At 39.1% G+C, this 461,373-nt stretch carries 387 protein-coding genes, 3 tRNA genes, 29 pseudogenes and 1 riboswitch (1 of these 420 cut by a window edge); of the genes and pseudogenes, 121 read left to right on the top strand and 298 right to left on the bottom strand.

Features of this window, described 5'->3' with window-relative positions:
* The 3 genes from BQ5903_RS02325 to BQ5903_RS02315 all read left to right on the top strand — a co-directional run.
* Positions 1–1,388, top strand: partial view of an AarF/UbiB family protein gene (locus BQ5903_RS02325; protein WP_079578686.1) — the 3' portion only. It extends 367 nt beyond the left edge of the window; 1,388 of the gene's 1,755 nt are visible here — the last part of the coding sequence; the start codon falls outside the window, past its left edge; its stop codon occupies positions 1,386–1,388.
* A gap of 240 nt (positions 1,389–1,628) precedes the next feature.
* Positions 1,629–2,060 carry an Hsp20/alpha crystallin family protein gene (locus BQ5903_RS02320; RefSeq protein WP_010498861.1) on the top strand — a complete coding sequence of 144 codons (432 nt, stop codon included), beginning with the start codon at positions 1,629–1,631 and terminating at the stop codon, positions 2,058–2,060.
* Positions 2,061–2,992: 932 nt separating this feature from the next.
* A complete protein-coding gene (locus tag BQ5903_RS02315; protein WP_010498860.1) occupies positions 2,993–4,321 on the top strand; it encodes a replication-associated recombination protein A in 1,329 nt (442 codons plus the stop codon).
* 173 nt (positions 4,322–4,494) lie between these two features.
* On the opposite strand, the gene BQ5903_RS02310 is transcribed toward BQ5903_RS02315, so the two are convergent.
* On the bottom strand, positions 4,495–4,875 hold the full coding sequence (locus BQ5903_RS02310; RefSeq protein WP_010498858.1) for a PaaI family thioesterase: 381 nt from the start codon (positions 4,873–4,875) through the stop codon (positions 4,495–4,497).
* 33 nt (positions 4,876–4,908) lie between these two features.
* On the opposite strand from BQ5903_RS02310, the gene menB reads away from it, so the two are divergent.
* The 3 genes from menB to BQ5903_RS02295 all read left to right on the top strand — a co-directional run bounded on the left by menB (position 4,909) and on the right by BQ5903_RS02295 (position 8,712).
* On the top strand, positions 4,909–5,730 hold the full coding sequence (menB, locus tag BQ5903_RS02305; protein WP_010498857.1) for a 1,4-dihydroxy-2-naphthoyl-CoA synthase: 822 nt from the start codon (positions 4,909–4,911) through the stop codon (positions 5,728–5,730).
* A gap of 18 nt (positions 5,731–5,748) precedes the next feature.
* Positions 5,749–7,197 carry an o-succinylbenzoate--CoA ligase gene (locus tag BQ5903_RS02300; protein WP_079578684.1) on the top strand — a complete coding sequence of 483 codons (1,449 nt, stop codon included), beginning with the start codon at positions 5,749–5,751 and terminating at the stop codon, positions 7,195–7,197.
* Between the two features lie 486 nt (positions 7,198–7,683).
* The gene (locus BQ5903_RS02295; protein WP_010498852.1) at positions 7,684–8,712 is read left to right on the top strand and encodes a zinc-binding alcohol dehydrogenase family protein; all 1,029 of its coding nucleotides are present in this window, start codon (positions 7,684–7,686) and stop codon (positions 8,710–8,712) included.
* 72 nt (positions 8,713–8,784) lie between these two features.
* Here the strand turns inward: BQ5903_RS02295 and BQ5903_RS02290 are convergent, their stop codons facing one another.
* From BQ5903_RS02290 to BQ5903_RS02275, 4 genes are all read right to left on the bottom strand, one after another.
* Positions 8,785–9,624, bottom strand: coding sequence for a bifunctional 5,10-methylenetetrahydrofolate dehydrogenase/5,10-methenyltetrahydrofolate cyclohydrolase (locus BQ5903_RS02290; RefSeq protein ID WP_079578682.1), 840 nt, complete (start codon positions 9,622–9,624; stop codon positions 8,785–8,787).
* Positions 9,621–10,241: a cyclodeaminase/cyclohydrolase family protein gene (locus BQ5903_RS02285; protein WP_010498848.1), complete on the bottom strand. Its 621-nt coding sequence runs from the start codon at positions 10,239–10,241 to the stop codon at positions 9,621–9,623. The genes BQ5903_RS02290 and BQ5903_RS02285 overlap by 4 nt, the downstream gene beginning before the upstream one ends.
* Positions 10,242–10,520: 279 nt before the next feature.
* Positions 10,521–12,566, bottom strand: a complete 2,046-nt coding sequence (locus tag BQ5903_RS02280; RefSeq protein WP_407936223.1) for a heavy metal translocating P-type ATPase — start codon at positions 12,564–12,566, stop codon at positions 10,521–10,523.
* Positions 12,567–12,714: 148 nt separating this feature from the next.
* Positions 12,715–13,917, bottom strand: a complete 1,203-nt coding sequence (locus tag BQ5903_RS02275) for an MFS transporter (protein ID WP_079578680.1) — start codon at positions 13,915–13,917, stop codon at positions 12,715–12,717.
* Positions 13,918–14,244: 327 nt separating this feature from the next.
* On the opposite strand from BQ5903_RS02275, the gene BQ5903_RS02270 reads away from it, so the two are divergent.
* The gene (locus BQ5903_RS02270) at positions 14,245–15,126 is read left to right on the top strand and encodes an NAD(P)-dependent oxidoreductase (protein ID WP_079578678.1); all 882 of its coding nucleotides are present in this window, start codon (positions 14,245–14,247) and stop codon (positions 15,124–15,126) included.
* On the top strand, positions 15,126–15,368 hold the full coding sequence (locus tag BQ5903_RS02265; RefSeq protein WP_010498842.1) for a DUF308 domain-containing protein: 243 nt from the start codon (positions 15,126–15,128) through the stop codon (positions 15,366–15,368). Before BQ5903_RS02270 ends, BQ5903_RS02265 begins: the two co-directional genes overlap by 1 nt.
* A gap of 105 nt (positions 15,369–15,473) precedes the next feature.
* Here BQ5903_RS02265 and BQ5903_RS02260 read toward each other — a convergent pair whose 3' ends face one another.
* Together BQ5903_RS02260 and BQ5903_RS12550 are read right to left on the bottom strand one after the other, a co-directional pair.
* Positions 15,474–16,952, bottom strand: coding sequence for a PTS transporter subunit EIIC (locus tag BQ5903_RS02260; protein WP_079578676.1), 1,479 nt, complete (start codon positions 16,950–16,952; stop codon positions 15,474–15,476).
* 13 nt (positions 16,953–16,965) lie between these two features.
* A complete protein-coding gene (locus BQ5903_RS12550) occupies positions 16,966–17,448 on the bottom strand; it encodes a PTS sugar transporter subunit IIA (protein ID WP_079578674.1) in 483 nt (160 codons plus the stop codon).
* Between the two features lie 276 nt (positions 17,449–17,724).
* Between BQ5903_RS12550 and treR the strand changes: the two genes are divergently transcribed.
* Complete coding sequence (gene treR / locus BQ5903_RS02250; RefSeq protein WP_056971369.1) at positions 17,725–18,453, top strand: trehalose operon repressor; 729 nt, start codon at positions 17,725–17,727, stop codon at positions 18,451–18,453.
* 43 nt (positions 18,454–18,496) lie between these two features.
* On the top strand, positions 18,497–20,167 hold the full coding sequence (treC, locus tag BQ5903_RS02245) for an alpha,alpha-phosphotrehalase (protein WP_079578672.1): 1,671 nt from the start codon (positions 18,497–18,499) through the stop codon (positions 20,165–20,167).
* Between the two features lie 206 nt (positions 20,168–20,373).
* Here the strand turns inward: treC and BQ5903_RS02240 are convergent, their stop codons facing one another.
* The 11 genes and pseudogenes from BQ5903_RS02240 to BQ5903_RS02190 all read right to left on the bottom strand — a co-directional run bounded on the left by BQ5903_RS02240 (position 20,374) and on the right by BQ5903_RS02190 (position 31,712).
* Entirely contained in the window at positions 20,374–21,240 is an 867-nt protein-coding gene (locus BQ5903_RS02240) for an alpha/beta hydrolase (protein ID WP_010498840.1), read from the bottom strand.
* 115 nt (positions 21,241–21,355) lie between these two features.
* The gene (locus BQ5903_RS02235; RefSeq protein WP_079578670.1) at positions 21,356–22,381 is read right to left on the bottom strand and encodes an acyltransferase family protein; all 1,026 of its coding nucleotides are present in this window, start codon (positions 22,379–22,381) and stop codon (positions 21,356–21,358) included.
* A gap of 270 nt (positions 22,382–22,651) precedes the next feature.
* A pseudogene (locus tag BQ5903_RS02230) lies at positions 22,652–22,900 on the bottom strand (SDR family oxidoreductase); the annotation flags it as partial.
* A 193-nt stretch (positions 22,901–23,093) separates the two neighbouring features.
* The gene (locus tag BQ5903_RS02225; protein ID WP_010498835.1) at positions 23,094–23,984 is read right to left on the bottom strand and encodes a cation diffusion facilitator family transporter; all 891 of its coding nucleotides are present in this window, start codon (positions 23,982–23,984) and stop codon (positions 23,094–23,096) included.
* Positions 23,985–24,071: 87 nt separating this feature from the next.
* Positions 24,072–24,380: an ArsR/SmtB family transcription factor gene (locus tag BQ5903_RS02220; protein WP_035631397.1), complete on the bottom strand. Its 309-nt coding sequence runs from the start codon at positions 24,378–24,380 to the stop codon at positions 24,072–24,074.
* A gap of 178 nt (positions 24,381–24,558) precedes the next feature.
* The gene (locus BQ5903_RS02215; protein ID WP_010498831.1) at positions 24,559–25,203 is read right to left on the bottom strand and encodes an NAD(P)H-hydrate epimerase; all 645 of its coding nucleotides are present in this window, start codon (positions 25,201–25,203) and stop codon (positions 24,559–24,561) included.
* Between the two features lie 424 nt (positions 25,204–25,627).
* Entirely contained in the window at positions 25,628–27,031 is a 1,404-nt protein-coding gene (locus tag BQ5903_RS02210; protein WP_079578666.1) for a C69 family dipeptidase, read from the bottom strand.
* A 153-nt stretch (positions 27,032–27,184) separates the two neighbouring features.
* On the bottom strand, positions 27,185–28,087 hold the full coding sequence (locus tag BQ5903_RS02205) for a DegV family protein (protein WP_010498827.1): 903 nt from the start codon (positions 28,085–28,087) through the stop codon (positions 27,185–27,187).
* 263 nt (positions 28,088–28,350) lie between these two features.
* Positions 28,351–29,736: pseudogene (gene ltrA, locus BQ5903_RS02200) on the bottom strand (group II intron reverse transcriptase/maturase).
* A 476-nt stretch (positions 29,737–30,212) separates the two neighbouring features.
* A complete protein-coding gene (locus tag BQ5903_RS02195) occupies positions 30,213–31,085 on the bottom strand; it encodes a hypothetical protein (protein ID WP_079578664.1) in 873 nt (290 codons plus the stop codon).
* 48 nt (positions 31,086–31,133) lie between these two features.
* On the bottom strand, positions 31,134–31,712 hold the full coding sequence (locus BQ5903_RS02190; protein ID WP_079578662.1) for a DJ-1 family glyoxalase III: 579 nt from the start codon (positions 31,710–31,712) through the stop codon (positions 31,134–31,136).
* A 304-nt stretch (positions 31,713–32,016) separates the two neighbouring features.
* On the opposite strand from BQ5903_RS02190, the gene BQ5903_RS02185 reads away from it, so the two are divergent.
* On the top strand, positions 32,017–33,327 hold the full coding sequence (locus BQ5903_RS02185) for an IS1380 family transposase (protein WP_010499943.1): 1,311 nt from the start codon (positions 32,017–32,019) through the stop codon (positions 33,325–33,327).
* Between the two features lie 270 nt (positions 33,328–33,597).
* Here the strand turns inward: BQ5903_RS02185 and BQ5903_RS02180 are convergent, their stop codons facing one another.
* From BQ5903_RS02180 to BQ5903_RS02120, 13 genes are all read right to left on the bottom strand, one after another.
* The gene (locus tag BQ5903_RS02180; protein WP_079578660.1) at positions 33,598–34,704 is read right to left on the bottom strand and encodes an ABC transporter ATP-binding protein; all 1,107 of its coding nucleotides are present in this window, start codon (positions 34,702–34,704) and stop codon (positions 33,598–33,600) included.
* Between the two features lie 59 nt (positions 34,705–34,763).
* A complete protein-coding gene (locus tag BQ5903_RS02175; RefSeq protein WP_079578658.1) occupies positions 34,764–35,420 on the bottom strand; it encodes a hypothetical protein in 657 nt (218 codons plus the stop codon).
* Positions 35,421–35,439: 19 nt separating this feature from the next.
* On the bottom strand, positions 35,440–36,252 hold the full coding sequence (locus BQ5903_RS02170) for a carbohydrate ABC transporter permease (protein ID WP_079578656.1): 813 nt from the start codon (positions 36,250–36,252) through the stop codon (positions 35,440–35,442).
* Entirely contained in the window at positions 36,252–37,112 is an 861-nt protein-coding gene (locus BQ5903_RS02165; RefSeq protein ID WP_079578654.1) for a carbohydrate ABC transporter permease, read from the bottom strand. The genes BQ5903_RS02170 and BQ5903_RS02165 overlap by 1 nt, the downstream gene beginning before the upstream one ends.
* 92 nt (positions 37,113–37,204) lie before the next feature.
* Complete coding sequence (locus tag BQ5903_RS02160) at positions 37,205–38,497, bottom strand: ABC transporter substrate-binding protein (RefSeq protein ID WP_079578652.1); 1,293 nt, start codon at positions 38,495–38,497, stop codon at positions 37,205–37,207.
* 104 nt (positions 38,498–38,601) lie between these two features.
* Positions 38,602–40,377: a glycoside hydrolase family 13 protein gene (locus tag BQ5903_RS02155; RefSeq protein WP_079578650.1), complete on the bottom strand. Its 1,776-nt coding sequence runs from the start codon at positions 40,375–40,377 to the stop codon at positions 38,602–38,604.
* Positions 40,378–41,058: 681 nt separating this feature from the next.
* The gene (locus BQ5903_RS02150; protein WP_079578648.1) at positions 41,059–42,738 is read right to left on the bottom strand and encodes a glycoside hydrolase family 13 protein; all 1,680 of its coding nucleotides are present in this window, start codon (positions 42,736–42,738) and stop codon (positions 41,059–41,061) included.
* A gap of 289 nt (positions 42,739–43,027) precedes the next feature.
* A complete protein-coding gene (locus BQ5903_RS02145; protein ID WP_079578646.1) occupies positions 43,028–44,269 on the bottom strand; it encodes an ISL3 family transposase in 1,242 nt (413 codons plus the stop codon).
* Positions 44,270–44,447: 178 nt separating this feature from the next.
* On the bottom strand, positions 44,448–45,395 hold the full coding sequence (locus tag BQ5903_RS02140) for a LacI family DNA-binding transcriptional regulator (protein ID WP_010498807.1): 948 nt from the start codon (positions 45,393–45,395) through the stop codon (positions 44,448–44,450).
* 195 nt (positions 45,396–45,590) lie between these two features.
* Positions 45,591–46,262 (bottom strand): beta-phosphoglucomutase, encoded by a 672-nt coding sequence (gene pgmB, locus BQ5903_RS02135; RefSeq protein ID WP_079578644.1) that lies wholly within the window; start codon positions 46,260–46,262, stop codon positions 45,591–45,593.
* Between the two features lie 2 nt (positions 46,263–46,264).
* Complete coding sequence (locus BQ5903_RS02130; RefSeq protein ID WP_079578642.1) at positions 46,265–48,529, bottom strand: glycoside hydrolase family 65 protein; 2,265 nt, start codon at positions 48,527–48,529, stop codon at positions 46,265–46,267.
* Between the two features lie 281 nt (positions 48,530–48,810).
* A complete protein-coding gene (nhaC, locus tag BQ5903_RS02125; protein WP_010498798.1) occupies positions 48,811–50,211 on the bottom strand; it encodes a Na+/H+ antiporter NhaC in 1,401 nt (466 codons plus the stop codon).
* A gap of 415 nt (positions 50,212–50,626) precedes the next feature.
* On the bottom strand, positions 50,627–50,908 hold the full coding sequence (locus BQ5903_RS02120; protein WP_010498797.1) for a hypothetical protein: 282 nt from the start codon (positions 50,906–50,908) through the stop codon (positions 50,627–50,629).
* A gap of 400 nt (positions 50,909–51,308) precedes the next feature.
* Here BQ5903_RS02120 and BQ5903_RS02115 point away from each other — a divergent pair, with 400 nt between their 5' ends.
* The 4 genes from BQ5903_RS02115 to BQ5903_RS02100 all read left to right on the top strand — a co-directional run bounded on the left by BQ5903_RS02115 (position 51,309) and on the right by BQ5903_RS02100 (position 57,810).
* Positions 51,309–51,863, top strand: a complete 555-nt coding sequence (locus BQ5903_RS02115) for a GNAT family N-acetyltransferase (protein ID WP_010498795.1) — start codon at positions 51,309–51,311, stop codon at positions 51,861–51,863.
* Positions 51,864–52,396: 533 nt separating this feature from the next.
* A complete protein-coding gene (locus tag BQ5903_RS02110; RefSeq protein ID WP_010498793.1) occupies positions 52,397–53,764 on the top strand; it encodes an FAD-dependent oxidoreductase in 1,368 nt (455 codons plus the stop codon).
* Positions 53,765–54,771: 1,007 nt separating this feature from the next.
* A complete protein-coding gene (locus tag BQ5903_RS02105; RefSeq protein WP_010498790.1) occupies positions 54,772–57,402 on the top strand; it encodes a cation-translocating P-type ATPase in 2,631 nt (876 codons plus the stop codon).
* Between the two features lie 12 nt (positions 57,403–57,414).
* Positions 57,415–57,810 (top strand): hypothetical protein, encoded by a 396-nt coding sequence (locus tag BQ5903_RS02100; protein WP_010498788.1) that lies wholly within the window; start codon positions 57,415–57,417, stop codon positions 57,808–57,810.
* 56 nt (positions 57,811–57,866) lie between these two features.
* Here the strand turns inward: BQ5903_RS02100 and BQ5903_RS02095 are convergent, their stop codons facing one another.
* The 16 genes and pseudogenes from BQ5903_RS02095 to BQ5903_RS02020 all read right to left on the bottom strand — a co-directional run bounded on the left by BQ5903_RS02095 (position 57,867) and on the right by BQ5903_RS02020 (position 73,831).
* A complete protein-coding gene (locus BQ5903_RS02095; RefSeq protein WP_056988048.1) occupies positions 57,867–58,439 on the bottom strand; it encodes a heme biosynthesis HemY N-terminal domain-containing protein in 573 nt (190 codons plus the stop codon).
* 45 nt (positions 58,440–58,484) lie between these two features.
* Positions 58,485–59,354 carry an SPFH domain-containing protein gene (locus BQ5903_RS02090; RefSeq protein WP_050955751.1) on the bottom strand — a complete coding sequence of 290 codons (870 nt, stop codon included), beginning with the start codon at positions 59,352–59,354 and terminating at the stop codon, positions 58,485–58,487.
* Between the two features lie 9 nt (positions 59,355–59,363).
* Positions 59,364–59,711 (bottom strand): Arc family DNA-binding protein, encoded by a 348-nt coding sequence (locus BQ5903_RS02085; RefSeq protein WP_231920928.1) that lies wholly within the window; start codon positions 59,709–59,711, stop codon positions 59,364–59,366.
* Positions 59,712–59,966: 255 nt separating this feature from the next.
* The gene (locus BQ5903_RS02080) at positions 59,967–60,347 is read right to left on the bottom strand and encodes a hypothetical protein (RefSeq protein ID WP_010498774.1); all 381 of its coding nucleotides are present in this window, start codon (positions 60,345–60,347) and stop codon (positions 59,967–59,969) included.
* Between the two features lie 128 nt (positions 60,348–60,475).
* Positions 60,476–61,627, bottom strand: coding sequence for a uroporphyrinogen decarboxylase/cobalamine-independent methonine synthase family protein (locus tag BQ5903_RS02075; RefSeq protein ID WP_010498765.1), 1,152 nt, complete (start codon positions 61,625–61,627; stop codon positions 60,476–60,478).
* Positions 61,628–62,152: 525 nt separating this feature from the next.
* Complete coding sequence (locus tag BQ5903_RS02070; RefSeq protein WP_079578640.1) at positions 62,153–62,344, bottom strand: hypothetical protein; 192 nt, start codon at positions 62,342–62,344, stop codon at positions 62,153–62,155.
* A gap of 216 nt (positions 62,345–62,560) precedes the next feature.
* A complete protein-coding gene (locus BQ5903_RS02065; RefSeq protein WP_079578404.1) occupies positions 62,561–63,871 on the bottom strand; it encodes an IS1380 family transposase in 1,311 nt (436 codons plus the stop codon).
* A gap of 100 nt (positions 63,872–63,971) precedes the next feature.
* Positions 63,972–64,658, bottom strand: coding sequence for a hypothetical protein (locus BQ5903_RS02060; protein ID WP_231920904.1), 687 nt, complete (start codon positions 64,656–64,658; stop codon positions 63,972–63,974).
* A 259-nt stretch (positions 64,659–64,917) separates the two neighbouring features.
* A complete protein-coding gene (gene ltrA / locus BQ5903_RS02055) occupies positions 64,918–66,303 on the bottom strand; it encodes a group II intron reverse transcriptase/maturase (RefSeq protein ID WP_079579635.1) in 1,386 nt (461 codons plus the stop codon).
* Between the two features lie 476 nt (positions 66,304–66,779).
* On the bottom strand, positions 66,780–68,465 hold the full coding sequence (locus BQ5903_RS02050; protein WP_079578638.1) for a glycoside hydrolase family 13 protein: 1,686 nt from the start codon (positions 68,463–68,465) through the stop codon (positions 66,780–66,782).
* A gap of 30 nt (positions 68,466–68,495) precedes the next feature.
* A pseudogene (locus tag BQ5903_RS02045) lies at positions 68,496–69,319 on the bottom strand (PTS system mannose/fructose/sorbose family transporter subunit IID).
* A gap of 63 nt (positions 69,320–69,382) precedes the next feature.
* Complete coding sequence (locus BQ5903_RS02040; RefSeq protein ID WP_010498745.1) at positions 69,383–70,225, bottom strand: PTS mannose/fructose/sorbose/N-acetylgalactosamine transporter subunit IIC; 843 nt, start codon at positions 70,223–70,225, stop codon at positions 69,383–69,385.
* 134 nt (positions 70,226–70,359) lie between these two features.
* Positions 70,360–70,845 (bottom strand): PTS sugar transporter subunit IIB, encoded by a 486-nt coding sequence (locus tag BQ5903_RS02035; protein WP_010498744.1) that lies wholly within the window; start codon positions 70,843–70,845, stop codon positions 70,360–70,362.
* A gap of 33 nt (positions 70,846–70,878) precedes the next feature.
* Positions 70,879–71,310: a PTS sugar transporter subunit IIA gene (locus BQ5903_RS02030; protein ID WP_010498742.1), complete on the bottom strand. Its 432-nt coding sequence runs from the start codon at positions 71,308–71,310 to the stop codon at positions 70,879–70,881.
* A gap of 141 nt (positions 71,311–71,451) precedes the next feature.
* Positions 71,452–71,676, bottom strand: a complete 225-nt coding sequence (locus tag BQ5903_RS02025; RefSeq protein ID WP_079578636.1) for a PRD domain-containing protein — start codon at positions 71,674–71,676, stop codon at positions 71,452–71,454.
* A gap of 2 nt (positions 71,677–71,678) precedes the next feature.
* Positions 71,679–73,831 (bottom strand): annotated as a pseudogene (locus tag BQ5903_RS02020) (sigma 54-interacting transcriptional regulator).
* Between the two features lie 509 nt (positions 73,832–74,340).
* Here BQ5903_RS02020 and BQ5903_RS02010 point away from each other — a divergent pair.
* Entirely contained in the window at positions 74,341–75,423 is a 1,083-nt protein-coding gene (locus tag BQ5903_RS02010) for an NAD(P)-dependent alcohol dehydrogenase (RefSeq protein WP_010498740.1), read from the top strand.
* A gap of 167 nt (positions 75,424–75,590) precedes the next feature.
* Complete coding sequence (locus BQ5903_RS02005; RefSeq protein ID WP_010498738.1) at positions 75,591–76,337, top strand: tyrosine-protein phosphatase; 747 nt, start codon at positions 75,591–75,593, stop codon at positions 76,335–76,337.
* 412 nt (positions 76,338–76,749) lie between these two features.
* On the opposite strand, the gene BQ5903_RS02000 is transcribed toward BQ5903_RS02005, so the two are convergent.
* Positions 76,750–79,473 (bottom strand): FtsX-like permease family protein, encoded by a 2,724-nt coding sequence (locus BQ5903_RS02000; RefSeq protein WP_172823818.1) that lies wholly within the window; start codon positions 79,471–79,473, stop codon positions 76,750–76,752.
* Positions 79,474–79,619: 146 nt separating this feature from the next.
* Positions 79,620–80,510 (bottom strand): formate/nitrite transporter family protein, encoded by an 891-nt coding sequence (locus tag BQ5903_RS01995; RefSeq protein ID WP_231920902.1) that lies wholly within the window; start codon positions 80,508–80,510, stop codon positions 79,620–79,622.
* A 522-nt stretch (positions 80,511–81,032) separates the two neighbouring features.
* On the opposite strand from BQ5903_RS01995, the gene lctO reads away from it, so the two are divergent.
* The 3 genes from lctO to tnpB all read left to right on the top strand — a co-directional run bounded on the left by lctO (position 81,033) and on the right by tnpB (position 83,130).
* A complete protein-coding gene (lctO, locus tag BQ5903_RS01990; RefSeq protein WP_010498722.1) occupies positions 81,033–82,166 on the top strand; it encodes an L-lactate oxidase in 1,134 nt (377 codons plus the stop codon).
* Between the two features lie 441 nt (positions 82,167–82,607).
* Complete coding sequence (locus BQ5903_RS01985; RefSeq protein WP_079578630.1) at positions 82,608–82,790, top strand: hypothetical protein; 183 nt, start codon at positions 82,608–82,610, stop codon at positions 82,788–82,790.
* Positions 82,777–83,130, top strand: a complete 354-nt coding sequence (gene tnpB / locus BQ5903_RS01980) for an IS66 family insertion sequence element accessory protein TnpB (protein ID WP_079578628.1) — start codon at positions 82,777–82,779, stop codon at positions 83,128–83,130. The genes BQ5903_RS01985 and tnpB overlap by 14 nt, the downstream gene beginning before the upstream one ends.
* A gap of 168 nt (positions 83,131–83,298) precedes the next feature.
* Here the strand turns inward: tnpB and BQ5903_RS01975 are convergent, their stop codons facing one another.
* The gene (locus BQ5903_RS01975) at positions 83,299–84,609 is read right to left on the bottom strand and encodes an IS1380 family transposase (protein ID WP_079578588.1); all 1,311 of its coding nucleotides are present in this window, start codon (positions 84,607–84,609) and stop codon (positions 83,299–83,301) included.
* A gap of 323 nt (positions 84,610–84,932) precedes the next feature.
* Between BQ5903_RS01975 and tnpC the strand changes: the two genes are divergently transcribed.
* Together tnpC and BQ5903_RS01965 are read left to right on the top strand one after the other, a co-directional pair.
* Positions 84,933–86,450, top strand: coding sequence for an IS66 family transposase (gene tnpC / locus BQ5903_RS01970; RefSeq protein WP_079578626.1), 1,518 nt, complete (start codon positions 84,933–84,935; stop codon positions 86,448–86,450).
* A 188-nt stretch (positions 86,451–86,638) separates the two neighbouring features.
* Positions 86,639–87,949 (top strand): IS1380 family transposase, encoded by a 1,311-nt coding sequence (locus tag BQ5903_RS01965; protein WP_010499933.1) that lies wholly within the window; start codon positions 86,639–86,641, stop codon positions 87,947–87,949.
* 188 nt (positions 87,950–88,137) lie between these two features.
* On the opposite strand, the gene BQ5903_RS01960 is transcribed toward BQ5903_RS01965, so the two are convergent.
* From BQ5903_RS01960 to BQ5903_RS01950, 3 genes are all read right to left on the bottom strand, one after another.
* Entirely contained in the window at positions 88,138–89,493 is a 1,356-nt protein-coding gene (locus BQ5903_RS01960; protein ID WP_079578624.1) for an APC family permease, read from the bottom strand.
* 88 nt (positions 89,494–89,581) lie between these two features.
* The gene (locus BQ5903_RS01955) at positions 89,582–91,921 is read right to left on the bottom strand and encodes an ABC transporter ATP-binding protein/permease (protein WP_079578622.1); all 2,340 of its coding nucleotides are present in this window, start codon (positions 91,919–91,921) and stop codon (positions 89,582–89,584) included.
* Positions 91,922–92,020: 99 nt separating this feature from the next.
* A complete protein-coding gene (locus BQ5903_RS01950; RefSeq protein WP_010500073.1) occupies positions 92,021–92,980 on the bottom strand; it encodes an IS30 family transposase in 960 nt (319 codons plus the stop codon).
* 368 nt (positions 92,981–93,348) lie between these two features.
* Between BQ5903_RS01950 and BQ5903_RS01945 the strand changes: the two genes are divergently transcribed.
* A complete protein-coding gene (locus BQ5903_RS01945; protein ID WP_010498718.1) occupies positions 93,349–94,059 on the top strand; it encodes a glycerophosphodiester phosphodiesterase family protein in 711 nt (236 codons plus the stop codon).
* A gap of 524 nt (positions 94,060–94,583) precedes the next feature.
* Here BQ5903_RS01945 and BQ5903_RS01940 read toward each other — a convergent pair.
* The 4 genes from BQ5903_RS01940 to BQ5903_RS01925 form a co-directional block, all read right to left on the bottom strand.
* Positions 94,584–95,684, bottom strand: a complete 1,101-nt coding sequence (locus tag BQ5903_RS01940; protein WP_010498717.1) for a P1 family peptidase — start codon at positions 95,682–95,684, stop codon at positions 94,584–94,586.
* 75 nt (positions 95,685–95,759) lie between these two features.
* Positions 95,760–97,394 (bottom strand): peptide ABC transporter substrate-binding protein, encoded by a 1,635-nt coding sequence (locus tag BQ5903_RS01935; protein ID WP_079578620.1) that lies wholly within the window; start codon positions 97,392–97,394, stop codon positions 95,760–95,762.
* A gap of 396 nt (positions 97,395–97,790) precedes the next feature.
* Positions 97,791–98,762, bottom strand: coding sequence for a S66 family peptidase (locus BQ5903_RS01930; RefSeq protein ID WP_010498715.1), 972 nt, complete (start codon positions 98,760–98,762; stop codon positions 97,791–97,793).
* Positions 98,763–98,830: 68 nt separating this feature from the next.
* On the bottom strand, positions 98,831–102,577 hold the full coding sequence (locus BQ5903_RS01925) for a PHP domain-containing protein (protein ID WP_010498714.1): 3,747 nt from the start codon (positions 102,575–102,577) through the stop codon (positions 98,831–98,833).
* Positions 102,578–102,904: 327 nt separating this feature from the next.
* Between BQ5903_RS01925 and BQ5903_RS01920 the strand changes: the two genes are divergently transcribed.
* Positions 102,905–104,146 carry an ISL3 family transposase gene (locus tag BQ5903_RS01920; RefSeq protein ID WP_079578423.1) on the top strand — a complete coding sequence of 414 codons (1,242 nt, stop codon included), beginning with the start codon at positions 102,905–102,907 and terminating at the stop codon, positions 104,144–104,146.
* A 220-nt stretch (positions 104,147–104,366) separates the two neighbouring features.
* Here BQ5903_RS01920 and BQ5903_RS01915 read toward each other — a convergent pair whose 3' ends face one another.
* The 16 genes from BQ5903_RS01915 to BQ5903_RS01840 form a co-directional block, all read right to left on the bottom strand.
* Positions 104,367–104,876: a DUF4811 domain-containing protein gene (locus BQ5903_RS01915; RefSeq protein WP_010494791.1), complete on the bottom strand. Its 510-nt coding sequence runs from the start codon at positions 104,874–104,876 to the stop codon at positions 104,367–104,369.
* A complete protein-coding gene (locus BQ5903_RS01910) occupies positions 104,877–106,337 on the bottom strand; it encodes an MDR family MFS transporter (RefSeq protein ID WP_079578618.1) in 1,461 nt (486 codons plus the stop codon).
* Between the two features lie 100 nt (positions 106,338–106,437).
* The gene (locus BQ5903_RS01905; protein WP_010494793.1) at positions 106,438–107,112 is read right to left on the bottom strand and encodes a CPBP family intramembrane glutamic endopeptidase; all 675 of its coding nucleotides are present in this window, start codon (positions 107,110–107,112) and stop codon (positions 106,438–106,440) included.
* A 105-nt stretch (positions 107,113–107,217) separates the two neighbouring features.
* Positions 107,218–107,712: a hypothetical protein gene (locus BQ5903_RS01900; RefSeq protein WP_010494794.1), complete on the bottom strand. Its 495-nt coding sequence runs from the start codon at positions 107,710–107,712 to the stop codon at positions 107,218–107,220.
* A 154-nt stretch (positions 107,713–107,866) separates the two neighbouring features.
* Entirely contained in the window at positions 107,867–108,148 is a 282-nt protein-coding gene (locus tag BQ5903_RS01895; protein ID WP_010494795.1) for a putative quinol monooxygenase, read from the bottom strand.
* Positions 108,149–108,290: 142 nt separating this feature from the next.
* Positions 108,291–109,004, bottom strand: a complete 714-nt coding sequence (locus BQ5903_RS01890) for a demethylmenaquinone methyltransferase (RefSeq protein WP_010494796.1) — start codon at positions 109,002–109,004, stop codon at positions 108,291–108,293.
* A 66-nt stretch (positions 109,005–109,070) separates the two neighbouring features.
* Positions 109,071–109,859 carry a TPM domain-containing protein gene (locus BQ5903_RS01885; protein WP_231920901.1) on the bottom strand — a complete coding sequence of 263 codons (789 nt, stop codon included), beginning with the start codon at positions 109,857–109,859 and terminating at the stop codon, positions 109,071–109,073.
* Positions 109,860–109,915: 56 nt separating this feature from the next.
* Entirely contained in the window at positions 109,916–110,536 is a 621-nt protein-coding gene (locus tag BQ5903_RS01880) for a LemA family protein (RefSeq protein WP_056988172.1), read from the bottom strand.
* Positions 110,537–110,734: 198 nt separating this feature from the next.
* Positions 110,735–112,120, bottom strand: coding sequence for an ISLre2 family transposase (locus BQ5903_RS01875; protein WP_079578614.1), 1,386 nt, complete (start codon positions 112,118–112,120; stop codon positions 110,735–110,737).
* Between the two features lie 204 nt (positions 112,121–112,324).
* On the bottom strand, positions 112,325–113,284 hold the full coding sequence (locus BQ5903_RS01870; protein WP_010494806.1) for an ABC transporter permease: 960 nt from the start codon (positions 113,282–113,284) through the stop codon (positions 112,325–112,327).
* Positions 113,284–114,372, bottom strand: coding sequence for an ABC transporter permease (locus tag BQ5903_RS01865; RefSeq protein ID WP_056988180.1), 1,089 nt, complete (start codon positions 114,370–114,372; stop codon positions 113,284–113,286). The genes BQ5903_RS01870 and BQ5903_RS01865 overlap by 1 nt, the downstream gene beginning before the upstream one ends.
* Positions 114,369–115,907 carry an ABC transporter ATP-binding protein gene (locus tag BQ5903_RS01860; RefSeq protein WP_079578612.1) on the bottom strand — a complete coding sequence of 513 codons (1,539 nt, stop codon included), beginning with the start codon at positions 115,905–115,907 and terminating at the stop codon, positions 114,369–114,371. The genes BQ5903_RS01865 and BQ5903_RS01860 overlap by 4 nt, the downstream gene beginning before the upstream one ends.
* Before the next feature lie 411 nt (positions 115,908–116,318).
* Complete coding sequence (locus BQ5903_RS01855) at positions 116,319–117,344, bottom strand: BMP family lipoprotein (RefSeq protein ID WP_079578610.1); 1,026 nt, start codon at positions 117,342–117,344, stop codon at positions 116,319–116,321.
* A gap of 345 nt (positions 117,345–117,689) precedes the next feature.
* On the bottom strand, positions 117,690–118,469 hold the full coding sequence (locus BQ5903_RS01850) for a hypothetical protein (protein ID WP_231920900.1): 780 nt from the start codon (positions 118,467–118,469) through the stop codon (positions 117,690–117,692).
* A complete protein-coding gene (locus tag BQ5903_RS01845) occupies positions 118,444–119,178 on the bottom strand; it encodes an ATP-binding cassette domain-containing protein (protein WP_079578606.1) in 735 nt (244 codons plus the stop codon). The genes BQ5903_RS01850 and BQ5903_RS01845 overlap by 26 nt, the downstream gene beginning before the upstream one ends.
* Positions 119,141–119,545 carry a GntR family transcriptional regulator gene (locus BQ5903_RS01840; protein WP_056971324.1) on the bottom strand — a complete coding sequence of 135 codons (405 nt, stop codon included), beginning with the start codon at positions 119,543–119,545 and terminating at the stop codon, positions 119,141–119,143. Before BQ5903_RS01840 ends, BQ5903_RS01845 begins: the two co-directional genes overlap by 38 nt.
* 469 nt (positions 119,546–120,014) lie before the next feature.
* Between BQ5903_RS01840 and msrB the strand changes: the two genes are divergently transcribed.
* Positions 120,015–120,455, top strand: a complete 441-nt coding sequence (gene msrB / locus BQ5903_RS01835; RefSeq protein ID WP_010494826.1) for a peptide-methionine (R)-S-oxide reductase MsrB — start codon at positions 120,015–120,017, stop codon at positions 120,453–120,455.
* A 205-nt stretch (positions 120,456–120,660) separates the two neighbouring features.
* A protein-coding gene (locus BQ5903_RS01830; protein ID WP_154022001.1) for an IS5-like element ISLpl3 family transposase occupies positions 120,661–121,435 on the top strand; the annotation gives its coding sequence in 2 pieces (ribosomal slippage) (positions 120,661–120,995 and positions 120,994–121,435; 777 coding nt in all).
* A 14-nt stretch (positions 121,436–121,449) separates the two neighbouring features.
* Here the strand turns inward: BQ5903_RS01830 and BQ5903_RS12155 are convergent.
* From BQ5903_RS12155 to BQ5903_RS01815, 4 genes are all read right to left on the bottom strand, one after another.
* Positions 121,450–121,839, bottom strand: coding sequence for an MFS transporter (locus tag BQ5903_RS12155; RefSeq protein WP_231920899.1), 390 nt, complete (start codon positions 121,837–121,839; stop codon positions 121,450–121,452).
* The gene (locus tag BQ5903_RS01825) at positions 121,800–122,606 is read right to left on the bottom strand and encodes an MFS transporter (protein ID WP_231920898.1); all 807 of its coding nucleotides are present in this window, start codon (positions 122,604–122,606) and stop codon (positions 121,800–121,802) included. Before BQ5903_RS01825 ends, BQ5903_RS12155 begins: the two co-directional genes overlap by 40 nt.
* A gap of 101 nt (positions 122,607–122,707) precedes the next feature.
* Positions 122,708–123,277, bottom strand: a complete 570-nt coding sequence (locus BQ5903_RS01820; RefSeq protein WP_079578604.1) for an SOS response-associated peptidase family protein — start codon at positions 123,275–123,277, stop codon at positions 122,708–122,710.
* A 29-nt stretch (positions 123,278–123,306) separates the two neighbouring features.
* Positions 123,307–124,068, bottom strand: coding sequence for a DeoR/GlpR family DNA-binding transcription regulator (locus tag BQ5903_RS01815; RefSeq protein WP_079578598.1), 762 nt, complete (start codon positions 124,066–124,068; stop codon positions 123,307–123,309).
* A 254-nt stretch (positions 124,069–124,322) separates the two neighbouring features.
* On the opposite strand from BQ5903_RS01815, the gene BQ5903_RS01810 reads away from it, so the two are divergent.
* Positions 124,323–125,666, top strand: coding sequence for a TrkH family potassium uptake protein (locus BQ5903_RS01810; protein WP_079578596.1), 1,344 nt, complete (start codon positions 124,323–124,325; stop codon positions 125,664–125,666).
* A complete protein-coding gene (locus tag BQ5903_RS01805) occupies positions 125,659–126,360 on the top strand; it encodes a potassium channel family protein (RefSeq protein ID WP_010494834.1) in 702 nt (233 codons plus the stop codon). The genes BQ5903_RS01810 and BQ5903_RS01805 overlap by 8 nt, the downstream gene beginning before the upstream one ends.
* A gap of 79 nt (positions 126,361–126,439) precedes the next feature.
* On the opposite strand, the gene BQ5903_RS01800 is transcribed toward BQ5903_RS01805, so the two are convergent.
* From BQ5903_RS01800 to BQ5903_RS12410, 4 genes are all read right to left on the bottom strand, one after another.
* Positions 126,440–127,084, bottom strand: a complete 645-nt coding sequence (locus BQ5903_RS01800) for an SDR family oxidoreductase (RefSeq protein WP_079578594.1) — start codon at positions 127,082–127,084, stop codon at positions 126,440–126,442.
* A gap of 86 nt (positions 127,085–127,170) precedes the next feature.
* Complete coding sequence (locus BQ5903_RS01795; RefSeq protein WP_079578592.1) at positions 127,171–128,391, bottom strand: AI-2E family transporter; 1,221 nt, start codon at positions 128,389–128,391, stop codon at positions 127,171–127,173.
* A 262-nt stretch (positions 128,392–128,653) separates the two neighbouring features.
* Positions 128,654–129,514, bottom strand: a complete 861-nt coding sequence (locus BQ5903_RS01790; RefSeq protein WP_079578590.1) for a fructosamine kinase family protein — start codon at positions 129,512–129,514, stop codon at positions 128,654–128,656.
* Between the two features lie 143 nt (positions 129,515–129,657).
* Entirely contained in the window at positions 129,658–129,783 is a 126-nt protein-coding gene (locus BQ5903_RS12410) for a hypothetical protein (RefSeq protein ID WP_268869392.1), read from the bottom strand.
* 311 nt (positions 129,784–130,094) lie between these two features.
* Between BQ5903_RS12410 and BQ5903_RS01785 the strand changes: the two genes are divergently transcribed.
* The 4 genes from BQ5903_RS01785 to BQ5903_RS01770 all read left to right on the top strand — a co-directional run bounded on the left by BQ5903_RS01785 (position 130,095) and on the right by BQ5903_RS01770 (position 133,926).
* A complete protein-coding gene (locus BQ5903_RS01785) occupies positions 130,095–130,769 on the top strand; it encodes a YczE/YyaS/YitT family protein (RefSeq protein ID WP_010494843.1) in 675 nt (224 codons plus the stop codon).
* 336 nt (positions 130,770–131,105) lie between these two features.
* Positions 131,106–132,416, top strand: coding sequence for an IS1380 family transposase (locus BQ5903_RS01780; protein WP_079578588.1), 1,311 nt, complete (start codon positions 131,106–131,108; stop codon positions 132,414–132,416).
* Positions 132,417–132,604: 188 nt separating this feature from the next.
* Positions 132,605–133,336 (top strand): hypothetical protein, encoded by a 732-nt coding sequence (locus BQ5903_RS01775; protein WP_191980740.1) that lies wholly within the window; start codon positions 132,605–132,607, stop codon positions 133,334–133,336.
* 170 nt (positions 133,337–133,506) lie between these two features.
* Positions 133,507–133,926 carry a hypothetical protein gene (locus BQ5903_RS01770; RefSeq protein ID WP_191980739.1) on the top strand — a complete coding sequence of 140 codons (420 nt, stop codon included), beginning with the start codon at positions 133,507–133,509 and terminating at the stop codon, positions 133,924–133,926.
* 366 nt (positions 133,927–134,292) lie between these two features.
* Here the strand turns inward: BQ5903_RS01770 and BQ5903_RS01765 are convergent, their stop codons facing one another.
* The 5 genes from BQ5903_RS01765 to BQ5903_RS01750 all read right to left on the bottom strand — a co-directional run bounded on the left by BQ5903_RS01765 (position 134,293) and on the right by BQ5903_RS01750 (position 138,109).
* A complete protein-coding gene (locus BQ5903_RS01765) occupies positions 134,293–134,724 on the bottom strand; it encodes an OsmC family protein (RefSeq protein WP_079578586.1) in 432 nt (143 codons plus the stop codon).
* Between the two features lie 99 nt (positions 134,725–134,823).
* Positions 134,824–135,135: a transporter permease gene (locus BQ5903_RS12150; RefSeq protein ID WP_231920896.1), complete on the bottom strand. Its 312-nt coding sequence runs from the start codon at positions 135,133–135,135 to the stop codon at positions 134,824–134,826.
* Between the two features lie 11 nt (positions 135,136–135,146).
* On the bottom strand, positions 135,147–135,953 hold the full coding sequence (locus BQ5903_RS01760) for an SLC13 family permease (protein ID WP_231920895.1): 807 nt from the start codon (positions 135,951–135,953) through the stop codon (positions 135,147–135,149).
* A 96-nt stretch (positions 135,954–136,049) separates the two neighbouring features.
* Complete coding sequence (locus BQ5903_RS01755; protein ID WP_056972565.1) at positions 136,050–136,313, bottom strand: CsbD family protein; 264 nt, start codon at positions 136,311–136,313, stop codon at positions 136,050–136,052.
* Between the two features lie 485 nt (positions 136,314–136,798).
* Positions 136,799–138,109, bottom strand: coding sequence for an IS1380 family transposase (locus BQ5903_RS01750; RefSeq protein WP_079578584.1), 1,311 nt, complete (start codon positions 138,107–138,109; stop codon positions 136,799–136,801).
* 318 nt (positions 138,110–138,427) lie between these two features.
* Between BQ5903_RS01750 and BQ5903_RS01745 the strand changes: the two genes are divergently transcribed.
* A complete protein-coding gene (locus tag BQ5903_RS01745; RefSeq protein ID WP_079578582.1) occupies positions 138,428–138,874 on the top strand; it encodes a MarR family winged helix-turn-helix transcriptional regulator in 447 nt (148 codons plus the stop codon).
* Positions 138,864–140,288 (top strand): MDR family MFS transporter, encoded by a 1,425-nt coding sequence (locus BQ5903_RS01740; RefSeq protein ID WP_079578580.1) that lies wholly within the window; start codon positions 138,864–138,866, stop codon positions 140,286–140,288. Before BQ5903_RS01745 ends, BQ5903_RS01740 begins: the two co-directional genes overlap by 11 nt.
* A gap of 158 nt (positions 140,289–140,446) precedes the next feature.
* Here the strand turns inward: BQ5903_RS01740 and BQ5903_RS01735 are convergent, their stop codons facing one another.
* From BQ5903_RS01735 to BQ5903_RS12145, 9 genes and pseudogenes are all read right to left on the bottom strand, one after another.
* Positions 140,447–141,757, bottom strand: a complete 1,311-nt coding sequence (locus BQ5903_RS01735; protein WP_010499943.1) for an IS1380 family transposase — start codon at positions 141,755–141,757, stop codon at positions 140,447–140,449.
* Positions 141,758–142,084: 327 nt separating this feature from the next.
* Positions 142,085–143,044 (bottom strand): hypothetical protein, encoded by a 960-nt coding sequence (locus BQ5903_RS01730; protein WP_079578578.1) that lies wholly within the window; start codon positions 143,042–143,044, stop codon positions 142,085–142,087.
* Positions 143,045–143,063: 19 nt separating this feature from the next.
* Positions 143,064–144,899, bottom strand: a complete 1,836-nt coding sequence (locus tag BQ5903_RS01725) for an ABC transporter ATP-binding protein (RefSeq protein WP_079578576.1) — start codon at positions 144,897–144,899, stop codon at positions 143,064–143,066.
* Positions 144,899–146,635 carry an ABC transporter ATP-binding protein gene (locus BQ5903_RS01720; RefSeq protein ID WP_010494869.1) on the bottom strand — a complete coding sequence of 579 codons (1,737 nt, stop codon included), beginning with the start codon at positions 146,633–146,635 and terminating at the stop codon, positions 144,899–144,901. Before BQ5903_RS01720 ends, BQ5903_RS01725 begins: the two co-directional genes overlap by 1 nt.
* A gap of 67 nt (positions 146,636–146,702) precedes the next feature.
* Complete coding sequence (locus tag BQ5903_RS01715; protein WP_010494872.1) at positions 146,703–147,269, bottom strand: MarR family winged helix-turn-helix transcriptional regulator; 567 nt, start codon at positions 147,267–147,269, stop codon at positions 146,703–146,705.
* A 400-nt stretch (positions 147,270–147,669) separates the two neighbouring features.
* Positions 147,670–148,803: pseudogene (locus tag BQ5903_RS01710) on the bottom strand (aldehyde dehydrogenase family protein); the annotation flags it as partial.
* Between the two features lie 102 nt (positions 148,804–148,905).
* On the bottom strand, positions 148,906–149,862 hold the full coding sequence (locus tag BQ5903_RS01705; RefSeq protein ID WP_056988154.1) for a tyrosine-type recombinase/integrase: 957 nt from the start codon (positions 149,860–149,862) through the stop codon (positions 148,906–148,908).
* 34 nt (positions 149,863–149,896) lie between these two features.
* Positions 149,897–150,028 (bottom strand): hypothetical protein, encoded by a 132-nt coding sequence (locus BQ5903_RS12405; protein ID WP_269147257.1) that lies wholly within the window; start codon positions 150,026–150,028, stop codon positions 149,897–149,899.
* A gap of 112 nt (positions 150,029–150,140) precedes the next feature.
* A complete protein-coding gene (locus tag BQ5903_RS12145; protein ID WP_056988153.1) occupies positions 150,141–150,941 on the bottom strand; it encodes an SHOCT domain-containing protein in 801 nt (266 codons plus the stop codon).
* 93 nt (positions 150,942–151,034) lie between these two features.
* On the opposite strand from BQ5903_RS12145, the gene BQ5903_RS01695 reads away from it, so the two are divergent.
* On the top strand, positions 151,035–152,063 hold the full coding sequence (locus BQ5903_RS01695) for an IS30 family transposase (RefSeq protein WP_079578572.1): 1,029 nt from the start codon (positions 151,035–151,037) through the stop codon (positions 152,061–152,063).
* A gap of 369 nt (positions 152,064–152,432) precedes the next feature.
* Here BQ5903_RS01695 and BQ5903_RS01690 read toward each other — a convergent pair whose 3' ends face one another.
* From BQ5903_RS01690 to BQ5903_RS01675, 4 genes are all read right to left on the bottom strand, one after another.
* A complete protein-coding gene (locus BQ5903_RS01690; protein WP_079578568.1) occupies positions 152,433–153,035 on the bottom strand; it encodes a DUF5067 domain-containing protein in 603 nt (200 codons plus the stop codon).
* Positions 153,036–153,119: 84 nt separating this feature from the next.
* A complete protein-coding gene (locus BQ5903_RS01685) occupies positions 153,120–153,515 on the bottom strand; it encodes a hypothetical protein (protein WP_197684892.1) in 396 nt (131 codons plus the stop codon).
* Entirely contained in the window at positions 153,512–153,940 is a 429-nt protein-coding gene (locus BQ5903_RS01680) for an ImmA/IrrE family metallo-endopeptidase (protein ID WP_010494923.1), read from the bottom strand. The genes BQ5903_RS01685 and BQ5903_RS01680 overlap by 4 nt, the downstream gene beginning before the upstream one ends.
* Positions 153,940–154,290 (bottom strand): helix-turn-helix transcriptional regulator, encoded by a 351-nt coding sequence (locus BQ5903_RS01675; RefSeq protein ID WP_056988198.1) that lies wholly within the window; start codon positions 154,288–154,290, stop codon positions 153,940–153,942. The genes BQ5903_RS01680 and BQ5903_RS01675 overlap by 1 nt, the downstream gene beginning before the upstream one ends.
* 140 nt (positions 154,291–154,430) lie before the next feature.
* Here BQ5903_RS01675 and BQ5903_RS01670 point away from each other — a divergent pair, with 140 nt between their 5' ends.
* Genes BQ5903_RS01670 through BQ5903_RS01655 form a run of 4 tightly spaced genes read left to right on the top strand, consistent with a single transcriptional unit; the run spans position 154,431 to position 156,525 of the window.
* Entirely contained in the window at positions 154,431–154,619 is a 189-nt protein-coding gene (locus BQ5903_RS01670) for a helix-turn-helix transcriptional regulator (RefSeq protein ID WP_010500147.1), read from the top strand.
* Positions 154,620–154,659: 40 nt separating this feature from the next.
* Positions 154,660–154,917: a helix-turn-helix domain-containing protein gene (locus tag BQ5903_RS01665; RefSeq protein WP_010500148.1), complete on the top strand. Its 258-nt coding sequence runs from the start codon at positions 154,660–154,662 to the stop codon at positions 154,915–154,917.
* Positions 154,914–155,387, top strand: a complete 474-nt coding sequence (locus BQ5903_RS01660) for a hypothetical protein (protein WP_079578566.1) — start codon at positions 154,914–154,916, stop codon at positions 155,385–155,387. Before BQ5903_RS01665 ends, BQ5903_RS01660 begins: the two co-directional genes overlap by 4 nt.
* 58 nt (positions 155,388–155,445) lie before the next feature.
* Complete coding sequence (locus tag BQ5903_RS01655; RefSeq protein WP_231920894.1) at positions 155,446–156,525, top strand: SNF2-related protein; 1,080 nt, start codon at positions 155,446–155,448, stop codon at positions 156,523–156,525.
* 163 nt (positions 156,526–156,688) lie between these two features.
* Here BQ5903_RS01655 and BQ5903_RS01650 read toward each other — a convergent pair whose 3' ends face one another.
* Both BQ5903_RS01650 and BQ5903_RS12485 read right to left on the bottom strand, forming a co-directional pair.
* Positions 156,689–156,970: an aldehyde dehydrogenase family protein gene (locus BQ5903_RS01650; RefSeq protein ID WP_010494938.1), complete on the bottom strand. Its 282-nt coding sequence runs from the start codon at positions 156,968–156,970 to the stop codon at positions 156,689–156,691.
* Positions 156,971–157,231: 261 nt separating this feature from the next.
* Positions 157,232–158,138: pseudogene (locus tag BQ5903_RS12485) on the bottom strand (AEC family transporter).
* Positions 158,139–158,517: 379 nt separating this feature from the next.
* Between BQ5903_RS12485 and BQ5903_RS01635 the strand changes: the two are divergent.
* The 3 genes from BQ5903_RS01635 (at position 158,518) to BQ5903_RS01625 (ending at position 162,400) form a co-directional block, all read left to right on the top strand.
* Positions 158,518–158,919, top strand: coding sequence for a hypothetical protein (locus BQ5903_RS01635; protein WP_010494941.1), 402 nt, complete (start codon positions 158,518–158,520; stop codon positions 158,917–158,919).
* 224 nt (positions 158,920–159,143) lie between these two features.
* Positions 159,144–160,514 (top strand): NAD-dependent succinate-semialdehyde dehydrogenase, encoded by a 1,371-nt coding sequence (locus tag BQ5903_RS01630; RefSeq protein ID WP_010494942.1) that lies wholly within the window; start codon positions 159,144–159,146, stop codon positions 160,512–160,514.
* Between the two features lie 257 nt (positions 160,515–160,771).
* The gene (locus BQ5903_RS01625; RefSeq protein WP_079578562.1) at positions 160,772–162,400 is read left to right on the top strand and encodes a peptide ABC transporter substrate-binding protein; all 1,629 of its coding nucleotides are present in this window, start codon (positions 160,772–160,774) and stop codon (positions 162,398–162,400) included.
* 164 nt (positions 162,401–162,564) lie between these two features.
* On the opposite strand, the gene BQ5903_RS01620 is transcribed toward BQ5903_RS01625, so the two are convergent.
* The 5 genes from BQ5903_RS01620 to BQ5903_RS01600 form a co-directional block, all read right to left on the bottom strand.
* A complete protein-coding gene (locus BQ5903_RS01620) occupies positions 162,565–162,825 on the bottom strand; it encodes a hypothetical protein (protein WP_010494944.1) in 261 nt (86 codons plus the stop codon).
* Positions 162,826–162,965: 140 nt separating this feature from the next.
* Positions 162,966–163,235, bottom strand: coding sequence for a hypothetical protein (locus tag BQ5903_RS01615; protein ID WP_010494945.1), 270 nt, complete (start codon positions 163,233–163,235; stop codon positions 162,966–162,968).
* Positions 163,236–163,268: 33 nt separating this feature from the next.
* Complete coding sequence (locus BQ5903_RS01610) at positions 163,269–163,781, bottom strand: GNAT family N-acetyltransferase (protein WP_010494946.1); 513 nt, start codon at positions 163,779–163,781, stop codon at positions 163,269–163,271.
* Positions 163,782–164,005: 224 nt separating this feature from the next.
* Positions 164,006–164,431, bottom strand: coding sequence for an Hsp20/alpha crystallin family protein (locus BQ5903_RS01605; protein ID WP_010494948.1), 426 nt, complete (start codon positions 164,429–164,431; stop codon positions 164,006–164,008).
* 233 nt (positions 164,432–164,664) lie between these two features.
* Positions 164,665–165,630, bottom strand: a complete 966-nt coding sequence (locus tag BQ5903_RS01600) for a D-2-hydroxyacid dehydrogenase (protein WP_010494950.1) — start codon at positions 165,628–165,630, stop codon at positions 164,665–164,667.
* Between the two features lie 422 nt (positions 165,631–166,052).
* Between BQ5903_RS01600 and BQ5903_RS01595 the strand changes: the two are divergent.
* From BQ5903_RS01595 to BQ5903_RS01580, 4 genes and pseudogenes are all read left to right on the top strand, one after another.
* A pseudogene (locus BQ5903_RS01595) lies at positions 166,053–166,478 on the top strand (LLM class flavin-dependent oxidoreductase); the annotation flags it as partial.
* Positions 166,479–166,592: 114 nt separating this feature from the next.
* Positions 166,593–167,621 carry an IS30 family transposase gene (locus tag BQ5903_RS01590; RefSeq protein ID WP_079578558.1) on the top strand — a complete coding sequence of 343 codons (1,029 nt, stop codon included), beginning with the start codon at positions 166,593–166,595 and terminating at the stop codon, positions 167,619–167,621.
* A gap of 72 nt (positions 167,622–167,693) precedes the next feature.
* Positions 167,694–168,335 (top strand): annotated as a pseudogene (locus BQ5903_RS01585) (LLM class flavin-dependent oxidoreductase); the annotation flags it as partial.
* Entirely contained in the window at positions 168,328–168,975 is a 648-nt protein-coding gene (locus BQ5903_RS01580; protein ID WP_079578554.1) for an NADPH-dependent F420 reductase, read from the top strand. The pseudogene BQ5903_RS01585 and the gene BQ5903_RS01580, both read left to right, overlap by 8 nt.
* A 71-nt stretch (positions 168,976–169,046) precedes the next feature.
* On the opposite strand, the gene gdhA is transcribed toward BQ5903_RS01580, so the two are convergent.
* From gdhA to BQ5903_RS01555, 5 genes are all read right to left on the bottom strand, one after another.
* A complete protein-coding gene (gene gdhA, locus BQ5903_RS01575; RefSeq protein WP_010494976.1) occupies positions 169,047–170,393 on the bottom strand; it encodes an NADP-specific glutamate dehydrogenase in 1,347 nt (448 codons plus the stop codon).
* Between the two features lie 233 nt (positions 170,394–170,626).
* On the bottom strand, positions 170,627–171,256 hold the full coding sequence (locus BQ5903_RS01570) for an HAD family hydrolase (RefSeq protein WP_010494977.1): 630 nt from the start codon (positions 171,254–171,256) through the stop codon (positions 170,627–170,629).
* A gap of 184 nt (positions 171,257–171,440) precedes the next feature.
* A complete protein-coding gene (locus BQ5903_RS01565; protein WP_010494979.1) occupies positions 171,441–172,646 on the bottom strand; it encodes an MFS transporter in 1,206 nt (401 codons plus the stop codon).
* A gap of 50 nt (positions 172,647–172,696) precedes the next feature.
* Complete coding sequence (locus BQ5903_RS01560; protein WP_010494981.1) at positions 172,697–173,158, bottom strand: NUDIX hydrolase; 462 nt, start codon at positions 173,156–173,158, stop codon at positions 172,697–172,699.
* A 245-nt stretch (positions 173,159–173,403) separates the two neighbouring features.
* A complete protein-coding gene (locus tag BQ5903_RS01555; protein WP_010494990.1) occupies positions 173,404–173,610 on the bottom strand; it encodes a hypothetical protein in 207 nt (68 codons plus the stop codon).
* Positions 173,611–174,063: 453 nt separating this feature from the next.
* Here BQ5903_RS01555 and BQ5903_RS01550 point away from each other — a divergent pair, with 453 nt between their 5' ends.
* From BQ5903_RS01550 to BQ5903_RS01540, 3 genes are all read left to right on the top strand, one after another.
* Positions 174,064–175,680 (top strand): BCCT family transporter, encoded by a 1,617-nt coding sequence (locus BQ5903_RS01550; protein ID WP_331200002.1) that lies wholly within the window; start codon positions 174,064–174,066, stop codon positions 175,678–175,680.
* Positions 175,681–175,778: 98 nt separating this feature from the next.
* On the top strand, positions 175,779–176,657 hold the full coding sequence (pepI, locus tag BQ5903_RS01545; RefSeq protein WP_056988160.1) for a proline iminopeptidase: 879 nt from the start codon (positions 175,779–175,781) through the stop codon (positions 176,655–176,657).
* Positions 176,658–176,974: 317 nt separating this feature from the next.
* Positions 176,975–178,747, top strand: coding sequence for an oleate hydratase (locus BQ5903_RS01540; protein ID WP_010494999.1), 1,773 nt, complete (start codon positions 176,975–176,977; stop codon positions 178,745–178,747).
* Positions 178,748–178,959: 212 nt separating this feature from the next.
* Here BQ5903_RS01540 and BQ5903_RS01535 read toward each other — a convergent pair whose 3' ends face one another.
* On the bottom strand, positions 178,960–180,201 hold the full coding sequence (locus tag BQ5903_RS01535) for an ISL3 family transposase (protein WP_079578423.1): 1,242 nt from the start codon (positions 180,199–180,201) through the stop codon (positions 178,960–178,962).
* A gap of 274 nt (positions 180,202–180,475) precedes the next feature.
* Between BQ5903_RS01535 and BQ5903_RS01530 the strand changes: the two genes are divergently transcribed.
* Entirely contained in the window at positions 180,476–181,249 is a 774-nt protein-coding gene (locus BQ5903_RS01530; RefSeq protein ID WP_056971287.1) for a (S)-acetoin forming diacetyl reductase, read from the top strand.
* A gap of 118 nt (positions 181,250–181,367) precedes the next feature.
* Here the strand turns inward: BQ5903_RS01530 and BQ5903_RS01525 are convergent, their stop codons facing one another.
* Both BQ5903_RS01525 and BQ5903_RS01520 read right to left on the bottom strand, forming a co-directional pair.
* Positions 181,368–182,441, bottom strand: a complete 1,074-nt coding sequence (locus tag BQ5903_RS01525; protein ID WP_079578550.1) for a dipeptide epimerase — start codon at positions 182,439–182,441, stop codon at positions 181,368–181,370.
* A 165-nt stretch (positions 182,442–182,606) separates the two neighbouring features.
* Positions 182,607–184,520 carry a flavocytochrome c gene (locus BQ5903_RS01520; protein ID WP_079578548.1) on the bottom strand — a complete coding sequence of 638 codons (1,914 nt, stop codon included), beginning with the start codon at positions 184,518–184,520 and terminating at the stop codon, positions 182,607–182,609.
* Positions 184,521–184,848: 328 nt separating this feature from the next.
* Here BQ5903_RS01520 and BQ5903_RS01515 point away from each other — a divergent pair, with 328 nt between their 5' ends.
* Together BQ5903_RS01515 and BQ5903_RS01510 are read left to right on the top strand one after the other, a co-directional pair.
* Positions 184,849–185,787: a LysR family transcriptional regulator gene (locus BQ5903_RS01515; protein ID WP_079578546.1), complete on the top strand. Its 939-nt coding sequence runs from the start codon at positions 184,849–184,851 to the stop codon at positions 185,785–185,787.
* Positions 185,788–186,261: 474 nt separating this feature from the next.
* On the top strand, positions 186,262–186,525 hold the full coding sequence (locus BQ5903_RS01510; RefSeq protein ID WP_056971282.1) for a hypothetical protein: 264 nt from the start codon (positions 186,262–186,264) through the stop codon (positions 186,523–186,525).
* A gap of 160 nt (positions 186,526–186,685) precedes the next feature.
* Here BQ5903_RS01510 and BQ5903_RS01505 read toward each other — a convergent pair whose 3' ends face one another.
* From BQ5903_RS01505 to BQ5903_RS01470, 9 genes are all read right to left on the bottom strand, one after another.
* Entirely contained in the window at positions 186,686–188,473 is a 1,788-nt protein-coding gene (locus tag BQ5903_RS01505; RefSeq protein ID WP_079578544.1) for an ABC transporter ATP-binding protein, read from the bottom strand.
* Positions 188,473–190,224 carry an ABC transporter ATP-binding protein gene (locus BQ5903_RS01500; RefSeq protein WP_079578542.1) on the bottom strand — a complete coding sequence of 584 codons (1,752 nt, stop codon included), beginning with the start codon at positions 190,222–190,224 and terminating at the stop codon, positions 188,473–188,475. The genes BQ5903_RS01505 and BQ5903_RS01500 overlap by 1 nt, the downstream gene beginning before the upstream one ends.
* 143 nt (positions 190,225–190,367) lie before the next feature.
* Positions 190,368–191,513, bottom strand: coding sequence for an MFS transporter (locus BQ5903_RS01495; protein ID WP_231920893.1), 1,146 nt, complete (start codon positions 191,511–191,513; stop codon positions 190,368–190,370).
* Between the two features lie 2 nt (positions 191,514–191,515).
* Positions 191,516–191,659: a hypothetical protein gene (locus BQ5903_RS12140; protein ID WP_231920892.1), complete on the bottom strand. Its 144-nt coding sequence runs from the start codon at positions 191,657–191,659 to the stop codon at positions 191,516–191,518.
* A 101-nt stretch (positions 191,660–191,760) separates the two neighbouring features.
* A complete protein-coding gene (locus BQ5903_RS01490; protein WP_079578540.1) occupies positions 191,761–193,572 on the bottom strand; it encodes an oligopeptide ABC transporter substrate-binding protein in 1,812 nt (603 codons plus the stop codon).
* Between the two features lie 141 nt (positions 193,573–193,713).
* Positions 193,714–194,655 (bottom strand): ABC transporter permease, encoded by a 942-nt coding sequence (locus BQ5903_RS01485; RefSeq protein WP_079578537.1) that lies wholly within the window; start codon positions 194,653–194,655, stop codon positions 193,714–193,716.
* 15 nt (positions 194,656–194,670) lie between these two features.
* Positions 194,671–195,627 (bottom strand): ABC transporter permease, encoded by a 957-nt coding sequence (locus tag BQ5903_RS01480; protein ID WP_056971277.1) that lies wholly within the window; start codon positions 195,625–195,627, stop codon positions 194,671–194,673.
* The gene (locus tag BQ5903_RS01475) at positions 195,627–196,598 is read right to left on the bottom strand and encodes an ABC transporter ATP-binding protein (RefSeq protein ID WP_079578535.1); all 972 of its coding nucleotides are present in this window, start codon (positions 196,596–196,598) and stop codon (positions 195,627–195,629) included. The genes BQ5903_RS01480 and BQ5903_RS01475 overlap by 1 nt, the downstream gene beginning before the upstream one ends.
* On the bottom strand, positions 196,595–197,611 hold the full coding sequence (locus BQ5903_RS01470) for an ABC transporter ATP-binding protein (protein WP_079578533.1): 1,017 nt from the start codon (positions 197,609–197,611) through the stop codon (positions 196,595–196,597). The genes BQ5903_RS01475 and BQ5903_RS01470 overlap by 4 nt, the downstream gene beginning before the upstream one ends.
* 306 nt (positions 197,612–197,917) lie before the next feature.
* On the opposite strand from BQ5903_RS01470, the gene BQ5903_RS01465 reads away from it, so the two are divergent.
* Positions 197,918–198,325, top strand: coding sequence for an acyl-CoA thioesterase (locus tag BQ5903_RS01465; RefSeq protein WP_079578531.1), 408 nt, complete (start codon positions 197,918–197,920; stop codon positions 198,323–198,325).
* A 161-nt stretch (positions 198,326–198,486) separates the two neighbouring features.
* Here the strand turns inward: BQ5903_RS01465 and BQ5903_RS01460 are convergent, their stop codons facing one another.
* From BQ5903_RS01460 to BQ5903_RS01445, 4 genes are all read right to left on the bottom strand, one after another.
* On the bottom strand, positions 198,487–199,866 hold the full coding sequence (locus BQ5903_RS01460; protein WP_010499958.1) for an IS4 family transposase: 1,380 nt from the start codon (positions 199,864–199,866) through the stop codon (positions 198,487–198,489).
* 297 nt (positions 199,867–200,163) lie between these two features.
* Positions 200,164–200,784 (bottom strand): DUF3862 domain-containing protein, encoded by a 621-nt coding sequence (locus BQ5903_RS01455; RefSeq protein ID WP_010495053.1) that lies wholly within the window; start codon positions 200,782–200,784, stop codon positions 200,164–200,166.
* A 21-nt stretch (positions 200,785–200,805) separates the two neighbouring features.
* Positions 200,806–202,515: an ABC-ATPase domain-containing protein gene (locus tag BQ5903_RS01450; RefSeq protein WP_010495055.1), complete on the bottom strand. Its 1,710-nt coding sequence runs from the start codon at positions 202,513–202,515 to the stop codon at positions 200,806–200,808.
* 45 nt (positions 202,516–202,560) lie between these two features.
* On the bottom strand, positions 202,561–202,881 hold the full coding sequence (locus tag BQ5903_RS01445; RefSeq protein WP_010495057.1) for a hypothetical protein: 321 nt from the start codon (positions 202,879–202,881) through the stop codon (positions 202,561–202,563).
* A gap of 200 nt (positions 202,882–203,081) precedes the next feature.
* Between BQ5903_RS01445 and BQ5903_RS01440 the strand changes: the two genes are divergently transcribed.
* The gene (locus BQ5903_RS01440; RefSeq protein ID WP_010495059.1) at positions 203,082–203,357 is read left to right on the top strand and encodes a hypothetical protein; all 276 of its coding nucleotides are present in this window, start codon (positions 203,082–203,084) and stop codon (positions 203,355–203,357) included.
* A 76-nt stretch (positions 203,358–203,433) separates the two neighbouring features.
* Here BQ5903_RS01440 and ltrA (BQ5903_RS01435) read toward each other — a convergent pair whose 3' ends face one another.
* The 8 genes and pseudogenes from ltrA (BQ5903_RS01435) to BQ5903_RS01405 form a co-directional block, all read right to left on the bottom strand.
* The gene (gene ltrA, locus BQ5903_RS01435; RefSeq protein ID WP_079579635.1) at positions 203,434–204,819 is read right to left on the bottom strand and encodes a group II intron reverse transcriptase/maturase; all 1,386 of its coding nucleotides are present in this window, start codon (positions 204,817–204,819) and stop codon (positions 203,434–203,436) included.
* Between the two features lie 476 nt (positions 204,820–205,295).
* Positions 205,296–205,784, bottom strand: a complete 489-nt coding sequence (locus tag BQ5903_RS01430) for a GNAT family N-acetyltransferase (RefSeq protein ID WP_079578529.1) — start codon at positions 205,782–205,784, stop codon at positions 205,296–205,298.
* A 119-nt stretch (positions 205,785–205,903) separates the two neighbouring features.
* Positions 205,904–206,509: a sugar O-acetyltransferase gene (locus BQ5903_RS01425; protein WP_079578527.1), complete on the bottom strand. Its 606-nt coding sequence runs from the start codon at positions 206,507–206,509 to the stop codon at positions 205,904–205,906.
* A gap of 26 nt (positions 206,510–206,535) precedes the next feature.
* Positions 206,536–207,585, bottom strand: coding sequence for a PTS transporter subunit IIC (locus BQ5903_RS01420; protein ID WP_010495073.1), 1,050 nt, complete (start codon positions 207,583–207,585; stop codon positions 206,536–206,538).
* Positions 207,586–208,146: 561 nt separating this feature from the next.
* Positions 208,147–209,814 (bottom strand): glycoside hydrolase family 13 protein, encoded by a 1,668-nt coding sequence (locus tag BQ5903_RS01415; protein WP_079578525.1) that lies wholly within the window; start codon positions 209,812–209,814, stop codon positions 208,147–208,149.
* 258 nt (positions 209,815–210,072) lie between these two features.
* A pseudogene (locus BQ5903_RS01410) lies at positions 210,073–211,947 on the bottom strand (cation:proton antiporter); the annotation flags it as partial.
* Between the two features lie 18 nt (positions 211,948–211,965).
* Positions 211,966–212,172 carry a hypothetical protein gene (locus BQ5903_RS12135; RefSeq protein WP_231920890.1) on the bottom strand — a complete coding sequence of 69 codons (207 nt, stop codon included), beginning with the start codon at positions 212,170–212,172 and terminating at the stop codon, positions 211,966–211,968.
* A 77-nt stretch (positions 212,173–212,249) separates the two neighbouring features.
* Entirely contained in the window at positions 212,250–212,819 is a 570-nt protein-coding gene (locus BQ5903_RS01405; protein WP_056971420.1) for a recombinase family protein, read from the bottom strand.
* An 801-nt stretch (positions 212,820–213,620) separates the two neighbouring features.
* Between BQ5903_RS01405 and BQ5903_RS01400 the strand changes: the two genes are divergently transcribed.
* The 3 genes from BQ5903_RS01400 to BQ5903_RS01390 are packed head-to-tail and all read left to right on the top strand — an operon-like array spanning position 213,621 to position 216,598.
* The gene (locus BQ5903_RS01400) at positions 213,621–214,643 is read left to right on the top strand and encodes a branched-chain amino acid aminotransferase (RefSeq protein ID WP_079578523.1); all 1,023 of its coding nucleotides are present in this window, start codon (positions 213,621–213,623) and stop codon (positions 214,641–214,643) included.
* A gap of 52 nt (positions 214,644–214,695) precedes the next feature.
* On the top strand, positions 214,696–215,634 hold the full coding sequence (locus BQ5903_RS01395) for an L-lactate dehydrogenase (RefSeq protein ID WP_010495089.1): 939 nt from the start codon (positions 214,696–214,698) through the stop codon (positions 215,632–215,634).
* A 49-nt stretch (positions 215,635–215,683) separates the two neighbouring features.
* The gene (locus tag BQ5903_RS01390) at positions 215,684–216,598 is read left to right on the top strand and encodes a C40 family peptidase (protein WP_079578521.1); all 915 of its coding nucleotides are present in this window, start codon (positions 215,684–215,686) and stop codon (positions 216,596–216,598) included.
* Positions 216,599–216,772: 174 nt separating this feature from the next.
* Here BQ5903_RS01390 and BQ5903_RS01385 read toward each other — a convergent pair whose 3' ends face one another.
* The 5 genes from BQ5903_RS01385 to BQ5903_RS01365 all read right to left on the bottom strand — a co-directional run bounded on the left by BQ5903_RS01385 (position 216,773) and on the right by BQ5903_RS01365 (position 220,740).
* On the bottom strand, positions 216,773–217,273 hold the full coding sequence (locus BQ5903_RS01385; RefSeq protein ID WP_010495092.1) for a phosphatidylglycerophosphatase A family protein: 501 nt from the start codon (positions 217,271–217,273) through the stop codon (positions 216,773–216,775).
* A gap of 361 nt (positions 217,274–217,634) precedes the next feature.
* A complete protein-coding gene (locus BQ5903_RS01380) occupies positions 217,635–219,005 on the bottom strand; it encodes an aspartate kinase (protein WP_010495094.1) in 1,371 nt (456 codons plus the stop codon).
* Between the two features lie 177 nt (positions 219,006–219,182).
* Positions 219,183–219,857 (bottom strand): aggregation-promoting factor, encoded by a 675-nt coding sequence (gene apf, locus BQ5903_RS01375; protein WP_079578519.1) that lies wholly within the window; start codon positions 219,855–219,857, stop codon positions 219,183–219,185.
* A gap of 383 nt (positions 219,858–220,240) precedes the next feature.
* Entirely contained in the window at positions 220,241–220,426 is a 186-nt protein-coding gene (locus BQ5903_RS01370; RefSeq protein ID WP_079578517.1) for a hypothetical protein, read from the bottom strand.
* A gap of 5 nt (positions 220,427–220,431) precedes the next feature.
* The gene (locus tag BQ5903_RS01365; RefSeq protein WP_079578514.1) at positions 220,432–220,740 is read right to left on the bottom strand and encodes a hypothetical protein; all 309 of its coding nucleotides are present in this window, start codon (positions 220,738–220,740) and stop codon (positions 220,432–220,434) included.
* A 214-nt stretch (positions 220,741–220,954) separates the two neighbouring features.
* On the opposite strand from BQ5903_RS01365, the gene BQ5903_RS01360 reads away from it, so the two are divergent.
* Positions 220,955–221,809 carry a patatin-like phospholipase family protein gene (locus BQ5903_RS01360; RefSeq protein ID WP_079578512.1) on the top strand — a complete coding sequence of 285 codons (855 nt, stop codon included), beginning with the start codon at positions 220,955–220,957 and terminating at the stop codon, positions 221,807–221,809.
* Positions 221,810–221,924: 115 nt separating this feature from the next.
* Here the strand turns inward: BQ5903_RS01360 and BQ5903_RS01355 are convergent, their stop codons facing one another.
* From BQ5903_RS01355 to BQ5903_RS01345, 3 genes are all read right to left on the bottom strand, one after another.
* Positions 221,925–222,836, bottom strand: a complete 912-nt coding sequence (locus tag BQ5903_RS01355; protein WP_079578510.1) for a phosphatase PAP2 family protein — start codon at positions 222,834–222,836, stop codon at positions 221,925–221,927.
* A gap of 376 nt (positions 222,837–223,212) precedes the next feature.
* Positions 223,213–226,002: a YhgE/Pip domain-containing protein gene (locus BQ5903_RS01350; RefSeq protein ID WP_231920927.1), complete on the bottom strand. Its 2,790-nt coding sequence runs from the start codon at positions 226,000–226,002 to the stop codon at positions 223,213–223,215.
* Between the two features lie 260 nt (positions 226,003–226,262).
* The gene (locus BQ5903_RS01345) at positions 226,263–226,901 is read right to left on the bottom strand and encodes an SdpI family protein (RefSeq protein WP_079578506.1); all 639 of its coding nucleotides are present in this window, start codon (positions 226,899–226,901) and stop codon (positions 226,263–226,265) included.
* A gap of 210 nt (positions 226,902–227,111) precedes the next feature.
* Here BQ5903_RS01345 and BQ5903_RS01340 point away from each other — a divergent pair, with 210 nt between their 5' ends.
* Positions 227,112–228,071 carry an IS30 family transposase gene (locus tag BQ5903_RS01340; protein WP_079578504.1) on the top strand — a complete coding sequence of 320 codons (960 nt, stop codon included), beginning with the start codon at positions 227,112–227,114 and terminating at the stop codon, positions 228,069–228,071.
* Positions 228,072–228,087: 16 nt separating this feature from the next.
* On the opposite strand, the pseudogene BQ5903_RS01335 reads toward BQ5903_RS01340, so the two are convergent.
* Positions 228,088–228,225 (bottom strand): annotated as a pseudogene (locus BQ5903_RS01335) (helix-turn-helix domain-containing protein); the annotation flags it as partial.
* A 349-nt stretch (positions 228,226–228,574) separates the two neighbouring features.
* On the opposite strand from BQ5903_RS01335, the gene BQ5903_RS12130 reads away from it, so the two are divergent.
* Entirely contained in the window at positions 228,575–228,742 is a 168-nt protein-coding gene (locus tag BQ5903_RS12130) for a hypothetical protein (RefSeq protein WP_158308950.1), read from the top strand.
* Positions 228,743–228,949: 207 nt separating this feature from the next.
* Here BQ5903_RS12130 and BQ5903_RS12400 read toward each other — a convergent pair whose 3' ends face one another.
* Positions 228,950–229,072, bottom strand: a complete 123-nt coding sequence (locus BQ5903_RS12400; RefSeq protein WP_269148730.1) for a hypothetical protein — start codon at positions 229,070–229,072, stop codon at positions 228,950–228,952.
* A gap of 221 nt (positions 229,073–229,293) precedes the next feature.
* Here BQ5903_RS12400 and BQ5903_RS01325 point away from each other — a divergent pair, with 221 nt between their 5' ends.
* Together BQ5903_RS01325 and BQ5903_RS01320 are read left to right on the top strand one after the other, a co-directional pair.
* Positions 229,294–230,469 (top strand): IS256 family transposase, encoded by a 1,176-nt coding sequence (locus tag BQ5903_RS01325; RefSeq protein ID WP_079578500.1) that lies wholly within the window; start codon positions 229,294–229,296, stop codon positions 230,467–230,469.
* Positions 230,470–230,689: 220 nt separating this feature from the next.
* The gene (locus tag BQ5903_RS01320; RefSeq protein WP_079578498.1) at positions 230,690–231,649 is read left to right on the top strand and encodes an IS30 family transposase; all 960 of its coding nucleotides are present in this window, start codon (positions 230,690–230,692) and stop codon (positions 231,647–231,649) included.
* Between the two features lie 21 nt (positions 231,650–231,670).
* Here the strand turns inward: BQ5903_RS01320 and BQ5903_RS01315 are convergent, their stop codons facing one another.
* Entirely contained in the window at positions 231,671–231,976 is a 306-nt protein-coding gene (locus tag BQ5903_RS01315) for a dihydroxyacetone kinase subunit DhaK (RefSeq protein WP_231920889.1), read from the bottom strand.
* 329 nt (positions 231,977–232,305) lie between these two features.
* Positions 232,306–232,423: riboswitch (FMN riboswitch) on the top strand.
* Between the two features lie 113 nt (positions 232,424–232,536).
* On the opposite strand from BQ5903_RS01315, the gene BQ5903_RS01310 reads away from it, so the two are divergent.
* A complete protein-coding gene (locus BQ5903_RS01310; protein WP_010495135.1) occupies positions 232,537–233,139 on the top strand; it encodes an ECF transporter S component in 603 nt (200 codons plus the stop codon).
* 637 nt (positions 233,140–233,776) lie between these two features.
* Here the strand turns inward: BQ5903_RS01310 and BQ5903_RS01305 are convergent.
* From BQ5903_RS01305 to BQ5903_RS01290, 4 genes and pseudogenes are all read right to left on the bottom strand, one after another.
* The gene (locus tag BQ5903_RS01305; RefSeq protein ID WP_010495137.1) at positions 233,777–234,127 is read right to left on the bottom strand and encodes a hypothetical protein; all 351 of its coding nucleotides are present in this window, start codon (positions 234,125–234,127) and stop codon (positions 233,777–233,779) included.
* Between the two features lies 1 nt (position 234,128).
* Positions 234,129–234,503, bottom strand: coding sequence for a TetR/AcrR family transcriptional regulator (locus tag BQ5903_RS01300; RefSeq protein WP_029604989.1), 375 nt, complete (start codon positions 234,501–234,503; stop codon positions 234,129–234,131).
* Positions 234,504–234,711: 208 nt separating this feature from the next.
* On the bottom strand, positions 234,712–235,224 hold the full coding sequence (locus BQ5903_RS01295; protein ID WP_010495141.1) for a type 1 glutamine amidotransferase domain-containing protein: 513 nt from the start codon (positions 235,222–235,224) through the stop codon (positions 234,712–234,714).
* A gap of 266 nt (positions 235,225–235,490) precedes the next feature.
* A pseudogene (locus tag BQ5903_RS01290) lies at positions 235,491–236,002 on the bottom strand (type 1 glutamine amidotransferase domain-containing protein).
* A 126-nt stretch (positions 236,003–236,128) separates the two neighbouring features.
* Here BQ5903_RS01290 and BQ5903_RS01285 point away from each other — a divergent pair.
* Complete coding sequence (locus tag BQ5903_RS01285; protein WP_079578494.1) at positions 236,129–236,530, top strand: winged helix-turn-helix transcriptional regulator; 402 nt, start codon at positions 236,129–236,131, stop codon at positions 236,528–236,530.
* A 31-nt stretch (positions 236,531–236,561) separates the two neighbouring features.
* Here BQ5903_RS01285 and BQ5903_RS12620 read toward each other — a convergent pair whose 3' ends face one another.
* Complete coding sequence (locus BQ5903_RS12620; RefSeq protein ID WP_456237227.1) at positions 236,562–236,756, bottom strand: hypothetical protein; 195 nt, start codon at positions 236,754–236,756, stop codon at positions 236,562–236,564.
* A 487-nt stretch (positions 236,757–237,243) separates the two neighbouring features.
* Here BQ5903_RS12620 and BQ5903_RS01275 point away from each other — a divergent pair, with 487 nt between their 5' ends.
* Positions 237,244–237,915 carry a PAS domain-containing protein gene (locus tag BQ5903_RS01275; RefSeq protein ID WP_010495150.1) on the top strand — a complete coding sequence of 224 codons (672 nt, stop codon included), beginning with the start codon at positions 237,244–237,246 and terminating at the stop codon, positions 237,913–237,915.
* Positions 237,916–238,423: 508 nt separating this feature from the next.
* Here the strand turns inward: BQ5903_RS01275 and BQ5903_RS01270 are convergent.
* Together BQ5903_RS01270 and BQ5903_RS01265 are read right to left on the bottom strand one after the other, a co-directional pair.
* Entirely contained in the window at positions 238,424–239,230 is an 807-nt protein-coding gene (locus BQ5903_RS01270; RefSeq protein ID WP_079578490.1) for a Cof-type HAD-IIB family hydrolase, read from the bottom strand.
* A 21-nt stretch (positions 239,231–239,251) separates the two neighbouring features.
* Entirely contained in the window at positions 239,252–240,181 is a 930-nt protein-coding gene (locus tag BQ5903_RS01265) for a magnesium transporter CorA family protein (RefSeq protein WP_079578488.1), read from the bottom strand.
* A 244-nt stretch (positions 240,182–240,425) separates the two neighbouring features.
* Here BQ5903_RS01265 and BQ5903_RS01260 point away from each other — a divergent pair, with 244 nt between their 5' ends.
* Together BQ5903_RS01260 and BQ5903_RS01255 are read left to right on the top strand one after the other, a co-directional pair.
* Entirely contained in the window at positions 240,426–241,604 is a 1,179-nt protein-coding gene (locus BQ5903_RS01260) for an IS256 family transposase (protein ID WP_079578486.1), read from the top strand.
* Between the two features lie 262 nt (positions 241,605–241,866).
* Entirely contained in the window at positions 241,867–243,108 is a 1,242-nt protein-coding gene (locus BQ5903_RS01255; RefSeq protein WP_079578423.1) for an ISL3 family transposase, read from the top strand.
* Between the two features lie 258 nt (positions 243,109–243,366).
* On the opposite strand, the pseudogene BQ5903_RS01250 reads toward BQ5903_RS01255, so the two are convergent.
* From BQ5903_RS01250 to BQ5903_RS01205, 10 genes and pseudogenes are all read right to left on the bottom strand, one after another.
* A pseudogene (locus BQ5903_RS01250) lies at positions 243,367–246,020 on the bottom strand (HAD-IC family P-type ATPase).
* A 317-nt stretch (positions 246,021–246,337) separates the two neighbouring features.
* Positions 246,338–247,501: a glycosyltransferase family protein gene (locus BQ5903_RS01245; protein ID WP_079578484.1), complete on the bottom strand. Its 1,164-nt coding sequence runs from the start codon at positions 247,499–247,501 to the stop codon at positions 246,338–246,340.
* Positions 247,502–247,875: 374 nt separating this feature from the next.
* Positions 247,876–249,117, bottom strand: a complete 1,242-nt coding sequence (locus tag BQ5903_RS01240; RefSeq protein WP_079578482.1) for an ISL3 family transposase — start codon at positions 249,115–249,117, stop codon at positions 247,876–247,878.
* Between the two features lie 364 nt (positions 249,118–249,481).
* On the bottom strand, positions 249,482–250,390 hold the full coding sequence (locus BQ5903_RS01235; protein WP_010499917.1) for a glycine betaine ABC transporter substrate-binding protein: 909 nt from the start codon (positions 250,388–250,390) through the stop codon (positions 249,482–249,484).
* Between the two features lie 12 nt (positions 250,391–250,402).
* Entirely contained in the window at positions 250,403–251,245 is an 843-nt protein-coding gene (locus tag BQ5903_RS01230; RefSeq protein WP_079578480.1) for an ABC transporter permease, read from the bottom strand.
* Positions 251,245–252,438 (bottom strand): quaternary amine ABC transporter ATP-binding protein, encoded by a 1,194-nt coding sequence (locus tag BQ5903_RS01225; protein WP_079578478.1) that lies wholly within the window; start codon positions 252,436–252,438, stop codon positions 251,245–251,247. Before BQ5903_RS01225 ends, BQ5903_RS01230 begins: the two co-directional genes overlap by 1 nt.
* 689 nt (positions 252,439–253,127) lie before the next feature.
* Positions 253,128–254,072: a nucleoside hydrolase gene (locus BQ5903_RS01220; protein WP_079578476.1), complete on the bottom strand. Its 945-nt coding sequence runs from the start codon at positions 254,070–254,072 to the stop codon at positions 253,128–253,130.
* 189 nt (positions 254,073–254,261) lie between these two features.
* A complete protein-coding gene (locus BQ5903_RS01215) occupies positions 254,262–254,477 on the bottom strand; it encodes a hypothetical protein (RefSeq protein WP_056972612.1) in 216 nt (71 codons plus the stop codon).
* A 209-nt stretch (positions 254,478–254,686) separates the two neighbouring features.
* Positions 254,687–256,025: pseudogene (locus BQ5903_RS01210) on the bottom strand (aspartate aminotransferase family protein).
* Between the two features lie 12 nt (positions 256,026–256,037).
* On the bottom strand, positions 256,038–257,480 hold the full coding sequence (locus tag BQ5903_RS01205; protein ID WP_079578472.1) for an APC family permease: 1,443 nt from the start codon (positions 257,478–257,480) through the stop codon (positions 256,038–256,040).
* Positions 257,481–258,151: 671 nt separating this feature from the next.
* Here BQ5903_RS01205 and BQ5903_RS01200 point away from each other — a divergent pair.
* Together BQ5903_RS01200 and spxB are read left to right on the top strand one after the other, a co-directional pair.
* A pseudogene (locus BQ5903_RS01200) lies at positions 258,152–259,462 on the top strand (IS1380 family transposase).
* A gap of 456 nt (positions 259,463–259,918) precedes the next feature.
* Positions 259,919–261,757, top strand: a complete 1,839-nt coding sequence (gene spxB, locus BQ5903_RS01195; protein ID WP_079578470.1) for a pyruvate oxidase — start codon at positions 259,919–259,921, stop codon at positions 261,755–261,757.
* A gap of 392 nt (positions 261,758–262,149) precedes the next feature.
* Here spxB and BQ5903_RS01190 read toward each other — a convergent pair whose 3' ends face one another.
* The 10 genes and pseudogenes from BQ5903_RS01190 to BQ5903_RS01145 form a co-directional block, all read right to left on the bottom strand.
* Positions 262,150–263,514 (bottom strand): DHA2 family efflux MFS transporter permease subunit, encoded by a 1,365-nt coding sequence (locus BQ5903_RS01190; protein ID WP_154022050.1) that lies wholly within the window; start codon positions 263,512–263,514, stop codon positions 262,150–262,152.
* A gap of 504 nt (positions 263,515–264,018) precedes the next feature.
* Positions 264,019–265,329, bottom strand: a pseudogene (locus tag BQ5903_RS01185) (IS1380 family transposase).
* A gap of 208 nt (positions 265,330–265,537) precedes the next feature.
* Positions 265,538–266,482, bottom strand: a complete 945-nt coding sequence (locus BQ5903_RS01180) for an AraC family transcriptional regulator (RefSeq protein ID WP_079578464.1) — start codon at positions 266,480–266,482, stop codon at positions 265,538–265,540.
* Positions 266,483–266,722: 240 nt separating this feature from the next.
* The gene (locus tag BQ5903_RS01175) at positions 266,723–267,313 is read right to left on the bottom strand and encodes a pentapeptide repeat-containing protein (protein WP_010495192.1); all 591 of its coding nucleotides are present in this window, start codon (positions 267,311–267,313) and stop codon (positions 266,723–266,725) included.
* Positions 267,314–267,468: 155 nt separating this feature from the next.
* Positions 267,469–268,017, bottom strand: a complete 549-nt coding sequence (locus BQ5903_RS01170; protein ID WP_079578462.1) for an NADPH-dependent FMN reductase — start codon at positions 268,015–268,017, stop codon at positions 267,469–267,471.
* Between the two features lie 288 nt (positions 268,018–268,305).
* Complete coding sequence (locus BQ5903_RS01165) at positions 268,306–268,584, bottom strand: hypothetical protein (protein WP_010495204.1); 279 nt, start codon at positions 268,582–268,584, stop codon at positions 268,306–268,308.
* Between the two features lie 138 nt (positions 268,585–268,722).
* A complete protein-coding gene (locus BQ5903_RS01160; RefSeq protein ID WP_079578460.1) occupies positions 268,723–269,457 on the bottom strand; it encodes a hypothetical protein in 735 nt (244 codons plus the stop codon).
* A 17-nt stretch (positions 269,458–269,474) separates the two neighbouring features.
* A complete protein-coding gene (locus BQ5903_RS01155; RefSeq protein WP_079578458.1) occupies positions 269,475–271,664 on the bottom strand; it encodes a hypothetical protein in 2,190 nt (729 codons plus the stop codon).
* A gap of 139 nt (positions 271,665–271,803) precedes the next feature.
* Positions 271,804–272,988 (bottom strand): ATP-binding protein, encoded by a 1,185-nt coding sequence (locus BQ5903_RS01150; RefSeq protein ID WP_079578456.1) that lies wholly within the window; start codon positions 272,986–272,988, stop codon positions 271,804–271,806.
* 87 nt (positions 272,989–273,075) lie between these two features.
* Positions 273,076–274,635, bottom strand: coding sequence for a ClC family H(+)/Cl(-) exchange transporter (locus BQ5903_RS01145; protein ID WP_079578454.1), 1,560 nt, complete (start codon positions 274,633–274,635; stop codon positions 273,076–273,078).
* A 263-nt stretch (positions 274,636–274,898) separates the two neighbouring features.
* On the opposite strand from BQ5903_RS01145, the gene BQ5903_RS01140 reads away from it, so the two are divergent.
* Entirely contained in the window at positions 274,899–276,254 is a 1,356-nt protein-coding gene (locus BQ5903_RS01140) for a threonine/serine exporter family protein (RefSeq protein ID WP_010495212.1), read from the top strand.
* A 272-nt stretch (positions 276,255–276,526) separates the two neighbouring features.
* Here the strand turns inward: BQ5903_RS01140 and BQ5903_RS01135 are convergent, their stop codons facing one another.
* A complete protein-coding gene (locus BQ5903_RS01135) occupies positions 276,527–277,093 on the bottom strand; it encodes a TetR/AcrR family transcriptional regulator (RefSeq protein ID WP_231920888.1) in 567 nt (188 codons plus the stop codon).
* A 147-nt stretch (positions 277,094–277,240) separates the two neighbouring features.
* Here BQ5903_RS01135 and BQ5903_RS01130 point away from each other — a divergent pair, with 147 nt between their 5' ends.
* Entirely contained in the window at positions 277,241–278,035 is a 795-nt protein-coding gene (locus BQ5903_RS01130; RefSeq protein WP_010495216.1) for a hypothetical protein, read from the top strand.
* A gap of 55 nt (positions 278,036–278,090) precedes the next feature.
* Here the strand turns inward: BQ5903_RS01130 and BQ5903_RS01125 are convergent, their stop codons facing one another.
* Both BQ5903_RS01125 and BQ5903_RS01120 read right to left on the bottom strand, forming a co-directional pair.
* Complete coding sequence (locus tag BQ5903_RS01125; RefSeq protein ID WP_010495219.1) at positions 278,091–278,438, bottom strand: DUF1516 family protein; 348 nt, start codon at positions 278,436–278,438, stop codon at positions 278,091–278,093.
* Positions 278,439–278,519: 81 nt separating this feature from the next.
* Positions 278,520–279,164, bottom strand: a pseudogene (locus BQ5903_RS01120) (DUF3387 domain-containing protein); the annotation flags it as partial.
* A gap of 145 nt (positions 279,165–279,309) precedes the next feature.
* Here BQ5903_RS01120 and BQ5903_RS01115 point away from each other — a divergent pair.
* Positions 279,310–280,593, top strand: a complete 1,284-nt coding sequence (locus BQ5903_RS01115) for an ISL3 family transposase (protein ID WP_079578369.1) — start codon at positions 279,310–279,312, stop codon at positions 280,591–280,593.
* An 80-nt stretch (positions 280,594–280,673) separates the two neighbouring features.
* Here the strand turns inward: BQ5903_RS01115 and BQ5903_RS01110 are convergent.
* The 3 genes and pseudogenes from BQ5903_RS01110 to xerA form a co-directional block, all read right to left on the bottom strand.
* A pseudogene (locus tag BQ5903_RS01110) lies at positions 280,674–283,142 on the bottom strand (type I restriction endonuclease subunit R); the annotation flags it as partial.
* Positions 283,143–283,197: 55 nt separating this feature from the next.
* Positions 283,198–284,250 carry a restriction endonuclease subunit S gene (locus BQ5903_RS01105; RefSeq protein ID WP_079578450.1) on the bottom strand — a complete coding sequence of 351 codons (1,053 nt, stop codon included), beginning with the start codon at positions 284,248–284,250 and terminating at the stop codon, positions 283,198–283,200.
* A gap of 6 nt (positions 284,251–284,256) precedes the next feature.
* Positions 284,257–285,231, bottom strand: a complete 975-nt coding sequence (xerA, locus tag BQ5903_RS01100) for a site-specific tyrosine recombinase/integron integrase (protein WP_079578448.1) — start codon at positions 285,229–285,231, stop codon at positions 284,257–284,259.
* A gap of 61 nt (positions 285,232–285,292) precedes the next feature.
* Here xerA and BQ5903_RS01095 point away from each other — a divergent pair, with 61 nt between their 5' ends.
* Positions 285,293–285,943, top strand: coding sequence for a restriction endonuclease subunit S (locus tag BQ5903_RS01095; protein ID WP_231920886.1), 651 nt, complete (start codon positions 285,293–285,295; stop codon positions 285,941–285,943).
* Here BQ5903_RS01095 and BQ5903_RS01090 read toward each other — a convergent pair.
* The 3 genes from BQ5903_RS01090 to rlmH all read right to left on the bottom strand — a co-directional run bounded on the left by BQ5903_RS01090 (position 285,940) and on the right by rlmH (position 288,609).
* Complete coding sequence (locus tag BQ5903_RS01090; protein ID WP_079578446.1) at positions 285,940–286,506, bottom strand: restriction endonuclease subunit S; 567 nt, start codon at positions 286,504–286,506, stop codon at positions 285,940–285,942. The two genes, BQ5903_RS01095 and BQ5903_RS01090, sit on opposite strands and share 4 nt — an antisense overlap.
* Positions 286,496–288,028 (bottom strand): class I SAM-dependent DNA methyltransferase, encoded by a 1,533-nt coding sequence (locus BQ5903_RS01085; protein ID WP_079578444.1) that lies wholly within the window; start codon positions 288,026–288,028, stop codon positions 286,496–286,498. The genes BQ5903_RS01090 and BQ5903_RS01085 overlap by 11 nt, the downstream gene beginning before the upstream one ends.
* A 101-nt stretch (positions 288,029–288,129) precedes the next feature.
* On the bottom strand, positions 288,130–288,609 hold the full coding sequence (gene rlmH / locus BQ5903_RS01080; RefSeq protein WP_079578441.1) for a 23S rRNA (pseudouridine(1915)-N(3))-methyltransferase RlmH: 480 nt from the start codon (positions 288,607–288,609) through the stop codon (positions 288,130–288,132).
* A 551-nt stretch (positions 288,610–289,160) separates the two neighbouring features.
* On the opposite strand from rlmH, the gene BQ5903_RS01075 reads away from it, so the two are divergent.
* Positions 289,161–290,120 (top strand): IS30 family transposase, encoded by a 960-nt coding sequence (locus BQ5903_RS01075; protein WP_010500073.1) that lies wholly within the window; start codon positions 289,161–289,163, stop codon positions 290,118–290,120.
* Between the two features lie 201 nt (positions 290,121–290,321).
* Here BQ5903_RS01075 and BQ5903_RS01070 read toward each other — a convergent pair whose 3' ends face one another.
* Together BQ5903_RS01070 and BQ5903_RS01065 are read right to left on the bottom strand one after the other, a co-directional pair.
* Positions 290,322–291,641 carry a S1C family serine protease gene (locus BQ5903_RS01070; RefSeq protein ID WP_079578439.1) on the bottom strand — a complete coding sequence of 440 codons (1,320 nt, stop codon included), beginning with the start codon at positions 291,639–291,641 and terminating at the stop codon, positions 290,322–290,324.
* 137 nt (positions 291,642–291,778) lie between these two features.
* Complete coding sequence (locus BQ5903_RS01065) at positions 291,779–292,594, bottom strand: MBL fold metallo-hydrolase (RefSeq protein ID WP_079578437.1); 816 nt, start codon at positions 292,592–292,594, stop codon at positions 291,779–291,781.
* A gap of 214 nt (positions 292,595–292,808) precedes the next feature.
* Here BQ5903_RS01065 and BQ5903_RS01060 point away from each other — a divergent pair, with 214 nt between their 5' ends.
* Together BQ5903_RS01060 and BQ5903_RS01055 are read left to right on the top strand one after the other, a co-directional pair.
* Complete coding sequence (locus BQ5903_RS01060; RefSeq protein WP_079578435.1) at positions 292,809–293,657, top strand: sulfite exporter TauE/SafE family protein; 849 nt, start codon at positions 292,809–292,811, stop codon at positions 293,655–293,657.
* Complete coding sequence (locus BQ5903_RS01055) at positions 293,654–294,034, top strand: DUF1634 domain-containing protein (RefSeq protein ID WP_056972566.1); 381 nt, start codon at positions 293,654–293,656, stop codon at positions 294,032–294,034. Before BQ5903_RS01060 ends, BQ5903_RS01055 begins: the two co-directional genes overlap by 4 nt.
* Before the next feature lie 391 nt (positions 294,035–294,425).
* On the opposite strand, the gene BQ5903_RS01050 is transcribed toward BQ5903_RS01055, so the two are convergent.
* The 4 genes from BQ5903_RS01050 to yycF form a co-directional block, all read right to left on the bottom strand.
* Positions 294,426–295,220, bottom strand: coding sequence for a two-component system regulatory protein YycI (locus BQ5903_RS01050; protein WP_010495257.1), 795 nt, complete (start codon positions 295,218–295,220; stop codon positions 294,426–294,428).
* 18 nt (positions 295,221–295,238) lie between these two features.
* Positions 295,239–296,561 carry a YycH family regulatory protein gene (locus BQ5903_RS01045; protein WP_079578433.1) on the bottom strand — a complete coding sequence of 441 codons (1,323 nt, stop codon included), beginning with the start codon at positions 296,559–296,561 and terminating at the stop codon, positions 295,239–295,241.
* Positions 296,545–298,422, bottom strand: coding sequence for a cell wall metabolism sensor histidine kinase WalK (gene walK, locus BQ5903_RS01040; protein ID WP_079578431.1), 1,878 nt, complete (start codon positions 298,420–298,422; stop codon positions 296,545–296,547). The genes BQ5903_RS01045 and walK overlap by 17 nt, the downstream gene beginning before the upstream one ends.
* Positions 298,423–298,549: 127 nt before the next feature.
* A complete protein-coding gene (yycF, locus tag BQ5903_RS01035; protein WP_010495262.1) occupies positions 298,550–299,263 on the bottom strand; it encodes a response regulator YycF in 714 nt (237 codons plus the stop codon).
* Between the two features lie 262 nt (positions 299,264–299,525).
* Here yycF and BQ5903_RS01030 point away from each other — a divergent pair, with 262 nt between their 5' ends.
* The 5 genes and pseudogenes from BQ5903_RS01030 to BQ5903_RS12115 form a co-directional block, all read left to right on the top strand.
* Positions 299,526–300,389, top strand: a complete 864-nt coding sequence (locus BQ5903_RS01030) for a pyridoxamine kinase (protein ID WP_010495264.1) — start codon at positions 299,526–299,528, stop codon at positions 300,387–300,389.
* A complete protein-coding gene (locus tag BQ5903_RS01025) occupies positions 300,376–300,945 on the top strand; it encodes an ECF transporter S component (RefSeq protein WP_056971616.1) in 570 nt (189 codons plus the stop codon). The genes BQ5903_RS01030 and BQ5903_RS01025 overlap by 14 nt, the downstream gene beginning before the upstream one ends.
* Before the next feature lie 34 nt (positions 300,946–300,979).
* Positions 300,980–301,645, top strand: coding sequence for a hypothetical protein (locus BQ5903_RS01020; RefSeq protein ID WP_010495267.1), 666 nt, complete (start codon positions 300,980–300,982; stop codon positions 301,643–301,645).
* Positions 301,642–301,770 carry a GNAT family N-acetyltransferase gene (locus BQ5903_RS01015; protein WP_010495269.1) on the top strand — a complete coding sequence of 43 codons (129 nt, stop codon included), beginning with the start codon at positions 301,642–301,644 and terminating at the stop codon, positions 301,768–301,770. The genes BQ5903_RS01020 and BQ5903_RS01015 overlap by 4 nt, the downstream gene beginning before the upstream one ends.
* Positions 301,771–302,212: 442 nt before the next feature.
* Positions 302,213–302,317 (top strand): annotated as a pseudogene (locus BQ5903_RS12115) (recombinase family protein); the annotation flags it as partial.
* Positions 302,318–302,330: 13 nt separating this feature from the next.
* Here the strand turns inward: BQ5903_RS12115 and BQ5903_RS01010 are convergent.
* A complete protein-coding gene (locus tag BQ5903_RS01010) occupies positions 302,331–303,167 on the bottom strand; it encodes a glycosyltransferase family 8 protein (protein ID WP_010495271.1) in 837 nt (278 codons plus the stop codon).
* 61 nt (positions 303,168–303,228) lie between these two features.
* On the bottom strand, positions 303,229–303,717 hold the full coding sequence (locus BQ5903_RS01005; RefSeq protein ID WP_010495273.1) for a GNAT family N-acetyltransferase: 489 nt from the start codon (positions 303,715–303,717) through the stop codon (positions 303,229–303,231).
* A gap of 118 nt (positions 303,718–303,835) precedes the next feature.
* Between BQ5903_RS01005 and BQ5903_RS01000 the strand changes: the two genes are divergently transcribed.
* From BQ5903_RS01000 to BQ5903_RS00990, 3 genes are all read left to right on the top strand, one after another.
* Entirely contained in the window at positions 303,836–304,456 is a 621-nt protein-coding gene (locus tag BQ5903_RS01000) for a histidine phosphatase family protein (RefSeq protein WP_010495275.1), read from the top strand.
* A 73-nt stretch (positions 304,457–304,529) separates the two neighbouring features.
* Positions 304,530–304,602 (top strand) — tRNA-Lys (locus tag BQ5903_RS00995).
* A gap of 255 nt (positions 304,603–304,857) precedes the next feature.
* Positions 304,858–305,673 (top strand): ZIP family metal transporter, encoded by an 816-nt coding sequence (locus BQ5903_RS00990; RefSeq protein WP_010495282.1) that lies wholly within the window; start codon positions 304,858–304,860, stop codon positions 305,671–305,673.
* A 198-nt stretch (positions 305,674–305,871) separates the two neighbouring features.
* Here the strand turns inward: BQ5903_RS00990 and BQ5903_RS00985 are convergent, their stop codons facing one another.
* The 4 genes from BQ5903_RS00985 to BQ5903_RS00970 form a co-directional block, all read right to left on the bottom strand.
* Positions 305,872–306,879 (bottom strand): D-2-hydroxyacid dehydrogenase, encoded by a 1,008-nt coding sequence (locus tag BQ5903_RS00985; RefSeq protein ID WP_010495284.1) that lies wholly within the window; start codon positions 306,877–306,879, stop codon positions 305,872–305,874.
* Positions 306,880–306,893: 14 nt separating this feature from the next.
* Positions 306,894–308,063 (bottom strand): pyridoxal phosphate-dependent aminotransferase, encoded by a 1,170-nt coding sequence (locus tag BQ5903_RS00980; RefSeq protein WP_079578429.1) that lies wholly within the window; start codon positions 308,061–308,063, stop codon positions 306,894–306,896.
* A 153-nt stretch (positions 308,064–308,216) separates the two neighbouring features.
* Positions 308,217–308,903, bottom strand: a complete 687-nt coding sequence (locus tag BQ5903_RS00975) for an amino acid ABC transporter permease (RefSeq protein ID WP_079578427.1) — start codon at positions 308,901–308,903, stop codon at positions 308,217–308,219.
* Positions 308,904–309,020: 117 nt separating this feature from the next.
* On the bottom strand, positions 309,021–309,845 hold the full coding sequence (locus BQ5903_RS00970) for a transporter substrate-binding domain-containing protein (protein WP_079578425.1): 825 nt from the start codon (positions 309,843–309,845) through the stop codon (positions 309,021–309,023).
* A 209-nt stretch (positions 309,846–310,054) separates the two neighbouring features.
* On the opposite strand from BQ5903_RS00970, the pseudogene BQ5903_RS00965 reads away from it, so the two are divergent.
* Positions 310,055–310,624 (top strand): annotated as a pseudogene (locus tag BQ5903_RS00965) (GNAT family N-acetyltransferase).
* A 117-nt stretch (positions 310,625–310,741) separates the two neighbouring features.
* A tRNA-Lys gene (locus BQ5903_RS00960) sits at positions 310,742–310,814 on the top strand.
* A 211-nt stretch (positions 310,815–311,025) separates the two neighbouring features.
* On the opposite strand, the gene BQ5903_RS00955 is transcribed toward BQ5903_RS00960, so the two are convergent.
* The 24 genes and pseudogenes from BQ5903_RS00955 to dhaK all read right to left on the bottom strand — a co-directional run bounded on the left by BQ5903_RS00955 (position 311,026) and on the right by dhaK (position 337,445).
* The gene (locus BQ5903_RS00955) at positions 311,026–312,267 is read right to left on the bottom strand and encodes an ISL3 family transposase (RefSeq protein WP_079578423.1); all 1,242 of its coding nucleotides are present in this window, start codon (positions 312,265–312,267) and stop codon (positions 311,026–311,028) included.
* A gap of 233 nt (positions 312,268–312,500) precedes the next feature.
* The gene (locus BQ5903_RS00950; RefSeq protein WP_010495299.1) at positions 312,501–312,815 is read right to left on the bottom strand and encodes an NADPH-dependent FMN reductase family protein; all 315 of its coding nucleotides are present in this window, start codon (positions 312,813–312,815) and stop codon (positions 312,501–312,503) included.
* Positions 312,816–312,962: 147 nt separating this feature from the next.
* Positions 312,963–314,720 (bottom strand): FAD-dependent oxidoreductase, encoded by a 1,758-nt coding sequence (locus BQ5903_RS00945; RefSeq protein ID WP_010495301.1) that lies wholly within the window; start codon positions 314,718–314,720, stop codon positions 312,963–312,965.
* Positions 314,721–314,774: 54 nt separating this feature from the next.
* Complete coding sequence (gene glpK / locus BQ5903_RS00940) at positions 314,775–316,298, bottom strand: glycerol kinase GlpK (RefSeq protein ID WP_079578421.1); 1,524 nt, start codon at positions 316,296–316,298, stop codon at positions 314,775–314,777.
* A 418-nt stretch (positions 316,299–316,716) separates the two neighbouring features.
* Positions 316,717–317,610 carry a LysR family transcriptional regulator gene (locus tag BQ5903_RS00935; RefSeq protein ID WP_079578419.1) on the bottom strand — a complete coding sequence of 298 codons (894 nt, stop codon included), beginning with the start codon at positions 317,608–317,610 and terminating at the stop codon, positions 316,717–316,719.
* A gap of 71 nt (positions 317,611–317,681) precedes the next feature.
* Positions 317,682–318,542, bottom strand: coding sequence for an FAD synthetase family protein (locus BQ5903_RS00930; RefSeq protein WP_056972262.1), 861 nt, complete (start codon positions 318,540–318,542; stop codon positions 317,682–317,684).
* Between the two features lie 274 nt (positions 318,543–318,816).
* Positions 318,817–319,455 (bottom strand): DUF421 domain-containing protein, encoded by a 639-nt coding sequence (locus BQ5903_RS00925; RefSeq protein ID WP_010495310.1) that lies wholly within the window; start codon positions 319,453–319,455, stop codon positions 318,817–318,819.
* 4 nt (positions 319,456–319,459) lie between these two features.
* Positions 319,460–319,909: a DUF3290 family protein gene (locus BQ5903_RS00920; RefSeq protein ID WP_010495311.1), complete on the bottom strand. Its 450-nt coding sequence runs from the start codon at positions 319,907–319,909 to the stop codon at positions 319,460–319,462.
* A 562-nt stretch (positions 319,910–320,471) separates the two neighbouring features.
* Positions 320,472–321,781: pseudogene (locus BQ5903_RS12615) on the bottom strand (IS1380 family transposase).
* Between the two features lie 129 nt (positions 321,782–321,910).
* A complete protein-coding gene (locus tag BQ5903_RS00910; protein ID WP_056988195.1) occupies positions 321,911–322,711 on the bottom strand; it encodes a chitosanase in 801 nt (266 codons plus the stop codon).
* 105 nt (positions 322,712–322,816) lie between these two features.
* Positions 322,817–323,161 (bottom strand): sterol carrier protein domain-containing protein, encoded by a 345-nt coding sequence (locus BQ5903_RS12110; RefSeq protein WP_231920949.1) that lies wholly within the window; start codon positions 323,159–323,161, stop codon positions 322,817–322,819.
* Positions 323,162–323,985: pseudogene (locus BQ5903_RS12105) on the bottom strand (GNAT family N-acetyltransferase); the annotation flags it as partial.
* A gap of 40 nt (positions 323,986–324,025) precedes the next feature.
* Positions 324,026–324,202, bottom strand: a complete 177-nt coding sequence (locus tag BQ5903_RS12100; RefSeq protein WP_010495317.1) for a hypothetical protein — start codon at positions 324,200–324,202, stop codon at positions 324,026–324,028.
* A 436-nt stretch (positions 324,203–324,638) separates the two neighbouring features.
* Positions 324,639–325,733, bottom strand: coding sequence for a DUF871 domain-containing protein (locus tag BQ5903_RS00890; RefSeq protein WP_010495318.1), 1,095 nt, complete (start codon positions 325,731–325,733; stop codon positions 324,639–324,641).
* A gap of 182 nt (positions 325,734–325,915) precedes the next feature.
* Positions 325,916–327,295: an IS4 family transposase gene (locus BQ5903_RS00885; protein WP_010499958.1), complete on the bottom strand. Its 1,380-nt coding sequence runs from the start codon at positions 327,293–327,295 to the stop codon at positions 325,916–325,918.
* Positions 327,296–327,404: 109 nt separating this feature from the next.
* Positions 327,405–327,839 (bottom strand): DUF3284 domain-containing protein, encoded by a 435-nt coding sequence (locus BQ5903_RS00880; RefSeq protein ID WP_056988050.1) that lies wholly within the window; start codon positions 327,837–327,839, stop codon positions 327,405–327,407.
* Between the two features lie 174 nt (positions 327,840–328,013).
* Entirely contained in the window at positions 328,014–329,369 is a 1,356-nt protein-coding gene (locus tag BQ5903_RS00875; RefSeq protein ID WP_010495332.1) for a PTS sugar transporter subunit IIC, read from the bottom strand.
* A gap of 124 nt (positions 329,370–329,493) precedes the next feature.
* Complete coding sequence (locus tag BQ5903_RS00870; protein ID WP_010495333.1) at positions 329,494–330,198, bottom strand: GntR family transcriptional regulator; 705 nt, start codon at positions 330,196–330,198, stop codon at positions 329,494–329,496.
* Between the two features lie 217 nt (positions 330,199–330,415).
* A complete protein-coding gene (locus BQ5903_RS00865) occupies positions 330,416–331,126 on the bottom strand; it encodes an MIP/aquaporin family protein (RefSeq protein WP_029605023.1) in 711 nt (236 codons plus the stop codon).
* Between the two features lie 270 nt (positions 331,127–331,396).
* Positions 331,397–333,232, bottom strand: coding sequence for a type 1 glycerol-3-phosphate oxidase (gene glpO / locus BQ5903_RS00860; RefSeq protein ID WP_056971608.1), 1,836 nt, complete (start codon positions 333,230–333,232; stop codon positions 331,397–331,399).
* Between the two features lie 144 nt (positions 333,233–333,376).
* Positions 333,377–334,879 carry a glycerol kinase GlpK gene (glpK, locus tag BQ5903_RS00855; RefSeq protein ID WP_079578415.1) on the bottom strand — a complete coding sequence of 501 codons (1,503 nt, stop codon included), beginning with the start codon at positions 334,877–334,879 and terminating at the stop codon, positions 333,377–333,379.
* A gap of 526 nt (positions 334,880–335,405) precedes the next feature.
* Positions 335,406–335,774, bottom strand: coding sequence for a dihydroxyacetone kinase phosphoryl donor subunit DhaM (dhaM, locus tag BQ5903_RS00850; RefSeq protein WP_010495341.1), 369 nt, complete (start codon positions 335,772–335,774; stop codon positions 335,406–335,408).
* A complete protein-coding gene (gene dhaL / locus BQ5903_RS00845; RefSeq protein WP_056988049.1) occupies positions 335,771–336,358 on the bottom strand; it encodes a dihydroxyacetone kinase subunit DhaL in 588 nt (195 codons plus the stop codon). The genes dhaM and dhaL overlap by 4 nt, the downstream gene beginning before the upstream one ends.
* Before the next feature lie 91 nt (positions 336,359–336,449).
* Entirely contained in the window at positions 336,450–337,445 is a 996-nt protein-coding gene (dhaK, locus tag BQ5903_RS00840) for a dihydroxyacetone kinase subunit DhaK (protein ID WP_010495344.1), read from the bottom strand.
* A gap of 703 nt (positions 337,446–338,148) precedes the next feature.
* Here dhaK and BQ5903_RS00835 point away from each other — a divergent pair.
* Genes BQ5903_RS00835 through BQ5903_RS00825 form a run of 3 tightly spaced genes read left to right on the top strand, consistent with a single transcriptional unit; the run spans position 338,149 to position 340,693 of the window.
* Positions 338,149–338,889 carry an ABC transporter ATP-binding protein gene (locus BQ5903_RS00835; protein WP_079578413.1) on the top strand — a complete coding sequence of 247 codons (741 nt, stop codon included), beginning with the start codon at positions 338,149–338,151 and terminating at the stop codon, positions 338,887–338,889.
* Entirely contained in the window at positions 338,867–340,030 is a 1,164-nt protein-coding gene (locus tag BQ5903_RS00830) for an ABC transporter permease (RefSeq protein WP_079578411.1), read from the top strand. The genes BQ5903_RS00835 and BQ5903_RS00830 overlap by 23 nt, the downstream gene beginning before the upstream one ends.
* A 12-nt stretch (positions 340,031–340,042) precedes the next feature.
* Complete coding sequence (locus tag BQ5903_RS00825) at positions 340,043–340,693, top strand: TetR/AcrR family transcriptional regulator (RefSeq protein WP_231920885.1); 651 nt, start codon at positions 340,043–340,045, stop codon at positions 340,691–340,693.
* A 483-nt stretch (positions 340,694–341,176) separates the two neighbouring features.
* On the opposite strand, the pseudogene BQ5903_RS00820 reads toward BQ5903_RS00825, so the two are convergent.
* The 7 genes and pseudogenes from BQ5903_RS00820 to BQ5903_RS00790 form a co-directional block, all read right to left on the bottom strand.
* Positions 341,177–341,765: pseudogene (locus tag BQ5903_RS00820) on the bottom strand (tyrosine-type recombinase/integrase).
* 271 nt (positions 341,766–342,036) lie between these two features.
* A pseudogene (locus BQ5903_RS00815) lies at positions 342,037–342,372 on the bottom strand (GNAT family N-acetyltransferase); the annotation flags it as partial.
* Positions 342,373–342,433: 61 nt separating this feature from the next.
* On the bottom strand, positions 342,434–343,171 hold the full coding sequence (gene istB, locus BQ5903_RS00810; protein ID WP_079578407.1) for an IS21-like element helper ATPase IstB: 738 nt from the start codon (positions 343,169–343,171) through the stop codon (positions 342,434–342,436).
* Between the two features lie 20 nt (positions 343,172–343,191).
* Positions 343,192–343,962, bottom strand: a pseudogene (locus BQ5903_RS00805) (Mu transposase domain-containing protein); the annotation flags it as partial.
* A gap of 153 nt (positions 343,963–344,115) precedes the next feature.
* A complete protein-coding gene (locus BQ5903_RS00800; protein ID WP_079578404.1) occupies positions 344,116–345,426 on the bottom strand; it encodes an IS1380 family transposase in 1,311 nt (436 codons plus the stop codon).
* Between the two features lie 100 nt (positions 345,427–345,526).
* Positions 345,527–346,036, bottom strand: a complete 510-nt coding sequence (locus BQ5903_RS00795) for a hypothetical protein (protein ID WP_231920884.1) — start codon at positions 346,034–346,036, stop codon at positions 345,527–345,529.
* 109 nt (positions 346,037–346,145) lie between these two features.
* Positions 346,146–346,358 (bottom strand): hypothetical protein, encoded by a 213-nt coding sequence (locus BQ5903_RS00790; RefSeq protein WP_231920883.1) that lies wholly within the window; start codon positions 346,356–346,358, stop codon positions 346,146–346,148.
* Positions 346,359–346,532: 174 nt separating this feature from the next.
* On the opposite strand from BQ5903_RS00790, the gene BQ5903_RS00785 reads away from it, so the two are divergent.
* Positions 346,533–346,961, top strand: coding sequence for a YjdF family protein (locus BQ5903_RS00785; RefSeq protein WP_079578402.1), 429 nt, complete (start codon positions 346,533–346,535; stop codon positions 346,959–346,961).
* A gap of 471 nt (positions 346,962–347,432) precedes the next feature.
* Here the strand turns inward: BQ5903_RS00785 and BQ5903_RS00780 are convergent, their stop codons facing one another.
* The 4 genes from BQ5903_RS00780 to BQ5903_RS00765 form a co-directional block, all read right to left on the bottom strand.
* The gene (locus BQ5903_RS00780) at positions 347,433–347,681 is read right to left on the bottom strand and encodes a transposase (protein ID WP_079578399.1); all 249 of its coding nucleotides are present in this window, start codon (positions 347,679–347,681) and stop codon (positions 347,433–347,435) included.
* A 253-nt stretch (positions 347,682–347,934) separates the two neighbouring features.
* Complete coding sequence (locus BQ5903_RS12545; protein WP_154021999.1) at positions 347,935–348,237, bottom strand: transposase family protein; 303 nt, start codon at positions 348,235–348,237, stop codon at positions 347,935–347,937.
* Complete coding sequence (locus BQ5903_RS00770) at positions 348,173–348,313, bottom strand: hypothetical protein (protein WP_154021998.1); 141 nt, start codon at positions 348,311–348,313, stop codon at positions 348,173–348,175. Before BQ5903_RS00770 ends, BQ5903_RS12545 begins: the two co-directional genes overlap by 65 nt.
* Positions 348,314–348,571: 258 nt before the next feature.
* On the bottom strand, positions 348,572–350,695 hold the full coding sequence (locus BQ5903_RS00765) for a putative ornithine decarboxylase (protein ID WP_010495360.1): 2,124 nt from the start codon (positions 350,693–350,695) through the stop codon (positions 348,572–348,574).
* Positions 350,696–351,063: 368 nt separating this feature from the next.
* Between BQ5903_RS00765 and BQ5903_RS00760 the strand changes: the two genes are divergently transcribed.
* The gene (locus BQ5903_RS00760) at positions 351,064–352,515 is read left to right on the top strand and encodes an APC family permease (protein WP_079578395.1); all 1,452 of its coding nucleotides are present in this window, start codon (positions 351,064–351,066) and stop codon (positions 352,513–352,515) included.
* A gap of 404 nt (positions 352,516–352,919) precedes the next feature.
* On the top strand, positions 352,920–353,810 hold the full coding sequence (locus tag BQ5903_RS00755) for a YitT family protein (protein ID WP_010495364.1): 891 nt from the start codon (positions 352,920–352,922) through the stop codon (positions 353,808–353,810).
* A 56-nt stretch (positions 353,811–353,866) separates the two neighbouring features.
* On the opposite strand, the gene BQ5903_RS00750 is transcribed toward BQ5903_RS00755, so the two are convergent.
* From BQ5903_RS00750 to BQ5903_RS00735, 4 genes are all read right to left on the bottom strand, one after another.
* Positions 353,867–354,847 carry a YhdH/YhfP family quinone oxidoreductase gene (locus tag BQ5903_RS00750; RefSeq protein ID WP_029605025.1) on the bottom strand — a complete coding sequence of 327 codons (981 nt, stop codon included), beginning with the start codon at positions 354,845–354,847 and terminating at the stop codon, positions 353,867–353,869.
* Positions 354,848–354,968: 121 nt separating this feature from the next.
* Positions 354,969–355,040: transfer RNA gene (locus tag BQ5903_RS00745), tRNA-Asn, on the bottom strand.
* A 114-nt stretch (positions 355,041–355,154) separates the two neighbouring features.
* Complete coding sequence (locus BQ5903_RS00740) at positions 355,155–355,553, bottom strand: VOC family protein (protein WP_010495368.1); 399 nt, start codon at positions 355,551–355,553, stop codon at positions 355,155–355,157.
* Positions 355,554–355,673: 120 nt separating this feature from the next.
* Positions 355,674–355,838, bottom strand: coding sequence for a hypothetical protein (locus tag BQ5903_RS00735; protein WP_154021997.1), 165 nt, complete (start codon positions 355,836–355,838; stop codon positions 355,674–355,676).
* Between the two features lie 196 nt (positions 355,839–356,034).
* Between BQ5903_RS00735 and yaaA the strand changes: the two genes are divergently transcribed.
* Complete coding sequence (gene yaaA / locus BQ5903_RS00730; RefSeq protein WP_010495370.1) at positions 356,035–356,772, top strand: peroxide stress protein YaaA; 738 nt, start codon at positions 356,035–356,037, stop codon at positions 356,770–356,772.
* A gap of 73 nt (positions 356,773–356,845) precedes the next feature.
* Here yaaA and BQ5903_RS00725 read toward each other — a convergent pair whose 3' ends face one another.
* The 3 genes from BQ5903_RS00725 to BQ5903_RS00715 all read right to left on the bottom strand — a co-directional run bounded on the left by BQ5903_RS00725 (position 356,846) and on the right by BQ5903_RS00715 (position 360,528).
* A complete protein-coding gene (locus tag BQ5903_RS00725; RefSeq protein WP_029605027.1) occupies positions 356,846–358,489 on the bottom strand; it encodes a peptide ABC transporter substrate-binding protein in 1,644 nt (547 codons plus the stop codon).
* 660 nt (positions 358,490–359,149) lie between these two features.
* Positions 359,150–359,419, bottom strand: a complete 270-nt coding sequence (locus BQ5903_RS00720; protein ID WP_154021996.1) for a hypothetical protein — start codon at positions 359,417–359,419, stop codon at positions 359,150–359,152.
* Entirely contained in the window at positions 359,410–360,528 is a 1,119-nt protein-coding gene (locus BQ5903_RS00715; protein WP_154021995.1) for an IS4 family transposase, read from the bottom strand. The genes BQ5903_RS00720 and BQ5903_RS00715 overlap by 10 nt, the downstream gene beginning before the upstream one ends.
* A gap of 84 nt (positions 360,529–360,612) precedes the next feature.
* Between BQ5903_RS00715 and BQ5903_RS00710 the strand changes: the two genes are divergently transcribed.
* Complete coding sequence (locus BQ5903_RS00710) at positions 360,613–361,824, top strand: IS256 family transposase (RefSeq protein ID WP_079579637.1); 1,212 nt, start codon at positions 360,613–360,615, stop codon at positions 361,822–361,824.
* Between the two features lie 147 nt (positions 361,825–361,971).
* Here the strand turns inward: BQ5903_RS00710 and BQ5903_RS00705 are convergent, their stop codons facing one another.
* Positions 361,972–362,694: a GGDEF domain-containing protein gene (locus tag BQ5903_RS00705; protein WP_231920882.1), complete on the bottom strand. Its 723-nt coding sequence runs from the start codon at positions 362,692–362,694 to the stop codon at positions 361,972–361,974.
* 459 nt (positions 362,695–363,153) lie between these two features.
* Complete coding sequence (locus BQ5903_RS00700) at positions 363,154–364,530, bottom strand: FAD-dependent oxidoreductase (protein ID WP_172823813.1); 1,377 nt, start codon at positions 364,528–364,530, stop codon at positions 363,154–363,156.
* 182 nt (positions 364,531–364,712) lie between these two features.
* Between BQ5903_RS00700 and BQ5903_RS00695 the strand changes: the two genes are divergently transcribed.
* Together BQ5903_RS00695 and BQ5903_RS00690 are read left to right on the top strand one after the other, a co-directional pair.
* Positions 364,713–364,958, top strand: coding sequence for a hypothetical protein (locus tag BQ5903_RS00695; RefSeq protein WP_079578391.1), 246 nt, complete (start codon positions 364,713–364,715; stop codon positions 364,956–364,958).
* A 32-nt stretch (positions 364,959–364,990) separates the two neighbouring features.
* A complete protein-coding gene (locus BQ5903_RS00690) occupies positions 364,991–365,371 on the top strand; it encodes an EAL domain-containing protein (RefSeq protein ID WP_231920881.1) in 381 nt (126 codons plus the stop codon).
* A 168-nt stretch (positions 365,372–365,539) separates the two neighbouring features.
* Here the strand turns inward: BQ5903_RS00690 and BQ5903_RS00685 are convergent, their stop codons facing one another.
* Both BQ5903_RS00685 and BQ5903_RS00680 read right to left on the bottom strand, forming a co-directional pair.
* Entirely contained in the window at positions 365,540–366,817 is a 1,278-nt protein-coding gene (locus BQ5903_RS00685; RefSeq protein WP_079578386.1) for an NCS2 family permease, read from the bottom strand.
* 6 nt (positions 366,818–366,823) lie between these two features.
* Positions 366,824–368,059, bottom strand: coding sequence for a NupC/NupG family nucleoside CNT transporter (locus BQ5903_RS00680; protein ID WP_079578384.1), 1,236 nt, complete (start codon positions 368,057–368,059; stop codon positions 366,824–366,826).
* Between the two features lie 291 nt (positions 368,060–368,350).
* Here BQ5903_RS00680 and BQ5903_RS00675 point away from each other — a divergent pair, with 291 nt between their 5' ends.
* The 3 genes from BQ5903_RS00675 to BQ5903_RS00665 all read left to right on the top strand — a co-directional run bounded on the left by BQ5903_RS00675 (position 368,351) and on the right by BQ5903_RS00665 (position 370,180).
* Positions 368,351–369,094 carry a threonine/serine exporter family protein gene (locus BQ5903_RS00675; protein WP_010495400.1) on the top strand — a complete coding sequence of 248 codons (744 nt, stop codon included), beginning with the start codon at positions 368,351–368,353 and terminating at the stop codon, positions 369,092–369,094.
* A gap of 15 nt (positions 369,095–369,109) precedes the next feature.
* The gene (locus tag BQ5903_RS00670; RefSeq protein ID WP_079578381.1) at positions 369,110–369,559 is read left to right on the top strand and encodes a threonine/serine exporter family protein; all 450 of its coding nucleotides are present in this window, start codon (positions 369,110–369,112) and stop codon (positions 369,557–369,559) included.
* A gap of 108 nt (positions 369,560–369,667) precedes the next feature.
* Entirely contained in the window at positions 369,668–370,180 is a 513-nt protein-coding gene (locus BQ5903_RS00665) for an acyl-CoA thioesterase (protein WP_079578379.1), read from the top strand.
* Between the two features lie 185 nt (positions 370,181–370,365).
* On the opposite strand, the gene epsC is transcribed toward BQ5903_RS00665, so the two are convergent.
* The 6 genes and pseudogenes from epsC to BQ5903_RS00630 form a co-directional block, all read right to left on the bottom strand.
* Positions 370,366–370,929: a serine O-acetyltransferase EpsC gene (gene epsC, locus BQ5903_RS00660; protein ID WP_010495407.1), complete on the bottom strand. Its 564-nt coding sequence runs from the start codon at positions 370,927–370,929 to the stop codon at positions 370,366–370,368.
* Positions 370,901–372,079, bottom strand: a complete 1,179-nt coding sequence (locus BQ5903_RS00655; protein ID WP_010495408.1) for a trans-sulfuration enzyme family protein — start codon at positions 372,077–372,079, stop codon at positions 370,901–370,903. The genes epsC and BQ5903_RS00655 overlap by 29 nt, the downstream gene beginning before the upstream one ends.
* A gap of 45 nt (positions 372,080–372,124) precedes the next feature.
* Entirely contained in the window at positions 372,125–373,033 is a 909-nt protein-coding gene (locus BQ5903_RS00650; protein WP_010495410.1) for a PLP-dependent cysteine synthase family protein, read from the bottom strand.
* Positions 373,034–373,634: 601 nt separating this feature from the next.
* Positions 373,635–373,904, bottom strand: a complete 270-nt coding sequence (gene rpsN, locus BQ5903_RS00645) for a 30S ribosomal protein S14 (protein ID WP_056972047.1) — start codon at positions 373,902–373,904, stop codon at positions 373,635–373,637.
* A 52-nt stretch (positions 373,905–373,956) separates the two neighbouring features.
* Complete coding sequence (locus tag BQ5903_RS00640) at positions 373,957–374,883, bottom strand: metal ABC transporter solute-binding protein (RefSeq protein ID WP_035630963.1); 927 nt, start codon at positions 374,881–374,883, stop codon at positions 373,957–373,959.
* Positions 374,884–375,084: 201 nt separating this feature from the next.
* Positions 375,085–376,097, bottom strand: a pseudogene (locus BQ5903_RS00630) (adenine deaminase C-terminal domain-containing protein).
* Positions 376,098–376,228: 131 nt separating this feature from the next.
* Between BQ5903_RS00630 and BQ5903_RS00625 the strand changes: the two are divergent.
* Complete coding sequence (locus BQ5903_RS00625) at positions 376,229–377,107, top strand: IS982-like element ISLpl4 family transposase (RefSeq protein WP_003561820.1); 879 nt, start codon at positions 376,229–376,231, stop codon at positions 377,105–377,107.
* A 91-nt stretch (positions 377,108–377,198) separates the two neighbouring features.
* On the opposite strand, the gene BQ5903_RS00620 is transcribed toward BQ5903_RS00625, so the two are convergent.
* The 7 genes and pseudogenes from BQ5903_RS00620 to BQ5903_RS00590 form a co-directional block, all read right to left on the bottom strand.
* Entirely contained in the window at positions 377,199–377,462 is a 264-nt protein-coding gene (locus tag BQ5903_RS00620) for a hypothetical protein (protein ID WP_010495422.1), read from the bottom strand.
* A gap of 64 nt (positions 377,463–377,526) precedes the next feature.
* Positions 377,527–378,495, bottom strand: coding sequence for an NAD(P)-dependent oxidoreductase (locus BQ5903_RS00615; protein ID WP_010495423.1), 969 nt, complete (start codon positions 378,493–378,495; stop codon positions 377,527–377,529).
* Positions 378,496–378,682: 187 nt separating this feature from the next.
* The gene (lrgB, locus tag BQ5903_RS00610; RefSeq protein ID WP_010495424.1) at positions 378,683–379,408 is read right to left on the bottom strand and encodes an antiholin-like protein LrgB; all 726 of its coding nucleotides are present in this window, start codon (positions 379,406–379,408) and stop codon (positions 378,683–378,685) included.
* Positions 379,405–379,863, bottom strand: a complete 459-nt coding sequence (locus BQ5903_RS00605) for a CidA/LrgA family protein (RefSeq protein ID WP_035630965.1) — start codon at positions 379,861–379,863, stop codon at positions 379,405–379,407. The genes lrgB and BQ5903_RS00605 overlap by 4 nt, the downstream gene beginning before the upstream one ends.
* 159 nt (positions 379,864–380,022) lie before the next feature.
* The gene (locus BQ5903_RS00600; RefSeq protein WP_010495426.1) at positions 380,023–380,772 is read right to left on the bottom strand and encodes a LytTR family transcriptional regulator DNA-binding domain-containing protein; all 750 of its coding nucleotides are present in this window, start codon (positions 380,770–380,772) and stop codon (positions 380,023–380,025) included.
* On the bottom strand, positions 380,772–382,514 hold the full coding sequence (locus tag BQ5903_RS00595) for a LytS/YhcK type 5TM receptor domain-containing protein (RefSeq protein WP_056988164.1): 1,743 nt from the start codon (positions 382,512–382,514) through the stop codon (positions 380,772–380,774). Before BQ5903_RS00595 ends, BQ5903_RS00600 begins: the two co-directional genes overlap by 1 nt.
* A gap of 188 nt (positions 382,515–382,702) precedes the next feature.
* Positions 382,703–384,000: pseudogene (locus BQ5903_RS00590) on the bottom strand (nucleobase:cation symporter-2 family protein).
* Between the two features lie 214 nt (positions 384,001–384,214).
* Here BQ5903_RS00590 and BQ5903_RS00585 point away from each other — a divergent pair.
* The 3 genes from BQ5903_RS00585 to BQ5903_RS00575 all read left to right on the top strand — a co-directional run bounded on the left by BQ5903_RS00585 (position 384,215) and on the right by BQ5903_RS00575 (position 388,135).
* A complete protein-coding gene (locus tag BQ5903_RS00585) occupies positions 384,215–385,279 on the top strand; it encodes a zinc-dependent alcohol dehydrogenase family protein (protein ID WP_079578371.1) in 1,065 nt (354 codons plus the stop codon).
* A gap of 192 nt (positions 385,280–385,471) precedes the next feature.
* A complete protein-coding gene (locus BQ5903_RS00580; protein WP_079578369.1) occupies positions 385,472–386,755 on the top strand; it encodes an ISL3 family transposase in 1,284 nt (427 codons plus the stop codon).
* A gap of 138 nt (positions 386,756–386,893) precedes the next feature.
* Positions 386,894–388,135 (top strand): ISL3 family transposase, encoded by a 1,242-nt coding sequence (locus BQ5903_RS00575; protein ID WP_079578367.1) that lies wholly within the window; start codon positions 386,894–386,896, stop codon positions 388,133–388,135.
* Positions 388,136–388,386: 251 nt separating this feature from the next.
* On the opposite strand, the gene pflA is transcribed toward BQ5903_RS00575, so the two are convergent.
* The 3 genes from pflA to BQ5903_RS12385 all read right to left on the bottom strand — a co-directional run bounded on the left by pflA (position 388,387) and on the right by BQ5903_RS12385 (position 392,015).
* Positions 388,387–389,250, bottom strand: coding sequence for a pyruvate formate-lyase-activating protein (gene pflA / locus BQ5903_RS00570; RefSeq protein WP_010495440.1), 864 nt, complete (start codon positions 389,248–389,250; stop codon positions 388,387–388,389).
* Positions 389,251–389,294: 44 nt separating this feature from the next.
* A complete protein-coding gene (gene pflB / locus BQ5903_RS00565; protein WP_029605042.1) occupies positions 389,295–391,550 on the bottom strand; it encodes a formate C-acetyltransferase in 2,256 nt (751 codons plus the stop codon).
* 342 nt (positions 391,551–391,892) lie between these two features.
* Positions 391,893–392,015 (bottom strand): hypothetical protein, encoded by a 123-nt coding sequence (locus tag BQ5903_RS12385; RefSeq protein WP_268869398.1) that lies wholly within the window; start codon positions 392,013–392,015, stop codon positions 391,893–391,895.
* Positions 392,016–392,571: 556 nt separating this feature from the next.
* Here BQ5903_RS12385 and BQ5903_RS00560 point away from each other — a divergent pair.
* On the top strand, positions 392,572–393,879 hold the full coding sequence (locus BQ5903_RS00560) for an ISL3 family transposase (protein ID WP_056988178.1): 1,308 nt from the start codon (positions 392,572–392,574) through the stop codon (positions 393,877–393,879).
* A 68-nt stretch (positions 393,880–393,947) separates the two neighbouring features.
* Here BQ5903_RS00560 and ltrA (BQ5903_RS00555) read toward each other — a convergent pair whose 3' ends face one another.
* The 10 genes from ltrA (BQ5903_RS00555) to BQ5903_RS00515 all read right to left on the bottom strand — a co-directional run bounded on the left by ltrA (BQ5903_RS00555) (position 393,948) and on the right by BQ5903_RS00515 (position 405,301).
* Entirely contained in the window at positions 393,948–395,333 is a 1,386-nt protein-coding gene (ltrA, locus tag BQ5903_RS00555) for a group II intron reverse transcriptase/maturase (RefSeq protein WP_079579636.1), read from the bottom strand.
* Positions 395,334–395,975: 642 nt separating this feature from the next.
* Positions 395,976–397,271, bottom strand: a complete 1,296-nt coding sequence (locus BQ5903_RS00550) for an adenylosuccinate synthase (RefSeq protein ID WP_010495451.1) — start codon at positions 397,269–397,271, stop codon at positions 395,976–395,978.
* A gap of 207 nt (positions 397,272–397,478) precedes the next feature.
* Positions 397,479–397,775, bottom strand: a complete 297-nt coding sequence (locus BQ5903_RS00545; protein ID WP_056972542.1) for a hypothetical protein — start codon at positions 397,773–397,775, stop codon at positions 397,479–397,481.
* Positions 397,776–397,868: 93 nt separating this feature from the next.
* Positions 397,869–398,801 carry an AEC family transporter gene (locus BQ5903_RS00540; RefSeq protein WP_079578364.1) on the bottom strand — a complete coding sequence of 311 codons (933 nt, stop codon included), beginning with the start codon at positions 398,799–398,801 and terminating at the stop codon, positions 397,869–397,871.
* 358 nt (positions 398,802–399,159) lie between these two features.
* Positions 399,160–399,330 carry a hypothetical protein gene (locus tag BQ5903_RS12095; protein ID WP_231920880.1) on the bottom strand — a complete coding sequence of 57 codons (171 nt, stop codon included), beginning with the start codon at positions 399,328–399,330 and terminating at the stop codon, positions 399,160–399,162.
* A 395-nt stretch (positions 399,331–399,725) separates the two neighbouring features.
* Positions 399,726–401,057, bottom strand: a complete 1,332-nt coding sequence (locus BQ5903_RS00535; protein ID WP_056988147.1) for an acetyl-CoA hydrolase/transferase family protein — start codon at positions 401,055–401,057, stop codon at positions 399,726–399,728.
* A 202-nt stretch (positions 401,058–401,259) separates the two neighbouring features.
* Positions 401,260–402,054 (bottom strand): enoyl-CoA hydratase-related protein, encoded by a 795-nt coding sequence (locus BQ5903_RS00530; protein WP_010495464.1) that lies wholly within the window; start codon positions 402,052–402,054, stop codon positions 401,260–401,262.
* A gap of 21 nt (positions 402,055–402,075) precedes the next feature.
* On the bottom strand, positions 402,076–402,927 hold the full coding sequence (locus BQ5903_RS00525) for a 3-hydroxyacyl-CoA dehydrogenase NAD-binding domain-containing protein (RefSeq protein ID WP_010495467.1): 852 nt from the start codon (positions 402,925–402,927) through the stop codon (positions 402,076–402,078).
* Positions 402,917–404,074 carry an acyl-CoA dehydrogenase family protein gene (locus tag BQ5903_RS00520; RefSeq protein WP_079578362.1) on the bottom strand — a complete coding sequence of 386 codons (1,158 nt, stop codon included), beginning with the start codon at positions 404,072–404,074 and terminating at the stop codon, positions 402,917–402,919. The genes BQ5903_RS00525 and BQ5903_RS00520 overlap by 11 nt, the downstream gene beginning before the upstream one ends.
* Positions 404,075–404,119: 45 nt before the next feature.
* A complete protein-coding gene (locus tag BQ5903_RS00515) occupies positions 404,120–405,301 on the bottom strand; it encodes an acetyl-CoA C-acetyltransferase (protein ID WP_010495471.1) in 1,182 nt (393 codons plus the stop codon).
* 291 nt (positions 405,302–405,592) lie between these two features.
* Here BQ5903_RS00515 and BQ5903_RS00510 point away from each other — a divergent pair, with 291 nt between their 5' ends.
* A complete protein-coding gene (locus BQ5903_RS00510) occupies positions 405,593–406,492 on the top strand; it encodes a LysR family transcriptional regulator (protein ID WP_010495474.1) in 900 nt (299 codons plus the stop codon).
* A 644-nt stretch (positions 406,493–407,136) separates the two neighbouring features.
* Positions 407,137–408,522 (top strand): group II intron reverse transcriptase/maturase, encoded by a 1,386-nt coding sequence (ltrA, locus tag BQ5903_RS00505; protein ID WP_079579635.1) that lies wholly within the window; start codon positions 407,137–407,139, stop codon positions 408,520–408,522.
* A 78-nt stretch (positions 408,523–408,600) separates the two neighbouring features.
* Here the strand turns inward: ltrA (BQ5903_RS00505) and BQ5903_RS00500 are convergent.
* From BQ5903_RS00500 to BQ5903_RS00485, 4 genes and pseudogenes are all read right to left on the bottom strand, one after another.
* Positions 408,601–409,899 (bottom strand): annotated as a pseudogene (locus tag BQ5903_RS00500) (ISL3 family transposase); the annotation flags it as partial.
* Positions 409,900–410,094: 195 nt separating this feature from the next.
* The gene (fadE, locus tag BQ5903_RS00495; RefSeq protein WP_079578360.1) at positions 410,095–411,303 is read right to left on the bottom strand and encodes an acyl-CoA dehydrogenase FadE; all 1,209 of its coding nucleotides are present in this window, start codon (positions 411,301–411,303) and stop codon (positions 410,095–410,097) included.
* Positions 411,304–411,505: 202 nt separating this feature from the next.
* On the bottom strand, positions 411,506–412,060 hold the full coding sequence (locus BQ5903_RS00490) for a DoxX family membrane protein (protein WP_079578358.1): 555 nt from the start codon (positions 412,058–412,060) through the stop codon (positions 411,506–411,508).
* 168 nt (positions 412,061–412,228) lie between these two features.
* The gene (locus BQ5903_RS00485) at positions 412,229–413,599 is read right to left on the bottom strand and encodes a sugar porter family MFS transporter (protein WP_231920879.1); all 1,371 of its coding nucleotides are present in this window, start codon (positions 413,597–413,599) and stop codon (positions 412,229–412,231) included.
* A 207-nt stretch (positions 413,600–413,806) separates the two neighbouring features.
* Here BQ5903_RS00485 and BQ5903_RS00480 point away from each other — a divergent pair, with 207 nt between their 5' ends.
* Together BQ5903_RS00480 and codA are read left to right on the top strand one after the other, a co-directional pair.
* The gene (locus tag BQ5903_RS00480; protein WP_079578356.1) at positions 413,807–414,841 is read left to right on the top strand and encodes an IS30 family transposase; all 1,035 of its coding nucleotides are present in this window, start codon (positions 413,807–413,809) and stop codon (positions 414,839–414,841) included.
* A 301-nt stretch (positions 414,842–415,142) separates the two neighbouring features.
* Positions 415,143–416,378, top strand: a complete 1,236-nt coding sequence (codA, locus tag BQ5903_RS00475; RefSeq protein ID WP_079578354.1) for a cytosine deaminase — start codon at positions 415,143–415,145, stop codon at positions 416,376–416,378.
* Positions 416,379–416,451: 73 nt separating this feature from the next.
* Here the strand turns inward: codA and BQ5903_RS00470 are convergent, their stop codons facing one another.
* The 8 genes from BQ5903_RS00470 to BQ5903_RS00435 form a co-directional block, all read right to left on the bottom strand.
* Positions 416,452–417,093, bottom strand: coding sequence for an ABC transporter ATP-binding protein (locus tag BQ5903_RS00470; protein ID WP_010495484.1), 642 nt, complete (start codon positions 417,091–417,093; stop codon positions 416,452–416,454).
* Positions 417,083–417,997: an iron chelate uptake ABC transporter family permease subunit gene (locus tag BQ5903_RS00465; protein ID WP_010495486.1), complete on the bottom strand. Its 915-nt coding sequence runs from the start codon at positions 417,995–417,997 to the stop codon at positions 417,083–417,085. The genes BQ5903_RS00470 and BQ5903_RS00465 overlap by 11 nt, the downstream gene beginning before the upstream one ends.
* Positions 417,978–418,868 (bottom strand): ABC transporter substrate-binding protein, encoded by an 891-nt coding sequence (locus BQ5903_RS00460; RefSeq protein WP_010495488.1) that lies wholly within the window; start codon positions 418,866–418,868, stop codon positions 417,978–417,980. The genes BQ5903_RS00465 and BQ5903_RS00460 overlap by 20 nt, the downstream gene beginning before the upstream one ends.
* The gene (locus BQ5903_RS00455; RefSeq protein WP_010495489.1) at positions 418,852–419,676 is read right to left on the bottom strand and encodes an NEAT domain-containing protein; all 825 of its coding nucleotides are present in this window, start codon (positions 419,674–419,676) and stop codon (positions 418,852–418,854) included. Before BQ5903_RS00455 ends, BQ5903_RS00460 begins: the two co-directional genes overlap by 17 nt.
* Positions 419,669–421,606, bottom strand: coding sequence for a hypothetical protein (locus BQ5903_RS00450; protein WP_079578352.1), 1,938 nt, complete (start codon positions 421,604–421,606; stop codon positions 419,669–419,671). Before BQ5903_RS00450 ends, BQ5903_RS00455 begins: the two co-directional genes overlap by 8 nt.
* Positions 421,607–421,921: 315 nt before the next feature.
* On the bottom strand, positions 421,922–422,734 hold the full coding sequence (locus BQ5903_RS00445; protein WP_010495491.1) for a transporter substrate-binding domain-containing protein: 813 nt from the start codon (positions 422,732–422,734) through the stop codon (positions 421,922–421,924).
* A 33-nt stretch (positions 422,735–422,767) separates the two neighbouring features.
* Entirely contained in the window at positions 422,768–423,535 is a 768-nt protein-coding gene (locus BQ5903_RS00440) for an amino acid ABC transporter ATP-binding protein (RefSeq protein ID WP_079578350.1), read from the bottom strand.
* A 4-nt stretch (positions 423,536–423,539) separates the two neighbouring features.
* A complete protein-coding gene (locus BQ5903_RS00435; RefSeq protein ID WP_010495493.1) occupies positions 423,540–424,244 on the bottom strand; it encodes an amino acid ABC transporter permease in 705 nt (234 codons plus the stop codon).
* 443 nt (positions 424,245–424,687) lie between these two features.
* Here BQ5903_RS00435 and BQ5903_RS00425 point away from each other — a divergent pair.
* The 7 genes and pseudogenes from BQ5903_RS00425 to BQ5903_RS00395 all read left to right on the top strand — a co-directional run.
* Positions 424,688–425,352, top strand: a pseudogene (locus tag BQ5903_RS00425) (homoserine dehydrogenase); the annotation flags it as partial.
* A gap of 128 nt (positions 425,353–425,480) precedes the next feature.
* A complete protein-coding gene (locus BQ5903_RS00420; RefSeq protein ID WP_010495495.1) occupies positions 425,481–426,338 on the top strand; it encodes a Cof-type HAD-IIB family hydrolase in 858 nt (285 codons plus the stop codon).
* A 178-nt stretch (positions 426,339–426,516) separates the two neighbouring features.
* Positions 426,517–426,741: an FAD-dependent oxidoreductase gene (locus BQ5903_RS00415; RefSeq protein ID WP_010495497.1), complete on the top strand. Its 225-nt coding sequence runs from the start codon at positions 426,517–426,519 to the stop codon at positions 426,739–426,741.
* 66 nt (positions 426,742–426,807) lie between these two features.
* A complete protein-coding gene (locus BQ5903_RS00410) occupies positions 426,808–427,011 on the top strand; it encodes a hypothetical protein (RefSeq protein ID WP_010495498.1) in 204 nt (67 codons plus the stop codon).
* Between the two features lie 19 nt (positions 427,012–427,030).
* Positions 427,031–427,564: an FAD-binding protein gene (locus BQ5903_RS12380; protein ID WP_172823812.1), complete on the top strand. Its 534-nt coding sequence runs from the start codon at positions 427,031–427,033 to the stop codon at positions 427,562–427,564.
* Positions 427,561–427,893 carry an FAD-binding protein gene (locus tag BQ5903_RS12375; protein WP_010495500.1) on the top strand — a complete coding sequence of 111 codons (333 nt, stop codon included), beginning with the start codon at positions 427,561–427,563 and terminating at the stop codon, positions 427,891–427,893. The genes BQ5903_RS12380 and BQ5903_RS12375 overlap by 4 nt, the downstream gene beginning before the upstream one ends.
* A 233-nt stretch (positions 427,894–428,126) precedes the next feature.
* Positions 428,127–429,065 (top strand): LacI family DNA-binding transcriptional regulator, encoded by a 939-nt coding sequence (locus BQ5903_RS00395; protein WP_010495501.1) that lies wholly within the window; start codon positions 428,127–428,129, stop codon positions 429,063–429,065.
* Positions 429,066–429,174: 109 nt separating this feature from the next.
* Here the strand turns inward: BQ5903_RS00395 and BQ5903_RS00390 are convergent, their stop codons facing one another.
* The 16 genes from BQ5903_RS00390 to BQ5903_RS00325 form a co-directional block, all read right to left on the bottom strand.
* Positions 429,175–430,608, bottom strand: a complete 1,434-nt coding sequence (locus BQ5903_RS00390) for an FAD-binding oxidoreductase (protein ID WP_010495502.1) — start codon at positions 430,606–430,608, stop codon at positions 429,175–429,177.
* Positions 430,609–430,701: 93 nt separating this feature from the next.
* Entirely contained in the window at positions 430,702–431,808 is a 1,107-nt protein-coding gene (locus BQ5903_RS00385; RefSeq protein WP_010495505.1) for an alpha-hydroxy-acid oxidizing protein, read from the bottom strand.
* Positions 431,809–432,336: 528 nt separating this feature from the next.
* The gene (locus BQ5903_RS00380; protein WP_079578345.1) at positions 432,337–433,356 is read right to left on the bottom strand and encodes a Gfo/Idh/MocA family oxidoreductase; all 1,020 of its coding nucleotides are present in this window, start codon (positions 433,354–433,356) and stop codon (positions 432,337–432,339) included.
* Between the two features lie 291 nt (positions 433,357–433,647).
* A complete protein-coding gene (locus BQ5903_RS00375) occupies positions 433,648–434,499 on the bottom strand; it encodes an aldo/keto reductase (RefSeq protein WP_010495509.1) in 852 nt (283 codons plus the stop codon).
* A 252-nt stretch (positions 434,500–434,751) separates the two neighbouring features.
* Positions 434,752–434,931: a hypothetical protein gene (locus BQ5903_RS12085; RefSeq protein WP_029605055.1), complete on the bottom strand. Its 180-nt coding sequence runs from the start codon at positions 434,929–434,931 to the stop codon at positions 434,752–434,754.
* Between the two features lie 136 nt (positions 434,932–435,067).
* Positions 435,068–435,694 (bottom strand): MFS transporter, encoded by a 627-nt coding sequence (locus BQ5903_RS12080; protein ID WP_231920878.1) that lies wholly within the window; start codon positions 435,692–435,694, stop codon positions 435,068–435,070.
* A 60-nt stretch (positions 435,695–435,754) separates the two neighbouring features.
* Entirely contained in the window at positions 435,755–436,285 is a 531-nt protein-coding gene (locus BQ5903_RS12075; protein WP_029605057.1) for an MFS transporter, read from the bottom strand.
* A gap of 16 nt (positions 436,286–436,301) precedes the next feature.
* Positions 436,302–437,750 carry an FAD-dependent oxidoreductase gene (locus BQ5903_RS00365; RefSeq protein WP_056971218.1) on the bottom strand — a complete coding sequence of 483 codons (1,449 nt, stop codon included), beginning with the start codon at positions 437,748–437,750 and terminating at the stop codon, positions 436,302–436,304.
* A 14-nt stretch (positions 437,751–437,764) separates the two neighbouring features.
* Entirely contained in the window at positions 437,765–438,499 is a 735-nt protein-coding gene (locus BQ5903_RS00360) for an SDR family NAD(P)-dependent oxidoreductase (RefSeq protein WP_010495514.1), read from the bottom strand.
* 18 nt (positions 438,500–438,517) lie between these two features.
* Positions 438,518–440,083, bottom strand: coding sequence for an FAD-binding protein (locus tag BQ5903_RS00355; RefSeq protein WP_231920877.1), 1,566 nt, complete (start codon positions 440,081–440,083; stop codon positions 438,518–438,520).
* A 27-nt stretch (positions 440,084–440,110) separates the two neighbouring features.
* Positions 440,111–440,977 carry a LysR family transcriptional regulator gene (locus tag BQ5903_RS00350; RefSeq protein ID WP_010495519.1) on the bottom strand — a complete coding sequence of 289 codons (867 nt, stop codon included), beginning with the start codon at positions 440,975–440,977 and terminating at the stop codon, positions 440,111–440,113.
* Positions 440,978–441,383: 406 nt separating this feature from the next.
* Positions 441,384–442,805 (bottom strand): anion permease, encoded by a 1,422-nt coding sequence (locus BQ5903_RS00345; RefSeq protein ID WP_010495522.1) that lies wholly within the window; start codon positions 442,803–442,805, stop codon positions 441,384–441,386.
* Positions 442,806–443,084: 279 nt separating this feature from the next.
* Positions 443,085–444,482, bottom strand: coding sequence for a flavocytochrome c (locus BQ5903_RS00340; RefSeq protein ID WP_079578342.1), 1,398 nt, complete (start codon positions 444,480–444,482; stop codon positions 443,085–443,087).
* Between the two features lie 296 nt (positions 444,483–444,778).
* Positions 444,779–446,158 carry a class II fumarate hydratase gene (locus tag BQ5903_RS00335; protein WP_010495525.1) on the bottom strand — a complete coding sequence of 460 codons (1,380 nt, stop codon included), beginning with the start codon at positions 446,156–446,158 and terminating at the stop codon, positions 444,779–444,781.
* 344 nt (positions 446,159–446,502) lie between these two features.
* Entirely contained in the window at positions 446,503–447,399 is an 897-nt protein-coding gene (locus tag BQ5903_RS00330; protein ID WP_010495527.1) for a LysR family transcriptional regulator, read from the bottom strand.
* A gap of 243 nt (positions 447,400–447,642) precedes the next feature.
* Entirely contained in the window at positions 447,643–448,707 is a 1,065-nt protein-coding gene (locus tag BQ5903_RS00325) for a 2,3-butanediol dehydrogenase (RefSeq protein ID WP_079578340.1), read from the bottom strand.
* 281 nt (positions 448,708–448,988) lie between these two features.
* Here BQ5903_RS00325 and BQ5903_RS00320 point away from each other — a divergent pair, with 281 nt between their 5' ends.
* The gene (locus tag BQ5903_RS00320; protein ID WP_172823811.1) at positions 448,989–451,064 is read left to right on the top strand and encodes a TOTE conflict system archaeo-eukaryotic primase domain-containing protein; all 2,076 of its coding nucleotides are present in this window, start codon (positions 448,989–448,991) and stop codon (positions 451,062–451,064) included.
* 101 nt (positions 451,065–451,165) lie between these two features.
* On the opposite strand, the pseudogene BQ5903_RS00315 reads toward BQ5903_RS00320, so the two are convergent.
* A pseudogene (locus BQ5903_RS00315) lies at positions 451,166–452,476 on the bottom strand (IS1380 family transposase).
* A gap of 176 nt (positions 452,477–452,652) precedes the next feature.
* Here BQ5903_RS00315 and BQ5903_RS00310 point away from each other — a divergent pair.
* Together BQ5903_RS00310 and BQ5903_RS00305 are read left to right on the top strand one after the other, a co-directional pair.
* On the top strand, positions 452,653–453,375 hold the full coding sequence (locus BQ5903_RS00310; RefSeq protein ID WP_079578337.1) for a hypothetical protein: 723 nt from the start codon (positions 452,653–452,655) through the stop codon (positions 453,373–453,375).
* Positions 453,376–453,468: 93 nt separating this feature from the next.
* Positions 453,469–454,119, top strand: coding sequence for a hypothetical protein (locus BQ5903_RS00305; RefSeq protein WP_154021994.1), 651 nt, complete (start codon positions 453,469–453,471; stop codon positions 454,117–454,119).
* A 94-nt stretch (positions 454,120–454,213) separates the two neighbouring features.
* Here BQ5903_RS00305 and BQ5903_RS00300 read toward each other — a convergent pair whose 3' ends face one another.
* Positions 454,214–455,269 (bottom strand): hypothetical protein, encoded by a 1,056-nt coding sequence (locus BQ5903_RS00300; protein WP_010495536.1) that lies wholly within the window; start codon positions 455,267–455,269, stop codon positions 454,214–454,216.
* 133 nt (positions 455,270–455,402) lie between these two features.
* Between BQ5903_RS00300 and BQ5903_RS00295 the strand changes: the two genes are divergently transcribed.
* The gene (locus BQ5903_RS00295; protein ID WP_004271276.1) at positions 455,403–456,326 is read left to right on the top strand and encodes an IS30 family transposase; all 924 of its coding nucleotides are present in this window, start codon (positions 455,403–455,405) and stop codon (positions 456,324–456,326) included.
* Between the two features lie 11 nt (positions 456,327–456,337).
* On the opposite strand, the gene BQ5903_RS00290 is transcribed toward BQ5903_RS00295, so the two are convergent.
* Complete coding sequence (locus tag BQ5903_RS00290) at positions 456,338–456,781, bottom strand: AraC family ligand binding domain-containing protein (protein WP_079578335.1); 444 nt, start codon at positions 456,779–456,781, stop codon at positions 456,338–456,340.
* Positions 456,782–456,920: 139 nt separating this feature from the next.
* On the bottom strand, positions 456,921–457,343 hold the full coding sequence (mgsA, locus tag BQ5903_RS00285; protein WP_010495548.1) for a methylglyoxal synthase: 423 nt from the start codon (positions 457,341–457,343) through the stop codon (positions 456,921–456,923).
* A gap of 326 nt (positions 457,344–457,669) precedes the next feature.
* Between mgsA and BQ5903_RS00280 the strand changes: the two genes are divergently transcribed.
* The gene (locus BQ5903_RS00280) at positions 457,670–459,358 is read left to right on the top strand and encodes a lactose-specific PTS transporter subunit EIIC (RefSeq protein WP_010495550.1); all 1,689 of its coding nucleotides are present in this window, start codon (positions 457,670–457,672) and stop codon (positions 459,356–459,358) included.
* A 41-nt stretch (positions 459,359–459,399) separates the two neighbouring features.
* Entirely contained in the window at positions 459,400–460,815 is a 1,416-nt protein-coding gene (gene lacG, locus BQ5903_RS00275; RefSeq protein WP_162097631.1) for a 6-phospho-beta-galactosidase, read from the top strand.
* Positions 460,816–461,373: the final 558 nt, after the last annotated feature.

Here is a 461,373-nt window from a genome sequence, read left to right as displayed (position 1 = left end):
TTGGACAAACCCACCGCGCTCTTTTAAAAGACGGGACCTCCGTAGTTGTTAAAATCCAGCACCCCAAAGTGCAAGAACTGGTTGAAACTGACATGTCTCTCTTTAAAAAAGCGGTTGACATTTTGAAAATTGGCCCCGAGATTGGTGTGATCGACCCGGAAGATATTTTAAACGAGATCAGAAATGCTCTTTTTACTGAAATCAACACAGAAATCGAGATCAAAAATGGGCAAGAGTTCTACGAGCTAAATAATAATGATGGGATCATTACTGTTCCCCGAACATATGCCGATCTTTCAGCACAAAAAATTTTAGTTACTAGCTATATGCCTGGCAGAAGCATTAAATACTACATCCAAGAACCCTATAGTAAAGATGAACGCATAGCCAAACAGCAAAAGAATGAACGTAAAAAAGTCGCCGAAGCACTCGTCAAAAACTTTGTCAAGCAAGTTTTTGAAGATAACTTTTTTCATGCTGATCCTCATCCTGGTAACATCTTATTCAAACGTTTTGACCATGAGGACATCAAAGAACAAAATCATATTATTCAATTTCAGCGGAAGGTCCGGGGAAAAAAGACTACTTTGACTGCGCAAGATGATCTGCCCGATTACCGGGTGACCTACCTTGATTTTGGAATGATGGGACGCCTGACACCCAATATTGTTGACGGGATCATTCAAATTATCTTGGCCTTAAATACTAAAGACACAAGAACGATCGGTCAAGCGATACTTTCAATTTGTAACCGGACCGGCAAAGTTGATCAGGAAAAATTTTTCGAAGAGTTAGGTATCTTTTTACAGCCTTACATGCAAATGGGCCTGGGGCAAATCGACTTACCCAGTTTACTTTTTGAGGTCATTAGCCTTTGTCGGAATAATAACTTACAAGCCAAATCGGAAATCACTCTTTTGGTCAAATCCTTTGCTTCACTTGAGGGGATCATTGCTGAACTTGACCCTGAAATGGAAATGATGGATGTTGCGCGTCCGTTTGCCAAAGAATATCTGATCGAACACTTTAGCTGGAAAAAACAGTTGGAAGATAGTGCCTTAGATGTTGCTCAATCAGTGCGTGCTTTATCCAAGATCCCATTAAAAATCGAACAATTGATCAATTTATTTACAACCGGTCAAACCAAAATCAACATTGCTTTAAGGGGGCAAGAAACTCTCTTCGTTAATTTTAGCAGGATCGTTGATAGACTTGTAAGCGCAATTATTTTAGCAGCATTGATACTAGGCTCTTCCTTGTTAGTCCAGGGTAGCTCCGAACATCCTGCAATTTACAGACTGGGAGTTGCTGGCTATATTATTTCATTTATTGTGATCGTCTTGATGATCTTAAATTCCTTGTGGATCCGTTTTAAACATAAAAAATAAACCTGACCGTTCGCAATTCAAGCCTCCTTTCTCCCATGTCTTTGAAAAACATTCAGACGTGTGTTGGCGAGATTTATTAAGACTTTGACTTTTTTTGACCTTTTAGTGTTTTTTCTTTGCATCTACTCTAAAAACGTATAGAATTAACAGTAAGGGAGATTCATCCATGCGGATCTTTTCCTTGTTGACTGTTTAAGTATGGTAGTAAATTACCAATCATAGAAAGGAAGTTTTGGTGTTATGGCTAACGATATTTCTAATCACTTCAACGATTTGTTAAATTCCGGAGATGAATTTTTCAAGAATTTTGGACGTCCACTTATGAACTTGAGTGATTCCTTTAAGGAACTGCGTAGTGACGTGCAAGAAACTGAGACAGATTATACCGTTGCGATCGATGTTCCTGGTGTTGACAAAAAAGATATCTCGATCGACTTCAAAGATAACACATTGACCGTTTCCGCCAAGCGTCAATCGTTCACTGACCGCAGTGACAAAGATGGCAATATGATCGCCAGCGAACGCAGCTCTGGTCGTTTTACTCGTCAATATCATTTTCCTGATGTCGATCACGAAAAGATCGGTGCCAAATATGAAGAAGGCGTTTTGACTATCACCTTGCCTAAGACAACAGAAGGTCAGAGTAAAACTCATAAAATCGAAGTGCAGTAATCAAATAATCGTTTACCTCGTATTCCAGCAAAAGAATACGAGGTTTTTTGTGTAAAGCTTTAAATCTTTGTCCTTCTAAAAGGTTGATATCATAGAGTTTACCTTAAAAATAGTAGACTTTTATATGTGTGAATTTCCTTGATAGAAAACGGTTGCATTAAGCTTGGCAATGTGATATAAAATAGGTGTAAGGAAAGATCAAGGCTCAGTTAGTGAGTCAGACAACTGAATATAGCAACAAAGCAATTGAAAGTTTTAAAAGTATTAAATCCGCTAGGTCCAACCAAAATAGAGGATATGATAGAGGGTGTCGGAACCAACATGAGAAAGTTCCAAACACAGAATATTTCTTCTTTAGAGGGTGATTGAACCAACATGAGATGTGTTTCAACCACAAATAATTTAGTCGATTGGAAGTGATGAAGTCAACATGAATCGTTTTATGTCCGCTAGCCCGTGCAAGGCAGGTCATGAGATCTTTACAACCGGTGTTGACCGAAGTCGAGGTAAGGGAGCAATTGCAGATCAGTGAAAAAATTGCAGAAATTAGTTGCTCAACTAGGGTTGCGGAAACACGATCTTTCCTTACAGAATATAAAGTTCAGTGCTCCTGATGTGTGAATATCTTAGGAGAAACAGGTGAACCTCCAAGATGATATGTATGAGTGAAAACGCGGGTCTGAGCTTTAGTGCTTTTAACCCAAAACATGAGAAAATTTAAGTTGACTTCAAAGGATATTTAGGTAATTAGATGAGTTTATATTTTGACGTAACACAGTCAGTAACCTAGGGGTCTGAAACAAATGTATGTAAATTTGTTTCAGGCCTTTTATTATCGTTTGATTTTTTGAAACATACGTTTGCTTTTATCACAATAAAGTTACATAATATGTTTGTTTAGTAACTTACACTACGAGGAAGGAGGTAATCATTTGAAACAAACTTCTATTTTTGACCAAAATGAAAACAACAATGCTCCCTTGGCTTACCGGGTCAGGCCACAAAAATTAGCTGAATTTTTTGGTCAAACTCACCTTTTAGCTCCCGGCAAAGTTCTCCGCGAATTGATCGATAATGATCAGCTGACCTCGATGATCTTTTGGGGACCTCCAGGGGTAGGCAAAACCACTTTAGCACGGATAATTGCCGCTCAGACTAAAGCCCATTTTTTAACCTTCAGTGCGGTCACTACCAGTATCAAAGATATCAAGTCGATCATGAAAGATGCTGAAGAAGCACGAGAAATGGGGGAAAGAACGATTGTTTTCGTTGACGAGATCCATCGCTTTAATAAAGCTCAACAAGACGCATTCTTACCTTATGTCGAAAAAGGCAGTATCATTTTGATTGGAGCTACGACTGAAAATCCATCGTTTGAGTTGAACTCCGCCCTCCTCTCTCGTTGTAAAGTTTTTGTCTTACAAGAATTAAAGCCTGACGAATTAGTCGATCTGCTAAAACATGCTTTGAATTCCTCTCAGGGCTTTCCTGAATTGGCCATCCACATTTCACAGGAAACACTGCAAGAAATCGCTGCTTTTGCCAATGGTGACGGCCGAAACGCCCTTAATACCCTTGAAATGGCAATATTAAATGGCAAACGAGAGGGTAAAGATGTTACAGTCGATCAACAAACTTTGCATCAACTCCTAGGAAAAAAGTCTTTACGTTATGATAAAAAAGGCGAGGAACATTATAATATTATTTCGGCTTTGCACAAATCAATGCGTAACAGCGACGTGAATGCGGCGGTCTACTGGTTATCACGTGTGATCGATGGTGGTGAAGATCCACTATATATCGCGCGACGATTGGTTCGTTTCGCCAGCGAAGATATCGGTTTGGCAGATACCAATGCTTTAAATGTCGCAGTCAATGTTTTTCAAGCTTGTCAGTTTATTGGCTTGCCGGAATGTGATGTTCATTTAACTGAAGCTGTGATCTACCTAGCGTTAGCACCTAAATCAAACGCCGCATACAAAGCCCGTCTGACTTCCAAAAAAGATGTCCGTTCTTACGGAAATCTGCTGGTACCCTTACAGATCAGAAATGCACCAACTAAACTAATGGATGACTTAGGTTATGGTGAAAATTACCAATATGCCCACAAAAGCAAAGACAAACTGACTTCAATGGAAACTGCCCCGCCTGAGATCAAGGGACACGAATACTATGAACCCACCAATCAAGGAAAAGAAGCTCGTTTCAAGCAACGGTTGGAATATATTAAAAAGTGGCATAAAAGCCATGATAATAGCTAAAAACGAAAAGCCCCATGCACTCAAGCAAGCGAACCTAATTCTTAGAGTACATGGGACTTTTCGTTTTTTGATCAAAGTGGCATACTTACAATTTTTCTCTAAATTTATCCTCTTAGGGTATTGTTATTTTGTACTAATTTTTTGAAATTAAAGTCGAAGAGACATATTTCTTTTTAATTTCTTATTCTATTTAGATCGATGCGACTAAGTGTAACTTGACTAACGCTGGTCAAAACATCGTTATTATGAACTTCAACTTGCCACGTTTGGAGTTTAGAACCGACATGCAAAGGCGTTGCTTTAGCAAGCAAAGTTCCTTGTTTTTCAGCTTGCAAATGATGTGTTGTCAGATTCACACCGACCACCGTCGAGCCTTCTGGAACATTTTTCGCTCCAGCCATACTAGCAGCTGTTTCTGCCAAAACTGCATTGATCCCGCCGTGCACGATTCCGTAAGGCTGTTTAATTTCATCAGAAATTTCAAGTGATATAATAGATTCGTTGGATGAGAGAGAAACAACTTTAATTCCAAGAGTTTTTACTAAGTCTGACATAAATATTACCAACTTTCGAAAGGATTGAATTAAATGACATCTGTAAACTGGGAAAAGGTCAAAGACTACGAAGAAATAATCTTTGAAAGGTCTGACAAAATTGCAAAAATCACAATGAACCGCCCAGAAAGGCGCAACGCCTTTACCCCAACAACTGTAGAAGAAATGATCGATGCGTTTACTATCTGCCGTGATGATAGCACAATTGGCGTAATAATTCTAACTGGAGCTGGCGACCTCGCCTTTTCATCTGGTGGTGACCAGGGGGTTCGTGGTAACGGAGGCTATGTTGGTAAAGACAAAGTCGCTCGTTTGAACGTCTTGGATCTGCAACACTTGATCCGGATCATCCCTAAACCCGTGATTGCGATGGTCAAGGGTTGGTCTGTCGGCGGTGGTAACATCTTGCAGCTAGTTTGTGACCTAACTATCGCAGCCGACAATGCGAAGTTTGGTCAAACAGGACCTAAAGTTGGCAGTTTCGATGCCGGATACGGTTCCGGTTATCTTGCCCGTGTCATCGGACATAAACGTGCTAAAGAAGTGTGGTTCTTAAATCACTTCTACTCAGCAGAAGAAGCTTACCAAATGAACTGGATCAATAAAGTCGTTCCATTGGCTGACGTTGAATCTGTAACACTTGACTGGTGTAATGAGATCCTTGAAAAATCACCAACAGCTTTGCGCTTTATCAAGGCTGCAATGAACGCTGATACCGATGGTTTGGCTGGAATACAACAGCTTGGCGGAGACGCTACAATGTTATTTTATCAGACAGATGAAGGCAAAGAGGGGCGCGATGCGTTCAATGAAAAACGTAAGCCTGATTTTGATAAATATCCTAAGTTCCCATAAACGATGTCAGGTACAATAATGGATAATTGGATAAAAAAGCAGGCAGCCTTAACCCCGACTAGGGCTGCTGTCGTAGATAAAGAAAAAACTATAACTTTTGCACAACTTGCTGAATACACTGACAAGCTTGGACGAAAACTAGCAGGTTTAGATGCTTTGAACAACAAAAAAATCGCTATTCTGACTAATAATTCATTGGCTGGGTACTTAACTGCGATGGGGATTTTAAACGCAGGACATACGATTGTCTGGCTGAATCGTCGTTTGTCAGCGCCTGAGTTAAATTACCAACTAAATGATAGTCAAGTTGATGTCTGTTTATATGAAGATCAGCTTGATGCTTCACAGTTAAGCTGCCGCACTATTTCTTTTAGCGAGCTTGATTCAGCTTCTGAGAAAAGCTTTGCCCCCCAACAGGTCTTTGCTGCTAAAGATGCGGCAAGTATCATGTACACTTCAGGTACTACTGGGAGACCAAAGGGCGTTATTCAAACATTTGGCAATCATTTTAGTTCAGCAACGGCATCTGCCTTAAATCTAGGCGTAACGCCAGCTGATGAATGGCTATGTACAGTACCGATCTTTCATATCAGCGGTTTTTCGATCATGATGCGTGGTTTGATCTACGGGATGACCGTTCGTTTAGTCAGCCATTTTGATGCAGCAAAGATCCAGCAAATTCTTGTCAATGAACCAGTAACAATGATTTCAGTAGTTCCTTTTATGTTAAAGAAACTATTGACTATCAAACAAGAAACTGGCGCCCAATACCAAAAAAGATTTCGCGGAATGTTACTCGGCGGTGGTCCAATAGATCAAGCAACTTTAAAACAATGTGAACAACTGCAATTACCAGTTATCCAGTCATATGGAATGACTGAAACATGTTCGCAGATCGTAGCACTTTCTTTTGCTGATGCAGCAAAACATATTGGTTCTTCAGGGAAACCTCTTTTCCTGACACAATTACGCTTGGATCAAAATACACAAGAAATTCAGCTCAAAACCCCCGCTCTAAGTCCAGGTTATCTGGGAAAACAAGAAAAATACGCCGCCAAGATCACAACCGATGGCTGGTTCAAAACGGGGGACATTGGTCATTTTGACAAAGATGGATTTTTATATGTGCACGGGCGCAGTGATGATATGATAATTTCAGGAGGAGAAAACATTTTTCCTGATGAAGTAGAATCTGCTTATGCGAAATGCCCTTTCCTTGAAGATATTGCTGTCTTGGGTGTGGCTGATGACAAATGGGAACAAAAACCCATAGCTTTTGTGATACCAAATGAACAAACCCTGTTAGCCCAAGACTTGATAGATTATGGCCGTCAACATTTGGCCCATTATAAAGTCCCGAAAAACTTTTACTTGGTCAAACAATTACCTCACAACGCCAGTGGAAAACTGCAACGATTCAAATTACGAGAAAGATTGACTAGCGGCCAAGTCAAGGAGTTGCAATAATTTTCTGTGTTGGGTAATTGATTCTTAATTCCGATCCTAGAATGATTGATCCTACGTAGTTTTATCTGGCCGTTATTTTCGTTGCTTTGCGACTTGTGTCCACATGGCCTTCTTCTGGGCCCTAGTATTACGGATGTAGGGCCACATGGCGCTCGTGGACATTACTTTGGCAAATTTATATTGGAATCGACCCAAAATTACATGCAGTAAAATTTTATTACATCGGATTAGGTAAACTTAAACTTTTTGTATAATTATTTTTAGTATCATACTAGTAAGAACAAAGATATGATACCCAAGTCCACCATTGCTTGAGTACTATCTGCTTAGCCCATTATGTTTCGTAGTCAGACTCCGTGCAACAAAAGGTAACGTCTTATTCTTAAGTCCGATCATTCAGCACCAAACTAACGCTAGTTGACCAGGACCCGATAATGCTTGCTTTCTTTGTTGCACTCTGCCTTGTTTTTAAAAGGAGATGTTATTATGACCGAAAAAATGAATGCTGTTGGTTTTTATGAACATTTACCGCTTGATAACGCTCAAAGCCTTATTGACCTTACCTTAGATCGTTTAACTGCTAAAGAGCATGATCTTTTAGTCAAGGTCTCTGCAATTTCTGTGAACCCGGTCGATATCGCTACGCGTAAAAACGGCCACGATAAAAGTGAAAGGCCACGGATCCTCGGGTTCGATGCTGTAGGAACTGTTGTTGAAACGGGCTCAGATGTTACCTTATTCCAAAAAGGCGACAGGGTGTATTATGCAGGTTCCTTCAGTCGTCCCGGAAGTTACAGTGATTATGAACTTGTCGATGAACGGATCGTCGCACTCGCTCCCAAAAAGTTAGATGATGCCCATACTGCAGCTATGCCATTAACAACATTGACTGCTTGGGAAGCATTATTCGAACAGCTAGGCATTGACCCTGATGATAATGAGACTAATAATGATAAAACGATTTTGATAATCAACGGTGCCGGCGGCGTTGGTTCAATTGCCACTCAGTTAGCTCATTATGCAGGCCTTCACGTGATTGCAAGTGCTTCTCGTCCAAGGACGAAGGAATGGGCCTTGCAGCATGGGGCAGACGAAATAGTCGACCATCATAAAAACTTGATAGATGAAGTCCATGCCTTGGGCCACGATAACGTCAATTACATTCTTGAATTAAATAACTTAGACAATCATTGGGACGAAATGGTCGAATTGATCGGGCCGAATGGCAAAATGTCTTCCATAACCAGTAACCAAAAACCATTAAATCTGACAGCTCTCAAACGTAAGCGTGTTACTTTCGCGTGGGAATGGATGTTTACCAAAGCTTTTTACCACACAGCAGATTTAAGCAGTCAACATGAGATCCTAACTCAGGCAGCCCAATTGTTTGACAGCGGCATACTGCGTAGTACATTGAATCAAACATTGCAGGGTATCAATGCAGATAATTTAAAGAAAGCACACGCCATGATTGAAAGCGGGCATACCATTGGCAAGATCGTGCTGACTAAATAAAATTTTTATAATAAGCAAATAAGCTCTTGCAAAGTAAAGTGCACTTCAAAACACTTACTTTGCAAGAGCTTTTTATTTTCCTTGAGATGCGATTCGAGCAGCTCTGTACGCCAAGAGTGCCGTAGTAATTGCCCCAACTCCCCCAGGAACAGGTGTAATCGCCTGGACCTTCTGGGAGACTTGAGCAAAATCAACATCTCCCACAAGTTTGCCAGCTTCATCGTAATTAGTTCCGACATCAACTACCACTGCATCTTTGTTGACCATGTCAGCCGTGAGCAAATTAGGCTGTCCAACTGCAGTGATCACTAGCTGTGCTTGAACAGTGTGTTCAAAAAGCTGCTTAGTATATTTATCGCACACTGTTAACGTGGCGTTTTGTGCGAGCAGCAAGTTTGCTAAAGGACGTCCCACAGTTAAACTATCACCGATCAAAACCACTTCTACTCCTCGTAAATTAAACTCGTAAAAGTTTAAAAGTTCCAACACCGCAGCTGCCGTTAATGGAACTAGATCTCCAGACCGTGGCGATAAGGTCGATCCTAAATTAGCACGGGTAACTCCATCAATATCCTTGCACGGATCAAGCAGATCTTGGACAGCATCAAGCGGGAGACTTTCGGGTAAAGGTTCCAGTAACAGAATTGCATCAATTTGTTGATCCTCATTCAACTGTGTCACTTGACTTTCAAATTCACTAAAAGTGATCTGACTATCAAACACGACCGGAACGGTTTTTAGTCCTGCTTGTTGCAACACATTAGCCGCACTTCTCTGGTAGCCCTTGGCTGCAGGATCTACCCCAACTCTGACCAGTGCGACTTGGGGCACCGCTGACAAAGAAGCAACTAAGTTTTTAGTCCGTTGCAAAATATCATCTGCCACAGGCTTACCCTTCAATAATTTGCTCACACATTTTCACCCCGAGCTGCTTTTTGCATAGCCGGATATAAGCTTTCACTGATTTTTAAACCATCTGCTAAAGTCTCATCAGTTATTTTATTCAAGCTAGCAGCCTGGTCTTTATCTTTCATCATCCTGGTATTTTCGTAGACATTTAAAACAGAGGCTTTAAGTGCTGCCTCGGCTAATGCCGTTCCACTGCCAATATCACTTAACAAAGACTTGGAAGAATACTCTTTCATTTCGTCTAACTGATGCAAGATCTTAGTCGCTGTTTGGGCGATCTGTAATGGTGGTTGAGCAGCAACGATCAAGCCGTGTAACATTTCTGCAGCACGCTTATCTTTTTGCTCTTCAGTTTCTTTAGGGAGCTTTAAAGCTGCGGTAAAAGTTTCAAACGCACTCTCATCTTCCTGAATCAAGGAGATCATTTTAGTCCGACTCACAGTCATTTCAGCGATCAACTCAGTCAAACGCGGTTCATCAAGCTTGTCCTGACGAATGTGTCCGACCATTTCTCCTAAAGCACTGCTTAAAGCGCCTACTAAAGCTGCAGTTGATCCTCCACCTGGTGTTGGTGCTGCTGAGGCTAAGTCAGCTGTAAATTCTTCAATTGTTTGTGACATTTATTTCGCTCCTCTTATTGTTAGTTAGTCTTGCAGGTTATTGTAATGAAGCACTATTCTTAACCCATTTTAGACATTATGTCTTCAGACATTATTGGTGCTCGAGTTCTCCCGGCTTGCTTCACTCTGTTATTTTGTCGAGTTTTTCAAGCCAGAACCTTCCGCCCAATCAACTCCGCCATCACGACAAGTAAGACCACTTGTCATAATGCCCGAGTCCATTGGTGCTCGAGCTCTCCCGGCTTGCTTCACTCTGTTATACATTATCTCTGATTTTTCTTATATTTTCGAAGTCAGTGCATTGATCGCCACTATCACTGTACTCAATGACATTAAAACCGCTCCGACCATTGGGCTTAACACAAAACCGACAGGTGCTAATACTCCAGCTGCCAGTGGCAAAGCGATAATATTATAGCCAGCCCCCCACCAGAGATTTTGGGTCATCTTGCTGGTCGTTTTACGTGATAACTCTAAAAAATTAATAATATCATGCGGATCACTTTTGACCAATACTAAGTCTGCAGATTCGATCGCAACATCTGTCCCACTGCCGATCGCAACTCCAATGTCTGCCCGTGCCAAACTAGGCGCATCATTGACACCATCGCCGATCATCATAACTTTCCCGTCATTTTGATAACTTTGCACTGCTTTTTCTTTATCCGCAGGCAATAATTGTGCCTTAAATTCAGTGATCCCTAATTTTTCAGCAACTCCTTTAGCTGCTTGCTTATTGTCTCCAGTCAGCATGACCGGTGTTATCCCTTGGCTTAGCAAGGTATCGATCAATTTTTTAGCGGCCGGTTTGATTTGATCGCCTTGAGCAACAAAACCTACGACTTTATTATTTTCTACCAAAAAACTCAATGAGTTGCCTTCGCTTGCCAGTGCGTCAAACCGCTCGTTATCTACACTCAGGCCTTTTTCCTCCACATATCCTGGTGACACTATCAAATAATTAGTCCCATCGATCTCACCTTTTAACCCAACACCTTTGATTTGACTACTGTTGACACTTTTATATCCAATTTTTTCGGCCCGTGCCTTCTTCGTGATCCCAACTGCCAAAGGATGTGAAGAACCAGCTTCTAAGCTAGCCATAGTTTTTAAAACTTCTGCATCACTTTTTTTGGCCGATAAACTGCCATATTCCTTCACCTTAAAATTGCCTTCCGTTAAAGTTCCCGTTTTATCCATTAAGGCATATTTGAGGCTAGTGACCTGTTCCATTGCATTCCTATCACGGAGCAGCAAACCTTGCTTGGCACCTATAGAAGTGCTTCTGGCAACGACTAGTGGTATAGCTAAACCAAGTGCATGCGGACAAGCTATGATCAATACAGTCACTGCCCGTGGTAAAGCCGTCGCTAGATCAGTCGTAAGCCACCATGCGATAAAGCTGATAACAGCGATCGTTAAGGCAACATAAAACAGCCAGGAAGCCACTTTGTCCGCCAAATTTTCACGCCCTGATTTTTCATTTTGAGCCGATTCTACCATCTTGGTCACTTGTGCCAAAAAACTGTTTTCCCCTGTTCCTGTCACCTCGATTTGGATAGTTCCGTCACCATTGACCGAACCACCAAATACTTTCGTATCAACTTTTTTCTGCACTAATTTGGATTCACCAGTTACCATCGCTTCATTGACTGCTGACTCGCCGTCTACTACTTTTCCATCTGCTGGTATCTTTTCGCCGCCACGAACAAGAAGTCGGTCACCCTCAGTAACGTCTTGCAACTTAACATCAGTAACCTGCCCTTTTTCATCGATCCTATGTGCTTGACTTGGCAGCAATTCGGCCAGTTCATTCAAAGCTGAACCAGCATTCATCACTGCGTTCATTTCGATCCAATGACCTAATAACATAATGTCGACTAAAGTGGCTAACTCCCAGAAAAAGTCCATCACACTTGGAGTAACGTTAAAAACATTATTGGCTATCACAGAATAGATACTGTAGATATAAGCGACTGAGATCCCCATTGTGATCAAAGTCATCATTGCTGGTTTCTTGTCTGTTAACTCGCCCTTAGCCCCAGAAAAGAAAGGTTTTCCGCCATAAAAGAAAATCACAGTTCCAAGAATAGCAACTACCCAATCACTCCCCTGAAATTCAAGCAAGGGGTGGGTCATACCCATCATTGATGACATCAACAATAAGGGGATCGTTAAAATCAGTGAGACCCAGAACTTTTGCTTCAAATTTCCCATATGCATCATATGTCCGCCATGCATCATCATATCACTTTGACCCATCTTTTGATTTCCCATATCCATTTGCGAATGATCCATGTTCATTTCGTGATCCTCTTCATCCATCTTCATCAGACTAACTCCTTTCCAGTCTCAACACTAATTAATTTAAGAGTACATTTGAAAATGAGTAAACTCAAGTAAAAGACTTGTGATACAAAAAAACGTTGAGCTTTGACCCAACGCCTAAAAATTATCAAAAAATTTTACTTCATTAACGAGCCAATGTATCTCCACCTCTAGGAGACTTGATTGTGAAAGTCAGGATATATGAAATGCCCAAGAAAACGGCAACGATCATATATGGATAACTTGGATGCAAATCGAGTAATGCACCTGAGATCAAGGGACCGACCACATTACCAACACTCGTCAACGACATATTAAGGCCATTGATAAATCCTTGGTTGCGCGGACTGATCTTTGTCAGCATGGTCGTGATCGCCGGTCGGATCAAATCAAAGGCTTCAAAAACAAGCAATGTTGCTAAGATAACACCAACCTTTGTTTTAGCTAACAAGATCCAGATCGTTCCAACTAGAGAGATCAAAAAACAATATCTAATCAAACGTTTTTCACTTAACTTAGAAACCAGCCAGTCAAACATTGCTACCTGTAAGAACAAAGACAGAATGCCATTCAATGTCAGCACGAGGGCAATATTGTTCAAACTAAAGTGGTACACCTGATTGACAAATAAACTATAGATACTTTCAAATCCTTGCAAACCAAACGACGAAATAAAGATCAAAACAAACAAGATAATACCTGAGCTACCCAGGATCTGCATCATTTTGTCATCTTGTTGTAAAACACCTTCAATATCATCAACTGGTTCTTGCTCGGCAGCATTCTGTTCTTCCAATTTTTTTGGCAATGTGAAATACATTGCCACCATACTAACAATGCCTAAAGTACCTGCGACCCAAAATGGCAGCTTATAATCAATATTGGCCAACAAACCGCCTAGACCAGGTCCCAAGATCAATCCACCTGAAAAAGCAGCAGATAACCAACCAATGACCCGTGCCCGATATTTTTTGGTAGTAATATCGGCGGCAAACGCCATTTCAGTGGGAACAACCATTGCTGCAGAGATCCCACCGATCAAACGGGAAATATCGAATAAAACCAATTGATTAGTAACAGCAAACAGATATTCCGAAACCGTGAATAAGAACAAACCTAAAACTAAAATCGGTTTCCGCCCGATTCGATCGGAAATACGGCCAATGATGGGAGAAGCTACAAACTGCGCAAAGGCAAATAAAGCATTCATAACTCCCATACTGAAAGCTGATAAATGTAATTCATTCCGCAAAAAAGGCATAACTGGAATCACAATACTGATCCCTAAACAAATCAAAAACTCACTAAAAATCAAAATAAAAATGGCTTTTTTGACTGTCTTTGACAACTGATCTCCCCCTTAATATATGTAATAGACACAATTTTTTGATACATTTTGTTCGTTATAATAAGGTAAGTACTAAGATTTTAATAATGAACTCCCTACAGTCATATCCGAACAATCAAGCCCTTTTAAAGCCTTTTATCAGTCTAACCATAGTAATATAACAAAAAAAGACAACATAAGTCTATAAAGAAAAATCTTACAAAATAATTTATCACTTCACAAAATTGACCGAAATAATTCTGCGTCAGCAAAAGTTTTGCTTGCACTCACGTTGCCGGTATATGATAGTAACTGTGAATATTATTTACTTACAAGGAGGATATACAAATGAAAATCGGATTTATCGGAACTGGGGTCATGGGTGCCGCTATTGCTTCCAACCTGCTGCAAGCGGGAAATGAATTAACCGTCTTTAACCGCACTAAGTCCAAAACAGCTGACTTGGTTGCCGCTGGTGCAACTTGGGCAGACACTCCTAAAAAAGTTGCTGAAGTCAGTGAAGTTGTTTTTTCAATGGTCGGTTTCCCTACAGATGTGGAGCAAGTTTATTTTGCAGATGACGGCATATTTGCTGGCAGCAAAAAGGGAACGATCTTGATCGATATGACTACCAGCAAGCCCTCTTTGGCGCAAAAAATTGCTGAACACGGTGAAAGAAATGGTATTCATGTCTTGGATGCCCCCGTTTCAGGTGGTGATGTCGGCGCAAAAAACGCTACTTTAACTGTGATGGTCGGTGGAAATGAAAAGACATATCAACAAGTTAAGCCTCTTTTTGAAAAAATAAGCAAAAAAGTAACTCTCTTTGGCCCAGCCGGTTCTGGCCAGCACGCTAAAATGGCTAATCAGATCATGATCGCAGGAACAATGACTGGTTTGACAGAAACATTGCTTTATACTAAAGCAGCTGGATTAGACCCGCATAAAGTGCTCAATGCATTAAGTGCAGGCGGTGCTCAAAATTGGAGTTTGTCCAATTATGGACCGCGTATCTTGCAAGATGACTATACACCGGGATTCTTTGCCCGTCATTTTTTAAAAGACCTGCGGATCGCCTTGCAAGAAGCTGACCGCATGGGACTAGATTTGTCCGCAACCGCCAATGCCAAACGCTTGTATGAAGTAATGGTCGACGTTTACGGCTTGGGTGATCAAGGAACACAAGGCTTGATCAATATATACTCAAAAACAACTAAGGAGAATAATTAGTGAAAATACAAGGATCCAACGCCTCACATAAAATATTATTATTAGTGATCGCGCTGATTTTTATTATCGACGGGGGATGGCAAGTCCTCAAGGGAGCTACTAGCTTAATGCGTCGCTACCGCAATCAGAAACGTCCAACTGAGCCGGCTGCGTCAGTCAGTTGGCTGCAAATTTTACTCGGTGTGACCATGATCTTGGCCGGGGCAGTTTTATTATATAGCGCGCTTGCAGGTGCTTACTAGGATCAAAAATCACTTACTACAGAGTTTTAGAGCAGTTAATTTGAACCAAAAAAATACATCAGTGACATTTTTACATTCATGTCACCGATGTATTTTTTAATCAAATTAAGCTTTCTGTGCTGAACCTGGGCGCTGCTTTTTTGCGACCTTCGTGCCAATTTCCATTTGGTCATTGTATCCCCAGAACCAGGTTACTAAAAATGAAACCAGCAGTGCGGCTAAACTTGAAAGCAAGAAAGCATAGAAACTGGTTAAATCACCAGGGTTTTTGGTGTTAAAGAACGATGAAAAACCGATCAAAGAACCGGTGAAACCATACATTGAACCATGCATCAGGCCAGTGATCAAACCACCGACCGCTGAACCCATCAAGCCAGAAATAAAGACACGCCGGAATCTTAGGTTAATACCATAAATAGCCGGCTCTGTGACACCACAAAATGCTGAAATTGCAGCAGCAATGCCTAGGGTTTTACGATCATCTTTCTTAGACTTAAGAGCAACAGCCAAAACTGCAGCACCTTGAGAAACCATCGTTGTCGAAATAATGGCATTCAACGCACTTTGTCCACTGCCGGAAATTTGCTGTGCAACCAAAGGAACAACGCCCCAATGCAATCCAAAGATAACCAGTACTTGATAAAATCCACCAATTACCAGGCCACCGACCCAGCCGGATGCTTTAACTAACCAGTTGATCAAATCAGCTAAACCGTTGGCAATTCCCTGAATAATTGGACCTGTGACTACTAAAGTAATAGCTGCAACGACCAAAATAGTGATCAGAGGAGTGAAGATCATCTGTAAATAACTTGGTAAATGATCATTGAGCCAGTCCCCTAAAAGTTTAGCTAACCAAGCAGCTAAGATCATCGGAAAAATCGAATACGTATAATTCAAAAATTGGAAGTGGAACCCACCGATCGAAAACATGGTTTTAAATCCTTTGCCCCAGTCAACAATTTGCGGATAAGCTAAGACACCGCCGATCACTGCTGCCACGATCGGATCACTATTTAATTTTTTTGCGGCTGCGAATCCGACTAACACCGGCAAGAAATAAAAGGCCGAGTCCGCCATCGCATTGACCGTCAAATAGACTGTACTTGTTGGTTTAAGTAATTCGCCCAACTGCGGCATCGTTAATAATGACAATAACCCTTTAATAATACCTGATGCTGCGATCACACCGATCACGGGACTCATTGAACCAGTGATGAAACCGATCAAATTAGCGAATGCCCGACTAACAATATTTCCCTTTTGCTGACCATTATCTGCAGTTGGAGCTGTTTCTTGTGTTGAATCACCAATATCATCAGCGAAATCAGGACCCAAAATTTTCATAACCGCATCATACACATGAGTAACTTCCGTGCCTATCACGACTTGATACTGTCCGGAAGCATGGATCACATCGATCACACCCGGTGTATTTTTTAACACATCGTCATTAGCTTTTTGCTCATCTTTCAAATAAAAACGTAATCGAGAAATACAATGGATCAAACTTTTAATATTGCCTTGACCGCCAACATTTTTGACGATGGTATCAGCTATCTGTGAATAATCTTTCTTTGCCATGTTAAATTCCTCCTTACTTTTTAGTAACTTGTGCAACTAATCGACCTGACTGCGTTTCGCCAGTCGTCAGCTCAAAATCAAGGTCTAGCTCACCCGAATTAGTGATGACCGTCAAAATCGTAGTTTTATAACCAGCATCTTTGATTTTTTGCAGGTCCATTACTCCTAATTTAGTATGAGCTTGAACTCTTTGTCCCTGGCTAACGTCAAGTTGAAAGGCCCTCCCCTTTAATTCGACTGTATCAATTCCCAAATGTATTAAAACTTCCAAACCATCATTAGTCTCAAATCCGATAGCGTGTTTAGTTTCTGCAATTAACGTAACTTTACCTGCAACTGGCGCATATATAGAACCATCGGTGGGTTCAAGCCCGAAGCCGATACCCATCGCACCAGTAGAAAAGACAGGATCACTTGTGTCAGACAAATCAATGACTGCACCATCACTTGGTGCCAACAACTCTATCTTGGAGCTTTTCTTTTTAAATCCAAACATCAAAGCCACCTCCTAAATAAAACGTTTTCTTTTTCAAACCAATCTTACAACTTGTATATACACGTGTCAAGAAAAATAATTTAGTTTCATAATATTATTTGTCATAGCACAACTCCGCAAATAAATTAAAGCGTATTCATTAAAATCATTGCTTGTATATACACATTTGTTATAATAAACAATGAACAGATACAAAAATGAGCCATATATAATATTTCTACCCAGCAGCTTAAAGTTTTTCATTAGTGAACTAAAACTGGTAGAAAAACAGGAGTGATGGTTTTGAAAGTAAATCGTAGTAAACAATTGATCATTGCAAGAGACATTATTTCTAAAATTAAATACGGTCAGTATCGGCCTGGAACATATTTACCCAGCGAAAATCAGCTCACAGACCTTTATGGTGCATCACGTGAAACGATCCGTAAAGCTTTAAATGAGTTAAATGATTTAGGATTGATTCAAAAAATAAAAGGTAAGGGCTCGATCGTCCTAGACATTCAACGCTACACCTTTCCAATTTCTGGGATCACCAGCTTTAAAGAATTAAACAGTTCGCAAGCGATGAATGCCCAAACAAAAGTTCTACAAAATAAACCTGCCAGCGTTCCTGAATACTTCTTAGCTCGTGGAGTAGACAATGACCAGCGAGCAACTTTTTTGGAACGTTTGCGCATCGTAAATGGAGAACCGTCAGTCTTGGATATTGATTATCTGCTTGATCCGCCGATCCAGAAAGTACCGACTGCAGAAGCCACAAATTCCTTATATGAATATCTCGAGGGCCAGCTCGGCTTACGGATCTCTTACGCTACAAAAGAAGTAACCGTTGAAAAACCAAATGTAGAACAAAAAAAACTATTAAATTTAACTGATCGAGACATGGTCGTAGCTGTTCGCAGTATGACCTACTTAGATGACACCACCTTGGTCCAACTGACAGAATCATATCACAGACCTGATAAATTCAAATTCACCGATTTCGCACGCAGAAAGCGGATCTAAAAAAGAACTGCTGAATTTTCTTTAACTGGAAGGAGTCCTATTTATGACAGATTTAGGTAAAAAAGTGATCTATCAGATCTATCCGAAATCATTTTACGATAGTAACAATGACGGGATCGGCGATTTACGCGGTATTATTGAAAAACTGCCCTATATTGCAAAACTAAACGTCGACATGATCTGGTTCAATCCCTTTTTCGTTTCACCTCAAAACGACAATGGTTACGATATAGCTGATTATTATCACATTGATCCACAGTTTGGAACGATGGCAGACTTCGAAGAATTAGTTTCTAAACTTAAAGCAATGAATATTGGTATCATGCTGGACATGGTTTTAAACCATTGTTCGACTGATAACGCTTGGTTTCAAAAAGCTTTAGCTGGTGACAAAAAATACCAGGAATATTTTTACCTGCGTCCGGCAAAAACAAATGGTGAACTGCCGACTAATTGGACATCTAAGTTTGGCGGACCTGCTTGGAGCAAATTTGGCAATACTGGTCTCTATTATCTTCACCTGTATGATCCGACTCAAGCCGACCTTGACTGGCACAACCCCGCAGTTCGACAAGAAGCCGCCAAAGTCGTCAACTTTTGGCGAGCAAAAGGAGTTCATGGTTTTCGCTTTGATGTCATCAATGTCACGGGGAAAAGTGAACAATTAGTGGATTCAACTGACCCTGTTGAAGAAAAAGCACTATATACCGATACCCCAGTGGTTCATAAATATTTAAAGGAACTTAATCACAATAGTTTTGGAAAAGATCAAAATAGTGTGACAGTCGGAGAAATGTCTTCCGCAAATGTCAAAACTTCGGTAGAATACTCTACTCCCAGTGAAAATGAACTATCTATGATTTTCACCTTTCACCATTTGAAAGTTGATTATAAAAACGGCAATAAATGGGACACTATTCCATTTGATTTTACCAAACTCAAACAAACATTATGTGAATGGCAAGAAGCAATGGATCAAGGCGGTGGATGGAATGCCTTATTTTGGAATAACCATGATCAGCCGTGGGCTTTAAATCGTTTTGGCGATCCTAACAAATACCGTGAAAAATCAGCTACAGCTTTGGCAACTGCTCTCCATTTGCTGCGTGGAACACCCTATATTTATATGGGTGAAGAATTGGGGATGATCGATCCGGATTATGATTCAATTACTGATTATGTTGATATCGAGGCTTTAAACGCCTATCGCAGTTTACAAAAACAAGGGCTGAGCTCGAAACAGGCTTTCGCACACATTCAAAAAAAGGCCCGTGATAACTCGCGCGTGCCTATGCATTGGAATAATTCCAAAAATGCTGGATTTTCAACCGCCAAACCGTGGCTCAGACCAACTGATCAAAGGCGGATCAACGTTAAAGATGAGCTAAAGCATGGCGTGATATTTAACTATTACCAACAGCTGATCAAACTCCGCAAGTCAGAAGAGCTGATTTCTGCTGGTCATTTCAAGCAACTGTTACCAGACCACCAGCAAGTTTTTGCCTATGAAAGATGGCTAGCTGACACTACTGAAAAACTAATAGTTTTAGTTAATTTTTATGGAGAACAAGCAATAGTAACATTACCGCAAGAATTAATAAAACAACGAGGCAAAGTATTTTTAAGTAACTATAAACATCATGAAGAAACACTTGAGTTACCAGCTCAAGTGACGCTTAGGCCATACGAGGCACTTGTTTATAAAACAAAATAAAACTTCAGTTCAAAAAGAGCTGCTGTTTCCCCATTTTTTAGGAAAGCAGCAGCTCTTTTTACCAGAGGCATGTCCTTATTGTTAGTCGGATTCCACAAGCCAGAAATTTTTACTTATCCAGTTAGCGCCACATAGTGCAAAATACATACTATATTGTTTTAGCTCACTAGTACCTAAGTTTTGACCGGCTTTTGTTGCGTACTTCTTTATTTTTTCTTCCACAAATAATCCGTCAATTTATCGCTGACCGCCGGATTATCGATATGCAAGCGGCTATGTTGCCCCTGCTTGCCTTTGACTTTATATTCTTCGTACGATTTTGCTCGATCATCTACTAAATAGCGTAATGATCGTACTGAAGGAACAGAAACCAAACCATCAGAATTAGTTCCATCTTCTAAATCACCATAAATATTCAATACCCGCGTATTTTTAGGAAAATCATTTCGTTGTTTTAACAATACCTTGTACTCATCATGAATTATTTTGGGTTTGCCATTTTTTCGCAAAATGTTAGCCCGCGGGGAATCATCCCATAAGCCTGCCAGTTCGCCGTTTGTCGGCTGGTTAGCATGTCCTTTGTTAATAATACCGTCATATGGTCCTGCCAGTACCACCATTTTATTGAGTCGCGGCAAATCTGGGTCCGCGCCCCAATACAACGCATAATAAACCCAAGCATAAGCTCCCATCGAGTGACCGACCACATTAAATTCTTTAAGGTCATACTTTTCTTGTAAATACATCACAATTCGATGCAAGCCGCGCGCGTAACGAAATTCGCCAACACGATTATTATCAAACTGAACCAAAATAAGAGGATTGTTCTTCTTATGTCTCAGATTACCCTGGACTTTCAACTTATTATTTTTGGTAACATGGATCACCACTTCTTCAGTCGCTATCCGATTTTCAGCAGCTGTTCTAACTAGTGGTTCTTCAGCACGGATGCTGCTCGACCAGCCATGCATAAAAATGGTTGGAGTCGTTGACATTTCATAACCACTAGTTTTTTGTCTCTGTTGGTAAGTATGTCCAGCCCAGATCAATCCACCAGCAAATAAGAGCCCCACACCTACAAGTATTACAATTTTACTCCACTGACGCCACTTGTTAATGAATAACTCTTCCTTCCTAATGTTTTTGTAACTGAACTGCCAAACTGCAACTATCCAAAAACAACTACTGTCATCGATCTTGTGCTGTTTTTTTACGCTTGAACCTATTATTTTTTAACCATTGAATTGTCCAAGCCAAAAGAATCGGTGCTATTAAACCAACTATGATCCTGAAATACCAATTATCCGTAAAAGAAGCTAAAGTCGTTATATCAAAAGCAGCTCGATGATAAAACATAATAATATCAGTATTTTGACCGATAAATTTCAGTGGGATAAAACCACCTGCTCGTTCGATTGCTTCCGCAATAATAAAAACAACCAAACAGAGCAATGGCGGAATAATAAAAGCTTGGAAACCACTATGAATGTTTGAGGATTTCAGCCATAATACAAAATCTAACTTTCCTTTAGCATATAAATATATCAGAAAAACAAACAGCGTTAAACCCAGCCCGCCAAAAATCAATTTATTTTTCCAGTGAACCTTCGGAAATAATTTAAAGAAATAATATCCCAACAGCATCCAAAAGATTGCCAATAATGCAATTTGGGCATCCCATGGAAAAGAATAATTCCCCATGAATGTCACATCCTGTAATGATACCCCCAAAAAGAAGCAACCGATGGCGATAATAAATTGCAACCAGATATTTTTCACAAACGAAATCAACAATGTTGTCAAAAAAACAGTGATCGCGTAGGTGGTCATGTACCAAAAAGCACTTAAATAATTATTTAAGGTGCTCCCACCATAAATCAACCTACCAAAATATAAAAAAGTATAGTCCCAAGACTGCTGTCGAAAGAAATGACTTAAAACGATCAATATTGAACCATTGATAAAATATGCTGTGATCAAAGGCTTGATCCGATGGCTCAGCAAATAACTCCAGCCTGCACGATCAAAAGTAATTTGCTTTAAAAAAAAACCGCCCATCATGAAAAAAAGTGGCATATGCCACCAATAAATCGCATTATAGGCCACATCTAAAGATTTTTCTGAGACATTATTTATGGCATGCCCCGCAACTACGGCAATAATACCAATACATTTTGCATAGTCGACCCAAAGTATCCTTTTCTTAGCGCCCATAAAAGTAGACTGCACCTTCTTAACTCAAAATTAACGATTTATAAAAGACCTCTTTTCTAATACCTAACTCTTAAAATATATCATTTTTTTCAAAAAAACTAATATTTAACTGCTCACTGGATCTAAAATTGAAAAAAAGTTAAGAAAAATAACCGCTAAAAATTAGCTTTTAGCACAAATAAAAATTCTTAATGGCAAAATAAAAAATACCCATTAAGAATTTTTTATTTCTTCAATTAAAAGTTTTTGTAAGTTAACTGTTCAAGCTCTCTAAAAGTTAGTTGTCCAGCCGCCATCAACTACTAATTCTTCGCCAGTCACAAGATTTGATTCATCAGAAACTAAATAAGGATAGGCATAATCAATATCACTATCTGCTACAAAGGGCGGTAAAGCAACCTTCCCATCATAAGCCTTGCCTATTTTATCCTTAGTTTTAATGCCAGCTTTCTGTGCCATCCTTGTAAATGTTGAACCAGGATGAACTGAGTTGACCCGGAGATGATTTTTGCCAAATTTCTGAGCAGTAAATTTCGTTAGCGAGCGAACAGCACCCCTATCTGCGCTATATGCTACACTCCAACCAGTAGTAGTACCTCACCAACAAACGCTCCAATAGAAGCGGAAGCGCTTTTAAAAGTAAGAATAAAATGAGTTCGCCATTATCCTGTATGCAGCTCATTTTAGTAATAGTTAAATTATTCCTAATTTACTAAATTTTAGTCTCGCAGTGCTCTTTGTCGCAAGTTTCCAACTGCACTGTAACGTGCCCAATTTGAAACTTTTCTTCGACTCCATTTGTTATCTGATCGAGTGTTTTAAAATAATCTGCCTTCTGATCGATCTCAATATGGGCAGATAAGGCAGTTTCAGTCGTTGATAACGGCCAAATATGCAGATCATTGATTGCTACTACATGCGCAAATCCTAATAAATACCCTTCGATATCAGCACTTTCTAACCGCTGCGGTACAGCATTAGTAGACATTTCAAAAGATTCTTTTAAAACACTCCATGACTCAAACAAAATAAACAAAGCAGCAATAATTGAAATTGTAGGGTCTAACCAATCCCAGTCAGTGAGACTAATGATCAAACCTGCTGCAAAAACAGCTACACTCAGCAAAGTATCTCCGAAAAAATGCCAAAAGTTAGACCGATCATTTAACTCTTTACTGCCATTCATCAAAACTGCGGTAAGACCATTGATCACTACACCACTCAAAGCAACTACTGCAACCAGCCATCCGACAGGCTGAGAACCCGCTGACTGAGTAGATAAACGAACTATTGACTCCCAAATAACAATACCTAAACTGACAAATAAGATCACTGAATTGATCATAGCCGACATGATAGTGGTGTTATAAAAACCGTAAGTATGACGCTTAGTTGGTTTCTTATTCATTAAATAAATGGCTATCAAAGATATTACCAAAGATAACACATCCGCCATATTGTGTACCGCATCGGTCACCAAAGCAATCGAATTAGCGACCCCACCAAAAATAAACTCTACTATGATAAAAACAATATTGAGCGTGATCCCGATCTGATACTTTCTGCTAGTTAATTTGGCTTTGTTCAGCCTTGTCTCATTCATGACTGTCACCCCTCATATTTTTATACCTGTGCATCAAAAATACAGGAAAGATGTATTGCGGTGCAACCTGCCTTCAGACATACCTTTTTATTCAATATGTTGGACATGTTCCATGACACTATCTAAAATGCTCAAAACATGACGATCATCCAGTTCATAAAAAACTTGCTTACCGATCCGCTCACTGGCAACTAAATGGTTGTTCCTTAAAGTTGCCAGTTGATGTGATACCACGGATTGTTCCAGATCCAACTGTTCCGCGATCATCGAAACATTCTGTTTGCCATCTTCTAAAACGTACAAGAGTTTCATTCGAACCGGATTACTCAAACTCTTAAATATTTGTTGTGCTCGAACAGCATCATTGTCGTTTAGCTTACTAACTCGCACATGCATTCCCCGTCCTTTTTATATGTCATATGTTACATATATCATATGAAACGGATACAAAAAAATCAACTAATAACACTTCTTTTTTTAATGCAGAGCAAAAATTGCCAAGTATTTTAATTTATTCTTCTTTTTAGTCATAAAAAGGACTATCGAAAAAGCGACAGTCCCAGACATAGTTTTGCTATTCTTCGTAGTGGTCATCTAAATAGATCCCGATATCATCGATAAAAATTTGACCAGTATAATCTTGTGCACCTTGTTTGACCATACCATCTTTGACATAGGCCAAAGTTGAAGTACTGGTTGCTTTAATGGCTGTCCCCATCACTTGACCAGTATCGCCATTTAGTCCCGATGGAATGTCGATCGCATGGATCTTGACCCCTGAGGCATTGGCGTGATCAATGACTGTGGCAAAGTCGCCACTAACATTACGCGAAAGACCACTGCCAAATAATCCATCAACTATCATAGTGTATTTGCTAAAATCTTCATCCAAGAAGACCTGCTTTACATTATAATACTCACAGATCTTAAGCTGTTTTTCCATTTGCTCGCTACGATGTTTAGGCTTACCCACTAATAAAATACTGGTATCAAAACCGTGTGTTTCTAGCAGACGTGCAACTACTAAAGCATCCCCGCCATTATTCCCGCTGCCTGCAATGACTAGAACTTTAGTTAAATCAAGCACATCATTTGCCAACATATCTTCATATATTTTCAAAGCCGCACGTTCCATCAAGACCAGCGATGGAATGCCTACTTCATTAATAGTTTTTTGGTCTAATTGCCGTGATTTTTCGACTGAAATTGATTTAGTCAAAGCACATGCCTCCTCTTTTGTTTAACTCTCTACTTGTATGATAACACTTGCATATCATAAAAATCGGGGTAAAAGCTTGTTAGAATGATCCAGGTCTTTTTACTGTTGGAACTTAGCAGCCTACTACTCATATTTCAACTTAACAATTTTTTCTTTTTTTTAAAAACAAGGTGAAGTGAAGCGGGTAAAAGTTAAGCACTATTAGACTTTTGTTCACTCAAGCTGCCTAAAAAAATAAAAAACCTGTCAGTTTCCCGCTAAAATAAGCAGGACTGACAGGTTACTAATTTTCAGGTTTTAGCTGACTTGATTCATACTGGAACTTAGTAAAGTTACTCGTTACAAAACCTTCCCCAAAATCACCTCGACAATAACGACTTTTATCATAATTTCCGAGTTTCCTTTAGATTTGGTACTCTCTATTTTAGTCCAACAACGAGAACTTTAGCTTCATCCGAGCTGACCCGACTGTGACCATCTTACCAAGTAATTTTTTGCTTTCCTTAATGTAGATATCAGCCATTTCTTGGTTAGCCTTAGTTGATAAGTCATCAATATCTTGAGCATCCTTAGCTTCTTTTGTCACACGGTCAATGATTGCACGACATTGTGCTTGTGTTGTCTGTTCAAAGTCAGATTCAAGATCACTATACAATGAGTAATTTGTGTCGCCAAATGTTCCCAATGTCCGTGACAACCAATAAGCAGTGTTAGGATCATATTCTGCAGTTGCATCTTTAAAAGAAGCTGGTGTATCAGTAATATTGATCAAAAATGGTACAAATGAGTTAAAGGTATTTGGACCAAATCCTAACCAATGAATAGCGGCAACTTCTTCAGGTACATTATTTCTGATCTGCAAAATATGACTTTCTTCGTTCCGGTTGATACCAACTGGACGGAAGAGTGTCTTATCTTCTAATTCGCCTTCACCATAACGGTCAAAGACAGTATTTTGGTAATGAGAGCTCATAGCCCACTTGAGGTCTTCGATCGCTAATTTACGGTCAGCATGACAAATGAATGGCAGATCTTGGTCTTGAGGATCCTGTTCAACACTTGGTGTAAAGTATGATTGAATATACCATGCACGAGGATCATTGTAACGAGTATCCTTGATCGTTGCTGAACCAAAGATATGACGGAAATTGTAACCTTCATCATCTGGATTCATGAAGTTGTCATTGATCAATTGTTCCAAATCTTCAGAGTACATTGCGTCTGGAGAACCGAAATCAAAGTTATCAATGTTCAAGCGGTTAGGCGCAACCACGTAAGCATCGTCTGGAATACGAATGGCAGCCCAATGATGTCCACCGTAAGTTTCTAAATACCAAACTTCATCCTTATCTGAAAAAGCCATCCCATTGTATTCATATGTCCCATATTGTGTTAAAAGATCACCCATTCTTTGAACGCCTTCACGGGCAGAATGAATGTATGGAAGGACAAGCGTCGGCATATCTTCTTCTCCAAAGCCATCCTTAACTAATGGATCAACAGCCAGGATGCGTGAGTTTGTTGTAATAGTTTCAGTCGCTGACATTGCGACATTCTCGCTATTAATACCTGCACCGGCCCAAATACCATGTGAGTTATCTGAGTCTGGTGTTGCTGTATAACGCAATGGTTTGTCAGGCAAATCAATTTCAAACTTCGAAAGCTTTGAAGAGTAATGTTTTGGTTGATCTTTTGGTTCAACCACGATAAATTTTTGTGGTTCAGCGTCGTCACTGTGGTCTTCAGTCCGTGCCACTAAAGTAGAACCATCGATCGTTGCTTTTTTACCAGCAAGGATCGTTGTACATGAAGAAATAATTTTGTCCATTTTGCTTCTCCTTTATAAAACTTAATAATAACTTTTCGTAAGTTACGTACATTAATATTCTATCAAATCTATCTTGAAAATGCTCCCTTCTACTACAATTACTTTGCAAATATAGACCAAAAATTTACTGACAAAATTTTTGGAGCAGCATTTTTACAAGCTAGTTTGCTTTTCAACTTTATTCGGATCAATCGGCCACTGTTTCCAGTCATAACACCATAAAAGTGCCATCGTTCCACTGCCAACGTGCACGCCGATCACTGGCCCTAATTCACTTTGTTCCATCGTTACTTCAGGGAAGCTTTGCTGCATATCATGATACCAACGCTCCTCCATCAAGGGAGCTCCAGCATGAATGATAGTTAAGCGTAAGGGGGCCTGTGCTTTAGCTTGAGCATCAGCGAATTTATCTTTGATCGAACGATAAGCTTTTTTCATAGTACGTTCTTTTTGAAGAGCTAAAATTTTTCCCTCTTCAGTAAATGTCAAAACCGGTTTGATACTTAACAAACTCCCGACAAACCTTGAAGCATTAGATAAGCGTCCTGTTCGAACCAAATGCGAAAGATCATCGACCGCTAAGTAAGCTCGCGTAGTTTCACGGAATTTCTCCAGTTCATGAATAATATTTTCAGGCGAATAACCCGCGTCCGCCAATCTGGCAGCCAATTTTGCCATCCCGCCTTCTGCCGCTGCAGCAAGACGAGAATCAAAAGGGTAAACTTTAATATTTGTCACATCTGGCAAATAGTTGACCAGATTTTGATAAAATGAAGTGATGCCCGATGACAAATGAATACTGATCACCGCATCATACCCTTCTGCTGCTAGTTGGTCATAGGTTTCCTGCATCTGAGCCGGTGTAATTTGCGTTGTTGACGGAAGAGTAGTTTCCGTCTTCATTTTTTCATAAAATGCAGCTGCTGTGATATCTATATTTTCTAAATAAGTTTGTCGTTCAAAAATCACTGTGATCGGAACAACTTTAATCTTATATTGTTCACTTTCCTTAGCTGTTAAACAACTGGCTGAATCAGTTACGACCGCTGTTTTCATATATGTGCACCGCTTTTCTGAGTACATTTATTTTTAAAAGCCACCTTTACTAAATATCAACTGATTATATCAAATAGTTTAAACTTCACCAAAGAAAACAACACTTGCTAAATTCAGAAAATTCAAACTTGATTATTTTTTCGTGTTATTGTTGGATATTATTCACCTGTTCTACGCTAAATGAGAATCGGGTAGGAGATAGTTCACACTATCGACCTCCCACACCACCGTACGTACGGAACCGTATACGGCGGTTCAACAACTTAAGCTTTTGCTTGAATAGACTGGTACAGTTTGGACAGATTTATTAGCCCACGCTGTGCCAGTCTTTTATTAGTTATGGTCATCAACAGTGTTTTACTGTGCGCGTTGCGCCAGTATCCCTTACGAGTATTGACGTAGATTTTCGCCTGTTTGGGTGTCAAGCCTAGTTTAATCAATGCTTTATAACGGGTTCCGATATTCTTCCACTGTTTCCAGATATACTGGCGGATGCGCGAGCGCAACCATTTGTCTAGTTGTTGGAGAAAGATTTTCATCTTCCCAATGGAATAATATTGGATCCAGCCCTGCATTTTCTGCTTAATTTCATGCAGAATCCTATCAAGGCTGACGCCTCGGCTTCTCTTGGTGATTCTTGTCAATTCCTGTTTAATTCTCTGTTTAGGTTTTTGATGAGGACGCGGGTAGGCGCTATTGCGTCCCACACCCAGAGAAAAACCTAGAAACTTCAGTCTTAGTGGAGAACCGACTTGCGTCTTTTCTGCATTCACTTCAACTTTGAGTTCCTTTTCTAAAAACTGGGTGATGCTTTTGAGAACCCGTTCACCCGCACGCTTACTTTTAACATAGATATTACAGTCATCCGCATAGCGTACAAATTTATGCCCTCTTCTGGTCAATTCTTTGTCCAGCTCGTTCAGATAAATATTTGCTAGTAATGGTGAAATATTGCCACCTTACGGTGTACCTTTAGCGGACTTCTCGAAAAATCGACCATTCATCACACCACTCGTCAAGAACTTACGAATCAAATGCAAGACCCATGGCTCACTAATGTAATTTTCAACAAATTTAATTAGTAAATCATGGTTCACATTGTCAAAATATGCCTTTAAATCAAGGTCGACCACGTAGTGATAACCCTGATTATAATAAGCAACCACCTTTTTCACAGCACTTTGTGCACTGCGGTGTGGTCGAAAACCATAACTATTATCTGAGAATACTCTTTCAAAAATAGGAGACAGTTGCTGTTGTAACGCCTGTTGAACCACACGGTCAACGACCGTTGGGATTCCTAACTGACGTTTCGAACCATCTGGCTTAGGAATCTCAACTCGTTTGACAGGTTGGGGTTCATAGCTTTCGGTTCGCAAGGCCTCGATTAGTTTTACGTTATTCTCTTTCAAGTATGGGCCAAGTTCCTCAACGGACATGCCGTCAATTCCTCCAGCCCCTTTATTACGCTTGACATGGACAAAGGCCCGATTTAAATTATTCCGGTCTAAGACCTTCTCACGTAATAAGCCATTTTGAGTTCTCTTTTCACCAGAAACAACGCTACGCGCTCCTGTTTGCTCTGACCCTTCCAGGGTTACCCTCCGCAGGTAGTCAGCTTTATTTTCTGTTTTCTGCGATTGTCGCATTGTTTCCACCTCCAGGATGAATCAAAATTATTGTTGTTCAGCCCTTCACCATTACTGGCTACTATGGCCTCGGCTGACTTCTGTCATGGACAACTCAACATTACTATTGAGCCTGTTCCTGCCAGAAATAACTTCCAGCTTGAGAGAACTACCATGATAGACCTCCCCGGGTAAGAGCAGTAGCTTTCGCATCAAACCGTTGGCTTTACTGTGACGGTTTCGAGTGGTCAGGGACTTCGCTTTGTTAGGCAATCTCATCCCACCGTTTCCAGCCTTTTAGCCACTTCTTGTTCATCGATTCGATGTTTCGTCTAGGACTTCCTTCAGATTCTACCTCACGATAGACACCCTTGTCTTCGACTCGTGATACCGGCCACTACGGCTCACAGCGGACTTACACCGCCTAGTTACTGCCCATGCCGGGCGCACCTAACAAAAAAAGCGAATTTGATCCGCTTTTTCTTTATCCTTTGCGTTTATTTCATACTTGCAGCCATCGTAATGATCGTCTGTACACTTTGCCCTTTCAATGAATAAACAATCTGACCATCTTGCCAGGTCAGCTTATTGTTACCACTTACTTCAAACTCGCCAGCACCTACACTATTTGGGGCTGGCAAATAGGAACTCTCCAGCAACTCAACGACCTGTTTGGCCATTGACTTTGGGTCTTCTCCATTTACCGCGTCTGCATGAACGACAAGGGACCATTTCCCCTCATTCCAGTGGAGATACCTATTACCTGCACCTGCATCGATCGTTCCAGAAATATCATGACCTAGATCAATCCTTGGCAAGCCTTGATCATCACTGCTTGAATGATAATTAACCGCAGCTTGTGCCTGTGCAAATGAACTATACGTTTTTTTAGTTAATGTCGCGTACGGTGTTTCGTTTTGCAAAGCTGGATCATTTAAGGGACGTGTCTTACCGCCTACACTATAGTTAATAACATAGTTAACACTATCCCCAGAAAATCTAATATTCAACCTGGAGTTGTCTTGCCCTAAACCGTCTTTTTGCGGTAACAACACATGACCCAAAGTCCGATTCAAATCACCGTTAAGAGTGACCAACCGCGGTTCATTAGTTGATGGTACCTGTTGTTGTCCATTGTTAGTTGTCGAACCTTGTGAATTGGATCTAGCAGGAGCTTGACTTGTTTGCGAACTAGCTGTTTTACTAGCTTTCTTTTGTGAGTTGCTTGTTGAAGCTGTTTTTTTAACTTGCTTTTTCTCTGTTTTCACGCTAGTCGAAGAATCACTTTTTGAATTATCTTTTGTAGTTCCGCAACCAGCTAAAGTTAAAGCAAGAAATGCAACTGTTACTTTTAGGATTGTTTTTTTCATTTGGAACTCCCCCAATTATCTATCAGTTGTTAGCTCTTCACAAAATGCTTATTTAATATTGCCAGCCAAATAATTGTACTGCATAGCCTCTCTTACATCAGCTGTATCATATCCCAGACTTTCAGCAATTGCATAACTATAAGCAAATGCAGTTGCTGGCCCACGACTTGTTATCAAGTTAGCATCCTTATCAATTTCAACAATATTAGTAGTATGTGTTGCATTCTTCGCTTCGTCTTGAATTTGCCCTTCAAGTCCTGGAAAAACCGTATACTTGTGGCCGTCCAACAATCCATAACGTGAAAATGCTGTTGGCGCAGCGCACATGGCCGCATTCCACTTGCTTTGTTGGGCACGTTTTTGCATCAAACCCATCAACTGATCGTTATCGCGTAAATTTTTAGCACCAGTAGTTCCACCAGGAAAAATCACTACATCATAATCCAGTAAACTATCATCCATAATTTTATCGCAAGTCAAAGTAACCCCGTGAGCCGAAGTTATTTTCAATTTGTCTAACCCGACCATATCTATTTTAGCACCCAAACGACGGAGAACATCTACCGGACTTAAAGCCTCAACCTCCTCACATCCATCTGCAAGCATAACTGCAGCAGTTTTTGTCATAATTAATTTCCCCTTCCTTGCAATAATTTCTTACATTTCTATTTTAATTCATTTGCCCGTTTTTTTCGAATAGTACGAATTTTTCAATACAATGAAAAGAGTGTTCATGAATTTAATATTAGCAAAATTCACTTAACATTTTTACTAACCTGGATTATTCATAATTTTACCTTGAGGTCTGCTTTTGGTTGTTGCCGTGCTGTTGCTGACCTTTTTTCTTTTTCACCTGCTGGGTGTACAAAATGAGCACATCCTGTGCTATTGTAAAGTCGACTAAACACTACAAAGAACAGGAGTGCTCCTAATGTCGACTTTACATCATAAACAGCTTTTATTCAATAAACAAATCAAAATTTCTAATGACGGCGGTGAGCTAGCGAACGATGCGGGGACTTTATTGCTTGCTGAGTTTCTCCATCAACTCCACTTTGACCAGTTTTTAGAGACTAACTTGCGTTTCAAAGATGGTCGCAAGTATTGTACCTTCACTATGAACGATTTATTCAAGCAGTTGTTATTTCAATTACTAGCGGGGTATTCCCAGGATCAGTCTGCTAACACCTTGGCCCAAGCGGCTGATTTCAACTTAGCTCTAAAACAAGCAGTCGCTTCCCAACCGACGCTCTCACGTTTTATCAATCACGTCTCGGCGACAGGCCTTTTCTCCGTCAAGTCTGTAATGATCTCTTTGGCGCACTTAGTCCTGGGCCAGCTGAATCAACATCAGCTGATCCTTGACCTCGACTCCACGCATGCTGATACATTTGGTAACCAAGAAAAAAGTGCTTATAACGGTCATTATCAGACTAACGGTTATCATCCATTACTAGCTTTCGATGCTTTATCGGGCTGCTTATTGAATGCCCAATTACGTCCAGGCAATCGCTATACTTCACAGGGAGCGACTAAATTCTTATTACGGGGCCTACGGGCCTATGACCAGTCTTCTTTGGATGTCCTCGTGCGGGGAGATTCTGGTTTCGCAGCGCCAGGGATCTACCGTGCCTGTGATAAAAAACAGGCTAAATTCGTGATCCGCATGAAAGCGAACCGCCAACTCCAAAGTCGGGCTGAGCGCTTGATCCAAGTGGGCGACCACGACTTCAGCGAAACTGAAGTCCAATGGCATGTCCTGCAGGATTACTGTCCCCAAAGTTGGCCACGCCCTTATCGGGTGATCATTAGATCAACTCGGCCAGCGGGAAATTTACTGTTTGACCATGAGTTTATCGTGACCAACTTGGAAGAATTGAGTGGTCCGCAAGTCTTTGCCCTCTATCAACAACGTGGTTCAATGGAAGACTTGATCAAAGAAGTTAAACGCGGTTTTCATTTTGATAAAACGGACAGTTCCAGCTTTAACGCCAATGAGTTTCGCATGTTGGTGGCTGGCACGGCTTACAATATACTCCAAGCCATGAAGAACTTGGTTTTACCACCGGAACTTAAACACGCTCAGGTCGAGACCATCCGCTTTAAATTACTTCATTTGGCAGCTAAGGTCACGCACCACGCCCATCAGATCTGGGTCCATTTATCCCAGACCAATGTGTTTGATAAATTATTCTGGCAGACACTGTTTAAGATCCAAAACATTAAAATATACCCGCTGTGAACTCACAAAATAAAATATATTTTCTAGGGAAAGGGTGAAGTCTGCCCTTTTTTAAGCAATACGACCGCAAAACTAACAAAAAAAGCTTTTTTCTGAGACCACGGTTATTTTGCGCCAAATTTTATTTAAGACAAAAAGTATGAATAATTCAGGACTAACACTCATCTTTTAGTTTACCCAAAATAAAGCCAGGCATTCTATGACAGAATAACTGGCTTTTACCTTTTACTTATTTTTCTTATCAAGTGAACATTTTTACTCAAGAATTTTTTAATACACTGACTCTTCTGATTTTAGATCAAAGAAGTGCGCCTTATTCAAATCAACGCCCATGGTAACTTCTGTTCCTGGTTGAACGAAATCACGCGCATCAACTTTGCAAACGAATTCTGTATCTCCAACCTTGCTATATAGTTGTGATTCGGCGCCCAACAATTCTGAAACTGAAACAGTAGCCTTGACCTGTGATTCCGGGAAAGCTTCGATAAAAGCTTGTTCAGTGTGCATGTCTTCTGGCCTAATACCAAAAATCAGTTTTTGTTTATCATAGCCCTTTTCTTTTAAGACTTTCAAGCAACCTTCGGGGACTTTCAGATTAAAGTTCTTTCCTTCATCATAAATATATTGTCCATCCAAAGTCACATTGAAAAAATTCATGGCCGGTGATCCGATAAAACCACCAACAAAGACATTCATCGGTTGATCATAGACCTCTTGCGGCGTGCCTATCTGCTGAACTTTTCCATCTTTCATAACTACGATTCGATCAGCCATAGTCATAGCTTCTGTCTGATCATGAGTAACATAGATCGTAGTTGTCTTTAAATCCTGGTGAAGCTTGGCAATTTGAGCACGCATTGCAACCCGTAACTTAGCATCCAAGTTGGATAATGGCTCATCCATTAAAAAGATCGGTGCGTCTCGGACAATTGCGCGACCTAAAGCTACACGTTGACGCTGCCCGCCTGATAAAGCAGCTGGCTTACGGTCCAAATACTCCTCTAAGCCTAAAATATCTGCGGCATGATGAACTTGCTTGTCGATTTTTTCTTTAGAATATTTTCGTAATTTTAAGCCAAATGCCATGTTGTCATAAACTGTCATATGCGGATATAAAGCATAATTTTGGAAAACCATTGCGATATCACGATCTTTAGGTGCTTCATCATTCACAATGCTCCCATCAATTTTTAAATCCCCTTTAGTAATATCTTCCAACCCAGCGATCATTCGTAAGGTTGTGGACTTTCCACAACCTGAAGGACCAACAAAGACGATAAACTCACGGTCTTTAATATCCAAGTTAAAATCAGTTACTGAGTAATCATCCGCATTATCATATTTTTTATAAATGTGTTCTAAGTTAAGCTCAACCATAATATAAAAGTCACCTTTTCCCAAATTAATATTGAAAGAAATATTTTATTCAAGTATTTTTAATTTCTATCTACAATACAGTCTCTAAACATAAAAATTCCAACGAGCCCTGGTAATGATGCACTGAACAGTAGCAAGAAAAAAGACAAAAACAAATTAGTATTTAGCATGAGCGCTAATATTATTAATATTGCCACAATTATCATTTTAATTGGATGTTCAACCATAATTTGTTGCCAGTTCTTATTAACATTCTCCGAACAACTTACACTATACACAAATAAAATTCCTAAAATAACAATACCTATTGTGATTAGAAAAGATGTTAGTGCAACGTTTTTTTTATTGACCAAAATCATTACTATTTCAAATGTTAGAAAAATTCCAAAAAAGAAATTTGGTTTAATCTTCTTCAGATTATCAAAATATTGTTTAACTGTTTTTTTAAACAACCAGCCTTCTTTAGTAGACAATCTTTCTATCAAAATTTGAAAAACTGCTGAATATGCAGGTATAACAAAAACGGAAAATAAAAGTGCCAATAGAATCAAATTCATTGGTTGTAACATAAAATCCGATGAACTAAATGAAACTATTGCAAATACAAATGCTGGGATACAAATTACTAACCAAGCAACATTTGTCGATACTAACGAAGCTAAACCGTTACCCAGTTTATACAATATGCGTCCATACTTATTTTTTGAATTACTCATACGTTGAAATCATATCCTCTTATTTAACTGCTCCTTCGGTTATCCCTTTAATAATATATTTCTGACTAAACATATAGAAAATAATTACTGGGATAATTGCCAAAGTTAAACCTGCCATTGCTAAATGCCACTGCTTTGTAAATTGCCCAAAGAACATAAACATTTGCAAAGGAATTGTAAACTGTTCCTCTGGAAGAACTAATGATGGCAACAAATAATCATTCCAAATCAACACAATGTTTAAAACCGCTACGGTAACTGACATCGGAGTCAGCATTGGAAAAATGATTTTCCTAAAGACTTGCCAACGATTTGCCCCTTCCATTGCTGCAGATTCATCTAAGGACTCTGAAATACTGCCAATACTACCCTGAAATAGAAAAATCGACAAGCTTGCATTAAAACCTAGGTACATAAAAATCAACCCCCACATATTTAGGGCCTGTACTTTTCCAAATAAAGCAGTCATCGGTATCATTACAGATTGAAATGGAATAATCATAGCCGAAATAAAAAGAAGTAATATTGAAGAACTTAAACGACTATGATTTCTTTGTAGTGCATATGCAGCCATCGCTGAACAAAAAACTAACAAAATAACACTAATTACAGTAATGATCAGCGAATGAAGGAACGAGCTCAAAAAATGTAACGCTTCGTAAGCTTCAGGATAATTAGAAATTGTAAAGAACTTACCTGGTAAATTCAAAACCGAAGTAAAGATTCCCTTTGGAGTTTTAAAAGAGTTCGATAGTAATAAATAAAAAGGAAAAAGCCATAAAACAGCGAGTAAAATACCCAAAATAACAATTGATAATTTACCTTTTTTCATTACAAATCAACTTCTTTCTTTTTATTATAATAAACTTGAATCAACGCAACGCTTGCAACAATAATGAAGAAAATTATGGCTTTAGCTTCAGCCCTTGCAAAATCATTTTCTGTATAAGCAGTATTAACAATATTCAGTGCTAACATTTGAGTTGATTTATAAGGACCACCATTTGTCAAAGACAGGTTTTGATCATAAAGCTTGAATCCATTTGAGAGCGTCAAAAACATACAAACAGTGAACGCAGGTGCAATCATAGGAAATGTAATATTAACAAACCTTTGCCAAGCGCTTGCCCCATCAATTTTAGCTGCTTCTATGATTTCATCAGGTATATTTTGTAAGTATGCTATATAAATGATCATTATATACCCACCCATTTGCCAAACAGTTAGAATTACCAACCCCCAAAAACCAGTTTCTTGGTTTGTTAACCATCCGTTTAGGAAACTAAGCCCAAGATTGTCTGCTAATGCAGGAAAAACCTCAGTAAAAACGAATTGCCAGATAAACCCTAAAATTAATCCACCAATCAAGTTTGGCATAAAAAATACCGTTCTCAAAAAATTATTTCCTTTAAATTTCTGGGTAACTAGCAGTGCTAATCCCAACCCAATGACATTTAATAAAATAACAGTAACAACTACAAATTTAACAGTAAACCAAAATGCTGAAATAAAGTCTTTATCTGACATTAAAGACAAATAGTTATTCCACCCAACAAAATTGGTAAATGACAATCCATCCCAATTAGTAAAGGAATAAAACATTCCAACTAAGGCAGGTATAAACACTACCAAAAGTAAGGCGATCAAAGTTGGTGCAAGAAATAACCAAAAAGAAGTACTTTTATTTTTCATTAGAAATTCACCCTTTAAAAAGTATCAATAATTACCCTTATAACCTACAAGATAGCAATCATAAAATAATTGCTATCTTGTTTTATATTTGATTAATTTTCCGCCTGCTGTTTTTTCCAGCCATCAGTAGCAGTTTTAACTGTTTGATCCCAATTAGCTTTTCCAGACATATACTTCTGTAATGCAGGTTGCATTGTATTCTCATCCCATGGAGTTCCTGTATAACCTGGGAATGACCACCCAATTACTTTTCCGCTTTGCGATGCATTAAACACTTGTTGCGAAAGAGCATCAGGCATCTTAAATTCAGAATATCCTTTATACGCAGGTACATAGTGTAATTTATTTACAACTAAATCTTTTCCTTCTTTGGATGTGTAAAGCCAAGTTAAGAAATCTTGAGCTGCCTTTTGTTCTTTATCAGATTTTTTATTATTTATAGCCCAGTAATTTGAAGTTCCAACAGCTAATTTGCCTTCTTGCCCCTTCACTGGAATTGTCATCATACCTACACCATTATTAGCAAAATCTTTATCTATTCCTTCAATTGTTGGATAAATCCAATTTCCTTGCTGTACCATGGCTACTTTCTTTTGTGAAAAGTTTTTATTAACTTGACTAGTATAGTCGACCTGCATAACAGGCTTAATAGAATACTTCATTTCCAAATCTAGCATATCTTTCATTTCTTGATTTGCTGTAAACTTCATTGATTTAGACCTATATAATTTTAGAGAATTACCGTTAAATTCTTGTCCCAGATATAGGTTTGCTAGGTGATCGGAAAAAACCCAAGCTTCTTTCCCAGGAGTTGCAAATACCGCATCAAGTCCAAGTTCATCCTTTTTAGAATCAATTTGTTTTACAGCTTCCTGAAATTTATCAGGAGTGGTTAATTCCTCAGGCTTTATCCCTGCTTTTTCAAAAACTTCTTTATTATAAACAAATCCATAGCCTTCAACATTATATGGGTATCCATATACCTTTCCACCATCGGTAACTGTATCTAACGTACCTTTGTTAGCAAGTTTAGCTAATTTTGTACCATTTAGATCAGTGGCATATTTTTTAAACTGAATTACATCTGCAGGTCCTAATAAACTAAAAATAGTTGGCGCATTACCAGAAGAAATACGAGTTTTTAAAACTGGGTTATACTGTGTTCCCCCTCCAATTGATTGAATTTTAAATTCAACATTCGGATGTTTCTTTTGATAGGTTTTAGCTATACTTTTCAAAGCTTTGTTAGACTCAACTTTACTTTGAAGAATAGAAACTGTTACCTTGTCGTTTTCAGAATTTTTTTTACCACATGCTGTCAACGTTAGTCCCAATCCTAAAATAGCTAAAGCATAGCCAAATCTTTTTAACGTAGATAAATGCATGACACTCACTCCTCTTTTATTTTTTTATTTCCACAGTTAATTATGCATCGCCGAAAATATCTTTGCAACCGATTTTATGGTGTTACCGGTAACAGGCTTATCTCTTAATTGTTACGAATTATTAAAAAACCGTCTGGGTTGATTTGACCGTCTTTTGTAATATTTTGCTGTGAAATTACTTGAGCGTTATCTGTAACTATGACACTTTGTGGCTGAGTACCTGTATTAAACACTGCAATGATTTGTACATTCTGATATTCGCGTTTAAATACAATTAAATCTGACTGCTCATCAGTTTTTTCAAATTCCAAACTACCCTTCGACCATAGTTGAGAATACTGATGACGCATATCTACTAATGAGTGAACAAATTGCAACATCTCTTTATCTTGTTGTTCTTCATCCCAAACCATACACTTACGACAGTCTGGATCTGGTCCCCCGTCCATACCAATTTCAGTTCCATAATAGATACATGGAGCACCAATTTGCGTAAACATAAAGGCTAAAACTTGTTTTTCAAGCTCCTTATTATCGCGACATAAAGTCAAAATTCGTGCAGTATCATGAGTATCCAACGCGTTAAACATAACTTGATTTGTTTGATCACGGTATAACATCAATTGATTTTGCAATATATCGGTCATTTCGCTAACTGTCAATTCTTTTTTAACAAAGTGATCAATAATGGGTTCTGTATATGAATAGTTCATGACAGCATCGAATTCTTTATGCCCGACCCATTCTTGCGCAGAATGCCAAACTTCGCCCAATACATAAAAATCTTTCTTGAGTGCGTGAGTTCTTTCGTAAAAATCTTTCCAAAATTCATGATCGATCTCATTGGCAACATCCAAACGCCAAGCATCGATATCAAACTGTTCGATCCAATAAGTCGCAACATTCAACAGATACTCTCGTGCTTGTGGATCTGCGGTATTTATTTTCGGCATATGCGGCGTATTGGCGAAAACGTCATAGTTTAAATTTCTGGCAAACTCAAAATTAGCTGTTTCTTCATACGAAACTGGAAAGTCGTGAATATGGAACCACTTGGCAAAGCGCGAATCTCTGCCATACTTTTGCACATCTTGCCATTGCATAGAAAAATCACCCATGTGGTTAAAAACAGCATCTAACATGACGTGCATTCCACGTTCGTGTGCTTGGTCGATCAATTCCTTTAAGGTTTCTTTAGTACCAAATGCTGGATCAACGTTAAAATAGTCGATCGTGTCGTATTTATGATTAGAATACGCAGTAAAAATTGGGCATAAATACAAACCGTTAATACCAAGTTCTTGTAAGTAATCTAGATGATCAATAATACCCTGCAGATCACCGCCAAAGAAATTTTCTGGGGTCGGTTTCTTACTGCCCCACTCTAATGTGTTTTTTGGGTCATTGGCAGGATCACCATTCGCAAATCTTTCTGGGAAGATTTGATACCAAACAGTATTTGTCACCCATTCTGGAGTCTTGATCCGGTCACATTCATGTAGGTACGGCATTCGAAAACAAGATAATTTTTCAATACCGACATCGCTATATCTGTAAATTCGGCGATCATCATAAAGATATTCTTGCCCGTCTGCACCATAAACATGAAAGGCATACTGTAGCCTTCTTAATGGCAAAACTACCTCAGTGATCCAATGATCATGCTGTTTGGTGGCATAAACTCGTTTCATTTCAGCCACCTGATATTCCCAAGTACCCTCATCTTTTTCGTTGACTTTCGTTCCATACGGGTCCCCATATAATAGTTCGACTTTTACGACGTCATCATGTTTTGTCTTTAAGCGAATCTGAAAGTGCTTCTGATCTTTTAAATAAGCCATTTCACTATCAGGTCGGTGGTACAAAGCAGCAGTTTCCATAATTTACCTCCTAATTTAAAAAACAGAGCGGAGGCAAGCGAGAAAAAGCGAGTATATCGGACTTTAACAGCATAGTGCATTTTGACACTGTGCTGTTAAAGTTGGATAGACGGAACTTTTTGCTTGCCGGAGCTCGACTAATAAAACAGAGCGGAGCATGGCGTTCAGAAGTCGAGCACTAACGGACTTTCACACTATAATGCGGTTTTTCAGCATTGTAGTGTGGAAGTTGGTTAGGCGCAACCTTCTGCCATGCGCAGCTCGACTACAAAACAGAGTGGAGGCAAGCGAGAAAAAGCGAGTATATCGGACTTTAACAGCATAGTGCGTTTTGACACTGTGCTGTTAAAGTTGGATAGACGGAACTTTTTGCTTGCCGGAGCTCGACTACAAAACAGAGCGGAGCATGACGTTCAGAAGTCGAGCACTAACGGACTTTCACACTATAATGCGGTTTTTCAGCATTGTAGTGTGGAAGTTGGTTAGGCGCAACCTTCTGCCATGCGCAGCTCAACTACAAAACAGAGCGGAGCGTGACGGGAGAAAGCGAGGACTAACAGACTTTCACACTAGAATGCGGTTTTTTGCATTGTGATATGGAAGGTCGTTAGGCACATACTTCTGCCGTATACAGCTCAAGTAAAGCAACAAACTCTATAAAACTGTCTTTAATAATTTTGCTTATCTTTCTAAAACGATCGTTCCATAAGGGTCCAGTTTTATTTTGGCAGTAGTATGATCTACTTTGACTTGGCTTTTTAATTGTATCCGTAAATCAGAACAGTCTGCGGGAAGAGATACTTCTTGTTCTTTAGCTGAAAGATTGCAAAAAATATAAGCCTGATGGGTATCAAAAGAACGTTTATAAGCATAAACATCCCTATTAGATAGGTCAAAAACTATCTGACCAACTGTATACAGCTGTTTTTGTTTCAGAGATAAAACTTTGGCATAAAAGGCTAATACACTATTTGGATCTTGCTTCTCCAATAAGACGTTTGCACCATTTCCTTTTGCACTGAGCCACGGGTCCTGGTCGGAAAAACCAGCACTCACTCCATCAGTCCATTGCATTACACTGCGAGCCCCCATCTTATGACTGGCTGACAAGCTCTTAAGTAACTCAATATGTTCGAAACCTTTCTCTGTCCCAATTTTCATAAATTCTAAAGCGTTGGGATCTTCAAATTCAGCTGGATCAGTTAAGATCCCTGCAGTCATGCCTAGTTCTTCTCCATAGTAGATACATGGGATACCCCGTTGTAAATACATTAAAACTGCTAACATTTTGGCAGCATTATTTTGTTGGTCAGAAGCAACCATCAACTTGTCCAAAATACGCGGCAGATCATGATTGCTCCAATACAAAGTGGGATAACTCCATCCCTGTAGGACCGTTTGCCATTTGACCATCGTTTGCTTAAATTTGACTAAGTCTAATTTGTGCGGTTGTCCTTGCTCGGGAATAGCAGTTGAAAACTGTTGATCTTGGTCATCAGAAAAATAACGGAAAGTTACCACACTGTCACACATTGAACGTTGCGGATCCGTATAACTCTCAACTAAGTCGATATCAGCACTAGCCGCTTCTCCCAAGATGAAAATATCTGACTTTAATTTCCTTAACTCTTGAATAAACTCCGACAGATAATTCTGCACTTGAGGCAAATTTGCATAAAATTCTTCCGCTAGTTGCGGTTCGGTGCTATCTTTAGAAAACACATTCTGTTCAAAATTTGCTTTAGCAGTATGGATGAAAGCATCTAACCTAAAACCATCAATATCGTGTTGCAGCCAAAACTTAGCAACATCGACCATGGCTTGTCGTACTTCTTGGTTAGCCCAATTAAGATCCGGCATTTCCTTAGCGAAAAGATGAAAATAATAATCATCAGTCCCTGCTGGGTCTTTTTCCCAGACACTTCCCCCAAAAAAAGAAGCCCAATTATTAGGTAGCTGATTGCCTTTTCCTTTTCCCCACAAGTAATAGTCACGATAGATACTATGTGGGTTAGCTGCAGCGTCTTTAAACCACGGATGCTGATCTGATGTATGGTTTAAAACAAAATCCAGAATCAATTCCATGCCTTTATTATGCACAGCCGCTACCAAATTATCGAAATCCTCCATTGTGCCCAGTATTGGATCGACCATGAAATAATTTGAAACATCATATCCGTTATCGATTTGAGGAGAAACAAAAATCGGATTCAACCATAACGTATTGACACCTAATGCTTTTAAGTAATCCAAGCGTGTGATGATACCATTTAAATCCCCGATCCCATCATGATTTGAATCCATAAAACTCTTTGGATAAATTTGATAAATAATCCGTTCTCCATTCGAAAATGCTTTCATTTTTGTTCCTCCCTCGCTTCAACTATTTTAAATTTAATAAATCGTTCCAGATAAAGCAAGATAATTTCTGATGTTATCGATAACAAGTTTTACTTACTATTTAGCCAAGAAAAAAGGGGACTTTGTCAAATAGTGTTGATGGTCCATAGAACTCTATCTTTATGGTAGGGTTCTTTTTTTACTGCCATAGCTAGATTAAAGTGTTTGGGTTGGGAGGCAGGTGCGGGTCCGAAGCGTAGCGAAATGGGCCCGCACCTGCCTCCCACAGTGTTGACCTAAATTTTTTATCTTAGGCATGGATCAATTTGATGCGGATAAAGAAATGCCTTAAGTTACTGAATCCGTAACAGCTACGTTTAAGTTCTTTGATCTTGCGATTGATCCCCTCTAACGGCCCATTAGAGTAGTCATAGAGACAAGCGTTCCTGATCCCTAAGTAGTTCTTTTGAATGGTCCTCATGACGGTATCCATTTCAGTACCATTGGGACGGTAGTTCATAACTAATTGTTGTAAAGTAGCCCGATCGCGGTTGCGAATAAAGGTTAAGATCGTTTGATAGGTCTGATAGTTTTCTGCGAACTGTGGAAAATTCTTGAGTCCCAGATCGACCACATTTTGGGCAGTCGTGTATTCATTTAATCCCCGATAATATTTAACCTGGGAGGTCTCAAGTTGATTTTCAGCTAAGTGGAATAAGCGCCAGTTGCTTTTTAAAACTTTATAGTTGCGGTCGTGGTGGTCGTTGATCCCTTTTAAAACACGCAGCCGTTCATGGTCAAGTGCCCGACCCGCTAACTGAACAATATGGAAACGGTCAAAGACGATCAGGGCGTTAGGAAAAAGACGACGGACGAAAGTCTGATACTGCGCATTCAGATCCATGGTCACCAGTTGAACTTTTTGACGCTCAGAAAGTGTATAAGTATTGGTGAAATACTCGCGGATCGTCTGCGAGAGACGATCTGGCAATAAGGTGACCAAATCATGGGTTTTTGCGTCAATGCAGATAAAAGAAAAGCAGTTCTTAGTTGAACGAAATTCGTCAAAACTGAGAGCTGTCGGCAGCTCTTTGGGCGTTACTAAAGCTCGCTGATCCTTATACAAGATCCGTTGAACCGAGGAAGCTGAGATTCCCACGGTCTGGCTGATCGTTTTGACTGGCAGTGAGTTCTTAGCCAAAGTCGCGATTTCGTGGACTGCTTGGCGGGTGATCGAGTGCCGAGGTGGAGCGAGCTGCGTCTGCGCGCTAAAAGTATGGTGGCAAGTCCGGCACAGATAACGCTGTTTGCGCAAGTTCATGCGGAGCGGTTGTTCACCTAGGCTGGGTAGTCTCATCTTGGTCAGGCGGGTCCCATTCTGAACGATATTCGTGGAACCACAATTAACACAGCGTTCGACGGGGTAAGTCAGCGTAGCTGAAAGCAGTTTTTCGTGAACTCCGGCCTGTGAAAAATCAGTACAAGCTGAAATTTTGATATTTGGGTCTTGGATATTGAGTAAATTTAGGATAGAATCAGTTTGGGACATCATTTATACCTCGCTTTGATTTGGTTTTGTCGCTTTAATCGTAGCATATGAGGACAAATGATGTCCTTTTTTGTACAAAAATAGTGCTGATGATTTTACCATCAACACTAAAAAGTGTAGACCCGAAAAAAGTCCTGGGTACCACGACCTAAGACATTTTTTTCGAATATTTTTTTGCTCTTCACTTTGTCGTTCCTCTAACCACTAATTGCGGCTCTATGACACACTTTCCTTGTAACTGATTTCCATTGTTGATCTTGTCAAGCAACATCTTGGCACATAGTCCTCCCATTTTGCTGACCTCTTGTTTAATAGTTGTTAATTTAGGAAAAGCTACTTGGTCTAAAAAAACACTATCGTGCCCGATCACTCCGTACTGCTCAGGAATACTGCCTTTTTGAGCAATGATCGCCCGTTCGATCCCCAGTGCCAGACGGTCCGAAGCACTAATAAACACAGTATTTTCTTCAAACTCAGACCAGTGTTCACTGATATAATTTTGAATCTGCGTAGAATGATTCACGCTCCGAATAATTTGCGGCTCCAATCCATTTTCTTGCATAACTTGAATGTAGCCTGCTTCACGTGAATATTCAAATGGTTCAGCCAAATCGATCCCGACATAGATCAAATGCTTATAGCCCCTTTGAATAGCGTAACGTGTTCCGATCTGGCCGCCCATTTTGTTATCAGAATCAACGAAATCATAACCATACCTATTTTCTCCAAATAATACAAAAGGAAGAGTTAATTCTTTGATCCACTGATAATCTTCATCGCGCATTCCTGTTATAATATACCCGTCACAAGTTCCGATCTCAAAACTGTTTTCCGTTACAAGCTGCAGTGCATATTGGTGTTCTTCTAATACTTTTGAGATCCCCGTCAATAAATTCATATAATATGGTTCAACCGTCGTCATCTCTTCTAAAACCAACAGCTTAATGATCTGTGTTCGATTATTGACTAATGCCCTTGCCATTGCATTAGGATGGTAATCTAAGCTTTGCATTGCTTGATATACTAGTTGTTTGACCTCTTCAGTCACTTTATCAGGGTGATTGATCACACGAGACACGGTCATTCGTGAAACATGTGCCTGATCTGCCACATCTTTTAAAGTTGTCATCAACAAACCCCTCTTTAAATTGGTTATCCAACATTTTTTCTATCTATAATCATAGATTCTTTTATGATTTCATTCAATATACTTTTTCTCGCACTGAACAAACTATCTGCCTAAAGCCGCCTAGTTACTAACCATGCCCGGCGCACCATTAAAAATAACTGCCAGTATACACTGCCAGTTACCTTTATCAATATTTTAATTCTTTTGTTTTTGATCAAACAAATTTTTAAGCAATCCATAATCCAATTCTACAGTTGAGGGAATCACTAAATCTGCTTGGCCAAGTTCATTTGGATCACCAACACCAATTGCGATGCCCCCCGCGGCCTTAATGGCAGTTACCCCAGCCACTGCATCCTCAATTCCTATGCATTCTGCTGGCGCTAGGTTTAATGCCTCAGCGGCTGCTAAAAAAATATCTGGCGCAGGCTTACCATGAGCTATTTGTCTTGGATCAGCGATTGCTGCAAAGTATGAATTTAAGCCCAATTTTTCTAAAATAAGCGGTGCATTTTTAGATGCTGAAGCAATTGCACTTAAAACATGCTGTTCTTTTAGTTCTTGCAAAAAAGTTGTGATACCAGGTAAAATGTCATCCTCAGTCAATGCGCTGATTGCTTCAACATAATACCTATTTTTTTCATTAGCCAACTTTTCAATTTGTTCAGCACTATATTGCTCTTTAATACCTGCATAGTTCATGATCCTAACTAATGAGTCAACTCGACTGACACCTTTCAACTCCTGTTCAAATTCAGCTGGCAAATCGACCGCCAACTTTTCTTTAGCAAGTTTTCTCAAAGCCGCAAAATGAAACTTGGCAGTATCGGTCAAGATCCCGTCCAGATCAAATAATACACCTTTCATTGTCATTTTGCCTCCATCTCAACTACTATCGGCTTACCATTTAGTATAATTTCCAGCGGCTTGCCCGTCAGCAAGCTGAGCTTTGTCCCTTTTTTGTCGACAGTTACGCTGAGTAATCTTCCTCTGAAATTAAGTCGGAAAGAATATCCATCCCACTGCTGGGGTACGAATGGCGCAAGTGCAAGCTTATTATTTTTAACACGCATTCCTGCAAATCCTTGTACGATCGCCAACCAGGAACCGGTCATTGAAGTCACATGCAAACCATCATCAGTATCATTATTATAGTTATCTAAATCTAAACGGGCAGTCCGAGAATACATTTCAAAAGCCTTTTCTTCTTTATGCAGGTCAGCCGCTAAAACGGCATGAGTAGCTGCCGATAAGCTCGATTCATGAACAGTCAATGGTTCATAAAAATCGAAATTCCTTCTTTTTTCTGACTCACTAAAACGGTCGATGAAATAATAAATTCCTTGTAAAACATCTGCTTGTTTAATATATGGCGAACGCAAAATATGATCCCAGGACCAGTGTTGATTAAGGGGTAATTGTTCTTGTGGCAAGTCTTTAACTGGTGTTAAGTCTTTGTCCAAGAATGTGTCATGCTGCACAAAGATCCCAAGTTTTTCATCAAATGGTAAATACATATTTTGACTGATCTGTTGCCATTTTTGCCGTTCTTCATGCGTTAAGTTGAATTCTTGAATTTTTTTGGCTGAAACTTCTTGAGCAATTTTTTCAGTATATTCTAAACACCATTTTGCCAAGGTATTGGTATACCAGTTATTATTGACGTTATTCTCATACTCGTTTGGCCCGGTGACACCATGGATCATGTATTTTCCCTGACGTTTGGAAAAGTGAACCCGGTCAGCCCAGAAACGGGCGATACCAACTAATACATCAAAGCCGTCATTATGAACGTATTCTTGATCGCCAGTATAACGAGTGTAATTGTAAATTGCATATGCAATCGTTCCGTTTCTATGGATCTCTTCAAAGGTGATCTCCCATTCATTGTGACACTCGATCCCGTTAAAAGTTACCATCGGAAAAAGCGCACCATTTAAACCTTGCTCCTGCGCATTATGATAAGCGCCGCTTAGCTGATTATGGCGATACTGTAACAAGTTACGCGTCACATTTGCAGGTGCTGCTCCCAAATAAAATGGCACAGCGAAAGCTTCTGTATCCCAATAAGTCGCTCCACCATATTTTTCTCCAGTAAAACCTTTAGGTCCAATATTCAACCGGCTGTCATTGCCATAGTACGTTGAAAAAAGCTGGAATAAATTAAATCTGATCCCCTGTTGTGATTCTTCATTACCGCTAATAATAATATCTGATTTTTCCCAACGCTTTTCCCAAATATCTTCGTGGTCCGAAAGTAGTGTTTCAAAAGATTTAGCCGCTTGTTCTTTGCTCAAATCAGCAGCTGCTTGTTCGATTTGCGCTCGGGTAGCATAATCACGTGAAGTCGTTACAATAACCTTTTTTTCAAACTCAGCTTGGTCATTTGCATTCAATTTTTTCTGCCACTTGGCAGACACCATCTTTGTCTCCTTGGTTTGCGTTTGATACTCCAATGAAGTCTGATGAACTGCCTTCATAGCTACAATAAAACGCGGTGTTCCAAAATCATTTGGGATCGTTTGGGCAGTCATCTGCAAGCTTTCTCTGTCAGTATTTTGCCCCAAAACATTCCAAAATTGTTCATCATAATTAGCATCTTCGTTATACACATTTGCATTGATCATCGAAGTCACGTTAAGTACAACCGGCTTTTCGCCTAAATTCTTGAATTTCAGACGATTAGTATACAGTTCTTTACAAGCCACACTAACAAAGCGTTCTGACTCAACCTGAACTTTAGCATCTCCTTTGTAGACTATAAAACTTCTTGTCAACAGGCCGTGCTTCATGTCTAATTCCAAAGAAAAATCTGTAAACTTATCTTTAGCAAGATCTATTGATTCTCCGTTGACTTGAAGGTCCAAGCTGACAAAATCAACAGCATTGATCACCTTGCCAAAATATTCTGGATAGCCATTTTTCCACCAACCTACACGAGTTTTGTCCGGATACCACACGCCACCCAAGTATATACCTGGGTGAGTATCACCAGAATATTTTTCCTCAAACATTCCTCGCATTCCCATGTATTCATTTCCAATGCTGGTAATACTTTCCTGCAACCTTTTATTTCCTTTACCCAAAGAATGAGTAACGATTTTCCATGGGTCGATTTCAAAAATTCTTTTCATCCCCGTAGCTCCTTTTCTCATTTCTATCTTAAAATATAAGCAAATGAACCTTACCTATTCACCTGCTAGATAATTATTAGTCAATAATGGCAACGCTATATTTACCAAATTTATAATAGCATTGCCCAAACGGCGGAACAATCGTTTTCTAGCCTGTTTTAATAAGCCTCGCGCTATACTTGCAATGTTACCGATAACAGAATTTTATAAAAAAAGCTGAAACAATTATCATTGAGAATAATTTGTTCCAGCTTCGCTGATTTTCTATTTTCCTTTTAATGTTATTTCTCTAAAATTAATTGCTCGCCGCTCTCTGTTTTCAAACCAATACCTGTTGCTGCACTCAACAAAGTAAACAATGGGCACAAAAGGATAAAGAACGCAAATGGTAAGTAAGATAACGTTGGAACGCTCAGTGTATTAGCAATAAACACTCCTCCAACACCCCATGGGACCAAGTAATTGATCACAGTACCTCCGTCTTCAAGTACTCGTCCTAAAGCAGCAGCGGTCAACCCTCCCTTTCTAAAAGTCTGTTTGAAAGCACGACCGGGTAAAATAATGGATAAAAATTGCTCACCAACAAAAAGATTAACACCAACACAAGCAACAAGCGCAGCCAGGACCAGCTTAAACGGGCCGTTTAACTTATGGCCTAGTGGATCCATAACAGTTGCAACTAAGCCAAAATGAACTAACAAGCCTCCAAGAGCTAATGTTAAAACGATCAATGCTACTGTCGGCATCATACTTTCTATTCCTCCGCGTGATAACAAAAGATCGACTTGTCTATTTGACGTTTTGGCAACATAACCCTTAATAATGATATCAGCAACTTTATTCATGCTAAGTGCCTCGTGGCTTACGAACATAATTCCTGTTGAAACCAAAACATTTAACAGCATTGTCGGAATAGCTCCCATTTTGAAAAATGCACAAATAAAGATCAACATGATCGGTAACAATGTTAAAAATGAAATATGAAAGTTTCCCTGCAAAGCAAAGATCGTAGCATTGACCTTAGACAGATCTGCTCTGTCATGTCCTAAACCCAAAAACGCCAAAATACCAGTCGTCACAACAGCCGCTGGTAATGTTGACCAGAGAATAGTCTTCATATGATCAAATAAACTCACATCAACAACAGCTGCGGACAGATTATTGGTTTCAGACAGCGGAGACAACTTATCACCAAATATACCGCCTGAAATAATTGCACCAGCAACAATTGCTGGATCGAAGTTCATTGTGACGCCAATGCCAAAAAAGGCAATACCGACCGTAGAGACCACGGTAAAACAACTGCCAACTGCTGCTCCAACGACTGCGCAAACCAAGAATACTGTTGGTAAAAACCAACGCGCATTTAAAGCCTGAAAACCATACACCATCAATGTTGGGATCGTACCAGCGGCGATCCACGTGCTGATCATTGCCCCGATCAAAATAAACATTACGATCGGAATGATACCCTTGTCGATCCCATCTTGAATGCCGTCATTGATCTCTTTCCAACTAGCACCTTTTAATTTTGCCCAAAAAATAACGACTGTCATTGCCAATAATATTGGTACTTGTGGCGACAATTGCAGACCGATCATGCCGAACCCCATGATTGCCAGCACTAACGACAATATAATGATTGCTTCAAACAAACCTAATTTTAAATTTTTTCTCGTCATATTAGTTAACCTCTTTTTTGTTATTCTTTCAATAAGTCTAAATATATTGGTTAACTAATATCGAACTATTCCTCCGTTAGTTGCTCTTAACATACTTCAAAATTCCTTTCTTTTAGGCGCAAAAAAACCGCCCCTATTGCAAACTGCATGCAATAGGGACGGTTTTTACCGTGGTACCACCCTTTTTGTGTACGATCAGTACACCACTCACTAGAAGATAATGGATTCTAGTTATTGACCAGTATCATTTAAATTACGGTATTTCGCACCTTCTACCCTGATTGGTTCGCAGCGACCACCAACTTCCTGACACCCAGATAGAAGAACTACTTCATGTAATTAACCTTTAAGATATTATTTCAAAGTTTAAAATGAAAAGACAAAAAAAGCAAGGCCTCAAAGAAAAAAATTAAACTCAACGAGATAATTCGATTTCTTTGACTAGATAACTTTTTTCAATATATGCTAATAATTTTTGACACCAATAAGGATCTCCTATTCCCTGCTGGATTTTTAATTGCTCTGTATTAAATTTATCAACAACGTCTAAGAAACTCAAAACTTCGAGCATCGATAATTGAAAACATCGATCAGGAAAGACATCAGCAAGAAAATCTTGATAAAGTACCAAGGTGTGCAAGTCTAAGCGTAAGTCAAACCGGCCACAACGTGCAACTAAAAAAGTTTTTCTTGACATGATCAAAGACCTTCTTCCCCAATTTTTATTACAAACGCTGACATGTCAGCGATGATACCGCAACCATTATTTTACCACATATTTACTGGTTTTATACCACCTGACGCCCTAAAACTAATTATTTTATAACTATTTGAATCGGGTTATTCATTTATTTCACAACGATCCAAACATAAAAGTCAGGACCTTACGTTAATTTTTTCTAATAATAGACACAAATTGTTTGCAAGTTGCCTGTTTTTCAGTAAAATACTTCTATGCGTTTTAAAGTATAGTCATAAGACATTATTTTTAACTCGTTCTCACTCTCGCGAGAGCTGAAAAACAGTTTATATCTATAAACAAAACTCTTGAGCTTAAACTGACTTGTGACTGATTCTTTTAGAAAGAGGGTACAAAATTGAAATTAAGACAAGCAAAGATGAACGATTTAGAGCAAATTATCGAAATTTTAGCAGACGGACGCGACCAACTTGCTGAAAAGGGTGTCGACCAGTGGCAAGGTGAATACCCTTCACGCGATCACGTAAAATACGATATTGAACACGGCTTTGCTTTTTTAGCCGAATCAGATGATCATCAAACAGTTGGCGCTTTATCATTAGTTCCTGCACCTGATCATGCCTATGATGATATGCATGGTAACTGGTTAACAAACACCGATAGCTACATCGTGATCCACCGAGTAGCGATCCATTCAGATCATGGCGGGCATGGCTATGCTACTCAGCTTTTCGAAAAAGTGATTGAAGAGATCTCAAACAATCATCCGTCGATCGATAGCATCCGGATCGATACGCATAAAAACAACCAGGCTATGCAGCACGTGATCGCCAAAACCGGTTTTAACCATGTCGGTGAATTAGTCGGGGTTTATGGCCCAACAGATGAGTGTTTTGTCTACGAAAAAGTTATTGAACATCAAGCTAAATCTAATATACAAATTGCTGGTTAAAAGTTACTGTAATTTATAATTTTTATAAATGGTCTGCAAAATAGCAGGCCTTTTTATTTTTCACAAAAAATTTTTTTACACTTCAAGAATATATTGTGTGCAACCTTCAACAATGATTTTTAGATTGTGAAATTAAAATTATTAGATTTTTTTACTTTAATTACAACATTTTGTGTGTTACTTTTAACCCATAGAAAGCATTGATGATTCATATATTCGGACGTCTGTTTGATGTTAATGCAACTATTTTATTTAACATTTGAATATAAGCTTAATTCTAAAAATTATTTATTTTTCTCCAAAATTGATCACTTTGTGAGAAAATCAGCAGTTTGTTTTAACAACTATTTATGTAGGTATTGCAAGGAAAGATGGTACAGCTTGTTTTGTAGTTAAGCTGCGCATGGCAAAAGGTTGCACCTAACCAACTTCCACACTACAATGCTGAAAAATCGCTTTATAGTGTGAAAGCCCGTTAATGCTCGCCTTCTCCCGTCACGCTCCGCTCTGTTTTTAAGAAAGGAAGTTTATTCATGAAAGTTATTGTAGTAGGTTCATCACATGGTGGTTTTGAAGCTGTTCGTGAAATTTTAGCCGATCGACCAGACGCAGAAATTCAATGGTACGAAAAAGGCGACTTTTTATCATTTCTTTCATGTGGGATGCAACTTTATCTCGAAGGTATTGTCAAGAACGTGAATGATGTTAGTTACGCAACACCCGAAGGCATGAGAGCTCAAGGCGTTTCAGTCTTTACCGAAACAGAAGTTACTGCAGTTGACGCAAAACAACACAGTGTCTATATCGTTGATCATAAGAATGGTCAAAAACGAGAAGAACAATATGACAAGTTGATCCTTAGCCCTGGTGCAACTCCTGCTACACTGCCAGTAGCTGGCAACGATTTAAAGAATATCTATGCCATGCGCGGACGTGATTGGGCAATCAAGTTAAAAGAAAGGACCGTTGATCCTGAAATCAACAATGTTGTAGTGATCGGTGCGGGTTATATCGGAATTGAAGCAGCCGAAACTTTTGCCAAAGCTGGCAAGCATGTAACTGTCGTTGATATGCTGCCCCGTCTACTGGCCAAGTATTTAGACGAAGAATTAACTGATATCGTTACTAAGGAAATGGAAAAACATGATATCAAAGCCGCTCCAGGGCAAGCTATCAAGAAATTTGTTGGTAAAGACGGTCATGTTACTCAAGTTATCACAGACCAAGCAACTTATCCTGCAGATCTCGTGATCGTAGCTACCGGTATCAAACCAAATACCAAATGGTTATCTGGAATAGTTGACCTGGATGACCATGGTATGATCAAAGTCGATGATCAACAACGAACAAGTGCAGATGATATTTACGCTGTTGGGGATGCAACACTAGTTAAGTTTGCTCCAACTAATGGGACAAAATCTCCGATTGCTCTGGCTACAAACGCACGCCGTCAAGGACGAATAGCTGGAAAAAATGCTGTCGGGAACGCAGCGAAAACACCACTTGTTTCCGGTTCAAGTGCTTTATCTGTTTTCAAATACAAGTTTGCCTCTACTGGTATCAAAGAAGGAACTGCCGCTCAATTCAACTTGGAAACTAAATCCACTTTGGTCACAGACACATTCCGACCTAGCTTTGTTCCAGATGAAAACGGAAACGACAAGGTATGGTTCAAGCTGACATACGACCCACAAACCACTCGTATTTTAGGTGCACAGATCCTTTCTACTCAAGATGTGACTCAAAATATCAACACTATTTCTTTAGCTATCCAAGCTAAATTAACGTTGTCTGATCTCGCCTATGCAGACTTCTTCTTCCAACCAGGTTTTGACCGCCCATGGAACATCATGAACGTTGGTGCCCAACAGGCGTTGCGTGATTTAGAAAAAAATAAATAATACGCTAAAGCAAAAACATTCAGGTCATAAATTTACTGAATGTTTTTTGTTAACTAAAATTAATTTGGTTTGACTGCATATGAAAAATGCTGTTTCAAATTTATCAAAATTTAAGAACGGTTCACTAGTTTTGTCCCTGTCAAATATTTTTGCAGCATCGCCTAGTAGTCAACTACCACGGGTTAAACCCGTACGCAAAATATAGCTCATATAGCAACCTACTTCCTGACTAACAATTTGTTAAAATTTTAAACGTAAAATTTGACAGACTTACCTGAACAATGGTACGGTTAATTATGTAAAGTTGAATCTCTTTCAACTGCTAAGCTGTTCAAAGCGTTTGAACGACTTGCACATCATTTCTGAAAGTTCATTTCTAATTTGATCACTGCATTGCTGCATGACCAATCACGTTCACAGATCTACCATTTTCACTGAAAGAATTAAATTCACCCGAATTTAACCTCTCTTAAACTAATTTCAATTTAATTTCACAACAGACAGCAGTTGCACTCCGTGTGCTTTAAGAATTACATTTTTAAATCTCCTGTTTCCTATCTTTGTTGTTATAACAGAGTTATTTTGCACAGATATTTTCCTGATCAACAGACGAGATACCTGCACTTTTTTGTATATTCTTTCAGCTGGTTTATTCAAACCCAGTGACTCATTAACTACTTTATTCTCGCTGCTAAAATTGCATTTTTCTAGCCCGCATACACCACTGAAAAATATTTAATTTCGGTCATTTCTGGGATAATTCTAACTCTGATACATTGCCAGTGAGCTTAGATCCACTTTTTTAAAGTGCACTACACGTTACTTTGACCAACCTCTCACTAATATTAGTTTTACTAAATACACTTCTTTTGCTGTATTAATTTCGTTTCAATTTTATGAAAATGGCTAGTGATCTTATTACTGCTAAACAAGTTTTGTTAACTTAATTTGACAGCTTTACGAAAGGTACCAGCTTTAACGACTATCTAAATTGAAAGGATGATCCTATGTCGAAAGAAAAGTCGACCAATAAGCAAATCCTTGCTCATTATAAAACAAGTGAGCAAGGATTGACTACTGAACAAGTCACTAAACGAAAACAGAACGGACTCAATGAATTACAAGAGGGTAAAAAAGATAATATTTTTAAGCAAGTAGCTCTTCATCTATCAGATGTTGCTTCACTCGTCTTGCTGTTTGCTGTTATCTTATCCACCTATCTGGCGGCGACCGGCTCTGAAAAGTGGAGCCAACCGCTGATTATCGGTAGTATTCTGATTTTAAATGTTTCTATCAGTATCTACCAGGAAAAAAGCGCTGAGAAGGCATTGGCAGCTTTAAAAGACATGAATGTTCGCGAATCGACCGTAATTCGAAACGGAATACGACAAACAATTGAATCAAAAGATTTGGTCGTTGGCGATATTGTAATTTTAAGTGCGGGAGATCAAGTCCCGGCTGATGGTCGCTTGCTAACAGCCAATAACTTAACGATCAACGAGTCGATTTTAACTGGCGAAAGTGAACCAGTTGAAAAAAACAGTGCTGAACAAGAACTGACCAAAGAACTCAGCCAAAGATTTAACGAAGCTTTTTCCGGAACTGGAGTCGTTTCTGGAAATGCGCTAATGGTAGTAACTGCAATTGGAATGGATACCGAACTTGGTTCCATCGCTGGTTTGCTCAACGAAACTGAAAAGAAAAAAACTCCCCTTCAAGAAAAATTAGATTCATTGTCGAAGAGTTTGACATCTGTGGCATTGATCGGTGGAGTCTTGATTTTTATCATCGGTTTTTTCTTCCGCGGATTTGATCTTTCATCTGGTTTGATCATGGGAGTTTCCCTAGCAGTTGCTGCTGTCCCTGAAACACTGCCGATCATTGTCACGATCAGTTTATCTTATGGTGTTATCAAAATGTCGAAAAAAAATGCGATCATGCGTCGGGTAAATTCAGTAGAAACGGTTGGTAGTATTGATGTTATTGCATCTGACAAAACTGGTACTCTTACTCAAAACCAAATGACCGTCACTAAATACTGGGTCCCACAAAATGCCCCAGCAGAAACTTCCACTATCATTTCAAAAGATTCCAAAGAATTTCAGCTAATGAGATTTATGGGGTTAGCTACCGATGCACAGGTCAAAGAAGTTGATGGTCAAAAAGTGGAATTGGGAGATTCAACAGAGTTAGCTATCATTCACTGGTTGCAAAAAGCAGAGACAACACGTGCCGAGTTGGAAAAAGACTACCCGAGAATAGACGAAGATCCATTTGATTCCAATAAAAAATTGATGGCAACGCTGCATAAAACTCCTTATGGTAAATATCTTTTGATCGTAAAAGGAGCAATCGACCGTCTTCCTGTCCAATTAAGTGATAATGAAAATAAGCAAGTTCAAAGTGTTAATAAACAATTTGCTAGAGAAGCCCTACGTGTCCTAGCGGTCGGTTATACTCTCTTAGATGAAAAACCGACTGGACCACTTGATGCAACTAAAATCCCAGTGAAATTAGCTGGTCTGATCGGGATCATCGATCCGCCGCGTCCGGCAGCGATCTCCGCCATCGAAAAAGCTAAAAATGCTGGAATAACTACGTTGATGATCACAGGTGATCATCCTGAAACTGCAAAAGCAATTGCAGTCCAAATGGGGATCGCCGAAAAAAATGATCAGGTCATGACTGGTACTCATTTGAATGACCTGAGCGATGAAGAATTACAGCAAAATATTAAAAATATTAAAGTTTACGCTCGTGTTTCACCGAAAGATAAGATCCGGATCGTCAAAGCATGGCAGGCAAACGGTTCAACTATTGCGATGACAGGCGATGGAGTCAACGATGCACCAGCAATTAAAGCAGCCGACGTTGGCATAGCAATGGGAATCACCGGAACGGATGTTTCTAAACAAGCTGCTGACATGATCTTAACAGACGATAATTTCGAAACGATCGTTACAGCTGTCGAAGAAGGGCGAACGATCTACCAAAATATCCTTAAAGCTGTCGAATTCTTGATCGGTGTTAACTTTGCTCAATTATTTATGATGATCTTTGCAGTTGCAATGGGTTGGGGTTCGCCTTTGTTAGCCGAACAACTCTTATTGATCAACGTGTTAGCTGATGGTATCCCAGGATTCTATATTTGTCGTGAACCATCCGAAGGCAACAACATGAAAAAAGCACCGATCAACAGACAAACTAGTATTTTTGCCGATGGTCTAGCACAAAGAGTCAGCTTTCGGGCTGTTGTCTTCACTATCTTGACCCTAATGATCTTCGGCCTTGGACAATTTGTACTTTCAAATTCAGATATACATTTCGCACGTACAATGCTCTTCTTGGTTTTAGCTTTAGGCTCAATGATCGATATTTACGTGATTAAATCACGGCAACCTCTTTCTTTGCAGACTTTTGCCAATAATACCGCATTAAACTTTAGCTTAGGCCTAACCATGCTAGTAGTAGTCTCAATCGCCACAATTCCTGGTTTAAGAGGAGTTTTCGGCTTTACTGCCCTGTCCGATCTTGCCTGGGTCTTTGTCATAATCAGTGTCTTCATACCCGCTATTCTACTAGAAATCAACAAACGTTGGACCTTAAGAAGAGAAACAGAACTAGCTTTATCAGAGTAAGGATGTGATGAGTTGATTTATCTCAAAATTTTTGTCATGTTAGTGTTACTCGTTAATTTAGCAGGTTGTGGTGCTTCGATTTCAAAAGATTTAGAAAGCCAAAAATGGGAATTTACAGCGCAACAAGTAAAGCAACCACCTTCAACAGTAATGTTTGATGGAAAACACGTTACATTCATCAAAGGCGACAATTGCCAAACTTATGGTTATAAGATCAAAAAGAAACCAAACGGTTCCACTCAACTTATTATGGGTAAAAAAAGCGGTGTCTCCCATAGGGCACCAATTAAGAACTTTGAGATTCAAAAATCTGCCAGATCTTATAAACTAAAACCCACGAACAAATTTGCCAAGCATTATTATGGCGAGGCAAAATTAGTACCACTTAAAGACGCTAATTCTGAATAAGAAAAACTCTAACTGTTTTCCCACTAATTAGTGGGAGTGAAAACAGTTAGAGTTTTTTATTTTTTACTACGTTTCACAGCTTGTTGGTATCCTTCAGAATATTTCATGCTTTCTGCGTATGAATCCGCAATTGAATCCATCATTGTCTTGTTTTTACCAGACTTCTTACCAGTCTGCTTCTTGTTTTTCCCACTCTGTTTGCTCTGATTATAATTATCAAAGTTCTCACTACCATAAGTCTTATTATTTGTGCGATAGCTATGAGGATCATTCACAAGATCATCCGTGATATGAGAAGTGCGATAATGCCTTGTATGAAATAGCGGTCCATTTGGGCTATACTGAATACCTCTTTCATTACTCTCAGATGGGAGCACCTTAGTTCGCTGACGTTTACTCTTACGATTTTGCTGGCGCACCATTTTGCCAGCTAAATTGTTACTATTTGATTTTCGTGAAACTTTTTTAGCAGCATGGAAATCATTTTTAGGGGGCATTTGAGAGGAACTATTTGAAAATACATTATTCCACTTTTGAAAGAGCCTGCTAACTTTTTGAACCAGCCAAATTACAATGCCAAAAATCACAAACATTAGGACTAATATGAAAATCACACTGATCACTGACATTTGGTCGCCTCCTTGCTTGTTGCAATCTTTATGATTGCTAGCTAATTATTCTGTCTGCTTTTTGTTCTCTTTTTGCTTAAAATGCTTAGAGAAACTCGAATCGTTCCGTTTTTTTATTGCTTGAGCCAAAACTGCAGCTTGACCGAAATTACTACTATCATCATTAGGTACCACAATCATATTAGCTTGAGATTTTGCTAACTGACTATATGCCGCGATCGATTGATTCTTAAAATAACGATCATCAGTACTACTCAAACCGGCTTGAACGGTGTCAATACGATATCTTTCGGCATCTGCTCGGGTTTTGGTAGCCTGGGCTTGAGCACTAGCGGTAGCCATTAAAGCATTATTTTGTGCTTCATTGGTTAGCCGGATCGATTCTGCTTCCCCTTGTGCCTGAGCAATAGCAGCGATCCGTTCCCGGTCAGCTGTTAATTGTTTGTCCATTGCACGCTGGATCTCAGCTGAGGGCAATAGCTCGTCAATATTGATCCGGTCAACATTGATCCCGTAAGTATTAGTCAAATCCCCGATTGCAGACGCAAGATCCGCATTGATACGCGCGGTAGAACCTAAGGCATCATTTAGTTCCATCCGTCCGATTATGTCGCGCAAATGGCCACGAACTAACTGTGCCATCGATTCGACTGAATCTGTATTATTATATTCGTACTTCATTGAATCAGTAACATGATAATTCAAAGTAACTGAAGTCGAGACTTCAGCGTTATCCTTAGTAATAATTGAATAATGCGGCAATTCGATAGGTTGCATTGCCAAACTGACTGTTCTGATCCCCTGGATAAAGGGAATGTAAAAATGCAGTCCTGATTCGACCGTGTGCTTATATTTTCCAAACATTTCTACTAACCCCTGACAATTTTGGGGCACGATTTTGAGTCCTAACGGCATAATATTACCTCATTTCTGAATTGGTTTGATCGTTAAAATATTTCCGACGGCTTCAACCACAAGATATGGCGTATCAGCTTGAATCACCTGATTATCACTGGTTAAATAACGATAGTAGATCCCGTTGACTAAAACTAAACCACTATCAGCAAAAATTTTATCTGGTTTGACAACTTGATTTAGTATTAACCGACTTTCCATGGTTGAGTTAGTCGTTGCTGATTCTTCCAAAAATTGCTGAACACTTTCAACAACCATCTGATTGATGCTAATATGCTTAGCAGCTGCTTGCTTTTTTAGCTTTTCATATACGTCTTCTGGAAACCGAATGGTTGTCATTTTTGTCGACAAAGTCATCACCTTCTTCATTTCTTTTTGATATCACATTGATATTATAACCTATAATTTACTATTTTGTAAATTTGTTTGCTTTTACAGTAAAAAATGACTTTAAGCAGGCTTTTGCAACACGAGATTTTATCTTTGATCAAGTTCTGCACTACAACGCTGAAAAACTCACTATAATGCAAAGGTTTATTAGTAAGTCTTATCATCAAAGTGACAAAAAAAGACCTCTGCCTTGCGCAGAAGTCACCACGACAAAATATTCACTTATATTACATTAAAGACTGCGAAGTAGAAAACTGCTGCTTCGATAGTCAAGATCAGTTGAATCACACTCAACCCCCAGCCAAAAGTCATTGCTTTAACGGGTGATTGAATTTTACCGATCTTTTCATCATTACCTAGCCATGACAACAAAAGCGTAAGTACCGGGAAGACAAAAACCAATAATTTGGATTGTCCGTATAAACTCAATGCATTTAAAGTCATTTGTATGGGTATCTCCCGCGGCAAATAAATCATCAGCGCCAACGACAGTACGAATTCAAACATACTGACGATGGCGAATGTCGCGGGTATTTTATGATAATAATCAATAAACTTAGCCAAATAGATCACTCCAAATATAAATTCTTTTTCGTTATCCATATCTACTGTTAATTTTACCACGAATAAACATTGCTGCGTTAAAAATTAATAAAATCAGACAAAACAAAAACAACCGCTCGCTAACGCACGGCTGAATTTTAAATTCTTAAAATTTTGAGTATCAATACTCAATCAAAACGGCAAGCATCTGTTTTCCAAGTATCACGAGCGGTCTGAACTACTAAATCAACCTTGTCCCATTGCTGTTGCTCATTTAAGTCATTTCCTTCTTTGGTTGAAGCAAAACCACATTGTGGTGATAGACTTAAATTATGCAGTGGTACCACATCCATCGCTTGTAAAATTTTATGTTGTAACTTTTGCTCAGATTCTAGCTGTGAAGTTTTAGTAGTTACTAATCCTAGTACGAAAACCGCCTGCGGCTGAGCACGATGGATCCGCGCCAGCGGTTCAAAATCACCATCAGTCTTTAGATCATCATATTCCATAAAGAAGGCATCATACGGTAATTCCTGCAATACATTGGTGATCGAAGCATAAGTGCCTCCGCCTAAAGAAGCTGAGTGAAAATTGCCGCGGCAAATATGTGTTGCAAATATCATGTCATCTGGCGCAGCTGCAATAATTTTTTGAATCAAACTAGTTATTTCATCTTCTAATTTTGTGACCCGTTCCGTGTTTTCATCACCTTGCAGACCGGCAATTGGTAATGTCACTCCCAACAACCAAGGATCATCAAGCTGGATATACCGTAATCCCAACTCATAAAAATGTGCGATGGTTTGCTGATAGACTTTAAGAATATCTGCTAAATACTCTTCACGACTAGCATAAAAATCAGAATAGTTGGCGATCACCGCAAAGTCGCCCTCAAATAACAAAGGAGTCGGAGCTGGAATAGTTACTTTTGCCTGAACTCCGGCAGGGATAATACTTTGCAAGAACTCATAGTCGCTAAAGAATGGATGATTTGCGTTATATTCGAATTTACCTGCCAATTTTAGACCATCATCAACCAATTCTTGCCCGCTAAAATTCAATTTGAATCCATCAGGGACCACTTGGACTCCTTTCAAACCAGCCAAGAAATCAATAAAAAAGTTTTTGCGATTATATTCACCGTCGGAAACAACATGCAATCCATGGGTAATTTCTTGCTGCACCAGTTTTTTAGTTGCACCATGTTGGATCTGCTTAAACTCATCTTGAGTGATTTCTCCATTATCCACTTGATTATAAGCTTCTTTTAAATCATTCGGTCTTAAAAAACTTCCTACTGTATCGTAAGTATAAAAATACTGATGTTTTTTCACTGTCATTACAAACACTCCTCATATTAAAATATTAAGTATCATAGTCAAAAATCTCTAAACAAAAAAGCACCCGTTCCCGCACACTTTTCACGTGCAGGGACGAATACTTCGCGTTACCACCCAGTTTTTCATTATACTTACGCATAAATTACTCAACAGCTTAAAACAAGCTCAAGCTAGGGAAAATAACGGTTCCTACCGTTCAGCAGGCGTGAACTTGCTGAAAAATAATTGGAGTTCATCTTCAATATTAGTCAATATCTGCTCTCACCGACCGCAGACTCTCTGAATATTTAACCAATAGCTACTCTTCTCCGCAGATTTTCTGGCTAAACTACTTTTAATTAACTGTTAATATAAGCTTAATTCAACGAATTTTCAAGTTAAACTTCATTTAAAAAAATACATAGTATTTTATCAAGCGATCCATTTACTTTTCCACCATCAGAACTAATCACTTCTTGATGCCAATAAAGGGAATAACTTTTGTAACGATTCAATGTTTCCTGTCTCTTTTTAAAAATATTCAACTTACTTGTACCACTTATAATTATTCAAAACATTCTGTGCTTGGTCTGCGGACTGGACACTCAACATTTGGTTAACGGTCGTTTGCAAATTATCCAAGCGACCATTCAAGATACTATAGATGAGCCCACTTTGTTGTGTCTGATTATCCAACTGTTGCTTTAATGAGGCCAAACTTTGCGATACCTGCTGCATTTGGCTGAGATATTGTTGCCGATAACCTTCCTCATCTTTTTTATAATTTTTAACAGCATCTTTCCTGAATTATTCATACTTTTCGTTGCAGTTAAAACTTTGTGCAAAGTTACTTTAGTGTGTAAAAAAAGCAGCTTTTTGTTAGTTTTGTTGTCGGACTGTTTAAAAAAGGACAGACTTCACCCTTTCCCTAAGAAAAACATTTTTTTTGTGAGTTCACAGCGGATATATTTTTAGATTTTGAATCTTGAACAGTGTCTGCCAAAATAATTTATCGAACACATTGGTCTGAGATAAATGGACCCAGACTTGACGCGCATGGTGCGTGACCTTAGCTGCCACATGGAGTAATTTAAAACGGATCGTCCCGACCTGAGCGTGTTTAAGCTTTGTTGGTAAAACTAAGTTCTTCATGGCTTGCAGTATATTATAAGCGACCCCAGCTACCAGCATCCGGAACTCATTGGCCTCAAAACTAGAACTGTCCGTTTTATCAAAGTGAAAGCCACGTTTAACTTCTTTGATCAAGTCTTCCATGGAACCGCGTTGGTGATAGAGGGCAAAGACTTGTGGACCGCTTAATTCTTCCAAGTTGGTCACGATAAACTCATGGTCAAACAGAAAGTTGCCCGCCGGCCGCGTTGATTTAATAATCACACGATAAGGTCGTGACCAACTTTGAGGACAATAGTCTCGCAGGACATGCCATTGGACTTCAGCTTCGGTGAAGTCCTGGTCACCCACTTGGATCAGGTGCTCAGCCCGACTTTGGAGCTGGTAGTTCGCTTTTAAACGAATCACGAACTTAGCCTGCTTTTTATCACACGCATGGTAGATCCCTGGAGCTGCGAAACCAGAATCTCCCCGCACTAAGACATCCAGGGAAGATCCGTCATAGGCCCGTAAGCTCCGTAATAAAAATTTAGTCGCACCTTGGGAAGTATAGCGATTGCCGGGGCGTAATTGAGCATTCAACAAGCAGCCCGATAAAGCATCAAAGGCTAGTAAAGGATGATAACCGTTGGTCTGGTAGTGACCGTTATAAGCACTCTTTTCTTGGTCACCAAACGTATCGGCATGTGTCGAATCTAGATCAAGGATCAGCTGATGTTGATTTAGCTGCCCAAGAACAAAGTGAGCTACCGAGCCGAGCAATGATTTGACTGAAAAGAGCCCAGACGCTGAAATGTGATTGATAAAGCGTGAAAGTGTCGGCTGGGAAGCGACCGCTTGAGACAAGACCAGCTTAAAATCAACGGCGTGTGACAAGGTATTAGCCGACTGATCTTGGCAGTATCCTGCCAGCAATTGCAACAGCAACTGCTTAAATAAATTGTTCAAGGGAAAGGTACAATATTTACGGTCATCTTTAAAATGCAAGTTATCTTCTAAGAGCTGGTCAAAGTGAATTTGGTGCAGAAATTCAGCAATTAATAAAGTTCCGGCATCGTTCGCTAACTCACCACCGTCATTAGAAATGTTGATCTGGTCATTGAATAAAAGTTTTTCATGATGTAAAGTTGACATAAGGAGCACTCCTGTTCTTTGTGGTTTTCAACGACTTAACAATAGCACAGGATGTGCTCTTTTTGTACACCCAACAGGTGAAAAACGAAAAAGATGCGAACTAGCATGACAACAACAAAAAGTAGTCCTTAAGGGAAAAGTATGAATAATTCAGGTCTTTAGTTGTTTTATAATTTTGGCGTAGTTCTTTGATTTGAGTATTAGCTGTATCCAGTTGATCACCTAAAGAATCATTTTTTCGCTGTAGTTCACCGATCTGTCTGCCTTGGTCATCGACCTGCTGCCTTGTCTGATGATAACTGATCCCTGTCCAAACAAGATAAATCGCCAAAAGTCCCAAGATCACATAAAAAATCTTTTTGCCCCAGTGTTTTTTCTTTTTCCGCGGTTTTTTTGCATCCATTTGTTCCTGTTGCAGATTTTGAGCTGGCTGTTGCTGAGCATATTTTGGAGTTGCTTGTTGCTGTGTGGACTGTGTCTGGCGTCTTGTTGGCTGAGAAAAATAATCCTGCTCATTACCATTACCGGCGGCCACAATTTTGATGGCGATCTGACGTAATGGCTGCAAATTTCCGTTCTCATCTAAAATAGAAATGTTGGCATCATATATTCCGACTTGCCCTATTTTTACATCAGCCATATTGACCAGTAGTTTGGACGTTAAATCTTGGCCAGTACGATCGTCGATGGCATGAGCATTTGTCAAATGTAAAATATCTTCGCCATTTAATGCTGACTTAGTATCAATGGTAATTAAATCTTTAGTAATAGTTAACTCTGGTTTCATTTCAATGCACCCCCTATTATTCGGGAAATTTTTATATCCGCAAATATTTTATACACTAATTTTATCTAAAAGCCATTATAAAAACAAACTTTCCCTGATATTAACTAGTTTACCACCGCTTACATTTAAATCAGCATGTTTTCCAACTAAATCAAAATATAGTTCTTTTAAAATATCTGAAAATCGGGTAGGAGATAGTTCACACTATCGACCTCCCACACCACCGTACGTACGGAACCGTATACGGCGGTTCAACAACTTAAGCTTTTGCTTGAATAGACTGGTACAGTTTGGACAGATTTATTAGCCCACGCTGTGCCAGTCTTTTATTAGTTATGGTCATCAACAGTGTTTTACTGTGCGCGTTGCGCCAGTATCCCTTACGAGTATTGACGTAGATTTTCGCCTGTTTGGGTGTCAAGCCTAGTTTAATCAATGCTTTATAACGGGTTCCGATATTCTTCCACTGTTTCCAGATATACTGGCGGATGCGCGAGCGCAACCATTTGTCTAGTTGTTGGAGAAAGGTTTTCATCTTCCCAATGGAATAATATTGGATCCAGCCCTGCATTTTCTGCTTAATTTCATGCAGAATCCTATCAAGGCTGACGCCTCGGCTTCTCTTGGTGATTCTTGTCAATTCCTGTTTAATTCTCTGTTTAGGTTTTTGATGAGGACGCGGGTAGGCGCTATTGCGTCCCACACCCAGAGAAAAACCTAGAAACTTCAGTCTTAGTGGAGAACCGACTTGCGTCTTTTCTGCATTCACTTCAACTTTGAGTTCCTTTTCTAAAAACTGGGTGATGCTTTTGAGAACCCGTTCACCCGCACGCTTACTTTTAACATAGATATTACAGTCATCCGCATAGCGTACAAATTTATGTCCTCTTTTGGTCAATTCTTTGTCCAGCTCGTTCAGATAAATATTTGCTAGTAATGGTGAAATATTGCCACCTTGCGGTGTACCTTTAGCGGACTTCTCGAAAAATCGACCATTCATAACACCACTCGTCAAGAACTTACGAATCAAATGCAAGACCCATGGCTCACTAATGTAATTTTCAACAAATTTAATTAGTAAATCATGGTTCACATTGTCAAAATAGGACTTTAAATCAAGGTCGACCACGTAGTGATAACCCTGATTATAATAAGCAACCACCTTTTTCACAGCACTTTGTGCACTGCGGTGTGGTCGAAAACCATAACTATTATCTGAGAATACTTTTTCAAAAATAGGAGACAGTTGCTGTTGTAACGCCTGTTGAACCACACGGTCAACGACCGTTGGGATTCCTAACTGACGTTTCGAACCATCTGGCTTAGGAATCTCAACTCGTTTGACAGGTTGGGGTTCATAGCTTTCGGTTCGCAAGGCCTCGATTAGTTTTACGTTATTCTCTTTCAAGTATGGGCCAAGTTCCTCAACGGACATGCCGTCAATTCCTCCAGCCCCTTTATTACGCTTGACATGGACAAAGGCCCGATTTAAATTATTCCGGTCTAAGACCTTCTCACGTAATAAGCCATTTTGAGTTCTCTTTTCACCAGAAACAACGCTACGCGCTCCTGTTTGCTCTGACCCTTCCAGGGTTACCCTCCGCAGGTAGTCAGCTTTATTTTCTGTTTTCTGCGATTGTCGTATTGTTTCCACCTCCAGGATGAATCAAAATTATTGTTGTTCAGCCCTTCACCATTACTGGCTACTATGGCCTCGGCTGACTTCTGTCATGGACAACTCAACATTACTATTGAGCCTGTTCCTGCCAGAAATAACTTCCAGCTTGAGAGAACTACCATGACAGACCTCCCCGGGTAAGAGCAGTAGCTTTCGCATCAAACCGTTGGCTTTACTGTGACGGTTTCGAGTGGTCAGGGACTTCGATTTGTTAAGCAATCTCATCCCACCGTTTCCAGCCTTTTAGCCACTTCTTGTTCATCGATTCGATGTTTCGTCTAGGACTTCCTTCAGATTCTACCTCACGATAGACACCCTTGTCTTCGACTCGTGATACCGGCCACTACGGCTCACAGCGGACTTACACCGCCTAGTTACTGCCCATGCCGGGCGCACTTACAAAAAAAGACCAGATCTATTAAATAGATCGATCTTTTGTATATCTATATCTGCTTTTCGCATACTAGTGCTTCCCAAGGTTTCAATGCTGCATCTCCTAAACCAGATCCTTGCCTTTGGTAATTAGAAAGCAAAACCTTAGTTTTAGTATCAGCTGTATAGTAATCTGACAAGTCAAACGTCTTCTCACTTAAATTTGCGATGATCGTCCATTTTTGTTTACCCAAAACTCTCTCGTAAACGAAAACATCCGGATCGTCAGCAAATTTCAGCTCATAAGTGCCATCACGCAAAATCAAATTTTGATGCCGCAACTCGATCAATTTCCTATAATAATTGGAAACTGATTTTTGACTCTCTTGATCTTTTGTAACATTGATTTCAGGATAACGTGTGTTGATTTTAAACCACGGTTTAGCCTCTGAAAAACCAGCATTCACTGCATCATTCCACTGCATTGGAGTCCTAGCATTATCACGGCTGATCTTATGGGCAGCTTTCAAAAAGTCAGCAGCCGATAGGGTCTTTTGCTCCTCAACAAATTGATGATAATTAGTCGTTAACTCCACATCTTCGTAATCTTCCAGCTTAAAATCAGGATTTGTCATACCGATCTCTTCACCTTGATAAACAAAAGGTGTCCCCTGTAAACAATGTAACACTGTTGCAAAAGCTGTGGCGCTCTCATAACGGTATTCGTGATCATTGCCCCATCTAGATAGTGTTCGCGCGCGGTCATGATTTTCAAAATAAAGTGCATTCCAGCCATGATCTCGTAATGAGTTTTGCCAATCGCTTAAAATATTCTTCAAAGCAATGATATCTGCCGGTTGCACATCCCAGCGCCCATTTATGCCACCTGGTTTACGATCAATATGCATATGTTCAAAAGTAAAAACCATATCAAGTTCTTCACGCTTCGGGTCGACCAGCTGCCTGGCATCAATACTTTTAGATGCTGGAGCTTCGCCTACACTCATCATCTTAAATGGACTTAACACTTCTCGATCAATGTCATGAATAAACTCATGCATCTGTGGCCCATTATCTTGATTAGCTACAACATATTTTTCACCATTTTTAGCCGGATTATCGGGAAAATTCTGATTTTTAGAAATTGAGGTAATGATATCCATTCTCCAGCCATCGACACCTCTTGCTTTCCAAAAATGCATCAAGTCAAAAACTGCTTCACGAACTCGAGGATTTTCCCAATTCAAATCAGGTTGTTCCTTGGCATAATAATGTAAATAATACTGTTGCCGCTGTTCATTCCATTCCCAGGCTGAACCTGAAAAGTTTGAACCCCAGTTGTTAGGTTCGCTACCATCTTCTTTAGCATCTTTCCAAATGTAGAAATCACTAAAATAGTTATCCTTTGATTTGCAACTTTCTTTAAACCACTGATGTTGGTCAGAAGTTCCATTCACTACCAAGTCCATAATGATCTTTAAATTTAACTGATGTGCCTCACGGATCAAATGATATAAATCTTCATTTGATCCAAAACGCGGATCTATTTTGCGATAATCGGCAATATCATAGCCGTTATCAACTTGCGGCGAAACATAAAGAGGATTCAGCCAGATCGCATCAACACCCAATGATTTAATATAAGGTAATTTTTCAATAATACCGTTAATATCACCAAAACCATCGCCATTGCTGTCTTTAAAAGACTTAGGATAAATTTGGTAAATTACCGCATTTTTCCACCATTCTGAATTCATAATTTCCTCCGTCTTGCTTAATATTTTTTTCTAAACGATCCCTACTAAGGAAGCTAAAACTGAAATAATAATGCTTGCAAAAATCAAGGCATTCAGGGAAACATTCTTTTTCTTGATCAAATAAAAACAAGCTAACGTAATTACTAAGGGCAGTAACCCAACAAAAATCTGATCCAAAACATTTTGTGTTCCCAACACTTTCTTACCAGCCACAACCATATTCCATTTGATCTTAAGCTTGACCATTTGGCTTGTCATGGCACCAACCATCATTAAACCGATCGTACTTGCGGCCTTAGTCAATATGTTGATCAAACCATTTTCATATAACTGGGAAATATAAGTAGATCCCAGCGTATAACCCATTTTCCCACTATACCAACGAATGATCTGTACTGGTACGTTAAAAATCAGTAAGAAGACAATTGGAGCTAAAATGTTGCCAGATTTAGCTAAACCAATAGCAACACCAGCAGCGATTGCCTTTAAAACACCCCAAAATACTGAATCACCGATTCCGGCTAAAGGTCCCATCAGACTGGTTTTAATAGCATTAATAGAATCAGTATTAAAGTTCTCGGTCTCAGAGTTTTCCTTTTCCATCGAGGCGGTAACACCCATAATAAACGGAACTAAAGCCAAATTACTGTTGTAGTAAGAATTATGTCGCACCATTGCCTGCTTTTTTTCTTCTTCATCACTATAAAATTCGTTAATAAATGGCAACATCGTATATTCAAAATCAGAAGCTCCTTGCTTGCAGGTGTAACTGCTGAATAAAGTGTAAATGAACGCCAATACATTTGTCGTAAAAGTTTATTTTCCTTTGCTGTTAATTCTTTCTTTTCAGCCATTAAAGTTGTTCCTCCCTTTAAATCGATAATTTTTAGTTAAAAATTACAAAAATGCAATATCCGTTAACTAAAGAAATCATCATTTTCTTGCTCATCAGCACTTTCTGTTATATTCTGCTGATCTGGCGAGTTTGTTACTACTGCAGGACGTGCCGCATTTTTCTTTTCGATCTTATGCATTCTGAAATCATTTTGTGCTGAAACAACACCGATGACAATTGCCATTACAGCGACAGCAATCAAAGGCACCTTGAAATATGCCACGATCAAAAAACCTAAGAAATAATAAACTGAAATATTATTTTCCCACAAGATTTTCATCAACATAGCCATTCCGACTGCTGGCAACAAGTTGCCGGCCACAGACAAACCATTAACGATCGTATCAGGGATCATATTAATAGCATTTTGGGTTGCTTTTGAACCAACTAAAATAGCAAAAAATGGGATCAATGAATAAAGGAACCATTGTAAAGTCCACAAGCCAAAATGTAATCCAGTATATTTCTTTTGTTGTCCACTAGCGGCCAAACGGTCAAAGACACTGGCAAATGGTCCAACTACTAAAACATAAATCAATGTTTTAACTTCAACACCAATAATACCTAACGGGATCGCGATCGGCAAAGCAACGCCCAAGCCACCATGCATATTGATTGCAAAAGCAACAGCCAAAGCACTGGCCAAACCAGGTTCAGCAACCTTTGCACCACCGATATTGACAACGCCCATAAAAATAGTTTCAAGTGAAGCCCCTAGTAAAAGACCAGTCTGAACATCACCTAGTAATAAACCGACCAGCGGACCAATAACAATTGGTCGGCCAAGTTGTGTGAAACCTAAGAGTTCCTGGCCGCCAACAGTCAAGAAAACGACTAAAGAAACAACCAAAGCTTGATATAACATTATTTAAACCTCCTGAATAATTATTTGAGCTTGAAAAGCAATATAACAAACACTATCGTCAGCTGACTTTCCATATATATAGTTAAGATTCAATAGATCAAACGCTAAATTGCGCAACTTAGATCATAAAAATCTTATAATTTCTTCAACTCATCTGATGCCAATAGTTTCTTATTGTCTGGTAAATTTTGTAAGGCTGTTTCGGGATATAATTCAGTTAGTCGACGTAAATTTTCAATTTCCTCATTAGTTAACATTACAAATTGCGTAAATGTATGTTTTTGTCCCTCTACCGCTTTACCAACATTACCAATATTGACATATTTGATGTTAGACAGTTTTTCAGCTAAAGTAACAGCATCTCCCACTGTTCTAACTAGGACAAATAATTTCATTCTATCTGCCCGTGGATCAGATAAAAGATCGATCGCTCCTTGTAAAGACTTGATAATAACCTTCAATCCACTTGGCACAGCCATTTTCAAGGCCATCTTTTGCATTTCGTCATTAGCTGTTTCGTCGTTAGCGACCACGATGCCATCCAGGTCCAAAGCTCTTGACCATACCATCGCAATTTGTCCGTGAATCAATCTTTCGTCTACTCTAAGTGCTTGTATCATTTTAAAATCTTCCTTTCATCTTTAAATCATTATTTAATCAAAAAAGACATCATCAGAATCATCATCTGCGCTTGTCGGTTGTTGTAATTTAACTTTTTGCAAACTGACTCGTCCGCTTTGAATCAATTTATCTACAAATTCTTCGGTAATTGGCTCAGCTGATAATAAAGCTTCTAAAACAACCGGTAAATTGAAACCGGCTATGATAAAAACATTTTTATATTTAGCAGCCCGCAAACTGATTTGCTGGTTAACACTGCCTCCAAACATGTCAGTAAAGACCAGAACACGGTCTTTTCTCGTGATTTCTTTAAAGAAATCATCAAGTTGTTTTTTCAAGGTTTTATTTTCATCATTGTATGCTGCTATATAAGTAATGTTCTTGCTTTTGCCAGCAAACAATTCAATCTTACTTTGCGCTCCTGTAGCAAAATTTGCATGTGAAGCAACAAGAAACTTATTCACTGTTAAGCACCTCCCAATTATTTTGATTCACACTTAACATATAGCAAAAGGCGTGCCAACTTTTAAAAAAGCAGGTATTTCAAGCTTTTTTAAAGCACAAAAAAGAAATGCTTAGTTTTTAAGCACTTCTTTAAGCAGTTCTTATTTAAGCAGCATTGGTTTAAACAATTCATACATCAGTGACAGCTCATAATCATCGACCTTGATATTATATCTAGACTCAGCAAAATGAAAGATATTCCGAGCAACTGAATAAAACTCTTCCTCAGTTGCACTCATTTCTTTAGTATTCAACTGTTCAAACGAGCGGTCATTATTCAACAACATTCGCTCAAACATCAGAGCAATATGCATATAAAGGTTCAATTTTATTTACCGCTTAGATCCAAGTGATAATATCCTTCGAAGTTAGCAACTATCTCTTGTACCTCAGGAATAACTATTTCTGGGTTCATAAAGCGTAAACGCCCCTTTATTCCGCCAATTGTAAAGAAACGAAGCAGTTCATTCATCAAATCATTGATCGTTCGCTTATTTTCGCCCATTTGCTCCAGTAAAGAACGTAATTTTAAATCACCATTCTTATCCATAATGTTGTAGATGTTAATAACTTCAGCAACATTTTGATCAGGCACATCCGCAGTCGTTAACACAAAGCGGGTATTTTTGAAGTAAGAGTGATCATGATTTTGCAAAGTTGCCTTTAAGTCCCGATAATCCATTGTAATAAGCTCAACTTCACTTTGTAAACAAGCCTGTAATATCTCCTTAACTTCTTTCGACAAACCAACTCCAGACATACACGAAACAATAATATTCTGCTGTTGAGAAATTCCTTCATAATATTGGACATTCATTGTGTTTGGATATTTTTCTGCCTTTTCCGCAATTTTTTTAAACTCTTTTTTTTGTTGGATCTGCAATCCAATATCTAAAGCAATTGCAGTAGTTAAATTGTTGATCACTAACAGATCCGTGTCGAGTAATGATTTGACTTCCCGATACATATTACTTAGTGATCCCATATCAAACAGTAAAATTGTCCCGGCATAGCCTCTGCCTTGTTTTTTAATATAGTTATTGACCTGTTGACTGATCTCGCGGTTAGAAACATCGATCGGCATGTCAAATGCTTCAAAAATATAATTGCCGCACAAATCATTGACCACCGAACAAATACTAGAAGCCATCCCGCCACCGTGACAAACCATGATTGCTAACAAATTTTGACCTTCGATCTTATTAGCTTCATTTCCAAAAATCACGTAAAGCAAAATTAATTCGAACCACTCTTGATTTACCTGAATGTCAGCTAGGTTCATCGTTTTTTGGCATAAATATATTGTCCGTGGGAAATGTTTTTCACTTAAAATAACTGCATCCTTAGCATTCGGCAATTCTATTGCTTTCTGCAATAAACTGATCATTTCGGCAGCTCTATTGATCTTGCGCCCTGAAATTTCTTGGAGGACACCATAACGTGCACTGATCATTTGTAATGCATGTTCGATTTTTCGTTGAATATAATCTGTAAAGTAATCATCTAAACTCAAACTAGCGGATGTCCGGCGTGTATCACTTAAGAAGCGCGTCAAAGTCAGTGATTGTTCATTAATTTTTGATTGCTGTCGTTCCTGGCTTTGCAATGTGCTTAGTAATGTGCTTAAAGATGAGTAGAGCCCATCAGTGTTGCCTGTTATGAGTTTTTCGGCACCCGAACCCTTAATCAGCCAGTATCCCTCCTCTATATTATTGTCATGCTTATCAGGCAAAGTGATTTCTAGTAGATCTAATCCGCTATTATTGCTAAACGCTTCAGCACACAACAATTTGATCTGATTAGCCAATGAACCAACATTCCCGATTTGTTTCGTATTCAACAATTCCCTGACCGTACTATACGAAACACGGATATCGCGTTGCATTTCTAAAGCTTCACGTTTAAAGAAGTGTTCTATCAACTGGCACTGTTCCAATAATGGACGTTTTGAGATCGCAGTTAATTCAACTTGCAAGGGAACACGTCGTTGAAAAGTTTGTAATAGGTTATTATCCAAATTTTCAGTAGTAGCAAAAATAAAACGTACCTGAACATGATGCCTTTCTTTATTCTCACCCAATGGATAGAAGTCACCAGAATCCAATAAAACAAATAATTTTTCCTGACTTTCACGGGGCAAGCGATGTACTTCATCTAAGAAAAGATACCCGCCATTCGCTTGATCGACTAATCCGAGCATATCGGCATTGGCTCCCGTAAAGGCTCCTTTTTATAACCAAATAAAACCGAGGAAAGTAACTCCGGGTTATTTGCATAATCCGCACAATTAAGCACCGTAAAATTAGCGTCTTTAGAAATAACACCCTTTTCTTTGGCATACTTAAAGATCAAAGAAGCCAGATAGCTTTTCCCGACCCCTGATGGACCAGTGATTATCAGCGGAAAGCCATAAGGGGGGTAGTCAACTGCCGACTTACATTCTTCTACGATTTTTTTCAAACTTCCATCAGCACCGATCATGGCAGAAAAAGCATCACCCCCACTCGCCAATTGCCAGTAGACAGGTTTCGTTCCGCTTTTAATGATCAATCCTTCATGATAAAGCTTAGATAAATACGAACTTGTAACTCCGCGTGAAAGGCCAGCAGCCTCGGCTACCATTTGCGTGGTGACTTTCTGGGAATCGTGAACTAATTCTTTTAGTTGGTCTAAAACACGATATTTTGCTTTAGACAAATTCTCACCTCATTCTGATTAAAAAGTGCTTAACTTTATTTAAACACTTTTTGCCAACTTAACAAGAGCAAAAGCAAAAACCAGTTTTCGGCCTTCCTAGCGTTTACCTGATAGATAAGAAATTACATAGATGATCTATCATAGATTTATGCTTTTTAACAAGTGTATTACTGAACAATCCAAGGCATAATATGTTATTATTCTTACGTAAACGTTAAATAAATTTAATTGTTTTGTCACCTGCGCAGAATTTTATACTGTGTTTATGTTCTACAATACGAGGAGGTTTTTTTATGTCACGAACAGAAGAACTACCAACTACTACCAAAAGTGCCGTTTTAAACAAAGTATATGACATGCAGATCAAAGAAACTCCTGTCAAAGAAATGAAGTCCACGGATGTTCTAGTTAAAGTAATGGCTGTTGGGATCTGCGGTTCTGACGTTCATTTTTACTATTCCGGAAGATTGGGCGACTTTGTAGTCAACGCTCCTTTGATTTTAGGCCATGAAAGCTCGGGTCAAATTATTGCTGTCGGTGACGACGTAACTGGCTTCAAAGCCGGCGATCGTGTTGCTTTAGAGCCAGGTGTTCCTTGCGGCACATGCAAGTACTGTCGCTCAGGACGCTATAACTTATGTCCTAACGTGAAATTCATGGCAACGCCACCTGTCAACGGCGATTTAACGCAATATATTACTTGGCCAGCAGATTTTGTGTATCATATTCCGGACGATATGACATACGAAGTCGGTTCGTTAAGTGAACCCTTCTCTGTTTCGATCCATGCAGCTCAGCTGATGGACATCCAACCAGGTTCGACTGTTTTCATTTCTGGTTCAGGACCTGTGGGATTATTGGCGATCTTAGCAGCACGCGCCTTCAATGCTGGAAAAATCATTGCTAGTGATGCAGAACTGAGTCGTTTAGAGGTTGCCAAAAAATTAGGAGCAACTGACACGATCGATGTAACTAAGGAGGATATCAAAACAAAAGTTAAGAACTTGACCAATGATCATGGTGCAGATTACGTGATCGAAGCTTCAGGAAATAACCACGCTGAAAGTGACGCCCTCTTGACCTTAGGCCGTGGTGGAAAAATTGCCTACGTCGGAATGCCTGCACATGATGCAGCCCCACTAGACATCATGTTCATGACAACTTATGAGCCTCAAATCTTTGGTGTTTTCCGCTATGCCAACACTTATCCATTAGCAATCAAGATCTTACACGATCACATGGATGAAGCCGAAAATTTGTTGACCGACTTTTATGACCTAGAGCATACTAGAGACGCTTTTGAGCGGACAAGAACCGCCAAAAGCGATTCTTTGAAAGTCATTATTTATCCAAACGAAAAACTACGCACTAAATAGTTGATCTATCATTAAAATATCCAAATCAAGCTGTAAATTGCTAACGGCTTGATTTTTTTGCTCTATTTTTTAGGTAAAGCATTTAAAAAAACGTATTTACTAACTTGCCTAAATTCACATATAATTATTAGTATGAAGCTTAAATAATTTTGAAAGAGGAGAAATTCATGTCACAAATTCAGCCAGTTAATTTTAGAGATATTGGAGGTATTCCAGTAGCAAATGGAACCTTAACTCCAAATATTTTCTTTCGCAGTGGTCAGGTCGTAGATATTTCTAACGATACCGTTAATTTTTTACAAAATTCTTGTTCACTCAAAAGGATCTATGATTTTAGAAGTGCTGAAGAAGTGCAAAAGATGCCGGATACAAAAATACCGAGCGTGACTTTTACGCATTTAGACATTTTGCAAACTGCTAAAGCAAACCAAGCTTCGATGGACGAAATGGTCGAAGGAACAGGCGATGCTCATGAAAACATGCTAACAACTTATGAGCAAATGGTGACAAGTGATTCGGCCTGCCACGGCTATGCACAATTTTTAACTGATTTGCTCACAAATAACGATCCGCTTTTATTCCACTGTTTTGCTGGTAAAGATCGCACGGGTTTTGCTGCAGCTTTGATTTTAAAAATTGCCGGGGCAAATGATCATCAGATCATGGAAGACTACCTAAAAACTAACACACTGCGTAAGAAAGCTAATCAACAGATCATTGCTTATTTTAAAAACACAATTTCTACTGAACATTTACAGCAATTACAAATTGCATTGAATGTTGCCCCAGAATACCTAAATCGTGCAAATGACACGATCATAAATACCTTTGGTAGTTTTAACAACTATCTTCATGAAGGTTTAGGCCTGGAAAATGGCTTTGTATCAGAATTTCGCCATCAGTACGTTAAATAAGTACCGCTCAACACTAAGATTAAACAAAGTAATACTGCTAAGATCAAAATACGATGTAGAAACAAACTCAATTTCTACATCTTTTTATCCAGGTAACATTTTTTATTTGAAGTCACATTTCGAAAACTTCTGTCTACTTGTGGCACTCACTTGCCCAAGGTTAGTCTCACATTGCTGTTTGCAACACTTACTTAACTAAAGTTGGTCTCACATTTCCGTTTGCGACGCTTACTTGGCAAATGTTAGTCTTACATTTTTAATTTATTCAAACTTAAAAAATTTGTGCTTAAAAGAACCCCAGACCGTTGAAAAAACGATCTGGGGTTCTTCTCCAATAATACTGCTTGCTAAACTTTCTTATCCTTCGTAGAATTACTCAAGCCAAATACTTCCGACTTGCTACACTCCTTTTTTATTCACTTGAATTCAATGCACTGATCATATCGATCTGCTGCAATTTACGGTGAGTGACCCACATGACTATCGCAGAAAAGATGATCGTCATAACTGCCGAGATCACATAACCCGGCCATTTAATAACCACCGGAAAAACCATCATATTACTGGAAGCATAAACTAAAATAAACCAATTCAAAAACCAACCGATCACATAACCAAATAAAATGCCGAATAACGTGAAAATAATGTTTTCTCTTACAATGAACATGGTAACTTCTTTGTCAAAGAATCCTAACACTTTAAAAGTCGCCAATTCTCGCTTACGTTCTGAAATATTGATATTTGTTAAATTATATAACACCACAAATGCTAGTGTTCCAGATAAAACAATGAAGATGATGACGATTGAATTCATGCCCTTGACAGATTTTTCAAGCTTAGATCGTTGGGTTTCAGTGTAGCTTGTATTCAAAACTTCACCAGTATCTGCCAGTTTTTTTGCTAGCTGATCTTGCTGCTTTGAATTTTGCTTTTTAGTCCGAACAAGAAATGAATTTAATCGGGCCTTTTTTCCAAGAGCTTTCTGATAGTAAGCAGCACTTAGGTAAACATTATGTCCCACATAATTTTCAGTTACTTTAGCTAGTTTGAGCGTGTATTCACGCCCTTTTTCATCCTCAAAATAAAGCTTGTCACCTTTCTTTAAATTATACGCCTGTGCCAAACGTTGACTGACAACTGCCCCGTTTTTAGGGATAACTTGCGTTTTATTGCTACCCGGCATATTTAAAGAAATATAATTCTGCAACTTTTCAGGATCCTTAACAGCATATAAAGAAGCTACTTGGTTGCTGGAATTTTTTTGTCTAAAAGTAACTTGTTCCATGTGAACTGGTAACTTTCCAGTAACCCGCTGATCATCTTGTAACACTTGTGAAGCTTTGTCTTTACCAGCAGATTTGAGAGTAACCAGCGCTTGATAACGATTGATCTCACTAAATTGTTTAGTTCCTGGTGCTGGGATCGAATCATTTAAACCAAAACCTGCTAGCATCAATCCTGTACAACCAGCAATCCCAAAAGTGGTCAATATCATCCGCGACTTATATCTAAAAAGATTACGAAAAGTAATTTTTTTGGTAAAGCTCAGCTTTCTCCAAAGTGGAGTAATTTTTTCCATTATGATCCTCTTACCAGCTTTTGGTGCTTTTTCAACCAGTAAATTCATCGGCTTCTCACGCAGATCTCGGAACAAGACTAAAATCACCGATCCCAGAGTTGCGACCAAAGCGGCTACACTGGCAAGCCAAATCAAAAAAGGATAGAATTTAGAAGAAAAGTTCTGAAAAATATACATTGAACCAGTCATCTTGAAAACCACCGGCGGCAATGCCTTACTGCCGACCAAGACACCTAACACGGTCCCAATAATTACTGTCAGTAAAGCATACAGCACATATTTCATAGAAGTTTCCAGCTTAGTATAACCTAGTGAAAGTAACGTCCCGATTTGGCGTCGATCTTCCGTGATCATTCTCGTCATCGTTGTAAAAGTGATCAAAATAGCGATAAAGAAGAAAAATACTGGAAAAATATTTGCGATCGCATCGATTCGATCTGACAAACTAGCATAATCATTGAATCCGGGCATATCTGTCCGTTTATCTGTCAAATAGGTCGGCTTAGAGATTTTTGTTTGCTGTTGCAGTTTTTCTTTGCCCGCTGTTAATTTTTGCTGTCCCTGCTGTAGTTGTTGTTCTTGTTGTTGTAATTTATTTTTTGAAGCAGCTAATTGTTGTCTTGGCTGAACTAGTTGTTGTTGTGCCTGCTGTTGGCCAACTTGTGCTGCCAAAATTTCTTCTTGTTGGTTTAGCTGCCGCTCTTGTTGTGCTAATTGTGACTTTCCGTTACTTAATTGCTGCTTTGCTTGAGTAAGCTTTTCTTGTTGAACTGCTATTTTTTCTTTGGCAGGACCACTTTTCTTAGTTGCAAAATTTTGTAGTTCAACCTGTCGCTGGTCTCTGCGCTTTTCCAAAACCTTGTCTAATTTCTTAATATGTCGATTTAACTGGTGTTTGTATGAACTAGAAGAATATGTTTTTTCTTTCAGATCATCAAAAGTCACGTACATTTGTGAGTAAACATCCGTCGCAAAAGATTTTAAAGGAATATAAACAAAACCATTAGCTTGACCATCACCTACAGTTGTGTTGCCCCGTTCTTCATTCGCAATATATAATGGTGACCTCACAAATCCAACAACATGAAACTTAGTTTTTTTCAAAGAATCATTATTTAATGTGATCGTTGAACCAAGAGGATAATCGCTTGAAAGTACTTCATCAACAACAACTTGATCCTGTTGTTGCGGCAAATGACCTTTAACTACTGCCAGCTTATTTTGTTTGTCTGCTTTTGAATATGAATAGACCTTCAAATTATTTTTCTTATTCTTTTCTAAGTAATCAAACCCTTTACTAAGTTGAACTTGACTGCCAGAAATTTTTTCCACAGACTTCTGATCATCTTTTGTTAGCCCACCGGTCGAAATAATTTGCAAATCGGACATATTATTTGTCTTGATCTCGTTTTGTGCACTTGCTGTTAAATCTGGCCCAACACTTTTTACCCCAACAAATAGCAAAACGCCCATAAAAATAATCAAAATAATTGCAATAAATCTTCCGAGCGAAAAACGAATATCACGGAAAGTTGATTTTAAGTACGTCTTTTTCAAACTCTCACTCCTATCAAAACAAAGCTTTTCTTCCTTCTTAGTATATCTAAAATAATGCAAATCCGCCATCGTACATTTCTTGATGACATCAAAAAAGCCACGCTTTTTTCCAAATAGCGCAGCTTGGTTTTGAAACATTTAAATTCTTAATCAACGTAACTTGAATGAGTCTGATTCAACCATGCGTATGTCATTCCGATGACTAAAGCGCCACCAATATAATTTCCGACAAAAGCAAAGAGCAAGTTATGCAAAACACTTGCCGTCGTCATTCCTGCGATCGCACCTTTAGAAGCAAAAAAGGCCAAAGAGAATGCCGGAAAATTAGCAATAACGTGTTCGTATCCTAGAAAAGCAAAGATAAAGATCACAAAAATAATAGCCATAACCTTACCCGCGTCATCCTTCATTCTTAAATTGATAAAGAACGCCGTATTAACAACGATATTTGCAAAAATTCCCTCAACAATGATCTGAACAGTGGACTTGCTTAGTTTAGCCGCTACACCAGTAAACATATAATTATCTGCTGGCAAGTTTTGAAACGGCCCAGTTAAAGAAACCAAATATCCAAAAATGATCCCACCGATCAGGTTAAACAACACACACGTCATCAATATTTTAATTGCTTTGCTAATATTGATCTTTTTCCGATATACCCCGACTGTCATAAAGAGCATATTAGAGGTCCCCAGTTCTGCATTCATAAAGATGCTCATGACCAATGACCAACTAAACATAAAGGCAAAAGTGAACTTTCCTGCCCCAGGCATAAATTTTTCCGCTTGGATCGCCGTTCCAAAGGCAATCGAAGTTCCTAAAGTCAAAAATAATGTAGCTAAAACTGATCGAGCTGCATAACGCCAATAACTACTGTCGATCAAAGCGACCTTGTTTTTGATAGCGGTATCGATTTTCTTAAACAAAGGCGATTCTGTCGCTGTCTGTTCTCCTACTGCCGGAACAGTCTGTATAAATTTTTCTCCCTCGTTTTCAAAATTTCCTACGTTATTATTTATTTGCGTTTGTGCTTCCATGATGTTTATCCCCCTAAGCCTCACCAAATTTTGGTTAAGTAAAATATTGCTCGTTTATAACTGTTTTAGACAATCTATGTGATCGAAAAAATAATTTTTTTGAGGTAGCTACCCATAAAAATAATATTTCAAAACTGCTCAACATAAAGTTTGTGAAATAATCCTTCCCAAGTTAATGCAAGCGCTGTCATACGATCAATGAAGTTATAGTAATATAATTTTATGCTGATGTCAAAGCTTTTTTGTAATTCCAAAAAGATTTATATTTTGTACAATAAATTTCACCAAAGGGGTTGAAAACGGTTTCCTATTGGGCTTATAATATTAACTGTTGATTCAAAGCTATCAATTTTAATTTATTCAATTCAATAACTTTTTTATTTAGTGTCTATAAGTAAAATTTAAAAGAAGATAACAGATATTACATAATGTTGACCTGCATAAAAATCTCCTTTTAAACTCTTAGTTATATTCACAAAGTCTTCTATTTGAACAACAAAAACTTTTTAGGGGGATATTATAATGGATTTCAAAACAAGCAATGCAGAAGGACCGGTCGATTTCATTAATGTTGATGATTTGGAAAAAATGGCACAAAAAGTAGTACCGAAGGGGGCATTCGGCTATATTGCCAGTGGTGCTGGGGACACATTCACATTACATGAAAACTTTCGTTCTTTTAACCATAAATTGATCGTACCTCATACATTAATGGATGTTGAAGAACCTGAAACAAAAACTACTTTTGCTGGAGAAGAACTTACGGCACCAATGATCATGGCACCTGTTGCCGCACACAAATTAGCTAACGAGCAAGGTGAAGTTGCCAGTGCTAAGGGAGTTGCTGATTTTGGTTCGATTTATACAGTCAGCTCATATTCATCAGTTGACCTGCCAGAAGTAACACAAGCTTTGAATGGGGCACCTGAATGGTTCCAATTCTATTTCAGCAAAGATAATGGCATAAACCGCCATATCATGGATCGTGTGAAAGAACAAGGAATTAAGGCGATCGTGTTGACAGCCGATGCGATGGTTGGCGGTAATCGTGAAACTGATGCCCGCAATGGATTCACTTTCCCTGTGACACTTCCTATCGTGCAAGAATATTTACCGGACAGTGTTGGTAAAACAATGGATTATGTTTATAAATCAGCTAAACAAAAGCTTTCTACTAAGGACGTCGAATTTATTGCTGAATATTCTGGGCTTCCTGTTTATGTTAAAGGACCACAAAGTAAAGAAGATGTTGACCGTGCTTTATCTGCTGGCGCTGCAGGGATCTGGGTCTCAAACCATGGCGGTCGCCAATTAGATGGCGGCCCTGCCGCTTTCGATTCATTGCAAGAAGTTGCTAAAGCAGTTGATCATCGTGTTCCAGTTATTTTTGACTCTGGCATTCGCCGGGGCCAGCATATCTTCAAAGCAATCGCTTCAGGTGCTGATGTTGTTGCTTTAGGGCGTCCTGCTATCTATGGTTTAGCTCTTGGCGGCAGCGTCGGTGTTAAACAAGTTTTCGAAAAATTGCAAGCTGAGTTAAAATTAGTAATGCAATTAGCTGGTACTCAAACGGTCGAAGACATCAAACATTTTGAATTACGTGATAATCCGTATGATCCAGCATTTAGTACCTTAAATGATCTGAAATTATTTTAAAATAAACACTAATACCTGATCGCAAAAACAGCGGCATTCATTTCAAATTTCAATGAATGTCGCTGTTTTTTGTATTCTTTAATAGTATCCTCTAAAAACGGTCTGGCAAAATAATAATTAACATTATGTTTCCTAAAATATACACCGCTTCTTAAACTAACAAGTCAGTGGACAACAACTTAACAATTTTTATATCCTATTCTCTTTTTAACCTACCATTGATAAAAATTTTTAATAAAAAAAGCTTTACCAACATCTTAACACCTGAATTATTCATACTTTTCCCTTAAGGACTACTTTTTGTTGTTGTCATGCTAGTTCGCATCTTTTTCGTTTTTCACCTGTTGGGTGTACAAAAGTAAGCAGTGTTCAACTGGACGGATTTCAAGTAGAAGCTGATTCTTATACAATTACCTTATTCAATTAGCTAGAGGTGATTTTTTGGAAGATAAACCAGAATTTGTGCAAGTTAAGGTGGCTGCGCTTAAAAACAAAGATTATAAGCCGCAAAAAGCCATGCAGTTGCGTGTAGATCAAAATAAGACTGGCGTCATTTATAATCGGATCAATAATTATATCCTAGATGCTTTTTTGAAGGCGGTGTTTACGCATGACGATGCTTGATTTGTCCCAGCTCGACCGGATCTATTTGGCAACTGGGAAAACTGACCTTCGCAAAGGAATTGACGGTTTAGTTACTGTGATCACCGAACAATTCGCCTTGGATCCATACCAGAGTACCTTATTTTTATTCTGTGGTAGTCGCAAAGATCGTTTTAAGGGACTCCTGTGGCAGAAAGATGGCTTTTTGTTGCTTTACAAGCGTTTTGAAGACGGTCGTCTTCAATGGCCGAGGAACCAAGCTGAAATGCGGCAGCTTCAACCCGCTCAATTAGTCCGTTTACTACAAGGCTGGTCCATAGATGCGACGATTCATGACTTTGATCCAGCACATTTAACCTGAATTATTCATACTTTTGAATTATTCATACTTTTCGTTGCAGTTAAAACTTTGTGCAAAGTTACTTTAGTGTGTAAAAAAAGCAGCTTTTTGTTAGTTTTGTTGTCGGACTGTTTAAAAAAGGACAGACTTCACCCTTTCCCTAAGAAAAACATTTTTTATTTTGTGAGTTCACAGCGGATATATTTTTAGATTTTGAATCTTGAACAGTGTCTGCCAAAATAATTTATCGAACACATTGGTCTGAGATAAATGGACCCAGATTTGACGCGCATGGTGCGTGACCTTAGCTGCCACATGGAGTAATTTAAAACGGATCGTCCCGACCTGAGCGTGTTTAAGCTTTGTTGGTAAAACTAAGTTCTTCATGGCTTGCAGTATATTATAAGCGACCCCAGCTACCAGCATCCGGAACTCATTGGCCTCAAAACTAGAACTGTCCGTTTTATCAAAGTGAAAGCCACGTTTAACTTCTTTGATCAAGTCTTCCATGGAACCGCGTTGGTGATAGAGGGCAAAGACTTGTGGACCGCTTAATTCTTCCAAGTTGGTCACGATAAACTCATGGTCAAACAGAAAGTTGCCCGCCGGCCGCGTTGATTTAATAATCACACGATAAGGTCGTGACCAACTTTGAGGACAATAGTCTCGCAGGACATGCCATTGGACTTCAGCTTCGGTGAAGTCCTGGTCACCCACTTGGATCAGGTTTTCAGCCCGACTTTGGAGCTGGTAGTTCGCTTTTAAACGAATCACGAACTTAGCCTGCTTTTTATCACACGCATGGTAGATCCCTGGAGCTGCGAAACCAGAATCTCCTCGCACTAAGACATCCAGGGAAGATCCGTCATAGGCCCGTAAGCTCCGTAATAAAAATTTAGTCGCACCTTGGGAAGTATAGCGATTGCCGGGGCGTAATTGAGCATTCAACAAGCAGCCCGATAAAGCATCAAAGGCTAGTAAAGGATGATAACCGTTGGTCTGGTAGTGACCGTTATAAGCACTCTTTTCTTGGTCACCAAACGTATCGGCATGTGTCGAATCTAGATCAAGGATCAGCTGATGTTGATTTAGCTGCCCAAGAACAAAGTGAGCTACCGAGCCGAGCAATGATTTGACTGAAAAGAGCCCAGACGCTGAAATGTGATTGATAAAGCGTGAAAGTGTCGGCTGGGAAGCGACCGCTTGAGACAAGACCAGCTTAAAATCAACGGCGTGTGACAAGGTATTAGCCGACTGATCTTGGCAGTATCCTGCCAGCAATTGCAACAGCAACTGCTTAAATAAATTGTTCAAGGGAAAGGTACAATATTTACGGTCATCTTTAAAATGCAAGTTATCTTCTAAGAGCTGGTCAAAGTGAATTTGGTGCAGAAATTCAGCAATTAATAAAGTTCCGGCATCGTTCGCTAACTCACCACCGTCATTAGAAATGTTGATCTGGTCATTGAATAAAAGTTTTTCATGATGTAAAGTTGACATAAGGAGCACTCCTGTTCTTTGTGGTTTTCAACGACTTAACAATAGCACAGGATGTGCTCTTTTTGTACACCCAACAGGTGAAAAACGAAAAAGATGCGAACTAGCATGACAACAACAAAAAGTAGTCCTTAAGGGAAAAGTATGAATAATTCAGGTTTAAGACTGCAGCAAAAGAACAATGTGGTTTAGTTTTCCCTGTGGAAAACTAAATCTTTTTTGCTCATCCACAGTTTTAAATCTGTGGATGCAATTATGCTGAAAGCGTGCTATGCTAACTTTTGAAAACATCAGCTACATCGCTGATCAGAAAATGGTGAAGTTAAATGGATCAACAAAAAACGATTGCTAAATTAACACTTGAAAATGAAGAACTCCGTAAACAAAACAAGGCTAATGAACAGCGGATTGCTGAACTGGAAACTCTTTTAAAGTCTTTTCAGGCAAAATTATTCGGGACTAAGTCAGAAAAAACTGTCTCGGTTAACGAAAATCAAATGACACTTTGGGATGATGACAGTGTTTTTACCTGGTCAGAGCACACTGACAAACAAAGCGCAGAAAGTTCTCAAGAAAAGATCCAAAAGTCACCGAAAAAGCGGGAAAAACGGCAAAAGCAAATAGAAGATTTAGAGATAGTTAAAAACATTAAACGGCTCAAAGAAACTACTTGTCCTTACGGACAAGCACTTAAGGTTGTTGGAGAGAGATTTATAGGGAAAAAACTGCACTACAAACCAGCCGAATTATGGGTGGTCGAGGAATACGTTGCAACCTACGCTTGTGCTTGTGCTGCTTGTCTGGCGCAAAATAACGGTCAGACAGCTTTCTTTAGCGCCGAAAAAGCGACGCCTTTATTCCCACATAGTCTGGCTACCCCCACTCTGTTAGAGAATATCGTCTATCAAAAATACGTTTTAGGGACACCTCTTTATCGTCAATTAAAAGATTGGCGTCGTTTCGGGTGGAATGTCTGTGAGCCGACTTTAGCTGCTTGGGTCATTCAGGGGGCAGATATGCTAAGATCATTGTATGATCTCCTACATAAAAAATTGCTGCAACGTCCCTATTTACAAGGTGATGAAACTGTTGTCAAGGTTTTGCGTGAACCTGGGAAAAAGCCTACGGCTGAATCACGAATGTGGGTGCAACGCACGGTCCAAAAAGACAAACTACAAGCTATTTATTATGCCTATCGGCGCGATCGTTCTGAAAAATCGGCTTGTTCCTTATACAGTGGCTTTACTGGTGTTTTACAATGTGATGGTTATCAGGTTTACCCTAAAGTAGATTGTGCCGACCGCGTTGGTTGTTTAGCTCATGTGCGCCGTAAATTTTTTGAGGCAGCCAAATACAGTCAGGCCGCTAAAGGTCCGCTAAAAATCCTGGATCAGATTTTCCACCAAGAAAAGAAATGGGCCAGTTTAAATAGTTCTGCTAGAATAAACAAAAGGAATGAGTTTTTAAGGCCTTTGTTCGAAAAATTTTGGCAGGCTTTGGCAACTTGCGCTGCTCTACCTAAGTCCTTATTGGGGAAAGCTATCGCATACGCACTAGGACAAAGGGAAGCCATCAATAAATTATTACAATATGGTGAGATCGATATTTCCAATAATACTTGTGAACAGGCGGTAAAATCGTTGGTTATCGACCGCAAGAACTTTTTATTCAGTACAAGTGTGGCAGGCGCTGAGGCGAATGCCATCTGGCTGACCTTGATCGAAAGTGCCAAAGCTAATGGCCTTGATCCGCAAAAATATTTAACCAAAATCCTGACTGTAGTTCCTCAGCTGGGACCTTTCCCAACTGAAAAAGAACTAGAGCCTTATTTACCCTGGAATTAAACTTAAATAGCGCCAAAGATCCCTGATATGAAGCAAGGTTTGCTTTCGTGTCAGGGATCTCTATTTTGTCAAAGCAAATTTAAATGGTTTTGTCTAACCGTCCAGTTGAACACTGCTTACGTACAAAAAGAGCACATCCTGTGCTATTGTAAAGTCGATGAAAACCACAAAGAACAGGAGTGCTCCTTATGTCAACTTTACATCATGAAAAACTTTTATTCAATGACCAGATCAACATTTCTAATGACGGTGGTGAGTTAGCGAACGATGCCGGAACTTTATTAATTGCTGAATTTCTGCACCAAATTCACTTTGACCAGCTCTTAGAAGATAACTTGCATTTTAAAGATGACCGTAAATATTGTACCTTTCCCTTGAACAATTTATTTAAGCAGTTGCTGTTGCAATTGCTGGCAGGATACTGCCAAGATCAGTCGGCTAATACCTTGTCACACGCCGTTGATTTTAAGCTGGTCTTGTCTCAAGCGGTCGCTTCCCAGCCGACACTTTCACGCTTTATCAATCACATTTCAGCGTCTGGGCTCTTTTCAGTCAAATCATTGCTCGGCTCGGTAGCTCACTTTGTTCTTGGGCAGCTAAATCAACATCAGCTGATCCTTGATCTAGATTCGACACATGCCGATACGTTTGGTGACCAAGAAAAGAGTGCTTATAACGGTCACTACCAGACCAACGGTTATCATCCTTTACTAGCCTTTGATGCTTTATCGGGCTGCTTGTTGAATGCTCAATTACGCCCCGGCAATCGCTATACTTCCCAAGGTGCGACTAAATTTTTATTACGGAGCTTACGGGCCTATGACGGATCTTCCCTGGATGTCTTAGTGCGGGGAGATTCTGGTTTCGCAGCTCCAGGGATCTACCACGCGTGTGATAAAAAGCAGGCTAAGTTCGTGATTCGTTTAAAAGCGAACTACCAGCTCCAAAGTCGGGCTGAAAACCTGATCCAAGTGGGTGACCAGGACTTCACCGAAGCTGAAGTCCAATGGCATGTCCTGCGAGACTATTGTCCTCAAAGTTGGTCACGACCTTATCGTGTGATTATTAAATCAACGCGGCCGGCGGGCAACTTTCTGTTTGACCATGAGTTTATCGTGACCAACTTGGAAGAATTAAGCGGTCCACAAGTCTTTGCCCTCTATCACCAACGCGGTTCCATGGAAGACTTGATCAAAGAAGTTAAACGTGGCTTTCACTTTGATAAAACGGACAGTTCTAGTTTTGAGGCCAATGAGTTCCGGATGCTGGTAGCTGGGGTCGCTTATAATATACTGCAAGCCATGAAGAACTTAGTTTTACCAACAAAGCTTAAACACGCTCAGGTCGGGACGATCCGTTTTAAATTACTCCATGTGGCAGCTAAGGTCACGCACCATGCGCGTCAAGTCTGGGTCCATTTATCTCAGACCAATGTGTTCGATAAATTATTTTGGCAGACACTGTTCAAGATTCAAAATCTAAAAATATATCCGCTGTGAACTCACAAAATAAAAAATGTTTTTCTTAGGGAAAGGGTGAAGTCTGTCCTTTTTTAAACAGTCCGACAACAAAACTAACAAAAAGCTGCTTTTTTTACACACTAAAGTAACTTTGCACAAAGTTTTAACTGCAACGAAAAGTATGAATAATTCAGGTAACAGTTTGTCGGTAAAACTCCTACTAACTTTTATTTATTTTTACTGCTAAAGTAACTTACTAAGCCGATCACGATCCATATTCCTAAAACAACATATTCATATGGCCAAACCAATGAAACCGAAGTTCCAGGGATCACCGTTGCCAAGGCGATCATGATCGCGATCACACCGCCAATGATTGGTAAAGTCAGGTGCTTATTACGAAAACCACCCACAAGATCCGGATACTTCTTACGAACAGCGGCTAAGTTAAAAGCATTGATCCCCCAAGCTAAAGCTGTCAAAAATCCGCCAATATCAAGGAAATAAGTAAGTGCTCCTTTACCCATCCAGCCTAGCCCGAGAACTAGCACAAGAGTCAAGACAACAGCTCCTGAAGGTGTACCATACTTGGGGTGGATCTTAGCAAAATACTTTGGTAAGATCTCTTTTTCAGCCAGCGAATATATCAACCGTGGAGCCGCTGAAAAAAGAGCTAAGAAGCTGGTCCCCAAACCAAGAAAAGCAATTACGAATGCCGCAGTACCTAATTTAGGAAAGCCGGCTGCTTTAAAAGAATCGATCGAACCCATCTGCATTTGTGCAGTTTCTTTCCAAGGAAAGATCCAGGCCGACGACAACAAAACTAAAATGTAATAAGTTGCAGCAATACCTATAGAAAGAATAATGATCTTACCAATTTTATGTGCTGGTGTTTTAACTTCCTCAGCCATGACACCAATCGATTCCCAGCCTGTCAAAAAGGTCATAGCTGGTAAAACAAAGCGAAAAACAGCCGGCATTTTAGCTTGCCCCTTATAAAAAGAGGATGAAAAGTTACTTGCTTTACCTTGAGAAAAGCCAACAACGACTAGTACCAAGCCCAAAATAATCAATAAGGCAAGCAAAACGATCTGGACGTTACTTGTCAATTCGGCACCCAAATAGTTGATCGCAAAAATAAATAATGTAATCAAGACGCCCAAAATCAATTCACTGTAATGAACTTTTGCCCCAGCAAATGAATACGCTGGTCCAGTCGCAATTTTAGGAAAGATTTCTGAAAGCAGAAAACTAGATGCTGTAACATAAAAAGCTAGAGCACTTAAATATGATCCTAATAAAGCCCAACCTGCAAATAAACCGCCCTTTTTACCGAAAGCTTCATAGCCATAAACCACTTCGCCCCCTGCTTTAGGGTAAATTGTCGATAATTCGGCAAATGAAAGGGAAACGAAAACCGCTAGAATTGAAGCAGCTAACAGCCCAAAGATTTCCCCGCCAGCACCATATTGTTTAAAAAATTGACTGTTCGTGTAGATCCAACTGCTGCCGATCACCCCTCCAGAACCGAGTGCGATCAATCCAGCTGTACTAATGCTATGTTTAAGCCTATTTTCTGCCATCTTATCTCCCTACATTCTTCTAGCTCTATGTATGTGCGGTCAAATACCGCTTAGTTGACCACAAATGATTCAATAATATTTAGTTTTCTTATTCTGACCTCAGTGCAATTGCTGCATCCTTCTTGGAACCCATTCTGGCTGGTACATGACCACCTAAAACTGTCAAGACTGTACTAATGATAATCAGCAAGAGAGCATGCCAAGGATTTAATTGGGCCACATTACTCAAATCAGTCACCTTCTCCAACAAAACATTGGCTGGGAAAGTTAATAACCAAGCAATGACAACTCCCAAAACACCTGATCCCAAGCCTAAAATTGTAGTTTCTGCATCAAAGACTCGAGTAATATCTTTCTTGCGTGCTCCCAGTGCCTTCAAAACTCCGATTTCTTTAGTCCGTTCCAAAACAGAAGTATACGTGATGATTGCAATCATGATCATCGATGTTACAAGTGAAATACCTGCAAAACCTATCAAAACATAGGTGATCGCATCCATTAAACCACCAGTTAACGAACTGATACTGCCAGCCAGGTCATTATAAACAACCTTATCTGCACTTGATTTGCCATGATTATACTTATCCAAGTAGTCAGTCACACGATCTTTTTGATCAAAACTCTTAGGATAAATTTGAATAGTACTTGGAACACTTGCAGCGCCTAAATAAGTCATCAGACCAGGACGGTTTGCATCCTTGATAGACTGACCAGTTAAGACATTTTGTTCACTTGAACGTTGGGCATTTGCAACGGCTGATTTTTTATTTTGATCAACAACCTCTTTGGTCAGGCGGTCATTATAAGCGACTCCATTTGCTAAAAGCCCATCCGAATTTTTTGACTTAGTACGTAAGATCCCAGTCACTGTCAAAGTCTTCGTCTTAGCTGAAGAAGCCATTTGACTATAATCCTTACTTGGAACAAAGTTTCCTGTTGGCAGCTTTTGGTAAAAATCATCATTAGCCACTAATTTGACCTGAGTTCCGATCAAATCTGCAGTCTTCAAATTCTGATTATTCTTAACATTAAAGCCCAAGTTTTTTAAGGCATTGATATTCACATTATTATGTTGATCAGCAATTAGCACAATGTCTGTTTTCTTTGTCGGATATTTACCAGCGAGCGTTTTGTAGTTTTGCTTCAAAAAGCTCATTTTTCCGTTGCGATCCGTGGGGTAGACTGCCCCACCAACTCCGACAGAAGAACTGGGATCGCCAGTTGATCCTTGTTGTGTCTGCGACTCATCCATATTGGAAAAAGTTACTAGCTGATACTTGCCATTCACCTGTCGCACTAAGTTGAAGCCTGTGGTATAGCTATAAGCAATATCTTTGGCTGCCGATTTCTTGATATTTTTTACATAATCAACATATTTAGTATCAAGCTTATTGATATGTTGAGCCAATTCCGCTGTACTCCTTTTAGCAGTCACAGTTTGTCCTTTGGCAAAATTCTTTTTACCTGTAGATTGCGAGTTTTGCATCGCTGCCTGCGAATCTAACCCAACACGTGAGATCGTGATCGGGAATTGCGACAATGTCTCCGCCTGTGTATTATCGATTTGCTTTTGAAAGCCGTTAGATAAAGCTAACACGATCCCAATACCAATAATTCCGATACTAGAAGCAAACATTGTTAAAAATGTCCGGCCTTTTTTGGTTTTAATGTTCGTAAAAGACAGTTTTAAAGCAGTCCAAAAGCTCATCTTAGTCCGCTTGAGCTCGAAGTCATTATTGACTTCACCACTTTGATATGGATTTGAGTCAGATAAGACTTGCCCGTCATTAAACTTAATGATCCTGTCTGAATATTCTTCAGCTAATTCAGGATTATGCGTAACCATAATTACCAATCTGTCTTTAGCCAGTTCTTTGATGAGATCCATGATCTCACGACTTGTCTGAGTATCCAACGCCCCAGTAGGTTCATCAGCCAGCAAGATTTCAGGATCATTTGCTAGTGCCCGTGCGATCGCCACACGCTGCATTTGACCACCTGATAACTGTGCTGGTTTCTTATTCATATGTTTTTTCAGCCCAACACGTTCAAGTGATTCTTTTGCTTTCTTGAGCTTTTCGTCATTGGAAACACCGCTCAATGTCATACCCATCGTAACATTATCAATAATACTTAAATGAGTAATAATATTGTAATCTTGGAAAATAAAACCGATCGAATTATTGCGGTATGCATCCCAGTCAGCATCTTTGAACGTCTTTGTCGACTGACCATTGATCACTAAATCACCTGAATCGTATCGGTCCAAACCGCCGATCACGTTCAACATAGTTGTTTTTCCAGAGCCGCTAGCACCCAAGATCGAAACAAATTCTTTTTCACGAAAGGATACAGAAACATCATCTAACGCCTTGGTTGTCGTATCCCCGACTGTATAATACTTTTTGATGTGCTTGAGGTCTAACATCATGAACTCCTCTCTGTCTTTAAAAACTTTATGAAGAAAACTTTTCAAAATCACATAATATAAATTTACCATTTTTCACTCTTGAAATGTCAAATTAAGTTAGAAATAACATAGCTGTTTATCTGTGATGTTTTCCATGAATACCTCAATTGGTGTTTTATAATTTAATGATTTTCTTGGAATATGATTACGCCGGCTACTGACTTGTTGAACTAAAGCATTTGGTAAATTGCGAAAATCCATGCTCTTGTTGAGACCATCTCGTCTAATTAGTCCATTATTATTTTCGTTTAAGCCACGCTGGTTAGGAGCCCCAACTTCGGCAAAATAAGTACTAATATCATGCTTATTTGCGATTTCTTTCCAACCAGTGAATTCTTTACCATTATCAAAAGTAATTGACTTGAAAAGGTGTTTTGGCTGTTGGGACAACCATTGATTAAGATGTTTATTAACGCATTCAGCCGATTTTTGTTGGATGTTTAAAATGATTTCAACTTTGGAGAGACGCTCAACTAAGGTCATAACTGCACCTTGATGTGCTTTGCCTTGGACGGTGTCTGCTTCTAAATGACCAAATTCATGTTGAAAATGAGGATAATCCTGATAGCGTTGATAAATACTTCTGCCGAGTCGGCCAGCTTTACCACGCCGTTCAACGTAACCATTTGGATGCCTTTTACCTTTCATTGGCAACAATTTCACATTGAAAACACCTCTTTGAAAAAGTCGGTATAAGGTTCTCATACTACAACTGATCTGTATCTCAGCTCGACCAATAATCGTATCAGGGGTCCAACCTAATGCGAGTTTCTGCTTAATGTATTTGGTTTCATCTTCTGGTAATTCAATTGCTTTTCGACCGCAATGAGTTTTATTAACTCGATGATTTTCTTGAAATTGACTAATTGAATTACCAGCATCTAGAAACCGGTAAACACGATAAACGGTTTCGCTGGAACGTTTAAGAGCTTTAGCGGCATGATAGGCTTTAATATCTTGTTTCCAAAAATTATATATAAAGGTTAATTCACGTGTGGTAAGATGTTTATAAGTCATTTGTGGTTACCTCTCTTTTGATTAGGGATATTCAAAAGTCTACCACAAATGGCTTTTTTATTTCTAACTTAATTTTACAAACGACGACTAAAAAAATCAGCTACTAGAAATTTGTAAGGACACCGATGAGTAACAGGTCAACATTTTGAATACTCTTTTCTGTTTCTCTATAACATTATTTAAAAAGCGAGACTTTCTTTAAACAAATTGATTATTTTAATTCTCCACTTGAGTGTGCTAGAATGTGTGCTTGTTAAACGAGATAGAGCAGCTGATGTTTGACGTATTCGTTACAAACTTATCACTCAGCTATTACAGTCAGCACGTATAATACAGTTAACAATAATTATTCTAAAAGGAGAGCTAAAATGACTGATCATACCCTAATTTTTGGACATCGTGGTGCACCCTTTGATTTCCCTGAAAATTCCTTAGCTGGATTTAAGTATGCCTTAGCTCATCATATTGACGGACTTGAGTTTGACGTTCATTTGTCCAAAGATCAGATACCCGTAGTGATCCACGACGAAACTCTTGATAGGACCACCAATGGCAGTGGTCGTGTCCATGATTACACACTTAAACAATTGCGTAATTTCCATCTCGCTAACGGTGAACCGATCCCGACTTTGAAAGAGGTCCTTTCATTATTAGCCGGGCAAAACGTTTATGCTAATTTAGAATTTAAGACAAACAAGATACATTATCCCCAAATAGAAGAAATAGTTTTACAAATGGTAAAAGAAACTAACCTAGTTCACCCAATGATCTACTCATCTTTTGATTTGCAAACACTGCGTAACTGCCGTCAGATCGATCCCCATCAAAATTATAATTTTTTGTCATCTCATCGGATCTTTCATCCAGAAAAGACGATCAAAAAAGAGGGGTTGAGCGGTCTACACTTAAAGCACTACCAATCAGCCGGAATTATACAAAGAGTTTGGACGGTCAATGATGAACACAAAGCTAAACTTTTGTTACAGCATGGGATCACTGGCATCATTACTGACGACTTTGAAAAAATCACCCGCTTACGAGATCAATTCGAAAAAAAGACACAGTTAATAACTAACTAAAATCATAGCAAACCCGCTGCTTACAAGAAACAGCGGGTTTCTTAGTTAGATTGTGACAGATAAGAGCTTCCAACTTCATCACCACAATATGGCGTTAAAGTCCCCTAGTGCTCGTCTCCTGATCGAGTTTCTCTGCCTTGTTTTTTTAGTCAGGCTCCGAAACTCAGAACACTGTGCCTAGCCAACTTCACCACCACATTGCCAAGTTCGCAATATGGTGTCAAAGTCCCCTAGTGCTCGTCTCCTGATCGAGTTTCTCCGCCTTGTTTTTATTAGTCAGGCTCCGAAACTCAGAACACTGTGCCTAGCCAACTTCACCACCACATTGCCAAGTTCGCAATATGGTGTCAAAGTCCCCTAGTGCTCGTCTCCTGATCGAGTTTCTCCGCCTTGTTTTTATTAGTCAGGCTCCGAAACTCAGAACACTGTGCCTAGCCAACTTCACCACCACCATTGCCAAGTTCGCAATATGGTGTTAAAGTCCCCTAGTACTCGTCTTCTGATCGAGTTTCTCCGCCTTGTTTTTATATTAAGCCTAACATTTTTTGTAACTCTGCTACATCACTGTCTGTACCCTGCGCTTGTAATTGGACCTTAGCGAGGGCATCTGCCAAGCTTAAACGTTGTTGTCCCTTACGATCAATTGTTGTCTTAGCATGTACCAAAGAACTTAAGATTGCTTCTTCAACCACTGCAACTGTCATTCTAAAGTAACGATCCATTTGATCATCAGAGATAGCCTTTTGCATTGATAGTTGCTGTTTAGGTGAATGCTCGATCTTGTTAGCTGTCGAAAAAGCCAAGGTGATCTCACCAGAATCATTGCCGATAAAAGAACCTGTTCTAGTGATCCCCACACTGGAACGTTTGGCGATCCGCTTCAGTTGACGTGAATTAAATGGAATATCTGTCGCGATAATAGTAATGATACTGCCATCTTCATCTCGTTTATGATATTCAGGCAATTGACTGATTTTATGTCCGACCTGATGATCATAAATATCCAAGTCAGAAACATAACCGTAGTTTGACATCACTAAGGCCCCCATTGTAAAGGTCTGTCCATCAATTTCTATCTGGCGTGAAGCAGAACCGATCCCGCCTTTAAGATCATAACAGCACATGCCTGTTCCTCCGCCAACACAACCTTCTTCAAACCGCTCGCCGCGATCAGCAAAAGCTCGGGCAAAACCTTCTTCGGTTACCCCGAGGTCGCGAATATTATTGACTGCTCCATCATTACATTCCATCACCACTGGATTCACAGTCCCAGTAGCTAATCCGATCTCTTCATTTTCCGCTAAGGCTTTTTTGACCAAGTAATTATAACCAACGCCGACCGACAAAGTATTAGTTAAGACGATCGGTGTTTCAAGCGTACCGAGTTCTTCTACTTGGACTAATCCTGTACTTTTGCCAAAACCATTGATCACCTGATCAGCTGCAGCGAGTTTATGCTCGAATACATTATCCATCGTGGGAACAACTATTGTAACTCCTGTTTTTAACCGCCCTGTGATGATCGTGTGTTGTCCCACTGTTACTCCTGGGACATCGGTGATCAGGTTATTTTCCCCCGGCTTAGTACCACTGATCTGATCCAAGAACTCCTTATTCAAACCCATGTAGATTCCCCCGTATATTGCTTTTTTTAGTTAGCATTATCATAACATACTAGAATTTTAAAAAGCAGACTGGCTTTACTCACTAATATAAGTGTATTTCCAGTTATTAGATACTCCAGCTGTATTCATGATCAGGCCCTTAACTTTCGGGGGGATCATGGCTGGTGTTTTTGCTTGATAAAGAGGAGCAATAACTTGTTGTTCACTTAATATTTTCGAAGCCTGGAGCATGTCATTCCACCGTTTTCCTTGGTCCATCGAATGAACAGTCATCGAATCTTTGATCAACTTATCAAATGTCACGTCTTTCCAGCCACCTGTTTTCGAAGGATTATCTCCTGAAAATATTTGTAAGAAAGTGATCGGGTCAGCAAAATCAGCCCCCCAATATTGCAAAACTAAATCATAATCTCCTGCTGTAGACCGTGCAAGTCGGGTTTTAAATGGCACGCTCGTCGTTGAGATTTTAACTTTTCCGTCAAGATGTTCTTCGATCTGGCTTTGTAGAAATTCAACATTTTTATTATTTGCATCTGTATCATCTGTCAGTAAGTTTAACTTCAATTCTTTTTTGCCGATCTCATTTAAGCCTTCTTTTAACAACCTTTGAGCCTTATCTTTATCATAAGACACACCGGCTGTTGTTTGTGCTTCATCCGCAAAGTCTTTTCCTTGATAACTAGCTAACTTCGAACTAACGATCCCTTTGGAGACCACACCAGTATTACCCAAGACCTTATTAACGAATTGCTTGCGATCGATCGCATATGAAATGGCCTGTCTGATTTTTTTATTCTCAAGGCCGCTGTGATTTTCTTTATTGAATCCCAAATAATATGTGGTTGCAGAAGGCAAAACTTGATAGCCTTTCTTCTTGTTTAATGCCTTAGCCTGTTCAGCACTCAATTCAGTTTCATCTAACTTGCGCGATTGATACAAATTATAAGATGTTGTCGTGCTTTTATTAACCTTAAAATTGATTTGAGAAAGTTTGACGGCTTTCTTATCCCAATATGTTGGGTTTTTGATCAATTTCCAATTTAAATTAGTACCTGTCCAACCGGACATTTTGAAGGGACCATTATAAACCATGTATTTCGAAGCAGTTCCATATTTATTGCCATATTTTTGAACAGCTTTTTCGTTTTGTGGGAAAAAGATGGGGAAGCCCATCAATAGTTTGAAATAAGGGATCTGTTTATCTAAGCTGACTTCAAGTTTATACTTACCCACGGCCTTGATCCCCAGTGAATCAACCGCTTTTTTCTCATTACTTATATCAGTCGCATTTTTTATTCCATCGAATAAATAAGCGTAGCCGGAATTTGTTTTCGGGTCAACGGTCCTCCTCCAAGAATAAACAAAATCTTTAGCAGTCACCGTGTCGCCGTTACTCCACTTAGTATTCCTTCTCAGCTGAAAAGTATACTTTAGACCATCACTGGAAACCTTAGCTGACTTTGCCAAGCCCGGCGTGATCTTCGATTTCTTACCTAAGCGATATAGTCCATCCATACTATTATTTAACATATCAAAGCTGGTACCATCCATTGCCAACGACGGATCGATCGTTGGCAACTCAGTTTTTTCGTTCCAATTCAAGACCTGTTTATCAGCTTTATCATTCTTGTTGTTTGATCCGCAAGCTGTCAAAAACAGTACCAAACAAAGTGTTGAAACCGTGACTAATTTATGGTTAAAAAGATACATTTATGAAGACCTCCTTAAACAACTATTTATTTCAAACGGCTGTTCATTCCACTTTTTGTTAATAAAATTATAAACTTCTTAGAATAATAATAACTTTATTAGACACGCTGGTTGCACGAATTATTTTCAGCTTTAGATGAAGTGCTTGCACGCTAAACAAACCTTAGACATAAAGACCGTTAAATCAACGTTTTATTAATCAAACTTTTGAAATAACTTTACTTAATAAAATGCAATTTCTTGGCACCTAATTTAAAAACCGTTTGCATAATAAGCAGTTGATCCAACAACATTTTGCTCAACTTTGACCTTAATTAATCATTAAAAAGCATGTTTTCTTTGCAAAAAATGCAGTAAAAACACGCTTTTTATAATGTATCTCATTTTATAGTCTCTTCAAATAATCGTGATCGTTTTTTTGTTAGTGTTCACTTTGATTTCTGCACCGATCGGAATAGTCATGATCGGTTGAGCATGACCTATATTCACATCATACAAAACTGGAATCTTTTTTAGTTGTGGAAACTTATCTAAAATATAGAAGAGACGTTTTTTAGTCATTTCCGATTCTTTCGGGAACCTTCCGATAACCAAAGCGCGTGGATGGCGAGCTATTTGAAGTAATGATGCCAAATTTCGCGAAAATTCGCTCCAATGTCCTTCTTCCGCAAATTCAGCCAGTATTATTCGATCGTCTAAAACAGGTTGATAAGGTGTTCCTTGCAACAAATACAATGTATTCAAATTGCCACCGACCGTTATTCCCTCAGCAACACCAGAATTATATGTTTTCCATTCATTTGGCTGATAATCGTGCTTAACGGAATCATCATACCACGCATCACTTGTCCATGTCTGTGAAGCTTGCAATTTGATTCGACCACTATGCGTGAGGACCTGGTGCCAATAATTATCTTGATAATCGCCCTGTTTTCCGCCCATTTTAAGTGTTGCATATGCTGGGCCGTAATAAGTTACCAGTCCTGTTTTGGCCGTGATTGCATTACACAGAGCAGTAAAATCAGAAAAACCGCAGATAATTTTAGGGTGTTTAGCAATCAGCTCATAGTCCAGATACGGAAGTAGTTCATTTGAAGTTTGCCCCCCGATCACAGAAAGGATCGCTTTAACTTTATCGTCAGCAAACGCTTGGTGCAAGTCTCCCACTCGTGAAGTAATACTTGATGACCCTTGGATGTCCATTTCTTGCACATTATCTCCAAAGCTGGCATGGTAGCCCCAACTTTCTATTTTTTTCTGGGCAGGTAAGTTAGCTTCCATTCCGCCAACTCTCTGCAAAGAATCGCTCGGTGCTACTATCCTTATTTCATCTCCACGCTTTAATCTAGCCGGTTTAATAATATCCATGTTCACACCATCCTCCTAGGATATATTCACTGAACTTCATAACCTATGTCTACTTAACAAGAAATTTGTTACTTTTCTTTGACCCAGGCTTTTTCACCATAGCCCTGAATTTTCATTAAGGGTGCCTTATACTTACTTTTAGTTGCACTCGCGTAGTAATCGCCGTTTTTTCTGTATCCAACCACTAAAAGTTTAGTTCCCCGCTCAAACCACGATTGGCTTTCTTTTGTTCGTTTGTCATAATTCCGGTAATTATACTTGCCTAACCTGACATTCACTATCCCTGTCTTAGTCAAAAGAAAAATCATATTTTTACGAGGATCCTTGTCTATCACAGTTCCAGCGATCACATTGCGCTGATATTCAGGCCGAGGGCTGCCCTTACCACTCGCCCAGCCGATCGGTGTCGGTTCATCACCAAGTTGGTTAAAATCTACAGTCTGATACAGCGCGGGGATCGTAGTATAATCTAACTCATGGCGCTTAACATAAAACGACAAAGCTTCCATTTCCCAAGACGCATCATTTCCTAAACAGTTTTCCTTCCAAAATTTGCGCATATTTTGGCGTGTCTCTATCTTAGTAGCCTCCGGAGTCTTTAACCAGGATTTTAAATTTTTGATTTTCTTGTTATACCACTTATCGAATTGTTTAACATCGATCGACAATTGACCATCATTCATTTGCCAACCTGCGTTTGAATCAGCAGAATAATCTTTTTCATATTTGTCAAAAAACTCTTGTTGCAGCTCCTCATTCATTGGGACCTTATTTCTGCCGGTAATTTTATTACGAAATAATACCAGTTCAACTTCTTTTTGATATTTTTCTGGAATATCTGCCGCGATCTTTGGAACTTGAACTGTCGTTAACTTCTTTTTTTGCGGCGTAATTTTTCTGACTAATTCTTCCATAACTTTGCGGCGATCCTCATTCAAGCTGTCAAAACAACCAGCTTTTATTAAAGTCACAGTCTTTTTCGGGGCCAGTTCTGTTTTCTCTAGAAAGTCCTCCAAGGAGCTATACGGCCGGTGTTCTATAATAGTACGAGCATCATCTTTACCAATACCAACAATTGGATACAGCCCAAACAAGATCTTCTTGTTTTCACTATCTGGCAAGAATCCATAGTCCGAACGGTTAATATCCGGATTCATTACTGTACCCGGAATTTGACCGATCGCATGACTAACTTTGGCATAATCTGCTCCTGTAAAAACTTCGCCATATATCCCACTGTTAACAGACAAGCAAGCTGTCTTCCAGTATACGGGTCCAAAACGATAAGCAATATTCATTTCAACCATCAATACTAAGGTGTAGGTGGTACCATGTGCTAAGTTAAAGCTGTAATATTTAGCTGGTTCTGCACATGTATCCCACACATAATTTAATAAAGAGCTTGAAGTTCCTAGCTCATGCCCTTTAGCATAAAAATGTTTTTTCTCTTGTTGATAAAGCTCTTGATTTTTCTTAGCAATTGACTTGCGTAAATGATTGGCTTCCAACAAATTAAAGCCTGTGATCTGCGGATCCATCGTTAATGCCATTAGTGTTTCTTGAGAATAACAAACACCATAAAATTTCTGCAAATGTTGTTTCATCAAAGAAATCTCCGCTGGCTGCAAACCATAATTTTTCATGTCAGCGTCCCATTTTGACAAATCTTTGCGATAGCGTAGGTAACGGTCGATCGGTTGTTCACCTTCAGCAACAGTTAAACGCATTAGTGCGTTGGCTGCGACTAGCTGATCAAATGTTCTGGCGTTCATTTTTAGCAATGTCCTTCTACCCGTTAAACTGCTAAATTCAAAGGCATTGATCACATCGCCATTGAATAACATGTCATACATTTCAGAAGCATCCATTTCCAAGCGATCCACAGCAAAGTACTTGTCATAGGTCGACTTTAAATCACCCTGCCATTTTATTTTATGATCGCGTAATAATAACCTCATTGCCTCATGGATCCGGTCTAAAGCATTCAAAGTTAAAATATCGTATTTTAATCCGCCTTGATAAGCGCTATCAGCGGCATCATACTGTGTAACTTCCAGTCCTGACTGAGTTTTCATCATTGCATTATGTTTGGTATAGGGTTCATTTGTGATCAAAATACCCGACGCATGTTGAGATATCCCCCGGACTGACCCTTCGATCTGTAACATCGTTTCTTTCAAATGAGGGATCTTTTCGATTTCCATGATGAAGTCCTGAGAACTACGACGGCCTTTTTCTTTATTTCCATATATAGCATCCTTGATCGGCCAAGCCACCATCCGTTCTTTCGGCAGCAAATTTACGATATTACGCGATTCACGCAAATCAACACCCAAACCACGGCAAGCAGTTAATACAGTAGACGCCGGCGCTTGAGTATTAAAAGTGCAAAAGTTCAAGACATGGTCACTACCAAAATATTCTTTGAAAGCTTCAATAATATCCGCACGTTTGGCACCTTCAGTATCTGTATCGACATCTGGCAAGTCATCAGCCCGTTCAGCAGACAAGAACCGCCAATATGGCAGCTCATACTTGATTGGATCGACCTGTGTAATATCAAGTAAATAGGCAGTATAAAAACAACCAACAGAGCCTCTCCCAGGTCCAACTAGGGAGCTTGTACCCCACACGATCTGCAACAAACGACGCATAGTTAAAAAGTATTGCGCTAATGGTGCACCAAGGTATTCACTGACGGCTTTGATCGCGTTTAGTTCGTCATTGATCCTTTGTAAATGGATCTGATCTAGCGGTTGCTTTTTGGACTCCATTGCATCTACCAGCAACCGCAAAAAGTATTGGTCCGCAGTTGCGGTAGAAGTAAAGAAATACTTGATTGCTGGGTACTTCTTAAGATCCACGCTAAACTCAGTGTCTCTCACCACCTGAAAATCCGGTAATGGAGTCGTCGGGATCTCCTGGGTATGTTTTAAACTATACGACTCGATCTGCTTTAACAGTTCTAATGAATTAGCTGTACCAGTTGTAACAACATCTTCTGGCAAGTATTTTTTCAAATCTGCTAGTGAAAATAAATAAGCATACGAATAGAAACTTTTAACATCACGACCTTGATTTTCTGATTTCAAGAATGTTTCATGGCTGTTTTGATCACGTAAATCAATGTAATGTGCATCAGTTGAAATCAAATATTTGATCCCCGTCTGAAGAGAAAGATCGACCAATGCTCGATCAACGGTAATTTGCTCAGGCGTTTTGGCCGGCATAATTTCAAAATATAAATTTTTTGCACCAAACAAGTTGGCCAGACGTTCTACTAATTTTTGGGCCTGACTTTTGCTCCCATGCAAAATCGTTTGCGAAAGTTCTGAACCTAAACAGGCTGTCGAAGCAATAATATCTCCTCGGTATGCTGGCAAGTTAGCTTCCAGCCAATCCCAATAAGTTGGCAAACGGCGCATTCCTTTTGCAAAAAAGCTATCCATCCATGCTTGAGTCGTTAATTGTCTTAAAAACTGATAACCATGCTCATTTTTAGCGGTCAGCAAAAAATGGTAAAAAGGAACTGCTTCCTTATTTTCTCTAGCCTGCTCGTCTGTCTTTCTGTCAACTAAATAAATTTCATCGCCATAAGCTACTTTAAAATCCCCCAGTTCATCTTGATGCGCTTTTAAATACTTTTCTGCTTGAACATGACTGCTCAATGACTGATGGTCGCTTAACGAAATACCAGCTAGTCCCTTTTCATGAGCTGCTTCGATAATTTCAGCCACTTCGTTGATCGAATCTAAAAATCGATTATTGGAGCCCATAGCTGTATGATTATGGATTCCAAAATAAGTTCCTGCCATTCTGCACGCTCCTTTCATGGTTATTCCTACTGACATTGTACACTCTATTTTAAAATCAATGCGACTTTGAGCCACTAGAACTTAGTAATTTATTTGCAGCTATTATTTGATCTGTTTTTTAGCGGTGTACTCGTTTGTAAGAATTACTTTAGCCCACTCGCTCCCTTTTTAAGTGCAATTGTGTTAATAAAAAAGAGACGAAAAAATGGGTCTAAACTTTTTAGTGTTGATGAGCGTTCATCAGCACTATTTTTGTACAAAAAAGGACATCATTTGTCCTCATATGCTACGATTAAAGCGATAAAACCAAATCAAAGCGAGGTATAAATGATGTCCCAAACTGATTCTATCCTAAATTTACTCAATATCCAAGACCCAAATATCAAAATTTCAGCTTGTACTGATTTTTCACAGGCCGGAGTTCACGAAAAACTGCTTTCAGCTACGCTGACTTACCCCGTCGAACGCTGTGTTAATTGTGGTTCCACGAATCTTGTTCAGAATGGGACCCGCCTGACCAAGATGAAACTGCCCAGCCTAGGTGAACAACCGCTCCGCATGAACCTGCGCAAACAGCGTTATCTGTGCCGAACTTGCCACCATACTTTTAGCGCGCAGACGCAGCTCGCTCCGCCTCGGCACTCGATCACCCGCCAAGCAGTCCACGAAATCGCGACTTTAGCTAAGAACTCACTGCCAGTCAAGACGATCAGCCAGGCCGTGGGGATCTCAGCTTCCTCGGTTCAACGGATCTTGTATAAGGATCAGCGGGCTTTAGTAACGCCAAAAGAGCTGCCGACAGCTCTCAGCTTTGACGAATTTCGTTCAACTAAGAACTGCTTTTCTTTTATCTGCATTGACGCAAAAACACATGATTTGGTCGCCTTATTGCCAGATCGTCTCTCGCAGACGATCCGCGAGTATTTCACCAATACTTATACACTTTCTGAGCGTCAAAAAGTTCAACTGGTGACCATGGATCTGAATGCACAGTATCAGACTTTCGTCCGTCGTCTTTTTCCTAACGCACTGATCGTCTTTGACCGTTTCCATATTGTTCAGTTAGCGGGTCGGGCACTTGACCATGAACGGCTGCGTGTTTTAAAAGGGATCAACGACCACCACGACCGCAACTATAAAGTTTTAAAAAGCAACTGGCGCTTATTCCACTTAGCTGAAAATCAACTTGAGACCTCCCAGGTTAAATATTATCGGGGATTAAATGAATACACGACTGCCCAAAATGTGGTCGATCTGGGACTCAAGAATTTTCCACAGTTCGCAGAAAACTATCAGACCTATCAAACGATCTTAACCTTTATTCGCAACCGCGATCGGGCTACTTTACAACAATTAGTTATGAACTACCGTCCCAATGGTACTGAAATGGATACCGTCATGAGGACCATTCAAAAGAACTACTTAGGGATCAGGAACGCTTGTCTCTATGACTACTCTAATGGGCCGTTAGAGGGGATCAATCGCAAGATCAAAGAACTTAAACGTAGCTGTTACGGATTCAGTAACTTAAGGCATTTCTTTATCCGCATCAAATTGATCCATGCCTAAGATAAAAAATTTAGGTCAACACTGTGGGAGGCAGGTGCGGGCCCATTTCGCTACGCTTCGGACCCGCACCTGCCTCCCAACCCAAACACTTTAATCTAGCTATGGCAGTAAAAAAAGAACCCTACCATAAAGATAGAGTTCTATGGACCATCAACACTATTTGACAAAGTCCCGAAAAAATTTCCGTCTCTTTAACACATGGATACTAAATTTTAGTCTGTTATTTTTTATATTCTGACAGCTGCCAACTCTGATCAATGTGGAATGCAAAGCGCTGGTCAATAAATTGATGGTTTGGCTGACCCCCGGCAAAATAAAACTTTGACCAGCCATTTGTATATACCCAATAATTTTTAGCGACCGTTAATTTATTTGCTGGATCTCGTTTGACAAAAACCTTAGTTGTCATTGGATCAGTTTTCTTTAATTTAGCGGGACCGCTTCTTTTTGTCCGATAAAAATATATTTTTTCCTGACCATTACCTAATTTTTTATAAACTAACTTTTTAGCCGGAGAATTTTTCTCGTTTGCCAATAAATCAAACTCTTGTACTTCAGTCACTTGTTTCATTCCAAAATGCTCGGTATCGTTTAGGATCAGTGTCACTGCTATTATTGCCAACAAAATCACACTGCCTGTGACCCATAAACGTTTGATGAGGCCACTTTGAACAAAAATCATAGAATATGCAAACAATAAAACGCTGATAAAAAGTAATGCGATCCCCATTTAAAGCGCCTCCTTATCAGATTTCAAGAAGAATGCCAGTATAAACCCGACTAAAGCAAAAGATGTAGAGATCACAAAGGCATACCTAAAACCAACAATATTCGCTTGCAACGACAGCTTCTTAAATAAGATCGGTGTCTGCGACATGATCGTGTGCGCTGGTGTATGACTTAAAGTAACATTTGACATCACTGAAACTAAAATCGCTGTCCCCATCGAGGCAAAAACCTGGCGGATCGTATTATTGACCACTGTTCCTGAGCCAATCAAGTCCAGCGGCAAAGCATTGATGCCTGTTGTCGTTGTCGGCATGGTGACCATCGAGATCCCAAACATCCGCACCATATAAAACACTACCAAATAAGAAATCGGTGTTTTATCCGTTACAGGGATAAAAGTTGCAGTTGTGGCTGTTAGTAAAAACATCCCAGTGATCGCCATATTACGAACACCCATCTGGTCAAAGATCCGGCCGGTAACAGGATTCATCAATCCGATCACTATAGCTCCCGGCAATAGTGTTAATCCTGAAACCAAAGGCGATTCTCCTCGGATCGTTTGCAAATATAATGGCAAGATCAAAGTGAACCCATTCATAGACATAAAGGCTACGGCTACCAAAATAACAGAAAGTGTATAGTCTGAATGCTTAAAAGCTTTAAATTCCAATAAAGGATTGTCGATCTTCAAAGACCGCCAAACAAAGAACGCCACAAAAGTTATTCCAATTATCAAAGTCACATATACGATTGGATCAGACCAACTATAACTACCAACTGAAGAAAAGCCAAATAGCATTGAACCAAAACCAACGATCGACATCAAAACAGAATTCCAATCAACTGGTGCCTTTTCAGTTAGCAAAACCTTGCGTAAAGTAAAATAACCCATTATTAAAACTACAATTGAAATCGGCATGATTGCAAGAAATAACATTCTCCATGAATAATGAAGCAGTAGCCAGCCGGAAAGTGTTGGTCCGATCGCAGGAGCTAACCCGATCACTAATCCAGCCATCCCCATTGCAGAGCCGCGTTTGTTCGGCGGATAGATCGAAGCCATGATCGTTTGATAAACAGGAGCTGTGATCCCGACCCCTGTAGCTTGAACCAAACGTCCAACTAAAATAACCGCAAAAGTATGCGCAAAAAAGCAAATTATTGTCCCTGTTAAAAAAATCGCAACTGCAGTCAAATATAATTTACGTGAATCAAAACGTTTGATAAAAAAACCAGTGATCGGCATGGTGATCCCCATGACCAGCATAAAACCTGTAGTCAACCACTGAACCGTGTTAGCAGTAATATTAAAAGATCTCATCAAAGATGGGAAAGCTGTTGTTAACATGGTCGAAGTTATAAATGTACTAAACGTCCCGACTAGCAGTGTAGATACCAAAGCAAGCCGATTATAGGGCTTACCATTTTGGTCAAGGACTTGATTAGACTCACCTTGACTCACCAAAATACCCCTTAACTAATATTTATCTCAAAATAATGATACTTATGAAAAAGCAACAATTATCATTTTAACACACGGTACAAGCACCATTTGAACTATTTCAATTAAGCAATAAAACTCCGGCTGCCAATGCATTCCAACTCATATGGATCACCATTGAACGCGCTAAACTTCCGTGCAGATAATATTCACGCACCAATACAAAAGATAAAACACCATACGTTAAACTGGCAGTTATCGCAGCAACCGTTCCATTCCATGAAGGAGAGACGATAACGCCATAAAGTTGTTGACCCATATGCGCCAAAATAAAGAATACCCAGCTTAAAACGGCCAGTCTCTTTCGATGCCTTGTGGTAGGTTTGACCTGTTTAGTTTTGATCGGACCGATCAACAGTAATCTATATATAGTTTCTTCACAGACTGGGGCGACAATGACTGCCAAGAATAGCGTCACAAACTTACTCATAGAATTTAACTCGAGCATGCGGTTGATACCAGCTTGATTTTGTGCGGTCTCCGGTACGATATGCAAGACTTGCAGAATAAATTGCAATACCAAGTTCAACACTACGATCAAAAGCAGTCCTGTCGTGACTGAAGAAATCAAGTGACCAATATGGACAGGTACAGAAAAACGAGGTCCTACTTTGACTTTGTGTTCCACATACCAGCCATAACCGCCAAAAAAAATTAATATCATAGCGAAAACAACCACAACTTGCAGTATTCCCGACCACGAATCATCTCCTCGTGCAGCTGGCAGTTCAACCAAAAATTGACCTCCAAAATATATGATGTGAAATAAAATGAATAAAAATACTACTTTGTACCATCGTTTCCAATTTGTCATCCGAATGCTCCTTGCTAGTAACTAAAATTAGTGTAAATAACGTCCACAATGAGGGCAGAAATTAAAGTCTTGATATGGCTGTGCTGGATAAGATGGATGACAATACTCACAGTTTTGTTGTCTTTTACGGTTCATATGGAATCTCTTCAAAGTCAACTCATCTAGGCCTTCAAATGGTAGACGGACAGGCTTCCTTTCAGATTTATCCCGTCTGATCTGAACAATTTGCACGTTGCTGGAAGTATCAAGAGCTTCTAGAGCTGTCTGATAAGTATGGGCATTTTCTTGTGCTTCATCAAAATCAACTACCTTGTCTTTAACCTGACCATTGATCAAGATCAAAAAGCCCTCTCCGTTGGGTTCAATATCATCTTTGGTCATAACAATGTTTCCACTTGAAAGATGTCCATTGCTTTCCTTCAGTAACTGTTGTGCTTTCTTCAAATTAGCTCGTGTTGCTTCAAGAGCTTTTTTTACTTTACCGCTGCGGGTAATAACAATATAATAATCAGTTCGTTCCATACCATTTCCTCCAGAAAACATTTCAATAATTACGTAGTATTATGCCCTAATAAAACTGCTTTACCTAAGAATATTTTTACTTAGCACGGCCTTAAAAATCTGCCTTTTGAAAAAGAAGGGACGTTCCATAATTAGAAACGTCCCGTCCATCGTCTTAGTGATCTAAAACAGTTACTGTTGGTTCAGTCTTAACGTAATGATTGATCCCACGCCAGAATTCTTTATAGCTAGCACTATCTTTATGAGCTTGTAAGGCATCATCATCAGCCCAATGCTCAATTATCTCATATTCATTACCAACACCTAATTTTTTAAAGTGATCATAAGACACATTACCATTTTCCTTGCGTGAACGATCGACCATTTCTGAAATGAAATGTTCATAATATGGTTGCCATCCTGGTCTAACTGTAAACGATGCATTTACTATCTTCATTACTTAATACCCCCTTGAATTGATGGATCCGTCAGCATTCAACTTCCATGCTTTCATGTCTGATTATAACAAAAATAATTGATTTTTTAAAAAGAACAAGTAATTTCATCTGCTAGTCAAATTTTGTGTGCCCACTACGACTTTACTTCTTGAAACCAATATGCAGTGCAGCCGCACCAAAGAAAAACATTTTATATGATGCTGGTTGTAAACCAACTTCATTAAACAAATGTAAAAGTTCGCGAGCAGTTAAGAAATTTTTACTTGTTTGTTGCAAATAATTGTAATCATCATAATGATCTGTAACCATTTTAGCCATTACTGGAACTACTTTAAAATACAAACTCCAAAACTTATGAATTGTTGAATTTTCAGGCTGTGATGTCTCTAAACAAGCCACTACACCTTCGGGTCGAACTACACGTTGCATTTCTTGTAATACTTGCTTGGCATTAGGCACATTACGCAACCCAAATCCGATCGTAACACAACTAAACATGTCATTATCAAAAGGCAGATTCATCGCATCACCTTGAATCAAGGTCACACGATCCTCCATTCCAGCGATCCTAACCTTTTGCTTGGCGATCTCAAGCATGTCTGCACTAAAGTCTAGCGCATAAACATGCCCCTTTGGACCAACTTTGTGAGCAAGATCTAACGACCAGTCACCAGTCCCGCAACAGAGATCCAAAACAACGTCTTCTGGTTGAACACGTAAGGTCTTCATTGTTTCTTCCCGCCAACGTTTATGCATGCCCAATGTGATCACATTATTCATAGAATCATATTTATTAGAAATCCTATCGAATAAATCTTCCACTTCTTTTTCAGGCGTTCGGTTCGTTAAAGACACCAGCTAACACTCCCCTAGTTTAATCTACATATCAGTGTACCACTTTCTAGAAGCGATCATTCAAGTTTAAATTCCGGAACCGCCACCGCCGGAGGAACCGCCGCCAAAACCACCTCCGCCGAAACCGCCGGAAGATGATCCTCCGCCGAAGCCTCCGCCAAAGCCGCCAATGTACATACCGCGTCTTCTAGCCCGTCTTCTGCCGCCGGAACCAGGACCGCCACCGGAACCAGTGATCAAATAAATGAAAAAGCCGATCACTATTATTGCTACCGCAGCAAAACTGTACTTATCATCAGAATCATTGTCTTGGTCTTGTTTTTCACGATAGTCTTTTGAACCAAATTGATCTTTTAACTTATAATGAGCGTTAATAACTTTCACGACTGCTTTAAAAGTTTGCTGCAGGCCACGATTTATTTCTGCTTGATCTTGGCTTTTTAGCAATGTCTTATTATCATGTAAAATATCCGATGTTTGACCGTCAGTCAAATAAGTTTCAGCACCTTCACCCGTTGAAATAAAAACATTGTTTTTACCATTATTTTTTGCAAAGACTATCAAGACACCATTATCGCGCTTAGCATCACCCACATCCCACTTTTTTGTCAGATACATGTCATTGATATAATCATTTAACTCTTCACCTTGACTTGACTTGATCGTAACTAAAGCAACTTGGGGTTTAGGTTTGGTAGATTGATAATAATCCTCTTGTTTTAAGACTAAGTCTTGGGTCTTTTGTTTCAAAATACCCGCTTTATCCGTCAAAACTGCGTGCTGTGGATCTGGTCGCAGCTTTTGCGGATCTTCCGCATGCACCCCATTATTTCCCAAGAATATTCCGCAAACCATAACTAGGAAAATTAGAGGGATAAATTTACATTTTCTTTTCATACCTGATCCCAGCTTTAATTATCAAAGTCAACTTTAGGGGCTTTTTGCGCATTCTCATCCGCCTTAAAGTATGACTTAGTCTTCATGTTCTTCATATTAGCTACCATTGATGATGGAAAACGAACGACTTTATTATTATAAATTTTAATAGCATCATTATATTTTCTGCGTGCTAAATTGATTCGATTTTCCGAGCCTTCTAATTGATCCATTAACCTTCTGACATTATCATTAGATGTCAGTTTAGGATAACGCTCGTTGATCACATTGATCAAATTCGCAGTCGTCGCTGAAAGCTGTGCACTGGCATTTGCTTGGTCCTTAGTATTGCCTAATTTTGCAGCAGTGTTATATTCTTTACGAGCCTGTGCGATCTGGCCAAAGACCTTTTTTTCTTGTCCCATCGAACCCTTAACACTGTTAACCAAGTTCGGCACCAAGTCTGAACGCCGCTGCAAAGCACTTTGCAAGTCACCTTGTTGTTGTTCATAATCTTGCTTGGCACTATTTAAACTATTTGAATAATGAATGTACCCTCCACCAAAGATCAGCAATAATAAGGCAATGATGATCGTTACGATCCAGCCAGTTCCTAACCCTTTCTTATTATTAACAAACTTCCTCTCATTTTCCATTCTGATTCCTCCGTTTTTATCGAATACACATATCTCAAGTTAATTCTAACCGAAAGTTTGCAGCTTTAAAAGAAAAAAGAGCAGTCAGATAGTGTCAACTTTGTGTGGGTAAATTTTTAAAAGGCTTGTTCCTCTGCTTTTTGTAATTGCTCTATTTATTTTTAGTCCAATGCTGTGCTTGAATTGAGCGTCTTTGAACTACCAGCCAACTTGCAGACCATGTTGCCACAAACTCCGATGTCCTCGCAAATGCCCACTGAACGCAGCTTGTGCTTGTTCATAATACTTATTTTTAATGTTTTTTCTGACATTCAAACGCCGGTCGAACTGGCTGATTTTTTCTTGCTTGAGCGCTTTTAGCTGTTCTGCTTGTAAGAAATTGGTGATATTGCCGCCATTCAGCTGAAAGATCCGTGTTCGGGCGACACTTTGCGCACCCACTAAACTCCAACCTTGCGGACGTGAGCTTAAGCGCCGGGACAGATAATGACTGATATGGCCCTCAGCCGAACAGCCATGATAATCCTCTAAGCGGTTATCGCAAATCGCTGCGGCATTGTTGGTCAGATATTTAGCGGCTTGTTTCAAGCTGTGACATTGGCTGACAGTTACCGTTGGGTCACTAAAACGGACCCTAAAGTAATCCTGGATAAAATTAGTTTGTCCAGCTAAAGCCCAATGGTATAAAGTCCGGTCCAGACCAGCGATCCCTACGGAAGCTTTTTTACAATATTTACGTAAGTGAAACCGATCCAAAATGAACGTGCAGTGCGGAATAAAGTCGGCTCCGTGCTTGATCCATTGAGCACCGTCACCGCTTAAATAAACTTTTTCTGGCCGATAGTTGGTCTCTATATAATCTAGAACTTCTGTCCATAATTCTTCGTTGTCTTTGCCCGGATAGTTACCCGTAAAGTAATGCGCTTTGATCAGTGGATGGCGCGGATCAGTTACGTCATAACCTTCATGAACATAAACTAGTTTCATGAAACGATTAGTACTGTCCTGATAAGCAACATGATCTTCGTCAGCTTCAATAAATAGCGTTTGGATCGGTTTGGGGGCGGGCTTCTCAGTCACAGAAGGCTCATTGGGCAGTTGTTGACCTTCACGGTGAACAATGTTCATGACTGCTGTTTTAGAGTGGATCCCCAAATGGGGGATCATCGTGAGCGCTTCTTGGTAAGTATGTCCAGCAACATTTTCTAAGATCTGCGCTTTGACTCCCAGCGTCATCCGGCTATATTTTTGCCAGCCTAAGACTTTATCCAACAAAAAGAAATACGCCCGGGTTTCTTTATTTTGATAATATGTCCGCTTCACTGTGAGATCACCGTACAAAGTCGACTTAGTCGTTTCACGGATCGCTTTGATCGCAAATTTATCCTTGCGGATCTCAGACTCCTTAAACTGCCGGTCGGCTTCTTCTAAAAAGACCCTGATCAAGTTTAGGCATAGTTTTCTCCCTGCGGCCATTGTATTTTCGATCCAGTCATCAAAGGCAAGATCTTGGTACAGAACTTTTTCACCATTTTTTGTAAAATTCGCCCACATTTGTTCGCTCATCTGTTGTAAAATATTCATTGGGAAATAACTCTCTCTTTCATTGTTTTGTCGTAATTACAATTGTAACAGAGAGTTATTTCTCTTTTTTTTGTCTTTTTAGACTTCCACCCACAAATACTTTACGCTAACGAGCAGTCAAGGTTGCTGATCTTGACTGCTCGGTTATTATTGTTTGACTATAGCAATAAAAATTACTATCGAACTACTTCTACAAATACAGCGTTATTTACTCTTAATGTAATTCTCCCCGTCAGCTGCAGGACCAACTGACTTTCCTAAGAACAAGACCAAAACAATGATAGTGATCAAATATGGAGCAATCTGGAACCAAACTGAGTTAACTCCTGCTAGTCCTGGAATGTATGCACCAATGATCGGTAAACTTTGAGCTAAGCCGAAGAAAACTGCTGCTCCCATCGCGCCAAGCGGATTCCATTTACCAAAGATCATTGCTGCCAGAGCCATAAAACCTTGGCCAGAGATGGTACTGATCGAAAAGCTAAGTGTGATCGATTGAGCCATAACTGCTCCACCGAGGCCACCCAGAAATCCAGAGATCAAGACCCCAATATACCGATATTTGTAAACATTAATTCCTAAAGTATCTGCGGCAGCTGGGTTTTCGCCTACAGAACGCAAACGTAGACCAAAGCCTGTGCGATATAAAATATACCAACAAATCACAGCTACGATAATAGCGAACCAAGCTACTAACGATGTCTGAGTAAAAAAGACTTTACCAAAAAACGGGATATTTGCCAAAAATGGAATTGTTTTTGTCCCTAAACCTTGATCTATTTCAGGCGTTTGACCTTTGCCATCATAAAATATCCGTGTCAAGAAAACGCATAATGCTGGAGCCATCATATTTAAAACCGTTCCCGAAATAATGTGATCAGCTCTAAAACTGACAGTTGCGACTGCATGCAAAGCTGAAAATAAACAGCCAAAAGCACCACCAACCAGTAAAGAGATCCATGGAGTTGCATCACCAAAAGTATGCGCAAAATTCAGCGTAAAGACACTAGAGCTAAAGGCTCCAACGATCATCATACCTTCCAACCCAACATTAACTATTCCGCTTCGCTCTGAAAAAGTACCTCCTAAAGCAGTAAAAATCAGTGGTGCTGCATAGACCAAAGTCGTAGACAAGATGGTCATCAATGTAGTGGTTAAGTTCATTATTTGCCAGCCCCCTCTTCTTTAACTGCTTCTTTTTTTTGCGGCTTATTTTTTCTTTTGTTCAATAATAATTCGATCACATATTTAATAGCGACAAAGAAAATAATCGCCGCTGTAACGATGCTAACAATTTCTGTTGGTGTATTAGAGTAAACGGAAATACTCATACCGCCGATCTGCAAAGCAGAGAAAAGCAAGGCAGAAAAAATAATTCCGATCGGACTATAGTTAACTAATAAAGCAACCGCCATCCCATCATAACCGACTTGCGGCAATGCATTTGAAACGGAGATATTCTGAAAGTTCCCCAAGCCATCCAAAGCACCACCAAGGCCCGCCAACAATCCTGAAATCAACATTGACATGATAATCGTCTTTTTAACATTCATTCCGGCATATTTAGAAGCTTCCTCGTTGATACCCACGCTGCGCAATTCAAAACCGCTCTTCATACGATTAAAATAAAACCAAATCACAAAACAAATTATAATTGCGATCAAAAAGCCCCAGTGCAAAGTAGAATTTGCCGTTAAATTTTCAAGAAAATTGCCACGCAAGCTGGCTTTAGCTGCAATATTAGGCGAGCTGTCTTCTCCCTTACCTGCCAACCAATCTTTAACAGCAAAATTGACAAAATAAAGCGAAACATAATTTAACATGATAGTCGTGATAACTTCACTTGTTCCAAAATAAGCACGTAAAACACCCGCTATCGCTGACCATAATCCGCCCAACAAAGCACCTGCTAAAATTGACACGATTATTAATAGCCATCCTGGAAGAAAAGAAAACTTTAAAGCGACAATAATTGCTCCAAACCATCCCATCAAATACTGACCAGAACCACCAATATTAAAGAACCCCGCCTTACTAGCAACGGAAAAACCTAGTGCAGTCAAGATCAGAGGGGTCATGTTTCTTAAAGTTTCTCCGACTGAATAAACACCTCCAAAAGCGCCATCAAATAAACTAGCATAATTTTGGATCGGATCATAGCCGAAAATCAGCATTATGATCGCGCCCACTATAAAGCCAGAAATAATTGCTACTAAAGGTATCACCCATGATGATTTAACTTTTAGCTTCACTTCACTGCCTCCTGTGTATTTGCTTGAACTTTTTTACCAGCCATCATTAAGCCTAATTCTTGGGCAGAAGTAGCCTTAGGATCGATCTCGCCAACAATTTCTCCTGCATGCATTACCACGATTCGATCAGACAACTTCAAAATTTCGTCTAATTCAAAACTAACCAGTAATACAGCTTTACCAGAGTTACGCTCGTTATTGATCATTTCATGAATATACTCGATCGCACCAACGTCAACGCCACGCGTAGGATTAGCAGCGATCAATAAATCTGGATCGCTCGCTATCTCGCGGGCAACAACAACTTTTTGTTGATTTCCTCCGGATAAAGAACCAACAGCAACTTGTTCATTTTGTGAACGAATATCATAGTCACTGATCAACTGTCGCCCATGTTCATTGATGTACTGATAATTTAAGACTCCCGACTTATTTGCCGGCTTCTGATAGTAATTTTTTAGGGAAAGATTTTCTGCTAAAGTTAGCGGCAAGATCAGCCCCACGGTTTGCCGGTCTTCTGGAATATAGCCAACGCCTGCTTCCGTGATTTGTCGAACTGGCTTATTTTCATAATGCTTCCCTTTAATTTCAATTGAACCGGATTTAATTTTTCGCATACCAGTAATTGCTTCGATCAACTCCGTTTGCCCGTTGCCGTCAATTCCCGCAACTCCAACGATTTCTCCAGTGTGGACCTGAATGTCTAAGTTTTTAACTCCTAGCCAACCATTTTTTTCAACATTCAACTTTTTAACATCCAAAACAAGTTTATCTTGATCGACTTGTTTTTTTTCAACAGAGTTCCGCAACTTTCGTCCAACCATCATTTCTGCCAAATGTTCTTCAGTAGCGTCTTTTACTTCAACAGTATCAATAACTCGTCCATTTCTAATAACAACACAACGATCAGCTGCTTCTTTAATTTCTTTTAATTTATGGGTAATAAAAATGATAGATTTTCCCTCATCCGCCAAAGCACGGAAGATTTTCATCAACTGGTCGATTTCCTGGGGTGTGAGAGCCGCCGTTGGTTCATCAAATATAAAAATGTTAGCTTCTCGATATAAAGCCTTCATAATCTCGACTCTTTGCTGCATTCCAACTGTAATATCAAGAACTTTAGCGTGAATATCAATATCCAATTGGTAACGTGCAGAAAGTTCCTTGATCCTTTTTTCAGCACCGGAATAATCAATTCGCCCGCCACGCTTGATAGGTTCATCACCCAGAATAATATTTTCCAGTACCGTAAAAGCAGGGATCAGCATAAAATGTTGATGCACCATTCCAATGCCATAATCCTTAGCCTCACGTGGGTTTTTCATTTTTACTTCTTTACCATTGATCAGTATCTCACCTGAAGTTGTTTCTAATAATCCTGACAACATCCCCATTAAGGTTGATTTTCCAGCCCCATTTTCACCTAATAAAGCTAATATTTCTCCCTTATGAACACTTAATGAAATGTCATCATTTGCTTTAAATTGACCAAATTTCTTGGTAATATGTCTCATTTCAACGACTTTTTCTGTCATTGTCAGCCTCCTATTTTAATGACAGAGCACAGTGAGATGAAAGAAAGCGAACATTATCTGAGCCTAGCGTTATAGCGTGCGATTTTAGTGCTATAATGTCGAACTTAGAAGATGGCATTTTCTGTCTCACGGAACTCAAGTTAAATCACAGCGCAAGGGCAAGCAGGTCAGAAGCAAGTATATCGTTTTTTAACAACACATAATACTTGTGCTGTTGCAGCTAGATAGACAAAGCCTCTTGTTAGCCTCAACGCAAAGAATGCCTTACCTTTTTATACAACTCGCTAATCTAGAAAAAAGGTGAAGGATCGGTAACCCGATTCTCCACCTCTTACGCTGACGTAAGTTGATAAAGTGTCTTAATATTAGTGTAGCGCGAAGAATATTTTCTAAACGAGAAGTTCAGTGTAATTATTCGGCTTTAACCTTGATATCTCCATTAATGATCTTATCTTTGTATTGTTGAACGGCGTCTTTAGTTGCGGAAGACATATTATCATCGATCAAATCGACACCTTTGTCTTTCAACTGGTAAGTAACAACTTTTCCGCCAGGGAACTTACTCTTCATTGCTTTGTTTGACAAATTCTTAACAGAATTTCCAACTTCCTTGACCGCTGAAGCTAAAGTAACATTGCCGCCTTTGTACTTACCATCGGCCTTTTGATCTTGATCAACACCGATGACCCAAACCTTTTGACCATTCTTAGACTTATCTTTAGCCGCCGTAAATACTCCGGAACCGGAACCGCCAGCTGCGTGGAAGATAACATCTTCACCGTTATTGTACATTGCACTTGCTAACGAATTACCAACATCAGCTTTAGTAAATGAGCCAACATATTTCACATCAACTTTGATCTTAGGGTCAACTGCGTGTACCCCTTGAATATATCCCTTTTCAAATGTTGTAATAACATCACTCTTAATACCACCAACAAAACCAACTTTATTGGTCTTTGTTGTCTTAGCAGCGGCTACACCAGCTAAGAATGAAGACTGTTCAGTCTTAAATGTCACAGAAGCAACATTCTTACGTCCCTTAACTACATCGTCAATAATTGCAAAGTTTGTATCTGGATTTTGCTTAGAAGTTTTTTCAATAACGGGTGCTAACTTATAACCAATGCCAAAAATCGTTTGATACTTAGCTTTAACCAGTTTATTCACATTAGGCGTGAAATCAGAATCTGAATTAGATTGAGCGTAATTATAACCATTAACACCCTTCTTAAAGTCATGCTGATCTCCCCATGCTTTCATACCTTCCCATGCAGATTGGTTGAATGACTTGTCATCAATACCACCACCGTCAGTTACTAATGCAACTGTATGTTTTGTACCTTTAGAAGAATCCGAGTTTTTGTTTCCACAGCCAACTAAAATTGTTCCCAACATCAACGTTGCAGCTAAAAGCGCGGTCGCTTTTTTATTCATTATGTGCACCCCTCAAAAATGTTTTATTGCTCTTTCCTAAAACAAGTATACCTTTTTAAATTTTAAAAGCAATATATTTTTGTAAAAATAGCAAATAAAGTTCGCTTTTTATTGCAATAAATACTTCTAAATTTTGAAATATATCTATATAGAGATAAAAGGCGAATATTTTTCAACCACTCACCGTGGTGGTCTAACCAAAATTATCTATTATAAATACCAGTATATTTAATGATACGTTCCAATTTAGGAACCGACCGCTTATTAACTAATTTTAAAACACACATTAAAACTAGGGTCAAAAAAAGCCATCACCTTTTTTAAGATAATGGCTTTAATTCATTTCTATTGTTTACTTTCAACCTGCTTGTTTAGTAATAAAATATTGCAGATCGAAAGTATGACGGCTAAAACAAACATTATTAAAGCTGTCCACATCGGACCAGTATACACGCTTGAAGAATAAAGCATATATTGCAAATAAGAGAGCTGTGAGAGCCACCCTTGCAGTTTAGTAAACATCCAAATTGCTATATAGATCAGGACTATATAGATTATTGCTTTATACAGTGTTTGATGATTTGACGGTAACGCACGAGAAATTGCCGTTGTTAATAAGTGGATCAAACTGATCATGGCCCACCAAAACAAGATCCCTGCCAATGAAGCTAAGACCAGTGCTAGTAAAAAAAGCCATAGGCGAGATTCAACACCAGCGAAACTAGTACTTAACATCGCGCTTATCTGTTTCATATTGAACAAATAATAAATTAAAACAAAAATCAACTGCACTAATGATACTAGAATAAAAGCAATCAGCGAACTGAAAGTATTACTTAGATACAGTTTAGTGTCACTGATCGGTATCAGACGATACCTATTCGAAGTGTATACTTTCTCACTAGTCCAGGTCAGAAAGATAAATGCCAGCAGTGTTGCTAAGCCAGACCACCCCATTGAATGCTGTAATAATAAGGAACTCCATTGTTTGGTAAACAAATTCCCACTAAAAACATCAGGAAGCAATGAAACTACCACAGCTATTAAGTAAAAAGATATGATCCAACCAACAGTCTTTATCTTGTCGGTAAGCAAAACTCTACTCATTCTTCTGAGACTCGTCATTAGTTGTTACCTCCTCGTCGTATAATCCTTCATAATAATCTTCTATGCTGACTCCTTGCTCCCTGATTTTTTCAGTCTTCTCATGAGCGATCAAGTGGTCATCCTTGATGATCGCTACTTCATCCAATAAACCAGAAATCTCAGAAATATAATGATCACTGATCATCATCACGGCATCAGGGGCTTTCCATTGAATCAAGCTATTAACTATTTTCTTACGTGTCATACTGTCTATACCTTCAAATGGTTCATCTAATAGATAAACAGACGCACGCCGAGCCAAAGTTAAACTAATAACTAACTTTTCTTTCATCCCTTTGGATAACTCACCAAGTTTTTGCTGATCACTGCCAAAATCCAAAAAATCGCTGAGTTCACGATATTCATTAGTACTAAAATCAGGATAGACTTGGGAATAGAAGTCAACAATATCTGTGATCTTGCTTCCCTTAGAAAAACCATCCAAAGAATCTGTATAACTAACCAGTGCTTTACGCTCAACTATACCAGTCTCGTCTTTAATTTTAATAACGCCTCTTGCACCCTTAGCAACTCCAGCAATGCTACGCATCAAAGTAGTTTTACCAGCACCGTTTTCACCAAGTAAGCCGATAGTTCTTCCCTTTTCTACTTCTAAATTGATATTTGCCAGGATTACCCGCTGATTTCGCTTATAAGAGACATTTTTCAGTTCGATCGTGTTTTCCATCTTCACTTCTCCTTTTTTCCAGAAAATCATCTAAACACCCTTTGATCTCGACATCGCTGATATTCAAAGCATGCAATTGTTTATACATTGCTAATAGACTTTTGTTGATCAGATTCTGCCGCAGATCTTCAATAATAGTTGGATCAGACGTAACAAAGTTGCCAAGTCCCCGACGAGATTCAAGAATATTTTTGATGATCATCTCTCTTAAAGCTCTCTGTACAGTATTAGTATTGACCGAAAATTGGAGTGCTAACTGACGGACAGAGGGGACCTGTTGGCCTGAGTGAAAACGTCCGCTAATGATTTCTCCAGCAATATACTGTTCTATTTGACGATATATAGGTACATCATCAGTAAATTTCACCAGACACTCCTCCTTTTTTAAACAGAGTGCAGTGAGACAAAAGAAAGCAAACACTCTATCGGAATCTGGTGTTAGAGCACGTTCCTTGTGCTGTATTGTCAGACTGAGATAGGTGGAACTTTCTGTCTCACGAAACTCGACTAAATCACAGAGTGCAGTGAGACGAAAGAAAGCGAGCACTATCGGGGTCTGGCGTTAGAGCACGGTTCTTGTGCTGTAATGTCAGACCGGGATAGGCGGAACTTTCTGTCTCACGAAACTCGACTTTTAAAAGAATGTAATAAACAATTCAGTGTATCACTACACTAATACACGACTATATAAATGTCAACTAATGTAGGACACAAATCAGACAGTAGGCAATATTTTTGCATTTTTCTTATAAATAAAGCATAATTTTAATGAATCAATCGTGCACAACCATTTCTGGTTTTGAGTCAGGATATGTTACAGTAAGGAGTGTTGGTACATGGAAAACAAAGAGGATTTAAAAGCAAAATTAACTAAAGAACAATATGATGTGACACAAAATGCGGCAACAGAAATGCCTTTTTCTGGTAAATATGATGATTTTTATGAAGAAGGCATTTATGTTGATGTTGTTAGCGGCGAACCGTTATTTTCTTCTCAAGACAAATACGATGCAGGCTGCGGTTGGCCTTCATTTACCAAAACTCTGGAAAAAAGAAATGTTTCTGAAAAGAATGATTTTTCTCATTTCATGCATCGGACAGAAGTTCGCAGCAAGAAAGCTAATTCTCATTTAGGTCACGTCTTTCCAGATGGCCCAAGTGAAACTGGCGGTTTACGTTACTGCATCAATTCTGCTGCACTGAAATTCATTCCAGTTGAAAAATTAGCTGAATCTGGTTATGGCGAATATAAAAAGTTGTTCACTACAAACAAATAAAAATAAAAAGCGGCGTGTATCTTAAAAGTCCTAATGCATAATGACTTTAATTGATACACGTCGCTTTTTTAGATTTTATCTAGTTATTATTTCAGGTAAAAATCAATTTTAAATTCAATCACCCACGCAAAAACACGCAACTAGGGACTGTCTGAAAACTAAAAATTCAGGTATAATCTGAGGAAAAACGAATCGAGGCATTCCGATGATAACACCTAAACGATACGAACTGGAAGATGCTCAGTGGGACCGAATCAAAGGATACTTCCCGCCATACCGGACTGGCCGTCCATCAAGCCTAGACAACCGTACCGCCCTCAACGCTATCCTCTGGCTCATGCGCAGCGGGGCTCCTTGGCGTGATCTACCTGAACGCTATGGCTCTTGGAAAACGGTGTATAGTCGCTTCCGAGCCTGGGTAAGTTCAGGCTTGTTCGAACAGGTTTTTCTCGAATTGATTGACGATCCCGACATGGAAAACTTGAGCTTAGATTCAACGATCGTTCGAGCGCATCAAAAGGCCACTGGGGCAAAAAAAAGCCGAATGTATGGTCGAAAATCAAGCTATTGGACTAAGTCGAGGTGGCCGAACGACCAAGATTCACGCACTCGTTGACGGATTAGGGAATCCCTTGGGTTTTCGCCTAACAGGTGGTCAAGTACATGATAGCCAAGTTGCCAGTGAGTTGCTGGAAGGCTTCGATATTTCTCAATCAAATATTATCGCGGATAAAGCCTATGGCACCGCGAAACTTCGCCAGTATATTGAAGATAAAGCAGGCGTCTATACCATTCCGCCAAAGGAAAATACCAAAGACAAGTGGACCTGTGATTACCACGTTTATTGTGAGCGCCATTTGATTGAGAACTTCTTCAATCAGTTGAAGAACTTTCGTAGGATTGCAACGCGTTATGATAAGCTCGCTCATGTTTATCTGGCTACGGTCTACATTGCCTCAATTTGCATCTTACTTAAGTAGTTTTCAGACGGACCCTAGTCAAAAATAGTTCTGCGACGATCAACAGCTAATCCAGCCAAAGTCAAAATAACTACTACGATCAGTAATAAAATCAATGGCAAATTCCAAGAACCGGTTAATTGTTGCAAATAACCTACACCTACTGGGCCGAACGCTGCCAAAATATAGCCTACAGCTTGTGCCATTCCAGAGATTTCGGCCGTTTGTTCTGAAGTATCTGTTTTGATATTAAATAGCGCCATCGCTAAACTGAAGGCCATATTGGACGCTAACCCCAAAACGACCACGACGACAATTGTTAGACTGACACTAGCAGTAGGGATCATTAACAACCCGAGGCCCGCTAAAAAGCCCACTGCCATACTTAAAATAATGCCGCGTGTTCTTTTAAAACGATAAGCCAAGATCGGTACAAAATAGCTAGTGACAAGGAAGCTAACTGCATTAACCCAAACAACTGACTTGCTTGTCCTCGTGACATACCATGTGACACCAAAATCGTTGGGACCCAGGTCAAGGTCGTATAAAACAGCAAGGATTGCAAGCCCATAAAAGCTGAGAGATACCAAGCTCCGCGTGCCTTCCACACAGAATTTCCTGTTCTTTTACCTGTTTTTGACTTATGAATGTTTCTTAAAGCCGGCAGCCAAAAAATCATCCCCAAAACAGCCAAAATCGACACACTTTGCATCGCCTTTTGCCAGCCGACATGGTCAGCCAAGGCTACACTTTGCCCCGAAGCCAGGACGCTAAATAATGTCATAGAAAAAGTATAAACACTAGTCATGACTCCAACACGTTGCGGGTACTTTTGGGCGATCGTGACGGGCATCAAAACATTTAGCACTGCAATGGATAGACCGATCAGTAGCGTTCCTATCAATAAGAAAGTCGTTGAAAATACCCGAAAATAATTTCCGAGTGCTAAAACCAAAACTGCAAAAAACATGATCAACTCATTTCCAAACCTTTTCCCTAATTGGGGGACAAACGGAGAAAATAATGCAAAACATAATAATGGGATAGTAGTAATACTCCCCAACAATCCCGCCGACACGCCTAAGGTTTGCTGGATATTACTTAAAAGAGGCGACACCATCCCGATCGGCGTCCGCATACACCCCGCAAACAAAATAATACCTATGATCAATAACTTTCCTTGTTTCTTCAAAAAACTCTTTTCCTTCCCTTATTTAACCAATAGTCTTGTAACACTAACATATGTATGAAAAATAATGACATACTTGTCTAGCTTACACTAAAATCTTAATTTTATTTCGCCCATTTTTCAGCCGTCAACAGCGGCATTTTTTCTGTCAAAAAATTCTGGGCAAATTCTCGCTGATATATCCACCGATTGATTTGATTCTTTGCCAGTATCAATGGCATCCGATCATGAACCTCGACCATTGACTCATTTGGCTTTGTAGTCAGTAAAATACTCCTTTTTTCACCAGCAAACATTCCGTAAAACCCAGCAATGTATAATGGTTGGGGCTCTTCTTGATAATTAAACCAAATCTTATCTTTTTGTTTTGTCCATTCAAAAAAGCCGGTAGTCGGATACACACACCGATTTACTGTAAAATGTTGGGCAAACATTGACTTAGTTTGAACAGTTTCTGCACGAGCATTGATCAAAAGTCGCTTTGAATCGAATCCAGGAAAACCCCACTTCATTGAAACTACTTGGACTTGTTTTTGTCCTGCTACTATCAGAGCTGTTTGATCACTAGGAAAAATTTCCCCAATTTTAGGCGAATAACCAGCCTTTTGTGCTAAGCGATATATCCGATCGATCTCTGGGCTGGTTTCCGGTTGAAACATAAAACGGCCACACATTTTATTACCTCCACGTTCACAGGTACTGATCAAGAAAGATGCTTGACTTCTCTGAGATCGATCTTCTTGTCTTGTAAGATCCTTCTGACACTTATTGGAATACCGTCATCAGTAATGACCATCTTAGTTTGCGTAAAATCGGCCAACTTTATCAAACTGGCTTTACCAAACTTGCTTGAATCACTCAATATGATCAGCTTATTGGCATTTTGGGCCATCGCCTCTACGATATCAGCACGCATTATATCACGTCCAAAAAAACCTTGTTGCGGGTCAAATCCGTCCATACCGATAAAAAGTTTATCAACGTGAAAATTTGCTAAGACATTCTTCGCGATCGGTCCGACCACAACTTCAGATTCTGCTTGATATTTACCGCCTAAAACAAAAATGGTGATATTAGGATGATCTGAAACAAAATCGGCAATAAAATAAGAATTTGTGATCACTGTGACATGTTTTTGCTGCTTACCTAACTCTTGGACCAGCAATGCACAGGTCGAGCCGGATTCTACCATGATAGTTTCCTGATCACTCACTAAATTTGCGGCAACTTGTGCAATTTGTTGTTTAACATCATAATTTTGAGCCATTCGATAATTCAATTTAGTGGGATCGTTAATAATAGCATAACCATGTTTTCTGACAAGTAATCCCTTTTTCTCTAAGTCCGAAAGATCCTTGCGTATCGTCACCTTTGAAACATTTAACATTTCACTCAATTCATTGACTGCGATTTTTTGTTTCTGATTAACGATCTCTAATAGTTTGTCACTTCTTTTTATTGTCATGTCCAAACCCCCAATATTATTAGTTTAACATACAATATATGTGTCTAAAAATGCTGCTGGAATAACCACCAGTGATCACACGCTAAAAATCGAGCAGTTTCGATCTATTTTAGCGGTTGAACAGTTCATTTGCCAAGCAAGCTGACTTGTTCCATACTATGATCTATGAAGGTCTTATTCTAGCGTGTTTCGGTTATTTCAAAATGAATGATAAAAGTGTATAATCAAAGCGAATTAGTAAGGGAGGTTTTTTCTTGTTTACTTTTGCCAACCGTCACTTCTCGTTGTCTAGTACATTGACAATTGGTTTCGTGGCGGTCATTTTATTCGGAGCTCTACTGTTAACATTGCCGATCGCGACAGTGCATGGTATTGAATCATCCTTTACAATTGCCCTCTTTACATCCACGAGTGCAACCTGTGTAACCGGCTTAACTCTAGTCGAAACTAGTACATATTGGTCCTTTTTTGGTCAGTTCGTGATTATGATGCTTAGTGAAATTGGTGGTTTGGGTTTCATGACCTTCATGGTTTTAATGTTTACTTCTGCCAGAAGAAAATTGCGTTTGTCAACGCAATTGTTGGCACAAGAATCGTTAAACCTCCAACATTTATCTCAAGTTAAATTAGTTAAAATGATAGTTGGCCTCTCTTTAGGGATCCAAACCGTTGGTGCGATACTATTGTTTTTTGACTTTTACCCAAAATTCGGTCTATTTAAAGGGATCTGGTACAGTATTTTTCACTCGGTATCTGCTTTTTGTAATGCCGGTTTCTCTTTATTTGGCAACAGTATTGCGACATTTAAAGATAACACTTATATTTTAACTGTCCTTGGTATATTGATCATGTGCGGCTCGGTTGGCTTTCTAGTCTGGCGGGATGTTTTAACATATCACAAACGACATCACCTTTCACTGCACACAAAATTATCGCTTAGGACTGGTTTCGTAATTTTCATTGGCAGTATCTTCTTGTATGCTTTGACAGAAAACGGTTTTAATAATATTTCACACAATACCTCGACTTTCCATAATATAATTAATATTATCTTTATGGCTATCACGCCACGGACGGCTGGACTAGTAACTTTTGATTACACTCACCTCTCAATGGCGGGGACTTTTTTGACCATGATCTTAATGTTCATTGGTGGAACTCCTGGTTCAACCGCTGGCGGTGTCAAAAGTACTACGATCGGTTTATTAGCAGTTCAGACATGGGCTACCTTGCGGGGGCACCATGACGTAAACTTCAGTAATCGTCGTTTTCCAAGAGAAAATATCTATCGTGCTTTGACCTTAATAGTTGTTGCATTTTTGATTGTTTCAGTTGCTACTTTTGTTTTATGTATGACTCAGCCGCTAGCTGAAAAAATGGGCCTTGAATATATTATCTTTGAAGTTTTGGCAGCATTTGGCACAACTGGGATCAGTTTAGGTCTCACTGTTCATCTAACTCTATTTGGCAAAATTGTGATCATGCTGATGATGTTTATCGGCAGAGTCGGCATTTTCAACGTTATGTATACTGTATTAAATGCCAAGAACGGTCAAAGTGATATTCGCTACCCGGAGGAGAGTGTTCTCATTGGATAAATTTAAAAATAAAAACCAGGTCACACGAGCTGACGAAAACTATGCGATCATTGGTCTGGGAAAATTTGGCGGTGCTTTGTGCAAGCAGCTAGCCGCCGAAAATCAAGAAATTTTAGCGATAGATACCAAAGAAAAACTAGTCAATCGCTACATGAATATTGCTAACAAGGCTGTCATTGCCGATGCACAAGATGAAGAAGCACTAAGAAAACTAAATATTGAAGCCTTTGACCATGTCTTTATTACGATCGGTTCCGATATTCAGGCAAGTGTCTTATCTGCACTGAACTGCAAAGATTTAGGCGTGAAAGATCTGATATGTAAAGCCCAAGATCGGAGTCATGCCAGGATCTTAGAGCGGATCGGGGCCGATCAGATCGTGCAACCAGAATCTGATATGGCTAAAAGGATCGTAATGCATCATCGTCAACCTCATATTATCGACTATCTAGATCTCAGTGAAGATGTGACTTTAGCTGAAGTCGAAGTTAATAATAAGGAATACACTGAACGGACACTAGGTGAGTTATCATTAAGAAATAATTTTGATGTAAACGTGATTGCCATCATCCAAAAAGATCATGTTGATGTTTATCCTGATGCTAGGAGCATTATTCATCACAAGGATATGCTGGCAGTTATCGGCTCAGTAGATGCTGTTAACAACTTTGATCAAGAATTTAACGAAAGCTAAAAAAAGAGTCGTGCTTGAAGTCTAACTCCCAATCAAGGAAGTTACATTTCAAGTTTACGACTCTTTTTAATACCCATTTTTATTTAGCTTGTTTGATTGCTGTCGCGATCGGGGTCTCACCACTTATCAATGGGATCACTTTTCCGATAGAAGAATCATCGTGCAAACTAGCAGCAACTGCGGCCGCGACGTCTGCCCGGCTGATCGAACCGCCCTTTTCTAAATCATCAGTGGCGACTTTACCAGTTTCATCATCAAACGTTAATGCCCCTGGTTCCAAAATTGTATAATTCAAAGTCGTCCGATGACGTAGCCACTCATCTGCGTAAAACTTAGCAGCATAATAAGGCTTAATAGTGACCCACTTGATTCGGTCTTCTGCAAAAATCGCACTGATCATAATAAACCTTTTTACCCCCGCGATTTTTGCGGCCTGCATACTTTTAACAGCCCCATCAAGATCAACCAGCATGGTCATATCATCACCAGTTTTACCGCCGGATCCAGCAGAAAACACAATAGCATCGTAGCCGCGTAGCTGTTTTGCCATCTCTTCTGGCTGTTTCAATAAATCAAAAACTTCGGCTTTTACGTTTTGCTCACGGAAACTATTAACTTGTTCTTGCCTATGTGCACCCGCAGTGACCTGGTCACCTTCATTTGTTAGATGCTCGACTATCAAACGGCCGACATTTCCACCTGCACCGATTACAAAAACTTTCATTAAATGACCTTCCTTTCAAAAAATGTTGACATTAATGTTCACTGATCATTCTAGTATTTTATTGAAGAGAACGCCAAGAATAGCGCCTACTGCTCCTCTTCATCTGATGATATATCATGCAAGCTTGTATGTTCTGTAACGTAAAGATCCGGATGGCTGCGCTTAAACCAGTCAAAGTATGTCGAAACCACTACTTTGATCACAGCATAACCTGGAACACCAAAAATAACCCCAACCAAACCAAAAATTTTACCAGAAACAAGTAATACAAACAAAACTGTTAAAGGATGGAACTTCATACTATTACCTAAAATCAACGGTGAAATTAACCGTCCCTCTAGGGTTTGTTCGATCACAAAAACGATCAATACCTTGACTAACATAAATGGCGATGTAAACAAACCTACGGCGATGGCGGGCACCATGGCCAAAAATGAACCCAGATATGGGATCAGATTCAACAGTCCGGCAATTATCCCTAGTAATAATGCAAATCTCAAGCCGATGATCATGTAGCCGATCCAAAACAAAACAGCCACGAAAAATGCCACACCTAATTGGCCACGGATATAATTACTTAACTGGCTATTCATATTTTTAAAAATATCTTTCACGCTCAAGCGATAACGGTTTGGTAAAAAACCCACTAAATAATCGGGCAGGTCATGACCATCTTTTAATAAATAAAATAAAATCAGTGGGGCGGTCACAATAGAAATAATTACTGAAGTAACGCGTGATAAAATACTGCCGATCGAATTCAGCGACTTAGGCAAAAAGTTAACTGCCTTACTAGGTTTAAAAATTTCTCCCAAGTCTGTATTAACCGTACTCAATTTATTTTGCAGATCTTTTAAACCATCTGCCGAAAAAAGACCAACAACAAAATTTTCCAATTTAGACCAGTAATCTGGCCAATTGGCCAACAAATCTTGTGTTTGACTTTGAACAACTGGGATTAATGATCCTATCCCCCAAGCAATGAATAATGCCAAGACAATAAAAACTATCGTCACTATCAAAGAACGTTTGATATGATATTTTTTTTCAGCCCAATCCACTAAGGGGTTTAGTATATAATAGAAAACTCCGGCAATAATAACTGGTAATGCTATGGTATTTAAAACGATAGTCAGCGGGCTAAAAATCCACCGCATTTTACTCAAGACCAGTATAATCAAAGATATTAACAAAATAACCAACATCGCAATGGCAAAACGACTATTGATCACCCAATTAAAAAACCAAGAAGCAGACCATTTCCCAGCTTCGCTTTTCTTGGATGTTTTTCTTTCTTTCCCGTCCATTGTTTTCCCTCTTTTCGCATTTTATTTATCATTTTTTATGAAATATTATTAACACCGATAAGCACTATCTGTTAAAAAAATAAGTTCCCAGTAACCGGCTGGGAACTTCTGTGTGCATTACTAAACATCAAATTTGACGCGAATAAATTTATACCGGTTAATTCATTTCCAGTACATCTTCATTATACATTGCAAACCTGAAAATGTCGAAACTAAAACATTCAAATTTGCTAAAATAGCTGGACTACTGTCCACACCCCAACTAAGATTCAGCAATGATACGTTCCATTGTATTATTCACTGCTGAAGCATACATTCCACCGAATTTTTCTAAATGGATCATCAGCAAATATAAACTATAGAAGTTCAAACGTTTCTCATACCCTGCAGCCATCGGATAAGCTTCTTGATAGGCCGAATAAAATTCTTGGTCATACGCGCCAAACACTAAACTACAACCAATATCAAACTCACGGTCTCCATAAAAAGCAGAGGGATCGATCAAAGCTGGTTGGCCATCCTCTAAAAACATATGGTTGCCACCCCAGAAATCACCGTGCAATAAGCTTGGTTTACTTTTATGTTGGGCCAAAGAATCCACAATAATGGAACGAACCTGCTCATACTTTTTAAGAGCTGAGTTAGTCCACAAATGTTTGTCGACTAAAGCATCTCTTAGTTGATCCATCCTTTGTTCAACAAAAAGTTCACTCCAAGTGTCAGTCCACTTATTTTCAAAAGTCATACTTGCTCCCTGATAAGCTTCAGAAAAACCATATTTCTGATTAGGACTATAGTATCGATGCATTTTAGCAACTAAGCGACCTAACTGAGCTTGACTGCCGCGATGTCCTTGCATGAGATAATTAAGCAATAAGTAGGCATCACCGTCGATCTGCCCATTAGCTATCACTCGCGGTGCTTTGACATCGGCAGCTGATAGCGCCTTTAAACCCGCTATTTCTCCAGCATAAAAGTCGGCTGCGCGTCCCTTTTGTACTAACAAAAAATACGGACCTTTTGCTGTATCAACCCGATAAGCCAAATTTACATCTCCACCAGCAATTGGCTGTATCTGGCTGATCTCACTTAAAGGTAATTGAGCGATCCATGTTTGATCCATCAAAATACACCACCATTTCTAAAATCTTTTTCAATATAACTAATATCGTCTAATTTTGTCAAAAATAATAGCACCATCCATGACTAGAATAGTGCCATTACTACCGATATTCAAATTTAATGATTTTGACAAGCAATAGCGTTCTAAACTGGAACAGCGATCGGACCTTTTTCCTTAGTTTTTTTCTTCTTCTTTTGCTCATTAAGTTTTTTCTTGGCTTCATTATAGATATCTTTTGGTGAAGGAACCTTAAACTCCAAAATAATCATAATAAAATCATCTTCCCTTTATAGTTCGGCAAACAGCTTTGAAAGACTCAAATATAGAACCACAATTTACTAATTTACTGGAACAACTACACCTCTTCTTAACTGTAAAATAGCATTTGTGACCGCTTTTTTCAAGGGATTATAACAAACACCCCCTCATCTTAAGAAAATCCATAAATTACGTTTTGAAATATACAAAAAATATGATTTTCCCTGAGTAGGGATTTTGTCTTACAATATCAACTATAGGCACTTATAGTCTTATTTGAACTAAAAACATCTATTTTATCTTTAAGGAGTTCTTACATACTATGTTTCATAAAAATGGCTCACTGACAGTCAGTGGAGATATTTTTTTCTTAATTGTTTCGATTATCATTAATTCTTTTGGTAATGCCTTAACTGTCTCGCTAAATTTAGGCAGCGCATTGTGGACTGCCTCTTCGGTCAACTTGTCTCATTTCTTTAATTATAGTTTAACAGGAGTTTTATTTTGGGAAGGTGTCGCTGTTGTTTTGTCTAATGCTTTGATCATTCGCAAATTTGATTTTCGACGGATTTTTGGTAATTTTGTTTTCATGCTTCCCTTTAGCTATTTAGTTGGGATGCTGACAAGTCTACTCTCAAAGACTAGTTTAAATTCTTTACCGTTACCTCTCAAAATCATTTTAGATCTATGTGGTATTTTATGTATCGCTGCCGGCATTTCAATTTATCAGCGGGTTAATCTGATTTTGCATCCAAATGACGATTTTATGCAGATCATTCGTTTCAAATTTTTCCATGGTAATGCTGCTATTGCTCAGACGACGTCTTTTTTGATCCCGATCACACTGATCATCTTATGTGCATTCGGTAACCAAAATGTTTGGGCAATCAATATTGGTACTGTCTTTTCGTTTTTATTCCAGGGTTATTTTGTTGGTTTAAGTGATAAAATCATTTTTCCCAAATTAAATCACCAAAACCTCGACTTCGATCACTAAGCCGATCCCCCCTTGCAAATCGCATGCTTTTAATAGCTAAGTATCTTATAATGACCTTAGTTTGTTATAAACATCAAAAGGGGTTGATCGCGTGGCAAAAGGGTTTTATTGTCTATTTGACGAAAATGAGCAATTACTTATCGACATAGTCCAATACTTTTTTCAAAATAATATCACTAATCCTGAATTATTCATACTTTTCCCTTAAGGACTACTTTTTGTTGTTGTCATGCTAGTTCGCATCTTTTTCGTTTTTCACCTGTTGGGTGTACAAAAAGAGCACATCCTGTGCTATTGTAAAGTCGATGAAAACCACAAAGAACAGGAGTGCTCCTTATGTCAACTTTACATCATGAAAAACTTTTATTCAATGACCAGATCAACATTTCTAATGACGGTGGTGAGTTAGCGAACGATGCCGGAACTTTATTAATTGCTGAATTTCTGCACCAAATTCACTTTGACCAGCTCTTAGAAGATAACTTGCATTTTAAAGATGACCGTAAATATTGTACCTTTCCCTTGAACAATTTATTTAAGCAGTTGCTGTTGCAATTGCTGGCAGGATACTGCCAAGATCAGTCGGCTAATACCTTGTCACACGCCGTTGATTTTAAGCTGGTCTTGTCTCAAGCGGTCGCTTCCCAGCCGACACTTTCACGCTTTATCAATCACATTTCAGCGTCTGGGCTCTTTTCAGTCAAATCATTGCTCGGCTCGGTAGCTCACTTTGTTCTTGGGCAGCTAAATCAACATCAGCTGATCCTTGATCTAGATTCGACACATGCCGATACGTTTGGTGACCAAGAAAAGAGTGCTTATAACGGTCACTACCAGACCAACGGTTATCATCCTTTACTAGCCTTTGATGCTTTATCGGGCTGCTTGTTGAATGCTCAATTACGCCCCGGCAATCGCTATACTTCCCAAGGTGCGACTAAATTTTTATTACGGAGCTTACGGGCCTATGACGGATCTTCCCTGGATGTCTTAGTGCGAGGAGATTCTGGTTTCGCAGCTCCAGGGATCTACCATGCGTGTGATAAAAAGCAGGCTAAGTTCGTGATTCGTTTAAAAGCGAACTACCAGCTCCAAAGTCGGGCTGAAAACCTGATCCAAGTGGGTGACCAGGACTTCACCGAAGCTGAAGTCCAATGGCATGTCCTGCGAGACTATTGTCCTCAAAGTTGGTCACGACCTTATCGTGTGATTATTAAATCAACGCGGCCGGCGGGCAACTTTCTGTTTGACCATGAGTTTATCGTGACCAACTTGGAAGAATTAAGCGGTCCACAAGTCTTTGCCCTCTATCACCAACGCGGTTCCATGGAAGACTTGATCAAAGAAGTTAAACGTGGCTTTCACTTTGATAAAACGGACAGTTCTAGTTTTGAGGCCAATGAGTTCCGGATGCTGGTAGCTGGGGTCGCTTATAATATACTGCAAGCCATGAAGAACTTAGTTTTACCAACAAAGCTTAAACACGCTCAGGTCGGGACGATCCGTTTTAAATTACTCCATGTGGCAGCTAAGGTCACGCACCATGCGCGTCAAATCTGGGTCCATTTATCTCAGACCAATGTGTTCGATAAATTATTTTGGCAGACACTGTTCAAGATTCAAAATCTAAAAATATATCCGCTGTGAACTCACAAAATAAAAAATGTTTTTCTTAGGGAAAGGGTGAAGTCTGTCCTTTTTTAAACAGTCCGACAACAAAACTAACAAAAAGCTGCTTTTTTTACACACTAAAGTAACTTTGCACAAAGTTTTAACTGCAACGAAAAGTATGAATAATTCAGGCTAATATCTCATTACTTAAATTAAAAAAAGAATTGACCATCAGTGCTTATCAAGCAAACATCGCCTGCAAACAACTGTCAACGATCAGTGACAATAATGAACAGTTTTCCTTTAGTTTTGAAAAAAGTCGCGGGTTAACTTTAAATAATGTCACAACTCAAACGGTCGTACTATTAACCATGTTGCTTGCCAAAAATTCGCTAAATATCAAGATCTTCTTAAACGATGCTTTAGGAATGGGCGGTTCACGTAAAAGTTTTTTAAAAAAAGCCGGTATCAGCCAATCAACTTATTACCGCAGCAAGAAAAAAATGTTCTATGATCTTCAGCAAGAATTTCCCGATCAAAAAATGAATAACGAGATCGAATACCGTGCATTATTGCAGCATATCACATTTTTCTTTTTTGGCAATGAACAGTTTCCCTTAAAGGAATCCAGCAAACAAGTCCATGATATGTTAAATTTTCTGATCCTTAATTGGCAGCTTAAACCCACTTATGCCGAAAAAAGGCAACTTTCTTATTTCCTAGTTATTCAGCTTTTAAGGATCAAAAATAAACAAATGATTTTGGGTAGCGAAGATGATTTACTGACAAGACCATCCAACAGTTATTTTGCACGCACGAAAGACTATCTGAGCAAAAATTTGGGATTAACTGAAGAGCAAGCTTATCATGAGGCGTTATTTTTTAACGCTTATATCATGACTTATAATGCTTCGCCTTTAACAAAGCAACCCCTGTTCAAGCGTAAAAATGAATAAATAAAGTAACAAATCAACAGCTAAAGAACATCGAAACAAATCTGACCGTTCCAGAATGTCGCCACAAGTTCCCTATCTTTACTGAAAAATTGACCAGTTTAAATACACAAACTCTGTCTCCTTTTTTCTTTATCAATACCTGCCTCGAGCAAGAAGCTATTGCTCGATGTATGAATTCATATCCAGTGATCTGTAGTTTAGCTAAGAACTTCATTCGTATCCGCCAAAAAGTCGGTTCCCCATCTTTGTCATTGCAATCATTGCAACAACTTTTTTATCAGTATACAGTACTAATTTTTAGTGAACTTCCTGAAAGTGTCTTGGACGATCAGATCCATATAGTTGCCGATTTTTCAGTTGGAAGTATTTATAACCGCTTTATTCAAAAAAGATTAGTCAAACTTACAGGATCCAATATCGTCATTGATTCAAAAATCACCAAGAAAACAGACCTTTTTATTTCAGACAAATTCTATTCAGGGGTCAAAACCAAACAAATCACCTGGAATTGTCCGCCAACAGCACAAGACTGGCACTTATTAAAATCTTTGCTCGTTTCTTTTCATTCAAAAATAAATAACTTTAACTAAAAATAAGGGGAGTCGCATGAAATTACCATACGCTCCTCTTACTTTCCCCTAAAAAAGGCCTTATAAATTTGGACAATGTTCCCAAATCACATTTATGTACGGAACCACTGTTTATCTAAGGCCTCAACTAACTGACCCTAAGGTCTTACTCCAAAACTTCTTAATATGTAATTATACAAATTTACAAATTTAAACTTTTTGCAACACTGTTATTATACAGAAAGAAAGTGCACAATTTATTTGTGTTAGAATTTTTATTCTTAAAATTTTGGACAATATTAAAAAAAAGCGATAATTTCATTATGTTAACGCTGATATAAAAAAAGTCTTATTAAAAATAAGGTCTCAAAATAAGTTTTTAATTTTTTACTTGGCCCAGTCTTCAACAGCCTCAACACTATAATTCTTGCTGCCGCTCAATAACTGTGATACGCAACATCTTTTTTCAGTTTCGGCAACTAACTTCTTTGCTCTGTCAAAATCGACTTGCGGCACACAGATCTGTGCATGAACTAAAAATTCATAATGAGCTCTTTCACCTATATATGCAATTTTAGCTCTTGCTTTGGCATGATGTTCCAATTGATGTTCTTTTTCAACTGCTTGCATTGTGGCCACTAAACAGGTACATAATGACATCCCCAATAATTGTTCCGGATTTGTTCCAGGGTGGTCATTTAACGGACTGCTAGTTTGTAAATTTAGACCATCTGGAACATATGCATGTCCCTCTAACCCTTCTTCATTATACGTTTCAGTCGTATATAAAGCTGTTTGCCAACGCGGATCATTTTTCATAATAGCTCCTTATTTCTTTTGTAAACACTGTGAACACTTAATACTAGTATTATAGCAAAAAGAACAGCTTTAATTAACTCTGACAACTCCAAATTAGCATTATTGCCAAAAAACTAAAAGAAATCCCACAACACCTAAAATTAACAAGAAAAAGATATTGATCTGCAAAAATATCTTGAAATAAGCTCCGCTCGGCGATTCCGCGCGCTCATAGTATTGTTTGTATGCCAATAAGTTAGCAAGACTAGCAATCAAAGTTCCTAACCCGCCAATATTAACTCCTAGAAACAAAGGATAAACATATTTCGTATATGGTGCTAATATAATGACTGCTGGCACATTGCTGATCACTTGGCTAACAGCCAACCCGCTCAAATAAGTTCCAAAAGAAGTAGAACCCAACATATTCATAAAATTATGTACTATTGGTGCACGCCCAACATCACCGACTGCAATAAAAAAATCAGAAAAGTTAACAATAATGCATAGTCGATCTTACCAAATATTTTGGGGTCAACTAATACAACTATAATAACCGCTGTCGCTAACATAACAGGCATTGGCAAAAAAGAAAAAATACCCGCTAAAATAACAAAAGTGGCGATCAAGGCCAGCACAAGTTTGCTCCAGTCCAATTTAAATTTAGGCAACTTAACATTTGTTATGCGTTCATGCGGTATTTTAAGTGTAAACAACCATAATAACAACAAACTAGCAATCGAAACAGGCAAGGCCATCCGAATAAAGTCATTAAAGTTTAAAGCAAAACGATTTAATAAATACAGATTCTGCGGGTTTCCAAACGGCGTAACCATGCTTCCCAAATTTGCAGCCACGTTCACTAAAACGACAGGCAAGACAATTGGAAGTTTGATCCTTTGCGCAACTATGATCAAGATCGGTGTTAAGGCAATAATAGCTGCATCATTTGTCAAAAACATTGCTGCAAAAAAAGAAGTACAAACTATAATTTGGACCAAAAAGCGCTTATTGTCAGCTAGTTTAACTAATAGCGATGCACCGTAACTTAGGACTTCTATGTGCTCATACACCGCAATGAGTGCCAACAAAGATGCCAAAGAAATAATAGTCTTCCAATCAACATCTGCTAAGCGCGGACGACTGACAAACATACTTAATGCAGCAACTCCAGCAGAAATCAAAAACATTTTATCTTTGCCGATTTTCTGTAAAACCCCAACCATGCTTACTTCTTCCCCCATCTTCATACTTTATTTTCTATCATAGTGCCAAGTCATTTTTTGCAAAAGAAAAAAGCCTCGAGAGCTTTCACTTTCGAGGCAATTCATCATTGTGAATGAAGATCATTCAGCAGCATCTTTGACGTCTTCTTTGACATCTTGAACTTTATCTTCAACGGCACCCTTAGCTTCTTTAGCAGCGCCAGCAACTTTATCCTTAGTATCTCCAGTAAGGTTGCCCTTAGCCTGTTGTACCTTGCCGACTACTTCATCGCCAGCATGTTCTAAACGTTCCCTTAATTCTTCAACAGTATCCTCATCTTTTAATAATAAGTAACCAAGAACTACGTTAGCCGTCAAGCTTACTCCTAACAAGAACTTACGCATATTCTAGCACCTCCATAGTTTTTAATACACATATAATTATACACTAAGAAGACCTGAATTGTAATCCATAACGCTCATCGAAAATTAAATATCACAAAAATAAGGCAAGTATCACGTCCTTAAAAGAGCGTGTTTCCTGCCCTATTTTCCAAAATTGTCCTAGTCCTTTTTACTTGCAGCATAACAAGCATATACAGAAAGAACAATTGCTACAATTGAAAGCCAAAATGCCCAAGTTGCCATAATTATTCATCTCCCTATATTGGACTACAGGTTCATGATAACACTTAAAATATATAAAGTTAATATTTTTAGCAAATTATTGATTTCCTGAATTATTCATACTTTTCGTTGCAGTTAAAACTTTGTGCAAAGTTACTTTAGTGTGTAAAAAAAGCAGCTTTTTGTTAGTTTTGTTGTCGGACTGTTTAAAAAAGGACAGACTTCACCCTTTCCCTAAGAAAAACATTTTTTATTTTGTGAGTTCACAGCGGATATATTTTTAGATTTTGAATCTTGAACAGTGTCTGCCAAAATAATTTAGCGAACACATTGGTCTGAGATAAATGGACCCAGACTTGACGCGCATGGTGCGTGACCTTAGCTGCCACATGGAGTAATTTAAAACGGATCGTCCCGACCTGAGCGTGTTTAAGCTTTGTTGGTAAAACTAAGTTCTTCATGGCTTGCAGTATATTATAAGCGACCCCAGCTACCAGCATCCGGAACTCATTGGCCTCAAAACTAGAACTGTCCGTTTTATCAAAGTGAAAGCCACGTTTAACTTCTTTGATCAAGTCTTCCATGGAACCGCGTTGGTGATAGAGGGCAAAGACTTGTGGACCGCTTAATTCTTCCAAGTTGGTCACGATAAACTCATGGTCAAACAGAAAGTTGCCCGCCGGCCGCGTTGATTTAATAATCACACGATAAGGTCGTGACCAACTTTGAGGACAATAGTCTCGCAGGACATGCCATTGGACTTCAGCTTCGGTGAAGTCCTGGTCACCCACTTGGATCAGGTGCTCAGCCCGACTTTGGAGCTGGTAGTTCGCTTTTAAACGAATCACGAACTTAGCCTGCTTTTTATCACACGCATGGTAGATCCCTGGAGCTGCGAAACCAGAATCTCCTCGCACTAAGACATCCAGGGAAGATCCGTCATAGGCCCGTAAGCTCCGTAATAAAAATTTAGTCGCACCTTGGGAAGTATAGCGATTGCCGGGGCGTAATTGAGCATTCAACAAGCAGCCCGATAAAGCATCAAAGGCTAGTAAAGGATGATAACCGTTGGTCTGGTAGTGACCGTTATAAGCACTCTTTTCTTGGTCACCAAACGTATCGGCATGTGTCGAATCTAGATCAAGGATCAGCTGATGTTGATTTAGCTGCCCAAGAACAAAGTGAGCTACCGAGCCGAGCAATGATTTGACTGAAAAGAGCCCAGACGCTGAAATGTGATTGATAAAGCGTGAAAGTGTCGGCTGGGAAGCGACCGCTTGAGACAAGACCAGCTTAAAATCAACGGCGTGTGACAAGGTATTAGCCGACTGATCTTGGCAGTATCCTGCCAGCAATTGCAACAGCAACTGCTTAAATAAATTGTTCAAGGGAAAGGTACAATATTTACGGTCATCTTTAAAATGCAAGTTATCTTCTAAGAGCTGGTCAAAGTGAATTTGGTGCAGAAATTCAGCAATTAATAAAGTTCCGGCATCGTTCGCTAACTCACCACCGTCATTAGAAATGTTGATCTGGTCATTGAATAAAAGTTTTTCATGATGTAAAGTTGACATAAGGAGCACTCCTGTTCTTTGTGGTTTTCATCGACTTTACAATAGCACAGGATGTGCTCTTTTTGTACACCCAACAGGTGAAAAACGAAAAAGATGCGAACTAGCATGACAACAACAAAAAGTAGTCCTTAAGGGAAAAGTATGAATAATTCAGGGATTTTTTTGCGCATTTTCTTTTACAACCTGGTTTTTCAGAAAATCTTGCTTTTGTATTGAGAATAAATGAAAAAAGGTGTATTCTGTTAAATGCTGTTATTTCGCATTAGAAATGTTCGAACTGAAATATATTGAATACAAACTAAATTGAGAAGGAAAACTATGAAAATAAATGAAGATCTGCGTCATCTTACATACTTATTACGCGCAACAAGACAACAAACCAGGAAAATTTTCTATGCACAAGCCATAAAACATGGTCTCACTGAATCGTGGTGCCTGGTATTAGGAGTCTTACATCGCAACGAAAGTTCTTCATTAGGGGATTTGGCAAAAGAGATCCATGTTGGCAACAGTACGACGTCCGGGATCGTCGACCGAATGGTAACCGCTGGACTAGTTACAAAAACCAGACCTGAGAACAATCAGCGTCAATTAGTGATCGCTCTGACTGAAAAAGGCAAAGAAAAATATGAAGTCATCGAACGCGATTATTGGAAAGTCCTAGCCCCATTAACTGACTTTCCAACTGAGAAAACCACACAAATCATTTCAAACCTAGAAGAATTAGAATCAAAATTAGAGGAGATCAGTAACAATGGTAAGTAGCAAAATAGACATTGAAGTGCAAAAACAAAAAATGATGCCTGTCTTAGTGATAGGTACTTTTTTAGGTTTTTTAAACCAAACCTTGATGAATGTGGCATTGCCAAAAATCATGCAAACATTTTCAATCACTGCTTCCCAAGGACAATGGTTATCTAACGGATATATGTTAGTAAATGGTGTGATGGTCCCATTAACTGCCTTTTTGATTCAAAGATTTTCAACACGACAATTATATTTGTCTGCGATGTCCATTTTCGCGGCAGGTACTATTATTGGCGGAATTGCACCATCTTATTCAGTTTTAATTTTTGGTCGCATGATCCAAGCGGCCGGAGCGGGGATCATCGCCCCTCTGATGAATGTTTCTATTATGGACATGTATCCTTTGCATGAAAGAGGAAAAGCGATGGGCTGGGTCGGATTGGCTTTAAACTTTGCTCCAGCGATGGGACCAACTCTATCAGGTTACTTAGTACAAAATCTTAGTTGGCGTTACTTATTTTTCTTAGTTGCTCCTTTGATCATTCTAGATATTATTTTTGCTGCTAAAGTTTTACGAAATTTGACGGAAGCACAAAAATTACCACTAAATTGGGGCGGCGTTCTCCTTTCCAGTGTCGGCCTGGGTTCTTTATTACTTGGATTTAGTAATGCCGGCGACTATGGCGTAGCATCAATGCATGTGATCGGCTACGTCATCATCGGAATTGCAATAGTTAGCGTCTTTGTCTATCAACAAATACATTCTAAAGTTAAGCTGCTTAATTTTAATGTTTTCAAATATCACAATTTCAATGTTTCCGTAACTATTAACATTTTTTTGATGATGGCTCAATATGGTGGGATGTTATTATTACCGCTATATATGCAAAATATTCGGGGATACAGCGCTATGATCTCCGGCTTGGCTCTTCTTCCAGGTGCTCTAGTCACCGCCGTCATGTCACCGATCAGTGGTAACTTGTATGATCGTTATGGTGCTAAATATATGTCAATGATCGGGACAGGGATCTTGTTCGTTGGTACGATCATGTTAAGTCGAGTTTCAATGTCATCAGTATTCGCCTGGGTAGCTCTTTCACAAGCTGTACGACAATTGGGATTATCACTGGTCATCATGCCAATTCAAACGGAAGCTCTAAACTCCTTGCCGCCACAGATCATCCCTGATGGTTCTGCAATGTATACTACGATCCGACAAGTTGCCGGATCATTTGGTACAGCCGTCTTAATTGGGATCATGAGTATTATCCAAAAAAATAAAATTGCAGCTTTAGCAATACACCATTCGATGCACTTTGCTAAAGAAAATGGAGCCTTACAAGCTACACAGCACACATATCTGATTGCTGCTGCCTGTGTTATAGTAAGTTGCCTATTAACGTTAAGATTTAAAACACGTAAAACCGTATAGTTTATCCTGAATTATTCATACTTTTTGTCTTAAATAAAATTTGGCGCAAAATAACCGTGGTCTCAGAAAAAAGCTTTTTTTGTTAGTTTTGCGGTCGTATTGCTTAAAAAAGGGCAGACTTCACCCTTTCCCTAGAAAATATATTTTATTTTGTGAGTTCACAGCGGGTATATTTTAATGTTTTGGATCTTAAACAGTGTCTGCCAGAATAATTTATCAAACACATTGGTCTGGGATAAATGGACCCAGATCTGATGGGCGTGGTGCGTGACCTTAGCTGCCAAATGAAGTAATTTAAAGCGGATGGTCTCGACCTGAGCGTGTTTAAGTTCCGGTGGTAAAACCAAGTTCTTCATGGCTTGGAGTATATTGTAAGCCGTGCCAGCCACCAACATGCGAAACTCATTGGCGTTAAAGCTGGAACTGTCCGTTTTATCAAAATGAAAACCGCGTTTAACTTCTTTGATCAAGTCTTCCATTGAACCACGTTGTTGATAGAGGGCAAAGACTTGCGGACCACTCAATTCTTCCAAGTTGGTCACGATAAACTCATGGTCAAACAGTAAATTTCCCGCTGGCCGAGTTGATCTAATGATCACCCGATAAGGGCGTGGCCAACTTTGGGGACAGTAATCCTGCAGGACATGCCATTGGACTTCAGTTTCGCTGAAGTCGTGGTCGCCCACTTGGATCAAGCGCTCAGCCCGACTTTGGAGTTGGCGGTTCGCTTTCATGCGGATCACGAATTTAGCCTGTTTTTTATCACAGGCACGGTAGATCCCTGGCGCTGCGAAACCAGAATCTCCCCGCACGAGGACATCCAAAGAAGACTGGTCATAGGCCCGTAGGCCCCGTAATAAGAATTTAGTCGCTCCCTGTGAAGTATAGCGATTGCCTGGACGTAATTGGGCATTCAATAAGCAGCCCGATAAAGCATCGAAAGCTAGTAATGGATGATAACCGTTAGTCTGATAATGACCGTTATAAGCACTTTTTTCTTGGTTACCAAATGTATCAGCATGCGTGGAGTCGAGGTCAAGGATCAGCTGATGTTGATTCAGCTGGCCCAGGACTAAGTGCGCCAAAGAGATCATTACAGACTTGACGGAGAAAAGGCCTGTCGCCGAGACGTGATTGATAAAACGTGAGAGCGTCGGTTGGGAAGCGACTGCTTGTTTTAGAGCTAAGTTGAAATCAGCCGCTTGGGCCAAGGTGTTAGCAGACTGATCCTGGGAATACCCCGCTAGTAATTGAAATAACAACTGCTTGAATAAATCGTTCATAGTGAAGGTACAATACTTGCGACCATCTTTGAAACGCAAGTTAGTCTCTAAAAACTGGTCAAAGTGGAGTTGATGGAGAAACTCAGCAAGCAATAAAGTCCCCGCATCGTTCGCTAGCTCACCGCCGTCATTAGAAATTTTGATTTGTTTATTGAATAAAAGCTGTTTATGATGTAAAGTCGACATTAGGAGCACTCCTGTTCTTTGTAGTGTTTAGTCGACTTTACAATAGCACAGGATGTGCTCTTTTTGTACACCCAGCAGGTGAAAAAGAAAAAAGGTCAGCAACAGCACGGCAACAACCAAAAGCAGACCTCAAGGTAAAATTATGAATAATCCAGGTTTATTGTTGTTTCAAAAGTTTATCTTGATAACAAAAAAGAGGTCCAGAAATCGTTTTTTGATTTCTGGGCCTCTTTTTTCTATCTAAATTTGAAACGTCTAAGTGCCAAGATCACACTATAGGTCTGCACCTGATAGTGCTCACTTTCTCCCGTTTCTCTCCACTCTGTTTTATTTTAACAAGTAGATATACAAATGATCGGCTGAAATGCCTATACTAAAGTCAACTCCATTGGAATGGATCGTCTTAGCAGTTGTTTTCGTTGACTTGTTTGTATTCATTTGCTTTTTAAATTGTTTTAAAACCGCTTTTGGATCAGCACCAACAGCTGAAGATAACATAGAAAACTTCAAAATAAAATCACGCGCCTGAGTTTTATTCTTCATGGTCTTTGTTGGCACAACTAATGCTAAAGCATTAACTTTTTCATCTTTGACATTAGCCCGCAGCTGAAAATTCTTTTTCTTTTGCAAATCATGGATCCCATTTTTCGCTTGTGTTGGCAACTGGTCTTTCTTAGCCGTCTCTTGTGCCTGAGCCAATTTAGATTTTAAGACGGCTTGCTTTTGCTGTAACTGTTGTGCTTCTTGTTTTAGTTTTTCTTCCGCCTGCGTTTGTTTCTGCAAATCAACTCCTGCTTGCTGGTCTTGACTTGGGGCAACGTCTTTTTGATCAGCAGCAGCCTGCTTTTGGATCTCTGCTTGCTGTGTTTTTAATTGTTGTGCCTGCTTTTGCATAGACATAACTGCTTTTTGATCTTGGGCAGACAACTTAGTCAGCACAAGTCCCTGATCAAATTTTTGCTTGATCTGAGAATAATTTCCTAAGGGTTGGGTTTTATCGACCCTAACAGTCTCTTTTTTAGAACCAGCTTTTAAGTGCACCGTTTGTGCCTTTTCCTGAACTGGGATCATTACGGTATATGCTGAGCTTTCAGGTTTAACTGTTTTTTTCGTACCATTATTTATTTGATATGTGACCCGCTCTTGGTTAGTCTTCCCTTTGATAACAACTGCCAAACCGTCAGCTTTCAAATGATGAGTTGAGACTGACAATTGATCTTGACCACATCCTGTCAGAAACAATGCAACAGACACAAGCGCTAGTACTAACACACTAATTTTTTTCATAATGCACATTGCCTCCTAACTAAAATGATAAACCACTAGTAAACTGACTATTATATAAGTCAGCGTAAAAGCCGTTTAGTTTCAATAACTCGTCATGGGTACCTGTTTCAACAACAGACCCATGATTCATCACAATAATGTTATCCGCGTTTTGGATAGTAGACAAACGATGAGCAACCACAAAACTAGTCCGTCCCTTTAGCAAACGTTCCATTGCATGTTGAATATGGACTTCCGTTCTTGTATCAACTGAACTTGTAGCTTCATCCAAGATCAAGATCTCTGGATCGGCCAAAAAGGCACGTGCGATCGTGATCAGTTGTCGTTGCCCCTGAGAAACATTGGACCCAGATTCATTTAAGACTGTGTCATAACCATCGGGCAAACGGCAGACAAAATTGTCAACATGAGCAGCTTTGGAAGCATTCATGATTTCTTCATCTGTAGCGTCTTCACGTCCGTATCTAATGTTTTCATAGATTGAGCCTGAAAACAGCCAAGTATCCTGAAGGACCATCGCAAAATGCGAACGAACCTCTTCACGATCGATATCTCTAGTATCACCCCCGTTCAAACGAATATTACCGCCCTTAATATCATAGAAACGTTCTAACAAGTTAATGATAGTTGTCTTACCGGCACCCGTCGGCCCAACGATTGCCACTTCTTGGCCCGGTTTAACTTCCAAATTGTAATCAGTCATCAAAAGATCCTTGCCATCATAACCGAACTTGACATGTTGCAATTCAATCAAATTAGAGGTCGATTCGACTGGACGAGCATCCTTGGTGTCTTTCATTTCCTCCTCATCGATCACTTCAAAGATCCGTTCCGCAGAAGCGATTGTCATCTGAATCGTGTTCATTAAGTTAGCCATTTGAGAAATAGGTTGTGAGAACTGGCTCATATATTGCAAGAAGGCTTGAATGTTACCTAACGTGACAGTTCCGTTAGCAACTTGGATCCCACCAATAATAGCAACAAACACATAACCAATATTATTTAAGAAGATCATCAACGGCATAACGACCCCTGATACGAACTGCGCTTTCCATGATGAGCGATAATAATTGTCATTTTCTTTCTGAAAAGCCTTGATCGTATCATTTTGTTTGTTGAAACTCTTCAAGACTTGTTGACCGGCAAAGTTTTCTTCGACCTGATCATTGATCAAACCTAGGCTCTTTTGTTGTGCAGCAAAATACTTCTGTGATTTTGGAGCAACAAAGCCGACCACGATCAAACTAACAGGAATCGTCACTAGAGCGATCAAAGTCAATTTCCAGCTGATCGAAAACATCATCCACAAAGTTCCGATAAACTGCACGACACTGGTGACAGCCTGCGTTAAGTTTTGTTGTAAGATATTCGCAACGTTATCCATATCATTGACGGCACGGCTCATAATATCACCGTTACTATGAGTATCATAATAGTTGATCGGTAAACGTTCCATCTTGCTTTTCAGATCTTTTCTCATTTTATAAACAGTATTTTGAGAAATGTAAGTCATGATCAACTGTTGCACAAAAGCAAAAATAGCTGCTGCTAAATACATTAAGATCACAATGATAATAATTTGAATGATCTTTTCGTAATTGATCGGCAGGCCATGAATATCTATCCCAGCTTTTTGTTGAGAAGTTCCTTTCATAACGCCCTTGTATATTTCAGTTGTTGCGCGACCTAAAACTTTAGGAGTCCTGATTTGAAAAATCACACTAACGATCGCAAAGATCATTACAAAGATCAAGCCTACTATCCGATTAGACATATAGCCCAACAAACGACTGGTCGTCTTCCAAAAATTTTTAGGTTTACGACGACGTTCGACAGAATGTGACTTTTGAGCCATTAGGCTTCATCTCCCTTCTTGATCTGAGAATTAATGATTTCTTGGTATATCCCATTACTATTTTTCAATTCATCATGAGTTCCTTGACCAACAACTTTTCCTTCATCCAACACCAAAATGTTATCAGCATCTGCAACTGTAGCGATTCGTTCTGCAACAATGATAATAATACTTTGCTGCATATGTTCATCATTTTTTAAAGCCTGACGTAAAACTGAATCAGTCTTAAAATCTAAGGCTGAAAATGAATCATCAAAAACGTAAACCGCAGCCTGTTTGACTAAAGCACGCGCAATCGTCAAACGTTGTCTTTGACCACCGGAATAGTTGTCGCCATTTTGTTCAACATACTGGTCTAAACCTTCTGGAGATTCTTTAACAAAGTCTGTGGCTTGCGCAATACCTAAAGCATGCCAAATTTCTTCATCAGTAGCGTTTGACTTACCAAATCTCATATTTTCACGTAACGTTCCCCTAAAGAGAACCGCTTTTTGCGGAACAAAAGAGACCATGTCACGCAAATCAGCTAAACCATAATGCTTTAAGTCTTGTCCATCCAGGGATATTTCTCCCTTTTCTACATCGTAAAATCGTGGGATCAGGTTGACCAAAGAAGTTTTACCGGAACCAGTACCACCGATGATGCCGACAGTTTGTCCGCTGTCTGCCTTAAAATCAACATTCGTCAAAACTGGTTCTTCAGCATTAGCATAACGATAATCAACATGAGAAAACTCCAACGAATGGTTTCCGTGCGTATTACCAACTTTGACTGGCGTTGTATCTTCTTTCAACGTCGAACGCAGGTCAAAAACCTCTTGAATACGTTTAGCAGAAGCCTGAGCACGTGGGATCATAATAAAGACCATTGAGAGCAACATAAAACTGACTAAAATTTGAGCTGCATATGCCATAAATGAAATCAAATTACCAACAGGCATGGCTTGGGCACCGATCAGCTTAGCTCCAAACCAAACAATTGCCACGTTTGTCCCACTAATGATCAACTGTATAGCTGGGAACGAAAAGGCCATGATGATGTTAACATTGATCGCATTTTGGGTGAAGTCTCGGTTAGCATCTTCAAAACGGTCTTGCTCAAATTTATCACGACGGAAAGCACGGATCACTCGAACCCCTGTTAACCCCTCACGAAAAACACGGTTCAAGCGATCAGTCTTAGTCTGCATCGCTTTAAATTTAGGAACAGCTAAGTATAATAAGATTCCCACAAAAACTAACATGATCGGTAATACCACCAAGAAAATCAGAGTCAAACGGTGGTTTTTGTTATATGCTAAAAAGCTGGCCCCAATCAACATCACGGGTGACATCAGCATCATTCGCAACATCATAATGTACACGTTTTGAATCTGGATCACATCGTTGGTCGTTCTTGTGATCATTGATGATGTTTCGATCTGATCATATTCATCGTTGGACATATTGATGACCTTACCATAGATATCATTACGTAACCTGTGCCCTAACTTCATTGAAGCTTGTGATGCGATAAAAACATTACTTGCTGCAGCAGCAATACTTAATAATGAAAAACCGATCATCTTCATCCCAACATGCCAGATATATTCAATATCACCATTAACAACTCCGTTATTGACAATATCTGACGTCAAACTAGGGATATTCAAGTTAGCAGTAACTTGGACGATCATAAAAAGCACTGCACCAACGACTGCCCAGATCGACATTCGTCCTTTAGCGAGTTTAAACATTCATACTTACCCCTTTCAAAATAACTGCGCTATTAACCACAATTTAAAAAGCACCTGTTTTTTAAATTCATTTATGCTTTTGACAACATTTATTCTTAGTTTCTGTCTCAAAAAATTTTACTGGTAAATCACCATGTGTTTTTTGAAACTGTTTGAACATTTCGAAATGTTTTTGCGGATCCTCATAGAAGCGTTCATTTTTATCACCTTCAGGAAGTTCCTCTTGCATAGCATTACTTAATTTTCCTAACAGTTGACTAAATTGTACTTGCTCTTCTTTAGTCAGCTTATTAAACAAAGCAATGTTATGGGCTTCATCCATCTTTTCAGATACTTTTTTCCCCTTAGCGGTCAAATGGATCATCATGATCCTGCGATCCTCTTGCGCTGGGTGACGTTCTATCAATTCATTTCTTTCGAGTTTGACTAACAATTCGCCCAATGACTGCGGCCTGATAGCTAACAAATAAGTCAAATCTTTTTGCGAAATATCAGGTCTCATTTTTAAAACAGCTAAAATACGCCCTTGACCTTGTAAAAAATTGCCATATTTACCGAGATTTTTATGATGATAGCTAGTATATCGACGAAACAATCTAATAAAAATTAAAAATTGTTCGGTAATTTCGTCCATTAGAAAAGTCCTCCTATAAAAAATTGAGCGCTACAGGACGTAATTTTCCAAAAGTGATTAAAGTTTGTCCCTACTTAGTAAGTAATATCTTGCTAAAATTAATGGAAAATCACGCTCGGTCAGCTCACTAAAACAACAAGGCAAAAATATCCGTAATCAATTTTTCTGAATTTTTGCCAATCTATTATTTAAAATTACTTTGAACATAATACAGGTACCTTAACAATATGTCAACATCTGAAATTCATTTTTTCATAAATCTTCATGAATATTATTTTGCTATTTGTAAAATACATTTTTATTTGAATACACTCTTCTTTTTATCATTCAAAAAAAGAGCAAGTCGCATAAACAAAACAGGTGCGACTTGCTCTTTAGATAATTGGTTTTCTAGTTGGTTTTATTCGTAACGCAGATAACTAACAGTCGTATTCAAATATTCTTCAAATCCATGTTGACCATCGGCACCGCCTAGGCCAGATTGACGCCAACCAGCATGATAGCCAGTGAGAGCTTCTTCAGCTTCACAGTTAACGTAAACTTCACCAATGTTCAAACGATTAGTAAACTCCATGGATTCTTTTAAGTCATCAGTGTATACATATGAAGAAAGACCATATGGGGAGTCATTAGCCCTATCGATGGCTTCATCAATGGTAGCAAACTTAGCTATTGGCAAAACCGGCCCAAAAATTTCGTCTTTCATGATTTGAGAGTCATCATCGACATTAACGATCACAGTCGGTTCATAAAAATTGCCCTCACTTTCAATAATATGACCGCCAGTTAGAACTTTAGCGCCGGCAGCAACGGCATCCTGAACTTTTTGTTCAATAGAATCTAATTGTTTCTTATTAATGATCGGTCCCATATCAGTGTTAGGTGAAGTTGGATCCCCCGTAACGATTTTGCTCATAGTATCTGTGACTTTCTTGACAAATTCATCATAAACTTCGCCTTGTACATAGATCCTTTCTGGGCAAGTGCAGACCTGACCACTGTTTTTGATCCGAGCCATCACAATATACTTCACAGCCTTATCAATATCAGCTTTATTAGTGACAATTGCAGGAGCTTTACCACCTAATTCCAAGTTGACCTTCTTTACATTAGCTGCCGCAGCTTCCATAACTGACTTACCGGCACCTGTACTTCCCGTAATAGAAATTAAATTTATTTGTTGATTTTTAGCAAGTAAATTTCCAATCGAGGATCCTGGGCCACTGATAATTTGAACTAGACCAGCAGGAATATCTGTTTTTTGCAGTAATTCTGCGATTTTAAAGGTTCCTAGCGGGGTCTCACCACTAGGTTTAACAATAATTGAACAACCAGTTACTAAAGCAGGGATCATTTTACGCATTAGAATAAAAATTGGTGCATTCCAAGGAATGATGCCAGCCGTTACTCCGATAGGCTTTTTGATCAGCATAATAGTTTCATGATCAACTTGGTTTTGTAAAACCTCACCCTTATTAGATTGGGCCAGCCCCGTCATATATTTAATATAATTGATAGAATTCTCAACTTCTCCAAGAGCGGCAGAATATAAGGGTAGCGTACTCTATTATTAGATAAGCCTTTATTAAGAGTGATTTGTAAACGTTGATTAAGTTTTTGGCAGACTTTTGGCAGACTAAAAATTTAATAAATTAATTGCATTGGTTACACGAGCTTCACTATCGCTAGTCACATGGGTATATATATTTAAAGTCATCTCAACGGTCTCATGCCCAAGAATTTTTTGAACATCAGTTGGCTTAATATTTGGATTACTCTCAAATAGAATTGAAGCAAACGTATGCCTAAATCCGTGGGTCGTAATATGCCGTAGTGATTTATTCTTATCATAAACTTGCCTTAGCCATCGTGCCGGTTTTGATAGACTAACGTACGTATCCTTATATGTGTGAAAAAGTTTATCAAATTCAGCATTGGCTAGTTTATATTTTCTCAATTCGGTTAATAGGTTGTCTGAAATGGGAACTGTACGTTTACTTTTTGTGCTTTTTGGACTACCTACAATCAATTTGTTATTGAACCCACTCGTCAATGTTTTATTAATATCGATAGTTTTCGTTGTAAAATCAATATCTTTCCAGGTCAACGCAAGAGCCTCAGATCTACGAAGTCCAGTCGAAGCTAACAGGAGAAAGTAAACATATACTCTTTGATTAATATCCTTCGCAGTTGCAAGAAATTCAATCAGCTCTTGCTTATTATAGAAGTTGTGTTCGGTGTCTCTATGAAGACGAGTACTTTTTTTCGGCAATATTACACTTGTGACAGGATTACCTGTTGCAAGGTTCATAGTAACTGCAAAGATATACATACGATTTAAATAATTGTAGATAATTTTAAATTTAACAATTTCTTTTGCTTTTCTATCAACAAGCTGTTGGATGATGGGTGTGGTGATTTCATTTATATAATATTTACCTAGGGTCGGTTTAATATGGTGATCAAAGACTTGCTGAGTTTTATTAGCTGTTGATTCTTTGACACTGATTTTATAGCTCTCAAACCAAAGCTTAAACAATTCTTCAATTGTTATTTCATCGTTAACTTTAGACTGTATGCCCTCAACTTTCATCTTATTAAATACTGCGTTTGCCTCATTATAGGATTTAAAACCACGTCTCTTTGTATTGATTTTTTTTGGTTAGCTTATCTGTACCAAGATAAATATAGAATCCATATAGAGTTTGTCCGTTTTTATTTTGATATTCAAAAATTGCGCTGTTTGTTCGTTTTGCCATTGTCGTAACACCTCCAAAGATGCTAAAATTGAGTATACAAAAAGCATTACAGTGCCTTTTGGGTTAGCCATATCCAACTTCTTGGCGGGAGGGGATATGGCTATTTTTTATGTTATAAACCAAGTAACTGTTTTTTCTTTGCTTCAAATTCATCCTGAGTTATTATGCCATCATCTAGTAAAGATTTAAACGATCTTAATTCGTCTGCTGCAGATACTTTATTTTCTTTAATTGCACTATTTAAGGGATTTCGTAGTTCTGGAATGAGCTTTGTATTGATTATCTGAGTTGCTTTAATAAACAAGTCTTTATTCGCTGCGCCTAATGAAATTGTGTTCGGTGCTTTAGCAGGATCTAAATTGCGATCAGTAGACCAATAATTTTTAGGTGTGTTTTGTAAACCCGGTGCGGAAACAGTAAAATATCCAGACATAAAATGAAAATCAACACTTGTATTTGATACCTGTGTTAAAGGCATGGAGAAGTTACCTTGTCCTATCATGTGACCAGTCATATAACCGGATTTAATGATGTATAATGTCTGATCAGTAACAATTAAAAACTCCTTAAAGTCTCCCTTAAGCATAATTATGATCATTTCACTAGATGGGACCAGTTGAGTAGCTAAATTAATAAGTACGTCTTGATCGGTATTTATAAACAAGCCGGAATTACTATATTTAATTTGATTAATTACCTTATAATTATCGTTATTCGAAGTGATTGAAGATTTTTCAAATTTTGATATAGCATCGTTAAATTTGGAAGTAAAAGTATTTAAGTTATCAGAGTCCAGCAATTCAAACGGAATTAGATCAACGATGTCATTATTAAGTATAATGTGGATTGTGCCTTTAACTGAGAATATTTTAGGATTTAAAAATCTCCCCGATTTAAAATTGAAGTGCAGCACTTGATAACTAGACCAATTAGACTAGCTTAAAAGGCCATGAAGGCCTATTCTTATTATTAACGACAAAATCAACAGATAAGGATAGGTGTCTTCATGACCCAAACTAAGAATATCATGCCTAAGCATTACCAACAACTCCAATCTTTTGAACGCGGTCAAATTGAGTCCCTGACTCGATTAGGATTTGGCGTTCGTCAGATCGCCAGCCGGCTTCACCGGAGTCCCAGCACCATTTCTCGCGAATTAAAACGCGGGTTAACCACCCAGATTGATTCCCAGAAACATCGGTCATATCAGGGCTACTTTGCCGAGCGCGGGGCGGCTTACTATCGAGAACAGCGGGCCAAGTGTCACCCCAAAGGTTTACTGCAGCGGGCTGCCGTGTTCTTCAAGTCCCTGCCGAAAGCTTTAAAAGCTAAGCCACGAGTTTTCAGTGTCGATACGTATGTCCACTATTTCAAAGCTCATTACCCGGGCTTTCCCTGCCCATCAACGGCTACGGTCTATCGGTATATCGAGGCTGGCAAGCTCCCGGAGCTTCACAACTATGATTTACCCATGAAGCTACGTCGCCGCGTTAAACGCCCGAATCACCGACATGCCCGCCTGAATAAAAAACGGCTTGGACAGTCCATTGAAGACCGGCCCGCAGTGGTTCGGAAACGTCAGGAGTTGGGCCATTGGGAAGGCGACTTAGTGAAAGCCAAACGGGTTGAGTCCGAACCAGCTTTAATGACGTTAACCGAGCGAGTTAGCCGGATGGAAATTATCGTTAAATTGCCTGATTACCGGGCAGAGACTTGCCGGCAAGCCCTCCAAGATACGATTGATGATTACGGTGCAGAAAACTTTCGGACGATCACGTTTGACAACGGCTCGGAATTCGCTAGTTTAAATCAGGTTCAAGGAACGGAAATCTACTTTGCCCATCCATATTCTCCCTGGGAACGGGGCACTAATGAGAATGTGAATGGTCAATTAAGAGAGTTCTTCCCAAAGAGGCATTCCTTTAAAAACCTCTCATTAGTGGATCTGCAGTTGGTTCAAGACACGCTGAATCACCGTCCCCGCCGCTGTTTAAGCTATAGTTGTCCAGCGGATGTTATGCCACAACTGGTTTAACTTTCTAGACCAATTATAAGAATAGGCCATTAGTGTTGCACTTAACTTGACAATTGAGGGATTTAAAAATCTTATAGATGGTGTTTGATTTAATGGTATCGTTTTTTCTTCATCGTTTTTGTTTTTATAATATAAGTTATCATCATCAAACCTTAAAAAATAATGTTTACCACATGTGGTGACCTGTTCCATTGTTATTCCTCCAGAATCAGAACCTATTCTGATATAATATATTTGTGTTAATTATCACCAATGCCTCACTCGTGCCAGCGGGTGGGGTGTTTTTTTGTTTTAGACTAGTCAAAAGCAATTAGTTTAGATTCACCATTGGAATTGAATCGTAGCTAGTCACCAGACTTTGGGTGGAGCTTAGTTAACGTTAATTGTTTTAGTCCCAATGGTAGTAAAATCTTCGTTAGAAAATTCAATAGTAACCGGTGTGTCATTAACAAGCTTAAACATCATAACTGTTTCAACTGTTTTGCCAGGTAATAAGCTGTTATTTAGGTTATCTTCTTGAGCTTGTAGTGGATTATTGCCATTTCCATCCAAAGCTAATGTTCCTGGGTCTAAATTAACATTTGACGTATCTGTCTTTTGTTTAGCGTGGATAACCATGTAAAAATTGGATGGATCTTGTTCTTCGTCCGAATTATTCTTGATTGTGTTGTAAATAACTAATACCTTCTCACCATCTTCAATACCATCACGGATTTCAGACTTGGTAAGCGTCATGGTCTCCATTCCTGCATAAAAGACATTGTCATTGTAGAACCACTCTTTATCAGGCGATGTAGGAATCTTGACGGGCTCGCTACTGGACTTCTTGGTTGATTGTTTAGTAGATTTCTTACTTTCTACTTTTAAAACTTTTTCAGCGCTGTCCTTTGACGATCCTCTATCATTACTACATGCAGACAATAGTAGTGCAGCGGATAGCATTGTCCCAACTAGTAAAATGGTCCTTTTCATTACATATTCCTCCATTACCAGAATTCTGGTATACTTTATTTGTTATTAGAGTTACCCAAGTCACCCGTTGCCGCGGTGGCTTTTTTATTTTTTCTTTGCAAAAAATGCGATTAATGCAATTACAGCCGCTATGATCAGGGCAGCCTTCCAATATGCTATTACCGCAGCGATTATCAAAATTCCAACGCCAATAGATATTGCAATGTTCTTGCTCGAAGAATCGGTGCTGCCAGCTGATTTAGTTTGAGTCTTTTTTTTATGAGAACCAGTACTTGTCTTCACTAAATCTCCAACTCCAAAGGTTGTCCTGTGATAAATTGCATTTTTGACTGATTTTTCGGGATTCTTAATGAATCCCATTCCTTTTTTTCCGTACAAAGGATTTACCGCACTCTTTACTTGTCGTTTCAATTTACCTGTTGTTCGTGCTTTAATGGATCTCTTTAAACTCGGCGTTCTAAGTCCTACTTTCATTTTCATTCCCCAATCTTATAAAAATTTCTGGTTTCTTTGATGACGTAGTCTCTCAAATATTGTGGTATAGCATATGCGTCAATAAACTGATCTATGTCAGCAGATTCAGGTTCTATTTCAGCAAAGTGGTATGGAACTAACAACTCTATTCCACCAATATTGGCTTTATACTCAACGCCGTATTTACCCTTGTATGTAGTGTGATAGTACAACTTTGACTGTGTATCATCGCCATTGGTAACATGAGTGATTTCGTGAGCCAATTGAAATGGTAATTCTTTTTCGTTTGGCCAGTTCATGTTTATTATTACAAGTTTTTCTTCTGGATATGCAGTCGAAGGAGAATCGGGAGTTAGTTCACGAGTTAGCTCATAGCCGATTTTTTTGTCCCAAGCATAATTTAAAAGATAATCAAATGCATCATTGTTCATTACTTATCTCGTCTACTTTCTAGGATGCGTTTTATTACGTCCAAATCCTCGTCTGAAATCTTTTTTCCCTGATAAGTAAATAGTGCGTTTTTGTCAAATACATCATCAAGGCTAACTTCTTGATCATGTTTTTCCGTATCGTTTTCTTTTGGGAAAAAATAGTTTATTGATACGTTGAAAATTTTTCCTAATTGAAATAATGTATCTTGGTTTGTTTTTCTGTCGCCAGTTTCGTACCGACTAATTGTTTGCCTTGTTGTATCTAATTTGTCAGCTAATTCGTCCTGAGTCATCGAATGAGATTCACGTAAGTGTTTAATTTTTTGACCTACAAAAATATTTAAGTTCATTTTTTTTCTCCTACTAAATAACCACAAAAATAGAATAACACAAAAATTACCTTTTTGGAACTATTTTGTTAAAAAAGTTATTTTTTTGTTTACATGTTACCGAAACGGTTCTATGATTATTTTCGTTGGGAGGTGAGACAATGCAAAGTAAATTACTAGTTTTAAGAAGTGAAAATCATATTTCGCAAAAACAGATGGCTGCAATCATTGGTGTTGTGGATAAAACATATCGCGAGAAAGAAAATGGAACTAGACCATTTAACTCTGACGAAATGTGGGCGATATCTAACTTCTTCAAACTACCAATGGACAAAATTTTTTGCCCATAAGGTACCAAAATGGTAACAAAGAGCGAAAGGAGGTGATTAGATGACTTTAACTGAAGAGGAAAAGCAGTTCATCGAAAAAAAGCTAAAGATTATCGTTGAAGAAAAGCTAAAGATTATCGCTCGGCCCCAAGAAGGATTCAATGTCACCGGGGCATACGAGTATGTAGGCGTTGGCCCAACAACGTTCTGGAAATGGAGAAAGAAAGGTTTGATCAAGCCAGTGTTTATAGATGGAATTCAGCTTTTTAGAAAAAAAGACTTGGACAGGTTACTTAGTGGAGAGGGAGGAGAGAGGTGAATGAACGTCTTAAAAGATTTTTTTCAAGTAGGAACAGGAAAAGAGGGTCTGCTGTACCTGGTCTTCTCAATAGTAGCCACGTTACTGCTATTTATGGGGGCGAGCGCACTAATCTTACTTGGTTCGCTGATTTAGGGCAAAAAAACAGCCACACCTGCAACGCAATTACAGGATGTGGCAACAAATTATTCAAAATACATCTTAAGGATAGCATGGAGAGGACAAAAGGTAAATTTGTTATCAAAACCCAAGGGGGTTCTCCTGGAACACCAATCGGTACGCCTGATGTAATAACTATTACAAAAAGTGGCCAGTTTCTAGGATTAGAGTTTAAGCGGCCAGACGGTAAGGGTGTGGTCAGTCCGGAGCAAAAAGCAGTTGGTTATCAAATAAAACAGAATGGAGGCCGATGGCAAATAATCGACTCCTGGGAGCGTTTTGAGGAGGTGTGGCATACTGACAGAATTTAAACTTTATCACGCACAAGAAGTTCAACTAGCCAAGTCTCAGCCTACTTATTACTACGTTATGAAAATGGGAACTGGCAAGACTGTTATGGGCTTATCTCATGTTAAAAAATGGTTTCCATCCAGCGATGTCTTGGTGATAGCACCAAAGCAAGTAGTTAAAGCAAAAAGCTGGGAACAGGATGCCGAATTGGTTGGGCTTAAAAACAATCTACGAGTAATCACGACGGATGGTGTAAAAAAACTGACTAACGGTGATGTTACACACAAATTTGTCATTGTAGACGAAGCACATAAATTCAAAAACAAATCTGCGCGATCCAACCAATTATTGAAGTTACTGAAGTTTGCCAGAGGCTTCATATTTCTGTCCGGCACACCAACTAATGGCAAATTTGACGACCTCGAGATGTATTCCTTGTACTTTGGTCACGTTCGAACACATACGCAATTTAAAAACTTGTATAAAGTAGTTGAAGCACCATATTGGAGCAAATATCCAATCTGGAGAGTTGGGAAAAACACGGACCGTTTATCAAGCTGGTTTAAATCAATAACTAGTGATGTAGTAACACTAGATGATATTAAAGAGTTGCCACCTATATACGAAAGTGTTGTTGACTTTAACGCTGACAGCAATTATCGAAAAACCCGGATGTCTTACTCAAAAGACGACAAAATTATTTTTAATAATCATGTAGAGCGGAGAATTTACCAACGCCAAAACCAAAACAACAAAGCCAAAGTCGAATGGTTAAAAGAATTGGCTGAGGAATATGCACAAGATAAGGCGATTATCTTTTATAACTTTAATACTGAGCGCGACCTATTAGACCAGACTCTAAAGGACTACAAGGTGGGACATGTCAACGGCAACGAATACAATCCTAAAGGTGATTTTGTCCTGATTCAAATATCCAGCGGTGCGGGTCTTACACTTAACGATTTTAAGCATGCCGTTTGGTGGTCTTTACCAGATAGTTTCATTGACTTTGACCAGTCAAAGTACCGCAATTACCGAATTGGCCAAGAAAGTAAAATTACGCGTGATTATCTGATTGTACATGGCACTATTGATGACCAAATAAAATACGCTCTTGACCAAAAGAAAGATTTTAACGAGGAAATGTTCGATGACTAATAAAAAAATACATATGAGCCCAACGCGAGCGTTCAAATTTCGACAGAATCCGCTACGAGCCTTACCGGATTATTTGGGCGAAAGTGACTGGTACGAATCGGATGATCCAAGCGCTCTGCTGTATGGCACGATTGTCCACAATATTGCTGAAGATAGGGACATGTTAGATGGCTTTACCCTGTTCTTGTTGATAGATCCTAGCAATTTCTTCCTTATTTTGCTCTAATCGAGCAGCTAACTGCAACACAATATCTGCGCGCTTGACCCGGTTGACGGCTGCCCAAGACTTTTGTGCTTGAACCGCACCAGCAACAGCATCCTTGACATCTTGTTCATTACCCTTTGCAACTTCACCGATTAGCTTATTGTTAGCCGGATTCAAAACTTCAATGGTCTCGTTTGAGTGACTTTCGACAAATTTACCATCAATAAACTGTTTAGACATACTCAAAATTCCTCCTTTGAAATAAACAGCGGAGAAAAGCCGGGGGTAACGATCGGTATCCGCAATCAAGTAAGATACGCAACACATAACTCCACTAACTTAACTTTTAAAAAAACTGCTAATGCTTCCGCTTTTCTCCTAGATAATAAAACTATCACTTTTATCTAGCGTCAGTGTCCAATAATGTTGCTAAACTGTCAAACAAAATGCTGTTAAATAACCCGCGAAGATCTTAACTAACCTTGAGATAAATTATTTGTTTTAAAAAACTGCTTTTGCAATCAAATAAATAATCGGTAAAACAAAAATAAACAGGACCGTTGTTAACACAACTAAATCATTTCCCAGCTTCGCATTTGCGCCCTTTTGCGCAGCCAAAACCGGTAAAATCGCCATCGTCGGGGTAGCTGATTGAACTAGACAAACCTGACTGTCCATTGACGTTACTAAACCAGGGAATAAATGCCTTGTTGCTATAATTGTGACATACATCAATAAGGGCCCCAGAATAAATCTGCCAATTATCCCCAAAATCTTAGCTTTGTTGAGTTGCAAGCTCCTTAATAAGCCTGCACTATAAAGCATCATCCCACTATATAACAGTGCCAAAGGAGTAACTAATGCCCCTAATAGCTGAGTAGTATTCATCACAAATAATGGCATACTAAGGGCCCACTGCAACCACAACAAAACTAACTAAAAAAGCTAATAACGGCGGTGATTTAAGCAGTGCCAACAAATTAAACTTTTCTATTTTACTCTTGTGATCTACATATCGTTTACGTGGTTCGATAAAATATTGTCCAAATGACCAAATAGAAACATTATTAGTCAGAAAATAGACTAAGAAACTCGCTAAACCTGCTTGACCAAATAAAATATTATTAATGGCTAAGCCAATAAATGTTGTATTGGGGTTAACACTAGCATTAATGAATACCCCGCGATCTCCTTCTTCAAAAAGCGGTAAACGGGTGAGTAACCAACTTACCAGATAATTTAATAGTGTTGCCGCTATTGGGACCAATACTTTTTGAAATAAGGTCAATAAACCGTTCTGAGAAATATTCGTCAAAACTGAATAAAATATAATTGCAGGTAAACTGATCAAAGTGATGACCTTGGAAACATCCATCGAAAAATAGTCCGTCACCAAATTCAAACGCATTAATAGAAAACCAACTATCATAATGATCAATAAGACGACCACGCTTTGTAAAGCTTCAATGATCAATGACACAATTTTTCCAACTCCTATCGTCAAATTCGTTTTCTAGGTTATACCAAAACAGCTATATCTTCAACGCCAAGAACTTGATCAAAAAAACTATGATTTTTACACCCCCATAATTTCTTCTTTTAATAAAGTAAAAAATTCAACTTTTATTTTTGAAACTTTAAAATAGCTATATATGCCTAAATATGATATATTTAAATGTAGTAAGCGGATTCAAACACAGTATAAATTTTTCTGCATTACTTCATTTTCACTTGCCAGTTTAATTGTTTAATTAATATTTAAATTATAAAGAAAAGAAGTGATCAATATGAGAGAGGCTGTTCAAAGCATTAAAAATATGCAAACAGAATTGGAGCGGATCCAATCTAAATTAGAGAGACTGAGCAGTACTTTAAAATTCGAACAACGGTCTTTAAATGCTCCCTTAGAAAAGATCACGTCAGATTTAGATTCAATGCTGGATTTAGGATACGATATTCTTTTGATAGAGCAAGGTGACTATTCAGCTGCAGTCAATGATCTAACTTTTACAGATCAATTTATTGATTTGATCATCTCTCACCTGATGCACTTGCAAAAGGGCGCTAAAGTTCGGCTGACACGCCAACAAGATGATATGATCAGCAACATCAATAAGCAATTGATGCATGTCCAAGGATCCTTAATGATCGTCTTAAATAACTTTAACAAAAACGCTGAAAACAACTAAGTAAGCTGCCTTTAAATACTTTTTTCTGCATGACCCAGATAAAAAAGCACTTTTAACAAAAATAGAATTAGCATTTTCCACATCAACAATAACTCTACAATTTACGTGATCTATAGAACAGAACGTAATTATTGAGAGTTATTTTTTGCATCTTAATATGATCATGTTATATTAGGTTAGAAAACGGTTTATTTGTAGTCGTTAAAAATAAGGAGTGAGAATTTATGGCTTATAAAACAACTTATCCATTTACAGGTGAAGTTCTCAAGAAATATGACAACGCAACTGACGCTGACTTAGAGCAAGCCTTAGAAACCGGTCATCAACTCTATCAAACTTGGCGTAATTCACCTGTGGCTGAGCGTGCACAAGATTTACAAAAAATCGCCGATCTAATGAAAGACAGAAAAGAAGATTTAGCTAAAGCCATGACTTACGACATGGGCAAACTTTTAACTGAAGCACAAGGTGAAGTTGATCTTTGTATTGGCATCGTAGAGTACTATGCTAAAAATGGCGAAAAATTCATGGCATCAGTTCCAGTAGAAAGCCCTGCCGGTCGCGCCTACTATGCAAAACAGTCAACTGGTGTGATCGTTGCGGTAGAACCGTGGAACTTTCCTCTTTACCAGGTAGTTCGTGTATTTGCGCCAAATTTTATCGTTGGTAACCCAATGATCTTAAAACATGCTTCGATCTGTGCGACCTCTGCACAAAAATTTGCAGACCTGACACTAGATGCTGGAGCTCCTAAGGGTGCTTTAACCAACTTATTTATCAGCTATGATCAAGTAAGTAAAGCCATTCACGATCCGCGTGTCGCCGGAGTCTGCTTGACAGGCTCAGAACGCGGCGGTGCTGCAGTTGCTAAGGAAGCTGGAACTGCTTTAAAGAAATCAACTTTAGAACTTGGCGGTAACGATGCATTTATCGTTTTAGATGATGCTGATTTTGATGAAGTCAAAAAGGTTTCTCCTGGTGCACGTCTGTACAACGCAGGTCAGGTCTGCACCTCTTCTAAACGTTTTATCGTTATGGCAGACAAATATGACGACTTTGTGGAAAACTTGAAAGATGCATTTTCTAAGGCCAAAATTGGTGATCCAATGGATCCAGAAACCGTAGTTGCTCCACTTTCTTCCAAGAGCGCACAAGAGAAACTGCAAAAGCAAGTGGATTCAGCAATTGCAGGCGGCGCTACATTAGTCTATGGTAATGAACCGATCAACGGCGAAGGATTCTTCTTCCAACCAACAATTTTAACTAATATCAGTAAGGACAATCCCGTTTACAATCAAGAAATGTTTGGCCCAGTTGCTGTTGTCTACAAAGTTGATTCCGAACAAGAAGCAATTGATCTTGCAAATGACTCTAGTTACGGACTTGGTAACACGATCTTCTCAAGTAATCGTGAGCATGCACAAGCCGTTGCTGAAAAAATCGAAACAGGTATGTCATTCATTAATTCAGGGTGGACATCACTTCCTGAATTACCTTTCGGCGGGGTCAAGAACTCTGGTTACGGTCGTGAATTAAGCGAATTAGGCTTTGATGCATTCGTTAACCAGCACTTAGTTTTCGAACCTAATAATTAATAAAAGTCATTTATTCTCAATCGTTGCTAATAATAAAAATGGATACTGTCCAGTTATCAGACGGACAGTATCCATTTTTTACGTTTTATTTATTATAACAATAACACTATTTTTCAATAGTATCAGGCTCTTGAAATAGCTGATATTGAAAATGATATTTATTTAATTATTTTAATTTACATCTTAATTTTTGTCATTTTTCTAACATAGAATATAATTTAAGTAATGGTTTTATTTTAAAGAAAAGGAAGATGGCTATGACAGCTAAAAAAACAGTGTCTATTGCAGCTACTCTGATCGCGATCAGTCTTTCACTTGCAGCATGCAGTTCGAAGTCAGGCAGTAAAAATGACCAGCAAGTTCTCAATTGGAGCGAAGCAACCGAACTTTCATCCATAGACCCTTCCAAAGCAACCGATTCTGAAAGTTTCGATATGTTAGGAAATTCAATGGAAGGTCTGTATCGCTTGGGAAAGAACTCGAAAGTAGAACCCGGGATCGCCCGCTCGACAAAAATCAGCAAGAATAAACTACACTATACATTTACTCTCCGTAAAGGAGCTAAATGGAGCAATGGCGATGAGGTCACGGCTAAAGATTTCGTTTACTCGTGGAAAAGAACAATCGATCCTAAAACCGGCTCCTCTTATTCATACTTATTTGACGGCGTGGCCAATTCTAACGATATTATCAATGGCAAAAAATCCCCAACAACATTAGGGATCAAGGCTGATGGCAAGTATAAACTGAGTGTCACTTTAGATAAACAAGTCCCATACTTTAAATTATTAATGGGCTTCCCAGTTTTCTTCCCACAAAACGAAAAAACTGTTAAAAAATACGGGTCAAACTACGGAACAGAATCAAAATATATGGTCTACAATGGTCCATTTGTCATGAAAAACTGGACAGGTTCTAATCTCAGCTGGAAGTTCAAGAAAAATAATGATTACTGGGATAAGAAAAACGTTAAATTGTCCGGTATTAATTTCAAAGTCAATAAGAGTCCTTCAACTGCCTATAACCTCTACCAGTCTGGTAAGAGCGATATGTCGCAGCTAAGTACCGAACAGGCACGTCAACTAAATAAAAAGCCTGGTTTCACTGTTGAAAAGAGTGGGCAAATGACTTATCTTGAATTTAATCAGAAACAGGCTGCCTTCAAAAATACTAAGATCCGTCAGGCTCTCTCTTTAGCAATCAACCGTAAACAGTTAGCCGGTAAAATCATGGGTGAAGGCACAGAAATTCCAACTGGGATCGTTCCAAACGGTTTAGCTAAAAATAATGGTACCGACTTTTCCAAAGAAGCTAAGACCGATGATCTACGTTACAGCGAAAGTGAAGCAAAACGCCTGTTTAATGAAGGATTAGCGGAAATTGGACAATCCAAACTACGTTTCACTCTTTTAGGTGCTGATACGGATCAAAGTAAAGATGTCACTGCATATATCCAAAGTCAGCTTGAACAACACTTAGGTTCTGACAAAATCAGAGTCGATGTTTCAAACGTTCCTTTGAAGACCCGCCTGTCGCGTTCACGTGCCGGAAACTTTGATGTAGTTGCAGCCAACTGGGTTGCCGATTACACAGACCCGATCTCATTTATGGAACTCTTTACCACCGGCAATGAGTATAACGATGGTTCATGGTCCAATTCCCAGTATGATGAGTTGATCAAAGCAGCTAAGACTACTGATGCAGCAGATCCCGATAAACGCTGGAATGATATGGTCAAAGCTTCCAAAATATTGAGCAAGGATATGGGTGTTTCGCCTTTGTATCAACAAAATTCACCAGAAATGATCAGGCCAAAAGTCAAGGGACTGATCGTCAACTCTGCTGGCGTTATGTATAACTATAAAAATGTTCATATAGAGGAATGATCAATAAGTAAGCTAACTAATTATTTTCGCTCATCCTTTTCTCGCATTATCAAAAAAGCTGGCAGTTTCAATCTTGAAAAAGATAGGAACTGCTAGCTTTTTTAGTTCAATTATAATAAAATACCTCTGGCGAAAATTCTCATTCTCATAATTATTAACAGGTCTTACACTTGATTCGTTTCTTGCAAAAAACGACTTTCTATCTTATCTTGCAATTTACTGAGCTCGTCTTCAACATTATTCTTCTCCTGGTCAGCGTTATAACGTCTGATCTGTCCCATTAGATTACTAAAATCCAACAATGACAATACGTAGGTACGATCGGCCATTTTTTGATCTTCGTGATACTTCTTCAAGATCTTACGTTTAGGGCCTACATAGAGATCATAGTCTTGAAACTGTGCGATCAAATCATTTTTCGACAAAATATTACCTCCTCTTACTTCAGTATAGTCCTTTTACCTAAAGCTTTTCAAAATATCCAACTATTTTTCACAAAGAAAAATAAAGCACCAGCATTAACTGATGCTTTATCACCTACCACACAAACTAACATCAAAACCACTTACTGCTTTAAAAATTGCTGCTCAATGTAACGCTTGATAATTTGCTTCTTTTCTGCTCCAGCTTCCTTGTATTGAACAATATAATTTTTAAGATAAGCCATCATTTCAGGTGAAAACTTATACTTCTTGTCTTCTAAATCATATTTTGCAACCAGATCCATGCTGTATCTTTGAACCAAATTATCGTGTTCATCGGCATAAAGCGCAAAGTCAGGAAAATCCACCAATAACTTATATCCCATAATTTCACTGTCTAAGTCATGTGTCATTCGCTCAACTCCTTTGCTTTACCACATTATTCATTACTTATGCTGTCTGTCTCTCATGAAATCATGCTTTAATATACCCATAAAGTAACAATCCCGATAACTTCCTCGCGCATAAAATTGTTCCTTCATAGTTCCTTCTAATTGGAATCCCAATTTTTTATAGACATGAATTGCCGATTTATTTACAGTATCAACATACAAAAACACCTTATGCATATTTAGAATATAAAAAGCATGTTCCAATGCACTTTCCATCGCTTTTTGCGCTAACTTTCTACCACGGAATTTACTCAGAACAATAACTTGGATCTCGCACGTCCGCGGTATGTAGTCAATATCTACCAATTCCACAACACCTGCAAACTCCCCTGCTTCTTCGATCACAAAACGGCGTTCGTGCGTATCATGAATATGTTCATTATATAACTCTTCTAACTCGTCATAGGATTCATACGGTTCTTCAAACCAATATGCCATAGTATCTTGCTCATTACGAACACCATGAACATCCTTAAGATCTTTTCTTTCTAACGGCCTGATCAGCAAATTGACCCCTCCTCTTCTTAATTCTACCAAAGGGTTAAGATATCACAATGAAAATGTCCTAATATTACTACTATTTAATGTTTACTCCTGTAAATTGTGATATTTTACCTCAGCAGAAAGGTATAACTAAAAAATTATCCATTTTCAAGCCAATAAAAAAAGCCAGTGCCTAGCGCACCAGCTTCTTTTTTATACTACTTGTTCTTCCAGTCAACTAATTGTTTTTAGCCAATTTCGATTTTATGCCCAGTTTCTTTCTTTTCTGCTTTTGGCAAGTTGATCGTCAATACTCCCTTATCGGACTTAGCCGAAATCTTATCACCAGCAACATCTGGCAAACGATAATTTCGAACATATTCGCCATATGAACGTTCACTTGCAATAACATTTTGTTTTTCATCTTTCTTATCAAGAGCTGAATTTCTCTTGGCCTTAATGCTTAACACATCCTGGTCATATGAAAGATCAATGTTTTCCTTATCAACACCAGGTATATCTACAGTTACTTGATAACCATCTTTAGTCTCCGTAATGTCACTCTTCATATTATCTGCTGAATCCATTGTAAAGAATGGTTCACCAAAGTTTTCAAAGAAACCATCACCGATGTTCATCAATTGATTCAAGTTGCTTGCTAATTCATTATTCATATTATTAGATCCCCTTTCCTTCTTTACATTGTATATAATACACCATTAGTCAAAGTTAGTCAAACTTTTTAAAAATAAATCAATTAGTTTGCTAAGTGCTGATATAAAAGGATTATAAGGAGAAAATACGACTAAGTGTTTTCAAAATAGTCAAAAAAAGTCAAACTTTTTTGAAATTAAATAATCAGGAAACTATTTTAAGCAGAAATTCCCTGATTATTTAATTTTATTTATTACTTATCAACAACATTTTTCTTTCGACCTGCCAAAAATTCGGTCAAATTATCGACCGCGATACCTAACAGACGGACTCTTGTTTCTTGTGGTGCCCAAGCAATATGGGGAGTAATATAACAATTATCTGCATCTAACAATGGACTATCCGCATTAAGCGGTTCACATTGTGCAACGTCAACTGCTGCAGCAGCAATCTGCCCATTATTCAGTGCATCAGCGACATCTTTCTCGTTGATCAGCCCACCCCTGGCAGTATTTAGCAGTATAGCCGAATCTTTCATTTTCTTTAAGGAAGAATCATTTATCATTTCTGTAGTGTCTGGTGTTTGCGGGACATGCAAGCTGACAACATCGGAGTTTTTCAGCAGAGTATCCAAACTGACTTGCTTTTGCCAATCTTGTTTAACTTTTTTAGGACGATGATTGTAAAAAATCACAGTCATTCCAAATGCATGTCCAATCTCAGCAACCTTTTGGGCTATCCTGCCAAAGCCTACTAGTCCAAGTACCTTTCCTTGCAACTCTGTCAAAGGTTTAGCAAAGAAACTAAAGTCAGGATTACTTGACCATTTTCCATTATGAACTAACCGGTCATGTAAACCAACTTGACTAGTGATTTCCAATAACAGCGCAAAAGTAAATTGTGCCACAGCTTCAGTTCCGTAAGTCGGAATATTCGTAACTGTGACCCCTGCCTTGGTTGCCGCAGCTATATCGATCACATTATATCCAGTAGCTAAAACTCCAATATATCCTATGTTAGGTGCACTATTAATAATTTCTTCATCTATAGGGGTTTTATTTGTCAAAACGATCCGTGCATCACCGATCCGTTTTAAAATTTCTTTCTTATCAGTAAACGAAGTCCGATCATAAATCTCGCATTCACCGATTTCTTGTAACGGTGCCCAATCAATATCACCTGGATTTAACGCATATCCATCTAAAACAACAATCTTCATTAAAAGTACCTCCTTATAAGATCAAAACAGAGCGGAGAAAGTCGGAACAAGGCGAGCTCTAATCGGCTTTCACACCATAATGTGTTTGTGGAAGTTAACTAGGCGCAGTCTTGTGGCTTTCGGAGCTCGACTACAAAACAGAGCAAAATACGCCGTTTAAGAAACGAGTATCATTAAAAACAAACATATCTACACATATATGTTATATCTTGGTGCTCTATTAAATAAATTTTTCTTAGCTAAAATAGTCACACTATATCCATTATTCTACCAATTAACAAACCTAATTTTCAAAAAATAGTTTGTATGCAATACTTTTTTTAAAGAAGTACTTGACGCACAAATAAAAAAAAAAAATCAGTAAATTATATCTATAGTTACTAACAAAAAGTAAGCTTTTTTAGCGTCTGGAGGTTTGTAAAATGACAGCTACAAATAAATTAGTTTTTGGACTTGACACATTTGGCGATGTTCCTGATAATCCAGCAAACGATCTCCCTGTTTCATACTCAGTCGCCTTGAAGCAAATAATCAAGGAAGCAAAATTAGCAGATAATATAGGGATCGATGTAATTGCCTTAGGCGAGCATCATCGTCCTGAATATGCTATTTCCAGCCCTGATACGATGCTGGTCGCAATCGCAACTATCACTAAAAATATTAAACTCAGTACTGGGGTCACCGTACTCAGCTCAGATGATCCAGACCGTGTTTACGAACGTTTTGCAACTCTAGATAATATTTCCGACGGCAGAGCCCAAATTATGCTAGGCCGTGGCTCATTCACTGAATCATTTCCATTATTTGGCTACAATTTAGAAAATTATGATGCCTTATTTGAACCCCGATTTAAAATTGAAGTGCAACACTTGATAACTAGACCAATTAGACTAGCTTAAAAGGCCATGAAGGCCTATTCTTATTATTAACGACAAAATCAACAGATAAGGATAGGTGTCTTCATGACCCAAACTAAGAATATCATGCCTAAGCATTACCAACAACTCCAATCTTTTGAACGCGGTCAAATTGAGTCCCTGACTCGATTAGGATTTGGCGTTCGTCAGATCGCCAGCCGGCTTCACCGGAGTCCCAGCACCATTTCTCGCGAATTAAAACGCGGGTTAACCACCCAGATTGATTCCCAGAAACATCGGTCATATCAGGGCTACTTTGCCGAGCGCGGGGCGGCTTACTATCGAGAACAGCGGGCCAAGTGTCACCCCAAAGGTTTACTGCAGCGGGCTGCCGTGTTCTTCAAGTCCCTGCCGAAAGCTTTAAAAGCTAAGCCACGAGTTTTCAGTGTCGATACGTATGTCCACTATTTCAAAGCTCATTACCCGGGCTTTCCCTGCCCATCAACGGCTACGGTCTATCGGTATATCGAGGCTGGCAAGCTCCCGGAGCTTCACAACTATGATTTACCCATGAAGCTACGTCGCCGCGTTAAACGCCCGAATCACCGACATGCCCGCCTGAATAAAAAACGGTTTGGACAGTCCATTGAAGACCGGCCCGCAGTGGTTCGGAAACGTCAGGAGTTGGGCCATTGGGAAGGCGACTTAGTGAAAGCCAAACGGGTTGAGTCCGAACCAGCTTTAATGACGTTAACCGAGCGAGTTAGCCGGATGGAAATTATCGTTAAATTGCCTGATTACCGGGCAGAGACTTGCCGGCAAGCCCTCCAAGATACGATTGATGATTACGGTGCAGAAAACTTTCGGACGATCACGTTTGACAACGGCTCGGAATTCGCTAGTTTAAATCAGGTTCAAGGAACGGAAATCTACTTTGCCCATCCATATTCTCCCTGGGAACGGGGCACTAATGAGAATGTGAATGGTCAATTAAGAGAGTTCTTCCCAAAGGGGCATTCCTTTAAAAACCTCTCATTAGTGGATCTGCAGTTGGTTCAAGACACGCTGAATCACCGTCCCCGCCGCTGTTTAAGCTATAGTTGTCCAGCGGATGTTATGCCACAACTGGTTTAACTTTCTAGACCAATTATAAGAATAGGCCATTAGTGTTGCACTTAACTTGACAATTGAGGTGCCTTATTTGAAGAAAAGATGGCCTTATTTAATAAATTACGCGATGAAGAAGCTGTTGATTGGTCTGGCAAGTTCACTCAAACCTTAGAAAAGCAAAAAATCTATCCCAAGATCAGCGGTCATAAGTTAGACACTTATGTTGGTATGGGCGGAACTCCTGATTCGATCATCAGAGCCGCTTACTATGGCTTCCCAGTTATTTTAGCGATCATTGGTGGTGCTCCTGAAAGATTTAAGCCATACGTTGATCTTTACCAGCGAGCTGCCGCCCAGTTTAACCAACCACAACATCCCTTAGGTATGCATTCACATGGCGTAATTGCGGATACAGATGATGAAGCCTACAATATCGCGTGGAAATATTTGCGCAGGTCGATGGATCGGATCGGGTCTGATCGCGGTTGGGTACCGATGGACAAAAAGCGTTTCGACTTTGAAATTAAGAAAGGTTCCTATTATGTTGGAACACCAGAGCATGTCGCACACAAAATCGCTGATAAAATGACTAAAGTTGGCGTGAAACGATTTGATTTCATCTATGGTGCCGGAGGACAATATGCTTTTCAAAGAGAAAAGTCAATTGAACTTTATGGTACAAAAGTTGTCCCTTTAGTCAAAGATCTCATAAAGTCGGGGGAATACAGCTATGAATAGACCAGTGATCGGGATTTTAGGAGCAGGAAAACTAGGTACTACACTTGCCAAGTTAAGTACCAAAGCCGGCTATCAAACGCTGATTGCAAGTTCAAAACCAGCCGCTAAGATTCAACTCACGATCAGTGTTCTTGTTCCAAAGGCTACTGCTCTTTCAGCCCAAGAGGTGACCCGGCAAGCAGACATCGTTATTTTGACCCTTCCTCTGAGCAAATATAAAACTATTGAAAAAACAGGGTTAGCTGGAAAAGTAGTTTTAGACGCCATGAACTATTGGTGGGAAGTTGACGGAACAGATAACATCTATACTACAAAAGATCATTCATCTTCAGAACTAGTGCAACAGTACTTATCAAAAGGTACCGTTGTCAAGGCTTTGAATCACATGGGGTATCATGACCTTGAAGATGAAGTAGGAAACGGTAAAGATGGTCAGCGCAAAGCTATTGCCCTTGCTGGGGATGATTTTAAAGCAGTTGCTGCAGCTGCCAAAATTGTCACAGATCTCGGATTCGATCCTTTAATACTTGATTCATTGGCACAAGGCAGAATTTTAGAACCAGGGACTTCCTTATTCGGTGCAGATGAAACTCAAAAAAGGCTACAGAAAATAATTGATAACGAACTTCAAAAACTATAGAAAAAACCGTTAGCTCAGACTTTGATCTGTAACTAAGGTTCTTTATTTGTCCTTAATACATATAATTTTAATTAAACCAACCCTTGGACCATCATCGCTGTCGCGACTTTTTCAAAACCAGCAATGTTTGCACCAGCTTGATAATTACCTTCTACACCATATTCTTTAGCGGCTGTTTCTGATTTACTAAAGATGTAATGCATGATAGTTTCAAGTTTATTATTGACCTGATCAAAGCTCCATGACAAGCGTTCACTGTTCTGACTCATTTCTAACGCTGAAACAGCTACACCACCTGCATTAGCCGCTTTTGCAGGACCATAATAGATATTATTTTCATTGTAGGTCTTGATTGCTTCAGGCATGCTTGGCATATTAGCTCCCTCACAGATATACTTAACATGATCTTTGACCATTAATTCTGCTTGTTTTTGATCGATCTCATTTTGTGTAGCACATGGCAAAGCCACATCGTAATCAATGTCATAATTCCAGACAGAGCCTTCCATGTAATGTGCTGTTGAAACTTTTTGGGCGTATTCCTTGATGCGTCCGCGTTCAATTTCTTTGATCTCCTTGACAGCTGAATAATCAATACCATCAGGGTCGTAAATAAAGCCGTCGGAATCGGATACCGTGATAACCTTAGCACCTAACTCAATTGCCTTTTGCAAAGCATACAAAGCTACGTTTCCTGAACCTGAAATTTTGATTTTCTTACCCTTCAGACTATCATTATGTGCATCCAGCATTGACTGAGTGTAATATAACAAACCATAACCTGTTGCCTCGACTCGTGCAGCACTGCCGCCAAAAGTCAGCCCCTTGCCGGTCAAGACTCCATTTTCAAAACCTCGTAACCGTTTATAGGCACCAAACAAGTAGCCAACTTCACGTCCGCCAACACCAATATCTCCTGCAGGTACATCCAGATCTGGACCGATATGACGAGCTAATTCTGTCATAAAGCTTTGGCAAAAACGCATAACTTCGCTGTCAGATTTCCCTTTAGGATCAAAGTCACTTCCGCCTTTACCGCCTCCGATCGGTAAACCAGTCAAACTATTCTTAAAGATCTGTTCAAATCCCAAAAACTTGACTGTACTTAAATTCACGCTGGGATGGAAACGTAATCCCCCCTTATACGGGCCAATGGCTGAATTAAACTGCACTCGATAACCACGGTTAACTTGATAATTTCCTGCATCATCTTGCCAAGGAACACGAAATTCGATCACTCGTTCCGGTTCAACCATTCTTTCCAGTAAGTTGGCCTTAATATATTCTGGATGTTTGTCCAACACCGGGATCAGTGAATCCAACACAGCAAAAACTGCCTCTTGAAATTCAGTCTGTTCTGGATCACGTCGTTGAATTGCTTCCTTAACGGTTGCAATATATTCTTGCGCCTTTGTCATTCATAATCTTCCTTTCAAATTCTCGAATCGTTTTTAATCGTATGTTAATTTATATACAACCATTTTCTAATAAAGCTGAGCTGCATGTCAACTATTTTCTGCTAAGTTCCACAAAAATAACATTTAGAAATCTGCCGTACATAATTTCTAAATGTTATTTCATTCAACTAGGACTCAACTGTTACGTTTTTTCTTCAATTCTTCACCAAACCGTTGTTTTTTGATAACTATTTTCACACGATCATTATCACGTCTTCTGGTGAATCCAATAATAATGGTTCCGATTTAAAATTATCTCTGGTACCTGTACCCCAAAGAGCACCGCCAAACGCCACTTTTGCTTTAATAGCGGAGCTTTCATCCGTATCAGCATCACCAATATAAAAGGCATCTTCTGCTTGATATCCTAATGTATTTAAGGCAAACTGCAGAGGTTCCGCAGAAGGTTTAGGATGCTTAGTATCACTAGAAGTAACGATCAATGACATTTTTTGGAACCACCAAAAAGACTGCAAGTTTTCTTGTGCATCTGCAGTGGTCCGTGAAGTAACGATCCCTAATTTGACATCAGGTGCAGCCAGTAGGTGATCGAACATCCTGTCTACTCCAGGATATGCTTCTGGTTGAAGTTCAACTTTCTGCGCGATCGCATCATATTCAGCAAACCATTCATCCAACCGACCTACTGGGATCTTAAAATACTCAACTTCCTGTTTGGCAGTCATAGTAAACGCGCGACTCAACTGAGCCTGGCTTGGGTTTACACCAAATTTTGGTAAAGCAGCTAACATTATCTTTTCATAGTACGGATAGCTATCTACTAAAGTTCCATCAACATCAAACAAAATTAACTTCTTTTTCATTCTCAGATCCATCCTTCCGTGAAACAGGGCAAAGAAAAGTGAGAAACAACAAGTATTATCAAACTCAGGCCCTATAGTACATTCTTGACACTATAAGATTCAAATTAACTATGCAAAATTATTTGAACTTCGGAGCCTAATAAATAAAAACCAAAACTGTGAATACCGATTTTCAAGTACTAACTTATTTACGATCTTTACGGTACGCCCAAGTAACTACTCCCAGATTGATCAATACCAAAAATGTCGTCATGATGAAAACATACCGATAGTCCAAAATACCAGCAACTCCAGATGCTAACATGGGACCGATCACTGAGCCGATAGCTTGAAATGACTGATTATAACTAAAGATCCGACTAACTGAGCTCGGCGGTGTATTTAATGACATAACCGTTTGAGTCACAGGCATTAAAGCTGCGTCGGCAATTCCGACAAAGAAACGTAAAACGCCTAATACAACAACCGTTTGAACAAAGTACATTGGGAAAAATAAAGCTCCTGATAATACCAACCCAGCAATCAATACTTTTTTCGCCCCAATATGGTCGCTCAACTGTCCTAATCGCGGTGCAGCAAGCAGTGTAGCAATTCCAGGTAAAGCAGCCACGATCCCACTGGCAAAAGCAACATTTCCGTTTCCATGCATCAGTTGCCTAACAAACAAGCTGATGATCGGATTGATTGAATTAGTGGCCGCCTGAATCAACATCGATGAAACAAACATCGCCCACACGATATGAATATTTTTGATTCCTACAAAAGCGCTTTGTCCATCCTGCTGACTATCTTTTTTAATAGGAGTAAAGTTTTCTTTCACACCAAAGAGTGTCACTAAAGTAGCCATCAACATTAAAGCTCCAAAAATAAAAAACGGGATCCGATAGCCCAACGCACCAGCAATTATTCCGCCAAAAACTGGCCCTACCAGTTGTCCGCCAACTGCACCAGTCGTCAAAGTTCCCATTGTTTTTCCACTGTATTCCCGGGGAACTTCACTGGCGATCAGTGCATATGCATTATTTATATATCCTGAAAAAGCACCTTGGATCAACCTTAACGCAATCAGCATCCATACATTTGTCGAGAAACCGGTCAAAGTTGCAGTAATTGTCATTCCGATCGCAGCACGCAGTAACATTGGTTTACGTCCGGTCTTATCAGCTAGTTTCCCCCATAACGGCGAAACTATCGCTTGACTTAAGAATGTACTAGAAAAAGCAAGACCTGTATATAAAGTTAATTCCCACTTGGGAAAATTCCCTAAAGTATTGACAAACAAGGGTAAGAAAGGCAAGCTCATGCTTGAACCTGCCCCAGTCGCAAAATTTCCTAGCCAGAGTGAATACATATTCTTTTGCCATTGAGCCAGTTGTCCCTTTTTTACCATTTTTATCTCATACGCCTATCTTTCTTTGAATCACTTGCTTTAAAGTATCATTAGAACTCTTCGTGAAAATATTTTGCTGCCGCTTTGATCATATCCATATTTTGTTGATTCAATAACGGAGGCAGGTCACTAAATGAAAAATATTTTAAACTCAACGTTTCATCTGTTCGTTCCTTTAATAATGATCCTCCAGCAGGTTCAACCAGATATAATCTACTGATCACTTGGGCTTGGTCACCATTGGGATAAGTAGTAAATCCTTGCTCAAAAGTACCGATCATATCGACCACTTCTACTTTAAGGCCACTATCTTCTTTCATTTCTCGATTTAAAGTTTCTAAAAAAGTTTCCCCATATTCCATGTACCCGCCAGGAAGACTCCAATTGTGTGTATCAGTCCGTTCCTGTAATAATATATTGTGTTCATCATTCACCACTACACCCGCCACGGCATTTAAAATAATAGGCATGTGTCCCACCTTGTCACGGATATCTTTAATATAATCTCTCATAATATTCACCTGTCTTTACCGCTATTATTATTTAATTCTACTTTACAATATTTCACTTAGAATATCATGGGAAGATAGCAAAAAAGTAATAATTATTTTAGCATGATACACCATTCAAAAATTTCACAGCTGATAAACTACTCACCAACCAACTATATTACATGACGCCAAAACAAAAATGCCCCCCTTTGTCATTTACAAAAGGGAGCTCTCATCTCAAAACAGTATTCTATTTTATTTGATTCCTAAATATTGACCACAGTTGACTTTTTTGCTTCACGAATAGCGTCTAATACAGTTTCACGATCTTGCGGACTCAACGGTTGCGCTAACAGAGTTGCAAAACCGCTAAAACTCAAACCAAGCATATCGGCCACATAGTATTCACTGACATTGCTTTCAGCGATCTTCCTTCTAACATCTTCATTTGGTAATCCACTTACGTCGCGCATAAAAAGTCCTCCTTAGATGATCTGGGGAGTTTCTTTCCCCAGTTATGTTGTAACAAATATTAGGGTGAAAAAGCAATAACTCTGTTCATTTATTAAGCAAATTCAAGAAGAAAACGCTTTTTTGCAATAATCCATCACTTATTTCTTATTATCCCTTAACAAAAACATTTAACGATGTATAATGAAAACGAAATTCATTTACGGATGAAGCTCGGCAATTTGTTGCAATAGCGTTGTTGCAAGTCGTCAGTGGACGGATACTGCAACGCTATTTGTGTATCCAAAACTGTGCGAATGCGAAATAAATAATTAAACTATTTAGCAAATTACTAAAGGTTGTGCCTAGCTATCTTTCACACCATATTGCCTAGTACGCAATATAGCATGAAAGCTCGTTAGTGCTCGCCTTTTACCCCGGGCTTCTCCACTTTGTTATTTTCCTAAGGAGGATTTATTATTTTATCACACAAAGCTATAGATAAACACATTTTTCTACCCGTTGTTGGTTTGTTCGGACTGACTGCCCTGTTCTTAATGTTTGGCGGCCACCGTTTACAAAAACCATTGGCTCGCATCTTAAGTTGGATCAACATTAGGTTTGGCTGGCTCTACCTTTTAGTTTTCATTATCAATTTTGTCTTCTTATTGTGGCTTGCATGTAGTCATTACGGTAATATCAAACTTGGTAAACCCAATGATAAACCTGTGTATAGTAATTTCAAATGGGGGTCTATGGTTTTTGCAACTGGGATCGATGCCAGTATTATGATGCTAAGTATTACTGATCCACTTGAGTTTATTCAAACACCGCCCTTTGGTTTAAAGCCCTACTCAGATTCAGCTTATGTAGCTTCAAGCGCTTTATCACAATTTAACTGGGGACCAATGGCATGGATGATGTTCGCTCCTGCAGCAATTTTGATTGGTTATGTAACCTATAGAAAAAAAAAGCCCACGCAAAAAATGAGTGATGGTTTTTCTTTCCTGCAAGGGAACAGTACTCTTAAAAAAATAAGTCGGACGATCATTGATTTTCTGGTTGTGATCGGGATCATCGGTGGTTTGGGTTCTTCGATCGGAATGGAAGTTCCACGGACCTCAACTGTTTTTTCTGCTGTTTCTAATATGCCCGATAGTATCTGGTTGCAGTTAGGAATTTTTTCAGTTCTCTTTATTCTCTTGGGATTAACAGTCTATAAGGGATTAAACGGTGGGATCGATCGTTTAAGCATGATTAATATTTATTTAACAATTGCTTTTTTGATTGTGATCTTAATTGTCGGTCCAACTCGTGATCTGATAATTAATTGGAGTAAAAGTTTAGTTGTTCTTGTACAGAAATTTGTACCGCTTTCTATTAACGTTAAACCTAGTCCAACTCAACAAGACACTATTTTCTATTGGGGTTGGTGGCTGACATTCATGCCGTTAATGGGAACTTTTATCTCACGTATTTCACGCGGAAGAACTATCCGGCAAATACTATTTGGCATGCTGGCGTATGGCGTCACTGGTTGTTTAACGTTTCATGCCGTTTTGGGTGGATATGGTCTATGGCTGCAAAAAACTGGAGCAGTTGACCTTGTCTCCATTTTAAATCATCATAGTCAGGCAGACGTGATCGTAGCTTTGATCTCGACCTTACCATTCAAGAAGGTCATGTTGATTTTTTATGCTATTTCTTGCTTTATTTTCTTGGCGACTACCATTTCTGGAGCCGCTTATGTACTTTCTTCATTTACAAGTACACCCTTGTACGGTAAAGAACCTAGTCGTTTCAATCGGATGAGCTGGGTTTTTATCTTTTTGTTCTTCGCCTTTAGTTTAGTTCTTGTTGGCGGTTTCCAGGTCATTCAAACTATGTCTGTAATCGCCGGTTTGCCGTTGACACTAGTTTGTTTATTAGTCCTTTACTCAATCTATCGTTCGGTTCGACACGACAGTGAGTTGATCTTCACTCCAAATGAATTAGAGAATACCGACAGACGTCAAGAATATACAGTTGAAAGAAAATTTGCCGTTCGGGGAAAGCTGATACTCTCATTTACTAACCGTAACTTTAGCAAATAATAAGCATCAATAATGACTCAGCTTTGGATTAAAAAACTGGGTCATTTTAATTTAGAGAGACACATATATAATAGAGTTAAAGGAAGTGATGAGCCACAATGAAGATCACTGAAGGTTATATGCCATTTCACGACTATCAAACTTATTTTCGCATTGTTGGTGAAGCAAAAAAAAATGCAGCACCGTTAATATTACTACACGGCGGGCCAGGCTCTTCCCATAATTATTTTGAAATGCTTGATGACTTGGCACAAGAAGGTTTCCGATTAGTTATGTATGACCAGTTAGGTTGCGGTCAGTCTTCTGCCCCAGATCAACCAGAACTTTGGCAAGCACAAACTTGGCTTGATGAATTAACTGAATTGCGCAGTTACTTGCACCTTGATCACGTTCATTTATTAGGACAATCTTTTGGCGGCATGTTAGCGCTAATGTATTTATTGGAAAAAAAACCGCAAGGAGTGCAAAGCCTGATTTTATCAAGTACTTTATCTTCAGCAAAACTATGGGCTAGTGAACAACATCGGCTAATCAAATATTTGCCTCAAGCCGAACAGGAAGCCATAGTTGTCGCTGAAAAAACGGGAAACTATTCAGAACCTGCTTATTTAGCTGCCAATGCCCACTACATGGCTTTACATGCGGCGGCTCCAGTCACCAAAGATTCACCTGAGCCTTTAAAAAGGGCAAAAATCAATGGGGAACAATCTTACATGACCGCTTGGGGTCCAAATGAATACACTCCGACCGGCACTTTGCGTAACTACGAATATACTGACAGACTAGCTGAGATCAAAATTCCGACTTTGATCACTAATGGTACAGATGACTTATGTACACCGTTAATTGCTAAAACTATGTATGATCATTTGTCCAATGCTCAATGGAAGTTATTCCAAAACAGTCGCCATATGCCGTTTGTTGAACACCACGATGAATACATTAACTTGCTAAGTTCATGGTTAACCGAACATTAAATAATTTTTCTAAAATAAGGAAACAGAACTCAAAAACTATTTTCTGAGTTCTATTTTTTTATCTTGTCATGACTCTTATTATTGATCAATTGCTGCTCTGATTTCTAACCTCAATTCAAAACCACTAAGCTCAGTTATACCATTATTAGTCTAAATTAGCTTATACCTTTGTATTTTTTCTCAGATCCAGATGGATGTTTTATTCCTAAAATTTAGTTTTTCTTAAATTAATACTTTCGCAGGAGCTTTATTTGAAAAATATACAATATAAAGCTATAATGGATTTTGAATAGTGATAATAGAAAGGGGCATTTTATATGTATCATTCAAATGGAAACTACGAAGCTCTAGTACATGCACGTAAACCTACAGGCGTCGACCAAAAATCTGCCTATATCGTTGGCGGCGGTTTAGCGGGTTTAGCAGCTGGCGTTTTCCTTGTTCGTGACGCACAAATGCCAGGTAAGCACATCCACATCTTAGAAGAATTACCAGTTGCAGGCGGTTCTTTAGACGGCACAAAGAAACCTGACATTGGATTTGTTACTCGCGGAGGCCGTGAAATGGAAAACCACTTTGAATGTATGTGGGATATGTATAGCTCGATTCCTTCATTAGAGATTCCAGGTGCTTCATACCTCGATGAATACTACTGGTTAGATAAAGATGACCCCAATTCCTCGAATTGTCGCATGATTTATTCACGTGGTAATGAAGTTCCAGATGATGGGCAGTATACCTTAGGTAAAACTTCTAAAGAAATCGTCAAACTGATCATGACACCTGAAGATAGTTTGGGCAAAAAAACCATCGAAGAATACTTTTCGGATGAATTCTTTACCAGCAATTTTTGGTATTATTGGTCGACCATGTTTGCTTTCGAAAAATGGCATTCAGTCGTTGAAATGCGTCGTTACTGCATGCGTTTTATTCATCACATTGATGGTTTACCTGATTTTACCGCTTTAAAGTTCAACAAATATAATCAGTATGAATCAATGACTTTACCGCTCGTAAAATATCTTGAAAAACATGGCGTGGATTTTCAATTTAATACAATCGTTAACAATGTGATCGTCAATACTAACAATGGTGAAAAACATGCGCAAAAATTATTACTGACCGTCGATGATACTCCACAAGAAATTCAATTAACTGATAATGATATCGTCTTTGTTACAAACGGTTCTATTACGGAAAGTTCAACTTACGGTGATCACCATACTCCTGCACCAACAACATCAAAACCTGGTCCAAGTTGGGAATTATGGGAAAACTTAGCAGAACAATCTGCTGATTTCGGTCATCCAAAAGTCTTTTACAAGAATCTTCCAAAAAAGTCTTGGTACATTTCAGCAACTGCTACTGTCAAAAACCCCGCAGTGGAACCCTACATTGAACATTTAACAAAACGAGACCTTCATGATGGTAAAGTCAATACCGGCGGGATCATCACGATCAAAGATTCGAATTGGATGATGAGCTTTTGCATTCACCGGCAACCGCATTTTAAATCGCAAAATGAAAATGAGACTACCGTATGGATCTATGGCTTGTACTCCAATACACAAGGAAACTATATCAAGAAAAACATTGAAGATTGCACTGGTGAAGAGATCACGGAGGAATGGCTTTACCACCTGGGTGTTCCAGAAGACTTAATCAGTAAACTTGCTCAACAAGACTCAATCAACACTAACCCTGTTTATATGCCATTTATCACTTCGTATTTTATGCCGCGAGTTAAAGGAGACCGTCCAGATATTGTTCCAACAGGTTCAAAGAATTTGGCCTTCATTGGCAACTTTGCTGAATCTCCGACACGTGACACAGTTTTTACGACAGAATATTCCATTAGGACAGCCATGGAGTCAGTGTATACTTTGTTAAATGTTGAACGCGGCGTACCTGAAGTTTTCAACTCCATCTACGATATCCGCGAGCTTCTCAAATCAATGTATTATTTGAACGACAAACAAAAATTAACTGACAGCGAACTGCCAATTCCTGGTTTTATTAAGCATCAAGGTCTCAAGAAAGTTAAAGGGACTTGGCTCGGAGAACTACTTGAAAATGCAAAACTAATTTAACAACTTTCCACATTTAAGCACGATCTCTCGTGATAATTAGGGACTTTGTCAAATAGTGTTGATGGTCCATAGAACTCTATCTTTATGGTAGGGTTCTTTTTTTACTGCCATAGCTAGATTAAAGTGTTTGGGTTGGGAGGCAGGTGCGGGTCCGAAGCGTAGCGAAATGGGCCCGCACCTGCCTCCCACAGTGTTGACCTAAATTTTTTATCTTAGGCATGGATCAATTTGATGCGGATAAAGAAATGCCTTAAGTTACTGAATCCGTAACAGCTACGTTTAAGTTCTTTGATCTTGCGATTGATCCCCTCTAACGGCCCATTAGAGTAGTCATAGAGACAAGCGTTCCTGATCCCTAAGTAGTTCTTTTGAATGGTCCTCATGACGGTATCCATTTCAGTACCATTGGGACGGTAGTTCATAACTAATTGTTGTAAAGTAGCCCGATCGCGGTTGCGAATAAAGGTTAAGATCGTTTGATAGGTCTGATAGTTTTCTGCGAACTGTGGAAAATTCTTGAGTCCCAGATCGACCACATTTTGGGCAGTCGTGTATTCATTTAATCCCCGATAATATTTAACCTGGGAGGTCTCAAGTTGATTTTCAGCTAAGTGGAATAAGCGCCAGTTGCTTTTTAAAACTTTATAGTTGCGGTCGTGGTGGTCGTTGATCCCTTTTAAAACACGCAGCCGTTCATGGTCAAGTGCCCGACCCGCTAACTGAACAATATGGAAACGGTCAAAGACGATCAGTGCGTTAGGAAAAAGACGACGGACGAAAGTCTGATACTGTGCATTCAGATCCATGGTCACCAGTTGAACTTTTTGACGCTCAGAAAGTGTATAAGTATTGGTGAAATACTCGCGGATCGTCTGCGAGAGACGATCTGGCAATAAGGCGACCAAATCATGTGTTTTTGCGTCAATGCAGATAAAAGAAAAGCAGTTCTTAGTTGAACGAAATTCGTCAAAGCTGAGAGCTGTCGGCAGCTCTTTGGGCGTTACTAAAGCCCGCTGATCCTTATACAAGATCCGTTGAACCGAGGAAGCTGAGATCCCCACGGCCTGGCTGATCGTCTTGACTGGCAGTGAGTTCTTAGCTAAAGTCGCGATTTCGTGGACTGCTTGGCGGGTGATCGAGTGCCGAGGCGGAGCGAGCTGCGTCTGCGCGCTAAAAGTATGGTGGCAAGTTCGGCACAGATAACGCTGTTTGCGCAGGTTCATGCGGAGCGGTTGTTCACCTAGGCTGGGCAGTTTCATCTTGGTCAGGCGGGTCCCATTCTGAACAAGATTCGTGGAACCACAATTAACACAGCGTTCGACGGGGTAAGTCAGCGTAGCTGAAAGCAGTTTTTCGTGAACTCCGGCCTGTGAAAAATCAGTACAAGCTGAAATTTTGATATTTGGGTCTTGGATATTGAGTAAATTTAGGATAGAATCAGTTTGGGACATCATTTATACCTCGCTTTGATTTGGTTTTATCGCTTTAATCGTAGCATATGAGGACAAATGATGTCCTTTTTTGTACAAAAATAGTGCTGATGAACGCTCATCAACACTAAAAAGTTTAGACCCGATAATTAGAACCACTCTTAATTAGCGGGAGATTTTTTTATGTCTAACAAACTACACTTAATTTTTATTGTTAATAAAAATACAAACTATATATTTCAAAAAACATACATGTTATAATGAAAGCGGTTCAATAATAATCTTTGGAGGGTTTACCATGACAAAAAAAGTTGCAATGATCACTGGTGGAGCACAAGGAATCGGGGAAGCAATTTCTCGTCGTTTAAGTCAAGATGGCTTTGCCGTTGCGATTGCTGATTTAAATAAAGAAAAAGGCAGTGAAGTTGCCGCCGACATCGAAAAGAATGGTGGGTCTGCTATTGCCGTCAAGTTAGACGTCTCTGACCGTGAAAACTTCTTTGCTGGTGTCAAAGAAGTCGTTGAAAAATTGGGCAGGCTTGATGTTTTGGTTAATAATGCGGGGCTTGGACCAACAACTCCGATCGAAACGATCACTCCCGAATCCTTTGACAAAGTTTACCATATTAATGTAGCTGGTGATATTTGGGGAATTCAAGCAGCCATTGAACAATTCAGAAAAAATGAAAATGGAGGCAAGATCATCAACGCAACTTCACAAGCTGGCGTGGTGGGTAATCCTAATCTTTCATTATATAGTAGTACAAAGTTTGCCGTACGCGGCTTGACTCAAGTGGCAGCCCGTGACTTAGCAAGCGAAAATATTACGGTCAACGCATACGCTCCTGGGATCGTAAAAACACCTATGATGTTTGACATTGCTCATCAAGTTGGAAAAAATGCTGGTAAAGATGATGACTGGGGCATGCAAACATTCGCGAAAGATATTGCTTTAAAGCGTCTTTCCGAACCGGAAGATGTAGCTGCTGCCGTTTCATTCTTAGCTGGACCAGATTCAAACTATATTACTGGTCAAACGATCGAAGTCGATGGCGGGATGCAATTCCATTAACACTTAACAATTAACAATTAAACAATTTTCTAGCTGTAAAAAACTACGCTTAACGATTTTTGTTAACGTAGTTTTTTGTTTATAGTATATCAATTGTTAATTTCGCAGTTGTCGTGCTTCAAGCAAAGCCCAGGCCCGGATGGTTTTTCAAAATAAAAGTATCTCTTATCAAAGAATATGGTTGTACAGCAGCGGACATATCCGCCATAAAAACAGAATCCAAATCGGCAAATTTGACGTTTTGATGAGCAGCGGCAAAACTAGCAGCGGCGGCGATCCCGCTGACAGACTCGATCATGCAGCCGATCATGCAATTAACTCCATAGAGTTCGCATAAATGGTTGATCTCCTCTGCCTGAGAAAGCCCACCAGTTTTCATCAATTTAATATTAATATAGTCACAAGCGTGCTGTTGCAATAGGTTTAAGGCATCCTTTGGTGAAAAAACACTTTCATCAGCCATGATCGGTAATGGAGAATTATCGGTAACACGTTTGAGTCCTTCGATGTCATGCGCATCAACCGGTTGCTCAATAAAATCTATTCGGTCAGCCAAATTATTCAACTGACCTATCAATGCTAAACTCCTCTTAGCATTCCAGGCTTGATTAGCATCGATCCGCAACCGTGTCGTTCTTTTAGTAGCCTTAGCTATTTGCTGGATCCGCTCGGTTTCTTGAGCGATATTAGTTCCGCCAACCTTGATTTTAAGTGCCTTAAAGCCTGCTTTTTCTTTTTCAACGGCTTCTTTAACCATCGCTTCCGGTTCACCGATCCCGATCGTAAAGTCTGTTGCAATTTGATCGTCATCACCGCCTAAATACTGATAAAGTGGCACTTTGAAAAGTTGTGCCCTTAAATCATACAAAGCGATCTCATAGGCTGCCTTAGCTGGACCATTATTTTTGATCGCACCATGTAGTTTTGCCAATAGTGCTTCCCAAGCTGTAAAATCCTGATTCAATAGTTGCGGCTTCAGCACATCATTGATCACGATCAATGCAGACTCTAAAGTATCACCTGTTACAACCTCATTAGCAGTAGCAGCTCCGTGTCCTTCTAGCCCGTTACTCAAGCGAATCGTTACGCCGATCGCCGCAATATCGTTAACTGTGTGCTTAGCTGTCACAAATGGATGCTTTAAAGGTGTATGTGTTGTTTCACTGGAAATCTCAGAAATCGTTAATTTCAATGTTAAACAGCCTCCTGTATGAATTATTTTAATATTCATTATACCCCTTGCATCGCGCATACAATACTTAAAAAGACCTGAGAGGATCATAAAAAACCACACAAAAACAGCCTAAATAATAAAGAATACATTCAGACTGCCTGTGATAAACTAATTACTTTAATATCAAACTTGACTTGGTGAGGTCGTAGCGTCAGTGCTATTTTCTTGATGCTCTTTTGCGGCTGTTTGAGCAGCTATCCGACCAAAAGTAAAAATATCTGCTAACGAATTACCGCCTAGACGGTTACCAGCGTGAAGACCACCAGCAACTTCTCCAGCTGCATATAGTCCAGAGATCGGTTGCCCACTTGTATCCAAAACATGAGCTGATGAATCTATTTTTAAGCCGCCCATGGTATGGTGCAAAGCTGGCTTACGCGGTGTAGCATAGAAAGGTGCTTTTTCAACTTTCAAATCAAATACATCCTTACCAAACCCCGGATCATGACCAGCATCAACGTATGAATTATACTTCGTGATCGTAGTAACTAATTCTGTTGGGTCAACTTTGATCTGCTTAGCTAAACCTTCTAAAGTATCATCTTTGAATAAGGTACCAGCCTCAACTTGTTCGTTGATTTTTTCTTGACTGGTATTATAAGCTGTACCCTTGATATTTTCATCAGCGATCAGGTAGAATAAGCTGCCGTTGTCGATTGCAGCCTGCGATAAAACATCGCGACTTTCATACTCATCAACAAAACGATCACCTTTGTTGTTGACCATCACAAAGTTTGCCGGCGGAACTTGCAAGCCGCTAAATAGTTCACCAGTTACTGGATCAGATACAGGCATCATTTGTGAAAATCCCATGCCAACTAAATCAGCACCAACATCCGTCCCCAGTTTAATACCATCACCTGTGATAGCTGGGGAGTTTGATGTCGCAATGTCGTCATCAAACTTAGTCCAATAAGTGTTATACTTTTGAACCATCTTAGTATTAGCAGCAAAACCACCTGAGGCCAAGATCACAGCATTGGCATGCACGATCACTTGTTGCCCATCAGCGTTGGTTGCTTCTAAACCAACTATCTGATTATTTTCTTTCAGTAATTTTTGCACCCGTGTGTCGGTAATGATCTGACCGCCTTGTTCTTTAACATATCTTTGCAGATTTGAAATATATTCAAAGCCTTGATTCTCCAAAGGTTTATGTCCCCGACGCCATTTAGCCCCAACAGGCATAGTAACTTCATTAGGGTCAAAACGAACACCGATACTTTGAAGCCAGCCAACCGACTTCAAAGCATTATCGACCAATGTTTTAACTAAGGTGTAGTCACCATGGATCTCAGTCCCATTCAAATCAGTCCGCTTACCGCCAAGATATGTTTGAATTTCGTGCAGTAACTTGGAATCAAATAAGAAATGTTCGCCGCTATCCAAGTATTCTTTTAATTGACCTTGAAGTTCATGAAAATCATCCAAATACTCGGGGTCAATCTTTTCATCTGGTATTTCCATTAAGTTCTTCAGCGTTGCAGCTTCACCTGGCAATGCATCGAAAGTATTCTGCCATTCAGAGTCAGCGGCATTCATCGGACCGCCTGTCCGAATCGTATTTCCACCAACAGCTGGAAATTTTTCCACTAAGATCGTCTTTTTACCAGCTTGAACTGAAGTTGCCGCGGCACTTAAACCAGTCCCGCCACCGCCAATGATAACAACATCAGCGCTATACTCGACAGTTCCTTTGATCTCACCTTTATCAGGTTTAGGGCGTTTCTTCAAAACATCCGGATCAGCGCCTGCCAGTGAAACCGCATCTGCAACTCCATTTAAAACACCGCGACTTGTATCTGAAGCTCCCGACACTGCGTCAACATTGAGTGTCTGTCCAGAAATGATTTGTTCTGGCATTCGTTGCCAAACTGTATCAGCGATCCCTATGGTTTCTCCTCTTGTATCAATATCGATATTCTCGATCCTGTTTTCTGAAAAAGTAACTTTCATTGGGACCTGGCTATTATGACCTGCTGCAGTTACTGAATATGTTCCTGGTTTAAAATTGATCTCGTCCATATGATCCTTCATCTGATCTACCCCATTTCTTATTATTCAAAACCTGCTTTTTTCTAATATCCGACAAACTTCACATTGATTGCTCGTTTTAAGCCAAAATAAATGTGAATTATTTCTTATTTTTTGTCAGATATTCGTCTAAAAAGAAAACAAAACCCATCTTCCTCTAACACAATCTAAAAATGTTAGCGCTGTCTATATTGCTAAATAAAGATTTAGAGAAACCTTAAATCAGCTACCTAACAGTACAACTTTAGTTTAACTAACAGGGTTGTATTTGTGAAGTGTTTATTTTACTATTGAATTATAACAAAAATGTTATTACAAAGGAGTGCTCATTATGCCTGCTAAAGATCCTGCTTTAACACTGCAATATCTAGACACGTTACTCAGGTACGGCAACTTCACAAAAGCTGCTCAGCAACTATATATCTCCCAAACCTATCTCACCCAATTAGTAAAAAGAAAAGAAAGGGAGCTTAATGTTGAACTTATCAACCGTCACAGTGCACACTTGCAGTTGACCGAAGCGGGCAAATTATATTATCAATATTTGGAAAAAATCAACCAAGAAAAAGTTGATTTTCACCAAAAACTAACTCAATACAATAATAATAATGAAGTCACTATCAAAGTCGGTGTTTTACCGTCAATGGGCTCATTTATCCTACCGTTATTCGTACCCAATTTTATGCAGGACTATCCTAATGTCACACTCACTTTGGACGAAGGCCTTCCTTCGATCAGCGAAAAGAAAGTTCAAAATGGCGAGATCGACTTTTACGTGGGACAAAGCCCAGAAACAGTTTCCCCCAATCTTAAAACGATCACAACGGGACATGAGCAGTACTTTATCTTGATCCCGAGTAGCTCTAAATTCTATGATGAACGTTTTAAACTGATCGATCCGCGTTCACTTTCTTTGCCTGAGCTCTTGGCCGAACCATTAGTTTTGAGCAAAACGGGCTCAGCTATCCGTCATCAAGTAGATGGCTTGTTGCAAAAAAATAAGGTCAAACCAGATATTAGATTAGAGAGTCAAAATATTGAACTTATCGCGGGTATGGCTGCTGTGGGTTTAGGGACCACGATCATTCCGCAAAGCGTTGTTTCTCATTTAACAAATGGCAAATACAACCTTTATCCATTAGAAGAAGCAGATCTGACATTAAGATACTTTATTGCCTATCCTGTCCAAAAAGAACTGTCACAAATTGAGCAAACTTTTGTCGATACTTTTGCCACCATCAGTCAACGAACGCAGCAGATCGAAAAGTAAATCGTTGGAAATAAAAATGTCCGAATATATTTGTCGCAGTCGATAATACAAATAAAAAAACCGCTCATGTTCTCATTTTAACTGAATAACGACAAAAAAACGGCAGCTTGCCATCTTGATAATAAAAATACTTATACTTTAATTTGCAATATCTTCCTTATAAAGGAGCGAAGATCGGTCTCATAGCGCTGCGATATAGGTGTCGACAAAACGATAGTCGAATTGCCATGTATCTTCATTTAATAAACTCAATGTATTTCTAACATTCAGCTACAGTTTTTCTTATATTTCACCCCTTTACGAAACAGTTACAATGTATTATTCTTGTAATTAGTCACTATTTGACTTACTATTCATAATTAACTTTTCTTTTAGTTGACCATGAATAACAATATTTGCTTCCTAGCAAAACAAATATAATTTTTGTCGTTTATGTTTTTGCCGCAGATCAAACGGCTATAAGGAGAGAGTTTAATGGATGAAAAAAAAGAAGACGTACCGCCGAGGTTACTAGATGACTTCGCTGACTATTGTCTCTACCTTTCATCAAACAATGTGATCGAGCAAAGATTCAGCATGGAACACTTTGTGAATTCTGGTCTGACAGATCGTTCATTTTCTCTAGACCAATTACAGGTCAAGCAATTAGAGAACTTGGTAGCTCGTCATAAGTCCAGTGACCATTTCCAAGCTAAAATTATAAAAAATGAGATCGAACACCGTTTTCTAAAGAACTAGATAAAGCCCGGTTTCGATCACTTAGTTTCAGTTGAATATTTTAACTAGCCAGAGCTTGTTTAGGTCAAGCTGTGGCTTTTTTCACTGCTTTAACTTTATCCTAAACAAAAGACAAGCTAAGCGGACCTTCCTCTTAGTTTGCCTTTTTAAATCTATTTATTTAATGAGCCGCGTTTTGTTTCTTGATCATATCATAATACATGCCGCGACTTTTCAACAGCTCATCATTTGTACCACGTTCTACTATGCGACCCTGACTCAATACCAAGATCTGATCAGCATTTTGAATCGTAGATAGTCTGTGAGCAATGGCGATCGTTGTCCGCCCTTGCTGGATCTTATCTAATCCTTCTTGAATCATCTTTTCTGTCTCGGTATCAATATTAGAAGTTGCTTCGTCTAAAATCAAAATTTTTGGGTCAGTTGCAACTGTTCTGGCGAAGGCGATCAACTGTTTTTGTCCCGTAGAATAACTAGCACCACGCTCAATGACTTTTGCATCATACTTACCAGGCAGATTCAAAATAAACTGATCGGCATTAACAAACTTCGCGGCTTTTTTGACCTGCTCATCTGTGATCTGTTCATTGAACATTCTAATATTAGACTTGACCGTTCCGTAAAACATATACGGTTCTTGCAAGACCAGGCCGATCTTAGCTCGCAATTCTTCTAAGGGATAATCGCGGATATCGCGATCATCGATCAAGATCTCCCCCGTGCCAAATTCGTAAAATCTCATTAACACATTGATAATAGAAGTTTTACCACTGCCCGTTTGTCCGACCAACGCGATCGTTTCACCAGGATGAGCAATAAATGAAACATCTTTTAAGATAGTATGTTTGCCATCATAGGAAAAAGTCACATGGCGAAATTCAATTTTTCCAAACTGGAGAGTTGCTGAAGCACCTTCATTTTGTGATGGTGCTAAAGTCTCATCGTCCATGATCCGCAAAACACGGGAACCAGCAACGATCCCATCCTGAAAATCACTGAAAAATTCCATTACTTCTGACAAGGGATTATAGAAGTTTTCCAAATAAGTAACAAAAGCATACACAACACCAGCGGCCACATATGCATGTAACCCACGAACACCAAAAATCCCTAAGATCACGGCTGTTCCAAGTGAATAAAACAGGTTAACTATCGGGCTGAGCAATAAGGAATTGACGCGGATCATTGCTTTACGTGTTTGATAATATTGACTGTTAACATCTTCAAATTCCCGGTTGACCCGACGTTCCTGCCTAAAATCCTGAATAACTGTCACACCTGTGATCGATTCAGCCAACTTATTATTTAGAATACTTAATTTTTCCCGCATTTGACGGTAAACTCGAGAACTATACTTTTGGTAATACCAAATAGTGACAGCCAAAAAAGGCATGAAAACCAAAAGCCATAAAGCAATCGTCCTATCAGTAGTAAACATTGCAATAAAAGCCGAGACCATCGCAAAAACCGCGACGATCAGACTGCTAAATAGCTGCCAAAAATTTTGGAAAGCCATTGTGTCATTAGTCAAGCGAGACAAGATCGAGCCGCTGGACACTTGATCAAAATAGCGCATCCCTAAAGTGTGCAATTTTTTGAACAAAATCTTCCGTGTATCCTCTAGCATATATTCGGCACCCATACTATACAAGTATGTCTGTCCAAACTGTGTCAAGGCCTTAAAAACCATGCCAAAGAAATATAAACCGGCAAAAAGCCAAATGATCGACTCACTTGCTTTCCCAAATGCCAAATATTTATCCATAAAACGCTGAATAATTTTTGGCAGCAAAATATTGATCACACTAACAAATGCCGCAAAAATAATAGAAAAGTAGAAGTACCATTTAAAAGGCTTAGCAAAGCGGAACAGTCGTTTGATGATCGTTAACTGCTCTTTCCATGGAATACTGTGCGCCCACACTGATTCATGCTGTTCATTATCCATTAAATGGCACCTCCCTTTTCTTCAGTTTCTAGAGCTTGCAAACGGAATGTCTCGGCATACCAGCCATTTTGCTGCATCAATTCAGCATGCGTGCCTCTTTCAATGATCTGACCATCATCCATCACTAAAATCTCATCTGCATTCATCACTGAACTTAATCGGTGTGAAGCGATGATCGTCGTCTTATCTTCCCGCTCCCTACGTAAAGTCTGTAAGATCTCCGTTTCAGTTTCAGCATCTACAGCTGACAATGCGTCATCCAAGATCAACAGTTCGGGATCGATCAGTAAAGCACGAGCGATCGCGATCCTTTGTCTTTGTCCGCCAGAAAGAGAGATCCCTTCTTCGCCGACTTGGGTATCATAACCCTTAGGAAAGGTTGATATTTGATCCGCTAAATCGCTTTTAACTGCTGCTTTTTCGACTTCTTTTTGTGAAGCTTCTGGGCGGGCAAAACGGATATTTTCCCTGACCGTATTGGAAAACAAATATGTTTCTTGTGGTACATAGCCTATCGAAGGGATCAAAGCATCTAATTGATAATCTCGAATATCTATACCGTCAAAATAAATCGTGCCCTGGTAATCATCAAATTGCCGCAATAATAGCCGAATAACAGAACTCTTACCTGAACCGACTGGACCAACCAGCCCTAAAGTACCGCCTTTTTTGATCGTAAAGTGTATATTATGCAAGTTTTCTTGTTGTTCATCAGGAAACTTAAAAGAGTCTATTGCATATTCTAAATCTCCATGCGGTTCCTGTCCGACTCCATCTTGTTTATCTAAGATCCCGCTTTTTTTATTCAAAATGTTATCGATCCGATCATAACTAGCATTTCCGCGTTCCAAGGTATTGAACAGCATCCCGATAGCAAACATTGGCCAGACCAGCATGGAAAGGTAAGAAACAAATGAGACTAAAGAACCTAGTGTGATCGTATTAGAGATCACCAAATGACCACCATAAACGATCGTTAAGACATATGAAACTGCCATGATCATTGTAGTGATTGGATCAAACAATGCATCTAGCTTGTTAACACGACGATTGATCTTGATCGTATCATCAACTTGGCCATTAAACTCATCAATATCGTCTTGCTCCTGACCAAAACTTTTAATAACTTTAACGCCGCTGATACTCTCTTGTGCCTTATTATTAAGTCGAGAAAATGCTGCCTGAGATTTTTTAAAAGCATTATGCATTTTCTTACCTAATACACGCGCCATTACAGCTAAAAACGGAAAAGGCAAAATAGCGATCAAAGTGAAACGCCAGTTAACAACGGTCATCATGGCGATCAAAGTCGTACCACCAGTGATGATCGAATCTGCAAACTGCAAGATCCCTCCCCCAGCCACACGCTGGATCGCAGAAAGATCATTTGTGGCATGGGCCATTAAGTCACCTGTTCGATAGTGCTGAAAAAACTCTGTATCCATTTGCATATAGTGCCAAAAAAGTCGTTCACGCAAGACAGCTTCAAGTTTAGCAGACTCACCCCAAATTGCATTTCGCCAAATATAACGTGCAAAATATTGGGCTACCGAAACGACTGCTAATGTCACCAGCAAAAAAACCAATGTATTGACCGTCAACTTTCCACGATGGATCAGGTCCACCAAACGACCGATGATCCACGGAGGCACTATGCCAAGCAAGGCCGTAAACAATAAGCCCACAATACCTGTTGAATATGTTTTCCACTCACGTTTAAAATACCAGCCTAGCTTAAGAAAAATTCCCAAAGTTTATCGCCTCCCACTCTATTTATTTTACCGCTAAAACGTAACCATATTATCTTTTATAACACAACGCATACCAAAACACTAACCAAGCGCTTAAACCTTTTAAGGACTGCTTCAAGTAATACCTTATAGCCGAGGCTTGATCATTTTTCTGCATACTTTTCTTCGTTCTTGATCCCTTTCATGACTAGAGGTGTCATGATCATTGTATAAAACAGCATCACTGTACCATTGATAATAAAGACGAAACCTCCGTTGCCAGAATTTTGAAAAATAAATGTAAAAAATAAGACTCCTAGCGGATTTACCGCTGTATTAGCGACCATCAAAAGACTGGAAACTCGTCCGAGCAGCTTCGTAGGAACTGTTGTTTGTAATCGAACATTACATGTGATATTGAGTATTGTGATCGTAACCCCAATACAAAACATGACCAAGCTCCCTATGACACCCACGCCTTTAACAGTAAACGGTGCCAGCAAACCTAAGCCTAATATACCAAACTCAAATCCCAATAAAAGCAGCGGTACTAAAAGTTTTGTCTTCAAATTATAATTTTTCGAAAAAAAGCCCATCAATAAACTGGCCGCCAACATTCCAAAAGAAAAAGCACTATTGAGATAACCAACTATTGTATTGCCCAAATCCAGTTGATTTTTAAGGATAAAGGGCAAGCCAATACTTAAAGCTGTAAACAAAAAATTGACGACCACCGCTACTAAAATGATCCCAACTAGTAAAAGCCGGCCTTGCACATAAGCTAAACCCTGTTTAAAGCCTGCCATCTGAGATTTGAAAGATTGGCTTGAGGTATAAGTTTGTTTATCTAACGTTTTATAGTGGAAGTGCATCGTCTGCAAAATTAAAAAACTTAAACCAGTTGCAGTTATCTCAACATAAATGAAAATAGTGAAATTGGTAGCCGAATACAAAGCTGCTCCAAGCGCAGGAGATAAGATCAAAGCTAACGAAGAGGCACCCTGCACTAATGAACTCAAGCGAGAAATTTTACCATTATTGACCAGTTCATGGACAGAAGCTGTATAGGCAGCATTGTTAAAATTTACTGAGATCGCATTTATTATCAAATACAAAATAACAGGAAACAATTTACCTCTACCGTTAAAAAAACTGCTCGTGGCAGCAAAAATCACCAAAGTAACTAAGCGGATACTAATGCTCCAGTTCAAAATAGTTTTATGCCGGTAACGGTCAACAATATTCCCGACTGGGATCAAGCAAAAAATTCCCACAATTGGAGTGATCATCATATCGATCCCAAAACTCAAGGCTAGATGGGTCTCATCAAACCCATACCAAAAGCAAACATATCTCCGCTCAGCGTGCCAATAAAACTGCTGGAAATGTCTTTTGCAATTTGCCAATTTGATTCTTTATCTGTGATCTGAATAGCTCTGATCCCCTCTTCATCCAAAAAACCACTCCTTAGTATGTATAAGAAAAGCTCCGATCTTTTTTTGACCAGAGCCTTTCTTTGCGGTATTTGTCTTTGGTTGTTACTAAAATTAGCTAATATTATTTAAGTTTTGCAGAAGTTAATGATAAATCTTTCCAGAAATCAATTGTATGGGATGGACTCACGTCATAACCTTTAACTCTCTTGTTAACTGGTCCCCATTGATAACTATTATCTGAAGCAACGTAAGCAGCTTGATCATTCATATATTCTTGCCATTCTTTAAACTTATCTTTACGGTAAGAATCGTTCCAAGCCTTTTCACTGTTCATATCATTCATTAACTGAGTATTTTTCTTGCTGACAAAGTGCCCCATGTTAAATGGCGCATCTTCACCATATAACTGTGTCGGTGTTGGCTCAGAAGAAGTACTCCAAGCAGCGGAATAAATATCGACCTTGTTTTGCTTAGGCTTTTGAATAGTATCGTAGAAACTATTCATTTCCATTTCTTTACCGCCAGCCATCTTAACGTTCAAACCAACTTTATGCCACCGTTGCAAGTAATCCTCATATGTTGCGTGGCTTGTAGCGCTGCCTTGCATAGCGCCAAAATGGATCACAAGCGGTTTGCCGTTTGGCTGTGTCCGCCATTTGCCTTTTTTCTTATAACCAGCATCATCTAACAACTTATTAGCTTTTTTCTGATCATATGGGAAGCCTTTAGCGGAAGTATCAGCATATTTATCAAATACTGGTGGGATCAAAGTCTTAGCCCGCCATTTGATACCATTACCAAATTTCTTATTAATAGCATCTTCATCGATCGCATACATCATTGCCTGACGCAAACTCTTATTAGCCATCTTGGAATTCTTATCCATTACGTTCTTTTGCAGCTCGGTATCATATTCCCCAACGTTAAAGCCAAAGTAATTGTAACTTAAAGCCGGCAAGCCAACCATCTGATAGTTTTTCAACTTTTTCAAATTCTTGTAGCTTTGCCCACGCATAACACCAGCTGGTGTAGTAAAGTCATATTTCTTTGTTTGAATAGCCTTATCGATACTATTAGAGGAAACCACGTTGATCGTAACGTGCTTGATTTTAGGCGCTTTACCCCAATAATATTTATTAGGAGACCATGAAGTTGATTCCCCATCAACCAATTTGTCTAACTTATATGGACCTACAAAAATTGGCTTTTTACGAACTTGATCTGATGCAGCTAATTTGTCGATCGGAATGCCCTTATAATAATGGTAAGGAGCTGCTGTTGACCAAACAAACGAATTACCAGAAAATTTCATACTTGGCGAAAGTGAATTATATTGAATAACTACTTTCTTACCGTCCTCGCCATCAGGATATGTAAAGCCTGAAATGGTATCCGCTTTACCTTTATGGAAGTCCGCCATCCCTTTGATCCGTTCAAAATCAGAAGAATACTGAGAAGAAGTAGATTTAGGTCCGCCAATAATTTCATAAGGATACTCAACATCACGTGCTACGACTGGTTGTCCATCAGACCACTTAGCATTTTTCCTGATCGTAATGGTTACGGTATTCTTCTTACGGTCTAGTTTTTGATCAGCTAAACCGCCATCAACGATCTTATAATTATCGTCTGTTTTAAATAAAGTGCCACTGCCACCTGGCTCAAAAACGTTTGAGTCTTCTTGATTGTCGGCCAAAGTTGGTTCTGAAACTCCCTTAAAAGGCGAATCATTCGGTTCTGCAACTTTCAAAGTGCTTTTTTCATTGGCACTTTTGTTTGCCTTATCTGGATTTTTATAAACCGCCGAAAGTTTTGCCTTGCCGCTATCATTTGATGAGGCTGATTTTTTATTACCTCCGCCACAGGCAGCCAAACTCAAAGCGATCACGATCGCTGCTGACGAAACGGCCCATTTCTTTTTCGTCTTATTCATATACTTCCCCCACTTCATATTTTCTTAAAGATCCGCCAACTACATCCAACCACAAACTATAAAATTTTGATCTTGTCAATGAGATGCACCACCTCCTTAAATAAAGTCGGTAATAATTTTCTTCTAAACACCCTATTTAACTCACTCTGCTCTTCTTTGCGAAGAATTTGCTGCTCTGCTTACCACTTGTCCTATATAACTGATGGATAAACATAAAATAATTATCTCGACAGCTGCTGGTAACCATGTCCACCAATACTGCGTAATGTTATTTGGATCGTTGGCATTTGCTATCAGCGTCCCCAGCGATGGTGTTTTAGGCGGTAGTCCAAAGCCTAAGTATGACAATCCCGTTTCTACCCCGATATTCTCTGCAAAAGATAAAGTCGTATCAACAATGATCAACGAAGAAATATTGGGCATGATCTCTTTAAAAATAATTTTTAGTGAACTAGTCCCCGATGTGATCGAGGCCGCAACATAATCCTTCTTTGTTTCCGCCAAAGTCCGCGATCGAATCAGTCTCGAAGTCCCCATCCAGTAAAATATTGAAAAGATAAAAGTCAGTGAAATCGAATTATAGTTGTCGATGATCGTTACTAAAACAATGATCATCATGGTCATTGGCAACATCATCATAAAATCATAAACACGTTGCATCCCCCAATCGATGTAGCCGCCGAAATACCCAGAAATCAGCCCCCATGCGATCCCAAAAGTCGAAGAGATCAGAGTCAAACCAATTGCGATCCCGATCGAATTTCTGGAACCAACGATCAGCTGTAAACCAATCGAGCGCCCGTTAGCATCAGCACCTAACAAAAAGTTGTCTTGCAAAGGGGGAGTCAAATACGCCATGATGTTCGTTGTCATCATCTTTTCGCTATTAATGAATAGCGGCGCGATCATTACAAACAAAATGAAACCTACTACAATGATCAAAGCAATCAAGGCTGGTCGGTCAGCTTTGAATTCGTTCCATAAGATCTTAGTCGACGACGGCGCAGCTTCTTTCTTAGCTTCAGCAGTCAGCCTTGCTAATTCTTCTGCTGAAATGTCTGCTGTTTTAGTGTTTGTTGCCATATTATTCCTCCTTTCTTATTCGATCCTGATCCGTGGGTCTACTATCCCCAAAATAATGTCTGACAAAAGTGTTCCCAACAAGTTCATAACCCCAAATAAAAGGACAAGTGCGGTGATGACCGTGTAATCTCGGTAATTGATCGAATCAATAAACAACATACCCATGCCGGGATAAGAGAAGATCGTTTCAGTAAAGATCGATCCATTCAGCAAGCCTGTGATCGAGTACCCTCCAAAAGCCGCGATCGGCAATAAAGAATTACGGAAAATATGGTGCCGATAAATGTCTTTTTCTGGAACACCCTTGGAACGTGCTGTTCGCACATAATCTGAACGTTTAGCATCGATCACTTCAGAGCGCATATACTGCACAATATTAACGGTGCCAAATAAAGCACCTAACAGTCCTGGCAATAGGATGTGGAAGAAACGCGAGCTCAACATTCCAAGTCCTTTAGCGGTCGGCGCCACCGAACCTGTAGTTGGAAACCAATTTAAAACATAGCCGAAGATCCACAAACCGATTACTAAAATAACAAAAAAAGGAATACAATACGTGACGTATGTATATACACGGATCACAGTATCAGGCAGTTTGCCTTCATGCTTGCCGGCATAAAGTCCTAACGGCAAAGCGATCAAGTAAGTCAGGACCATAGTAAAAGCGGATAACCATAAGGTATTGATCGCACGTTCACCAATCAGATTAGAGACAGCTTCATGGTACTGATAGCTTTGCCCTAAATCACCATGGAAAAGATGGACTATCCAGTTCCAGTATTGCTGATACCACGGGTCGTACAGACCGTTAAGCTCCTTTAAATGCTGGATCTGTGCGGCACTAGACCGGGGATTGATAGACCCTGTAAAAGGATCACCTGGCATTGCTTTAGCTAACAGAAAAACTAAAATACTTAGTAAAATGATCTCGGGGATCATAATCAAGATCCGCCGCAAAATTGTTTTCCACATTAGGTATCCCTCCTTTTTTGCCCTGTCAATTCGGCTAACTTATCCTGCGGTAAAGCTGCAAAATGAGTCGGTGAAACTTGGACAAGAGGGTAGGCCAAACCATCTTCATCGTAGTATTGCTTAGCTTTTTCTTGATAAACCTTCTCAATTTTCAAACGATTTTCCATGCGTTCATCCCTTTTAGAAACATCGACTTCAGGGATGGCTGCCAGCAAACGCTTGGTATAGATATGTAATGGATCATCATAAATGTCTTCACGAGTACCAACTTCTACCAAACGTCCCTTGTTCATGATCGCAATATTTTGACACATGTGACGCACAACACCAAGATCATGGGAAATAAATAAATAAGAGATCCCAAATTCACGTTGAATTTTCTTCATAAAGTTTAAAACCTGTGCTTGAACTGACAGATCCAGCGCCGAAACCGGTTCATCAGCTACGATCAATTGCGGGTTAGTCGCAACGGCACGAGCGATCCCGATCCGTTGCCTTTGTCCACCAGAAAATTGATGCGGGTATTTATAAAGTGAATCAGGACTTAGTCCAACTGTTTCCAGTAATTGCAATACACGGATCTTTTCATCTTCGGCAGATAATTTTTGAAAATTCCGTAACGGTTCTGCGATAATATCCAATACTCTTTTCCGCGGATTCAAGCTAGAAAGAGAATCCTGAAAAATCATTTGGACATTTTGGTTATAATTGTGTTTTTTTCGGGCACTTTTTTTGGTAATATCCACTCCGTTATATTTGATCAACCCGGAAGTGATCTGTTCTAATCCAACAACTGATTTACCAGTGGTCGATTTACCCGAACCTGATTCACCAACTAATCCGTAAGTCTCACCAGCTTCAATATCAAAGCTGATACCATCGACCGCCCTGACAACATCTGTCACGCGATTCCAAAAGCCTGAACGGATAGGATAATGAACTGTTAAATCTCTAATTTCAATTAAGCTCATACATCTTTGACCTCCAAACTTTTAAAATAAAAATCCTTATAGCATGTACACCGCACCTCGTGTCCAGCAGAAATTTCATGCATGGTCGGTTCTTTCTCATGAGCGCTTGCGGGGATCCATGTGATCCGTGGCGCAAACTTATCGCCTGCTTGCGGCATCTTTTCGATCGAAGGTACACTGCCTTGGATCACATAAAGATCATCATTTAAAACATCCATATCCCCTTGTGGCATTGACCTTAATAAAGATCTAGTATAAGGATGACGCGGGTCACCAAAAACTTGTTCAGTTGTACCACATTCAACAACTTCTCCAGCATACATGACCGCAACTTCATCGGCCGTTTCTGCCACTACCCCCAAATCATGAGTGATCAAAATAATCCCAGCATGATTTTCTTTTTGAATATCTCGTAAAACATCTAATATCTGCGCTTGAATCGTCACATCTAAAGCAGTTGTCGGTTCGTCAGCAATGATCAGATCAGGCTTACAAGCGATTGCTATGGCAATGATCACTCTTTGACGCATCCCCCCGGATAGTTCATGAGGAAACTGCCGAGCAGTTCGTTTAGGTTCATCGATCCCAACTTGCTCTAATAATTGGAGCGCCCTATTATGTTTTTCCTCCGTCGACATTTTAGTGTGGTAGTCTAGAACTTCACTAATTTGATCTTCGATTTTTTTCAGAGGATTTAAGGCAGACAATGGATCCTGGAATATCATGCCGATCTTTGCTCCGCGAACATCATTTAACTGTGAATCGGACATCTTTAAAAGATCCTGTCCTTCAAAAAACGCCTCGCCGGAAATTTTTGTAGTCTTCATATCGTGTAACCCCACCACAGTCGTCGCTAAAGTACTTTTACCGCAACCCGATTCTCCAACAATAGCTAAAATTTCGTCTTTCTTTACTTTGAGGTCAACATGAGAAACTGCATTATAATATTGTCCCTCAATTTTAAACGCTGTTGAAACATTATTTAGTTCAAGCAACGTATTTTCTTCGTCCAAATTACTCGCCTCACAGTCGTATAATGTCGATTTATTGTTTTTAACTGGTTTTATTATAATTGTGTAAAATTATATTAAATTATGATGTATTTTTCAACACCTAAAACTAATTAATTTTTAATTTTTAGATTTTGCTATCACATTGGAGTTCCACCATTTACAAGCTCAACTACAATTTAGATTAAATGTTTTTAGTAATATTGTTCAAAATATATTTGTCGATCTTTAAATTTGAATGAGAAAAAATCTTAGTCTGTTTTTAATGGTAAAATGGCATAATAGAGTACTAGAAAGGAACGATGTCGTATTAAACCTTATTTTCACAAAGTACAGTATTATGAAACAGATCAAATGCAGATCACTAACCACACAAATTACATCCGTTTCATGGAAGAAGCACGTTCAGACTACCTTGAACAAATTGGCTGGCCCTATGATAAATTGGAAGAGGCAGAGGTTATTTCTCCTGTAGTAAATGTAAATTGTAAGTATAAAAAAACAACTAGTTATCCTGACCTTATAAAAATTACAACTACTATCAGTAAAATTAGCCGTGTCAAATTAACTCTCAATTACACAATGAAAGTTGCTGATGAACTTGTCTGTTCAGCTGAAAGTTCTCACTGTTTCTTAGATGGAAATGGTAAAATTATAGATCTTAAAACAAAAATGCCTGAATTCTATGCGGCACTACAAGAACTAAACCAAAAATAATCATCTTTATATAAGAGATCTTTTATGCAGCCTTTTCAGCGCACTTATAGAAACTTCATGCAGAAACTCCGGTGGACCTCTTTTTAATTAATAACTAAAGGTTGAAAGTTAATTTTTAGTGCCTTTGCCTGTCAGCTCAAGCTATAAATGTCTTTAATTAGTCAACTGACCAGTTCGTTGCTGTGAAAGATTTCTTGCAGATCATTGGGTAAAGAATTGATAAATCGACTGCATAATCCCGTGATAAAAAAATCAGCGGTTTTTTCACAATGTTCTGCTAAAGCAAAAAGCAACTGTTTTACAGCTTGTAAAAGTGGGATGTCCGCGAGAAACTGATTGGCCGCATAGAAAATGCCGCCTAAGGTTTTCGGATCGTTCTCCTGTCGCTGGATCATAGCCAACAGATCGTAAGCTAAAAATGTCAGCGCCACATGGCCGCACAAGCCATCATAACTTTGCGTTTGGGTCTGGTCATACTGCAGGTATTGTTTTAAAGTCTTGAAACCACACTCGATCTGCCATCTCCGGGCATATAATTGAATGACCGCTTCCGGTGTCAGACTAAGTTTAGAAGTTGCCAAAGCAATGTAGTGTCCCTTGTCCGTGCGATTTTGGATAAAGACTATTTTTAAGCGCAGGTGGTCCTCGTTATCGGTCTCAACGACCGTACTGTAGAGATAGTTATCATGGATCCGATATTTTGAACCTTTAAAGCGTTGAAACAGCATTGGAACACTGTAACGGCGCCCGCGATATTTAAAATAAGTTTTTGAAGTGTTTTTTAACCGACCAACAGCAGCGAGACCTAATTCTTGAAATTGCTTGAAAGCTTTGGGATAGGCGTACCAACTGTCAAAGAGGACATAGCTGGCCTTGACCCCGGTTTTTAGAACTTGAGCTACTAATTCAACGGCGACTTCATTCATGTGCCGTTTAGCCTGAGCATAACGTTGGGCCGCTAAGGTCCGCTGATCAGTTGTTTGTGGTTCACGGCCGATCCGATTCTTAGCTTTGTCTGATGACATCAAAGCGAAATTCAGGGGCAGGAAAGTATTGCCGTCACTCCAACCGATCGTCAAGCCGCGAAAACCCTTGACATAGCGCGGCTGTCCTTGCGGTGCAGCATGATCATAAACATTCGCCAATAGTTCAGTCTTTTTTGAATGAGCTCGTTTGAATAAAGTGTCATCAATGATCAAGGCCGCTTTTCGGCGTAAGTCGATAAAAGGACTGAGTTCCGCGATCTGGTTCCGTCCGGCCAAGCTGACCAGCCGCTGCCAGTTGATATGGCGGTCATTTAAAAAGTTGCGGACCGTTTTCTTCGAAAAAGCAGTCGGAGTTGCGGATCGGTTCAAGGTCAAACGTTGGAACAAAGTCAGTAAGATCCAGCTGACAAGTTTGGTCAGTTTGATCCCACGGACACGATAGGCATTGGACTGACGTAATACCTGGGCGAAATCGATCACCTGCAAGAATTTGTGAAAACGTGCCATTAAAGTGGTTTTATTTTGAGTTGATTGTTGTATACTGGAAGTGGACATAAATTACTCTCCTTTATTAGTTTTTGACGACTCAATTATAGGACGCAGAGTAATTTGTGTCTATTTTATTAACAAAAACCCGTGATACAACAAGCAGCACAAGTATTCTTTAACTTTCAACCTTTAGTTAATAATAAAAAGCTTTTACTTCACACACTTATATGCGTTGAAGCAAAAGCTTTTTTAAGTTTATTTGTCAGGTTTTACGAAAAGAGAAAACATTCTGACCTAATTTAGGCCTAGTAGTTCCCATCAAGCCTGTTCAGTATAAATATCTACCCTGCGCTTTGCCTTGTCTTATTGCAAATTATTTTGAGCCTTACCAGCTAACCGGCCGTCCTTAAAAGACAAGGTCATAACCCCTACCTTCTTTTTATTTGCATCAAGCCCTGTATACGTCCACTGTTCATTACTAACACCATAATAGCGCTCGTCAAATGTATAATCATTTGGAGTTCCAATTTTACGGGCCACATCACCTTTCTTCATACCAGGAGCCAATGAATCAAAGTCTTTACGTGTAATTTTCGTGGTTCGATCTCTCTTTAACCCTTTAATTGTTTTGGAAACTGCATGTCCGTCATCAAAATAGATAATAACCTGTGAATTTTGACTTGTATCAGCCACATTCTTCCATAAAGCTATTTCAGTTACGATCCCCTTCTTTTGGACCTTAGTGACAGAAGCGGGTTCCTCACTAAAGAGTTCTTTCACGTCTTGCAGCGAATCACCGTCAGACTGAGACAGCTCGATCGAATTAAAATTTGCCTGTGTCAAATGATTTTTGGAATCATACTGCTGCTTGATCAATATGCCGCCCAAGATCAGTACCAGTAAAGCAAGCCCCGCAATGATCAAATGCAGCCAAAAATTAGTTGTCTTAATTTCGTTTTGGGTCAAATGGTCCTTTTCACTCATAATGATCCCCCATTATTTATCTCACCGAGTTTCTTTTTTTATTACTCTTAACCCACGATACCTATTGACGGCTGCGCATAATTCCTGACGACGCGGTAAAGCTAAATTACCTGCATGACGCTTCGACGATAAAACACGGTCTAAACCCTGTTGTTGAATATCAGCATACAGTTTTTCGGTCATTTCCGCAAACGTTGTCTGATCATCAAAATATTCAGCCTTTAAAATTTGAATCAATGCCACGATCCCACGTGTTTGACTGGTATCTGTCAATTGTTCCAAAGCACTCAGATCTATGTTGCTATGACCGAAGGTGATCTCTTTTTTATTTCTAACTTTAAACCTGTCCTTGCGGCTAATGATCCTGAAATTACTCTTTTTCGGGATCCTTTCGTCCAACGTTCCAAATTTCTGTTCATCAGCTGCACTACGTTCAGATCCTTCCATATCTGCGATCTCATGGGCTCTTTTTGTAACATCCCCTGGCTGGTACTCATTCATCATGATCACGTGATCGGCCATTTCGAAATAATCACCAGAACCGCCTGTAACTAAGATCGTTGAGATACCTAATTGATTATATAAAGCCTTGATCTTATCAACAAAAGGTGTGATCGGCTCCTTATCACTAGCTACCAAGCGTTGCATCCGAGCATCACGGATCATAAAGTTTGTTGCCGAAGTATCTTCATCGATCAGCAGCGTTTTTGTACCGCTTTCCAAGGCCTCGATCACGTTAGCAGCCTGTGAAGTACTGCCGCTGGCATTAACAGTCGAAAACGTTGAAGTATCTCTTCGTCCCGGTATATGGTTGATAAATGGAGTAATATTAACATTTGCAACACTGCGTCCATCTTCGGCTCGCACTTTCATTGCAGTCCTATCAGTCAGAACAAACTCGCGCCCATCACCTTTTATATGGTCATAAACTCCAAAATCTAAGGCTTGCAGCAGGGTCGATTTACCATGATACCCTCCGCCGACGATCAGCGTTATTCCTTGACTAATTCCCATCCCGCTGACCTTTTTACCGTTTTTTAATTCAAAAGTGACTTCCAAGGAACTCGGACTTCTAAAAGGCGTCCCAGTGGTCAAGGGCAGATCAGACGAACCGCTTGCTCTTGGTAAAAGTGAACCATTAGCCACAAAAGCGACTAAGTGACGCCTTTTCATTTGCTCCCTGATTTCCTGTTGCTCTCTAAACAATTTAACTTGCTGCTTAAGTAATTGTTGGTCAATATTAGCGTATAATAATGATTTTTGTACGATCCGCGGTAAAAGATCTTTAAAAATTTTATTAGCATCACGCGCCTTGATACGCCGACCGGCAGCAGGCAAGCCAACCTCAAAGCGAACTTCGATTTGTTGCGCAGAAATAACGAATGCTGTTCTTTCAATAATTTCTTGACCACAGCTATCGATCCGTAACTCGCCGCTATGTCCGGTCCCTCTATTGTTCAACCGGTTTTTGTCCGCTTGCTTGCTGAAATTTCGCTGTAAAAAGTCTGCAACAGCGATTTGCTTGTTCTTAGAATCCAACAGTTCTGCTGGGATCCCAGCTTTTTTTCTGTCGATCAGCAAGTGCATCGTAGACGGTGGGGCAAAAGGGTCTGCCTGAATATGATCGATCACCAACTTATATAATGGAAAACTATACGCACCAACTAAAGACTTATATCCCCCATAACCCTTACCATCAAGGGCTAACAATTTTTTCTCAAAATTTGCCATACGAATTAAAAATACTCCTTTAAAACTAACTAACTTTCTCACACATTACGATAAAACTACGTTCAAATAAAGTTCTCCTTGAATGATACCAACACTCGAACCAGTTTTTGAAGCAAAACCTGCAGGGTCTTTCATTTCGAAATTCTTGACACGGTATATTTTAGTAATTCCTTGTTCATTAGTCACCATCATTCGTTTGCGTTTCACATCTGCAGCAAATTTTTTTGCCTCTTCGATCGTTTCAAAACTGACCAAATATTTTGTATTCAAACTGATCGAAAAATCTTTGATCAGATCTGCACTACGTTTCATTTTTTTGCCGTTATTATCTGTATATTCAAGTGTGACCTGCTCGAATTTTTTCATTTTGTCAGCTCCCTTCAAAATCGCCACTCTATCATAAAAAACATCTCATCTTAGATTTTATAACAAAATTTTATAGTAAACCAATTTTTGAATCATTGAAAAACTGTTTGACTAAGTATTTTTCACCAAATCCTGTATAATAAGAGACATAACTAGCTATTAAAAAAGCCTGTCTTAGTTCAAGCTCAAGGAGGTGCCACATGGAAATTATTGAATATGTCTTTACTAAAGAAGATGTTGAGATCCAGGCCGTTGAACAAAATTCTTGGCAATTTCGTGCCGGCTTCATTTATCCAGTTATCCAAGAAGAGGGTTCAGACGAATTACAAGTTTATTTTCATTTGTTAGAAAGTGATGATACATTACATCAACGGGTCTTGGTAATTGACAAAAGACAATGGCAAAAATGGACTGAAGCAGAAAACAGTATTCACTTACTCCCAGCTGCTGACATGAATGAATTTATGGAAAAGTAATCGGGTAGGAGATAGTTCACACTATCGACCTCCCACACCACCGTACGTACGGAACCGTATACGGCGGTTCAACAACTTAAGCTTTTGCTTGAATAGACTGGTACAGTTTGGACAGATTTATTAGCCCACGCTGTGCCAGTCTTTTATTAGTTATGGTCATCAACAGTGTTTTACTGTGCGCGTTGCGCCAGTATCCCTTACGAGTATTGACGTAGATTTTCGCCTGTTTGGGTGTCAAGCCTAGTTTAATCAATGCTTTATAACGGGTTCCGATATTCTTCCACTGTTTCCAGATATACTGGCGGATGCGCGAGCGCAACCATTTGTCTAGTTGTTGGAGAAAGGTTTTCATCTTCCCAATGGAATAATATTGGATCCAGCCCTGCATTTTCTGCTTAATTTCATGCAGAATCCTATCAAGGCTGACGCCTCGGCTTCTCTTGGTGATTCTTGTCAATTCCTGTTTAATTCTCTGTTTAGGTTTTTGATGAGGACGCGGGTAGGCGCTATTGCGTCCCACACCCAGAGAAAAACCTAGAAACTTCAGTCTTAGTGGAGAACCGACTTGCGTCTTTTCTGCATTCACTTCAACTTTGAGTTCCTTTTCTAAAAACTGGGTGATGCTTTTGAGAACCCGTTCACCCGCACGCTTACTTTTAACATAGATATTACAGTCATCCGCATAGCGTACAAATTTATGTCCTCTTTTGGTCAATTCTTTGTCCAGCTCGTTCAGATAAATATTTGCTAGTAATGGTGAAATATTGCCACCTTGCGGTGTACCTTTAGCGGACTTCTCGAAAAATCGACCATTCATAACACCACTCGTCAAGAACTTACGAATCAAATGCAAGACCCATGGCTCACTAATGTAATTTTCAACAAATTTAATTAGTAAATCATGGTTCACATTGTCAAAATAGGACTTTAAATCAAGGTCGACCACGTAGTGATAACCCTGATTATAATAAGCAACCACCTTTTTCACAGCACTTTGTGCACTGCGGTGTGGTCGAAAACCATAACTATTATCTGAGAATACTTTTTCAAAAATAGGAGACAGTTGCTGTTGTAACGCCTGTTGAACCACACGGTCAACGACCGTTGGGATTCCTAACTGACGTTTCGAACCATCTGGCTTAGGAATCTCAACTCGTTTGACAGGTTGGGGTTCATAGCTTTCGGTTCGCAAGGCCTCGATTAGTTTTACGTTATTCTCTTTCAAGTATGGGCCAAGTTCCTCAACGGACATGCCGTCAATTCCTCCAGCCCCTTTATTACGCTTGACATGGACAAAGGCCCGATTTAAATTATTCCGGTCTAAGACCTTCTCACGTAATAAGCCATTTTGAGTTCTCTTTTCACCAGAAACAACGCTACGCGCTCCTGTTTGCTCTGACCCTTCCAGGGTTACCCTCCGCAGGTAGTCAGCTTTATTTTCTGTTTTCTGCGATTGTCGTATTGTTTCCACCTCCAGGATGAATCAAAATTATTGTTGTTCAGCCCTTCACCATTACTGGCTACTATGGCCTCGGCTGACTTCTGTCATGGACAACTCAACATTACTATTGAGCCTGTTCCTGCCAGAAATAACTTCCAGCTTGAGAGAACTACCATGACAGACCTCCCCGGGTAAGAACAGTAGCTTTCGCATCAAACCGTTGGCTTTACTGTGACGGTTTCGAGTGGTCAGGGACTTCGATTTGTTAGGCAATCTCATCCCACCGTTTCCAGCCTTTTAGCCACTTCTTGTTCATCGATTCGATGTTTCGTCTAGGACTTCCTTCAGATTCTACCTCACGATAGACACCCTTGTCTTCGACTCGTGATACCGGCCACTACGGCTCACAGCGGACTTACACCGCCTAGTTACTGCCCATGCCGGGCGCACCTTAAAAAACAGCTCCTGGAAAAGTTTTTTCCAAGAGCTGTTTTTGTTCACAAAATCCGCGTCATATTATACCAGATCTCACCTGCATGTTGAGAATCAGAAATATCATCGACTTGATAACTATGTTTTTCATAGAAAGGGATCAGTCTTTTTAAACAAGTTAAGGTTATTAACTGTCGTCTCTGCTTTCGGGCAACTACTGCCAGCTGTTCAAGCAGTTGTCCTGCCAGGCCTGATCCTCGTTTATCAGGTGCAACCACTAAACTGAGTATCGTTTGATATTTTGCTGCTTGTAAATTTGGCACTGTTTTTTCAAATAGTTCATCTGAAATATAACGTTCGTGTGACGCTGAACCAACTACATATCCCAGCGGCTGTCGTTGTTCATCATAAGCCACAATGAAGGTGTCAGAAATTGTCTTGATCCTGCCTAACATGCTGTCCTTAGTTGCTGCTTCATCGTTCGAAAAACCTGAATTTTCAATTTCCATAATAACAGACAGATCTTTTTCTTGTGCTGGACCAAACTTGATCATCGCTTTTCCCCTCTCACTACCTGTCAGTCCTAGTTTTGCCAGAGTAACACTTTAGTCACAACATATCCTCTGAAATGCACAAATATGCTGAGAATTCTGAGCCTATATTTTTACCAAAGCTATTTTTTTAATTTAATCTGATCAGCAGCTGTTAGTTTACGCACTACCCGACAAGGATTTCCGACAGCTAAAACGCCAGCTGGAATGTTACGTGTAACTACACTTCCAGAGCCGATCACACTACCTGCCCCGATCGTGACACCGCCATTAACAACAACATTTGAAGCCAACCAGCAATTATCTTCTATCGTAAGAGGCTTCCCATACTCGAATGTCGTTTTCTGTCCGTCGATAACTTGAGTATTACGATCTTGAGCTAACAACCCGTGCAGTGGTGTTGCCAAGGTAACATTTGGACCAAAAAATTCATTATCTCCGATAACAACTGGACAAGTATCTAAGACTGTTAAATTAAAATTGGCATAAAAATTAGTACCAATTTTAGTATTGCACCCATAGTCGAAAAAAATCGGGCCCTGTAAGAAAATATTTTCCCCATGCTCTGGCAGCAATTGATCAACTATTTCCTGTCTTCTTTGAGTCTCATCATCAAACGTATCGTTATATATTTTACATAAGCGGTGTGCCCTGGTCAGTTTCTTTTGCAAATTGAGATCACCAGAGTTATAGATTTTTCCCGCAAGCATCTTTTCTTCATTTGTCATAATTAAATTCCTTTACACTAATTTGATCACATATCTAATTGATAGTCTTCCTCATTGACCAGCGGAATAACAGTCGTGAATACGTACTTGAATAAAAGGGCTAAGAATATCGGGGCAATGATGAAGACCAATAAAGCAACTACAACATTAGTAACACTCCACCCTTCAGCCGCCAAATTAATATGATTCAATGGACCGACTAAGCCGCTGATCCCAAATCCTGCGCTCATCGGTGTCCCTTTAATATTGAAAAAGTATCCTAGCAGACCCAATATTGCAGCATTGGCCGCGATAGGTATGAAAGTTTTGAAATTACGCATAACTATCGGCAAGGCCATTTTAGGAGAACCCATGAACATTGCCAAACTTGTTCCTCTAGAATTGACTTTCCAGCCCATAATTGCATAACCGAAACCAGCTGCGCAGATCCCTAAATTAGCCGCTCCAGATCCTAAGCCAGACAAAGAAACCGCTAATGCGATTCCGACTGTAGTGATCGGCGACAAGATCAATAATGCAAAAACTTCGGCCAATAAAACCGACATCAAAGCCGGTTGCAAGGCAGTCAATTGTTTAACACCAACTCCGATGAAAGCCGTGATCTGGGAAACATAAGGATAGAGCAGCAAACCACTTACTCCAATAATTGCCAGCAACACAGGAGGGATCACAAGCAAACTAAATGACTTTAATTTATCACCGATCAATAAAATCACGCAAGAACCTATTGCTGCAGTGATCATCATATTGATGATGTCACCCGTCCCATTCATGATCATCGTACCATTTTTAAAGAGAACTGACCCGGAAGCTAAATGTGTCGCCAATCCTAGCGAAAAGCTTTCGATCGGGGTAAAACCAAAACGCATGCCGATCGAAATACCACAAACAACACCCATCAGCGAATTAGACATATTCAAAGCATTCAACACAATAGTTAATTGCGGTAAAACTCCGACTAACGCTTTAAACAGTTCCGATAAAAGAGCCCCTGGTATCAAAACAACTACGATCCCAGTCGCTACCCCATTCAAAATATTCATAACAAAAGTTCTTAAATCGACATTCCTGTTCATATAATTTGCCCCTTTCTCAAAATAAAACAACAAAGTTCGACTACTAAAACGGCTATGCCTTCAAGTACGGACAATTCGAGTCAGAATGTTACGGATATGTGCTGCATTAAAAAAGCAGTGCTTTGTGCTAGATCGGACAATACTTTGACGATCTGGTGAACGATCGGCTTCTGCATTCTAGTCGTTAGACAAAAGATCATTCTTGGTCATTGTTTTCATTGACAAAAGAATATGTAAAAAAAGTCGCCCCCGTCACATCTTCATGCAACAGGGACGACTCGTTACTACGACCGCGGTACCACCCAGTTTTGAAAATATCTTCTGATACTCTCACTCTCACAAGCTGATAACGGTTCTTGCACACCCGCACTAAAATCGCCGTATTTCGTAACCATGCCCTGATCGATTCGCAGCAACCACCGACTTCCTGACACCCAGTCATCATCCTACTTGAGTTGGCAATATATAAGTTAGAAAAATATTAACATCTAGTTAGAAATAAGTCAACATAAATTCATAAATATCTAACATTCAGCTCATATTACTTTACGATCGCAGTACTTAAAGCAAATATGCCCGACTTTCATATGGGCGCAATTCGGTCAACTTTCCTGCGGGATAATTAGCTAACAACAACTTGCCCTTTCCTTGATCATAATCACGTTCAACAGTTTCAGTCGTAAAATTGTTGATAACAAGCAGCGTTGTACCTTGAAATTCACGCAAATACGCAAAAACCTGTTCATCTTTAGGATCAAGCAATTGATAACTTCCATATCGGATCACCGCTTCTTGATGTCGCAACTTGATCAGCTTTTGATAATAGTAAAAGACTGAATCTTGCTCTGCTAATTCATCTTTAGCATTAATTTCTCGGTAGTTAGGATTAAGTGCAAACCATGGTTTTGCAGCAGAAAAACCTGCATTTTGCGTATCATCCCATTGCATTGGCGTCCGGGCATTATCCCGTGACATATGTGCCAAGTATTCCAGCATCGTTTGCTCATCAACGATTTTTTCTTTTTCAACATATTCGTGGAAGGCATTCAACGACTCAATATCTTCATACTGCTGCAACTGTGTATAATGTGCATTAGTCATGCCTAATTCTTCACCCTCATAAACATAAGGGGTTCCTTGCAAAAAGTGTAATGTTGTCCCAAGCATTTTAGCCGCCTTGGCGCGATATTTAGAATCATCAGTTGCAAAACGAGAAACGGCCCGAGGCTGATCATGGTTATTCCAATATAAACTATTCCACCCTTTGCCATCTAAGCCTTCCTGCCACCGAGAAAGTGATTTCTTCAATTCACTTAATTTAATAGGTTGATCATTCCATTTACCCAACCGTCGATCGGGATTGACTGCTAAACTAACGTGTTCAAATTGAAAGACCATGTTCAATTCAGTCCCAGCAAGTGAAGTATACTGCTGAGCAAGCTCTGGAGTTACACCAGGCATCTCGCCGACGGTCATAACATCATACTGAGACAAAACTTCACGATTCATTTCCTGCAAGAATTCATTGAGCCGGGGACCATTAGTTGTAAATTTACTACTATCTCCATAAACGGCGCCCTGGGCCAATGGTCCATCAGGTAAACCTGGGACTTTAGAGATCATGTTGATAACATCCATCCGAAATCCATCGATCCCCTTGTCAAGCCAAAAACGCATCAAAGAATAAACTTGTTGGCGTACCTCTTCATTTTCCCAATTCAGATCCGGCTGTTCAGGTGCAAATAGGTGCAAGTAATACTGCCCACGTTCTGGCACATATGTCCAGGCTGAACCATTAAAGGAGGCCCCCCAATTATTTGGTTCATGTCCGTCGACCGGATCGCGCCAAATGTAATAATCCGCGTATGGTCCATCTTGTGACCTCTTACTTTCTTGAAACCATTTATGTTGGTCAGAAGTATGGTTAACGACCAAGTCCATAACCAGCTTCAACCCATTTTCGTGAATTGCCGCTAATAGCTGATCAAAATCAGTCATCGTCCCAAAATCAGGCTGGATTTTTTCATAATCAGCAATATCGTAACCATTATCCACATCAGGAGACTGATAAATCGGATTCAGCCACAAAACATCAACACCTAATTTTTTCAAATAAGGCAACCGTTGTTTGATCCCGTTTAAATCACCGATCCCATCATTATTACTGTCCTGAAAACTGCGAGGATAAATCTGGTAAACCACCGCGTCTTTAAACCAATTTGAACTCAATAAAAAAACCTCCTTGTGCTCTGCACTTAAATTAGCTCACAGACAAAATGTGTCTCTTAAGCCCTACCAAGCAAAATGAAATAGTCTTGCTTATATAGGGTCACTTTATCATAGGAATTATAAATACCACAGCCTTAGAATTTTTTTCTAATGTAACTTTCATATTCCGCTGTGGTCAGGGCCAAAATGCTTTAATTGTTCGTGTTCTGTACAAAAAAAGCCGCCTATCCCATTAAGGAATAAGCAGCTCAAATTGTCTTAGTCACCTTCAACGTCCAAGGTAAGTGCATTTTCTGAATAGTTAATATAGGTTCGTAATTTGGCGGCATTCTTCCGCGTGATCCGCCCAGTTTCAAGCATAGATTGAACTGAAGCACGTTGTGCACCTAAAGCAACTATTTGCAAACGGGACCGTTGTTTTTGATACTCCGTAAATTCAAAATTAGACTTTCCTTTTAAACGTTCGATCCTATTACGATACATGATGACTAAATGATAGATCGTATTTCGGTTGATCTTACTATTATCCACTTTTTCACTAGAAACATAACGTGAAAGAGCCTTGATCGCGGCTTTTGCGGCTTCACGATCAGCCAAACGTGCTTCTTTAACTAAGACCACATCCTCTTGTGCTGAACGTTTCAGACGAAAAAAACGATGAAAGAATCGTTTGGCTTTTCGAAGATCTAAAACAATACTTAATTTGGGCCGTTCTGTCAGCCGGTTCGTATTATTGGTCTCTTGCTCCACTCGATACAATGCATCTTGATAAGTCGTAGCACTGACTTGTTTGTTCTTATACAACCGCTCGATTGCCGCACGTTCGCCAGCAATCGCAACTTGCCGTAATCTTGCCTCTTGTCCAAGCGCTTTTTCTACCTGGTCATCATCCCTGATCTCCATGGAGATCTGCCGCTCTAAATTTTGATAATCAAGCATTAATTCATAAGCTGCACGCTGATTTTTTGGAGTTCTTTTCTCATTCAAGCTTGATATTGCCGTTTGAACAATAATCAAATACGCTTCATTGTCTGTAAGATATTGCGGTAATTCTTCTTCCTCTTCTTGATCTTCTTGAACCTCATCGATCGAACTACCACGAGTTACGATCGGTCCGGCATTTGGTGCTACTAAAGGCAAAGTGATCACTGCTGCCAACAAACTAAAAATCACGACCCCAGAAGCGATAAATAAAACCAGATCTCTTTCAGGAAAAACAGCTCCACTAGGCATTCGCAAAGGTAATGACAAGATACCCGCCATCGTAACGGCACCTCTGACCCCTGACAAACCAGTCAGTAAGGCATAACGAACAGCACCTTTTTTCTTTCCCTTGTTTTTCTTACTTGGAAAGGTCTGATAGACATATGACCAAATAGTACGAATTACTAAAATAATGATCCAAGTTAGAAAAGCAAAACTAACAGCCTGGAGTGTGCTAAATCGATCACCTTCGATCACATTTCTCATAGCCGTGGGCAAGACATTTCCTAGTAACATAAAAACAAAACCATTCAATAAGTAGTTTAAAACATCCCAAGTCGTACTCGAAACAACACGCAATTCAGGACGATATTCGACCGAGCGAGTTTTACCAAATTGGGTAGTGACTCCGGCTGCAACCACCCCGATCACACCAGAAGCATGGAAAACTTCTTCGATCAAGATATAAATCAAAAAGGGGCTGACTAACTGGATCGCCGTGTGGAAAACAACATCGTCGACGCCATTTCTTAACAGTAAGTCTTGGATCGAGTCTAATAAACGCGATAAAACAACACACAAAATGATACCAATAACACCAATATAGATAAAATTACCAGACGCTGCAGCCAAAGAAAAAGTCCCCGTCAATACAGCAGCTAGGGCATATCTAAATGCCACCAAACCAGACGCATCATTGATCAGGCTTTCACCGCTGACTAAGTGTAAAACGGAGTCTGGTAGTTTAGTTCGTTTGGCGATCGATTGAACAGCGATCGGATCTGTTGGCGACAAAATTGCCGCTAACGCAAAAGCTTCAGCCAGCGGGATTTTGGGAACGATCTGGTAAATCAAATAGCCGCCCACAATAGTCGTCAAAAAGACCAGCAAGATCGCGTTTCCCAAGATCGGCACTCGCATCCGCCAAAGTTCTCCCTTAGGAAAACGTCATCCATCAGTATAAAGCAATGGGGCAATAAAAATTAGCAAAAACGAATCCTGACTCAAATTAATTTCAAATTGACCGCTTAGCGAGGTCAGAAGTCCTAATACGATTTGAATCAAGCTCAGCGGTATCGCTGGTAAGTAGTGGCTGATCACATTTGATAGCAGGATCAAAAGCGCCAGCACAATAATTATTTCTATAATATGCACGTATAAAATCACTCTCCCAATATTAGCTCTTAACAACTGCCTTACTATCGAGTTGTGTAGGACAGAAATTTCAATACCTAATCATTTTTTTCGATCTTATTTTTGATCCGCTTAAGCGTTGAAACTGAAAAGCCTGTTTTTTTTGCAACTTGTTGGTAAGTGTATTGTTTCAGTAACATATAAGCATGACGTTTTTCCTTTGTTATCAGGGCGGGCGGTCGACCTTCGTGGTAATTTTGATTCCGCATTTTTGCGCGTTTTTTGCCTGCTATAGAACGTTCTTTGTACTCGATCTCTTCTAAAAGAACGACTTTTTCCAGTGTCTCCAAAATTAATTTACCCGCAGTTGAATCATCAATAGTACCAAGGTCCAAAACATCTATAAAAATTCCACCCCTGACCAGGGATCTGCAAAACTGAGCCAACTGTTTAGGCGACTCAGCAATTCGATCAAGAGTGGTAACAACCAAGACATCATGTGGATTCATTTTTTCTAAAAGATTGACCAATTCAACTCCGCGAGTCGAGATCGCATCAACCCTATCATAAAAAATATTTTCTTTTAAAACACCATGCGCTAGTATTTCTCTTTGCTGCTCAATTTTACTTGGCCCACAAAGTGAAACACGAACGTAACCATATTTCATAGACGTTTCCTCTTCGTCATAAATCTTTTTAAACCTATCAATTACATAAAAATAAAAACTTAAACCGACCTATTAAGTATATTAATTTCAGACTTTATGGTCAAAAAATATGTACTTTATGAGCCAATAAATTGTTTACATAATTTTGAAACAATTTATTTATTCGCTTGTGATTAGTTAGCAAATTTATGTTTAATTCACACCGTGACAGTTATTCTTCATTTAAATTTTCTCAAAATACCCTTTAAAAATCCTTGAGACAATAAAATAGCCTAACCGTGACCTCGGTTAGGCAAGAGAGAGAAATTTATGTGAAAAATATCACCAGATTTAGTATACCACGAATTACAAATTTTGCATACCTTTTATAAAATTTTTGTTTTTATAAGATTCTTAAGCAGGGACTACTTCAAATTTCCCAATTTTTTCAGAAAAAAGTTTGACAATCGTTTGTCGCTGCGTTAAATTAAAAGTTAATTAAACAACGATGAAAAACGCTTTGACGAGGATCGTTACTTTTACAGTAATTCAGAGAGCTTCCGTTTGCTGCAAGGAAGCATTGCTAAACAGTAACCTCTCACCTCTGATGCGGTAAAAGTGATAAAGTAGTTTTTACTGGTTACCCCCCATTATTAGGGAATTTATAATTATTAACCCATAATTGTAACTGAGCTCATCTCAACTTGATGAGAAAAATAGGTGGTACCGTGGAAACGCCCTATAAGGCCAATAGGTCTTATAGGGCGTTTTTTGTCGTTGTTAGTTGATTTTATGTTAAATATCAAAGGAGGACACACGTTTATGAAAGAAAATGCAAAGAATTTGGATTGGAATAACTTGGGGTTTGAATATCACGATCTTCCTTACAGCTTTGAAGCTAAATTCAAAGATGGCAAGTGGCAAAAAGGTCAACTGACCGAAAAATCAACGATCGAACTGTCGGAAGGTGCTGAAGTCCTCCATTATGGTCAAGAAATTTTTGAAGGACTGAAGGCTTACCGACGCAAAGATGGCGAGATCAATCTTTTTCGTCCTGAATTAAACGCAGAACGTTTGGCAAATTCTGCCAAACGGTTGGGAATGGAAGCCTATCCGGTCGATGCCTTCGTAGATTCTATCAAACAGATCGTTAAAGCCAACGAGGACTTTATCCCGCCTTACGAAAGCGGTGGTACTCTTTATATCCGGCCGTTTATGATCGGAACAACGACCGTTGTGGGCGTTCAACCTGCTACAGAGTTTACATACCATGTATATGCAACCCCAGTGGGAGCTTATGTGAACGGCCTGAGCCCTGCTCCATATATGGTCAGCAAATACGACCGTGCAGCCTATGCAGGGACCGGACAAGCTAAAACTTCCGGCAACTATGCAAGCAGTTTGATTGCATCGATCCAAGCACATAAGGAAGGCTTTGCCGATTGTCTCTTCTTAGATCCACGTGAACACAAATATATTGATGAATTTGGCGGTGCTAACTTCTTCGGCATCACTAAAGAAGGCCAGTTTGTAACACCAAAATCAAATTCGATCTTACCATCGATCACGAAACGTTCCTTGTTAGAAGTTGCAAAACGCCAAGGACTCGATCCGATCGAAACACAGATCAAGTTTGCAGACATTGACCAATTTGTTGAAGCTGGTGCAATGGGGACAGCTGCTGTGATCTCTCCAGTAGGTTCGATCACAGACGGAGACAAAAAACATGTCTTTTACGATGAAGAAAAGACTGGACCTGTGACTACCAAGCTTTATAACGAATTGATCGCCATTCAATATGGAGACAGACCGAGTCCAGAAGGTTGGGTCCAAACGATCGAGTAAACGTAGCATTGTGCTTAACAAACAAGTTCATCTTGATTGGAGGTAGAAATTTATGTCAAGAAAAATTGGTGTTATCGGAACTGGAAACGTCGGTGCAGCAGTAGCCCACCATATCGTACTTGAAGGTCTGGCTGACCAATTAGTTTTGATAGATAAAAATAAAGAAAAGGTGACTGCAGATGCAATTGATTTCACTGATGCTTTAGCTAATATTGATCATCATACTGGGATCACGATCAATGATTACTCCCAGTTGGCGGACGCTGACGTCGTCATTTCAGCCGTCGGAAATATCAGATTGCCCAACGAAAGTAAAACAAATGACCGCTTTGCTGAGTTACCGTTTACAAGTTCAGCTGTGCGTGAAGTTGCACCTCAAATCAAAGCTTCTGGCTTTAACGGAGTATTGATCGTGATCACCAATCCGTGTGATGTCATCACTTCTCTTTATCAAAAGTATACTGGACTCCCACAAAATCAAGTTATTGGGACCGGTACTTTACTAGATTCAGCCCGTATGAAACGTGCAGTGGCAAGCCAGCTAAAGATAGATCCACGATCTGTCAGCGGCTATAATTTAGGCGAACACGGAAATTCACAATTTACAGCTTGGTCAACAGTCCGCGCTTTGGGACATCCAATTACAAAAATTGCTGCACAAAAGGGACTTAGCTTGGAAGATATCGATCAAGCGGCGCGTGATGGCGGGTTTACAGTGCTAAAAGGTAAAAAATACACTAACTACGGGATCTCAGCAGCAGCTGTGCATTTGGCAAGAGATATTATCAATAACGCGCATAGCGAATTACCTGTTTCGAATTTTCAGGAAGAATATGCAACTTACTTGTCATATCCGGCAATTATTGGTAAAAACGGTATAGAGGAAAAAATTCAGTTAGACCTAACTGATGAAGAAAAAAGAAAATTACAACTATCGGCAGACTACATTAAACAAAAACTAGCAGAAACACTGGAAAAACAAACTAATTAACAATTTTTTGCAATAGACTGACCTGATAGTTATCTGAAAGGACCATAAAATGGAGAAATTAAGAGTTAAAGTTCCCGTGACAAATCTTTGGCGTTCAAAAGATAAAATACGCCCGATCGACCAAAAAATATTGGCTGGCAATGCTAAAGACTGGTCCACTGAAATGTCAAACCAAGAAACGATTCAATTATGTGATGATAATATGATCGATAGCCAGTTGCTTTTTAATGATAAAGTAATACTGGAAGAGCAAGACGGTCAATGGTCTAAAGTAATTGCCGTGGACCAGCCGACCCATCAAAATAGTAAGGGCTATCCGGGTTGGGTACCAACAGCATCATTAACATCTGCAATTGAAGAACAGGAAAATGCAGTAACAAGCGTGACGATCTGTGTGAAATCAACACCGCTATATGATGAACAGCATTCACCACTTACTGAATTGACACTGGGAACGAAACTTGAAGAATTGACGGCAGATAATTGTAAGGTCAAGGTAGCAACACCATTAGGGATCGGCTTTGTAGACAGAAAAGCCACTCAGATCCCTGAAGAATTGGTCGGTAAAAATGACGGTGAAACGATGGTCAACATCAGTCGACAATTCTTAGGTATGCGCTACATTTGGGGAGGGATCAGTTCTTACGGTTATGACTGTTCTGGTTTAGCTTATGGACTCCATCGAGTAATAGGCGTAACGATCCCGCGGGATGCCGATGACCAACAATTAGGCGGTGCACCGATCGAAGTTGATGCGATCCGACCCGGTGACTTGATTTTCTTTGCCTATGAGCATGGAACTGGCTTTGTCCATCATGTCGGCATGTACATCGGCAATGGTGAAATGATCGAGTCACGTACACCTGGGAAAAAAGTCGATATTGCTAAATTAACTGAACCAAAGTTTGCTGCAGAATACGCTGGTTTCCGCAGATACTGGAACCAGGCTGAAAATAAATTATAGTTAGATGTAGAAACAGTTCGCCTTTTGAACTGTTTTTTTTGCGGTGATTTTATCTAAGTGTGACATTAATTTTACGGCGGCGTATCACGTTTTTCAATTCTACGCTGCCTTTTATCAGCGATACAAAAAAACCAGTACGTCTTCAAAGACCACTGGTATTCCAATTATTTTGTATTAAGCATATTGATGAGCCATCTTAGCCGCGACTGCCGCAACCAACGCGCCGATCAGATCATCAATAAAAGTATTTACTCGACCATCTTTTTGCGTATCCAATTTCTTGATAACACCGTTTTTGACCCGGTCGAGATACCCAAAATTCGTGACTCCGATCGTCCCATAAATATTGGCAATACTTACAGCTAACGATTCATCAACTCCAAAAACCCCAGAGTCATTAGCAACGATGTTTTGCAGTGGTTGTTTTAACTGACCTTCCGTTGCCAAGCGATCAAGCTCCAAAGCCACCATCGCATTATTTAACACTTCACGTTTATGCAAAACTTCATTAGCTGCATCGAGAAATTCTTCCTTTTTCGCCCCAGGATAAAAATCCTTTTGCAAATCAAAAGCTATATCTGCGATCGTCGCCATGGTGATCTCTCTTTTAGCAAGTTCTCCTACCACAAAGTCAAATGCAGCTTTATCTGGATATTTAAAATCTTTTGTTCTCACACTTATTCTCCTTTCGATCTGGGTTTCTGCTTATTTTTTAAAATTAGGTGGAGTTAAAAAACACAGCTCTTTTCAAAATTACTGCTCAGGCCATGTAAATGAACACTACATATTCGACTTTACAGCATGCTCTTCAGATATTCAAAGAAAAAGCTTTAACTGGAAATTAACCCTTTCTATGAGCTTATTTGTCAACAATTCCCAGGTAGTATGTTATCGTATACATGAAGGTAGTTAAACCTTTGCACTTCTCTACGACAGTCGTCCCCATGCGGGCGGCTTTTTAAATTTCAGGCCTAATAAAATTCAGAAATAATTTCCGGAATTTTTTGTTGCGTTGTACACCCCAAGAGACTGCCAGTCACCACCTGCTAATCGTTTTTTCATTAAAAAAGGTTTCATATAATGCTTGGATGGCCTTTTTTTCATCTTTTTCTTCTAAAGCAAACATAATGCTGATCCCCGAAGAGCTTTGATTAAATAGCCTAATACCAATACCTTCATTGGCTAGAGCAGTCATCGCTTTAGCAGCAGTGCCGATCGTAGTTGCCATTTTTTCACCAACCACCATGATCAGCGTTAAATTAGTTTGCCGATGCACATCATCAGCCTGCAGCCGTTCCTTAAGCTCCGCCAATAATTCCTCTTCTTGTGAATCATTGATTTGTTTTTCCTTAACTACCAATGACATTTCATCGATCCCAGTCGGCATATGTTCCACACTGATTCCGCGTTGAGCCATAACTTCTAAAGCTGTTGAACCGAAACCAACTTCATCATTCATCAAATACTTTGAAATGTAGATCGACTCAAAACCGTGTGAAGCAGCGACACCCGTAACGTCATTTGCATCGAGCGGTTTTTCTTTAGTGATCAATGTTCCTGGGGCCGTTGGATTATTAGTGTTTTTAACTTCGATCGGAATATTGGCCATGATAGCAGGACGGATCGCTTCATGATGAAACACTGAAAAGCCCGAGTATGAAAGTTCGCGCATCTCACGATAGGTCAAATGCTGGATCTGTTGCGGTTTCGTAACGTAACGCGGATCCGCAGCATAAATTGCATCAACATCTGTGAAGTTTTCGTAGAGGTCTGCATGCACTCCATTGGCTAAAACAGCACCGGTAATGTCCGAACCGCCCCGAGCAAATGTCACTTTCTTGCCGTTTTTTGTAACTCCAAAGAATCCAGGAAAAATAATACACTTTGACGTATCTTTAAGCCGAGCCAAGTTATCATACGTTTCTGATAGGATCTGGGCGTGTCCAGGTTCATCAGTAACATATAAGCCGGCTTCTTTTGGACTGACATATTTAGCGGGCAAACCGCTTTGCTCAAAAAACAACGCAACAAGCTGGGCATTATTGTCTTCCCCGCTAGCCTTAAAAGCATCTAGTTGTTCTGAAAAGGAAGCATACTCACTATGCAATAATTGTGCAAAATTCCTGTCGATCAACTCTACTGCTTTCGTTCCTAGTGAAAGTTGCTGAATGATTGCGTCATAGCGTTCTTTGACCACGGCAAGTGTCTGCTGATAGTCACTACCTATGCGCACTTGTCCGGCTAGTTTGATCAAAAGGTCCGTAATTTTTTGGTCCGTGGCAAATCGTTTCCCAGGAGCGGAAACAACAACAATTTTTCTATCTGGATCAGCTTTAATAATATTCAGGACCTTCGTTAACTGAGCACCGTCTGCAAGAGAACTTCCACCAAACTTTACTACCTTCACGAGACCACACCTGCCTAAGTCTAATTTAATTTTAATTTATCTAATACAATAGCAAAAATTAAGGTGGTTTTCAAAATTTTTTCAATAAAAAGTCAAAAAAAGCAAGAAAGTTTTAAAAACATCCTTGCTTAGTGTATGAAAAAATATTTGTTTATTTTGAGAAATACTCAGTTAATATTAGTACCACCCATACTGATCTGAATGTTTCAAAGCATTTGACCATGAACCATACCTACTATTAACGTAATTATCAGCAGTTTTTTCCTGATTAGCTTCAGAAAGGTCCCCGTTTAACATAGACTTACTTAATTGATACTTGCCGTAATACTGACCATTTGAAGCGGCGTATGATCCGCCAGATTCGCGACCAGCTATTGCGGCTTTAGCAGCTGCTTCAGAAGAACTACCTGAGTTATTTGAAGTTGTGGCAGTCTGAGAAACTGCTTGTTGAACAACAGCTTTTGTTTGTGCTTGCTGCGGCTGTAATTGACCTTGAGAAGTTTGTTGCGGCTGCACTTCTTGTTGTACCGGCGCCTGTGCTTTAGGCTGTACCTGTTTTGATTGAGCTGGTTTTGCAGGTGTCTGTGCAACAGCAGCCTGTTGTTGTGGTTGAGTTGAAGTTACTTGTCCATTTTTGCCAACTTCGATCTCTTGACCAATGTAAATCATGTTAATATTGGAAAGATCATTAGCTGCTCCAATCGAAGAAACACTAACATTATTTTCTTTAGCGATCGATGAAATTGTATCCCCTGCTTTAACTGTAACTGTATCAGCATTAGCTGCAAGGGATCCTGCTGTGAGCATACCGACAGCTGCTGTAACTGTTAATAACGTCTTCTTAAATTTCATTATTCTTATACACTCCTATAACTTTATGCCTAGACTTACTAGCGATGTGCTTACAACTCTTTTCTGATTCAACGATGCCTAGTATAAGAAATAGAGGTTACATGCAAATAACACTCGATTTAAAAAGAAGCTTTATTTTGTAAAATCTCCAACTATTTGTAATTTTTTGTAATAGTATTACCGCTTTGCTCTATCAAGACGAGATAAAAAACTAGCCTTGACGACCCCATATGCAATCTTTACTTTATTACAAATTTCGGATCTAGCCGCAAGAATTTTACAAAATTTTGTTTGTTTTTTGAAAAAAGAAAATCTTTCAAGTTCTGTTTCCATAAAAATAGCCTTTGCCCCTCTCACAAAAAAGAAACAAAAGCCTAAGTCTGCTAAATATCATGCCAAAGAAATTTAAAAAAGAATAGAAAAACTGGCGCTCCAGCCACGGCAAGCAACAAGACTTGCCAACTAAAATTTAATATAACATAAGTACATAAAAACAAAACATAGCCTAATACTGCAAGCACAGCGACTGTTAATAATAAAAATACAATAATTTTCTTTGAAAAACTCATCTCATTTAACCCTTTCTGTCAACTTCTTGGACTGTCAACAAACCACTATACAGATTTTCATCGTTGGGATTTTTCAAGCTTGAACGGTGGAATTCGAAGCTTATCCGAACGACCTGATGGTATGAGCCAAAATAGTTTCTGATAGTCATATGTGCATGACGACTTGTCTTATCAAAGTCCCTAACCTTTTTCAAACTAGGAAACAAGATCACGTACCGGTTGCGATCCGCAACTTCTTGGGATTGCAATTCTTCTGCCTGATAATAGAACTTTTTTCCTTTAAGAGTTAATCGTAAACTGTTTCTTTCAAACATGAATGAACCTCCTCAAGCCAGCCGTACCTCGCAAAGTCAACACAGATCGTGCAGTCCACATACTAAAATTCTAAACATTATAATTAAATTTTGTTACCATAGAACTATACTATATTGTATATCGAATTTTGTTTTCGTGCATGTCAGACAAAAAGTTTTTTATCTATGCGAATAACAATACATGATTCAAATCCAAAATGGGAGGGTTTAGATTTTGGAAAAAGCTGCTTTGATCCTTGAGGGTGGAGCTTTACGTTCTTTTTTTACCAGTTCTATCCTTGATTACTTTCTAGAACATGACGTTGAATTTGAATACGTACATGGCGTTTCAGCAGGAACGCTTTGCGCAATGAATTACATTTCTAAACAACGTAATCGTTCATCTAATATCAACCTTCATTTTTTGCATGACAAACGTTATATCAGCGTCAGCAACCTGTGGAATAATGGAGGAATTTTTAACCTAGACTTTCTTTTTTCGCCAGATTGCTTTGCATATAGTCCGTTTGACTGGGATACATATCGTCACAGCCAACAAATATTTGAGATAACCGCTACTAACTGCGAAACCGGCGAAGCTCAAATTTTTCGCAAACAAGCAGACAATGACCAAGTCGAAGCTATTAAGGCTTCTTCGAGTATTCCATTACTGTCAGATATTCGCTTGATCGATGGACAACCTTATTTGGATGGCGGGATCGCCGATTCGATCCCCTTTAAACGTGCGCAAGAACTCGGCTACGACAAGATCGTCGTTGTGGTTACTAGAGATCTCGGCTATCGCAAGCCTGAAAACGGCGCGGCCATGAATAACATGATCAAAAGAAGGTATAAACAATATCCTAATTTTGTTCAGGCGTTTATAGATCGTCCCAAACATTACAATCAATCTTTAAATGAACTTGAAAAGCTCGAAAAAGAAGGTAAGGTCTTCGTGTTACGTCCTGCAGCTCCTGTTACTGTCTCTCACTTTGAAAGAGATGATTCAAAGTTGATCGATCTCTACCATAAAGGAACGGAAACGATCGTTGAACAAATGCCTGCACTAAAAAAATATCTAACAAAATAAATACATGTATCGTGGTCGTTAGCTTATTGAAAGATATGCAAAATGACCATTTTTGCGCAAAAAACCTCCCACTTCATTAGTAGGAGGCTACATAACCAAACTATTTTTAACAAACTCATTTCATTTCTTTTGATTGTTTTTCGTCAGCATACTGATAATATAACTGGCGGAAAATGTAAATGATCACAGCTGTTAAGAAGAATGAAAAAACAACGTCAGACATAAAATGTGCGCCAATAACTACACGTGAGAGTCCCATCAATGCCCCATAAACAATGCCGCTGATCCACCAGACTTTTTGTGTTTTTCCCTTAAAGAACCATGAAAAAACGATCAATAATGTGGCTGCTTGTGTGTGTCCCGAAGGAAAAGACATATGTCCTGTGACTCCATTAATAGTTAGCCAATTAGTAAAATTACTCTGTGTTTTATTTAATTCATAAGGACGAACACGTCCCCAGATCTCTTTTAACCCCTGATTAACTTGAAGCGAAAACCAGACAGTTAGTGAAGCAAAAATAGCGACTAACAATAAACGTTGGATCGTTTCCAGTTGAAAATGACCCAGCAAGTACTGAAAGGCAACAGTCAAAATGACGAAAATAAGCAGCCAGATCCAATAAGCTTTGCCTACGCTCAAAGCAGCAGCCGCATTATCACTATTGGCAAGTCCGATCGGTTTATGATGATCAAGATTTGAGCTGACTGAAAGAAAATAACTTTCAACTTCATTTAAGTATTGTTTTAGCTGCCAACCTGATACTGCCAGTCCCCCACTCCCCAACAAACATTTGAATAAAACAGATCCTTGTATTTTAAAAGCAAACGTCAAAGCAATTTGACCGCTGATCACGAAAATCAAATATTGCGGAAACTCACCCACACTTTGAAATAAAGTACCAAAAACGCTGCGATAATTAATGACCGTGTTACTGATCCACAGGTCCCCAAATGCAGCAATCACTAGTAAAACCACACAAATTACTGTACTAATACTAAAAAGTTTCTTTTGTTGTAAAAATGACATATCAATTCTCCTCTCAAATAAACTTTAAGCTAAACTACTAGTTTAGCTTAGACTGAAAAAGTAAAAAAAAATTGACCTTTACATAAGTATTGTGTAAAAAATGCTGTATTTTGTAATTTCAAAGCTATTTATTCCAAACCATACATTAGACTCAAATTCGTCAACCCCACAATTTGCTTATACCTGCAAATAAAAAAGCGCAAAAGATAACTCTCATTTCATGAGTTATTTTGCGCTTACCCCTATCTAAAGAACCGCTCAATATGATAAAAAATTGTATTTTATCAACTTCCACTCTACAATGCTAAAACTATAGCGTGTGAGTCTGTTAGTATCATATTCTGAGTTTCTGGCCTTGCTTTGTTTTTTACTTGCTTTACTCTTTGTCCCCATTACCGCTTTCTTGTACTACAGAACTTGGCCCTGGTTCATAGGTGACTTTATTGTGTAACACTTGTGTAGCTACCCACAGTAATACTAAGGATACTACAATAAAAATCAATAAAATCAAGAATGACTGTGTGATCTGTCCACTGCCGAACCCACCAGTTAAGGACTCGCGGAATGAATACACTGACCAGGTCATTGGCAAGAATGGATTGACTGCTTGGAAAAAGCCGTTCATTCCGGTCGTAATTTCAATTGGGAATGAACCTCCACTGGCACCTAATTGAATCACTAACAAAATCATTCCAATAAATCGGCCTGGATTCTCAAATGCAATAGACAGCAACATGACGATATACATCGCGGCCAACGAGAACATGATCCCGTTTAACAGAAAGCCACCAACATTTTGCGGTGTCAAACCGACAGCCATCATCAATAACAATTCGACCAAGGCATTAGCTACAGCAACTACGCCGCCAATAGCGGCCTTACTACCGAACCACTCATTAGCTGTGCTATCGTCACCGCCCATTTTACGTAACGGATAAACTAAGTTGAAGACCAATGCTCCAACATACAAAGCAACAGACAACATATATGGTGCTAATGCAAAACCATAGTTAGGAACCTTACTGTAGTTACTGTGCTGTAGTCTCGTTGGGGCAGCAAACATCTGCGCATTTCTCTTGCCCAGGTTAGTCGAGTTGACCTCTTTAGCACCATCTTTCAAACTCTTAGACAAAGTACCCGTACCTTTGGCAACTTGACCAGATGCACCATTTAATTTATCAGAATTCCCTGCTAATTGTGCAGAACCATTCGCTAGAGTATCGATCCCGTTAACTAAAGTCGGTACTTGTGCATTTAACTGCCCGATCCCACCAGCAAGCGTGTCTGCTCCAGAAACTAATTGGCCCCCATTAGCATTCAACTGACTCGTGCCATTAGCTAACGTATTAATGCCGCCGACTAATGTTGGAACTTGTGCACCCATCGCAGTTAAGCCGCCATTTAACTGACTCGCTCCGCCACGTAATTGGGTACCGTTTTGGTTCAACTGTGAAGCCCCATTAGCAGCGGTTTTCACACCATTAGTATACTGCGTTAAACCATTCAACATCGTTGGTAATGATGATTGATCGACAATTTGTGAAATTTGAACTTGAATCTGATGGCGATCAGTCGGATAATGATATGTTCCATTAGTTTTCTGCCCATTAACACCAGCATTTAATTTAGTTGAAGCTGATTTCAAATGTTCAGCAGCGATTTCAAGTTCAGTCAACTGGTCCTTCATAGTCGCAACATCCAGCGTTTCGCCTTGACTATTCATACCTTCTGATAATTGTTTGATTTTACCAGTTAGCTCCGATAAATCAGCTAATGATTTTTTTGCATCGCTCAACTCGACCTTAGCCTCATCAACCGTTCCTTTAATAGCCTGGATATTTTTCAAGGTCTCGCCATTTTCTTGACTATTTTTAATGATCTGCTTTAGATCCTCCTGAGATCCAGCCATCTGTTCTTGCTGCTGTGCTGGCAACTTTGCAATTACAGCCAAAACTTGCTTAGCTTTGACAGCACTATCCTGGTCATTAGCACCAATTGATTTCAATTGGTCCGTTAAACCAATCAATTGTGTACTAAAATCATTGATCATCGTGTTCATTTCATCAACTGTTGTACCCAAATCATCCAATTGATCCTTATTTTCCGGCGTCATCAAGCTATTTAAACCATTCTGAGCAGCCGTAATTTTATCTTTTAATTGTCCAACTGAATCGGAGACAGTGTTACCCAAAACATAAGTTGCAGCAACACCTTGTGGTAACTTAGATAACTTGCCGGCAGCTTGTTGCAACTTAGAGTTTCTTCCAGCCAATTTTTGCAAACCACCGTTCAACTGACCCACAGCACCGGTATATTGGTTGATACCCCCACTTAAAGTCTGAGCGCCATTTTGCAATTGACTAACCCCACTAGCTAAAGGTACTGTACCTGCTCGTAAAGCCTGGGCACCATGATTTACTTGGCTCACAGCAGCTGTATATGTGTGTAACCCTTTATCTAATACCAAAGAACCGTCAGCAAGTTGGACAATGCCCGCACTTAAAGGTTCAACTCCGGCATGCAAGGTCATCACACCATCATTTAAGTTTTTAACACCAGCCGTATATGTTGTTAATCCATTTGACAATGCCTTAGATCCATCGCTTAGCTTGACAGCGCCCTTAGCAGCTTTGCCAAATCCTGCACCGACTTGCTTGACTACACCGAACATCGTATCAGCGTATGCAGTTGAAACAGTTTTACTGACCTTGTTCTTTAACTGGCCGGCAGTTTCCTTAGTGAGGGCCTGACCAATATAGTTCAATGAATCATTGGTTTGATACTTTAAATTCATTTTCTGCGGCTTATCATTCAGAACTGTCGCCGCGTTTTTAGAAAAGTTTTTAGGAACAGTCACTACCATATAGTATTTATGATGTGACATACCTTCCTTGGCCTTTTGTGCGCTAACAAAATGCCACTCTAATCCATCCTGTTTTTTCATATTGGCAACTAGTTGGTCACCAACATCTAATTGCTTGTCTTGAAAAGTTACCGGTCGGTCATCGTTAACGACCGCCACGGGTAACTTATCAACATTTCCATATGGGTCCCAGACAGACTTTAAGAAGAACACCGAATATAAAAAAGGAATAAACATAATTCCTAGCAAAGTAGCCAGAATGATCTTATGCTCCCAGATCATGCCGAACTCCCTTTTGATCATTTTCACTGAAATTCACTCCTATGCCAAATTTGAAAGACTATAAAATTACCCTTCTTTAAACAAAGAATTAACGCAAAAGCTTGATTTTCTACACATCTATCGTATAAATCTTCATTTATATATTTATTTGATAGATTTCAACAATCCATAATATACTCTCAATGTCCATAAAAGACAACACTTTTGAATAAATTTTTCAAAAAAAATTTAGCAAAAAAAATAAGCCAACCGAGTTTTCCTAAAAACTCGATCAACTATCATTAAATACCCTTGCGGTGTAAGGCATATGAATACGTCAGAGGAATGATCACTGCCATAATTAACGGAACGATTATTAACCATTCTTGCTGGAGAAGAATATTTGCCAAGAAAATGATCCCACAAATGACAAATATCCATCCTCCTAAGCGGTTGGTTTTTCGCCAGTTTTCTTTACTGTTGAGCGTCCAGGAAACACGATATCCCATCGTTTTGTTTTGTTTGACCTTTGGCAAGTAATTACCCAAAACGATAAAAACTACTCCCAATAATAAATTTGAAGTGGCATCAGAATTCATTTGGTATCCAAGAGAATAACCAAAAATCATGATTGCCGTAACGAATTCGATCCACGGCACGATCCAATAGATCACTTTTAAAATCTTGCCATCAATATTCTTTTTATGCTTATCTAGATTCGTAAATACCACTACAAATAACTGCACAGCAGCCATGACCAAAGGAAATCCATAGACTACCATCGCTTTATTACTCCACCCATTTGGTTGACCAGAATGCAGCGTAAAATGGATAGCTACTTGGCCTGGTAGTTTATTCCATAGTAAAATACCAACTATAATTGGAGCCAACGTTAATAAAAAAGAACCCACGATCGTCTTTATTTCTTTATCTTTTTTCATTTGTCCCTATCCTCCTTCAAATTCTCAAACCAAGCCATAATTCCTTCAAGAATCGATGTATTCAAATGATAGTAAATGAAATTTTTTCTTTTTCTTCCCAAATCAAGTCCGCTTTTTTTAGTACCGTCGTTTGTAAAATTAAGTTAGAAATAAAAAAGCCATTTGTGGTAGACTTTTGAATATCCCTAATCAAAAGAGAGGTAACCACAAATGACTTATAAACATCTTACCACACGTGAATTAACCTTTATATATAATTTTTGGAAACAAGATATTAAAGCCTATCATGCCGCTAAAGCTCTTAAACGTTCCAGCGAAACCGTTTATCGTGTTTACCGGTTTCTAGATGCTGGTAATTCAATTAGTCAATTTCAAGAAAATCATCGAGTTAATAAAACTCATTGCGGTCGAAAAGCAATTGAATTACCAGAAGATGAAACCAAATACATTAAGCAGAAACTCGCATTAGGTTGGACCCCTGATGCGATTATTGGTCGAGCTGAGATACAGATCAGTTGTAGTATGAGAACCTTATACCGACTTTTTCAAAGAGGTGTTTTCAATGTGAAATTGTTGCCAATGAAAGGTAAAAGGCATCCAAATGGTTACGTTGAACGGCGTGGTAAAGCTGGCCGACTCGGCAGAAGTATTTATCAACGCTATCAGGATTATCCTCATTTTCAACATGAATTTGGTCATTTAGAAGCAGACACCGTCCAAGGCAAAGCACATCAAGGTGCAGTTATGACCTTAGTTGAGCGTCTCTCCAAAGTTGAAATCATTTTAAACATCCAACAAAAATCGGCTGAATGCGTTAATAAACATCTTAATCAATGGTTGTCCCAACAGCCAAAACTCCTTTTCAAGTCAATTACTTTTGATAATGGTAAAGAATTCACTGGTTGGAAAGAAATCGCAAATAAGCATGATATTAGTACTTATTTTGCCGAAGTTGGGGCTCCTAACCAGCGTGGCTTAAACGAAAATAACAATGGACTAATTAGACGAGATGGTCTCAACAAGAGCATGGATTTTCGCAATTTACCAAATGCTTTAGTTCAACAAGTCAGTAGCCGGCGTAATCATATTCCAAGAAAATCATTAAATTATAAAACACCAATTGAGGTATTCATGGAAAACATCACAGATAAACAGCTATGTTATTTCTAACTTAATTTGACATTTCAAGTACTTTTAAATGATAAGGAACTGTAGCCGCAGTCATATCAAAATGCTGACTGATCTCTCCCGCAGATATTCTTCCGTTCTTTAATAATTGTAATATCTCTCGGCGAGCTGGGTCAGAGAGCGCCTTAAAACTCATAGCTCTCTCCCCTTGTTTAGATAACCTTCTAATTAGGATTATATCAAATTTACCGTAAAACTGTCAGGCACAGCCGAGCAACATTTTAATTCTGAAAAAGTGTTAACTCGGGCTAACTTTGAAATATACACTGGACAAAAAATGTGCTGCAAAAATCATAAAATAGAGCCCTACAACACATTTTTTAAATTAACTTATTTTTCACTGTTTATTTACGCTTTTGTATGAATTCTTTCAGAAACTCTTACTATGCAACTTGGCAATCAATAAACACTGGATCTTACGATTATCTCTGAATAGGTGTAATAATGGAAGCAATAAAACCTTAAAGTTATTTTCAGCTAAAATAATGGCTGGAAAAAAGCCGACTACTATTTGCATTACTACTAAGGGTATTAAACGATTGCCAACTATTACAGTAGCGATAACTGTGAAAATAAATGGCAAAGCACACCACAAGGTCCCTAACCAAATGTTTAGTGTTTGGCTGCCTGAAATTGATCGATTTCTGTCATAAACATCACCCCGATAAACAAATCGCGGAAAATATTATTTATCAAAACTACTTTTTCAAAATCGACCGTCTTCTCTAGGAGACTTGTCATAATTGACATCAATATCATAAATATATATAAACGTTTCATGTATTTCTTTTTATCATGAGTGTAACTAAATCTAACTACACTAGTAAAAAAAATAGTGGCAACTGGCCGTCTAAAACAATCTAACCAATTGGTGCTCCCAGCAGCTGAAACATCTGATGAACATGATCAGCAACCATTAAAATAATTCCCATGATTTTTAAATTAAAGATTGGAAAACCCTTGAACCTTTTAACATTTGCCATCTTTATCCCCCATCAATTTTAATTAATAATATTGTCAAACTAACACAGCGTAATTCCACCACAGCTACTTTTCGTGACAAAAGAGTGCTTTTGACTGAACTTTAGAGAGCGTAAAATATCTTGTGTAAATGCATAAAAGATTTCTGAATTGTATAGAAATAGGGAATGCCTTCCCTTATGATATTTAGTAACCACAGAAAACATCACAGGAGGCATTCCCCATGAATGAACTTACCACAGAAATTATCACTGCACTAGCCCAAAAGCAAGATTTGGACGAAGTTTTTCGTCACCACCTCGAAATTGCGATTAACCAGCTGCTTCAAACCGAATTGGCAGAGTTTTTGGGTTACGAACGCTACTCATACGCTGGGATTAACACTGGTAATAACCGCAACGGCAGTTATGAGCGCTCGTTTGATACGAAGTACGGCCAACTTAACTTAACCATTCCTCGAGATCGCAATGGCCGGTTTGAAAATCATACCTTGCCAGCCTACGGTCGGCACAGTGATAATTTAGAAACAACGGTCATTCAGTTGTATACCAAGGGAATTACCACTGCTGAAATTGCCGAACTCATTGAGAAAATGTACGGTGCTCACTACTCCAAAGCCACGGTTTCCAACATGACTAAAGCCGTCAATGAACAGGTTCAAGCTTTCCAGCAACGTCGACTGGCTTCACAATATGCGGCCATCTTCTTAGATGCCACTTACTTGCCGTTAAAGCGGGATACCGTTCAAAAAGAAGCCGTTCATATTGCGATTGGCATTCGTCCAGATGGTACGAAAGAAGTGCTGAACTACCAAGTGGCGCCAACGGAATCGACTGGAATCTGGACTGAACTGCTGGGAACCTTGATCAAGCAGGGCGTTAAAGATGTGCTGTTGTTTGTGGCCGATGGGTTAGTTGGTTTGGATGAAGGCTTGAATCGGCATTTCCCTAAAGCCAAACGACAACGTTGCCTGGTTCATGTTGGGCGGAATCTGATGAACAAAGTTCGCGTAAAAGACCGCAAGGCCGTGATCAGTGACTTTAAACAAGTTCATCGGGCCGCCAACCGTGAAGCAGCCGAACTGAAACTGAATGAGTTCGCCAACAACTGGCATCAGACCTATCCCAAATTAATCAAAGATCTGCTTAAAATGCCGAATTTACTCACTTTCATGGACTTTCCACCAGCTATCCGGCAATCACTATACGCCACTAACCTGATTGAGAACTTTAATAAGCATCTCAAGCGCACCACCCACCACAAAGAACAATTTCCAACGGAAGATTCACTGGATCGCTTCCTGGTTTCTCAGTTTAATGTTTATAACGAGAAGTCTCTGAAGCGGATCCACCGAGGGTTCAAAGGACTCCAGGACACCTTGGAAGCATCATTTATTTAAGTTAGATATATATTATATGTACGAAGGCATTTCATTTACACAAGATTCTTGACGCTACCGAACTTTATTTTTAAATTAAAAACAGCCTGTCTCTATTTAATAAGTTCAAAACAATAGTAGACAAGCTGTTAACTCGTCGTTTGTAAAATTAAGTTAGAAATAAAAAAGCCATTTGTGGTAGACTTTTGAATATCCCTAATCAAAAGAGAGGTAACCACAAATGACTTATAAACATCTTACCACACGTGAATTAACCTTTATATATAATTTTTGGAAACAAGATATTAAAGCCTATCATGCCGCTAAAGCTCTTAAACGTTCCAGCGAAACCGTTTATCGTGTTTACCGGTTTCTAGATGCTGGTAATTCAATTAGTCAATTTCAAGAAAATTATCGAGTTAATAAAACTCATTGCGGTCGAAAAGCAATTGAATTACCAGAAGATGAAACCAAATACATTAAGCAGAAACTCGCATTAGGTTGGACCCCTGATACGATTATTGGTCGAGCTGAGATACAGATCAGTTGTAGTATGAGAACCTTATACCGACTTTTTCAAAGAGGTGTTTTCAATGTGAAATTGTTGTCAATGAAAGGTAAAAGGCATCCAAATGGTTACGTTGAACGGCGTGGTAAAGCTGGCCGACTCGGCAGAAGTATTTATCAACGCTATCAGGATTATCCTCATTTTCAACATGAATTTGGTCATTTAGAAGCAGACACCGTCCAAGGCAAAGCACATCAAGGTGCAGTTATGACCTTAGTTGAGCGTCTCTCCAAAGTTGAAATCATTTTAAACATCCAACAAAAATCGGCTGAATGCGTTAATAAACATCTTAATCAATGGTTGTCCCAACAGCCAAAACACCTTTTCAAGTCAATTACTTTTGATAATGGTAAAGAATTCACTGGTTGGAAAGAAATCGCAAATAAGCATGATATTAGTACTTATTTTGCCGAAGTTGGGGCTCCTAACCAGCGTGGCTTAAACGAAAATAACAATGGACTAATTAGACGAGATGGTCTCAACAAGAGCATGGATTTTCGCAATTTACCAAATGCTTTAGTTCAACAAGTCAGTAGCCGGCGTAATCATATTCCAAAAAAATCATTAAATTATAAAACACCAATTGAGGTATTCATGGAAAACATCACAGATAAACAGCTATGTTATTTCTAACTTAATTTGACATTTCAAGAATCAAAAAACTTGTTGCCGATCGGTGACTTGGCTGACAAAAGCAACAATCTCATCCGCAGTTGGCGGGGTAAACACTTCACCCATAATAGCTCCAGTTAACATTCCACTACCAACAAAACCCCAGTCAGCAGGCTCATGTCCGCTACCACCACCGGAAATCACTGGAATATTTTGATCATGAAAAGCGCGATCACTAAAACCACGGGTTTGCGCGCTTCTTTTTAATTGTGGATAAGCCTGCTCAATTCCAGCCATCATGTCAGTCAACAGGCTGTTTCGTTGGTTAATTATATTCATCATGTTCATTCCCATCTTTAGCTTTCGCAATCATTATAACGTAATATCTACCATTTTCTCAATTTAACCACAGTCGTAAAAGAACTTAGTTAACTTTGCAAAGTGTTTTATGTAGCGTAAAATAATTCAAAAAAGAGGCTATTTTATGCTGATTGGTCAATACTCCCTTACTCAAATTGTCAATGATATTTTTGCCATTATTTTATTTTTTATGTGTTTATTTCACTCACTACGTCAAAAAATTATCAAAATAAAACGTGCGGTGCTAGTTCGTACTAATTTCATTTTTTGGAATCGCTTGCTTTAATTAGAAAGTTATGCAATAATTATGATAAATAATCATTCTTCAGGGCAGGGTGTAATTCCCGACCGGCGGTAATAGTCCGCGAACCTCAGTGAGGTTGATTCAGTGTGATCCTGAAACCGACAGTATAGTCTGGATGGAAGAAGAATATTCATCTTGGAATTTGAAACGGGCATCTGTGTGCAGTTTTCTTTTCTGGTATGATTTTTCCGACCCTGCTGAATGTGCAAGGTTTTTTTATTTTATATAAAAGGGGAGATCGATCATGAAAAAGAAGCCTGCACATAAAGTTGTCTTGATCGCAATATTGGGAGCGATGGCATATCTACTGATGTTACTGGATTTTCCGTTACCTTTCATGCCGCCATTTTTGTCATTTGACCTCGCGCAAATTCCGGAGGTGATCGGGACCTTAATATTAGGTCCGATTTCCGGAATCACTATTGCTTTATTGAAGGAACTGTTGAAAATTTCTTTGACGGGCTCGGGGACAATGTTCACTGGCGAATTGATCAACTTTATTGTTAGCGTTAGTTTTATTTTACCTACTTGGTGGGTCTATCGGCAAAACAAAACGACTAACAATGCAGTATATGGCATGATGTTAGGAACAGTTGTCGCAACATTGATCGCATGTCTGGCAAATGTGTATTTTATCTTGCCACTGTATGCACAGGCTTTCAACTTGAAGATCAGTCAAATCGTTGCCATGTCACGGTCAGTTAATCCTTATATCAATAGTTTGCCACGTTTAGTTTTGCTTGGAATTGCGCCATTCAATTTATTGAGAAATGGACTAACAACAATAGTTTTAGGTTTATCTTTGAAACGATTGAAAAGTGGGTTAGGAAGAAAGATTCAAGGTTGATAAAAATTTTTTTAGTACGTAAGATGTTTATTGAGGTATTTTTAAGGGTCAAACTGAACTGACTTTGACAACTAAGCGTCAGAGATTTGTTGAAGCTTGCCTAGCTTTAGACATGGCTGATAGTTTTACGCCCAGACTACTATATAATTTGATACCAAAAAGGATAGGTCAAATTATTGGGCAGCTCTATATCCCATTTTTTGGCGTTAAACAAAATGTTGTCTTAAATCCACGAGATTTTGTTGGGGGATTTTAAAATGAAGTTAGCTACCTAACTTTAAATCAATAAAAATAAAAAGCAAGGATCCTGTAGGAAGTGGATATACTCCTTCTTAAGTAGACAAGCCAATATTATTAAAGCTTGTTTACTTAGGAGGGAGTTTTTGTAGGGGTTGAAAATGGTCTAGATATACCTTAGAGGAAAAGCTTTTCTACATTGGTTTGGTTCAAGACGGAACCGCAAACTTTCATTAAATAAAAAACCAATATGAAGTTAGGCACGACCAAGTAAATCTGTGGTCAATTATCAGCTTAAAGGGTTGCTGGTCTTAAACAAGCTACAAGTCATCGACAATACGCAAAAGGGCTCAAGCTATACAGCATAACAGTCGCACTTTAAAGAAACTACGTCGCACCATTAATTAATACTATTATTGATCCAATCGACGGCATCTTCTGGATCTTCAACACCTAAAACTAAACGTGTGAACTCTTCATTTTTCAACTGGATCACAACTGGTTTTCTACCTCTTTTGATATTAAAAAAACTCTTTTCGCTTGCCTTAGTAAAATTCCCGGCCCAGTATCCTGGAATAGAAGTTCCGGGCGCCTTAATTCCTTTATGTTCATTTAAGATTCCAGTATCAATTGAAGCACCAACAACATTTTGCAAAGAAACTTCTATTTTTCTCTTTAAAGAAGCAAATCTACTCATTCCTTGGGGCAATACTATTAACTTGTTATTTTCTATCTTCAATTTATTTTGCATATCAAATATTCGGCCCTTCCAGTCCACTATGCTTTAACAGTTCTGAACCAATTTTTTCTGCAACATTTTCATTTTGATGTTCTAGATACCAGGTTTGAACAATGTTATACACTTTCTGACTTCTAGAAGTTACTTCAAGCATCGCTACTATCAGAAGTCCCCATTTTAATTGTTCATTATCTCTTCTCAGACTTAACCTAAGAACAGAAATAAACATGCCTTGTTTACTGCCAAAAGTTGAGTATAAGCTTTCCCTCAACAGCCCTGTTTTATCTACAATATCTCCGATCGAGGTCCCATTATAGCCCTTTTCAATAAATAGATATCCGATCTGTAAAAGAATCTCATCAGTATTAAAAGTTTTTCTTTTTCCCATAAACATATTATATTTTTATTTGAACGATTGGTCAAATAAGCAGTAAAGAGACTCGAATTATTGAAAATGCCACTTAACCGATATATATTTTTTAAAGCTACGCAAAGTTTTGCGAGTTTACAGAAGCAAAAAGCAGCAACGCATTAATAATTCAATACGATGCTGCTTTCATTATTAAAGTAATTTAAACTAAATCATGACTAAGATCCTATGCTAAAGCCGCAGTGATCTCACGATTAAAGTCATCCAGATCGTCTGGTGTCCGACTTGTGATCAATTTGTGCTTTTCATCAACTACAACTGGTTCATCCAATACCTGCGCACCTGCATAGTATAAGTCAGGACGAACAGAAGTAAAGGCCGTTAATTTCAAAGCTGAAGCTAAACCAGATTGAACAAATAATTGCGGTCCATGGCAAATGGCAAATACATTCTTATTGCTTAATAAAAAGCCCTTAACAAAGTCAACAAAACGCTCATCAACACGCAATTGATCAGGTGAAAAGCCACCAGGGATCAACAAGGCATCGAAATCAGCAACGGAAACATCAGCAATACCCTTATCAGCGGTTAGTTCTAGACCATGCTTACCCACAATCTTACTACCAGCTTCATTTTCAATCACTGTGACATCATGTCCAGCAGCTTTCAAAGCATCAACAGGTGAAGTAAATTCAACATCTTCTACGTCATTAGTAACAATTACAGCAATTTTACTCATTATATGAACCCTTCCCTTCATGTAACATTTCTTTTCTATCTAGGAAAAACATACTATTTCTAGCACAATGTTGTTATAACATGGATAAGACGAATCACTCAAAAATTTTGCTTATTAAGTGTCAGTACAATGAGACCAATTTCTTGACCTTTGAAACATCTGACAAAACTGCCTGGCTTGTTGTCCCTGCGCGAAAATATGCGTTAATAAATGAAAACAGACTGCCGCAATTTAGCAACAGTCTGTTAGTTCATTGATTATTTAAATTATGCCAAAGCAGCAATGATCTCACGGTTAAAGTCAGCAAGGTCATCTGGTGTCCGACTGGTGATCAATTGATGTTTTTCATCGATCACAACTGGTTGGTCAAGCACTTGTGCACCTGCATAGAACAAATCAGGACGAATTGATTCGTAAGCAGTCAACTTCAAGGCTGAAGACAAACCTGTTTGTACGAATAATTGTGGTCCATGGCAAATGGCAAAAACATTCTTGTTACTTAACAAGAAGTCTTTAACAAAGTTAACGAAACGTTCGTCAACACGCAATTGGTCAGGTGAGAAACCACCAGGGATCAATAAAGCATCGAAATCAGCAACAGAAACATCGGCAATGCCCTTGTCAGCTGTCAATTCAAGACCATGCTTACCTGCAATTTTACTACCTGCTTCGTTCTCAATCACTGTGACATCTATCCAGCAGCCTTCAAGGCGTCAACAGGTGAAGTAAATTCAACATCTTCTACATCATTTGTTACAATTACAGCAACTTTACTCATTAAAAATACTTCCTTTCAACTTTATGTTAGTATATATATTAAACTTAGTTTCCATTTGATACAATAACGCACTTTAAAGTGCCCTAGGATGTTCTAGGTAAAATTAATTAGGAAAGTGATTTTATTATGACAGATGTAGTTCGTAAAGATGTCAAACAGCGCTTGGAAGACGGCGATTATAGCTGTGCTAAAGAATTGACCCTTTCAATGTTTAGCGGTAAATGGAAAATCGTTATTTTGTTCCATTTAGGAACCGACGGACCTTATCGCTTTAACCAGTTAATGCGTTTATTACCCAAGGCTTCTCATAAAGTTCTGACTAACCAATTACGAGAAATGGAAGAAGATCAGTTGATCTCCCGCAGGGTGGAATCTGACTCACAAGTTCGTGTTTTTTATGAGATCACTGACCTTGGCCGCACACTCATGCCGATCATCAATCAAATGTATCAGTGGGGGACTGATCGTATCGGGCAGCTTCAAGTGATTCCTAAATTTAATATTAATGAAGATGAAGCAAAACAATAAGCAAATATACGGTCAACATAGACAAGGAGGTTTAGTGATAAATGGAAGCCATTCTATTAGGCTTGATAATTGGTTTTGGCTTACCATTGCGAACCTCGATCAATTCAAACTTAGGAAAGAAAGTTAATTCCTCTTTTCTAGCATCGCTGATTTCTTTTACGAGCGGCACAATTTTTTTAGTAATTTTGTGAGTATAACCGTGCCACATTTTGTTCTTTCTTGGCATGCTTTAGTCCAACAACCGTGGTGGCTTTGGTTGGATACACTCTCAGCCAAAAAAGGTCCAAGGACACCAGATCATAGGCGTTATTGTTTATTAAGCAGAGTGACTTGTAGGTTAAATTTAGGTAAAAAACAGCATGAATTTTTCTGTAATTTAGAAATTTCATGCTGTTTTTGATTGCTGCACTCAAAATGAAGTGAAAATCACGCAAGGATCGTTCACAATATCTAAGCACACTATAGCGACACTGTCATTGAGGACTTTCACTGACTTTTAATAACCATTATTATATTTTTATATATCTTTATTTAAATATTATATATTCAAGTTGAATACTTCACAAGTAAGTGATATCATATAGCTGGAAAGAAGCTATAACGAGCTTACTTCTCCACTATATATTGTCAAAAGAACAACATGATGTAGGCATCTGCCAGTGCTCACTTTCTTCCGGTTTTTTGCGTCCAATTTTTTAAGGAGGACATTTAACATGACTGAAAATGACAAACAACACCCAGACTCACAACAAGAAGATCTTTTTTCAAAGCAAGACATCGATACGACCATTAAGGGACTCGAAAAAGCTTCAGATACCTGGATCGATCAAGCTGTTGAAAAAACTCAAGCTATCAGCGGAAACACATACATCAAATTAGATTGTGGTTTACTCACTGTGGATCAAATCAATTACTTTTTAAATTCAATGCCCTTCGAGCTGACTTTTGCAGATGATAACAATCAATTTTTATACTATAACAACATGAAGCCTACAGAAGAAATGCTAGCTGGCAGAAAATCGAGCCAAATCGGAAATGCCATTGCCTATTGTCATCCACCAAGAGCTAGAAAAGGAGCAGCAGCAGTGGTCCACATGCTGCGCACCGGTCAAAAGAAAAAATTTCGACTTGCTGTTCCCGGAAATGGACCAGATAAGTGTATACTTCATGATTATATAGCTATGCATGATGAAAAAGGCAGATATCGAGGTGTAAACGAACAAATTTACGATTTGATGCCAGATATTAAATGGTATTTAAAGCACACTGGTCAAAAATTAGTCGATGATCCAGATGCTGCCGCAGATACAGTTACAGGACCTTCTCAACACGAAGGAAAAGTTGAAAATCCAGATGTCACAACGGGTCCATCGCAACAAGAATAAAGCTACTTGCAAAATATATAACTCAGATTATTTTTTATGAAATTTTTTGCGTTAACTGACTTTTAGAACATAGAAAAACTACCACTTTGTTTGAGATTTAGTGGTAGTTTTTTTATGCAAGGACAGCTAGACAGTTTTCAATGCACTTGAAATCTTCTTCATCAACCTTTGATTATTATTAAGACGCGCATAGGCACGCGCATCGTTTAACAGCGTTATTATTTTTCTTTCGTGCCGTTTTAAGCAGAAAGGCCCTGTGCTTTTCAAAATAAGATACGTGCCAGGCAATAAGTGACGTGATTTCGCGCACAGACTTCGTAACCGTACTCTACTAACAACAAGTCACTGTCCGCATGATCTTTTATACTGCCAAAATAATCAGCAGTATAAAAGATCATGTTTAACACCCGCCAAACACTCTTTGCATCTAAAAAAGTTACATTTGTGTTCCCTGTTAAAATTCCTACAAATAGGCCCTAACTAAATGGACAGCGAAGCAGGTTAGCGTCTAAAGTTCAAAATATCTTTTAAGATAGACAGCTACCCCATCGGCATTATTGTCTAACGTTTCCGCATTCGCAGCCTCTTTGATCAACGGAACAGCATTCCCCATCGCTACACCGATACCAGCTGCCTGCAACATTTCCAAGTCATTTTCTTCGTCGCCAAAAGCCAGCAAATTATCTAACGTTTCGCCAAAATATGTCAATAATTGTCCTAATCCACGTACCTTATTAACACTAGCCGGCAAAAACTCCAACAATTCGCGACGGGAAGGAACAACATGGAAATTATCCTTAATATTTTGCGGCAAGCCAGCTCGTGTCTGCGAAACTGTTTCAGCTGGACCAGAGCTGACTACTTTGCCAAACGTTTGATCAGCTGGTAGATCAGCAAAATCAACATCTTCAAATGGGATCATCCCACTCATAAATGATTCGTAATCTGATTTGCCACATTCAATCAATGAATATACTTTATCGGGTCCTAAAACATCCAAGGGATAGTTGCGCTGTTTAGCATCCTGATAAAGCATTTCCACTTCTACCTTATTTAAGGTAGTTTGGTTCAAAATCTCTTGTGTTACATTATTTTGAACCAATCCACCGTTAAAAGTGATAGTAAAATCTTCAGGCTTTGTTAATTCTAATTGCTTGATCAAGTGCTGCACGGCTCCCAGCGGACGTCCGGTGCATAAAACCACCCGTTTGCCAGCTTCATGCAATTGTTTTAAAATTTTTTCATTTTTCGCTGAGATCTCTCTGTTAGAATTCAGCAACGTATTATCTAAATCTAGTGCGATAGTTGTAATCATATTTTTCTCACCCTTATTGTTTTATTTTGAATGATAATGGCGGTAGATCCACATCGTAAGAAAGATCAACGCTAAGGTCATAAATAGTGTAGTGACCCAAGCAAACTCGCCTTTAGCCCATGGCAAGTGCATATTCATGCCATAAAATCCTGAAATTATCGGAGGCACCGCCAAAATCAAGGACCAGACCGTCAAAAAACGCATTGTATCGTTCAAATTATTATTCAAAATATTATTATAAGTATTCGATAAACGATCAACTAAATCAGCTGCATCTTGAGTGATCTGCTGGCTTTGCTTGGTCTCAACTTCAACGTCACTTAAAAAAGCATGTTCTTTAGCGTTAAGTTGAAAATCATCATCATCTGAATTACTGCTTAATTCCATTTGCTGGATAGCCACCACGTTGTTATCTGTAGCAGTCGTTAAGTACACTAGCTGGTCGCTCAACTCTGCCAGGGCAGCAATCTGTTGATTGGTTGGATGCCGATGATAGTTAGCCAAGTTTTCTCGTTGACCATTGATCTCATCGATTTGATCAACATATTGGTCGTTGATCTTCCATAGCAGCCGTAACAATAAAGTAATCGGTGATGGCTGCTTGACCTTATTTTGCTTCAGCTTGTGCAACAAGTCTTCCAGTTCATTCATGACCCACTTAGCTTCTTTATTGACTACTGAGATCAAGAATTTTTCGGAAATGACAAAGCTCACAGGTAAAACCTTGAAACCACCGTTTTGTTTGTCTGAGACTGCGACCCGCCAGATCAGCAAGCCCATTTTTGTTTCTTCATTATAATCAAAACGTGAACGTTCTCTTTGGTCAAGGATATATGACCGGTATTTACGAGGTAACGCGAAATCCTGTTGTAATTTTTGTAAGTCTTGTTCATCTGGATCTGTTACATTGATCCAGCGTGAATCAACCCACAATTTTTCCTCTCGATACATGGATACACCCGCCTTTCCTACAGATAGTTTCATTATAGCAGTCTTTGTGTTGAGTACTAAGACATGTTGCTAATTTTAAATATCTACCCATTATTATTCAAATATGGTTAGCACTTTAGGCAAACTGTATCCGTGAATAGAGAGTATAAAATAGTTTGTGTAAATAAATAAAATCCTATTGAAAAGGGAATCCCTTCCCCGTATGATTAAATCGTCAAACCAAACCAAAACGGAGGGATTCCCCATGGAACAGTTTACCAAAGATTTAACCAAAACTCTATTATCAAATGGCGATGTTAAAGAACTTTTTCGCCAACAACTTGAAAAAGCTATTAATCAAATCTTACAAGCTGAGTTAACTTCGTTACTCGGTTATGATCCTTATGAACGTAATGGTTTTAAGGCTAACAATTATCGGAATGGTCAATACTTTCGGTTAATTGATTCCGAATATGGTAGGTTGAAAATTTCTGTGCCGCGTGACCGACAAGGCAAGTTTCATAATCATTTACTTCCAGCTTATTCTCGTCGTCAAGATGCTTTAGAAACTACAATTATTCAACTTTACTCTAAAGGTGTTACCACTCGTGAAATCGCTGATTTGATTGAGAAAATGTATGGTTCTTATTATTCAGCTACAACTGTTTCTAACATTACTGCTCAAGTAACTGAGCAGATTGAAGCTTTTCATCAACGAACCATTAAAGCAAACTATGTTTGCTTATTCTTAGATGCAACTTATTTACCTTTGCGTCGTGACACAGTTCAAAGAGAAGCGGTTTATATTGCCTTAGGAATTACACCCACTGGAATTAAGGAAGTTCTTGATTATCGCATTGCACCCAGTGAAAATGCTGAAGTCTGGTCGGAAATGGCAGCAGATCTTAAGCAGCGAGGGCTTAAACAGGTTCAATTAATTATTGCGGACGGAATGGTCGGACTTCAACCAGCGCTGTTACATGCTTTTCCTAAAGCAAAATTTCAAAGATGTTTAGTTCATGTTATGCGTAATATTAGTACACATGTCCGTTTAAAAGACCGTGAGGTCATTTTAAATGATTTCAAACAGCTTCATTCGGTAACTAATAAAACTGAAGCTCATAAAATGCTTGCCGATTTTTATAGTACTTGGGAAAAGCAATACACAAATCTGATTAGTCACATTAGGTCAATTGAAAAGGAATTATTAGCTTTTTTGGCTTTTCCAGCCGCAATACGCCCAACCATTTATTCAACAAATATTATAGAATCGCTAAATAAAAAGATTAAACGCAAGACTAAAGCAAAAGAACAGTTTCCCAATGAAAAATCATTAGACAATTTCATTGGAGTGCAAGTAATTAGTTACAACGAAAAGAACTTTAATCGAATTCATCGTGGATTCGGACAAGTTAAGGATACATTAGAATCACTTTTCGACTGAAAAGATTTAATTTTATGGAGAAAGGGCAATTCCTTTTTACACAAACTTCTTGACACTCCCCGTGAATAAAAAAACCAAATAACTTTATTTCCTTAAAATAAAAATATTCCATAATTATTAGACTATTATACCTAACAATTACGGGTCTAAACTTTTTAGTGTTGATGAGCGTTCATCAGCACTATTTTTGTACAAAAAAGGACATCATTTGTCCTCATATGCTACGATTAAAGCGATAAAACCAAATCAAAGCGAGGTATAAATGATGTCCCAAACTGATTCTATCCTAAATTTACTCAATATCCAAGACCCAAATATCAAAATTTCAGCTTGTACTGATTTTTCACAGGCCGGAGTTCACGAAAAACTGCTTTCAGCTACGCTGACTTACCCCGTCGAACGCTGTGTTAATTGTGGTTCCACGAATCTTGTTCAGAATGGGACCCGCCTGACCAAGATGAAACTGCCCAGCCTAGGTGAACAACCGCTCCGCATGAACCTGCGCAAACAGCGTTATCTGTGCCGAACTTGCCACCATACTTTTAGCGCGCAGACGCAGCTCGCTCCGCCTCGGCACTCGATCACCCGCCAAGCAGTCCACGAAATCGCGACTTTAGCTAAGAACTCACTGCCAGTCAAGACGATCAGCCAGGCCGTGGGGATCTCAGCTTCCTCGGTTCAACGGATCTTGTATAAGGATCAGCGGGCTTTAGTAACGCCAAAAGAGCTGCCGACAGCTCTCAGCTTTGACGAATTTCGTTCAACTAAGAACTGCTTTTCTTTTATCTGCATTGACGCAAAAACACATGATTTGGTCGCCTTATTGCCAGATCGTCTCTCGCAGACGATCCGCGAGTATTTCACCAATACTTATACACTTTCTGAGCGTCAAAAAGTTCAACTGGTGACCATGGATCTGAATGCACAGTATCAGACTTTCGTCCGTCGTCTTTTTCCTAACGCACTGATCGTCTTTGACCGTTTCCATATTGTTCAGTTAGCGGGTCGGGCACTTGACCATGAACGGCTGCGTGTTTTAAAAGGGATCAACGACCACCACGACCGCAACTATAAAGTTTTAAAAAGCAACTGGCGCTTATTCCACTTAGCTGAAAATCAACTTGAGACCTCCCAGGTTAAATATTATCGGGGATTAAATGAATACACGACTGCCCAAAATGTGGTCGATCTGGGACTCAAGAATTTTCCACAGTTCGCAGAAAACTATCAGACCTATCAAACGATCTTAACCTTTATTCGCAACCGCGATCGGGCTACTTTACAACAATTAGTTATGAACTACCGTCCCAATGGTACTGAAATGGATACCGTCATGAGGACCATTCAAAAGAACTACTTAGGGATCAGGAACGCTTGTCTCTATGACTACTCTAATGGGCCGTTAGAGGGGATCAATCGCAAGATCAAAGAACTTAAACGTAGCTGTTACGGATTCAGTAACTTAAGGCATTTCTTTATCCGCATCAAATTGATCCATGCCTAAGATAAAAAATTTAGGTCAACACTGTGGGAGGCAGGTGCGGGCCCATTTCGCTACGCTTCGGACCCGCACCTGCCTCCCAACCCAAACACTTTAATCTAGCTATGGCAGTAAAAAAAGAACCCTACCATAAAGATAGAGTTCTATGGACCATCAACACTATTTGACAAAGTCCCACAATTACGGAATATTTAAATTGAATCCTTCATCACATTTTACAATAAGAATTAATTGTACCAAATAGGCGAACTCAAGTCAGAACTATTCGGCTTTTAAAATAATTTTACGTACTAGTTTGTCCAATTCTACAACAATGAAAACAATGACACCTGAGAGCAGCGACAAAATAAAAGCTGCTACACTAACCCCCGTTGTTGAAAACAATTCTTGCATAAATGGGACATAGGTTAAAATGATTTGTAACAACAACATGATCCCAATAACTAAGAATGCTTTCTTATTGGCCAAAATATCTTTTGACAAGGCAAAATTAGCTGTTCGAATATTAAAGAGATAGAAAATTTTACCACCAATAATAATGTTGACCATCAATGTACTTGCTGCTGCTTGGCTTGCCCCTTGGTCTAGCAAGACTGCATGTCCAAACAAACCTGTCGCCGCAATAATGATCGAAACATAAATCATCTGGATCACATCATGTTTTGTGACCATCGATTGCCCGTGAGCACGCGGCTTTCGGTTCATGATACCCGATTCAGCAGGTTCAAAGATAAATGCGAACTGAATCGTCACGGCCGAGACCATATTGATCCATAACAACTGACTTGGAGTTAATGGCAACGGCATATCAAACAGGATCGAGAAGAAAACGATCAGACCTTCAGCAAATGAGGTTGGCAACAAGAACAAAATACTTTTCTTAATATTATCATAGATCCGTCGTCCTTCTTTAATTGCAGTCCCCATTGTCGTGAAATTATCATCGGTCAAGATCATGTCAGCGGCATCCCGCGCTACATCAGTTCCTTTAACACCCATTGAAACCCCAATATCAGCAGTCTTTAGTGCTGGCGCATCATTAACGCCATCTCCGATCATGGCAGTGACCTTCTCAGTCTGCTCTAAAGCCTCAACGATCTCTAGTTTATTTTGTGGTGTTGTTCTAGCAAAAACTTGATTTTTCTCAGCTGCTTGCTGACGTTGCTTTTCATCAAGTTCATCCCATTGTGGACCTGTGATTGCATAGATCTGCTCTGCTAATCCTAATTGTTGCCCGATAGCGGAGGCTGTAACTGGCGAATCACCAGTGATCATTTTGACTTGTACGTGGGCATTGTTCAACTGCTTCAAAGTGGCAATGACCTCTGGACGCGGTGGATCAATGATACCTGCCAGGCCGAGAAAATCGACTCCTTGCGCTAATAATTCATGTGTTACTTCTTCAACATTTCCAGCAACTTTGGTAACCCCGACCGTGACCACTCTCTTACCAGACCCGGCTAACTCTTCGACCCTTTGAAGCCAATATTTTTGATCAAAGTCTTGTTCATTATTAGCAACCATTTCAAAAATCTTATCTGGAGATCCCTTAACATAAAGTAGTTTTTCTCCAGTAGCTTGATCCCTGACTAAACGAGCAATGTAACGATACTCCGAGTCAAACGGCAACATATCCAGTGATTCGTAATCCGGCTTTGTACCCATGACCTTATAATAAGCCGTCAAGAAGGCCCCATCAGTTGGTTCACCATTAATTTGATAAACGTCATCGTCATCTTGGTCAAGCTCCGTATCATTGGCAGCAAAACCAGCTGTTAAAAACTGCTTGATCGTCACATTAGGGGCAGTGTTTTTTCCAGCAAGTTGTAAATCACCTGTTGGCGCATACCCCGTCCCTGTTAAAGTATAATGTTCATTTTTAGTGATGATATCGGTCATCGTCATTTCATTTTTAGTCAGCGTTCCTGTTTTGTCAGTAGCGATGACATCAACGGCTCCCAGAGTTTCAACAGCAGGTAAAGTTTTAACGATCGTCTTTTTATTCTTAGCCATATCTGAAACTCCTAGGGCTAAGATCACAGAAGTTGTTGCTGGCAGGCCTTCAGGGATAGAACCAACGACCATCGTAACAACTGCCAAGGCTAGGGCTGGTAAAGAATAAATTTGCAAGAAGAGGCCTAAAATAAACAAGATCACAGCCACGATCAAGATACCGATCGAGGTCCCCTTCCCTAGGTTACCGATCTCCTTCATCATTGGAGTTTCTTTAGGTTTAGCTTCCGCAACCGCAGTAGAGATCTGTCCGATCTCAGTTTCCGCTGCCGTGGCAACAACCACACCCAAACCAGAACCATTGGTAACACTTGTCGAAGTAAAAGCCATATTGCTCTGATCAGCTAATGGCACCTTGGTCTCAGCAATATCATCCTCGCTTTTTGTAACGGCATCCGTTTCACCGGTCAATGATGACTCTTGGATCCGTAAATTTGTCGCCTGTACGATCCGTAAATCCGCTGGTACACTGTCTCCAGCCTCCAAAAAACTACATCACCTTTGACCAAATCAGATGCTGGAATATCACTTCGTGTATTATCACGATAAACTGTTGCTTCAGCCGCCAACATTTGCTGGATCTGAGCCAAAGCATCTGCGGCATTGGATTCTTGAAAATACCCAATAAAGGCATTGATCACAACTACCAGCCCAATGACCAATGTATCAGTCTGATCACCGACCAGTAGAGTCATAGCCATTGCGGCAATTAAAATATAAGTAATCATATTGTCAAACTGTCGCAAAAAAATTTTCCACTTAGGAGTCTTTTTACTTTCTATCTTGTTTGGCCCATCTTCCACCAGCCGCTTTTTTGCTTCTTCACTTGACAAACCATTTTCGAAACTCTGCGCTCGATATTTACTTTTTAACTTTTCTGCTTTTTCTTGATAATGTTCCATTCAAGTTCATCCTCCTTAATAATTCACTGACCAGCAAGCTATATCAACACTTATTCGTTGATATTACTCCATCAATCACAGCGAACTATTCACGCAGGATACAGCTTAAAGTTAAACACCAACACGCTCCCGGATCCGCATCCATCTATTTTGTCACCTCTCTGCAACATATACTTTTGATTTAACCATACCAAATCAATTTAGCATAATGTTAAAACTTTCCATTCTTAATAAAATCATAAGCTAACTTGTCTAGCTATTAATATTCTCACTCATTTGGACTAGCCCTTCAATTAATTTCTCTTGCACAGCCCTTTTTAATTTCTTCCAACACCCTTTTTATCGATATTAGCAATGATCTCCAAAAAATCACTCAGTGTCTTCTTCCAGGTGATGCTATTTAAATATTTCTTCGCATTAGCAGTTTTTTTTGTCAAACTTTTTGGCCGACAGCAGATTTTTTGCAATAAGGCGCTCAAATTATACTCATTGAAGCGCGTATACCAACAACAATTATCAGGTATGAATTCTGGACCAGTTCCTTCTTCAAAGTCAATGAATGGAAGCCCTGAACTCATCATTTCAAAAGGAACCAATGAAAAGTTAGTCATTGACGGTGCAATTCCAAAGTCTGACTGATAATATAGGTCACGCAACTGAGTTTTAGTCAGTTTGCCTAAATTACGCCCATTAATAAACTGCTCATTTTTGTTAGTTCCGAAATAATTAATATTTAGCTCAATTCCTTTTTCTTTTAAAAGTTTTTCAGTATTATATAAAACCAGCTGTAAATTGATCGGTGCCCGGCGTGGACTATTGAACTTAGTATAAACGGCCAAATTTAAAGTCTTTTTTTCCAGATATTTATCAAAATTTCTTTCCTTAAGCTGGTAATGAGCAACATCGACCGGAAAATTAATGTGATCCAGTGGACTATTGATCTGACAATTTTTTTGGACCATTTCAGAACACCAGGGCCCTAATGATACCATGTGCAATCCAAGTTCATAGCTCCGTTTGGCTAGCTGTGACCGGTCGCCATAGGGATAAAAATACGGCTCATAATCTTGAACAAAGTACATCTTATAACCAGGCAGGTTTTTGATCAGGTAGGCTGTTTCCCATAAAGTTGCGACCCAAATGTCTGAACTATGGTTAAAAAATTGCTTTTCAGCTAGGCAAGTCCCCTGATAACCGGGAAAATTAAACTCCGCATTGGTCCGCATATCTTCAACTTTCTGGGGAACACAGCTTTGATAGTATACATCATAACCCTGCTGGCTAAGCAACGTTCCTAAGTGCAGCATGGTTGTGATCCCACCATCATAAGGAATGATGCCCGTCGAAACAAAGGTCAATGAGTGATACTTTTCTTGCCGTTCTTGTTTAGCCGGTTTGTTGTTGAAATACTCTAAATAATTATCATAATCATGAATGTTTCCTTGTTTAATATCCTCCATTTCAGTATTAACAGGTTCCATTAATATCGCCCTCCTTTAAAAAATAAAACAGACAAACTTACTAAAAGCAACTTTTGAGTTTCACAGCTCTCAAAGGTAAAATATCTCAACAACTCTAATGTAATCCAAATTTATAAAGATTATATTAAGAAAACCTCTTGTCTTAGAATATTGACCAGCACTTTTAAAAGCTAAAAAGCAACTTTGCAAGGACAAAAGAAAGGGACTTTGTCAAATAGTGTTGATAGTCCTTAGAACTCTATCTTTATGGTAGGGTTCTTTTTATACTGCCATAGCTAGATTAAAGTGTTTGGGTTGGGAGGCAGGTGCGGGTCCGAAGCGTAGCGAAATGGGCCCGCACCTGCCTCCCACAGTGTTGACCTAAATTTTTTATCTTAGGCATGGATCAATTTGATGCGGATAAAGAAATGCCTTAAGTTACTGAATCCGTAACAGCTACGTTTAAGTTCTTTGATCTTGCGATTGATCCCCTCTAACGGCCCATTAGAGTAGTCATAGAGACAAGCGTTCCTGATCCCTAAGTAGTTCTTTTGAATGGTCCTCATGACGGTATCCATTTCAGTACCATTGGGACGGTAGTTCATAACTAATTGTTGTAAAGTAGCCCGATCGCGGTTGCGAATAAAGGTTAAGATCGTTTGATAGGTCTGATAGTTTTCTGCGAACTGTGGAAAATTCTTGAGTCCCAGATCGACCACATTTTGGGCAGTCGTGTATTCATTTAATCCCCGATAATATTTAACCTGGGAGGTCTCAAGTTGATTTTCAGCTAAGTGGAATAAGCGCCAGTTGCTTTTTAAAACTTTATAGTTGCGGTCGTGGTGGTCGTTGATCCCTTTTAAAACACGCAGCCGTTCATGGTCAAGTGCCCGACCCGCTAACTGAACAATATGGAAACGGTCAAAGACGATCAGTGCGTTAGGAAAAAGACGACGGACGAAAGTCTGATACTGCGCATTCAGATCCATGGTCACCAGTTGAACTTTTTGACGCTCAGAAAGTGTATAAGTATTGGTGAAATACTCGCGGATCGTCTGCGAGAAACGATCTGGCAATAAGGTGACCAAATCATGGGTTTTTGCGTCAATGCAGATAAAAGAAAAGCAGTTCTTAGTTGAACGAAATTCGTCAAAGCTGAGAGCTGTCGGCAGCTCTTTTGGCGTTACTAAAGCCCGCTGATCCTTATACAAGATCCGTTGAACCGAGGAAGCTGAGATCCCCACGGCCTGGCTGATCGTCTTGACTGGCAGTGAGTTCTTAGCTAAAGTCGCGATTTCGTGGACTGCTTGGCGGGTGATCGAGTGCCGAGGTGGAGCGAGCTGCGTCTGCGCGCTAAAAGTATGGTGGCAAGTTCGGCACAGATAAAGCTGTTTGCGCAAGTTCATGCGGAGCGGTTGTTCACCTAGGCTGGGTAGTCTCATCTTGGTCAGGCGGGTCCCATTCTGAACGATATTCGTGGAACCACAATTAACACAGCGTTCGACGGGGTAAGTCAGCGTAGCTGAAAGCAGTTTTTCGTGAACTCCGGCCTGTGAAAAATCAGTACAAGCTGAAATTTTGATATTTGGGTCTTGGATATTGAGTAAATTTAGGATAGAATCAGTTTGGGACATCATTTATACCTCGCTTTGATTTGGTTTTGTCGCTTTAATCGTAGCATATGAGGACAAATGATGTCCTTTTTTGTACAAAAATAGTGCTGATGAACGTTCATCAACACCAAAAAGTTTAGACCCAAAAGAAAAGATACCCCTTTACATTTGCAGGATATCTTTTCACAAGTCTTATATTTTTAAATAGTAGGCTATTATGATCAATTACTAATTCTGTTCCGGTAATTGTCTTAGCTTTGTCACTTGCCAAGAATAAAATATCCTTAGTAATATCCTCAACTTCAGAATAGTAAGAAAGTAATGAATCGTTAACAGCCAGGTTACATTTCAGGGTGATCCGCTAATACTTTTTGCATCAACCTTATTCTTATTTGTTTTTTAAATCATCGATAGTATTAATACTCTTCATATACTTCGGCACAGCCAATCCAGTTTTAGCATGCTCCAGATTTTTCCTAACTTCAACATATTTACCCTTATATTTCTTAGCATATAACTTATGTGTCACAGGAAGTTCGACCGTAACTGTAGCATCCAATTTACCACTAGAGATCGCACTCCACATAATACCAACATCAAGCTGCTTCATCGTTGCGTCATACCCCTTTTGTTTCAAAAGAGTCGTGACTAGGGTAGTAGCAGCTATTTCATAATCATATGGAGTATACCCGATTTTGATTTTCTTGTTCTTTCCATCAGGCACATCCTTTAGCCACTCTTTGACTTGCTTAGGATGGTCCTTAATAAATTCATCAACGGCTTTTTGTTTATCCATACCGTTATTGATTTTCATCATTAATGGATTAGACATTTTAAGCGACCAGTGGAAATTCTCTAAGAACTTGTTGGCACCTGGATTATCTTGTCTAAATCCCTTTCGAGTAATAGTCCGAATTGATTCACCCTTGCCATAAGCATGTTTAGGATCATCTAAGAATTTCAGCGGATATTTGGCGAACATCCAGTGCGGCTGCCACCCTGTCACTACGATCGGCTCTTTATTTTTAATAGCCTTATCCAATGTACTTACCATGGCAGCAGTAGAACTTGGCATAAGTTGCCAATTTGCGCTTTTCAGATGGTACTTACTCAATGCCGTTTCAGTACTATCAGTAATACCCGCACCAGCTTCGATCCCTGTGATCGTATAGTTGATCTGAGACCCTAATTTTTTATGCGAATTATATTCGGGCGGTTTGGCACAAGCACTAACAACTACCGCCAAGCCTAAAGTCGCGGCTGCTAATTTTAGATAACGGAGGATTTTTTTCTTCACTATGATCACCCCTTATCTAGATGTCTGGTTGAACGATTGTGTGATCCGATCCAATATAATAGCGACGATAACCACCGCGATCCCTGCAGCAAAACCTGCACCAGCATCGTTACGTCCAACAGCGAAGTAAACCTGCGTACCCAAACCAAGCGCACCGATCATCGACGCAATAACAACCATGGAAAGGCCAAGCATCATTGTCTGGTTAACACCGGACATGATCGTTGTCTTAGCCATTGGCAACTGCAGCCCGATCAATTTTTGCCAACTAGTCGAACCAAATGAATCAGCAGCTTCGATCAAGTCTGCTGGGACCTGACGGATACCCAAGTTGGTCATTCGAACTGTCGGTGGCATTGCGAAGATCACAGATGCCAAGACACCAGGAACCATCCCGATCCCAAAGAAGGCGACAGCTGGGATCAGGTAAACAAAGGCTGGCAGAGTCTGCATGAAGTCCAAGATCGGTTTGATCACAACTTCAGCCTTATTACTCTTAGCCATCCAGATCCCCAGCGGGATCCCGATGACGATCGCGATCAAACTTGACGACAAGACCAAAGTCAGGGTCTGTGTCATATCACGCCAATACCCTAAGTTCCAGATCAATAAAAGACCCAAAACTTCGAAAATCATGAAACCCAATTTCTTTTGGTCTTTCTTGACCCAATACGTTAAAGCCAAAATGACAATGATAAATAACCATTCCGGCAACAAATCAAAGACCCATTGGATCGCGTCAATGATGGCCTGGAAAAAAGCCGTAATACTGTTGAAAAATCCTGTAAATTTACTTAGCCAATCAACACCAGCGTTGATCCAATCGGCTAATGGTAATGCTCCGATACCCTTCATTAAACGCTCACCTCTTCCCCAGAAATAGCAGCCAAGACTGTCCCACGCAAGATAATACCCAGCAAATGATCATCATCATCGACCACGATATACGGAATCGGAGTCTTCGAAATATCATTGATCAGATCATTGATCGGTGTATCAGCATGAGTCTTGGGCACATCCGTCTTCAAAACAGACCGTAAATCTTTACTGTTTTTCTTGATCAGGTCCGAAACATCATGCGCGTCAGCGAAGCCGACGAACCTGTTTTCGTTATCGACCACATAGATCGAAGAAATATCATTTTCACGCATGCGGCGTAAAGCAACTCGCGGACCAGCTTTAGCAATGTTGACCACCTGTGCTTTAGCCATGACGCTGCTGGCCGTCAGAACTTGGGTCCGGTCAACACCTTCAATAAAGCGTTCAACATAATCATTAGCCGGATGCGTCAAGATATCTTCAGGTTCACCGATCTGTTGAACTACACCGTCACGCATGATCATGATCCGATCGCCCAATTTCAAGGCTTCGTTTAAATCATGTCCAATGAAAATAACTGTCTTATGCATTTTTTCTTGAATCTGTAACAAGAGATCCTGCATTTCTTTCCGGTACAATGGATCCAAGGCAGAAAAAGCTTCATCCATTAGTAAGATCTCGGCATCATTGGCAATTGCCCGTGCTAAACCGACACGCTGTTGCATCCCACCGGATAATTGGTCAGGGTATTGTTGATCGTACCCATTCAAACCAACTAGATTCAAAGCATCCTTGGCCTTTTTTTCTTGTGTTTCCTGGTCAACTTTTTTTAGTGCTAATCCATATTCCGCATTCTGCAGAACTGTCAAGTGTGGGAACAAGGCGAAGTTTTGAAAAACCATCCCGAACTTATCTTGGCGTAGTTTACGCAAACCTTCTTTGTCTAGATCCATCACACTTTGGCCATCAATTTCGACGTCTCCATCAGTCGAATCGATCAAACGATTGATCATCCGGATCAGTGTTGATTTACCACTACCGGATAGACCCATGACAACAAAGATCTCTCCTTCATTAATTGAAAAATTAGCGTCACTGACACCAACTGTACAACCAGTTTGAGCAAGGATCTCCTCTTTGTTCTTACCTTGTTGAAGGAGTTCCTTGGCCTGAGAGATCTGTTTGCCAAATATTTTAGTTAAATGTTTGACTTTAACTTTTTCTGTCATTACATGCCTCCAATAAATCCGTGCTTTCTTATGCTGCGAAGTGTTTGGTGTACCTGATAAACAATTAAGAACCATCGGCTGAAAAATGTTTAGTACACCCTACACTGCCCTAGCAGTTGATATTCGTCAGGCCAGCCTGATAACTGGCCTTTCTGCTCGAATAAAAAAGACTTGAACTGTCTACAGAACCTTCGTTATTATAGTTTATTGCCTACCGTATACCTTACTGAATAAAATGAAAAACATGATACAAAAAGAGACCAATCGATGCTTTATTAGCTTTGATCGGCCACGCTGTAAAATAACTATAAAACGAACTTGTGGTCCAACATTACAAAAATGTTACAGCCGAATCATTAAGATTACCTTAACACATATTCATAACAAGTCCGAATTATATGTCTGGTCACTACCTATCTTAAGGTTTTCTTAATATTTATCCATGGATTTTACTTAAAATTTTATAGACAAAATTCAGATTTAAAATCAAATAAAGACTTTTAAATAGCCTTTTGGAAAAGAAAAATTTTTTCTTCTCAAAATTATCCACACAAAAACTAATAGTGCCTGCTTATTTAAGTTACAAATAAATCTAAAGAGCTCTGCTTTCAGGTAAAAAACACGCATAGTTCTAAAACAAGTGCGTACTTAAATTTTATCGTCATAATTTGCTAGTCTGTAACAGTCTTTTATTTGCTAGGAGCTAATTTTGCTAATTCATCGATTTTGTCATAAAATGCGGCAGCATCAACACTGGTAACAAAAGTAACTTCCCTGCCCTTATCAGTTTGAAATGTCCGTCCTTCAGAAGAGCCGGTGGTAATAACATCAGTCTTGACCCGCTTGGACTCAATTAATTCAGGATAGCGGCTGCTTAAGGTTGTCAAAACATCCCATAAATAATAGATCGAGTTTGCTTCAAATGAGTGAACCAATGAATATCCTTGGCCGATCAGATCAAGTGCAGGATATGACCTTTGTGCAGCCCATCGTAAACGCAACTCCGAAGTCAAAGGGACCTGGTCAGTACTATCAAGACCCACCATGACAATTTCAATATTGGAATCCCAGACGGTCTTCACAGCTTCTGCGTCCCAGTATGCATTCCATTCCATTGTATCGTCAGCTCCAGGCGCGGCTACGTTCCCTTGACTGCCTAAAGCGCCGCCCATCCAATAGAGTTTGTCAATTTTTTCCGTGATTGTAGGATCAACTTTTAAGGCGCGGGCCAGATCTGTCAGGGGCCCCGTCATGACCAAAGTTACTTTTTTGGCAGAATTTTGCAGTTTATCGATCATGTCCAAGTGCCCAGGTTTCTCAGCTAGCGGCGTTTGTATTTGTCCGCCATTTTCATTTAACAACGGGAAATCGTCAAACGAAAAGGCACTTAACCGCCAAGTATCCGGAAACTGATGTTTAGCCCGCGAATTCGATTTAGCTACATCAGCTGGTTTGCGGTCAGCATGACCAAAACGATCAATGATCTTACGTGAAGCAGAAGAAGCCGGGTCAACGTACCCATCAGCATCGGTCACCCCGACCCCTAACAAATTAACATCTGGCATTTGTAATAACAGTAACAGTGAAACTAAATCATCGACATTTCCATCATGATTAAAGTAAAAATTACGCATGTAATAACCCTCCAGATAGTTTAGTCAGGTGCATACGGCAAAAGATTTTCTTACCCTAACGGCCTTATTATTTAACAGTACGCAAGTTTCGGTGTGCCGTCAAGCAAAATAGCCACACTTTTCCAACCGTCCATTTCTCAATAAAAAAGCCTTAGGTCTCTACGGATCAGGGACCTAAAGCAACTACAATTATTGTTGTGAAACACCAGAAATTATATACCATAACATGATCACCATTAAAAACACATCGATCGCAATATTAACTTTAGTTATCGACTGGCGTTTTTTTGAACTTGGTTTGCCTAGTTCATCAGTTTTACTGCGAAAATGCTGAATATCGTGGATCAGAGCCCAGACATCAACGGTAAATACAAATGCAAAAATAACTATGGTTGAAAATTTCATCTTTTGCCTCGCTTGTTATTCAAACTTATTTCTACATATATATATTATACTTGATTAGTTTTTGATTGACCGCTTTTAGGCTAAATTTAACTATTTAGTGCAAAACGCTGAAAAAAGCTCGCCTTATTGCTACCTAGCTCAGAACAGCTCCGCATGGCAAAAGACTGCGCCTAACCAACTTTAGGTCATCATGCTCTGCTTTCTTCTCTTTACCACCCGATCTTTTTTCGCATTTTCTGGCAAACTTAACTTGCCTTCTTGCAGGTCACTAAATGCCTGGTCCATTATTTTGAACGCTTGATCCAACTGTTCGTCTGTAATAACCAGCGGTGGCTGGAAACGGAGAACATTGTCCTTAAGACTAATGATCAACACACCTAATTCAAACATTCTATAAATAACTTTAGTGGTTGCCACACGATCTGCTGCTCCTGTTTTTGGATCAACAATATCGATCCCACCATCTAAACCATACATCCGAACTTGGCCAATAAATTGATACTTTTCTTTTTCCTTAGCGAAGAAATCTTGAGCTACTTTTCCTAAACGAGCTGATCGTTCTACTAAATGTTCATCCTCGATCACATCTAGGGTAGCCAAAGAAGCGGCCGTCGTGACTGGATTACCAGCAGTCGTATAAACATTAGCTGGTGAACCTAAGCTATCCATAATATCGGCCCGCCCAATAACTGCACTCAGCGGCAAGCCAGATGCCAGCGACTTACCCACACTCATCAAATCTGGTTCAATACCAGGAAAGTTCTGAATGGACCACCATTTACCAGTCCGTCCCATTCCTTGATTGATCTCATCCACAGCGAATAAGATCCCATTTTCATGTGCAAATTGGTAAACTTTTTCCATAAACTTCTGTGGTGCTTTTGTGATCCCACCATCGCCTTGAATCGGTTCGATCAATATTACCGCCGTTTCTTCTGCTGGAAGGTACGTTTCAAACGGCAACTTGAAAACAGCAAACATCCGCTCGACAAAATCATCTTCCGTTTCGTCTGGTAACTTAGCCCATGCATCCGGGTATGGAACTTTAACGACTCCCGGCAACATCGGTCCCATCTTGCGAGCCATATTCAAACTGCAGCTCGACATACTCATTGAACCATAAGTAGACCCATGATAAGCACCCGTGAAGCTGACCAAATATTGCCTACCAGTATACCCACGTACAAACTTGATGATCGCATCATTTGCATCAGATCCGGAATTGCCCCAGCTTAACTTAACTGGTCCAGAGATCGGTGCTAGTTTACATAAACGATCGGCTAGTTTGGCAGCTGGGATATTAGCAAAATAAGCTGGTGTATATTGGATCAACTTACTTGCTTGTTGCGAGATAGCTTCCACGATATGGGGGTGGGCATGTCCTGTATTCGTCGAAGACGCACTAGCCAGCAAGTCAATATATTCCTTGCCGTTTGCATCACGTAAAAGTGCGCCCTGTCCAGATTCGATCGCAATATCATAATACTGTACCCGTTGAGGAGCCAAAGCCTGACTTTCGCTTGCTAAAATTTTTTCATTCGTCTCCATATAAATTACCTCCTAATCTTGTTCTTCTTTATTGTTCAAACTTGAATTATTCATTCCATAAAATAGGTAAATCAAAATACCGATCACAAACCAAGCTAACGAATAAATTTTAGCTTGTTTATCTAAGCCCATAAAAACGATAAATGAACCCAAAAAAGCAAGTGCCGGCATCGCTGGATACCAGGGCATTTTGAAACCTGCTTCAGGAAGATCCTTACCTTCGCGTGGACGTAAACGATAAATTCCTAATGACACAAACATAAAGGCGATCAGCGTCCCTGCAGAAATTAATTGAGATAAAGTCACAAATGGCAAAACCGCCCCAATGATAACAGAGATCACTGTCAAGAAAAGCAAAGCATGATTTGGCAAGTTGTTCTTATTCAATTGCCCCAACCACTTTGGCAACATACCGTCACGGCCAAATGAATACAGTAAACGAGAACCAGCTAACATCATCCCGATCAAGGCTGTAAACATCCCGACAACGGCGATCGCTTGAACAACTATCGCTACGATCGGGTGTTCAGCATGACGCAAAGCCCAACCAACAGGTTCTGCATTGTTAGTATAGTTAGAATACTTAAACATTCCGACCAAAACTAAAGCAACTGCAACGAACAAAACAACGGCAATCACTAATGAGCCTAGGATTCCACGCGGCATTGTCTTCGAGGGATTTTTAGCCTCAGCAGCATTAGAAGCAATAGAATCAAAGCCGACATATGATAAGAAAATAGAGGAAACACCAGCATAGATCCCTTGCCATCCGCCAAAAGCTGTTCCATCAGGATTCGGATGATACTTAGGAATAAAAGGTACATAATTTGAACCTTTAATGGCAGTAACCCCTACTACTAAAAATGTCAAGACTGCCAAAACTTTAAGTACAACTAACACATTTTCAACTCGAGCTGCCTCAGAGGCCCCACGCGATAAAACAAAAGAAACGATCAGCAGTGCTATGATCGCAAGCAGATCAAACCACCCGCCATTCGTACCAAGCGTGTTAGAAAGCTGTGCCGGTAATTTTAATCCTAGAGGAGACAACAGTCCACGAAGGTTAGCCGATAAACCTGAACCGACAAATGCCACAGCAATAAAATATTCTGCCAACAGTGCCCAGCCGGCGATCCAGCCAAAACCTTCTCCAAAAACAACGTTGATCCAAGAATACGCCGATCCGGCAAATGGCATTGTAGAAGACATTTCCGCATAGGCAAAAGCAACTAAAGCAGCAACTACTGCAGCTGCCAAAAAAGAAAGTGCTACGGCAGGTCCCGCATGCTTAGCAGCAACTACCCCTGGCAACGTAAAAATTGAAGTTGAAACGATCGTTCCAACACCCAAAGCAAGAAAATCCTTGACCTCTAGAACTTGTAACAAATGTTCATCCTTACTCTTATATACTTTTGGATCTTCTTTTCGTGTCATTTTTTTCCAAACATTGGTCATTTTTTCTCCTCCTGCTCACTATGTATTAATTTAGAATAAATAATAAAAATCGTTTTTGTTTTAGTAAGTAAAAACGCTCTATGAAGCCACCTAGACTTCATAGGGCGTTTTGGCGCGGTACCACCTATCTTTATTCTACTGATCGGGTAGAATCTTAACAATGTCACAACAACTGCAACATATATCCCAATAATGGTGGATGGCCATCAAAAGTTACTAAAAAATTTCGCTTTCACTGTTCAGAGGCGAGATATCAATGACCCATTCAGTTTCTCTCAGCTAAAAAAACCTCTCTGTCTCAATCATGGTCTATGATGATCCTCTTCAACATATTTTCATTCTAATCTAATTATAAACTAATTTAACGCCTTGAAATTATAAAGTCAAGCCTCTTTTTCATTAAAAAAAATGATTTTAAATATGGATATTACTACATAAAGCTCTTAAAGCACTGACTTAAAGTTAAAATGAGTGTTTTCACATCAGAAATAATAAAAATTAATAATGCTTATGTTACCTGAATTATTCATACTTTTCCCTTAAGGACTACTTTTTGTTGTTGTCATGCTAGTTCGCATCTTTTTCGTTTTTCACCTGTTGGGTGTACAAAAAGAGCACATCCTGTGCTATTGTAAAGTCGATGAAAACCACAAAGAACAGGAGTGCTCCTTATGTCAACTTTACATCATGAAAAACTTTTATTCAATGACCAGATCAACATTTCTAATGACGGTGGTGAGTTAGCGAACGATGCCGGAACTTTATTAATTGCTGAATTTCTGCACCAAATTCACTTTGACTAGCTCTTAGAAGATAACTTGCATTTTAAAGATGACCGTAAATATTGTACCTTTCCCTTGAACAATTTATTTAAGCAGTTGCTGTTGCAATTGCTAGCAGGATACTGCCAAGATCAGTCGGCTAATACCTTGTCACACGCCGTTGATTTTAAGCTGGTCTTGTCTCAAGCGGTCGCTTCCCAGCCGACACTTTCACGCTTTATCAATCACATTTCAGCGTCTGGGCTCTTTTCAGTCAAATCATTGCTCGGCTCGGTAGCTCACTTTGTTCTTGGGCAGCTAAATCAACATCAGCTGATCCTTGATCTAGATTCGACACATGCCGATACGTTTGGTGACCAAGAAAAGAGTGCTTATAACGGTCACTACCAGACCAACGGTTATCATCCTTTACTAGCCTTTGATGCTTTATCGGGCTGCTTGTTGAATGCTCAATTACGCCCCGGCAATCGCTATACTTCCCAAGGTGCGACTAAATTTTTATTACGGAGCTTACGGGCCTATGACGGATCTTCCCTGGATGTCTTAGTGCGAGGAGATTCTGGTTTCGCAGCTCCAGGGATCTACCATGCGTGTGATAAAAAGCAGGCTAAGTTCGTGATTCGTTTAAAAGCGAACTACCAGCTCCAAAGTCGGGCTGAGCACCTGATCCAAGTGGGTGACCAGGACTTCACCGAAGCTGAAGTCCAATGGCATGTCCTGCGAGACTATTGTCCTCAAAGTTGGTCACGACCTTATCGTGTGATTATTAAATCAACGCGGCCGGCGGGCAACTTTCTGTTTGACCATGAGTTTATCGTGACCAACTTGGAAGAATTAAGCGGTCCACAAGTCTTTGCCCTCTATCACCAACGCGGTTCCATGGAAGACTTGATCAAAGAAGTTAAACGTGGCTTTCACTTTGATAAAACGGACAGTTCTAGTTTTGAGGCCAATGAGTTCCGGATGCTGGTAGCTGGGGTCGCTTATAATATACTGCAAGCCATGAAGAACTTAGTTTTACCAACAAAGCTTAAACACGCTCAGGTCGGGACGATCCGTTTTAAATTACTCCATGTGGCAGCTAAGGTCACGCACCATGCGCGTCAAGTCTGGGTCCATTTATCTCAGACCAATGTGTTCGATAAATTATTTTGGCAGACACTGTTCAAGATTCAAAATCTAAAAATATATCCGCTGTGAACTCACAAAATAAAAAATGTTTTTCTTAGGGAAAGGGTGAAGTCTGTCCTTTTTTAAACAGTCCGACAACAAAACTAACAAAAAGCTGCTTTTTTTACACACTAAAGTAACTTTGCACAAAGTTTTAACTGCAACGAAAAGTATGAATAATTCAGGTTGTTTTAAAAATATTAAAAAAGTGTAGATAAAAACCTATTTGGTAATGATAGTGCAAAACATAATGCTCTTTTAGTAGGCTAAAATATTTTTTCATCTAGGAAAAGAGTACCTATGCAACAATAAAATTGTCATTGTTGATTTTATGAAAACGCATTATTATTAATTGTGGTTAATGAAAACGTTAGCTTGTACGGCTGGTTTAAAGAAAAAACGATTTACCTAGGGATCTGTTTGTTTTTAAAGGCGTTTTATCAAGCGAATGTTTTAATTTTAAAACACGAAAGAGAGAGATTTTTTATGACTGAAATGATCAGTGGTTCAGATGCAGTTTTAAAAGTCATTGAAGAGTGGGGCGGCGATCATATTTATGGTTATCCGGGTGGTTCATTTGATTCGACAATGAACGCTTTGTACAACCAAAGTAACAAAATTAAATTTATTCAGGTTCGCCATGAAGAAGCTGGTGCTTTGGCAGCAGCGGCAGATTCTAAGTTGACAGGTAAGATCGGTGTTTGTTTTGGTTCAGCTGGTCCAGGCGCTGTTCATTTAATGAATGGTTTATATGATGCTAAACATGACCATACACCGCTTTTGGCGCTCGTTGCTCAAGTTCCTTCTAAAAAGATGAACATTGATTTTTTCCAAGCGATGAATGAAGAGCCAATGTTTGATGATGTTGCTGTTTGGAATAAAACGGCTATGTCTGCTGAAAGTTTACCAGGTATGATCGATGAAGCTATTCGTCAGGCATACAAGCACAGTGGTGTAGCAGTTGTCACTATTCCTAAGGACTTTGGCTGGGCTTCGATCCCTGACACATACGTTTCAAACGCTAAAAACCATGTTGCTCCATTGTATCCAGAACCACAAGCAGAAAAAATTGCTGAAGCAGCTAAGTTGATCAAAGCAGCTAAGAATCCGATCATCTACTTTGGCATTGGTGCAAAGCATGCTGCTGCTGAATTAAAAGCATTGTCAGAAAAATATAAAATGCCGCTGATCTCATCTGTTTTGGCCAAGGGTATCTTTGATGAAAATTATCCAGCATACCTTGGCTCATCCGGTCGTGTTGCTCCTAAACCAGGTGCAGAACTTGGATTTGCAACGGATCTGATCGTTTGGGTCGGCACAGACTCACCATTTAGTTTGTACTTGTTTAATAACTCAGCTAAGATGATTCAAATCGATGTTGATAATGAAAAAATCGGTAAACGTCATTCAGTTGATGTACCCGTTTTAGCAGATGCTAAGAAGGCTTTGGCCGCCTTGGTCAAAGCTGGTGATAAAGTTGAAGACAGACCATTCTACAACGCAGCTGTTGCCAATAAGCAAAACTGGGTTGAATGGCAAGATAGCTTCAAGACCAGTCAAGAAGTTCCTTTACGTCCAGAACCAGTCTTTGATGTGATCAATAAGACTGCTAGTGACAGAGCTGTTTTTGCTGTTGATGTTGTTAATATCAATTTCGAACGTTTAGTTGATATTCACGGTGATCAGAAGTGGACTACTTCTGGTCAGTATGCAACTATGGGCTATGGTTTGCCAGCGGCAATTGCCGCTAAGATCGCATACCCTCATCGTGATGTGTACAGTTTGAATGGTGATGGCGGTTTTGCAATGCTAATGGAAGAATTATTGACTCAGGTTAAATACAACTTGCATATCGTTAACATCGTTTTCAGTAACGAAACGCTCGGTTTCATCGAGGCTGAACAACGTGATGATAGTGAACAACCATTATCCGGCGTTGATATTCCAGCTACAGACTGGGCTATGGCCGCTAAAGGCTTGGGTTGTGAATCCTACACAGTTAAGACTGTGGATGATTTCAAACAAGCGATGAAAGCTGCTTCTCAAACAGAAGCTCCTGTCTTGATAGACATTAAGTTTACTCATGAAATGCCGTTTACAACTCAGCATATGTTCTTAGATCCAGCAACATCTTCTCAAGAAGATATCGATGTTTTCGTTGAAAAATACCAAGCACAAGATCTGAAACCATTCAGTTACTTCTTAGAACAAGCTGGTGTGGGCTCAGATGCTGTCAGCGGAGCATCTGTTACTGAAGACTCAACTTCGGACCCTGCAATTAAGCAAGCTAACATCGATGCAACTAGTGGTGCGTCATTGGCTTAAGTTAAAATATAAATAACGATATTTATTAGTTAGTAAAAACTCCTAATTGTTTCTCTTTAGCTGAAACGGTTAGGAGTTTTTTACGTTTTCCTTATCATTTAAAATTTGATTGAAATATCATATGGCAGTTAGGGCAGGAATTCCAACCGTAATTGATCATCATTGGTTTGCCGCAGCGAGGACAGTAACCGTGAATTGGTTTCCTTAATTTTTTGAAACTTTGCGGGTCCTTTTTTTCTGACATGTTATTCACTTCTTTTAAGTTATTGTTAAACAAAACGTGCACTTTTTAATGAATAAACTAAACCCATATTAATAAAAAGTAAACAAAAAAGCTGAGAAAGACAAGCCAGCTTTGATTTGGCTGCCAATTTTTCTCAACTTTTTCAATATTATTTATTTGTTTTTTTGTCTTTAAAAGTCAATGCAATGATCAATCCTAAAATAGTCAAAACGAGGGTAAAGAGAAAACCGTAATGAGTACCATTTGTAAATGCAGCCGCATCATTTTTTCCTGTATATGAATTTTGCCCAAATGCTAGAAAACTAGTTGCTAAGGCTGTTGCAATTGCTCCAATCACTTGCTGGAGTGTATTCAAAATTGTACTTCCGTCAGCTGATTCTAAACCTTTCAATGAGCTTAAGGCATGCGTTTGTGAAGGAGACATAGCTAAGGGACAACCGATCATTAAAATTATATGGGCACTGATGATATATGCGACCGATGAGTCTTTGGTGGCAAAAAGTAACATTGTGGTCCCAATAGCTGCAATCAAGAAACCTAATGATGCAGGTTTCTTGGCACCGATAGCATCGTATAAACGACCAGCAAAAGCTGAAACGATAGCATTAACGATCCCGCCTGGTAACATAATAATACCTGTGAAAGCTACAGCTAGTAACATGCCGCGTTGAATGTATTGCGGTAATAAGTACATTGAAGATAAGATGATTGCAAAATCGACCATGACACATGCAGTGCCCTTGGCAAAAGATGACTTGGCAAAAACGCGTAGATTTAAAACAGGTGCTTCAATATTTAATTGACGGTGGACATAAGCTGCTAGAACCAGCACACCGACGACCAGCATTCCTAAAACGATTGGCGAAGTCCAGCAGCCTAGACCTGAAGCAAAACTTGCTCCCATTACAAGGCAAGAAAAGGCAATGATCGATTCGACCAATGACAAGATATCAACATGTGGCTTGGTAACGTGGCCAACATTTTCAAGACCGATCAAACTTAAAATCAAGGCGATCGTTAAGAATGGTACGAACAGCCAGAAGATCCAATTCCAAGATAGTTCACCTAAAATCAGACCAGTAACTGTTGGTCCAACGGCGGGCGCAAACATAATTACCAAAGCACACATTCCCATCGCTGTTCCAAGCTTATAAGGTGGGAAAACTGCCATTGCGACTGTAAACATTAACGGTAGTATCAAGCCGGTTGCAATTCCCTGGATCATGCGGCCTGTTAATAATATTGCAAAGTTAGGAGCGAGTGCTGAGATCACTGCACCCATAATAAAATCCAAAAGCCCAAAGATAACGATTTGTCGGGTCGTAAACCATTTGGTGATCAGGCTTGAAAAAGGTAAAATGATCCCAATAACTAACATATACCCTGTAACGAGCCACTGTACAGTACTTGCTGCCAGACCAAAAGTATCCATTAAATTAGGAAGTGCGATATTCAAGGATGTTTCTGATAACATACCAACGAAGGCTCCGATCATCATCCCTGCCATCGCCATCCATGGTCGTTTGACCTCGACTTGAGCCTTAGGTAATTCCACTAAAAAACCTCTCTTTTCTGAATACTACTTAATTATGCAGTATTTTATAAAAATAATAGCTAGCAGTCTGGCAAATCTGTTGTCCAAATAACAATTAGAAGAAGTTAATTCCACATTAGTAATTGTTTTATGGCTGAAGAATCGTTTGGCTGCTTTTTGCGCAATGTGATCATATTATCAGAAAAAAATGTCTTGTGTAAGTATTTCTTTCAAAAATATTTTCATTGAACTGGCAGCGTGACAGATTGCCTAATAGGTAAAAAATTTATAAAAACTGGAATTTTTAATAATCGATTACGAATAACACCTGAATTATTCATACTTTTCGTTGCAGTTAAAACTTTGTGCAAAGTTACTTTAGTGTGTAAAAAAAGCAGCTTTTTGTTAGTTTTGTTGTCGGACTGTTTAAAAAAGGACAGACTTCACCCTTTCCCTAAGAAAAACATTTTTTATTTTGTGAGTTCACAGCGGATATATTTTTAGATTTTGAATCTTGAACAGTGTCTGCCAAAATAATTTATCGAACACATTGGTCTGAGATAAATGGACCCAGACTTGACGCGCATGGTGCGTGACCTTAGCTGCCACATGGAGTAATTTAAAACGGATCGTCCCGACCTGAGCGTGTTTAAGCTTTGTTGGTAAAACTAAGTTCTTCATGGCTTGCAGTATATTATAAGCGACCCCAGCTACCAGCATCCGGAACTCATTGGCCTCAAAACTAGAACTGTCCGTTTTATCAAAGTGAAAGCCACGTTTAACTTCTTTGATCAAGTCTTCCATGGAACCGCGTTGGTGATAGAGGGCAAAGACTTGTGGACCGCTTAATTCTTCCAAGTTGGTCACGATAAACTCATGGTCAAACAGAAAGTTGCCCGCCGGCCGCGTTGATTTAATAATCACACGATAAGGTCGTGACCAACTTTGAGGACAATAGTCTCGCAGGACATGCCATTGGACTTCAGCTTCGGTGAAGTCCTGGTCACCCACTTGGATCAGGTGCTCAGCCCGACTTTGGAGCTGGTAGTTCGCTTTTAAACGAATCACGAACTTAGCCTGCTTTTTATCACACGCATGGTAGATCCCTGGAGCTGCGAAACCAGAATCTCCTCGCACTAAGACATCCAGGGAAGATCCGTCATAGGCCCGTAAGCTCCGTAATAAAAATTTAGTCGCACCTTGGGAAGTATAGCGATTGCCGGGGCGTAATTGAGCATTCAACAAGCAGCCCGATAAAGCATCAAAGGCTAGTAAAGGATGATAACCGTTGGTCTGGTAGTGACCGTTATAAGCACTCTTTTCTTGGTCACCAAACGTATCGGCATGTGTCGAATCTAGATCAAGGATCAGCTGATGTTGATTTAGCTGCCCAAGAACAAAGTGAGCTACCGAGCCGAGCAATGATTTGACTGAAAAGAGCCCAGACGCTGAAATGTGATTGATAAAGCGTGAAAGTGTCGGCTGGGAAGCGACCGCTTGAGACAAGACCAGCTTAAAATCAACGGCGTGTGACAAGGTATTAGCCGACTGATCTTGGCAGTATCCTGCTAGCAATTGCAACAGCAACTGCTTAAATAAATTGTTCAAGGGAAAGGTACAATATTTACGGTCATCTTTAAAATGCAAGTTATCTTCTAAGAGCTAGTCAAAGTGAATTTGGTGCAGAAATTCAGCAATTAATAAAGTTCCGGCATCGTTCGCTAACTCACCACCGTCATTAGAAATGTTGATCTGGTCATTGAATAAAAGTTTTTCATGATGTAAAGTTGACATAAGGAGCACTCCTGTTCTTTGTGGTTTTCATCGACTTTACAATAGCACAGGATGTGCTCTTTTTGTACACCCAACAGGTGAAAAACGAAAAAGATGCGAACTAGCATGACAACAACAAAAAGTAGTCCTTAAGGGAAAAGTATGAATAATTCAGGAACAAAGAATTATCAAAAAATAACAAAATAATCTTGTTATATTGTACACAACGTTATTTTTGTGCTAGCTTTTCCCGCATTTTTGCAGGTGATACTTCATAATGAGCCTTAAACTTTTTATAGAAAAAGGACTTAGAGGTATACCCGACAAAATTCACAATATCGTTGATCGTATATGCGGGGTTTTTCAGAAGTTCAATGGCTTGTTTCATGCGTTCATTTTCGACTAATTCTTTGTATGAATATCCCGTAGTTTGTTTAAGTTCAGTCGACAAATAACTAGGATTATAACCAAAAAAACGCGCCATTGAACTCAAAGAAATATTTTGAAAATTTTTTTCAATATAATTAGTAAAATCAGAGATCTGATATTTTGACTGCAAGTTAACATTGCCCGCGTCAACATAGCAATCATTTTCCAATAACGACAATACTAGTATCGCAAGCAAGTGAGAAACTTTATCGCAATATAATAATTTCGGTTCAACGTACTCTATCAATACTCGGTCGATCACATAACTTGAATTGTCTACCTTAGGTGCATTAAAAATAACATAATGATCTTTACCGTAAGCACTGATTATTTTGTTGAGCAAGCTCGTCACCGACAACCGCGTGTTATACACATTTTCTAAAAAATTTTTGAGTTCAAACGATGCATCCATATTGATCCGCACTAAAACATCACCCCAGTGCAAGGGCAATAATGTATATTCAGTCTCTTGATCAAAAAAGATAAAATTGCCACTAGTAAGAGGAAATTCCTTATTAAAAGTTTTAAAAACCATTTTGCCGCTAAATACAAATAAAATTTCCGGACCATCTGTTTGGTGATGGTGTTCTCTTTGTCCATCAATTTTTTCGATTTTCACTGTCATTCGTGGGCTTTTGGCGCTGATCTTACTCATAGTTTTTAGTACAAAATCATCTTTGCCAGGCAATTGCTCTTGCATCATCAATTGTTTAAAAATATATTCTCCGATCGTCGTTTGATCCATCGTTTACATTCTCCCCACTCTTCCAAAAACCTTACCGTCATTTTGAACTAGCAATTTGTTAATTTTTGAGCAATTTTGCTCAAAAAGAAAAAGAGGTGCCCGTTTCATAGAAAGTATCCTCTATCATTCTATACATTTAAGTATACGGTTACAAGTAGCAATTACAAATGCATCATTTGAAAAATTAGTTGCCTATTTTTAAATAAGATGCTTATTTGTCATCTTCCGGTCAAGCTTACTCTATTCTTTAAACTTAACTCCTAAAAGGCCAGCAAAAGCTGTTGCTTGCAGTGGTGCAATAATACATTCCTTGACCAAAGAAGGTGTCACGATCAGATCGTCAAAATAACTGGTCGAAAGATCAAGTCCCCTTAACGATGTGTCTAAAAAATCAACACCATTCATTTCACAATTGTGGCAAAGCAGTTTTTTCTTGCTTTTAGTTTCTTGAAAATAAGCTTCCAACAAACTTGTATCAACAAAAGAACTAGCATCGATCTTTGAACTGGAAAAGTTGCAGTAATCAGCTTTTGAGTCCTTCACCGTAACATTTTTCCAAGTATTATTAGAAAAATTAGTCCCCATTAGTTGATACTTGTTGAACACTGTTTGGAAAAAACAACTCTCAGAGAAATTATTGTTTAAGAATTGACAGCTTTTAAACTCGCATTCAACCCATTCACTGTGAGAAAAATCTGTTTGTTCAAAAGTACAATTCTTGAAAGCAACTGCGCTAAAACTAAGTTGGTCGGAAGAATACGTAAAATGACATTCTTCATACGTTTTTTCTGAATCAACATCATCTAGACTTAAGTTTTGCCCTTGAATCACTTTACCCACTCCTGCTCATTTATTTTCTTACTTTGAATCCTAGCTTAAGAAGACATGAACTACAAGAGAAATTACTTGTAAAAAAGGAACGCCCCCCTTCAAGTGAATGAAAAGAGCACGCTCCTTTTGATATTATTGTATTTAAATGACGCAAATTAGCCGATAAACTTAGCAGCGAATTCACTAAATGACTTGCCGGCACCTGCCAAGAATTCTTTTGTTCCTTCGTTAGTGATGTTACCCTTATCATCAGCTAAATCAGCAGTATTACCGATGTATAATTCTGGTTGTTCCATTGTTGGCATATCCAAGAATACTAATGATTGACGCAATGAATGATGGGCCAATACACCTGAGATACCTGAGATCGATTGTGAAGCAACCAAAGCTGGCTTGCCAGCCCATACACTTTGACCCCAAGGACGTGAAGCAACATCCAAAGCATTCTTCAAAGCGGCTGAAATGTTACGGTTATGTTCTGGTGTGACAAAGATAAATGCATCTTGAGCTTTAACATTCTTACGGAATTCTTCGTAAACTGCAGGAGAATCTGCATCAAGATCTTGATTGTACAAAGGAAGATCTGCGATTTTTAAAAAGTTTACTTCTGAACCTTCTGGTAAACCTGCAGTAATAGCCTTTGCAACACCCTCTGAATAAGAATTTTTACGAGTTGAACCTACAATTACACCATATTTTGTCATATTTATTCTCCTTTTCTTACTAAAAGTAACTAAATTCTCAATAAATTTATTCTATCACCTTACTTACAAAAAGCAAGTAAATTTTTAAAATTTATTTGAATCATTTTAGGATAAATCAATAACAGCTGCCAGCACAATCAAGTGATCGCTTACAAAACAAATGTACCATTTTTTTGTTAAATACTGCAAGCAAACTTATCACTTTAAAGCAAAAAAGCCGGCATTCATGCCAGCACAATACTTTATTTACATTTCATTGAATGGTTCAATTGATATTTACCGATAAAACTACTCGTCAACTTCACCTAAAATTTTAGTTTCAATTTGCCTTTTGATTTTTTCAGCTTGGATCGGGTCACTATCTTCATAGAGCTTGACTGCTTTACGCAAATTATCCATATCTTGTTGGTCAAATGAAAAATCCAAGTCAAACTCTTGCCAACTATTGGCGATACCTTCGTTAAAACGCTGGATCACAGAATTATCATCATTAACATATAGATCATAATCTGGAAATTCTGCTAACAAATGGTACCCTTCTAAGTCATCTTCATAATTGGAGTTCATAATGATCAATTCCTTCCTGCAGTAAAAATAAATACTCTTAATTTACCACAAAGAGTTTTAAATTATATCCTTTAGTTTAACAGATTCAAAAACATTTTGCTCGAATCTGCAGAAATTTTCTTTCTATGAGTGGACACTTTAACTCAATTCACCAAAAAAATGAGAATTCAATTGTAAATAATCGATTTCACCAAGCGGTGCTTGCAGCTTATGTTCTTCAATCAGCTGAGAAATATGCAGACTGTTGGCTTGAGATAATGGAGTGGTTGTTATTTGAGAAATATTCAACCACAAGTAGGCACCTAAAAAGTCTCCAATAGAACTAATGACTTGGGCGTCTTCTTTAGAAAAACTGGCCGTAGCCGGTAAATGATATTCACTTAAAACATAGTGATAAATAGTTGGATAGATACGAAAATTGAACACATGGTCCGCTGAAACCTCATTTTTTTCAAAAAATAAATCGGCAACATGCAGTAATTGCTGATAGATACCATTCAATTCCAAATTAAAATTCAATCTCTCGTTTTGATCTAAATTTCTGAGTCCACGCAATTGCCGTTTATTTACAGGTTGTTTAACAGTCCCATTATTTTGTAAATTATGTCGGTTCGGCTGGTTGATCAACAATACGATCTCGTTTTGTTGGAATTTTTCTTCTGCATGGGCCAGACGCAAGTTACCGTCTGACGTTAAAACTAAAATAAAATCATCGGCATATGTGAGACCATTTTGTTTTAAAAACGCAAAAATTGTTGCGTCATCGTAATTAGCTATTCTTTGCTGGTTCTTGAGTATTGGGCTCAAAAAATCAAACGATCGATAATCTTGCAACCACGAAAATTGCTGCGGCCTAAAAACATTCAAAGGCATTTTCTTCCTCCTCACTATTACATTGAATAATCCTTCAAGATCAAAGCTTTCATGTTCTGAGGTTCCTGCCGAACAATTTGTTTGATCAAGGGCATTTGATTGCTGTATCTTTTTTGTTCTTCTTTATTATAATTGTTCATAAAAATAATCTGTCGTTGTTTTAACCTCTGTTGGTAAGAAATCAAGTCTGACTTGGCAAAACAAAAATCACTGATAATGACATGCACTGCTTCAGCTGTATCAAAAATATCTTGAAACACAGGCTGCAGATCTGTGCCGCTGCTTGGAAAATAACTTAATTGTTGCTTAAGTTTGGCAAAATCATGTTCAAAATATCTTTTGCCGGCTCTAAAATGAACCTTTTCTCCCAACTCAGCAGCAAACAAACACACTGACAGTGACTGATCCTGTGCTACAGTCGCCTTTATAACTGACAATACTTTAGACACCTGTTTGATCGAAACCGAACCGGACACGTCAAGATAGACACAGATCTCAGCCCGGTAATTCTTTTTTCGTGCAATATGAGCCATGTCTAGCCGCTCTGGAAAAGCATAATGCCGACGATACCACTCTATTTTATTACCAACAGCCAGATCCTTCCGCAGCTTACGCAATTTAAGCCGCAATGGGGGCAAAGGACGAGTTTTGCTCAAACGGTATTGAAGCTGCTTTAACTGACCGCCTGATTTGGAATAATCAATTTCTGGAAACTCAACTTGTGCTTCTCTAAATGCTTCATTCGCCAAGCCTAACAGCTGACGTGCCATGTGCTCAGCTTTATTTTTCGACTGACTTTCAGAAGAGTTGGTCAACTGGTCGAAGAAGCGTTGATTGATTTCAAAAATATCTCCGCCGCTCAACCCGACTTTCCCTCCGCCTCCAAGACTAGCTGGACTTGTACCCGTAGTCATTTGTTGCTGCTCTTGACTGCTGTTTTCATTGAGCGCATTTTGATGAGCTTCTTTTTGGGCATCCTCTTTTTGTGCTCGCGGCGGTAAATGCGGCTGATAACTAACTTGATGCATTTTTTGTAACAGATTTAAAATCAAGCCTTTCTGTTTTAATAACAAAATTGAATTATTACTCAAAAACGACTCGATCCTCTGGAAACCAAAAGAATTTAGCTGCTGTTTTTCAGCTTCAAATTTTGGCTGACGTATAGCAGTATTTAACAAATCAATATCAGCTTTTGTCAGCAAATTTTGACTAACGACCTGCGTCGAACATAGTGCTCGCGAACCGCCAAAGAGCACATTTGTACCTAAATCATTTAAAAGAGAGCTATTAATATTGAAATCAGTAATAATACTGTCCAGATCTCCACTGCTTAAAACTGGAAAACCTAAAACAGTCACGTTCGGATGATCAGCAAAAAAAGCCGCGAACTGCTGATTTCTATTTGGTGAACCAGGGACATACCCAGGTTGAGTCAGCAGATCACCACGTAAAATATGACGCGCTTCATGCAGCAAAAAAGTTAAAACAGCATGCTCACTTCTGATTTGATCTTGTGGTCCGTCAAAATACGCTAAACACACAGCTAATAAACGACTGGGTGAGTAAAACAAAAAGTTATCACTAACGGTCTCCTCTAAAGTCGATTGTTTACTAGCAGTAAAAATCTGTTCAGCTCCCAGTAAAGAAACAGCACACGGTGACTCCATCGCGGGTGTTTCCGCGTAAACTGGCGTTAAAGCTGCCAAAACGTTTAATTCAGGTGCGATCTTTCCCATTTCGATCTCAGGATCATTTTTTACCAAAAGTGGTAAAGCACTTAAATACGAACGCCAAACCACAGGTTCAAAGGGATCAGCCAAAACATCGGCAAAAGTTGCAATACTCCCGCCATGTTTGATTTGTTCGGTGCTATTAACTTGACCACGCGATTTTTGGACAGTCTTCAAATACTGCAGTGCCATGGAATTCTTTTGATATTCAAACCAGTGCTCGCTTGTACGTTGACGAAAATCAACAAATTTATCCTGTAATTCTTTTTCCCTCAAGTAATGTTGCGATTCTATTTTTAAAACTCGTTGATCCATTAAGTTTACTGAATAATTGGCCTTTAACATCTTTAATTCCTCTTGCGTAAAGATCGTGCATGCACTTTCTACAGCAGCACGTTGATAACAAGCAGTCTTAACATACTGAGGAAAAAGACTACCAAAATATAAAATAGCTTCTTCTTTATCTCTAAGCTGCATACCAAAAGCACCACCTTTTTACCAAGATCCTTGGATAATTCACTAACCCGGTCTGCTCAACGTTTTTAATCTAATTCTAGAGTACAAAAAATCATCTCTAAAATGCTAGAAAGCACACCATAACGCTGAAACTTTCTCACTATACATTATTGACCGACATTTCCATTACCAACTGCATAAATCGTGGATCTTTTCTCAAATACAGGTTAGTTTGTGGATATCTTTGTTGCAATACGCCCGTTTCAACTTGAGTATGCATAAATCTCGCGATCGCCGTTTGATCATTTGTCTGTAAATAATCTAAAAATATCTGAGCATATCCACGTTGTGCTTCACTTTCTAAGTCCTGCTCGACCGGACGTAATGCCGAACTAAAAAATGCCATCTTTCTGCCAGTTGACAGGCTAGTAAATTTGGCTTGATCAGGTTTTTCTAACAAAGCAAATATATCCAATGAATCTCCCGTGGTTAAATACGTCAGAAATTGCTCCCCACAATCATTACCGATCATCGAAAAAACTGCCGCACGTAATAACACTGGATCATTTTTGATTGCTGGATCTGTAAGAAAACTAGACAGCCGTGTCCATGAACGAGGCGTTGCTCCAGTTCCATCGGCACTTTTAGAAGGTTGATACAATAATTGTCTTTGTTCGTTATAAGACTTGCTGCCAATAAAGTCTACAACTTCCGGAGCAACTTCATTGGCATACGCCCAGTCCAGCCATCCCTTAGGTTCCAATTGAATAAAGAGTGGATTGATCCTGTCCCTAGTAGCTGTATCTAATTCATTGACATCATTTTCGACCACCTCTTCATCAGAAAAAATATTTTCGGCCGTATTTCCCGCTCCGATCACAAACACATTTGCCGGTAAACTATTCCCTGGCAAACGGTTTTCCAATAACAGCTGCATGATCGTTTGCTTCATAAATTCGTCTCCACGATTAAATTCATCCAAAAATAAAAAGTGCGGTGTTGTCGGATCCTTTATAGCATGTTCTTTTAGCTTTCTGATACTGGCATTCAAAGCATGTAAAACTTGTGCCGTTTGGCTCTTCTCATCAACGTGTGAAATAGGCATCGCAAGTGAACCGCCAAATTCAGCGTTAATATCGATTACACAGATGTGTTGCGGGTCACCGACCATTTGTCTGATACCTTGAGTTTTACCGACCCCCGGTAGTGAATAAAGAACAAATGTATGCTTATCCGTTGGTCTACCCGCTAGGATCTCTTGCATTTGAAAGTCTGTATCAAACTTGATCAATTTTAAAGCTGTATTTAGTGAAATAAAATTCTGTTGCTTTTTATCTTCTGCCATTTTCCACTCACTTCCTTTTTCGTGATCCTTACCTTTATATTAATTTCGCTTTCTTTTTATCTCAAACAAACAGGCCTATAGTTTTAGTTACCCTTCTTCTAACGGCTTATTTAAATCTTCCAATTGCTCACGCACCGTAGCACTAAAGTTTGTGTCAACTAAAACGATCAATGTATCTCCCGCACTGATCAACGTATCACCATTTGGAATAGCAGTCTTTTCACCACGTCTGACCCCGATCAACAAGGTATTAGCGGGCCATTTGATATCTCTGACCTGCTGACCAACAAAACGGCTGTCATCGAAAACAGGTAATTCTACTTGATCATTTTTCCCACTAATAACTTGCAGTTTTTGCTCAATAGTCATTCGTTCCAAAAGCGACTCATAAATTGGTGCACCGCCCAAAAGGTCAACTACAATATAGGCTACAAGTGACGTTAAGGCTAATGGTACCAAGTGTTGGAGCGACCCCACCATTTCAGTTACTAATAAAATAGCCGTAAATGGCGCTTTCCCGATCCCGGCAAAATAGCCAGCCATCGCGAATACCAACATATCTACTAAATATTTAGCCGGCAATAAATGAAGCTGCAAAACAACGGCTCCATACAACATACCGATCACAGCACCTAAAGTTAAAATCGGTAAAAAGATCCCACCAGGAAGTCCAGAACCATATGAAACCATCGAAAAAACAAAGCGCAAGATGAGCAGCAAAAACAAGGTACTGATCACAGGTGAGATATGGGCCATTTGAATAATAATAGAATTTCCCCCGCCTAATGTTCCAGAAAAAAAGTAACCAACAGGAAGCAATAAGAGTAGAGCAATTATTCCGTGATAAGCACGAGGTATCCTACCCAATATTTTTCGATACCAAACAGAACTCTGTAACAAGACTCGTTGATAAAAGAAACCGAATAAACCTAAAACAGCCCCCAAAAACAACAAGTGCCAGTAATACTTAAGCGGCAATCCAGGTACAGAACCGACATGTAAAACAGTCTCTAAACCAAAAACATTCATCGAAACAACATCTGAAGTGATCGAAGCAGAAAGAGCACCCATCCATACTAGGGGTGAGAAATTATGATAAACTTCTTCCAAAATAAATAGAGTTCCAGCGATCGGTGCGTTGAAAGCAGCCGACAAGCCAGCAGCAGCTCCACTGGCGATCAAAACTCGTTGCCCTCTTTTGGAGCTTTCGGTATATTCGGCAACCCCTTGGCCAACTGCGCCACCCAACTGGATCGATGGACCTTCCCGTCCTAAAAACAGTCCCGGCCCGATCGCCAAGACGCCTGCAACAAACTTACGCCACAAAATCGACCACCATTTGAACCGAAATTTTCCAGCCAATTGACCTTCGATCTCGGGGATCCCGGAACCAGAAATGTGCGGTTGCTGGGTTACCAATTTACCGATCAAAAGACCTATCAAAAGCAAAATAAAAGCTAGGACCAAAAGGAAAGCCGGATACTGATGAGTCAACTGAAAAGCTTGCTTCCAAAGAACCAAAGACTTTTCAATTAACCACCGAAACGACCCGACAACAACACCTGACAAAGCACCTATCACGACTCCTTTTAGGATATATGTCAGGTGTGCCGAATTAATTTTCACTTTTTGACCTTCTCTTTTCATTGAAACCTCCGTCTAACTCCCACTAAATTTATATATAGATAGTTCTAAACCGTATGCATCACTCTTCATATTATAGCCCCGGCCATATCTAATGACAAACTTTTTGAAAATTTTCTTAAATAACATGTGCTATAATGAAAAACGTTGAAAACACAAACTAGAACAACACTAATAAATATAAGAATTTGACATATACTGGATCTTAGTTGGCCAGTCTTTTCTGAAATTTATTTAACATTTTAAAATTTAGCGGAGGAATTATCATGTCTGAGGATAGTCATCTCATCAAAAATACTATTCATCTTACAAATAAGAACCATATGGAAATACCTTGGGTCAAGGTAGTGGGAGATGGAGGTCAAACACCTGCTATCAAATCATCTTTGGCAGAAAAATCGACGATCATCGGACGTGTCGGGATCATCTTGCTTTCTTGCGGTACTGGAGCTTGGCGTGTCCGGGACTCAATGAACACGATTGCTCGGATCCTCGGAGTATCTTGCTCCGCGGACATCGGGTTGGTCACGATCGAATATACATGTTTTGACGAACATCAAAGTATCACCCACTCTCTTTCATTGCCTTCAAGCGGTGTAAATACTGACAAACTGGCAGAGATGGAATCTTTCGTCAAAGCCTTTGAAAAAGAAGGAGCTTTTTTCAGTATCAATGAAGTCCATGACACACTTGACAAAATCATGGGCAAAAAGACCAATTACAAACCCTTTATCCAGGGAATGGCTGCTGCTTTAGCTTGCAGTGCCTTCGTTTTTCTATTAGGAGGTGGACCAATTGAAATGCTTTGTTCCTTTTTTGGAGCGGGACTGGGAAATTGGTTGCGTGCCATGATGAACAGCAAGCACATGACACTTTTTGCTGGTTTAGGAGCTGGTGTTGCTGTTGCTTGTTTTACTTATTTGGTCATTTCACGCGGCCTAGAACTAACTTTTAACATTAACATTGGTCACGAAGCTGGTTATATCGGTTCAATGCTCTTTGCGATCCCAGGTTTCCCATTTATTACGAGTGGACTAGATATTGCTAAGTCTGATATGCGTTCAGGAATCGAACGTGTCGTCCACGCTGTTACGATTATTTTAGTAGCAACTCTAGTTGGTTGGATCGTAGCTTTAGCAAGCGACCTAAAACCTGACAAATTTATTCCCTTAAACTTGAGTCCACTGGCTTTGATGCTGCTGCGTTTGCCTGCCAGTTTTTGCGGTGTCTTCGGTTTCTCTATTATGTTTAATAGTCCTAAAAAAATGGCTGCTACTGCCGGTTTGATTGGCGCAATCGCCAACACATTAAGACTCGAACTAGTTGATATAACATCGATCCCACCGGCTGCTGCCGCTTTTTTTGGAGCACTAGCTGCTGGGTTACTTGCTTCATTCGTATACAAGAAGATGGGGTACCCGCGGATCTCACTGACTGTCCCATCTATAGTGATCATGGTTCCTGGTTTATACATGTACCGAGCAATGTATTACGTTGGCGTGGGGACAATCGCAAGTGGCGCACAATGGTTCATCAACGCCGCGATGATCGTTTTATTCTTACCATTAGGATTGATCGTAGCGCGGATCATTATGGACCCGGACTGGAGATATTCTGGATAGATAAAATTAAAAAAGCAATGATTTCCATTTTTTAACGTGGAGATCATTGCTTTTTTTGCAGTGTGTGGGCACGACTGTTTTTAAATATTGTGATAAAAAACACAGTTATAAAAATAACGTATATAAGGGAGGTGAAATGTGTGACTAAATTAAGTATGAAAAACATGCCCTACCATCACGGTATGAAAGTATGATGCTACTTATAAGTTCATACTAGTATTGAAGCAAATTATTCACTACATACTTAAGAACATTATTTATATTTAGTCTCACTAGTGTAATAACTCCAAGTTGGCTTGTACGATCTTCTTATTAGTTTTGACCAAGGTTTCATAGTCTACTTCATCTGAATGACTAAACCAGTAAACATACGTATCGATCAGTCCCGAAGATAAATACTTCAGGATCACTTTATTGTCCTCAGCAACTCTTTCAGACAATAAGGAATCACATAAAGTTTCAAAAACCATTTTCTGCAATTTTTCTACAAGTAAATGTTGTTGCTGATTTAAGCATAAATATTTAAAACCGCGATAATTTTGCATCAAAATTTGATGAAAAACATTCAATAACCCTTCTGCACCGTACTTAGCATTGGATAAAGCCTGATATACTTCAAAAGACATTTGGTCTTGATAATCTTCAAAAATATCGCTCACATTTGAATAATGAATATAAAAAGTGCGCCGGTCGATGTGAGCAGTCCGACATAATTCTGTTACTGTAATTTTTTCGATTGTTTTATTTTCAAGCAATTTAAACAAAGCTTGGGTCAGTGCTGCTTTAGTTTTAATAACCCGTTGATCCATTTTTTCGCCTTCCTTTAAGTTAATGCTCACTTTTACAAATATTGGTGCTAAATGTTTTACTGTCAGCCTTATACTAGTGCACAAGTCAGGCATTTGACTAGCAAAAACCCTTATTTGTTTTCGAGCTTTCTGAAACAAGAGTTTCACTAAGCTCTGTTTTTAAAGGAGGAATGTTCTATGTGGAATTTTGTTAACGGGATCTTTGCGACTTATCATGGCACAGGTTATTCTCTGCAAGACTTTGTCACAGCCTTCGATCCAGCAAACCCTAATTTTATCAAGGTGTTGCTTGTTGCTGGATTAACCTTTGCGATCGGCTTTATAGAATATATCTACAGTTTCATTTTGATCAATCGTGAAGGCAGTTCACCCTACAATATAATGATGCACTCATATTACTTTGCGATCGATTCAATGGGGATCTTTGTTTTCGCCACGGCTTCACATGCAGTTGGCGGACTATGGGTCTTCACATTTGCTTCATTAGCCGAAGTTGTCTGGACATTATTTGAAGTTTATAACTTGATCAAATGTGTCTACGTTGAGCGCCAAGAGATCTGGGGCGACATTACGACTAAAGAAGCTTGGCAGCGTGTATTCGGCTGGGTTGTGGTAATGATTGGAACGGTAAACCTCTTCCGGATATTCATGAATGACCCCGCCATGTTCAAATGGTATATTTTCACCAATATTTTAATGGGTATCATGCCAGGACTTTATTGGGAAAAACGAGGCACTCGGATCGGTGCTTCCTGGGGCTTAGCGATCGTGATCTTGATCGGGACAGTCAATTCATTCTTGCCAACCAATATGTGGGCATCAGTCAGTCCTTACTTCACTTTCGCCGATAACCCATGGTTCTACGTAATCGGCGTAATCTCCATTTTCTTTGCTTGTCGTGCTTTTTGGGTATTAAAGAAATTGCCGCCAAAACCAAAAACTTTGTCAAACGGTAAAAAAACTATTTGGTAAAAACAAAGTGAGCTAACTCGATTTTCACAAATCTTGTTAGCTCACTTTTACTTTATTATATTACTGGGTATCCGCCGCTTAACCATAGTCCTAGGCCACCTACGACCAAAACCATCACAATAACCATCCACATAATGCCAATAGAAAATTGACCCTTGGTTTTCTTTCCAAATGCCATTTCGATCAACCCGATCACTAGTATGGCCACTATTATCTTAACAACCGTTAGAACTGGTTTTTCACTCCAAGCATATTTTGTCATGAAAATTCCACTAACGATCAAAACTAAGTAACAAACACGTGTGACCATCGCCCAAATTTTTGTTTTTTGAGCTGGACTGACCAATCCAATGATCATTGATACTAATAAAATAATTCCAAAAATCAAATGTAACCAAGACATCCCTGCCCATCCTCCTTTAAAAATTTAGTTCACCGTATATTATACAATGCCAGCGCAAATACAAAGTTAGCATGCTAAATTCTAACTTTCATTCAACGCCATTTTTTCAGCTTGTTCAACGACAGTAGTAACAGCTTGTGGAGCAATATCAGGCGGATAACCATATTTGCGCAAAAGGTGCTTAACGGCGATTCTCATACTTGCCTGGACATTCTTCCTTCGCTCCCAGTCAACCCCAGCTTCTTTTCTAACTAATTTAACCAATTCGGCAGCAATTAAATGCAGTTTTTCTTCGCCTAATTCCTTTATTGCTTTATCATGGTCAGCTAATGCATCATAGAAAGCTATTTCTTCTTTAGATAATCCCAGATCCTTACCTTTTTCTTGTTCAGCATTAATTTCTTTAGCCATTTCTATCAGTTTTCTGATGACAAGTTCACTTGTTATTCCACGTTTATTGTATTTTTCAATGGATTCTTCCAACATTTCTTGAAACTTTCTTGATTTAACGATATTGGTTTTCTGCATCGCTTTGACTTTACCTTTTAATAGTTTTTCAAGTAAAACAATAGCTACATCCTTTTCTTGCATCTCACCAACCTGTTGTAAAAACTTGTCAGAAATCAAATCCAGTGCTGGCCTTTCTAAGCCTAAATCTCTATAAATATCCACATCAGGCTCAGAAATAATAGATTGATCTAATAGCTGACTCATACGATAATTAACGGTTCTATACTTTTTCCTGTTGATAGCTTACTTAACATGGTAATCTATTAGCAGGATTTTTTAGTGCAAAATAAAAAAGGCCCATAAGCCTCGCACCTAAAAAATCCACCCACTACAGTATCATTTTTAAAGGACGTGAAAACTTATGGACCCTGTAGATAATAATATAAAATTTGCGCTCAGTATTAAAGACCCAAATGTGGTTTTTTACAAATATAACTATCAAGTGATTAAAGCTAAGCGCGCAAAAGTATATATAGCCACGGTTAAGTTCGACCAGAAACATTGCGCTAACTGTGGCTTTTGCGAGCTAATTCATAATGGACACTACGTATCACGCGTGACCTATCTGGCAGCGAATGCGAGTGAACCAGTTTATTTAGAACTCCATAAAGAACGCGTCATTTGTCGTAATTGTAAAGCGTCGTTTATGGCTACTTCTGATGTGGTAGACAAGTACTGTTGTATCTCCCGAGCCACGCGTCAGAAAGTGTTTATGAGTCTACAAGACGACCGCACTCAAGCTAGCATTGCGATCGATGCCGGCATATCAGCTAGCACTGTCTGTCGTTACTTAGACAACTATGATGACTTATTTCGCAGAAATCTTAACTATCTACCGGTTCATCTCGCCATGGATGAATTTAGAGGAATTGGTGGTCGGCTCCATTTCATCTGTATTAATGGCGCTGGTGAGCACGAAATTCAACAAATTCTGCCAGACCGATTCAAGCAAAGTATTACTGATTATTTTAAACAATTTCCAGCAAGTGTTCGAGCACGTGTCAAAACAGTTACCGTAGATCTAAATAGTTACTATCAAGACATTGCCAAGGCAATGTTTCCGCAGGCAAAAATTGTGATCGACCGCTTTCACATCGTTGCAATGATGACTCGAGCTTTTAATCAAACTCGGGTGCAAACCATGAAAAAGTACAATAAAAGATCCTATGAATATCGCACGTTAAAGTTCGCCTGGCGGCTTTATTTGAAGTATGCCGGAAATCTAGATGAGGAACATGTCTTTTATGACCGACACCTGCGAAAACAACTCACACAACTAGAACGTGTAGAACAAGGACTGACAATTAACGAAGAACTTAAAGCATCGTACGAGTCGATGCAAAGCATCATGGAAAACCTTAAGAATCAAGACAAAGACAAGCTTGTGGAAGATCTATATACAAATCAAAATATAAGTCCCTACATGAAAGCAGTGTTTCAAACGTTCAAAAAGAACTTAGTGGTTGTACTCAACGCCAGTGAATCGGACTATACGAATGGCCCAGTCGAAGGCATGAATCGAATGATTAAACAAATTCAACGCACAGCATTTGGATTCCGTAATTACCATCATATGATTTCACGTATTAAGTTACGGCAAATGAGAACAAAACCAATGAAAAAAACAGAGTTGAAAGTCGCATGACTTTCAACTCTGTAAAAGCTATTCATCAACAGGATTTGACAAAGAGCCTAATTAACCTCGCTATCATCTATAGCTTGTGTTCCCTCATCACCACCAGGATTTGCTTTTAATTTAGCGATAAATACTTTTACTGCTTTAAAAAAAGCTATTTCTGGAGCAAAATCTTGAGCCTCTTCTTGAGTCGAAACCAAAGCAAATATTTTCTGAATTTGAGTAACATTATCATAAAAGTTCCGTTGCTTTTCTTCACTATCTGCCAACAGTTCATTAGCGATCTTTGTAACTGTCTTAATTCTGACTGATTTATTGTCAGAATTAAAACCACTATAATCAATGCCAAATAGGCAATCCTCTGTTATTATTTGATATTTTTCCTTTAATAAAGAAAGAGCTTCGTGAATATTAATACCAACTTGGTCTTGATCATCTTTAGAATAATGATTTAGAGCGGTTTTTAAAGCTTCCGCAATTCCTATATAATCAACTATCAAACCACTATCTTTATTCTTAAATACTCTGTTAACACGGGCAATCGCTTGGATCAGATTGTGTCCCTTCATTGGCTTATCGATATACATTGTATTCATTGCAGGAACGTCAAAACCTGTTAACCACATATCAACAACAATAACAATTTGCAACTCATCATCATTGTCCTTCATTCTTTTCTGTAAGACTAGCCGATCAGCTTTACTAGTGTGGTGCCTGGACATTTCAGGACCATCGGATGCATTCGAGGTCATGATGATTTTCATTTTTCCCTTATGTAAGTCATCGTTACCCCAGTCTGGTCTAATTTTAATTATTTCATTATAAAGTTTAACGGCATTCTTACGAGACATTTCTACAACCATTGATTTTCCAAATTGTTCAGCCTGTCTGGACTCAAAATGATGAACAAAATGCTTAGCTATACTCTCCAAGCGAGGCCTAGCACCAGCAAGTGCTTCCAGTTGGGTATATTTACGATTTCTGCGTTCATTTTCTGGTAATGAAGGATCATCATCTAGACCAGCCTCTTCAATCAACTGTTGATACTTTTCCTTTGCACTTTCTTTTAACTTCAAAGGAAAAACGTGGCTCTCATAATAAATGCGCACCGTAGCATTGTCATTTACAGCTTGTGTAATGTCATAAACATCAATATAATTACCAAAAACAGCTGTTGTTGACTTATCTTCCTTATCGATTGGGGTTCCGGTGAAGCCAACAAATGATGCATTTGGAAGTGCATCACGCAAATATTTTGCAAATCCATAGCGAATTCCATTTTCTGAAAGCTTAGCAGCCATTCCATATTGAGTTCGATGGGCTTCATCTGCCATAACGATTAGATTACTACGTTTAGTTAATACTGGCATTTCTTCTTCACCATTGTCAAAATTGGGCGAAAATTTCTGAATTGTACTAAATACTATACCACCAGAATTTCTACTCATATATTCACGAACATCTTCGCTTGTTTCAGCATGAGAAGGATCTTGTTGCAAATATTCGTGGGCAGAAGCAAAAGTCCCAAATAACTGGTCATCCAAATCATTGCGATCATTAATCACTAATATTGTTGGATTTCCAAGTTTACGGGCGGCCATTCCAGAAAAGAAGACCATTGATAAAGATTTTCCTGAGCCGGTTGTATGCCAAACAACACCAATTCTCTTATCATCGGGATCATTCAATGTATGTTCAGCGGACTTCAGAGCTTTATTGACCATATAATATTGATGATAGGCAGTTAGTATCTTTACAGTTTGGTCAGCATTGGTTTCAAAAATAACGAAGTTTTCAATGATATTCAAAAGATCTTTTGGATTAAGCATGTATTTAATTAAAATTTCAAGCTGTAAAGTCCCTGGCTCTTCTTGAATATTTTTAGGAGCGCGCCACCTCATAAAACGGTCCATACCCGCAGTTAAGGACCCTGCACGTGCATTTATACCATCAGAAATAACTAAAATTTCATTGTATTCCATATAATTTGAAATTTCAGATTTATAAGTCTGAAGCTGAGAAAAAGCTTGCTGTATCCCTACGTTTTCATTAGCAGAATCTTTGAATTCAAAAGTCACTAAGGGGAGACCATTAACAAATAGAGTAACATCTGGTCTTCTTTCCTTTTCATTTTGCCTGACAGTAAATTGGTTAGTAGCAATAAACTCATTATTATCAACTTTATTAAAGTCTATCGGATAAAGAGTTATTGTCCGTGGTTCTCCCTTATCCAAAGTTTTTACTTTAGCACCACCGATAATCAACTGATGCAGTCTATGATTATCAATCATCATGTCTGGATTGTCAGCTAAGCGTTCAAATTGCCTGACAGCCTCTTTATAAATATCAAGTTCATACCCAGGGTTAATTTTTCTTAATGCATATTCAAGCTTACCAGCCAGAAAAACATTATTATAATCTGAATTTCGCATAGCATCTATTAAATTATTCGGCCTAGTATAACTATCACTTTTATAAATTCGATATCCTATCTTTTCAAGTGAATCTAAAGCCATATTTTCTACATCTTGTTCAGTAATGTAACTGTTGCGAGACATGTAATCACCTCTTTCTTGTAAAAATGTGCTTTTGGAACTATAAATGATAATTTATTTACACAAAGTAATTTTCTAAAAGCATTCTTTTTAAGTTGTCTAACTTTACATTTTCAATTCGTAAGTTAAACTGGCTTTCTGTTATATATTTCGTTAAATTTTCAAAGTTATCGAACTCACTTTCACTTGGAATGTAAATATCCACGTTTTTTAAATCGGTTTGTGTGATTAATGGTTGAGTAGATCCTCTATTTAAAGAAGAATAATCAACAAAATTTTTCAAAATTTCATACAAATAGTCTTGATGATCAGACATAAAAACAAAACTATTATCTGAAACCCAAATAGGTTCTTTATATCTTTGTATAATTCCGTGGGTGCCTACTCTACCAGTCGTAATTATATAATTATCATATAGTACGCTTGACGTATAACCCATTACTTTACTAGCACCAACTATTGGAATATTGTGATTTGGACTAGAATAATCATGTTTCCTTTTTGGACGTTTTCCTGTTGATAAAGATGCAATTTGCTTAATTTTCCCATTTTTCTGGTTAAGCATTTTGTTTGCAAATAATCGATTAAAAATTACAGTTCTTATTGTTTCTAAATTATCATTTATTTCTTCATTCAAAGCTATTTTTGCTTCAATCACCTTAATTTTATAAGCAATGTTTTTCTGAACATCTAAGTTAGGCAATTCGATTTTAAATTGTTTAATTGCGCTTTTGTCACCACGAGGCATTTTCGTACCCTTTGAGGTTGTAGTTACGTACTTAAAAAACGTATCAGTTTGCAGTAACACATATAAATAATCCTGCAATAAATTTTTGTTATTTGTTCTAAAATCCAATACATCTCCCGAACGACAACCATCAATATTTGCATGCCAAATCTTTTTAAAATATGGCCGTATGTTTGAAACTAAAACATCTCCCTTTTTAAAAGATTGTACAAGCTTTGAATTTGGTAGCGATTTTGCTGGAAAAACAATACCTTTTCTATCTGGAAGCAAATTTTCAGTACTTACATAGTTCTCCAGTTTTGCTTCCCTTATTTTTAACTTCTCATTTACTAAATCAACATAGTTTCCTAGTTCTACTTTCAAAATTTTTCACCCTATATACCTTCTATGCGCTAACTTTACATTCTGTTGTTTTACCATTGCATAATGTAAAGTAGTATCTATTCTTTTATGTCCCAGCAACTCCTGTAACTGTTCAATTGGCATCCCTTTATCAATGGCAACTGTGGCTAATGTTCTTCTAAATTTATGCGGATAAACCTTCAAAATCCCTGATTTATTACCTAGATATTTCAATCTTGATTCTATACCACCGATAGTTAAACGTGATTTGGGGTTCTTAAGACTAACAAACAAAGCTGAGTTTGAGTCAGATCGTGAATCTAAATAGCTTTGTAAGTGCAACTTAGACCTAGCATCAAAGTAGGTTATTCTTTCTTTGTTACCTTTTCCTAAAACCACACATTCCCTTTCTAAAAAATTAATATCATCTATATTTAATCTAACAAGTTCACCAACTCTCATACCTGTTGAGGCAAGCATATCAATCATCGCCAAATCTCTAATCTGAGAGCAATTATCTCTAAGACATTCCAATTCTTCGTCAGAATATGTTTCTTTGACCGTTGTTCTAGTTTTAATTTTATGAATTCTTCTAACCGGGCTTTTGATTATATAATCTTCATCTTCCAACCAGTTAAAAAAACTAGATAAAATACGACGAATATTGTCAATCGTGACCTTGCTGGAATGATGCTTTATCTGATAATCTGTTAAATATTTTCGCAAATCATCAGTAGTAATTTTGATAACAAGTATTTTTAAGTCGTCAGTCAATTTCTCAATTGTTTTTTTATAATATGCTAAGGATCTTTCAGAACATCCTTCTGTTCTTTTTGCCGAAAAATAACGCTGGAGCAAAATCTCGTTATTGAGATCCTGATCTGAGTCCCCATCATCTGCATTGAGATTTTTGTCCAAGCATTTCTTAAGTTTTATAAGCTGCTGATTGTCCAGTACCTGCAACATTTCTTGTATTATTTTATTTACTATCTTTTCGCTCATAATTAATCCTCCTATTAGGAGAATCCACGCAACAGCGATTCTACAATAATGCTTTCTGCTGTTGGAGAAAGTTATTTTTATAAATATAAATGATAATTTAAGCACACTAATTGATGAAATATATAGAAATATGATCAAAATATCTGAGTTAAAAGAAACTAATATAGATAAAATCGGTTCAGTTGTGGGAGGCGGTACACCCTCAACTAAAAAACAAACATATTGGGGTGGAAAAATTCCTTGGCTAACCCCAAAAGATTTATCTCAAAATCCAACTTTATTCACTTCTTATGGAAATAAGTTTATCACCCGAAGTGGGTTGGATAACAGTAGTGCTAAAATTCTTCCCCCAAAAACAATACTATTTAGCTCGAGAGCTCCAATAGGGTATATATCTATTTCTAAAAACAAATTAGCAACTAATCAGGGATTTAAGTCAATTATCCCAAATAAAGGGTATCCATATTCGTTTATATATGAGCTGATAAAAAATGAAACAAATAAACTCATTAATGAATCAAACGGTTCAACATTTAAAGAAATATCTTCTAAACAATTAAAGCAGCATGTAATAAGTATTCCGTGTAAAGAAGAAATTAATCTATTTGATAACCAGGTAAATAAATTATTTGAGACCATACAAGTACTTGAATCGGAAACAACAACATTAAATAATTTAAAGAAGCAATTACTTTCTCAATTTTTAAATTAAGCCGCTAAATTTTCTTCAAAAGTTGTAGAAGCCAACGCAACTAAATTATCATTTATTTGCGTATTTAATTTTACTTTGTCCTCAAGAACTTTCATTCTTTTGGCAATACTTCTTTGTTTCTTCAATTCAGGTAAATCTATAATTAACTTTTTTATATCACTAGGTTTTATGGACGGATATGTTGAGGTAGAGTTTTCACCAATTGATTGAAGCTTTTTCGTAACGACATCCGAACTTAAAAACAAAAACAAATAATATGGATCTATTAAATCTATATTCGGCTGTACAACAGCAAAACCTGTACTAAAAACATTATTAGTTAATTTTTCATCTATAAAGCCTAGATGGTGCATATTTGGTCGAACAGTTGATATAACAGTATCTCCTGCACGAGTAAGCCTTTTTGCTCTGCTAGGTGCCTCTTTAGATGTTTTAAAATGTACTGGTTGCTCAAATCTATTCTCGAATACTGAACTTGTATCTAAATAATCTATCGCGTTAAAATAATCTCTCTTTATAGAATCATTATTTATTGTTACTATATCGTCAAGCTTATATTTCATAACCTAATTCCTTCAATACATCTTTAATTTGCTTTTCAAGTCGATTACTTTCTTCAAACTGTTCTTTTAATTCAGTTGTTAAACGGTTCATTTTTTCTTCATATGGTTCACCATCATCTTCTTGTTCTGCCAATCCAACATATCTTCCAGGTGTTAACACATAATCATTTTTTTGGATTTCATCTAATTTGGCTACTTTACAAAAGCCTGCAACATCCTTATACTCTTGACCATTAGTTCCACGGTATGCGTGATAAACATCAGCAATTTTTTTAATATCTTCTATTGAAAACTCGCGGTGGGTTCTGTCAACCATCTCACCTAATTCGCGTGCATCAATAAATAAGGTCTCACCCTTCCTACTTCGCTCATCCGGGGATTCTTTATTCATATCAACAAACCATAACGAAACAGGAATACCTGTTGAATAAAACATTTGCGACGGTAAGGACACTATCGCATCAATTTTGTCATCTTCTAGAACAGCTTTGCGAATTGCTAATTCTGCCTTACTTGAAGTTGAAAGAGCACCATTAGCCAAAACAAAACCTGCTTTTCCATCTGGAGTCAATTTACTAATAATGTGTTCAATCCAAGCATAATTAGCATTTCCCAATGGTGGCATTCCATATTTCCACCTTGCATCTTCTTCAAGTTTGTCGCCATTCCATTGTTTAATATTAAATGGTGGATTAGCAAGAATATAATCAAACCGCATTCCCTTATGTAAATCATTGGTAAAGGTATCGGCTTGGTGACCACCCAGATCACTATCAATACCTCGAATAGCCAAATTCATTTTTGCTAATTTCCAAGTCGATGGATTTGATTCTTGACCATATACTGCTAAATTTGCTAAAACACCCTGATGTTCATCAACAAATTTTTTAGATTGTACAAACATACCACCAGAACCACAACATGGATCATAGATTCTTCCCTTATAAGGTTCAATCATTTCTACTAACGTCCTAACAATCGAACGAGGTGTATAAAATTCACCCCCGTGCTTACCCTCAGCGCTAGCAAATTGTTGTAAAAAGTATTCATAAACTCGTCCTAAAACGTCATTTTCCTTTGAATTCTTATCCCCAATATTAATTTCAGAGATTAGGTCAACTACTCCCCCTAAACGTGTTTTATCTAAATCCGGTGACTCATAATTTTTAGTTAAAATGCCTTTAATTGATGCATTTGAATTTTCTAGTGCCACCATAGCTTTATCGATTGCTTCACCAAGTTGTGGCGTCTTTGCAGCTTTTTGAACAATTTCCCATCTAGCTTCTTTAGGAACCCAGAAAATATTCGCTGCCAAATAAACATCAGGGTCTTCTGCATCTTCTGGATAGTCAGATTTTAAAACTTCTTGTCTTTTTTCTTCAAAAGAATCAGAAACATATTTTAAGAAAATTAAGCCCAATACAACATTACGATATGTAGAAGCATCCATACTGCCACGAAGTTGATCAGCAGTAGCCCACAGTTTGTCCTCAATGCTAAGTTCTTTTGATTTAGTTACCATTAACGTCATTCCAATCTTTATTTTACTATTAAATAAATTATACCTTTAATTATACAAAAACGAACATTTTTTTAAACGGGATTGGTCCTATCTACCTAATTTTACTTATGGTACGGACTGCCAGAATTGATCATATAAGCACGATAAATTTGCTCTGACAAGACCAAGCGCATCAGTTGATGAGGCAAAGTGAACCTGCCAAATGAGATCTGAGCATTTGAACGTTTCAACACTTCTGGACTTAAACCTAAAGAACCACCGATAACAAATGTAATGTCACTGTGCCCGTATGTCGCTAACGAATCAATTTCCTGTGCGAATTGTTCTGATGTCCGCTCTTTTCCTTCGATCGCTAAAGCAAAAACATATTCACGCTCCTTGATTTTAGCCAGGATCCGCTCTCCCTCACGTTCTTTCACGCCTTCCATTTCTGCTTCGCTTAACTTTTCAGGTGCTTTTTCATCAGGAACCTCAACAACTTGGAATTTACAGAACTTGCTCAATCGTTTAGCATATTCCGCAATGCCTTGTTTCAAATATTTTTCCTTTAACTTACCCACACCTATTATCTTGATATTCACACTAAATCACATCCTAATAACAATTTATCCACAAAGTTATCCACAGTATCCACAGGGTTAATCACAACATCTTGGTGCGAACTTATTTTCGTCACTATATTTATTGTTTTCAATTTTTCCTACTTATCCACAGTTATTAACAGTAGATAACAGATTGTAATTTTTATAAATTTTCTGGTAAAACATTTTAGAATAGGGCTTAAAACGCTTTATAAAAAATTAAAGATGTTGACTTATCAACAGCTGTCCCCAGGGCTGTGGATAACCTGTGCACAGACTTTTTTCACTTATTTACGTAAAGCTCTTCTTAATTCTTACATTTTTTAACTTTGAATTCAAAAGTTATTAACAGGTCTATCAACAAAATTGTTGATAACTTAGGATATTAGAGCGAATACATTTAAATTGGTCCTAATACCTATCTTGAAAACAAAACTCCATTTGCCGCTGATCATGTCTAACAGTCGTCGTTTGTAAAATTAAGTTAGAAATAAAAAAGCCATTTGTGGTAGACTTTTGAATATCCCTAATCAAAAGAGAGGTAACCACAAATGACTTATAAACATCTTACCACACGTGAATTAACCTTTATATATAATTTTTGGAAACAAGATATTAAAGCCTATCATGCCGCTAAAGCTCTTAAACGTTCCAGCGAAACCGTTTATCGTGTTTACCGGTTTCTAGATGCTGGTAATTCAATTAGTCAATTTCAAGAAAATCATCGAGTTAATAAAACTCATTGCGGTCGAAAAGCAATTGAATTACCAGAAGATGAAACCAAATACATTAAGCAGAAACTCGCATTAGGTTGGACCCCTGATACGATTATTGGTCGAGCTGAGATACAGATCAGTTGTAGTATGAGAACCTTATACCGACTTTTTCAAAGAGGTGTTTTCAATGTGAAATTGTTGCCAATGAAAGGTAAAAGGCATCCAAATGGTTACGTTGAACGGCGTGGTAAAGCTGGCCGACTCGGCAGAAGTATTTATCAACGCTATCAGGATTATCCTCATTTTCAACATGAATTTGGTCATTTAGAAGCAGACACCGTCCAAGGCAAAGCACATCAAGGTGCAGTTATGACCTTAGTTGAGCGTCTCTCCAAAGTTGAAATCATTTTAAACATCCAACAAAAATCGGCTGAATGCGTTAATAAACATCTTAATCAATGGTTGTCCCAACAGCCAAAACACCTTTTCAAGTCAATTACTTTTGATAATGGTAAAGAATTCACTGGTTGGAAAGAAATCGCAAATAAGCATGATATTAGTACTTATTTTGCCGAAGTTGGGGCTCCTAACCAGCGTGGCTTAAACGAAAATAATAATGGACTAATTAGACGAGATGGTCTCAACAAGAGCATGGATTTTCGCAATTTACCAAATGCTTTAGTTCAACAAGTCAGTAGCCGGCGTAATCATATTCCAAGAAAATCATTAAATTATAAAACACCAATTGAGGTATTCATGGAAAACATCACAGATAAACAGCTATGTTATTTCTAACTTAATTTGACATTTCAAGAGTACAAGAAAAACCCGCTTTATGTTGTTTACATAAAACGAGTTTGATATTGAAACAAAATATTTACAGCATTCTATTTGGCATGTCAGCATGTTCATAGAACGGATAAGTTCTAATTATCCAGCTTTGTAGCGCCATATTGCTACTTAGTTAGGACAACTGCACATAGTGTCCCTCACTCGCTACCTTTCATTTGATGCTGCTGATGTGTTCGAATCATTGGCCTCAAGTGTCAGTTTAACATCTGCTGTCTGTTCCTTACCCTCATGGTAATACTTGACCTTGACCGTATCACCGATCTTATGTGCGTATAAGGCTTCACGTAAACTGACAATATCCGTGACCTTTTTATCACCCAGTCCTGTGATCACATCATATTTCTTAAGACCAGCGTCTTTCAAAGGCGAATCTGAGTTGATCTTCATCACTACGATCCCACTTGTTACACTATCTGTCAGTTTTAAAGTCTTTTTACGATCTGAAGCTGAAATATAGTCTAGATCCAACAAAGAGATCCCTAATGCTGGACGACTAACTTTACCATTTTCAGCTAACTGATTAACTATCTCAACCACTTCGTTACTTGGAATAGCAAAGCCCATCCCCTCAACAGAAGCTTCTGATGAACCGGAACTTGATAATTTCATCGAGTTGATCCCAATAACTTGACCGCCAATATTGATCAACGGACCACCTGAGTTGCCCGGATTGATCGCTGCATCAGTTTGGATAACAGTAGCTTGACCTGTAGCGACTCCTGAACTATTTGTCACATCGATCGTCCGTTTTTTAGCTGAAATGATCCCTTGTGTCAGGGATGTGGCGTAATCTGAACCCAATGGCGACCCAATAGCCAAAGCCGTTTCACCAACGCTGATCTTGTCAGAATTGCCAAATGAAGCAATTTGATCAACATACTTAGCATCTATTTTCAACACGGCCAAATCACTGATCGAATCATGACCAACTACAGATGCATTTAATTTATGACCATCACTCATTAAGATCTCGACTCTGTCTGCCCCCGAAATAACATGATTATTTGTCACTACGTAAGCTGTATTACCAGATTTTTTGTAGATCACTCCAGAACCTTCATTTGCCTGCTCCGAGTCAGATTCGCTAGAAGAATCATCATCCTCAGATTGTCCATACAACCCGGCAATTGAACTTGATGTATCATCTTTAGAATAAGCCTCAACTGATACGACAGCACCCTTGATCTTTTTAAAAGCACTCTCTGCATCAGAAGTTACCTTCACATTAACATTACTTGTTTTTGTTTTGGCTTTAGAGTTATCAGAATTTAACTTCTCATCCTGATTATTTTGCACTAACGAATAACTACCAACGACTACACCTCCGCCGATAAGCCCTGCAATCAATGCAATCAGGAAAATTTTCCACAATTTGGGCCCACCAGATCCGCCCGAATTATTTTGTGACCCATTTTCTGGATCCACTTCTTTGTATTCTCCGTCAAATTGCCCCTTATTGTCCATGCCTAAACTCCTCTCGTAACATTTTTGTCTTATATTATAATTTATGAAATTGCTTTACTATGAATGATAAGCCAATATTACCATAAATTTAATGTTCTTTAAAATGGAACGACCTGTTTTAACAGGACCGTTCCATTTTAAATAATTGTTAAGGGAGTTGCTGCCGCCGGATCTGTATCCAACAACGCAAAATCATGATCAACTGCTAAATCATGCCCTTGCATGATCGTTTGCACTGTCATATGGGCTAGTTCTTTCACATTATTTTCTCGGCTCAAGTGTCCAAGATATATTTTTTTAGTTCGGTGGCCTAAAGCTGCCATTAGACCATTAGCTCCATCTTCATTCGATAAATGTCCAGTATCGCTTAAGATCCGCTGTTTTAACGGCCAAGGATAACCGCCCATCCGCAACATTTCCACATCATGGTTGCATTCAAATAAATAACCATCAGCATCACTGATCGTGCCCCGCACTCTATCAGAAACATAGCCTGTATCAGTGATGATTGCAAAAGATTTGTTATTGTAATGTACTTCATAAAATTGTGGATCCACGGCGTCATGTGACACACTGAAGCTTTCTACTTCCAAACCATCAAGTGACTGGACTTGACCTGCAGGTAGAATATGTTTCTGTCCAACTGGAATTTTTCCGATCCGGCTATTCATTGCACCCCAAGTTCCTTCATTTGCATACACATCCAAACCATAGCGCCGTGCAAGTACGCCAACACCCTTACTGTGGTCAGTATGTTCGTGCGTCACAAATAAACTATCCACATTTTTCAGCGTTCGGCCGATAGAATTCATTAATTCTTCTATTTTTTTTCCAGATAAGCCAGCGTCTATCAAAATTTTATGTCCAGGCGTTTCAACATATGTAGCGTTGCCTGTACTTCCACTTGCTAAAACACTGACTTTCAAGTTATCTTCATTTTCACTCTGAGACATTTTAAAATTATCCCTTTCTTGAAGTTTCCGTTCTCTATACTAACAGGTTAGCGCGCTTTTTTCCATTGTTCCCTTCCAAATTTAAGCTCTGAATCAACTTACACAAATTTTGCAGAACATAAAGTCATTGTTCAACCTAGTGTTTCATGTATAATGGGACTATCATAAGATAGCAACATATTTGATATAGTAATATTTGAAAGGAAGAAATGATTTGATCAATTCAATTCTGATTTTAGCCGGAGTTGGGCTGTTTGCCGGCATCTTTGGAGCAATTTTTGGAATCGGCGGCGGAATGATCGTTACACCGATCATGACCATCGCTTTAGGCTTAGATATCAAATACGCGATCGGTGCCAGTGTAATTTCAGTTATCGCTACTAGCTCTGGTGCTTCGATCGCTTACCTCAAGGATGACATGCTAAATCTGCGTGTGGCCATGTTCCTTGAAATCGCGACAACGGTTGGAGCGATCTTGGGGGCAATTTTGACCGGGGTTTTACCAGCTAAAGTACTCTATGTTTTGTTTGGCATGCTGCTCATATTTTCTTCATGGAACATGTTACATAAACTTCGTGCTAGTAAAGAAGAAGTTGAAAACACAACTCCAGATGAACTTTCCGAAAAACTTGAACTAAACAGTACCTATTATGATCAGGCTAACCAAAAACAGGTAGATTACAAAGTTTCTAACGTTCCTGGTGGATTTACGATGATGTTTGGCGCAGGATTGGCCAGTGGGCTCTTAGGTGTCGGCAGTGGAGCATTTAAAGTGATCGCCATGGATACGATCATGAAAATGCCGCTCAAGCCTTCCAGCGCGACTAGTAACTTGATGATGGGTGTCACAGCTGCTGCTAGTGCAACGGTCTATTTCTTCAACGGATCTATCAAGCCTGAGATAGCAGCTCCTTTAGCAATCGGCATCTTAGTCGGAGCGACCATCGGTTCAAGGATCATGCAGCATTTACAAGCTAAACTTTTGCGCAAGATCTTTATCCCAGTACTATTTCTGATTGGATTGCAGATGTTTCTTAAAGGATTCGGGGTGAGTTTTGGATGACAGATGAAGAAAAAAAACGGCATCAGGAAATGACTGAGATCGAGTTAGTGATCGGTCATGTATTACGGATCGGCGTTATCACTTCAGCAGTGGTGATCATACTTGGTTTAGGCTTAGCCTTAATCACTGGAAAAACTGGTTATCCAGCTGGAAGCTTCCCAACTACTTTTTCTGCCATTTTCCAAGGAGTAGCTGCCTTTAAACCATTCGCCATAATGATGCTCGGATTATTCTTGTTGATCCTAACGCCCGTGTTGCGAGTCGTCGTTTCGATTTATGCTTTTGCTAAGGAAAAAGATAAACTTTACGTTTGGATCACCACTTTAGTGCTAGTGATCTTAGTTTTTGCAATGTGGATCGGTTATTTAGGAAAATAACATAACATTAACGCCTATAACAAACGGAGTGCAAATTTTAATTTCTTGTCCTCCGTTTTTTGTGTTTGCCTATTTATTTTAAATCTAAAGTTCTTTTATTATCTACTGCTTCGTTAGAATTCTATCTGCTCGTTAGTTTGTGTGACTTACTTTGCCCTACTTTGCGTCACATCCTCACTTGTGTGACTTACTTCGCCTTACTTTGCGTCACATTTTCACTTGTGTAACTTACTTCGCCTTACTTTGCGTCACATCTCCACTTGAACAGACCTCTCTTTAAATTTACGTCAAACTAAAAGCACTAGCTAGGCTCCGCATCATATTGTTTAACGCAAAATGATGTCAAAATTCACTAGTGCTCTTTTTTTAATTTATTATCCCGTCTGTTTCACTAATCCATAACAGCACCGTTAAAAGCATTGATCCTTCTATAAACAGTAGTCCCGCCAGTCTTAACAGAGAAGTTCCAAGTTGGAATATAGACTGTGCTGCCATTGACGCTTAGCAACTTAGTGTAGCCCAAATTTCCCCATCTAACCGTTGAATTTGCCGGTAATTTATTATACTGATATAACCAAACGAGTGCTCGTCTTTGACTGATCGTATTTTTCTTTTCACGTAAGATCTCAATATCTGAAAGATATGTCTGCGAATAGCCCGTTACATATCCCTTAGAAATATTGAACCTTAACATCCCTCTTTCAGAGGAAACTCGCTTACCATAAATCATTTGTGTATACACGACCTCATTTTTGCTGGAAAAGTTCGGGTCGTAATGGTACTCGTCTCCCTCTGCTACCATAGACTCATCGGCAACGATTTTATTGATAGTTTTTTCAGGCTGGTCATTATTCTTTACCTTGACCCTTTTATCCAAATTAACGCTCAACTTTTTATCACGTTTGGAGTATTCAGCCTTGTTTTTACCCAACTGATCGATCTTAGTTGCTAAATAATCATCATCAGGACTTGCAATGTAATAACCATCGTTTTCTTTATTAGAAAGTTTTGAAGGATAAGTGATCTGGTCATCTTTCAAACTACGCAAAACTGACGTTGTCGTTCGTGCACTGCCAGCATCTTTTTCTGTTTCAACACCGCTTTGATTGTAATAAGCACCGATCAAAAAAATATCCAAGGCGATAAAAGCAATTAAAAAGATCCATTCGATTCTTCTAAAATTCAAATCTTTCCCGCCTTTCCGTTAAGATACTTTTCCATCTAAAATGTCCTGATAATCCACCCAGCTGCCGTTATAAAGAACGAAATAAGTTGGGATCAAATCAATAACTTGTTTTGAGGAACCATTTACTTCAGCTTGGTAACCAATGCGGATACTCTTGATTTTTTGCTGTGGGATACCTCTTTGCAATAATTTGTCAACTGCTTCCTGCGTAGGAGGCAACTCTACCGAATTATTCTTAGCAGGTACCGGGATCTGTAAAGAATACAGGGAAAAATCAGTTCGTTCCCCTCCTGTACCAGCTAATTTAATATGATAGGCACCATAGTTACTATCAGTTAAAATTGGAAAAGCGTTGATATAAGTCCGATAAGTCACTTGATGATCATTCACATCATACTCATCATAACGGACATCATCCAATAAACGTCCTGTTTCTTGCAAATGTTTAAACGCATCCGTAAGATCATTGGACAACGAAGAATTTTTAGGTGTGTTATGGGAATAGTTCAAATAACTAACTTCACCCGTATCATTTGCCACAGTCATTCGCTGACCAGAGTTGTCAAAATAAACTGTTTCCTTATCTTCTTTGCGAGAATTGACTGAAGAGTTGCTTGTTCCAAGTAGCCGAGTTACAAAGGTACTGGCATTATCCTTATTTGCCAAATAGCTGTATTGCTGAACCCTGACTTTGGTTGAATAAAAACTGACATATTTGTCGTTCATTCGTTTGAGCTCGATCGGTACTTGCTCGACATTTTCCGAAGAGACCATTTTTCGTAAATTAGTAAATTTACCCTTTTTTAACATCACCCGCGTTCCCCGATGATTATTATCATTTAACAAATAGATCCGCGGGTGTGCTGTTAACTGAATCGCGATCCTGTTAAATCTCTCTCTGGCAAAACCCTTAGGAGAATTCTTAAACAATTCTTTCAACTGTGTCGCTGTGACATCTCCCGAAAAGCCCATGAGGACCGTGTGATTGCGTTTTAAAAGTTCCTCGTAATTTTGAGTCGACATCTTTTTAACTCGACTAATAGATTGAATATCCCATGTTTTCAGATCTTCTCTGATGTCATTAATTAAATCAAGTTTCGAACTTGTTTGCCGAAAGCTGTGCCCATTTTCATTATACACAACACTAGTCGGTTGATAAATATCAGCACTCCTTGTCTTTGAAGCATCATCGCTCGTTGCCTTTTTATCTTCGGTATTTTGATCATTTCTAGTAGAGTTCTGTAAATACGTTGGATTGACCCATAAAATTGAGGTCAAACATACACTTAAAACAACTGCAAAGGCTAAAACATAGTGTAAAATGTTATCCTTGATCTTCATTCCATAGATCCTCCTCTCCGTATTCTTCATATGGCAAGGTAATATAGAGGGTCGAGCCCTTTCCTTCAAGTGATTCGACCCAGATCCGTCCGTTATGCATCTCTATCACTTCACGAGAAATAGCCAAGCCTAAGCCTGTGCCACCTTGAGCTCTGGAACGTGCTTTGTCAACACGGAAGAACCGGTCAAAGATCCGTCCAAGATCTTTCTTCGGAATCCCCAGTCCTTGATCGGAAATACTTAATAGGACATGGTCATGGGTCTCAACCAAACGACAAGTGATCACACCACCGTCAGGAGAGTACTTGATCGCATTGTTCATAATGTTATCGATCACCTGAATAAACTTATCCGGGTCTATTTCGACCCACAGATCACGTTGAGTAAACTCACGTTTAATAGAGTAGTTCTTAGGACGTTTCTCATGTCCTTCACCTGTTTCGTTTTTGATCATCATGTCAAACCGGTCAAGAATATAAGTAAACAATTCATTTAAATTAACTAATTCTAACTCAAGTTTAGCTGTGCCTGAATCCATCCTGGATAAACTCAAAAGATCATTGATCATGCGGATCATCCGGTCAGTTTCATCTTGCGTAACTTTCAAAAACGACGGAGCAACTTCTGGATCTTTCCAGGCGCCATCGTTTAAAGCTTCAATATATGAACGCAAGCTGGTCAAAGGAGTCCTTAACTCATGCGAAACGTTAGAAACAAACTGTTTCCGGTCATGATCGATTTTCTGCTGCTCTGTGATGTCATGCAAAACACAGACCAATCCTGAAATAAAACCGGATTCACGCTGAATCAAAGAAAAATAAGCATTCAAAACCTGGTCACGTCCTTGAGCCGACATGTCCAAATAAATGGTATCCTGATTTTCTAAAAGGTCTCTTAATGTATAATCTTCGCGAATATCCAGCACGTCTAAAATCGAGAGCCCCTTGACTTGATCAACAGAATCAACATTCAAAAATTCGGCCGCCATATCATTAATGATGGTAATGTTACCCCGCCGATCCGTTGCTAAAACACCATCGGACATATGCGTTAAGACTGAATCCAGCCGTCTTCGTTCTGATTCAGACTGTTCTCTTGACTCTTCCACACGAACCGACAAATTATTGACAGCTTGAGCGAGTTCCCCAAGTTCATCATCACCATAAACGTGCACATGGCCTGAATAATTTCCATCAGCAATTTTAGCAGTTTGTTTCTTCATTTCATCTATTGGTCGTGTAATGGCACGTGAAATTAAAATTGCTAAACCCACCCCGATAAAAATGGCAACCACCGCAGCTGTCGCAAAAATCAAAGTGACTCCATCGATCGAATCATAAACTGATTCCAGGTCTGCCCGCAAATATACCGCACCGACCAAGGTGTTGTTATTTCCGCCCGAACTGAATAAGGGTGTGATCGAAATATAATAGTGTTTATTATCGGCACGATTCAAAGTTGTTTCACTAAACGAACGTCCTGAGTACAAAACGCGTTTGATTCGGCTATCTGTTGTTTTTTGTCCAACGATAGCATGCCCATTGGCGCTGGTTTCACCTCGGATATTTCCCTTGACATCAACCACTTGCACATCGGAAATATTTTGATTGTTGATACCTGTTAAAGTCGAATTGATCTGACGGTCACTTTTATTTGCATCGGCCATACTCAAACTCGTGATCAACGAATTATCCACGTAAGGCGTCAATTCGACTCTTTGCTTAAATGCCTTTAAGTTTTCACTTTTAAGTCGTTGTACAAATACTGCCCCAACGATCTGAAACGCCAGCAGCAGCAATAACACGAATACTAAGGCAATTTTAAAATGAATAGATCGAAAAATACGTAGTCTTTTTTTCAACTTCTTCTCCTCGAATTATCTGCTGAATGACAAAATACAAAACGCCGGCTGTATCTCTACTGCCAGCGCTCAACATTTGTCTATGCTTCACCCAGTCAATGACTGACCGGCTTGCTTTATTCTCTATTTAATCGGTTTCTGGATTACGCAAATAGTAGCCTACACCACGACGAGTAACTAACCAAACAGGCCGACTCGGATTATCCTCAACCTTTTCACGCAAACGACGCATTGTTACATCGACCGTTCGGACATCGCCAAAATAATCGTAGCCCCAAACAGTTTGCAATAAATGTTCCCGGGTCATAACTTGTCCCATATGCTTGGCCAAATAATTCAGTAATTCAAATTCACGATGAGTCAACTCGATCTTTTCACCATGCCGTGATACCGTGTATGATTCTGGATGAATGGTAAGATCACCGATCACTATATCACTATTTTCTTCTTTTTCTTCATTTTGGGCTGCTTGTGCAACCGAATTTTGACGACGCAGATTAGCCTTGACCCGTGCCACTAACTCACGGTTAGAAAACGGCTTGGTCACATAATCATCAGCACCCATTTCAAGGCCTAAAACCTTATCGATCTCTGTATCTTTAGCGGTAACCATGATGATCGGCATTTCGTGCGTTTTGCGGATCTCACGCGCGACCTCTAAGCCATCGATCTTCGGTAACATCAAGTCCAAGATGATCAAGTCTGGGTCAACTTCCTCAACTTGTTTGATGGCATCTTCACCATCGTAGGCTACATAAACATCATAGCCTTCTTTATTTAAATTAAATTTAATGATATCAGAGATCGGTTTTTCGTCATCCACCACTAAAATTTTCTTCATATTATAAGTCCTCCTTGGTGAGCTTTTTCACCAGTCGTTTATTATTCTCGAATACTTACAGGTCTAAACGGTCACAACGTTACTAAATAACGTCATTTTTAACCGTCACTCCATTTTATTATAAACCAGTCATTGCATTATTCCAAATATTAGAAATAGCGTTCACATCAATTTCCCTGTTGACCAGCACTTTTTTCTCTTTTTATAGTAAAAGGTGCTATACTCAATGGTAAAACAAATATCTGATAAGGAGGTTAAATTTTTGCGATCACAAGTTTTAGTGAGCCAAGATCTTTCTTGCTTTGGCCAAGTCTCACTTCAGACTGCCCTACCATTAATAAGTGCCAGTGGGGCAAACGTCAGCACTTTACCAACTGCTCTGCTCTCCACACATACCGGCGGCTTCGCTGAGAATACATATTTAGACCTTAGTCTAGAAATGGCGCGTATCATAACACACTGGCAAAAGTTGAAACTCAACTTTGACGGCGTTTATCTAGGTTATTTGGGCCTTAAACCCCTTAAGGAACTGCAAAAGAGCCTTTCAACACTGACCACTCCAAAGACGCTGGTCTTGATCGACCCTGTAATGGGTGACAATGGTCACCTTTACCACGGTTTCGATCAAGAATATGTTAATGCCATGAAAGAGTTGATACAACGAGCCAAAATCTTAACTCCCAATCTGACAGAAGCCGCTTTCTTACTTGACCAACCGCAGTTATTAAACGGCGGGATCAAAGAGGCTTCCATCGCGGTCAAACAGCTGCAGGAACGTTTTGGGATCCCATTTATTTTGATCACCGGGGTCCCACTTGCAAACGACCAAATTGCTGTTGTGGGCTGCCAGAAACCAACTGGTGAGATCTGGGTCAAAACACAGACTAGATTTCCCGCGAGTTATTTTGGGACAGGAGATATTTTCGCAGCGGCACTGTTTGCGGCTGTAATTTCAGGTCATTCGATCCAGCTCTCCTGTGATATAGCACTGGAACTGCTGCATATGGCAATCAGAGCACGCCAAGAAGAATCTCAAAGTGATCCGCGAGTCGGCTTAAATTATAATTCTGCATTACCAAAATTTTTAAAACAATTAGCACAAGGAGAAACAAATGATAGAAGATAACAAAAATTCATTACGTGCAATTATATTAACTGGTCTGTTTGCTGCCATTATTTATATCGGGATCTGGGTCTTACGCATTCCGATCCCTGCACTTGTTGGCCGTCCTTTCATTCACTTCGGCAATACCCTAACAGCTGTTGCAATTCTCTTTTTGGGTTTTCGCAACGGCATGCTGGCTGGCATAATCGGGTTGGGCGGCTTTGATATTTTGAACGGCTACGCTGCTACTTCCTGGCTTACTATGCTGGAAGTGGTCGTAGTCGCATTAGTTATAACCGCCGTGTATAAAGCCCTGAAATACACCGACAGCAAGCGTAATATCATTATCATCGCTGTAATCGCCGGAATCACCAAAATTTTCACAACTTATTGTGTTTCGATCGTTGAAGCACTGATGGCAGGTTCATTTTTAAAAGCGGCCCTAGTCGCATCCTTTGTCAGTCTTCCGGCAACTGTCGTTAACTCGATTTCCACGGCAGTTTTGACGCCAATTTTATATTTCTTTGTTAAAAAAGTATATGCATCCTTACGTAAAAACCCTAATAAATCATTCTAATCAGCTTTTTAAAATAGGAAGAAAGTAAATTTTAATGGCAGACTTACAACAATATTTTGATTTATATAATTTCACGCCCGCAGAAAATCGGCGTTTTGCACGGTCAAACTTTACTAAGTTAGTGCATACCAACGCCCGTTTTGAGGGGGTCAATACGACCTTGTCACAAACGCAGACTATCATGGACGGCATGAGCGTTGCAGGTGTGCCAGTGGAAGATGTTTTGACAATTGTTAATTTAAAGCGAGGTTGGCAGTATGTAACGACTCAAAATGAACCTTTAACGTTGGCAATGGAAAAGCAAATCAATAAAGTAGTGGCTGCCGAAGACGCCTTGGTTCCTGGCGACTTACGGCAGGGACAAGGTGGGATCAATTTAGGGAGCGAAGAATTTTTACAAAAAACGTTGGCTGATTCACAGACAACCACGACTGATAAGGCCTTGACCGTTATGTATCATAATATGAGCCAACAAATCTTTTGGGACGGCAATAAAAGGACAGCGACTTTAAGCGCTAATAAAATTATGATTGACGGTGGTGCTGGGCTAATCAATGTGCCCTTAGATAAGTGGGATAAATGGAACGAGTTAATCGCTGATTATTACCGCACTAATGACATGACAAAAGTTAAGCAGTGGACGTATGATAATGCGATTCAGGGCTTAGATGTGCGGAGTAATAAAGGAAAAACAATATGACACAAAATGCGCTTGAAGTTAAACGAATTTATGTGAAAAAAGAATATAAACATCAGGAAATTAGTACACAATTATTCCAAAAAGCTTTGGATTTAGCCAAATCACAACAAAAAAATATCATTTGATTAGGTGTTTGGAAAAATAGTATTGCAGCTTTGAAATTTTATAATAAATTGAGATTTGAACAAATTAGAGAGCATGTTTTTCACCCCGGCGACGATCCGCAAAGAGACTTAATTATGCAAAAAAGTTTAGTCTCTAATAAAATAAAACAGTAAACTTTTCTAATCTAACGTTTTAGTTTATTTTAAGGGGCTGGGACAAAACTAATAACACTTAGAAAGTTAGATTGTAGCCAAAATAAAGATGGCGGCATAACGGGATTTTACATCTGACATTATGTCGCAATTTTTATTTTTAAGACTGGGTTTTTTGTTTTGTCCCAGCCCCTTGTTTTTATACCTTATAATATAGGCAAATAACAGCGCGTCAGAACTTAGAAACATAAACAGCAACTAAAAAAATAAACAAAGAGATTATTCAAAGCCTATTCGATCAAGATATTACATTTTAAACATGGGAACAATCGACAATACCCCCACAGGGCAATTAATTTTTACGATATTCAGCGCCTTTGCGCAATTTGGGCGAGATATGATCGTGACCCGCACTCCTTCCTATTTTTTTAATGTCCAATTTTTTCAAACATGAGCTGTTGATATTTATAGTATTCAGAGCGCCAAGGGCTTACATATTCACCTTTTGTGACCCACGGTTTGCCAAAACCGGTATAGTGGATCAGCACCGGGTCTTGTAAAGCGTGAGCAGCCGCCTTTCGTTGCCAGGGATCAGCGCTTTGTTTCTCATATCGCATCAAAGGCGACTGCAGGTCGTATTTCGGATCAAGCTGCTCCCAGCGATCAGCTAAAACAGCGTTTAAAGTATCTTGATCCTGGAAATCAATAATATCAGCATGTTCCTTCATATATTGACGTGCCTTAGCAGTAATGTCATGGTCTTTCCACTTCTTCGTATCGATCAACAATAATCCCGCATTAAAATATTGGGGGCGTTGATGTTTGACTCCCAAAAGCTCAAGTCGGTCAACATACATCTGAGACTCTACTGCGCCAATGATATTATCATGCAGTTCCGCCTTAAAAAGGGCGCTGATCTCACCTCGACAGATCATATCGCAATCCAGATATAACAACCGTGAACAAGAGATCAACTGTGGAAATTCAAACCTGTAATAAGTGTTTTCCTTGATCAGCGAACGCGGCGACCTAACATTCGCTCCGTGATAAAGTTCCGCAAAATCAGTACCCAAAAAATTAATTTGCGCACAATTGCGGTAGCTCTGCCGTAATAAGTTTATCCGCCGTTTATCATCATCCGTCAGATTATCGTCAATGATATTAAAGCTAAAAGTTTCCTGCTTATTGTTTTCCAGTAAAGAAACATAACTTGTGAGCAGCACATTTACAAATTCGCTGTCCGTTGTTGAACCTATCTCTAGCATTGGTCTCGATCCCTTCTTGCAATATGTTCAATGTTCACATTTACTTTGTTTAGAATACACTTCAGAGCTTCTTTTCCAGCCAAACATCACAAGTATTATGCAAGGTTTTGTCTTTTGAGCTGGCCAGTCTAGGAAAGCCCAGATGTTCATACAAACCTAAAGCTTCCTTCATATTGGATAAAGTCTCAATATATAAAGAACTATAACCAAATTCACGCCCATATTCTTCACATAAACCCAATAATCTCTTACCTGCTCCTAACCCGCGAGTCTCTGGCAGCAAATACAACTTTTGAATTTCAGCAGTTCCCAAATCATCAAATTCCGCCAAACCACAACCGCCTACAACTTTTCCCGCCACAGTCACTACCCAATATTTTCTGTGCGGTCTCGCTGCGTAGAATTTAGAGAGCGCGCCTAATTCAGGGTCATAATATGCCGTACCGGGCAAATCATCATGGTATTCCCGCAAAACACTTTGAATTATATTCTTAATAGCCAGATCATCTCCGCTCGTTAATTCGCGGATCTGAAGTTTCTTTTCTGCCATACTCATCCTCCGTCTTAAATACCAGTATTATACTATGCTATCCCGCTGATTTAAAACAAACAGCTAATGTTATAATAAAAAGTAAATTTAACTCTTTCATAAAAGGAAGTAATTTAGCATGTACTTTTACTTTGTTCGTCATGGTACCACCATTAATAACCAGAATCATACCTTTAACGGAGGCGGCGTCGATCCAGTCTTAACTGGCTTCGGTCAAGCAGAGGCTCAAAAATTAGGCCATTACTTACAAGAAGTTCATTTTGATGCCTGTTTTTCATCTCCTTTAAAAAGGGCTTACGAAACCGCGCAACTTGTACTCAAGGAAAATAAACAAGCCCAACCGGCAATCAAAATATTGCCAGCTTTAACAGAAATGGATCTGGGCGACTGGGATGGCGTCTCCATCACACAATTAAACGGCGCACCACAGATCGAGAATTACTTCCATAAGCCTGACCTTTTCGATGGCCACTCGCTCCATGCTGAAAGCTATCATGATTTGCAACGCCGCGGCTATCGGGCTTTAGAGCAGATCATTAAGTCAGCCTCAGGTAAAAAGAACGTCTTAATTGCCAGTCACGGTTTATTATTGACCACTTTACTCAAATCACTGAATGGAACTGACTTAAGAGATATCCGTAAAGATGGTCTGGTTGCAACTTCGAGTGTCACTATTTTTGAATCTAAGGATGGAACAGAGTTCAAACTAAAAGACTGGGCACTCAAACCTGCAGAATAAAAAGTATTTAAAAAAAGACTTGTTTTTCTGAGATAAACTTGGCATAATGGTAGATGGTCATTTTATATGATTCGGGCGGTTAGCTCAGTTGGTAGAGCAACGGACTCTTAATCCGTGGGTCCAGGGTTCGAGCCCCTGACCACCCATGGGTGCCAAACCCGCGAGAAGCAGAACTGTTGGTGCGAAATGCATTTGGAAAACAGATCTGGCTTCTCTTTTTTTTTGCTTAAAATTAAGTGGTATTGACCTAGCATTTAGTCTAAGCTAGCAGTCAATGCTCTTTTTGCTTTGCCTAATCTTTTTATTAAATCTGTCAAAGAATATTGGACTCTCGTCTTAATTATTTGTTATATTGGAGTTGGAATTGTTTTCAAATAACGAACTTTTTGGGAGGCGGTTTTATGCTAACTTGGTTTGCCGAAGCAAATCCTATTATCCAAGCGACTCTTGCTGGTATTTTCACCTGGGGATGTACAGCGGTGGGTTCGGCGATTGTATTCTTATTCAATGATGTGAACCGTAAGTTGCTAGATATCATGAACGGTTTCGCCGCCGGTATCATGATCGCGGCCAGTTTCTGGTCACTGCTAGCACCATCGATCGACTACGCTAAAGCTGGCGGTTACGGTAACTGGTCCTTCGTTCCGGCAGTTGTTGGTTTCTTGTTTGGTGGCGGTTTTTTACGGATCATTGATGCGGTGGTCCCCAATATGGACTTCGCTAGCAAAGAAGGAGTTGAAGGGCCTAAAACCTCACTTTCTCCAACGACCTTATTGTTTCTTGCAATTACAATTCATAATTTTCCCGAAGGTTTATCTGTCGGAGTTGCGTTTGGTGCTGGGGGAATGGGATTAAGCTCTGCTACTCTACAAAGTGCCTTGATCTTGGCCTTAGGGATCGGGATTCAAAACCTCCCAGAAGGATCTGCTTTATCAATGCCGATCAGATCAGGTGGGTCCAGCAAAGCCCACGCTTTTAATCTGGGCCAGGCTAGCGCTTTAGTCGAGATCGTCGGAGCAACATTAGGTGCTTGGCTTGTAACCCAAGTTACGATCATCTTACCATATGCCTTATCATTCGCAGCCGGTGCGATGATCTTCGTCTGTGTAGAAGAATTGATCCCAGAGTCACAGACCAATGGAAATAACGACCTTGCTACACTGGCATTGCTTTGTGGTTTTGCTTTAATGATGGCACTGGATGTCGGACTGGGCTAAATCAGCTAGATAAATTTGAGAAGGATCTTGAAACGATAACGTGAGCAAGCAAGACGCAGCATACAACTAAAATATGTACCATAACTTGAATTGACTGACATCACAAAAGCTAGGAATACCAAAAGAAAGTGTCCCACGATCATTTGATTTTCACGTCAAATGACTATGAGACACTCTCAAGGTTTATTCCTAGCTTTTTTATTTTTCCGGTAACCCTATCTCGTGTTGACCATGCTTGCCAGCGATGATCCTCAGCGCGTCTTCTAACGAAATTTCAACCATATTTTTTACAGCAATATCTGTATAAAAGCCAATATGTGGGCTAACTGTTGCGTTATCCAGTGATAACAGTTCGTTGAGCCAGCTATTAGGCTGGTCTTTATGCGAAAAGTCTTTGCTAAAAATATTCGCTTCATTTTCGATCGTATCGATCCCGGCTGCCGCAATATCCTTATTTTTTAAAGCTGCCAATAAAGCGGGCGTATCAGCCACCGCACCACGTGAAGCATTGATAAATATTGCGGATGGCTTCATCGCTTTAAATGCAGCCTCATCAACCATATGATATGTGGAGGATAACAGTGGTGTATGCATTGTGACAATATCAGCTTGTTCAAAAACGGTTTGTTGATCCACGTAAGTAAGCACACTGTTTAATTCTGGACGATGAATCGGATCTGAAGCAATGATATTAGCACCTAGGGCTTTAAAGACACGAGCGACTTCGCTGCCTATTTTACCAGCACCAATAATTCCGACCGTTAACTCATGGATCTCATGTGCTTGCAGATTATCCCAGGTAAAATCATTATGACTTTCACGCTGAGCAGCAACATTTAAATGTCGTAATAACCACATAGTATGAGCTAAGACTAACTCTGAAACAGAACGCGGTGAATATGCAGGAACATTAGTGATGGTCAGATCATTAGCAGCTGCTTCCTTCAAATCGATCGTCTCATAGCCTGTAGTACGTAAAGAAATTTGCTTGATCCCAAATGAATGCAACTTTTGGTAGACTTTTGGATCATCGATCAAATTATCTTGTTGGATCAAAAGACCATCATAACCCTTGACCAGATCCACAGTCTCGGGTGTGAGCGTTTCTTTGTTAGTATCGATCACAATATCAGGATGACTTGCCTGCCAGTTCTTGATCACGTCAACTTCATCATCCAAAGAATTAAACATCAATAATTTAGTCACTCTTAAATTCCTCCCTATTTAACCGTTTGCTGGTCAGCAAAACTTAAAGCGTTAAAGCCGACAACCGCTTTTTTCAACGTTTCCATGTTTTGTGTTGCAGCGATCCGCACAAAACCACGTCCTCCTTGTCCAAATGCCTGACCAGGAATGACTAAGATCCCAGCTTGCTCAAACAAGTAGTCGCTAAATTCAATATCATCCATTCCTGAACCAGTGATATCCAAAAATAGGTAAATACTGCCAGCGACCGGGATTGTTTTAGCCCACGACAGCTTATTCAGCTCTTTACTTAAATAAATCAGGCGTTTGCCAAATTCATCTTGTAATGGTGCAGCCAGTTCATGAACATTTTGTAACCCATAAGTACCCGCAACTTGCGCCATGCTTGGAGCTGTGTATGTCACACCTTCATTTAACAGGCCGGCCGCTGTGATCAGCTCTTTTGGTGCCAACATATAGCCGATCCTAAAGCCAGTCATCGCAAAGACCTTAGACAAAGAACCCGTAACGATAGTACGTTTGGGGGCTAAGTTTTCAAGCGGTATAAAAGTCCGTTCATTAAAAACATACGGCCAATAAACTTCATCTGCGATCAGATACAAATCATATTTCTCAGCAAGAGTGACAATATCTTGCAAGACCTTTTGATCATACACTGCTCCCGTGGGATTATTAGGTGAATTGACTAGGATCACCTTAGTCTTGGGAGTAATAGCGGCCTCGATATCTTCTTTTTGCGGCTGAAAATTATTTTCGGCTTTGCAAGTGACAAAAACTGGTTTGCCATGAAACTGTTCAACTTGAACTTTATATGGTGCAAAGTATGGTTCAAAAATAATCACTTCATCTTCAGGATCAAGTAAAGCTCCAAAAGCCAAGTCCGTAGCGTGACTGGCACCAACGGTCGTACGAACATTATCTAAACCATAATTAGAGCCAAAATGCTGGTTATGGAAATTTACGATCGTTTGCAAATATCGCGGATCTCCATCCGAAGCAGTGTAATGAGTGTTTCCTTCCAACATTGCTTGGGTCGTTGCATTAACGATTGGCCTAGGAGTATCCATATCAGGGTCTCCGATCGATAAGTCGATCACATTTTTCATTAAAGCCGCCGTTTTCCCAATTTCGGCCATAATATTTTTAGCAGGATCTCGAAATAATTTTGCTACTGGTTTTACCATGATTTTCCCCCTCAAAATGTAAAGCAGCGTGAAGCATGGGCATTCAGAAAGCCGCTTAGGTCCAGCCTTCTACCATGCAAAACTCGACTATAAAACAGGACTGTGCAAGCGTAAGGATCTAGATACTATGAGCTTTAAGCTGATAGTATATTTTTATGCGGCTATCTCATATTTTTTGCCCATTCGCTTCTCGAAGATCTCTAAGATCCAGGCCATAACGCTGGTCAAGATCCAATAAATCACAGCTGCCACGAGCAATGGAGCGATGTAGTCGTAAAGAGTGCCGCCGACACCCAATGCTTGGGCCGTAACTTCTTGCACACCGATATAAAACAAGACTGATGACTCCTTGATCAATGTAATAAACTCATTGCCTAAAGCAGGCAGAATATTGCGAACTGCCTGGGGCAAAATGATAGAAAATAAAGTCGTCCGTTCGCTCATTCCTAAAGAAAGTCCTGCTTCCATCTGACCAGTGGGTACTGAGATGATCCCGGAACGGAAAATTTCAGAAGTATAAGCAGCCGAGTTTAATCCTAAGGCGATCGAGCCTGGGATGATCCGGTCAAGCCCTGAACCCAAAACTTGCACCTGCGAAATTTCTAAGCCTTTTGAAATTGAGTAATAGATCAACATGACTTGGATCATCGAGGGAGTCCCTCGAACAATCGAAACATAGATCCGTGAAATATATTGCAGGATTTTAAGTTTAGACCGCCGTAACAAGACCAGTACCAATCCTAACAGGATCCCTAACAAGATCCCAATGATCGAAATAATGATCGTCAATCCTGTTCCCTGTAAAAACAACTTATAATATTGTCCTAAAAAATCAAACATATTCTTCCTCCAAATCTTATGCACTTTCGTAGCCGAAAAGACTATAAAACATCACATTGAATGCTCTATAGTCTAATTTCACAGTACTCAATGAAAAAGCAGTACCTTGACCTGCCATTATTTGTTTTCAGCTTGCAGTGTTTGTGCTTTCTGCAACATCTTGTCGAGTTCGCCGCTCTTCTTTAACTGAGCAATAACTTTATTAACTTGTGTGATCAATTTCTTATCAGATTTTCTGGTTGCAACATTAATGTTTTCCAGATCCTTTGGTGTTTGTAATTTGGCTGGTGCGATTTCGTAATCATTCGGGAAATTCTTGACGTAGTTGTCAGCAACCGTATTTTCCACTACTACTGCGTCTAGCTTGTCCTTCTTCAACTCTGTCGTTAAGGCCGTGACTTTCGATTCAGAAACAACATTAGCACCTTTCATCTGGTCTTTAGCGATCGTTTCTTGAGTCGTTGTTTGTTGCACCCCTACGGATTTATTCTTAAAGTCTGTATCTGCTTTCTTATACTTGTTAGCTTCACCTTTTTTGACCAGCACTTGGTTTTTGATCTTAAAGTAACTATCAGAAAAACCAACTTGCTTTTTACGTGCTTTAGTCGAGACCATTCCAGCCATTACCATGTCAACTTTGTTATCTTTTAATTCTGACACAAGTGAAGGAAATTCTGTGTTGACAATTTTTAGCTTAACACCCAATTTGTCGGCAATCTTTTGCGCGATCATAATGTCATACCCAACGATTTGTTTTTTACCATTTTTGACGATCGGAAATTCAAAGGGAGCATAGTCTGCCGATGTCCCGACAACTAAAGTCTTCTTATCCTTGATCTCCTGAACACTATTATCTGTATCTTTCTTACCGCAAGCTGTCAAGACCAGACAAAATACTGCCAAAAATGCTAATACTATGTAAATCTTCTTTTTCCCCTTCATTTGTGAACATCCTCTTTCGTTTTTTAACCTGTCTTTAATTTCTATGTTGACAAGCATACTGTATTTTATTTCATTTTTCAACCCATTTTTGATTATTTATGCAAATTTGTCCAAAATTATTCATTATTTTCCCTGAAATTGTAATTTTTAGAGAAAAATTGTATATTTTAACTAACAATTTGAACTACCATAATTATTAAAAGAAGGTGATGCCTGTGAATGGTACTCAACCTTTAACAACAAACCACCTCATTTTAAGAAGATTAGCCATCAGTGATGTACCTGCCATGTTCGCTAACTGGGCTAATGATCCACTTGTCACCAAATACTTGACCTGGCAGCCCCACCAAAATATCTCTATTACAAAAATGGGGCTCAAATGGCGTGAAAAGCAGTACCAAGACCCCGCCTTTTTTGACTGGGGGATCGTGATCAAAGACACAGACGAATTAATTGGAACTATTACAGTTGTAAATCAAGACAAAGCCCAAAAAACTATGGAAATCGGTTATTGTTTAGGAAAAAAATGGTGAGGTCAAGGCTTCGCGGCAGAAGCATTGATAAAAGTACTCAACTTTTTATTCACATACACAGCTGTGGAGCGCATAGAAGCTCGCCATGACACTAATAATCCTAATTCTGGAAAAGTAATGAAAAAAGCCGGCATGGCCTTTGAAAAAATATTGTATCAACATGGGACCAATAATAATGGTGTGTGTGATGAAGCTGTCTATTCTATTTTGAGAACAGACTCTACGGCTAGTACCAACGCAGTTTAAACTAATCATCGCGTCTTTTTTCCCCGATATTTTTTACGTTGTTAGTTCAAAAAAAGCTTGCATTCATTTCAATTTATTGCTATTATAATTATTGTTGGTGTTACGTAAAACACATATGGGCGGCTAGCTCAGTTGGTAGAGCAACGGACTCTTAATCCGTGGGTCCAGGGTTCGAGCCCCTGGCCGCCCATCACTTTAAATGATCAGCAGTAATTCCAAAGTTATTTTGGGACTTTGTCAAATAGTGTTGATGGCCCATAGAATTCTATCTTTATGGTAGGGTTCTTTTTTTACTGCCATAGCTAGATTAAAGTGTTTGGGTTGGGAGGCAGGTGCGGGTCCGAAGCGTAGCGAAATGGGCCCGCACCTGCCTCCCACAGTGTTGACCTAAATTTTTTATCTTAGGCATGGATCAATTTGATGCGGATAAAGAAATGCCTTAAGTTACTGAATCCGTAACAGCTACGTTTAAGTTCTTTGATCTTGCGATTGATCCCCTCTAACGGCCCATTAGAGTAGTCATAGAGACAAGCGTTCCTGATCCCTAAGTAGTTCTTTTGAATGGTCCTCATGACGGTATCCATTTCAGTACCATTGGGACGGTAGTTCATAACTAATTGTTGTAAAGTAGCCCGATCGCGGTTGCGAATAAAGGTTAAGATCGTTTGATAGGTCTGATAGTTTTCTGCGAACTGTGGAAAATTCTTGAGTCCCAGATCGACCACATTTTGGGCAGTCGTGTATTCATTTAATCCCCGATAATATTTAACCTGGGAGGTCTCAAGTTGATTTTCAGCTAAGTGGAATAAGCGCCAGTTGCTTTTTAAAACTTTATAGTTGCGGTCGTGGTGGTCGTTGATCCCTTTTAAAACACGCAGCCGTTCATGGTCAAGTGCCCGACCCGCTAACTGAACAATATGGAAACGGTCAAAGACGATCAGTGCGTTAGGAAAAAGACGACGGACGAAAGTCTGATACTGCGCATTCAGATCCATGGTCACCAGTTGAACTTTTTGACGCTCAGAAAGTGTATAAGTATTGGTGAAATACTCGCGGATCGTCTGCGAGAGACGATCTGGCAATAAGGCGACCAAATCATGGGTTTTTGCGTCAATGCAGATAAAAGAAAAGCAGTTCTTAGTTGAACGAAATTCGTCAAAGCTGAGAGCTGTCGGCAGCTCTTTTGGCGTTACTAAAGCCCGCTGATCCTTATACAAGATCCGTTGAACCGAGGAAGCTGAGATCCCCACGGCCTGGCTGATCGTCTTGACTGGCAGTGAGTTCTTAGCTAAAGTCGCGATTTCGTGGACTGCTTGGCGGGTGATCGAGTGCCGAGGCGGAGCGAGCTGCGTCTGCGCGCTAAAAGTATGGTGGCAAGTTCGGCACAGATAACGCTGTTTGCGCAGGTTCATGCGGAGCGGTTGTTCACCTAGGCTGGGCAGTTTCATCTTGGTCAGGCGGGTCCCATTCTGAACAAGATTCGTGGAACCACAATTAACACAGCGTTCGACGGGGTAAGTCAGCGTAGCTGAAAGCAGTTTTTCGTGAACTCCGGCCTGTGAAAAATCAGTACAAGCTGAAATTTTGATATTTGGGTCTTGGATATTGAGTAAATTTAGGATAGAATCAGTTTGGGACATCATTTATACCTCGCTTTGATTTGGTTTTATCGCTTTAATCGTAGCATATGAGGACAAATGATGTCCTTTTTTGTACAAAAATAGTGCTGATGATTTTACCATCAACACTAAAAAGTGTAGACCCGTTATTTTGGGATTACTGCTTTTTTAATATTAAAAATTTTTTGTTAGCTAAAAATCACCCCATCCAAAAGACGAGGTGACAGTGAGTTATTTGCGGAGTTGGCACACATTATTTATTTTGTTGCTTCAATAAATTTATCTACTTCTGCAAGTTGGTTATCGTTCAGATCTGATTTTATTTTCGGAGCAAATCCATGCGGAAACATAGTATCTTTACCGATCCTAACGCCGTTTTCCTTCAGTGCAGACATCAATTCTTTTTTGATGGAAAAAACACCGCCTGAAGTTCCAAACATAAATACTTCACCAATTTGACTTGGATCAAGCTCCTGAGCGAATTTTTTTAATTCAGGATACATCTTACCGTGAACGGCCCCGCCCAAGTATAATTTATCGATCTGCCCCGTCAGAGGTTCCTCAACGGACAAAGCTTCTACACCTAATTTTTTCGCCTAGAAGTTTAGCAACTTTCTTCGTATTACCTGATTTAGAACAATACCTAACTGCGATCAATTAATTCTCCACCTTTATTTAATAAACATTTCCAACCACAAGCTTCTCTCTTCATTTAAAAGCTATTTTGCAGCTTTAACTTCTTGCTTGAGTTCTACCAACATGGATTCTTGGATAACGTCGTCTAATTCTTTTTCTTGACGAGCTACTTCATCGTCATCCCAGTCAAAGTACTTAGTCATTTCTTTGATAACGGCTGGAGCCACGATATCCAACTTGTCACTCTTGAATAAAATGTGATAAGTCCGCCGCATGAGATAATCAACAGCTGATAATGTCATTTCTTCATCAAGTGAATAGTTTAAAGCAGCAGTTTCTCCCAAACTCAATCCCTCTGCAGGTCGGATAACCTTTGCGCGTTGGAAAATATTATGAGCGTTGGAACCAAACAAACTTGCAATTTCATGAGCTTCATCCTTGGCCAAACCGACTTTAATGCCTTCTTTAGCGATCTCATCCAAAGCATCTTCTGCGTGATCTGAATCAAAATCTCCACCTGAAACCTTGATCTGTGCTGAATCTTTTAATTCAAAGCTTTCACCAAATGAATCTTTCAAGGCAGCAACGATCATATCCATTGCACCATTAGCCATTACCCGGTAGTCGGTCAATTTACCGCCAGCTAATGTGATCAATCCATCATCCGCCATCTTCAACGAACTTCCACGAGAAACTGCTGAAGGAGCTGAAGTATCACTGGCATCACTAGCGCCTGAAACTGCATCAACTTCCTCTTCTTTTCCTTCGTCTTCAGCAGCAACTAACGGACGAATACCTGCCCAACTTGCTTCAACGTCATCAATTGTTAAATGCGCACTTGGATATTTCTTGTTAATGATCTTCAACAAGTAGTCAACATCAGATTGGTCAACCTTAGGATTTTCCAAATCGCCATCGTAATCTGTATCGGTTGTACCAAAGTATGTCTTACCTTCTCGTGGGATAGTAAAAATCATGCGCCCATCATCTGTACCCGAACCAAAGTAGGTTGGTTGTGGAACGCTTAAACGTGACTGGTCAACAACTAAATGGACCCCTTTTGTCGGACGCATTTGCGACTTTTTGGAGCTCTTATCGTCTGTGCCACGCACCAAGTCTGACCATGGACCAGAAGTATTGATCACAACATTGGCCTTGATCTCAAATTCCTCGTCTGTTAATAAGTCTTTGACACGGGCACCGTTCACTTTACCATTTTCATCATGCAAGATCTCAACACACTTGACCCGGCTGAGCATTATTCCGCCTTCATCATGAGCCTTCTTAATATTTTCAACTACCAAACGGGAGTCGTTGTTTTGGTAATCTAAATAAACGCCCGCGCCTTCCAAGTTTTCAGAGTTCAATTGCGGTTCGCGTTTCAATGCTTCAGCTTTATCGATCGTATAGTTAGCATATCGTGTTAATGGTGAATCACCTTCGATACCTGCCAGATGATCATAAAGATCCATTGCAACTTTAACAGAAAACATTGTAAAGGTCGTCCCAGGTTCGTCATAGATCGGCAACAACATTGGATCAGCTTGGGTCATATGAGGAGCAATATGCTGTACTACAGCACGTTCTTTAACAGTATCTGAAACAACTTGCACATCGAAATTCTTAAGATAACGAATACCGCCATGAACTAAACGTGTTGAGCGTGAGGAAGTTCCAGCGCCAAAGTCTTGCATATCTATCAAGGCAGTCTTCATTCCTGCGGCACTAGCTTGAAGAGCAACACCTGCTCCTGTAATACCGCCGCCGATGACTAACAAATCAAGCTGTTCGTTTTTTAACTTGGAGATCTCTTGTTTTCTTGTTTCGATTGAAAATGACATAAATTTCTCTCCTTTATTATTGGCTGAGTTTTCTAAACAGTTATTTCCTATTCTTTATTGGTCTTCATCCGGAGAATATGGTTCAAATGAGAATGTTTGCGCAGCGGCCACTGCCGATTGCCAACCCGAATATAAGGTTTCGCGTTCAGCTGCTTTCATTTCTGGTTTAAATACTTTACCGCCAGTCTGGATCTTCTTGATCTCGTCAAGACTATCCCAGAAACCAATACTCAAACCAGCTAAGAATGCTGCACCTAAGGCTGTAGTTTCAAGGTTGGCCGCCCGATCGATCTCAGTGCCTAAAATATCTGCCTGGAACTGCATGAGATAATCATTCTTAGCTGCACCACCATCGACTTTTAACTTAGGAATGTCTATCCCAGTGTCCTTTTGCATCGTATCCACAACATCTCGACTTTGATAAGCTAACGATTGCAGAGTGGCCTTGATAAAGTCATTACGTGAAGTGCCTCGAGTTAAACCGAAAACAGCACCTCTGACATCAGAATCCCAGTATGGAGCACCTAAGCCGGTAAAGGCTGGTACCACAAAGACTTCATTGTTGCTGGTCGATTCTTTAGCGGCTGGTTCTGAATCTGGCGCAGTTTCTATCATTTCCATTTGATCACGCAACCACTGGATCGCAGAACCAGCAACGTAGATACTACCTTCAAGTGCATAATTGACTTGACCATTGATCCCATATGCGATCGTTGTTAATAAATTATTAGCTGAAAGCTTTGGTTTAGTCCCGGTATTCATTACCGTAAAAGCACCTGTCCCGTAAGTGTTCTTGACCATTCCTGGTTCAAACGCCAACTGACCGACTAATGCCGCTTGCTGGTCACCTGCCATCCCGGAGATCGGGACCTGACTGCCATAGAAATGGTAATCGATCGTATTACCATAAACTTCCGAATTGGAACGAACTTCAGGCAACAGCTCAGCTGGAATATGCAACAAGTCTAAGATCTCTTGATCCCACTTCAAGTCAAAAATATTGAAAAGCATCGTCCGACTGGCATTAGAATAATCAGTAACATGAGCTTTGCCGCCTGTCAGTTTCCAAACAAGCCACGTATCGATCGTTCCAAACAACAACTCACCGTTTTCTGCCCGTTCTTGCGCGCCTGGTACTTGATCAAGGATCCACCGGATCTTGGTAGCGGAGAAATATGCATCAGGGATCAAGCCTGTTTTTTCATGGATCATGTCCTTATAACCATCAGCAATTATTTTATTAGCTAATGGAGCCGTTTGCCGTGATTGCCAAACAACTGCGTGATAAATTGGTAAACCCGTCTTTTTATCCCAGATCACTGTAGTTTCACGCTGATTAGTAATTCCGATCCCAGCGATTTGATCTGGTTTGATGCCCGAGTTGATAAAAGCGTTTGCAATTGTTGACTGCACTGAAGTCCAAATTTCATTTGCATCATGTTCTACCCAACCAGGGTTGGGAAAATATTGTCTAAACTCTTTTTGAGATTCTGCAACTTTTTGGCCATCATGATCAAATATTATTGCACGTGTACTTGTCGTGCCTTCATCGATCGCTAGTAAATATTTCTGAGCCATTATGTTTCCTCCTCATATACACCTGCGCTTATAAAAAGATGTCCGGACATCTTTTGCTAGAAGTTTTAATTCTCTTTCACAATTATTATTGTACATTCACTTTTTAGAAAACGGTAACATGTAATTGTTTTCATTCATAACTTCAGGTTATAGCTTTCAATAAATTCTTTATTTAACAATTATTTTTACATATATTTATAATTTTTATAAGCTGAATAAGAAATATACGTTTGTTTCGTTCATTTAGGATCACTGGCTGATATTTTTTTCACAATTATAATGATTGCAAAACTTTTGCCAGCTAACCGTCACATACCACGAACCTATTTACTTGAGCAGCAAATAAAAAAAAGGGACCCCATCCTGATTTATATCTCATTTGATATAGTTTAGGACGGTTTTCCCTTTTATGTTTAACTTAGGCTTTCATAAATTGTAAATACTTATTCAATAATTTGCCAATTTCCGGTTTTTTATGGATCGCAACAACATCATATTGCAGGTCTGGAAATTTTGGAATGTATTTCAAGACATTAGGATAAAAATCAGGGATCGAAAATTCTCGCGGATATAAAGCCAGGCCCTTCGACAACTCGACATTAGCAGTGGCAGAATCAAAGCTATCTAAGTAAACTACCTCTGAATAATTGATACCCATTTTTTTTAAGATCATGCGAATTTTTTGCTGGACATCGTTGCTGTCTGTTGCTGTCCACTTCTGCAAAAAAAGCGATTTTTTCTTAACAACTTTAGCTTTAACTTTGCCTTCATCATCGAAAATGTCTTTATTAGCTAGGATACAAAAATTTGCCCTACCGATCGGCACAGAATCAATATTCTTGATCTTACTAACAGCAGTCGAAAAACTGACCAAAATATCATAATTACCAGTGTCGAGTTTCGTAATACTGTCAGAAAACGATTCGGTATCCACTTGGATCTGCAAAGTTGGGTCCATTTTCTTCAAGTTCTTCGCCAGGACAGTTGCCCAATAGCCAAATCCACGTAAATAACGAATCTTCAACAGCTTTTTCTGGTTCCCCGAATGTTTCAAGTTGGATAAATTGTTAGCAAAAGACTGATATTCTTTGATTATTTTGATTGAATCATGATATAAAACTTCTCCCGCTGGGGTTACTAGAAAATGAGAAGTCGAGCGGTCGATCAACTGAACATCCAGCTGTTGTTCTAGGTTTTTCACAGAATTACTAATAGCGGTTTGCGAAATAAAATTTCTTTTTGCTGCGGATGTAAAGCCTTGTGTTTCCACAACATCGACAAAATATTTAAATGGCAAAATGTTATAATTCATATTAATTCACAACCTTACACTAACACATAAACAGTGACTAACAGTGGTCAAGCGATTACTTTCAACCCTCTTTATCCGAAAACTGAATTGTTTAAAGCCGCCTCATCAATATTTCCTTTAAGAGGCCAAATTATTTTAACTTCATCATATTTTTCTAAATTATTCTCGGAAAATTGCTGCAAGTCTGCCTGTAAAACTTGGCAAGCAGGCTGATCTGTTATCTTGGGGAAATCTATTTGCACATTGTATTGTTCTGATCCGATCTGGGTCTGGCACAAATATGTTCCTTTTGGAGGAAGCTGTTGCAACTTATTGGTGATCATGATCTTTCGATCTGGCAACAATTTCCCTTCGATCAAATATTCATGACCAAGCAGACTAACAGCATCCTCCATTTTTCCTTCAGAAATCAATTTACGAATCCTAGTGGAACTTATTTTATGGTTGTGTTCATTTTTTTTAGGAACTGTCACTGTTTGAAAGTTAGCCTCACCCAGTTTTTTTAATAGTTCCATATCACCCAGACCATACTTGCCGAACGTAAAATCAAAACCCGCAACGGCTACTTTAACTTGCAAGTCGATCAAGTATCTTTGTACAAAATCTTCTGGACTCGTAGCGGCAAAGTCACGGGAAAATTCAACTACAAAAAGATAGTCGACTTTTTCTCTTTTCATCAGATCAATTTTTTCTTGTAATGTATTTAAATATCGAAACGAAGCTTTTTTTGGATCAGCAAATACCATTGAAGAATGGCGATCAAATGTCATTACGGCCAAGGGCAGGTTCTTTTCCTGACCAAATTTACGTGCCGTATTGATGACTTGCTGATGTCCAAGATGAACTCCATCAAAGAAGCCTAATGCCATTACCATCGGTCGTGCGAAAAGTTTAGGCTTAAAATCGCTCGATTTTAGATAATAAACCTCCAATACTTCTCCTCCATTCTAATCTCTTAAATACTTCAATGACCAATAGCTTAAATTATATCTTATGATTTTGTCATTAAAAAGTGAGCAAAAATATATTTTCCAACTCAATTCAGCAAATATAGCGTTCATTGAACTCTATTCATATCAAAAACTAGACTTCAATAATTATTAATTTACTGGCTATTTCAAGTTCACATTGTAAACGATTTAGTTACACATATACTCAACAATACACCATAAAAGTAGGCTTGGCAATTCTCCGTAAAAAGAGGCATCAGTGTTTCAGATAAGTAGCGATTTCCCAATGATTATTACGATACTTAGCCATATACACATCTTTAATATCAGTAATGCCTTGTGCTTGTAGTTCATTATTCAACCATACTTCGTCTTTGTGCATGACTTCTAGGACATCTGGATCTGTTTTTCCATCCACGATAACTGGGTATCTGACATCTTCATCGTTTTGATCCAAAATTGTCAGACTGCCATTTTGTTCTAAAATTGCTCGTTTTACATTACGAATGTCCAAAACCCCAGCAGAGCGCAATTTAAAATCAATTTCTTTAGCCGACATATTTGACCGCAGGCAATTCTCCACCAATATCTGTCCATTGCGAATAATAGTTGTTGGTTCACCATCGATGAATTTACCGACAATATGCACATGTATTTTAAGATATCGAGTTACCAGCATGAGCAATGCCCAAATTGAAAGGACCACAATAAACTGAGCAACAGAGATCGCAGGGTTATATAAAATTCCTCCTATGATTCCGCCTAAGACGTAGTTTTGCAGTTGATCCAGCGGTGATGTCGGTGCTAGACTGCCATTTCCGCTGAACTTGATCAGTAAGGTGATAAAAACGAAACCTATCACCAGCTTTAAAAAAATATCTGAATATGAGAACATGCTATTACTCTCCTTTAACTTCGACCTTTGATGATTTTAAACTGACTTTTTCTAAGACATAAGCAGAATTATCACTATTAAAGATTATGCGATAATAACCGTGCAGACTTTTGACTAAAATATCGCCATTATCCGTTTGTGTACTATTCACACTCAACTTCTGCGGTTTAATTTTTAATCTTCTAGCAACATCTTTAACTAAAGAAACCTCTTGTCCGCTCTTTTGCGTATTAGTTTTTAAGTTAGTATAATCATTAAACTGGATCGCTGCCGTCAAGATCAGCATAGTGCCCACAATAACTGCTAAATCTTTATATTTTACGTCACCTTTGTCCCAAAAATACCGAATCAGCAGTGCAATAAAGGTCACTGCTAACACTGTGATCACAATGATCCTCGTATATGGGAATTTAGTTTGGTTATCAAGTAAATATTGATATGTATAAAACTGCATTAGTGGTCCTCCTCTTGTCCCTTCAGCAAACAACCATCTCTTACCCAAATATTAAAGGTTCCGTCAGTTAGCTGCTCAGCCAAAAACGGATCCTAAAGTACTATTACTTGTATGCTATATAACTATAATACTCGAAATAAGTACATGCAAAAAAGAAAACAGCACTGGTTGCCTTAACTAGTACCGTTTTCTTTCATTTAAAGAATTTTCGTTTAGTGAAACTTTATCCATTCACCTAAATTAAACGCGCTTCAAGATCTCAAAAACTTTAGTGAGCAAGGGTCAGTCATCTGCTTAAACGCCCAACAACATCACTTCGACCGTCATTAGCATCCCCTTTACGATGATCTGCCTTATTTAATTTTAAACAGATCACCATACATTTTAAATTTTAATGGTTTATTTAAGTCCTGAATTATTCATACTTTTTGTCTTAAATAAAATTTGGCGCAAAATAACCGTGGTCTCAGAAAAAAGCTTTTTTTGTTAGTTTTGCGGTCGTATTGCTTAAAAAAGGGCAGACTTCACCCTTTCCCTAGAAAATATATTTTATTTTGTGAGTTCACAGCGGGTATATTTTAATGTTTTGGATCTTAAACAGTGTCTGCCAGAATAATTTATCAAACACATTGGTCTGGGATAAATGGACCCAGATCTGATGGGCGTGGTGCGTGACCTTAGCTGCCAAATGAAGTAATTTAAAGCGGATGGTCTCGACCTGAGCGTGTTTAAGTTCCGGTGGTAAAACCAAGTTCTTCATGGCTTGGAGTATATTGTAAGCCGTGCCAGCCACCAACATGCGAAACTCATTGGCGTTAAAGCTGGAACTGTCCGTTTTATCAAAATGAAAACCGCGTTTAACTTCTTTGATCAAGTCTTCCATTGAACCACGTTGTTGATAGAGGGCAAAGACTTGCGGACCACTCAATTCTTCCAAGTTGGTCACGATAAACTCATGGTCAAACAGTAAATTTCCCGCTGGCCGAGTTGATCTAATGATCACCCGATAAGGGCGTGGCCAACTTTGGGGACAGTAATCCTGCAGGACATGCCATTGGACTTCAGTTTCGCTGAAGTCGTGGTCGCCCACTTGGATCAAGCGCTCAGCCCGACTTTGGAGTTGGCGGTTCGCTTTCATGCGGATCACGAATTTAGCCTGTTTTTTATCACAGGCACGGTAGATCCCTGGCGCTGCGAAACCAGAATCTCCCCGCACGAGGACATCCAAAGAAGACTGGTCATAGCCCGTAGGCCCCGTAATAAGAATTTAGTCGCTCCCTGTGAAGTATAGCGATTGCCTGGACGTAATTGGGCATTCAATAAGCAGCCCGATAAAGCATCGAAAGCTAGTAATGGATGATAACCGTTAGTCTGATAATGACCGTTATAAGCACTTTTTTCTTGGTTACCAAATGTATCAGCATGCGTGGAGTCGAGGTCAAGGATCAGCTGATGTTGATTCAGCTGGCCCAGGACTAAGTGCGCCAAAGAGATTATTACAGACTTGACGGAGAAAAGGCCTGTCGCCGAGACGTGATTGATAAAACGTGAGAGCGTCGGTTGGGAAGCGACTGCTTGTTTTAGAGCTAAGTTGAAATCAGCCGCTTGGGCCAAGGTGTTAGCAGACTGATCCTGGGAATACCCCGCTAGTAATTGAAATAACAACTGCTTGAATAAATCGTTCATAGTGAAGGTACAATACTTGCGACCATCTTTGAAACGCAAGTTAGTCTCTAAAAACTGGTCAAAGTGGAGTTGATGGAGAAACTCAGCAAGCAATAAAGTCCCCGCATCGTTCGCTAGCTCACCGCCGTCATTAGAAATTTTGATTTGTTTATTGAATAAAAGCTGTTTATGATGTAAAGTCGACATTAGGAGCACTCCTGTTCTTTGTAGTGTTTAGTCGACTTTACAATAGCACAGGATGTGCTCTTTTTGTACACCCAGCAGGTGAAAAAGAAAAAAGGTCAGCAACAGCACGGCAACAACCAAAAGCAGACCTCAAGGTAAAATTATGAATAATCCAGGTAAGTCGTAATTTTTTTCTTTCAAAAATTTACGTTGAGCTTGTGTCCGGCTTAAATCATCATGCGCGTCTTCCATATGCATCACTTTATCTCTTTTATCTAGAAAGACAGTTAAATACTTTTTTTCATTACCGCCTTGAGAAGGTGTCTTATAAGCCGCCATAGCAGTCTTTCTTATACCGAAAAAGCTTTGGTCGGCGGGCACGGAACCATCACCAGGTCCATGCATTACTATGGCATCGTAATAAATGAATTGTCCTAAAACAGATAAACCGTCTTTTTTGGCTCGCTTCACCGCTGGTTTGAAATAATCCCGATCCCTAATTTTATTCTGGGCTTTTTGAAAAACAGGATCTTTGCTGGCTTCCTTCCAAGCCTGTTCATATTCAACACCCAATCCTTCATGAGAGTCAGAACCATTCACTTTTTTTAAAGCTGGCAAAAACTTGGCTAGTTTGTTGTCCGGTTGTTCTTGAGTATAATTTTTTACGACCTCAAGCATATCGCCCGTCCCTGAACAAAATCCAATGATCCCAGCCGTATAACCGCGCCCATCTTTGATATCTTCAATATAGCTATACTGCTTTTTCCAATTTAAAGATGAATTTTCAGCACTAGACACAAGTTCCATTGCAGTTTCTTTTTTATCCTTATCAGTCAAACTGACAGGCGGTTCCTTTTTTACATTTTTTTGACTACTCTTACTTTCTTGACTACAACCATACAAAACGATCATTAAAAGCGAAAGTAAACAATAAATGACCTTTTTCTTCATTTTTTTTCTCCTTCTTAGCTGTTCATAAGGTCAAGACAAAATCATTTTCTATTCTAAGCAACTGTGTCTAGCCTCGAAAACAAAACGAGTAAAGAAATTTATTTGTTAAAAATAGTCCACTAATTTTGGTGGTTCGTTCACTAATATATCGTCCACCAAAGTTGCCGTTTCAAAACTTAAGTCAGCTTTACCTTCCATAACGATCGTTTTCATTTTTTCTGTACCAAATAAAGCTTTGGTCAATTCTTGAATGGTTATTTTTTCCGGATAGTCAGCAGCTAGATCGCTCAACTTATTTACCTTGACCATTCCTTTCTTGGAAGATAGTTCCCACAGACCGGAATTTTGGGGTAAATTCTGGTCTTCAATTCCAAAAACAAATGGTTCAAAGTCTTTTTTAACGTAAGGATAACGCAACAAAAAGTCCTTGATATCGACGATCCTAACCATCATATAGGGCACAACACGCGCATCCAACACGTAAGGTTCCGATAGTAAGCTATCATGGTATGTCGGATCAGGAGAATCAAAAATAAATTTTCTGACTGAATTTTTATGATTAAAAATAAAACTTAACAAGTGCTCAAAAGCAGTGTTAGTTGCATAGATCATTTCTTTGACTACTAGCTGTTCTTGTGTGAGCTCGTATATTACATAGCCAGAAACTTGCTCTTCTTCATCATAGTAAACTCCAGTCAACCACTTGTTTTTAAGAGGCAAGTAATCCCACCACCACATGTCCCGTAACAAGCCGCCCATTAGACCATTTTTAGAAGTTTGCTCATATATTTGCACTACTTCAGGCAAATGATCTTTCATTTTTCCACGGGTAACATGGCCTTGATTTACACGTGGCCTGAAAGCTGGAATATTTTTATTATCCAGTGAGTATTGTAAATGGTTAAAAACTTGCTCATAACCAAATCTCCGGTAATATTTAAATGAAAAAGGAGCAAGGTATGATAGAGTCACTTTATTAGCTGACATTTCATTTAGCGCTGCTTGTAATAAAGTACTAGCTCCACATTGTCCAGCACTTTCTGGAGCTGTTGCCACATCCCCTACCCACTCATCAAATATTTAGTTCCATGAAAGTCAACTTTAAATGGCAGGCTATATAAGCCGTTAGTCAATTTTTCACCTTGTTTTATTCCATATATCAAACCATGTTGATAACGCTCAAAAAAATATTTGCGCCAGCTAGGTTCATCTAGCGCATTGAAAGCATAGAAATATAGTTGATAAAATTTTTCGAAATCTTCTGCGCTGTTCAAACGAAATTGTGGCAAATTTAAAACCTCCTAATAACGAAAATTATTCATTTGTGTCATTGGCTTCTTTAATAAGCATCTGCTTTTCAGCAACTTTAAAGAATGGAAAATACATTGCGCCAGCCAGGAGCAATTCGACTGCTGACCAAACTGCCGCTCTCCAATCCCAGCCCGTTGCCATTAGCGGCCCAATGATCGGCGGCATTGTCCATGGGACCATTGCTGAGGGAGCAGCAATCCATCCAATGCTTATTAAAATAGAGTTGCCAAGACTAACGGAACGAAGATAAATGGGATCATCGTGATCGAATTCATAACAATTGGAAAACCGATGTTGTGACATATGGGAGTGGTTGGTGATTAGCATAAGCGGTCCCATTTGCGGCTAAAAATTGCAAGAAGATCGGATCTGCGATTCCTTCCAAAGTTATATCGCTGTGAACACCACAGACAGACCCACAATACGCTGACCAGTAAGGTGTATACCAAGATGCCAGGTAATGAATTCAAAGCAAAAAGTGTTTGGATTGAAAGACACCATATGAGGTTTATTTTGGTAAAGTGTTGCATTTAATTTGACAATTCAAGTAGCCAAAAAACAGCCTTAGCCTTTTCAAGCTAAAACTGCTTTCTTCAAATATTTTTTAGTTACTAAATCATACTTTCTTTAAGTTAAATGTGCTCCATGGTTTGATCAAATCTAGTAAGAGCATATCACTATCGGAAAGCTTGCCAACAACATTACGCCGCCCGTCATTTGGCATCTCCTTTAAAATGATCTGCAACTCGCCTTTATATCTGGCGTAACCGTCATTGACCACCACAATGTCCCCGCGCGTCAACCTACTGCCGTTAGTACGTGCTGGAATGCTTTCGGCACTGTGTACGACTCGCGGCAAGGTATCACGTAACAGGTACTCAGAAGTATCGCCTCGATAAAGGTGCGCAGGCGTCAAAACGATTTCTTTTTCTAAAGCTGTTGTTTCATCAACAAGATCAACATGCAGTGTAGGGTAATCACTCTTGAAAGCTGCCGCTACGGTAGCTAGTTCGTCTTCTGAAGCATAAGCATTCCCGATGATCACGTCATCGACCATGCCAGTCAACTTCAAATGAGTCACCTGACTGTATATTTGTCTTTGCCGGTCGCTTTCCATGGTCGGCAAGCCTTCATTGACCGGCCAGGGACCAAAAGTAGCTGCGTGCGAAGAAACAAAAGCTGCTGTATGCAAGCTATACTGCCGGTACTTTCGTGAATAATCCATAAAGATCTCATCACTCAAGCCGCTATATTCTTGCGGATAGAAATTATGACAACCGATCAAATTGTCCAGTTCTGGTGCATACGCCATGATACTGTCCAAGTAGTTCGTACCTTGACTCATGTTTAATTCGATTTTGAGATCGTACGGATTATGAGTCATTTGCGCCTCTTCCATACCCGTAAAGCCTTCGTCAAGCCGCATGCCCCAGACACCCAAATCATGTAACACATGGAGATCAGTGTATTTTAACCCCAATTCTTTGAACAGATCAGGATTGACATCAACGACTGTCTTAAAGCCTAAATGATTGGCGTAATCCACCGTTTGACGAAACTTGCCTAAAATGTCTTTTCCGCCGTCGCCTTTCAACTGCAACAAGGAGGTAAAAATTCTTGTATAACCGTATCGATGTGCTAATTGTAAATACTGCTGGTCTTGTTCAAAGCTGCTTTGATCTGGATAAATTGAAATTCCTAACTGTCTCATTGTCCAACCTCTTATCTCTTTATAAGTGCACACATATTTTTGCACCAAACAACGATTTAATAAAATCCGTTAGTTCTATGCTTCAAACCACTTTGTCTCATTTACTTATTTATAACTAAAGGTTGAAAGTTAATTTTTAGTGCCTTTGCCTGTCAGCTCAAGCTATAAATGTCTTTAATTAGTCAACTGACCAGTTCGTTGCTGTGAAAGATTTCTTGCAGATCATTGGGTAAAGAATTGATAAATCGACTGCATAATCCCGTGATAAAAAAATCAGCGGTTTTTTCACAATGTTCTGCTAAAGCAAAAAGCAACTGTTTTACAGCTTGTAAAAGTGGGATGTCCGCGAGAAACTGATTGGCCGCATAGAAAATGCCGCCTAAGGTTTTCGGATCGTTCTCCTGTCGCTGGATCATAGCCAACAGATCGTAAGCTAAAAATGTCAGCGCCACATGGCCGCACAAGCCATCATAACTTTGCGTTTGGGTCTGGTCATACTGCAGGTATTGTTTTAAAGTCTTGAAACCACACTCGATCTGCCATCTCCGGGCATATAATTGAATGACCGCTTCCGGTGTCAGACTAAGTTTAGAAGTTGCCAAAGCAATGTAGTGTCCCTTGTCCGTGCGATTTTGGATAAAGACTATTTTTAAGCGCAGGTGGTCCTCGTTATCGGTCTCAACGACCGTACTGTAGAGATAGTTATCATGGATCCGATATTTTGAACCTTTAAAGCGTTGAAACAGCATTGGAACACTGTAACGGCGCCCGCGATATTTAAAATAAGTTTTTGAAGTGTTTTTTAACCGACCAACAGCAGCGAGACCTAATTCTTGAAATTGCTTGAAAGCTTTGGGATAGGCGTACCAACTGTCAAAGAGGACATAGCTGGCCTTGACCCCGGTTTTTAGAACTTGAGCTACTAATTCAACGGCGACTTCATTCATGTGCCGTTTAGCCTGAGCATAACGTTGGGCCGCTAAGGTCCGCTGATCAGTTGTTTGTGGTTCACGGCCGATCCGATTCTTAGCTTTGTCTGATGACATCAAAGCGAAATTCAGGGGCAGGAAAGTATTGCCGTCACTCCAACCGATCGTCAAGCCGCGAAAACCCTTGACATAGCGCGGCTGTCCTTGCGGTGCAGCATGATCATAAACATTCGCCAATAGTTCAGTCTTTTTTGAATGAGCTCGTTTGAATAAAGTGTCATCAATGATCAAGGCCGCTTTTCGGCGTAAGTCGATAAAAGGACTGAGTTCCGCGATCTGGTTCCGTCCGGCCAAGCTGACCAGCCGCTGCCAGTTGATATGGCGGTCATTTAAAAAGTTGCGGACCGTTTTCTTCGAAAAAGCAGTCGGAGTTGCGGATCGGTTCAAGGTCAAACGTTGGAACAAAGTCAGTAAGATCCAGCTGACAAGTTTGGTCAGTTTGATCCCACGGACACGATAGGCATTGGACTGACGTAATACCTGGGCGAAATCGATCACCTGCAAGAATTTGTGAAAACGTGCCATTAAAGTGGTTTTATTTTGAGTTGATTGTTGTATACTGGAAGTGGACATAAATTACTCTCCTTTATTAGTTTTTGACGACTCAATTATAGGACGCAGAGTAATTTGTGTCTATTTTATTAACAAAAACCCGTGATACAACAAGCAGCACAAGTATTCTTTAACTTTCAACCTTTAGTTTATAATACTGTTCTGCCATTTTTCTAGCCATCTTTTTAAAGCGGTGTTTACGCAGCCACCCCAGTGTAAACGCACCTATATTTTGATTAGCTTTGACTTTTGCGTCTTTAGCATGATTATCCTCAGTGTACTCCAAAATCGTATGGGTATCATCTTTCTTCTTTAAGCGATATTCTACGATAAATTCTTGGTCTGCAGTAGTCATTGTATAGCCATATGCTTGGCTCGGAATAGCTGAATCGATGTGCATTTTAGCTACTCGACCACTGACCCATTTCTTTTCATAAGTATAATTAGGAAGATCACGCCAAGAAATTTTTTTACCAACTTGTTTACGAATATCTTCTAAAGCTGATTCGATCAATTGCTGGTATAAAAATTCCACTGGCGCATTCAAAGTCACATTAATTTTCATTCTTACTTATCCTTTCTTGTTTACGTACTTTATGCAAGGAATAGCCAGTACCAATAACACCAGCTATGCCAATTCCTATGACCCATAAACGAGCAGGCAGCTTGAGCAAGGAACTGCAAAAGAGTAGTACAATACTGATTCCAAGTAGTAAACTTAGAAAGTTTTTAGCTGACTTTATTGTTCCGCAGGTTTAAGCTTGTTAGCTGCCTTAACAAACGGTATATAAATCAAAAATCCAACAAACATATTGAACAGTTGGAGTACGACCGCACGCCAATCCATTGTAGCGATCAACACATTGAGGACCGGAGGCATTGACCAGATGATCTGATTCTTGATCGGTTCAACCAAACCCAGTGAAACCGCACCATAAGCGATAGATACCATGACAGAAGGTGCTAAGATAAATGGAATAAAGTAGATCGGGTCTAACACGATCGGCATCCCAAACATCACAGGCTCATTAATATTAAAGAACCCCGGTGCAATCGACAATTTTGCCACTGAGCGCTGGTCATCGCGTTTAGAGAAAATTAAAATCGCAAATAACAACAGTAAAGTAGATCCTGCCCCACCGATCCAAGCATACAAATCAAAACTATTACGTGTCCACAAGTATGGCAAAGCCTTTCCTTGTTGAAAGGCATTGATATTAGCTAACTGAGCTGTTAACCAGATACTATCCATAACAGGCCCTAAAACGTTGGTTCCATGAATACCGAAGAACCAAAAGACTTGGACTAAAACGGTCATTAAAAGTACCGCACCAAAACCCTGGCTTAAATTCAACAATGGATCTTGCAACACTTTAGCAATGAATTCGATAACTGTGGTGCTAAATTTGCTAAATATATACCCAATGATCCCGGCTACATATAAAGCCGCCGTGGCCGGAATGATCCCCGTAAAAGCATTAGATACAGCGGGCGGAACTGAATCAGGCATCTTTATCGTAATGTTTTTCTTCATCAACCAAATATAAATCGTTGAAGAAATGGCACCCATGATCATAACAGTAAAGAAACCAGTTGATCCGAAAAATTGACCAAAATTAAAATAACCCCACATAGAAACATCTTTGCCCGCAACTGCAGCTCCAGCATCTGTCAAAGTCTTAACAGCACCTTTGCTTAAAGCTGAGCCTAAGTGCAAGTTTACACTTTGAGGCAAACTAATAATAAATGAACCCAAAGTAACGATCCCGCCAGTAATAGGCTCGACCTTATATTGAACTGCCAATTGGTAACCAAACGTAAATGAGAAAATTAAACCTAAAATTGCTAAAGTTCCAGTCCAAACCATGGCATTAATATCGATCAGCCATTGCATTGAAGATACAATACCCATCCAGTGCAACTGTGTAGGAATATCACGGATCAAAGCATTCAAAACGTTAGCGACAGCACCTGCCATCATTGCTGGCATAATAGCGATAAAGGCATCACGCAGTGCGATCAACCAGCGAACCGAACCTATTTTAGCCGCGATCGGAACAACATGTTTATTTAACCAATTTATAAATGCGTTCACTTTACATTACACTCCTATCTTATATAGCATAAGCCAAATATTAAAATAAATCGTTTTCATTAAATTTGACTTAAATGGACATTCTTTAAATATTTCCCCTGATACCAAACTTCTATAAGAACTACTATAAATCAATATTTTGTGTATGATAATACAATGCTAAGTTATCATAAACAAAATAAGTCCTGGAAAAGTTAAAGACCTTTCCATTTACCAAATAGTTGATCCCATCAAGACACAAAATGCGCTCACCTTGCTGCCATCCAATCAAATCTGCTTGCCACTCATCCAGTTTGTTAACATGCACATAGTTTTCAGAGGTACTTCCTGTCATCTGATATGCATCTCGCAAGAAACTAAAAATAGAACTTTGTACACTTTCTTTCGAAAGAAATGGGACTACTTCACGTGGAAAATAAGATTCTTCTAAAGAGTACAAGTGGTCTTTTAAATATCGTAATCTTATTACACGATAAACCCTTGTATCTATATCTACATTTCCCCATTGGGCCAAGTTTTCATCAGCTTGGATCGTATCAAACTTAACGACCTTAGACTTCAATGGACCGCCAGATACCATTGAATTTTTATCAAACCCGATCGACAAGTTCAAAACTGTTTGTGACTGGAGTGGTCTTTTTATAATATAATATCCACTTCCACGAACACGTCGAAGCAAACCATGCGCAAAAACAACATCAAGCGCCTTACGAATAGTGTTACGACTGACTTGGTATTCCTCAACGAGCTCCTTTTCAGTGGGCAATTTGTCTGAATACTTATTGGCAAGAATTGCCTGAATGATATTTTCAGCCACTTTATGATACATTATTGTTCCTCCTTTCCTTAATTTTTGACTGTGGGCAATGTAGTCCGATCTTTTTTACATTAACAACAAGAATTGCACTTTAAATATGTCGGCGCTCATCACATTAGTGCCCACTAATTATATTACCAGTGAAGATCATTAAAATCAATAAAACGTTTTCATTTATTCAAAAAAATCTCCGAGACTTATGAAGTCCCGGAGCTGGTAAAATTTTAAATTAAATAGGTAGTACGGCGAAGAGCAATGCGCCAATGATACCACCAACAATAGGTCCAAAGAATGGTACCCAACTGTAGCCCCAATCGCTGCCGCCTTTATTTGCAATTGGCAAAATAGCGTGAGCAATACGAGGTCCCATATCACGGGCAGGGTTGATAGCATAACCAGTAGGTCCACCGAGTGAAAGACCAATACTTACGATCAAGCTCCCAGCTACCAGCGGGTTCAAACCATCAGCCATTGAGCCATGACCAAATGCTGCCAATCCAAGTACCAATATAGCAGTACCAACAGCTTCAGTAATGAAGTTATTACCTAAGCTGCGGATAGCAGGTTCTGTAGCAAAAACTCCTAAAATTGTGTCTGGGTCTTCTGTTGCTTCCCAGTGTGGACGGTAAGCAAGCCAAACAACTGCAGCACCAAGAATAGCACCCAACATCTGAGCAATGATATAAGGTACAACAGCTGCCCATTTTGTTAAACCAATAACAGCAAAAGCAATTGTTACGGCAGGGTTAAGATGAGCCGGGCCCATCATACCGCCGACATAAGCACCCATTGTAACGCCTAAGCCCCATCCAAGTGCAATAACGACCCAGTCAGAACCTTGAGCTTTTGATTTGTTCAAGTTGACAGCGGCACAAACACCGTTACCAAGTACAAGAAGAACGAAAGTACCGATGAATTCACCGATCGCCTGTGTAGTAATAGTTCCCATAATATTTCCTCCTATGTGTGTTGGAACAACTTTTTTGTCCTAATTTTAAATATTCTATGTGATACATGGATACTTGATCCACTGCTTGAATGCTTTTGTGAAGCGATTAGTGATTTGCCAAATAGACGCCACTTTTCACTTAATAGCGAGTTGCTCAGGCCAGACACTTCCGTCTAGCCAACTTCCCCGTCATATTGCCAAAATCGCAATATAATTCGAAAGTTTGTTAGTGCTCAGTGTCTCCCGGTCTGCTTCACTCACTTATTTTTTTAATGCATCCAATCTTGTCTCTGCAATAAGATCGTTTAATTCGTCAGCTTGTTTTTGTTTTTCATCATCTGACCAACCCAAGACACGTGCCATTTCATCAACGATCGCATCCTTCTTTGCAGCAAGCTTGTCTTCATGGAACAAAACAAAGTTTGTCCGACGCAAGAGATAATCGATAGGAGTCAATGTCATTTCTTCATTGATCGAATAATGCAAACTGATCGTATCAGCTAATGTCAATCCAGGCGCAGTTTCCACATGTGCTGCATATGAAACAACTCGGCCCGTATTTGAACCAAAGCGGTTTGCAAGATCTTCTGCTTCATCTTGTGGAATACCCTTGCCAATAGCAAGTTTAGTGTAAAAGTCTAATGTCTTTTCAACATTTGTTGGGTCAAAGTGACCACCGGAAACTTGCAATTTCTTGGAATCAATTTCTTTGATCACAACATTGAATTCATCTTTCAATGTCTTAGTGATCAATTCCATAGCACCTGCAGCCATCTTACGGTAATCAGTGATCTTACCACCAGACAATGTGATCAGTCCATCTTCACCAACATCCAGCGAAGATCCACGAGAAACTTGTGAAGCAGAAATTTCTTTTTCTCCACTTGATTGTTTCAAAGCACTGATGGATTTTTCAACGTCACCACGTTCTACTTCACCCTCGTTGTACTTATTCACTGTATCGATCAGGTTATTGAAACTTTCATCAGAAACTTTACCAGTGTTAGCACCACCACCATTGTAGTCAGAGCCAGCGTTAGAACCAAGCAACGGACGAATACCTGCCCAACTAGCTTCAATATCATCGATCGTGACGTTGGCTTCAGGGAAACGGTTGTTGATAGCTTTCAATAAGTAATCAACGTCTGCTTGTTCAACAGTTGGATGTGTGTAATCACCAGTATAATCTGTATCCGTTGTACCAAAGTAAGTCTTACCTTCACGCGGAACAACGAAGATCATCCGGCCATCACCAACACCTGAATCAGAGTATGTTGGTTGTGGTACGCTCAATACTGATTCGTCAACTACCAAGTGCACACCTTTCGTTGGACGGATAACTTGACCTTTGTCACCATTCTTATCATCCAAGCCAAGGAACTTAGATGACCATGGACCAGTAGTATTGATAACCAACTTAGCATTAACATCAAACTTTTCACCAGATAAAACATCTTCTGCAGTTACGCCATCGATCTTTCCATCTGCATTGTGTGAAACGCTAACAGCTTTAACACGACTAGCCATCAAACCGCCTAATTCAGCAGCACCCTTGATATTTTCAATAACCAAACGTGCATCATTGTTGACATAGTCAAGATAAACGCCGGCACCAAGTAATTTATCGCTCTTCAAGCCTGGTTCACGTTGCAATACCTCATCACGGTCGATCGTATAGTTAGCATATTGACTTGATTCAACACCCGCTAAACGGTCATACAGATCCATCGCAATTTTGACACTAAACATGTCAAATGTTTGATCTGGTGTATCGTAAATAGGTAAGAGCATTGGGAACGGCTTTGGAATATGTGGAGCAATTCCTTGAACTACAGCACGTTCCTTGACAGTATCAGACACAACTCCAACGTCAAAAGTTTTCAGATAACGGATACCACCATGCACTAATTTAGTAGAACGGGAACTTGTCCCTTCAGCAAAATCCTGCATTTCAAGTAAACCAACTTTAGCCCCCGCTTTAGCAGCCTGAATAGCTACACCGGCACCGGTAATACCTCCACCGATGATCAGTAGGTCCAAGTCAGTGTTTTTAAGTCCGTCAATAGTTTCCTTTCTTGTTTTGTAAGAAAAATTCAATTTCAATATCCTCCTCGTTTTAGTCAAGCTTCGTGAAACAAAAAATCGTCTCACGGAGTCTTGTTAAGATCGAGTTGTATAAGGTATTTAGCCTCATTCAACTTCTTAATAATTTCTTCTCTCTTTTTTAATTTTAGGGTCTAACTATTCAGCTGGTTTAAATGTTCTTGTTGCTTTAACAGCTTGTTCCCATCCAGCATACAAATGATCACGTCGTTTGTCGTCCATTTCTGGATCGAAACGTTGGCCAATTTCAAACATATGTTGTAATTCATCTGTATCTTTCCAGAAACCACAACCTAAACCTGCAAGGAATGCAGCACCCATAGCTGTTGTTTCCAAATTAGCTACACGTTCAACTGGTGTATCTAACAAGTCTGCTTGGAATTGCAGCAAGTAGTTGTTACGAGCAGCACCACCATCAACACGCAATGCTGGGATTTCGATACCAGTATCTTTATACATTGTGTCAACAACGTCACGTGTTTGGTAAGCCAATGACTGTAATGTAGCCTTGATGAAGTCTTTGTTTGTTGTACCACGTGTTAAACCAAAGACAGCACCACGAGCTGCGGAATCCCAGTATGGAGCACCTAAACCAGTAAAGGCAGGAACTACGTATACTTCATCATCATTTTCTGATTCGTTAGCAAATTGTTCTGATTCTGGAGCTGATTCGATCATCTTCATACCATCACGTAACCATTGGAGAGCTGAGCCAGCAACGAAGACTGAACCTTCAAGCACGTAATTAACTTTACCGTTGATCGAGTAACCAATAGTTGTTAACAAGCTGTTCTTCGAGATGATAGGTTCTTCACCAGTGTTCATCAATACGAAGGCACCTGTCCCATAAGTGTTCTTAACCATACCCTTCTTCAATGCCAATTGACCGAAGAGAGCTGATTGCTGGTCACCAGCCATACCAGATACTGGAACACGGCTGCCGTAGAAGTGATAATCCATTGTGTAACCGTAAACTTCAGAGTTTCCTTTTGGTTCTGGCAACATTACTTCTGGGATATTCAAAAGCTTCAAAATATCTTTGTCCCAAGCTAAGTCGTGGATGTTGAACAACATTGTACGTGATGCGTTAGAGTAGTCAGTAACATGTGACTTACCACCCGTTAACTTCCAGACCAACCATGTATCGATCGTCCCAAAAAGCAATTCTCCTTTTTCTGCACGTTCTTGAGCTCCATCAACGTGATCAAGGATCCAACGGATCTTAGTTGCTGAGAAATAAGGATCAACTAGCAAACCTGTCTTTTCATGGATCATGTCTGAATGACCATCTGCAATGATCTTGTTTGCGTAGTCACTTGTTTGACGTGATTGCCATACGATCGCATTGTAGATCGGCAAACCTGTCTTCTTGTCCCAGATAACTGTTGTTTCACGTTGGTTAGTAATACCAATACCTTGAATTTGATCTGGTTGAACACCAGAGTTAATAAATGCGTCAGCTATTGTAGCTTGAACAGCGTTCCAAATTTCATTGGCATCATGTTCGACCCAACCAGAATTTGGGAAGTACTGAGTAAATTCACGTTGACCATCGGCTACTTCTTTACCGTTGTGGTCAAAGATGATTGCTCGGGTACTTGTCGTTCCTTCGTCGATCGCCATGATATATTTTTCTGCCATTTGATATCCTCCTAAGTATAATGGTCGTTACACCCTAATTTATTAAAAAACAAGAAACCGTTTACTTGTTTAACTACGTTATTATAAAACTCAAAACCAAGTTTGACAACCATATTGTTTACAATATTCTTTTAGCTATTGCTAAATAATGTTAAAAAATGCTGATATTAAAGCATTTATTGTCAAATAATTTTTTTATTAAATAAATGAAGTTTTGTGAATTTCCTATACTAAAATAAGTAAAATCGCTAATTATTTCTTAAAAGCATATTTAAATTTTTTGAAAAAAATGCTACTTCTTTCATGTAAATAATTTTGTCAAAAAAATTTGATTTTGAAGATCAATAATAACTAGTGCACAACTAAAACGCTTTCATAAAAATGATTATAGCGACCTTATAACAATAGTGCAAATATAAATGGATATATTGCAAAAAAATATTTCAAGGTACTTTTTTCTGACAGCTTTCGCCACACAACAAATTCAAAAAACGCAAGGAAAAAATCCTTACGTTTAATTGGTAAATCATTTGATTTTCAGTGGTTTTAATTGTTCTTCAATATCATTTAAAGGAACATCAGCCTGTAGTAAAGAAGCAGCCGTATAGGCACTTTCGATCAAAGCTGTGTCATATAAATGAATTGTCTTATCTGACATTTCTTGCGCCATCTCAAGGTTCATCTTGGCACTGCCAAGATCATAAAATGCTAAAATTTCATCAGCAGAATTGTCAGTGAAAGCCTGACTGATTTTCTCCATACTTGTTCCGATATCACCATCATCCGTACCACCTGCAAAAGTCAGCGGAACATCGGCAGCTACCTGTTTTAATAACTTGGGCAGTCCCTCGGCGATCTCTGGTACATGTGATACGATCGTGATCCCTAATGTCATAGGATCCCCTCCGTTTCGATCAAAGCTGTAAATAGGTAACCACTTGACATTGCTCCTGGGTCCAAGTGACCAACAGAACGGTCACCTAAATAAGAGGCACGTCCCTTTTTAGCTACTAAGCCCCTTGTGCCATCAACTGCTTTATCAATGTCTTCTTGTGCAAGCGAACCTTGAGCTAGTTGGTCAGATAAAGGTTCCCAGACATCGACCATTGTCTTATCACCAACTTGGGCACCGCCGCGTTTCTTAATGCCAGCATTTGCAGCAGCAAATAATTCACCTAGATCAGTAGTGTCCTTACTCTTTTTTGCCATTTCAAGAAATGCAGTACCATACAAAGGACCAGAGGCACCACCAACTTTACTGATCAACGCCATAGCGATCTGTTTAAACGCATCAGTCAATTCAGCTGGTTTTTTATTTTCAAGTGATTCTTGTACTGCCTTGACCCCACGCGCCATATTATTACCGTGGTCTCCATCGCCGATCGGTGTATCTAATTCACTTAAATAATCTTTTTGGTCGTTAACTTTTTGCGCGAAAGAATTGATCCATTCTGTTAAATTGTCAACTGTTAAAGCCATTATCATCCGCCCTTTTCTAACTACAAATTTTTTCTGCTCTTACCAAGACAAAAGCAGAGTGCTTTAGCACTAGCAAATTGTCTCAGCTTTTCTACCAGGCTATCGTCTCTACAGGATAGTTCAAATAATCCAGCCACTTATCTTCTTTCAATTCAAAGACCGTTAATGACAAACCTGCCATATCGATCGATGTCATATAATTACCAACTTTCATGAAGGCTGGCTCAATATCTTTTCCATTCAACAAATTTAATAAATCATGAGAAAAGATATATTGTTCCATCAACGGAGTAGCTCCCATGCCATTGACCATTACAGCATATTTTTTAGAGCTGTCCAGGTTCAATGTTTTGTCGATCTGGGTAACTAGTTCTTCTGCCATTTCTTTAGAAGGTTTGATTTTTTCACGCTTATAACCCGGTTCACTATGGATCCCAACACCATATTCGATCTCATCATCTTTAAGTTCGAATCCTGGTTTACCAACTTCTGGCACCGTTGCAGCATGCAAGGCGATCCCGATAGTTTTGATATTTGGCAAAACAGCTTGAGCTAACTTGTCCAAATCGTCCAAACTTGCCCCTTGGTCTGCTGCTGCACCAAGAACTTTATGCATTAATACTGTTCCTGCAACACCACGTTTACCTTGAGTAAACAAACTATCTTCCACCGCAATGTCATCATCGACAACGATCGTCTTGGTTTGAATGTCATCAACTTCGGCCAAATCTTTAGCCATATCAAAGTTCATCACATCACCAGAATAGTTCTTAACAACTAAGAAAACACCCTTACCATGATCAGCCTGCTTAATTGCCTCATAAATCTGATCAGGGGTCGGAGAAGTAAAGACCTGTCCACATACTGCGCCGGACAACATTCCCTTGCCAACAAAACCGGCATGTGCTGGCTCATGTCCAGAACCTCCACCGGAAACAATCCCGACTTTACCAGCCATTGAGTCTTCATCAGACCGCATAACGGCTTCAGTATCAGGTATTTGACGTAAATACTGCGGGTAAGAACGAACTAACCCATCAACCATTTCTGGAACTACATTTCCAGCGTCATTGATGATCTTTTTCATAATTAACTCACAACCTTTCTTGTTTATTGTACTATATTAGATTTTATAAATCGATTACAAAGGTTTTTAAGATAGTTGTTTTTAGTGTTTGTGTTGACAGTTTAGAATATAGTGTTACTATTATTTTTAATGAATGAACGTTCATACATTAATTAGAAATGAGCTTTGGATTAATGAAAAAAGGACAACTCTTTTATGATAGATACAATTAGGAATTTCTGGATTCAAAGCAAAAAAGAGGAGACCATGATGAAATCGAACGTGGTTTCCGAGCAGTGTTAGATTTTGAAGAAGCGCATCCGGACCTTTTTCACTATAAATCTACTACACAAGGGATGTTCCCGAAAATCCCAAAGAAGAATATTGGATGTTTATAGATGTCTTTATTGATTATAAAGACTATATGACATCTTTAAAGAGTGCTACGCAACCGTCCATAAACTAAGAAAATACAAGCTTTAATCAGCAAAATCTTTGCACATGCAGATGGTTTCCTTACTGATGAAGGCGACCCTTTCTAATTAATGGCTTACCCAACTTGATGAATCTGATTGAGCATTGGACAGAGGCACCTTCTTTGCGAGTTGATAATCAAGAGCATTAATTTGATGTTTAATGACATTTAGGTAAGATTCACAAAAAAGAGCGAACTCAATCGTTCTTTATTATTAAAAGGGATTATAAAAAATGGAAGGTGAAATTGGTGGGTGAAACAATTCAAGTAAAAGACCTTGCTCAAGGTTATGGAAAAAACATTGTCATCAGTGACATTAACTTGTCCGTTAAAAGTGGTGAAATATTAGGCTTGATTGGCCCCAGCGGTGCTGGAAAAACTACATTGATCAATTCTATTATGGGCATGCTAAAGCCCAAACAAGGGTCTGTTACAGTGCTAGGGGAATCAATGCCAAATCGAAAAATTTTAGCTAAGATCGGTTTTATGGCTCAAGCTGACGCCTTATATGAAACTTTAACTGCGCGCGAGAACTTGACCTTTTTTGGGCAAATGCAAGGCATGAGTCAGAAAAATTTACTCGCTCAGATCAAGTATGCAACCACAGTTGTTAACCTTAACGAAGATCTGGATAAACATGTCAATGATTATTCTGGGGGGATGAAACGACGCTTATCTTTGGCAATTGCGTTAGTGGCTGATCCGGAAATATTGATTTTGGATGAACCAACAGTCGGGATCGATCCAGAATTACGGCAACAGATTTGGCAAGAATTACACCGGTTAGGTAAAGAAGGAAAAACAATTCTCTTAACGACCCATGTTATGGACGACGCAGAAGAGTCAGATAGTTTACTGATGATCAGAAATGGTGTAGCAATTGCTCAGGGACAGCCGGATCGGTTGATCAAAGAATTTAAAGTTAAAAGTGTCGAGGAAGTGTTTTTGAAAGCAGGGAGGCAACAAGATGCGCACACTGGCAATGATTAAAAGAGTTTTACAGGAAATGTTGCGTGATAAGAGAACTTTGGCCATGATGTTCATTGGTCCGTTACTGATCCTGACTTTAATGTATTTTCTATTTCAGTCTAATAATGATCAAACAGCTGACTTGGCAGTTCGTAATGTTGATTCAACCTTAGTCAATGCAGTTGATAATGATAATATCAAAATACATCAGGTTTCTTCGAATGATTCAGCAAAAAAATTGATCCGAACCCATGATTATGCAGGAGTAATGACACAAAAAGATGATAAATTACAACTGACTTTACAAAATAGTAATCAGATTAAAAGTTCTATTTTAAAGAAAAGTTTGCAAGCGGCTCAGGTTAAGTTAAAAACCCACGCTTCGATGACAGCCTTAAGGGACCAAAAACAGGCCATTCAAAAGTTACAACAAGAGTTAACTATGGTTTCAAAGCAAGCGGGCATTTCACCAGGAACACAGGCCTCAATGCCGAAACAACAAAAGAATCCCGCCAGAAACTACTCTGTCAAAACACATTATATTTATGGTGACAAGGATACCAATTTCTTTGATACATTTTTGCCGATTATGATGGGGTTTGTAGTCTTTTTCTTTGTTTTCTTGATTTCAGGAATTGCGTTATTACGTGAAAGAACAACGGGAACTTTAAAACGTTTATTGGCAACTCCAATTAAACGAGGCGAGATAATTACTGGCTATCTAAGTGGTTATGGAATTTTTGCCTTAGTACAAACCCTGCTAATTGTTTTATATAGTACGTATGTCTTTAAGATCCAAATTTTGGGAAGTATTTGGTATGTGTTGTTGATCAATGTTTTAATGGCTTTTGTCGCATTAACTATGGGACTATTTATTTCCACTTTTGCTGCGTCAGAATTTCAAATGATGCAATTTATTCCGATCGTTGTTATTCCACAGGTCTTTTTCTCAGGCATCATTCCTGTTGATCAAATGGCTAACTGGCTGCAAGGAATCGGTCATATCATGCCACTGTATTATGGTGCAAATGCAATGAGTGATGTGGTTGCTAAGGGCGTTGGTTTTATACAAATTTGGCCAAATCTATTAGCGCTGCTTCTCCTTGCTGGCCTTTTCCTAATTTTGAATTTAGGGGCCATGAGACGCTATCGTGAAGTTTAAAGAAAGGAGAGGATGAGATACGTGAATAATAATATTTCTTCTTTATTTGTAGAAAGCTTAAATGAATTAAATATTTCAGAACGACAAAAGTCAGTTTTACAGGCAAGTCTAACCCTTTTTTCAGAACAAGGTTTTGAAAACACCAGTACTACGGAGATTGCGCAATTGGCTGGAGTTGCGGTGGGAACAGTGTATCAACAATTTAATAATAAAGAAGGCTTATTACAGGCCGTCTTAGAACCTGTAATTACAGAAGTGATCCCTAAAGTGGCTAGTGAATTTGCAAATGGAATACAGGCACCACAAGGCCCTAATTTTACGGAATTTTTACAAAACATTATGCAAGATCGCATGCAATTTGTTATTGATAATTTGCCCCAAATTAGAATTTTAGTACGGGAAACAATGGTCAACCAAAAGATTCGGAATCAAATGAAGATGGAACTTGCTAAGTTACCCTTTGCTAAATTAAAAGAGCTGTTTGTATATTATCAAGAACAAGGACAGTTGGTTGACTGGGAATTTTCTCGTATTTTACGTGCTATTATTGGAGCAATGTGCAGTTATTTGGTGCCACTTATTTTTGAGCCTAATAAAACGATTGACGTGGCTAAAGCAAGTCAAGACGCAGCTGAAACTTTAATTAAGGGATTGAAACCATAATAACTTAATGGAGGTGTTTATGGCGTTAGCACAAATCTCATTTATCAAGAAAGAACAGATTATAGCCAATGTTTATACTTTTTATTTAAAAGGCCGGAAAATTTCAAAGTAAAATCTGATCAGTGCAACTTATTCATTGAACCTAAATTTGTGCGACCTCATCCATTTTTTCTTCTGCCCCACAAGAAAAATATTTAAATTTTACTACCACTATTAGTAGTCATAGTATTTTTAAAGCGAATTCAAAGAAGATGAATACTGGAAATAAGCTGCTGTTATTGGGACCATTGCAAAATTTTAAGCTAGAGTCAGAGACCAAAAAGTATTTTTTTAGCTCAGAAAATTGGAATCACGCCCTTACGCGCTCTGTTAAAAGATAAAAAAGAGCGTCAATTGCCAGCAACGGTTACCTTGATCCGTGTGGCTAAGGCAGAACATGTTTTTCAGAATTTAACACAAGAAGAAGCCGAAAAAGCAAATACTTTAGCCAAAGTCGATATTATCTAACATTTTTTCGGTGCTAACCTGATCTAATCCTAATAAGCGAGCGTCATAGCTTCACTGCTATGGTTTAAGAGGTGCATGACCAGTCCAATATTGTAGTTAGACTGGACATAGACACGGTAAGCGCCGGTTTTGCACATGGTGTGAGTGCCTAAATAGTTCAAACCTAAGAGGTCACCCATTTTATGCATTATTTTATAAAATTTTTTTCTGTGATGTGTTTTTCGGGGTGTTGCAGGGACGGAAAGAGCCAAGGCGAGACTAAATTTGCTTGTTGCAACCAGCTCTGATAAGCCAAAAGATTACCCGTGACCGGTTTTAAGCATAAATGATTTGCTTTGCCCGTCCTTTGATCGTGGAGAAAGGCGTTCCGCTGCACATTTCCCTGCTCATCAAAGCAATCTCTCCCCCGTTTCAGTCTTAGAATGTCGCTGACACGCAACAAAGTTGCTTTGCCAACTTGGAAAATGGTGTAATTATGAACCACAGCCTTAAAATCTTCTTGTAAGCACCGTTGGACTTGGGTCAAAACATTCGAATCCTTGATCGGTAACACTTTTTGTTCCATAAAAAAGCGCCTCCTTTTTTAACTAAAAGCAGGGGGCACTTTTTATACCATTTTACCATTTTTTGCCCCTTGATTTTTAGCTTACCATTAAAGGTTGTTATTGCAATGTTTCTGAGGGCCCACTACTACAAAATAGTCCCTGGGATTCTCTTGTTGTTGAATGCTTTATTTGATTAGGCTTTAACTCTGTATAGAATTCTGTTTCTTATCCAAAATAAAAAAACAAGACCACAGCTGTTAAGTTATGACCTGCTAGTTAGTACAGCCGCTTTTAATTAAACTTTTCTAAGTGATATAATTGTTCATCATCAAGAATACTATTATCATTTTTAAAAGAATAACCCATTTTTTGGTAAAAACCTAAACCGGTAATTGAAGCAGGAATTTCAATGCGCTTGGCTCTTGCAAAATATTCGTCCTATTCTAATACTTGAATAAGTTGCTTACCAATTCCTTGTCCTTGATACCTAGGTGATACAAAAATGTTAAACAAGCTACTTTCATCATTTTTAACCCAATATGCACCAATCGAACCAACTGCAATAATCTTGTTTACAAAATCATCAATAAATACATAACAGTGAAAATATTTTGCTTTCTCTATAAAATTGTCAAGGGCAACGTAAAAATGTAGGTTTATGGCAATCAAAAATGTAGGTTTTTGACAATTACAGTTTAGTTTTTAATCGATAAGACTTACCCGTGATTCTTATGGTATGAACATGATGAACTAATCGATCTAAAATAGCTGCAGTGACAGTTGGGTTTTGAAAAATATCGACCCAAGAAGATAAAGCACTGTTACTAGTAATAATTGTCGATTTTCTTTCATACCTGGCATTGATCAATTGAAAAAACAAATTAGCTTCATCGTGTTTAATGGGCAGATAACCTAATTCATCAATGATCAATAAATCGTAACGGGCGTAGCGGTTTAGTGCACGATCTAGTTCGTCTTTGTCATCGGCTTTTCTGAGTCTTAATAAAAGCTCATGACAATTAATAAATAACACTCTTGCACCTTGTTGACAGGCTTCGCGCCCTAAGGCGATTGCGAGGTGTGTTTTTCCTACCCCGGGGCTGCCTACTAGAAGAATATTTTCTGCTTTATCCATAAAAGCTAGGCTTTTTAATTCTAGAATCTCCTGTTTTTTGATACTTGGCTGGAAGGTAAAATCAAATGCTTCCAGCGTTTTAACGCTGGGAAAACGGGCCCTGGTAATCGTTCGTTCAACCTGAGCCTGATGTTTATAGTTTAATTCTTTGGTCGTTAAAGCTAAAAGTGCTTCCGAAAATGACATTTTTCCGGCTGTTACTTGTTCCAGATAATTAGGCAGGTAACTTTTTATTTCAAGCAGTTCAAGTTGAAGCAAATTATTGTTAAGTCGTTGATTGATACTACTCATCTCATAGGACCTCCTGAGAATTAGACTTGGTCATAGGCACTTAGATTTTTACTAATGAATTGTTCAATGTCATCTTCATTACGACCGTTCATTAAATCTGAACGTAAAATTGCCTTGGTATCTTCATAGTTATAATTATATTGTTGGGTAGTTATTTCGTGAGAGCGGATCAATTTTCGGTTATAATAAATCTGAACATGTTTCTCATCATCACTGACTTCGAGAGTAACTTGTTCACCAATATATTTTGGATCAACAGAGTACTTACATTTCCGAAAATTGACCATAGCTTCCTTAGAGACGATACGTGAGATATCTTCTTCAAAATAAGGCTTGAGTAGGTCAACGGGAGTTGAATGTAATTGCTCTTTTTCTTTGTCTTCCCAAAGAAGTGTAGGTTGCAGATGCGTGGCTTGAGAAATTTCCTGATTAAGTTCATCACTTAAGTTATCCACTAGTTCGATTAGATCCGTTCCGTCAAAAGGTTCGTAATTATAGGGACGCAGACGCTCAACAGTTCGTGCTAGTGCCTCAACGGCACCTTTAGTTTGCGGGCGAAAAACACGACAAGCAATTGGTTTAAAAGCGGCGTCTTTACTGAATTGATAAAAACGCTGGTTAAAAATTGCGTGTCCAAAGGAAGATTTCGAATGGTCTATGACAGTTTTCATGTTATCAAACCAAATTTCGTGTGGGATTCCGCCCGTAGCTTCAAAAGCTTGCGCCAAACAGCTAAATAAAGTATCCTGTGAGCGATCAAAAGTTAAGGTTAAGTATTTGTATTTAGAATACCTGAATTATTCATACTTTTCGTTGCAGTTAAAACTTTGTGCAAAGTTACTTTAGTGTGTAAAAAAAGCAGCTTTTTGTTAGTTTTGTTGTCGGACTGTTTAAAAAAGGACAGACTTCACCCTTTCCCTAAGAAAAACATTTTTTTTGTGAGTTCACAGCGGATATATTTTTAGATTTTGAATCTTGAACAGTGTCTGCCAAAATAATTTATCGAACACATTGGTCTGAGATAAATGGACCCAGACTTGACGCGCATGGTGCGTGACCTTAGCTGCCACATGGAGTAATTTAAAACGGATCGTCCCGACCTGAGCGTGTTTAAGCTTTGTTGGTAAAACTAAGTTCTTCATGGCTTGCAGTATATTATAAGCGACCCCAGCTACCAGCATCCGGAACTCATTGGCCTCAAAACTAGAACTGTCCGTTTTATCAAAGTGAAAGCCACGTTTAACTTCTTTGATCAAGTCTTCCATGGAACCGCGTTGGTGATAGAGGGCAAAGACTTGTGGACCGCTTAATTCTTCCAAGTTGGTCACGATAAACTCATGGTCAAACAGAAAGTTGCCCGCCGGCCGCGTTGATTTAATAATCACACGATAAGGTCGTGACCAACTTTGAGGACAATAGTCTCGCAGGACATGCCATTGGACTTCAGCTTCGGTGAAGTCCTGGTCACCCACTTGGATCAGGTGCTCAGCCCGACTTTGGAGCTGGTAGTTCGCTTTTAAACGAATCACGAACTTAGCCTGCTTTTTATCACACGCATGGTAGATCCCTGGAGCTGCGAAACCAGAATCTCCCCGCACTAAGACATCCAGGGAAGATCCGTCATAGGCCCGTAAGCTCCGTAATAAAAATTTAGTCGCACCTTGGGAAGTATAGCGATTGCCGGGGCGTAATTGAGCATTCAACAAGCAGCCCGATAAAGCATCAAAGGCTAGTAAAGGATGATAACCGTTGGTCTGGTAGTGACCGTTATAAGCACTCTTTTCTTGGTCACCAAACGTATCGGCATGTGTCGAATCTAGATCAAGGATCAGCTGATGTTGATTTAGCTGCCCAAGAACAAAGTGAGCTACCGAGCCGAGCAATGATTTGACTGAAAAGAGCCCAGACGCTGAAATGTGATTGATAAAGCGTGAAAGTGTCGGCTGGGAAGCGACCGCTTGAGACAAGACCAGCTTAAAATCAACGGCGTGTGACAAGGTATTAGCCGACTGATCTTGGCAGTATCCTGCCAGCAATTGCAACAGCAACTGCTTAAATAAATTGTTCAAGGGAAAGGTACAATATTTACGGTCATCTTTAAAATGCAAGTTATCTTCTAAGAGCTGGTCAAAGTGAATTTGGTGCAGAAATTCAGCAATTAATAAAGTTCCGGCATCGTTCGCTAACTCACCACCGTCATTAGAAATGTTGATCTGGTCATTGAATAAAAGTTTTTCATGATGTAAAGTTGACATAAGGAGCACTCCTGTTCTTTGTGGTTTTCAACGACTTAACAATAGCACAGGATGTGCTCTTTTTGTACACCCAACAGGTGAAAAACGAAAAAGATGCGAACTAGCATGACAACAACAAAAAGTAGTCCTTAAGGGAAAAGTATGAATAATTCAGGGAATAAGGAAGCACATATAAGAAAATATTAAACTTATAGAGGATACCTTCACTGTTCCTGAGCTTCATTTCTTCTTTCCAATCCACTTGGGCCGAGAGGCCCGGAGTATGAGTGACTCGAATGGTAGCTTTCTTGACCTCATGGTTTTTAAATTTACGACAATACGTTTTTACAGTTGAATAACTACCTAGATAGCCTTTCTTTTGAATAAATTTAAAGATTGCCATGGCAGAGCAATTAAGCGCTAATTTATCATGGATGATTGCTTTAAAAGGCTCCAGTAAGCTTGGCTTTTTAACAACTTTCCTGGTTTTGACTTGGTCGGTAGCAATTTCTTCAACTACCTTTTTAATAGTGCGATAATCCGCGTTATATTGCCTTCCTAGAGCAGCGTAATTTGGTTTAATGTTTTCTTTCATATCTTTTAGCACTCCTTGTCTTAAATCATTTCTCACATCAGTTGCCTCCTTGAAAACTAAAAATACTGATGTAATTAATGATACAAAAAAATGTAGAAAGACCGACATTTTTGATTGCCGTTTTCCTACATTTTATAGCTGCCTTTTACATAAAATCTTGAGCAGTAAGATTTTTTAAATCATTGTCTAAATATTCTTTAGAATAATCCTTTATATTGGTAGTTAACATGGTTTCTTTAACTAAGTTTGCAACTTCTTCTGCATCTGAATCTTTGAATGTTCTGTGTTTAATCATTGTAATTATTCCCCCACAATTTAATTTAAATAATTGAGCCTTATTATACTCTAAAAAATTCAAATTATATTTTTTAAGTTATGACCTGTTTTACTTTTTCCTTATTAAAGAGTAAGCTTATTAGCAGGAAAGTAAAAACATAGTTTGGTTGGTAGTCCAAACATAATGGTTTTTGATTATCAGTATCCTTCCTCCTAGGTCGTCCGTCTTTCCTAATTATTTTAGGAGGAAAGTATTATGGACGTAGAAAAATGTCAGTTACTCTTAACAATCGATTTTGACCCACCTTTTTACAAAGCTATTTTTGAAAGTATTTCGGCTAAATCTTATGAAGTAGCACAAGTTAATTTAGGAACATCAGAACCTAAATTAACTTTAATTTTAGATTTAGTGCTGAATCATTGGGATAGGGTGCATTTTTTCAAACAAAAACAGTTTAAAAAAAATGAATTGCCTAACAAGATAAATCCTAAGCGTAAACAACGGTTAGCTCAAAAGGCAGTTAAAAATGGTTTTAGTACAAAGTCACAAGTTGCTTTAAAAAAGCAATTTGAGCAAAATAAACTGGCTAATGAAAGGGATCGTAAACTTAAAAAAGAACAATTAATTGAGAAAAAATTTAAGTTAAAACAAGAAAAACGAATCGAAAAACATAAAGGGCACTGATTAAAATCTGCACCAAAGAACCTGGCTGTCATAACGTAAGCAGTGTTCAACTGGACGGTTAGACAAGACCATTCAAATTTGTTTTGACAAAATAGAGATCCCTGACACGAAGGCAAGCATTGCTTCATATCAGGAATCTTTGGAGCTATTTAAGTTTAATTCCATGGTAAATAGGGCTCTAGTTCTTTTGGGTCTTTGTCAAATAGTGTTGATTTCACTTTTAGGGTCCTATCGTAAAGGTAGAATCTTTTTTGTTTTTAAGTGCTAGCTCAAGCGGTCTTTTATTGTCTGGCAGTGGGTGATGAACGGAGAGAATTGCCCACTGCCAGGCTTTTTTGCTGGTTATGCGATCAGCTGGATCCTAACAAAGAAATGATGGAGATTTCTGAAGCCATAACAGCCGCGTAAGCCTTTTTGAATGCTGGAAAAGCATCCAACCCGAGATCCACAATATTTTGGGCAGTGGTATATTCATTCAGGCCAGAATTGTATTTGACCTCGGAAAACGCTTTCTAATACGCGTGAAACAGCTTCCAGTGTTTCTTTAAAGCTTTGTAGATACGACTTGTGAGAGGGGTCTGAGATCTCCTTGAAAGCTTTGATCCGAGCCTGATCTAAAGCACGACTAGCTAATTGAACAAGATGGAAACAAGCAAACACGATGATCGCATTGGGGAACAAATAATGTACAAATTGTTGATACTGCACATTTAGGTCCATGGTTACGACTTAAACTTTTTGACGTTGTGCTAAAGAGTAATTATTGAAAAAATATTCCTTGATCGTCTTAGACAAGCGATTTTCAAGTAAGAGCAGTAAGTCATGTGTTTTGGCATCGATACAAATAAACGAAAATCTGCCTCTAGTAGAGCGAAACTCAGCGAAACAGAGCGCCTTTTGCAAGCGGTGTGGAGTCACATAAGCTGTTTTATTGCATAGAGGATCCGTTGTACTGAAGAAGCCGAGACGCCAACTATTTGGCGATATTTTTAACTGGGCTCGTTTCTTTAGCTAAACTGTGGATCACTTGCCTAGCCCGCCGCGTGATCGAACGGTGACGCTGAGTCAGTTCAGTTTTAGCACTAAAAGTTCTGTGGCACTCACGACAAAAATAACGTTGCTTATACAGGCGAAAACGGAGCGGCTGTTCAGATAGACTGGGTAGTTTTAATTTTGTTGGCCTTTTTCCATTTTTTACGACCTTAGTCGACTTACAAAAACGGCACCTTTCCACCCGGTAACAGTTCTTTCGTATGTAAAGCTCCTTCGACAGCATCGGCACGAACGGAAATTTCGATATTTGGGTCTTGGATATTTAAGAGATCTAGGATAGAATTCTCTTGGGACATCATTTATACCTCACTTTGATTTGGTTTAGACGCTTTAATTTAGCACTTGAGGGACAGTGATGTCCTTTCCTTTGCCAAAAAAATAGTGCTGATGACTTTACTCATCAACACTAAAAAGTATAGACTCATAATATCGAGGGGGCGGTCTGTTTTTGTGCTTTCAACCTTTAGTTATTCCGAATCTCGCATAACAAAAAAGCTGCCCGATGTAAACTTGGTCTGAAACAAATACATGTCTTTATAATCTGCCCTTATTCATTCCTAAAATTCATTAACTTTGTGTTCTACCTCACCTTGCACTTTATAATGCCCCTGCTGATCTTTCTCATAGTAGACACCTTGGATCTCTGGAATAAATCCGGGGAAGTTTTCCATCACTCCAACTAATACTTTGAAATATTGCTGATCTATTTTTTGCCATTTTTCTCCTGGTGCAACAATAAACACTCCAGGTGGATAAGGCAAAGCACCCTCCAGTGCGACTTGACCGACAATGTTGTCCAAATCGCAAAGTTCATTTTGGTTTTTCTTAAAACTCAAATCAGCTTGCCATGGAGTTTCTACATAATCCTGCAAGTTCCTCTTGGCAAATAAAGCTTTTTGTAAATTGAAAGTATTGTTTTCTTTATAATACTCATGCATTTCATGGCAGAGGTCATGTAAAGTGTACCCTTGATAACGTTCTTGATTTTTTTCATAAAGTCGTGGCAGAGCCTCTTGTAGAGAAATATCAGCTTCATAAGCTTTTTCAAATTCCAACAAAGCGTCAAGTAGAGTATTCAAATCACTTTCTGAATCTCCAGGCGTTAATAAGAACAGTAATGAGTTCAAATCATCCTTTCCACGAATAATTTGTTTTTCCAACAAGAACTCCGCTACAACAGCTCCTGGAATTCCATCAGCTAGATAACGCTCATTTGCAATGTCGATCCCCGGTGTTACGATCGTTAACTTAAACGGATCTAACATTGCTTCATCTTTTACAGTATTATTGAAGCCATGCCAATTAATACTTTTGTCCAGCTGCCAATATTTTTGCTGGGTGGCCAATTGCTCTGTTGGAATATTTTGCCAAGAAACATTTTCATAAGTTAAAGGTACTAACGGTTTAAATATTTTAGAACGACGTAATAATTGCTTTCGGAATTCAATACTTCTAACTAATAGATCCGACCACCATTTAGAAACACCTTCACTAGCTGCTAAATAGGCATTAGTAGTTAAGGAAGCATATATAGGATAGGAATAACTGGAGGTCACGTATTTCAAATAAGCATTGTTAAAATGTTTATGATCAACATATCGTGATTGGCCTTTTATATGATGATCTTTTTTTAGGATCTGAGAGGTTTGTCCCATTCCAGCTTGTTGCTTATGGACGGATTGTGTAACTAAGATCCCTGGGTCATCTGGTTCATAATGTTGATTTAACGGCGATAGCTCCTTAAGCAGTGGAACAAATTGTTCATACCCTCCCCAAGCACAGTCAAATAAAATATAATCACAAAGAGAGCCGATTTTTTTGATTATCCATTCTGCATTATAAAAAACACCATCATAAGTTTCAGCTTGAACGACTGCTAAGCGAAATGGTCGTTTAGCCTTCGCTTTTGCAGGGGCTGCCTTTTTGATTTGCTCTCTTAAACTTTTCTCACTCAGATCATCAGGATTCATTGCCCCGATTAATCCCAAGGGATTGCGGTCTGTTCTGACATATATCGGGATCGCACCACTAGAAACCAGCGCACTATTATATAAGGATTTATGATTGTTGCGGTCAAATAATACAAGGTCACCAGGAGATAATAAAGCACTGGCACAAATTGTATTAGCACTGGTTGTCCCATTCGTACAAAAATAAACTTTATCAGCGTGATAAGCTTGAGCAGCAACTTTTTGAGCAGTTAGCGGCGTGCCGGTATGAGTCATAGTATCTCCCAACGCAGCAACTGTATCACTGGTATCAGCTGTCAGCATGTTTTTACCAAAAAAGCGATCAAATACCACACCAGCCGGGTGCTTTTCATAATACTGTCCATTATGATGCCCGGGAGTTGTAAAACTAAGCGGTGTGTCCTTAGCGAATTTGATTAAATCACTTAAAAAACCCGGGATATTTTTTTGTTCATATTTTTCAGCAGCATTAATAACTTGAGATTGAATATCTTTTACATCAAACGGGACAGACACCTTAATTACGGGAAAAGACAATCCTGAATCTTGTTGCAATTTTTGAAAAATTTGTTGAAAATAAAAGTCATCTTTTAAGCAAACAGCGCCAGCGATCTCGGCTGGATTTGTAACATCAGTTGGTTCAATTCTTTTCCATTGAACGGGAATACAACTACTCAAGTTCTTAGGAGCGGCGATTTTTAAAATTTTCATGTTTTTTCACGTTCTTTCAAGATTAGAAAATTTCTGTAAAAAAAAGTTAAATTGGCTTACAATAGAATAGCTACAAAATATAGCAATACTTTTTCACCATGAAAATACATATTATACAGATTTTAAGCTAGATTTAGTCACAAAAATAGAATTCAGGTAATAGAAACTAGATTTATTATACAACATGAGAAGTAAAAGCTCCTTGTAAGTTTTACAGTATAAATCGGACTTTGATGTTCCATTACTAACGATAACTATAAAATGAGGGATATTAATGTCTTTTCTTATTGCAGTTTATAAACCTCCTAACATTATAATTAATTCTTAAAACAAAAAGAATAATTAATTAAGGAGCAAAATTATTAACTATGGAAGAATTACAACCAAACAAACACTATATGCACTGGACTGTGATTGCACTTTTAGATTTTGTAACAATAATCAGTTTCGAAAATATTTTCTATCCTTTTCAAAACCAAGGTCTTTCGGTCGTTATCTCTTGGATCTTTCTTTTATTTACTTACGTTATTCCTTATGAATTGATTGCCAGTCAGATGAGTTTAACTTTTGATAATCAAGATGGCGGTCTGGCTTCCTGGGTTCGTCGCAGTAGTAATGATACTCTAGGTTATGTTACTTCGTGGATGTATTGGGTACAAAGTGTACCTTATATTGTGGATGTTTCTAACTCGGTTATCGTTTCTTTTAGCTGGATGATTCTTGGTAACAACACTTTGGGACAAAAAATGTCCCCATTTTGGTTCGGCTTATTAACTTTCGGTTTGATCTTGATATTTATTTTATTGGAAAATGCAATCAAAAATTCCCTTGAAATTTTGTCATTAATCGGTGGTGGCGCAATGTTTATTATGTCCGCTTTGTTTGTACTTTTAGCTGGTTATGCATTGACCCAAGGGGCACATATCGCTACTCAACCATTTAATTGGCACTCTTTTATGCCCAATTTCTCTTTAAAGTACTTTTCAACCACTGGTCTGCTGATTTTTGCAATGTCAGGAGCTGAACTAGCAGCACCTTATGTAGTACGCATGCGCGACCCTAAGCATGAGTTTCCTAAAGCAATGTGGCTACTAGCTATTATGACTGCTTTCTTAACTATTTTTGGAACCTTGGCACTGGCAGTTTTCTTTAATGGAAACCAGATACCACATGATTTTAAAATGAACGGTCCCTATTATGCTTTTGCTTTGCTCGGTCAGCAACTCGGTTTAGGCAACATTTTAATGTACGTTTTTGCTGTTGTGCAAGCGATTTTTATGATGGCTCAGTTAGCTGTGTTACTAGATGCAACTAGTCGCGTTTTTGCGGGTGATGTTGCTGATAATTTCATGCCTAAATGGGTAACTAGAAAAAATAAAAATGGACGTCCGGTAAACTCATATTTAATGACAACTGGTTTGAATCTTTTTTTACTGCTTTTAACAGGGACATTGCCAGATATTAATACAATTTATAATTGGTTGCTAAACATTAACGGCATTGTCTCTCCATCCAAAACATGCTGGGTCTTTTTTGCTTTTATTGCTGTACGTTTGCAAGATAAGAAATTTCACTCAGATTATGTTTTTATTAAAAACAAGACAGGTGCTCTTTTGATCGGAGGCTGGTGCTTACTATTTACTTTTGTTTGTGCAACATTAGGCTTTATTCCACAGGAAGTTAAATTTGGAACCTGGGATTTCACTCACCAGCTTATTTTAAACTTTATTACTGTTTTTGTTTTATTTGGTCTAGGCCTTGTCATGCCTTGGTTACGCAAACGAGAACTGCGTAAGGAAAAGGACTGCGGCACTGCTTAAAATAAGGTACCATTAAAAAGAAATTTTTTGGTCAGTACTTTTGTCGCTAACTAATGTAACTCTGCTAAAAAATATTAACAAAAAAATCATATCCAGCGAGAGTACTTAAAGCCCGGATTTAAACGGGGACACTGGAGCATTAATTTTGGCTGTGAATATAAGAACTGCATCATAATGGGATAAAAGGATCCTACTATGAGACGGTTCTTATTTTTTCTCCAAGGTTAGGTTTTTATGACTAGGTTTGCTCGTCTACTTTATATGTAACCATGGCCGAATAATACGTTTGTTAAGCCTCGCAATTTCTTGGTAATGAGTTGTGACAGAGACCTAAATTATTTTTCTTTTCATTGAACAATCTGCTAAAATTAGTTTACATATCTTTTTTTGAGGGGAGTGATCTTGTGGCCGAAAAAAATCCCGAATCAGTCCATGTTTTAGATCTGATCATGATAGCAGTTGGCTGCACAATTTTTGCGTTTTCCTTGGTCTTCTTTAATATCGCCAATAACTTAGCAGATGGAGGTCTCAGTGGTGTAACTTTAATAGTCAAAGCCGTTTTTAAAATAGATCCTGCATATACGACTTTACTTTTGAATATACCTTTGATTTGGTTTGGTTACCGCTATCTTGGGCGTCAAGCTTTGATCTATACTATCTACGGGACTGTCGTTTTATCGATTGCTTTATGGATCTGGCAACGTGTCCCATTAAGTATCAACATTGATCACGATTTATTCTTGGCTTCAGTCGGTGCTGGTATCTGTGGTGGTATTGGACAAGGAATCGTCTATCGCTTTGGGGGAACAACTGGCGGAACTGACATCATCGCTAAAATGTTTGAACGCTTCAAGGGTGTGCCAATGGGACAAACACTATTATGGTTAGATGTGATCATTTTAACTATTTCGTTAGTCTATGTGGATCTGCGTCATATGGCATACACACTGCTTTATTCATACATCGCGACCCGCTTGATCAACTCATCGATCGACGGCGCATACGAGGCAAGAGGCAACCTGATAATCAGTAACAATTACCGTGAAATAGCCGACTTGATCATGGAAAAATTGGATCGTGGAGTCACTGTCTTGAATGGACAGGGAGTTTATTCGGGTGAACAACGTCCGACCCTGTACGTTGTGGTAACTCCAAATGAACTTCACGAATTAAAGGAACTTGTTTCTTCTGTCGACCCTCATGCTTTTATAACCTCATTTAGTGTAAATGAAGCCGCAGGGGAAGGTTTTACCTATAGCCGACCCAGAAAACACTTGCTAAAAAAGAAAAAATAATCAAAACTAGTTGCTAAACTCTGTTACCTTAAGCTTAACAACTAGTTTTTAATTATCTATTGAATTTTTACGATCGTTCGGCCCAAATGCTGGCCATCCTTTAATTTTTGAACAACTTGCAAAACTTCATCTAGACCAACTTTATCGACTACTAACTCATCTACGATGTTCCAATCAGTCGCCAGCTTTTGCCAAATTTCATTCTGTATTTCAGCTGGTGGTGTGATCGAATCAATACCTAATAGAGATATTCCACGTAAAATAAATGGTAAGACTGAAGTTGCTAGTTTATTACCTCCGACATTACCGCAGACACTCATTGCCCCATCGATCTTAACCATTGACAATAAAGCAGCAGCCACATCACCGCCAACCGTGTCAAGAACATAATCAAATGTTTGATGCTGCAACGGTTTCCCGGATCTGATCGACGACGCGTCAATTACTTCTGTAGCTCCCAGACTTTGAGCAATTTTTGCTTGTCCAGGCTTACGCACCAAAGCAGCTAAATTCTCATAGCCTAGCTTTGCCAAAATCTTAGTAGCAATACTGCCTACTCCACCAGTTGAGCCGGTGACTAATACATGGTCTTCAGGTTTCATTCCCGCTTCAAGCAATGCTTTGATAGATAAACCTGCTGTCAATCCAGCGGTACCGTATATCATTGCTTCCCTAGTTGTCATGTTCTCTGGAACTTTAGTCAGCCACTCACCGGGAACTCTGGCAATTTCAGCTAATCCTCCGCTATGACTCACTCCCAGACCGTAACCCGCACCCAGGACCCATTCTCCTTCTTTAAAGTTTGCATCTTCAGAACTGATCACTGTCCCAGCCAAATCAATACCTGGAATCAACGGATAGTTGCGGATCACCCCGCCATTTTTTTGAAAAGCCAACATATCCTTATAGTTTAATGAAGAATATTCAACTTTGATCAATACGTTTCCAGCCGACAAATCATCCGTGCTTAATTTTTCGATCTGTCCCTCAACTTTACTATCGTAGTTACGTACAATAAATCCTTTAAAATTTGTCATCAAGCTGCCACCTTTCTCAGATACTTCCTCCTTAAATAATATCATATAAAGCGCTCTCAAACTACTCCTTAACTTCAATACAATTAAAGAGCAGCTAAAAATAATTCACTTAAATTTGTAACTGCTCAGGCTGGATTCGAACCAGCGACCTCTTGATTAACAGTCAATTATTCTACCACTGAACTACTGAGCAATAACCCTACCACTAGATGAGATACATACTAACACAAAAAGAGATCAATGTGGAAATAGATGCATTAGCCATAGTTTTCGTAAACTACTTAACTCAAAGTAAAGATACCACTTTTTATTCATCACTGACTACCTCAACCTTGATACGATCTGGATCTTCAAAATATAAAGCATAACTATCACTTCCCCCAGCATGGGGATAACGATCCGCATATAATTCTTTATATTTAGCAGCCAGCAGTTGTGAACGTATTTCATCAACTTGTTTATTTGTCGTTACCATAAAAGCCAGGTGATTTAACCCAGTTTTTGTCCGATCATACTTAGGATCAACCTTTGAAGACTGAACAAAAACGATATAAGTTTTATCCAGTATATAACTAACACCTGATCTCCACTCTTGATAAACTTTATAGCCCAGATCTTGTACAAGCAATCTTTCCCAAAACAAACGAGTTCTTTCTAAATTGCTAACGTAAATTTCAATATGACTTATTATTCCTGTGTGATTCATGGTTCCCTCCATTAAATGTAAAAGTTAGCTTTCTTTTTCTAGAACTAGCTCAACATTATTTTCTTTCTATAATTAGGATCTAACAAATTATTCAAGAACAAACTATAAACACAATGCGGATCATCCAAATCTAGCTCGATCAAATTTTGAATTAGGAGTTTTATCGATAAAAGTTTGCGGAATACCAGTAATTTTAGCAAATTGGTACGGGGTTATCTTAAAGTTATCATTGAGTTCTTTAAAGCTTGCTTTAACTTGTTTTGTATTGAGTTTCAATTTACTCAAAATAACACCTTCTTTACAAATATGGAAGTTTTGCTTTTTTCTTATTAGTACCTAATTTTATCAGAATTCAGACTTTCTTTGAACAAAACGCCTTTGCGATAATATCGGTTTGGTTTATTATTAATGTGAACCAGCAAGAAATATCACTATAACAAATGCAGAACTACCAAACTCTGCTAAACAAAGGAATGTGCTTATGCAAATCATTATTTCACCCGCGAAGAAAATGGTAATCGATCAGGATAGCTTTTCTCCCAGTGGAGAGCCTGCTTTTCTAGAGCAAACTGCAATGATTTTACAAAAAATGCAGCAGCTCTCTTATTCAAAAGCTCAACAATTATGGAAAACCAGCACTAAACTAACCCAAAAAAATTACCACCAACTTCAAGAAATAAATCTTAAACAGCCATTAACACCTGCCATACTAAGTTATTCAGGAATTCAATACCAATACATGGCGCCAGACGTTCTAACTCAGCCTGCCCTGAATTATTTGCAAAAGACACTGCGGATCCTCTCTGGTTTTTACGGCATTCTAAAACCTTTTGACGGAATTGTTCCTTACCGTTTGGAAATGGGACCTCGACTTTCAGTCAACAATAATAAAGACCTTTATACGTTTTGGGGAGATAAGTTATATTCTACCCTAAATACTGACGGTCCGATCATCAATTTGGCCTCAAAAGAATATTCTAAAGCGATCACTCCTTACTTGCGACCAGATGATCAGTTTGTAGAAATAGTTTTTGCACACTTAATTGATGGTAAATTACGAACACGAGCAACCCCTGCGAAGATCGCGCGGGGCGAAATGGTACATTTTATGGCTGAAAATGAAATTACTACCTTGGAAGAAATCAAGAACTTTCAATCTCCTACTTATTCATTTGATGAAAAACGTTCTAACAAACAAAGACTGATCTTTGTCCATTAAAAATTCCTCCAGAAACTGGGATCACACCTAGTCTCTGAAGGAATTTTTGCTCTCGCTTTTTAATTATCAGTTCTTAATCCTTGTACGCATACTTATAGCTCCACTGTGTTCCAGCAGTATTATGGATAATACCCTTAACATCAGATTTCTGTAAATAAGCTGTTACTTGTTGATAAACGGGTGTCATCCCTTGTTCAGCGTTTAAGATCTGTGTGGCTTTGACTAAATCATCCCAGCGCTTATTTTCATCGTTGGCATCTTGGTCTTGAGCACGGTCGACCAGTTCGTCATACTCCTTATTAGAATATTTTCCTTGGTTATATGACGTATTGCTCTTAACTGTTTGCAAGAATGTGATCGGATCACTGAAGTCTCCGCCCCAACCGGACAAATACAAGTCAAAGTCGCCATCGTCGGCACGTTGGGTTGCACTATGACCAGGGATATCACGAATATCGATATCAAGCCCTGGTAAGATCTTATGGTAACGCGATTGTAAATATTCAGAAATAACCTTGCCGTTAGCATCATCGTTGCTTGCCAATAAGGTCAATTTCAGGTCTTTTTGCCCGATCTCTTTCAACCCTTTTTGCCAATATTCTTGAGCCAGCTTAGTATTGGTATCAACAGTATCTTTAACATACTGCTGGTCAGCAAAATCTTTTCCTGTCTGAGGGTCTTTAGCTAAATCAGAAGCTACAAAGCCTTTTGGTGGTTCTGAGCCGTCACCTAAGATCTTCTTAGTTAAAACATCGCGATCGATCGCCAACGACATTGCCAATCTAATGTTCTTGTTATCCATAGCCTTGCGTTTAGCTGCATCCTGGTCAGCAAAGTTATACTTGATATATGTTACATATGAATAAGGATACTGCTTGAATTCTTTATCGCTTTTAAAGTTTTTCACCTGTTGACTTGTCAATGGTGTCAGGTCAAGTTTGTTTTGTTGATATAATTCCTGTCCAGTAGTTGGATTAGAAACCACCGTATAGTTGATTTGAGCTAATTTAACAACTTTATGATCCCAATAGTTATCATTCTTAGCAAATTGCCATTTGTTGCCGGTACCTGACCAGTTCTTGATCTTAAATGGTCCTGAATAAACCATGTACTGTGATTTAGTCCCGTACTTTTTGCCATACTTGTCAACGACTTTTTCGTTTTGCGGTCCAAACAAAGGATAGGCCATCAAAACCTTAAAGTAAGCAATCGGTTTGTCTAACTTGATCACAACTGTTTTATCATTAGGTGCTGAGATCCCGATACTATCAGGTTTAGCTTTCCCATCGATGATCTGATCGGCATTCTTGATCCCGCTAAACAAATATGAATATGGTGATTTAGTTTTTGGATCGAGTGTCCGCCGCCAAGAATAAACGAAGTCTTGAGCAGTGATCTTGTCACCATTACTCCACTTAGCATCACGTAATTTAAAAGTCCAAGTCAAACCATCGCCTGAAACTAAACTGCTTTTAGCTAAGCCTGCATTGACCTGGCCCTTTTTACCCAAACGATAAAAGCTCTCAAACACGTTGCCTGTCTGCCCATATCCAGTCGATTTCGAAATATCGATCGTGTCTAAAGGTGCCGTGGCACTAAGATTTAATTGCTTCTTGTTACTCTCGTTACTATTTGATTTTTTATTACCGCATCCGGCAATAACAACCACCAGCAAAGCGGTAAAAATAGTCAATAATATCTTATGTATCTTTTTCATTTTAATTTCCTCCCACAATAACAGCATAGCGACAAGCCCCATGAAACGAATCTTGTCGGGATTAAACTAAACAAATTATCTAAAAAAACGATTACAGCTATACTCTCATCACAATAAAGGGTCATATTCTGTTTTCAAAGTTCCCTTGCTTACCTTCAAAAACATTAACGACATTTCCAAGTTTAATATAAAAAAAAAGACGCGATCATTCATTTAAGAAGTCTCGCGTCTGGGCTTTGTTCATTATCACTTGTTTAGTATGAACTCTTTCATTGCAACAATCGTAAAAGTCAATACTTAACAAACTGAACATCGCATCAGACGCGACGTACAGCAACAGCACATTTTAGTATTGACGAATTGACTTGCCACAATGATTACCCCCCGTTAGTAGATAAATTAAATATAAGCAAAGAATTAGGTAAAGTCAAGTAAAAAACAGCTGCTTTCAAAATTAACGCTCTTTACCTGAGAGTATAAAATAGTTTGTGTAAATAAATAAAATCCTATTGAAAAGGGAATCCCTTCCCCGTATGATTAAATCGTCAAACCAAACCAAAACGGAGGGATTTCCCATGGAACAGTTTACCAAACTAAAGGTTGAAAGTTAATTTTTAGTGCCTTTGCCTGTCAGCTCAAGCTATAAATGTCTTTAATTAGTCAACTGACCAGTTCGTTGCTGTGAAAGATTTCTTGCAGATCATTGGGTAAAGAATTGATAAATCGACTGCATAATCCCGTGATAAAAAAATCAGCGGTTTTTTCACAATGTTCTGCTAAAGCAAAAAGCAACTGTTTTACAGCTTGTAAAAGTGGGATGTCCGCGAGAAACTGATTGGCCGCATAGAAAATGCCGCCTAAGGTTTTCGGATCGTTCTCCTGTCGCTGGATCATAGCCAACAGATCGTAAGCTAAAAATGTCAGCGCCACATGGCGCACAAGCCATCATAACTTTGCGTTTGGGTCTGGTCATACTGCAGGTATTGTTTTAAAGTCTTGAAACCACACTCGATCTGCCATCTCCGGGCATATAATTGAATGACCGCTTCCGGTGTCAGACTAAGTTTAGAAGTTGCCAAAGCAATGTAGTGTCCCTTGTCCGTGCGATTTTGGATAAAGACTATTTTTAAGCGCAGGTGGTCCTCGTTATCGGTCTCAACGACCGTACTGTAGAGATAGTTATCATGGATCCGATATTTTGAACCTTTAAAGCGTTGAAACAGCATTGGAACACTGTAACGGCGCCCGCGATATTTAAAATAAGTTTTTGAAGTGTTTTTTAACCGACCAACAGCAGCGAGACCTAATTCTTGAAATTGCTTGAAAGCTTTGGGATAGGCGTACCAACTGTCAAAGAGGACATAGCTGGCCTTGACCCCGGTTTTTAGAACTTGAGCTACTAATTCAACGGCGACTTCATTCATGTGCCGTTTAGCCTGAGCATAACGTTGGGCCGCTAAGGTCCGCTGATCAGTTGTTTGTGGTTCACGGCCGATCCGATTCTTAGCTTTGTCTGATGACATCAAAGCGAAATTCAGGGGCAGGAAAGTATTGCCGTCACTCCAACCGATCGTCAAGCCGCGAAAACCCTTGACATAGCGCGGCTGTCCTTGCGGTGCAGCATGATCATAAACATTCGCCAATAGTTCAGTCTTTTTTGAATGAGCTCGTTTGAATAAAGTGTCATCAATGATCAAGGCCGCTTTTCGGCGTAAGTCGATAAAAGGACTGAGTTCCGCGATCTGGTTCCGTCCGGCCAAGCTGACCAGCCGCTGCCAGTTGATATGGCGGTCATTTAAAAAGTTGCGGACCGTTTTCTTCGAAAAAGCAGTCGGAGTTGCGGATCGGTTCAAGGTCAAACGTTGGAACAAAGTCAGTAAGATCCAGCTGACAAGTTTGGTCAGTTTGATCCCACGGACACGATAGGCATTGGACTGACGTAATACCTGGGCGAAATCGATCACCTGCAAGAATTTGTGAAAACGTGCCATTAAAGTGGTTTTATTTTGAGTTGATTGTTGTATACTGGAAGTGGACATAAATTACTCTCCTTTATTAGTTTTTGACGACTCAATTATAGGACGCAGAGTAATTTGTGTCTATTTTATTAACAAAAACCCGTGATACAACAAGCAGCACAAGTATTCTTTAACTTTCAACCTTTAGTTACCAAAGATTTAACCAAAACTCTATTATCAAATGGCGATGTTAAAGAACTTTTTCGCCAACAACTTGAAAAAGCTATTAATCAAATCTTACAAGCTGAGTTAACTTCGTTACTCGGTTATGATCCTTATGAACGTAATGGTTTTAAGGCTAACAATTATCGGAATGGTCAATACTTTCGGTTAATTGATTCCGAATATGGTAAGTTGAAAATTGCTGTGCCGCGTGACCGACAAGGCAAGTTTCATAATCATTTACTTCCAGCTTATTCTCGTCGTCAAGATGCTTTAGAAACTACAATTATTCAACTTTACTCTAAAGGTGTTACCACTCGTGAAATCGCTGATTTGATTGAGAAAATGTATGGTTCTTATTATTCAGCTACAACTGTTTCTAACATTACTGCTCAAGTAACTGAGCAGATTGAAGCTTTTCATCAACGAACCATTAAAGCAAACTATGTTTGCTTATTCTTAGATGCAACTTATTTACCTTTGCGTCGTGACACAGTTCAAAGAGAAGCGGTTTATATTGCCTTAGGAATTACACCCACTGGAATTAAGGAAGTTCTTGATTATCGCATTGCACCCAGTGAAAATGCTGAAGTCTGGTCGGAAATGGCAGCAGATCTTAAGCAGCGAGGGCTTAAACAGGTTCAATTAATTATTGCGGACGGAATGGTCGGACTTCAACCAGCGCTGTTACATGCTTTTCCTAAAGCAAAATTTCAAAGATGTTTAGTTCATGTTATGCGTAATATTAGTACACATGTCCGTTTAAAAGACCGTGAGGTCATTTTAAATGATTTCAAACAGCTTCATTCGGTAACTAATAAAACTGAAGCTCATAAAATGCTTGCCGATTTTTATAGTACTTGGGAAAAGCAATACACAAATCTGATTAGTCACATTAGGTCAATTGAAAAGGAATTATTAGCTTTTTTGGCTTTTCCAGCCGCAATACGCCCAACCATTTATTCAACAAATATTATAGAATCGCTAAATAAAAAGATTAAACGCAAGACTAAAGCAAAAGAACAGTTTCCCAATGAAAAATCATTAGACAATTTCATTGGAGTGCAAGTAATTAGTTACAACGAAAAGAACTTTAATCGAATTCATCGTGGATTCGGACAAGTTAAGGATACATTAGAATCACTTTTCGACTGAAAAGATTTAATTTTATGGAGAAAGGGCAATCCCTTTTTACACAAACTTCTTGACACTCCCCTTTACCTTGACCTTGTTGTCCTCAGTAAGCATATAGCAGCCGTGCTATTTTACTCTTTAGCTGTCTGTTTTAATAATCTCGTCATTTTAAAAATTATTGACCTTGTTCCCACCATTATTTTTGGCTTGATACAAATACTGATCCACTCGCTGATAAAAAGTATTAAAATCATCACCCGTTCGGGAAATATCGCAGCCAAAAGAAGCCGTTAAATGCAACATGCCATTATCAATAGGGACAGCTAATTGACTTAAACTATACCGACATTTCTGTGCAAATTTTTGAGTTTCTGCAAGGTTCGTGTTAGTCAAAAAAATGCCGAATTCTTCTCCTCCCAAACGGTAAACATCAGCTTGAGAATCAAAATCATAAGTATTATTGATTAAATCCACCGCAACGAATTTCAGAACCTGATTGCCGCTCAAATGACCATATGTGTCGTTGATCAGTTTAAAATGATCGATATCTAACATAATAAACGCAATAGGTTTTTGCTGTTCGCCAGCCAATTGCAAGCTTTGTCCAAACTCCTTCACAAACGAACGATAATTTTTCTTGGCTGTCATTTCATCAAACATCGCAAATCGTTTATTTTCAATGACCTGATTTCTATAATGTGATTCAAAAACTATAATAACAAAAAGAAAGGAGGACAACGCAATATACAAGGTCAGCCCGTAGATAAATTTGGAAAAACTAACTGAAGCTGCTAATAACTCCAAGCTCCAAAAGAAGACACCGACACTTACTGAGCTTAGCCACATTAGAAAATAGCTTTTCTGGCGGTCCAAATATGTAATGACCACCATAAGCAATGAACTTGAACAAAAAATCACGGCCCACTGCCAATATTTCTCTCCAAACAATGCAAGTTCACCAAATAAAACAAACAGGACCGGTACTGTCAGCCGTCAGTAAACCTTTTTCTCCTTTGAATAAAACAAAAAGAAAAATAAAATCAACAGTTGCAAATTATCCTACTCTAAGATAGCAGGAATGTTAAGTCTGATAACTAAAAATGCCAAAAAAAAGACTAAAAAGTACAAAGTCGTATATACTTGCACAAAATCAATGTGAAATCTCCTGAACTTTTTCGGCCAAATAACTTCAGCAACCATATATTCTGAAACATGATAAGTTGCCAAAATACCAATCAAAAAAAACAAGCCCAAAATAAATTCAACTATACTTTTCACTACCACAGGTTTAGCTTTCTTACTATACAAGCGCCAAAGCAATTATACACAAAAAACATTTTTCAATTTCCCCTACTCTATAGTAATTCGCGGATGACCCCTGCCTTGCTTTTCTTCAAAACGCACTGCTCGTTGGGCCACAAAATTTAAAAAGTTTAGGGGCATACCATTTCCTTGTTCATATAAAATATCTGCTTGAGCAAGATCATCAATAGTATTCTCATTTTGTATCATAACTGCAACGATACTTACATACTGAGAAACATTTCGATTACACATAATTTGCACACCCAATAATTTTCGTGAAGGTATATCATAAGTTAAATGAACAACCACGCGTGAACTTATTTCTCCATATTCTTGAATCCACGGTCCTTCATAGGAGACTAAGTTAGCAGTAAATTCATTCTTCAAAGCGTTTTCAAGTGTCATTCCTGTTTGAGCAAACCATTTATCAAAGACACCTAAACCACTGGTTTTTTGCATAGGAACAAAACTTAATTTCTGTCCAAAAATATTATGCACAGCAACAAAAGCTTGCCGCAATGCTCTAGTAGCCAAACGAGTCCTTAACACTTTTTTCTCGTTTCCGAATTTGACCGAAACGCAGTCGCCGATCGCATAAACATCTGGAGCAGACGTTTCCAAATATTTATTCACACAAATTAACCCATCCAGACTTGTCTCCAATTCGTTTTGGACAAAAACTGTATTTGGTACAAACCCAAATGCTAGTATAGCTATATTGGTCGTAAGATTTTCTTGATCAGTCTTAATTACCAACTGACCGTCTTTTTGCTGCTGAAATTCTTCAACATTGATCTGAGTTCGAACTGAAATTCCGTTTTCTTTCATTTGTTCTTGTAACCACCCAGATACTTTTTCTCCCACGTAATGAATGGCTAGCGATTCATCTTTATCAAAAATTTGAACATCTTTATTTATCTTGCGCGCAGCCAATGCAAATTCAAGTCCTGCACGACCAGCTCCTATCACAGTTATTTTGTGATTGCTATTCATCTTCTCTTTTAAAACTTCAACTTGTCTATAACTCCGCGCCACCAAGACATTTTCATTTTCTACACCGGGAATAAGTGGTAACCTATTAGTTGCACCACTAGCAATGATCAATTTATCATAGCTGCGGACAAAAGTCTGACTAGTTTTTTTATTAACGATAGTCAGCTGATGAAACTTAGTATCTAGTCCAACCACGCTATGTGCCTGAAAAATTCTGACTCTTTGACTGTTTTTGACCATTTCTGTATCAAAATGCAGATCTGTCAAAAAATCAACGTCCCCCCTGATATAAGCAGAAATATCTTCTGCCGCGAATGAGGAGACTTTATTTCGATCATAAATTTCGACCTCATTATCTGGGTCACACCGCAAAATTTCATCAGCGGCCATCATCCCAGCATGTGATCCTCCGATAATAACAATTTTCATATGAGCCTCCTTATTGGTGATAACCATTTATAATTTATTGAATAATTTTTTAGTGGATTTATCCCTTAAAAAGATTATATAATGGTATTTTGTGATATTAATGCAAATTAGCACTAAAACTTTTAATTTGCTGACTTTTATTAAAGCTACGAAAATTTCAGGTGAAAGGAGATCGGGACATTATGTATCGTTACTTTATTCAACCAATTTTTAATAAGTACAAGGGCTCTCTAGTTGGCTACGAAATGCTGATCAGAGAATATGTTAACGGTCACTGGCAATTGCCTCAGTGTTTTTCGGCAATCCCTAAGCAAGTTCAATCAGAGCTGCTTGTCACTGTCGCACAGAAGCTTTCACGCAAAATTGGTTTTGTGTATTTTAACTTAACTTGGGAACAGTTTTTAGATAATGAATTTGCTCAAATTTGATAAAAACCCAAAAAGAGATCTCCCCAGTCACCTTGGCGATCGAAATAATAGAAGAACCGGTTCAAACAAACTATTCATTTGAACAGATCATCCAGCAGTTTAATTTTTACCGGCAGCATGGAGCCTTGATCACCCTGGATGATGTTGGTACAGGGATCAATACCCTAGAAAATATTCAGGGATTTTTACCTTACATTTTTGGATTAAAATTTCCCTTGCAAAACTTCCGCGCTGAAGGTCGGCAAGAACAAATAATTACAGAACTTGCCACTTGGAAAAAAATTGCAGATACTAATAATATTAGTTTAGTAGTCGAAGGCGTCGAAAATGAGGCTGACGATCAATTTCTAGATAATTTAGAAATTTCATATCGCCAAGGTTACCATTATGGAAAACCGCGGTTGTTTGAATAACAACGATTTCCCAAGTTTCTAATAATAAACATGCCATGTACATAATCGAGGATATTATACGCACAAATTTTCATAAATACAAGCATAATTTTTCGATAAAATTAACACATAAAAACTGCTCAAATTTCATACTTGAGCAGTTTTTATATTATTAAAAATTCAATAAAACTATAGTAAAACTGAGCTGATCAATTGTAATAAAAATAGCACTGAGAGCACAAGCATTGTTCGTGAAACACCGCTTTTCCGGCCAGCAGCAAACTTTGCAAAAGGATATGCAATAAATCCAAATGCCAGTCCACTTGAAATCGAGCCGGTTAATGGTATCAAAACAACAATCAAAAATGCTGGAAACCATTCCGAAAAATCAGTTAGGTCGATCTGCCCAATTTGCTCCATCATCAACGCCCCCGTAATTATGATCACTGGTGCGATCGCGGCATCAGGGACATAACTCAACAAGGGAATCAAAAATAACGAGATCAAAAACATGATCCCAGCAGTTAAAGAAGTGACCCCCGTTCTACCGCCGCTTTCGATGCCAGATGCACTTTCTGCAGCAGCAACTGTTGGGCTCGTACCCATAAAACTGGAACAAAAAGCTGCTATGGCACTAGCTTGATAAGCTCTTTGAAAATTAGGTGAATCTCCAAGCAATCCTTGCAACAACCCCATCGACTCGAAAACTAAGATCATCGTCATAGAGAAGACGGCTGCTAAAAATTTAACAGTGAATATTCCTCCAAAATCACCTTGAAACAAAAGTTTCCCGTATGAACCGAGTAACGATAAACTGGTATTGCTGCCTGATCTTGAATCCAAATGTACTAAAAATGCCAGTACACTTGTGACAACGATCCCGATCACAAAGCCCCCAGGTACTTTTCGCAGGTATAACATCAAAGTCAAGGCAAGACAAAATAGTGCTAATAAAACAGGCAGACTGCTTAAATCTCCTAATGCAAGTAATGATCGCTTCCCGCCAGAACGGATCAGTTGCGCCTTCTCCAAACCAAGAACGACTAGAAACATACCGATCCCCGCTGTGATCCCATGCTTTAAACTAGCAGGGATCGCACTTGCGAAAACCTTACTCAGCGGAGTAAAAGCAATAAGCAGATATACCAGACCACTAACGGCGCAAACTGCCAAAGCCTGTTGCCAAGTAAATCCCATAGACTGGACAAGAGTATAGGTGAAAAAAGCATTAACTCCCATTCCTGGCGTAATGATAATTGGTGCGTCTGCAATAAAATACATCAGCAAACATCCAAGTGCTGAAGAAAAAATTGTCGCAAAAACGCTTAAGGAAGCAGGGATCCCGGCGTCTTTCAAGATGAGAGGATTTACTACGATGATATAGGAGATCGCAAAAAAGCTCGTCACCCCTGCAATAAGTTCTGTTTGTAAATTGATGTTGCTATTAAAACTGTGTTGCTTTTTCATCCTAAACTACCAGACAAAGATCCCGACCATTGCAGCAGATAGCAATGAAACCAAAATACCGGAGATCAGCATATAACCAACATTAGCTGCGATCACATCATTCTTTTCTTTATCGACCAATCCTTTGAAGGCCCCGATGATCATACCAATTGTTGAGAAGTTGGCAAATGAGGTGACAAAGACAGTCAAGACAGCACGGTAATGGTCAGAAAAGGCTGCAGTAGCGATCGTCTTAGTAACCTTACCCATAACAACAAATTCGTTTGTAACTAATTTTTCACCCATATACTGTGCAAACTGGAAGGCATCGTTCACTGGTAGACCCATCAACCATGCAAATGGGAACATTACGATCCCTAAAATGTGTTCCAATGACAACCATGGTGTGATCCAGCCCAACACTTTATCGATCAAAGCGGCTAAAGCGACAAAGGCAATAACATTAGCAGCAATGATCAAAACCAAACGGCCAGCGCCAAGAATTGAGTCACCCAGAAATGAGAAGAATGGTTCTTTTTTACCGGATTCATCTGCTTCACCGACTTCAGCTGCAGCAGAACCACCCATCGTAGCGATCTGATCATCTTCTTTAGGTACAACAACTGGATTGAGCATCGAAGTAACGATCAAAGCATTGATCACATTGATCGGGATAGCTGTCAAAATAAATTCAGCTGGCATCATTTGCGTATAGGAACCCACGATCGAAGCCGTCACACAACTCATTGACATCATAGCGATCGTTAAGTTACGCTTGGCATTCATTTGTTTCAACTGTAGCGAAGAAACGGCTAATGCTTCTGTGTTCCCTAAGAACATCATTTCAATAGCAAAGAAGGATTCAAAACGAGGTTGTCCTGTTAATTTGGACAATCCACGACCCAACCACTTGATGATCCAAGGTAAAACGCCGATGTAAGTTAAAATGTCAAACAAAGGAACGATCATCAAAATTGGTAGTAAAACCTGGACAAACCAATCCATTTGTTTAACGTGGACCATACTTGGCAATGCAAAAGCAATACCAGTATATGCCACGTCGACCAACTCATTAAAACCAGCAGCCGCGACATCAACAATAGTTCTCCCGATAGAAAAACTCGTCAAGAACCATGCCAATACTAGGTTAAAGATAACCATGATAATAACTTCTTTCCAGTTGATCTGAGATTTGTCCTTGGAAAGAAGCCAACCAAGCAATAGAAAAATTGCTAAACCAATAATATTTATAGCTAAATACAAAAAAATCCCTCTTTCTTTACGAAGCATATGTGCCTAAGCCCGCCATCATCCCTGTTAAAATGGTTTCAGACTTTGCCAAAAAAATAAAAATAACTAATCCTTAGTATAACGAGTTGGCTAATTAATGTAAATAAAATCCGAACGTTTGTCATGTACTTTTCAGGTTTCTCTAATGTATACTATTAAAAATAGGTATAAGGGACTGTGTAATAAATGATCTTGGCGTATAATTATAATGTTTCATTAAAAAGACTTTTTAATGACCAATAATTAACTGGGAGAAGTGGGATAATGGAAAATAAAGCAATAGATGTCGGAGTGTTAGCTGGCAAGATCCTAGTTGAAGCTGGGTCTGAAATGTGGCGTGTCGAAGATACTACCAAGCGAATCGTCGACCATGCTTCAGAAAATAAAACCGAAGCCTTTACCAGCTTAACTGGTTTATTAGTCAACTTAAAGGACACTCCTTACACGCGTTTCATGCAAGTTGAAAAACGTGGGATCAATATGAATAATATTAATTCAGTCAATGCATTGTCCCGCCAATACACAGAAAATAAACTAACTTTAGATGAATTAGAAGAAAAATTACTCCAAATAAACGACTCAAAGCCGCAATACCCACTCTGGTTGCAAACGATCGGTGCCGGCTTTGAAGGTGCCTTTTTTATGTTCATTTTTACCCAGACTTATAATTGGGAAGATTTTCCACTCGCCTTTTTTGCAGGAGCATTAGGCTACTTAGTCACATATTATGTCGGTACCCGAGTTCGGATCCGCTTCATGAGCGAATTTCTGGGAGCACTCACGGTTGGCTTATGCGCTGTGATCGGGGTTCGTCTTCATCTCGGGATCAATGTGCAAAATATTATCATCGGTGCTGTCATGCCACCCTTACCGGGGATCCCAATAATTAATTCTATGCGTGATATTTTCGAGGGAAATTTACTGTCCGGGATCGAAAGATTAATGGAATCGCTGATCATTTTAAGTGCGATTGCTTTCGGTGTTGGACTAGTCTTACGTTATATGTAATAAAGGGGTAGCCTTATGACGTTTTATCATTTTTTTATCCAGGCAACTTTTAGCTACTTAGGAACATTTACATTTGGTCTGTTTATTAACTTGCCAAAAAAGGCATTAAATATCTCCAGTTTAATTGGTATGGTTGGCTGGATCTTATATTGGTTCATATTTAAATTCGGCTACGGTTCAATACTAGGCAACTATTTGGCGGCTTTGCTAGTGGGCTTGCTCGGGATCATCTTTTCTTTTAAAAAGGCCATGCCTTCAACGATGTTTAGCTCTGGACTAGTTCCTCTTGTTCCAGGAGCCAGCGGTTATCAAGCTTTATCAGCATTTATCAATGGGGAAACGGTCCTTGCTATCTCAAAAACGACCCATGTCGCAATGGTTGCCGGTGCGATCGCGCTAGGTTATGTCACTGCCCAAATGATCGTTGATCTAGTAAATAAAAAGAAAAAAAATAGTGTATCCTAAATTTGACTGTCAGCTCAGAAAGAAAGCGTTCACCGTGATGTGATGTTCAGCTATACTGAGTTTATATTTATCCAATATCTAAACGAAATTATTTAGGGGGAGATTTTTATGTCTGAACCAATGACCTGTCGCCAAACGCTTGCTGTAACTAGTCACAGGGTGTTAGCTGGCGATTTAAATGAACATGAAACGGTTTATGGCGGCCGTTTGTTAGAAATGCTGGACGGAACAGCTTCGATTTCAGCTTCCAGACTGGCAAAAAGTGTCAGTGTTACAGCCTCGATGGACCAAACAAACTTTATTGCTCCGTTCGGTTTACAAGATTCTTTCTGCATTGAAACATACGTTAGCGGTTGCGGCAAACGTTCGATCGAAGTCTTTGCAAAAATCATTGGAGAACATTTGCAAACTGGCGAACGTTATATTGGGCTCACATCATTTTTAACCTTTGTAGTGACCGATAAAAGTGTTTCCTTAAGAAAAATCATTCCAGAAACGGCAGAAGAAAAAATGATCAATGCTGGTTATGAAAAACGCCAAGAAAACAGAATAAGCAGTTTAAGAACACAAAAAGAATTTAATAGCTCACTCAGTTCGGATTATCCCTGGGACCTGAACTGAAAATCAGCACTTGATGAAAATACTTAAATACAAAACTACACCGAAACGAGATGATGACCTGACTCGTTTTGGTGTAGTTTTTGTTTGGGTGCGCACAAAAATGCAGACTTATTATATTTTGGAGTTCAGTACGCTCTGATTGGTTTTCTTTTTTAAGTTTTAGCTGTTATTTGTCTATTTTTTCTTCATAATTCTTTAAATTCCTGCTGATTCTCACTAAAAGAAACCTGGATCACTTTGCTTTTGTGCTGAGTAACTATATGCGCCGGTGAGCCAACGACTGTAGTTCTTGCTGGGACATTTTTTAAGACAACTGCCCCTGCGCCCACCTTACTCTCTTCTCCAATTACTATTGGTCCTAGGATCTGTGCATTTGCTCCGATAAAAGCACCTTGTTTAATATGCGGGTGACGTTTTTGTCCATCAGATTCATGTCTGGATCCCAAGGTAACGCCATGCAGGAGCGTAACATCATCTTCGATCACTGCAGTTTCACCGACCACTACTCCTACGCCATGGTCAATAAAAACTCTCTTTCCGATCTGAGCAGCTGGTGCGATCAAGATCCCTGTCTGACGTGCACCATGGCTACTGACCAAGCCCGCCAAAACGTACAGTTTATGTTTGCTCAAATAATGAGCTATCCGGTACCAAAAAAGTGCATGTAAACCAGGATAAGTCAGCAAGACCTCTAGCAAACTGTGTGCTGCTGGATCTCTTCTAAGAATTGAACGCGCCGTTTCTAACATGATCATGTCTCCCCTTCAAGTTAGCAAAGCCCTGTTCAAGGTCCCAAAGCAAATCCTTCTCATCTTCAACACCAACAGATAAGCGGATCAATTCATCTTTAATTCCATTTTTCAAACGAGTTTCTCGTGGAATAGCACCATGTGTCATCAAAGCCGGGATCTCGATCAACGACTCAAGCGCTCCTAAACTTTCTGCTAAAGTAATTAAATGTAATCCTTCGACAAATTTTTGAGGATCTAGGCCAGACTGTAATTCAAATGAGATCATGGCCCCAAAACCATTCATTTGTTTGCGTGCCACTTCATGATCCGGATTATTAGGATCACCCGGATAATAAATCTTGCTAACTAATGGTTGTTTTGACAGATATTCAAAAACCTTCTCAGTGTTTGCTAAATGAGCTCGCATTCGTAATCCTAAAGTCTTCATTCCCCGCTGTAACAGCCAGCTTTCTTGTGGCGCCAAAATGCTGCCGATCGAGTTTTGCAAATAGCCGACCTGATCAGCTAATTTTTGATCTTTCGTTACTATCAGTCCAGCAATAACATCGCTGTGTCCGCCCAAATATTTTGAAGCGCTGTGGATCACGATATCAATACCTTGCTCTAATGGACGCTGAATGTATGGAGAAGCAAATGTGTTATCAATAATACCCAAAACCCCATGAGCTTGAGAGATCCTGGCAAGCTCAGCAATATCAGTCACGTGCAATAAAGGATTGGTTGGTGTTTCCAAGTAAATAGCTTTAGTATTTTCTTGGATAGCATTTTCGACAGCAGTTAAATCACGAGTATCGACAACCGTAAAAGTCAGGCCCAGCCTCTTTAGCACAGTATCAAGTAGGCGGAATGTCCCACCGTACACATCATTTCCTACTACAAAATGGTCTCCTGCTGAAAACATTGAAAAGACTGTGTTGATTGCCGCTGAACCTGAAGAAAAAGCAAAACCAGCGACTCCCCCTTCCAAATCAGCAATTAACTTTTCAACGGCTTCTCGTGTCGGATTACCAGTACGTGAATACTCATACTCAGTCTCACCAATTTTCTTTTGATGGAATGTTGATGCCATATAAATTGGGATCGAAGTTGCTCCAGTATATTTATCTTCACTAACACCTGCATGTAATAATTTTGTTTCAAATTCCATGATCATCCTACCTCTTTTTCTTTAAACTATTTTTAAAATAATTTTTTAATCGTATATATTTTCACTCATATAGCGTTCGCTGCTATCAGGAAAGATAGTCACGATCGTACTATTTTCAGGTAAAGATTCGGCAACTTTTAGGCTTGCAGCAATTGCCGCTCCGCTTGAACTTCCAATAAAAAAGCCTTGTTCTTGGGCCATTCGTCTAACTTCAGCAAATGCATCTTCATCAGAAACAGTTATGGTCTGGTCGATCTGCAAGTCAGCAAAAAATGGAGGAACAAATTCGACTCCGATCCCTTCTATGCGGTGTGAGTGAGCAGGACCGCCATTTAAAATCGATCCTTCAGGTTCAACTACGATCGTCTTAGTATCAGCATCTTTTTCCTGCAAGTACTTTGCCACCCCAGCAAAGGTCCCTCCGCTGCCAGCACCAGCAACGAAAGCAGTGATCGGCTGTTTTAATTCGTAAACTATTTCTGGACCCAGAGTATGATAATAAGTTGCCGGATTAGCTGGATTTTCAAATTGCATCGGAACGTAGCTATTGGGCGTTTCTTGTGCAAGCTTTCGCGCTTTTCTTATCGCGCCCTTGATTCCGTCTTCACTTGGTGTATGAACAAGTTTAGCCCCCAAAGCTTTCATCAACTGCTGTTTTTCAAAACTAAATTTTTCTGGAATTACCAAGATCGTTTTCAAATGATACTGAGAAGCAGCCAAGGCAAGTCCGATCCCCGTATTACCAGCAGTGGGTTCGATAATAGTAGTTTTCTGATTAATTTTTCCCTTGTCGATACCATCTTGCAGCATATACTGTCCTAGGCGGTCTTTGACACTTCCGCCAGGATTAAACATTTCCAACTTAGCATAAATGTGACTATTTTTAGGCACATTTACTTGTAGATCGATCAGTGGTGTATTACCGATCAATTGTGAAACAGACTGAATAATCATAACTTTTACCTCCTCAAAATTAACACAGGGTGGAGCAATTCGGTTAGAAGCCGAGCATTAACTGACTTTGACAAGTCGTGCCTTTCGACTTGTTGACGAAGTTGGTTAAGTACAGGCTTCTGCATTGTGCAACCCGACTACAAAGTGCAGTGAGACATTCATGAGATGAGCATATCGGACTTAGACATTGCGTCATGTCTTTTGCGCTGTGCTTTCTAAGTTGGATAAACAAAAATTTCTTGTCTCACGATGCTCAACTATGGTAACCGGCCTTGCAAGTATGGCAACAACTCACTTACGCAGCGAAACTTAAATATTAAAAAATCAATTTTCGGCTACAAAAAAAGGACGCCAGATCCTGAATAAACAGAATTCTTGCGTCCTTAGTTCAACTCCAACCCATGTGGACATTGAACACTTTAAGGTCATTATTCCTCAAAAAATGTTAATGCAAACAGGTCGAACATCGCCAAAAACGCTCTGTCCGACAACAACAAGTATTTGCATTAAGCATAAATTGCATCATAGTGACACCTCCGAATTGATTGACTCAAATATACAGAATAAAAAGTTCAATGTCAACGATTTGTTTTGTAGCAGGTTACCAACTTGCTTTTTTTACACCTGGTATTTTTCCTTGATGAGCCAAGTCACGAAACCTTAAACGTGACATTCCAAATTTCCGCAAGTAGCCGCGTGAGCGACCATCGATCATATCACGATTTCTTGCTCTAGTGGGGCTTGAATCTCGTGGCAGCTTAGCTAAAGCTTGATAATTTCCAGCTTTTTTTAGTTCTTGTCTCAATGAAGCATATTTTTTAATTAACTCTGCTTGCTTTTTTGCCTTGGCTATTTTTGACTTTCTCGCCAAAAAAATTCCTACTTTATCTCCTATTCAGCTTTTGATTTACTTTATCTCTCACTTATTTTTCTTGATCTAAAATCTTCAACAAACTGTTATATTGTCCTGACATCCATTGTTTATAATTTTTTCCAGCAGGCAAAGTTTCAGTCACCTTAAGAACAGGTACGTCATTTTCCTTAGCTAAAGAAACAAAATTATTCACAGTCTTGTCACTAACTTGTGAGTTATACACAAAAAATGCGATCTTATGCTCTTTGATGTTCTTTTGCATGTCGCTAATTGTCTGGGGAGAAGGATCTGTACCTTTTTCAACAGAATTTTCAAATTTCTGATCACCAACTTTAAAGCCCATTGAGTTTATCGCATAGTCAAAAACCGGCTCAGACACATAAACATTTTTATTTTCTGTCTTAGCAGCAACTTTCTTCAAGTTTGCTATTTTATTATCCACAGATTGTAACGAACTAATATACTTTTGTGCATTTTTTTGGAAATACTTCTTGTTCTTTGGCTGCTTTTCTCCCAATTCTTTGGCAATTCTATTAGCTAACTTCGGCATAGTATTCGGGTCATACCACAAATGAGGATTATCACCAGTCTTTTTATTCATTACGTTTTCGCCAACTTTAAGGTATGTGGCCTTACTATCATTATTCTTAACGAGATTATTCATCCAGCTATCATAGCCGATACCATTGGCGATCACTATTTGTGAACCAGCAACTTCCTTAGCTATTTTAGGAGTTGGATCATAGTCGTGGGGATCGACGTTAGGTTTGTTGATCACCGATGTTACTTCTCCTTTCTTTCCAACTACCGCCTTAGCAACTTCACCGTAAAAATCAGTGGTTGCTGTGATTTTGATCTTGCCTGAATCTTTCTTAGCAGAATTACTAGAACAACCAGCCCCCACAAACACCAGTATGACTAGTAAAAATGCAAGTCCCCAATTTCTGATCTGTTTGAATTTACTCAATTTCTCCATCTCCTAGTTAAATAGTAATTATTACTCTTTAAAGATAATATCATATGCTTTTAATTAATACAAATCAGTTTGGATAAAAACATTTCTTTTTTTCGCAAATTATTTTATCCAGATAGCTCAAAAAACTAGAACAAGCTAAAATACAGCTTAGAAATTAACATCACATTTCTAAGCTGCATTTTAATTTATCTTATTTGTTGGCTATTTCGAAAAAATCGGGGTCAATTTAGTTTCTAATACATCCACTAGGCCTAAATCACTATATTTAAACTCAGGCATCACCGTTAAGCCCAATGTCACGATACGTAATAGGGGCTTCAAAGTATCCAAACCAATACTTTTTACCGTCTCTTCCATCACTTTACCCTTTTTGGCTGTTTCAAAACAATCTTCATTACTCATTAATCCAAATACCGGCAATTCTAATGTCTGGAGCAGCTTATCTTCACTTGAACAACTAATCCCGCCGCCGCATTGACAAGGGCCTCATACACTCTTTGTGCTGCTTTAGGATAACGATAGACGATCATCATATTATGGTGATCATGTGCGATCGTACTTCCTATTGCTCCATTTACCTCTCCAAAATGGCGAATCAACCCCACTGATTTGTTTGCTTTTCCATACCGATTAACAGTGATAACATAAGCCAAGTCGGGATCATCACCAATATCTACAATACCATCTTTTACCTCATGCTCTTCCACTTGTAAACGTGTCATGGAATCATTATAGTCAACGTAGACTGGAACATTGACTTTAACTTTACCATTTTGCTGTCCATTAGGAGCCCTTAATTGAAAATCTTTTAAATCTAGAGGTAAAACGTTCACTGTATTTCTTTTTTCAATTTCAAACTCTTTCGGTTCGATCTGTACGACCATTTTCCCATTTTTTGCAACTAGTTTTCCTTCGAAATAGACTTGCTCCGGCTCAAAATTTTGCAGATCACGAACTAACAAGAAATCCGCTACATATCCGGGAGCAATTGCACCTAAATTAGTAACACCGACTTCTTGAGCTGCATGCAAGGAACTTGCCCGAATGGCTTCGGTCGCAGGCATCCCATTTTGAATAATTCGTTTAACCACATGATCCATATGCCCATCTTTTAATAGATCAGCAGCTTCCCGGTCATCTGTACATAGTGCCAAACGATCACGCCATGGTAGATCTTTGATCCCGTCCCAAATGGCATCAATATTTTTGGCCATGGACGATTCTCTAGCATCTAAATACATACCAGTACACGCGTGGTGCTAGTTTGTAATAGTACAAAAAAATTAACAAAAAAGTCCAACACAGTTAGACTCATAAGTGACTAAACTTAAAAGGAGTCCTAACGATGTTGAACCATCCTAAGTTTAAACAAATTCGTCACGAATTACAAGGTAACTATCATTATTTTTATCAGCTGTGCCAGTCGCTTTACCAGCGCTATTGCCCACGTTGTGTGACGCAACGGCGTAATGTGGCGCACGTTAAAATCGATGACTGTCGATTGTTGGCGCTACTGTGTTTACAAACAACGCTTGGTATCCAATCACAACGCCGTTTTTGGCGCTTGATGACCGCCTTTATGCCGCAAAAAATCACCATTAGTCGGTCACGGTTCAACCGTCGCGCACTACAATTATTACCCGTGGTCAATGCGATCCGTACTGGTTTGACGCGTGAAGCAGCCCAACCTGGACAGATCGCAATCATTGATAGTTTGCCGAATCCATTGTGTGAACCAGTACGTAAATTTAGAGCACGTATTTTTGCTGGGCAAGCTAATATTGGCTACAATGCCACTAAGCAAATGTCGTTCTATGGGTTTAAAACCCACATGCTAGTAACCACTGATGGCTACATTCTGAATTATGTGGTGACTGCCGCTTCGGTCCATGATACAAAAGTTGCCGTTAGCTTGATTGATGATTGTCCTTGTCCAATTGTTTTGGCCGATGTCGGTTATGTAGGCAAGCGACTTGGCGCTGAATTTAAGCAATTAGGCTACACGTTATGGACACCATACCGTTCGAATATGAAGGGGGCCAAGGAACATAATAAGCGCGCGCTCAAGGCGTTACGTCGCACAATTGAATCGCGTTTTTCTACCTTAGTTAGTGATTTTGGAATTGAAACTAACTTAACGCGGAGTGCCTTTGGCTTTCAACTAAAAATTGAACTGGCAATTTTAGTCTATAATTTAGGATTTTTTAATTTTGTGACGAACTAGCACCACGCGTGTATTAATTCTAATTAAAACACGTTGCCTTGCAATAAGCAACTTTATACCTGGCATATGATAAGTGCCCACAACCACAGACTTATTTACCAGACCAGACTGCCAGATCATGCTCAATTCCTCTTTGCTTTGCCAATAACCGGTAATCTTCTTCCTTAGTTTTGACATTTCTTTGCTGCCGCGTGTATTCTTCCACGTTATCTAACAATTCCATAAATTGTGCAGTCTGTAAGACATACTTTTGGGCTTGACTTTCGTCATCAAAAACCCGCATGACAGTCAACGTTTGAGGATCTGTATATAAACGATAACCTGCTAAATGACCGATCTCAGCATAATTGCTCATCGTGACGCCTCCCCTGATTTAAAAAATACCGCAAGTCACTGACTAACGGTACTTAAAATGTAAATTATTTTTTGACTGCATTCACAATATATTTAGCACTTTGTCCTTGGGCAACTAAACTGACATTTTGCGCTACTATTTGCGCCATAGCATCTCTGGCTTCGACCGTGGCGTTACCAACATGCGGTGTCAAAATTACGTTAGACAGGTGTTTTAATTCATCGCTAACTGCAGGTTCTTTTTCATAGACATCTAAAGCAGCTCCGGCAATTTCTTTTTCGGCCAACATTTCAGGTAATAATTTTTCATCAATGACTTGCCCACGAGCAGCATTTACCAAAACGGCAGAATTCTTCATCAATTTGAATTCACGCTCACCTAAGTAATGGAAAGTGTCCTTGGTTGCTGGGATATGCAGCGTGACAATGTCAGCTGACTTTAAAAGCTCATCTTTAGAGACATATTTTGCGCCCAGCTCAGTTTCCACATCAACTGGAGCCTGCTTGCGTTGTGTGTACAAGATCTGAATATCAAATGCGTGCAGTCTTCGAGCTACTTCCCTGCCAATTTGGCCTAAACCGATAATACCTACAGTTTTACCAGCAAGCTGGTGTCCCAAGAAAAATAACGGGGCCCAGCCGTTGAATCCTGTCGTTCTCATCAATGAGTCGCCTTCAACGACCCGATGTTTTAAGGCTAGTATCAAAGCAACCGTAACTTCTGCGGTCGAAACTGCTGAAACATAAGGCGTATTGGTGACTGGTATTTCCTTGGCAGCGGCATATTCAAGGTCGATATTGTTAGTACCCGCTCCAAAATTAGCGATCAGTTTAAGTTCAGGTGCTGCATCGATCACCTCTTTGTCGACTTGAGTCGATAAAGGTGTGATCAAATATTTAACATCACTAACTTTATCCATTAAAGTTTTTTTATCGATCAGTTCTTCCCCTTGGTACATTTCAAATGTTAGTCCGCTTTTTTTCAAGATCTGTAATGCTTCTTCTGGTATCTTATCAGCTATAAAAACATCCATTTTATCCACCCCTTATAGTCTAATTTAAACCAAAAACGTAAGCGGTTCAATTTAAATCACAAACAAATAGTCACACTCCTATTAAATATTACATTTCAGTCAAACAACTATAGAAAGCCATTCCTCTTTTAGCCACCAAAAAAGCCACCTGCTCTCACAATGAACAGATGGCCTCTCATTTTAATTTTTAGATTCCCATTAAATGGGCAAAAACTGGCACAACCAAGTTATCGACTAAACCGATCACAACTACTGCAACTGCAGCCATTGCACCTTCAACTGAGCCCATTTCCAAAGCAAAAGCTGAACCGATCGTATGTCCGGCAGTCCCGAGGCCCAGGCCGGCCCCAACTGGATCTTCCTTTAACTTGAACCACTTGACTAACTTATTACCCAACGCATAAATGATCACAGCATTTAAAATACATGCCATCGCTGTAACCGATGCGTTCCCACCAATCGCACTTGTTAAGGGCAAGGCGATTGCAGTTGTAGCTGATTGGCTGAGCATTGAAGCAACACCGATCTCATCTAAACCAAATGATTTAGCAACGATCGTAATAGCGAACAATGAAACGATAGTTCCGATCACCAGACTGGACAAAATGATCCCCCAGTTTTTTTTCACAACATCATTGCGTTTATATAAAGGCACTGCAAAAGCAATTGTAGCTGGTGTTAAGAACCAAAAGATAATGTCTCCGCCTGGCTTATAGGTTTTCGCATAAACCTGGGCTGTACTAACGTCAAAAGACTTACCCAAAACAACAAGGATAGCGATCCCTAGGACCATGGCAACAAACAGCGGTTGGAATAAGAAAAAGCCGTTTGACTTCTTAAAAAACCATTGTCCTATCATAAATACAGCTAAGGATAAGAAAACACCAAAAAGCGGATTTGATAGATAACTCATTGTTTTTCCCCTCCTACTGCACTTTGTGAAACCTGCCGTGCTGCGCTTGATTTATGTTCACTAACTTTTTGTTTGGCCCAACCAAGTGCCCGTGCTGTATAAGCCGTCACTACCAACAAAATGATCGTTGATAATAAGATAACTAATACTAACTGCACACCTTGAGACTTCATAATATCCAAGTTAGCGGCTAATGAAATACCAGAAGGAACAAATAAGAAGCCGATCATTGAGATCATTGCGCTGCCAAATGAATCTACCCATTCTATTTTGATAATATGTGCTGTCAGCAACGTGTACAGCAATACTAGTCCGATAACTGGTGTTGGCAATGGAAATGAGGCCGGCATCACAGATGAGATCATCTGTGATACAAATAAGATTGCTGCATAGATCATCATTTGAAATAAAACTGGTGCTGATTTTGTTTCTTGTTCTTTCTTCATGGTTTTCATGTCCTTTCATATAAGATCTCTCTTGTCTACATGCTCTATCTTAGACTCAAACAAATTTTAAAAAGGATTTTTAGGCCGAAATGCAAAAAACGAGGTTTAAAATGCAAGAACGTTCATTTAAACGCCCCAGCAAATTTGCCTCGTTACTAAAACATCCTCTTACATTCCTAAGCGTTGTCCCAGCTCCTTTTGATAGGAACGGCCAACTTGGACTTTATCAGCGTTATTCATGATCAGTAATGCGGTATGATTGAACCAGGGCTGAACCTCCTTAATTTTCTCGATATTGACCAAACTATTTCTGTGCACTTGCATAAATTTAGGATCAGTCATTTTGTCCTTCAACCACGAGAGCGTTTTCTTAGTAGTATATTTGTTAGTATCAGTTTTAATAGTTAGCATTCCCCCACTGACCGTAGCAGACACAAGGTCTTCCTTTTTGATCACAACATTTCTATCAGCGAGCTCAATACTAAGCATATCATTGACCTGCTTGTTTTTCTTATTATCACCTGATTCAGCATGAACTTCTTGAACGTGAAGTGTTTTCAATGCCTTACTTAAAGCTTGATCTATCCGCTCTTGCTCAAAAGGTTTTAAAACATAATCCAGTGCATCAACATTGAAAGCTCGAACAGCATAATTATCATATGCCGTAGCAAAGATTATTAGTGGAGAATATGATAACTGCTTCAGTTCATCAGCTAATTCAAAGCCATTTTCCTCATTCAAAGAAATATCCAAAAAAATCAAGTCAATATGTTCTTTCAATAAAGATCCCTGAGCTTCTTTAACATCTTCTGCCTGAAAAATATCATATGATACATCGGTCAGTGTAGGACTCCGCTTGATCAAGTATTCTAATTCTCCCCGTGCCAAGGGCTCATCATCAACCAATAAAATCTTCATTATTCATTCGCCCCTTCCTGAAAATTTAGTGGAATAACCGTTTTAAAAATAGTCCCCTCAGAACCTGTTTTGATCTGTAATTTACTTTTAGTGCCGTATAAGCCTTGGAGACGTTGATTTAAGTTAAATAAAGCTGTCCCGCTGCCTTTGGATTCTGTGATCGGTTTTTCACCGACCATTTCTAACACTTTAGAATCAACACCATTGCCATTGTCTTGAGCAATGATCTCAAAATAATTATCATCTACCTGCTGAATTTGCAGTGTGATCTTATTATCCCTTTTCTTATTGCCAAATGCATGCCGCACTGCATTTTCGACAAATATTTGCAGACAAAATGATGGCAATAAAATATTATTCGATACCGAGACATCGTAAACCAGCTCAAACTTATTTGGAAAACGCATTTTTTCAATACTCATATATGCATCCACGTGTTTCTTTTCTTGCTCTAAGGTAATTTCTTTTTCCTGTCCATTTTGCAAACTCGAACGGAAAAAAGCACTAAGCTGCATTAATGCTTCGTGGGCCTTATCAACATCAACTCGCATTAATGCACCAATGGTATTGATAGCATTAAAGAAAAAGTGGGGATTGATTTGGACTTGCAAGGCTTTGATCTCAGCTTCGTTCAACAAACTTGTTTGTTCTTCGGCGATCCCAATTGCCAATTGCCCAGAAAAAATCAGAGCTAAACCATTGACCAAATTCTCTTCAACCACTGTCATTTTACTCCGCTCCTTGAAATAAAACTTCAAAGCTCCGACAGTCTTTTCATTTACTCGTAAGGGCAAAACGATTGCAGCTTTTAATGGACAACCCGCAACTGGACAACCAATTTCTTTTTGGCTAAATGCGAGCTTCTCTTCTCCTTTAGCAATTACACTTTTGGAGAGATCAGTCAGTACTGGTTCTCCGGCAATATGATGATCTGAGCCAGCCCCGACATGGGCCAAGACATTCTCAGTATCTGTCAGTCCGACTGCATCAAAATTTGTGTAAGCCTTGATTATCTGACAAACATGCAAGGCCGAATCAAAATTTAAGCCATTCCGGAAATAGGGCAATGTTTTATTCGTTAATTCCAGTACATCCTTGGTTTGAACAGCTCGCAACTGTCTTTCGTTAGATAAATATGTTTTCAATATTTCCATAAATAAACAGGCACCGATCGTATTTAATAAGACCATCGGAACAAAAATCAGTTTAACCAGCCCAAGTCCATGAAATGCAAAAATAAAAAGCATTTGGATGAGTTCAGCTGAAAATGACAATACCACCACCCAAGGCGTTGAAGGATATAGCTTATCTTCCTTGACTTTATCTCCTAAAACACCGATCAAAAAACCAATCAACATTGAACTAATAATGTAGAAGTAGTCTGAAAAACCACCGAAAATGACCCGATGCAAACCACCAACTAAACCAACCAATAAGCCAACATAGGGCCCCCCAGTCAAGCTGGCTGAAGTAATCACTAACATCCGCGTATTAGCGATCGAATCAGATTGTGGTAAGCCGGTAATGATCAACGGCGTGACGACTTCTTTCGAATTAGTGATCTCGACACCTGTCAAATTAGCTATCACAACGAATAACGAAAAAATAACAGTCAACCATAGTTGTGTTTTTAAAGTTCTTTTTTCTAATAATCCCCTGAAAAAACGGGTATTTACTAACAGAAATGCCAACACCATGATGATGCCTAGCCTTTCTGCCAGCAATATCAGCAGGTTAAACATTTTCTTACCTCCAAGTACTATACTTTTCCAATTATATTATCGCATTAATACTTTTGAAAGCATCGTTAACACAGCTCAATTGCAAAATTTGCCAGCCTAACAACAAAAATTACCTAGTAAAAAAATAAACGCCCCCTTTTCTCATATAATGAAAAGAGACCGTTTATCTTATTGATCAAAAGTATTACTTATTGTTCTTCTTCAACTTGATTCTTGATGCTGGTATTATTCAAGAAAATATTTAAAATAACTGCCGTAAAACTACCAACAACCATCCCATTACCAAGGATCGTTTGTAATTCGGCCGGTAAAAATTGGAACAAAGCAGGTTGGGTCGTAACACCCAGTCCCAATCCAATCGAAACCGCCATGATCAGCAGGTTTTTATTATTCATTTCAATAGCAGCTAACATCTTGATCCCCTGAGCACCAACCATGCCAAACATTACTAACATTGCCCCGCCTAAAACGGAACTGGGGATCAAAGTGGCGATCGCACCAAACTTGGGGATCAATCCCAAAACTAACAAGAGTCCAGCTGAATAATAAACGGGACGTAATTTCTTGATACCAGAAAGTTGTACGATCCCCACGTTTTGAGAAAAAGTCGAATACGGGAAGGTATTAAAAATTCCGCCTAAAATTGCTGCTAAGCCCTCAGAACGATACCCACGCTTCATATCATCTGTGCTTAACTTTTGACCGGTGACATCAGCCAAAGCATAATAAACTCCCGTCGATTCGATCATACAAGTTAAAGCTGCTAATATCATTGTAGCGATCGAAGACCACTCAAATTTTGGAATGCCAAAATAAAAGGGGATCGGCAATTGGAACCAGTTGGCAGCACTAACTGGTGCAAAACCAACTGTGCCTAAAACAATAGCCAGTATCGTCCCTGCCAAGATGCCGACTAAAATTGAAATTTGTTTGAAAAAACCGCGGCCCCAAATATTGATCACAATAATAATCAAAGCAGTCGTAAAACCTAGGACCAAATTCACTGGAGCACCAAAGCTTTTAGCTGAAGCGTTGCCCCCTCCCAAATTTTGAAAAGCAACAGGGATCAATGTGAAACCGATCAATGTGATCAAAGAACCTGTAACTACCGGCGGAAAAAAGCGCCGTAATTTTGCAAATGGACCAGAGATCAACATTATAAAAATACCAGCAGCAATAATACCGCCATACATGTATGACCAGCCAAAATTATTACCAATATTTTGCAAAGGAGCTACATACTCGACCGCACAGCCTAACACAACAGGCATTGCTATCCCAGTCCAAGGGTCCTCTTCAACTGTAATAATGTTGCGATACCGCACATGAAAATGTCCATCGAGACCAAATATGTCATCTGTTGTGTACTAAAATGTAGTGCCCCACCGACCAACAATGGGACCAAAATATCTCCTGAGTACATTGCCAGCAAATGTTGCAGCCCCAAAATCAAATTCTTGGTGATCGATTTATCTGTATTTTCCACGCTTCCGTCTCCTTGTTCGATATTTACTAATTGATGTATAAATTTTATCACTACACAGCACAATTAACAACGCAAATCTGAAGTTTAAACAGTAATTTCTTTTTAATGTACGCTTTTTGTTGAAAGGGTTTTATTAAACATTGCGACCAACTACGTTTATAATATAATGTGAAAGATTTCACTGTGTCACAATTACAGAAAAGAGGCGTTTCAAATGACGCAGTCAAAAAATATCAACGTTAATTTTGCTAGAATTCCAACAACTATGCGCGCTTGGAAGGTTATGAATCAAGGCCCAATAGATTCTGACCCCAGTCCTTTACAACTTGTCACTACAGACGTTTTACCCCCTCATACGGGAGAAATCTTAGTTAGGGTATTAACTTGCGGTGTTTGTCGTACCGATCTGCATGTCACTGAAGGAGACCTTTTGGAACACAAAAAACATGTTACTCCTGGTCATGAGATCATCGGTGAAGTGTGTGCTTGCGGTCCAGAAACAGGTCGTTTCCAACTTGGTCAAAGGGTGGGGATCCCTTGGCTCAGACATACCTGTGGCAAATGTAATTTTTGTCGTTCGGGTCATGAAAACCTTTGCCCAAACTCAAAATATACTGGTTGGGACCACGATGGCGGATATGCTGAATACACCACAGTTGATGAGGCTTTTGCCTATAAAATTCCTGATTCATTTGAATCGACAACCGCAGCCCCCTTATTATGTGCAGGTATCATTGGCTACCATGCTTATGTCAAAGCAAATGTTCCTGCTGGTGGAACTTTAGGATTATACGGATTTGGCGGTTCAGCTCATATTATCGCAGAATTAGCATTAAAACAGGGAATTAAAGTCCATGTTTTGACTCGCGGAGAAAACGCACAAAAGTTGGCCCTTAAGCTTGGCGCCAGCTCAGCTGCGGGGGCTTACGATCAGCCTCCCAAACAATTAGACTCAGCGATCATTTTTGCTCCAGCTGGCGCGATCATCCCTAAAGCCTTAGAGGGATTGAAATCTGGGGGAACGTTAGCCTTAGCCGGGATCCATATGACTGATGTTCCACCATTAAATTACCAGCAACATCTTTTCCATGAAAAAATGATCACGAGTGTGGAAAGCAACACCAGGAAAAATGGCGAAGAGTTTCTCCGGCTCGCAAGTCGATTGAAAATTCATCCTGAAACAAGGCAATATTCTCTAAAACAGGCGCGAGAAGCCTTACGTTATTTGGCAATCGGTGATGTTAAAGGCGCTGGAGTCCTCAAAATAGCCGCAGACTAACTTCAAAAACACATTAAACTAAAGGTTGGCGCGAACCGTAATTTTTCGGTTCTATACTTTTTCCTGTTGATAGCTTACTTAACATGGTAATCTATTAGCAGGATTTTTTTGTGCAAAATAAAAAAGGCCCATAAGCCTCGCACCTAAAAAATCCACCCACTACAGCATCATTTTTAAAGGACGTGAAAACTTATGGACCCTGTAGATAATAATATAAAATTTGCGCTCAGTATTAAAGACCCAAATGTGGTTTTTTACAAATATAACTATCAAGTGATTAAAGCTAAGCGCGCAAAAGTATATATAGCCACGGTTAAGTTCGACCAGAAACATTGCGCTAACTGTGGCTTTTGCGAGCTAATTCATAATGGACACTACGTATCACGCGTGACCTATCTGGCAGCGAATGCGAGTGAACCAGTTTATTTAGAACTCCATAAAGAACGCGTCATTTGTCGTAATTGTAAAGCGTCGTTTATGGCTACTTCTGATGTGGTAGACAAGTACTGTTGTATCTCCCGAGCCACGCGTCAGAAAGTGTTTATGAGTCTACAAGACGACCGCACTCAAGCTAGCATTGCGATCGATGCCGGCATATCAGCTAGCACTGTCTGTCGTTACTTAGACAACTATGATGACTTATTTCGCAGAAATCTTAACTATCTACCGGTTCATCTCGCCATGGATGAATTTAGAGGAATTGGTGGTCGGCTCCATTTCATCTGTATTAATGGCGCTGGTGAGCACGAAATTCAACAAATTCTGCCAGACCGATTCAAGCAAAGTATTACTGATTATTTTAAACAATTTCCAGCAAGTGTTCGAGCACGTGTCAAAACAGTTACCGTAGATCTAAATAGTTACTATCAAGACATTGCCAAGGCAATGTTTCCGCAGGCAAAAATTGTGATCGACCGCTTTCACATCGTTGCAATGATGACTCGAGCTTTTAATCAAACTCGGGTGCAAACCATGAAAAAGTACAATAAAAGATCCTATGAATATCGCACGTTAAAGTTCGCCTGGCGGCTTTATTTGAAGTATGCCGGAAATCTAGATGAGGAACATGTCTTTTATGACCGACACCTGCGAAAACAACTCACACAACTAGAACGTGTAGAACAAGGACTGACAATTAACGAAGAACTTAAAGCATCGTACGAGTCGATGCAAAGCATCATGGAAAACCTTAAGAATCAAGACAAAGACAAGCTTGTGGAAGATCTATATACAAATCAAAATATAAGTCCCTACATGAAAGCAGTGTTTCAAACGTTCAAAAAGAACTTAGTGGTTGTACTCAACGCCAGTGAATCGGACTATACGAATGGCCCAGTCGAAGGCATGAATCGAATGATTAAACAAATTCAACGCACAGCATTTGGATTCCGTAATTACCATCATATGATTTCACGTATTAAGTTACGGCAAATGAGAACAAAACCAATGAAAAAAACAGAGTTGAAAGTCGCATGACTTTCAACTCTGTAAAAGGGGTCTAAACTTTTTAGTGTTGATGAGCGTTCATCAGCACTATTTTTGTACAAAAAAGGACATCATTTGTCCTCATATGCTACGATTAAAGCGATAAAACCAAATCAAAGCGAGGTATAAATGATGTCCCAAACTGATTCTATCCTAAATTTACTCAATATCCAAGACCCAAATATCAAAATTTCAGCTTGTACTGATTTTTCACAGGCCGGAGTTCACGAAAAACTGCTTTCAGCTACGCTGACTTACCCCGTCGAACGCTGTGTTAATTGTGGTTCCACGAATCTTGTTCAGAATGGGACCCGCCTGACCAAGATGAAACTGCCCAGCCTAGGTGAACAACCGCTCCGCATGAACCTGCGCAAACAGCGTTATCTGTGCCGAACTTGCCACCATACTTTTAGCGCGCAGACGCAGCTCGCTCCGCCTCGGCACTCGATCACCCGCCAAGCAGTCCACGAAATCGCGACTTTAGCTAAGAACTCACTGCCAGTCAAGACGATCAGCCAGGCCGTGGGGATCTCAGCTTCCTCGGTTCAACGGATCTTGTATAAGGATCAGCGGGCTTTAGTAACGCCAAAAGAGCTGCCGACAGCTCTCAGCTTTGACGAATTTCGTTCAACTAAGAACTGCTTTTCTTTTATCTGCATTGACGCAAAAACACATGATTTGGTCGCCTTATTGCCAGATCGTCTCTCGCAGACGATCCGCGAGTATTTCACCAATACTTATACACTTTCTGAGCGTCAAAAAGTTCAACTGGTGACCATGGATCTGAATGCACAGTATCAGACTTTCGTCCGTCGTCTTTTTCCTAACGCACTGATCGTCTTTGACCGTTTCCATCTTGTTCAGTTAGCGGGTCGGGCACTTGACCATGAACGGCTGCGTGTTTTAAAAGGGATCAACGACCACCACGACCGCAACTATAAAGTTTTAAAAAGCAACTGGCGCTTATTCCACTTAGCTGAAAATCAACTTGAGACCTCCCAGGTTAAATATTATCGGGGATTAAATGAATACACGACTGCCCAAAATGTGGTCGATCTGGGACTCAAGAATTTTCCACAGTTCGCAGAAAACTATCAGACCTATCAAACGATCTTAACCTTTATTCGCAACCGCGATCGGGCTACTTTACAACAATTAGTTATGAACTACCGTCCCAATGGTACTGAAATGGATACCGTCATGAGGACCATTCAAAAGAACTACTTAGGGATCAGGAACGCTTGTCTCTATGACTACTCTAATGGGCCGTTAGAGGGGATCAATCGCAAGATCAAAGAACTTAAACGTAGCTGTTACGGATTCAGTAACTTAAGGCATTTCTTTATCCGCATCAAATTGATCCATGCCTAAGATAAAAAATTTAGGTCAACACTGTGGGAGGCAGGTGCGGGCCCATTTCGCTACGCTTCGGACCCGCACCTGCCTCCCAACCCAAACACTTTAATCTAGCTATGGCAGTAAAAAAAGAACCCTACCATAAAGATAGAGTTCTATGGACCATCAACACTATTTGACAAAGTCCCTGTAAAAGCTATTCATCAACAGGATTTGACAAAGAGCCATTTTTCTTACAGCTCACGCCAACCTTTCTTATTTTTAAATTAACTTACAGGATGTTTTAATGTTGAATCCCCTGGCTTCCAAGTCCGGTAACCTTGGTAATCAGCACAATGCAATAATTTTTGAGCATTTGCAACATGTTCATCAGAAGGAGGTTCGATTCCATCAAGGCGGTATTTAATACCCATTTCAGCATACTTATGCACGCCCATTGTATGATAAGGCAAAACCTCAAATTTTTCGACATTATGCAGTGTTTTAACAAAGTCGCTCGTCTCAGCCAAGAACTTGTCATTATCAGTGATCGTTGGGATCAAAACCTGTCTGACCCACATCGGTTTACCGATTTCAGAAAGATAACGAGCCAAATCTAGAATGTTGTCGTTAGGATACCCTGTCAACTTTCTATGCTCTTCAGAGTTGATATGTTTGATATCTAACAAGAGAATATCCGTCACGTCCAGTAACTTATTAAACTGGCTAAACCAAGGTTCGCGTCGAGTAAATGGTTGACCACAAGTATCCAAACAGGTGCTGATCCCTAATTTCTTACACTTAGTAAAAAGTTCAGTCGCAAACTCGATTTGCAATAAGATCTCACCGCCTGATAAAGTGATCCCACCTTTATCGCCCCAAAAATCTTTATAAGACAATGCTTGATTTAAAATCTCATCCGAGGTCATCTTAGTCCCAACATTTTTCTTCCAAGTATCAGGATTATGGCAAAACTTACACCGCATATTGCAACCTTGCATAAAGGCTACAAAACGGATCCCCGGTCCATCGACAGCACCGAAGGTTTCGATCGAATGAACGTAACCTTCGATTTGCCCGTCACGCATTGGCAATGGGCGCAAACGTGGATTTCTTTTTCTAGTTTTTCTTATTCTAGTTTCTGTACTCATAATCTCTCTCTTAACCCCCTGCTTCTAAATAACTGTACCTACAATTACATCGAAGTATGGAATGTTCTGGAAATAACGTCATCCTGTTGTTCCTTGGTCAGATCAGCAAAGTATACGCAGTAACCAGAAACACGAATTGTTAACGTTGGATATTTTTCTGGATGCTTCTGAGCATCGATCAATGTTTCACGCTTGAAGACATTGACGTTAATATGATGACCACTATTCTTCATGTAACCATCGATCATATTTACCAAAGTATCTTCTTGTTCATCTTCGACTTTACCAAGTGTTGTTGGTGTTACAGCAAATGTGTTGGAAATACCATCTGTAGCATACTTATAAGGGATCTTAGCAACAGAAAGCAAGGAAGCTAAAGCACCTGAAATATCTGCACCATATGCTGGGTTAGCGCCTGGAGCAAATGGTTCGCCCTTTTTACGTCCGTTAGGAGTAGCACCGGTATTTTTACCGTAAACAACGTTTGAAGTAATTGTTAGAGCAGAAGTTGACAATTGGGCATCCTTATACAAATGATGCGTGTTCATCTTCTCATACATTGTTTTAACTAACCATGTCACGATCTTATCAGCACGATCATCATTGTTACCATAACGTGGAAATTCATTATCTGCCTTAAATCCAACTGTCAAGCCGTCTTCGTTACGAATAGCTTTCACATGACCATATTTAATAGCTGAGATCGAGTCAGCGGCAACTGACAAGCCCGAAAGACCTGTAGCAAAGGTATAATCTAAGTCCGTATTCTTCAATGCTAACTGTGCAGATTCATAATAATACTTGTCATGCATGTAATGGATAATATTTAATGCATTAACATACACATCAGCTAGCCAGTCCATCATCTTATCTAATTTACTCATGAATTCATCATAATCAATATATTCTGAATTCATTTTCCGTAATTCAGGACCAACTTGTTGTCCAGTGATCTCATCACGACCCTCATTCAAGGCATAAAGGACAGTCTTAGCCAAATTAGCACGAGCACCAAAGAATTGTACGCCAGAATCAATTGGTTGTGCGGAAACACAGCAAGCAATACCATAGTAATCTGTGCCCCATTGTCTCTTCATTAAATCATCATTTTCATATTGAATTGTTGAACTTTCAATAGAAACACTCGAAGCATAGCGCTTGAATGGCATAGGCAAATTATCCGACCAGAGCAAAGTAATATTTGGTTCAGGAGCAGCACCCATATTATGCAAAGTATTCAAGAAACGGTAAGCTGTCTTAGTTACATGGTGACGCCCATCTAACCCCGTTCCTGCCAATGACAATGTAGCCCAAATTGGATCACCAGTAAACAATGAGTTGTATTCTGGAGTCCGCATGAAGAAGACCATCCGCAGTTTCATTGTAAATTGATCAATTAATTCTTGGGCATCTTTTTCTGTCAAAGCGCCACGTTCAATATCACGATTGATATAGATATCAATAAATGTGTCGATCCGGCCGATTGACATTGCAGCACCATTTTGTGTTTTGATAGCTGCCAAATAGCCGAAGTAAAGCCATTGGATAGCTTCTTGTGCGTTAGTAGCTGGTTTAGAAATATCATAGCCATATGACTTAGCCATTATCTTCATATCTTTTAAGGCACGGATCTGATCAGAGATATGTTCACGTTTTTCAATGATGTCACTGGCCATTTCACCATCACCAGTCAAGCTCAAATCATGCATTTTTTCTTCGATCAAACGGTCGATACCATATAAAGCAACACGCGGAAAATCAGCAACGATCCGGCCACGGCCGTATGCATCAGGTAAACCAGTTAAGATCTTGTTGTGACGTGCATGCCGAATATCGGCATCATAAGCATCAAAAACTCCTTGGTTATGCGATTTTTGAATTTTAGTGTAAAAGTATTCGACTTCTGGATCGATCTTGTAGCCATTAGTCTCCAAAGCATCCTTAGCCATCTTGATCCCGCCTTGTGGCAGTAAAGAACGTTTTAATGGCTTATCAGTTTGCAAACCAACGATTTTTTCCAAATCTTTATCAAGATAACCAGGACCGTGAGAAGTAATAGTAGAAATAACTTTAGTATCGGCGTCTAAAACGCCAACTTTACGCTGTTTCATCTTTAATTCAGTTAATTCATCATTTAACTTAGTAGTTGCTTCAGTTGAACCCTGTAAGAAAGACTCGTCACCATCATACTGTGCAAAGTTTTTCTCAATAAAGTCACGGATATCAATTTCTGATTGCCATTGGCCTTTTTTGAATCCATCCCAAGCAGAAGACGCTTTTTCTTCAACTTTGTTCATCATAATAAATAACCTCCCCAAATTTGAAAACACTATGTTAAACGTTTTCTTCCACCCTATAGTACACCACTTTGTGATTGTTTTCAACATTAAATATTCATGGCTTTCCAAGTATATTTCACAAGATTTTTTAGCCGAAGATTGCTGTTTTCAATTTATTGTTAGCGCATACATTGCTTTGACAAAAGTTTAATAAAAAAAGTGGGTTTTACATCATTATCCACATATTAGTTATATAGTTCACAATATTTTGCAAAACATAAAATAAATTATCTATCTTGAACTTTTTTCACTAGGCAACTTAAAAACTAAACCAGTTATTAGCTGGCTCCTGTTTTACCTTATCTAGTTTTTAGATTTCTGCGCGTATCGCAGTAAAAATAAAATTGCCTCTTGATAAGAGCACGAACGCTTATCCATTACTGTTTCAACCAATTCTTCAGTTGAGGCCTTAGCTGTTAATGACATGCAACATTCCTCCAATACCGAATTAACGACGCCCAAACGTCCGTTCCGATCATTTAACACTTCTTTATTTTACCGCGCCTAATATATAAATAAAAGAACGAATATTGTTAAAAAAATTTACTTGACATCTCTTTTCTTTACATAGCACGATCTTTCTCGGCACCAAAAAATTTGCTCAACTATTCTTATTGATCTTTTTTGCATAAAAGACAAATAACTAGCTTAAATTTTGCAAACACCCCTTGATTTATCAGTGTTTATCAACAAAAAATCCTTGTATATTTCAATTTCATATTTTTTTGATTGCAGTTATTCAAAAATATTCAGTAAAAAATCACTTATGTAAAAGAATAATATTACTATATATATAAGATTTAACTTAATTTGTTCATAATAGGTACTTCCGTTTTTATCAAAATTTCTGGTTCTATACTATTTGGTACTGATAGATAAAAACTTCTATCAGTACCAATTTTGTTTTATGATAAAAAAATAGAGATGAAGTCATCAGCTTCATCTCCGAAAAACAATCCCTACACTGAAAGGAATGTCCTACATGAAGAATTGTACACTAGATCTACTGGGAATTAAAGATTCAAGACTGCAGTTTGACCCGAAATATAAAAATAAGGTCACGACTGATGACTTTTACAATCATAGAAAAGCACGTTTCATTCATTTACTGCAATCCTACCCTTGTTTTTGCCCCGTTTGCGGCAAAAAGATGAAACGGAATGGCTTTAAAACTGTTGAAATGGTTGGCTTACCTTCAGGTGGTCTCACTAATATCTTTTCGATTCGCAAACAAAAATATCTTTGCCCTAGTTCAGCTGCCTGCCCGAAAACTATCACAAAACTAGCCGAAGTTCAGGATGTCAAAGCGAACGCGCGCATCTCTCAAGCGGTTAAATACCAAGCTGTTTCCAAGTTAGGTCAGAATATTTCACAAAAATATATTGCCACTGATTTTTGTATTTCAAGCATGACGGTAATGCGTTTCGCGCAAGGCGTCTCGACTTACCTGAAACCAAATCAGCACTATTTACCGCAAAACATTGCCTTTGATGACTTTAAATCGGGCAACTTTTCTCAAAGCGGTATGAGTATCATTGTCATGGACATTGCGACACATCGAACTTTGGACATCGTACGCTCCCGGCAGAATACATATTTACGCAGCTATTTCCTTCAGTATGATCGCCAGGCTCGCTGGGCAGTGCAGACAGTCACAGTCGACCTATATTCACCCTATCGGGCTTTTATTCATGACGTTTTTCCCAATGCGCTCATTATCGCCGACCGCTTCCACGTCATAACTCAAGCTTATCGGGCGCTAAATCAGGTGCGGATCCAAGCAATGAAACAAGCCGGACATGGTTCGCACAATTCACGGGCGCTAAAACATTATTGGAAATTATTAACCAAAGATTCCGCCCATCTCGACTTTAAGCACTATCATAAAAGCAGGAACTTTCGCAACCTCCAGTTGTGTGAACAGGATATCGTCGAGCGCTTATTAGCCATGTCTGCGGATTTGCGCCTAGCTTACAATTATTATCAAACTCTGTTACAAGCCGTTCATCAGGGGAATCCAGCACTGTTAGAGGAGCTTACCCAGTCAGCCGCGGGGCTGCCTGACCCGGTCAAAAAAACTAATCGAACTTTACGCAAGCACCGGCAAGAGATCAAAAACAGTTTTGAAACAACCTTTTCCAACGGCCCCATCGAAGGGACTAACAATAAAATCAAGACCATTAAGAAAACTGCTTATGGGTTCCGAAACTTTGAGAATTTTCGACTACGTATCCTGGTTGAATTAAAGAATAGCTATGTCAGTTTGAATTTTCACAGCGCAATCGGGTAGGAGATAGTTCACACTATCGACCTCCCACACCACCGTACGTACGGAACCGTATACGGCGGTTCAACAACTTAAGCTTTTGCTTGAATAGACTGGTACAGTTTGGACAGATTTATTAGCCCACGCTGTGCCAGTCTTTTATTAGTTATGGTCATCAACAGTGTTTTACTGTGCGCGTTGCGCCAGTATCCTTTCCGCGTATTTGCGTAGGTTTTGGCTTGTTTGTGGCTCATCCCTAATTTGACCAGCGCTTTGAATCGGGTTCCAATATTCTTCCACTGCTTCCAGATGTACTGACGGATGCGCGAGCGCAACCATTTGTCTAGTTGTTGGAGAAAGATTTTCATCTTCCCAATGGAATAATATTGGATCCAGCCCTGCATTTTCTGCTTAATTTCATGCAGGATCCTATCAAGGCTGACGCCTCGGCTTCTCTTGGTGATTCTTGTCAATTCCTGTTTAATTCTCTGTTTAGGTTTTTGATGAGGACGCGGGTAGGCGCTATTGCGTCCCACACCCAGAGAAAAACCTAGAAACTTCAGTCTTAGTGGAGAACCGACTTGCGTCTTTTCTGCATTCACTTCAACTTTGAGTTCCTTTTCTAAAAACTGGGTGATGCTTTTGAGAACCCGTTCACCCGCACGCTTACTTTTAACATAGATATTACAGTCATCCGCATAGCGTACAAATTTATGTCCTCTTCTGGTCAATTCTTTGTCCAGCTCGTTCAGATAAATATTTGCTAGTAATGGTGAAATATTGCCACCTTGCGGTGTACCTTTAGCGGACTTCTCGAAAAATCGACCATTCATAACACCACTCGTCAAGAACTTACGAATCAAATGCAAGACCCATGGCTCACTAATGTAATTTTCAACAAATTTAATTAGTAAATCATGGTTCACATTGTCAAAATATGACTTTAAATCAAGGTCGACCACGTAGTGATAACCCTGATTATAATAAGCAACCACCTTTTTCACAGCACTTTGTGCACTGCGGTGTGGTCGAAAACCATAACTATTATCTGAGAATACTTTTTCAAAAATAGGAGACAGTTGCTGTTGTAACGCCTGTTGAACCACACGGTCAACGACCGTTGGGATTCCTAACTGACGTTTCGAACCATCTGGCTTAGGAATCTCAACTCGTTTGACAGGTTGGGGTTCATAGCTTTCGGTTCGCAAGGCCTCGATTAGTTTTACGTTATTCTCTTTCAAGTATGGGCCAAGTTCCTCAACGGACATGCCGTCAATTCCTCCAGCCCCTTTATTACGCTTGACATGGACAAAGGCCCGATTTAAATTATTCCGGTCTAAGACCTTCTCACGTAATAAGCCATTTTGAGTTCTCTTTTCACCAGAAACAACGCTACGCGCTCCTGTTTGCTCTGACCCTTCCAGGGTTACCCTCCGCAGGTAGTCAGCTTTATTTTCTGTTTTCTGCGATTGTCGTATTGTTTCCACCTCCAGGATGAATCAAAATTATTGTTGTTCAGCCCTTCACCATTACTGGCTACTATGGCCTCGGCTGACTTCTGTCATGGACAACTCAACATTACTATTGAGCCTGTTCCTGCCAGAAATAACTTCCAGCTTGAGAGAACTACCATGACAGACCTCCCCGGGTAAGAGCAGTAGCTTTCGCATCAAACCGTTGGCTTTACTGTGACGGTTTCGAGTGGTCAGGGACTTCGATTTGTTAGGCAATCTCATCCCACCGTTTCCAGCCTTTTAGCCACTTCTTGTTCATCGATTCGATGTTTCGTCTAGGACTTCCTTCAGATTCTACCTCACGATAGACACCCTTGTCTTCGACTCGTGATACCGGCCACTACGGCTCACAGCGGACTTACACCGCCTAGTTACTGCCCATGCCGGGCGCACCTAAAAAAAGCTGCCCGCTCCATTCAGGAACAAGCAGCTTAACTAAGCTAGGCCAAATACTTTTCAAGTTTAATAATTTATTTCATCAGTACCACTTGATAAAGAACCAAATTTCTATAATAAAAAGCCATCCAAAACATTGTTTGGGTGACTTATTCAGTATTATTCAAATTTAGTTTTCAGTACTTCATAAAATAAACTTTCTCACTTGGATCAAATTCCCCAAACATTCTCTAAAACGTTTGTTTGCGCACGATCTGGACCGACAGAGAAAGTTGAAATTTTCACTCCAACAAGATCTTGCACACGATGCAGATAAGCTCTAGCGTTTTCTGGTAGATCTTCCAAAGTCTTGCAAGAAGTGATGTCCTCTGTCCAACCAGGCAGTGTTTCATAAATCGGCTTGCAGGCTTTCAATTCTTCTAAATTAGCTGGGTAATGATAAATCTTTTCCCCCTTTAAATCATAAGCGGTACAGATCTTCAATTCATCAAGACCAGTTAAAATATCTAGACAATTCAAAGAAAGGTTGGTCAACCCTGAAACTCTTTTAGCATGACGCATTACCACGCTATCAAACCAGCCGATCCGTCGTGGACGCTTAGTAACTGTACCATATTCATGCCCAACTTCTCTGATATGATCGCCAGTTTTATCTAGTAATTCTGTTGGGAAAGGCCCATCCCCAACGCGTGATGTATATGCTTTACATACACCCACAACTTTGTTGATTTTAGAGGGGCCAACACCACTACCGATCGTTACACCACCTGCGACTGGGTTAGATGAAGTTACAAACGGGTAGGTCCCCTGATCAATGTCTAACATAACACCTTGTGCCCCTTCAAATAGCACACGTTTGCCAGCATCTAATGCTTCATTCAAAACGACTGAGGTATCAGTCACATATTCCTTAATACGTTGACCATACGCATAATATTCTTCAAACATCTTATCGAAATCAAGTGGTTCTCCCTCATAAGCATACATATTTTTAAATAAACGATTCTTTTCTTCTAGGTTGATCCTTAGCTTCTCAGCAAAAATATTTTTATCTAATAAATCAGCAATTCGAATTCCGATACGAGCAGCCTTATCCATATAAGCAGGACCAATGCCATGAGCAGTAGTACCGATCTTATTACCTTTTTTAGATTTTTCCTGTAGTTTATCCAAAACGATATGATATGGCAAAATAACGTGTGCCCGGTCTGAAACTCGCAAATTAGTAGTCGAAATCCCCCCATTATTCAAATAATCAATTTCCGTTGTAAGAGATTTCGGATTTAAAACAACTCCATTACCAATCACACTTATCTTGTTTGAATAAAATATACCTGACGGGATCAAGCGTAATTTATAAGTTTCTCCATTGAATACGATCGTATGTCCAGCATTATCCCCGCCTTGATACCGCGAAATAACTTCAGCATCTTGACTTAGAAAATCTGTGATCTTGCCTTTTCCCTCGTCGCCCCATTGACTGCCAACTACTACTACTGATGACATTCCATTCACCTCATTAATTTAATTGTTAATAATAAATTTAACTTTGTGCTCGTACACACTTGATAATTGTAACAAAGCACTGCCAATCATTCAAACTAAAACCGAATATTATTATACATAAACACTTTAAAAAGATAAATTAGCGAACTTTATCCTCAAAAAAAGCAAAAAAAAACAACACACAGTCGTTTTGTTAAGATTTTGATATTACCAGGGATCATACGGTCTGAAAGGTAACCAGCTTCGTTCACGAGAGAGCTTTTCCATTTCTTTTAAAGTCTTAAACGTGGCATCACTGATAGAAATAATTCCCTTGACCTTCAAAGAATACATCGCCAATACTACTTCCTCAATGACTTTTTGCGGTGAAGCCTGTCGTTTATCTAATTTTTCTTGGGCCTCATCGATGATTTTTTGCACTTCTACACCGCTAGCAGCATTTTCTACTTTAAAGACTGTCATCAATTGATTTGCCTGAGTCGTAATTGCTTTATTGGACTTCATATAGTCATTCCATTCTCACAAATATTTACGACCATTATCGCATTAGAGATAAATTTTGTCACTGCTATTGACCTGCTTCAATGAGCCTCATATTTAACCCAATAAATTATTAAACAAAAATACTGCTGGAATAGTGATTAAACTCAACATAGTCGATACCGCCATCAAGGTAATTGCAGGCTCCTGCTTACCATGAACTTGCAAAGTAAACAAAACGACCATCCCTCCAACTGGACATGACATCATCAAGATCGCAGTCGCTAGAGGGACCCCCGTTACCCCAAAAACATGCATAATTATACTAGTAACTATGGGATAAACTAAATTTCTTAAAAATAAAGACAATGTAAGCGAACGATCCAGTCTAAAATTCTTAAAAACAATATTGGCCAAACTATTTCCGATCACGAGCATCGAAACTGGGGTATTGATCGAACTGATATAACCGACCATTTGATTAAGAAATGACGGTAATCTAATGGAAAAAGCAAAAATCATTAATCCTACAAAGAGAGCAATAATATTGGGATTAAACAAGATACTTTTCAACTTCTCTATTAAGTTCTGTTCTGAATCAGATGCAAATAATTTAACGCCATGCGTCCAGTTAAAAATGTTAAACATTGCTAACGGTACTACTGCATAAAAAACGCCAGTAGAACCAAACAATGAGCTGGCTAACGGAATGCCAATAAAACCAGCGTTTGAATAAATACTGCCATATTTAACGATCCGTTGCAAATTGTGGTCATAAAGCCCCTTAAATAACACTTTAGACACGACAATTTGAACGATATACACTAAAAAGACTCCTACTACGAGCAATAAAAAAATATGGATCCGGTTAGCAGAATAAGGCTTTTGAAATGATTGAACGATCAGACACGGTGATACGATATATAACAGAACATTTGTTAGGTCACTAGCAGTTTGCTCATGCATAAATTTTACCTTATTTGCTAAAATACCAACAAGCATTAAAGCAAACATTAAAATAATTTGTCCAAATAACAGACTAAGATCCATAATGATTTCTCCCACATAATAATTTGCTGTTCAATCAGCTTAATTAATTATAGTCCTTTTTATTAGGTTATTTAAAAATTTAAATTTACCCTATGAATAAACATACCCACACTGGTATTCCTTATCGAATTAAAAATTCCATTTATATTTTCAAATATATTATAAATATTCCAGCTAAGAGCCAGACTATGAGCTGCTTTTTAAAAATCGCAGAACATGTTGGCTTAATTTCGGTATCCAATCAGTTGAGTCTGCAAGTCCTTTCTCATTTAAGCTCACTGAAGTTGCAACAAATTCATATCCCACCGGTCATTTGAAAATGGTGCAACACAAACATCTCTGATCGCAAGAGGGGCCTTCAACTTCGGAGGGAAAGATATTTCCCTCCGCCCGTAATGAGCAGGCCTTTTTTTAGACCGCCGATAAAAACATGCTCTCCTGTGAGCCCTAGCCATCGTCTTTGACCAACCTTTTTGCCAAATATAAAAAGTTTACCGACAAATGTCGGCTTTTTCTTGAACGTTTCCATGCCTTTACAAAAGTTATTAGGCCCGCTTTCGGTTAATCTGAATCTTCAATGTATAACCTTCAGCTTTTTAGAAGAACAACCACCTTTTTTATACAAATTTTGGTTAAGTGTCTCTCGTTTTTTAACTTCATCATTAAGAAAAACTGTTTTATTTAGCAGGTATCTTAAGCATACTCACGACCCCATATACTAGTTCAATATTTAGACATACAATCAACTTATTTCCGAGTATATTCTTGAAGGACTTTATGCTTTTGCTAAAAATAAGAATTTGTTATGGTTTACCTTAGCCTTAGAGTTCTCCAAATTGTCCAGTAAAAAAATCCGTACCTGACAAGACTTAACTACCTGGTACGGATCTCACAATATCTTATAAGAAACTTATTGAAATTGTCCTAAGCCACACTGACTTTTTTTTCTTCTTGTACTTCCGCTTTATCAATATAATTCATTTCGATTGCTTTGTTAGTAAGCTTTTCTCTGAACTTCGGAGCAGCGACAGAAATAAGTTCTTTCACACGTTCACTAGTTGTTTTATTCTTTAAATGTGCCACCCCATATTCAGTAACAAGCATATCAACATCATTTTTATGTGTGCTTGTTGGAGATCCCTGAGTAATTGTTGGTACAATAGTGGAGATCGTATTTTTAACAGCGGTAGAATACATGCAAATGATTCCACGTCCATTTACTGATAAATTAACGCCCTTGGCAAAATCAGATTGTCCCCCAGTTGATGAATAATATTTATTTCCAATTCTTTCAGACGAAACTTGACCAAGAAAGTCAATTTCAACTCCAGAATTAATAGAAACAAAGTTATCATTTTCAGCAATATATTTTAACCCATTTGAGATATCGCTAGGAACCATTAAAATATCTTTATTGTGATCCATAAAGGCATATAAACTAGCTGGTCCAAAAGCAAATGTTGCTACTGAAGTCCCTTTAAAATTCTGCTTCTTTTTATTTGTTAAAACACCCTTTTCATGAAGTAGCTGTGCTTTTGCAGTAAACATCTCACTATGCAAGCCAAGATCACTTTTATCAACTAAGTTGTTCATAACAGCATTTGGCATTGTACCAATGCCAACCTGGATAGTATCACCATCATGAACCATATCAGCAATATATTTCCCAATTTTATTATCTTTTTCGCTTAATTGCGGTTCTGGAGAATTAGGTATCATTTCATGATTTTCAATTAATGCATCAACTTGGCTAATATGAATAAAGTTATCAATACCATATGTGTATGGCATATTTTCATTTACTTCAAGGATGATCTTCTTAGCATTTTTAATTTGTGAACCAAAGTATGAAACACTAACTCCTAATGAAAAATATCCTTTTTCATCCATTGGAGAAACAGTTGCTATTAATACTGGTTCTGGTTCACGTTCCTTTAGAATATTTGGTATTTCTGAAAAATGTGATGGTATCAGTTCTGATTTACCGCTATTAAATGCATTTCGATCCATCCCAGATAAGAAGAAAGAAATTTGTCTCAATTTTTCTTTTGGCAAATCAAGAGAAGGATGCATAGACAACATAGTATATAAGCGATTTCCTTTAAGCTTATCGTAATTACCCAAAGCCCGATGAAGTACACTGGGTTCACCTGCACCCAAAGGATAAATAATACCGTCACCGGGTGCAATTTGTTTAACAGCTTCATCAGCAGTAGTCAGTTTTTGTTTATAAAGTTCTTCAAATTCTGTAGCCATTTTATTTCCCCGTTTCTTTTTATACCCAACTTTTAAAATTTATCTTTTGCGGCTAAACTATAACCGCTATAAAACGACAATATCGTCGTTAAGACAACTGTTAAACCTACTCACACTAAATAAAACGTTTACATTTAATTAAAAATGTCTTGCTTATTTTTAATTAACTTACGTTCGTTATAAAAAGATGTAGCTGAAAATACTACCTATTCTGAAATTCAGCTTTTCTCTTTTTCGAAAAAGCTTGCATACCTTCCTTTTGATCTTCTGTGGCAAACAATAAACCAAAAGTATTTTCTTCAAGTTTAATTGCCTGACCAAGTGAGATCTCAGCTCCTTCATTGATAACCGACTTAGCATTCTGAACAGCTAAAGGAGCATTCCCGATAATACGCTCCGCCATCTTATAAGCCTCTTCCAGTAAATGTTCAGGTGCAACAACCTTATTGAATAAACCTACACGTAAAGCTTCATCAACCTTAACGTTTCTAGCGGTTAAAATATACTCCTTAGCCTTAGCAGGCCCTATAGCACGCGATAATCTTTGTGTAGCACCAAATCCAGGAATAATTCCTAAACCAACCTCAGGCTGCCCGACCTTTACATTGGTTGAAGCAATACGAATATCACAAGATAAGGCCAGCTCTAATCCTCCACCTAAAGCATATCCGTTAACAGCCGCAATAACTGGTTGTTTCAGCTTTGATAATTTAGTAAAAATTTCATTACCTAATTTTGAGAATGCTTGACCTTGAACAGCATTTTTAGCAGCCATTTCTTTAATATCTGCACCTGCAACAAAAGCCTTATTTCCCGCACCAGTTACCACGACAACTTGGACATCTTGGCTAGCACTGATTTTATCAAGTGCTTGATCAATTTCTTGCAATACCTCTGTATTCAGAGCATTCATCGCTTGGGGACGATTAATTGTAAGTGTGGCAATATTATTTTTTATTTTTAATAAAATAGTTCGGTAATTTACCATTTTTGCCATTTTCAGCACTCCTAGTCTTATTTAATCGTAGTTATAGAAACCCTGCCCTGTTTTTCGGCCCAGCATACCTGCCTCAACATGTTTAACTAACAGTGGTGCAGGATGATACTTACTGTCACCAAAATTAGTTGATAAGGTCTGCATAATTGACAAAACTACATCAAGCCCAATAAAATCTGCTAATTCTAATGGTCCCATCGGAACATTTGCACCTAACTTCATAGCTTCATCAACTTGTTCAGCGCTTGCAATACCCTCTTCAAACACATAAATACCTTCATTGATCATCGGGATCAAAATCCTGTTGACCACGAAACCAGCAGAATCTTTTGCAATAATAACTGCTTTATCTAAAGACTCCCCAACTTTCTGAATAACTTGGACAGTTTCCGGTGAAGTAGTCAAGCCAACATTTAACTCGATCAATTTCATTGCATGTACCGGATTAAAGAAATGTAACCCAATAACTTGTGTATGGCGTTTTGTTGCACCAGCAATCTTAGTAATAGATATTGAGGAAGTGTTCGATGCTAAAATCGCCTTTTTAGGTGCGATTTCGTCTAATTGTTTAAAAATGCCTAATTTAATTTTTTCATTTTCTGTGGCTGCCTCAACAACAAGATCGATATCAGCAACATCATCATAAGAAACTGACGGTGTTAAATGGGCCATCGTTTTGTCAAATTCTTGTTGTGCCATCCGGCCCTTTTCAACTTGACGTTGTAAACCCTTAGAAATACTTTCTAGTCTATTGTCAACAAATTCTTGTTTAATATCATTTAATTTTACATTATAGCCTGCTTGAGCAAATGCTTGGGCAATTCCGCCACCCATTTGACCAGCACCAACAACCATTATATTTTTAATTTCCACTGTTCTTTTCTCCTCTATTATCGATCCAATGTTTAGCAATTATTTCCTTTTGTGATCTTGAAGAACCGCCGTAAATTGCAGTTATTTTGGCATCACGTACATACCTTTCAATCTCGCTGTCTTTCATGTATCCATATCCACCGGTCAACTGGATCACTGTTTCTGTAGTTTCTATGGCAACATTAGCAGTTAGTAGTTTCGCCATGGCCACCTCAATGGTGTCTTGCGGATCTGTTAAAATAATTTGTCGTGTAAAAGCTTCTGCAGAATAGACACTTGCTCTCAGATCAGCCATCTTATACTGAATATCTTGATTATCTATTAAACGATTACCAAACCTTCTTACCAAGCTTAAGTAATCCATGCCCTTCTCAAAGGAGCCTTGAGAAATGCCTAGCGCCTGAAGAGATACTGCTAATTTCATCAAGTTCATCACGCTTTGTATCTGACGCGAGCCCTCAGTAACTCCGCCTAATAAACTATTTTTATCAAGTTTGACCTTATTTAAATCAACAGACGCAACTGGCAGAGATCTAACTCCCATCTTATTCATCGGTTCATTGATAACCAATCCTTCTTGATTGCTGTCTATAATAAAGATTCCTGTGTCCATACTATCGCTCGATCGCTGAATCTTAGCAACGATCAAAAATACATCAGCAACAGGGGCATCAGAAATATACTTTTTACTGCCACTGATTTCCCAACCATCCTCTGTTTCCCAGGCAATCGTTTTTAGTTCTGAATTAAATCGGCTATCAGCTGCTTCTTCAGATAGACCAAAGGCACCAATTTTCTTTCCGCTAACAAGCTCTCCCAAATATTTTTCTTTTTGTTTTTTAGTACCAAACTCGTTTAAGGGATGAATCACATAAAAACCTTGTGTTAATAAAATACTAGCAAGTGAAGCAAATTTTTTGGAAACGATCCGAATAATTTCCAAGAATACTGCCAAATCAAGCTTTTCATCAGAAAGCAAGAAAGAAAATATATTCTGTTCGAGGAGGGGGGTCAGCAATTCTTTAGGAAATTCACTTGTTTCATCAAAATATTTTGCCTCATGCGTTAATTTGTCATTAGTATATACAGCAACCTTATTAATTAACGCTCTTTTCTCAGTATCAAACAATTCATCAAAATTTTTCATTTCACTAGGTACCTTTCTACACAATAGTCGTTTAAATTTACTAAATTAGCGCTTAACGATGATGGAATTTCCCTGTCCTCCGCCGATACACAGCGTTGCTAAGCCAGTCTTAGCATTTCTTTTTTCCATTTCATGAAGTAAAGTAACGATAATTCTAGCACCACTGGCACCAATTGGATGTCCTAATGCAATTGCACCACCATTAACATTAACAATATCTGTATTCAAGTTTAGTTCTTGGTTAACACAAACAGCTTCAGCCGCGAACGCTTCATTTGATTCAATTAAGTCTAAATCAGCAACTGTCAAACCGGCTTTCTTTAAAGCCTTTTTCGTTGCTGGGATCGGACCAGTCCCCATGATCCTAGGATCAACCCCTGCCGTAGCATATGAGTTCACTGTTGCAAGAGGTTTTAACCCCAGTTTTTTAGCCTTTTCTTTAGACATTAAAATCAAAATAGCTGCAGCATCATTGATTCCGGATGAATTACCGGCTGTCACAGTCCCGCCATCTTTTTTAAAGGCTGGATGTAATTTTTGTAAGGATTCCATTGTTTGGCCAAACCTTGGCCCTTCATCTTGGTCAACTACAAGGTCATTGCCTTTACGTTGCGGTACACTGATCGGAACGATCTCATCTTTAAATTTACCTGCTTTAATTGCTACCTCTGCTCGATGTTGACTTTGATATGCAAAGTCATCTTGTACTTCACGTGAAATCCCAAATTTTTCAGAAATGTTTTCTGCTGTGATCCCCATGTGATATTTGTAGAAGGCATCTGATAAACCATCATTGACCAATGTATCGATTATTTCGCCATGCCCCATACGGCCACCCCACCGATAATCTCTCAAAACATAAGGTGATTGGCTCATATTTTCTGCACCACCAACGGCTACTACTTCATTATCACCAGCCATGATCGACTGGACACCTAACATGACTGTTTTAGCACCAGAACCACAAACTTGGTTAATTGAAAATGCTGGGACTTCTTGAGGTAATCCTGCATACATTGAGATCTGGCGGGCAACGTTTTGTCCTAAGCCACCACTCAAAACATTTCCTAAAATAACTTCGTCAAATTCCAGCGGATTCAAATTTAATTTTTCATACGATTCTTTAAGAACTTTAGCTCCTAATTCTACGGCTGAAACATTTTTAAATGCTCCTCCAAATTTACCAACAGCAGATCTTAAAGCAGAAACAATTACAACTTCTGTCAAAATACTTCCTCCTAAGTTAACCACTATATTTTTTGCATCCGTTCAAAAATGTTTAAAAGTAAGCACTAACTTAATATGCTTTTATTTTACTAACTTTTATTCACAAAATAAATAGTAATCGCTTTCTTTAGCGTTATAACAACTTATATAAGGTATTAGTTCAGCTTATATCTCACTAAAAATAATATTTTAAAAGAAAAACTATCTCATATCTAATTCAATAATTTAAATTATGCAAAACTCTAAAAATAAGCTAAAATTAAATTATATTACTAAAAGGAAGGCAGCAACGTGGACATTATCCAATTAGGTTATTTTATAAACATAGTTGAATGCGATTATAATTTATCGCTTGCTTCTAAAAAAATCCATATTAGTCAATCCGCTCTCAGCCAATTTATTTCAAATTTTGAATATGATAACGATATCCTTCTATTTCATAGAAAAAACGGGCGTTTATTTTCCCTAACTCGTGCTGGTGAAAAGATTTATAAATACGCTTTAAAAATCATCAGTCAATATGAAGAAATGGAAGAAATGGTCCGAATCGAATCCTTAAAACAGAAGGGAACTATCAGGATCGGTCTCCCTTCCCTGATCCTTCGGGTCTACTTTTTTAATTTTTTTCCAACATTGCTTAATAAAAGACCCGATGTTCAGTTAGAAATCACTGAGGGAGGAAGCAATGAGTTGCGTCGAAAATTGATTAATGACGAAATTGATATCGCTATCTTAATTGAGCCAACTAACTTAGATCCCAAAAATTATGAGCAGCATGTGATACAAATCGACGAAATGTCAGCTTTTATCGACAAAAATCATCCTCTTGTCCAAAAAGAAGTATTAAGCTGGAAAGATCTTAAAAAATGTCCACTTGCGACGTTCAACAAAAATTTCATGACCTATTCTTTAGTAGAGGATAAATTAGCGGCAAACAATTTAAAAAATCAAATTACTTTCACCTCATCCTCATGGGATTATTTGATTGATCTAACTAAAGCGACAGACGTTGTAACTATTATTCCACGGCCTGTAGAAAAATATATTGATAAGGATCAGTTTGCCTGTAAAAAATTTAAAAATTATATTCCGTTTAACTTCCATCTTTGTCGGCCGATAAAAAACAAATATAGTGCAGTCGAAAACTACGTCTTTAATGATATTATCAACCATTTTTACCAACCGCTTTAAAAATTCAACGAGTACTTAAATTTTGACCGTAACACTGTCTCCTACCGGCTCAAACGTGCACTCTAAACTAGCTATTTTCATGTACAACAAAAAGGACCTGAAAAATTTCGGTTCTTTATCAAGTGGTACTGATGAAATGAATTATTAAAAATAATAAGCAATTGGTCTACTTGGTCAAGCTGCTTGTTCCTGAATGGAATGAGCAGCTTTTTTAAGTGCGCCCGGCATGGGCAGTAACTAGGCGGTGTAAGTCCGCTGTGAGCCGTAGTGGCCGGTATCACGAGTCGAAGACAAGGGTGTCTATCGTGAGGTAGAATCTGAAGGAAGTCCTAGACGAAACATCGAATCGATGAACAAGAAGTGGCTAAAAGGCTGGAAACGGTGGGATGAGATTGCTTAACAAATCGAAGTCCCTGACCACTCGAAACCGTCACAGTAAAGCCAACGGTTTGATGCGAAAGCTACTGCTCTTACCCGGGGAGGTCTGTCATGGTAGTTCTCTCAAGCTGGAAGTTATTTCTGGCAGGAACAGGCTCAATAGTAATGTTGAGTTGTCCATGACAGAAGTCAGCCGAGGCCATAGTAGCCAGTAATGGTGAAGGGCTGAACAACAATAATTTTGATTCATCCTGGAGGTGGAAACAATACGACAATCGCAGAAAACAGAAAATAAAGCTGACTACCTGCGGAGGGTAACCCTGGAAGGGTCAGAGCAAACAGGAGCGCGTAGCGTTGTTTCTGGTGAAAAGAGAACTCAAAATGGCTTATTACGTGAGAAGGTCTTAGACCGGAATAATTTAAATCGGGCCTTTGTCCATGTCAAGCGTAATAAAGGGGCTGGAGGAATTGACGGCATGTCCGTTGAGGAACTTGGCCCATACTTGAAAGAGAATAACGTAAAACTAATCGAGGCCTTGCGAACCGAAAGCTATGAACCCCAACCTGTCAAACGAGTTGAGATTCCTAAGCCAGATGGTTCGAAACGTCAGTTAGGAATCCCAACGGTCGTTGACCGTGTGGTTCAACAGGCGTTACAACAGCAACTGTCTCCTATTTTTGAAAAAGTATTCTCAGATAATAGTTATGGTTTTCGACCACACCGCAGTGCACAAAGTGCTGTGAAAAAGGTGGTTGCTTATTATAATCAGGGTTATCACTACGTGGTCGACCTTGATTTAAAGTCCTATTTTGACAATGTGAACCATGATTTACTAATTAAATTTGTTGAAAATTACATTAGTGAGCCATGGGTCTTGCATTTGATTCGTAAGTTCTTGACGAGTGGTGTTATGAATGGTCGATTTTTCGAGAAGTCCGCTAAAGGTACACCGCAAGGTGGCAATATTTCACCATTACTAGCAAATATTTATCTGAACGAGCTGGACAAAGAATTGACCAAAAGAGGACATAAATTTGTACGCTATGCGGATGACTGTAATATCTATGTTAAAAGTAAGCGTGCGGGTGAACGGGTTCTCAAAAGCATCACCCAGTTTTTAGAAAAGGAACTCAAAGTTGAAGTGAATGCAGAAAAGACGCAAGTCGGTTCTCCACTAAGACTGAAGTTTCTAGGTTTTTCTCTGGGTGTGGGACGCAATAGCGCCTACCCGCGTCCTCATCAAAAACCTAAACAGAGAATTAAACAGGAATTGACAAGAATCACCAAGAGAAGCCGAGGCGTCAGCCTTGATAGGATTCTGCATGAAATTAAGCAGAAAATGCAGGGCTGGATCCAATATTATTCCATTGGGAAGATGAAAACCTTTCTCCAACAACTAGACAAATGGTTGCGCTCGCGCATCCGCCAGTATATCTGGAAACAGTGGAAGAATATCGGAACCCGTTATAAAGCATTGATTAAACTAGGCTTGACACCCAAACAGGCGAAAATCTACGTCAATACTCGTAAGGGATACTGGCGCAACGCGCACAGTAAAACACTGTTGATGACCATAACTAATAAAAGACTGGCACAGCGTGGGCTAATAAATCTGTCCAAACTGTACCAGTCTATTCAAGCAAAAGCTTAAGTTGTTGAACCGCCGTATACGGTTCCGTACGTACGGTGGTGTGGGAGGTCGATAGTGTGAACTATCTCCTACCCGATTGTGACTATGAAAATTCAAACTGACATAACTATTCTTTAATTCGATGAGAAGACGTAAACGGAAGTTTTCAAAGTTCCGGAAACCGTAAGCAGTCTTTTTAATGGCTTTGATCTTGTTGTTTGTTCCTTCCACGGGTCCATTAGAAAAGGTCGTCTGAAAGCTGTTCTTGATTTCTTGTAGATGTTTACGCAAGGTACGATTAGTTTTTTTGATGGGCTCAGGCATGCCTGCAGCTGAACGTGTTAGACTTTCTAAGAGCCTTGGATCTCGCTGATGGACAGCTTGTAAAAGTGTTTGATAATAAACGTAAGCTTGTCGCAAAGCGGAGGACATGTTTAATAAACGCTCCACAATATCCTGTTCACATAACTGCATATTACGAAAGTTTCTGCTTTTACGATAGGTTTTAAAATCAAGTTTGGTCGAGTCTTTAGTTAACGATTTCCAATAATGTTTCAAAGCACGTGCGTTGTGCGAACCCTGTCCCGCCTGTTTCATGGTTTGTGTCCGAACTAAGTTTAAGGCCCGATAAGCTTGGGTTACGACATGGAAGCGGTCGGCAATGATCAGCGCTTGCGGAAAGATCTCATGGATCAAGGATCGATAAGGCGAGTACAGATCAACTGTGACCGTTTGGACTGCCCAGCGAGCTTGACGGTCATATTGTAAAAAGTAACTCCGTAAGTATGTATTATGCCGAGAACGCACGATATCTAACGTGCGGCGTGTCGCAATGTCCATGACAATGATACTCATGCCGCTACTAGAAAAGTTGCCCGCTTTAAAGTCGTCAAAAGCGATATTTTGCGGTAAGAAATGATGATTGGGCCTTAAGTAAGTTGAGAGCTCTTGCGCAAAGCGCATCACTGTCATTCCAGAGATCCCAAAATCAGCGGCAATATCTTTTTGTGAGATATTCTGGTCTAATTTAGAAATAGCCTGATATTTAACGGCTTGTGAGATTTGGTCGTTAGCCTTGACGTCCTTGATCTCCGCAAGTTTTGTAATAGTTTTAGGGCAGGCAGCTGAAGCCGGGCAGAGATATTTTTGTTTGCGGATCGAAAAAACATTTGTGATCCCACCCGAAGGCAAACCGAGCATCTCAACGGTTTTAAAACCGTTGTAGCGCATTTTTTGACCACAAACTGGGCAAGCACAAGGATAAGATTGCCGCAAATGGATCTTGCGGACTTTTTTATGTTGGTAAAATCCTGCAGCTATCACTTTATTCTTATATTTTGGATCAAATTCCAGGTGTGAGTCTTTAATTCCCAATAGATCCAGTGTACAATTCTTCATGTAGGACATTCCTTTCAGTGTAGGGATTGTTTCTTTGAGATGAAGTGTGTCTTCATCTCTATTTTTTATCATAAAACAAAATTGGTACTGAGAGAAGATTTTTCTATCAGTACCAAATATTATAGAACCAAAATTTTCAGATCCTTTTTGTCTGGAGATTATTCTAATTAACATGTTTTTTTATGCTTATTGAATTTAAACAAACGCGCCTTTACCCACAATTTCACGACCAACGATCAAGGCATTAACTTCATGAGTCCCTTCGTAAGTGTAAATTGCTTCTGCATCAGCAAAGAAACGGCCGATATCGGTATCCAAAGTAATACCATTACCACCAACAATGCCGCGCCCTAAAGCAACTGTATCTCTCATTACCATAGCATTATTCATTTTAGCTAAAGCTGAATTGACCATTTTATATTGACCTTCATCCATCAATTCTGAGATACGTACTGAAAATGAAAGTGCTGAAGTAACATTAGCTAGCATCCGTGCCAATTTTTCTTGTGTAATTTGAAAATATCCAAGTTTCTTACTAAATTGCTCTCTTTTTTTAGCAACTTTCACAGTAGCTGTATAGGCTCCACCTGTCATACCTGTTGCAATGTGAGCAACATCAGCACGGGTATGGATCAGAATGTTTGCGACATCTCTAAACCCATTAATTTTTTGTAATCGATCCTCTTCAGGAACTACAACATCTTCAAGTGTAATATGCGCATTTTGTACTGCACGCAGTGATATCTTACGCGGAACGGGAACAGCATTATATCCCTTAGCTCCCTTACGAACGATAAAACATTTGATTTTGTGGTCTTCAACGTCACGTGCAAAGACAGGGATAATGTCGGCCGTGTCTGCTCCGCCAATCCAACGTTTTTCACCATTCAAAACCCAATTATCACCTTCACGTTTAGCAGTTGTAGCTAATCCACCAGCAATATCTGAACCATGATCTGGCTCAGTCAGTGCAAAACATGTTTGCCATTCAAAATTAGCAACTTTGGGTGTAAATTCCTTGACTTGGCGTTCATTCCCACCCAAAAGAAGTGTGTTATACCCAAGGCCACCATGAACAGTATAAAACGTAGCAATAGAAGCATCAAAGCGCGCTAATTCGTAATAGAGGAATGCATTGTAAATCTCTCTTGGTTTTTGTGCACTTTCTCTGCCCTCAAATAACTTAGGGTTATTCATAATACCTGCATCAGCTAATTTGTAAAATTGTTCGAAAGGGAACTCTGCTTTCTCCCAATAATCATTGATCACTGGGCGTAATTCTTTTTCAATAATTTGACGCGTTTGTTGTAAAACTTCAGCTTCACCTAAAGTCAACTTGCTTGCGTATGAGTAAACATCTTCAGGATACAATTCTTTTAAAATTTCTTGCTTTTTATCAGCCATCTGTACTGCCTCCAGTATTTTTATTTGAACGGATGCTTGTGTTAGCGCTTCCAACACTTTAAAGTTTATTCTGGTATTATCTTTTGCACAACTTAACCAAGGTTAATAATGGTATAAGTAAAAGTTATATCATTTAAAAAGGGCCACCATATTAGGCATTAAACAGCTTTAAAAGCAAAAAAAAAGACCTGATAAAAAAGCATTAGCGAACTAATAGTAAGTGGCTAGTGCTTCTTTTCTCAGTAAAAATGTAATTCATGCTTTTTTTCTTTCTATCTAAAAACGGGAGCTTTCGACGCAGATAAGGATTTAACCAGTAATCAAAACCAATCTTAAAGCGATTGCTACCAGCAAACAAAATAATGATCTCTAACAGTAACAAAAGTGGATTAGTTGAAATCGAACCAGCTAATAAGTAAGTTAAATTAAGCATCATCCCAAAAAAGTTGGCCACAGTAGTTAACGTCCCCACAAGCAAGCCCAGCCCGATCAACAATTCCCCGTACTGAACCAAAAAATCAAATAATTCTATTTGCGGTCTGACAATTGTTTTCAAAAAGGAAGTAAACCAAGGATAAGCTTCTCTGCCAAAATCATTTTCAACTGGATGCGTAATTGCATGTTGTACAAAAGACTTTGCCGTAAACCCTCCTGAAAATTTGCTTAAACCTGCTATCAGCCATTCAATTCCTGCAAAAATACGGATCAGAGTTACTACTACTAGGCCACTCTTTGATTTTCTTAACCAATTTCCCATAGATGTCCCTCCTAAAACGCAGAGTGTAGCGAAACGACAAGAGTCGACATAGCCAGGCTTGGACAACATAGCACGTTTTTCAGCGATGGAGCTGTCTAAGTTGGTTAGACGGAATCTCTTGTTACACAAAAATCAACTACTAATAAACCAAGTTCATTTTAATGTTCTTTAAAGTACGCCATTTGCCCTTTTAATTAACCGTGGATTAATTAATAATTCTGCTAGCACAACACAGCCAATATTAGCTAAAGCAAATGCTAAAAATACTCCGGCCGTTCCCAAAACATCCAATAGAATTGGAAATATTAAACTAATCAAAAAATTAGTGATCCATATTGTTGCCGTACCTACGGAGTTCATAGTTGCCTTAACATGCTGTGGGAAAAGTTCTGATAGTAATAACCACGTCACCGGACTTACTATCCCTTGTTGTATCGCTAGAAAAATCGCTAAAATTAGTAGAACCAGAATATTATTCACGGTTTGGGAGAACAGATCTGCCCGCATGACCCAATTTAAAATGAATAGTGTCACACCATTTGAGATCAAACCTGCTAACAATAAATGCTGATGATGAGCTTTTCCCAGTAACCTACTTCCAGCTAAAATAGCTAGTGAAGAAACGGCACCGATCAAAATATTGCCGTATAATGAAGCCCCAGATCCCAAGCCGACTTTTTCTAAGATCACAGTTCCATAGTACATAACGGTGTTGATCCCAGATGCTTGCTGGATAAAACCGACAGTGACCCCTGCAACCAACAAATACATCATATACTTATTCGTAAAAAATTCCTTCCAGTTAAAAGAATCTTCATTTTTAATTTCTTCTTTAGCTTCCGTGATTGCCTCACGTATATCTAATTTAGGAAAATGCAACTGTCTAAATGTTTCAACGGCTCTGTCTCGTCCTTCACTAACGATCTGCCAGAAGGGACTCTTTGGCAATTCAAAGGACAAGACCCATAATAAAATTGCTGGTAAAGCAGCGACTGCCATCATTACTCGCCAAATTGAATGCCAGCTTCCCCAAATCGAGCCTAGAATAGCATTTACAGTAAAGGCCATCAACTGTCCCAAAACAATTGCAATCGCATTTTTATTAACATTTTTTGCTTTTAATTTGTCTGGTGAAATTTCATTCAAATATAATGGCGATAAACTAGAGGCAACTCCGACTGATAAGCCCAAAATAAAACGCGCTCCAATCAACATCCAGGAATTCATTGATAGCGAGCATGCCAATGTAGCAAAAGTAAAAATCACTGCGACCCACTGCAGTAATTTCTTACGACCAACGTGATTTGCTAAATAACTATTCGACATCGCACCGAAAGTACAACCTAATACCAGTGAACTGGAGACTAGACCTTGAACTGATGAAGATAAGTTTAATTGATCCGGCCTGCTCAAAAATGACAGAGCACCATTGATCACGCCTGTATCATATCCAAATAAGAAACCGCCTAAAGCAATAATATAAGATGTATACCTTAAAAATGAACTACCCGTACGCAAAGATCCATCATTATCTTTCAATTCTTTCTCTCCTTTTCTACAATTTTATAAAAAAGAAACCCCTGTTCACTTGAGTAAGTGATTAAAAAGGATCCTAATTTTCCGTTTATTGAATATTTAAATAAAAGCCTGATTTACAATCCAAGTGCAACACAAGTCAAAATTAAACAAAAAAGCCATAAAGGCCTAAACTATAAGTGTCTAAACTAAATAGAAAGGCGGACCTTTATGACTCGAATATATTCTAACACGCCAAAGCACTATCAACAATTATCTGCAGCTGAAAGAGGACAGATCGAAGCCTCTTTAAAAGACGGTCTGAGTGTCATGCAGATCGCACAACGTTTAGGTCGGGCACGAAGTACTATTTATCGTGAGATCGCCCGTGGGACGACCTTGCAGCGTAACTCTGATTATTTATTTTACCGCCAATATTTCGCAGAGACCGGCCAGATAAATTATCGGAAAAATCGTAGTCAGTGTCATTCAAAACCGCTGACACGTAATTGTTGGTTATATTTTGCAATGTTAGCAAAAGAGTTGAAGCGACCTTTTCGTTCCCAAAGTGTGGCCAGTTTTACGGCCTATTTCAAACGGATCCATCCTGACAAGCCGACACCGTCGGTAACCACAGTTTACCGTTATATAGATCAAGGGTTATTGCAGCTCAGGAATATTGATTTGCCACAAAAACTCCGGCGGAGAATAAAAACGACAAAACATACCCATGTCAGGCAGAATCAGAAAAACTTGGGCCTCTCGATCGAAAAAAGGCCGGCAGACGTCAAGCAACGCTTGACATTTGGTAATTGGGAAGCTGATTTAGTTAAAGGGGTTAGAAAAGCTAGTGAGCCGGCACTTTTGACTTTAACTGAGCGGAAAACCCGGTATGAAATCGTGCTTAAGGTCCCTAATTATCACGCACAAACTTGCTTAGCAGCTGTGCAAAAGGTTATTAAACAAGCCCCCACACTTTTTAAGACACTCACTTTTGATAATGGAGCAGAGTTTTCGGAGCAAAGTCGTTTAAAAAGAACTACAAGTTACTTTGCGCATCCTTCTTCGCCCTGGGAACGGGGTAGCAATGAGCGTGCGAATGGGCTTTTACGTGAATTTTTCCCTAAAGGACACTCACTGAGGCAAGTCACACCAGAGGAAATACAGCGGGCGCAAAATGCTTTAAATGGCAAATATCGCCGGATCTTAGGTTATCACTCCGCCCAAGAAGCATTAGAAAATGAATTAGCCCAGCCAAATAAGTAGTGGCTAAAGTTCGACAGTGTTCGACAGTGTTCGACAGTGGGAGGCCGGCCTCCCACTGAACTAACATCTATCTTCACTTATAGTTTAAGCTTTACACTTGTCGCACTTGATTTGACAATTGGGGTATTTAAATAAAAAAATTCGCTACAACTTAAAAATAATTTTTTTAGCAATAAGTGTCAAGTAAAAACCATTTATAGTTGACCGCCATATTTTTCTAAAAAGTCTCTGAAATCCGTAGCATGTGGTATTATCATTACTAGAAACAATTTTTGCAATCAAATAAAGGAGTCCAATAATTATGCTAATTAAAAATGTGCATATCAATAATCGATCACAAACACAGGATGTTCGAATAACCGCTGGAAAGTTTTCCCAGATCGCAACAGAAATCAAGCCCAATGCTGAAGAAAGGGTGCTTGATGGTCAAGAAAAAGTCTTATTGCCGCCGTTTGTCGATTCACATATTCACTTGGACACAACTTTAACTGCTGGAGAACCGGAGTGGAATGAAAGCGGAACTTTATTTGACGGGATCCGGATCTGGTCAGAACGCAAAAAATCATTGACTGCTAAAGACGTTAAAGAACGTGCCAAGAAAACGATCTTAAAACAAATCAAAAATGGAGTACAGCATGTCCGCAGTCATGTTGACACTACGGACCCGCATTTGATTCCACTCCAAGCCTTACTGGAATTAAAGGAAGAGCTCAAAGATATCGTTGATCTCCAACTGGTAGCTTTTCCCCAGGAAGGGATCCTATCTTATCCAAATGCCAAAGGATTGCTAGAACAAGCTGTCAAAGAAGGTGCTGATGCTGTCGGAGGTGTCCCTCACTATGAGTTCAATCAGCAATATGGCGCCGATTCTGTCAAATATTTAGTAGCACTAGCCGAAAAATACGATAAGTTAGTTGATGTTCATTGTGACGAGATCGATGACCCGAATTCTCGTAACTTAGAGATCCTTGCAACTCAAGCCTATGAAACCGGCTTGCTGGATCGTGTGACCGCTAGCCATACGACAGCGATGGGGTCATATAACGATGCTTACACTTACAAATTATTCCGTTTATTAGGCATGGCTCAGCTGAACTTTGTTTCCAATCCACTCGTTAACATGCATTTGGGCGGTAGATTCGATACTTATCCCAAACGCCGTGGCTTGACCCGGATCAAAGAATTAAATGAAGCTGGGATCAATGTTTCATTTGGCGAAGATGACGTTGCCGATCCATGGAACCCACTTGGCTGTGGAAATATGCTCGATCCTTTAAGCATGGGGGTCTATGCTGGTCAACTGATGGGCTATCAACAGCTGCAAAACTCATTTAACTTTACCACTTATAACGGCGCAAAAACCCTGCATATTTCTGCTGATTATGGGATCGAAGTAGGTAAGTCAGCAAATTGTATCCTCTTAGATGGGACTAATTTTTATGATGTTTTAAATGAACATCGCAGCGTTTTATTCAACATCCGTCACGGTAAAGTTTTGGTGGAAACCAAGCCTGCAGAGACAAAACTCAACTTTTAATAAAAAATAGCAGCACACTCAGCCCGTCCTTGCAGGCAAACATTGCAGGGATACTGAGGTGTTGCTATTTTTATTATTCTAATTCAAAAAATTCATTGACTTTACTCCTGGTTAACAGTTTCTCGGGTTTTCCGACCATTAAACCAGTCGAGTCTAAGAGCCAGACAACGTCGGCAAATGACCGTGCAATAATAGGATCATGAATACTGAGCAAAAAAGTCTTTCCAAACTCCTCTTTTAACTTAACCAACAAGTTAAGCAATCGTTGTTGGTATTTTAGATCCAGAAAAGCCAATGGCTCATCTAAAAGCGCAATGTCTTTATCTTGTAAAAGTGTGTACGCCAGCCAGACTCGTTGTTGCTGTCCACTTGAAAGACTTAAAACTTCTCTATTTAACAAGTCATTCAAGTCTAAATCCGTGTTGATCAAGGAGATATCAGTACTATACTTACTGCTTTTCTTACCCATTGCCAGGAGATCTTCGACCTTTAAATAGTCAAAGATCTCATTTTTTTGTGGCAAATAAATCATACTTTCAGCTCTGTCAAACTCACCCTGCGCTTTTTTTAACCCACTCAAAACTTCCATTAGCGTAGATTTGCCTGCACCATTTTGTCCTAACAACATTGTGATTTGCTGAGGCTCAATTCTGCCCGATAAACCACACAAAACAATTTTTCCATGGTAGTCAGCTTGGATATTTTTAAACTTCACGTGACCACCTCATTATCAAAAATAAGATCAGCGGAGCAGTCAAAAGCATCAACAGCGCATTTGTCGGTAATTCCTGGGACGGTATCAAATAATGAGCTAAGTCATCAGCACAGACTAAAACACATCCGCCCGTTAATATTGTTAAAAATATTCGCTGTCCTGCAACAACTTTAGTGCTCAACTTGACTACTTGAACCAACACTATGCCTACGAAAAAAACTGTCCCTAAAACTGCACTTACCGCTCCCAACCACATTCCAGCTACTAGCTGAAAGACCAACGAACTTTTTTGCTCGTTAAATCCCAGCTGTTGAGCCTGCAAGCTAGGCAGGACAAAGCCCTTGAACTGTTCCCACTGCCACAGCAGCAAAAGTAGACCGCTAAGTAAAATGATCACTAAAAACCAGAGATCTGTCCAAGTAGTATTGGATAAACTTTTACCCTGAAACCCACTGCCTGTAGTGATCAGCTGTGTTGCAGCCACAAATAAAAGTGCAAGACTCAATCCACCAAGGATTAAGAAAAATGAACTGCGTTTAACTTTAAAAAGAGTGGTTCGTAAAATGACTAATAGCAAGCCGCCAGTCAATGCTCCTATTAAAACACGGTAAGAAAGAAGCTGAGAAAACAAAAGATTAACTAATGCAATGACAAGCTCCGCCCCACTGGCAAGTCCCAGCATAGAGCCATCAATATAATCAGAACGTAAAGTTGTTTGAAATAATAAAGCACTAACTGTTAACATTGAGCCGCCAAACAGTGCAAAGATCACGCGCGGCAAACGTAACTGAATAATAGTTTGCTTTCCCGCTGTCTGCCCATGAATAAATAGCCCGAGCCCTACTAAAAGCAAAGCAGCGATACTAAGTATTATTTCAAGCTGTTTAATTTTCTTGGCTGTCATCTAACCACTCTTTTACTTCTTGATAAGCTTCTTTCACGTGCAAATTTGCTGTTGGTGAAAATTTAGGTGCCTGAACATCGTGAACCTGTTTTTCCCTGACAGCAGTCAAATTAGGATACGGCATGCTTTTAAAACTTTCGTTAAAGGATTTTTGGACCTGTTGCGGCATCGCATGAGCCAGCCTAATGATCACATCTGGATCTGCTTGGGCGATCTTTTCATTATCAACTGGAGTCATCATTGATTTCTGGTCTGCAGCAACAATCTGGCCGCCAGCACGTGTGACCAGATCTCCAAGATAGGTGTCCTTATTCATAACTAAAAAACTGCCACCGGGCATCCCCATTAAAAGTAAGACCTTAGGCTTCTTTTTTCGCTGAACATTTTTGATCTTCAACTGTTGATTTAAGTTTTTCGCTTGTTTTTGGCGACTATACTTGTTGCCGATCTCGGTGATAGTCTTTCTCATTGCGGGATAATCACTAAAATTTAAGGAAGACATCTTGATGCCTTGTTCTTTTAATTTGCCCGCATAATCTTCAGTTAATTCAGAGTCAACATAAACCCTATCAGGTTTTAACGAAATTATTTTTTCCATCTCAACGGAGACATGGTTGCCAACATGAGGCAGGTTCTGTTTTTTTGCCGGTAACTTTTCGTTTGTTGTAGGCACTCCAACTAATGGGATATCAAGTTTAGCAAAGATCTGTGTCATCGGGACGGTCGTTGTTACGATCCGCTCATTGATCATTTTTTCCTTGCTTTCTTTTTCCGTCTGCTGGTTCCAAAAAAACCAACCACCAATTATTACTAATAAAAGGAGCACTGCTACCAGCGCAATGCTCACATTTTTTTTATTTTTTATACTCATTTTTAACGAAGTACACGACCCCTCCAATGACTATAACTACGACCACACCGCCGATCCACCAAGCAGTAGATGAACTAGCATGGCTCTCTTGCTTAGCTTTAGGCTGATCGTCTTTCTTAGATTCTTTTTTTGAACTTTCTTGTTTCTTGCTTACCTTTTTACTTGAGCTTGTCTCTTTCTTCTCACCGCTTGATGAAGAAGACGAGGAACCGCTGTTAGAAACTGCAGAAGAAGCACTTGAGCTTTTTGAAGGCGCTGAACTTGAACTAGACGAATTTGCTGTTGCAGTCGTGTTTTTAGTCGTTTGACCTGAAGCATCTTTTTGAGAAGCTTGTTGTGGCTGCGTTTGTTGACTATTCAAGGCAGGCACATTTCCTGCGTCCATTCTCAAATTAAAACCATAAACATGGTGGTAATTGATATTATTGATATCAACCTTCATATTACCACTCATTACTTGTTTGACACTCTTAGTGTTAAACGTAAAAACGTAGTTATCTCTGTTACCAGAAGTTGATTTGCTGATCTGTGGTGCCTGACCATTAACATTCAGAATTTGAACCGGAAAAGATCCTAGTGAATGATCAGTTGAAACGGTAATAGAAACATTATATGAATCACCATTCACACTAACAGAAGCTGGTTTAGAAAAATAAGCGTCTGCATAAGAAGTTTGACCCGTACCAGCCTTTAAGATCGTATAATTAGTCTGATAATTATCTGCATGGACTAATTGTCCGTGGCTCAAGCCAACTAATGCAAAAAATAGGACGCTCAGAAAAGTTAAAATTGCTCTCTTCTTACGCATTTTGTTTCCTCCGATAGATATCAAAACCTGTAATACCGCTGATCAATACGACAAACATAACAACACCAACAGTCAATGCATTGTTATCCTGATGTTCTTTTTCACCAGTTTGCGGTAATAAAGCTGGATCAGCAGAAACAGGCATACCATCAACAGGAACGCCATTTTGTCCTTGGTCATAGTCATACCCTACTGGAGTACTGGAAACTTGACCTGATTCACCGTTATTAGCTGCAGGATCTGAAGCAGGTGTTCCTTTAGAATCTCCAGTTGTAATGGAATTGATCACAACCAAGGCAGTAACATCATGAGAAAACAATCCTGGGACTGTATATTTCATAGAAACCAAAATCTTGTTACCAACCTTCAAATCTTTCGCCTTAGCAGCGGGCAGAGTGGCTGTCCAATAACCACTGTCATTGCCTTGCTTGTGTTCTTGCATCGCAATCCCATCAAAGGAAAGGGAGCTCATATAACTCAACATTTTCGGTTGTTGAATAGTAACGGTAACCGTTCCATCATTATTTTTAACAAATTTGATATTTCTACTCCATAAATTATCACTTTGAATCATGGATGGTTGGCCTGTATCAGAGTTATTTGCACCTGTCTTATTGTAAGAAACTTGAGCAGTGTAGTTGCCAACATCAGTCAATGAATTAACAGAATGAGAAGCTGACGAATTATTCTTTGACTGCTTATCATTTTCATTTTGAGTACCTGGCTGGTTATCTTTAGGTTTAGGTGCTGGCTTAAATGGCGTACCAAAACCATCCGGACTAATCGACTTAATATTAGCTATAGCATCATGAGTTGAAACACTACTACCTAAATTATAACTCACACCGATCTTGATCTGTTTGCCAGCAACAAGATCTGCGGCCTTACCTCGGTAGTTCAGTGTCCATTCATTGGCTCCCTTAGTCATTTTTTGCCCATTGAATGTCACTGAGTTCATCATGTCCATTAACTTGCTTTGTGGAATTTTAACAGTTACATTGCCCTTTGTATCTTTAACGTAAGTAATTTTATTGCCAAAAAAACTATTTAAAACTGAGTCATCGTTTGTACCTGGCTTAGTATAATTCACTGTTGCAGTATATGTCTGACTTTTTGGAGCAGGTTGACCTGAATTTGTCGCTGATGAGCTTTGTTGATTTTTTTGTAAATCAGTAACAGCATTCTGTAAATCTATGACTTGTTGTTTTAATTTATTAACTTCTGACTGCAACTTTTTATTTTGAGTGTTAGCATTCTGTAAGCTATTAGCAAGAGTTACATTTTGTGCTGACAAAGCAGTAACATCTTCTTGTAATTTACTAAGTTGCGAGTTATTTTTGATTTGCTCTTGCAAAGTGTTGAGTTGCTTTTGTAACTGCTGATTTTGTTGCTGCAACTTCTGATTTTGCTCATAAGCTACACGATCAGGTTCATCGATTGAATCGATCTGCATCAATACATCGACATTATGCGTAAATAAACCTGGAACAGTGTACTGCATACTAATCGTAATATCGGCACCCGTCTTTAATTCTGTCGCCTGATTCCTAGTAAGACGCGCTTTCCATGAACCAGTATCGTCACCATTATCAACTTTTTGTGTATCTACAGGTTGAGCTTTAAGATTTTGACCCACATACTTGACATAAGCCATATAGTTCATCATTTTGTCTTGTTTAATCGTTAAATCTGCTGAACCATTAGCTGCCACCGTATATTTAACGTTTTTATCCCATAAACCTCCCGTTTCAATCATCGAATCTTCAGTGGGCTTATCGGCATTTTTGTATGTAACATGTGCTGTATACTGACCAGGTATCTGATCATTTGTTGTGTCTGCCTTCACAGATTGAACGTTGAACCCAACGATCAATGAAAACAAAAACGTGACAACTAATAAAAGCTTCTTACTAAAATTAATTTGATTCAATTTATCTTCCTCCTGCCTCATAAATTATATTGCTCACAACAAATATTAACCGTTTACCTTTAATAAATCAAATTAAACTTAACATATTTTTACAATTTAATTTAGTAAAGGGTTCTATAACCTTCTTATGTGTTGAACTACCAGCATTTGTAGAAGAAAATAAATTTTACAACATATATTATTGCAATTATGCTTCTATTGGTTTTATTTACATACAAAGTACATAATGCAGATTTATTATATTTAAATCTAAAATAAGCCATTCACTAGCGACTCTTTAACAAGTGCTAGCGAATGGCTTATTAGCTGATTCAATTACTTATCCTTTTCAGTAATATCTTTACCGAAATACTTCACAGACAGTTTCTTCAAAGTCCCATCTTTTCTAAGTTCCTGGATGGCCTTGTTAAATTGCTTTCTCGTCTGCGGGCTCTTCTTATTAAACATGGCTTTGATCTCGACTGGCTTTTCTTCATTTGAAACATCTTTAAACTTCAAACCCTTGGTCGAGTTGTTCTTCTGGTATGAATACCAAGCTTCTGCGGAGTTGAGCGTTCCATCGACCCGACCATTTCTGATCAAAGAAAGCGTTGCAGAAAAATCTCCCGAATCAACGGTATCTGCTTTATACTTCTTCGCTACACGTTCGTTATTGGTTCCAGTCCCTTCAGCGAACTTCTTGCCAGAAATATCTTTTAGACTTGAAATTGAACTCTTATCAGGTGTAATCAAAGCAAAACGCGAATAAATATATGGTGCAGAAAAGTCATAGGCTTTTTTACGTTCTGGAGTTTCCGAGATATTGTTGATCACAACGTCATATTTTTGTGAACCAAGTCCGGCAATCAGTGAGTCCCATTTACCAGGCACAAATTTTGCTTTAAGGCCCATTTTCTTAGCGAGTGTTCGACCCATTTCTACTTCAAAACCTGTTAATTTACCGTCCTTACGATAAGAATACGGCGCATAGGTTCCTTCTAATCCGATAGTCAGCTCACCCTTATTTTTAAGCTCAGACTTAAATGAACTTTCACTGTTTGATGAACCTCCTTTACTGCCGCATGCAGCTAAAGTAAACGTCAAGGCAATAATTGCCAGCGAAAATAATACTCCTCGCAACTTCTTCATTTAAATACTTCTTCCTTCCTATATAATTAATAGTTAATTATTTACAGTATCCTCGTCAATATCCATAAAAGTCATGGACGAAATAAAATCATGGATCCTAGTATTTTTTTGCTGCTCGTTGAAAAACTCTTTTGTCAGACCATCAAAAATAATCCGTCCATCTTCCACAAACACGATTTTTGTCGCAATTTGCCGAGCAAAAAACAAATTATGTGTGACTATGATCAATGATTGTTTTTCATTTGCCAAACCTGCCAAAACTTTCAAAACCTCGCCTTCAAGCTCTGGATCTAATGCCGATGTTGGCTCATCCAATAAAATATATTCAGGGTGCATCGCTAAAGAACGTGCAATTGCAACCCGCTGCGCCTGTCCACCAGACAATTGATCCGGGTAAAAATCAGCTTTTTCTTTCAAACCAACCTTAGCTAATAATTCATAAGCTTCTTTTGTCGCTTCATTTTTATCTCGTTTTAAGACCTGAACTGGTCCTTCGATCACATTTTGCAAGACAGATTTATGCGGAAACAAGTTATAGTCTTGAAAAACCATGCCTGTTTTTTTGCGCACATCTAAAACTTCCTTGGCAGGGATCTTTTTTGAAAAATCGATCTGCAGATCAGCTAGTTGATAAAGGCCTCTTTCAGGCCGCTCTAATAAATTAAGTGACCGTAATAAAGTTGATTTTCCTGAGCCAGAAGGACCAACAATGACTGTCGTTGCCCTTTCAGGAAGTTCCAAGTTGATATCTTGTAAAACATGGTTTGCTCCAAATGATTTATTAAGCCCTTGTAATTTCATTTGCTCACTCCCCTTCCGTTTGATCTAAATGCTTATTGGTTTTCTTTTCAAGATAATCTTGTCCAAACGTCAAGATCGAACAAAAGACTGCATACACTACAGCAACCAACGTATACATGATCAACGGCTGATAATTTTGCGCAGCGATTTGTTGACTGACTTCAAACATTTCAACGATCGTGATCGACGCTGCTAGGGAAGTATCTTTGACCAAACTGATAAAACTATTTGCCAACGGCGGCACCGAGATCCGGAAAGCTTGCGGCAAAACAATTCTCCGTAATGTCTGTCCTCGAGTCATCCCGATCGACGAAGCTGCTTCCCACTGTCCATTCGGGACCGAAGAGATCGAGGCACGAATAGTCTCTGAAGCATACGCCCCAGTATTCAACGAAAAGGTAATGATACCCGCGATAAATGGACTAAATTTGATCCCATTTTCAAGTACTCCGGGAATCCTTAAGTATGGCAATCCAAAATACACGATAAATAATTGCACTAATAGCGGTGTTGATCGAAACAGCCAAACATAAAAACGAAAGATCCCCTTAATAATCGAAAATGCACCAACACGATGCGAAATCCTGACTAAGGCAGTTACCAATGCAAGAGCCAGACCGATCGCAAATGAGATCAACGCCAACGGAATCGTAAATTTGATCCCTGCTGCCAGTATCTGGGGAAGTGAACTCGTGATAATATCCCACATATCTAATTTCTCCTAACGTCTACAAATTTTATGGTAATTTCATAAATAATCAGTCATCACTACTTCTGACCTTTCAAGTATCAAGTCATTAGCACCGGCTGCTAATTAAACAAATTCGGAGTTGTCAATTCTTATGGCTCCATAACCAAAATAAACACTTACCATTTAATAGTATATCATTTAAACCAATTTGAACGAAATATCTGCTACTTAAATTAAAAAAGCACTGACAAATACCATCAGCACTTTTAGTTTAAAAATTTTTCTCCGATAAAACAACCTATTTAACTCTTGAATTTACACTTTAAGTGCAACACCACTTAAATAAAGAATGGTTCATAGCCGAAAACCATTCGACATATCAGGAAATTTTGTAAAACACACGAGCTTTAAGATTTGAGGAACATGATCCGACAAATGAAGTTAGTGGCAAGGACTCAGCTTACAAAATTGCTATTTTAGCTGAATTCGCTTTTGGCACCACAGTACCTTTAGAAAAAATCGTAATCTCTGAAATCGAGCAGGTAACTAAAAACGATATTTTGCAAGCCCAAAGTATGACTATGCCGTTAAACTGGTCGGGCAAACAAAAATACTAGAAGATAGCCTATCCGTATCCGTACAACCAATGTTTGTCAAAAAAGGCCATCCCTTAGCCAACATCAAAAACGAAAATAACGCTGTCCTAGTCACGGGTTCAGCTGTGGGTGAAATACTATTTTACGGTGCTGGAGCTGGTAAATTACCTACTGCTAACAGTATTTTAAATGACGTGATCACCACTATCAAAGACATTCAACTAAACATTACCGGCAGCAAGTTTAATAATTTCAGCCGTACCACAAACATCATCGATGCAAGTAAAGAGGACCACAAGTATTTTCTATCTTTCAACTCTGATGGAAACATTTTGCCCTCCACTAAAATTAGGCAAAATTTGCGTAAAAGCGGTATTAACTTAGCTGGTGCAGTAGCCGTTGACAACTCAGCAGCCGGAGCAAACTATCAAACTCAACTGCTTTCAAAAAGTCAATTTAATTTTCTGAAGCAAAAAGGCCGGCATTCTGACAAACTCCACCTAGATTTAATTTACCCAATACTTGACTGATAAACATTATGATCGTCCCAGCAATCATTCCCTAAAAAGTTTCATTAAAATTATTCCTTGCTATGGAACGCGTTCCACAATATAAAATAAAACAAGATTCAATAATAACGACAAAGGAAGTAACAACAATGATCAAACACATATTTTTAGACATGGATGGGACTTTATTAAATAGTCAAGGAACAGTCAGTACCAAAAACATTACAGTTATTCAAAAAAGCGGATTACCTACGACCTTAGTCTCAGCACGCGCACCGATCGAAATGGAACCGGCGATCAAGCAGCTTAGCTTAACGGCCCCACAAATAGCCTTTAACGGCGGAATGATCTTCCAGCCCCAGAGCAACGGATCTATCAGGGCTTTAGAGACCCACGCCTTAGATAGTCAAGTTAGTTTTCAATTGATCTCATGGTTAAGCGAACACTACCCAGATGTTTGTCTAAGTTACTATACCAAGGACAGCTGGCTTACCACCAAAATCGATACCGGAATCAAAATAGAAATGAAACTCACTGGCTTAAAGCCAAGTTTAACAAGTAAAAGTGCTCTTCAACATCACGCACAAGCAGGGATCTTTAAGGTCATGCTGATCGTGTTAGATAAAAATATCTTGTTGAAGATCCAAGCAGAGTTAACAAATCTAGGTCTAACAGGAATCGTAGTCCAACAATCCGGCTCAATGTACCTGGAGATCACCAGCCAAGAGGCCACCAAATCTCGCGGCCTTTCTTATATAGTAAATTCAGAAAACTTATTAAGGGAAGAAACAGCTGCTTTTGGTGACGGTCATAACGATCTGCCAATGCTAACGTCGGTCGGAACACCGATCGTAATGGGCAATGCATTAGACGTTATAAAAACCGCCGGTAAATTTGTGACAAAAACTAATGATGAAGACGGTGTGGCGTACGGTATCGAAACTTATATCAAACAAACACCAGTCAAATTAGACAATATCGAAGAACAAGCTGATAGCTTACAATAAAATATATGTTGTAACAAATATCATTAAGCTTGTCTCCTAAACGCCTAGATAACATACTCACGAGTATATTAAGCAAAGTTTCAATATTAAAAGCAGGATCTTTCTAATATGTGTTAAAATAGTTAGTGAAACCGTTAACATTTTTTAGTTGTGTACACACATTAAAGGAGGACCTAAAATGAGGCCTAAAAAAACTGATATTGTCATCGTTGGTGCTGGAGGAGCAGGTATTTCCGCTGCTTTATCTGCTGCAGAAAGTGGTTTACAAATTTTAGTACTTGAGAAAACAGAATGGCCAGGTGGATCAACTCGCATGTCTGGCGGCGGGATCGCCGCAGCTGGGACTAGCTTTCAAAAAGAAGCCGGTATTACGGATAATAAAGACTCTTGGCTAGAACTGTAGAAAAAAAGGCAGGCAACGTCTAACCCTGATGGCCTCTACCCAGACTATGCATTTGTTGATCAATTTATGGATCAAGCAGTTACAACAACGGAATGGCTAGCTAAAAAACAAGGACATTCTTATGAAAAGCCAGCTGGATTTGGTCAAGATCCGGAGCAGCGGATCCACTTTCCGAAAGGAACTCCTGGCGGAATGGGCGGAGGCAAGCAACTGATCGCCAATTTATCGGCAACTTTAGAAAAAAAGACCCAATATCACTTTACTAACTAATACTAAAGTAACTGAACTGTTGCTGGACAACGGTCAAGTTAAAGGTGTCAAAATCGTTGATAAAGATGGCAAAGGCAAAATTCACGCAAGCAATGTCATTATTTCTGCGGGTGGTTTTGTTCATAATACAGAAATGATTGCTCAATATATTCCGGCAGCCAAAACCGCTAGTCAGTTCGCGGTCGGTGGTGCCGGAGATGAAGGAGACGGGATCTTAATGGCACAAAAGGCAGGTGCTGTCTTATATGAAGATCCATTGGTGATCGGTATGTGGATCACAGCAGCTCTGCCAGAGACCGGTTCGTTATTAATGGATTGGTATAAATTGTATGTCGATGGATATGGAAAACGTTTCTTGAATGAGGCCAGTCCCTACGCAGTGGTGGCTAACGCCGTATTATCTGCATATGAACCATGGATCATCATCGATTCCTCGAAGTCAAACGAAACATTACTCAAACCTCTCACTGACGCAGCTGCGGCTGGTCGTGTTGTAAAAGCGGATAGTATTGCAAAACTAGGGCAACAATGGGACTCTCAGATAGTTCATTGACCGAAACTGTTACCGAATATAACGATGGTGCTAAAAGCGGGCACGACAGCATGGGTAAAGATGTTAAACATGTAATACCATTAACAACTGCCCCGTATTACGCTGCCCATATCTATCCAGTTATTATGGGGACCTTTGGCGGGGTTAAAACTAATGAAAAATATGAAGTCTTAGATAAAGATGGGAAAGTTATCCCAAATCTTTTTTCAACCGGTGAATCAGCTAACAAACGTTTATATAATCACGTATACATGTCTGGTAGTTCCGTACAATTTGCCTTGACTAGCGGTCGGGTAGCGGGCAAAGCAGCTGCAACACAGCTCGAGTAAAAATAAAAAATCCAAATACAATGAGCACCATTTGCCGGCGAGTTTAAGCACCAGGTAAATGATGCTCTTTTATCTGTAATATGTATTAAAGCCGGCAAAAGCTTTCACTATTACTATTACTAACACTAAACACAAAACACTAATAATAACCAAAAATAAGCTATGATAAATCTTCTCACAGATTCATGGTATAGTGGAGGATAACAAGTATATGAGAGGAGTCCTAAATTAAGATGACAAATATTAGGGATATCGCCAAAAAAGCTGGTTATTCAGTTGCAACCGTCTCACGCTATCTTAATCGTAACGGCTATGTCTCTCACGTTGCTGGCGCGAAAATCAAAAAGGTGATCACCGAATTAGATTATGTCCCTAATTCAATTGCGCGGGATCTGAGTACTGGGCAAACATCAACGATCGGCGTAGTGGTACCGCATATGCGTCATCCTTATTTTACCCAGATCGTTACGGGGATCATGGAAGCCGCTTTTGCCGAGCAATTTAACATCACTATTTTACAATCTAATTATGACGCACAGCTAGAGGTCAAATATCTGGAACAACTGCACCAAAAGACATATGATGGACTAATTTTTACATCACATGGGATCACTTTGGAGCAGATGGCAAAATATCAAAAATATGGTCCAATAGTTTGTTGCGAGGACCCAGGCCCAGTTGAGCTTCCCGCAGCTTATACGACCCGCGAAGCAACTTACTTGCAAGCGTTTGAGCTGATCAAGCAAAAAAATTTTAAGCGGCTTGGTTTTATGTTAAGTCGCCCGTACTCGCTAAGTGCCACCAGCAAACTAACATTAAATTGTTATCAGCAAGTCTATGGAAAATTTCCTGACAAAAGCTTAGTGATCACGGGTATTACAACCTATCAAGACGCGTATCAAGGCACATTGAAATATTTAGGACTCACGACACCACCAGACTTTATTTTTGCAAATGGCGATGACATTGCTGCGGGAGTCCGTCAATGCTATCTTGACCACAAGCAAGAACCGCCTCCATTAATGGGACAGGAAAATCAGCTAGCTAGTCAGTTAATGAATATTTCAACGATCGACCATCACTTTAAACAAGTCGGCAAGCTGGCTTTTAAGCTGTTCCAAAATCAAGAAATCAAAAAAATTCCTGTTTCCTCTGAGTTAATTATTAGATAAAAACACTGCACCAGGTAGAGATACAAAATATATCCCTACTGCGCAGTGTTTTTTTGCTTAGGTTAATAACTGTTACAGCGCACTTTCTTGGTCATTAGCTTTGCTTTATTTAATTTTTGACAACTTCATTTTCCTGCTTAGAAACATGGAGCGGGAAAATCTTGTCAGGATTTAAAATCAAATTTGGATCGAAGGCGAGCTTGATCCGACTCATCAATTCTACATAATCGCTTCCATAAAAATCTTCGAAATAGTCTTTACGGGCAAAACCGATCCCATGTTCACCAGACATTTCGCCGTCAGAATCTTTTGCGACCTGATATAACGCCTTGAAAACATGATCTTTCTTTACTGCAAATTCATCATCAGAGTAATCATCACAGCAAATGTAGATATGCAAATTACCATCGCCGGCATGGCCAAAGTTAGGTAATCTGACGTTCTCTTTTTCAGAAACTTTTCTCACTTCTTTTAAGACCAGTGGGATTTTATTGATCGGCACCACAATATCTGCTTCATCCATCTTAGTCGTTGTTTGCTGGATAGCTGTTTCGAATTCTGAACGTGCATCCCAGACAGCTTGAGAATTTGGATCATTCGCTGTCAAGACTAATGTATTGCTGACGTCGTTTTCATTAGCGACATTGACCACTTCTGCCAGTTCACCGTCCACTAACTTATCGTCATTGCCGTCAAAACCGATCATTAAATAGCCGCTGCCGTCTTTGACAGGGAATTTTTTGACGGAATATTCTTCCCATTTATCCACGTCTTCTTCACTAAAGTATTCAACACTAGTCGGTGTGAGCCCTGCAGCAAATATTTTAGGAACACAACTGATAGCCCGCTCAATATCAGGAAATGACAATAGCATTGTCTTTTCCACCCGTGGACGCGGGATCAAGCGTAAGACGACCTCAGTCACGACTGCTAGAGTCCCTTCACTACCAATGATAAGATCTTTGATGTCGTAACCTGAACTATTTTTTACTGTCTTATGGCTGCAGTGGATCTGCGTTCCATCGGCTAGAATTGCCGTTAAGCCCCGCACATGTTCACGTGTCGTACCATACTTAACAGCTTTCATACCACCAGCATTAGTATTGAGATTACCGCCGATCGCAGCCCATTTCATAGCTGGAAAAGGTACATAAATAAAGGGCTGGTCAGCCAAATATTCGTCGATATCACGGATCCTGACCCCTGCTTGTACTGTCATAGTTAAGCTGTCCGGATCATACTCCAAAACCTTGTTCATTTTGATCATATCGATCGCGATCCCATGATCAACAGAAATATTTGCTCCCATTAAACCAGTGGCATTTCCTCGAACCGTGACCGGTATTTGGTGCTCATTAGCGTACTTCATCACAGCAGAAACTTCACCATTACTGACTGGTTGAACCGCTACATCAGGTGCTGATTTCTTGTAGTTAAACTGGTCGTGATCATAATGTTTTGTTGTGGGATAAAAGAAACGCTCAGCCGGAATAAATTTCCTCAATGTCTCAATGTCTGTCTCCGAAACTCTAGAGTAGTGCATAACCCAATCCTTCCTTCCCTGTAATTAAAACTATTCAAAACTAACATCTGTTTTGCAACGTTTTTCAAACGTTTGTCCTCTTATTTTTGGCTATTAAAATTTAAGGTCACTGGAGATCTGGATCTTTTTAACGTCCTCGATCGTCCGACTACCTGTCAGCTGCATAGCAATGTTGATCTCCATCTTCAAATGCTCAGCCACAGCTTGAACACCTTTCCAACCGCCGAGTGCTAGTCCATAACTAAATGGACGGCCAACACCAATTAAATCAGCTCCTAAAGCCAAGGCTTTCAAAACGTGCGTCCCACGACGAACACCACTATCAAAAATAATTGGAACACGATGATCGACCGTTCGTGCAATCGCAGGCAAGACTTCGATCGATGCTGGCGCACCATCTAACTGGCGGCCACCATGATTTGAAACATAAACCGCAGCAGCCCCGGCTTTGATCGCGTTATCAGCATCAAGTGGATGCTGGATTCCTTTAACAATGATCGGCAGTCCTGAATATGAACCCAATTTTTCGATCAGATCTAAATTCAAGCTCTGCATTGACTCAGCAAACAAACTACCTGCACCAACGCCTTTTTTGCCTGTATTGTAACCATCTAAATTAGCAATCTTGCCTTTCAAATGATAGTTATTGATAATGTCCGCTTCACGGTATCCACCAAGTGTGGAATCGGCCGTTAGGATAATTGCACTTGCTTGCGCATTCCTGGCTTCATCTAACAGATATTTGCAATATCCCCAATCTTTTGGCATGTAAAGTTGGAACATATATGGAGCTCCGTCACTAATGGCTGCTGTTTCAGCAATTGTTTTAGAAGCAAAAGTACTTTGAGCCATCATGATCCCTGCTTCTTTAGTCCCCTTAGCTAAACCAATCTCTCCACTTTCATGTGCCAAAGTATTACCTGCAATAGGTGCTGCTAATAAAGGTGAAGCTAATTCGTTTCCTAAAAACTCTGTTGATTGATCTGGTTCTTCAACATTTTGCAAGACCCGCGGAAGTAGATGAACCTCGTTAAAAGCAGCAGTATTATGCTTTTTAGTATATTCGTCATCTGACCCCTCCTCGATATAACCAAATTCTCCTTTACCAATCACTTTAGCAGCTCTTTTTTCTAAACTACTTAAGTTCAAAACATCAATATCCTGTACTTTGCCAAAATCAACTGTCTTTTCCAATGCCATAAATAACACTCCCTCGGATTATTAAAAATAATAAATAACTTGCTATTAAGTATTCGTAACCAAAAATTTATCTTCTTTAAATCGTTGTACTCGAACGATTTTTTATATCATTCATAGTTCATCGAGCCTTCTTTACTAGTAAATTTTTAGCGTAAAATTGCACAAACTTTAAAAACCAAGCATTTTATATATACTATTTACTTATAAAAGCATAAACTATTGTGGTATATATAGGATCATTTTAAAAATTTACTCATAAAGGTAAGCGCATTCATATGTTAATATGATTTATTTTAACAAAAATGTTACTTATTTCATAGAAGAAATTCAATTACTGTCGGAAAAAGCCTTGCTTGTAACAACCACGCACAAATGTTTATTTTTTTATATTTTTATAGTTTTATATTTAGAAACAAGTTTGTGATAAATTTTGTTAATTTATTACTACTACCATTTCATTCATATTTAAACCTAACAAAAAAGCCTTTAATACTGACTACTGTCACCATTAAAGGCACTCGGAAACTATTATTCTTTGATTTGACCGACAGCTTCTGCCAGCATCTTAACTTGCAAGAGTGTTTCTTTATCTTTGACCGTTTTTTCTTTGTGGTGCACTAAAGTTTCATAAATGTCTTGATATACTCGACTATAATCACCGACTTCAGAAACAACTTTTTCTTCGTGGTATTTACCTTGGTCATCAATATAAGTCAATGTGCCATACTGTTCAGGCTGATCAATACCAAAGTCAGCATGGTCAGGCATATAGAACATTTTTAGATGTTCTTCTTGGCGATCTTTTGTTTCTTTGACAAACATCCCATTTTGCCCATAAACCACAAAACTCGGCCGGGGTTTGATCCGGAAATAGCTTGATTTAACTGAGACTTTAAGATTGCCATAATAAAGATCGATATCAAAATAATCATTCATCCGCCCCGTTCCCAATAATTGGCGCACATCATAATGAACATCATCCGGCTTACCGAATAAAGAAATAACTTGGTCCAGCGTATGGCAAGCATGGCTATACACAAAACTATCAGCCCGAGAAAATTCATGTACAGATTGAGGTACTTCCGGGCGGAAATAATCAAAGTGCATTTCAAGTTCAGTCAAATCACCTAATACCCCACTGTTGAGCACTTTTTGCACAGTGAGAAAGTCCGAATCATATCTTCTGTTTTGATAACCTTGAATAAATAAACCCCTTTGTTTAGCTAATGAAAATAGTTCTTCAGCTTCTTTTGGTGTCTGCGTAAAGGGTTTTTCTACCAAAACATTTTTCCCATGTTCTAAAACTTCTTTGGCATACTGATAATGAAACTGTGGCGGGGTCGAAACAACGACAAGATCGATCTGCGGATCATCATATATCTCGTTGATATCTGTTGTATAATGGACACCTTCGATCCGTTTCCAATCATCTTTCATATGACGTGAAAACATTGTTTTAACGTGGAATTTATCTGGTAACTTTAGAACAAACGGTAAATGATAACGATTTGCGCTCTTTCCGTTACCAATAAAAGCTAAATTTAGCATTACTTGGACCTCCATTTATTTTTAACAGATTAGCATTGACTTCTCTTACATATTTTACCAAAAGAATGTACACAAACACTAATTAACGGCCAAAAGATTCCAATGAAATACTAACGCATGAAACAGAAAGTGAGACAGACTTTAACACATGGCCAATTTTACGCTGAGCAAACATTTCTTTTGACCAGCACCAGTCACTAAACATGACAAATGATCTTCCACGCAAAAAGGCACTGAAACAGACTTTTCATTTACCAAAAACATTTGTTTCAGCACCTTCATGTTTGTATATTAATTGATAGCCAGTGGGACTTTGTGATCTGGTTGAGGATACTCTTTGTCCAAACGCCGCAATTCATCTTCAGATAATTCAATATCAGCGGCCTTAACATTATTTGTAACATGTTGTGCCTTGCTGCTTTGTGGGATTGCGATCGTTTTGCCGTCACGGATCACCCATGCCAATAAAAGTGCATGAGCACTAACGCCATGAGCGGTCGCGATTTCTTGAACCACCTTGTTTTCCAACATGGTCGTTTTCAGTTCGTTGTGCAAACCGCCGACTGGACTGTAAGCGATCAAAGGAAGGTCATGTTTAGCTTGCCAAGCGGTTAAATCATATTCGATCCCACGAGTTTCAATGTTATATAGATCTTCATTAGCGGCTGCATTTTTCCCTACCGGCAGATCCCACAACTCCTCTAAATCAGCAACATCAAAATTTGAAACACCCCAGGCACGGATCTTGCCAGTTTGTTTTAAACGTTCTAATTCATTGATCGTTTCAGATAATGGGGTACCGCCCCGCCAATGATACAAGTAAAGATCTAAATAGTCAGTGTTCAATCTTTCCAAGCTAGCATCCAGATATTGCTCCATCTTTGCTTTAGATGCATTTGAAGGTAAAACTTTTGAAATCAAGAAAATATCGTCACGTTCATACGGTGCTAAAGCTTTACCTACGAGAATTTCAGAATTCCCTGAACCATACATTTCTGCGGTATCGACTACCTTGGCACCTGCATCGATCCCAGCACGGATCGCCTCAATTTCCTGCGTTTCTTTTGCCGGATCATCACCCATATGCCAAGTTCCGATCCCAATTGCTGGCACATTTTTGCCAGAGATAGTTACTGTTTTCATATTCGTCCTCCTATCTAAAACAGAGCGGACACACGTAAAGAAATAAGCACTATCAGTACTTTACAGAGTCTGATAGACGGAACTTCTTCACAGCTAAATAACATTGCCCATCTTTTCAAAAACAATTACAACAATAGTCTAAACCTATAATGCTGTTTATATCAATCAATTGATTTCACGATGAATTTAACTACAATGATCTATCTCCGGAAAACTCGGTTTTATCAATGTAAATATTGTTTAGCCATGAATCTATTTCAAAAGCAGATTATTATTGGACAGCCAAAACCCACTCGACAATTTCCAATCAAACTTGACTAACTCAGCACCACTTCCAACCTGTAGTTTATTTGGAATAATATATTCGATCTCACCACTAGTAAGTTTGACTTTGAATCTAGCAGTTGAAAAGAACGTATTGACATCATCCATTGATTCAATTTTTCACGTTTTTCGCGCAAAATCACCAACTCACAGAAAGGTCGACCAGTATTGTACAACTCTCAGAGAGTTATTCACATTCATCTACTCCATTTAGAATAGATAATAGTTTATATAAAATTAATTGTTAATTTCTGACAAGCAACGAGTCATTAACAAGTTTGTTCTGAAATTTAACAGCGAGACAGACAACCCCAAGAATCAAAGCAAGAAATCCGCTAACGGAAAATACATTTAACCCCAAATTACTACAAGCTTTTGTTAATGGATTTACAATAAAGGGACTCACAGCGCCTCCAATTGAATTGATGGCTGCATATATTCCAATAGCCATCGAGACACTGTTTTGATCTACACTTATTGACAGCAAGTATGGAAACTGTCCCATCGCAATGCTCATTGCTGCACCAACTACAAAACTACCCAGAAATACCATGAACAAAGAATGACTAAATCCAATCAATAAGTAGGAAAGCCCGTATAAGATAAAAGCAATCGAGATTGAGGAAGTTTTAAATCTTTTCCCAATTACTCCGACAAAGAAACCGCAAATCATTCCACCTACCAAAGAGACAGTAGATGTTAAAGCCGCCTGCGAAGTAGCTCCGATATCTTGTTCAACGACAAACAGTGAAATATTATTATTCAACACATTATTTAATAACATGATACAAAATCCCCAAAAAGCACAGTCAAAAACATACTTGTTCAAATGTATTTTTGCATTATTTTCGACAACAGTTTCGTCATTCATACTTTGAGGATGATATGGAACCAGTGCAAACACTACTACCAATACTAAAGCTGAAAAAACTTAGATCCAATAGTTGTTAAACCAATTGCTAGAGGTCGCTAATTGTCCGCCACCCATAATAAAAATCATCCCGCCAATATTAACGAAAGTCGTAGTCAGTCCCATCGTAGATTGTCTTTCATTTTTAGGCAACATTTCCGAAATCATAACTTGCGCCAAATTAGTACAAGCACCCTGTCCCAAACCAACTAAGCAAGAGCACATTACCAGAAATATAAAACTTGCATGATATGCCAGCGGTAAAAAACCATCAACTACAACACACAATATTGACCACAGTGCAATGGTCTTTAACTTTAATTTACCCGTGGTTAACTTACCCATCATTAATCCAGCTAACATCATAAATATGTTAGGCAATGTCGTTAACATTTGTACTCCGGTATGAGAAAGCTTAAAAAAATTAGCAATCGCAGCATAAGAAGGTGTAATTGCAAGTGAAGCCATAGACATTGTACTAACTGCCAGGATCCCGATTCTTGTCTTAGAAATATATCTTCGACTCGTCGTTGCATTTACTTCTTTATTCATCAAAGTTTGTTCCTCCTCAATTAGCCGCCCGACGACTAATAGTCAGCACTGCGTTGCGACCGGAAAATGCAGCATATCCAGCGGTACTTCCTGGTAAAGTAACTGCATAAGTATCACCCACTAGCATACCAGCAGCATCATTACCAACTGCATACAGACCAGAAATCGGGTAACCATATCTGTTCAAAACTTCACTGTTGTTATCAACACGGATTCCACCCAAAGCACAAGCCATGCCAACACCTAATTCAACCGCATAAAATGGGCCATCTTTCACGGCTGTTAAATATTGAGGGTCTTTACCGTAATCAACATCACACCCAGCTTCAACATCAGAATTATAGTGTTCTATAGTAGAAGGTAAATTACTCAAATTTAGTTTCTCCGCTAAGCCTACAACTGTATCTGCTTGCGTTAAATACTTCTGGTGGGTATCAAGATCATGTTTGATCTCTTGCCGCAAAGTTGCCAATTTTTCCGGTGAAACCGGAGAATTGCCTACCTCTTTATACAAACCAACTTCTGTGAGATGATCGACTGCTGTTTGGTCAAGAATTGAGAAAACACGTGCTTGCGTTAAAATTGCACTGCCCGCATGGCACATATTATCGTTAACATCTTCATTAACGAAACGTTCACCACGTTCATTGACCCATAAGATTGCTTCTTGAGTAGCAGCTGCCGCCAGCTGTGATGACATATGAACAAATGCTGGCTGTGTCTTATCGTAAATCGCACCACCGCCATACTGGATCGCACCCATTTGATAATGTTGAGCTCCAGCGTCCCATGCTAGTTGCATACCGTCGCCAGTTGCCTTCCCGTTACTGACTGTCATCAATTTCTGGTAAAATGGTGTTCTTTTCTTGATCAACTCTGCATTATCAGCGTAACCGCCAGTTGCCAAAATAACGTTGTTGCATACCAGATCACGCATTTGGCCTGTCACTTCATTCATAACGCTTAATCCTCTAATATGCCCATTTTGCTGTTTAATTTCTTGTGCGCTAATGCTTGTTGCAAACTCGATCCCTGCTTCTTGAGCTTTTTTGGCCAGCAATTGTACTGCCGCATATCCGCCGCCGGCAAAAGAATGGACCGTCGGCCAACTCTTACCCTGTCCGCCAACCTTGCTAAACTTTACACCTAGTTCTGCCAGCCAGTTGATCACCTGACCGCTCGAATCGATTAGTTTTTTTAGGTGCGGAGCACTCGCCTCATAATGAGAGTACGCAAGCTCGTCTTGTAAGAGCTGAGTTTTGCTAATATTAATATTAGCTTGTTTTTGCAGATCACTATCAACACCCATCGCACCTTCAACATAGTTACCATTACCGCCTAAGGTCCGTCCCTTTTCCAACACCAGTGTATCAAGGCCTTGTTCACTAGCAGTTATCGCAGCAGACAAGCCCGACAACCCACCGCCTACGATAATCAAGTCATAGTTTGTTTTTTTTGGAAACATTTTCTAGCCCCCTACTATTTCAAACCAGCAGAAACTCCACCATCACTCAAAATTGTCTGTCCAGTCATAAATGTTGCTTCACTAGCTACAAAGACAAATAACTTAGCCACTTCATCCGCAGTTTCATAACGTTTCATCGGGACTGTCGGAACCATTTTGTTGACAAATTCTTCAGGATTTAATAGGGTCTTAGTTAATCCTGGAGCAATACAGTTGACCCGAATATTTTTATCCGCATAATCCACTGCAGCAGCCATCGTCATTCCCATTACACCGTTTTTAGCGGCATTATATGCTCCAAAACCTCCTGGACAGTATACGCTTCCCAAAGCACCACAATTAACGATCGATCCGAAGCCTTGCTTTAAGAACAACTGAATCTCAGCACGCATACACTTAAAAGTACCCCGTAAATCAAGATCAACAGTTGAATCAAAGTCTTCGTTAGTCAGTTCTGCGAATGGTTTTAGAACTCCGCCGCCGGCATTATTAACGACATAGTCTAAACGGCCAAATTTATCCATGTTTTTGTCCAAACCTTTCTGGATACTATCATCATCAGTAACATCCATAACTAAACCAATGATATTTCCCTGGTATTTAACGTTTAACTTCTGAGCAACCTCAGCAACTTGAGGATTATAGTCAGTTAAAACAACATCAGCATTATTTTTTGCAAAAGCTTCACTAATGGCAAAACCAATTCCTTGTGCAGCACCTGTAATCAAAGCAACTTTTCCATCTAACATAATTAAGGTCTCCTCATATTAATTTTTGACTTCTTCGTTATTCATAGACTTAACGGCTTCCTTAGCTGCGATCCAACCTGAAACGAAAGCAAAACCATTAGCAATCCCTTCATAACTTGGATAACCATCTGAATACAGCCCATTAACATTATTACCAACAATATATAAATCTTTAAGAGGTGAGCCATCTCTCTTAACCGGTTCGCAATTACGGTTAACGTTAACCCCGTCTAAGGTTCCTAAAATTGCACAATGTTCAATAATTGCATAGTATGGACCATCTTTTACACCAAATAACAACTCATCTGCTGGTTTCAAGAATGTGTCGTCTTTCTTATTTTTAACTGCTTGATTGTAAACTTTGATACTTCGTTTCAATGCAGCCAGTGGTAAATTTATTTTTTCAGAAAGTTCTTCAAGAGTTTCAGCTTTGACAACCTCACCGCTTTGAATTGCCTTATCAAAATCAGCTTGAATATCTGGTATTGGTCCAACTGTTGTTCTTGGTTCAACCCCAACCTCACAGAACTGCCGCTCAATGGTATCTTCTAAATTGATTTCTTTTGTTTTAAATGTATTTAAAGTTTCTTGATCTACAATTGCATAATATCTTCCTTGGACATTATGAGCAGCATTAGCCCACATTGCAAAATCGTAAACGACGTCTTCATTAACAAAACGATTACCTGTTTGATCTAGCCACAGTAATGGGAGATTAGTTAAAGTCTCTACACTACTTTGTCGAGCCATTGGATTGATTTGGAAACTTGGTGCACACCCATGAGCAAATAATACCGGATTATGTTGAGTATTAGCACCAAGTTTTTTTGCTAACTTGATCCCAGTTCCATCAGCCTTATGCTCCCCTAAGTTAAGTAATTCATCTGTATCAGTATATTTCTCAGCCATCATTTCCTGGTCGCCACAATAACCGCCATCTGCAAAAATTGCTTTTTTAGTATTGATTCGGATTTTTTGTCCGTTTGAATCTTCAGCAATAACAGCTTTTAATCCACCATTATAATCCAAGTCAACTGCCGAAGTCTGTCGGAGTACCGTGTTGCCAGCTTCTTCAAATTTTTCTGGCAACTTATCCCAATTAGCCATTTTTTCTGTGAAATTATTAAACTTATGGTAAACAAGAGGATCGTTCAAATGAGCCTTCTGTTCACTTTGTTCAACTGTAACTGGCAATCCCATCTGTTCCATTCGTTCGATGTTTTCCCCTGACTCTTTCAAAAAACGAGAAAGCAACTCACCATTTACAAAGTAATGATTATAATCCGCCATCCCTTCAAAGGCTTCCTGATAACCATATTTAACCTTTTTATCTTTTTGTTGCTGAGAATTGATAGCAAAAACCCCATGAGAGCCAAACTTACCGGCCCCACCAACTTTATCTCCTCTTTCCAAAAGAATAAACGGAACTTTCTGTTGGTATAGTTCAAAACCTGCTGAAATTCCCGAAGAACCTGAACCAACAATGACAACGTTTGTATTTAAAGATTTCATAAGTGGTTTCTCCTTTATTGTGAAATTATTTACAATTAAATAATACTTTAAATACAGAAAAAGCTCCAACACAAAAAACTTTCTAGTAATAAGTTTAACTTATTGTCTTAGCGAATTAGTTACAATTTCAGCTAGTTTATCTGTTCTGCTAGAACTTATAGCTACCACGATACGAAAAACATTTTTTAGGTGATCCGGCGAAAATTTGTAAATATTTTCACAATATGATGGTGTTAAAAAACCTTTGGGAACCATGGTTATTCCGCCCCTAAAATTCACACATAAACAAGCTGCCTCAAAACTGTTGACACTTGCGACAACTTCTTCTCCCCAACCATAACGATTATATTGCTCCAACATTTTTGTTTGGATATGAGAGATCCCGCTCGATTTCCAATTTTGCATATATAATTTTGAATGCTGAGATAGTTCTTGCAATTCACTTTCTTTATCAAATTCCTTTTTATTAAATAGCAGGTCAAAATCCAAAACTTTCAAAGTGAAAGTTGTTATTTTAGCATTATTAGCAAACATATTCTCAAAACCAATCAGAAAATCATAATTACCCATAACCAACCTGCTGATACTGCTGTCATAAACTTCTTCATCAAAACTCGAATCATATTGCTTTGGTAGCTTACTAGCAAAAAGGGCTGCATAATTACCCATACCTTGTAAAAAGTGAATCCTTAACAATTTGTCTAAATGTTCATTTGGGTGACGCCAGATCTCCGTATAGGCATCGATGATCTCAGTTGCCCGCTTGTAAAATTCTTCACCAGCTGGTGTAAGAGAAAATTGACCACCACTTCGGTTTAATAGTCTATCTCCCAATTGTTTTTCCAACTTGTTGACGGCAAGACTGACTGCTGTTTCTGATACATAATTTCGTTTAGCAGCAGAAATAAAACCGCGGGTCTGAACAACATCAATAAAATATTTAACTGGCATTAAATTATAATTCATCTGCTTTACTCCTCGTATCATTATGCTTTCCAAGTTCATCACTACAATAAATTACCCCATAACAAAATATTCTTCTAATATTAAGTATATTACATCTGCTCATTTAACAACTATTTAAATACTTGCTTTTATTCACAAAAACTCTTTGGTACTGATTGGTGCATTGTTTTAAAAATAGAAACAGTTGAAAATGTATCTAACGCTGGCATCATTTCAAAAATGATTCTTAAGGACAATGAGCCTGTTAAGGGCATTGATGGAACCTCTGAACTAATGGCCGATCAAAAACCTCTAAAGTAGTATGATGTTTTTACTCATCAACACTAAAAAGGTTCATGAAATCGCCGATTTAGCTGACCTCATGAACCCTTTTACTTGAAAAAATATTAAATTAAATCTCGTTTTTTTACCAAATTCCGATAACTTTCGTCCACAATGTTCCTACGCCAAGCCAAATTACCATGTAAACTAAGCCTAATACGAAGTTCATCTTCCACCATTCACCTTGAGTAACGTACTTTGAGCCAAAGTAAATCGGGGCTGGTCCTGATGCATAGTGAGTTGTAGATCCAGCAAGATTACCGAAAAATCCAAGCATTAAGGCTGCCAGCAACGGTGGGACACCAGCGGCGATCGATACACCGAGCAATGCAGCATACATTGCGCTGACATGTGCTGTAGCACTGGCAAACATATAGTGACTATAAAAGTAAATTAAAATAACCAGCAGTAAGACCAAGAACCAATTCATATTACCCAAACCGCTGACGATCAACTTACTAAACCATGGAATAAAACCTAATTTATTCAGTTTAGTTGCCATCATCACAAGGACTGAGAACCACGTTAATGTATTCCATGCACCGGTTTCCTTTAGAACATCTTGCCAATTCAATACGCCTGTTAACAACAATAGTCCCAAAGCAACAAACGCTGTAGTCGTTGCATCGATTCCGGTTAGACTACCGGTCATCCACGAAATAAGCGCTAAGATAAAGAGCCCTGTCATAATTTTTTCAGAGATAGAAAATTTGCCCATTTCTTTCAGCTGATCATCAGCCCATTTTTTGGCATTGGGAGTCTCTTTAATTTTTGGCGGGTACATTTTATAAATCAAAAAAGGTATCAATATTAAAGAAATAATACCAGGTACTAAGGCTGCCAAAAACCAAGACATCCAGCTGATGTTAACTTTTGCATCTCCAGCAAATGCTTGGGCCAGTGGATTACCAGCCATCGCTGTCATAAACATTGCTGACGTAATAATATCCCCATGGTATTCTGCAAAAACTAAGAATGATCCAATTTTCTTCCGCGATTCATCATCATCAGGCTTTGACCCAAATGCATCCGCTAAGGATTGAATAATTGGAAACACAACACCGCCGGCACGTGCTGTATTACTTGGCGTTGCGGGAGCCAACACCAAATCAACACCAATAATAGAATACGCTAAATTCAATGTTTTCTTGCCAAACAAGGAAACAAAATTTAACGCGATCCTTCGTCCCAAGCCGGTTTTAATAAACCCACGTGAGATGAAGAACGCCATTGCAATCAACCAGATACTGCTATTACCAAAACCAGCAACTGCCGTATCGATATCTACAACTTTAGTAAGAGTCAAGATCACAAAACCAATGATCGAAACCGCGCCGATCGGCAAAGGTTGAGTAATACATCCTACGATCGTTGCCAGAAAAATCGCAAACATTCTCCACGCCGCAACAGATAAAGCTGCAGGACGTAATGGAGTACAGAACCACAAAACTAATCCGATCAAGACCGGCCAAAAAAATTTTTTATACTGTTCCTTACTCAATAACACATATATCACCTTTCCTCGTGATAATTCTTTGTTATTTTGACCAGTGAACTTATTTCAATAATGACCTAAGTTTTCAATTTTTAGAAAAACCAGCCCAGCTAATGAACACAATTTCTCTCAAGGAAAAACTGTGTATAAAAATCAGTATTATTTGCCGCTTAAATTATCTTAAGTAGTCCGATACCTTGCAAAAAAATACACTGTCTTAATTAGCCGCTTAAGCCTTATCTCTTTTTAATAGCTATAGATACTTGGGATAGCTCACGATCAAACTAAAACTTATTTCAAACTCGCCAAGTATTTATATGCTTGTTGTCCAGTTTGACGACCAAAAACAACAGTTTCAGCAATTGAATTACCACCGATCCGGTTGTTACCATGCAAACCGCCAGCAACTTCACCACCAGCGAATAAGCCGGCGATCGGAGTACCTGCTTTAGTTAAGACATGTGACTTAGCATCGATCTTAAGTCCGCCCATTGTATAGTGGACTGCCGGAGCAATATGAATTGCTTCATAACCGCCATGGTCGATCGTGCGCTCCATGCCTGAGTCCCGTCCGAATTCACTATCCTTTCCAGCTGAGACAGCTTTATTCCAGCTAGCAACTGTTGCTTGTAATTTGTCAGGATCGACTCCAATATTTTGCGCTAAATCGGCCAGAGAATCCCCATATTTAACCAAACTAATGTGATCGTAAAAATTGATAGCCGGCACGTTTTCGCGAATACCAGAATCATAGATCAAAAAGGCACTCTTTTCTGGCAATGCATTGATAGCATTTGTCACATTTTTACGTGTATCTAATTCATTCACAAAACGTTCACCTTGGGAATTAACTAGAATTGCCCCTTCACCACGAGTCGCTTCACCAATCAGATAAGCATGACCTGTATCTTGTTGAACAGTTGGATGAACTTGGATCTGATCCATGTCAACGAGTCCGGCACCGATCTCAGTGGCTAATTTAATTCCATCGCCGGTCGCCCCGACCTGATTAGTTGTTTCATAACCATCGAGGTCTGACCGATATTTTTTGATCAATTCTTTGTTGGCCCCAAAACCACCAGTGGCTAAAATAATTGACTTCGCACTAATTTTCTTACTTTCATCATTTGGTAATTTAACGTTTAATCCGGTGATCTGCCCATTATCAGCTAACAACCGATCAACTGTGACTTTTGCAAATAACGGAATTTCTTCCTTTTCGATTTGTTTTAAGAGTTCCGTTACCAAATATCCGCCGATTGCTGCTTTGCTAGCAGGCCGGTGAGTCCGTTTGATCTTCATTCCACCCGTGATCGTAATATCATTCAAAACAATTCCACGATCAGCCAACCAGTCAATGGCTAATGCACCATGAGAAGTAAAATATTCCAACATCTCTTTATTATTTAAACCGCCACCGCCTTTAAGAGTTTCCTGATAAAAATCTCCAAAACTGTCAACGATATGATGCTGTAGCTGAAAATCCGTTTCGGCGGCATTCATCCCTGAAGAAGCACGATTCGTATTACCACCCATTTTGTCCATTTTTTCCAAAATAACTGGTGAAAGCCCTAATTCTTTAGCTTGTAAGGCTGCAACCATTCCGGTCCCACCGGAACCAATGATCACCAGGTCATAATTATCTTTTAATTCTGTTAAATCTGTTGGCTTAAAAATATATTTTGCCATTTCTAACTTCACTCCTTGAAAATAGGAATAGGATCCTTAGTCGAGCTGCGCAAGCCAGGGCTTTCCGCTTAATCAATTCGCTCATCACGACAAGAAAAACACTTGTCATAATGCCCAAATCCATTAGTGCCCTGATTGGCTTGCTCCACTCTTGTTATTTTAGTCGAGCTGCGCAGGACAGAAGATTCCGCCTAACCAACTTCTGGACTACAATGCAAAAAACGCATTATATTCCAGAAGTCCGTTAGTGCTCGTCTTCTGAACGTCCTGCTTCGCTCTGTTTTTTTCCACCTTGTTTATATATTCGTCATCTTCAGTGGATCTACCCACTCATCGAATTGTTCTTCTGTCAATTTGCCAGATGCTAGTGCGGCCTCTTTTAATGTTGTGCCATTTTTGTCTGCTTCCTGTGCAATCACGGCACTATCATGATATCCAATGTGTGGTGACAAGGCTGTGACCGTCATCAACGAATTCTTGACTAATTCTGTCATTCTTTCTTCATTGACCGTCAAACCATGGATCATCTTATCGGTAAAGCCAGTGATCGTTCCTCTTAATAAATCAGCTGATTCAAGGAATGCTTGGATCAATACTGGTTTATAAACATTCAGCTGGAAGTTTCCCTGTGAAGAAGCCATATCTACAACAACATCATTCCCAATGACACGGACAGCAGCCATTGTGATTGCTTCTGCCTGTGTTGGGTTAACTTTACCTGGCATGATCGATGAGCCGGGTTCATTAGCCGGGATGTTCAACTCGCCGTATGCCGCACGTGGCCCACTAGCTAAAAAGCGAACATCATTAGCGATCTTCATGCAATCAGCAGCCAAGGTCTTCATAGCACCATGAACAACATTCAACCCAGAATGGGCTTCCAATCCATAGAATTTATTTGTATCCGCATTGAACTTCATTCCATAGATCTCACTGACTTTTTCTGCAATATTTGCAGCAAAGTGTGGGTCCGCATTCAAACCTGTCCCCACTGCGGTACCGCCCATTGGAAATTCAAGCAATGTGTCATCTAGTTTTTGCAAGTAAGACAGATCATGTTCTAACATGCTGACCCAGCCACTAACTTCTTGCCCAAATGTCAGTGGTGTTGCATCTTGCAAATGTGTCCGGCCAACTTTAACTACCTTCCAATATTTCTCTTGTTTAACTTTTAATTCATCGATCAAATGACTAACTGCTGTTTCTAAATCTTTAACTGCAACACTAGCAGTCATATTCATCGCTGTTGGGAAAATATCATTGGAACTCTGTCCCCGGTTAACGTCATCATTAGGCAAGATCTCTGTCCCATCGCCTAATTTAGTTGCCAAATGAGCAACAACTTCGTTAACGTTCATATTCGTTTGAGTACCTGAACCAGTTTGGTAAACTTTCAGTGGAAAATCGGCACGCAATTTTTCATCAGATAATTCCAGCAAAGAATCCACAGCTTTTATGATCGGCTGTGTTTTTTCTTGAGGTAATTGCCCTTCTTTTTCATTTGATTGGGCTGCGGCTTTTTTAATTTGTAATAGTGCCTTGATTATTTCTAGCGGGATGTAACTGCCTGTTGGAAAGTTATTCCTACTCCGTTCAGTCTGGGGTCCCCACAGTGCAGTGGCAGGTATTTCAACTTTACCTAGTGTGTCTTCTTCGATCCTAATATCCTTAGCCATAATACTTGACCTCCTATAATATCTTATATTACAAAGTAACAAAAATCTGAACTTACCTGTGATCACATCTGATCTTTTCCAATAAAAATTAACCGGTTAAAAATATGTGTGTTACATTATTCACATATAATTTTAAAAAATATGGTAGATACTCCTTTCTTTACAGATTCATGATAGCGTTTTAAATTTATTATAGTCAAATCTGGCAGGGGTTATAAATTTAAATTATGACACTGCTGGATCAAGGTTCTCGCTTAATAGTTAGCCAGCATTTCTTAGCGGATAAAAATAATTATAAATTACACAATCATCAAAAAAGCCAAGAGACTTCTTCCCTTGGCTGGTCATTCATTGTGTAATTTATCCTTGATCTTCAATAACTGCGTTACAAGTTCCCACTCTTGATTTTTTAAAAGGTAATTCTTTCTAGTAACTATCGATATATTAAATTTGGTGGCAAAATTGTCTGTTAAAGGTGTACTCTTCAACTCATCTCCTAATGCCACTGCATCCCCGACCAACAGTGCTATCCCTGAATTTTGTTCGACCATTCTTTTCAGAATAGAAATACTCTGAGTCTTAAAAATAATATTAGGAATAAAACCAGCCTGATTTGAATAGTGTTCTAAAACCTGACGGTGAATAAACTTACTGTCCAGTGTGATAAACTTTTCGTCTTTGAGATCTGAAAAAGATACTTTTTCAACATCGCTTAACCAATGTTTATCTGAAGAAATGATCGCAAAATCACGGGCAGTGATCTGTGTCGCTGCCAAACGTGAGTTATCTATTGAAGTAAAACTACCTAACAACGCGATATCTATTTTCCCAGTCAAAAGATCCTGTGTTAATTGTTCAGAACCCGACTCATCCACGACCAAGTTTTGCAGCAAGTTATTCTTATTTAATTCAGGAACTATCAAAGGAAAATATAAGTTCCCAATGATCGGTGGCAATCCAAATCTAATTTTTTCCTGGGAAAAATTGTCGATCTCAACTGTAGCAAGATGAACTTCATTCAATATTTTAGTTGCGTGCTCATATAATATTTTCCCTGGAGCCGTTACTTTAAGAAAATTTTGCGAATGGTCTCGAGAAACAAGCTTTGTTTGTAAGCTGTTTTCAAGACGTTTGATCGCCAAAGTGACAGTTGGCTGCTTAACATTGAAATGCTTCGCCGCCTCAGTAAAGCTGCCCACTTTACACAAATAACAAAAATAATTTAAGTCGTTTAATTTCATCCTGACCCTCCAGCAAATCGGGCAGATACTTTGTCCCAACAGTTCTCTTTAAGTTACAAACGGTCGCAAACAAGCATCCGGTTTGCAGTAAACTATAATAACAGAAACAGTAACTATGAATATTGTAGCAAATTTATCCAGTTAAATATGAAAAAATACTCCCCACTATCAAAAACGATAGAAGGAAGTACTTCTTTTAAACCGGATATTTTTTTAATTAACGCATTAAAGTTATTCCAATGATTACATTTCTGGTGAAATCATAACTTTAACTTGTGATTTATCACTCTGCAATGATTTGATCCCTTCAACAGTGTCGTCTAATGAGATCTTCTTAGTGATCATCTTCTGGAAAATCTCTTGGTTACTATTGATAATATTAATAACTGTTGGGAATGCATTTTCGTAACCTAATGTAGTGTGGATATTGTGGCCTTTCATAATTGCGTCATTAATATCAAGCTCGATGGATTTGCCAAACAAAGCATCAACTTGAATCAAGCCAGTGGCTGTTGTAATTTGTGTAGCTGTATCAAATGTTGCTTGAACCCCTGCACATTCAAATGCAATGTCCACACCATCTGGCAGATCTTCATGGATCTTTTCAACAACATCATCTTTAGTTGGATTCAAAGTGTTTTCGATGCCCACTTCTTTTGCTTTAGCGAGACGAACATCAGAAACATCTGAAATATATACTTTTGTTGCCCCAGCGATCTTAGCCAAAATAGCTGTACATAAGCCGATTGGGCCGGCACCCATAACTGCGACGGTTTGGCCTTCGATCAAACCACTACGCTTGATACCTTCATAGGCTACAGAAGTTGGTTCAACTAAAGCACCTAGGTCAAAGCCCATTTCATCTGGTAATTTATGTGCAAACTTGGCCTCAACGTTGGCATATTCTGCCATCCCGCCATCGCCTGAAACACCGATAAAGTTTCCACTGCCATCTGGACCAACAGCGTGCAAACAATAATTATACAAACCTTTCATACAATTCCGACAATGTCCACAAGCTAAGATGGGTTCGACTGCGATTCGATCACCAACTTGAACCTCATGAACATCCTGACCAACTTTAACCACTTGACCAGAAAATTCATGTCCTTCAATGATCGGAACAGTTTTACCGGTCAAAGGATTCTTCTCATATGGTAAGGAAAGGCCCTCTGAATACATATGAATATCACTACCACAGATCCCTACAAACTTGACCTTGATTTGAACTTGATCATCCTTAGGTTCAGGGATCTCAACGTCTTCGATCCGAATATCTTGTTTGCCATAAATTCTTGCTGCTTTCATTACTGTATTGCCCCTCTCTGTGTACTATACTTAAAATTAGCACAAATATGAAACCGCTGTCAATAGCGTTTTTTCTTCTGTGACTAACATTCTAGATTCAATCAAAAATGAAATTATTACACGACCGTTCTCTTATAATTTCACAGTTTATTTGCCATTTACAGTCATTAGTCCACCACCACAACTGTTTGTATATTATGCTAAAATAGTCTTCAAAAAGTATGTGCTTAACTGCACAATGGATAAAATATTTGGAGAGTACTACTATGCAGGAATTTTTCATGGAGAACAAAAAATATGAATTGGTGGCAATTGCCCAAGATGCAAGCGCTTATTCTCAAGGCAAAATGGCAGTTTATCGACCGGTGGGAACAAATAATTACTTTGTTAGGCCGCTAATGGAACTAATTTCTTATTTACCAAAAGATAAGAAACTTGAAGCTACAATTACACATCGTTTGCAATTATACAAAAAATTATTTGTTGGGCGAACAGATGTCTATGCACATAGATATTTCAACAAAAAACAACAAAAGGATGTTTATTTTCCTGTCACACACTTTAAGAACCATCGACCACTCAAAGGAAAAGAAGGTTGGATCCCATTGTCAGATCCTGATATTCGATCACACTTAGAGGGCCGCCAATTTATTGGACTTTATCCGATGTATGAAGATAATACCTGCAAATTTGTTGTTATTGATATTGATAAGCAAAATTGGCAAGACATTTGTTCTGCCATTAACCAGGTCTGTTCTAATTATGCCATCCCTGTTCTTATGGAGGTCTCCCAGTCTGGAAATGGTTGCCATATTTGGATCTTTTTCTCTACCAAAATCAAAGCTCAAAAAGCAAGAAAGCTGGCGGATAATATTTTACAAGCCACAATGGAGATCTACCCTTCCATGCCATTATCTGCTTTCGATAGACTTTTCCCGAGCCAAGACCTAATTCAATCAGACAAACCTGGAAACTTGATTGCTGCTCCATTGCAAGGTCAACGACGTAAAGAAAATAAAACTGTTTTCGTTGACGCTCACTTTAGACCATACCAGCAACAGTGGAAAATTTTAGAAAACATTGTCCGTTTAAACGAAAAACAGACTGATCAACTTATTTCAAAATTACAAACAGAACAACAAATAAACATTATTTCTGATGAAGAAGAGGATACTCACGAACTATCTTTAGGCAAAATAGTTTACTTTGAACAGTTAACGATTATTAAAAGTAACATGCTTTTCATATCTAAAAGCTCACTCTCAAGTACACAGATCGCCTATTTAAAAACCATGGGTTCTTTTTGGAATCCGCAATTTTTTAAACGTCAACGTCAAAGATTATCAACTTTCAAAACACCACGTATTATTGATTTGTCTGTTGAGTTACCAGACTTTATCTGTTTGCCTCGTGGGTTAGAAGATGGGTTAGAAAAACTCAGCACTCATATCGAATGGAAAGATCAAACTATTAAAGGAAACGCTATTAATGTTTCTTTTGTTGGTGAACTTAAATCAGAACAAGAAAAGGCTACTGCTGAATTGCTTAAAAACTCGAACGGGGTTTTGGCTGCGCGAACAGGCTTTGGAAAAACAGTGGTAGCCGCAAAAATAATTGCTGCAAGAAAAGTAAGCACATTGATTTTGGTAAATAACCGAGAACTTGCACAACAATGGAAAAAGCAGTTAAAAAACTTTTTAAATATAAATGGAAAACCACTGATCAAAGAATATACAGCTACTGGAAGAAAAAGAAAAAAAGACATGATCGGCAGCTTTTATGGGTCAACTCATAATCGGAGCGGAGTTATTGATATAGCAACGATTCAATCATTTAAAGGTACAAAAGAGGAACAAGCTATATTAAATGATTATGGAATGGTTATTTTTGATGAAGTCCATCATGTGCCAGCATTCTCTTATGATGAAGTTATAAAAAACATCGGGGCACATTATCTTTATGGGCTGTCAGCAACACCTTATCGGCAAGATGGCTTGAGTAAAATAATAACATTACGGATGGGGAAAATACGTTATCAGACAGACTTAGTCGATAGTCGCCATTCATTAGATACTATAAGAAGGGTCGTTCCACGCTATACAAATTTAGGATTGAATTTACCTGAATTAAAGGTAAACACTCTAAATGAAAATTATGAATTATTAGCTAAGAATGATGATAGAAATAAAAGTATATTAAAAGACATCACTACTAACCTGCACCAGAAAAGGCATATTTTAGTTTTGACTCATCGCGTGACACATTTACAATTGTTAGCCGATCATTTAAAAGATAGTAGTAGCCTGAATTATTCATACTTTTCGTTGCAGTTAAAACTTTGTGCAAAGTTACTTTAGTGTGTAAAAAAAGCAGCTTTTTGTTAGTTTTGTTGTCGGACTGTTTAAAAAAGGACAGACTTCACCCTTTCCCTAAGAAAAACATTTTTTATTTTGTGAGTTCACAGCGGATATATTTTTAGATTTTGAATCTTGAACAGTGTCTGCCAAAATAATTTATCGAACACATTGGTCTGAGATAAATGGACCCAGACTTGACGCGCATGGTGCGTGACCTTAGCTGCCACATGGAGTAATTTAAAACGGATCGTCCCGACCTGAGCGTGTTTAAGCTTTGTTGGTAAAACTAAGTTCTTCATGGCTTGCAGTATATTATAAGCGACCCCAGCTACCAGCATCCGGAACTCATTGGCCTCAAAACTAGAACTGTCCGTTTTATCAAAGTGAAAGCCACGTTTAACTTCTTTGATCAAGTCTTCCATGGAACCGCGTTGGTGATAGAGGGCAAAGACTTGTGGACCGCTTAATTCTTCCAAGTTGGTCACGATAAACTCATGGTCAAACAGAAAGTTGCCCGCCGGCCGCGTTGATTTAATAATCACACGATAAGGTCGTGACCAACTTTGAGGACAATAGTCTCGCAGGACATGCCATTGGACTTCAGCTTCGGTGAAGTCCTGGTCACCCACTTGGATCAGGTGCTCAGCCCGACTTTGGAGCTGGTAGTTCGCTTTTAAACGAATCACGAACTTAGCCTGCTTTTTATCACACGCATGGTAGATCCCTGGAGCTGCGAAACCAGAATCTCCTCGCACTAAGACATCCAGGGAAGATCCGTCATAGGCCCGTAAGCTCCGTAATAAAAATTTAGTCGCACCTTGGGAAGTATAGCGATTGCCGGGGCGTAATTGAGCATTCAACAAGCAGCCCGATAAAGCATCAAAGGCTAGTAAAGGATGATAACCGTTGGTCTGGTAGTGACCGTTATAAGCACTCTTTTCTTGGTCACCAAACGTATCGGCATGTGTCGAATCTAGATCAAGGATCAGCTGATGTTGATTTAGCTGCCCAAGAACAAAGTGAGCTACCGAGCCGAGCAATGATTTGACTGAAAAGAGCCCAGACGCTGAAATGTGATTGATAAAGCGTGAAAGTGTCGGCTGGGAAGCGACCGCTTGAGACAAGACCAGCTTAAAATCAACGGCGTGTGACAAGGTATTAGCCGACTGATCTTGGCAGTATCCTGCTAGCAATTGCAACAGCAACTGCTTAAATAAATTGTTCAAGGGAAAGGTACAATATTTACGGTCATCTTTAAAATGCAAGTTATCTTCTAAGAGCTAGTCAAAGTGAATTTGGTGCAGAAATTCAGCAATTAATAAAGTTCCGGCATCGTTCGCTAACTCACCACCGTCATTAGAAATGTTGATCTGGTCATTGAATAAAAGTTTTTCATGATGTAAAGTTGACATAAGGAGCACTCCTGTTCTTTGTGGTTTTCATCGACTTTACAATAGCACAGGATGTGCTCTTTTTGTACACCCAACAGGTGAAAAACGAAAAAGATGCGAACTAGCATGACAACAACAAAAAGTAGTCCTTAAGGGAAAAGTATGAATAATTCAGGAGTAGTTTTCCCATTTATAAATTGTACGGAGCACAAGGTGCAAAGAAAAACCATGCAACTGTCGAAAAAATAAATGACACTGACACCCCATTCGTTATTTTTGCTACTTCTAAATATGCAGGAGAAGGCTTAGATATTGGCGCTTTAGATACGATCGTTTTAGCCATGCCAAATTCGTGGAAAGGAATTATTTTTCAAACACTTGGCCGATTACAACGAGATGTGACTAATAAAAAGGAACTCAGGGTTTATGATTATGTAGACATCTTGATCCCTCCATTTGCTAGAATGTATCAGAAACGTAAAAAGGCGTATGAAAAACTTAATTTCAAAATTCAGGAAGATAAAACTAGCCGAAGTTCCAACGTAAGTCTTTATGAGGGAAATTATCATTCTATTTTGCTAAAACGATCAAAGCAGGCAAAACATGCCATGATTTCAGCTGCCAATTTATCTCCTTTTCTACTTTGGAAGTTAATCTACAAAAATAAAGATCATTGTACGGTAGTGCTTCATTCTCTGAGTGATTTTTACCAGAAAAAAATGCTGTCAGCTTCTGTCTCATATACGTTAACAGATAACAACATCCCAGAATGTATTCTATTTGATAATAAGGAACTTTGGCTTTGTTCTGATAAGGGCTTTAACTCAGATAACGGAATCGCTGTTTGTATTAGTAGTCCAGATACAGTCGCCGGCTTTAGCAAAATAATCGCTGACGAAATTCACGAAGATAAACTGTAGCATTTATTAGCTGCCGAAAAATTTTATTCCAACAAAATGGCAAAAGAGGAGGAAAAAATCATGAGGACCGATCCTGAATATATTGCTGATTATTTGGCAGAAGCAAAACCATTGATCAAAAATTTCGTTGATTTGCCCTACTACACAGAACCTTTAAGAAAATTATCTACCAAACAAACTATCGCATTTATTATTAATAGTTTTATCCGTGCCACTCAACTTAAATGGCCAACAAAAATGGAAACTTGGGGAGAAGAAAAAATCAAAACGGCTTTCTTATTGTCCCTACCAGCTGAAATGACGATGGATGATACGCTTGCCGCACTAGTCGAACCTGTGTTGCTTAATTTTTTCTATTTTTTAGAGTTCGACCAAAAAATTGTCGTCGATAGCACTACTTTAAATAAAGCAATCATCAAGTATAATGGATCAATGTTGGAATACAACCATGATCCACTACTTTGGAGTGGTCAAAAAATACTAGAGTTGAAAGGAAGATTCCCAAGCTTCTACGCTGAACACGTGGATCTTTCTTTAATAGCCTTAAATTACCAGGAATATCAAAAAATAGCTGAAAAACACGGCAAAAACTTTGATGAGTTTATGGGTGAACAGCTAGAAGCTTACGAACAAATTTTATCGGCAGACTATAAAAACACTGGTAAGCTGACCTCTAGTTCATCCCGTGCCCGCAATGCACAAATAAAATTACACAAGAAAAAAGGCAGAAAAAAGAAAAAATAAGTTAGTAATGAATTCAATTAACGCGGCTTTATCGAAATAAACAGAACTCAACAACATTGTTCCATCAGTAAGTTCGGCTGTCGTTGGGTTATTTCTAGAAGCGTTTTATTTCATCTTGATAGATATTATCTAAACCTTGATTTGGTTCATTTTTATATACATCGTAGCTGTTTTGTGACCTGTCGCTCGGTTCAATACCTTTCTTAATAGCTTTTTCGTACTCAACGATCCACTCATGCTTTAACTCAAAACTTTGCAGCCAGTCTAAAAGAACGTCAAGTTTTGCGGCAGCAGAATCTTGATAATTTTGTTTAAAAAATTCTATCCCTTCTTCATATTCGGACAAGTAAAGCTTGCTCAAAAAAATAAATTCCGTTAATTCATTATTGACTGCTTCCTGTTCATATTTTGTAAATGCATCTTCAGAAGAAATTTCTGACCATTCTTGCGTAGTTCGGTGCGCATTTTTCGTCAATAGTTTCTGTGCTTGCTGGATCGCCATTTCCTTCATAGCAGGAGTTTTTAAGTTTTCTTCCAAGCTTTCTTCCAACCATATTTTAGATGTATCAACATCGTTTTCATTGTCCAAATATAAAGAAATTGCGTTAACGATCGATTCGGATGTAATCCCCTGTGCAAAAAAACGCTGAACTACCAATTCATAAAAAGCAGTCTGGTTGATTCCAATTGAGGCAAATGGATCGTCTGTATTAAATAAATATACTTCACAAGCATGGCACATTAACTCATATAGTTTTTTTAACAACTCTGTTGCTTCGCGCCCATTTTTATCGTTAACTGGGATAGTTTGAATTTGCTTAACATAACGCTTAACAATAAAACGCCATTTAGAACGTTCCCTTTTAACAATGTGCCTGTTAGGACGATAAAGAAAATAATCTTGTTGCTCAGCATGATCAATAAATTTTTCGATCTCAGCTTTAAAAGCTGGAAAATCAGTGACAGTATTTTGCGCTTTCTTTGCTGTTTTTCTCGCCTGCAAAGTTCCTGGCAAGTCCGTGATCAATTGATCGATGTCCTTTTCCTCTCGGATTTTCTTAGGAATTTTTTTATACAACTCCTTGACCAAAGTTCTTAGTTCGCCATTATCGTACTTCTTAGTTAACTCTTTTAATTCCGAAGCCTTCATACTTATCACCTTTATTAATTGTCTTTTTAATCGATAGATTGTAAAATTTAAGTTGAACATATTAGTGGACAGAAAAACCCATAAAGGTCTTTAATGGTGTCACCACAACATTCCATTAGAAAGAAGGACCTTTATGGGCACCACTATTTTATCATTTGAAGACCGCGTTGTCATCGAAACACTTCATCATGAAAAGCACTCACTTCAATATATTGCCGATTATTTAGGCTTTAGTAAAACCACTATCTTTAATGAGGTTCATCGCTTAGCTGGTGAGTATCACGCAGTTAAGGCTCAAACTGACCATGAAGTTAAACTTAGTCATCGTGGTCGTAAAACCATCTTAACGACTAACCTAAAGCGATTGATTGAAGAAAAAATCAAGATCCAAAAATGGTCAATTGAACAAGTGGCTCATGTAGTTAGAATTGCCTACAAAACCATCTATAACTGGATTGATCAGGGACTACTGGATATTAATGTGACTGATTTACCTGACCATGGTATTCGTCGCAAACGAGCTAAAGAAACCCGTGGTACTTTTAGTCATGGACGTTCCATCGAAGATCGTCCAGCTGAAATTTCTGATCGTAATACTTCAGGTCACTTCGAAGCTGATACAGTTTTATCTGGAAAACGTAAAGGTCAAGCAGTAGCTACGTTTGTCGAGCGTAAGAGTCGGCTTACCATCGTTAAACGGCTTAATGGACGAGATAGTACTTCAATGACCAAGGCTATTTTAGAATTGGCTAACCAGTTAGGAGATAATCTCAAGACCCTTACTGTTGACCATGGGAAAGAATTCGCCAACTACAATTTGATTGAAGAACAGGCCGGTGTTCCGCTGTACTTTGCGCACGCTTATTCGCCACATGAACGAGGCAGTAATGAAAATCGCAACCGAGTACTACGCCGCTTCATTCCCAAAGGTCAACCGATTGATGAGATTACCGATGATGAATTGATTCAAATTAACTGGTATTTGAATTCCCGACCACTCAAATGTTTAAATTGGCGAACACCGATTGAGATCTTTTTGCGTAATCTGCGTTACTAAATTTGTTCAAGTTATTTCTTGCAATCTGCCAAGTTCACACATCTATCTTCTAAAAGTTCATAACAAGTCTTAAACAAATTAAATAGCGGTTCATAATACTTATGAGTGGTAATCACAGGCTGCTCGTCATCTGTAATCAAAGCATTTGCTCGTATATGTTTTTCTTTTAAACCAGCGATCCCGATGCAATATAAGGAAACTGAGTCATTTTTAAAAAGTTCATCATGTAAAACTTGACTATTATAAACAAGTAAGTCACCTTTCATTGCCGGAAAATATTGCTCGCCAATAAATACATTTCCTTTTCCTGAGGTGAGCAAAATTAATTCAACTATATCCGCATGAGAATGCATAGTTCTTGGATATCCGCTGTCCTGGACATCAACTTTACTCATATATACTATATGAGGTTGATTTTTTGGTAACTTATCTTCTGGTATAAATAATTGCTTCATTGCCTATCTCCTTTTGCCTCTTTACACTACTTCAAGATAATTTTTTAAAGCTGTAAGAAAAATACCTTATTACAGGTCCTTAAAAGCATTTTTATCCTATATCAAAGAAGAGTGTTTCACGTGAAACACTCTTCTTTACTTAGTACTTTTCGTGCTTATTTTCATTGCCGTTAACTAAACTGCGGAAATCAAGATAACCATTATCCAGGCCGCGTAAAATCACTTCTGCTGTCCCAAAATTAGTAGCTAATGGAATATTGTACACATCTGAGAGCCTGATCAACGCATTAACGTCTGGCTCATGCGGCTGAGCTGTCAATGGATCACGCAAAAAGATAACAGCATCGATTTTGTTTTGTGCGATCAATGCTCCCACCTCTTGGTCACCGCCTAAAGGACCGGAGTTAAAGCACTTTACATCCAATCCCGTGGCTTCAGCAACAATTTTTCCTGTATGTCCGGTGGCAAATAACTCATGCTTCTCTAATATTTTCTGATAAGCCAAAGATAGCTTCTTCATATCGGGCTTCTTTTTATCATGTGCGATCAATGCAATTTTCATTAAACATCCTGCCCTTCTATTTTTAACATATCCACATTTTAAACTATTTCTCTATAAACTAAAACCATCTTACTTTTTGACCATCTCAAGGATAACACTTCCTATATTTTCATAAATTAAGTAAATATATTTCATATTTTATGATATTTAATTTGTAAAAATTCCTATATCAAAGTGGATTTAAGTAAAAATAAAGTAAAATTAATATTGACTTTTACTAAATAAAAAATATAATTAAGATGTTAGATGAAAACGCATTCGAGGCTTTAGGGGTTGTTGCTTAAAAGAATACATTTTTTAAGTCCCTAAAGGAGGGTTTTACTATTATGAGTACTGGTATTCAAAAGAAAATGGAAAAGTTCAAGCCATTATTCGAAAAAATTGCTTCCAATCAATACATTGCCGCAATTCGTGATGGGTTTATTGCAGCAATGCCAATTATTTTATTCTCAAGTATTTTCTTAATGATCGCCTATGTTCCTAATGCATGGGGATTTTACTGGTCAGACAAAGTTACCAACAGTTTGCTTATCGCATACAATTACTCAATGGGGCTTTTAGCTTTGTTCGTTACTGGAACAACTGCCAAAAATCTGACAGATTCAAAAAATTTGAGTTTGCCGAAAACTAATCAAGTCAATCCAATCTCTGTCATTATGGCAGCGGAAATTTCATTTATTATTCTTGCGATCGTTCCATTGAAAAATGGCGTTGACTTGACATACATGGGTACACAAGGCTTGATTGCCGCTTATATCGTTGGTCTGATCACACCCAATATCTATTACGTATGTATCAAAAATAATGTCACCATTAAATTACCGCCACAAGTACCGCAAAACATTGCTCAAACTTTCAAAGATGTCATTCCTATGGCATCGACAGTCACTATCTTTTGGGCCGTTGATTTAGCCTTCAAAGAATTGACCGGTGTTAACTTACCTAAATTTATCATTCAGCTCTTATCGCCACTCTTTAGTGCAAGTGAAACATATCTTGGTTTGTCGATCATTGCCGGAGCTATGGCCTTCTTCTGGTTCTGTGGTGTCCAGGGCCCATCGATCGTTCAGCCTGCTGTTGTTCCGATCATGATCGCTAACACCGCAGCCAACTTGCAGATGTATCAAGCAGGTCACCAAGCCTCACACGTTTTAGCCATGAATACTATGGATTACGTTATGAACTTTGGTGGGACAGGTTCGACTTTGGTTTTAGCATACATTTTTATGTTCTTTGCCAAATCAAAACAGTTGAAAGCTGTCGGTTCAGCATCATTTATCCCGGGAACTTTCTCAGTTAATGAGCCTATTTTGTTCGGGACCCCGATCATTATGAATCCAATGTTCTTCTTCCCATTCATTTTGACACCGATCGTGAACGTCTGCATGTTCAAGTTCTTCGTTGATGTTTTGGGGATGAACTCGATCATGTACACAATGCCATGGACTCTGCCCGGCTTTATCGGTATTCCTGTTTCAACCGGTTTTGCCCCACTTTCATTCGTTTATGTTGCTTTGATCATCGTCTTAGATATCTTAGTTTACTGGCCATTTTTCAGAGCCTATGATAAATCCTTGTTGGCTGAAGAGGTCGCTAAAGAAGAAAACGTCGAAACAACTGAAGAAAATGGTGGCATAGTGATCGCTGCTTCTGCAGACCATGAGCTGCAAACTGCTGACAATCAAGCTATCCCAGAAAACAGTACAGTTCTCGTCTTATGTGCAGGTGGAGGTACCAGCGGAATTTTAGCTAATGCTTTGAACAAATTAGCGACCGAAAGAGGCCTGAGTTTGTCAGCCGCTGCCCGAGCTTATGGCCAGGATATGGATCTGATCCAAGACATGGACTTAGTGATCTTAGCTCCACAAATGGACAGTATGAAGAACAATTTAAAGAAGATCACTGACAAATATGGAGTAAAAATGGTGTCTACAAGTGGTAAGCAATACGTTGAACTGACACGCGACGGCGATAAAGCATTGGCCTTCGTTTCAGAGCAGCTTTCCAATAACTAAAAGTTAAAAATAGCTGGGACAAAGAGAAAATGAGAGGAGAAATTATCATGAAATTTCCAACAGACTTTTATTTTGGCGGTGCAACTGCCGCTTTTCAAACCGAAGGAGCAGTCAAAGAAGGCAACAAAGGTGAAGTTTTGTGGGAACCTTATTTGAAAAAACAAGGTCGTTTTGATCCAGAACCCGCCTGTGATTTTTTCCATCGCTATCCAGAAGATTTAAAGCTATCCGCTGACTTTGGTCTCAACTCGATCCGCATTTCAATTGCCTGGACACGGATCTTTCCAACCGGCAGTGGCAAGCCTGAACAAGCAGGTATTGCTTATTACCATCACATGTTCGCCGAATGCCGTAAAAATGGGATCGAACCTTTTGTGACCTTACATCACTTCGACACACCAGAAACTCTGCACCAAACAGGTGACTGGTTAAACGAAGAAAACATTACTAAATTCGTGGATTACGCTAAATTCTGCTTCCAAGAATTTAGCGAGATCAATTACTGGATCACGATCAATGAACCAACTTCAATGGCTGTGCAGCAATATACCACAGGGACCTTCCCTCCCGGTGAAAAGTACAATTTCCACAAAACATTCCAAGCTGAGCACAATTTAAACCTGGCTCATGCCCGAGTTGTGAATGCTTTTAGAGAATTAAACATTAACGGACAAATCGGAGTCGTGCATGCTTTACAAACAGTTTATCCATTTGATCCAACAAATAAAGGTGATCAACATGCAGCAAAGCTGCAGGATGTCTTAGATAACCGACTGTTCTTAGACGGAACTTTGGGCGGCGAGTACAGTCAAGAAACATTGGACTTGATGAATGAGATCTTAGCTGCTAACCAGCAGGAACAAATTAAAATTACTGCCAGTGAAATAGAAGAACTTAAAAAAGCTGCGGACCAGCTGGATTTTGTTGGGGTCAACTATTACTTTAGCAAATACATGAAAGAATACCATGGCATTTCTGAAACGATCCATAATGGTACCGGTAAAAAAGGCTCATCTATTTCTCGTCTTCAAGGAGTTGGCGAATCTGGTGTTCCAGACGGGATCGAAATGACAGATTGGGACTGGCCGATCAATCCGCAAGGACTATATGATCAGCTGGATCGAATCCATACAAACTATCCTAAAGTTCAAGATATTTATATTACTGAAAATGGTCTAGGACTCAAGGAAGAAAGACCAGCTGCCGGTGAGATTTTAGATGATCAAAAACGGATCGACTATATCAGACTTCACTTGCAAGAAGTTTTACGTGCAATTAACAACGGGATCAATGTTAAAGGATATTTCGTTTGGTCTTTACAGGATATGTTCTCTTGGACAAACGGATATTCTAAACGCTATGGTTTGTTCTTTGTCGACTTTGAAACACAAGAACGCTTGCCAAAGAAGAGTGCTTACTGGTTTAAAGAACTGACTGCTAGTCATGAATTAAAGTAGGTAGTATTCGCTTTTCTAAGAACGAATCATTATTAATAAAAAAACGGTTTGGAGCACAACGAGTAGACTTCGAGCATTACTCACTTTTCGCTTCATAGCTGTTTTTGGCGCTGTGGGGTGAAAATTGGGTAAGCAGAAAGGCTGGCTTAAATAGCTCGACTAAAACACGCCAGATAAAACTTTTTAGTTAGTATTGTCCAGAATACTTTTACACTCCTTCGATTTTACTTGAAATCCTTCTCAAAAGAGGTTATATTATTAAGTATGAAAAGGAGCCGGCGAGTCGTGATCGCTAGCTCCAAACACAGTCAGGGTGACTAGAAGCTTAGCTAATCATAATAGTGATTAGCTTTTTTTATTATTGCATAGGACTTGGCAATAACCATTATAAACTGTCCTGCCGCAATAATAATCAACGCTAGTTTAATGACTCAACCCCCAGTCTTTTCCTTAGTCGCATGACCTCCACCTCCATAGTCAGGATCGTTGAGGGGGTACGCCACGCTGCCTGCTAAGCTGGAACATTGAGAGCTACTCAATATTTCGAACCGTAGTTCT

Origin of the sequence: Ligilactobacillus acidipiscis (assembly GCF_900116935.1) — a bacterium.
Lineage (GTDB): Bacteria > Bacillota > Bacilli > Lactobacillales > Lactobacillaceae > Ligilactobacillus > Ligilactobacillus acidipiscis.
Note: the sequence above shows the minus strand (reverse complement) of the source record. Positions and strands in the feature narration are given on the sequence as shown.

Bases quoted from the DNA above. Each gene is read 5' to 3' on its own strand.
- BQ5903_RS02320 (WP_010498861.1), top strand. From the start codon at position 1,629: ATGGCTAACGATATTTCTAATCACTTCAACGATTTGTTAAATTCCGGA.
- BQ5903_RS02310 (WP_010498858.1), bottom strand. From the start codon at position 4,875: ATGTCAGACTTAGTAAAAACTCTTGGAATTAAAGTTGTTTCTCTCTCA.
- menB (WP_010498857.1), top strand. From the start codon at position 4,909: ATGACATCTGTAAACTGGGAAAAGGTCAAAGACTACGAAGAAATAATC.
- BQ5903_RS02300 (WP_079578684.1), top strand. From the start codon at position 5,749: ATGGATAATTGGATAAAAAAGCAGGCAGCCTTAACCCCGACTAGGGCT.
- BQ5903_RS02295 (WP_010498852.1), top strand. From the start codon at position 7,684: ATGACCGAAAAAATGAATGCTGTTGGTTTTTATGAACATTTACCGCTT.
- BQ5903_RS02285 (WP_010498848.1), bottom strand. From the start codon at position 10,241: ATGTCACAAACAATTGAAGAATTTACAGCTGACTTAGCCTCAGCAGCA.
- BQ5903_RS02280 (WP_407936223.1), bottom strand. From the start codon at position 12,566: ATGGATGAAGAGGATCACGAAATGAACATGGATCATTCGCAAATGGAT.
- BQ5903_RS02270 (WP_079578678.1), top strand. From the start codon at position 14,245: ATGAAAATCGGATTTATCGGAACTGGGGTCATGGGTGCCGCTATTGCT.
- BQ5903_RS02260 (WP_079578676.1), bottom strand. From the start codon at position 16,952: ATGGCAAAGAAAGATTATTCACAGATAGCTGATACCATCGTCAAAAAT.
- BQ5903_RS12550 (WP_079578674.1), bottom strand. From the start codon at position 17,448: ATGTTTGGATTTAAAAAGAAAAGCTCCAAGATAGAGTTGTTGGCACCA.
- treR (WP_056971369.1), top strand. From the start codon at position 17,725: ATGGTTTTGAAAGTAAATCGTAGTAAACAATTGATCATTGCAAGAGAC.
- treC (WP_079578672.1), top strand. From the start codon at position 18,497: ATGACAGATTTAGGTAAAAAAGTGATCTATCAGATCTATCCGAAATCA.
- BQ5903_RS02235 (WP_079578670.1), bottom strand. From the start codon at position 22,381: ATGGGCGCTAAGAAAAGGATACTTTGGGTCGACTATGCAAAATGTATT.
- BQ5903_RS02225 (WP_010498835.1), bottom strand. From the start codon at position 23,984: ATGAATGAGACAAGGCTGAACAAAGCCAAATTAACTAGCAGAAAGTAT.
- BQ5903_RS02220 (WP_035631397.1), bottom strand. From the start codon at position 24,380: ATGCATGTGCGAGTTAGTAAGCTAAACGACAATGATGCTGTTCGAGCA.
- BQ5903_RS02210 (WP_079578666.1), bottom strand. From the start codon at position 27,031: ATGGACAAAATTATTTCTTCATGTACAACGATCCTTGCTGGTAAAAAA.
- BQ5903_RS02205 (WP_010498827.1), bottom strand. From the start codon at position 28,087: ATGAAAACAGCGGTCGTAACTGATTCAGCCAGTTGTTTAACAGCTAAG.
- BQ5903_RS02195 (WP_079578664.1), bottom strand. From the start codon at position 31,085: ATGAAAAAAACAATCCTAAAAGTAACAGTTGCATTTCTTGCTTTAACT.
- BQ5903_RS02190 (WP_079578662.1), bottom strand. From the start codon at position 31,712: ATGACAAAAACTGCTGCAGTTATGCTTGCAGATGGATGTGAGGAGGTT.
- BQ5903_RS02185 (WP_010499943.1), top strand. From the start codon at position 32,017: ATGTCGACTTTACATCATAAACAGCTTTTATTCAATAAACAAATCAAA.
- BQ5903_RS02180 (WP_079578660.1), bottom strand. From the start codon at position 34,704: ATGGTTGAGCTTAACTTAGAACACATTTATAAAAAATATGATAATGCG.
- BQ5903_RS02175 (WP_079578658.1), bottom strand. From the start codon at position 35,420: ATGAGTAATTCAAAAAATAAGTATGGACGCATATTGTATAAACTGGGT.
- BQ5903_RS02170 (WP_079578656.1), bottom strand. From the start codon at position 36,252: ATGAAAAAAGGTAAATTATCAATTGTTATTTTGGGTATTTTACTCGCT.
- BQ5903_RS02165 (WP_079578654.1), bottom strand. From the start codon at position 37,112: ATGAAAAATAAAAGTACTTCTTTTTGGTTATTTCTTGCACCAACTTTG.
- BQ5903_RS02160 (WP_079578652.1), bottom strand. From the start codon at position 38,497: ATGCATTTATCTACGTTAAAAAGATTTGGCTATGCTTTAGCTATTTTA.
- BQ5903_RS02155 (WP_079578650.1), bottom strand. From the start codon at position 40,377: ATGGAAACTGCTGCTTTGTACCACCGACCTGATAGTGAAATGGCTTAT.
- BQ5903_RS02150 (WP_079578648.1), bottom strand. From the start codon at position 42,738: ATGAAAGCATTTTCGAATGGAGAACGGATTATTTATCAAATTTATCCA.
- BQ5903_RS02145 (WP_079578646.1), bottom strand. From the start codon at position 44,269: ATGATGTCCCAAACTGATTCTATCCTAAATTTACTCAATATCCAAGAC.
- BQ5903_RS02140 (WP_010498807.1), bottom strand. From the start codon at position 45,395: ATGACAACTTTAAAAGATGTGGCAGATCAGGCACATGTTTCACGAATG.
- pgmB (WP_079578644.1), bottom strand. From the start codon at position 46,262: ATGAAAGGTGTATTATTTGATCTGGACGGGATCTTGACCGATACTGCC.
- BQ5903_RS02130 (WP_079578642.1), bottom strand. From the start codon at position 48,529: ATGAAAAGAATTTTTGAAATCGACCCATGGAAAATCGTTACTCATTCT.
- nhaC (WP_010498798.1), bottom strand. From the start codon at position 50,211: ATGACGAGAAAAAATTTAAAATTAGGTTTGTTTGAAGCAATCATTATA.
- BQ5903_RS02120 (WP_010498797.1), bottom strand. From the start codon at position 50,908: ATGTCAAGAAAAACTTTTTTAGTTGCACGTTGTGGCCGGTTTGACTTA.
- BQ5903_RS02110 (WP_010498793.1), top strand. From the start codon at position 52,397: ATGAAAGTTATTGTAGTAGGTTCATCACATGGTGGTTTTGAAGCTGTT.
- BQ5903_RS02105 (WP_010498790.1), top strand. From the start codon at position 54,772: ATGTCGAAAGAAAAGTCGACCAATAAGCAAATCCTTGCTCATTATAAA.
- BQ5903_RS02095 (WP_056988048.1), bottom strand. From the start codon at position 58,439: ATGTCAGTGATCAGTGTGATTTTCATATTAGTCCTAATGTTTGTGATT.
- BQ5903_RS02090 (WP_050955751.1), bottom strand. From the start codon at position 59,354: ATGCCGTTAGGACTCAAAATCGTGCCCCAAAATTGTCAGGGGTTAGTA.
- BQ5903_RS02085 (WP_231920928.1), bottom strand. From the start codon at position 59,711: ATGACTTTGTCGACAAAAATGACAACCATTCGGTTTCCAGAAGACGTA.
- BQ5903_RS02080 (WP_010498774.1), bottom strand. From the start codon at position 60,347: ATGGATAACGAAAAAGAATTTATATTTGGAGTGATCTATTTGGCTAAG.
- BQ5903_RS02075 (WP_010498765.1), bottom strand. From the start codon at position 61,627: ATGACAGTGAAAAAACATCAGTATTTTTATACTTACGATACAGTAGGA.
- BQ5903_RS02070 (WP_079578640.1), bottom strand. From the start codon at position 62,344: ATGCAGCAGGTATCGCAAAGTTTGGCCTCATTAAAGCAACAGTTGGAT.
- BQ5903_RS02065 (WP_079578404.1), bottom strand. From the start codon at position 63,871: ATGTCAACTTTACATCATGAAAAACTTTTATTCAATGACCAGATCAAC.
- BQ5903_RS02060 (WP_231920904.1), bottom strand. From the start codon at position 64,658: ATGAAACCAGAGTTAACTATTACTAAAGATTTAATTACCATTGATACT.
- BQ5903_RS02050 (WP_079578638.1), bottom strand. From the start codon at position 68,465: ATGAATTCAGAATGGTGGAAAAATGCGGTAATTTACCAAATTTATCCT.
- BQ5903_RS02040 (WP_010498745.1), bottom strand. From the start codon at position 70,225: ATGTTATATCAAGCTTTGGTTGTTTCTTTAGTCGTTTTCTTGACTGTT.
- BQ5903_RS02035 (WP_010498744.1), bottom strand. From the start codon at position 70,845: ATGATACAAGCACTTAGAGTAGACGAAAGATTGATTCACGGACAAATT.
- BQ5903_RS02010 (WP_010498740.1), top strand. From the start codon at position 74,341: ATGTCACGAACAGAAGAACTACCAACTACTACCAAAAGTGCCGTTTTA.
- BQ5903_RS02005 (WP_010498738.1), top strand. From the start codon at position 75,591: ATGTCACAAATTCAGCCAGTTAATTTTAGAGATATTGGAGGTATTCCA.
- BQ5903_RS01995 (WP_231920902.1), bottom strand. From the start codon at position 80,510: ATGGAAGCACAAACGCAAATAAATAATAACGTAGGAAATTTTGAAAAC.
- lctO (WP_010498722.1), top strand. From the start codon at position 81,033: ATGGATTTCAAAACAAGCAATGCAGAAGGACCGGTCGATTTCATTAAT.
- tnpB (WP_079578628.1), top strand. From the start codon at position 82,777: ATGACGATGCTTGATTTGTCCCAGCTCGACCGGATCTATTTGGCAACT.
- BQ5903_RS01975 (WP_079578588.1), bottom strand. From the start codon at position 84,609: ATGTCAACTTTACATCATGAAAAACTTTTATTCAATGACCAGATCAAC.
- tnpC (WP_079578626.1), top strand. From the start codon at position 84,933: ATGGATCAACAAAAAACGATTGCTAAATTAACACTTGAAAATGAAGAA.
- BQ5903_RS01965 (WP_010499933.1), top strand. From the start codon at position 86,639: ATGTCAACTTTACATCATGAAAAACTTTTATTCAATGACCAGATCAAC.
- BQ5903_RS01960 (WP_079578624.1), bottom strand. From the start codon at position 89,493: ATGGCAGAAAATAGGCTTAAACATAGCATTAGTACAGCTGGATTGATC.
- BQ5903_RS01955 (WP_079578622.1), bottom strand. From the start codon at position 91,921: ATGTTAGACCTCAAGCACATCAAAAAGTATTATACAGTCGGGGATACG.
- BQ5903_RS01950 (WP_010500073.1), bottom strand. From the start codon at position 92,980: ATGACTTATAAACATCTTACCACACGTGAATTAACCTTTATATATAAT.
- BQ5903_RS01945 (WP_010498718.1), top strand. From the start codon at position 93,349: ATGACTGATCATACCCTAATTTTTGGACATCGTGGTGCACCCTTTGAT.
- BQ5903_RS01940 (WP_010498717.1), bottom strand. From the start codon at position 95,684: ATGGGTTTGAATAAGGAGTTCTTGGATCAGATCAGTGGTACTAAGCCG.
- BQ5903_RS01935 (WP_079578620.1), bottom strand. From the start codon at position 97,394: ATGTATCTTTTTAACCATAAATTAGTCACGGTTTCAACACTTTGTTTG.
- BQ5903_RS01930 (WP_010498715.1), bottom strand. From the start codon at position 98,762: ATGGATATTATTAAACCGGCTAGATTAAAGCGTGGAGATGAAATAAGG.
- BQ5903_RS01925 (WP_010498714.1), bottom strand. From the start codon at position 102,577: ATGGCAGGAACTTATTTTGGAATCCATAATCATACAGCTATGGGCTCC.
- BQ5903_RS01920 (WP_079578423.1), top strand. From the start codon at position 102,905: ATGATGTCCCAAACTGATTCTATCCTAAATTTACTCAATATCCAAGAC.
- BQ5903_RS01915 (WP_010494791.1), bottom strand. From the start codon at position 104,876: ATGGGGATCGCATTACTTTTTATCAGCGTTTTATTGTTTGCATATTCT.
- BQ5903_RS01900 (WP_010494794.1), bottom strand. From the start codon at position 107,712: ATGGAACGAACTGATTATTATATTGTTATTACCCGCAGCGGTAAAGTA.
- BQ5903_RS01895 (WP_010494795.1), bottom strand. From the start codon at position 108,148: ATGAAGATAGTAAATGCATCGTTTACAGTTAGACCAGGATGGCAACCA.
- BQ5903_RS01885 (WP_231920901.1), bottom strand. From the start codon at position 109,859: ATGGTTTGCGGAATATTCTTGGGAAATAATGGGGTGCATGCGGAAGAT.
- BQ5903_RS01880 (WP_056988172.1), bottom strand. From the start codon at position 110,536: ATGGAAAATGAGAGGAAGTTTGTTAATAATAAGAAAGGGTTAGGAACT.
- BQ5903_RS01875 (WP_079578614.1), bottom strand. From the start codon at position 112,120: ATGAATATTTTACAACAGATGAGCGAACAAATGTGGGCGAATTTTACA.
- BQ5903_RS01870 (WP_010494806.1), bottom strand. From the start codon at position 113,284: ATGAACTTAACCACTACATTGATGACCATCTTGTCTACGACTTTGGTC.
- BQ5903_RS01860 (WP_079578612.1), bottom strand. From the start codon at position 115,907: ATGACAGAAAAAGTCGTTGAAATGAGACATATTACCAAGAAATTTGGT.
- BQ5903_RS01855 (WP_079578610.1), bottom strand. From the start codon at position 117,344: ATGAATAAAAAAGCGACCGCGCTTTTAGCTGCAACGTTGATGTTGGGA.
- BQ5903_RS01850 (WP_231920900.1), bottom strand. From the start codon at position 118,469: ATGACGAGTCTCAGAAGAATGAGTAGAGTTTTGCTTACCGACAAGATA.
- BQ5903_RS01845 (WP_079578606.1), bottom strand. From the start codon at position 119,178: ATGGAAAACACGATCGAACTGAAAAATGTCTCTTATAAGCGAAATCAG.
- msrB (WP_010494826.1), top strand. From the start codon at position 120,015: ATGGAAAACAAAGAGGATTTAAAAGCAAAATTAACTAAAGAACAATAT.
- BQ5903_RS01820 (WP_079578604.1), bottom strand. From the start codon at position 123,277: ATGTGTGGCCGTTTTATGTTTCAACCGGAAACCAGCCCAGAGATCGAT.
- BQ5903_RS01815 (WP_079578598.1), bottom strand. From the start codon at position 124,068: ATGACAATAAAAAGAAGTGACAAACTATTAGAGATCGTTAATCAGAAA.
- BQ5903_RS01800 (WP_079578594.1), bottom strand. From the start codon at position 127,084: ATGAAAGTTTTTGTAATCGGTGCAGGTGGAAATGTCGGCCGTTTGATA.
- BQ5903_RS01795 (WP_079578592.1), bottom strand. From the start codon at position 128,391: ATGGACGGGAAAGAAAGAAAAACATCCAAGAAAAGCGAAGCTGGGAAA.
- BQ5903_RS01790 (WP_079578590.1), bottom strand. From the start codon at position 129,514: ATGGATCAAACATGGATCGCTCAATTACCTTTAAGTGAGATCAGCCAG.
- BQ5903_RS12410 (WP_268869392.1), bottom strand. From the start codon at position 129,783: ATGATTATTTTGGAGTTTAAGGTTCCTTCACCAAAAGATATCTATAAT.
- BQ5903_RS01785 (WP_010494843.1), top strand. From the start codon at position 130,095: ATGTTTCATAAAAATGGCTCACTGACAGTCAGTGGAGATATTTTTTTC.
- BQ5903_RS01780 (WP_079578588.1), top strand. From the start codon at position 131,106: ATGTCAACTTTACATCATGAAAAACTTTTATTCAATGACCAGATCAAC.
- BQ5903_RS01770 (WP_191980739.1), top strand. From the start codon at position 133,507: ATGAATTCATATCCAGTGATCTGTAGTTTAGCTAAGAACTTCATTCGT.
- BQ5903_RS01765 (WP_079578586.1), bottom strand. From the start codon at position 134,724: ATGAAAAATGATCCGCGTTGGCAAACAGCTTTATATACGACTGAAACG.
- BQ5903_RS12150 (WP_231920896.1), bottom strand. From the start codon at position 135,135: ATGAATATGTTGGGTTCTACTTCTTTTGGAACTTATTTGAGCGGGTTG.
- BQ5903_RS01760 (WP_231920895.1), bottom strand. From the start codon at position 135,953: ATGAAGATGGGGGAAGAAGTAAGCATGGTTGGGGTTTTACAGAAAATC.
- BQ5903_RS01755 (WP_056972565.1), bottom strand. From the start codon at position 136,313: ATGCGTAAGTTCTTGTTAGGAGTAAGCTTGACGGCTAACGTAGTTCTT.
- BQ5903_RS01750 (WP_079578584.1), bottom strand. From the start codon at position 138,109: ATGTCAACTTTACATCATGAAAAACTTTTATTCAATGACCAGATCAAC.
- BQ5903_RS01745 (WP_079578582.1), top strand. From the start codon at position 138,428: ATGAAAATAAATGAAGATCTGCGTCATCTTACATACTTATTACGCGCA.
- BQ5903_RS01740 (WP_079578580.1), top strand. From the start codon at position 138,864: ATGGTAAGTAGCAAAATAGACATTGAAGTGCAAAAACAAAAAATGATG.
- BQ5903_RS01735 (WP_010499943.1), bottom strand. From the start codon at position 141,757: ATGTCGACTTTACATCATAAACAGCTTTTATTCAATAAACAAATCAAA.
- BQ5903_RS01730 (WP_079578578.1), bottom strand. From the start codon at position 143,044: ATGAAAAAAATTAGTGTGTTAGTACTAGCGCTTGTGTCTGTTGCATTG.
- BQ5903_RS01725 (WP_079578576.1), bottom strand. From the start codon at position 144,899: ATGGCTCAAAAGTCACATTCTGTCGAACGTCGTCGTAAACCTAAAAAT.
- BQ5903_RS01720 (WP_010494869.1), bottom strand. From the start codon at position 146,635: ATGTTTAAACTCGCTAAAGGACGAATGTCGATCTGGGCAGTCGTTGGT.
- BQ5903_RS01715 (WP_010494872.1), bottom strand. From the start codon at position 147,269: ATGGACGAAATTACCGAACAATTTTTAATTTTTATTAGATTGTTTCGT.
- BQ5903_RS01705 (WP_056988154.1), bottom strand. From the start codon at position 149,862: ATGAAAGTTGAGGGCATACAGTCTAAAGTTAACGATGAAATAACAATT.
- BQ5903_RS12405 (WP_269147257.1), bottom strand. From the start codon at position 150,028: ATGGCAAAACGAACAAACAGCGCAATTTTTGAATATCAAAATAAAAAC.
- BQ5903_RS01695 (WP_079578572.1), top strand. From the start codon at position 151,035: ATGACCCAAACTAAGAATATCATGCCTAAGCATTACCAACAACTCCAA.
- BQ5903_RS01690 (WP_079578568.1), bottom strand. From the start codon at position 153,035: ATGAAAAGGACCATTTTACTAGTTGGGACAATGCTATCCGCTGCACTA.
- BQ5903_RS01685 (WP_197684892.1), bottom strand. From the start codon at position 153,515: ATGAAAATGAAAGTAGGACTTAGAACGCCGAGTTTAAAGAGATCCATT.
- BQ5903_RS01680 (WP_010494923.1), bottom strand. From the start codon at position 153,940: ATGAACAATGATGCATTTGATTATCTTTTAAATTATGCTTGGGACAAA.
- BQ5903_RS01675 (WP_056988198.1), bottom strand. From the start codon at position 154,290: ATGAACTTAAATATTTTTGTAGGTCAAAAAATTAAACACTTACGTGAA.
- BQ5903_RS01670 (WP_010500147.1), top strand. From the start codon at position 154,431: ATGCAAAGTAAATTACTAGTTTTAAGAAGTGAAAATCATATTTCGCAA.
- BQ5903_RS01665 (WP_010500148.1), top strand. From the start codon at position 154,660: ATGACTTTAACTGAAGAGGAAAAGCAGTTCATCGAAAAAAAGCTAAAG.
- BQ5903_RS01655 (WP_231920894.1), top strand. From the start codon at position 155,446: ATGAAAATGGGAACTGGCAAGACTGTTATGGGCTTATCTCATGTTAAA.
- BQ5903_RS01650 (WP_010494938.1), bottom strand. From the start codon at position 156,970: ATGTCTAAACAGTTTATTGATGGTAAATTTGTCGAAAGTCACTCAAAC.
- BQ5903_RS01635 (WP_010494941.1), top strand. From the start codon at position 158,518: ATGAGAGAGGCTGTTCAAAGCATTAAAAATATGCAAACAGAATTGGAG.
- BQ5903_RS01630 (WP_010494942.1), top strand. From the start codon at position 159,144: ATGGCTTATAAAACAACTTATCCATTTACAGGTGAAGTTCTCAAGAAA.
- BQ5903_RS01625 (WP_079578562.1), top strand. From the start codon at position 160,772: ATGACAGCTAAAAAAACAGTGTCTATTGCAGCTACTCTGATCGCGATC.
- BQ5903_RS01615 (WP_010494945.1), bottom strand. From the start codon at position 163,235: ATGACACATGACTTAGACAGTGAAATTATGGGATATAAGTTATTGGTG.
- BQ5903_RS01605 (WP_010494948.1), bottom strand. From the start codon at position 164,431: ATGAATAATGAATTAGCAAGCAACTTGAATCAATTGATGAACATCGGT.
- BQ5903_RS01600 (WP_010494950.1), bottom strand. From the start codon at position 165,630: ATGAAGATTGTTGTTTTAGATGGATATGCGTTAAATCCAGGTGATATT.
- BQ5903_RS01590 (WP_079578558.1), top strand. From the start codon at position 166,593: ATGACCCAAACTAAGAATATCATGCCTAAGCATTACCAACAACTCCAA.
- BQ5903_RS01580 (WP_079578554.1), top strand. From the start codon at position 168,328: ATGAATAGACCAGTGATCGGGATTTTAGGAGCAGGAAAACTAGGTACT.
- gdhA (WP_010494976.1), bottom strand. From the start codon at position 170,393: ATGACAAAGGCGCAAGAATATATTGCAACCGTTAAGGAAGCAATTCAA.
- BQ5903_RS01570 (WP_010494977.1), bottom strand. From the start codon at position 171,256: ATGAAAAAGAAGTTAATTTTGTTTGATGTTGATGGAACTTTAGTAGAT.
- BQ5903_RS01565 (WP_010494979.1), bottom strand. From the start codon at position 172,646: ATGGTAAAAAAGGGACAACTGGCTCAATGGCAAAAGAATATGTATTCA.
- BQ5903_RS01560 (WP_010494981.1), bottom strand. From the start codon at position 173,158: ATGAGAGATTATATTAAAGATATCCGTGACAAGGTGGGACACATGCCT.
- BQ5903_RS01555 (WP_010494990.1), bottom strand. From the start codon at position 173,610: ATGCGCGACGTAAGTGGATTACCAAATGAAGATGTTAGAAGGAAGATC.
- pepI (WP_056988160.1), top strand. From the start codon at position 175,779: ATGAAGATCACTGAAGGTTATATGCCATTTCACGACTATCAAACTTAT.
- BQ5903_RS01540 (WP_010494999.1), top strand. From the start codon at position 176,975: ATGTATCATTCAAATGGAAACTACGAAGCTCTAGTACATGCACGTAAA.
- BQ5903_RS01535 (WP_079578423.1), bottom strand. From the start codon at position 180,201: ATGATGTCCCAAACTGATTCTATCCTAAATTTACTCAATATCCAAGAC.
- BQ5903_RS01530 (WP_056971287.1), top strand. From the start codon at position 180,476: ATGACAAAAAAAGTTGCAATGATCACTGGTGGAGCACAAGGAATCGGG.
- BQ5903_RS01520 (WP_079578548.1), bottom strand. From the start codon at position 184,520: ATGAAGGATCATATGGACGAGATCAATTTTAAACCAGGAACATATTCA.
- BQ5903_RS01515 (WP_079578546.1), top strand. From the start codon at position 184,849: ATGCCTGCTAAAGATCCTGCTTTAACACTGCAATATCTAGACACGTTA.
- BQ5903_RS01510 (WP_056971282.1), top strand. From the start codon at position 186,262: ATGGATGAAAAAAAAGAAGACGTACCGCCGAGGTTACTAGATGACTTC.
- BQ5903_RS01505 (WP_079578544.1), bottom strand. From the start codon at position 188,473: ATGGATAATGAACAGCATGAATCAGTGTGGGCGCACAGTATTCCATGG.
- BQ5903_RS01490 (WP_079578540.1), bottom strand. From the start codon at position 193,572: ATGAATAAGACGAAAAAGAAATGGGCCGTTTCGTCAGCAGCGATCGTG.
- BQ5903_RS01485 (WP_079578537.1), bottom strand. From the start codon at position 194,655: ATGGCAACAAACACTAAAACAGCAGACATTTCAGCAGAAGAATTAGCA.
- BQ5903_RS01480 (WP_056971277.1), bottom strand. From the start codon at position 195,627: ATGTGGAAAACAATTTTGCGGCGGATCTTGATTATGATCCCCGAGATC.
- BQ5903_RS01475 (WP_079578535.1), bottom strand. From the start codon at position 196,598: ATGAGCTTAATTGAAATTAGAGATTTAACAGTTCATTATCCTATCCGT.
- BQ5903_RS01460 (WP_010499958.1), bottom strand. From the start codon at position 199,866: ATGTCCACTTCCAGTATACAACAATCAACTCAAAATAAAACCACTTTA.
- BQ5903_RS01455 (WP_010495053.1), bottom strand. From the start codon at position 200,784: ATGAGTGAAAAGGACCATTTGACCCAAAACGAAATTAAGACAACTAAT.
- BQ5903_RS01450 (WP_010495055.1), bottom strand. From the start codon at position 202,515: ATGGCAAATTTTGAGAAAAAATTGTTAGCCCTTGATGGTAAGGGTTAT.
- BQ5903_RS01445 (WP_010495057.1), bottom strand. From the start codon at position 202,881: ATGAAAAAATTCGAGCAGGTCACACTTGAATATACAGATAATAACGGC.
- BQ5903_RS01440 (WP_010495059.1), top strand. From the start codon at position 203,082: ATGGAAATTATTGAATATGTCTTTACTAAAGAAGATGTTGAGATCCAG.
- BQ5903_RS01430 (WP_079578529.1), bottom strand. From the start codon at position 205,784: ATGATCAAGTTTGGTCCAGCACAAGAAAAAGATCTGTCTGTTATTATG.
- BQ5903_RS01425 (WP_079578527.1), bottom strand. From the start codon at position 206,509: ATGACAAATGAAGAAAAGATGCTTGCGGGAAAAATCTATAACTCTGGT.
- BQ5903_RS01420 (WP_010495073.1), bottom strand. From the start codon at position 207,585: ATGAACAGGAATGTCGATTTAAGAACTTTTGTTATGAATATTTTGAAT.
- BQ5903_RS01405 (WP_056971420.1), bottom strand. From the start codon at position 212,819: ATGAAATATGGTTACGTTCGTGTTTCACTTTGTGGGCCAAGTAAAATT.
- BQ5903_RS01400 (WP_079578523.1), top strand. From the start codon at position 213,621: ATGAAAGAAAATGCAAAGAATTTGGATTGGAATAACTTGGGGTTTGAA.
- BQ5903_RS01395 (WP_010495089.1), top strand. From the start codon at position 214,696: ATGTCAAGAAAAATTGGTGTTATCGGAACTGGAAACGTCGGTGCAGCA.
- BQ5903_RS01390 (WP_079578521.1), top strand. From the start codon at position 215,684: ATGGAGAAATTAAGAGTTAAAGTTCCCGTGACAAATCTTTGGCGTTCA.
- apf (WP_079578519.1), bottom strand. From the start codon at position 219,857: ATGAAATTTAAGAAGACGTTATTAACAGTTACAGCAGCTGTCGGTATG.
- BQ5903_RS01370 (WP_079578517.1), bottom strand. From the start codon at position 220,426: ATGAGTTTTTCAAAGAAAATTATTGTATTTTTATTATTAACAGTCGCT.
- BQ5903_RS01365 (WP_079578514.1), bottom strand. From the start codon at position 220,740: ATGTTTGAAAGAAACAGTTTACGATTAACTCTTAAAGGAAAAAAGTTC.
- BQ5903_RS01355 (WP_079578510.1), bottom strand. From the start codon at position 222,836: ATGTCATTTTTACAACAAAAGAAACTTTTTAGTATTAGTACAGTAATT.
- BQ5903_RS01350 (WP_231920927.1), bottom strand. From the start codon at position 226,002: ATGATCAAAAGGGAGTTCGGCATGATCTGGGAGCATAAGATCATTCTG.
- BQ5903_RS01345 (WP_079578506.1), bottom strand. From the start codon at position 226,901: ATGAAAAAAGATAAAGAAATAAAGACGATCGTGGGTTCTTTTTTATTA.
- BQ5903_RS01340 (WP_079578504.1), top strand. From the start codon at position 227,112: ATGACTTATAAACATCTTACCACACGTGAATTAACCTTTATATATAAT.
- BQ5903_RS12130 (WP_158308950.1), top strand. From the start codon at position 228,575: ATGGCTGGAAAAAAGCCGACTACTATTTGCATTACTACTAAGGGTATT.
- BQ5903_RS12400 (WP_269148730.1), bottom strand. From the start codon at position 229,072: ATGGCAAATGTTAAAAGGTTCAAGGGTTTTCCAATCTTTAATTTAAAA.
- BQ5903_RS01325 (WP_079578500.1), top strand. From the start codon at position 229,294: ATGAATGAACTTACCACAGAAATTATCACTGCACTAGCCCAAAAGCAA.
- BQ5903_RS01320 (WP_079578498.1), top strand. From the start codon at position 230,690: ATGACTTATAAACATCTTACCACACGTGAATTAACCTTTATATATAAT.
- BQ5903_RS01315 (WP_231920889.1), bottom strand. From the start codon at position 231,976: ATGAACATGATGAATATAATTAACCAACGAAACAGCCTGTTGACTGAC.
- BQ5903_RS01310 (WP_010495135.1), top strand. From the start codon at position 232,537: ATGAAAAAGAAGCCTGCACATAAAGTTGTCTTGATCGCAATATTGGGA.
- BQ5903_RS01305 (WP_010495137.1), bottom strand. From the start codon at position 234,127: ATGCAAAATAAATTGAAGATAGAAAATAACAAGTTAATAGTATTGCCC.
- BQ5903_RS01300 (WP_029604989.1), bottom strand. From the start codon at position 234,503: ATGGGAAAAAGAAAAACTTTTAATACTGATGAGATTCTTTTACAGATC.
- BQ5903_RS01295 (WP_010495141.1), bottom strand. From the start codon at position 235,224: ATGAGTAAAATTGCTGTAATTGTTACTAATGACGTAGAAGATGTTGAA.
- BQ5903_RS01285 (WP_079578494.1), top strand. From the start codon at position 236,129: ATGACAGATGTAGTTCGTAAAGATGTCAAACAGCGCTTGGAAGACGGC.
- BQ5903_RS12620 (WP_456237227.1), bottom strand. From the start codon at position 236,756: ATGCCAAGAAAGAACAAAATGTGGCACGGTTATACTCACAAAATTACT.
- BQ5903_RS01275 (WP_010495150.1), top strand. From the start codon at position 237,244: ATGACTGAAAATGACAAACAACACCCAGACTCACAACAAGAAGATCTT.
- BQ5903_RS01270 (WP_079578490.1), bottom strand. From the start codon at position 239,230: ATGATTACAACTATCGCACTAGATTTAGATAATACGTTGCTGAATTCT.
- BQ5903_RS01265 (WP_079578488.1), bottom strand. From the start codon at position 240,181: ATGTATCGAGAGGAAAAATTGTGGGTTGATTCACGCTGGATCAATGTA.
- BQ5903_RS01260 (WP_079578486.1), top strand. From the start codon at position 240,426: ATGGAACAGTTTACCAAAGATTTAACCAAAACTCTATTATCAAATGGC.
- BQ5903_RS01255 (WP_079578423.1), top strand. From the start codon at position 241,867: ATGATGTCCCAAACTGATTCTATCCTAAATTTACTCAATATCCAAGAC.
- BQ5903_RS01245 (WP_079578484.1), bottom strand. From the start codon at position 247,501: ATGGAACCTGTTAATACTGAAATGGAGGATATTAAACAAGGAAACATT.
- BQ5903_RS01240 (WP_079578482.1), bottom strand. From the start codon at position 249,117: ATGATGTCCCAAACTGATTCTATCCTAAATTTACTCAATATCCAAGAC.
- BQ5903_RS01230 (WP_079578480.1), bottom strand. From the start codon at position 251,245: ATGAAGGGTATCGGAGCATTACCATTAGCCGATTGGATCAACGCTGGT.
- BQ5903_RS01225 (WP_079578478.1), bottom strand. From the start codon at position 252,438: ATGACAGAAAAAGTTAAAGTCAAACATTTAACTAAAATATTTGGCAAA.
- BQ5903_RS01220 (WP_079578476.1), bottom strand. From the start codon at position 254,072: ATGCGTAATTTTTACTTTAATCATGATGGAAATGTCGATGATTTAGTT.
- BQ5903_RS01215 (WP_056972612.1), bottom strand. From the start codon at position 254,477: ATGAAATTTTCAACCATAGTTATTTTTGCATTTGTATTTACCGTTGAT.
- BQ5903_RS01205 (WP_079578472.1), bottom strand. From the start codon at position 257,480: ATGACCAATGTTTGGAAAAAAATGACACGAAAAGAAGATCCAAAAGTA.
- spxB (WP_079578470.1), top strand. From the start codon at position 259,919: ATGACTGAAATGATCAGTGGTTCAGATGCAGTTTTAAAAGTCATTGAA.
- BQ5903_RS01190 (WP_154022050.1), bottom strand. From the start codon at position 263,514: ATGGCGATGGCAGGGATGATGATCGGAGCCTTCGTTGGTATGTTATCA.
- BQ5903_RS01180 (WP_079578464.1), bottom strand. From the start codon at position 266,482: ATGGATCAAACGACGATCGGAGAATATATTTTTAAACAATTGATGATG.
- BQ5903_RS01170 (WP_079578462.1), bottom strand. From the start codon at position 268,017: ATGACAAAATATGGTGTAATTGTAGGTTCAACTCGTAAAAATTCTTAT.
- BQ5903_RS01165 (WP_010495204.1), bottom strand. From the start codon at position 268,584: ATGAACTCCAATTATGAAGATGACTTAGAAGGGTACCATTTGTTAGCA.
- BQ5903_RS01160 (WP_079578460.1), bottom strand. From the start codon at position 269,457: ATGCCTTTGAATGTTTTTAGGCCGCAGCAATTTTCGTGGTTGCAAGAT.
- BQ5903_RS01155 (WP_079578458.1), bottom strand. From the start codon at position 271,664: ATGCAGCTTAGAGATAAAGAAGAAGCTATTTTATATTTTGGTAGTCTT.
- BQ5903_RS01150 (WP_079578456.1), bottom strand. From the start codon at position 272,988: ATGGCAGAAGATAAAAAGCAACAGAATTTTATTTCACTAAATACAGCT.
- BQ5903_RS01145 (WP_079578454.1), bottom strand. From the start codon at position 274,635: ATGAAAAGAGAAGGTCAAAAAGTGAAAATTAATTCGGCACACCTGACA.
- BQ5903_RS01140 (WP_010495212.1), top strand. From the start codon at position 274,899: ATGTCTGAGGATAGTCATCTCATCAAAAATACTATTCATCTTACAAAT.
- BQ5903_RS01130 (WP_010495216.1), top strand. From the start codon at position 277,241: ATGTGGAATTTTGTTAACGGGATCTTTGCGACTTATCATGGCACAGGT.
- BQ5903_RS01125 (WP_010495219.1), bottom strand. From the start codon at position 278,438: ATGTCTTGGTTACATTTGATTTTTGGAATTATTTTATTAGTATCAATG.
- BQ5903_RS01115 (WP_079578369.1), top strand. From the start codon at position 279,310: ATGGACCCTGTAGATAATAATATAAAATTTGCGCTCAGTATTAAAGAC.
- xerA (WP_079578448.1), bottom strand. From the start codon at position 285,231: ATGAGCGAAAAGATAGTAAATAAAATAATACAAGAAATGTTGCAGGTA.
- BQ5903_RS01090 (WP_079578446.1), bottom strand. From the start codon at position 286,506: ATGAAATATAAGCTTGACGATATAGTAACAATAAATAATGATTCTATA.
- BQ5903_RS01085 (WP_079578444.1), bottom strand. From the start codon at position 288,028: ATGGTAACTAAATCAAAAGAACTTAGCATTGAGGACAAACTGTGGGCT.
- BQ5903_RS01075 (WP_010500073.1), top strand. From the start codon at position 289,161: ATGACTTATAAACATCTTACCACACGTGAATTAACCTTTATATATAAT.
- BQ5903_RS01070 (WP_079578439.1), bottom strand. From the start codon at position 291,641: ATGGACAATAAGGGGCAATTTGACGGAGAATACAAAGAAGTGGATCCA.
- BQ5903_RS01065 (WP_079578437.1), bottom strand. From the start codon at position 292,594: ATGTCTCAGAGTGAAAATGAAGATAACTTGAAAGTCAGTGTTTTAGCA.
- BQ5903_RS01055 (WP_056972566.1), top strand. From the start codon at position 293,654: ATGACAGATGAAGAAAAAAAACGGCATCAGGAAATGACTGAGATCGAG.
- BQ5903_RS01045 (WP_079578433.1), bottom strand. From the start codon at position 296,561: ATGAAGATCAAGGATAACATTTTACACTATGTTTTAGCCTTTGCAGTT.
- yycF (WP_010495262.1), bottom strand. From the start codon at position 299,263: ATGAAGAAAATTTTAGTGGTGGATGACGAAAAACCGATCTCTGATATC.
- BQ5903_RS01025 (WP_056971616.1), top strand. From the start codon at position 300,376: ATGATAGAAGATAACAAAAATTCATTACGTGCAATTATATTAACTGGT.
- BQ5903_RS01020 (WP_010495267.1), top strand. From the start codon at position 300,980: ATGGCAGACTTACAACAATATTTTGATTTATATAATTTCACGCCCGCA.
- BQ5903_RS01015 (WP_010495269.1), top strand. From the start codon at position 301,642: ATGACACAAAATGCGCTTGAAGTTAAACGAATTTATGTGAAAAAAGAA.
- BQ5903_RS01010 (WP_010495271.1), bottom strand. From the start codon at position 303,167: ATGCTAGAGATAGGTTCAACAACGGACAGCGAATTTGTAAATGTGCTG.
- BQ5903_RS01005 (WP_010495273.1), bottom strand. From the start codon at position 303,717: ATGGCAGAAAAGAAACTTCAGATCCGCGAATTAACGAGCGGAGATGAT.
- BQ5903_RS01000 (WP_010495275.1), top strand. From the start codon at position 303,836: ATGTACTTTTACTTTGTTCGTCATGGTACCACCATTAATAACCAGAAT.
- BQ5903_RS00990 (WP_010495282.1), top strand. From the start codon at position 304,858: ATGCTAACTTGGTTTGCCGAAGCAAATCCTATTATCCAAGCGACTCTT.
- BQ5903_RS00980 (WP_079578429.1), bottom strand. From the start codon at position 308,063: ATGGTAAAACCAGTAGCAAAATTATTTCGAGATCCTGCTAAAAATATT.
- BQ5903_RS00975 (WP_079578427.1), bottom strand. From the start codon at position 308,903: ATGTTTGATTTTTTAGGACAATATTATAAGTTGTTTTTACAGGGAACA.
- BQ5903_RS00970 (WP_079578425.1), bottom strand. From the start codon at position 309,845: ATGAAGGGGAAAAAGAAGATTTACATAGTATTAGCATTTTTGGCAGTA.
- BQ5903_RS00955 (WP_079578423.1), bottom strand. From the start codon at position 312,267: ATGATGTCCCAAACTGATTCTATCCTAAATTTACTCAATATCCAAGAC.
- BQ5903_RS00945 (WP_010495301.1), bottom strand. From the start codon at position 314,720: ATGTCATTTTCAATCGAAACAAGAAAACAAGAGATCTCCAAGTTAAAA.
- glpK (WP_079578421.1), bottom strand. From the start codon at position 316,298: ATGGCTCAGAAATATTTACTAGCGATCGATGAAGGCACGACAAGTACA.
- BQ5903_RS00935 (WP_079578419.1), bottom strand. From the start codon at position 317,610: ATGAATTATAACATTTTGCCATTTAAATATTTTGTCGATGTTGTGGAA.
- BQ5903_RS00925 (WP_010495310.1), bottom strand. From the start codon at position 319,455: ATGTTCTCATATTCAGATATTTTTTTAAAGCTGGTGATAGGTTTCGTT.
- BQ5903_RS00920 (WP_010495311.1), bottom strand. From the start codon at position 319,909: ATGCAGTTTTATACATATCAATATTTACTTGATAACCAAACTAAATTC.
- BQ5903_RS00910 (WP_056988195.1), bottom strand. From the start codon at position 322,711: ATGAAGAAAAAGGTCATTTATTGTTTACTTTCGCTTTTAATGATCGTT.
- BQ5903_RS12110 (WP_231920949.1), bottom strand. From the start codon at position 323,161: ATGGTTAGGATCGTCGATATCAAGGACTTTTTGTTGCGTTATCCTTAC.
- BQ5903_RS12100 (WP_010495317.1), bottom strand. From the start codon at position 324,202: ATGGTCCCATGGACAATGCCGCCGATCATTGGGCCGCTAATGGCAACG.
- BQ5903_RS00890 (WP_010495318.1), bottom strand. From the start codon at position 325,733: ATGAGACAGTTAGGAATTTCAATTTATCCAGATCAAAGCAGCTTTGAA.
- BQ5903_RS00885 (WP_010499958.1), bottom strand. From the start codon at position 327,295: ATGTCCACTTCCAGTATACAACAATCAACTCAAAATAAAACCACTTTA.
- BQ5903_RS00880 (WP_056988050.1), bottom strand. From the start codon at position 327,839: ATGAAAATTAATGTGACTTTGAATGCGCCAGTGGAATTTTTATACCAG.
- BQ5903_RS00870 (WP_010495333.1), bottom strand. From the start codon at position 330,198: ATGTATCATAAAGTGGCTGAAAATATCATTCAGGCAATTCTTGCCAAT.
- glpK (WP_079578415.1), bottom strand. From the start codon at position 334,879: ATGGCAGAAAAATATATCATGGCGATCGACGAAGGAACGACAAGTACC.
- dhaM (WP_010495341.1), bottom strand. From the start codon at position 335,774: ATGACATTAGGGATCACGATCGTATCACATGTACCAGAGATCGCCGAG.
- dhaL (WP_056988049.1), bottom strand. From the start codon at position 336,358: ATGGCTTTAACAGTTGACAATTTAACAGAATGGATCAATTCTTTCGCG.
- dhaK (WP_010495344.1), bottom strand. From the start codon at position 337,445: ATGAAAAAGATCATCAATGACGCTGGAAATGTAGTTCCAGAAATGGTT.
- BQ5903_RS00830 (WP_079578411.1), top strand. From the start codon at position 338,867: ATGCGCACACTGGCAATGATTAAAAGAGTTTTACAGGAAATGTTGCGT.
- BQ5903_RS00825 (WP_231920885.1), top strand. From the start codon at position 340,043: ATGAGATACGTGAATAATAATATTTCTTCTTTATTTGTAGAAAGCTTA.
- istB (WP_079578407.1), bottom strand. From the start codon at position 343,171: ATGAGTAGTATCAATCAACGACTTAACAATAATTTGCTTCAACTTGAA.
- BQ5903_RS00800 (WP_079578404.1), bottom strand. From the start codon at position 345,426: ATGTCAACTTTACATCATGAAAAACTTTTATTCAATGACCAGATCAAC.
- BQ5903_RS00785 (WP_079578402.1), top strand. From the start codon at position 346,533: ATGGACGTAGAAAAATGTCAGTTACTCTTAACAATCGATTTTGACCCA.
- BQ5903_RS00780 (WP_079578399.1), bottom strand. From the start codon at position 347,681: ATGGACCTAAATGTGCAGTATCAACAATTTGTACATTATTTGTTCCCC.
- BQ5903_RS12545 (WP_154021999.1), bottom strand. From the start codon at position 348,237: ATGCTGTCGAAGGAGCTTTACATACGAAAGAACTGTTACCGGGTGGAA.
- BQ5903_RS00770 (WP_154021998.1), bottom strand. From the start codon at position 348,313: ATGATGTCCCAAGAGAATTCTATCCTAGATCTCTTAAATATCCAAGAC.
- BQ5903_RS00765 (WP_010495360.1), bottom strand. From the start codon at position 350,695: ATGAAAATTTTAAAAATCGCCGCTCCTAAGAACTTGAGTAGTTGTATT.
- BQ5903_RS00760 (WP_079578395.1), top strand. From the start codon at position 351,064: ATGGAAGAATTACAACCAAACAAACACTATATGCACTGGACTGTGATT.
- BQ5903_RS00750 (WP_029605025.1), bottom strand. From the start codon at position 354,847: ATGACAAATTTTAAAGGATTTATTGTACGTAACTACGATAGTAAAGTT.
- BQ5903_RS00740 (WP_010495368.1), bottom strand. From the start codon at position 355,553: ATGAATCACACAGGAATAATAAGTCATATTGAAATTTACGTTAGCAAT.
- yaaA (WP_010495370.1), top strand. From the start codon at position 356,035: ATGCAAATCATTATTTCACCCGCGAAGAAAATGGTAATCGATCAGGAT.
- BQ5903_RS00725 (WP_029605027.1), bottom strand. From the start codon at position 358,489: ATGAAAAAGATACATAAGATATTATTGACTATTTTTACCGCTTTGCTG.
- BQ5903_RS00715 (WP_154021995.1), bottom strand. From the start codon at position 360,528: ATGTCCACTTCCAGTATACAACAATCAACTCAAAATAAAACCACTTTA.
- BQ5903_RS00705 (WP_231920882.1), bottom strand. From the start codon at position 362,694: ATGGTGGTCATTACATATTTGGACCGCCAGAAAAGCTATTTTCTAATG.
- BQ5903_RS00700 (WP_172823813.1), bottom strand. From the start codon at position 364,530: ATGAAAATTGTTATTATCGGAGGATCACATGCTGGGATGATGGCCGCT.
- BQ5903_RS00695 (WP_079578391.1), top strand. From the start codon at position 364,713: ATGTATCGTTACTTTATTCAACCAATTTTTAATAAGTACAAGGGCTCT.
- BQ5903_RS00685 (WP_079578386.1), bottom strand. From the start codon at position 366,817: ATGAAAAAGCAACACAGTTTTAATAGCAACATCAATTTACAAACAGAA.
- BQ5903_RS00675 (WP_010495400.1), top strand. From the start codon at position 368,351: ATGGAAAATAAAGCAATAGATGTCGGAGTGTTAGCTGGCAAGATCCTA.
- BQ5903_RS00670 (WP_079578381.1), top strand. From the start codon at position 369,110: ATGACGTTTTATCATTTTTTTATCCAGGCAACTTTTAGCTACTTAGGA.
- BQ5903_RS00665 (WP_079578379.1), top strand. From the start codon at position 369,668: ATGTCTGAACCAATGACCTGTCGCCAAACGCTTGCTGTAACTAGTCAC.
- epsC (WP_010495407.1), bottom strand. From the start codon at position 370,929: ATGTTAGAAACGGCGCGTTCAATTCTTAGAAGAGATCCAGCAGCACAC.
- BQ5903_RS00655 (WP_010495408.1), bottom strand. From the start codon at position 372,079: ATGGAATTTGAAACAAAATTATTACATGCAGGTGTTAGTGAAGATAAA.
- BQ5903_RS00650 (WP_010495410.1), bottom strand. From the start codon at position 373,033: ATGATTATTCAGTCTGTTTCACAATTGATCGGTAATACACCACTGATC.
- BQ5903_RS00640 (WP_035630963.1), bottom strand. From the start codon at position 374,883: ATGGAGAAATTGAGTAAATTCAAACAGATCAGAAATTGGGGACTTGCA.
- BQ5903_RS00625 (WP_003561820.1), top strand. From the start codon at position 376,229: ATGTTGAACCATCCTAAGTTTAAACAAATTCGTCACGAATTACAAGGT.
- BQ5903_RS00620 (WP_010495422.1), bottom strand. From the start codon at position 377,462: ATGAGCAATTATGCTGAGATCGGTCATTTAGCAGGTTATCGTTTATAT.
- BQ5903_RS00615 (WP_010495423.1), bottom strand. From the start codon at position 378,495: ATGGATGTTTTTATAGCTGATAAGATACCAGAAGAAGCATTACAGATC.
- lrgB (WP_010495424.1), bottom strand. From the start codon at position 379,408: ATGAGTTATCTATCAAATCCGCTTTTTGGTGTTTTCTTATCCTTAGCT.
- BQ5903_RS00605 (WP_035630965.1), bottom strand. From the start codon at position 379,863: ATGAAAACCATGAAGAAAGAACAAGAAACAAAATCAGCACCAGTTTTA.
- BQ5903_RS00600 (WP_010495426.1), bottom strand. From the start codon at position 380,772: ATGAAGATTTTATTGGTTGATGATGAGCCCTTGGCACGGGGAGAATTA.
- BQ5903_RS00595 (WP_056988164.1), bottom strand. From the start codon at position 382,514: ATGTTTAACCTGCTGATATTGCTGGCAGAAAGGCTAGGCATCATCATG.
- BQ5903_RS00585 (WP_079578371.1), top strand. From the start codon at position 384,215: ATGACGCAGTCAAAAAATATCAACGTTAATTTTGCTAGAATTCCAACA.
- BQ5903_RS00580 (WP_079578369.1), top strand. From the start codon at position 385,472: ATGGACCCTGTAGATAATAATATAAAATTTGCGCTCAGTATTAAAGAC.
- BQ5903_RS00575 (WP_079578367.1), top strand. From the start codon at position 386,894: ATGATGTCCCAAACTGATTCTATCCTAAATTTACTCAATATCCAAGAC.
- pflA (WP_010495440.1), bottom strand. From the start codon at position 389,250: ATGAGTACAGAAACTAGAATAAGAAAAACTAGAAAAAGAAATCCACGT.
- pflB (WP_029605042.1), bottom strand. From the start codon at position 391,550: ATGATGAACAAAGTTGAAGAAAAAGCGTCTTCTGCTTGGGATGGATTC.
- BQ5903_RS12385 (WP_268869398.1), bottom strand. From the start codon at position 392,015: ATGTCATTAACAGCTAAGGCCTCAACTGAAGAATTGGTTGAAACAGTA.
- BQ5903_RS00560 (WP_056988178.1), top strand. From the start codon at position 392,572: ATGAAGAATTGTACACTAGATCTACTGGGAATTAAAGATTCAAGACTG.
- BQ5903_RS00550 (WP_010495451.1), bottom strand. From the start codon at position 397,271: ATGTCATCAGTAGTAGTAGTTGGCAGTCAATGGGGCGACGAGGGAAAA.
- BQ5903_RS00545 (WP_056972542.1), bottom strand. From the start codon at position 397,775: ATGAAGTCCAATAAAGCAATTACGACTCAGGCAAATCAATTGATGACA.
- BQ5903_RS00540 (WP_079578364.1), bottom strand. From the start codon at position 398,801: ATGGATCTTAGTCTGTTATTTGGACAAATTATTTTAATGTTTGCTTTA.
- BQ5903_RS12095 (WP_231920880.1), bottom strand. From the start codon at position 399,330: ATGGAAACGTTCAAGAAAAAGCCGACATTTGTCGGTAAACTTTTTATA.
- BQ5903_RS00535 (WP_056988147.1), bottom strand. From the start codon at position 401,057: ATGGCTACAGAATTTGAAGAACTTTATAAACAAAAACTGACTACTGCT.
- BQ5903_RS00530 (WP_010495464.1), bottom strand. From the start codon at position 402,054: ATGGCAAAAATGGTAAATTACCGAACTATTTTATTAAAAATAAAAAAT.
- BQ5903_RS00520 (WP_079578362.1), bottom strand. From the start codon at position 404,074: ATGAAAAATTTTGATGAATTGTTTGATACTGAGAAAAGAGCGTTAATT.
- fadE (WP_079578360.1), bottom strand. From the start codon at position 411,303: ATGGCTGATAAAAAGCAAGAAATTTTAAAAGAATTGTATCCTGAAGAT.
- BQ5903_RS00490 (WP_079578358.1), bottom strand. From the start codon at position 412,060: ATGGGAAATTGGTTAAGAAAATCAAAGAGTGGCCTAGTAGTAGTAACT.
- BQ5903_RS00480 (WP_079578356.1), top strand. From the start codon at position 413,807: ATGACTCGAATATATTCTAACACGCCAAAGCACTATCAACAATTATCT.
- codA (WP_079578354.1), top strand. From the start codon at position 415,143: ATGCTAATTAAAAATGTGCATATCAATAATCGATCACAAACACAGGAT.
- BQ5903_RS00465 (WP_010495486.1), bottom strand. From the start codon at position 417,997: ATGACAGCCAAGAAAATTAAACAGCTTGAAATAATACTTAGTATCGCT.
- BQ5903_RS00460 (WP_010495488.1), bottom strand. From the start codon at position 418,868: ATGAGTATAAAAAATAAAAAAAATGTGAGCATTGCGCTGGTAGCAGTG.
- BQ5903_RS00455 (WP_010495489.1), bottom strand. From the start codon at position 419,676: ATGCGTAAGAAGAGAGCAATTTTAACTTTTCTGAGCGTCCTATTTTTT.
- BQ5903_RS00445 (WP_010495491.1), bottom strand. From the start codon at position 422,734: ATGAAGAAGTTGCGAGGAGTATTATTTTCGCTGGCAATTATTGCCTTG.
- BQ5903_RS00440 (WP_079578350.1), bottom strand. From the start codon at position 423,535: ATGAAATTACAAGGGCTTAATAAATCATTTGGAGCAAACCATGTTTTA.
- BQ5903_RS00435 (WP_010495493.1), bottom strand. From the start codon at position 424,244: ATGTGGGATATTATCACGAGTTCACTTCCCCAGATACTGGCAGCAGGG.
- BQ5903_RS00420 (WP_010495495.1), top strand. From the start codon at position 425,481: ATGATCAAACACATATTTTTAGACATGGATGGGACTTTATTAAATAGT.
- BQ5903_RS00415 (WP_010495497.1), top strand. From the start codon at position 426,517: ATGAGGCCTAAAAAAACTGATATTGTCATCGTTGGTGCTGGAGGAGCA.
- BQ5903_RS00410 (WP_010495498.1), top strand. From the start codon at position 426,808: ATGGATCAAGCAGTTACAACAACGGAATGGCTAGCTAAAAAACAAGGA.
- BQ5903_RS00395 (WP_010495501.1), top strand. From the start codon at position 428,127: ATGACAAATATTAGGGATATCGCCAAAAAAGCTGGTTATTCAGTTGCA.
- BQ5903_RS00390 (WP_010495502.1), bottom strand. From the start codon at position 430,608: ATGCACTACTCTAGAGTTTCGGAGACAGACATTGAGACATTGAGGAAA.
- BQ5903_RS00385 (WP_010495505.1), bottom strand. From the start codon at position 431,808: ATGGCATTGGAAAAGACAGTTGATTTTGGCAAAGTACAGGATATTGAT.
- BQ5903_RS00380 (WP_079578345.1), bottom strand. From the start codon at position 433,356: ATGCTAAATTTAGCTTTTATTGGTAACGGAAAGAGCGCAAATCGTTAT.
- BQ5903_RS00375 (WP_010495509.1), bottom strand. From the start codon at position 434,499: ATGAAAACAGTAACTATCTCTGGCAAAAATGTGCCAGCAATTGGGATC.
- BQ5903_RS12085 (WP_029605055.1), bottom strand. From the start codon at position 434,931: ATGGATGATGTCAATACGTTCTTTTCAACTGCTAGATTCAAAGTCAAA.
- BQ5903_RS12080 (WP_231920878.1), bottom strand. From the start codon at position 435,694: ATGAATGACGAAACTGTTGTCGAAAATAATGCAAAAATACATTTGAAC.
- BQ5903_RS12075 (WP_029605057.1), bottom strand. From the start codon at position 436,285: ATGAATAAAGAAGTAAATGCAACGACGAGTCGAAGATATATTTCTAAG.
- BQ5903_RS00365 (WP_056971218.1), bottom strand. From the start codon at position 437,750: ATGTTTCCAAAAAAAACAAACTATGACTTGATTATCGTAGGCGGTGGG.
- BQ5903_RS00360 (WP_010495514.1), bottom strand. From the start codon at position 438,499: ATGTTAGATGGAAAAGTTGCTTTGATTACAGGTGCTGCACAAGGAATT.
- BQ5903_RS00350 (WP_010495519.1), bottom strand. From the start codon at position 440,977: ATGAATTATAATTTAATGCCAGTTAAATATTTTATTGATGTTGTTCAG.
- BQ5903_RS00340 (WP_079578342.1), bottom strand. From the start codon at position 444,482: ATGGCAAAATATATTTTTAAGCCAACAGATTTAACAGAATTAAAAGAT.
- BQ5903_RS00335 (WP_010495525.1), bottom strand. From the start codon at position 446,158: ATGGCTAAGGATATTAGGATCGAAGAAGACACACTAGGTAAAGTTGAA.
- BQ5903_RS00330 (WP_010495527.1), bottom strand. From the start codon at position 447,399: ATGAAATTAAACGACTTAAATTATTTTTGTTATTTGTGTAAAGTGGGC.
- BQ5903_RS00325 (WP_079578340.1), bottom strand. From the start codon at position 448,707: ATGAAAGCAGCAAGAATTTATGGCAAACAAGATATTCGGATCGAAGAC.
- BQ5903_RS00320 (WP_172823811.1), top strand. From the start codon at position 448,989: ATGGAGAACAAAAAATATGAATTGGTGGCAATTGCCCAAGATGCAAGC.
- BQ5903_RS00300 (WP_010495536.1), bottom strand. From the start codon at position 455,269: ATGAAGGCTTCGGAATTAAAAGAGTTAACTAAGAAGTACGATAATGGC.
- BQ5903_RS00295 (WP_004271276.1), top strand. From the start codon at position 455,403: ATGGGCACCACTATTTTATCATTTGAAGACCGCGTTGTCATCGAAACA.
- BQ5903_RS00290 (WP_079578335.1), bottom strand. From the start codon at position 456,781: ATGAAGCAATTATTTATACCAGAAGATAAGTTACCAAAAAATCAACCT.
- mgsA (WP_010495548.1), bottom strand. From the start codon at position 457,343: ATGAAAATTGCATTGATCGCACATGATAAAAAGAAGCCCGATATGAAG.
- BQ5903_RS00280 (WP_010495550.1), top strand. From the start codon at position 457,670: ATGAGTACTGGTATTCAAAAGAAAATGGAAAAGTTCAAGCCATTATTC.